At 53.7% G+C, this 434661-nt stretch carries 390 protein-coding genes, 13 tRNA genes, 13 rRNA genes, 3 pseudogenes and 1 riboswitch (1 of these 420 cut by a window edge); of the genes and pseudogenes, 266 read left to right on the top strand and 153 right to left on the bottom strand.

Going from position 1 to position 434661, the window contains the following annotated elements:
- The first annotated feature begins 600 nt into the window (after positions 1-600).
- From rpmH to LCD46_22680, 9 genes are all read left to right on the top strand, one after another.
- Entirely contained in the window at positions 601-741 is a 141-nt protein-coding gene (gene rpmH / locus LCD46_22720) for a 50S ribosomal protein L34 (GenBank protein UOY70773.1), read from the top strand.
- 16 nt (positions 742-757) lie between these two features.
- Positions 758-1117 (top strand): ribonuclease P protein component, encoded by a 360-nt coding sequence (rnpA, locus tag LCD46_22715; GenBank protein ID UOY70772.1) that lies wholly within the window; start codon positions 758-760, stop codon positions 1115-1117.
- Positions 1081-1338 (top strand): membrane protein insertion efficiency factor YidD, encoded by a 258-nt coding sequence (gene yidD, locus LCD46_22710; GenBank protein ID UOY70771.1) that lies wholly within the window; start codon positions 1081-1083, stop codon positions 1336-1338. Before rnpA ends, yidD begins: the two co-directional genes overlap by 37 nt.
- Before the next feature lie 2 nt (positions 1339-1340).
- The gene (gene yidC / locus LCD46_22705) at positions 1341-2984 is read left to right on the top strand and encodes a membrane protein insertase YidC (GenBank protein UOY70770.1); all 1644 of its coding nucleotides are present in this window, start codon (positions 1341-1343) and stop codon (positions 2982-2984) included.
- Between the two features lie 72 nt (positions 2985-3056).
- The gene (gene mnmE / locus LCD46_22700; GenBank protein ID UOY70769.1) at positions 3057-4421 is read left to right on the top strand and encodes a tRNA uridine-5-carboxymethylaminomethyl(34) synthesis GTPase MnmE; all 1365 of its coding nucleotides are present in this window, start codon (positions 3057-3059) and stop codon (positions 4419-4421) included.
- Positions 4422-4532: 111 nt separating this feature from the next.
- On the top strand, positions 4533-5708 hold the full coding sequence (locus LCD46_22695; GenBank protein UOY70768.1) for an MFS transporter: 1176 nt from the start codon (positions 4533-4535) through the stop codon (positions 5706-5708).
- A complete protein-coding gene (gene yidZ, locus LCD46_22690; GenBank protein UOY70767.1) occupies positions 5677-6648 on the top strand; it encodes an HTH-type transcriptional regulator YidZ in 972 nt (323 codons plus the stop codon). Before LCD46_22695 ends, yidZ begins: the two co-directional genes overlap by 32 nt.
- A 122-nt stretch (positions 6649-6770) precedes the next feature.
- Positions 6771-7517 carry a phosphopantetheinyl transferase gene (locus LCD46_22685; protein ID UOY70766.1) on the top strand — a complete coding sequence of 249 codons (747 nt, stop codon included), beginning with the start codon at positions 6771-6773 and terminating at the stop codon, positions 7515-7517.
- A 36-nt stretch (positions 7518-7553) separates the two neighbouring features.
- Complete coding sequence (locus tag LCD46_22680) at positions 7554-8120, top strand: NAD(P)H-dependent oxidoreductase (GenBank protein ID UOY70765.1); 567 nt, start codon at positions 7554-7556, stop codon at positions 8118-8120.
- A gap of 62 nt (positions 8121-8182) precedes the next feature.
- Here LCD46_22680 and adeP read toward each other — a convergent pair whose 3' ends face one another.
- Positions 8183-9520, bottom strand: a complete 1338-nt coding sequence (gene adeP, locus LCD46_22675) for an adenine permease AdeP (protein UOY73039.1) — start codon at positions 9518-9520, stop codon at positions 8183-8185.
- 166 nt (positions 9521-9686) lie between these two features.
- On the opposite strand from adeP, the gene yieH reads away from it, so the two are divergent.
- Positions 9687-10352: a 6-phosphogluconate phosphatase gene (yieH, locus tag LCD46_22670; protein ID UOY70764.1), complete on the top strand. Its 666-nt coding sequence runs from the start codon at positions 9687-9689 to the stop codon at positions 10350-10352.
- A gap of 44 nt (positions 10353-10396) precedes the next feature.
- On the opposite strand, the gene phoU is transcribed toward yieH, so the two are convergent.
- The 20 genes from phoU to asnC all read right to left on the bottom strand — a co-directional run bounded on the left by phoU (position 10397) and on the right by asnC (position 30260).
- On the bottom strand, positions 10397-11122 hold the full coding sequence (gene phoU / locus LCD46_22665) for a phosphate signaling complex protein PhoU (GenBank protein UOY70763.1): 726 nt from the start codon (positions 11120-11122) through the stop codon (positions 10397-10399).
- 13 nt (positions 11123-11135) lie between these two features.
- On the bottom strand, positions 11136-11909 hold the full coding sequence (gene pstB, locus LCD46_22660; protein ID UOY70762.1) for a phosphate ABC transporter ATP-binding protein PstB: 774 nt from the start codon (positions 11907-11909) through the stop codon (positions 11136-11138).
- A gap of 47 nt (positions 11910-11956) precedes the next feature.
- Positions 11957-12847, bottom strand: a complete 891-nt coding sequence (gene pstA / locus LCD46_22655) for a phosphate ABC transporter permease PstA (GenBank protein ID UOY70761.1) — start codon at positions 12845-12847, stop codon at positions 11957-11959.
- Entirely contained in the window at positions 12847-13806 is a 960-nt protein-coding gene (gene pstC, locus LCD46_22650; GenBank protein UOY70760.1) for a phosphate ABC transporter permease PstC, read from the bottom strand. The genes pstA and pstC overlap by 1 nt, the downstream gene beginning before the upstream one ends.
- 81 nt (positions 13807-13887) lie before the next feature.
- Complete coding sequence (pstS, locus tag LCD46_22645) at positions 13888-14928, bottom strand: phosphate ABC transporter substrate-binding protein PstS (protein UOY70759.1); 1041 nt, start codon at positions 14926-14928, stop codon at positions 13888-13890.
- 321 nt (positions 14929-15249) lie between these two features.
- A complete protein-coding gene (gene glmS / locus LCD46_22640) occupies positions 15250-17079 on the bottom strand; it encodes a glutamine--fructose-6-phosphate transaminase (isomerizing) (protein UOY70758.1) in 1830 nt (609 codons plus the stop codon).
- Positions 17080-17257: 178 nt separating this feature from the next.
- The gene (glmU, locus tag LCD46_22635) at positions 17258-18628 is read right to left on the bottom strand and encodes a bifunctional UDP-N-acetylglucosamine diphosphorylase/glucosamine-1-phosphate N-acetyltransferase GlmU (protein UOY70757.1); all 1371 of its coding nucleotides are present in this window, start codon (positions 18626-18628) and stop codon (positions 17258-17260) included.
- 138 nt (positions 18629-18766) lie between these two features.
- Positions 18767-19186, bottom strand: a complete 420-nt coding sequence (atpC, locus tag LCD46_22630; GenBank protein ID UOY70756.1) for a F0F1 ATP synthase subunit epsilon — start codon at positions 19184-19186, stop codon at positions 18767-18769.
- A 20-nt stretch (positions 19187-19206) separates the two neighbouring features.
- Positions 19207-20589 carry a F0F1 ATP synthase subunit beta gene (atpD, locus tag LCD46_22625; protein ID UOY70755.1) on the bottom strand — a complete coding sequence of 461 codons (1383 nt, stop codon included), beginning with the start codon at positions 20587-20589 and terminating at the stop codon, positions 19207-19209.
- Between the two features lie 31 nt (positions 20590-20620).
- A complete protein-coding gene (gene atpG, locus LCD46_22620) occupies positions 20621-21484 on the bottom strand; it encodes a F0F1 ATP synthase subunit gamma (GenBank protein ID UOY70754.1) in 864 nt (287 codons plus the stop codon).
- 51 nt (positions 21485-21535) lie between these two features.
- Positions 21536-23077, bottom strand: a complete 1542-nt coding sequence (gene atpA, locus LCD46_22615; GenBank protein UOY70753.1) for a F0F1 ATP synthase subunit alpha — start codon at positions 23075-23077, stop codon at positions 21536-21538.
- Between the two features lie 12 nt (positions 23078-23089).
- Complete coding sequence (gene atpH, locus LCD46_22610; protein ID UOY70752.1) at positions 23090-23623, bottom strand: F0F1 ATP synthase subunit delta; 534 nt, start codon at positions 23621-23623, stop codon at positions 23090-23092.
- 14 nt (positions 23624-23637) lie between these two features.
- Positions 23638-24108 carry a F0F1 ATP synthase subunit B gene (gene atpF, locus LCD46_22605; protein ID UOY70751.1) on the bottom strand — a complete coding sequence of 157 codons (471 nt, stop codon included), beginning with the start codon at positions 24106-24108 and terminating at the stop codon, positions 23638-23640.
- A gap of 48 nt (positions 24109-24156) precedes the next feature.
- Positions 24157-24396: a F0F1 ATP synthase subunit C gene (gene atpE, locus LCD46_22600; GenBank protein UOY70750.1), complete on the bottom strand. Its 240-nt coding sequence runs from the start codon at positions 24394-24396 to the stop codon at positions 24157-24159.
- A gap of 49 nt (positions 24397-24445) precedes the next feature.
- Positions 24446-25261, bottom strand: coding sequence for a F0F1 ATP synthase subunit A (atpB, locus tag LCD46_22595; GenBank protein ID UOY70749.1), 816 nt, complete (start codon positions 25259-25261; stop codon positions 24446-24448).
- An 8-nt stretch (positions 25262-25269) separates the two neighbouring features.
- Positions 25270-25650, bottom strand: coding sequence for a F0F1 ATP synthase subunit I (gene atpI, locus LCD46_22590; GenBank protein UOY70748.1), 381 nt, complete (start codon positions 25648-25650; stop codon positions 25270-25272).
- Between the two features lie 616 nt (positions 25651-26266).
- The gene (gene rsmG, locus LCD46_22585; GenBank protein ID UOY70747.1) at positions 26267-26890 is read right to left on the bottom strand and encodes a 16S rRNA (guanine(527)-N(7))-methyltransferase RsmG; all 624 of its coding nucleotides are present in this window, start codon (positions 26888-26890) and stop codon (positions 26267-26269) included.
- Between the two features lie 108 nt (positions 26891-26998).
- Positions 26999-28888, bottom strand: coding sequence for a tRNA uridine-5-carboxymethylaminomethyl(34) synthesis enzyme MnmG (gene mnmG / locus LCD46_22580; protein UOY70746.1), 1890 nt, complete (start codon positions 28886-28888; stop codon positions 26999-27001).
- 373 nt (positions 28889-29261) lie between these two features.
- On the bottom strand, positions 29262-29711 hold the full coding sequence (gene mioC / locus LCD46_22575) for an FMN-binding protein MioC (protein ID UOY70745.1): 450 nt from the start codon (positions 29709-29711) through the stop codon (positions 29262-29264).
- Between the two features lie 90 nt (positions 29712-29801).
- A complete protein-coding gene (asnC, locus tag LCD46_22570) occupies positions 29802-30260 on the bottom strand; it encodes a transcriptional regulator AsnC (GenBank protein UOY70744.1) in 459 nt (152 codons plus the stop codon).
- 151 nt (positions 30261-30411) lie between these two features.
- On the opposite strand from asnC, the gene asnA reads away from it, so the two are divergent.
- Positions 30412-31404: an aspartate--ammonia ligase gene (gene asnA, locus LCD46_22565; GenBank protein ID UOY70743.1), complete on the top strand. Its 993-nt coding sequence runs from the start codon at positions 30412-30414 to the stop codon at positions 31402-31404.
- Here the strand turns inward: asnA and viaA are convergent, their stop codons facing one another.
- The gene (viaA, locus tag LCD46_22560) at positions 31405-32856 is read right to left on the bottom strand and encodes an ATPase RavA stimulator ViaA (protein ID UOY70742.1); all 1452 of its coding nucleotides are present in this window, start codon (positions 32854-32856) and stop codon (positions 31405-31407) included.
- On the bottom strand, positions 32850-34346 hold the full coding sequence (gene ravA / locus LCD46_22555; protein UOY70741.1) for an ATPase RavA: 1497 nt from the start codon (positions 34344-34346) through the stop codon (positions 32850-32852). Before ravA ends, viaA begins: the two co-directional genes overlap by 7 nt.
- 223 nt (positions 34347-34569) lie before the next feature.
- On the opposite strand from ravA, the gene kup reads away from it, so the two are divergent.
- The 7 genes from kup to rbsR all read left to right on the top strand — a co-directional run bounded on the left by kup (position 34570) and on the right by rbsR (position 42487).
- Positions 34570-36438, top strand: coding sequence for a low affinity potassium transporter Kup (gene kup / locus LCD46_22550; GenBank protein ID UOY70740.1), 1869 nt, complete (start codon positions 34570-34572; stop codon positions 36436-36438).
- 196 nt (positions 36439-36634) lie between these two features.
- A complete protein-coding gene (gene rbsD, locus LCD46_22545) occupies positions 36635-37054 on the top strand; it encodes a D-ribose pyranase (GenBank protein ID UOY70739.1) in 420 nt (139 codons plus the stop codon).
- A gap of 7 nt (positions 37055-37061) precedes the next feature.
- Positions 37062-38567, top strand: a complete 1506-nt coding sequence (gene rbsA, locus LCD46_22540) for a ribose ABC transporter ATP-binding protein RbsA (GenBank protein UOY73038.1) — start codon at positions 37062-37064, stop codon at positions 38565-38567.
- A 4-nt stretch (positions 38568-38571) separates the two neighbouring features.
- Positions 38572-39537, top strand: a complete 966-nt coding sequence (gene rbsC, locus LCD46_22535; protein UOY70738.1) for a ribose ABC transporter permease — start codon at positions 38572-38574, stop codon at positions 39535-39537.
- Between the two features lie 27 nt (positions 39538-39564).
- Complete coding sequence (rbsB, locus tag LCD46_22530; protein UOY70737.1) at positions 39565-40455, top strand: ribose ABC transporter substrate-binding protein RbsB; 891 nt, start codon at positions 39565-39567, stop codon at positions 40453-40455.
- Positions 40456-40561: 106 nt separating this feature from the next.
- The gene (gene rbsK / locus LCD46_22525) at positions 40562-41491 is read left to right on the top strand and encodes a ribokinase (protein ID UOY73037.1); all 930 of its coding nucleotides are present in this window, start codon (positions 40562-40564) and stop codon (positions 41489-41491) included.
- Between the two features lie 3 nt (positions 41492-41494).
- Entirely contained in the window at positions 41495-42487 is a 993-nt protein-coding gene (gene rbsR, locus LCD46_22520; GenBank protein UOY70736.1) for a ribose operon transcriptional repressor RbsR, read from the top strand.
- Here the strand turns inward: rbsR and mdtD are convergent.
- Positions 42453-43886: a multidrug transporter subunit MdtD gene (gene mdtD / locus LCD46_22515; GenBank protein UOY70735.1), complete on the bottom strand. Its 1434-nt coding sequence runs from the start codon at positions 43884-43886 to the stop codon at positions 42453-42455. The two genes, rbsR and mdtD, sit on opposite strands and share 35 nt — an antisense overlap.
- On the bottom strand, positions 43883-44590 hold the full coding sequence (locus LCD46_22510; GenBank protein ID UOY70734.1) for a FadR family transcriptional regulator: 708 nt from the start codon (positions 44588-44590) through the stop codon (positions 43883-43885). The genes mdtD and LCD46_22510 overlap by 4 nt, the downstream gene beginning before the upstream one ends.
- Before the next feature lie 455 nt (positions 44591-45045).
- Between LCD46_22510 and LCD46_22505 the strand changes: the two genes are divergently transcribed.
- The 5 genes from LCD46_22505 to rrf (LCD46_22485) all read left to right on the top strand — a co-directional run bounded on the left by LCD46_22505 (position 45046) and on the right by rrf (LCD46_22485) (position 50123).
- Positions 45046-46585: ribosomal RNA gene (locus LCD46_22505) — 16S ribosomal RNA — on the top strand.
- Between the two features lie 69 nt (positions 46586-46654).
- Positions 46655-46731: transfer RNA gene (locus LCD46_22500), tRNA-Ile, on the top strand.
- A 42-nt stretch (positions 46732-46773) separates the two neighbouring features.
- Positions 46774-46849, top strand: a tRNA-Ala gene (locus LCD46_22495).
- A gap of 180 nt (positions 46850-47029) precedes the next feature.
- A 23S ribosomal RNA gene (locus LCD46_22490) occupies positions 47030-49935 on the top strand.
- 72 nt (positions 49936-50007) lie between these two features.
- A 5S ribosomal RNA gene (gene rrf / locus LCD46_22485) occupies positions 50008-50123 on the top strand.
- Together the 16S, 23S and 5S rRNA genes with 2 tRNA genes alongside form the textbook arrangement of a ribosomal RNA operon.
- An 86-nt stretch (positions 50124-50209) precedes the next feature.
- Here the strand turns inward: rrf (LCD46_22485) and mobB are convergent.
- Together mobB and mobA are read right to left on the bottom strand one after the other, a co-directional pair.
- A complete protein-coding gene (mobB, locus tag LCD46_22480) occupies positions 50210-50713 on the bottom strand; it encodes a molybdopterin-guanine dinucleotide biosynthesis protein B (GenBank protein UOY73036.1) in 504 nt (167 codons plus the stop codon).
- Positions 50713-51294, bottom strand: coding sequence for a molybdenum cofactor guanylyltransferase MobA (mobA, locus tag LCD46_22475; protein UOY70733.1), 582 nt, complete (start codon positions 51292-51294; stop codon positions 50713-50715). Before mobA ends, mobB begins: the two co-directional genes overlap by 1 nt.
- A gap of 68 nt (positions 51295-51362) precedes the next feature.
- Here mobA and LCD46_22470 point away from each other — a divergent pair, with 68 nt between their 5' ends.
- The 3 genes from LCD46_22470 to dsbA all read left to right on the top strand — a co-directional run bounded on the left by LCD46_22470 (position 51363) and on the right by dsbA (position 53345).
- Positions 51363-51632: a YihD family protein gene (locus LCD46_22470; GenBank protein ID UOY70732.1), complete on the top strand. Its 270-nt coding sequence runs from the start codon at positions 51363-51365 to the stop codon at positions 51630-51632.
- Between the two features lie 75 nt (positions 51633-51707).
- Positions 51708-52694, top strand: a complete 987-nt coding sequence (locus LCD46_22465; protein ID UOY70731.1) for a serine/threonine protein kinase — start codon at positions 51708-51710, stop codon at positions 52692-52694.
- A 27-nt stretch (positions 52695-52721) separates the two neighbouring features.
- Complete coding sequence (gene dsbA, locus LCD46_22460) at positions 52722-53345, top strand: thiol:disulfide interchange protein DsbA (protein UOY70730.1); 624 nt, start codon at positions 52722-52724, stop codon at positions 53343-53345.
- A 23-nt stretch (positions 53346-53368) separates the two neighbouring features.
- On the opposite strand, the gene LCD46_22455 is transcribed toward dsbA, so the two are convergent.
- Positions 53369-54277, bottom strand: a complete 909-nt coding sequence (locus LCD46_22455; protein UOY70729.1) for an acyltransferase — start codon at positions 54275-54277, stop codon at positions 53369-53371.
- Positions 54278-54717: 440 nt separating this feature from the next.
- Between LCD46_22455 and polA the strand changes: the two genes are divergently transcribed.
- Positions 54718-57510 (top strand): DNA polymerase I, encoded by a 2793-nt coding sequence (gene polA, locus LCD46_22450; GenBank protein ID UOY70728.1) that lies wholly within the window; start codon positions 54718-54720, stop codon positions 57508-57510.
- Between the two features lie 310 nt (positions 57511-57820).
- Here polA and yihA read toward each other — a convergent pair whose 3' ends face one another.
- Complete coding sequence (gene yihA, locus LCD46_22445; protein ID UOY70727.1) at positions 57821-58450, bottom strand: ribosome biogenesis GTP-binding protein YihA/YsxC; 630 nt, start codon at positions 58448-58450, stop codon at positions 57821-57823.
- A 577-nt stretch (positions 58451-59027) separates the two neighbouring features.
- On the opposite strand from yihA, the gene yihI reads away from it, so the two are divergent.
- Positions 59028-59543: a Der GTPase-activating protein YihI gene (gene yihI, locus LCD46_22440; protein UOY70726.1), complete on the top strand. Its 516-nt coding sequence runs from the start codon at positions 59028-59030 to the stop codon at positions 59541-59543.
- A gap of 188 nt (positions 59544-59731) precedes the next feature.
- On the top strand, positions 59732-61105 hold the full coding sequence (gene hemN / locus LCD46_22435; GenBank protein UOY70725.1) for an oxygen-independent coproporphyrinogen III oxidase: 1374 nt from the start codon (positions 59732-59734) through the stop codon (positions 61103-61105).
- Positions 61106-61178: 73 nt separating this feature from the next.
- Here the strand turns inward: hemN and LCD46_22430 are convergent, their stop codons facing one another.
- The 4 genes from LCD46_22430 to glnA form a co-directional block, all read right to left on the bottom strand.
- Positions 61179-61289, bottom strand: coding sequence for a YshB family small membrane protein (locus tag LCD46_22430; GenBank protein ID UOY70724.1), 111 nt, complete (start codon positions 61287-61289; stop codon positions 61179-61181).
- Positions 61290-61398: 109 nt separating this feature from the next.
- Complete coding sequence (glnG, locus tag LCD46_22425; protein UOY70723.1) at positions 61399-62811, bottom strand: nitrogen regulation protein NR(I); 1413 nt, start codon at positions 62809-62811, stop codon at positions 61399-61401.
- 11 nt (positions 62812-62822) lie between these two features.
- Positions 62823-63872 (bottom strand): nitrogen regulation protein NR(II), encoded by a 1050-nt coding sequence (glnL, locus tag LCD46_22420; GenBank protein ID UOY70722.1) that lies wholly within the window; start codon positions 63870-63872, stop codon positions 62823-62825.
- Between the two features lie 170 nt (positions 63873-64042).
- Positions 64043-65452, bottom strand: a complete 1410-nt coding sequence (gene glnA, locus LCD46_22415) for a glutamate--ammonia ligase (GenBank protein ID UOY70721.1) — start codon at positions 65450-65452, stop codon at positions 64043-64045.
- Positions 65453-65830: 378 nt separating this feature from the next.
- On the opposite strand from glnA, the gene typA reads away from it, so the two are divergent.
- Positions 65831-67654, top strand: coding sequence for a ribosome-dependent GTPase TypA (gene typA / locus LCD46_22410; protein UOY70720.1), 1824 nt, complete (start codon positions 65831-65833; stop codon positions 67652-67654).
- A gap of 157 nt (positions 67655-67811) precedes the next feature.
- Here the strand turns inward: typA and LCD46_22405 are convergent, their stop codons facing one another.
- The 4 genes from LCD46_22405 to LCD46_22390 all read right to left on the bottom strand — a co-directional run bounded on the left by LCD46_22405 (position 67812) and on the right by LCD46_22390 (position 72329).
- Entirely contained in the window at positions 67812-69938 is a 2127-nt protein-coding gene (locus LCD46_22405; protein ID UOY70719.1) for a peptidase domain-containing ABC transporter, read from the bottom strand.
- On the bottom strand, positions 69922-71196 hold the full coding sequence (locus LCD46_22400) for an HlyD family secretion protein (GenBank protein ID UOY70718.1): 1275 nt from the start codon (positions 71194-71196) through the stop codon (positions 69922-69924). The genes LCD46_22405 and LCD46_22400 overlap by 17 nt, the downstream gene beginning before the upstream one ends.
- A gap of 69 nt (positions 71197-71265) precedes the next feature.
- Complete coding sequence (locus LCD46_22395) at positions 71266-71550, bottom strand: hypothetical protein (GenBank protein ID UOY70717.1); 285 nt, start codon at positions 71548-71550, stop codon at positions 71266-71268.
- Positions 71550-72329, bottom strand: a complete 780-nt coding sequence (locus LCD46_22390) for a hypothetical protein (protein ID UOY70716.1) — start codon at positions 72327-72329, stop codon at positions 71550-71552. The genes LCD46_22395 and LCD46_22390 overlap by 1 nt, the downstream gene beginning before the upstream one ends.
- A gap of 411 nt (positions 72330-72740) precedes the next feature.
- On the opposite strand from LCD46_22390, the gene yihX reads away from it, so the two are divergent.
- Genes yihX through fabY form a run of 4 tightly spaced genes read left to right on the top strand, consistent with a single transcriptional unit; the run spans position 72741 to position 75635 of the window.
- The gene (yihX, locus tag LCD46_22385; protein UOY70715.1) at positions 72741-73340 is read left to right on the top strand and encodes a glucose-1-phosphatase; all 600 of its coding nucleotides are present in this window, start codon (positions 72741-72743) and stop codon (positions 73338-73340) included.
- Entirely contained in the window at positions 73334-74215 is an 882-nt protein-coding gene (locus LCD46_22380; GenBank protein ID UOY70714.1) for a virulence factor BrkB family protein, read from the top strand. The genes yihX and LCD46_22380 overlap by 7 nt, the downstream gene beginning before the upstream one ends.
- Positions 74212-74649: a D-tyrosyl-tRNA(Tyr) deacylase gene (gene dtd, locus LCD46_22375; GenBank protein ID UOY70713.1), complete on the top strand. Its 438-nt coding sequence runs from the start codon at positions 74212-74214 to the stop codon at positions 74647-74649. The genes LCD46_22380 and dtd overlap by 4 nt, the downstream gene beginning before the upstream one ends.
- A gap of 44 nt (positions 74650-74693) precedes the next feature.
- The gene (gene fabY / locus LCD46_22370) at positions 74694-75635 is read left to right on the top strand and encodes a fatty acid biosynthesis protein FabY (protein UOY70712.1); all 942 of its coding nucleotides are present in this window, start codon (positions 74694-74696) and stop codon (positions 75633-75635) included.
- A gap of 11 nt (positions 75636-75646) precedes the next feature.
- Here the strand turns inward: fabY and LCD46_22365 are convergent, their stop codons facing one another.
- A complete protein-coding gene (locus tag LCD46_22365) occupies positions 75647-76564 on the bottom strand; it encodes an alpha/beta hydrolase (GenBank protein ID UOY70711.1) in 918 nt (305 codons plus the stop codon).
- Positions 76565-76762: 198 nt separating this feature from the next.
- Here LCD46_22365 and LCD46_22360 point away from each other — a divergent pair, with 198 nt between their 5' ends.
- Together LCD46_22360 and LCD46_22355 are read left to right on the top strand one after the other, a co-directional pair.
- The gene (locus tag LCD46_22360; protein ID UOY70710.1) at positions 76763-77005 is read left to right on the top strand and encodes a ribbon-helix-helix protein, CopG family; all 243 of its coding nucleotides are present in this window, start codon (positions 76763-76765) and stop codon (positions 77003-77005) included.
- A 2-nt stretch (positions 77006-77007) separates the two neighbouring features.
- A complete protein-coding gene (locus LCD46_22355) occupies positions 77008-77379 on the top strand; it encodes a type II toxin-antitoxin system VapC family toxin (protein UOY70709.1) in 372 nt (123 codons plus the stop codon).
- Between the two features lie 39 nt (positions 77380-77418).
- Here the strand turns inward: LCD46_22355 and fdhE are convergent, their stop codons facing one another.
- From fdhE to fdnG, 4 genes are read right to left on the bottom strand one after another with little or no spacing between them, the layout of a single operon-like run.
- Complete coding sequence (gene fdhE, locus LCD46_22350; GenBank protein ID UOY70708.1) at positions 77419-78348, bottom strand: formate dehydrogenase accessory protein FdhE; 930 nt, start codon at positions 78346-78348, stop codon at positions 77419-77421.
- The gene (gene fdoI, locus LCD46_22345; protein ID UOY70707.1) at positions 78345-78980 is read right to left on the bottom strand and encodes a formate dehydrogenase cytochrome b556 subunit; all 636 of its coding nucleotides are present in this window, start codon (positions 78978-78980) and stop codon (positions 78345-78347) included. The genes fdhE and fdoI overlap by 4 nt, the downstream gene beginning before the upstream one ends.
- Positions 78977-79879: a formate dehydrogenase subunit beta gene (fdxH, locus tag LCD46_22340; GenBank protein ID UOY70706.1), complete on the bottom strand. Its 903-nt coding sequence runs from the start codon at positions 79877-79879 to the stop codon at positions 78977-78979. Before fdxH ends, fdoI begins: the two co-directional genes overlap by 4 nt.
- Before the next feature lie 12 nt (positions 79880-79891).
- Positions 79892-82942, bottom strand: coding sequence for a formate dehydrogenase-N subunit alpha (fdnG, locus tag LCD46_22335; GenBank protein ID UOY70705.1), 3051 nt, complete (start codon positions 82940-82942; stop codon positions 79892-79894).
- Between the two features lie 372 nt (positions 82943-83314).
- Here fdnG and fdhD point away from each other — a divergent pair, with 372 nt between their 5' ends.
- Positions 83315-84151: a formate dehydrogenase accessory sulfurtransferase FdhD gene (gene fdhD / locus LCD46_22330; GenBank protein UOY70704.1), complete on the top strand. Its 837-nt coding sequence runs from the start codon at positions 83315-83317 to the stop codon at positions 84149-84151.
- A gap of 114 nt (positions 84152-84265) precedes the next feature.
- A complete protein-coding gene (locus LCD46_22325; protein UOY70703.1) occupies positions 84266-84478 on the top strand; it encodes a DUF1471 domain-containing protein in 213 nt (70 codons plus the stop codon).
- 41 nt (positions 84479-84519) lie between these two features.
- Here LCD46_22325 and LCD46_22320 read toward each other — a convergent pair whose 3' ends face one another.
- Positions 84520-84843 carry an AzlD domain-containing protein gene (locus tag LCD46_22320; protein ID UOY70702.1) on the bottom strand — a complete coding sequence of 108 codons (324 nt, stop codon included), beginning with the start codon at positions 84841-84843 and terminating at the stop codon, positions 84520-84522.
- Complete coding sequence (locus tag LCD46_22315) at positions 84843-85502, bottom strand: AzlC family ABC transporter permease (protein UOY70701.1); 660 nt, start codon at positions 85500-85502, stop codon at positions 84843-84845. The genes LCD46_22320 and LCD46_22315 overlap by 1 nt, the downstream gene beginning before the upstream one ends.
- A gap of 102 nt (positions 85503-85604) precedes the next feature.
- Between LCD46_22315 and LCD46_22310 the strand changes: the two genes are divergently transcribed.
- From LCD46_22310 to LCD46_22280, 7 genes and pseudogenes are all read left to right on the top strand, one after another.
- On the top strand, positions 85605-86153 hold the full coding sequence (locus tag LCD46_22310) for an XRE family transcriptional regulator (GenBank protein UOY70700.1): 549 nt from the start codon (positions 85605-85607) through the stop codon (positions 86151-86153).
- A gap of 184 nt (positions 86154-86337) precedes the next feature.
- A complete protein-coding gene (sodA, locus tag LCD46_22305; protein UOY70699.1) occupies positions 86338-86958 on the top strand; it encodes a superoxide dismutase [Mn] in 621 nt (206 codons plus the stop codon).
- Between the two features lie 225 nt (positions 86959-87183).
- Positions 87184-92628: an Ig-like domain-containing protein gene (locus tag LCD46_22300; protein UOY70698.1), complete on the top strand. Its 5445-nt coding sequence runs from the start codon at positions 87184-87186 to the stop codon at positions 92626-92628.
- A gap of 23 nt (positions 92629-92651) precedes the next feature.
- A pseudogene (gene yiiM, locus LCD46_22295) lies at positions 92652-93382 on the top strand (6-N-hydroxylaminopurine resistance protein).
- Positions 93383-93566: 184 nt separating this feature from the next.
- The gene (locus LCD46_22290) at positions 93567-94271 is read left to right on the top strand and encodes a GntR family transcriptional regulator (GenBank protein ID UOY70697.1); all 705 of its coding nucleotides are present in this window, start codon (positions 93567-93569) and stop codon (positions 94269-94271) included.
- 8 nt (positions 94272-94279) lie between these two features.
- A complete protein-coding gene (locus tag LCD46_22285; protein ID UOY70696.1) occupies positions 94280-95245 on the top strand; it encodes a sugar phosphate isomerase/epimerase in 966 nt (321 codons plus the stop codon).
- A gap of 107 nt (positions 95246-95352) precedes the next feature.
- The gene (locus LCD46_22280; protein ID UOY73035.1) at positions 95353-96603 is read left to right on the top strand and encodes an MFS transporter; all 1251 of its coding nucleotides are present in this window, start codon (positions 95353-95355) and stop codon (positions 96601-96603) included.
- Between the two features lie 45 nt (positions 96604-96648).
- On the opposite strand, the gene cpxA is transcribed toward LCD46_22280, so the two are convergent.
- Both cpxA and cpxR read right to left on the bottom strand, forming a co-directional pair.
- Complete coding sequence (gene cpxA, locus LCD46_22275; GenBank protein UOY70695.1) at positions 96649-98022, bottom strand: envelope stress sensor histidine kinase CpxA; 1374 nt, start codon at positions 98020-98022, stop codon at positions 96649-96651.
- Positions 98019-98717 (bottom strand): envelope stress response regulator transcription factor CpxR, encoded by a 699-nt coding sequence (cpxR, locus tag LCD46_22270; GenBank protein ID UOY70694.1) that lies wholly within the window; start codon positions 98715-98717, stop codon positions 98019-98021. Before cpxR ends, cpxA begins: the two co-directional genes overlap by 4 nt.
- 150 nt (positions 98718-98867) lie before the next feature.
- Between cpxR and cpxP the strand changes: the two genes are divergently transcribed.
- The 6 genes from cpxP (at position 98868) to LCD46_22240 (ending at position 104914) form a co-directional block, all read left to right on the top strand.
- A complete protein-coding gene (gene cpxP, locus LCD46_22265) occupies positions 98868-99374 on the top strand; it encodes a cell-envelope stress modulator CpxP (GenBank protein UOY70693.1) in 507 nt (168 codons plus the stop codon).
- A 152-nt stretch (positions 99375-99526) separates the two neighbouring features.
- Positions 99527-100420 (top strand): CDF family cation-efflux transporter FieF, encoded by an 894-nt coding sequence (gene fieF / locus LCD46_22260; protein ID UOY70692.1) that lies wholly within the window; start codon positions 99527-99529, stop codon positions 100418-100420.
- Between the two features lie 174 nt (positions 100421-100594).
- On the top strand, positions 100595-101557 hold the full coding sequence (gene pfkA / locus LCD46_22255) for a 6-phosphofructokinase (protein UOY70691.1): 963 nt from the start codon (positions 100595-100597) through the stop codon (positions 101555-101557).
- A gap of 134 nt (positions 101558-101691) precedes the next feature.
- Entirely contained in the window at positions 101692-102681 is a 990-nt protein-coding gene (locus tag LCD46_22250) for a sulfate ABC transporter substrate-binding protein (GenBank protein UOY70690.1), read from the top strand.
- Positions 102682-102792: 111 nt separating this feature from the next.
- Positions 102793-103536, top strand: coding sequence for a CDP-diacylglycerol diphosphatase (locus tag LCD46_22245; protein UOY70689.1), 744 nt, complete (start codon positions 102793-102795; stop codon positions 103534-103536).
- A gap of 73 nt (positions 103537-103609) precedes the next feature.
- Entirely contained in the window at positions 103610-104914 is a 1305-nt protein-coding gene (locus LCD46_22240; protein ID UOY70688.1) for an anion permease, read from the top strand.
- A 44-nt stretch (positions 104915-104958) separates the two neighbouring features.
- On the opposite strand, the gene tpiA is transcribed toward LCD46_22240, so the two are convergent.
- Together tpiA and LCD46_22230 are read right to left on the bottom strand one after the other, a co-directional pair.
- A complete protein-coding gene (gene tpiA, locus LCD46_22235; GenBank protein ID UOY70687.1) occupies positions 104959-105726 on the bottom strand; it encodes a triose-phosphate isomerase in 768 nt (255 codons plus the stop codon).
- A gap of 111 nt (positions 105727-105837) precedes the next feature.
- A complete protein-coding gene (locus LCD46_22230) occupies positions 105838-106434 on the bottom strand; it encodes a YiiQ family protein (protein UOY70686.1) in 597 nt (198 codons plus the stop codon).
- Between the two features lie 112 nt (positions 106435-106546).
- Between LCD46_22230 and LCD46_22225 the strand changes: the two genes are divergently transcribed.
- Entirely contained in the window at positions 106547-106966 is a 420-nt protein-coding gene (locus LCD46_22225; protein UOY70685.1) for a DUF805 domain-containing protein, read from the top strand.
- On the opposite strand, the gene fpr is transcribed toward LCD46_22225, so the two are convergent.
- From fpr to LCD46_22205, 4 genes are all read right to left on the bottom strand, one after another.
- Entirely contained in the window at positions 106967-107713 is a 747-nt protein-coding gene (gene fpr, locus LCD46_22220) for a ferredoxin--NADP(+) reductase (GenBank protein ID UOY70684.1), read from the bottom strand.
- Positions 107714-107809: 96 nt separating this feature from the next.
- Positions 107810-108820, bottom strand: coding sequence for a class II fructose-bisphosphatase (gene glpX, locus LCD46_22215; GenBank protein ID UOY70683.1), 1011 nt, complete (start codon positions 108818-108820; stop codon positions 107810-107812).
- 99 nt (positions 108821-108919) lie between these two features.
- Entirely contained in the window at positions 108920-110428 is a 1509-nt protein-coding gene (gene glpK / locus LCD46_22210) for a glycerol kinase GlpK (protein ID UOY70682.1), read from the bottom strand.
- A gap of 21 nt (positions 110429-110449) precedes the next feature.
- A complete protein-coding gene (locus LCD46_22205; GenBank protein ID UOY70681.1) occupies positions 110450-111295 on the bottom strand; it encodes an aquaporin in 846 nt (281 codons plus the stop codon).
- A 398-nt stretch (positions 111296-111693) separates the two neighbouring features.
- Here LCD46_22205 and zapB point away from each other — a divergent pair, with 398 nt between their 5' ends.
- A complete protein-coding gene (zapB, locus tag LCD46_22200; protein ID UOY70680.1) occupies positions 111694-111933 on the top strand; it encodes a septal ring assembly protein ZapB in 240 nt (79 codons plus the stop codon).
- A gap of 573 nt (positions 111934-112506) precedes the next feature.
- Here the strand turns inward: zapB and rraA are convergent.
- From rraA to priA, 7 genes are all read right to left on the bottom strand, one after another.
- A complete protein-coding gene (gene rraA, locus LCD46_22195) occupies positions 112507-112992 on the bottom strand; it encodes a ribonuclease E activity regulator RraA (GenBank protein ID UOY70679.1) in 486 nt (161 codons plus the stop codon).
- 92 nt (positions 112993-113084) lie between these two features.
- The gene (gene menA / locus LCD46_22190; protein ID UOY70678.1) at positions 113085-114005 is read right to left on the bottom strand and encodes a 1,4-dihydroxy-2-naphthoate polyprenyltransferase; all 921 of its coding nucleotides are present in this window, start codon (positions 114003-114005) and stop codon (positions 113085-113087) included.
- A 68-nt stretch (positions 114006-114073) separates the two neighbouring features.
- Entirely contained in the window at positions 114074-115408 is a 1335-nt protein-coding gene (gene hslU / locus LCD46_22185; protein UOY70677.1) for an HslU--HslV peptidase ATPase subunit, read from the bottom strand.
- Between the two features lie 9 nt (positions 115409-115417).
- Entirely contained in the window at positions 115418-115948 is a 531-nt protein-coding gene (hslV, locus tag LCD46_22180) for an ATP-dependent protease subunit HslV (GenBank protein ID UOY70676.1), read from the bottom strand.
- A 94-nt stretch (positions 115949-116042) separates the two neighbouring features.
- Positions 116043-117044 (bottom strand): cell division protein FtsN, encoded by a 1002-nt coding sequence (ftsN, locus tag LCD46_22175; GenBank protein UOY70675.1) that lies wholly within the window; start codon positions 117042-117044, stop codon positions 116043-116045.
- A gap of 93 nt (positions 117045-117137) precedes the next feature.
- A complete protein-coding gene (cytR, locus tag LCD46_22170) occupies positions 117138-118163 on the bottom strand; it encodes a DNA-binding transcriptional regulator CytR (GenBank protein UOY70674.1) in 1026 nt (341 codons plus the stop codon).
- 119 nt (positions 118164-118282) lie between these two features.
- Positions 118283-120478 (bottom strand): primosomal protein N', encoded by a 2196-nt coding sequence (gene priA / locus LCD46_22165; GenBank protein ID UOY70673.1) that lies wholly within the window; start codon positions 120476-120478, stop codon positions 118283-118285.
- A gap of 200 nt (positions 120479-120678) precedes the next feature.
- Here priA and rpmE point away from each other — a divergent pair, with 200 nt between their 5' ends.
- Positions 120679-120891, top strand: coding sequence for a 50S ribosomal protein L31 (gene rpmE, locus LCD46_22160; GenBank protein ID UOY70672.1), 213 nt, complete (start codon positions 120679-120681; stop codon positions 120889-120891).
- A gap of 48 nt (positions 120892-120939) precedes the next feature.
- On the opposite strand, the gene metJ is transcribed toward rpmE, so the two are convergent.
- A complete protein-coding gene (gene metJ / locus LCD46_22155; GenBank protein ID UOY70671.1) occupies positions 120940-121257 on the bottom strand; it encodes a met regulon transcriptional regulator MetJ in 318 nt (105 codons plus the stop codon).
- Between the two features lie 276 nt (positions 121258-121533).
- Here metJ and metB point away from each other — a divergent pair, with 276 nt between their 5' ends.
- The 4 genes from metB to katG all read left to right on the top strand — a co-directional run bounded on the left by metB (position 121534) and on the right by katG (position 128602).
- Positions 121534-122694 (top strand): cystathionine gamma-synthase, encoded by a 1161-nt coding sequence (gene metB, locus LCD46_22150; protein ID UOY70670.1) that lies wholly within the window; start codon positions 121534-121536, stop codon positions 122692-122694.
- Between the two features lie 2 nt (positions 122695-122696).
- Positions 122697-125129, top strand: a complete 2433-nt coding sequence (locus LCD46_22145) for a bifunctional aspartate kinase/homoserine dehydrogenase II (protein UOY70669.1) — start codon at positions 122697-122699, stop codon at positions 125127-125129.
- A gap of 203 nt (positions 125130-125332) precedes the next feature.
- Positions 125333-126223, top strand: coding sequence for a methylenetetrahydrofolate reductase (metF, locus tag LCD46_22140; GenBank protein UOY70668.1), 891 nt, complete (start codon positions 125333-125335; stop codon positions 126221-126223).
- Positions 126224-126430: 207 nt separating this feature from the next.
- Entirely contained in the window at positions 126431-128602 is a 2172-nt protein-coding gene (gene katG / locus LCD46_22135) for a catalase/peroxidase HPI (GenBank protein UOY70667.1), read from the top strand.
- 52 nt (positions 128603-128654) lie between these two features.
- Here the strand turns inward: katG and LCD46_22130 are convergent, their stop codons facing one another.
- Genes LCD46_22130 through ptsP form a run of 3 tightly spaced genes read right to left on the bottom strand, consistent with a single transcriptional unit; the run spans position 128655 to position 132949 of the window.
- Positions 128655-129758, bottom strand: a complete 1104-nt coding sequence (locus LCD46_22130; GenBank protein UOY70666.1) for a glycerol dehydrogenase — start codon at positions 129756-129758, stop codon at positions 128655-128657.
- 12 nt (positions 129759-129770) lie between these two features.
- The gene (gene fsa / locus LCD46_22125) at positions 129771-130433 is read right to left on the bottom strand and encodes a fructose-6-phosphate aldolase (GenBank protein UOY70665.1); all 663 of its coding nucleotides are present in this window, start codon (positions 130431-130433) and stop codon (positions 129771-129773) included.
- A gap of 14 nt (positions 130434-130447) precedes the next feature.
- On the bottom strand, positions 130448-132949 hold the full coding sequence (gene ptsP / locus LCD46_22120; GenBank protein UOY70664.1) for a phosphoenolpyruvate--protein phosphotransferase: 2502 nt from the start codon (positions 132947-132949) through the stop codon (positions 130448-130450).
- A 306-nt stretch (positions 132950-133255) separates the two neighbouring features.
- Between ptsP and LCD46_22115 the strand changes: the two genes are divergently transcribed.
- Genes LCD46_22115 through LCD46_22095 form a run of 5 tightly spaced genes read left to right on the top strand, consistent with a single transcriptional unit; the run spans position 133256 to position 138217 of the window.
- Positions 133256-134335 (top strand): PTS fructose transporter subunit EIIC, encoded by a 1080-nt coding sequence (locus tag LCD46_22115; protein UOY70663.1) that lies wholly within the window; start codon positions 133256-133258, stop codon positions 134333-134335.
- 14 nt (positions 134336-134349) lie between these two features.
- Positions 134350-134670, top strand: a complete 321-nt coding sequence (locus tag LCD46_22110; protein UOY70662.1) for a PTS fructose-like transporter subunit IIB — start codon at positions 134350-134352, stop codon at positions 134668-134670.
- A gap of 52 nt (positions 134671-134722) precedes the next feature.
- The gene (locus LCD46_22105) at positions 134723-137017 is read left to right on the top strand and encodes a formate C-acetyltransferase (GenBank protein UOY70661.1); all 2295 of its coding nucleotides are present in this window, start codon (positions 134723-134725) and stop codon (positions 137015-137017) included.
- Complete coding sequence (locus tag LCD46_22100) at positions 136983-137858, top strand: [formate-C-acetyltransferase]-activating enzyme (GenBank protein UOY70660.1); 876 nt, start codon at positions 136983-136985, stop codon at positions 137856-137858. The genes LCD46_22105 and LCD46_22100 overlap by 35 nt, the downstream gene beginning before the upstream one ends.
- A gap of 2 nt (positions 137859-137860) precedes the next feature.
- On the top strand, positions 137861-138217 hold the full coding sequence (locus tag LCD46_22095; protein ID UOY70659.1) for a PTS fructose-like transporter subunit IIB: 357 nt from the start codon (positions 137861-137863) through the stop codon (positions 138215-138217).
- Here LCD46_22095 and LCD46_22090 read toward each other — a convergent pair.
- The 3 genes from LCD46_22090 to argE all read right to left on the bottom strand — a co-directional run bounded on the left by LCD46_22090 (position 138204) and on the right by argE (position 143156).
- On the bottom strand, positions 138204-139052 hold the full coding sequence (locus tag LCD46_22090; GenBank protein ID UOY73034.1) for an AraC family transcriptional regulator: 849 nt from the start codon (positions 139050-139052) through the stop codon (positions 138204-138206). The two genes, LCD46_22095 and LCD46_22090, sit on opposite strands and share 14 nt — an antisense overlap.
- 54 nt (positions 139053-139106) lie before the next feature.
- On the bottom strand, positions 139107-141758 hold the full coding sequence (gene ppc / locus LCD46_22085; protein ID UOY70658.1) for a phosphoenolpyruvate carboxylase: 2652 nt from the start codon (positions 141756-141758) through the stop codon (positions 139107-139109).
- Between the two features lie 246 nt (positions 141759-142004).
- A complete protein-coding gene (gene argE, locus LCD46_22080) occupies positions 142005-143156 on the bottom strand; it encodes an acetylornithine deacetylase (GenBank protein UOY70657.1) in 1152 nt (383 codons plus the stop codon).
- 88 nt (positions 143157-143244) lie between these two features.
- Here argE and argC point away from each other — a divergent pair, with 88 nt between their 5' ends.
- From argC to oxyR, 4 genes are all read left to right on the top strand, one after another.
- Positions 143245-144249 carry an N-acetyl-gamma-glutamyl-phosphate reductase gene (gene argC / locus LCD46_22075; GenBank protein UOY70656.1) on the top strand — a complete coding sequence of 335 codons (1005 nt, stop codon included), beginning with the start codon at positions 143245-143247 and terminating at the stop codon, positions 144247-144249.
- Between the two features lie 6 nt (positions 144250-144255).
- Positions 144256-145032 carry an acetylglutamate kinase gene (argB, locus tag LCD46_22070; GenBank protein UOY70655.1) on the top strand — a complete coding sequence of 259 codons (777 nt, stop codon included), beginning with the start codon at positions 144256-144258 and terminating at the stop codon, positions 145030-145032.
- 74 nt (positions 145033-145106) lie between these two features.
- On the top strand, positions 145107-146480 hold the full coding sequence (gene argH / locus LCD46_22065) for an argininosuccinate lyase (GenBank protein ID UOY70654.1): 1374 nt from the start codon (positions 145107-145109) through the stop codon (positions 146478-146480).
- A 304-nt stretch (positions 146481-146784) separates the two neighbouring features.
- Positions 146785-147711, top strand: coding sequence for a DNA-binding transcriptional regulator OxyR (oxyR, locus tag LCD46_22060; GenBank protein ID UOY70653.1), 927 nt, complete (start codon positions 146785-146787; stop codon positions 147709-147711).
- On the opposite strand, the gene sthA is transcribed toward oxyR, so the two are convergent.
- Positions 147685-149085 (bottom strand): Si-specific NAD(P)(+) transhydrogenase, encoded by a 1401-nt coding sequence (sthA, locus tag LCD46_22055; protein ID UOY70652.1) that lies wholly within the window; start codon positions 149083-149085, stop codon positions 147685-147687. The two genes, oxyR and sthA, sit on opposite strands and share 27 nt — an antisense overlap.
- 196 nt (positions 149086-149281) lie before the next feature.
- Between sthA and fabR the strand changes: the two genes are divergently transcribed.
- Both fabR and LCD46_22045 read left to right on the top strand, forming a co-directional pair.
- Positions 149282-149920, top strand: coding sequence for an HTH-type transcriptional repressor FabR (fabR, locus tag LCD46_22050; protein ID UOY70651.1), 639 nt, complete (start codon positions 149282-149284; stop codon positions 149918-149920).
- 9 nt (positions 149921-149929) lie between these two features.
- A complete protein-coding gene (locus LCD46_22045) occupies positions 149930-150289 on the top strand; it encodes a YijD family membrane protein (protein ID UOY70650.1) in 360 nt (119 codons plus the stop codon).
- A gap of 55 nt (positions 150290-150344) precedes the next feature.
- Here LCD46_22045 and trmA read toward each other — a convergent pair whose 3' ends face one another.
- Entirely contained in the window at positions 150345-151445 is a 1101-nt protein-coding gene (trmA, locus tag LCD46_22040) for a tRNA (uridine(54)-C5)-methyltransferase TrmA (protein ID UOY70649.1), read from the bottom strand.
- A 104-nt stretch (positions 151446-151549) separates the two neighbouring features.
- A riboswitch (cobalamin riboswitch) is annotated at positions 151550-151726 on the top strand.
- A gap of 65 nt (positions 151727-151791) precedes the next feature.
- On the opposite strand from trmA, the gene btuB reads away from it, so the two are divergent.
- From btuB to LCD46_21995, 9 genes are all read left to right on the top strand, one after another.
- Positions 151792-153645, top strand: coding sequence for a TonB-dependent vitamin B12 receptor BtuB (gene btuB / locus LCD46_22035; protein ID UOY70648.1), 1854 nt, complete (start codon positions 151792-151794; stop codon positions 153643-153645).
- Entirely contained in the window at positions 153590-154441 is an 852-nt protein-coding gene (murI, locus tag LCD46_22030; GenBank protein ID UOY70647.1) for a glutamate racemase, read from the top strand. Before btuB ends, murI begins: the two co-directional genes overlap by 56 nt.
- 386 nt (positions 154442-154827) lie before the next feature.
- Positions 154828-156367: ribosomal RNA gene (locus LCD46_22025) — 16S ribosomal RNA — on the top strand.
- 69 nt (positions 156368-156436) lie between these two features.
- Positions 156437-156513 (top strand) — tRNA-Ile (locus LCD46_22020).
- A 42-nt stretch (positions 156514-156555) separates the two neighbouring features.
- Positions 156556-156631 (top strand) — tRNA-Ala (locus tag LCD46_22015).
- Positions 156632-156811: 180 nt separating this feature from the next.
- Positions 156812-159717: ribosomal RNA gene (locus LCD46_22010) — 23S ribosomal RNA — on the top strand.
- A 72-nt stretch (positions 159718-159789) separates the two neighbouring features.
- Positions 159790-159905: ribosomal RNA gene (gene rrf / locus LCD46_22005) — 5S ribosomal RNA — on the top strand.
- Positions 159906-159960: 55 nt separating this feature from the next.
- A tRNA-Asp gene (locus LCD46_22000) sits at positions 159961-160037 on the top strand.
- Positions 160038-160090: 53 nt separating this feature from the next.
- A tRNA-Trp gene (locus LCD46_21995) sits at positions 160091-160166 on the top strand.
- 98 nt (positions 160167-160264) lie between these two features.
- Here LCD46_21995 and hdfR read toward each other — a convergent pair.
- Complete coding sequence (gene hdfR, locus LCD46_21990; protein ID UOY70646.1) at positions 160265-161086, bottom strand: HTH-type transcriptional regulator HdfR; 822 nt, start codon at positions 161084-161086, stop codon at positions 160265-160267.
- Between the two features lie 118 nt (positions 161087-161204).
- On the opposite strand from hdfR, the gene LCD46_21985 reads away from it, so the two are divergent.
- Positions 161205-161543 (top strand): DUF413 domain-containing protein, encoded by a 339-nt coding sequence (locus LCD46_21985; protein UOY70645.1) that lies wholly within the window; start codon positions 161205-161207, stop codon positions 161541-161543.
- 25 nt (positions 161544-161568) lie between these two features.
- Here the strand turns inward: LCD46_21985 and LCD46_21980 are convergent, their stop codons facing one another.
- Positions 161569-163089, bottom strand: coding sequence for a YifB family Mg chelatase-like AAA ATPase (locus LCD46_21980; protein ID UOY70644.1), 1521 nt, complete (start codon positions 163087-163089; stop codon positions 161569-161571).
- A gap of 340 nt (positions 163090-163429) precedes the next feature.
- On the opposite strand from LCD46_21980, the gene ilvL reads away from it, so the two are divergent.
- From ilvL to ilvA, 7 genes are all read left to right on the top strand, one after another.
- A complete protein-coding gene (gene ilvL / locus LCD46_21975) occupies positions 163430-163528 on the top strand; it encodes an ilv operon leader peptide (GenBank protein ID UOY70643.1) in 99 nt (32 codons plus the stop codon).
- An 86-nt stretch (positions 163529-163614) separates the two neighbouring features.
- A complete protein-coding gene (gene ilvX, locus LCD46_21970; protein ID UOY73033.1) occupies positions 163615-163665 on the top strand; it encodes a peptide IlvX in 51 nt (16 codons plus the stop codon).
- A 2-nt stretch (positions 163666-163667) separates the two neighbouring features.
- Positions 163668-165314: an acetolactate synthase 2 catalytic subunit gene (gene ilvG / locus LCD46_21965; protein ID UOY70642.1), complete on the top strand. Its 1647-nt coding sequence runs from the start codon at positions 163668-163670 to the stop codon at positions 165312-165314.
- The gene (gene ilvM, locus LCD46_21960; protein ID UOY70641.1) at positions 165311-165574 is read left to right on the top strand and encodes an acetolactate synthase 2 small subunit; all 264 of its coding nucleotides are present in this window, start codon (positions 165311-165313) and stop codon (positions 165572-165574) included. The genes ilvG and ilvM overlap by 4 nt, the downstream gene beginning before the upstream one ends.
- Positions 165575-165592: 18 nt before the next feature.
- On the top strand, positions 165593-166522 hold the full coding sequence (gene ilvE / locus LCD46_21955) for a branched-chain-amino-acid transaminase (GenBank protein ID UOY70640.1): 930 nt from the start codon (positions 165593-165595) through the stop codon (positions 166520-166522).
- A gap of 61 nt (positions 166523-166583) precedes the next feature.
- Positions 166584-168434, top strand: a complete 1851-nt coding sequence (ilvD, locus tag LCD46_21950; protein UOY70639.1) for a dihydroxy-acid dehydratase — start codon at positions 166584-166586, stop codon at positions 168432-168434.
- A 2-nt stretch (positions 168435-168436) separates the two neighbouring features.
- The gene (ilvA, locus tag LCD46_21945) at positions 168437-169981 is read left to right on the top strand and encodes a threonine ammonia-lyase, biosynthetic (protein ID UOY73032.1); all 1545 of its coding nucleotides are present in this window, start codon (positions 168437-168439) and stop codon (positions 169979-169981) included.
- On the opposite strand, the gene ilvY is transcribed toward ilvA, so the two are convergent.
- Positions 169978-170868 (bottom strand): HTH-type transcriptional activator IlvY, encoded by an 891-nt coding sequence (ilvY, locus tag LCD46_21940; GenBank protein ID UOY70638.1) that lies wholly within the window; start codon positions 170866-170868, stop codon positions 169978-169980. The genes ilvA and ilvY overlap by 4 nt on opposite strands.
- Positions 170869-171020: 152 nt before the next feature.
- On the opposite strand from ilvY, the gene ilvC reads away from it, so the two are divergent.
- Positions 171021-172496, top strand: a complete 1476-nt coding sequence (gene ilvC, locus LCD46_21935) for a ketol-acid reductoisomerase (protein ID UOY70637.1) — start codon at positions 171021-171023, stop codon at positions 172494-172496.
- Between the two features lie 85 nt (positions 172497-172581).
- On the opposite strand, the gene ppiC is transcribed toward ilvC, so the two are convergent.
- Both ppiC and LCD46_21925 read right to left on the bottom strand, forming a co-directional pair.
- On the bottom strand, positions 172582-172863 hold the full coding sequence (ppiC, locus tag LCD46_21930; protein UOY70636.1) for a peptidylprolyl isomerase PpiC: 282 nt from the start codon (positions 172861-172863) through the stop codon (positions 172582-172584).
- 50 nt (positions 172864-172913) lie between these two features.
- Positions 172914-173195, bottom strand: coding sequence for a peptidylprolyl isomerase (locus LCD46_21925; GenBank protein ID UOY70635.1), 282 nt, complete (start codon positions 173193-173195; stop codon positions 172914-172916).
- A 112-nt stretch (positions 173196-173307) separates the two neighbouring features.
- On the opposite strand from LCD46_21925, the gene rep reads away from it, so the two are divergent.
- Complete coding sequence (gene rep, locus LCD46_21920) at positions 173308-175332, top strand: DNA helicase Rep (protein ID UOY70634.1); 2025 nt, start codon at positions 173308-173310, stop codon at positions 175330-175332.
- A 51-nt stretch (positions 175333-175383) separates the two neighbouring features.
- Here rep and gppA read toward each other — a convergent pair whose 3' ends face one another.
- Both gppA and rhlB read right to left on the bottom strand, forming a co-directional pair.
- The gene (gene gppA / locus LCD46_21915; protein ID UOY70633.1) at positions 175384-176868 is read right to left on the bottom strand and encodes a guanosine-5'-triphosphate,3'-diphosphate diphosphatase; all 1485 of its coding nucleotides are present in this window, start codon (positions 176866-176868) and stop codon (positions 175384-175386) included.
- Positions 176869-176874: 6 nt separating this feature from the next.
- Positions 176875-178140: an ATP-dependent RNA helicase RhlB gene (gene rhlB, locus LCD46_21910; protein ID UOY70632.1), complete on the bottom strand. Its 1266-nt coding sequence runs from the start codon at positions 178138-178140 to the stop codon at positions 176875-176877.
- Positions 178141-178284: 144 nt separating this feature from the next.
- Between rhlB and trxA the strand changes: the two genes are divergently transcribed.
- The 17 genes from trxA to LCD46_21825 all read left to right on the top strand — a co-directional run bounded on the left by trxA (position 178285) and on the right by LCD46_21825 (position 193444).
- Entirely contained in the window at positions 178285-178614 is a 330-nt protein-coding gene (gene trxA, locus LCD46_21905; GenBank protein UOY70631.1) for a thioredoxin TrxA, read from the top strand.
- Positions 178615-178959: 345 nt separating this feature from the next.
- The gene (gene rho, locus LCD46_21900) at positions 178960-180219 is read left to right on the top strand and encodes a transcription termination factor Rho (protein UOY70630.1); all 1260 of its coding nucleotides are present in this window, start codon (positions 178960-178962) and stop codon (positions 180217-180219) included.
- 242 nt (positions 180220-180461) lie between these two features.
- A complete protein-coding gene (gene wecA, locus LCD46_21895; GenBank protein ID UOY70629.1) occupies positions 180462-181565 on the top strand; it encodes a UDP-N-acetylglucosamine--undecaprenyl-phosphate N-acetylglucosaminephosphotransferase in 1104 nt (367 codons plus the stop codon).
- A 13-nt stretch (positions 181566-181578) separates the two neighbouring features.
- Positions 181579-182625: an ECA polysaccharide chain length modulation protein gene (gene wzzE, locus LCD46_21890; protein UOY70628.1), complete on the top strand. Its 1047-nt coding sequence runs from the start codon at positions 181579-181581 to the stop codon at positions 182623-182625.
- A gap of 56 nt (positions 182626-182681) precedes the next feature.
- Positions 182682-183812: a UDP-N-acetylglucosamine 2-epimerase (non-hydrolyzing) gene (gene wecB, locus LCD46_21885; GenBank protein ID UOY70627.1), complete on the top strand. Its 1131-nt coding sequence runs from the start codon at positions 182682-182684 to the stop codon at positions 183810-183812.
- Positions 183809-185071: a UDP-N-acetyl-D-mannosamine dehydrogenase gene (gene wecC / locus LCD46_21880; GenBank protein ID UOY70626.1), complete on the top strand. Its 1263-nt coding sequence runs from the start codon at positions 183809-183811 to the stop codon at positions 185069-185071. Before wecB ends, wecC begins: the two co-directional genes overlap by 4 nt.
- Positions 185068-185745, top strand: coding sequence for a dTDP-4-amino-4,6-dideoxy-D-galactose acyltransferase (gene rffC, locus LCD46_21875; protein UOY70625.1), 678 nt, complete (start codon positions 185068-185070; stop codon positions 185743-185745). Before wecC ends, rffC begins: the two co-directional genes overlap by 4 nt.
- Positions 185746-185749: 4 nt before the next feature.
- Complete coding sequence (gene rffA, locus LCD46_21870) at positions 185750-186880, top strand: dTDP-4-amino-4,6-dideoxygalactose transaminase (protein ID UOY70624.1); 1131 nt, start codon at positions 185750-185752, stop codon at positions 186878-186880.
- Position 186881: 1 nt separating this feature from the next.
- Positions 186882-188132 (top strand): lipid III flippase WzxE, encoded by a 1251-nt coding sequence (wzxE, locus tag LCD46_21865; protein UOY70623.1) that lies wholly within the window; start codon positions 186882-186884, stop codon positions 188130-188132.
- Positions 188129-189208 carry a TDP-N-acetylfucosamine:lipid II N-acetylfucosaminyltransferase gene (locus tag LCD46_21860; GenBank protein UOY70622.1) on the top strand — a complete coding sequence of 360 codons (1080 nt, stop codon included), beginning with the start codon at positions 188129-188131 and terminating at the stop codon, positions 189206-189208. The genes wzxE and LCD46_21860 overlap by 4 nt, the downstream gene beginning before the upstream one ends.
- Positions 189205-190557: an ECA oligosaccharide polymerase gene (gene wzyE, locus LCD46_21855; protein UOY70621.1), complete on the top strand. Its 1353-nt coding sequence runs from the start codon at positions 189205-189207 to the stop codon at positions 190555-190557. The genes LCD46_21860 and wzyE overlap by 4 nt, the downstream gene beginning before the upstream one ends.
- Positions 190558-190569: 12 nt before the next feature.
- The gene (gene rffM, locus LCD46_21850; protein UOY70620.1) at positions 190570-191310 is read left to right on the top strand and encodes a lipopolysaccharide N-acetylmannosaminouronosyltransferase; all 741 of its coding nucleotides are present in this window, start codon (positions 190570-190572) and stop codon (positions 191308-191310) included.
- A 197-nt stretch (positions 191311-191507) separates the two neighbouring features.
- Positions 191508-192893: an amino acid permease gene (locus LCD46_21845; protein ID UOY70619.1), complete on the top strand. Its 1386-nt coding sequence runs from the start codon at positions 191508-191510 to the stop codon at positions 192891-192893.
- Positions 192894-192995: 102 nt separating this feature from the next.
- Positions 192996-193072: transfer RNA gene (locus LCD46_21840), tRNA-Arg, on the top strand.
- Between the two features lie 67 nt (positions 193073-193139).
- A tRNA-His gene (locus LCD46_21835) sits at positions 193140-193215 on the top strand.
- A gap of 21 nt (positions 193216-193236) precedes the next feature.
- Positions 193237-193322 (top strand) — tRNA-Leu (locus tag LCD46_21830).
- Positions 193323-193367: 45 nt separating this feature from the next.
- A tRNA-Pro gene (locus LCD46_21825) sits at positions 193368-193444 on the top strand.
- Between the two features lie 505 nt (positions 193445-193949).
- Here LCD46_21825 and LCD46_21820 read toward each other — a convergent pair.
- The 5 genes from LCD46_21820 to hemC form a co-directional block, all read right to left on the bottom strand.
- Positions 193950-195161: an MFS transporter gene (locus tag LCD46_21820; GenBank protein ID UOY70618.1), complete on the bottom strand. Its 1212-nt coding sequence runs from the start codon at positions 195159-195161 to the stop codon at positions 193950-193952.
- A gap of 171 nt (positions 195162-195332) precedes the next feature.
- On the bottom strand, positions 195333-196532 hold the full coding sequence (gene hemY, locus LCD46_21815) for a protoheme IX biogenesis protein HemY (protein ID UOY73031.1): 1200 nt from the start codon (positions 196530-196532) through the stop codon (positions 195333-195335).
- Positions 196533-196534: 2 nt separating this feature from the next.
- Positions 196535-197731 carry a uroporphyrinogen-III C-methyltransferase gene (hemX, locus tag LCD46_21810; GenBank protein UOY70617.1) on the bottom strand — a complete coding sequence of 399 codons (1197 nt, stop codon included), beginning with the start codon at positions 197729-197731 and terminating at the stop codon, positions 196535-196537.
- A 20-nt stretch (positions 197732-197751) separates the two neighbouring features.
- Positions 197752-198492 carry a uroporphyrinogen-III synthase gene (gene hemD / locus LCD46_21805; protein ID UOY70616.1) on the bottom strand — a complete coding sequence of 247 codons (741 nt, stop codon included), beginning with the start codon at positions 198490-198492 and terminating at the stop codon, positions 197752-197754.
- On the bottom strand, positions 198489-199430 hold the full coding sequence (gene hemC, locus LCD46_21800; protein UOY70615.1) for a hydroxymethylbilane synthase: 942 nt from the start codon (positions 199428-199430) through the stop codon (positions 198489-198491). The genes hemD and hemC overlap by 4 nt, the downstream gene beginning before the upstream one ends.
- A gap of 350 nt (positions 199431-199780) precedes the next feature.
- Between hemC and cyaA the strand changes: the two genes are divergently transcribed.
- The gene (gene cyaA / locus LCD46_21795; GenBank protein ID UOY70614.1) at positions 199781-202324 is read left to right on the top strand and encodes a class I adenylate cyclase; all 2544 of its coding nucleotides are present in this window, start codon (positions 199781-199783) and stop codon (positions 202322-202324) included.
- A 42-nt stretch (positions 202325-202366) separates the two neighbouring features.
- On the opposite strand, the gene cyaY is transcribed toward cyaA, so the two are convergent.
- Complete coding sequence (cyaY, locus tag LCD46_21790) at positions 202367-202687, bottom strand: iron donor protein CyaY (GenBank protein ID UOY70613.1); 321 nt, start codon at positions 202685-202687, stop codon at positions 202367-202369.
- A 135-nt stretch (positions 202688-202822) separates the two neighbouring features.
- Between cyaY and LCD46_21785 the strand changes: the two genes are divergently transcribed.
- The 8 genes from LCD46_21785 to corA all read left to right on the top strand — a co-directional run bounded on the left by LCD46_21785 (position 202823) and on the right by corA (position 209755).
- Entirely contained in the window at positions 202823-203026 is a 204-nt protein-coding gene (locus tag LCD46_21785) for a lipoprotein (GenBank protein UOY70612.1), read from the top strand.
- Between the two features lie 35 nt (positions 203027-203061).
- Positions 203062-203886, top strand: a complete 825-nt coding sequence (gene dapF, locus LCD46_21780; protein UOY73030.1) for a diaminopimelate epimerase — start codon at positions 203062-203064, stop codon at positions 203884-203886.
- On the top strand, positions 203883-204590 hold the full coding sequence (locus LCD46_21775) for a DUF484 domain-containing protein (protein ID UOY70611.1): 708 nt from the start codon (positions 203883-203885) through the stop codon (positions 204588-204590). The genes dapF and LCD46_21775 overlap by 4 nt, the downstream gene beginning before the upstream one ends.
- Positions 204587-205489: a tyrosine recombinase XerC gene (gene xerC / locus LCD46_21770; GenBank protein UOY70610.1), complete on the top strand. Its 903-nt coding sequence runs from the start codon at positions 204587-204589 to the stop codon at positions 205487-205489. Before LCD46_21775 ends, xerC begins: the two co-directional genes overlap by 4 nt.
- Positions 205489-206205 carry a 5-amino-6-(5-phospho-D-ribitylamino)uracil phosphatase YigB gene (gene yigB, locus LCD46_21765; protein UOY70609.1) on the top strand — a complete coding sequence of 239 codons (717 nt, stop codon included), beginning with the start codon at positions 205489-205491 and terminating at the stop codon, positions 206203-206205. Before xerC ends, yigB begins: the two co-directional genes overlap by 1 nt.
- 79 nt (positions 206206-206284) lie before the next feature.
- The gene (gene uvrD, locus LCD46_21760; protein UOY70608.1) at positions 206285-208447 is read left to right on the top strand and encodes a DNA helicase II; all 2163 of its coding nucleotides are present in this window, start codon (positions 206285-206287) and stop codon (positions 208445-208447) included.
- Between the two features lie 149 nt (positions 208448-208596).
- The gene (locus LCD46_21755; protein ID UOY73029.1) at positions 208597-208653 is read left to right on the top strand and encodes a hypothetical protein; all 57 of its coding nucleotides are present in this window, start codon (positions 208597-208599) and stop codon (positions 208651-208653) included.
- Positions 208654-208804: 151 nt separating this feature from the next.
- Entirely contained in the window at positions 208805-209755 is a 951-nt protein-coding gene (gene corA, locus LCD46_21750) for a magnesium/cobalt transporter CorA (GenBank protein ID UOY70607.1), read from the top strand.
- 43 nt (positions 209756-209798) lie between these two features.
- Here the strand turns inward: corA and rarD are convergent, their stop codons facing one another.
- Together rarD and LCD46_21740 are read right to left on the bottom strand one after the other, a co-directional pair.
- A complete protein-coding gene (gene rarD, locus LCD46_21745) occupies positions 209799-210695 on the bottom strand; it encodes an EamA family transporter RarD (protein ID UOY70606.1) in 897 nt (298 codons plus the stop codon).
- Positions 210696-210746: 51 nt separating this feature from the next.
- Positions 210747-211214 (bottom strand): thioesterase family protein, encoded by a 468-nt coding sequence (locus LCD46_21740; GenBank protein UOY70605.1) that lies wholly within the window; start codon positions 211212-211214, stop codon positions 210747-210749.
- A 163-nt stretch (positions 211215-211377) separates the two neighbouring features.
- Between LCD46_21740 and pldA the strand changes: the two genes are divergently transcribed.
- The 3 genes from pldA to rhtC all read left to right on the top strand — a co-directional run bounded on the left by pldA (position 211378) and on the right by rhtC (position 214849).
- On the top strand, positions 211378-212247 hold the full coding sequence (pldA, locus tag LCD46_21735; GenBank protein ID UOY70604.1) for a phospholipase A: 870 nt from the start codon (positions 211378-211380) through the stop codon (positions 212245-212247).
- A 90-nt stretch (positions 212248-212337) separates the two neighbouring features.
- Entirely contained in the window at positions 212338-214167 is a 1830-nt protein-coding gene (gene recQ / locus LCD46_21730; protein UOY70603.1) for an ATP-dependent DNA helicase RecQ, read from the top strand.
- 61 nt (positions 214168-214228) lie between these two features.
- Positions 214229-214849 (top strand): threonine export protein RhtC, encoded by a 621-nt coding sequence (gene rhtC, locus LCD46_21725; GenBank protein ID UOY70602.1) that lies wholly within the window; start codon positions 214229-214231, stop codon positions 214847-214849.
- Here the strand turns inward: rhtC and rhtB are convergent.
- On the bottom strand, positions 214846-215466 hold the full coding sequence (rhtB, locus tag LCD46_21720) for a homoserine/homoserine lactone efflux protein (GenBank protein ID UOY70601.1): 621 nt from the start codon (positions 215464-215466) through the stop codon (positions 214846-214848). The genes rhtC and rhtB overlap by 4 nt on opposite strands.
- Before the next feature lie 109 nt (positions 215467-215575).
- Here rhtB and pldB point away from each other — a divergent pair, with 109 nt between their 5' ends.
- The 3 genes from pldB (at position 215576) to LCD46_21705 (ending at position 218377) form a co-directional block, all read left to right on the top strand.
- Positions 215576-216568 carry a lysophospholipase L2 gene (pldB, locus tag LCD46_21715; protein UOY70600.1) on the top strand — a complete coding sequence of 331 codons (993 nt, stop codon included), beginning with the start codon at positions 215576-215578 and terminating at the stop codon, positions 216566-216568.
- Between the two features lie 26 nt (positions 216569-216594).
- The gene (gene yigL / locus LCD46_21710; protein UOY70599.1) at positions 216595-217395 is read left to right on the top strand and encodes a sugar/pyridoxal phosphate phosphatase YigL; all 801 of its coding nucleotides are present in this window, start codon (positions 216595-216597) and stop codon (positions 217393-217395) included.
- An 82-nt stretch (positions 217396-217477) separates the two neighbouring features.
- Positions 217478-218377: a carboxylate/amino acid/amine transporter gene (locus LCD46_21705; protein ID UOY70598.1), complete on the top strand. Its 900-nt coding sequence runs from the start codon at positions 217478-217480 to the stop codon at positions 218375-218377.
- On the opposite strand, the gene metR is transcribed toward LCD46_21705, so the two are convergent.
- Positions 218265-219218, bottom strand: a complete 954-nt coding sequence (gene metR, locus LCD46_21700; protein UOY70597.1) for an HTH-type transcriptional regulator MetR — start codon at positions 219216-219218, stop codon at positions 218265-218267. The genes LCD46_21705 and metR overlap by 113 nt on opposite strands.
- A gap of 116 nt (positions 219219-219334) precedes the next feature.
- Here metR and metE point away from each other — a divergent pair, with 116 nt between their 5' ends.
- Entirely contained in the window at positions 219335-221596 is a 2262-nt protein-coding gene (gene metE, locus LCD46_21695; GenBank protein ID UOY70596.1) for a 5-methyltetrahydropteroyltriglutamate--homocysteine S-methyltransferase, read from the top strand.
- Positions 221597-221643: 47 nt separating this feature from the next.
- Here the strand turns inward: metE and LCD46_21690 are convergent, their stop codons facing one another.
- Positions 221644-222450 carry a dienelactone hydrolase family protein gene (locus tag LCD46_21690; protein ID UOY70595.1) on the bottom strand — a complete coding sequence of 269 codons (807 nt, stop codon included), beginning with the start codon at positions 222448-222450 and terminating at the stop codon, positions 221644-221646.
- A gap of 255 nt (positions 222451-222705) precedes the next feature.
- Here LCD46_21690 and udp point away from each other — a divergent pair, with 255 nt between their 5' ends.
- The 9 genes from udp (at position 222706) to tatD (ending at position 230620) form a co-directional block, all read left to right on the top strand.
- Complete coding sequence (gene udp / locus LCD46_21685) at positions 222706-223467, top strand: uridine phosphorylase (protein UOY70594.1); 762 nt, start codon at positions 222706-222708, stop codon at positions 223465-223467.
- A 143-nt stretch (positions 223468-223610) separates the two neighbouring features.
- Positions 223611-225068, top strand: coding sequence for a DNA recombination protein RmuC (gene rmuC, locus LCD46_21680; protein ID UOY70593.1), 1458 nt, complete (start codon positions 223611-223613; stop codon positions 225066-225068).
- A gap of 66 nt (positions 225069-225134) precedes the next feature.
- Positions 225135-225890, top strand: coding sequence for a bifunctional demethylmenaquinone methyltransferase/2-methoxy-6-polyprenyl-1,4-benzoquinol methylase UbiE (ubiE, locus tag LCD46_21675; protein ID UOY70592.1), 756 nt, complete (start codon positions 225135-225137; stop codon positions 225888-225890).
- 13 nt (positions 225891-225903) lie between these two features.
- Complete coding sequence (ubiJ, locus tag LCD46_21670; GenBank protein ID UOY70591.1) at positions 225904-226509, top strand: ubiquinone biosynthesis protein UbiJ; 606 nt, start codon at positions 225904-225906, stop codon at positions 226507-226509.
- Positions 226506-228146, top strand: a complete 1641-nt coding sequence (ubiB, locus tag LCD46_21665) for a ubiquinone biosynthesis regulatory protein kinase UbiB (protein ID UOY70590.1) — start codon at positions 226506-226508, stop codon at positions 228144-228146. The genes ubiJ and ubiB overlap by 4 nt, the downstream gene beginning before the upstream one ends.
- A gap of 76 nt (positions 228147-228222) precedes the next feature.
- Entirely contained in the window at positions 228223-228477 is a 255-nt protein-coding gene (gene tatA, locus LCD46_21660; GenBank protein UOY70589.1) for a Sec-independent protein translocase subunit TatA, read from the top strand.
- A gap of 3 nt (positions 228478-228480) precedes the next feature.
- The gene (tatB, locus tag LCD46_21655; protein ID UOY70588.1) at positions 228481-229023 is read left to right on the top strand and encodes a Sec-independent protein translocase protein TatB; all 543 of its coding nucleotides are present in this window, start codon (positions 228481-228483) and stop codon (positions 229021-229023) included.
- A 2-nt stretch (positions 229024-229025) separates the two neighbouring features.
- Complete coding sequence (tatC, locus tag LCD46_21650) at positions 229026-229796, top strand: Sec-independent protein translocase subunit TatC (protein UOY70587.1); 771 nt, start codon at positions 229026-229028, stop codon at positions 229794-229796.
- Positions 229797-229837: 41 nt separating this feature from the next.
- Positions 229838-230620 carry a 3'-5' ssDNA/RNA exonuclease TatD gene (gene tatD, locus LCD46_21645; GenBank protein ID UOY70586.1) on the top strand — a complete coding sequence of 261 codons (783 nt, stop codon included), beginning with the start codon at positions 229838-229840 and terminating at the stop codon, positions 230618-230620.
- Here tatD and rfaH read toward each other — a convergent pair.
- Entirely contained in the window at positions 230617-231108 is a 492-nt protein-coding gene (gene rfaH, locus LCD46_21640) for a transcription/translation regulatory transformer protein RfaH (protein ID UOY70585.1), read from the bottom strand. The two genes, tatD and rfaH, sit on opposite strands and share 4 nt — an antisense overlap.
- 170 nt (positions 231109-231278) lie before the next feature.
- On the opposite strand from rfaH, the gene ubiD reads away from it, so the two are divergent.
- Together ubiD and fre are read left to right on the top strand one after the other, a co-directional pair.
- The gene (gene ubiD / locus LCD46_21635; GenBank protein ID UOY70584.1) at positions 231279-232772 is read left to right on the top strand and encodes a 4-hydroxy-3-polyprenylbenzoate decarboxylase; all 1494 of its coding nucleotides are present in this window, start codon (positions 231279-231281) and stop codon (positions 232770-232772) included.
- A 43-nt stretch (positions 232773-232815) separates the two neighbouring features.
- A complete protein-coding gene (fre, locus tag LCD46_21630) occupies positions 232816-233517 on the top strand; it encodes an NAD(P)H-flavin reductase (GenBank protein UOY70583.1) in 702 nt (233 codons plus the stop codon).
- 182 nt (positions 233518-233699) lie between these two features.
- Here the strand turns inward: fre and fadA are convergent, their stop codons facing one another.
- Both fadA and fadB read right to left on the bottom strand, forming a co-directional pair.
- A complete protein-coding gene (fadA, locus tag LCD46_21625; protein ID UOY70582.1) occupies positions 233700-234863 on the bottom strand; it encodes an acetyl-CoA C-acyltransferase FadA in 1164 nt (387 codons plus the stop codon).
- 9 nt (positions 234864-234872) lie between these two features.
- A complete protein-coding gene (gene fadB / locus LCD46_21620; protein UOY70581.1) occupies positions 234873-237062 on the bottom strand; it encodes a fatty acid oxidation complex subunit alpha FadB in 2190 nt (729 codons plus the stop codon).
- 190 nt (positions 237063-237252) lie between these two features.
- Between fadB and pepQ the strand changes: the two genes are divergently transcribed.
- The 11 genes from pepQ to LCD46_21565 all read left to right on the top strand — a co-directional run bounded on the left by pepQ (position 237253) and on the right by LCD46_21565 (position 249708).
- Complete coding sequence (pepQ, locus tag LCD46_21615) at positions 237253-238584, top strand: Xaa-Pro dipeptidase (protein ID UOY73028.1); 1332 nt, start codon at positions 237253-237255, stop codon at positions 238582-238584.
- Positions 238584-239198, top strand: a complete 615-nt coding sequence (locus LCD46_21610; GenBank protein UOY70580.1) for an IMPACT family protein — start codon at positions 238584-238586, stop codon at positions 239196-239198. Before pepQ ends, LCD46_21610 begins: the two co-directional genes overlap by 1 nt.
- 41 nt (positions 239199-239239) lie before the next feature.
- Positions 239240-240691 carry a Trk system potassium transporter TrkH gene (gene trkH / locus LCD46_21605; GenBank protein ID UOY70579.1) on the top strand — a complete coding sequence of 484 codons (1452 nt, stop codon included), beginning with the start codon at positions 239240-239242 and terminating at the stop codon, positions 240689-240691.
- A 10-nt stretch (positions 240692-240701) separates the two neighbouring features.
- A complete protein-coding gene (hemG, locus tag LCD46_21600) occupies positions 240702-241247 on the top strand; it encodes a menaquinone-dependent protoporphyrinogen IX dehydrogenase (GenBank protein UOY70578.1) in 546 nt (181 codons plus the stop codon).
- A 355-nt stretch (positions 241248-241602) separates the two neighbouring features.
- Positions 241603-243142, top strand: a 16S ribosomal RNA gene (locus LCD46_21595).
- Between the two features lie 85 nt (positions 243143-243227).
- Positions 243228-243303 (top strand) — tRNA-Glu (locus LCD46_21590).
- A gap of 192 nt (positions 243304-243495) precedes the next feature.
- Positions 243496-246401, top strand: a 23S ribosomal RNA gene (locus LCD46_21585).
- A gap of 70 nt (positions 246402-246471) precedes the next feature.
- Positions 246472-246587: ribosomal RNA gene (gene rrf, locus LCD46_21580) — 5S ribosomal RNA — on the top strand.
- A 124-nt stretch (positions 246588-246711) separates the two neighbouring features.
- A complete protein-coding gene (gene murB / locus LCD46_21575; protein UOY70577.1) occupies positions 246712-247740 on the top strand; it encodes a UDP-N-acetylmuramate dehydrogenase in 1029 nt (342 codons plus the stop codon).
- A complete protein-coding gene (gene birA / locus LCD46_21570; protein ID UOY70576.1) occupies positions 247737-248708 on the top strand; it encodes a bifunctional biotin--[acetyl-CoA-carboxylase] ligase/biotin operon repressor BirA in 972 nt (323 codons plus the stop codon). The genes murB and birA overlap by 4 nt, the downstream gene beginning before the upstream one ends.
- Before the next feature lie 7 nt (positions 248709-248715).
- Positions 248716-249708: an endoglucanase gene (locus tag LCD46_21565; GenBank protein ID UOY70575.1), complete on the top strand. Its 993-nt coding sequence runs from the start codon at positions 248716-248718 to the stop codon at positions 249706-249708.
- Between the two features lie 44 nt (positions 249709-249752).
- On the opposite strand, the gene bcsG is transcribed toward LCD46_21565, so the two are convergent.
- The 3 genes and pseudogenes from bcsG to bcsE all read right to left on the bottom strand — a co-directional run bounded on the left by bcsG (position 249753) and on the right by bcsE (position 252620).
- Positions 249753-251432: a cellulose biosynthesis protein BcsG gene (gene bcsG, locus LCD46_21560; protein ID UOY70574.1), complete on the bottom strand. Its 1680-nt coding sequence runs from the start codon at positions 251430-251432 to the stop codon at positions 249753-249755.
- Positions 251425-251622, bottom strand: coding sequence for a cellulose biosynthesis protein BcsF (gene bcsF / locus LCD46_21555; protein ID UOY73027.1), 198 nt, complete (start codon positions 251620-251622; stop codon positions 251425-251427). The genes bcsG and bcsF overlap by 8 nt, the downstream gene beginning before the upstream one ends.
- Positions 251616-252620, bottom strand: a pseudogene (gene bcsE / locus LCD46_21550) (cellulose biosynthesis protein BcsE). Before bcsE ends, bcsF begins: the two are co-directional and overlap by 7 nt.
- Before the next feature lie 56 nt (positions 252621-252676).
- Here bcsE and LCD46_21545 point away from each other — a divergent pair.
- From LCD46_21545 to LCD46_21505, 9 genes are all read left to right on the top strand, one after another.
- Positions 252677-253374, top strand: a protein-coding gene (locus tag LCD46_21545; GenBank protein ID UOY70573.1) for an IS1 family transposase whose coding sequence is annotated in 2 segments (ribosomal slippage) — positions 252677-252926 and positions 252926-253374 — 699 coding nt in all. Because the reading frame shifts where the segments join, the coding sequence is not laid out codon by codon here.
- Positions 253375-253420: 46 nt separating this feature from the next.
- A complete protein-coding gene (gene bcsQ / locus LCD46_21540) occupies positions 253421-254173 on the top strand; it encodes a cellulose biosynthesis protein BcsQ (protein ID UOY70572.1) in 753 nt (250 codons plus the stop codon).
- Positions 254170-256785: a UDP-forming cellulose synthase catalytic subunit gene (bcsA, locus tag LCD46_21535; protein ID UOY70571.1), complete on the top strand. Its 2616-nt coding sequence runs from the start codon at positions 254170-254172 to the stop codon at positions 256783-256785. Before bcsQ ends, bcsA begins: the two co-directional genes overlap by 4 nt.
- A gap of 10 nt (positions 256786-256795) precedes the next feature.
- Positions 256796-259216, top strand: a complete 2421-nt coding sequence (gene bcsB / locus LCD46_21530) for a cellulose biosynthesis cyclic di-GMP-binding regulatory protein BcsB (protein ID UOY70570.1) — start codon at positions 256796-256798, stop codon at positions 259214-259216.
- Between the two features lie 6 nt (positions 259217-259222).
- Positions 259223-260329: a cellulase gene (bcsZ, locus tag LCD46_21525; GenBank protein UOY73026.1), complete on the top strand. Its 1107-nt coding sequence runs from the start codon at positions 259223-259225 to the stop codon at positions 260327-260329.
- The gene (gene bcsC / locus LCD46_21520; GenBank protein UOY70569.1) at positions 260311-263808 is read left to right on the top strand and encodes a cellulose biosynthesis protein BcsC; all 3498 of its coding nucleotides are present in this window, start codon (positions 260311-260313) and stop codon (positions 263806-263808) included. Before bcsZ ends, bcsC begins: the two co-directional genes overlap by 19 nt.
- A gap of 119 nt (positions 263809-263927) precedes the next feature.
- Complete coding sequence (gene hmsP, locus LCD46_21515) at positions 263928-265934, top strand: biofilm formation regulator HmsP (protein UOY70568.1); 2007 nt, start codon at positions 263928-263930, stop codon at positions 265932-265934.
- Between the two features lie 159 nt (positions 265935-266093).
- The gene (locus LCD46_21510; GenBank protein ID UOY70567.1) at positions 266094-267380 is read left to right on the top strand and encodes a dicarboxylate/amino acid:cation symporter; all 1287 of its coding nucleotides are present in this window, start codon (positions 266094-266096) and stop codon (positions 267378-267380) included.
- Between the two features lie 227 nt (positions 267381-267607).
- Positions 267608-269101, top strand: a complete 1494-nt coding sequence (locus LCD46_21505) for an insulinase family protein (protein ID UOY70566.1) — start codon at positions 267608-267610, stop codon at positions 269099-269101.
- 54 nt (positions 269102-269155) lie between these two features.
- Here the strand turns inward: LCD46_21505 and LCD46_21500 are convergent, their stop codons facing one another.
- Positions 269156-270085 carry a sugar kinase gene (locus tag LCD46_21500; GenBank protein UOY70565.1) on the bottom strand — a complete coding sequence of 310 codons (930 nt, stop codon included), beginning with the start codon at positions 270083-270085 and terminating at the stop codon, positions 269156-269158.
- Positions 270086-270314: 229 nt separating this feature from the next.
- Between LCD46_21500 and pdeH the strand changes: the two genes are divergently transcribed.
- On the top strand, positions 270315-271088 hold the full coding sequence (gene pdeH / locus LCD46_21495; protein ID UOY70564.1) for a cyclic-guanylate-specific phosphodiesterase: 774 nt from the start codon (positions 270315-270317) through the stop codon (positions 271086-271088).
- Positions 271089-271153: 65 nt separating this feature from the next.
- The gene (locus LCD46_21490; protein ID UOY70563.1) at positions 271154-273196 is read left to right on the top strand and encodes an AsmA family protein; all 2043 of its coding nucleotides are present in this window, start codon (positions 271154-271156) and stop codon (positions 273194-273196) included.
- Positions 273197-273256: 60 nt separating this feature from the next.
- Here the strand turns inward: LCD46_21490 and LCD46_21485 are convergent, their stop codons facing one another.
- The 3 genes from LCD46_21485 to LCD46_21475 all read right to left on the bottom strand — a co-directional run bounded on the left by LCD46_21485 (position 273257) and on the right by LCD46_21475 (position 276816).
- Positions 273257-274579 carry an MHS family MFS transporter gene (locus LCD46_21485; protein ID UOY70562.1) on the bottom strand — a complete coding sequence of 441 codons (1323 nt, stop codon included), beginning with the start codon at positions 274577-274579 and terminating at the stop codon, positions 273257-273259.
- Between the two features lie 261 nt (positions 274580-274840).
- Complete coding sequence (yhjD, locus tag LCD46_21480) at positions 274841-275866, bottom strand: inner membrane protein YhjD (protein ID UOY70561.1); 1026 nt, start codon at positions 275864-275866, stop codon at positions 274841-274843.
- A 50-nt stretch (positions 275867-275916) separates the two neighbouring features.
- Positions 275917-276816, bottom strand: a complete 900-nt coding sequence (locus tag LCD46_21475; protein ID UOY70560.1) for a LysR family transcriptional regulator — start codon at positions 276814-276816, stop codon at positions 275917-275919.
- Positions 276817-276935: 119 nt separating this feature from the next.
- Between LCD46_21475 and LCD46_21470 the strand changes: the two genes are divergently transcribed.
- Together LCD46_21470 and LCD46_21465 are read left to right on the top strand one after the other, a co-directional pair.
- Positions 276936-277694: an SDR family oxidoreductase gene (locus tag LCD46_21470; GenBank protein ID UOY73025.1), complete on the top strand. Its 759-nt coding sequence runs from the start codon at positions 276936-276938 to the stop codon at positions 277692-277694.
- A 172-nt stretch (positions 277695-277866) separates the two neighbouring features.
- A complete protein-coding gene (locus tag LCD46_21465; GenBank protein UOY70559.1) occupies positions 277867-278469 on the top strand; it encodes a response regulator transcription factor in 603 nt (200 codons plus the stop codon).
- On the opposite strand, the gene LCD46_21460 is transcribed toward LCD46_21465, so the two are convergent.
- Together LCD46_21460 and LCD46_21455 are read right to left on the bottom strand one after the other, a co-directional pair.
- Entirely contained in the window at positions 278448-278786 is a 339-nt protein-coding gene (locus LCD46_21460) for a lysozyme (GenBank protein UOY70558.1), read from the bottom strand. The genes LCD46_21465 and LCD46_21460 overlap by 22 nt on opposite strands.
- A gap of 71 nt (positions 278787-278857) precedes the next feature.
- Positions 278858-279397, bottom strand: coding sequence for a GNAT family N-acetyltransferase (locus LCD46_21455; GenBank protein UOY70557.1), 540 nt, complete (start codon positions 279395-279397; stop codon positions 278858-278860).
- 148 nt (positions 279398-279545) lie between these two features.
- Here LCD46_21455 and LCD46_21450 point away from each other — a divergent pair.
- Positions 279546-281135: pseudogene (locus LCD46_21450) on the top strand (hypothetical protein).
- Here the strand turns inward: LCD46_21450 and LCD46_21445 are convergent.
- The 3 genes from LCD46_21445 to LCD46_21435 form a co-directional block, all read right to left on the bottom strand.
- Positions 281136-282785, bottom strand: coding sequence for an alpha,alpha-trehalase (locus LCD46_21445; GenBank protein UOY73024.1), 1650 nt, complete (start codon positions 282783-282785; stop codon positions 281136-281138). It abuts the pseudogene before it with no gap.
- A 181-nt stretch (positions 282786-282966) separates the two neighbouring features.
- Positions 282967-284319 carry a glutathione-disulfide reductase gene (gene gorA, locus LCD46_21440; GenBank protein ID UOY70556.1) on the bottom strand — a complete coding sequence of 451 codons (1353 nt, stop codon included), beginning with the start codon at positions 284317-284319 and terminating at the stop codon, positions 282967-282969.
- Between the two features lie 71 nt (positions 284320-284390).
- On the bottom strand, positions 284391-285233 hold the full coding sequence (locus LCD46_21435; GenBank protein ID UOY70555.1) for a 23S rRNA (adenine(2030)-N(6))-methyltransferase RlmJ: 843 nt from the start codon (positions 285231-285233) through the stop codon (positions 284391-284393).
- Between the two features lie 177 nt (positions 285234-285410).
- On the opposite strand from LCD46_21435, the gene prlC reads away from it, so the two are divergent.
- The gene (gene prlC, locus LCD46_21430) at positions 285411-287453 is read left to right on the top strand and encodes an oligopeptidase A (GenBank protein ID UOY70554.1); all 2043 of its coding nucleotides are present in this window, start codon (positions 285411-285413) and stop codon (positions 287451-287453) included.
- Between the two features lie 7 nt (positions 287454-287460).
- Positions 287461-288213, top strand: a complete 753-nt coding sequence (gene rsmJ / locus LCD46_21425) for a 16S rRNA (guanine(1516)-N(2))-methyltransferase RsmJ (GenBank protein ID UOY70553.1) — start codon at positions 287461-287463, stop codon at positions 288211-288213.
- A gap of 39 nt (positions 288214-288252) precedes the next feature.
- Here rsmJ and uspA read toward each other — a convergent pair whose 3' ends face one another.
- Entirely contained in the window at positions 288253-288690 is a 438-nt protein-coding gene (gene uspA, locus LCD46_21420; protein UOY70552.1) for a universal stress protein UspA, read from the bottom strand.
- Between the two features lie 282 nt (positions 288691-288972).
- Between uspA and uspB the strand changes: the two genes are divergently transcribed.
- Positions 288973-289308, top strand: coding sequence for a universal stress protein UspB (gene uspB / locus LCD46_21415; GenBank protein ID UOY70551.1), 336 nt, complete (start codon positions 288973-288975; stop codon positions 289306-289308).
- 42 nt (positions 289309-289350) lie between these two features.
- On the opposite strand, the gene LCD46_21410 is transcribed toward uspB, so the two are convergent.
- Together LCD46_21410 and pitA are read right to left on the bottom strand one after the other, a co-directional pair.
- Positions 289351-289758, bottom strand: a complete 408-nt coding sequence (locus LCD46_21410; protein UOY70550.1) for a hypothetical protein — start codon at positions 289756-289758, stop codon at positions 289351-289353.
- A gap of 84 nt (positions 289759-289842) precedes the next feature.
- Entirely contained in the window at positions 289843-291342 is a 1500-nt protein-coding gene (pitA, locus tag LCD46_21405) for an inorganic phosphate transporter PitA (GenBank protein UOY70549.1), read from the bottom strand.
- Between the two features lie 228 nt (positions 291343-291570).
- Between pitA and LCD46_21400 the strand changes: the two genes are divergently transcribed.
- The 3 genes from LCD46_21400 to LCD46_21390 all read left to right on the top strand — a co-directional run bounded on the left by LCD46_21400 (position 291571) and on the right by LCD46_21390 (position 294366).
- Positions 291571-292764, top strand: coding sequence for an NAD(P)/FAD-dependent oxidoreductase (locus LCD46_21400; GenBank protein UOY70548.1), 1194 nt, complete (start codon positions 291571-291573; stop codon positions 292762-292764).
- 109 nt (positions 292765-292873) lie between these two features.
- The gene (locus tag LCD46_21395; protein UOY70547.1) at positions 292874-293272 is read left to right on the top strand and encodes a potassium channel family protein; all 399 of its coding nucleotides are present in this window, start codon (positions 292874-292876) and stop codon (positions 293270-293272) included.
- A gap of 68 nt (positions 293273-293340) precedes the next feature.
- Positions 293341-294366 (top strand): TerC/Alx family metal homeostasis membrane protein, encoded by a 1026-nt coding sequence (locus LCD46_21390; GenBank protein ID UOY70546.1) that lies wholly within the window; start codon positions 293341-293343, stop codon positions 294364-294366.
- Positions 294367-294410: 44 nt separating this feature from the next.
- On the opposite strand, the gene LCD46_21385 is transcribed toward LCD46_21390, so the two are convergent.
- The gene (locus tag LCD46_21385; protein ID UOY70545.1) at positions 294411-295070 is read right to left on the bottom strand and encodes an HAD-IB family hydrolase; all 660 of its coding nucleotides are present in this window, start codon (positions 295068-295070) and stop codon (positions 294411-294413) included.
- Between the two features lie 320 nt (positions 295071-295390).
- Here LCD46_21385 and LCD46_21380 point away from each other — a divergent pair, with 320 nt between their 5' ends.
- Entirely contained in the window at positions 295391-295837 is a 447-nt protein-coding gene (locus LCD46_21380; GenBank protein UOY73023.1) for an NlpC/P60 family protein, read from the top strand.
- 5 nt (positions 295838-295842) lie between these two features.
- On the opposite strand, the gene LCD46_21375 is transcribed toward LCD46_21380, so the two are convergent.
- Together LCD46_21375 and LCD46_21370 are read right to left on the bottom strand one after the other, a co-directional pair.
- The gene (locus LCD46_21375; GenBank protein ID UOY73022.1) at positions 295843-296637 is read right to left on the bottom strand and encodes an SDR family NAD(P)-dependent oxidoreductase; all 795 of its coding nucleotides are present in this window, start codon (positions 296635-296637) and stop codon (positions 295843-295845) included.
- 32 nt (positions 296638-296669) lie between these two features.
- Positions 296670-297551: a LysR family transcriptional regulator gene (locus LCD46_21370; protein UOY70544.1), complete on the bottom strand. Its 882-nt coding sequence runs from the start codon at positions 297549-297551 to the stop codon at positions 296670-296672.
- Between the two features lie 99 nt (positions 297552-297650).
- On the opposite strand from LCD46_21370, the gene LCD46_21365 reads away from it, so the two are divergent.
- From LCD46_21365 to LCD46_21330, 8 genes are all read left to right on the top strand, one after another.
- Positions 297651-298157, top strand: coding sequence for a phenolic acid decarboxylase (locus tag LCD46_21365; GenBank protein ID UOY70543.1), 507 nt, complete (start codon positions 297651-297653; stop codon positions 298155-298157).
- 450 nt (positions 298158-298607) lie between these two features.
- The gene (arnB, locus tag LCD46_21360; protein UOY70542.1) at positions 298608-299747 is read left to right on the top strand and encodes a UDP-4-amino-4-deoxy-L-arabinose aminotransferase; all 1140 of its coding nucleotides are present in this window, start codon (positions 298608-298610) and stop codon (positions 299745-299747) included.
- Between the two features lies 1 nt (position 299748).
- On the top strand, positions 299749-300732 hold the full coding sequence (gene arnC / locus LCD46_21355; protein UOY73021.1) for an undecaprenyl-phosphate 4-deoxy-4-formamido-L-arabinose transferase: 984 nt from the start codon (positions 299749-299751) through the stop codon (positions 300730-300732).
- Entirely contained in the window at positions 300729-302711 is a 1983-nt protein-coding gene (gene arnA / locus LCD46_21350) for a bifunctional UDP-4-amino-4-deoxy-L-arabinose formyltransferase/UDP-glucuronic acid oxidase ArnA (GenBank protein UOY70541.1), read from the top strand. The genes arnC and arnA overlap by 4 nt, the downstream gene beginning before the upstream one ends.
- A complete protein-coding gene (locus tag LCD46_21345) occupies positions 302708-303610 on the top strand; it encodes a 4-deoxy-4-formamido-L-arabinose-phosphoundecaprenol deformylase (GenBank protein UOY70540.1) in 903 nt (300 codons plus the stop codon). The genes arnA and LCD46_21345 overlap by 4 nt, the downstream gene beginning before the upstream one ends.
- Positions 303607-305262 (top strand): lipid IV(A) 4-amino-4-deoxy-L-arabinosyltransferase, encoded by a 1656-nt coding sequence (gene arnT / locus LCD46_21340; protein ID UOY70539.1) that lies wholly within the window; start codon positions 303607-303609, stop codon positions 305260-305262. Before LCD46_21345 ends, arnT begins: the two co-directional genes overlap by 4 nt.
- The gene (gene arnE, locus LCD46_21335) at positions 305259-305597 is read left to right on the top strand and encodes a 4-amino-4-deoxy-L-arabinose-phosphoundecaprenol flippase subunit ArnE (protein UOY70538.1); all 339 of its coding nucleotides are present in this window, start codon (positions 305259-305261) and stop codon (positions 305595-305597) included. The genes arnT and arnE overlap by 4 nt, the downstream gene beginning before the upstream one ends.
- A complete protein-coding gene (locus LCD46_21330; protein UOY70537.1) occupies positions 305594-305998 on the top strand; it encodes a 4-amino-4-deoxy-L-arabinose-phospho-UDP flippase in 405 nt (134 codons plus the stop codon). Before arnE ends, LCD46_21330 begins: the two co-directional genes overlap by 4 nt.
- On the opposite strand, the gene acpT is transcribed toward LCD46_21330, so the two are convergent.
- The gene (acpT, locus tag LCD46_21325; GenBank protein UOY70536.1) at positions 305949-306551 is read right to left on the bottom strand and encodes a 4'-phosphopantetheinyl transferase AcpT; all 603 of its coding nucleotides are present in this window, start codon (positions 306549-306551) and stop codon (positions 305949-305951) included. The genes LCD46_21330 and acpT overlap by 50 nt on opposite strands.
- A 104-nt stretch (positions 306552-306655) precedes the next feature.
- The gene (locus tag LCD46_21320; protein UOY70535.1) at positions 306656-307705 is read right to left on the bottom strand and encodes an AI-2E family transporter; all 1050 of its coding nucleotides are present in this window, start codon (positions 307703-307705) and stop codon (positions 306656-306658) included.
- 144 nt (positions 307706-307849) lie between these two features.
- Between LCD46_21320 and LCD46_21315 the strand changes: the two genes are divergently transcribed.
- On the top strand, positions 307850-309067 hold the full coding sequence (locus tag LCD46_21315; GenBank protein UOY70534.1) for an MFS transporter: 1218 nt from the start codon (positions 307850-307852) through the stop codon (positions 309065-309067).
- 4 nt (positions 309068-309071) lie between these two features.
- Here LCD46_21315 and LCD46_21310 read toward each other — a convergent pair whose 3' ends face one another.
- Positions 309072-309629 carry a DcrB family lipoprotein gene (locus tag LCD46_21310; protein ID UOY70533.1) on the bottom strand — a complete coding sequence of 186 codons (558 nt, stop codon included), beginning with the start codon at positions 309627-309629 and terminating at the stop codon, positions 309072-309074.
- A 72-nt stretch (positions 309630-309701) separates the two neighbouring features.
- On the bottom strand, positions 309702-310367 hold the full coding sequence (locus LCD46_21305) for a 7-cyano-7-deazaguanine/7-aminomethyl-7-deazaguanine transporter (protein ID UOY70532.1): 666 nt from the start codon (positions 310365-310367) through the stop codon (positions 309702-309704).
- A gap of 167 nt (positions 310368-310534) precedes the next feature.
- On the opposite strand from LCD46_21305, the gene tusA reads away from it, so the two are divergent.
- Positions 310535-310777, top strand: coding sequence for a sulfurtransferase TusA (tusA, locus tag LCD46_21300; protein ID UOY70531.1), 243 nt, complete (start codon positions 310535-310537; stop codon positions 310775-310777).
- A gap of 63 nt (positions 310778-310840) precedes the next feature.
- On the opposite strand, the gene yhgN is transcribed toward tusA, so the two are convergent.
- On the bottom strand, positions 310841-311434 hold the full coding sequence (gene yhgN, locus LCD46_21295; GenBank protein ID UOY70530.1) for an NAAT family transporter YhgN: 594 nt from the start codon (positions 311432-311434) through the stop codon (positions 310841-310843).
- Between the two features lie 177 nt (positions 311435-311611).
- Here yhgN and asd point away from each other — a divergent pair, with 177 nt between their 5' ends.
- From asd to glgP, 6 genes are all read left to right on the top strand, one after another.
- Positions 311612-312715, top strand: coding sequence for an aspartate-semialdehyde dehydrogenase (asd, locus tag LCD46_21290; GenBank protein ID UOY70529.1), 1104 nt, complete (start codon positions 311612-311614; stop codon positions 312713-312715).
- A 230-nt stretch (positions 312716-312945) separates the two neighbouring features.
- The gene (gene glgB, locus LCD46_21285; GenBank protein UOY70528.1) at positions 312946-315132 is read left to right on the top strand and encodes a 1,4-alpha-glucan branching enzyme; all 2187 of its coding nucleotides are present in this window, start codon (positions 312946-312948) and stop codon (positions 315130-315132) included.
- Entirely contained in the window at positions 315129-317102 is a 1974-nt protein-coding gene (gene glgX, locus LCD46_21280; protein UOY70527.1) for a glycogen debranching protein GlgX, read from the top strand. The genes glgB and glgX overlap by 4 nt, the downstream gene beginning before the upstream one ends.
- 17 nt (positions 317103-317119) lie before the next feature.
- Positions 317120-318415 carry a glucose-1-phosphate adenylyltransferase gene (glgC, locus tag LCD46_21275; protein UOY70526.1) on the top strand — a complete coding sequence of 432 codons (1296 nt, stop codon included), beginning with the start codon at positions 317120-317122 and terminating at the stop codon, positions 318413-318415.
- Complete coding sequence (glgA, locus tag LCD46_21270) at positions 318415-319848, top strand: glycogen synthase GlgA (GenBank protein ID UOY70525.1); 1434 nt, start codon at positions 318415-318417, stop codon at positions 319846-319848. The genes glgC and glgA overlap by 1 nt, the downstream gene beginning before the upstream one ends.
- A gap of 18 nt (positions 319849-319866) precedes the next feature.
- Complete coding sequence (glgP, locus tag LCD46_21265) at positions 319867-322314, top strand: glycogen phosphorylase (protein UOY70524.1); 2448 nt, start codon at positions 319867-319869, stop codon at positions 322312-322314.
- An 88-nt stretch (positions 322315-322402) separates the two neighbouring features.
- Here glgP and glpD read toward each other — a convergent pair whose 3' ends face one another.
- Positions 322403-323911, bottom strand: coding sequence for a glycerol-3-phosphate dehydrogenase (gene glpD / locus LCD46_21260; GenBank protein UOY70523.1), 1509 nt, complete (start codon positions 323909-323911; stop codon positions 322403-322405).
- A gap of 188 nt (positions 323912-324099) precedes the next feature.
- On the opposite strand from glpD, the gene glpE reads away from it, so the two are divergent.
- The 3 genes from glpE to LCD46_21245 are packed head-to-tail and all read left to right on the top strand — an operon-like array spanning position 324100 to position 326085.
- Positions 324100-324432, top strand: coding sequence for a thiosulfate sulfurtransferase GlpE (gene glpE / locus LCD46_21255; protein UOY70522.1), 333 nt, complete (start codon positions 324100-324102; stop codon positions 324430-324432).
- 47 nt (positions 324433-324479) lie between these two features.
- The gene (gene glpG, locus LCD46_21250) at positions 324480-325310 is read left to right on the top strand and encodes a rhomboid family intramembrane serine protease GlpG (protein UOY70521.1); all 831 of its coding nucleotides are present in this window, start codon (positions 324480-324482) and stop codon (positions 325308-325310) included.
- A 16-nt stretch (positions 325311-325326) separates the two neighbouring features.
- Positions 325327-326085 carry a DeoR/GlpR family transcriptional regulator gene (locus LCD46_21245; GenBank protein UOY70520.1) on the top strand — a complete coding sequence of 253 codons (759 nt, stop codon included), beginning with the start codon at positions 325327-325329 and terminating at the stop codon, positions 326083-326085.
- An 82-nt stretch (positions 326086-326167) separates the two neighbouring features.
- Here LCD46_21245 and malT read toward each other — a convergent pair whose 3' ends face one another.
- The gene (gene malT, locus LCD46_21240) at positions 326168-328873 is read right to left on the bottom strand and encodes an HTH-type transcriptional regulator MalT (GenBank protein ID UOY70519.1); all 2706 of its coding nucleotides are present in this window, start codon (positions 328871-328873) and stop codon (positions 326168-326170) included.
- 587 nt (positions 328874-329460) lie between these two features.
- Between malT and malP the strand changes: the two genes are divergently transcribed.
- Positions 329461-331854: a maltodextrin phosphorylase gene (gene malP, locus LCD46_21235; protein UOY70518.1), complete on the top strand. Its 2394-nt coding sequence runs from the start codon at positions 329461-329463 to the stop codon at positions 331852-331854.
- 9 nt (positions 331855-331863) lie between these two features.
- Positions 331864-333945, top strand: coding sequence for a 4-alpha-glucanotransferase (gene malQ, locus LCD46_21230; protein ID UOY70517.1), 2082 nt, complete (start codon positions 331864-331866; stop codon positions 333943-333945).
- Positions 333946-333981: 36 nt separating this feature from the next.
- Here malQ and gntT read toward each other — a convergent pair whose 3' ends face one another.
- The 3 genes from gntT to gntX form a co-directional block, all read right to left on the bottom strand.
- Positions 333982-335298, bottom strand: a complete 1317-nt coding sequence (gntT, locus tag LCD46_21225; GenBank protein UOY70516.1) for a gluconate transporter — start codon at positions 335296-335298, stop codon at positions 333982-333984.
- 307 nt (positions 335299-335605) lie between these two features.
- Complete coding sequence (gene nfuA / locus LCD46_21220; protein UOY70515.1) at positions 335606-336181, bottom strand: Fe-S biogenesis protein NfuA; 576 nt, start codon at positions 336179-336181, stop codon at positions 335606-335608.
- A 61-nt stretch (positions 336182-336242) separates the two neighbouring features.
- On the bottom strand, positions 336243-336926 hold the full coding sequence (gene gntX / locus LCD46_21215; protein ID UOY70514.1) for a DNA utilization protein GntX: 684 nt from the start codon (positions 336924-336926) through the stop codon (positions 336243-336245).
- Positions 336927-336963: 37 nt separating this feature from the next.
- Here gntX and bioH point away from each other — a divergent pair, with 37 nt between their 5' ends.
- Positions 336964-337737 carry a pimeloyl-ACP methyl ester esterase BioH gene (bioH, locus tag LCD46_21210; GenBank protein UOY70513.1) on the top strand — a complete coding sequence of 258 codons (774 nt, stop codon included), beginning with the start codon at positions 336964-336966 and terminating at the stop codon, positions 337735-337737.
- Between the two features lie 111 nt (positions 337738-337848).
- The gene (locus tag LCD46_21205) at positions 337849-338118 is read left to right on the top strand and encodes a DUF1471 domain-containing protein (GenBank protein UOY70512.1); all 270 of its coding nucleotides are present in this window, start codon (positions 337849-337851) and stop codon (positions 338116-338118) included.
- Positions 338119-338151: 33 nt separating this feature from the next.
- Here LCD46_21205 and feoC read toward each other — a convergent pair whose 3' ends face one another.
- The 5 genes from feoC to greB form a co-directional block, all read right to left on the bottom strand.
- A complete protein-coding gene (gene feoC, locus LCD46_21200) occupies positions 338152-338388 on the bottom strand; it encodes a [Fe-S]-dependent transcriptional repressor FeoC (protein UOY70511.1) in 237 nt (78 codons plus the stop codon).
- A gap of 10 nt (positions 338389-338398) precedes the next feature.
- Positions 338399-340717 (bottom strand): Fe(2+) transporter permease subunit FeoB, encoded by a 2319-nt coding sequence (feoB, locus tag LCD46_21195; protein UOY70510.1) that lies wholly within the window; start codon positions 340715-340717, stop codon positions 338399-338401.
- 30 nt (positions 340718-340747) lie between these two features.
- Positions 340748-340975 carry a ferrous iron transporter A gene (gene feoA / locus LCD46_21190; protein ID UOY70509.1) on the bottom strand — a complete coding sequence of 76 codons (228 nt, stop codon included), beginning with the start codon at positions 340973-340975 and terminating at the stop codon, positions 340748-340750.
- Positions 340976-341240: 265 nt separating this feature from the next.
- Positions 341241-343571: an RNA-binding transcriptional accessory protein gene (locus tag LCD46_21185; GenBank protein ID UOY70508.1), complete on the bottom strand. Its 2331-nt coding sequence runs from the start codon at positions 343569-343571 to the stop codon at positions 341241-341243.
- Positions 343572-343657: 86 nt separating this feature from the next.
- The gene (greB, locus tag LCD46_21180; protein UOY70507.1) at positions 343658-344131 is read right to left on the bottom strand and encodes a transcription elongation factor GreB; all 474 of its coding nucleotides are present in this window, start codon (positions 344129-344131) and stop codon (positions 343658-343660) included.
- Between the two features lie 228 nt (positions 344132-344359).
- Here greB and ompR point away from each other — a divergent pair, with 228 nt between their 5' ends.
- Together ompR and envZ are read left to right on the top strand one after the other, a co-directional pair.
- Positions 344360-345079, top strand: coding sequence for a two-component system response regulator OmpR (ompR, locus tag LCD46_21175; protein ID UOY70506.1), 720 nt, complete (start codon positions 344360-344362; stop codon positions 345077-345079).
- Positions 345076-346422: a two-component system sensor histidine kinase EnvZ gene (gene envZ / locus LCD46_21170; GenBank protein ID UOY70505.1), complete on the top strand. Its 1347-nt coding sequence runs from the start codon at positions 345076-345078 to the stop codon at positions 346420-346422. Before ompR ends, envZ begins: the two co-directional genes overlap by 4 nt.
- 98 nt (positions 346423-346520) lie before the next feature.
- Here envZ and pckA read toward each other — a convergent pair whose 3' ends face one another.
- The 5 genes from pckA to LCD46_21145 all read right to left on the bottom strand — a co-directional run bounded on the left by pckA (position 346521) and on the right by LCD46_21145 (position 352658).
- Positions 346521-348140, bottom strand: a complete 1620-nt coding sequence (gene pckA, locus LCD46_21165) for a phosphoenolpyruvate carboxykinase (ATP) (GenBank protein UOY70504.1) — start codon at positions 348138-348140, stop codon at positions 346521-346523.
- Between the two features lie 332 nt (positions 348141-348472).
- On the bottom strand, positions 348473-349351 hold the full coding sequence (gene hslO, locus LCD46_21160; protein UOY70503.1) for an Hsp33 family molecular chaperone HslO: 879 nt from the start codon (positions 349349-349351) through the stop codon (positions 348473-348475).
- A gap of 23 nt (positions 349352-349374) precedes the next feature.
- A complete protein-coding gene (gene hslR, locus LCD46_21155) occupies positions 349375-349776 on the bottom strand; it encodes a ribosome-associated heat shock protein Hsp15 (protein ID UOY70502.1) in 402 nt (133 codons plus the stop codon).
- Positions 349773-350456 carry a GMP/IMP nucleotidase gene (gene yrfG / locus LCD46_21150; protein ID UOY70501.1) on the bottom strand — a complete coding sequence of 228 codons (684 nt, stop codon included), beginning with the start codon at positions 350454-350456 and terminating at the stop codon, positions 349773-349775. The genes hslR and yrfG overlap by 4 nt, the downstream gene beginning before the upstream one ends.
- A gap of 66 nt (positions 350457-350522) precedes the next feature.
- A complete protein-coding gene (locus tag LCD46_21145; protein ID UOY70500.1) occupies positions 350523-352658 on the bottom strand; it encodes an intracellular growth attenuator family protein in 2136 nt (711 codons plus the stop codon).
- A 325-nt stretch (positions 352659-352983) separates the two neighbouring features.
- Between LCD46_21145 and nudE the strand changes: the two genes are divergently transcribed.
- Positions 352984-353544, top strand: coding sequence for an ADP compounds hydrolase NudE (gene nudE, locus LCD46_21140; protein ID UOY70499.1), 561 nt, complete (start codon positions 352984-352986; stop codon positions 353542-353544).
- 88 nt (positions 353545-353632) lie between these two features.
- Here nudE and mrcA read toward each other — a convergent pair whose 3' ends face one another.
- The gene (mrcA, locus tag LCD46_21135; protein ID UOY70498.1) at positions 353633-356185 is read right to left on the bottom strand and encodes a peptidoglycan glycosyltransferase/peptidoglycan DD-transpeptidase MrcA; all 2553 of its coding nucleotides are present in this window, start codon (positions 356183-356185) and stop codon (positions 353633-353635) included.
- A 120-nt stretch (positions 356186-356305) separates the two neighbouring features.
- Between mrcA and LCD46_21130 the strand changes: the two genes are divergently transcribed.
- From LCD46_21130 to trpS, 12 genes are all read left to right on the top strand, one after another.
- Positions 356306-357082 (top strand): DNA utilization protein HofM, encoded by a 777-nt coding sequence (locus LCD46_21130; protein UOY70497.1) that lies wholly within the window; start codon positions 356306-356308, stop codon positions 357080-357082.
- Positions 357079-357573: a PilN domain-containing protein gene (locus LCD46_21125; protein UOY70496.1), complete on the top strand. Its 495-nt coding sequence runs from the start codon at positions 357079-357081 to the stop codon at positions 357571-357573. Before LCD46_21130 ends, LCD46_21125 begins: the two co-directional genes overlap by 4 nt.
- Positions 357574-357576: 3 nt before the next feature.
- The gene (locus LCD46_21120; GenBank protein UOY70495.1) at positions 357577-358038 is read left to right on the top strand and encodes a HofO; all 462 of its coding nucleotides are present in this window, start codon (positions 357577-357579) and stop codon (positions 358036-358038) included.
- On the top strand, positions 358028-358432 hold the full coding sequence (locus LCD46_21115) for a DUF2531 family protein (GenBank protein UOY70494.1): 405 nt from the start codon (positions 358028-358030) through the stop codon (positions 358430-358432). Before LCD46_21120 ends, LCD46_21115 begins: the two co-directional genes overlap by 11 nt.
- Positions 358344-359582 (top strand): DNA uptake porin HofQ, encoded by a 1239-nt coding sequence (gene hofQ / locus LCD46_21110; GenBank protein ID UOY70493.1) that lies wholly within the window; start codon positions 358344-358346, stop codon positions 359580-359582. Before LCD46_21115 ends, hofQ begins: the two co-directional genes overlap by 89 nt.
- Positions 359583-359868: 286 nt before the next feature.
- The gene (gene aroK / locus LCD46_21105) at positions 359869-360390 is read left to right on the top strand and encodes a shikimate kinase AroK (protein ID UOY70492.1); all 522 of its coding nucleotides are present in this window, start codon (positions 359869-359871) and stop codon (positions 360388-360390) included.
- Positions 360391-360447: 57 nt separating this feature from the next.
- Entirely contained in the window at positions 360448-361536 is a 1089-nt protein-coding gene (gene aroB, locus LCD46_21100; protein UOY70491.1) for a 3-dehydroquinate synthase, read from the top strand.
- 92 nt (positions 361537-361628) lie between these two features.
- On the top strand, positions 361629-362936 hold the full coding sequence (gene damX, locus LCD46_21095; GenBank protein ID UOY70490.1) for a cell division protein DamX: 1308 nt from the start codon (positions 361629-361631) through the stop codon (positions 362934-362936).
- A gap of 67 nt (positions 362937-363003) precedes the next feature.
- A complete protein-coding gene (gene dam / locus LCD46_21090; GenBank protein UOY70489.1) occupies positions 363004-363816 on the top strand; it encodes an adenine-specific DNA-methyltransferase in 813 nt (270 codons plus the stop codon).
- 41 nt (positions 363817-363857) lie between these two features.
- A complete protein-coding gene (rpe, locus tag LCD46_21085) occupies positions 363858-364535 on the top strand; it encodes a ribulose-phosphate 3-epimerase (GenBank protein ID UOY70488.1) in 678 nt (225 codons plus the stop codon).
- Positions 364528-365289 (top strand): phosphoglycolate phosphatase, encoded by a 762-nt coding sequence (gene gph / locus LCD46_21080; protein UOY70487.1) that lies wholly within the window; start codon positions 364528-364530, stop codon positions 365287-365289. The genes rpe and gph overlap by 8 nt, the downstream gene beginning before the upstream one ends.
- Positions 365282-366286 (top strand): tryptophan--tRNA ligase, encoded by a 1005-nt coding sequence (trpS, locus tag LCD46_21075; GenBank protein UOY70486.1) that lies wholly within the window; start codon positions 365282-365284, stop codon positions 366284-366286. The genes gph and trpS overlap by 8 nt, the downstream gene beginning before the upstream one ends.
- A gap of 143 nt (positions 366287-366429) precedes the next feature.
- On the opposite strand, the gene LCD46_21070 is transcribed toward trpS, so the two are convergent.
- The 4 genes from LCD46_21070 to nirB all read right to left on the bottom strand — a co-directional run bounded on the left by LCD46_21070 (position 366430) and on the right by nirB (position 371092).
- Complete coding sequence (locus LCD46_21070; protein UOY70485.1) at positions 366430-366600, bottom strand: YhfL family protein; 171 nt, start codon at positions 366598-366600, stop codon at positions 366430-366432.
- A gap of 142 nt (positions 366601-366742) precedes the next feature.
- Positions 366743-368116, bottom strand: coding sequence for a siroheme synthase CysG (gene cysG / locus LCD46_21065; GenBank protein UOY70484.1), 1374 nt, complete (start codon positions 368114-368116; stop codon positions 366743-366745).
- A 109-nt stretch (positions 368117-368225) separates the two neighbouring features.
- Positions 368226-368552, bottom strand: a complete 327-nt coding sequence (gene nirD, locus LCD46_21060; GenBank protein ID UOY70483.1) for a nitrite reductase small subunit NirD — start codon at positions 368550-368552, stop codon at positions 368226-368228.
- Positions 368549-371092, bottom strand: coding sequence for a nitrite reductase large subunit NirB (gene nirB / locus LCD46_21055; GenBank protein UOY70482.1), 2544 nt, complete (start codon positions 371090-371092; stop codon positions 368549-368551). Before nirB ends, nirD begins: the two co-directional genes overlap by 4 nt.
- Positions 371093-371331: 239 nt before the next feature.
- On the opposite strand from nirB, the gene LCD46_21050 reads away from it, so the two are divergent.
- Positions 371332-372633: a cytosine deaminase gene (locus tag LCD46_21050; protein ID UOY70481.1), complete on the top strand. Its 1302-nt coding sequence runs from the start codon at positions 371332-371334 to the stop codon at positions 372631-372633.
- Between the two features lie 17 nt (positions 372634-372650).
- Here the strand turns inward: LCD46_21050 and tsgA are convergent, their stop codons facing one another.
- A complete protein-coding gene (tsgA, locus tag LCD46_21045) occupies positions 372651-373835 on the bottom strand; it encodes an MFS transporter TsgA (GenBank protein ID UOY70480.1) in 1185 nt (394 codons plus the stop codon).
- 277 nt (positions 373836-374112) lie between these two features.
- Between tsgA and ppiA the strand changes: the two genes are divergently transcribed.
- The 4 genes from ppiA (at position 374113) to LCD46_21025 (ending at position 377275) form a co-directional block, all read left to right on the top strand.
- Positions 374113-374685: a peptidylprolyl isomerase A gene (gene ppiA / locus LCD46_21040; GenBank protein ID UOY70479.1), complete on the top strand. Its 573-nt coding sequence runs from the start codon at positions 374113-374115 to the stop codon at positions 374683-374685.
- 104 nt (positions 374686-374789) lie between these two features.
- Entirely contained in the window at positions 374790-375374 is a 585-nt protein-coding gene (locus tag LCD46_21035; GenBank protein UOY70478.1) for a putative adenosine monophosphate-protein transferase Fic, read from the top strand.
- A gap of 30 nt (positions 375375-375404) precedes the next feature.
- Complete coding sequence (gene pabA, locus LCD46_21030; protein ID UOY70477.1) at positions 375405-375968, top strand: aminodeoxychorismate synthase component 2; 564 nt, start codon at positions 375405-375407, stop codon at positions 375966-375968.
- A gap of 86 nt (positions 375969-376054) precedes the next feature.
- A complete protein-coding gene (locus LCD46_21025; GenBank protein ID UOY70476.1) occupies positions 376055-377275 on the top strand; it encodes an aspartate aminotransferase family protein in 1221 nt (406 codons plus the stop codon).
- Here LCD46_21025 and LCD46_21020 read toward each other — a convergent pair.
- Together LCD46_21020 and crp are read right to left on the bottom strand one after the other, a co-directional pair.
- Positions 377272-379359, bottom strand: coding sequence for an FUSC family protein (locus LCD46_21020; protein UOY73020.1), 2088 nt, complete (start codon positions 379357-379359; stop codon positions 377272-377274). The genes LCD46_21025 and LCD46_21020 overlap by 4 nt on opposite strands.
- Positions 379360-379416: 57 nt before the next feature.
- The gene (gene crp / locus LCD46_21015; protein ID UOY70475.1) at positions 379417-380049 is read right to left on the bottom strand and encodes a cAMP-activated global transcriptional regulator CRP; all 633 of its coding nucleotides are present in this window, start codon (positions 380047-380049) and stop codon (positions 379417-379419) included.
- A 311-nt stretch (positions 380050-380360) separates the two neighbouring features.
- Here crp and LCD46_21010 point away from each other — a divergent pair, with 311 nt between their 5' ends.
- Positions 380361-380765 (top strand): OsmC family protein, encoded by a 405-nt coding sequence (locus LCD46_21010; protein ID UOY73019.1) that lies wholly within the window; start codon positions 380361-380363, stop codon positions 380763-380765.
- A 66-nt stretch (positions 380766-380831) separates the two neighbouring features.
- Here LCD46_21010 and LCD46_21005 read toward each other — a convergent pair whose 3' ends face one another.
- Genes LCD46_21005 through LCD46_20990 form a run of 4 tightly spaced genes read right to left on the bottom strand, consistent with a single transcriptional unit; the run spans position 380832 to position 384896 of the window.
- On the bottom strand, positions 380832-381701 hold the full coding sequence (locus LCD46_21005; protein UOY70474.1) for a phosphoribulokinase: 870 nt from the start codon (positions 381699-381701) through the stop codon (positions 380832-380834).
- Positions 381702-381731: 30 nt separating this feature from the next.
- Entirely contained in the window at positions 381732-381950 is a 219-nt protein-coding gene (locus LCD46_21000) for a YheU family protein (protein UOY70473.1), read from the bottom strand.
- Positions 381947-382969, bottom strand: a complete 1023-nt coding sequence (locus LCD46_20995; protein UOY70472.1) for a hydrolase — start codon at positions 382967-382969, stop codon at positions 381947-381949. The genes LCD46_21000 and LCD46_20995 overlap by 4 nt, the downstream gene beginning before the upstream one ends.
- A 22-nt stretch (positions 382970-382991) precedes the next feature.
- A complete protein-coding gene (locus tag LCD46_20990; GenBank protein UOY70471.1) occupies positions 382992-384896 on the bottom strand; it encodes an ABC transporter ATP-binding protein in 1905 nt (634 codons plus the stop codon).
- A gap of 135 nt (positions 384897-385031) precedes the next feature.
- Between LCD46_20990 and kefG the strand changes: the two genes are divergently transcribed.
- From kefG to slyD, 4 genes are all read left to right on the top strand, one after another.
- Positions 385032-385586, top strand: a complete 555-nt coding sequence (gene kefG, locus LCD46_20985; GenBank protein ID UOY70470.1) for a glutathione-regulated potassium-efflux system ancillary protein KefG — start codon at positions 385032-385034, stop codon at positions 385584-385586.
- Positions 385586-387391: a glutathione-regulated potassium-efflux system protein KefB gene (kefB, locus tag LCD46_20980; protein UOY70469.1), complete on the top strand. Its 1806-nt coding sequence runs from the start codon at positions 385586-385588 to the stop codon at positions 387389-387391. Before kefG ends, kefB begins: the two co-directional genes overlap by 1 nt.
- A gap of 13 nt (positions 387392-387404) precedes the next feature.
- The gene (locus tag LCD46_20975; GenBank protein UOY70468.1) at positions 387405-387605 is read left to right on the top strand and encodes a YheV family putative metal-binding protein; all 201 of its coding nucleotides are present in this window, start codon (positions 387405-387407) and stop codon (positions 387603-387605) included.
- 94 nt (positions 387606-387699) lie between these two features.
- The gene (gene slyD, locus LCD46_20970) at positions 387700-388278 is read left to right on the top strand and encodes a peptidylprolyl isomerase (protein ID UOY70467.1); all 579 of its coding nucleotides are present in this window, start codon (positions 387700-387702) and stop codon (positions 388276-388278) included.
- 51 nt (positions 388279-388329) lie between these two features.
- Here slyD and LCD46_20965 read toward each other — a convergent pair whose 3' ends face one another.
- Positions 388330-388548 (bottom strand): SlyX family protein, encoded by a 219-nt coding sequence (locus tag LCD46_20965; protein UOY73018.1) that lies wholly within the window; start codon positions 388546-388548, stop codon positions 388330-388332.
- A gap of 238 nt (positions 388549-388786) precedes the next feature.
- On the opposite strand from LCD46_20965, the gene fkpA reads away from it, so the two are divergent.
- The 11 genes from fkpA (at position 388787) to bfr (ending at position 396987) form a co-directional block, all read left to right on the top strand.
- Positions 388787-389605 carry an FKBP-type peptidyl-prolyl cis-trans isomerase gene (gene fkpA, locus LCD46_20960; GenBank protein UOY70466.1) on the top strand — a complete coding sequence of 273 codons (819 nt, stop codon included), beginning with the start codon at positions 388787-388789 and terminating at the stop codon, positions 389603-389605.
- 167 nt (positions 389606-389772) lie between these two features.
- Complete coding sequence (locus LCD46_20955) at positions 389773-390495, top strand: transcriptional regulator (protein UOY70465.1); 723 nt, start codon at positions 389773-389775, stop codon at positions 390493-390495.
- Complete coding sequence (gene tusD, locus LCD46_20950) at positions 390495-390881, top strand: sulfurtransferase complex subunit TusD (GenBank protein UOY70464.1); 387 nt, start codon at positions 390495-390497, stop codon at positions 390879-390881. Before LCD46_20955 ends, tusD begins: the two co-directional genes overlap by 1 nt.
- Positions 390881-391240 (top strand): sulfurtransferase complex subunit TusC, encoded by a 360-nt coding sequence (gene tusC / locus LCD46_20945; GenBank protein ID UOY70463.1) that lies wholly within the window; start codon positions 390881-390883, stop codon positions 391238-391240. The genes tusD and tusC overlap by 1 nt, the downstream gene beginning before the upstream one ends.
- A gap of 7 nt (positions 391241-391247) precedes the next feature.
- Complete coding sequence (gene tusB / locus LCD46_20940; GenBank protein UOY70462.1) at positions 391248-391535, top strand: sulfurtransferase complex subunit TusB; 288 nt, start codon at positions 391248-391250, stop codon at positions 391533-391535.
- A gap of 124 nt (positions 391536-391659) precedes the next feature.
- A complete protein-coding gene (gene rpsL / locus LCD46_20935; GenBank protein UOY70461.1) occupies positions 391660-392034 on the top strand; it encodes a 30S ribosomal protein S12 in 375 nt (124 codons plus the stop codon).
- A 96-nt stretch (positions 392035-392130) separates the two neighbouring features.
- On the top strand, positions 392131-392601 hold the full coding sequence (gene rpsG / locus LCD46_20930) for a 30S ribosomal protein S7 (protein ID UOY70460.1): 471 nt from the start codon (positions 392131-392133) through the stop codon (positions 392599-392601).
- Between the two features lie 95 nt (positions 392602-392696).
- Complete coding sequence (gene fusA, locus LCD46_20925) at positions 392697-394811, top strand: elongation factor G (protein UOY70459.1); 2115 nt, start codon at positions 392697-392699, stop codon at positions 394809-394811.
- Between the two features lie 69 nt (positions 394812-394880).
- Entirely contained in the window at positions 394881-396065 is a 1185-nt protein-coding gene (gene tuf / locus LCD46_20920) for an elongation factor Tu (protein ID UOY70458.1), read from the top strand.
- A gap of 178 nt (positions 396066-396243) precedes the next feature.
- Positions 396244-396438, top strand: a complete 195-nt coding sequence (bfd, locus tag LCD46_20915) for a bacterioferritin-associated ferredoxin (protein UOY70457.1) — start codon at positions 396244-396246, stop codon at positions 396436-396438.
- Positions 396439-396510: 72 nt separating this feature from the next.
- On the top strand, positions 396511-396987 hold the full coding sequence (gene bfr / locus LCD46_20910; protein UOY70456.1) for a bacterioferritin: 477 nt from the start codon (positions 396511-396513) through the stop codon (positions 396985-396987).
- On the opposite strand, the gene LCD46_20905 is transcribed toward bfr, so the two are convergent.
- Positions 396971-397444 carry an A24 family peptidase gene (locus LCD46_20905; protein ID UOY70455.1) on the bottom strand — a complete coding sequence of 158 codons (474 nt, stop codon included), beginning with the start codon at positions 397442-397444 and terminating at the stop codon, positions 396971-396973. The genes bfr and LCD46_20905 overlap by 17 nt on opposite strands.
- A gap of 380 nt (positions 397445-397824) precedes the next feature.
- Here LCD46_20905 and rpsJ point away from each other — a divergent pair, with 380 nt between their 5' ends.
- From rpsJ to LCD46_20750, 31 genes are all read left to right on the top strand, one after another.
- Complete coding sequence (gene rpsJ / locus LCD46_20900; protein ID UOY70454.1) at positions 397825-398136, top strand: 30S ribosomal protein S10; 312 nt, start codon at positions 397825-397827, stop codon at positions 398134-398136.
- Positions 398137-398168: 32 nt separating this feature from the next.
- The gene (rplC, locus tag LCD46_20895; GenBank protein ID UOY70453.1) at positions 398169-398798 is read left to right on the top strand and encodes a 50S ribosomal protein L3; all 630 of its coding nucleotides are present in this window, start codon (positions 398169-398171) and stop codon (positions 398796-398798) included.
- Positions 398799-398808: 10 nt separating this feature from the next.
- Positions 398809-399414 carry a 50S ribosomal protein L4 gene (rplD, locus tag LCD46_20890; protein ID UOY70452.1) on the top strand — a complete coding sequence of 202 codons (606 nt, stop codon included), beginning with the start codon at positions 398809-398811 and terminating at the stop codon, positions 399412-399414.
- A complete protein-coding gene (rplW, locus tag LCD46_20885) occupies positions 399411-399713 on the top strand; it encodes a 50S ribosomal protein L23 (protein ID UOY70451.1) in 303 nt (100 codons plus the stop codon). The genes rplD and rplW overlap by 4 nt, the downstream gene beginning before the upstream one ends.
- A 17-nt stretch (positions 399714-399730) precedes the next feature.
- Positions 399731-400552, top strand: a complete 822-nt coding sequence (gene rplB / locus LCD46_20880) for a 50S ribosomal protein L2 (GenBank protein ID UOY70450.1) — start codon at positions 399731-399733, stop codon at positions 400550-400552.
- 16 nt (positions 400553-400568) lie between these two features.
- Positions 400569-400847 carry a 30S ribosomal protein S19 gene (gene rpsS, locus LCD46_20875; protein UOY70449.1) on the top strand — a complete coding sequence of 93 codons (279 nt, stop codon included), beginning with the start codon at positions 400569-400571 and terminating at the stop codon, positions 400845-400847.
- Positions 400848-400861: 14 nt separating this feature from the next.
- On the top strand, positions 400862-401194 hold the full coding sequence (rplV, locus tag LCD46_20870) for a 50S ribosomal protein L22 (protein UOY70448.1): 333 nt from the start codon (positions 400862-400864) through the stop codon (positions 401192-401194).
- A gap of 17 nt (positions 401195-401211) precedes the next feature.
- Complete coding sequence (rpsC, locus tag LCD46_20865; protein ID UOY70447.1) at positions 401212-401913, top strand: 30S ribosomal protein S3; 702 nt, start codon at positions 401212-401214, stop codon at positions 401911-401913.
- Between the two features lie 12 nt (positions 401914-401925).
- Positions 401926-402336 (top strand): 50S ribosomal protein L16, encoded by a 411-nt coding sequence (gene rplP / locus LCD46_20860; GenBank protein ID UOY70446.1) that lies wholly within the window; start codon positions 401926-401928, stop codon positions 402334-402336.
- Entirely contained in the window at positions 402336-402527 is a 192-nt protein-coding gene (gene rpmC / locus LCD46_20855; GenBank protein UOY70445.1) for a 50S ribosomal protein L29, read from the top strand. The genes rplP and rpmC overlap by 1 nt, the downstream gene beginning before the upstream one ends.
- Positions 402527-402781, top strand: a complete 255-nt coding sequence (gene rpsQ / locus LCD46_20850) for a 30S ribosomal protein S17 (protein ID UOY70444.1) — start codon at positions 402527-402529, stop codon at positions 402779-402781. Before rpmC ends, rpsQ begins: the two co-directional genes overlap by 1 nt.
- A gap of 166 nt (positions 402782-402947) precedes the next feature.
- Complete coding sequence (rplN, locus tag LCD46_20845) at positions 402948-403319, top strand: 50S ribosomal protein L14 (protein ID UOY70443.1); 372 nt, start codon at positions 402948-402950, stop codon at positions 403317-403319.
- A 10-nt stretch (positions 403320-403329) separates the two neighbouring features.
- Positions 403330-403644 (top strand): 50S ribosomal protein L24, encoded by a 315-nt coding sequence (gene rplX / locus LCD46_20840; GenBank protein UOY70442.1) that lies wholly within the window; start codon positions 403330-403332, stop codon positions 403642-403644.
- 14 nt (positions 403645-403658) lie between these two features.
- The gene (gene rplE, locus LCD46_20835) at positions 403659-404198 is read left to right on the top strand and encodes a 50S ribosomal protein L5 (protein ID UOY70441.1); all 540 of its coding nucleotides are present in this window, start codon (positions 403659-403661) and stop codon (positions 404196-404198) included.
- Positions 404199-404212: 14 nt separating this feature from the next.
- Complete coding sequence (rpsN, locus tag LCD46_20830; protein ID UOY70440.1) at positions 404213-404518, top strand: 30S ribosomal protein S14; 306 nt, start codon at positions 404213-404215, stop codon at positions 404516-404518.
- A 30-nt stretch (positions 404519-404548) separates the two neighbouring features.
- Entirely contained in the window at positions 404549-404941 is a 393-nt protein-coding gene (gene rpsH, locus LCD46_20825; GenBank protein ID UOY70439.1) for a 30S ribosomal protein S8, read from the top strand.
- 12 nt (positions 404942-404953) lie between these two features.
- On the top strand, positions 404954-405487 hold the full coding sequence (gene rplF, locus LCD46_20820; protein ID UOY70438.1) for a 50S ribosomal protein L6: 534 nt from the start codon (positions 404954-404956) through the stop codon (positions 405485-405487).
- A gap of 9 nt (positions 405488-405496) precedes the next feature.
- Positions 405497-405850 (top strand): 50S ribosomal protein L18, encoded by a 354-nt coding sequence (rplR, locus tag LCD46_20815; GenBank protein UOY70437.1) that lies wholly within the window; start codon positions 405497-405499, stop codon positions 405848-405850.
- Positions 405851-405864: 14 nt separating this feature from the next.
- Positions 405865-406365, top strand: coding sequence for a 30S ribosomal protein S5 (gene rpsE, locus LCD46_20810; GenBank protein UOY70436.1), 501 nt, complete (start codon positions 405865-405867; stop codon positions 406363-406365).
- Between the two features lie 6 nt (positions 406366-406371).
- Positions 406372-406551, top strand: a complete 180-nt coding sequence (gene rpmD / locus LCD46_20805; protein UOY70435.1) for a 50S ribosomal protein L30 — start codon at positions 406372-406374, stop codon at positions 406549-406551.
- Between the two features lie 3 nt (positions 406552-406554).
- Complete coding sequence (gene rplO, locus LCD46_20800; protein UOY70434.1) at positions 406555-406989, top strand: 50S ribosomal protein L15; 435 nt, start codon at positions 406555-406557, stop codon at positions 406987-406989.
- A 7-nt stretch (positions 406990-406996) separates the two neighbouring features.
- Entirely contained in the window at positions 406997-408328 is a 1332-nt protein-coding gene (secY, locus tag LCD46_20795) for a preprotein translocase subunit SecY (protein UOY70433.1), read from the top strand.
- Between the two features lie 31 nt (positions 408329-408359).
- A complete protein-coding gene (gene rpmJ / locus LCD46_20790; GenBank protein ID UOY70432.1) occupies positions 408360-408476 on the top strand; it encodes a 50S ribosomal protein L36 in 117 nt (38 codons plus the stop codon).
- Between the two features lie 146 nt (positions 408477-408622).
- Positions 408623-408979 (top strand): 30S ribosomal protein S13, encoded by a 357-nt coding sequence (gene rpsM / locus LCD46_20785; protein UOY70431.1) that lies wholly within the window; start codon positions 408623-408625, stop codon positions 408977-408979.
- A gap of 16 nt (positions 408980-408995) precedes the next feature.
- Entirely contained in the window at positions 408996-409385 is a 390-nt protein-coding gene (gene rpsK, locus LCD46_20780) for a 30S ribosomal protein S11 (protein UOY70430.1), read from the top strand.
- Positions 409386-409417: 32 nt separating this feature from the next.
- On the top strand, positions 409418-410038 hold the full coding sequence (gene rpsD / locus LCD46_20775; protein UOY70429.1) for a 30S ribosomal protein S4: 621 nt from the start codon (positions 409418-409420) through the stop codon (positions 410036-410038).
- Between the two features lie 25 nt (positions 410039-410063).
- Complete coding sequence (rpoA, locus tag LCD46_20770) at positions 410064-411053, top strand: DNA-directed RNA polymerase subunit alpha (GenBank protein UOY70428.1); 990 nt, start codon at positions 410064-410066, stop codon at positions 411051-411053.
- A gap of 40 nt (positions 411054-411093) precedes the next feature.
- Positions 411094-411477: a 50S ribosomal protein L17 gene (rplQ, locus tag LCD46_20765; GenBank protein ID UOY70427.1), complete on the top strand. Its 384-nt coding sequence runs from the start codon at positions 411094-411096 to the stop codon at positions 411475-411477.
- 108 nt (positions 411478-411585) lie between these two features.
- Positions 411586-411954 carry a DUF1992 domain-containing protein gene (locus LCD46_20760; GenBank protein ID UOY70426.1) on the top strand — a complete coding sequence of 123 codons (369 nt, stop codon included), beginning with the start codon at positions 411586-411588 and terminating at the stop codon, positions 411952-411954.
- 2 nt (positions 411955-411956) lie between these two features.
- Positions 411957-412382: a Zn(2+)-responsive transcriptional regulator gene (gene zntR / locus LCD46_20755; protein UOY70425.1), complete on the top strand. Its 426-nt coding sequence runs from the start codon at positions 411957-411959 to the stop codon at positions 412380-412382.
- A gap of 57 nt (positions 412383-412439) precedes the next feature.
- Complete coding sequence (locus LCD46_20750; protein ID UOY70424.1) at positions 412440-412655, top strand: alternative ribosome-rescue factor A; 216 nt, start codon at positions 412440-412442, stop codon at positions 412653-412655.
- Here LCD46_20750 and mscL read toward each other — a convergent pair whose 3' ends face one another.
- The 5 genes from mscL to def all read right to left on the bottom strand — a co-directional run bounded on the left by mscL (position 412656) and on the right by def (position 417431).
- Positions 412656-413066, bottom strand: coding sequence for a large-conductance mechanosensitive channel protein MscL (mscL, locus tag LCD46_20745; GenBank protein ID UOY70423.1), 411 nt, complete (start codon positions 413064-413066; stop codon positions 412656-412658).
- Between the two features lie 146 nt (positions 413067-413212).
- On the bottom strand, positions 413213-414589 hold the full coding sequence (gene trkA, locus LCD46_20740; protein UOY70422.1) for a Trk system potassium transporter TrkA: 1377 nt from the start codon (positions 414587-414589) through the stop codon (positions 413213-413215).
- A gap of 22 nt (positions 414590-414611) precedes the next feature.
- Entirely contained in the window at positions 414612-415898 is a 1287-nt protein-coding gene (gene rsmB / locus LCD46_20735; protein UOY70421.1) for a 16S rRNA (cytosine(967)-C(5))-methyltransferase RsmB, read from the bottom strand.
- 52 nt (positions 415899-415950) lie between these two features.
- A complete protein-coding gene (fmt, locus tag LCD46_20730; protein ID UOY70420.1) occupies positions 415951-416898 on the bottom strand; it encodes a methionyl-tRNA formyltransferase in 948 nt (315 codons plus the stop codon).
- A gap of 23 nt (positions 416899-416921) precedes the next feature.
- On the bottom strand, positions 416922-417431 hold the full coding sequence (gene def / locus LCD46_20725; GenBank protein UOY70419.1) for a peptide deformylase: 510 nt from the start codon (positions 417429-417431) through the stop codon (positions 416922-416924).
- 127 nt (positions 417432-417558) lie between these two features.
- Between def and dprA the strand changes: the two genes are divergently transcribed.
- From dprA to LCD46_20695, 6 genes are read left to right on the top strand one after another with little or no spacing between them, the layout of a single operon-like run.
- Positions 417559-418683 (top strand): DNA-protecting protein DprA, encoded by a 1125-nt coding sequence (gene dprA, locus LCD46_20720; GenBank protein UOY70418.1) that lies wholly within the window; start codon positions 417559-417561, stop codon positions 418681-418683.
- Positions 418655-419128 (top strand): DUF494 family protein Smg, encoded by a 474-nt coding sequence (gene smg, locus LCD46_20715; GenBank protein UOY70417.1) that lies wholly within the window; start codon positions 418655-418657, stop codon positions 419126-419128. The genes dprA and smg overlap by 29 nt, the downstream gene beginning before the upstream one ends.
- Before the next feature lie 26 nt (positions 419129-419154).
- On the top strand, positions 419155-419709 hold the full coding sequence (locus LCD46_20710) for a topoisomerase DNA-binding C4 zinc finger domain-containing protein (protein ID UOY70416.1): 555 nt from the start codon (positions 419155-419157) through the stop codon (positions 419707-419709).
- Positions 419702-420274: an L-threonylcarbamoyladenylate synthase type 1 TsaC gene (gene tsaC, locus LCD46_20705; protein UOY70415.1), complete on the top strand. Its 573-nt coding sequence runs from the start codon at positions 419702-419704 to the stop codon at positions 420272-420274. The genes LCD46_20710 and tsaC overlap by 8 nt, the downstream gene beginning before the upstream one ends.
- Before the next feature lie 4 nt (positions 420275-420278).
- Entirely contained in the window at positions 420279-421097 is an 819-nt protein-coding gene (aroE, locus tag LCD46_20700) for a shikimate dehydrogenase (GenBank protein ID UOY73017.1), read from the top strand.
- Positions 421094-421342, top strand: a complete 249-nt coding sequence (locus tag LCD46_20695) for a DUF1488 domain-containing protein (GenBank protein UOY70414.1) — start codon at positions 421094-421096, stop codon at positions 421340-421342. Before aroE ends, LCD46_20695 begins: the two co-directional genes overlap by 4 nt.
- On the opposite strand, the gene LCD46_20690 is transcribed toward LCD46_20695, so the two are convergent.
- A complete protein-coding gene (locus tag LCD46_20690) occupies positions 421318-421872 on the bottom strand; it encodes a gamma carbonic anhydrase family protein (GenBank protein UOY70413.1) in 555 nt (184 codons plus the stop codon). The genes LCD46_20695 and LCD46_20690 overlap by 25 nt on opposite strands.
- 476 nt (positions 421873-422348) lie before the next feature.
- On the opposite strand from LCD46_20690, the gene LCD46_20685 reads away from it, so the two are divergent.
- The 6 genes from LCD46_20685 to rrf (LCD46_20660) all read left to right on the top strand — a co-directional run bounded on the left by LCD46_20685 (position 422349) and on the right by rrf (LCD46_20660) (position 427584).
- Positions 422349-423888: ribosomal RNA gene (locus LCD46_20685) — 16S ribosomal RNA — on the top strand.
- 85 nt (positions 423889-423973) lie between these two features.
- Positions 423974-424049 (top strand) — tRNA-Glu (locus tag LCD46_20680).
- Between the two features lie 192 nt (positions 424050-424241).
- A 23S ribosomal RNA gene (locus LCD46_20675) occupies positions 424242-427147 on the top strand.
- A gap of 72 nt (positions 427148-427219) precedes the next feature.
- Positions 427220-427335, top strand: a 5S ribosomal RNA gene (rrf, locus tag LCD46_20670).
- Positions 427336-427349: 14 nt separating this feature from the next.
- A tRNA-Thr gene (locus tag LCD46_20665) sits at positions 427350-427425 on the top strand.
- A 43-nt stretch (positions 427426-427468) separates the two neighbouring features.
- Positions 427469-427584 (top strand): 5S ribosomal RNA (rrf, locus tag LCD46_20660).
- 106 nt (positions 427585-427690) lie between these two features.
- Here rrf (LCD46_20660) and LCD46_20655 read toward each other — a convergent pair.
- The 6 genes from LCD46_20655 to LCD46_20630 all read right to left on the bottom strand — a co-directional run.
- Positions 427691-428449 (bottom strand): amino acid ABC transporter ATP-binding protein, encoded by a 759-nt coding sequence (locus LCD46_20655; GenBank protein ID UOY70412.1) that lies wholly within the window; start codon positions 428447-428449, stop codon positions 427691-427693.
- A gap of 7 nt (positions 428450-428456) precedes the next feature.
- Positions 428457-429560: an amino acid ABC transporter permease gene (locus tag LCD46_20650; protein ID UOY70411.1), complete on the bottom strand. Its 1104-nt coding sequence runs from the start codon at positions 429558-429560 to the stop codon at positions 428457-428459.
- Positions 429561-429569: 9 nt separating this feature from the next.
- Positions 429570-430751, bottom strand: a complete 1182-nt coding sequence (locus LCD46_20645) for an amino acid ABC transporter permease (GenBank protein ID UOY70410.1) — start codon at positions 430749-430751, stop codon at positions 429570-429572.
- Positions 430752-430818: 67 nt separating this feature from the next.
- Positions 430819-431844 (bottom strand): amino acid ABC transporter substrate-binding protein, encoded by a 1026-nt coding sequence (locus LCD46_20640; protein UOY70409.1) that lies wholly within the window; start codon positions 431842-431844, stop codon positions 430819-430821.
- Positions 431845-432318: 474 nt separating this feature from the next.
- Positions 432319-432540, bottom strand: coding sequence for a lipoprotein (locus tag LCD46_20635; protein UOY70408.1), 222 nt, complete (start codon positions 432538-432540; stop codon positions 432319-432321).
- A 302-nt stretch (positions 432541-432842) separates the two neighbouring features.
- A protein-coding gene (locus LCD46_20630; GenBank protein ID UOY70407.1) for an efflux RND transporter permease subunit crosses the window boundary here: on the bottom strand, positions 432843-434661 show its 3' portion. Its footprint extends 1295 nt past the window's final position; the window shows 1819 of its 3114 coding nt (coding positions 1296-3114); its start codon lies beyond the right edge, outside the window; the stop codon is at positions 432843-432845.

Here is a 434661-nt window from a genome sequence, read left to right as displayed (position 1 = left end):
GGCGGACTCCACTCGAACAATAAAAGAAAACTATTGAATATTCATGATTGTTGGCGCACATCGACATGACCCTGTGCATAGGGGGATGTGCGAATTGCTATCTGCAATTTAATCCTGACCAGGATCCTGGGATCCCGATCGGGACCGCGGATCATAGCCTAAACTGAGCCAGAGATCTTCTGTTTCTCACAGATTCTTCCCGATTTATCCACAGGACGATCTGAAACCGGGTAAGTGTAAACGATCCTGGCACAAGTGCCCCACGATTTAGCCCGCATATTGGAAAAATTAATGAGCACAGACAATTTATTGCTTAAATGATCTAACGAAGATCCGGGACGATCCTTGCGCTTTGTCGACGAGCCCGTATAATCCTCGACCCGGCGCGTGATGCTCATCTTCCTGCGTCGTCCGTTGCTCATTTTCCACGCGAAAACGTGCGGAAATACGCGGGAAATAAGGAAAGAGAATTGACTCCGGAGTGTACAATTATTACAATCCGGCCTCTTTAATCACCCACGCTGAGGCGTTAGTCGTTCGAAATTCGTTCGGGTATACGCAAAAGTCAGTGAATTTATTCAAGTTTAGGTAGAAATCGCCATGAAACGCACTTTTCAACCGTCTGTACTGAAGCGCAACCGTTCTCACGGCTTCCGTGCTCGTATGGCTACTAAAAATGGTCGTCAGGTTCTGGCACGTCGTCGTGCTAAAGGCCGCGCTCGTCTGACCGTTTCCAAGTAATAAAGCTAACCCCTGAGTGGTTAAGCTAGCATTTCCCAGGGAGTTACGTTTGTTAACTCCCGCTCATTTCACTTTCGTCTTCCAGCAGCCACAACGGGCTGGCACGCCGCAAATCACCATCCTCGGCCGCCAAAATTCGCTGGGGCATCCCCGCATCGGTCTCACAGTCGCCAAGAAAAATGTTAAGCGAGCGCATGAACGCAATCGGATTAAACGTCTGACGCGTGAAAGCTTCCGTTTACGTCAGCACGAACTGCCTTCGATGGATTTCGTGGTGGTGGCTAAAAAAGGGGTTGCCGACCTCGATAACCGTGCTCTCTCGGAAGCGTTGGAAAAATTATGGCGCCGCCACTGTCGCCTGGCTCACGGGTCCTGATAGCCCTCATTCGGGTCTATCAACGCCTGATTAGTCCGCTACTCGGGCCGCACTGCCGTTTCACACCAACGTGCTCAAGCTACGGAATTGAGGCATTGCGCAGGTTTGGAGTGATAAAAGGCAGTTGGTTGACGGTGAAACGCGTATTAAAATGCCACCCTTTACACCCCGGTGGAGACGACCCCGTCCCTCCAGGACCCTTTGATACCAGAGAACACTAACGATGGATTCGCAACGCAATCTTCTTATCATCGCTTTGTTGTTCGTGTCTTTCATGATCTGGCAGGCATGGGAGCAGGATAAAAATCCTCAACCCCAGCAGCAGACCACGCAGACCACGACCACCGCAGCGGGTAGCGCCGCCGACCAGGGCGTACCGGCCAGTGGCCAGGGGAAACAGATTACGGTTAAGACCGATGTGCTTGAGCTGACTATTAACACCCGTGGTGGTGATGTTGAGCAGGCGCTGCTGTTGACCTACCCGAAAGAGCTGAAGTCTAACGAACCGTTCCAGTTACTGGAAACCACGCCTGAGTTTATCTACCAGGCGCAGAGCGGCCTGACCGGTCGTGATGGCCCGGATAACCCGGCTAACGGTGCGCGTCCACTGTATAACGTCGAGAACGACACCTTTGTACTGGCTGATGGTCAGAACGAACTCGTTATCCCGATGACGTATACCGACGCTGCAGGCAACACCTTCACGAAAACCTTCACCCTGAAACGCGGTGAGTATGCGGTGAACGTGGGCTACACCGTACAGAACGCCAGTGCGAAACCACTGGAACTGTCGACCTTTGGCCAGCTGAAGCAGTCCATCAATCTGCCGTCTCACCGTGACACCGGAAGCAGCAACTTTGCGCTGCATACCTTCCGTGGCGCGGCGTACTCCACGCCTGACGCAAAGTATGAGAAATACAAATTCGACACCATTGCCGATAACGAAAACCTGAACGTCAGCGCTAAAGGCGGTTGGGTGGCAATGCTGCAGCAGTATTTCGCCACTGCATGGGTGCCTAATAACGACGGTACCAACAACTTCTACACCGCGAACCTGGGTAACGGTCTTGCAGCCATCGGCTACAAATCTCAGCCAGTTCTGGTTCAGCCGGGTCAAACCGGTAAAATGGCCAGCACCCTGTGGGTCGGCCCGGAAATCCAGGACAAAATGGCCGCTGTTGCGCCACACCTGGACCTGACCGTAGATTACGGTTGGTTGTGGTTCATCTCCCAGCCGCTGTTTAAGCTGCTGAAGTTCATCCACAGCTTCCTGGGTAACTGGGGCTTCTCCATCATCGTTATCACCTTCATCGTTCGTGGCATCATGTACCCGCTGACTAAAGCGCAGTACACCTCCATGGCGAAGATGCGCATGCTGCAGCCGAAGATTCAGGCCATGCGTGAGCGTCTGGGCGATGACAAACAGCGTCAGAGCCAGGAGATGATGGCCCTGTATAAAGCAGAGAAAGTAAACCCACTGGGTGGTTGCTTCCCACTGCTGATTCAGATGCCAATCTTCCTTGCGCTGTACTACATGCTGATGGGTTCCGTTGAGCTGCGCCATGCGCCGTTCGCGTTGTGGATCCATGACCTGTCTGCACAGGACCCGTACTACATCCTGCCGATCCTGATGGGCGTGACGATGTTCTTCATCCAGAAGATGTCTCCGACCACGGTGACCGACCCGATGCAGCAGAAGATCATGACCTTTATGCCGGTCATCTTCACCGTGTTCTTCCTGTGGTTCCCGTCAGGTCTGGTGCTGTACTATATCGTCAGCAACCTGGTGACCATCATCCAGCAGCAGCTGATTTACCGTGGTCTGGAAAAACGTGGCCTGCATAGCCGCGAAAAGAAAAAGTCCTGATTCGGTAAGTTAACGCTAAAATAAGGGCGGTCGATTGACCGCCTTTTTTATTTGTATTGAACGAGACCAACCATGAGCCATAACGACACTATCGTCGCCCAGGCAACCCCACCGGGACGCGGTGGTGTAGGCATTCTGCGTATCTCCGGCCTGAAGGCGCGCGAGGTCGCCGAAGCGGTACTGGGTAAACTGCCAAAACCCCGCTACGCTGATTACCTGCCGTTTAAAGATACCGACGGCACGCCGCTGGACCAGGGCATTGCGCTGTGGTTTCCTGGCCCAAACTCTTTTACCGGTGAAGACGTGCTGGAACTACAGGGTCACGGTGGCCCGGTTATCCTCGATCTGCTGTTAAAACGCATTCTGACCCTGCCTGGCCTGCGTATCGCAAAACCGGGTGAGTTTTCCGAGCGCGCGTTCCTGAACGACAAGCTCGATCTGGCGCAAGCCGAGGCGATAGCGGACCTGATCGACGCCAGTTCTGAACAGGCTGCTCGCTCCGCCCTGAACTCGCTGCAAGGGGCATTCTCCGCGCGCGTGAATCACCTTGTGGAAGCACTTACTCACCTCAGGATCTACGTGGAAGCGGCTATCGACTTCCCGGATGAGGAGATCGACTTCCTCTCTGACGGTAAAATCGAAGCCCAGCTCAACCAGGTGATGGCCGACCTCGACGCGGTTCGTGCCGAAGCGCGTCAGGGTAGCCTGCTGCGGGAAGGGATGAAGGTGGTGATAGCCGGACGTCCTAATGCCGGGAAATCGAGCCTTTTGAACGCTCTGGCGGGCCGTGAAGCGGCGATCGTGACCGACATTGCCGGCACCACCCGCGACGTACTGCGCGAGCATATCCATATCGACGGGATGCCGCTGCACATCATTGATACCGCCGGTCTGCGCGATGCCAGCGACGAAGTCGAGCGCATCGGTATCGAACGCGCCTGGCAGGAGATCGAGCAAGCCGACCGCGTGCTGTTTATGGTGGATGGCACAACCACCGACGCTGTAGACCCGGCTGAAATCTGGCCAGACTTTATTGCCCGTCTGCCGGCGAAGCTGCCTATCACCGTGGTGCGAAATAAAGCAGACGTGACTGGCGAAACGCTGGGCATCAGCGATGTGAATGGTCACTCACTAATCCGCCTGTCGGCGCGTACCGGTGAAGGCGTTGACGACCTGCGTAACCATCTCAAGCAGAGCATGGGCTTTGACACCAGCATGGAAGGTGGCTTCCTGGCGCGTCGTCGTCACCTGCAGGCGCTGGAAGAGGCGGCACGCCATCTTGACCAGGGCAAAGCGCAGCTGATCGGTGCGTGGGCGGGTGAACTGCTGGCGGAAGAGCTGCGTCTGGCACAGCAGAATCTGAGTGAGATCACCGGGGAGTTTACGTCGGACGATCTGCTGGGAAGGATCTTCTCAAGCTTCTGTATTGGTAAGTAATACCCACGAAAACATGGTGATTTCCTTCCAGGAAATCACCTTTGTCCAAATGGCAACTCGCCTAATCCCTTCTCACCCCCTATCCTGCATGCCTGTATCTATGGGGGTTTTATGGCTCGTTTTCTGTTTTGTAGTTTTGCGCTGGTTCTGCTTTATCCGTCTGGCATTGATATGTATCTGGTGGGATTACCGCACATCGCCCGCGATCTGGGTGCCAGTGAAGCTCAGCTGCACATCGCGTTTTCGGCCTACCTCGCGGGAATGGCGTCATCGATGGTGTTTGCCGGGAAGGTCGCAGATAAGGCTGGTCGCCAACCCGTCGCCATAACGGGAGCCATCATCTTTGCGTTGGCTTCCGTGCTCTGTTCACTGGCGCAGGATAGTGCCCTGTTCCTGGCAGGCCGTTTTATCCAGGGCATCGGGGCGGGCGGCTGCTACGTGGTGGCTTTCGCAATTTTACGCGACACATTAAGCGCCCAACGCCGCGCCAAAGTGCTCTCTATGCTCAACGGCATCACCTGTATTATTCCGGTGTTGGCTCCGGTTGTTGGTTATCTGATCATGTTGAAATTCCCGTGGCAGAGCCTTTTCTGGACGATGGCAGCAATGGGGGGGCTGGTCTTTGTGTTGTCCATTTCCGTGCTAAGAGAAACTCACCCAGGTTCGCAAAGTACGGCACACTCAGCAACGATTCACCCGGCAGAGAAGCTGCTTAACCGCTTTTTCCTCAGTCGTCTGGCCGTAACCACGTTAAGCGTGGCGGTGATCCTGACCTATGTAAACGTTTCCCCGGTTTTACTGATGGAGACCATGGGCTTCGATCGGGGTGAGTATTCAACAGTGATGGCATTAACCGCGATGGTCAGTATGGCCGTCTCGTTTTCCACCCCCTTTGCGCTAAATATTTTCAGCCAGCGCACGTTGATGCTGACCTCACAGGTGTTATTTCTCGCAGCAGGCGTGATTCTGGCAACCACCAGCTCACATGTGGTGATGCTGGTAGGCATTACCCTCATTTGCGCCGGGTTCTCGGTCGGCTTTGGCGTGGCGATGAGCCAGGCGCTCGGCCCGTTCTCACTGCGGGCAGGCGTGGCAAGCTCCGTGCTGGGTATCGCTCAGGTCTGTGGCTCGTCCCTGTGGATTTGGCTGGCAGCGGTAATCGGACTTAATGCGCTCAATATGCTGATCGGGATTCTGATTGGCTGTAGCATGGTCTGTATTACCTTACTTATGCTCATCCAGCCCGCGGCAAATTATGAAGAAGCCCATCAGCAGTCTCGATCTTAACCTGTTGCTGTGCCTGCAGCTGTTGCTGCAGGAGCGTAGCGTCACCAAAGCGGCGAAGCGGATGAACGTGACGCCGTCTGCGGTGAGTAAATCACTGGCCAAGCTGCGCGACTGGTTCGACGACCCGCTGTTTGTCAAAACGCCTTTAGGATTGCTGCCGACGCCACTGACGGTAAGTCTGGAGCAGGATCTGACTGACTGGATGCAAATCGGTAACCAGATCCTCGATAAATTTCACCATGACGCGCCTGGCGGGCTGACGTTCGTGCTGGCCGCCGAAACGCCGTTGATGCTGATCCGCTTTAACGCCCTGCTGGAGCAGGTGAACCAGCGCTATCCGCAGGCTACGGTGAAGATGCGTCACTGGGATTACGACTCTCTGGACGCCATTACGCGTGGGGAAGTGGATCTTGGCTTCACTGGTCGAGAAACTCATCCGCGTTCCCGCGAGTTGCTGAAGCTGTTGCCGTGGTTTATCGACTACGAAATCCTGTTTAGTGACCGTCCATGTGTTTATCTGCGCGAGGATCACCCGGCGCTTCAGGAAGAGTGGAACCTGGAGACCTTCCTGCGCTACCCGCATATCAGTATCTTCTGGGAGCGCAGCGACACATGGGCGCTTGATGAGGTGCTAAAGGAGATGGGTCGTGAGCGCAATATCGCCATGTGCCTGCCGGGTTTTGAACAGGCGATGTTTATGGCGGCGCAGCCTGGCCATAATTATATCGCTACGGCTCCCCACTACTGCCACCACTACAATGAACTCCACCAGCGGAAGCTGATCGCGCTTCCTATTCCGATTGACGAAGCGCAGGCTGAAAAGTTGACCGTCCCCTTCACCCTGATCTGGCATAAACGGAACAGCCATAATCCGAAAATTCTCTGGTTGAGAGAGACTATCAAGGCGTTGTACGGTGCCAGCGATCCAATTTTTACCTAAGAAAATGTAAAGTTCGGTCCTCAGGCTTCTCTTACTCCCATTTACTGATTAAAACAGGAGTGAAGTTAAGCGATAATCATGTAACCGTTTAACCGATTACGACCATTATCAAGGAGCGAAAAATGGCAACGCACTTTGCAAGAGGGATACTTACAGAAGGACGCCTCGTATCGGCACGAATTTCTTCAGCCTGTCACAGTGAAGCACGCAAACTCCCGGAACACCGCAGGACGCGTTTTTTAGCGTCCAGAGCGCTTCTCGCAGAGCTGTTGTTTATGTTGTACGGCACCAGTGAACTGCCGGATATCATCACCCAACCTGAAGGCCGCCCGGTTTTTGCTAACCCGGATTTCCCCCGTTTTTCCATTGCCTATACGGGCAATATCATTGGGGTAGCACTCACCACCGAAGGGAATTGTGGGCTGGATATGGAACTTCAGCGCGCAACCCGGGGCATCCACGGCGCGAACCCACACGATGATTACCCGCTCTCCAGCAATGAAAAGCTGTGGGTGCGTAACCAGAACGATCCCAACGAGGCCAGAGCTCAGCTCATCACCCTACGCCAGAGCATTCGAAAGCTCTGTGGATGCGCCTCAGACGACGCCAATATGCTGCAGCTGCTGCCAGGTTCCGGACGTCTTCGAGCCACCCAAGCTACGCTGGTAGAAGCGCTCAGTGACGCAGAGGATGTCCTCATTTGGTCCATAGCGGTTACCCCCGCTATCGAACGCATGAAAATCTGGGAATTTGACAGTCAACAGGGATGGCGTAGCCTTCCTGATGTGCCCGAACGCGCCAACGAGCCCGCCGCACGCCTGATGCGTTTAACCAGTTTACCGGCAGAAAAAGCATACACCCTTAGCTGATCCATTCAGGGTCATCATGATGAAACAGGAGTAATCATGTCTGATACGTTAAAAGTCGTTACGTTACTGGGAAGCCTGCGCAAAGGTTCATTTAATGGGATGGTTGCCCGCACGCTGCCACAGCTGGCACCGGCAGGTATGGAGATTAGTGCCCTTCCATCTATTGGTGACATCCCGCTCTATGATGCAGATGTCCAGCAGGAAGAAGGGTTCCCGCAGAGCGTTGAGGCGCTGGCGGCGCAAATCCGTCAGGCCGATGGTGTGGTTATTGTCACACCAGAGTATAACTACTCCGTTCCTGGCGGTCTGAAAAACGCCATTGACTGGTTATCCCGCCTCCCTGAGCAGCCTCTTTCAGGTAAACCCGTGCTGATCCAGACCAGTTCTATGGGTGCCATTGGCGGCGCGCGCTGCCAGTATCACCTGCGCCAGATTCTGGTGTTCCTGGATGCGATGGTGATGAACAAGCCGGAGTTTATGGGCGGAGTGATTCAGAACAAGGTCGACCCGCAGACGGGTGAAGTGGTGGATCAGAGCACGCGTGACCATCTGTCTGGTCAGCTGACTGCGTTTGGCGATTATATTAAGCGGGTGAAGGCTTAAGCTTATTGCGGCCTGATGCCCTCACCCTGACCCTCTCCCGCAGGGAGAGGGAACAAACATGTTTATTTGGCGTCAATAAACACAATCTTCAGCACAAACAGCAGCGCGACAACGATGACGCACGGGCTGAGATCACGGAAGCGACCGGTACCAATTTTCATTACGCAGTAAGAGATAAAGCCCAGCGCGATACCTTCGGTAATCGAGAAGCTGAACGGCATCATCACGGCGGTAATAAACGCTGGCACCGCTTCGGTTAAGTCATCCCACTTCACGCGTGACAGGCTGGAGGTCATCAGCACACCTACGTAGATCAGCGCGCCGGCTGCCGCATACGGTGGAACCATTCCCGCCAGCGGCGAAAGGAAGATCACCAGCAGGAACAGGATACCCACCACGACCGCCGTCAGACCAGTACGGCCTCCCACAGAAACACCGGAAGAGGATTCAATATAAGCGGTAACAGAAGAGGTACCGATAAAGGAGCCCGCAACAGACGAGATGCTGTCAACGAACAGCGCCTGCTTCATGCGTGGGAACTTCCCTTTCTCATCGGCCAGACCTGCTTTGTCGGTCACGCCAATCAGGGTACCGGAGGAGTCGAACAGGTTGACCAGCATAAAGGAGAAAATTACGCCCGCCAGACCCAGGTTCAGGGAACCCGCCAAATCAACATGACCAATAACGGTGGAAACACTCGGTGGCGCAGAAACGATACCGTTGTAGTGAACGTCACCCAGCAGCCAGCCCAGCAGCGTGGTCACCACGATGGATACCAGCACCGCCGCATGAATATTGCGGGAAGCCAGGATCGCGATGATAAAGAAGCCCAGCACGCCCAGCAGCACGTTGTGAGAGGTCAGGTGACCGATGCTTACCAGCGTATCCGGGTTAGCCACGATAACGCCGGCGTTTTTCAGCCCCATCATACCGATGAACAGACCAATACCGCTGGTAATGCCCACGCGCAGGCTCACAGGAATGTTGGCAATCATCCAGTAACGTACGCGGAAAATAGTCAGCAACAGCAGACCAATAGCGCCCCAGAAGATAGCGCCCATGCCCACTTGCCACGGCAGGCCCATCGCCTGAACAACCACGAACGCGAAGAACGCGTTCAGGCCCATCGCCGGTGCCAGTGCAACCGGCAGGTTAGCGAACACACCCATCAGGATGCTGCCGAGAGCCGCAATCAGACAGGTGGTCACGAAGACGGCGCTGGTATCCATGCCAGCAACGCCCAGAATTTGTGGGTTAACAAAAACGATATAGACCATCGTCAGGAAGGTGGTGAAACCGGCGATCACTTCGGTGCGTGCCGTTGTGCCGTGCTCGCGCAGTTTAAACACGCGCTCAAGCAGACCCTGACCAGATGCCTGGGTAGTGTGTTGTTGACTCATCATCAATTTCCGAACAAGGAGGGAAAATTCGTCGCTATCCTATACCAAAATGCGACAATAAGGGCGGTTATAGGGTACTTTTTTTCATTGAATTTGCTTATACGGCAACGATTGCGTGTCGTAAAACCACACCACGTAAACGTTAAACTTGTTAAAAGGGAAAGACATGTCCGGAATTGAGGCGGTATTTTTCGACTGCGACGGTACGCTTGTCGACAGTGAGGTCATTTGTTCCCGTGCGTATGTCGCCATGTTCCAGGAATTTGGTATTACGCTCGATCTCGAAGAGGTGTTCAAACGCTTTAAGGGCGTGAAACTGTACGAGATTATCGACATCATTAACGACGAGCACGGTGTGGATCTGCCGAAAGGGGATCTCGAGCCGGTTTACCGCGCCGAGGTCGCACGCCTGTTTGATTCCGAACTGGAGGTCATCGCCGGGGCGAATGCGCTTCTGGATGCGATGACGGTGCCAATCTGTGTGGTCTCTAATGGTCCGGTCAGCAAAATGCAGCACTCGCTGGGGAAACTGGAGATGTTGCATCATTTCCCGGAAAAATTGTTCAGCGGCTACGATATTCAACGCTGGAAGCCCGATCCGGCGCTGATGTTCCATGCGGCCAACGCGATGAACGTTAACGTAGAAAACTGCATTCTGGTGGATGACTCGTCTGCGGGCGCGCAGTCAGGGATTGATGCGGGAATGGAAGTGTTTTACTTCTGCGCCGATCCGCACAACAAACCGATCGATCATCCAAAAGTGACGACCTTTACCGATCTGGCGCAGTTGCCAGCATTGTGGAAGGCGCGCGGGTGGGATATTACGCGTTAAGTTAACGTAGGGCGGGTAAGCGCTAGCGCCCCCCGCCACAAACATCACTCTTTCGGATCTTTACCCGCCAGCAGCTTGTCCAGCTCGTCGCCGCCTACGTGACGGAAGTCCTGACCTTTCACGAAGTAGAAAATGTATTCGCAAATGTTCTGGCAGCGGTCACCGATACGCTCAATGGAGCGCGCGCAGAACAGGGCAGTCAGTACGCTTGGGATCGTACGTGAATCTTCCATCATGTAGGTCATCAGCTGACGCACGATGCCTTCGTATTCCTGGTCGACTTTCTTGTCTTCACGGTAGATACGTACCGCTTCGTCCAGATCCATACGCGCAAAGGCATCCAGCACGTCATGCAGCATCTGCACGGTGTGACGCCCCAGCGACTCCAGGCTCACCAGCAGCGGCTGGTGCTGCTGAGAGAACTTCTCCAGCGCGGTGCGGCAGATTTTATCCGCCACGTCTCCAATACGTTCCAGCTCGGCGATGGTTTTGATAATCGCCATCACCAGGCGCAGGTCGCTCGCTGTTGGCTGACGCTTGGCGATAATACGAACGCAAGCTTCATCAATCGCGACTTCCATCATATTGACGTTTTTGTCACCTTCAATGACGCGCTTCGCCAGCTCGCTGTCCTGGTTGTGCATTGCCGTGATCGCATCGGAAAGCTGCTGCTCAACCATGCCACCCATGGTCATGACCTGCGTGCGAATGCTTTCCAGCTCTGCGTTGAACTGGCCTGAAATGTGTTTATTAAGATTAAGGTTGTCCATGGTTCACTCCAAATCAACCGTAGCGGCCAGTAATATAATCTTCAGTTTGCTTTTTAGCGGGTCTGGTGAACAGCGCATCCGTATCGCTGAACTCAATCAACTCGCCCAGGTACATAAACGCCGTGTAATCGGAACAACGTGCAGCCTGCTGCATGTTGTGGGTCACGATAACCACGGTGTAATCCTGCTTCAGTTCGGTGATCAGCTCTTCAATACGACCGGTTGAGATTGGGTCCAGCGCAGAACACGGTTCATCCAACAGCAACACTTCCGGGCGAATGGCGATACCGCGCGCAATGCACAGACGCTGCTGCTGACCACCGGAGAGAGAGTACCCGCTCTGGTGCAACTTATCTTTGGTTTCGTTCCATAATGCGGCCTTGGTCAAAGCCCACTGCACACGCTCGTCCATATCGGCACGAGAGAGCTTTTCAAACAGGCGAACACCAAACGCAATGTTGTCATAAATGGACATCGGGAACGGCGTGGGTTTCTGGAACACCATCCCCACTTTGGCACGCAGCAGGGCGATATCCTGAGCCTGGGTCAGAATGTTTTCGCCGTCCAGGATGATTTCACCTTCAGCGCGCTGCTCCGGATAGAGCGAATACATCTTGTTAAAGGTACGCAGCAGCGTGGATTTACCACAGCCAGACGGACCGATGAATGCCGTAACCTGGTTCTTCGCGATATCCAGGTTGATATTCTTCAGGGCATGGAATTTGCCGTAGTAGAAGTTCAAATCACGAACCTGAATCTTACCCGGGGCAGTATCAACCATACTCATTGACTCATTTCCTCATTCGGCGCCGCGAGCTGCCGCGCCGTAAAAAATTAACCGTGTTTCTTCTTCGCGAAAATGACGCGCGCCAGAATGTTCAGCAACAGTACGCAAAGGGTAATGATCAGCACCCCGGCCCAGGCCAGCTGCTGCCATTCCGCGAATGGGCTCATCGCAAATTTAAAGATCGTCACCGGCAGGTTAGCGATCGGCTGCATCATGTCCGTGCTCCAGAACTGGTTGGAGAGAGAGGTAAACAGCAGCGGGGCCGTTTCACCCGCGATACGCGCAACCGCCAGCAGGATACCGGTCATGATCCCGGAGACTGACGCTTTCAGCGTAATCGCAGAGATCATCTTCCATTTCGGCGTGCCCAGTGCATAAGCCGCTTCACGCAGGCTGTCCGGCACCAGTTTCAGCATGTTCTCGGTAGTACGAATGACGATAGGCACCTGCAGCAGCGCCAGCGCAATCACACCCGCCCAGCCGGAGAAGTGTTCCATCTGTGCCACCACGACGGTGTAAACAAACAGACCCACCACGATAGACGGGGCTGAAAGCAGGATGTCATTGATGAAACGAATGACTTCCGCCAGCCAGGATTTACGACCGTACTCCGCAAGATAGATGCCTGCCATGATGCCCAGCGGCGTACCAAATACCGTTGCCCACAGGATCAGCAACCCGCTGCCCGCCAGGGCATTCGCCAGACCACCACCCGCCGTGTTTGGCGGTGGCGTCATCTCGGTAAACAGCGCCAGCGACATCCCGTCAATCCCGCGCACAACCGTCGAGAAGAGGATCCAGACCAGCCAGAACAGGCCAAATGCCATGGTTCCCATTGAGAGCGTCAGCGCGATACGGTTTTTAAAACGGCGTCGGGCCTGCATTTTGCGGCGGGATTCCGCCAGTTCAGCGGTAGCTTGCATTTCGAGAGTCGCCATTAGCGTGCCCCCTCATTTTTAGCGAGGCGCATAATCATCAGCTTGGAGATCGCCAGAACAATGAAGGTGATCACGAACAGAATCAGACCCAGCTCCATCAACGCCGCAACGTGCAGCCCGGATTCCGCCTCAGCAAATTCATTCGCCAGTGCAGAGGTAATACTGTTACCCGGCATGAAGAGTGATGCGCTGTCGAGCTGGTAGGTGTTACCGATGATAAAGGTCACCGCCATGGTTTCACCCAGCGCACGTCCCAGACCCAGCATCACGCCGCCAATCACCCCATTTTTGGTGAACGGAAGGACAATGCGCCAGATAACTTCCCAGGTGGTACAGCCGATACCGTAGGCCGACTCTTTCATCATCACCGGCGTTTGTTCGAAGACATCGCGCATGACCGCCGCAATGTACGGAATAATCATAATGGCGAGGATCACACCTGCAGCCAGAATACCGATACCGAAAGCCGGGCCAGAGAACAGGGCACCCACAAACGGGATGGCAGAAAGTACATTACCCACGGGTTCCTGGAAGTACGTTGCGAACAGCGGCGCAAAGATAAACAGGCCCCACATGCCGTAAACGATACTCGGAATGGCCGCCAGCAGCTCAATGGCAATACCCAGCGGGCGACGCAGCCAGCCCGGTGCCAGTTCCGTCAGGAACAGAGCAATACCAAAACTGACGGGAACCGCAATCAGCAGGGCGATGAACGAGGTCACCAGCGTACCGTAAATCGGCACCAGCGCACCGTAGATATCGTTCGGCGCGTCCCACTCTTTGGTCCACAGGAAGGAGAAACCGAATTTCTGGATGCTCGGCCAGGAGGAGAAAATCAGAGACACAATAATGCCGCCCAGCAGCAATAGCACAATCAGCGCAGCCAGTTTAACCAGCGCGCTGAAAATCATGTCACCTTTTTTACCCGGAGGGTTAAATGCAGGCTTGGTTGCAGCCATAAATCACTCTTCTGTTAAACGCGTTTACGAAATCGGCGGGTAAGCGCAAGCGCCACCCGCCATTTTCGTCAGAATGCTAAATTAATACAATGCTTTACCGCTGCTGTCTTTTACGTTGGTTTTCCATGCAGCACGAATCTGCTCAACCACGTTTTCTGGCAGGGTAGCGTAATCCAGGGCATTAGCCTGTTTGCCGCCGTTTTTGTACGCCCAGTCGAAGAACTTCAGCACTTCGGCGCCCTGCTCAGGTTTCTTCTGCTCTTTGTGAACCAGGATGAAGGTGGTAGAGGTGATTGGCCATGCACCTTCGCCTTTCTGGTTAGTCAGATCCTGAGCGAAAGATTTGCTCCAGTCAGCGCCTTTTGCAGCGTTGGCAAAGTTCTCTTCGGTCGGGCTGACAGGTTTGCCATCAGCAGAAACCAGTTTGGTGTAGGACAGGTTGTTCTGTTTAGCGTAGGCGTATTCTACGTAACCGATAGAGCCCGGCAGACGCTGTACGAAAGCGGCGATGCCGTCGTTGCCTTTACCACCCAAACCAGTTGGCCAGTTAACGGTAGAGCCAGAACCGACTTTAGATTTCCACTCTTCGTTCACTTTCGCCAGATAGCTGGTGAACACGAAAGAGGTACCAGAACCATCAGCGCGGCGAACCACAGCGATGTTCTGAGATGGCAGTTTCAGGCCAGGGTTGAGTTTGGCAATCGCCTCGTCATCCCATTTTTTGATTTTACCCAGGTAGATGTCACCCAGGGTTTTGCCGTCCAGCACCAGTTCACCAGACTTCACGCCCGGCAGGTTGATGGCCAGAACCACACCGCCGATCACGGTCGGGAACTGGAACAGACCTTCCTGAGCCAGTTTGTCATCAGACAGCGGAGCGTCTGATGCGCCGAAATCAACGGTATTAGCGGTAATTTGTTTAACGCCACCGGAGGAGCCGATACCCTGATAGTTAACCTTGTTACCGGTTTCTTTCTGGTAGGTATCCGCCCATTTGGCATACACCGGCGCAGGGAAGGTTGCACCAGCGCCAGTCAGGCTTGCTTCTGCAAATACAGAGAACGCGCTCAGAGATAAGGTCGCGGCGACAACAGTTGCGACAGTGGTACGCATAACTTTCATAATGTCTCCTGCAAGATTTTCGTAAATCGTTGTTTAGTGGCTACGATGAGCAAAATAGGACAAACAGGTGACAGATAAATGTACGAATTATGACAGTTTTATGACAATGGAAATTTCACTTAAAAACCAGCAGAAGAAAGCTTAATTTTCATCGTGTTAGCCACTTTTATGACAAGGCGTTTTCAGAAATATTTTCTTTATGTGACACTGAAAAAAGTAGCTGAAGATGACAGATTGTCATAAATAAAAACGCAAAAGAGTTGATTAAAAACAAGCCAGGCGGGATAGAAAAGCTCCACCCGAAGGTGGAGCCTGAAGGGATTATTCTACGGTGACAGACTTCGCCAGGTTACGCGGCTGGTCAACGTCGGTGCCTTTGATCAGCGCAACGTGATAAGCCAGCAACTGCAGCGGAACGGTGTAGAAGATCGGTGCAATCACCTCTTCCACATGCGGCATCTCGATGATGTGCATGTTGTCATTGCTGACAAAACCGGCATCTTTGTCGGCGAAGACGTACAGAACACCACCGCGGGCGCGCACTTCTTCAATGTTAGATTTCAGTTTTTCCAGCAGTTCGTTGTTAGGAGCCACAACGATGACCGGCATATCGGCGTCAATCAGCGCCAGTGGGCCGTGTTTCAGCTCGCCTGCCGCATAGGCTTCCGCGTGAATGTAGGAGATCTCTTTCAGCTTCAGCGCGCCTTCCAGCGCAATCGGATACTGATCGCCACGACCCAGGAACAGGGCGTGATGCTTGTCGGAGAAATCTTCTGCCAGTGCTTCAATGCGTTTGTCCTGGGACAGCATCTGCTCAATACGGCTCGGCAGTGCCTGCAGGCCATGAACGATGTCATGCTCAACAGAGGCATCCTCGCCTTTCAGACGTGCCAGTTTCGCCACCAGCATCAACAGAACGGTCAGCTGAGTGGTAAACGCTTTAGTGGAAGCCACGCCAATTTCGGTACCCGCTTTGGTCATCAGCGCCAGATCGGATTCACGCACCAGCGATGAGCCAGGGACGTTACAGATGGCCAGAGAGCCAAGGTAGCCCAGCTCTTTAGACAAACGCAGCGCCGCCAGCGTATCCGCCGTTTCACCAGACTGGGAAAGGGTGATCATCAGGCTGTTACGACGTACAGCGGATTTGCGGTAGCGGAATTCAGACGCGATTTCCACATCACACGGCACGCCCGCCAGGGATTCAAACCAGTAACGAGAAACCATACCGGAGTTGTAGGAGGTACCGCAGGCCACGATCTGAATATGCTCAACCTTGCTGAGCAGTTCGTTCGCGTTTGCACCCAACTCGCTCAGATCCACCTCACCGTGGCTGATGCGCCCGGTAAGAGTGTTTTTGATGGCGTTTGGCTGCTCGTAAATCTCTTTCTGCATGTAGTGACGGTAAGCGCCTTTGTCGCCCGCGTCGTACTGCAGGTTAGATTCGATCTCCTGGCGTTTCACCTGCTCGCCTTTGGTATCGAATACGGTCACGCTGCGACGAGTCACTTCCGCAATATCACCCTCTTCCAGGAAGATAAAGCGACGGGTAACTGGCAGGAGCGCAAGCTGGTCAGAGGCGATAAAGTTTTCACCCATGCCCAGACCGATAACCATCGGGCTACCGGAACGTGCGGCCAGCAGCGTGGACGGATCGCGTGAGTCCATGATCACCGTGCCGTATGCACCGCGCAGCTGAGGGATAGCACGCAGAACTGCGTCACGCAGTGTACCGCCCTGCTCCAGCTCCCAGTGCACCAGGTGAGCAATCACTTCGGTGTCAGTTTCAGAGACGAAGGTATAGCCGCGCGCTTTCAGTTCTTCGCGCAGCGGTTCGTGGTTTTCGATAATGCCGTTGTGCACGACCACGATGTGTTCAGACACATGCGGGTGCGCGTTGCCTTCAGACGGTTCGCCGTGCGTCGCCCAACGGGTGTGCGCAATACCGGTACCACCATGCAGCGGATGTTCTTCCGCGGCCTGGGCCAGCATCTGCACTTTACCGAGACGACGCAGACGGGTCATATGACCTTCTGCATCGACCACGGCCAGACCAGCAGAGTCATAGCCACGGTATTCCAGACGACGTAAACCTTCGAGAAGGATTTCAGCAATATCACGCTGCGCAACTGCGCCAACAATTCCACACATAGTTTTAGATTCCGAATTTAGGCATAACGCCTGCGTTGTCGCTGACCTGTATTTGCCCTTTCCGGGCACCCCGAGCCTTGTAGAGAGTGGGGTTATTTTTATGGGTACTGCTTGTGGGGGGAGGATTATGTTATCCCCTCACCCCGACCCTCTCCCCAAAGGGGCGAGGGTAAATCCGTTACTTTTTCTTCACCGGGCGTTTCCAGCCCTGCTTGTGCACCTGTGGCACACGGCTTAATACCAGCTCGTTATCGGCGATATCGCGCGTAACGGTTGTCCCGGCGGCAATCGTTGCCCCGTTGCCCACCGTAACCGGTGCCACCAGCTGTGTATCGGAACCGACAAACACATCATCACCGATAATGGTTTTAAACTTGTTGGCACCGTCATAGTTGCAGGTGATTGTGCCTGCACCAATATTGACGTTATCGCCAATTTCCGCATCGCCCAGATAGGTCAAATGACCGGCTTTAGAGCCTTTACCCAGACGCGCTTTTTTCATCTCAACGAAGTTGCCCACGTGAGCCCCTTCCATCAGCTCAGCGCCCGGGCGCAGACGCGCAAACGGTCCAATGGTGCACGCCGCTTCAAGATGCGCATCTTCCACCACGCTGTAAGGGCTGATTTCGCAATCGTCACCGATGACGCTGTTTTTGATAACGCAGCCAGCGCCAATTTTGACACGATTGCCCAGAGTGACTTTGCCTTCAAAGATAACGTTAGTATCAATTTCAACGTCACGACCGTGAGACAGGGAACCACGCAGATCGAAACGCGCCGGATCGCGCAGCATCACGCCTGCCAGCAGCAGTTTTTCGGCCTGTTCAGACTGATAAACGCGCTCCAGACGGGAAAGCTGAAGGCGGTTATTCACCCCTTCGGTTTCGCTAATGCGTGCCGGATGTACCGCCGCAATCTCACGTCCTTCCTGATATGCCATCGCAATGATGTCGGTGATGTAGTATTCACCCTGCGCATTGTTGTTGTTGAGCTTCGACAACCAGCGCTTCATATCCGCGCCATTGGCAATCAGGATACCGGTGTTGATCTCCTGAATCTGGCGCTGTTCGTCGCTGGCGTCTTTATGCTCAACAATCCCCGTTACGTTGCCGTTTTCTCGGGTGATGCGGCCATAACCGGTTGGATCGTCCAGCACGACGGTTAACAAACCGATGCCGCCCTGCGGTTTGGCTTCACGCAGGCGAGTTAGTGTTTCAACGGAGATCAGCGGAACATCGCCGTAGAGCATCAGAATATCTTCGTCATCGGCAAAGAACGGTGCTGCCTGCTGCATCGCGTGACCTGTACCCAGCTGCTCAGCCTGAAGCACCCAGTTGAGCTTGTCATCGCTCAGCGTCTTTTTAAGCAGATCGCCACCGTGGCCGTAGACCAGGTGAACCTGACGGGCACCCAGTTCATTTGCTGCATCAATGACATGCTGCACCATCGGCTTTCCTGCCAGCGTGTGAAGCACTTTAGGCAGATCGGAATACATGCGGGTACCTTTGCCAGCGGCAAGGATCACCACGCTCATCGCACTGTTTGACATACGCATCCTGACGGTAGTTTGAGTGAGAAGTAAAAACGTTTGATGCCTAAAATTCTACATCTTTTTCATCATGAATTAAGGCCGAAAAAAAAAGCCAGCCTGGAACCCAGACTGGCTTTTGTGCTTTTCAAGCCGGTGTTACATCGCTTTTTTGGTCAACTCGATAACGCGCAGTTTCGCGATCGCTTTGGCCAGCTCCGCAGACGCCTGAGCGTAATCCACGTCACCATGAGAGCTGCTAATGTGCTCTTCAGCCTTACGCTTCGATTCCAGGGCTCGCGCTTCGTCGAGATCCTGGCCACGAATAGCGGTATCGGCCAGAACGGTCACACTGCCAGGCTGCACTTCAAGAATGCCGCCGGACAGATAGATAAACTCTTCGTGACCGAACTGTTTAACGATGCGGATCATACCAGGCTTAATGGCGGTGAGCAGCGGTGCGTGACCCGGGAAAATACCCAGCTCACCTTCACTACCCGTTACCTGGATTTTCTCGACCAGACCAGAGAACATTTGTTGCTCTGCGCTGACGACGTCCAGGTGGTAAGTCATTGCCATATCACCCTCCGATTAAGGCGTTAAAGTTTTTTGGCTTTTTCCACTGCTTCTTCGATGGAACCAACCATGTAGAACGCCTGCTCTGGCAGGTGATCGTATTCGCCTTCCATGATGCCTTTAAAGCCACGGATGGTGTCTTTCAGGGAAACGTATTTACCTGGAGAACCGGTGAATACTTCCGCAACGAAGAACGGCTGGGACAGGAAGCGCTGGATCTTACGCGCACGTGCTACCACCAGTTTGTCTTCTTCAGACAGTTCATCCATACCCAGGATGGCGATGATGTCTTTCAGTTCCTGGTAACGTTGCAGCAGGGACTGTACGCCACGCGCGGTGTCGTAGTGTTCCTGACCAACAACCAGTGGATCCAGCTGACGGCTGGTGGAGTCCAGCGGGTCAACGGCTGGGTAGATACCCAGAGACGCGATCTGACGGCTCAGTACCACGGTTGCATCAAGGTGCGCAAAGGTGGTTGCTGGTGATGGGTCAGTCAAGTCATCCGCAGGTACGTATACCGCCTGAACGGAGGTGATAGAACCGGTTTTGGTAGAGGTGATACGTTCCTGAAGAACACCCATCTCTTCCGCCAGAGTCGGCTGATAACCTACCGCTGAAGGCATACGACCCAGAAGTGCAGATACTTCTGTACCGGCCAGGGTGTAACGGTAGATGTTATCGACGAACAGCAGGACGTCACGGCCTTCGTCACGGAACTTCTCAGCCATAGTCAGACCGGTCAGCGCAACACGCAGACGGTTTCCTGGTGGCTCGTTCATCTGGCCGTAAACCAGGGATACTTTGTCCAGAACGTTGGAGTCGGTCATTTCGTGGTAGAAGTCGTTACCTTCACGAGTACGTTCACCTACGCCCGCAAATACGGAGTAACCGGAGTGCTCGATCGCGATGTTACGGATCAGCTCCATCATGTTTACGGTTTTACCTACACCCGCACCACCGAACAGACCAACTTTACCGCCCTTCGCAAATGGACACATCAGGTCGATAACTTTGATGCCGGTTTCCAGCAGTTCCTGAGAGCTGGACAGCTCTTCGTAGGAAGGTGCCGCGCGGTGGATAGCCCAACGCTCTTCTTCACCGATGTCGCCTTTCATGTCGATTGGTTGACCCAATACGTTCATGATACGACCCAGCGTTGCTTTACCTACCGGGACTTCGATCGGATGCTCAAGGTCTTTAACTTCCAGACCACGACGCAGACCGTCGGAAGAACCCATCGCGATGGTACGCACGATACCGCCGCCGAGCTGCTGCTGAACTTCCAGCACCAGGCTCTCGTTACCATTCTGTACCTCAAGCGCGTCGTACACGCGTGGTACGGCGTCCTGAGGGAACTCGACGTCCACCACGGCGCCGATTACCTGGACAATCTTTCCAGTAGCCATCTTGAATCCTCTACGTAATTCGTAAACCTGGTTAAACCGCGGCGGCCCCCGAGACGATCTCGGTGAGTTCCTGAGTAATGCTGGCCTGACGAGCTTTGTTGTAAACCAACTGCAGCTCTTTAATCAGGCTGCCGCCATTATCGGTCGCGGCTTTCATCGCCACCATTCGTGCGGCCTGCTCGCTGGCCAGGTTTTCTACAACGCCCTGATAAACCTGAGATTCAACGTAACGACGCAGCAGGGTATCCAGCAGCGGTTTCGGATCGGGTTCATACAGGTAATCCCAGGCTTTGTGCTTCAGCTCATCATCTTCTGATGCCGGTAAAGGCAGCATCTGAGTGAGCGTTGGAACCTGAGACATGGTGTTAATGAATTTGTTGCTGACAACGTACAGTCTGTCCAGACGGCCTTCATCGTAGGCCTGCAACATCACTTTAACCGGGCCGATCAGTTCGGACAGGGACGGGTTATCACCCATACCGGTCACCTGAGCGACAATGTTGCCACCAACGGAGTTAAAGAAAGAGACGCCTTTAGAGCCGATCATTGCGATATCGCACTGAACGCCTTTTTCAGACCATGCTTTCATATCCGCCAGCAGTTTTTTGAACAGGTTAATGTTCAAGCCGCCACACAGACCACGGTCGGTCGACACCACCAGGTAGCCCACGCGCTTAACGTCGCGTTCTTCCAGGTAAGGGTGCTTATATTCCAGATTACCGTTTGCAAGGTGACCAATCACTTTGCGCATGGTTTCTGCATAAGGACGGCTGGCCGCCATGCGATCCTGCGATTTACGCATTTTGGAAGCGGCGACCATCTCCATCGCTTTAGTGATCTTTTGCGTGTTCTGGACGCTTGCGATCTTACTACGTATCTCTTTTGCGCCGGCCATGAGCTTCTCCTCAATGCCAGGCGGCTTGTCCTGAGACAAGCCGCCGGACGATTACCAGGATTGGGTTGCTTTGAAGGAATCGAGGATAGCTTTCAGCTTGCCTTCGATTTCGTCGTTATAGCCACCGGTCTGGTTGATCTCTTGCATCAGCGGAGCGTGATCACGGTCGACGTAAGCCAGCAGAGCGGCTTCGAAGCTACCGATTTTCGCCAGTTCCACATCTTCGAGGTAACCGCGTTCAGCCGCGAACAGTACCAGGCCCTGCTGAGCAACAGACATTGGTGCGTACTGTTTCTGCTTCAGCAGCTCGGTCACTTTCTGACCGTGGCTCAGCTGTTTACGGGTTGCTTCGTCCAGATCGGATGCGAACTGAGAGAACGCAGCCAGTTCACGATACTGTGCCAGCGCGGTACGGATACCACCGGACAGTTTCTTGATGATCTTGGTCTGAGCAGCACCACCAACACGGGATACGGAGATACCCGGGTTAACCGCCGGACGAATACCGGAGTTAAACAGGTTGGTTTCCAGGAAGATCTGACCATCGGTAATGGAAATTACGTTGGTCGGAACGAATGCAGAAACGTCACCCGCCTGGGTTTCAATGATCGGCAGTGCGGTCAGAGAGCCCGTTTTACCCTTCACTTCACCTTTAGTGAAGTTCTCGACGTATTCCGCGTTAACACGGGAAGCACGCTCCAGCAGACGAGAGTGGAGGTAGAATACGTCGCCAGGGAACGCTTCACGTCCAGGTGGACGACGGAGCAACAGGGAAACCTGACGATAAGCAACAGCCTGTTTAGACAGGTCATCGTATACGATCAGTGCATCTTCACCGCGGTCACGGAAGTATTCGCCCATTGCGCAACCCGCGTATGGCGCCAGGTATTGCAGTGCAGCAGATTCAGAAGCGGTAGCAACAACAACAATGGTGTTAGCCAGTGCGCCGTGCTCTTCCAGTTTACGAACCACGTTAGAAATGGTGGACGCTTTCTGGCCGATAGCCACGTACACGCATTTGATGCCGGAATCACGCTGGTTGATGATGGCGTCGATAGCCATCGCGGTTTTACCGGTCTGACGGTCACCGATGATCAGTTCACGCTGACCACGACCGATTGGGATCATGGCATCAACGGACTTATAACCTGTCTGAACAGGCTGATCTACGGACTGACGATCGATAACGCCTGGTGCGATAACTTCGATTGGGGAGAAGCCATCGTGCTCAACCGGACCTTTACCGTCGATTGGTGCACCCAGGGTGTTAACTACGCGACCCAGCAGGCCACGGCCAACCGGCACTTCCAGAATACGGCCAGTACACTTAACCTTCATGCCTTCGGCGAGGTCAGCGTATGGACCCATCACAACTGCACCTACGGAGTCGCGCTCCAGGTTCAGTGCGATAGCGTAACGGTTACCCGGCAGGGAAATCATCTCACCCTGCATACAATCGGCCAGGCCGTGAATGCGGATAACACCGTCACTTACAGAAACAATAGTACCTTCATTGTGAGCTTCGCTCACAACATTGAACTGAGCAATGCGCTGCTTGATCAGTTCGCTGATTTCGGTGGAATTCAGTTGCATGCTCCAGTCCCCTTAAGACTGCAAGACGTCTGCAAGGCGCTCAAGACGGCCGCGTACGCTGCCATCAATGACCATATCACCCGAACGGATGATTACGCCTGCCATTACAGACTTATCGATTTTGCAATTCAGCTTAACTTTGCGTGACAGACGTTTTTCCATCGCGGCGGTAATTTTCGCAAGCTGTTCATTACTCAGTTCAGTCGCAGAAGTTACTTCAACTTCAGCAGTAGCTTCACTAAGGGCACGTAAGTGCTCAAACTGCTCGAGAACATCCGGGAGCACACGGAGACGACCATTTTCTGCCATTACCTTAATCAGGTTCTGGCCGTTGGCATCCAGTTGCTCTCCGCACACGGCGATAAACGACGCGGCGAGAGTTTCAGGTGCTAACGCACCGGAAAGCAACTCGGCCATTTGTTCGTTTTTCGTCACCTCAGCGGCAAACGCCAGCATATTCTGCCAGCGATCGACATTTTGGTGTTCGATAGCAAAGTCAAAAGCTGCTTTGGCGTAGGGGCGAGCTACCGTAACAAATTCAGACATCAGCCCCTCCCTCCTTACAGTTCAGCGACAAGTTTGTCCACGATGTCGCTGTTAGCAGCTTCATCCACGGAACGTTCGATGATCTTCTCGGCGCCAGCAACAGCCAGAATCGCAACCTGCTTACGCAGTTCTTCACGAGCACGTTTACGCTCAGCTTCAATTTCAGCCTGAGCCTGTGTCACGATCTTAGTACGTTCCTGTTCTGCTTCAGCTTTGGCTTCGTCCAGGATCTGCGAACGGCGTTTGTTAGCCTGTTCGATGATAACCTGAGCTTCCGCTTTCGCTTTTTTCAGCTGGTCTGTCGCGTTGGCCTGTGCAAGGTCCAAATCTTTCTTAGCGCGTTCTGCAGAAGCCAGACCGTCAGCAATTTCTTTCTGACGTTTTTCGATGGCAGCCATTAATGGCGGCCATACATACTTCATGCAGAACCAGACAAAGAGAATAAACGCGATGGCCTGGCCGAGGATTGTTGCGTTCATGTTCACAGCACAATACCTCTTTAATTTCTGTGGCTTAGGGTTTTAAAACTACTACTACGCGACAGCAAACATCACGTACAGACCCAGACCTACAGCGATCATTGGGATAGCATCCACCAGACCCATAACGATAAAGAACTGAGTACGCAGCAGAGGAATCAGATCAGGTTGACGCGCAGCGCCTTCCAGGAATTTGCCCCCGAGGATGCCGATACCGATCGCAGCACCGATAGCCGCCAGACCCATCATCACAGCGGCAGCCATGTACAGCAGATCCATATTCAGGTTTTCCATGACAGTCTCCAGTTTGTTTCAATTAAAACGTAGTAGTGTTGGTAAAAAATCAGTGCTCTTCAGACGCCATCGACAGATAGACGATCGTCAGAACCATGAAGATAAAGGCTTGCAGCGTAATGATCAGGATGTGGAAAATGGCCCATGGCACATTAAGAATCCACTGTGACCACCACGGCAGAAGACCCGCGATCAGAATGAAAATCAGCTCACCCGCATACATGTTGCCGAACAGTCGCAGACCCAGTGATACAGGTTTGGACAGCAGGCTAACGCCTTCCAGGATCAGGTTGACCGGAATAAACGCCCAGTGGTTGAACGGCTGCAAGGTAAGCTCTTTCACAAAGCCGCTTACGCCTTTCATTTTGATGCTGTAGAAAAGAATCAGGATAAACACGCCCAGCGCCATCGACAGGGTGATGTTCACGTCAGCAGACGGAACCACGCGCAGTGCAGGCAGACCGAGGACGTGTTCGCCAATCCACGGAATGAAATCGATAGGCAGAAGGTCCATCAGGTTCATCAGGAAGACCCAAACGAACACGGTCAGGGCCAGCGGAGCAATCAGCTTGCTCTTGCCATGGTACATGTCTTTGACGCTGCCATGGACGAAGCCGATGATCATTTCGATGAACGTCTGGAATTTCCCTGGAACACCGCTGGTCGCTCTTTTAGCAACACCGCGGAACATGGCCAGGAACAGAAGACCCAAAACCACCGAGAAGAACATGGAGTCGATGTTGATCGTCCAGAAGGTGGCCGGGGGGTTATGTGGATCCACCAGCGAGAATGTACGCAAGTCCATCTGAAGGTTGCTCAGATGATGACTTATGTAATCCTGCGGCGTCATATTTTCTGAAGCCATGATGCCTTTTACCCTTTGTTATTGATTACAGCTGGAGCCAGAACTTGTACCACCAGCACCAAAACCCACGTAGCTATCAGCGGCATGAAGACCACTTTCAAAACCGCCAGCGCCATCACCAGTAGAGCAAAGGTCAGCAACACCTTACACACTTCGCCGAGGGCGAAGGACCAGGCCACGCGGCCTTTGGCGGGTGTATGCGCCTGATGACGCCAGGCAAAAATCATAAACAACACGTTTGGCAGTACAACCGCCAAACCCCCGCACACGGCGGAGATGCCCCAGAAGGGGTCTTTGAGGCTAAACAGCAGTCCACTTGCTATCACAGCCAGAAACTGAATGAACAGAAGCTTACGAGCAACGTTTCTACTCAAGAGCGACACAGACATCACGTTTTTACTCCTGCTCCCTTCGAGGTATGCCGCGTGTCGTATAAAACGTCCTTTAAGGCTCAGAGTCAAGCATCAAAAAGCGGTCAAATTATACGGTGCGCACCCGTGATTTCAAACATTAAGTAGCGAAAAGGTGAATAAATGTTTAAATATTTTTCCCCACCGCTATTTTTTAACTTTCTCAGAAAGCATCGACCTTCGACCAAAAGTGCAAACAGCGCGAAAACGTTGACAGCAAAGCGTGCACGAGATCACAAAACACACATTTGCGATAAGGTTGTATTAATCAAAGGCGCAAATCGCTTAAATATATCTTTATGAAATCAAACACAAAATGTCGTAACTATTTTCAAAACAGCCCCGTACACAATAAAAACCTTTCATTGACATTCTTAATAAATAATTAACATTGCATTCTGGTTTCTGCCTTCCATTTTTAGCAGACTTATATTTTCGCCATTGACTATCTTCATAGTGAAGAATAACGGTCAGGTTAACCATAAGAAAAACCTTAGTAAAAACGAGGTTAAAAGCTGTCTGGTAAAACCCAAGTAGTTGTGCTGTTTTTTAACATGGTAAGAACAGCACAAATTCCACATTTTTTATTAATTTTTTAAAAATTGTTTGGCTTAATTATCACCAGGTGACGTTCCCCATCGAGTTGAGGAACATTTAATTTCTCGATGGATTCAACAGCAAAACCATCCGGAAGCTGTTCAATCTCATCACCAGGCAACTGCCCTTTCAGCGCATAAAAACGGCCATTATCTGCAGGCAAGTGCTTACACCAGCTCACCATATCATTGAGCGAAGCAAACGCGCGGCTGATAACACCATCAAACGGTGGCTCCGCCGGGAACTCCTCTACCCTGCTCTGCACGGGCGTGATGTTCTCAAGCTTCAGCTCATGCTGTACCTGACGTAAAAAGCGTACGCGCTTGCCAAGGCTGTCCAGCAACGTGAACTGGCTCTCAGGACGAACAATCGACAGCGGAACGCCCGGTAGACCAGGGCCTGTCCCCACATCAATAAAGCGTTCACCTTTCAGATAAGGCGCAACCACAATGCTATCGAGAATATGGCGTACCAGCATCTCGTTGGGGTCTCGTACTGAGGTTAGGTTGTACGCTTTGTTCCATTTGTTCAGCATATCGACGTAGGCCACCAGCTGATTTTTCTGGTGATCGGTGAGCGAAATACCTGCCTGATCCAGCAGACGAGAGAGTTTGTTGAGCACGGTGAATACCTGTTGAGAAACTTAAGTGGCGGGTGGCGCTTCGCTTACCCGCCCTATGGAATTCTGTAGGCCCGGTAAGCGCAGCGCCACCGGGCAATGTTCAGAGCATTACGCGCTGCGGCGCAGCATGCCCTGTTTTTTTAACCACACCAGCAGAATCGAAATCGCGGCCGGAGTAACGCCCGATATGCGGGATGCCTGGCCAATCGACACAGGTTTATGATCGTTCAGCTTGGCGATCACTTCGTTGGAAAGACCAGTGACCTGACGATAGTCCAGCATCTCCGGCAGCAGCGTGTTTTCGTTGCGCTGCTGTTTTTCAATCTCATCCTGCTGGCGTGCGATATAACCTTCGTATTTAACCTGGATCTCAACCTGCTCTGCCGCTTCAGCGTCTTCCAGGCCTGGTGCGAACGCGGTCAGTTTGACCAGGTTCTCATAGGTGACTTCAGGGCGACGCAGCAAATCTTCGCCGCTGGCTTCGCGCGACAGCGGTGCAGTCAAGTGAGCGTTCACTTCGGCTGCAATTTCCGCCTGCGGATTCACCCAGGTGGTTTTCAGCCGCTGACGTTCCTGTTCAATACGCTCCAGCTTCTCGTTGAAACGCGCCCAGCGCTCGTCATCGACCAGACCCAGCTCGCGACCCATTTCGGTCAGACGCAGGTCGGCGTTGTCTTCGCGCAACATCAGGCGGTATTCCGCGCGCGAGGTAAACATACGGTACGGTTCTTTTGTGCCCAGCGTGCAGAGATCGTCGACCAGCACACCCAGATACGCCTGAGAACGGCCTGGTGCCCAGCCTTCTTTCTCAGCAGAGAAGCGCGCAGCGTTCAGACCGGCAAGCAGACCCTGTGCAGCCGCTTCTTCGTAGCCGGTGGTGCCGTTAATCTGCCCCGCGAAGAACAGACCGTGGATGAATTTGCTTTCCAGGGTTGGCTTCAGGTCACGAGGATCGAAGAAATCGTACTCAATAGCGTAGCCAGGACGAACGATTTTCGCATTCTCCATCCCCTGCATTGAGCGAACAATTTGCATCTGCACATCGAACGGCAGGCTGGTGGAGATGCCATTCGGGTAAATTTCGTTTGAGGTCAGTCCTTCCGGCTCCAGGAAGATCTGATGCTGGTTGCGATCGGCAAAACGCATCACTTTGTCTTCGATCGACGGGCAGTAGCGTGGGCCGATCCCTTCAATCACGCCTGCGTACATTGGGCTGCGATCGAGGTTATTGCGGATCACGTCATGGGTTTTCTCGTTGGTATGCGTGATGTAGCACGGTACCTGCTGCGGATGTTGCGCCGCATTGCCCATGAACGAAAACACGGGCATTGGGTTATCACCGTGCTGTTGCGCCAGCACGCTGAAATCAATGGTGCGCGCATCAATACGTGGAGGTGTGCCCGTTTTCAGGCGGCTGACGCGCAACGGCAGTTCACGCAGACGGCGAGACAGTGGAATCGACGGCGGATCGCCAGCACGTCCACCGCTGTAGTTATCCAGACCAATATGAATTTTACCGTCGAGGAATGTGCCCACGGTCAGCACCACGGCTTTCGCGCGGAACTTGAGGCCCATCTGGGTTACGGCACCCACAACACGATCGTTCTCAACGATAAGATCTTCAACTGCCTGCTGGAAGATCATCAGGTTTGGCTGATTCTCCAGTGCAGTACGTACCGCCTGACGGTAAAGCACGCGGTCAGCCTGGGCACGGGTTGCTCGTACCGCAGGGCCTTTACTCGCGTTTAGTATCCTAAACTGAATGCCAGCATGATCGATCGCTTTCGCCATCAGGCCGCCAAGTGCATCCACTTCTTTTACCAGGTGTCCTTTCCCAATGCCGCCAATCGCCGGGTTACAGGACATCTGTCCAAGCGTGTCGATATTGTGTGTCAAAAGCAGGGTCTGCTGACCCATTCGCGCTGCGGCCATTGCGGCCTCAGTGCCTGCATGACCCCCGCCAATGATAATGACGTCAAAAGGATCCTGATAAAACATGGTGGTCTGCCTCGCGTAAAGCGGTATGAAAATGGATTGAAGCCCGGGCCGTGGATTCTACTCAACTTTAGTCTTTCGAGAAAGCATTGGGATCCTGGGCTATTAAAAAGAAGATCTTTTATTTAGAGATCTGTTCTATTGTGATCTCTTATTAGGATCGCCGACCTCTGTGGATAAGTCCGATCCGGCAAATAAGATCATGCGGTTAGGAAGGATCGTTTGCTGTGAATGATCGGTGATCCTGGACCGTATAAGCTGGGATCAGATCGCCACTTTATGCACAGGTCAAAAACCATACCAGAGTTGTTATTTGGATAACTACGGCTTAATACGAGCTTTTAACCAGAGTTATCCACATCTGTTCGCGCGATCTTTAATCGTTTTTGAGTAAATTTTTCCATTCTGCCAGCCAGATCTCGGCTGGATCTTCCGGAATATCATGATCGAGGATGTTGATCTTCAGCGTTTCACCCAGCTGTTTTGCACCACAGGCGGTAACAGCGGCCTCAACTTTCTCTATTGCGCCACAGAAGGTGTCATATTCACGACTTCCGATACCTACCGCACCAAAACGGACGTTGGACAGGTCTGGTTGTTGTTCCTGCAGTTCGTCATATAAAGGTTGCAGGTTATCCGGCAGGTCGCCTGCGCCATGTGTGGAGGTGATCAGCAGCCAGATCCCATCAGTCGGGAGATCTTCAAGCAGCGGTCCGTGCAGTGTCTCTGTGGAAAAACCTGCTTCTTCCAGCTTCTCAGCCAGATGTTCCGCAACGTATTCCGCACCGCCCAGGGTGCTGCCACTGATAAGAGTAATGTCAGCCATTGATCGCTCGCTCAGATAAAGAGGCGGCCATTGTACGCTGTGAACGAGCTGGGATCTACCTGTGGAAAATGTGGGAATGAATTTGCCCGATCACGGGCGGATGGTACGCATTATCGGGTTTTGCAGGGAGATCAGGGTCTCAGTGGACTGAATTTCATCGATTGTTTGGATCTTGTTGATAAGTACCTGCTGGAGGGCGTCGATGGATCGACACATGACTTTTATAAAGATGCTGTAGTGCCCGGTGGTGTAATAGGCTTCTGTGACTTCATCGAGTGCGTTCAGCTTTGCCAGGGCAGAAGGGTAGTCTTTTGCGCTTTTAAGAATGATGCCGATAAAGCAGCAAACGTCATAACCCAGCTGTTTGGGGCTGACGTCAATGCGTGCGCCGGTAATGATCCCCGCCTGTTTCATCTTCTCTACGCGAACATGGATTGTTCCCGGGCTGACACCAAACTGTTTTGCCAGCTCGGCGTAGGCGGTACGGGCATTAGCCATTAAGGCCTCCAGGATGCCGCGGTCGAGATTGTCGATCTGATAATTTTCCATAGCTTTTTCTTATGAAGATTAATGAATCACTCTATTCTAGCGGTTTATTTTATCGAATCAAAAGTGAAGGAGGCTTTTTGTTGATTGGTTATTGAATAAGGTGCCATTTCTGTTGCTTAATCAATAGCAACAGGACGCAGGAGTATAAATAATGAAAACCGCTTATATCGCAAAACAACGCCAGATCAGTTTCGTTAAATCCCATTTTTCAAGCCAGCTGGAAGATAAACTTGGACTGATTGAAGTCCAGGCTCCCATTCTGAGCCGCGTGGGTGACGGGACGCAGGATAACTTATCTGGAAGCGAAAAAGCGGTGCAGGTGAAAGTGAAAACACTGCCAGATGCCCAGTTCGAAGTGGTTCACTCCCTTGCGAAATGGAAGCGTCAAACCCTGGGACAACACGACTTCAGCGCGGGCGAAGGGCTCTACACGCACATGAAAGCCCTTCGCCCCGATGAAGACCGCCTTACTCCAATTCACTCCGTCTACGTTGATCAGTGGGACTGGGAGCGCGTAATGGGTGATGCCGAGCGCCATGTCGGTACGCTGAAATCCACCGTTGAGGCGATCTACGCTGGGATCAAAGCGACCGAAGCGGCTGTAAGCAAAGAGTTTGGTCTGGCACCGTTCCTGCCGGATACGATCCACTTTGTGCACAGCCAGGAGCTGCTGAGCCGTTTCCCGGATCTGGATGCTAAAGGCCGTGAACGCGCAATCGCCAAAGAATTAGGTGCTGTGTTTCTGATGGGGATCGGCGGCAAACTGTCTGACGGCAAACGCCACGACGTTCGTGCGCCGGATTATGATGACTGGAGCACCCGTGGTGAGAGCGAATACGCGGGTCTGAACGGCGATATCCTGGTCTGGAACCCGGTGCTGGAAGATGCGTTTGAGCTGTCTTCTATGGGGATCCGCGTGGATGCTGATGCGCTGAAGCGTCAGCTGGCCGTTACTGGCGACGAAGATCGTCTCAAATTAGAGTGGCACCAGTCGCTGCTACGCGGGGAAATGCCGCAGACCATCGGTGGCGGTATCGGCCAGTCCCGTCTGACCATGTTACTGCTTCAGTTGCCACATATCGGTCAGGTTCAGTGTGGCGTCTGGCCGCAGCAAGTACGCGAAAGCGTTGGCTCCCTTCTGTGATTAACGCCGCCAGCGTCTGAGCAGGCGGCTACGCAACCCGGTATCGAAGCGCCAGATATGATCGAAGATGCGCATGATGCCGGGTTTTCCATGGGCGGACATCGCCACCGCGTGGAAACGGTGCTGATGCACCCGCTGTAACTCCTTCACTTTATTCACCACATCATCCGGCAGACGCTGGGCAATAAAATCGGAAATTACCACCGCGTCAGCGTCGTACCAGTCGCCACCCTGCATTCTCTCCACAATGCTACGAAAACAGCTGGCTAAATCCGTGCCGCCGCGAAAACGCTGGCTTAAAAAGCGGATCGCCTGTTCGATACCCTGCTGGTTCGTCAGCTCATAACCCACCACCTCGCTGGAGAAGAGCATGATGAAGCAGCGACGGCGATCGGCGAGCGCCACGCGCATCAGAGCCAGACAGAATGCCTTCGCACATTGCTCATTAAACCCGCCCATCGATCCGGACGTATCCACGCAAACAATAAAAGGTCCGCGCGGCTGCTCATCAAAATCCTGGTGGACGACTGGCCTCTGGCTGAGCTTCTCGCGCCAGGCTTCACCGTGCAGCCGGTAGGTGAGAAGCTGTTTTTCCACCAGCCGACGGTAAAACTCATACTCCAGCTCGGTCATCCCCAGCGTGCTGAGTTCGGTGGGCAGCAGGCGCAAAATGTCATCGCTTTGCTGAAGCCCATCGACCTGCTCGGGAACGGTTGCCGGTTCGCGTACCAGGGTGCGGAAGGTTTCCATCGGGGCATCTTTCTTTGGGACTGACTTTGCCTCCCTTGAACGGCCCAACTGTTCTGCGAGTTTCATCAGCTCGGGCTGCTGTGCCAGAAAATCGCCGTACTTGACGATCAGCTGATAATCCCCGCGCCGAAGCTGACCGGCGCTCATATCCCAGAGACGCCCGGCGGCGTTTTCATTTTCCACCAGTACCTGCTCGAGCTGACCGCTTAAGGTCATGCGTTCCTGAACTTCACTGAGCAGTTGTTCACGCTCCTCATCCAGCAGTTGCTGGTTCAATGTTGTGGCCTGAACGACAAGGCTGAGGCGCCAGCGCTGTAAAAAGAGAGTGTGCAACGCGGGCGTGAAGGTGGCGTTATCCGTGACCAGCACCCGGGCCTGGCTGGCAAACGGGGAGTGGACGTTGTCGAGCAATGTCAGGGTTTGCGGAAGCTGAACGATAAACTGTGGCGTTGAGAGCCGCTGGCACTGCTGATAACAGGCCACCTCTTCCGTTAACTCAGGGGGGACCTCGGTCTCTTTGAACCGCTGACGCAAGTTTTCACGCCAGCGTGGGAGATCGTCCGTCATCGCTTTTTTAAGCTTCGGAAATTTTTCAAAGAATGCGGCCAACTGCGGCGACGCCAGAAGGGTAATGACCACTTCTTCGATCAACCCTTCTTCGCTGACGGCCAGCATGATGTTAAGCGTATCCAGCGTTAGCATTGACGCGCCTGTTTAATCTGTGTGCTCACATCCTGCAGGCTGGCTTCAATGCGACCTAACCAGTCGCTATGTATGAAGAGGCATTTTTGCTGCTCGCTAAAGCGGGTGTGTTGCTGGTGCCATTCGGTATCCAGCGCTTCCAGCTGCTGCTTAATCTCTTCAGGAACGCTGTCAGAGGCGGTGCCTGGCAGTGCAAGACGCGATCCCTGCAGGCTCACATCGCGGATCACCAGATGCTGGCTACTGTCCACTTCCATACTTAGCGGCTGCGCGAAACCGATGCCGTTGAGTTTTCCGCGGATTTCTCCACCTTTATCCAGCCATTGCGATAGCGGCTCGCGCTCAATCGTAACGTGTACAACCTGCATATCATGGAGCTTTAGCGGTTGCTGGAGCAGCAGGGTAAGCGTCGGGCTAGTCAGCTCGGCGGGTAATTCGTAGTGAGGTTTGCGGGCGAACATTCCACCCAGCCGGTTCACTTTCAGCGCCGTTTTATCACTTTGTTGCTGCTGTAACTGGATGCGTCGTTGGGCAATAGCACCAAGCTGGTTGAGCATCGCCTGTTGTCCCCAGGCGTGTCCGGTCATCAATATTTCAAGCTGTTGCTGCATCAGGTTCATGCCTTCTGCGTCGTGCCAGAGGCAATCTTTCAGCAGGATCAGATCGATTGGCGCAACGGCATCACGGCCGCTGAACAGGGCGCTGGCCTGCAGCAGGCGGATCGCTTTTTTCCAGCGACGATCGGAGACATAGGGCGCTGAAGGGAGTAAATCGAGCTGCTGGCGCAGCATGAAGATCAGCTCGAAGACGGCATCTGGCAGTTTGATTTTGCCGATCTCCTGCTGCCACAGCTGATATTCCTCATCGGTAACCTGAAGCGAAGCGGAGACCGGGTTTTCATTCTCATCCTGCTGGCTCACCAGCATAGAGCGGAAGTTGGATTTATCCTGCACTTTGTCCAGCCACAGGCGGATCAACATGCGGTCATACAGCGCTTCCAGACTGCTGTCGGCCTCGGGGAGTTCGTTGGAGGCGGCCACCAGCAGACGCATCGGGATTTTTTCTTCACTGGCACCGTTGCGGAACCGACGTTCGTTTATCGCCGTGAGCAGGGTGTTCAGAATGGCCGGTCCCGCTTTCCAGATTTCATCAAGAAAGACAATTTCTGCCTCAGGCAGATATCCCGCCGTCAAACGCTCATAGCGCCCTTCATCTTTCAGCGCCTGAATAGAAAGGGGGCCAAACACTTCTTCCGGGGTGGAAAAGCGGGTCATCAGGTATTCAAACGCGCGGGCGTTCTGAAAGGCAAATTTCAGTCGGCGGGCAATCAGGCTTTTGGCGATACCCGGTGGACCCAGCAGAAATACGCTTTCGCCGCTCAACGCCGCCAGTAAACAGAGGCGGATGGCGTGGCTACGCTCGAAAAGGCCTTTTTCCAGCGCGCTGCTGAGGCGGGAAATTCTTTCTGCTAATAAATGTGAGTGAGCCATAATAGTTTTTGCATCCTTTCGCCGTCGTGGCGGCCAATTGAAGCGAGTATAGACGTTTCAGCCAGGGCTGGTAATAGACTGAAGTGCGGCGCAATTTTCTTTGCGCTACATTAATGCGGTTGCATTTAGGGGTACGATTTTGCAACGAATCAGGCATACTGTGCGCTTTTTGTGGACCAAGGGACCAGGAACACATTTGTTATTTAAACGAAAAGACTAGTCTATGAGCACTGATAATAAGCAATCATTACCCGCAATTACGCTTGCGGCGATCGGGGTTGTCTACGGTGATATCGGCACCAGCCCGCTTTATACGCTTCGTGAATGTCTGTCCGGCCAGTTTGGCTTTGGTGTTGAACGCGATGCCGTATTTGGCTTCCTGTCCCTCATCTTCTGGCTGCTGATCCTGGTAGTTTCTGTTAAATATCTCTCCTTTGTTATGCGCGCTGATAACGCAGGCGAAGGCGGTATCCTGACCCTGATGTCCCTTGCCGGGCGTAACACGTCAGCCAGAATGACGTCGGTGCTGGTCATCATCGGCCTGATTGGCGGCAGTTTCTTCTATGGGGAAGTCGTCATCACGCCTGCTATCTCAGTGCTTTCGGCGATAGAGGGGCTGGAGATTATTGCCCCGCAGCTTGATTCCTGGGTTGTTCCTCTGGCCATTATTGTCCTGACGCTGCTGTTTATGATCCAGAAGCACGGTACCGGGCTGGTGGGGAAACTGTTCGCGCCGATTATGCTGGCCTGGTTCCTGATCCTGGCGGCGCTTGGTTTACGCAGCATTATTGCTAACCCGGAAGTGCTGCAAGCGCTAAACCCCTACTGGGCCGTGAATTTCTTCCTCGAATACAAAGTGGTTTCCTTCGTGGCGCTGGGGGCGGTTGTGCTCTCCATCACCGGCGTTGAAGCGCTGTATGCTGACATGGGACACTTCGGGAAACTGCCTATCCGCGTGGCCTGGTTTATTGTGGTACTGCCGTCTCTGGTGCTGAACTACTTCGGCCAGGGCGCGCTGTTGCTCAAAAATCCGGAAGCGATAAAGAACCCATTCTTCCTGCTGGCCCCTGACTGGGCACTGGTACCGATGCTGATTCTGGCGACGCTGGCGACCGTCATTGCCTCTCAGGCGGTGATTTCAGGCGTGTTTTCTCTGACGCGCCAGGCCGTGCGTCTGGGGTATCTCTCACCTATGCGCATCATCCATACCTCAGAGATGGAGTCGGGCCAGATCTACATTCCGTTCGTTAACTGGCTGCTCTATTTCGCTGTGGTGATCGTCATCGTCAGCTTCGAGCATTCCAGCAACCTGGCGGCGGCGTACGGTATTGCGGTCACCGGTACCATGGTACTGACGTCGATCCTCTCCACAACGGTCGCGTACCGAAACTGGCACTGGAATAAATTCCTCGTGGCGATGATTCTGGTGGGCTTCCTGTGTATCGACGTGCCGCTGTTCTCCGCGAACCTCGACAAGATTGTTTCCGGTGGCTGGCTACCGCTGACGCTGGGTCTGGTGATGTTTATTGTCATGACCACATGGAAAAGCGAGCGCTTCCGTCTGCTGCGTCGTATGCACGAACACGGGAATTCTCTGGAGGCGATGATTGCGTCGCTGGAGAAATCCCCGCCAGTGCGTGTACCGGGAACTGCGGTGTACATGTCTCGTGCCTTGAACGTGATCCCGTTTGCGTTGATGCATAATCTTAAGCACAACAAGGTATTGCACGAGCGTGTGATTCTGCTGACGTTGCGCACCGAAGATGCACCGTATGTTCACAATGTGCGTCGTGTTCAGATTGAGCAATTGTCGCCTACCTTCTGGCGCGTGGTGGCAAGCTACGGCTGGCGTGAAACGCCAAACGTGGAAGAGGTCTTCCACCGCTGCGGCCTGGAAGGGCTGAGCTGCCGGATGATGGAGACGTCATTCTTCATGTCACACGAGTCACTGATTATTGGCAAGCGTCCGTGGTATCTGCGCCTGCGCGGCAAGTTGTACCTTATCCTGCAACGTAACGCCCTGCGTGCGCCTGACCAGTTTGAGATCCCGCCTAACCGAGTGATTGAGCTGGGTACACAGGTCGAGATTTAAGCCTGCATTAAATGCCGGGTGGCGTTGCGCTTACCCGGCTTACAAACCCCCCTGCCTACCCACCATAATTGTCTCTACATTTCACTTAGCGAAACGTTTCGACGTCGATCACAAATCTGTTACGTCATGGTGGTTTTCTGAACACCGTTGAGACTAAACTGATTTTAGCGAAACGTTTCGCTAGTGGAGCAAGAAAATGAAGAAAGGCACTGTACTCAACTCAGAAATCTCGTCGGTTATTTCCCGTCTTGGGCATACCGATACGCTGGTGGTTTGCGATGCAGGCTTACCGGTTCCGCGTAGCACAACCCGTATTGATATGGCGTTAACGCAGGGTGTTCCTTCGTTTATGCAGGTACTGGAAGTCGTGACGGCGGAGATGCAGGTTGAGGCGGCCATTCTCGCGGCGGAAATCAAACAACATAATCCGCAACTCCACGAAACGTTGCTCAGCCATATTGAGCAACTGCAACAACACCAGGGAAACACCATAGAAATTCGTTACACAACGCACGAGCAGTTCAAACAACAAACCGCAGACAGTCAGGCGGTGATTCGCAGCGGGGAGTGTTCCCCGTATGCGAATATCATTCTCTGTGCTGGCGTCACCTTCTGAGGCCATCATGGACGCATTACTGCAACTCAAAGGGATCGATAAGTCGTTCCCGGGCGTAAAAGCCCTCTCCGGTGCGGCGCTGAACGTCTACCCCGGGCGCGTGATGGCGCTGGTGGGCGAAAACGGCGCTGGCAAATCCACCATGATGAAAGTGCTGACCGGTATCTACCAACGTGATGCCGGTTCACTCGTCTGGCTGGGTAAAGAGACCACCTTCAATGGCCCGAAATCCTCTCAGGAAGCGGGTATCGGTATTATTCACCAGGAGCTGAACCTGATCCCGCAGCTGACCATTGCGGAGAATATCTTCCTGGGCCGCGAGTTCGTAAACCGGTTCGGCAAAATCGACTGGAAAACCATGTATGCCGAAGCGGATAAGCTGCTGGCGAAGCTGAACCTGCGCTTTAAGAGCGACCGACTGGTGGGTGAACTTTCCATTGGCGATCAGCAGATGGTGGAAATCGCGAAAGTGCTGAGTTTTGAGTCGAAGGTCATCATTATGGATGAACCGACTGACGCCCTGACCGATACCGAAACCGAATCCCTGTTCCGCGTTATCCGCGAGCTGAAATCGCAGGGGCGCGGGATTGTCTATATCTCTCACCGCATGAAAGAGATCTTCGAAATCTGCGATGACGTCACCGTTTTCCGCGACGGACAGTTTATTGCCGAGCGCGAAGTCGCCACGCTGACCGAAGATACGCTCATCGAAATGATGGTGGGACGTAAGCTCGAAGATCAATACCCGCATCTGGATAAAGCGCCGGGTGAGATCCGCCTGAAGGTGGACAACCTCTGCGGTCCAGGTGTGAACGATGTGACCTTTACCCTGCGTCAGGGGGAAATCCTCGGTGTGGCGGGGCTGATGGGCGCTGGGCGTACCGAGCTGATGAAAGTGTTGTACGGCGCACTGCCGCGCACCAGCGGTTATGTCACCCTCGACGGTCATGAAGTGGTCACCCGCTCTCCGCAAGATGGTCTGGCGAATGGCATTGTCTATATTTCTGAAGACCGTAAGCGCGATGGCTTAGTGCTGGGCATGTCGGTGAAAGAGAACATGTCGCTTACCGCACTGCGCTATTTCAGTCACAGCGGCGGTACGCTGAAACACAAAGACGAACAGCAGGCGGTCAGCGATTTTATCCGTCTGTTTAACGTCAAAACACCGTCGATGGAGCAGGCAATTGGCCTGTTGTCCGGTGGTAATCAGCAGAAGGTGGCGATTGCGCGTGGTCTGATGACGCGCCCGAAAGTGCTAATCCTCGATGAACCCACCCGCGGTGTGGATGTCGGCGCGAAGAAAGAGATCTATCAGCTGATTAACCAGTTCAAGGCCGACGGTCTGAGCATCATTCTGGTCTCTTCCGAGATGCCAGAAGTATTAGGCATGAGCGATCGCATTATCGTCATGCATGAAGGGCATCTCGGCGGTGAATTCACTCGCGAGCAGGCCACCCAGGAAGTTCTGATGGCTGCCGCTGTGGGCAAGCTTAATCGCGTGAATCAGGAGTAAGAAGATGACTACCCAGGCTGTTTCTGGTCGCCGTTATTTCACAAAGGCATGGCTGATGGAACAAAAATCGCTGATTGCCCTGCTGGTGCTGATCGCGATTGTGTCGACCATGAGTCCGAACTTTTTCACCGTTAATAACCTGTTCAATATCCTTCAGCAGACTTCTGTAAACGCCATTATGGCGGTCGGGATGACGCTGGTGATTTTGACCTCAGGGATCGATCTGTCCGTTGGTTCCCTGCTGGCGCTCACCGGTGCGATCGCCGCTTCCCTTGTTGGTGTTGAGGTTAACGCGCTGGTGGCCGTGGCTGCAGCGCTGGCTGCTGGGGCGGCAATCGGTGCCGTGACCGGCGTGATTGTGGCGAAAGGGCGTGTTCAGGCGTTCATCGCGACGCTGGTGATGATGCTGTTGCTGCGCGGTGTGACCATGGTTTACACCAACGGCAGCCCGGTGAACACCGGCTTTACCGATAACGCCGATCTGTTTGGCTGGTTCGGTATCGGCCGCCCGCTGGGTATTCCGACCCCGGTCTGGATCATGGCTATCGTCTTCCTGGCGGCGTGGTACATGCTGCATCACACCCGTCTGGGTCGTTATATCTATGCGCTGGGCGGTAACGAAGCGGCAACGCGTTTGTCCGGGATTAGCGTCAATAAAGTTAAAATTATCGTTTATTCCCTGTGCGGCTTGCTGGCTTCTCTGGCAGGCATCATCGAAGTGGCGCGCCTCTCCTCCGCGCAGCCAACGGCGGGCACGGGTTATGAGCTGGATGCCATTGCGGCAGTGGTTCTGGGCGGTACGAGTCTTGCGGGTGGTAAAGGTCGCATTGTTGGGACATTGATCGGCGCACTGATTCTCGGTTTCCTGAATAATGGTTTGAATTTGTTAGGTGTTTCCTCCTATTACCAGATGATCGTTAAGGCAGTGGTGATTTTGCTGGCGGTACTGGTAGACAACAAAAAACAGTAACTGACGACACTACAGGACATCTTAGATATGAACATGAAAAAACTGGCTACCCTGGTTTCTGCTGTCGCGCTGAGCGCAACCGTAAGTGCTAACGCTATGGCGAAAGACACCATCGCGCTGGTTATCTCCACGCTGAACAACCCGTTCTTCGTCTCTCTGAAGGATGGCGCGCAGAAAGAAGCGGACAAACTGGGCTACAACCTGGTGGTGCTGGATTCCCAGAACAACCCGGCGAAAGAGCTGGCTAACGTTCAGGACTTAACCGTTCGTGGTACCAAAATTCTGCTGATCAACCCAACTGATTCTGATGCCGTAGGTAATGCCGTTAAAATGGCAAACCAGGTGAAGATCCCGGTGATCACCCTGGACCGTCAGGCCTCTAAAGGTGACGTGGTCAGCCACATTGCGTCTGATAACGTGCTGGGCGGTAAAATCGCGGGTGATTACATCGCGAAGAAAGCCGGTGAAGGCGCGAAAGTTATCGAATTACAGGGTATCGCGGGTACCTCTGCTGCCCGTGAACGTGGCGAAGGCTTCCAGCAGGCCGTTGCTGCACACAAATTTAACGTCCTGGCCAGCCAGCCTGCCGATTTCGACCGTACTAAAGGTCTGAACGTGATGCAGAACCTGCTGACCGCACATCCTGACGTGCAGGCAGTATTCGCGCAGAACGACGAAATGGCACTGGGTGCGCTGCGTGCCCTGCAGACTGCAGGTAAATCTGATGTGATGGTTGTCGGATTTGACGGTACGCCGGATGGTGAAAAAGCAGTAAACGATGGCAAACTGGCTGCGACCATCGCTCAGTTGCCGGAGCAGATTGGCGCGACTGGCGTTGAAACTGCCGACAAAGTGCTGAAGGGCGAAAAAGTTCAGGCCAAATACCCTGTTGACCTGAAACTGGTCATCAAGCAGTAAAAGGCGAATCAGGCAGCCAGCGGCTGCCTGAGGGACACCAATAAAGAAAAGTGTGGCATACGCCACCGGGTAACACCGGTGGCGCTCTCAGATGGACAACCCAACCATGAAAACCGCAGGCAACCTCGTCGTCCTTGGCAGTATCAATGCCGATCACATTCTTAACCTTGAATCATTCCCTACACCGGGCGAAACGGTCACGGGTAACCAGTATCAGGTGGCATTTGGCGGTAAAGGTGCAAACCAGGCCGTCGCCGCCGGTCGCAGTGGGGCGAATATTGCGTTTATCGCCTGCACGGGTGATGACGATACCGGTGAGCGCGTACGCAAACAGCTGGCGAGCGATAATATCGATATCGCACCGGTCAGCGTGGTTGCAGGGGAATCTACCGGCGTGGCGCTGATTTTCGTCAACGCAGAAGGTGAGAATGTCATCGGTATTCATGCTGGTGCCAACGCTGCTCTGACAACGGAGCGCGTAGAAGCGCAACGTGAGATCATTGCGAATGCCGAAGCGTTGCTGATGCAACTGGAGTCACCGGTTGAAAGCGTGCTGGCCGCCGCCAAAATTGCGCATGAAAATCATACCACTGTCGTACTTAATCCCGCTCCTGCCCGTGTATTATCAGACGAGCTGCTGGCGCTGGTGGACATCATTACGCCAAACGAAACCGAAGCGGAAAAGCTGACGGGCATTCATGTCGAAAATGATGACGATGCCGCGCGAGCTGCACGTGCATTGCATGATAAAGGCATCGGTACCGTGATTATCACCCTTGGTAGCCGTGGGGTGTGGGCAAGCGTCAATGGCGAAGGCCGTCGAGTGCCGGGCTTTAAGGTGAAAGCGATTGACACCATCGCTGCTGGAGACACCTTCAATGGTGCGCTGGTGACCGCGCTACTGGAAGGCAAGCGAATGGATGATGCGATCCGTTTTGCACATGCTGCTGCCGCGATTGCCGTGACGCGCAAAGGGGCCCAGCCTTCCGTTCCGTGGCGTAAAGAGATCGATGAATTCTTAAGTCAGCAGGGGTAACGCTTGGCAACAATGAAAGATGTCGCCCGCATGGCGGGTGTTTCTACCTCGACGGTCTCTCACGTTATAAACAACGATCGCTTCGTCAGCGAGGCGATTCGGGAGAAAGTCGAAGCTGCGGTAAAAGAACTCAACTATGCGCCATCTGCACTGGCGCGTAGTCTTAAGCTCAACCAGACGCGCACTATTGGTATGCTGATTACGGCCAGTACCAACCCTTTCTATTCTGAGCTTGTGCGAGGTGTAGAGCGTAGTTGCTTCGAGCGTGGCTACAGCCTGGTGCTGTGCAATACCGAAGGTGACGAGCAGAGAATGAACCGCAACCTGGAGACGCTGATGCAAAAACGCGTCGACGGGCTACTGCTGCTCTGTACCGAAACACACCAGCCCTCGAAAGAGATTATCCAGCGTTATCCCTCTATTCCCACGGTGATGATGGACTGGGCACCGTTCGACGGTACCAGCGATCTGATTCAGGATAACTCCCTGCTGGGGGGCGACATGGCCACCCAGTATCTGATCGATAAAGGTTACACCCGCATTGCCTGTATTACCGGTCCGCTGGATAAAACCCCGGCGCGTTTGCGTCTGGAAGGGTATCTCTCTGCTATGGCCCGGGCGGGGCTTTCTGTGCCAGAAGGCGACCGTATTACCGGTGATTTTGAGTTTCACGGTGGCTTTGAAGCGATGCAGACCTTGCTGGCGCAGCCGCAGCGTCCGCAGGCCGTCTTTATCGGCAACGATGCCATGGCATTTGGCGCCTATCAGGCGTTATATCAGGCAGGCTTGCGCGTTCCGGATGATATGGCGGTAATTGGTTACGATGATATCGAACTGGCTAGCTACATGACCCCACCGCTGACCACGATTCATCAGCCGAAGGATGAACTGGGCGAGCTGGCCATCGATGTGTTGATCCACCGTATGGCGCAGCCCACGCTGCAACAGCAACGCCTGCAGCTTACTCCTGTTCTGATGGAACGCGGTTCGGCTTAGACTTTGCTTTATGGCGTTCTTTGATCAGGTTGCGGCCGTCTTTCGGTTTTAACAGCATAAAGACCAGCGCTGAAACGACGGTGAGAACGCCCATCGTGATAAACGTATAGTGAAATTGCTCGACGGTATTCGTGCTGTCAAAACCTTCATAAAACCGCAGTACCGCCGCACTTACGGCCACCCCAAGACTGATCGACAGCTGTTGCGTCACCGCCAGCACGCTGTTGCCGCTGCTGGCGTTCTCGTCCGTCAGATCTGCCAGCGTGATGGTATTCATCGACGTAAACTGCGTTGACATCGCCATGCCCAGCACAAATAACGGCAGGATCAACATCCATACGGGAAGGGCGGCGGATTGCAGAGAGAACTGCGCAATCATCAGACCGATAAAGACCGTTACGCCAACCAGCGTCTTACGATAGCCAAACCAGCGCAGCACCTGTGTAACCGTTGATTTTGCCAGAATCGAGCCCATTGCCGTGGGCGCCATCATGCAGCCAGCAATCAGTGCCGGGTAGCCGAAACCGACCTGCAGCATCAATGGCATCAGAAACGGTACGCAACCCGTCCCCAGACGTGACGCAATGTTGCCTGCAATCCCTACGGAAAACGTTCGGGTGTTAAAGAGTCCGAGTGAGATTAACGGTGTCGGGTGACGGCGCGCGTGACGTATATAAAGAAGGAACAGCAGAATACCGCTGAGGATGACGGAGAGCGCAATCCATGTTGCTACGATCTTCTCACCAAACAGTTCCATCCCGCTTGAGAAGAGCACCAGGCTCAGTCCAAACAGGAAAAAGCCTCCCATGTCGAAGCTGCGTCTTGGCGTGGTGAAGTTCGGCATATATTTGCGGGCATACAGCAGCCCGGCAACGCCAATAGGAATATTAATCAGGAAGATCCAGTGCCAGCTTGCCCAGGTGACAAACACACCACCTAGTACCGGGCCAAGTATCGGGCCAACCAGGCCTGGCATGGTGACGAAGTTGAGCACGGGAAGCAGTTCGCTTCGAGGATAGGCTCGCAGCAAGGCAAGGCGTGCCACGGGCATCATCATCGCTCCGCCAATACCTTGTAATACGCGGAAGATAACCAGCTCCGTTAAGGATGAGGAGAGCGCACAAGCCAGCGAGCCGAGCGTAAAGAGCGTTACGGCCAACATGAAAACTCTGCGGGTGCCGAAGCGGTCGGCCAGCCAGCCGCTGACCGGAATTAACATCGCGACCGTCAGGGTGTAGCTAATGATGGCGGACTGCATCGCCAGCGGGGAGCGGTTAAGGCTTTGCGCAATAGCGGGAAGCGCTGTGTTGAGGATGGTGGCATCCAGTGCCTGCATAAAAAACGCCATGGCTGCAATCCACGGCAATCCGGCCATGCTGCGCGCTTTTTTCTTTGTCATTTATTTACCTGCTGGTGGGTTGGCGCGGCCAGCAATGCCTGGCACGCACTCAGGGCTCGCTGCCCGTCGCTTTCCTGAATGGCATCCACTATCGCCTGATGCAAATCCAGTTTAACCACTTCGTCTTGTGTAATAGAGGTAAAGTAAGTGTGGTACACCGAATGAAATAAAGAAGCAAAAGAGGTGAGGAACGGATTGGCACTCATCATATAGATATGTTCATGCCAGGCCATATCGACCTCAACCCAGCGTTCCCGGTTGAAGTGCTTTTTCAGGAACACCATCTCTTCCATTAACGCGTTGAGCTGTGCTTTCTGTTCTGCCGTTCCAAGCGTGGCGGCAAGCAGGCACGCCTGTGGTTCAAGACTGCTGCGCATCACCAGAAAGTGATCGACAACCTGATGAAAGTTATCTTCCGTCATCCACCAGGAGAGCAGCTCCTGATCGAGAAAATTCCAGTTACTCTGTGGCATGACACGTGTGCCGATGCGGGGACGTGGAAGCACCATACCTTTTGCCGTTAGGGTTTTCACCGCTTCACGAACTGCTGTACGACTCACTCCAAACTGCTCACCCAGCTCCATTTCACCCGGCAGGATGCTGCCTGGGGCATATTTACCCGCTAAAATCCGCTGAGCCAGCTTCTCTGCCAGCACATACGACAGGTTTTTTTGGGCGGCCAGCTGTTGTGCGCTTAATGGCATCGCTTTTATTCCTTAAAGATTCATGCTGATAATTATGCCACCTCGAGTGTGATTGTGGTTGCAGATACATCAAATAGAACAATTTGTAGCTTGATTTCATCGCTGTTGGTGAAAAAAGACACGGATGAAAACTTTTTTTAAATTTCCTCTTGTCACGTCGGAATAACTCCCTATAATGCGCCTCCACTGACACGGAACAACGGCACACACGCCGCCGGGTCAGCAGAGAAAAGCAAAATAAACGCTTGACTCTGTAGCGGGAAAGCGTAATATGCACACCCCGCGCCGCAGCGAAAACGAAGCGGCACTGCTCTTTAACAATTTATCAGACAATCTGTGTGGGCACTCAAAGTGACATGGATTCTTAATGTCTTCGGACACTAAATGAATACCAAGTCTCAACGAGTGAACACGTAATTCATTACGAAGTTTAATTCATTGAGCATCAAACTTTTAAATTGAAGAGTTTGATCATGGCTCAGATTGAACGCTGGCGGCAGGCCTAACACATGCAAGTCGAGCGGTAGCACAGAGAGCTTGCTCTCGGGTGACGAGCGGCGGACGGGTGAGTAATGTCTGGGAAACTGCCTGATGGAGGGGGATAACTACTGGAAACGGTAGCTAATACCGCATAACGTCGCAAGACCAAAGAGGGGGACCTTCGGGCCTCTTGCCATCAGATGTGCCCAGATGGGATTAGCTAGTAGGTGGGGTAACGGCTCACCTAGGCGACGATCCCTAGCTGGTCTGAGAGGATGACCAGCCACACTGGAACTGAGACACGGTCCAGACTCCTACGGGAGGCAGCAGTGGGGAATATTGCACAATGGGCGCAAGCCTGATGCAGCCATGCCGCGTGTATGAAGAAGGCCTTCGGGTTGTAAAGTACTTTCAGCGGGGAGGAAGGTGCTGAGGTTAATAACCTCAGCAATTGACGTTACCCGCAGAAGAAGCACCGGCTAACTCCGTGCCAGCAGCCGCGGTAATACGGAGGGTGCAAGCGTTAATCGGAATTACTGGGCGTAAAGCGCACGCAGGCGGTCTGTCAAGTCGGATGTGAAATCCCCGGGCTCAACCTGGGAACTGCATTCGAAACTGGCAGGCTAGAGTCTTGTAGAGGGGGGTAGAATTCCAGGTGTAGCGGTGAAATGCGTAGAGATCTGGAGGAATACCGGTGGCGAAGGCGGCCCCCTGGACAAAGACTGACGCTCAGGTGCGAAAGCGTGGGGAGCAAACAGGATTAGATACCCTGGTAGTCCACGCCGTAAACGATGTCGACTTGGAGGTTGTGCCCTTGAGGCGTGGCTTCCGGAGCTAACGCGTTAAGTCGACCGCCTGGGGAGTACGGCCGCAAGGTTAAAACTCAAATGAATTGACGGGGGCCCGCACAAGCGGTGGAGCATGTGGTTTAATTCGATGCAACGCGAAGAACCTTACCTACTCTTGACATCCAGAGAACTTTCCAGAGATGGATTGGTGCCTTCGGGAACTCTGAGACAGGTGCTGCATGGCTGTCGTCAGCTCGTGTTGTGAAATGTTGGGTTAAGTCCCGCAACGAGCGCAACCCTTATCCTTTGTTGCCAGCGGTCCGGCCGGGAACTCAAAGGAGACTGCCAGTGATAAACTGGAGGAAGGTGGGGATGACGTCAAGTCATCATGGCCCTTACGAGTAGGGCTACACACGTGCTACAATGGCGCATACAAAGAGAAGCGACCTCGCGAGAGCAAGCGGACCTCATAAAGTGCGTCGTAGTCCGGATTGGAGTCTGCAACTCGACTCCATGAAGTCGGAATCGCTAGTAATCGTAGATCAGAATGCTACGGTGAATACGTTCCCGGGCCTTGTACACACCGCCCGTCACACCATGGGAGTGGGTTGCAAAAGAAGTAGGTAGCTTAACCTTCGGGAGGGCGCTTACCACTTTGTGATTCATGACTGGGGTGAAGTCGTAACAAGGTAACCGTAGGGGAACCTGCGGTTGGATCACCTCCTTACCTTAAAGAACCTGCCTTTGTAGTGCTCACACAGATTGTCTGATGAAAAACAGCAGTAAAAATCTCTGCAGGCTTGTAGCTCAGGTGGTTAGAGCGCACCCCTGATAAGGGTGAGGTCGGTGGTTCAAGTCCACTCAGGCCTACCAAACTCCTTTTAAAGGATGAGCGGTACAGAGATTGCAAACGATGGGGCTATAGCTCAGCTGGGAGAGCGCCTGCTTTGCACGCAGGAGGTCTGCGGTTCGATCCCGCATAGCTCCACCATCCTTTACTGCGAACCCAAGAAAACTTCAGAGTGAACCTGAAAAGGTGCACTGCGAAGTTTTGCTCTTTAAAAATCTGGATCAAGCTGAAAATTGAAACGACACACATGTTATGTGTGTTCGAGTCTCTCAAATTTTCGCAAGTCGATGATGAATCGAAAGAAACATCTTCGGGTTGTGAGGTTAAGCGACTAAGCGTACACGGTGGATGCCCTGGCAGTCAGAGGCGATGAAGGACGTGCTAATCTGCGAAAAGCGCCGGCGAGGTGATATGAACCTTTGACCCGGCGATGTCCGAATGGGGAAACCCAGTGTGATTCGTCACACTATCGTTAACTGAATACATAGGTTAACGAGGCGAACCGGGGGAACTGAAACATCTAAGTACCCCGAGGAAAAGAAATCAACCGAGATTCCCCCAGTAGCGGCGAGCGAACGGGGAGCAGCCCAGAGTCTGAATCAGCTTGTGTGTTAGTGGAACGGTCTGGAAAGTCCGACGGTACAGGGTGATAGTCCCGTACACGAAAATGCACAGGCTGTGAACTCGAAGAGTAGGGCGGGACACGTGGTATCCTGTCTGAATATGGGGGGACCATCCTCCAAGGCTAAATACTCCTGACTGACCGATAGTGAACCAGTACCGTGAGGGAAAGGCGAAAAGAACCCCGGCGAGGGGAGTGAAAAAGAACCTGAAACCGTGTACGTACAAGCAGTGGGAGCACCTTCGTGGTGTGACTGCGTACCTTTTGTATAATGGGTCAGCGACTTATATTCTGTAGCAAGGTTAACCGTATAGGGGAGCCGAAGGGAAACCGAGTCTTAACTGGGCGTTAAGTTGCAGGGTATAGACCCGAAACCCGGTGATCTAGCCATGGGCAGGTTGAAGGTTGGGTAACACTAACTGGAGGACCGAACCGACTAATGTTGAAAAATTAGCGGATGACTTGTGGCTGGGGGTGAAAGGCCAATCAAACCGGGAGATAGCTGGTTCTCCCCGAAAGCTATTTAGGTAGCGCCTCGTGAACTCATCTTCGGGGGTAGAGCACTGTTTCGGCTAGGGGGCCATCCCGGCTTACCAACCCGATGCAAACTACGAATACCGAAGAATGTTATCACGGGAGACACACGGCGGGTGCTAACGTCCGTCGTGAAGAGGGAAACAACCCAGACCGCCAGCTAAGGTCCCAAAGTCATGGTTAAGTGGGAAACGATGTGGGAAGGCACAGACAGCCAGGATGTTGGCTTAGAAGCAGCCATCATTTAAAGAAAGCGTAATAGCTCACTGGTCGAGTCGGCCTGCGCGGAAGATGTAACGGGGCTAAACCATGCACCGAAGCTGCGGCAGCGACGCTTATGCGTTGTTGGGTAGGGGAGCGTTCTGTAAGCCGTTGAAGGTGTCCTGTGAGGGATGCTGGAGGTATCAGAAGTGCGAATGCTGACATAAGTAACGATAATGCGGGTGAAAAGCCCGCACGCCGGAAGACCAAGGGTTCCTGTCCAACGTTAATCGGGGCAGGGTGAGTCGACCCCTAAGGCGAGGCCGAAAGGCGTAGTCGATGGGAAACAGGTTAATATTCCTGTACTTGGTGTTACTGCGAAGGGGGGACGGAGAAGGCTATGTTAGCCGGGCGACGGTTGTCCCGGTTTAAGCATGTAGGCGGAGGTTCCAGGTAAATCCGGTACCTTATTAACGCTGAGGTGTGATGACGAGGCACTACGGTGCTGAAGTAACAAATGCCCTGCTTCCAGGAAAAGCCTCTAAGCATCAGGTAACATCAAATCGTACCCCAAACCGACACAGGTGGTCAGGTAGAGAATACCAAGGCGCTTGAGAGAACTCGGGTGAAGGAACTAGGCAAAATGGTGCCGTAACTTCGGGAGAAGGCACGCTGATATGTAGGTGAAGCCCCTGCGGGTGGAGCTGAAATCAGTCGAAGATACCAGCTGGCTGCAACTGTTTATTAAAAACACAGCACTGTGCAAACACGAAAGTGGACGTATACGGTGTGACGCCTGCCCGGTGCCGGAAGGTTAATTGATGGGGTTAGCGGTAACGCGAAGCTCTTGATCGAAGCCCCGGTAAACGGCGGCCGTAACTATAACGGTCCTAAGGTAGCGAAATTCCTTGTCGGGTAAGTTCCGACCTGCACGAATGGCGTAATGATGGCCAGGCTGTCTCCACCCGAGACTCAGTGAAATTGAACTCGCTGTGAAGATGCAGTGTACCCGCGGCAAGACGGAAAGACCCCGTGAACCTTTACTATAGCTTGACACTGAACACTGGTCCTTGATGTGTAGGATAGGTGGGAGGCTTTGAAGCGTGGACGCCAGTCTGCGTGGAGCCGCCCTTGAAATACCACCCTTTAATGGCTGGTGTTCTAACGTAGACCCGTAATCCGGGTTGCGGACAGTGTCTGGTGGGTAGTTTGACTGGGGCGGTCTCCTCCCAAAGAGTAACGGAGGAGCACGAAGGTTAGCTAATCCTGGTCGGACATCAGGAGGTTAGTGCAATGGCATAAGCTAGCTTGACTGCGAGAGTGACGGCTCGAGCAGGTGCGAAAGCAGGTCATAGTGATCCGGTGGTTCTGAATGGAAGGGCCATCGCTCAACGGATAAAAGGTACTCCGGGGATAACAGGCTGATACCGCCCAAGAGTTCATATCGACGGCGGTGTTTGGCACCTCGATGTCGGCTCATCACATCCTGGGGCTGAAGTAGGTCCCAAGGGTATGGCTGTTCGCCATTTAAAGTGGTACGCGAGCTGGGTTTAGAACGTCGTGAGACAGTTCGGTCCCTATCTGCCGTGGGCGCTGGAGAATTGAGGGGGGCTGCTCCTAGTACGAGAGGACCGGAGTGGACGCATCACTGGTGTTCGGGTTGTCATGCCAATGGCACTGCCCGGTAGCTAAATGCGGAAGAGATAAGTGCTGAAAGCATCTAAGCACGAAACTTGCCCCGAGATGAGTTCTCCCTGACTCCTTGAGAGTCCTGAAGGAACGTTGAAGACTACGACGTTGATAGGTCGGGTGTGTAAGCGCAGCGATGCGTTGAGCTAACCGATACTAATGAACCGTGAGGCTTAACCTTACAACGCCGAAGCTGTTTCGGCGAAGAGACAGACAATCAAATTTCAGCTCTGATACAGATTAACAGAATTTGCCTGGCGGCTTTAGCGCGGTGGTCCCACCTGACCCCATGCCGAACTCAGAAGTGAAACGCCGTAGCGCCGATGGTAGTGTGGGGTCTCCCCATGTGAGAGTAGGGAACTGCCAGGCATCAAACAAGTGAAGAGGCCATCCGGAAGGATGGCCTTTTTGCGTTTATATGCAAAAAAACAGGCGAAGTACCGCCCGGCAAGTCGTCAGATCGCACTCCGCTCCACAATAAACTCCGCAATCCCATCCACGTCATTTAAATCGAGCACCGGAACCTCAAGCGGCAACACAATATCACTGGCTACGGCAATCACATGCTCATCAAGCGTTAACTCGCTGACATCATGCCCGGCATCGCTTCGGAACAGCAGGATCTTAGGCACGGCCTCATGCTTAAAACCCTCAACCAGCACCAGATCCAGCGTGGAATGATCCATTCGACTGACGAGGTAAGCGAGATCCAGCGGTGCCTCATCTGGTGTTTCTGTCATCAGCGCCCAGCGCTGACTACTTGCTACCATCGTTTGCGCTGCACCCGCTTTACGCAACTCATAGCTGTCTTTGCCTGGTTTATCGACATCCGTATTATGGTGGGTATGCTTGATCAATCCTGGGCGTATACCTCTGACACAAAGGGCAGGTATGAGTTTTTTCAACAGCGTGGTTTTCCCGGTCCCACTCCAGGCGGAAATGGCCAGAACAGGTATCATCATTTCTCCTGCATCATCTGCAAATCTTCAGTTGTATTCACGTTCACAAACGCAGACTTCATATCACTGAAATCAATGGAATGGCCGCCAGACTGACGCATAAAGACCATCACCCTACGCTCTCCCGCCATCAGGTACTCCTGAAGAGCAGGTACTAATAATCTGTGCATCAACGCGATAGCAGGATGATCACGCTCACCGTCATGTACCCAGACCACGGGGGCTGCACCACGAAGTCGCACCAGACGCTCGACAAGACAGGACGGAATCAACGGGGTATCGCAAGGACAGAAAATAAACCACTCTCCGGGCGACTGCTGCATAACCGAAAGCATACCAGCCAGCGGTCCTGGGTAATTTGCCTGGTTATCCTGATAAACGGCGTAGCCGCTGCGCTGGTATGTCTCAATATGCCTGTTAGCACTGATGACCATTGTCGTCACCTGGCCTTTAAGCGCATCAGCGACACATTGCCACAAGGGTTTACCGTTCAAAAGCTGAAGCCCCTTATCTTTTCCCCCCATTCGCGTCGCTCTGCCACCCGCCAGAACGACCCCAGTGATTTCCTGGTTAAGATTCACGAATATCGCCTCTTTTATTGTGGGATTGACCCTGCTAACGTGTCACTCTAAATGAAAGGAGCACCACCATGAAATGTAAACGTCTTAATGAAGTCATTGAACTCCTCCAGCCAGCCTGGCAAAAAGAGCCAGAGCTGAATCTGATGCAATTTTTACAGAAACTGGCGAAAGAGTCAGGTTTTGACGGCGAACTGGCAGACCTTTCTGATGATATCCTGATCTACCATCTTAAAATGCGTGACTCAGCTAAAGATGCTGTTATTCCTGGTATTCAGAAAGATTATGAGGAAGATTTTAAAACCGCATTACTGCGCGCCAGAGGCGTAATTAAAGAGTAAAAGCTTGTAAGCGGCGGCACCGAAATCGCCACAAGATGATATCCTGAATCATTCGTATAATTTCCGGATGATCGGATGAACGACCAGGCTTTTACTTTCCAGACATTACACCCGGATACCATTATGGATGCCCTGTTTGAACAGGGTATCCGGGTGGATTCCGGGCTAACGCCGTTAAATAGCTACGAAAACCGCGTCTATCAATTTCAGGATGAGGAGCGTCAGCGCTTCGTCGTGAAGTTCTATCGCCCTAAACGTTGGTCAGCAGAACAAATTCAGGAAGAGCATCAATTTGCTCATGATCTGCTGGATGATGATGTACCTGTTGCCGCCCCGCTAAAATTCAATAACCAAACGCTCCTTATGCACGAAGGGTTCTACTACGCTGTCTTCCCAAGCCTGGGGGGTCGCCAGTTTGAAGCGGATAATATTGATCAAATGGAGTGGGTGGCCCGCTATCTGGGACGTATACATCAGACGGGACGTAAAAAATCTTTTATTGCTCGTCCGATTATCGGCATTCAGGAATACCTTCTTGAACCTCGCGAAGTATTCGAAACCTCTGCGCTGATCCCCACAGCGTTAAAGGATAGTTTCCTCAGCGCCACCGATAAACTTATTGGGGCAGTTAAAGCCAGCTGGCGCGATGATATTTCCGTCCTGCGTTTGCATGGTGATTGTCACGCAGGAAATATTCTCTGGCGTGATGGCCCGCTGTTTGTCGATCTCGATGATGCGCGTATGGGGCCTGCGGTTCAGGACCTGTGGATGCTGCTCAATGGCGACAAAGCCGAGCAACGCATGCAGCTTGAAACCATTATTGAAGCTTATGAAGAATTTAGCCCGTTTAATTCAGATGAAATTGTCTTGATTGAACCTTTACGCGCGATGCGTTTTGTTTATTATCTCGCATGGTTAATCAGGCGTTGGGATGATCCCGCGTTTCCTAGAAATTTCCCGTGGCTTACCGGAGAGGATTACTGGCGCAGCCAGATATCTACATTTACTGAGCAGGTTAAGGTTCTTCAGGAGCCCCCTCTGCAATTAACGCCGATGTATTAATTGGACACACCCAGGAGAAAGTTAATCATGAAAAAAATTTGGCTGGCGCTGGCAGGTATGATTCTGGCATTTAGCGCTTCTGCTGCGCAGTTTACCGACGGAAAACAGTACATCACGCTGGACAAGCCTGTTGCTGGCGAGCCACAGGTTCTGGAGTTCTTCTCGTTCTATTGCCCACACTGCTATCAGTTCGAGCAGGTCTTGCATGTTTCCGATAACGTGAAGAAAAAGCTGCCAGAAGGCACCAAAATGACTAAGTACCACGTTGAGTTCCTGGGTCCATTGGGTAAAGACCTGACTCAGGCGTGGGCAGTTGCTATCGCGCTGGGCGTGGAAGATAAGATCACTTCCCCAATGTTTGAAGGCGTACAGAAAACCCAGACCGTTCAGACCACTGCGGATATCCGTAAAGTATTCGTTGATGCGGGTGTGAAAGGTGAAGACTATGACGCGGCATGGAACAGCTTTGTCGTGAAATCTCTGGTGGCCCAGCAGGAAAAAGCTGCTGCCGACCTGCAGCTTCAGGGTGTTCCGGCGATGTTTGTTAATGGCAAGTATCAGCTGAACATGCAGGGCATGGACACCAGCAGCATGGATATCTTCGTACAGCAGTACGCAGATACTGTGAAATACCTGGTTGAGAAGAAGTAAGATTGTTGATGTAAAAACGCCGGTCACTGACCGGCGTTTTTGTATGAAGATTTAATGTTGTCTATCTGTTCGTCTTTCTCTTTCCAGAGAGTATTAAGCCATAACTGGAAACGACGTTTAAAATTCTTATCGTTAACGTAGTCACCGTGTAATTCGGCCTCGATCGGTACCAGATCAACACGTACAACAATGCGCGTCAGCTTGCCGCTGAGCATATCGAAGAACGGCGTTTTATCGTTTTCCGGGTAGCAGAGGGTAACGTTAAGTAATTTATCGAACTGAGCACCCAGCACGTTAAGCGCCATCGCAATACCTGCGGCTTTTGGCGGCAGCAGGTTCTGAAAAGGAGAACGTGTTTGTTGACGCTTCTCTTCAGTAAACCTGGAGCCTTCAACAAAGTTCACGATGGTTGTTGGGTGCGCGCGAAACTTTTCACAGGAACGGCGCGTGGTCTCCACGTCCTTACCGCGATGCTCCGGATGACGGATCAAATAGCTGCGCGAGTAGCGTTTCATAAACGGCATATCAAGCGCCCAGCAGGCCAGACCGATGAAAGGAACCCAGGCGAGCTGCTGTTTCAGGAAGTATTTGTTCATCGGGATGTGCTTACGGAAAAGCACACATAACACCACGATGTCAGCCCAACTGTGGTGATTGCAAATTAGCAGGTACCAGTTCTTTTTGTTGAGGCTCTCTAGCCCTTCAACATCCCACTTCAGTTGCGGATTCAGGTACAACAGGATCGCCAGCCCTTCACACCAGCAATACATCATGAAATTACAAAATGTGGACACGGCTCGCCACACCACAGGCACAGGCAGCAACAGTTTAATCATTCCTGCGACAATGATCGGCACAGAACAGGCGATAGTCACCAGAATCGTTAAAATAATGCTTAACAGTAATGTTATTGCAGCGAGCAATCTCGACATGGTTAGCTTTTTCAAATAGTTAGCTGTAATTGAGCGACCGGCTATTCGGCGCTGGGCGCTGATTTTACCAGAAAACAGATGAAGTAATGGCGCTTTCACACGGAGAGTTGGTGGCTTTTTCCCAACTGCAGAAGATTTCGCTACGCTTCTGCACGAATCAGGGCTTATATCCACATAGACTAAATTGTCATCAGTGGGTAATACAGATGAGATCTAACAAAATAACATTATGATAATTAAGATCTAAATTATATCTCGTATGTATTTTTTGCGTCTGTTATTCATATGAAGTGAAAATATACACAAACTTATCCACAGTTTGTTTTTTGCGAGAGATCTTCACGATCGTAAAATCTTTTCCTGTATCTGGCGCTAATAACTGATGTTTTCATCCTTCTGTGGCATCCTTTAGCCATAAATTGATTAAAGGCACGGACATTATGGTTCAGATCCCAGAAAACCCTCTTATTCTCGTCGACGGCTCTTCTTACCTGTATCGGGCGTATCATGCGTTTCCTCCTCTGACCAATAGCGCAGGGGAACCTACCGGCGCGATGTATGGCGTGCTTAACATGCTGCGCAGCCTGATACTCCAGTATCAGCCAACCCATGCGGCGGTGGTCTTTGATGCCAAAGGCAAAACCTTCCGCGACGAGTTGTTTGAGCATTACAAATCTCACCGTCCGCCAATGCCTGACGATCTGCGTGCGCAGATTGAGCCGCTGCACGCCATGGTGAAAGCGATGGGCCTGCCGCTGCTGGCGGTCTCTGGTGTTGAAGCCGATGACGTCATCGGCACGCTGGCGCGTGAAGCTGAAAAAATGGGCCGTCCGGTGCTGATCAGCACCGGTGATAAAGATATGGCGCAGCTGGTAACGCCAGGTATCACCCTGATTAACACCATGACCAACACCATTCTGGGGCCTGAAGAGGTTGTCACAAAATATGGCGTACCGCCTGAGCTGATTATCGACTTCCTCGCGTTGATGGGCGACTCGTCGGATAACATCCCAGGAGTCCCTGGTGTCGGTGAAAAAACGGCACAGGCGCTGCTTCAGGGGCTGGGCGGGCTGGATACGCTGTACGCGGAATCGGATAAAATCGCCGGGCTCTCCTTCCGTGGTGCAAAAACCATGGCCGGAAAACTTCAAGATAACAAAGAGGTGGCTTACCTCTCTTATAAGCTGGCAACGATTAAAACCGATGTCGAACTGGAACTGGGTTGTGAGCAACTGGAAGTGCAGCAGCCTTCTGCTGACGATCTGCTGAACTTGTTTAAGCAATACGAATTCAAGCGCTGGATCACCGACGTCGAAAGCGGCAAGTGGTTACAGGCAAAAGGGGCTAAGCCAGCAGCAAAACCGAAAGAGACGATAGTGGTTGATGCTGAAGAACAAGCCGAAGAAGAAGCCGTAACCTTGTCCTTCGACAACTACGAAACGATTCTTGAAGAGTCGCAGCTGATCGCCTGGATTGAGAAACTGAAAAAAGCGCCGGTCTTTGCCTTTGACACGGAAACCGACAGCCTCGACAACATCTCTGCCAATATGGTGGGCCTGTCATTTGCCACTGAACCGGGGATGGCGGCTTATGTCCCTGTTGCACACGATTACCTGGATGCGCCGGCGCAGATCTCCCGTGAACGCGTGCTTGAGCTGCTGAAGCCGATTCTGGAAGACGACAAGGCGCTCAAAGTCGGACAAAACCTGAAGTACGATCGCGGTATTCTGCAAAACTACGATATTGAGCTGCGCGGTATTGCATTCGACACCATGCTGGAATCCTACATTCTGGACAGTGTTGCAGGTCGCCATGATATGGATTCCTTATCAGACCGTTGGCTGAAACATAAAACCATCACTTTCGAAGAGATTGCCGGTAAAGGGAAAAATCAACTTACCTTCAACCAGATTGCACTCGAAGAGGCGGGTCGCTATGCGGCGGAAGACGCGGATGTCACCCTGCAATTGCACCTGAAGATGTGGCCAAAACTTCAGAAAGAAGCAGGGCCGCTGAACGTATTCCAGCATATTGAGATGCCACTGGTGCCTGTGCTTTCACGTATTGAGCGCAATGGCGTTAAAATCGATCCAACCGTATTGCATAACCACTCCGGGGAGCTCGCGCAGCGTCTGACCGAGCTTGAGCAAAAAGCGCATGAGCTTGCTGGAGAACCGTTTAACCTCTCGTCGCCGAAACAGCTACAAACCATCCTGTTTGAAAAGCAGGGCATCAAGCCGCTGAAGAAAACGCCTGGTGGTGCACCGTCGACGTCTGAAGAGGTGCTTGAAGAGCTGGCACTGGATTACCCCCTGCCAAAAGTGATTCTGGAGTATCGGGGTCTCGCGAAGCTGAAGTCCACTTACACTGATAAGCTCCCGCTGATGATCAACCCGAAAACGGGCCGTGTGCATACGTCGTATCATCAGGCTGTGGCGGCGACGGGTCGACTCTCTTCAACCGATCCAAACCTGCAGAACATTCCGGTACGTAATGAAGAAGGCCGCCGAATCCGTCAGGCTTTTATTGCTCCAGATGACTACCTGATCGTCTCTGCAGACTACTCGCAAATTGAGCTACGTATTATGGCGCATCTGTCCCGCGACAAAGGCTTGCTGACCGCGTTTGCCGAAGGGAAGGATATCCACCGTGCAACCGCGGCGGAAGTCTTCGGTTTGCCGCTGGATAGCGTAACCAACGAACAGCGCCGCAGTGCCAAAGCGATCAACTTTGGTTTGATCTACGGTATGAGCGCATTTGGTCTGTCGCGCCAGCTCAACATTCCACGCAAAGAGTCGCAGAAGTATATGGATCTCTACTTCGAGCGTTATCCGGGCGTGCTGGAATATATGGAACGTACCCGCGCACAGGCGAAAGAGAAAGGTTACGTCGAAACACTCGATGGCCGCCGTCTCTACTTACCGGACATCAAATCCAGCAATGCCGCGCGCCGCGCGGGTGCAGAACGTGCGGCAATCAACGCCCCTATGCAAGGTACCGCGGCGGACATCATTAAGCGTGCGATGATCGCCGTTGATGCCTGGCTGGAAAAAGAGAAGCCCCGCGTGAAAATGATCATGCAGGTTCACGATGAACTGGTATTCGAAGTGCACAAAGACGACCTCGACGCTGTATCGAAGAAGATCCACGAACTGATGGAAAGCAGCATGACACTCGATGTGCCGTTGCTGGTGGAAGTCGGAAGTGGTGAAAACTGGGATCAGGCTCACTAAAGGCTCTGCGAATAACGCGCTTTTTATGTAAGTTAGCAACATAACAAAGTGCGTTTTGTGACGATCATTAGAATTCCCTATGTAAATAATGAAAAAAAACTACAAAAAGTGCTTTTTCTGCAGCACAAAAAGGGGTAGAGTTATCGGCGTAGGGTACAGAGGTAAGATGTTCTATCTTTCAGACCTTTTACTTCACGTAATCGGATTTGGCTGAATATTTTAGCCGCCCCAGTCAGTAATGACTGGGGCGTTTTTTATTGCGGCAAAGAAAAAATCAGGCAAAAAAACGCGGACATCGCCGCGCTCGGTATTACTCTTCTTCCGCTTCCGTCGCGGGTTCCAGCTCGCTAAACCAGGTGTCGAGCTTCTGACGCAGTTTGTCCACGCCCTGCTTTTTCAGCGAGGAGAACGGCTCCACCTGCACATCGCCGTTGAAAGCCAGCACCGCTTCGCGAACCAAATTCACCTGCGCTTTACGCGCGCCGCTTGCCAGCTTGTCGGCTTTCGTCAGCAGTACCAGTACGGCAATATCGCTTGCTACAGCCCAGTCGATCATCTGCTGATCCAGATCTTTCAGGGGGTGACGGATATCCATCAGCACCACCAGGCCTTTCAGGCACATGCGTTTTTCCAGGTATTCACCCAGCGCACGCTGCCACTTGATTTTCATCTCTTCGGGGACCTGAGCGTAACCGTAGCCCGGTAAGTCGACCAGGCGTTTGCCCTCTGCGACTTCAAACAGGTTAATCAACTGGGTACGGCCAGGTGTTTTTGAGGTACGCGCCAGGCTTTTCTGATTTGTCAGCGTGTTCAGGGCGCTGGATTTCCCCGCATTGGAGCGGCCAGCAAATGCCACTTCAATACCGGTATCAGAAGGAAGGTGGCGAATATCGGGCGCACTGGTGACAAAATGCGTCTGTTGGTAGTTCCAGGTAGTCACGTGGTCGTCTCCAAAATCGTAATCTGAAGGGGATTATACCCGAATGCAGGCAAAAGGCTTTTCTGATTGCATAGGTCTGTAGGTGAAAGCCCCGGCCGTTGTGAGAGATCGGCTAATCATGCTTTGGGATATTTCAGAGAAATCGCAGGCGTCAAAAAAGCCAAACTGTTTTAAATCATTAGCTTATTTCCAGGTAATTATCTGAAAATCCCTTTTTGTACCGTTTCGTTGCTTGTTAGTTTAACGGAACAAGGTAAAGTGTGCGTCAGGGCGAGGAAGCCAACAGGATATCGACTTAAGGATTAGGGTCAGGAGCGCCAGGAGGCGAAGACGCAGGATTGTCAGGATGACCAGCGCCTGGAGGCGTTTTAACAGGAAATGGAACCGTATCACGGACGGTATAAGCCAAGGGATAAACAGGGTTTGTTGTTGGCAAACATGGAATGTCTGACCCGCTAAGGGTTGTGAGTCAGGAAAAAAGGCGACAGATTGCTCTGTCGCCTTTTTTCTTTGCTTGCTTTCTGCTAGATTTCGCCGCAATTCTATACTGAAGAAAACGACTTAAAGATAAAACATCATGAAAAAACCAACCTCCGCTGCGGGTGCTAAACGCCCTGCGAAAGCACGCCGCAAAACGCGCGAAGAACTGAACCAGGAAGCGCGCGACCGTAAACGCGACAAAAAGCATCGCGGTCATGCTGCGGGTAGCCGTGCAAACGGTGGTGGTACTGCGGGCGCTTCTGCAAAAGGTAAGCAGCAGAAAGATCCTCGTATCGGCAGTAAAACTCCCATTCCACTGGGCGTGACAGACACCCCGGTCACTAAGCAGCACAAACCAAAGAGCGAGAAACCTATGCTTTCACCGCAGGCTGAGCTGGATATGCTGGAGAACGATGAGCGCCTGGACGCGCTCCTGGAACGTCTTGAAGAGGGTGAAACCCTGACTGCTGAAGAGCAGTCATGGGTGGATGCCAAACTGGATCGTATTGATGAACTGATGCAGAAGCTGGGCCTGTCATACGACGATGACGAAGATGAAGAAGAAGACGAGAAACAGGAAGATATGATGCGTCTTCTGAAGGGCGGAAACTAACATTTGCACCCGGCAGGCACGATAGTCCTGCTTATAACCCTTCCGATTATATGTTATCTGGTGTGGTTATTCGTTAAACTACGGCGGTTGTCGCGGCGACAGAAGTGGCTGCGCACCCGAATGATGGCCCGCAACGGGGCCAGGTCGGGCCGCCGTGTACGAACGCGACACCAACGGAAGGAGTGAGCATGTCTGTACCAACTATCGACTGGGATTTGGCCCTAATCCAGAAATATAACTATTCCGGGCCGCGTTATACGTCATACCCCACCGCGCTGGAGTTCTCCGATACCTTCGGCGAGGGGGATTTTCAGCAGGCTGTCGCGCGCTATCCTGAGCGTCCGCTGTCGCTCTACGTCCATATTCCGTTCTGCCACAAGCTTTGCTACTTCTGCGGCTGCAATAAAATCGTTACCCGCCAGCAGCATAAAGCTGATCAGTATCTTGACGCGCTCGAACAAGAAATTGTCCATCGCGCGCCGCTGTTTAAAGACCGTCACGTTAGCCAGCTTCACTGGGGCGGCGGCACGCCAACCTATCTTAATAAAGCGCAAATTAGCCGCCTGATGAACCTGCTGCGCGGCAATTTCAGTTTTAACGCCGACGCTGAAATCTCGATCGAAGTCGATCCGCGTGAAATTGAACTGGATGTACTGGATCACTTACGCGCTGAAGGTTTTAACCGCCTGAGTATGGGCGTGCAAGATTTCAATAAAGAAGTACAGCGTCTGGTGAACCGTGAGCAGGACGAAGAGTTTATCTTCGCCTTGCTCAATCACGCGCGTGAGATTGGTTTCACCTCGACCAACATTGATCTGATTTACGGCCTGCCAAAGCAGACGCCGGAAAGTTTTGCCTTCACGCTGAAACGTGTGGCCGAACTCAGCCCGGACCGTCTGAGCGTCTTTAACTATGCGCATCTGCCGACGCTGTTTGCTGCCCAGCGCAAAATTAAAGATGCCGATCTCCCTTCTGCCCAACAGAAGCTGGATATTTTACAGGAAACTATTACTTCGCTGACCGCAACCGGTTATCAGTTCATTGGCATGGATCACTTTGCCCGTCCGGACGACGAACTGGCGATTGCTCAGCGCGAAGGGGTCCTGCACCGCAATTTCCAGGGCTACACCACCCAGGGCGATACCGATTTGCTGGGGATGGGCGTCTCTGCCATTAGCATGATTGGCGACTGCTATGCACAAAACCAGAAAGAGCTGAAGTCGTACTACCAGCAGGTTGATGACATCGGCAACGCGCTGTGGCGCGGCATTGCGTTAACGCGCGACGACTGTATTCGCCGTGATGTCATCAAGGCGCTTATCTGCAACTTCCGTCTCGATTTCAGCGACGTGGAAGCGCAGTGGGAGCTGAACTTCAGCGATTATTTTGCGGAAGACCTGAAGCTGATTGCACCGCTGGCGAAAGATGGGCTGGTGGATGTATCGGAGAGTATGATTGAGGTCACGCCGAAAGGGCGTCTGTTGATCCGTAATATTTGCATGTGCTTTGACGCGTATCTGCGTCAGAAAGCGCGTATGCAGCAGTTCTCGCGAGTGATTTAAGGCGCATAGCCAAAAGTACGAAACGTAGGCCGGGTAAGGCGAAGCTGCCACCCGGCTTTTACGTTCAAACCCGCTAGCTAAACAGCCCAACCAGCGCCGCGCACAGCACCGCCGCAACGGCTGTTTGCGGTGTATGGCTTTCGGCTGCACCGCTAGAGAGCAAATTCACTAATGATTCCAGCATGATGGTCCCCCCAATTTCCGGGCACGATCATACAAAACTCATCGAAACAGTAAAGCGCAAAATAACGGCAATTTGCGCTCAATTAATAACCTTTACACAAGAGCGGATATTACTCCATTCCCAGCTCTTTCAGCTTGCGCGTCAGGGTATTACGTCCCCATCCCAACAGGCGAGCGGCTTCCTGCTTATGCCCTTGTGTATGGCGGAGCGCAGTGGTCAATAACGTACGTTCCATCTCTGGCTGAGCCTCTGAGAGTAAGTTTTGATGACCGGAACGCAGCGCGCGGTCGGCCCACTGCGCCAGCAGCGTCGCCCAGCTATCCGGCAGCGCGTGCCCGGTACTGCTCTCTGGTGCGGTTGCTTCAAACAGCTCGGCCGGTAAATCCTGAATCAGGACTTCCTGTCCGGCGGCCATCACGGTCAGCCAGCGGCAGGTGTTTTCCAGCTGGCGCACGTTACCTGGCCACGCGAGACGCGTGAGGGCTGCGTCGGTTTCTGGATGAAGCTGCTTAGCTTCCACACCCAGTTCCCGAGCTGCCACCTGCAGGAAGTGACGTGCCAGGCGAGGAATATCTTCCCGGCGTTCACGCAGCGGTGGCAAATGGACGCGAATGACGTTCAGGCGATGGAATAAGTCCTCACGGAATTTTCCTTCCTGCACGCGTTGCTCCAGGTTCTGGTGAGTCGCGGCGATAATGCGCACGTCCACCTTCACCGGCGCATAGCCACCCACGCGATAAAACTGCCCGTCGGCCAGTACGCGCAGCAGGCGGGTCTGGACATCCAGCGGCATATCGCCGATCTCATCCAGGAACAGTGTTCCACCGTCAGCTTGTTCAAAGCGCCCCTGACGAATTGTGTTCGCGCCGGTAAATGCCCCTTTTTCGTGGCCGAACAGTTCGGATTCAATCAAATCCTTCGGGATTGCTGCCATATTCAGGGCGATAAACGGGGCTTTTGCCCGCGGGCTGTGGCGATGTAATGCATGCGCCACGAGCTCTTTACCGGTTCCCGATTCGCCGTTAATTAATACGCTGATGGACGAGCGGGACAAACGGCCAATAATACGAAACACATCCTGCATCGCCGGCGCTTCGCCGATAATGTCAGTTGTTGGCCCAAAATCGGGTGTGTGGCGAGGCTGTTGCTGTTCCTGATAGTGGCTAATTGCACGCTCAACCAGCGCTACCGCTTCGTCGATATCAAACGGTTTTGGTAGGTAATCGAACGCCCCTTGCTGATAGGCGCTCACTGCGGCATCAAGATCGGAGTGCGCCGTCATTATGATGACCGGAAGCATAGGGTGGCGTTGTTTGATCTGTTTTAAAAGCGCCAGCCCGTCCATTCCCGGCATGCGAATATCTGAGAGCAGAACATCGGGCGTTTTGGTGGTGAGTGCGTCGAGCACTTCGCTGCCGCTCTCAAACGTCGTGCAGCTTAATCCTGCCCCTGTGAGCGCGCGTTCAAGCACCCAACGGATGGAGCTATCGTCATCGACTACCCAGACTATCCCTCGTTGCATAAACGTCACCTTTATTTTTTAATCGGCAGGAAAACCGAAAACTCGGTGTGTCCCGGCCAACTGTTAAATTCAATTTTTCCAGAGTGTTGATCGATCAAACTGCGTGCAATGGATAAGCCCAGGCCGGTTCCGCCTTCGCGACCACTTACCATCGGGTAGAACAGGGTGTCCTGTAGATGCGATGGAATACCAGGTCCGTTATCCTCAACGTCGATTCGGGCGGCCAGTCGATAGCGTACGCCGTGTAACGTGAGCTGGAAGGCGGTGCGGGTACGTAAAATAATCTCGCCCCCTTCAGGCCCCAGAGCCTGCAGGGCATTGCGTACGATATTCAACAGTACCTGCTCAATCTGATCCGGGTCATGTGCCAGTTCTGGCAGGCTTGGGTCGTAATCACGCACCAGCGTGACGTTTTCTGGTAATTCCATCGAAACCAGTTTCACCACCCGCTCAGCCACTTTATGAATACTTTCTGATACGTGCATACCCGGTTGCTGTGGCCCGAGAAGACGGTCAACCAGATTGCGCAGGCGGTCTGCCTGTTCGATGATGACGTTGGTGTACTCCGCCAGCGCGGGGTCGGGCAACGCCTTTGTCAGGAGTTGTGCTGCGCCGCGTAACCCACCCAGCGGGTTTTTGATTTCATGCGCCAGACCTCGCACCAGGTCGCGGGCGGCAATTTGCTGGGCATGCTGAAGCTGCTCCTGGCTCAGTCGGCGCTGATTATCCATTGGCGCCATTTCCAGCAGGATCAGTCCTTCAGGAAGGCGTTGGGCAGTCAGTGACAGAATATGCGAGCGCCCGTCGATAACCAGCGTGACTTCGTTATCCGTGAATCCTTGACCGGCCTGCAAACTTTCCTGCATCAGGCCAATATTCAGCGAAAAATAACTCAGTAATTCCGGAAGCGGGGTGCCAAACAGTTTACGTGCGCTTTGGGCGAGCAGCTGCTGTGCCGCCGGGTTGGCATAATGTACGGCCAGCTCGTCGTCGACAAGCAAGATACTGTTAATCAAAGAATTGAGGATCTGCCCAGCATCGGGCAGCGTGCCAGTTGCCATTCAGCAGTCTCCTGGAGTTGTTTGCACTAATTTAGTGCAGTATAGCTTTTTCGTCGTAAAAAGCGCGCGAGATCAGGTTGTTGGTGGAGAAAAAAGCCCATCCGGAGATGGGCTAAAAGTTTCCACGGCAACTACCCCCGGCGTTTGTGACGCCGGGTAAAACAACTTAATTAAACGCTGTAGTACAGCTCGAACTCTACCGGATGCGGAGTCATACGCACGCGGTCGTTCTCTTCAGTACGCAGGGCGATGTAAGCATCGATAGCGTCGTCAGTGAATACGCCACCTGCAGTCAGGAACTCGCGGTCTGCGTCCAGCGCCTGCAGGGCTTCTTCCAGAGAACCAGCAACCTGTGGGATCTCTTTCGCTTCTTCTGGCGGCAGGTCGTACAGGTTTTTGTCCATTGCTTCGCCTGGGTGGATCTTGTTCTTGATACCATCCAGACCAGCCATCAGCAGTGCTGCGAAGCACAGGTATGGGTTAGCCGCTGGGTCCGGGAAGCGCACTTCGATACGACGCGCTTTAGGAGAAGCAACAACCGGGATACGGATAGAAGCAGAACGGTTACGCGCAGAGTAGGCCAGCATTACTGGTGCTTCGTAGCCCGGGACCAGACGCTTGTAGGAGTTAGTGGTTGGGTTAGCCAGGGCGTTGATCGCTTTAGCGTGTTTGATTACGCCGCCGATGTAATACAGCGCCTGCTCAGACAGACCAGCATATTTGTCACCAGAGAACAGGTTGGTACCGTTCTTGGACAGAGACATGTGGCAGTGCATACCGGAACCGTTGTCGCCAAACATAGGTTTTGGCATGAAGGTAGCGGTTTTACCGAAACGGTGCGCAACGTTGTGCACAACGTATTTGTAGATCTGAATTTCGTCTGCTTTTTTGGTCATGGTGTTGAAGCGGGTAGCCACTTCGTTCTGACCAGCAGTCGCCACTTCGTGGTGGTGAGCTTCAACTACCAGGCCCATCTCTTCCATCACCAGACACATGGTGGAACGAATGTCCTGTGCTGAGTCGACCGGAGGAACCGGGAAGTAACCGCCTTTAACGCCTGGACGGTGACCTTTGTTACCACCTTCGTATTTGGTGGAAGAGTTCCATGCGCCTTCGATATCGTCGATAGCAACGTGGGAACCAGAAATAGACGCACCGAAACGGATGTCGTCGAACAGGAAGAATTCTGGTTCTGGCCCGAAAAGAACGGTGTCTGCGATGCCGGTAGAACGCAGGTACTCTTCAGCGCGTTTTGCGATAGAACGTGGGTCGCGGTCGTAGCCCTGCAGCGTGCCTGGCTCGAGGATGTCGCAACGGATGATCAGGGTTGGTTCTTCGAAGAACGGATCAATGACCGCAGTGGTCGCATCTGGCATCAGAACCATGTCGGATTCGTTAATGCCTTTCCAGCCACCAATGGAGGAGCCGTCAAACATTTTGCCTTCTTCGAAGAATTCGGCGTTTACCTGATGAGCAGGAATTGTGACGTGCTGTTCTTTACCTTTGGTATCGGTGAAGCGCAGATCAACAAACTTCACTTCATGTTCGTTCAGCATCGTCAAAACGTGTTCAGCGGACATACTTAACTCTCCAGATTGGTCATTGTCGTCGTGGTAACGAGGTCTTCAATTTCTGTTTGTACTGGCTGGTGCCATGTATTTTTTATAAAGCGAAATCTGTGCCAACTTTTAAAACACCCCAAAAAGGCGTTATCATGCGCACCATAGTGCAAAAGGGCTGCACCACAATGGATTTGTTGCACCAGTATAGTGCTTCAATGTGAACATTGAGCACCATATTGGTGCAATTTACGTTAAAGTGCCCTTTTACCGCTCCGTGAAAGCGATCACAAAGCATCTCTGCAATACTTGTTTGCGGGGGATGTTTGTGATCCTGTTTTGTAGTGCGATTAATCCGTGTACAATAACGCGCTATTTCTAAATGCCTGAGGCAAAGTTGTGATCGAAAATTTGCGTAACATCGCCATCATCGCGCACGTTGACCATGGTAAAACTACCCTAGTTGACAAGCTGCTGCAGCAATCCGGTACGTTTGATGCGCGTGCCGAAACCCAAGAACGCGTGATGGACTCCAACGATTTGGAGAAAGAGCGTGGGATTACCATCCTCGCGAAAAACACCGCGATTAAATGGAATGACTACCGTATCAACATCGTTGATACCCCAGGGCACGCCGACTTCGGTGGTGAAGTTGAACGTGTAATGTCCATGGTAGACTCCGTTCTGCTGGTCGTTGACGCAATGGATGGCCCAATGCCACAGACGCGCTTCGTGACCAAAAAAGCATTTGCCCATGGTCTGAAGCCAATCGTTGTTATCAACAAAGTTGACCGTCCTGGCGCGCGTCCTGACTGGGTTGTTGACCAGGTATTTGACCTGTTCGTTAACCTCGACGCGACCGACGAGCAGCTGGACTTCCCTATCGTTTACGCTTCTGCGCTGAACGGTATTGCGGGTCTGGATCACGAAGACATGGCTGAAGACATGACCCCGCTGTACCAGGCGATTGTTGACCGTGTTCCTGCGCCAAACGTCGATCTCGACGGCACCCTGCAGATGCAGATCTCTCAGCTCGACTACAACAACTATGTTGGTGTAATCGGCATTGGTCGTATCAAGCGCGGTAAAGTGAAGCCTAACCAGCAGGTCACTATCATTGATAGCGAAGGCAAAACCCGTAACGGTAAAGTCGGTAAGGTACTGACTCACCTGGGTCTTGAGCGTATCGAGAGCGACATCGCTGAAGCGGGCGACATCATCGCTATCACCGGTCTGGGTGAACTGAACATCTCCGACACCATCTGCGACCCGCAGAACGTCGAAGCGCTGCCAGCCCTGTCCGTTGATGAACCAACCGTATCCATGTTCTTCAACGTCAACACCTCTCCGTTCTGCGGTAAAGAAGGTAAATTTGTTACCTCTCGTCAGATCCTTGACCGCCTGAACAAAGAGCTGGTGCACAACGTTGCGCTGCGCGTTGAAGAAACCGAAGACGCTGATGCATTCCGCGTTTCAGGTCGTGGTGAGCTGCACCTGTCTGTTCTGATCGAAAACATGCGTCGTGAAGGTTTCGAAATGGCGGTTTCCCGTCCGAAAGTTATCTTCCGCGAAATCGATGGCCGTAAACAAGAGCCGTTCGAAAACGTGACGCTGGACGTTGAAGAGCAGCACCAGGGTTCTGTGATGCAGGCTCTGGGTGAGCGTAAAGGCGACCTGAAAAACATGAATCCAGATGGCAAAGGCCGCGTACGTCTTGACTACGTGATCCCAAGCCGTGGTCTGATCGGCTTCCGTTCAGAATTCATGACCATGACTTCCGGTACTGGTCTGCTGTACTCCACCTTCAGCCACTACGACGATGTTCGTCCGGGTGAAGTTGGCCAGCGTAACAACGGCGTGCTGATCTCCAACGGTCAGGGTAAAGCGGTTGCGTTTGCGCTGTTCGGTCTGCAGGATCGCGGTAAGCTGTTCCTGGGTCACGGTGCTGAAGTTTATGAAGGCCAGATCATCGGTATTCACAGTCGTTCTAACGACCTGACTGTAAACTGCCTGACCGGTAAGAAACTGACCAACATGCGTGCGTCCGGTACTGACGAAGCAACGGTTCTGGTTCCACCGATCAAGATGACTCTGGAGCAAGCTCTGGAATTCATCGATGACGACGAACTGGTAGAAGTGACTCCACAGTCAATTCGTATCCGTAAACGTCACCTGACCGAGAACGATCGTAAACGTGCTATGCGCGGTGCGAAAGAAGACTAATACGGTTATGCCGTAGGCCGGGTAAGCGTTCTCATTACCCGGAACGTAAAAAGCCGCTGAGCGTTCAGCGGCTTTTTATTTGATAATGATCAGACTTCCTTTATTACCCGGAATTGACATGTCCTGAGTCAATCTCTGTTCCGCGAAATTCAACAGATTAGGGTAGCTCTTCTCCATTAATCACGAACACCCGATCTGCCGATGAAATCGTGGTTTCGCGATGTGCGATAATGATCCTGGTAATATTCATCGCTTGTATAGACTGATTGACCTGGCTCTCACTGGTTTTATCCAGGTGGCTGGTCGCCTCGTCCATGAATAGAATACCCGGTTTGCGGTATAATGCCCTGGCAATATAAAGCCGCTGTTTTTGACCACCGGATAACCCTTCCCCGAGTTCACCAATCAGTGTCTCATAACCCATCGGTAGTTTTAAAATGTCATTATGAATATGGCTGGCGATGGTGCATTCCACCATCCATTGCTCGTCAATGTCAGGCCGGAAACCGGCGATGTTTTCTTTGATTGAGCCCGAAAACAGCTTATCTTCCTGCATAATACAGGCAATGCGTTCAGCATAATGCTCAAAACCAAGTTGCTTAATATCAATGCCATTAATTCGGACACAGCCGTTCGCGGGTTCGAATAATCCGCATAACACTTTCATTAGGGTGCTTTTACCGGCACCCGACACGCCCGTAATAGCAATACTCTCTCCGGCATGAATGGTCAGATTCAGTTTACTGAAGATGGGGTCTGCATGGTTATCATAACGGTAGGCCAGATCCTGGGTTTCAAGCGTTAAGGCTCCCTGTGGTAAACGCAGCGGGCTGGTGGCCGTTAAAGACGTTGCTTCCTGTAGCGCAATATCGGCAACGCGTTCATTATGTAAGTTGATGATGTTCAGCTGAATGATAAAGTTGATGAGGGTATTTATTCGATCATAGAACTGGCTCCTGAAGGTGTTAAACGCGATAAACATGCCGATGGTTAAATGACTATCAATCATCAGTTTGCCGCTTACCCACAGGATAACAATTTGGTCGCAGGCGGCGATAAAAGATACAACGCCACCAAAGAAAAGATCCATTCGCGTCAAACGAATACCAGTATTGACCCTATCTGAAAAAAGGTTAAACCAATTATTGATTCTCAGGTCAGTCATCCCCTGAATCTTAATCGTCGCAATACCGTACAGGGTTTCCATAAAATAAGAATTAAGACGTGCCTCCTTGATTAATTCTTCTTCGGATAACTGGCGGTAGTATCGATAGGTTGCAAACCGAATGAAGGTATATATTGCGGTAAAAGAGACCACGATCATGCTGAGTTGCAGGTTGTATAAAAACATCATTATCAGCAAACCCATGAGCATTAGCGTATCAATAATGCTACCAGTTAAACCGGTGGTAAATGTGGCGCGTATCACATCAAGTGAGTGGAAACGAGACTGAATATCCCCTAGTTTGCGCCTTTCAAAATAGGTTGTCGGTAGCTTAATAAGGTGCGAAAAGAGGCTAAAGCTCCACTGGACGTCGATGAGTGTTCCCAGTATCAGCGTGGTCCAGGAGCGTATGACACTGACCGCCAAACGCAACAGAATCAGAATGAACAGCCCAAGACAGATGAGATTGAGTAAACCGTAATCTCCGGATGCAATGACATTATCCGTGACTAATTGTGTACCCACTGGCAACAGCAGGCTGATCAACTCAATCACCAGCGATAAGAAAAATATCTTTGTCAGTGATGCCGTCAGACCATTGATATTCTTTAATAACGTGGCAGTTTTTAACCTCTTTTGCTTCTTTTGACCTGAGAAGGCCGTTCCCGGCCATACCTCAAGCACGACACCGGTAAAATGCCTGGACAATTCGGACATGCTAATTACCCGTCGTCCAAAAGCAGGATCGTGGATCACCACGCTGTTCTTATCGACCTTAATCAGTACGACAAAATGGTTAAAATCCCAGTGCAAAATGCAGGGCTTACGCACATCACGTAATTCCTGAAGCTCCACGGACAATGCACGTGACGACATCTCCAGTTCACTGGCAATTGCTTTTATCGCATTGAGGTTGACCCCACGCGATGACAAATTGAATTGTTGCCGGAGTTGTAGAAGGTCAACCTGCTTGCCATAAAAACTGCATATCATTGAAAGACAGGCCAGGCCACATTCGGATGCTTCAGTTTGAAATACAACCGGGATGCGTTTAAATAACCTCAAATCAAGTTTGCGCATCAGCGTCTCAGGGGTATAAAAATTATTCATTTCCCGCATCCGTTACGCTCATTTTCATTTCGTAAAATGGCGATAATAACCATTCGTAGATACGTCTCTTTTCAAGGAAAAGAGAAATCTGCGCTTTTGCTCCCTGGCTCAGTGAGAGTTGCTTTCCATGAACCTGCACAGACTGTAGGTCAGGTTTGATCATGATTTTGTACCAGGATTTTTTATCGTCATAGAATTCGTGTGCAATGGTCTGCTTTGACAGGAGTTCAGGTTTCGATGCCGGAACCCTGGATATTGCTGATATTGATGCCCTGAACTGACCAAATTTCTCATAAGGAAAGGCGTCGTAACTGACATTAACGCGCTGGCCAATCGCAAGATAGGGGAGAACTTCATCCGGAACCCAGGTTTCGATATAGCATGGCGAATGTATATTCTGCTGAACACGCGCGAGTACATCGCCGGAGCCGATCATCTTACCTTGCGTCGTATTGATGGAGTCGATTAAGCCATCGGCTGTCGCCTCGATGACATAATTTCCTTCTGCTTCTGTGTTTAACTTTTCTTTTTCCAGCTCATACTTTTGTTGCTCAAGCTGATAAATCTGGTGGTCATAATCAGCTCCCTGGGACTGGATCTGCTGATTGAGCATATCTACCTGAACCTGGTCCTGTGATTTTCTGGCGACCAGGTCAGAAACATTGCTCTGCTGTTGATAGAGTAGTGCGTTTTGGCTGCTCATCTGGTCTTTCGTGACCAGACCTTTTTCCTGATAACTGCGGTAATCGTTAACGTTTTTCTCAATCTGATGCAGTTCCCGCTCAGCCTGCACAAGCAATTCAGATGAGGTGTTAAAACTGGACTGATAATGTACTTTCTGAATTATCAGTGCGTTAAGCGTACGTTTTTTCGAAGAGATCAAATTTGCCATCATTACATTGATACTGTTTATCTGTAGCGTGATCTCCTTTTTTTTGTTCTCATCAACCAGACCTGATTGCGTCGATACACCTGAATGAATGAGGAAGAGTGCGTCACCTTTTTTTATACGATCGCCTTCGCTAACAAAACTCTTCACTACCGTACCCTGCATTGATGCAGAGATATTCACTGCACCGGGGAAAGTCGTTATCTCACCGTGAACAATGACGCGCCGGGTATAGGAACCTTTGGCAATAAAAATAGAAATAGAGGCAATAAAAAACAGGCTGAGCAATACGATAAAAGCAAAAGGGATCCCTGGGAGAAGTACGGCCTTTCCTTCCCATCGGGTACTCTGATATTCAATAGCTTCCTTGCGAAACATATCTGGCCTCTTACGGCTGTGGAAATAGCCGCTCAATATCAGCGGCTATGAGTGATAACGATTCAGGAATTAATGTCTGCCGTGATCATTACCCTGGCGGCCACCGCCATTTTTCGAACCTCCATTACCTTTTGACGAACCACCGCTTTTACCACCAACGTTAACTGAGCAACCGCCGCTAAAGGAGGTGCTTTCAGAGTGAGAACCATCCTTGTTGGTGGTACTGGTGTGGGAATAGCTGCCGTTACAACCAGCACTACCACCACCGAACATCCCACCAATCGCACTACCGATAGAACCCCACATTCCTGCACCGCTTACATTGCTTAATTCATTTTCATTGAGTTCACGCATTATAAATTTTCCTTGCAATAGTGAGCAAAAGGTATACCCATAATATCCATAGACTTTTTCCATACCATTTCACCATCCGTGAATGAAATGTTTTTTACGCCAAAACGCGTAAAATCCTTTTCGCTGTACGTCGACAGACCTGTGTCTGGATCACCAATATTTTCTTTTTGCCCGCAAAGTGGCATCATCCATGACACATTTATATCTTTGTAAAATGCTTTATCCGTTTTTCTTATTTCTGAGAAAATGCGATCTGTTATCGTTGTGTCTGTATTGATTTCACCGTTAACCGTGGTCGTTAACTTACTGTCATCAGAATTAGGTGAGCCATGGAAACCAATAATGGAACCATAATTGATGATTTTGTTTTTTGCCGCAGGGAAAAGATAGTTAGCACAGGAAGAAAGACATAATCGCCTGACCTCAATGTTAATTTCTTTGTTATGAATAATGCGTGCTATTTTGATTGCAGCTTCGACATCACCGCCACCACTGTTTATCGATATTGTTCTTACAGGAATAAGGTTTTTTTTGATAATTGAAGAAATTATTTCGTCATCATCTTTTGATATATTTCCGTCGATATATAATGTATCAAAAACGAGGTGGGTTGAAAGTTTTGGTTCAAGCCCTTGCCTCACAATAAGTTGGCTAGAGAGTTGATATAAAATATCTCTGCTGGTTTTTTTATATCGGTAGGCGTTGTATGAGTAAATAGCGAAAGTGCAGAGTATCGCTATTAAAACGGCACAGAGGATGTATCCCTTTTTAATCTTCACGAAAAGTGCTGCTCCATGTGTAAAGTAATGTAAACCTACCATTATAAAAAAGAAGATAAATGCAGTATTTGTATCTAAATGTAAATTTGAGTAAAGTGAATTTGTATCAATCTCGAGCAAAGCCGCGTGAAATGGGATTCCCATGGAGTAAGTAGTGGTAATGTGGTGATGAAAAGAAACTGTACGGAAGCGTTTTTCTGTAGTGTTTTACAGATTGAATTGATACGAATACCTCTGCAAAAACGCACTTAAATAAAACTCGTCTCACTGACTATTGTCCCGAAACTCAATAGCATCTCCGAATGCTAAATTTTCGTTCTTTAGATCAATCCCCCTAAGCTGAATCTGGCGCATAGCCAAAGCTTATCTTTCCCGCTACAGTTACTTTTCCACGGCGAGCAGGAGATAAACATGCTTTATATCTTTGACTTAGGAAATGTAATCGTCGATATCGATTTTAATCGGGTGCTGGGCGCATGGAGCGATTTTAGCCGTGTCCCACTGGCGACATTGAAGCAGAGTTTCGTGATGAGCGAGACCTTCCATCAACACGAACGCGGCGAAATCAGCGATGAAGAGTTCGCCGAACGTTTCTGCCATGAGCTGGATCTGCCGTTAAGCTACGAGCAGTTTTCTCACGGCTGGCAGGCGGTATTTGTGGCGATACGTCCGGAAGTTACGAACATCATGCACAAACTGCGAGAGCAAGGACATCGTGTGGTGGTGTTGTCAAATACCAACCGTCTGCACACCACATTCTGGCCTGAGGAGTACCCTGAAGTTAAGGCAGCGGCAGATAAGATTTATCTTTCGCAGGAAATGGGGATGCGTAAACCTGAGGCACGAATTTATCAGGCTGTTCTTCAGGCAGAAGGATTTACCGCGGCCGATGCGGTCTTTTTCGACGACAACGCCGATAATATAGAGGGAGCTAACCAGTTGGGTATTACGTCAATTCTGGTGACCGGAAAAGAGACGATACCAAACTACTTTGCGAAGCAGTTATGCTAAAAACCGTTCATCAAAAAGCCACCCATCATACTCGTCCGCTGAGAGCCTGGCTAAAACTGCTCTGGCATCGCATTGATGAGGACAACATGACCACGCTGGCGGGTAATCTCGCGTACGTGTCGTTGCTCTCATTAGTGCCGCTGGTGGCGGTTATCTTTGCGCTTTTTTCCGCTTTTCCAATGTTTGCAGACGTTAGTCTGCAGCTTCGCCATTTTGTCTTCGCAAATTTTATTCCTGCAACCGGGGATGTCATCCAGAACTACATTGAGCAGTTCGTTGCTAACTCCAACAAGATGACGGCAGTGGGGGCATGCGGTCTTATCGTCACAGCGCTGCTGTTGATGTACGCCATTGATAACGCGCTGAACACCATCTGGCGGAGTAAAAAGGCACGACCGAAGGTGTACTCCTTTGCCGTTTACTGGATGATCCTGACGCTGGGTCCGTTGCTGGCCGGGGCGAGTCTGGCAATCAGCTCGTATCTTCTTTCATTACGCTGGGCGAGTGATTTAAACGGCGTTATTGATAATGTGCTTCGCATCTTCCCGCTGATCCTGTCTTGGCTCTCATTCTGGCTGCTCTATAGCGTCGTGCCGACCACGCGCGTGCCTAACCGTGATGCGGTCGTGGGGGCGCTAGTGGCGGCGTTGCTCTTTGAGCTCGGGAAGAAAGGGTTTGCCCTCTACATCACCATGTTTCCGTCCTATCAGCTGATTTACGGCGTGCTGGCGGTGATCCCGATTTTGTTTGTCTGGGTCTACTGGACCTGGTGTATCGTCTTGCTTGGTGCCGAAATAACTGTCACTCTCGGTGTCTATCGCGAACTCAAAAAAGCAGCAGCAGCTGAAAAACAACAAGAAGCAGACCAACCATGATTGCATTGATACAGCGCGTAACCCGTGCCAGCGTCACCGTGGAGGGAGAGGTGACGGGTGAAATTGGCCCAGGACTTTTGGTGTTGTTAGGTGTCGAAAAGGATGATGACGAACAAAAAGCTAACCGCTTGTGCGAGCGCGTGCTGGGCTACCGTATTTTCAGCGATGCGGAAGGTAAGATGAACCTGAACGTCCAGCAGGCGGGCGGCAGCGTGCTGGTGGTTTCTCAGTTCACGCTGGCGGCGGATACCGAGCGCGGCATGCGCCCGAGTTTCTCTAAAGGTGCCGCGCCCGATCGTGCTGAAGAACTTTATGAGTATTTTGTTGAGCGCTGTCGCCAGCAGGAAATGAATACGCAAACCGGACGATTCGCTGCTGATATGCAGGTTTCGCTGGTGAACGATGGCCCCGTCACATTCTGGCTCCAGGTATGAGCCAACTGGCGGCGTGGCCGCGGGTAACAAGAGAGAGTACAGCTATGTATCACCTTCGAGTACCGCAAACGGAAGAAGAGTTAGAAGCCTATTACCAGTTCCGCTGGGAAATGCTGCGCAAGCCATTACATCAGCCAAAAGGGTCTGAACGCGACGCCTGGGATGCGATGGCCCACCATCAGATGGTGATGGATGAAGAGGGCAACCTCGTCGCCGTTGGGCGTTTGTATATCAACGCCGATAACGAAGCGTCTATTCGCTTTATGGCGGTTCATCCCTCCGTGCAGGACAAAGGTCTGGGGACGCTGATGGCGATGACCCTGGAATCTGTCGCCCGTCAGGAAGGCGTTAAGCGCGTCACCTGTAGTGCCCGCGAAGATGCCGTGGAGTTCTTCGCGAAACTTGGTTTTGTTAATCAGGGGGAAATCACGACCCCGCAAACCACACCGATTCGTCACTTTTTGATGATTAAACCTATCGCCACGCTGGATGATATTTTGCATCGCGCCGACTGGTGCGGGCAGCTACAGCAAGCCTGGTATCAGCACATTCCGCTGAGTGAAAAAATGGGTGTCCGTATTCAGCAGTACACAGGACAAAAATTTATCACCACCATGCCGGAGATCGGCAATCAAAACCCACACCACACCCTGTTTGCCGGAAGTCTGTTCTCGCTGGCTACGCTGACGGGCTGGGGGCTTATCTGGCTGATGCTGCGTGAGCGCCATCTGGGGGGGACGATCATTCTTGCCGACGCCCATATCCGCTATAGCGCACCGATCAGCGGTAAACCGAGCGCCGTGGCCGATCTGGGTTCACTGGGGGGCGACCTCGATCGCCTGGCCCGAGGTCGCAAAGCCCGCGTACAAATGCAGGTTGAACTGTTTGGTGACAAAACATCTGGCGCGGTGTTTGAAGGCACCTATATTGTTCTTCCGGCGAAGCCATTCGGCGCGTATGAAGAGGGTGGGAACGAAGAGGAATAATCCCTTCGTTGTTATTGCCTGGCTGAGCTAATTCGCCAGGCGATGTCTCGCATAACGTCTCGAGCTGACTGACTAACACCGCCAAGCTGAAAGAAGCCATGGATAACGCCCAGCCAGCGCTGAGCAGTACACTTCACACCCTGCTCAGTCAGATGCTGGAACAGCATTTCTCCCTCATCACATAGCGGATCGTATTCAGCGGTAACAATGTGCACAGGCGGAAGGCCGTGAAAATCATCGCGCCACAGTGGGCTGGCTTCCGGATGCTGAAGGTCAGTCTCTGCGAGATACATTTCATACCCGCTGAGCAGGGTATCGCGAGTGATAATATAATCCGTGCCATTCAGGGCATAACTTTCAAAGCTGGCTGTGGCATCAAGCATGGGATAGATCAGGATGAGCTGTGCTGGATTCCACAGGCCTTTATCTTTGAGCCGCAGTGATGTCACCAGCGCAAGATGTCCACCTGCACTGTCGCCGCAAAGGGTGATTCGGTTTTTATCTACACCCAGTTTGCCTGCATTCTGCCAGACAAGCTCTGCAGCGTGTTCTGCGTCGTCATGTGCTGCGGGGAATTGATGCTCGGGTGCCAGTCTGTACTGAACCGCAATAACCCGGCAGTTACCGTAAAATGCCAGCTGGCGGAGCTGATTATCATGCGTATCAAACCCACCGCTGATAAAGCACCCGCCGTGGTAGTAGATGGCTGCCGGCAATAATTCAGACGCATTGAGAGGTGAAAACACCCGGATGGTAAGTCCATCAAGGACAAGCGTCTCCACCTGAACGCGCGTTTCTATCTTCCCGGCAAGCCCCGTGCTGGCAACATACCCTGCTCGTCGTACCTCAATGGTCTGTCGACGCGACGATGGCGGACCTGCAGCGATAAATCCCTGAACCAGCTGCGCAATACCCTTTTCCAGTGCCATGAAAATGCCCTTTAACTGTATGGATATACAGCTTTATAGCCTGGTTTAATTCAAAAGAAAACAAGAATGTTGTTGAGGACAACAATCTGGAAAGCGCCTCGCAAATGGAAGGCAAACTATTGGCGGGGACTTTTACTCTACTGAGAGAAAGCGTATGTTGCCTTGAAAATAAACAATAATGATATACTAAGGTGATATATGAGTTTTCTCGTGGAGCTTAACATGGGCAGGATTCTGATCGATTTGTCGGATGACGTTATTCAACGTCTCGATAACCTCAAACAGCTGCGTAACCAACCTCGTGCCGAATTACTGCGTGAAGCAATTGAGCAGTTTCTCGATCAGCAAAGCTCATCCGTTATCCGTGATGCGCTTGGTCTGTGGGGGAACCAGCAAGAAGATGGATTAGAGTATGAACGCAAGCTGCGTGAGGAGTGGTAGCTATGGAACACATGGCGGTTTTTGATACCAATATCCTGATCGACCTTTTCAATAATCGCGTCGAGGCAGCAAATACAATCGAAAACACAGCATCGCACCGGTCAATCAGTCTAATTACATGGATGGAAATCATGGTGGGGGCACGCAAACATGGCCACGAAGCGAAAACAGCGACAGTGTTGGGCGCATTTGAGATTATCGATGTAACCCAAGAGATTGCTGAAAGAAGCGTCGTGCTCCGTGAGAAACATGGCATGAAACTGCCGGATGCCATTATTTTAGCGACTGCCCAAAGCAGAAATAGCCCGTTAATAACCCGGAATACCAAAGACTTTCAGGGTATTCCAGGGGTTGTTTCACCGTACCAGCTGTAGGCCGGGCAAGCACGCGCCGCCCGGCACTGTTACAGGGAATTATTCCCCTTCACCCGGGAACAGGAACGGGTTGATCGAGCTGCGGGCAAAGCCCTCCTGCTCCATCTTTGCGTCCAGAATCAGCGAGGCGAGATCGTCGGCTACCGCTTCGACTTTTGGGTCTTTTTCCTGATACAGAATCTTGAGGTAAGTCCCGCAGTCGCCGCAGCTTTCGGCTTTTACCGCTGCTTCTTCGTTTTCCAGCGACCAGTAGTTGAGATCGCGAGTCTGTTCACAGTTGCTGCACTTCACGCGCACTACATGCCATTCGGTTTCACACAGGTTGCAGTGCAGGTAGCGCAGCCCCTGAGTGGTACCAATCTGCACCATACTGGATACCGGCATAGAGCCGCATACCGGGCAAAACTGGCGTGCTTCACCATATTCTGCACGGGCTTTACCGGGGATCAGGCTCGCCATTTGCGCCCAGTAGAGCGACAGCGCAGCCCAGATAAACGGGGCTTTATCACTGCTGACCAGCGTAAAATCGGAAGCAAACAGCGCGCTCGCCATCTCTTCCAGCTCCTGATCGGAGGCTTTTTCCAGATTTTCGATAACGGCCAGCGCGGTGCCGCTCATCTCTGGCTTCAGTTCGGCAATCAGCGAATGCAGCAGCTTGTGCCAGTGTTTATCGCGCGGCAGCACGTGAATATCCAGCAGTGGTTTGCCTTGCTCACTGGCTTCTTTAATGCGCGCAGTCAGGTCCATTTGCAGAGGGTGGTCGTACAGCACCACTTCCTGCGCGTGGGCAATCAGCGCGGCGAAGCGCAGAAAATCGCCCAGCGGGTTGTTCTCTGCCAGCTCGCGCAGACGCTCTGCGCGGCGGTTGTAGAGGTTCTTGAGCCTGGGGAATAACAACGGCGGAATATATTCCGCCGTGCGTTTCTCGCTCGACCCCAGCTCATCTTGCGGGATTATGCGAATACTCATTCAGATGACTTTTCCTGTTTCTGGCGGACTTCACGGTACCAGCGTGGGTGATGTTTCTTTGCCCACGTACTGGTTACCCATCCTTCCACCATCGCGGTAATGGTGCCTTTCACCCAAAGGGCGGCGTAGATATGCACCATGATAACCACAATTAACGCCACTGCGGCAAATGAATGCAGCATCAGCGCGAATCGGATCACCGGGATTGAGAAAGCAGGCGCAAAGTACGGACGCCAGATGATCACGCCGCTCACCAGCAACAGGACCAGGAAGATAATCGCCGCCCAGAATACGCATTTCTGACCGAAGTTATAACGTCCGGTATCACCCACTTCCTCGTTGACGACGATCTTACGAATATTCTTCGCCCAAAAGATATCATCCCGATTGATTAGGTTATGGTGCCAGTAGCGGAAGAACATGATGATGAACGACGCGAACATGATGACGCCAACAAACGGGTGCAGTATACGCGCCAGTTGTGGTGTCCCCATGATCTGCATCAGCCAGTTGAAGGACGGGAAGAAGAACCCCAGCCCGCTTATCGCCGCCAGCATGAAGCAGAAGGCGGTGACCCAATGGTTGATACGTTCCGGCGCGGTATAGCGCACGATGGTGTCACGTTTTCTCATTTGCGCACCTCGTCTTTCTCTTCATGCAGGTTGTCATCTTCCTCTTCCGCGCGGTTCGGGCCGACACCGACGTAGTGGAAAATGCTCGCTGCGAAGGTAGCAGCAAAACCAACCGCTGCCAGTGGTTTCCAGATGCCTTTCCAGAACTTCACGGTGGCGCTGATTTCCGGGTTTTCCGGCAGGCCGTGATACAGATTCGGCTTGTCGGCGTGGTGCAGCACGTACATTACGTGCGTACCGCCAACTCCGGCCGGATCGTACAGGCCCGCATTGTCGTAACCACGGGTTTTCAGCTCGCCTACGCGTTCTGCCGCCAGCGTTTTCATATCCTCTTTCGAACCAAAGTGGATAGCACCTGTCGGGCAGGTCTTCACGCAAGCCGGTTCCTGGCCGACGTTTACACGGTCAACACACAGCGTACATTTGTAGACGCGGTTGTCTTCCGGGTTCAGGCGCGGCACGTTGAACGGACAGCCGGCAATGCAGTAGCCGCAGCCAATGCACTGCTCAGACTGGAAGTCGACAATACCGTTGGCATACTGAATGATAGCCCCTTCTGACGGGCACGCCTTCAGGCAACCCGGATCCGCACAGTGCATACAGCCGTCTTTGCGGATAAGCCATTCCAGTTTGTCGTTCTGCTCCACTTCAGAGAAGCGCATCACCGTCCAGGACTTGGCGGTCAGGTCCGCCGGGTTGTCATAAACCCCGACGTTGTGACCCACTTCGTCACGGATGTCGTTCCACTCTGAACAGGCCACCTGACAGGCTTTACAGCCGATACAGGTGGTCACGTCGATAAGCTTCGCCACTTCCTGCTGGTGGTCCCGCGCCTGAGGCGCGGGCGTGAAACCGTTAGTCGCGGAACGACGGATAATGTCCTGAGATTGATAAGCCATAAGTCGTCTCCGTTACACCTTTTCCACGTTCACGAGGAAGGCCTTAAACTCCGGCGTCTGCGTGTTCGCATCACCGACGAACGGCGTCAGGGTGTTCGCAATAAACCCTTTCTTCGCCACGCCCTCATACCCCCAGTGAATAGGAATACCGATGGTATCCACCTGCTGACCGTGAACGTTCAGCGTGCGAATGCGCTTGGTCACCACCGCCTTGGCTTTGATGTAGCCACGGTTAGAGGAGACCTTCACGGTATCGCCATGGGCAATGCCGAGCTTGTTCGCCAGCTTTTCACCGATCTCCACAAACTGTTCCGGCTGCGCGATGGCGTTAAGCAGCGCGTGCTTGGTCCAGTAGTGGAAGTGCTCAGTCAGACGGTAAGTGGTGCCCACGTACGGGAACTTGTCCTTTTTACCCAGCGCTTCGAAATCGCCCTTGAAGATACGGGCTGCCGGGTTAGAGACCACGTTCGGGTGCAGCGGGTTGGTGCCCAGCGGCGTCTCAAACGGCTCGTAGTGTTCCGGGAACGGCCCTTCCGCCATTTTATCAATAGCAAACAGGCGTCCCATCCCTTCAGGCTGCATGATAAACGGCCCGACATCGCTGCCTGGTGCGGCAGTGCTGTAGTCCGGAATATCCACGCCGCCCCATTTCGCACCGTCCCACTTGAGAAGCTGACGCTTCGGATCCCACGGGTTACCCTGCGGGTCTGCGGAGGCACGGTTATAGAGGATGCGGCGGTTGAGCGGCCATGCCCATGCCCAGCCCAGCGTGTTGCCAAGACCTGACGGGTCGGCGTTATCGCGGTTGGCCATCTGGTTGCCTTTCGGCGTCCAGCTACCGGCAAAGATCCAGCAGCCGCTTGAGGTGGTGCCGTCATCACGCAGATGCGCGAAGGTGCTCAGCTGCTCGCCTTTCTTCGCCAGCACGGTACCGGTGGCTGGATCGATAACATCCGCCAGCGCTTTGCCGTTGCTTTCCATGGCCACTTCTTCCGGCGCTGGGTTTTCCGGCGTCGAATAGTTCCAGCTCATGTTCAGCACCGGTTCCGGGTTCGCGCCGCCTTCAGCCGCATACATCTTACGCAGGCGTAAGAAGATACCGGCCAGGATCTCGCCGTCGTTCATGGCGATGCCCGGGGCGTCCGCGCCTTTCCAGTGCCACTGTAGCCAGCGTCCGGAGTTGACGATAGAACCGTTCTCTTCCGCGAAGCAGGTCGATGGCAGACGGAACACTTCGGTTTGAATCTTCGATGGATCGACGTCGTTCGATTCACCGTGGTTCTGCCAGAAGGTCGAGGTCTCGGTATTGAGCGGGTCAATCGTCACCAGGAACTTCAGCTTCGACAGGGACTCAACAACCTTGTTCTTGTTCGGGAACGAGGCAACCGGGTTAAAGCCCTGGCACAGATAGCCGTTCACTTTGCCCTGGTGCATCATCTCGAAATACTGCAGAACGTCGTAGCCTTTGTCCCACTTCGGCAGCCAGTCAAAGCCCCAGCTGTTTTCCGCCGTCGCTTTGTCGCCGAAGAACGCTTTCATCATGGAGACGAAGAACTTCGGATAGTTGCCCCAGTAGTTCACCTGGCCTTCAAGCAGCGGTTTAGGCGTGCTGGCCGTCAGATAGGTTTGCAGGTCCGGCTGTTTCTCGCTTGGCAGACTCATATAGCCTGGCAGGCTTTGAGACAGGAGACCGAGGTCGGTCAGGCCCTGAATGTTGGAGTGACCGCGCAGGGCGTTCACGCCGCCGCCTGCCATCCCCATGTTGCCGAGCAGCAGCTGGACCATCGCCATGGTACGGATGTTCTGCGCACCGATGGAGTGCTGCGTCCAGCCGAGTGCATACAGGAACGACGCGGTTTTGTCTTTCGCGCTGGTTTCGGCGATAAGCTCACAGACTTTCAGGAAGTCCGCTTTCGGCGTACCGCAGATGTTTTCGACAACGTCCGGTGTATAGCGGGAAACGTGCTCTTTCAGCAGGTTCCACACGCAGCGCGGATGTTGCAGGGTGGTATCGCGCTTCGCAAAGCCTTTCTCATCCAGCTCGTAGTTCCAGCTGGTTTTATCGTATTTGCGTTTTTCGGCGTCATAACCGCTGAACAGGCCATCTTCGAAGTGGTAATCCTCACGCACGATCAGGCTGGCGTTGGTATAGGCTTCGGTGTATTCGCGGTTATATTTTTCGTTGGTCATCAGGTACAGCAATACGCCTGACAGGAAAGTGATGTCAGTACCTGAACGAATAGGGGTGTAGAAATCCGCCACTGACGCAGTACGCGTAAAGCGGGGATCGATCACAATCAGTTTCGCACCGTTGTGGATTTTGGCTTCCATCGCCCAGCGGAACCCTACAGGGTGCGCTTCAGCGGCGTTACCGCCCATCACCACAATGAGGTTGGCGTTCTTGATGTCGACCCAGTGGTTGGTCATCGCACCGCGACCAAATGTTGGAGCAAGACTTGCTACCGTTGGTCCGTGTCAGACACGCGCCTGGTTGTCGACCGCGAGCATACCGAGTGCACGCGTAAATTTCTGGGTTAAATAACCGGTTTCGTTGCTGGAAGCAGAGGCACACAGCATCCCGGTGGAGAGCCAGCGGTTGACCGTGACGCCGTCGGCGTTTTTCTCAACAAAGTTGGCATCGCGATCTTCTTTAATATGTTTTGCGATGCGGTCAAACGCTTCTTCCCAGCTAATTTGCTGCCATTTGTCGGAGCCAGGCGCGCGATATTCAGGGAATTTGAGGCGGCTTTCGGAGTGGATAAAGTCCACCAGACCGGCCCCTTTCGGGCACAACGCGCCGCGGTTGACCGGATGATCCGGGTCGCCTTCGATATGGAAAATAGACGCTTTGGCGTTTTTAGCACCGTCGCCGAGGCTATACATTAACAGCCCGCAACCGACAGAGCAGTACGTACAGGTATTACGGGTTTCACGGGTGCGCAGCAGCTTATACTGCCGCGTTTCCGCCAGCGCTACGCCGGGCGCAAAGCCCAGTGCCGCTGCCGTGGTGCCTGCCATACCGCCAGCGCAGATCTTAAAGAACTGCCTTCTGCTGACCTGCATGGGTCACTCCTTGTTTCGACATTGCTTATATATGGTGTTTTGACTTCGCGGCTAAAGAATGACCGCAAAGGAGAAAAATTTGCGTTAATCCCTCAATTCCACGAGGGATATCATAAGAATACCACAATGTCGGTATGCCTGTTCTCATGGCGTTAAAACAAAGTGAACGTATTATCACCTTGCTGATTATAAAGTGTGATGTTGATCACGCTGGAAGCTCGACATGTTAAAGCCGTGTAGCGGGTGTCGGGTTGCACCCCTCCGAAATGAGTAGGAGAATGGTTGTTGAAAAGTTGATCCATACTATGCGTAAGACCTGCAGTTTATGTTGCAATAGCAGGCTCACCTTCGTGGTTGTTCAGGAATACCGCTGTGTCTAAACAAAACCGTGCTCCTCACTCGTCGTCATTGCCTGCGGGCATTGTGGAATTGTCGGTGCACAGGCCACCCCACATCACTCACGCCACGCCCGATTTTCTGGCCGAGGAAGTTCCCGTTGCCCTGGTTTACAACGGTATTTCGCATGTGGTGATGATGGCCTCTCCGAAAGATCTCGAGCTTTTTGCCATTGGTTTTTCTCTTTCGGAGGGCATCATTGAGCACCCGCAGGAGATCTACGGCATGGATGTGGTTCAGGCCTGCAACGGCCTGGAAGTGCAAATTGAACTCTCGAGCCGCCGTTTTATGGGGCTGAAAGAGCGTCGACGTGCGCTGGCAGGGCGCACCGGTTGCGGTGTCTGCGGCGTTGAGCAACTCAACGATATTGGTAAACCCGTTACGCCTCTGCCGTTTACTCAGACCTTTAATCTGGCGTATCTCGACCATGCGCTTGAACACCTCAACGACGTTCAGCCGATAGGTCAACTGAGCGGTTGTACACACGCCGCAGCCTGGGTGCTGCCATCAGGTGAAATTGCCGGTGGGCATGAGGATGTGGGTCGCCACGTGGCGCTGGATAAGCTGCTCGGTCGCCGTGCGCGTGAAAACGACATCTGGCAGCAAGGTGCTGCGCTGGTGTCCAGTCGGGCCAGCTACGAGATGGTGCAGAAATCCGCGATGTGTGGCGTTGAAATTTTGTTTGCCGTGTCGGCGGCGACCACGCTGGCGGTGGAAGTGGCCGAGCGCTGTAACCTGACGCTGGTAGGGTTCTGCAAGCCGGGAAGGGCGACAATTTATACCCATCCTCAGCGCTTAATTGTTGATCAGTAATTTTGAATGATATTAGCAAATCCTTCCGCTTTTAGTTGTTGGTGATGAGGTCTAGTATTTATCTCATCAAGGCACAACGCCTTATCTAAACAACTTAACGAAAGGGTTTAAATCATGAAAAGCATCAAAACTTTTGTCGCTGTAATCGCTCTGGCTACTTCTTTCGGTTCTTTCGCAGCACAGACTGTGACCGCAACTGCCTCTACCATTGACGGCGCAGAAGCGAAAATCGCTGCACAGGCTCAGGAAGCAGGAGCGTCATCTTACAAAATTACCCAGGCATTCTCCGGTAACCGTGTACACATGACGGCTGAACTGAACAAATAATCTCGCTTTACCGTCGAAAGAGCGCCCCCGGGGCGCTTTTTTTATTGTATCCCCGCCAGGCGCAGTAGCGCCGTTACCACCGCCGCCGCAACGATCACCACAATTAACGGCATCTTCCGCCAGGCCAGAAACACCGCAAACGCCACGCCCAGCACGCGCGCCATACCCGCAAAATGTTCCCCTTCATAAAAGGTTGTCGCCAGCGCCACGGAAAAGAGTAAAACCGTTGCCGCGTCAGAAAGCAGCGACTGTGAACGCTCCGACAGTGCCAGCCTGCTGCCGAGCTTTGCACCACCCAGACGCATCAGATACGTCCCTGCCGATAAGATGGCAATCCCCAGAATAAAGAATGTCATGTTTCCCATTATTTTTTCCTCGCCGCCAGGCCCAGTAAAGACAGCAGAACCGGCAAACCGACCGGAGCAAACGGCACGGCGGCCAGCGACAGAGCGGCACCGCTGCAGGCACGGATCAGCGTGGTTCGGTTTTTAAATGCGGGAACCACTAATGCCAGCAGAATGGCCGGAAATACCGCGTCCAGCCCGATGGTTTCTGGATCTGGCAGAAGCTTACCGACCATGGCACCCAGCAGGGCTCCCAGCGGCCAGATAATCGCCACACCTAAACCACATAACCAGTAGGCAGCTTTACGCTGTTCGGGCGTTTTTTGCGACAGGCCAAATACCACGCTTTCATCGTTCATGATGTGACAGCCCAAAAAACTCAAACCACGTTTGCCGACCAGTTCACGCACCGTGACGCCAAACGGCACATGGCGGGCGTTCACCAGCAACCCGGCAGCCGCAGCCGCCAGAGGGTTACCTCCGCTCGCGACAATGCCGATAAACATAAATTCGGACGCGCCCGCGAGTACGGTAATGGAAAGCACGAACGGTACCCAGACAGGGAAACCGTAGGCCATCGCCAGAGAGCCGTATGACATCCCGACCACGCCAACGGCGAGGCAAACCAGGATGATTGCTTTTATCGTGTCGCCTTTCAGGCAAGAGAGATGATGCTTCATACAATTTTAGCCATATCGAACGTGTATCCATTATAATGAACGCAACAGAGTAGCTTTTCAAGACGAACGATTCGTTCGATTTAAAGAACAAGAGGCCGTTATATGACGCAGCCAATTAGCGTAATCGCCAAAAGTCTGGTGCGAGAACGCCAGCGAACCGGACTTTCACTGGCGGAAATTGCCCGCCGTGCCGGGATCGCTAAATCCACACTGTCCCAGCTGGAGTCTGGCAATGGCAACCCTAGCCTGGAAACGCTGTGGTCGCTTTGCGTGGCGCTGGATATTCCTTTCGCCCGTTTACTGGAACCACAACAGCCGACCACGCAGGTCATTCGCCGCGGTGAAGGGACCAAAGTGGTTGCCGGACAGGCTAACTATGAAGCCATTTTACTGGCGGCGTGTCCACCGGGTGCGCGCCGCGATGTTTACCTTCTGATGACTCAACCGGGTGCAGACCGACTCTCTCAGCCGCATCCGCCGGGCTCGGTAGAGCATATTATCGTGACCCAGGGGCGGGCACTGGTCGGCCTGATTGACGCGGCGGAAGAGCTGAATGCGGGGGATTACATTTGCTATCCTGCCGATCGTCCGCACATCTTTAAAGCCCTTGAGCCAGACACGTATGCGCTGCTGGTGGCAGAACAAAATTAAACCGCCGGGCAATTTTGTGTTAACTCAATGATAAAAATAACAATTCCTCCATCTCTCAAAAGCAAATAACCTTATAAAAATTACGGCATTGATAATCATTTTCAATATCATTTAATTAACTATAATGAACCAACTGCTTACGCGGCATTAACAGCTGTGCCGCCCGACAATAATGGAGAGGATTATGAGTTATACACTGCCATCCCTGCCGTATGCCTACGACGCACTGGAACCGCATTTCGACAAGCAGACGATGGAAATCCATCACACTAAACACCACCAGACCTATGTGAACAACGCGAACGCCGCGCTGGAAAGCCTACCAGAGTTCGCTAACCTGTCTGCTGAAGAGCTGATCACCAAACTGGACCAGCTGCCAGCGGACAAGAAAACCGTACTGCGTAACAACGCAGGTGGTCATGCTAACCACAGCCTGTTCTGGAAAGGCCTGAAAACCGGTACTACCCTGCAGGGTGATTTGAAAGCGGCGATCGAGCGCGACTTCGGTTCCGTTGACAACTTCAAAGCGGAATTCGAAAAAGCGGCTGCAACGCGTTTCGGTTCTGGCTGGGCGTGGCTGGTACTGAAAGGTGACAAACTGGCGGTAGTTTCAACGGCTAACCAGGATTCCCCTCTGATGGGTGAAGCAATTTCTGGTGCATCCGGTTTCCCAATCGTGGGTCTGGACGTGTGGGAACATGCTTACTACCTGAAATTCCAGAACCGTCGCCCGGACTACATCAAAGCATTCTGGGACGTTGTTAACTGGGACGAAGCCGCTGCACGTTTTGCTGCTAAAAAATAATCCCTGATATCGGCATCACCGGTTAATTCATAAATGAAGCCTGGTTAATTTCACCAGGCTTTTTCAATTTTTCCCTCTCAGCGTATCAGATTATTTTTACTTAAATTCTAATTAAGAAAATATCAGCGCCTGAGGTTTATCTGCATGAATATAATTTGACCTGAAAAAATATTCTGGCTGACAGTTGCTAACGCTTTTGTTCCCACCCTTTTCAGGTCAATGTCCATGCATGTTAATAAAAAGCTAACAATATGTTTGCAGGTATTTTTTTACCTGCACTTCACGTTTTGTAATGCATTCTTGTTCTCGTTTCCCGCGCATGCTGAAACAAATCGGAACGTAGAAATCAATACAAAAAGTGGTGAAAATAATACTGCAAAAGTAAAAGATACGCCATCAGATACCCGCGATAGTGATAAAGATATAGCCGGGGTGCTTTCTGGTGCTGGCTCATTATTAAGTCAGGATAATAAAAACGACGCTATTATCAACTCATTGATTAATAGCGGTTCAAGTAAAGCTACGAATGAAATTCAACAGTGGTTGCAGCAATTTGGCACGGCCAGAGTGAATATTGGTCTTGATCAGAACTTTTCGCTTGAGAGTGCGAATCTGGATCTGCTGCTCCCGCTGTATGATGATAAAGGCGCCAATTTATTATTCACGCAACTGGGTGGGCGACGCGAAGACGATCGTAACATCTTCAACGCCGGCCTTGGCTATCGCTACTTTGCTGATAGCTGGATGTGGGGGGTGAACGCCTTCTATGATCAGCAAGTATCCGGCAATACGCACCAGCGAATGGGTGTCGGTGGCGAATTAGGTTGGGACTACTTGAAGCTCAGTGCCAACGGTTATAAACGCCTTTCCGGGTGGAAAACATCTTCAACACATCAGGATTACGAAGAGCGCGTCGCAGATGGCTATGATGTGCGTACAGAGGGGTATTTACCCGTTTATCCTCAACTCGGCGCAAAACTGGTCTGGGAACAATATTATGGCGACGATGTTGCCTTGGTTGGTGACGACGATGATGACCGCCAAAAAAATCCTTATGCTGTTACTGCTGGAATTAACTTTACCCCATTCCCCCTTATTTCATTTGGACTTAACCAAAAAATGGGTAAGGGTGATCACAATGATACACAGGTTGAATTTAATGTTAACTGGATGCCGGGTGTACCCATTGCAACACAGCTAGACTCCGAAAAAGTCAAAGAGCGCCGTACATTACTTGGCAGTCGAATGGATCTGGTTAATCGTAACAATAACATTGTGCTGGAATACCGTAAGCAGGATCTTATTTCGCTCTCGCTTCCTGAGCGTATTGAAGGCGTTGAATCGAAAACAGTGCCTGTTACTGTGAACGTTAAGACAAAATACCCTGTCGATCATATTGTCTGGCAAGACGAAAATCTGGTTAAAAATGGCGGGAAAATTAGCGAGAAAAATGGCGCCTGGTTTGTTGTATTACCGCATTATGAGCAAAACGGTGCTGAGAAAAATATGTATGTGGTCTCCGCAACGGCTTATGACAATCGAGGAAATAAATCTGATACCGCGCATATGACCGTGGCGGTGAATGGATTTGACGTCACTCAGGTCACTTCTGATACCACTTCCGAAAATACGCATTTGCCAGCCGATGGCGTGAGTACCACACAAGTCATGGTGACGATAACATCCGGTGGCGGGCAGAAAATTACGGGGCTTGCCAGCCATCTGAGCAGCCAGTTGCTCCGCGTGTCCGCACGGAAAAAGACGGTGGGTACCGACCTGGTTAGCGAGAAAATGACGGCGTTTCGGGAACAGTCCGCAGGGGTGTATGTGAGTACATTCACCAGCGGAAGTGTGCCGGGGGATGTGACAATCCAGCCGTTGTACGATACGACGAAGCTGAATAAAACCGTGGTCACTCTTGATGCAACAGACGACTCTCAACACTTTGACCATCTGGAGGCGTCAAAAAATACGGCACTGGCGAACGGTCAGGATGCGATTATGCTGACGGCGCATGTGGTTAATGCGGCGAATGAACCGGTACAAGGGGCGAAGGTTAAATGGCAGGGGGATAACTCGCACGCCGTTTTCTCTGCTGCGCAAAGCACCAGCGATGCGCAAGGTAATGCGACGGTATCGGTCACCAGTCACGATGTACTCAGTCTGACGGTTAACGCGCAACTGGAAAATGGCGAATCGATTACAGGCCCTGCGCTGCAATTCACCGCTGATGCCGATTCCGCCGTCGTGACGCATCTTGAAGCGGATAAGACCGTCGCCAAAGCGGATAATCAGGATACGATCACGCTTACCGCGGTGGTGACTGATGACAGTCAGCATCCGCTGGTTAATCAGCCTGTGCAATGGGCGATAGACTCTGCAAATACGTCGGTACATCTCGCGGATAAACAGAGCAACACCAATGAACAAGGGGTGGCGACGATCTCGATCGCCTCGGCTAAAGCCGGGCAGGGAATTGTTTCCGCCACTGCCGGCAATAGCGAGAGCGTCACCTCTGACAAACTCACCTTTGTTGCCGATAGCGAAAGCGCAACCCTTGGAACTATCACGGCCAGTAAAACCAGTGCGCTGGCGAACGGGCAGGATACGATCTCACTTGAAGTTAAAGTGGAAGATGCCAACAAAAACCCGGTGAAGGGTGCAAAAGTCGATTGGTCTACGGGCAGCGCGACCGTCCACCTTTCCGGGACATCTACTGAAACTAACACTCTCGGGATAGCGACCATTGAAGTCACTTCAGCAAGCATTGAAACGCTTGAAGTGACGGCGACGATGGGCGGACAAACGCAGACATCTCCTGCACTTAATTTTACCGTGGATAGCACAACGGCAGTGGTGAAAACGCTGAATGTCGATAAATCTCAGGCGACAGCGAATAACAATGATCGTATTACGCTGACGGCGGAAGTTGTTGATGCTAACGATCATCCGGTTCCTGCATCAACGCTGCAGTGGTCCATTGTTCAGGGGCAAGGCACATTGAGCGCATCACAGAATGCGACAAATGAGTCAGGTATTGGGTCAGTGACACTCACCGCCACGCAGCAAGGAACGGTTGTAGTCTCGGTGAATACGGCGACAGGAACTGCGGTGAATTCACCTGAATTGGTGTTTGTAGCTGATACGGCCACTGGCAAGGTTTCACAGGTGACCACGGATAAAACAACCGCGGTGGCTGACGGTAAAGACAAGGTGACTTACACCGCGACCGTAACGGATGCGAATGGCAATCCGCTTCAGGGGATGGATGTAAACTGGGACGTCACACCCTCTTCCGCGAAACCTTCCTCCACAACGTCCCGGACAGGTGCAGATGGCACTGCATCAGTCAGTGTGACAACGCTGAAAGCCGGGGACGTCAGCCTTACCGCGCAGGCCGGAACAGGAACCGCCTGGAATGCGCCGGTGGTGACATTCACTGCCGATAGCACGACAGCGCAGATTGGCGAACTGTCGGCGAGCAAAGCGACCGCGCTGGCGAATGGTGTGGACAGCATTACGTTTACTGGCGCGGTAACGGATAAAAACGGTAATCCAGTAAGCGGCGAGACGGCGGCCTGGTCGGTGGTGCCAGCGACAGGTGTGCTTTCCGCGACAACGAATGAATCTGATGCCCAGGGAAATGTCTCAGTTACCCTGAAATCAGACCAGGTCGCGGACTATAGTGTGAAAGCGACTGTTAACGGGCATGAAGAGACATCTGACAGCGTGTCGTTTACCGCGGATACCACAACTGCCGCGATACGTACGTTGGTCGCGGATAGAACCAGTGATATTGCTGCCGGTTCAGACACGGTCACCTTAACGGCAACGGTGCTGGATGGCAGAAACCATCCGGTGCCTGGAGCCACCGTATCCTGGTCAAGCAACAATGCTGAGGGGGTGTTTAACGAAAGCAGTACAACGACGGACACCGGGGGGAAAACCTCTGTGACGTATAGCAGCATACTGGCGATGCCTACCGTTGTGACGGCAAAAAGCAGTAATAACAGTGAGAAAACGCTGGAATTAACCATCGTGCCAGACTTGCAAAGCGCAATTCCGGTGTTTATTACGGCAAGTAAATACAGCGCGGTGGCGAATGGTGATGACAACATCACCTTAGCGGCAACGGTGAAAGACAAATACGGTAATGTGGTCACTCAGGGGAGCGTCGGCTGGCAAGTCACGCCTGCAGGTAATTATCAGTTATCTGCGACAGAACAACCGACGGATGACACGGGAAAATCCACGGTAACGCTGGCGAGTACCGATGTCGTGACCTGCCGGGCGGTGGCAACGTTTAATGGCTTCAGCAAAGCGTCGCAAACAATGCGTTTTGCACCGGATCAGGCAACAGAAAAAGTTACCCAGATTACGGCCAATAAAACGACGGGCGTCATTGCGGGTAAAGACATCGTCACGCTTCAGGCGACAGTGATGGATGAGTACGATCACCCGATTGATAATGCAGTCGTCCACTGGGGGACTGACAACGACACCGGTGTGTTCGCACCTGGTGACAGCAGTACGACAAACAGCGAAGGTGTTGCCGAAATATCGTTTACGGCGACAAAAGCGCAAGCCACGTTGGTCGGCGCCGGGATTAACCATTCTCAGCAGACAATGACGATAAATTATATCGGCAACGCCGATACCGCGACGTTGTCTGCCATCAAAGCTGATAAGTCGAAAGCTGTGGCGGATAACGCAGAGCGCGTAACCTGGTCGGCGACGGTGAAAGACGTCAATGGCAACCTTCTGCCAGGTGTAACGGTGAACTGGCGCAGTAACGATGCCGCCATGACGTTATCAGGCGACAGTAGCGTGACGGATGCGAACGGTATTGCGACGGTCAGTGGCACGACGACAAAAGCGGGTGATGTTGTGTTGACGGCAACGCTGGCGGCAGGTGGTCAGTCGCTTACAGCGGCTAAGGTCAGTTTTATCGGCGATGTTAAAACGGCGGAACTGGTGTCGTTAAACGTGGATAAATCGGTCATTCTCAGTAACGGCGTGGATTCGGCAACGTACACTGTTGAGGTAAAAGACGCTAACCAGAACCTTGTTCCGGACGCGTCGATAAACTGGCAAACCACGATGAACACTCTGTCGGCTGCCAGTACCAAAACGGATGCTTCGGGGATCGCCACTGTCAAACTTTCAGGCCATGATATCGGGATGGCAACGGTGACGGCTTCCATTAATAACTCGACGTTGTCTAACGCTAACGTGAAGTTTATTAACACGATTGAAGATACCTGGGTTATTAACTCAGATTCATCAAATTATTCTTCAGCAAAGATCGGTGGGTTCCCGTCATTAGGTTTTGTTACGGTTGATCCAACAAATGGGCCGACTCAGTTGGAATGGGCACCCAGCGGATATTCCGACGTTTCCACACCGGTCATCCTGACCGATGGAAGTGGTCAACAGTATACGGTGAATTTAAAAGGGTACAGAACGTCTGACTGTTCTCAGCGTCCGCTTAATGCTGCAGTAAGCTGCGCCTCCAGTGGTGGGATGCGTGCGAAATTCACTTATGCTCGTACAGATAATCCGGATTTACCCGCCGGACATTACACCGGGCTGGTTCACTTCCTGGGTAAAGACTGGCACACCAGCTATGCCTTTGAGTACAAGCTAACGCTGGATCTTACCGTGAACTAACCGCTAAAAAACTTGCGAAAGGAATAAGGAAAAGCGAGTCTGATGACTCGCTTTTTTGTATCTGCAAAAAGGAGCAGCAATGCATTATCCGGTGAATGTATTTACAGGCAAGGTCAGGGAGTACGACGGCAGCCGCCCGAGTGCCATCGCCAAAGTGCAGGTCGACGGTGAGCTGACGTTAACCGAGCTTGGGCTTGCGGGCGACGAGCAGGCCGAGAAGAAAATCCACGGTGGGCCCGATCGGGCGCTGTGCCACTATCCGCGCGAGCACTATCAATACTGGATAGCCGAATTCCCCGAGCAGGCGGACCTCTTTGTCGCGCCAGCCTTTGGCGAGAACCTCTCCACCGAAGGGCTGACGGAGAGGAATGTTTTCATCGGCGATATCTACCGCTGGGGCGACACCCTGATTCAGGTGACGCAGCCGCGCTCACCGTGCTTCAAACTTAACTACCATTTTGGCATCAGCGATATGTCTGCCCAACTGCAAACGGCAGGCAAAACCGGCTGGCTGTACCGCGTAGTGCTGGCAGGGCAAGTTTCTGCGGACGCGCCGCTGGAACTGGCATCACGCCTGAGCGATGTCTCAGTGTATGACGCCTGCGCGATAGCCTGGCATATGCCGTTTGACGACGACCAGTATCATCGCCTCCTGTCGGCGGCAGGGTTATCAACCAGCTGGACAAGAACGATGCAGAAGCGGCGTATTAGTGGGGAGATCGAGGATAATTCGCGGAGATTGTGGGGGAAATAGCGGTTTCTGCAAAAACGACAGCCTCCGCCTGAATGAAGAGGACAGCACCTTTCTGGCGCTGTCCTCGCTAATCATGAACTTGATACCTGGCCCACAAAAATAGCGTCAGCTTGCCGAAAAAACTTGAGAATTTTCTCCGCTCAAATATTGTGTCTTCAAATTGGTTTAAACCAGATTGCGAGACATGAAAGAAAAAAACAATGTTGATCTCCTGAGAGACCGCTTCGAAAGTTGGCTAGCGGCTAATGATTTTCCGCCGGGCTCCAGACTTCCCTCCGAGCGCGAATTGTGCGAATTGCTTGATGCTAAACGCATGACCTTAAGGCAGGTTTTAATTGAGCTTGAGGTTGCGGCACGTATTTTCCGCAAGAACCGCAGCGGGTGGTTCATCTCTCCCCGGCGATTCATCTACAACCCAAAATCGCTCTCCAGTTTTAATGCGGAGGCGCGTGCGCAGGGGCGAAAACCTTCCTGGGGTTATTTGACCAAAGATGTTGTTGATACCGTCCCTCGTCATATTGAGAAAGCTTTTTCGTCTTCCAGGGCTCCCTACCTGATTACCGGCTGGTGCGGACTGGACGATCATAAAGTTTTTTACCATGAGTCCTGGATTGATGCCGAAGCCGCCCCGGAGTTTATGGTGAAGCTGGAAAACCACGCTTTTTCTAAAGTCTGGGAAGAGCGGTTTGGGCTTGCCTTAACCATCAAAGAGATGATTTTCAAACCGGTCAATATGCCTGAGCTTGCCTGCAAAGAGCTGGGAGTAGCACCCAATACGTACGGTATTTTGGTAGAGAAGCATCGTGCCACCTCTGAAAAGAAAGTGGTTCAGGTTGATCTGGAGTACTGGAGACTTGAATCCGTCGAACTGGTTATTCGTGATGAGTGAGAAAAATTATGGAAAACGTTATCAGAGAAAAACTGGCTGAGCGTGCAAAAAATATTCGTCTTTATTTGCACGCCTATGCCTTTCATTTAAACATGCGCTACGAGAGAGTTCTTCCTGAAGATTTACTGGATATTGCATATCAGAATCATTTATCGGGTGTGAAAGTGCATGTTGAAGACGGTGAATCCTTTTCACTGAGAAATATGCGACCAGAGCAGTTGAGTTCTTTTAAAAAGAAAGCCGAGCAATACGGACTGGATATTCATATTGAAACCAGCGCGTCAGATAAAAAGACCCTGGATGAGGCTATTGCTATTGCGCAGGCCACAGGTGCTACCTCTGTCAGATTTTATCCACGTTATGAAGGGCGTTTAAATTCAGTACTGGAAAAAATCGCCCAGGATATTGCTTATCTGGCGCAGTTTGATAATAGCGGTATCCAGTTTACGATTGAACAGCATGAAGATCTCAAAGGACATGAGCTGGTTACACTGGTAAAAAACAGTGGTATGAAAAACCTCTCAATACTCTTTGATTTTGGCAATATGATCAATGCTAATGAAGAGCCAATGGCTGCGTTACGGACTATGTCGCCTTACATCACTCAGGTTCATATCAAGGATGCCAAAGTGATAAAAGAGGGTAAAGGATGGGCGCATGAAGCCTGCCGTACAGGGCTCGGCGATCTCCCTGTAGAGATGATGTTGCGTGAACTTTTACTGTTGGGTGACGACCAGGCCCAGGTCACTTCTTTTGGCCTTGAAGAAGAGGTTGATTATTACGCACCAGCATTTCGTTTTGATGATGAAGGAGATAACCCTTGGATACCGTGGCGTGACGCAAGTTTTACCCCACTTCCTGATAATGAACTGGTTGATGCTCGTCTGGCACAGGAAAAAGAGTATGCTATTTCTCAAATTGAATTTATTCGTAATTTGTGCGCTAAATTTATAAATATAAAACAACCTGCTTAATTAATTTAACAGTGTCTTGCGGCTTCCTTTTTCAGGGATAGCCTGGATTTTTATATATTACAGAACGGTTTTCTCTCAAAATTGCAGTGAGGGTGTCGAATATGTTTATGAATAAATGGGCTCGTCTGTGCTTTTTGGTATTAGGTGGTGGGACGATATTTAAGCTTTCCAGCATGAAGGATGTCTTTTATGTCCCAATGCAAAGTGACTGGGGGCTGACAAATACACAAATAGGGCTCAGTTTTACGGTATATACGATTGTGCAAACCACGGGGCTTTTCCTCTCTTTATATATTGCCGACCGCTATTCTAAGAAGATCCTTCTGCCCTTCGGGTTAATTGGTGTGGGGCTGTGCGGTCTCTATTTATCCACGCTGCCGTCTTTCACTGGCTATCTCATTTGCTTTGCGGCGATGGCCTTCTTTGCTGATGTCGTTTACTGGCCGGTGTTATTAAAAGCTGTACGCCTGTTAGGGACACAAGAAGAACAGGGGCGGTTGTTCGGGCTTCTGGAGGCAGGGCGTGGTGTGGTGGACGTTATTGTGGCTTCTGGCGCGCTGTTCGTCTTTGTGCACTTTGGGGAAGGGAAAGCGGGGATGCAGGCTGGTTTGCTCTACTACACGTTCATCACCCTGATGGCCGGTGTTATCACCTACTTCATCGTTGATGATGACCATGTCAAAAACGCTAAAGGAAGCAGCGCAAACATTGAAACCCTGAAAGGTATTAAGCATGTTCTGACCTGCCCGAACGTCTGGTTAGCATCATTTGGTATCTTCTTTGTGTATGCGGCTTACTGCGGTTTAACCTATTTCATCCCGTTCCTGAAAGACATCTACATGCTTCCGGTTGCGCTGGTAGGGGCGTACGGGATCATTAACCAGTATGCCCTTAAAATGGTGGGTGGGCCGGTGGGTGGTTTCCTGGCAGATAAAGTCGCTAAGTCCCCCACGGTCTACCTGAAATGGACGTTCTTGATTTCTGCCGTTGCGATGATGTTGTTTATGCAACTCCCTCATCAGTCGATGAACGTTTACATCGGGATGGTTGCAACGTTAGGGTTTGGCGCCATCATCTTCTCGCAGCGTGCCATCTTCTTTGCCCCGATGGATGAAATTGGAACCCCACGGCAATATGCCGGTTCGGCAATGGCATTTGGTTGTATTATCGGCTATATGCCCGCGATGTTTGCGTACACACTCTACGGCTGGATTCTGGATAACTTTAAAGGGATCACCGGATACAACTATGTGTTCAGCGTGATGATTGCCTTTAGTCTTTCAGGATTTATTTGCTCGACATTGCTGGTGAAACGCATCAAAAAACAGAAAGTTATGTCAGTCAGTGAGGCAGCATAAGATCATGAACCACGACCCCCGATGCAACATCGGGGGTCGTGGGGGTCAGGAACGTTTATACAGTGGCAGCCACAGCGTTAACCGTAATCCGCCCAGTGGGCTGTCGTCAGCTTTCACCCAACCGCGGTGCTGTTGCATGGCGGTTTCAACAATCGCCAGACCCAGCCCCGTGCCGCCAGATTCGCGGTCACGCGCCTCGTCGGTACGGTAGAACGGTCGGAAAATCTGCTCGCGATCTTCCGGACTCACGCCAGGACCATCATCATCGACGATCACGGTGATCCCGTCTTTATCCACCGAGAAGGCGACCTCAATCTTCGTATGCGAGTAGCGCAGGGCGTTACGTACGATGTTCTCCAGCGCACTTTCCAGCGTGTTAGGGTTACCGTACAGCGGCCATGGCCCCGGCGGGAAGTTGACGGTAAAGGATTTACCCATCTGTTCTGCTTCGAACGCCGCGTTGTCTAATACTTCATGCCACAGATGATTGGCTTTCACCGTCTCGCTGACCAGCGCGTTTTTCTGCTGATTGCGCGACATCACCAGCAGATCGTTGATCATGCTGTCCAGACGATGCGCTTCCGTTTCAATACGTTCCAGCTCTTTGCTCTCTCCACTACGACGACGGAGCAGGGCGGTACCAAGCTGTAGTCGTGTTAGCGGGGTACGCAGTTCGTGCGAGATATCCGAAAGCAGCCGTTGCTGCGCCGTCATCATACGCTCCAGCGCGCTCACCATCTGGTTGAAACTGGCACCTGCAGCAAGAAACTCTTGTGGCCCGGATTCTAGCTCAGGATGCTGTCTCAGGTTGCCCTGCGCCACTTCGTCGGCGGCATTTTTCAGCTTACGCGCCGGTTTTGCCAGGCTCCACGCCAGCCATAACAGCAGCGGCGAGCTAACCAACATGGTGACAATCAGCAGCAAGAGCGGACGGTCAAACAGCAGATTGATAAAATCAGACTGGGAACTGCTCGCCGGTCGAATCAGGTAGAGCTGATAATTATCCTCCCCATCCCTGACAGAAAAAGGCCCCACCATCTCAACGCGGCCATATTTCTTCTTCTGGGGGTGATCGGCGTTATCTGCCTGACCGATAAAGTTACGGATAATCTGCATTTCATTGCGATCGGCACCAATCACACGTCCTTCACTGGTGACCAGCAGCAGGCGCTGCCCGGGTGGTGCCCACTTGTCGATAGCGCGAAACAGCCTGCGCCACCACATCAAATCGTTTGGCGGGTCATTTGCCAGCTCGGCTTCGACGTGCTGCTCGATCATCACGCCCTGACGTTGCTCGCTGTCGAGAAGCTCCGTCATCTGGCGTGAGTCGAGTTTTGGCAACATCAGTACGAGCATTAAAACCAGTGCCAGCGTCAGCCAGAAAATGGCGAAGATGCGGGCGGTTAAGCTTCCTATCATGAAGCGGAGACCATCAGATAACCGCGACCACGCAGGGTTTTAAACCATGGGTGACCGTCTTTACGCTCCGGCAGCTTACGGCGCAGGTTAGAGATGTGCATGTCGATGGCGCGGTCAAACGGCGTGAGACGCTTGCCCAGCACTTCCTGGCTCAGATGTTCACGCGATACCACCTGGCCGAGATGTTGCGCCAGCAGATAAAGCAGGGTGAACTCCGTGCCGGTCAATTCCAGCGCCTGGCCGTCGAAGCTGGCTTCCTGGCGGCCCGGGTTCAGGCTCAGGGAGTCCACTTCCAGCGTCGGCGAACTGTTGTCGGTATTCTGCTGCTGCTCGCTCCAGTGTGAACGACGCAGGATAGCGCGAATACGGGCGACCAGTTCACGGTCGTTGAACGGTTTCGGTAAATAGTCATCCGCACCCAGTTCAAGGCCAAGTACGCGGTCAAGTTCGCTGCCGCGTGCGGTCAGCATAATTACGGGTGTCTGGTGTGTCTGGCGAAGCTCTTTCAGCGTATCAATGCCGTTTTTCTTCGGCATCATGACGTCGAGCAAAAGTAAATCGATGCTGTCGTCAAGGAGACTCAGCGCCTGCTCGCCATCATGGGCAACCAGAACGTTGAAACCTTCCATGTCGAGCAACTCCTTTAAAAGGGATGTGAGCTCTCGGTCATCATCAACTAACAGGATTTTATTCATTGTTTAAATACCTCCGAGGCAGAAATTACGACATCAAGGCTGTCTAATCCATGACTTTACGTTGTTTTACACCCCCTGACGCATGTTTGCAGCCTGAATCGTAGACTGTCTCTCGTTGAATCGCGACACGAAAGATTTTGGGAGCAAGTGATGCGCAAAGTTACCGCTGCCGTCATGGCCTCAACGCTGGCGTTCAGTGCGTTTAGCCAGGCTGCTGTAGCTATCATCAGCGATAACGGTTCCTCACAAGAGGGCACAACGCAGCACAGTAGCCAAAGCCATATGTTTGACGGCATAAGTTTAACCGAACATCAGCGTCAACAGATGCGAGATCTGATGCAGAGGGCAAGACATGACCAGCCCCCTGTTAATGTTAGCGAAATGGAGACAATGCATCGCCTTGTCACCGCAGAAAATTTTGACGAAAGCGCTGTACGCGCTCAGGCAGAAAAAATGGCACAGGAACAAGTTGCCCGCCAGGTAGAGATGGCGAAGGTCCGCAACCAAATGTTCCACCTGCTAACGCCCGAGCAGCAAGCGGTTTTGAACACCAAACATCAGCAGCGTATGGACCAGCTGCGTGAGGTTGCACGGATGCAGCGAAACTCGGAAACGACGTTTTTCAGTAGCAATAGCAGTACCCGTAGTAACCAGTAAACCCTGTTTTCCTTGCCATAGACACCATCCCTGTCTTCCCCCACATGATGTGGGGGTTTTTTTTGCCTTCATTCTAATTTGTTAACCGTTTATTCATCCTTTGACTCCTCACGCTTCCGTTATACTAGCGGCATGACATGACAGGAGTGTTTATGAATCAATCCTATGGAAGGCTGGTAAGCCGGGCCGCCATTGCGGCAACCGTCATGGCCTCTAGCCTGCTACTGATCAAAATCTTTGCCTGGTGGTATACCGGCTCGGTCAGTATTCTGGCGGCGCTGGTAGACTCATTGATGGACATTGCAGCCTCACTGACCAACTTGCTGGTGGTGCGTTACTCGCTGCAACCGGCGGATGAAGAGCACACGTTCGGGCACGGCAAAGCGGAGTCGCTGGCCGCGCTGGCGCAAAGCATGTTCATTTCCGGGTCTGCACTGTTCCTGTTTTTAACCGGCATTCAGCATCTCGTCTCGCCGACCCCGATGAACGATCCCGGCGTGGGCGTCGTTGTGACAGTCGTTGCACTTATATGCACACTTGTTCTGGTAACGTTCCAGCGCTGGGTCGTTCGCAAAACGCAAAGTCAGGCAGTACGGGCGGATATGCTTCATTATCAATCTGATGTTATGATGAATGGGGCTATTCTTATTGCGCTCGGTCTGGCCTGGTACGGCTGGCATCGGGCCGATGCGTTGTTCGCGTTAGGGATTGGTATCTATATTTTATATAGTGCCTTACGGATGGGGTATGAAGCGGTGCAATCGCTGCTCGATCGCGCTCTCCCGGACTCAGAACGTAATGAAATTTTTACTATTGTGACCTCCTGGCCTGGCGTCAGCGGTGCGCACGATCTTCGAACGCGGCAGTCAGGGCCGACCCGCTTTATTCAGATTCACATTGAAATGGAAGACAACCTGCCACTGGTTCAGGCTCACGTTATTGCTGAGCAGGTCGAGCAGGCGATTTTGCAGCGTTTTCCTGGTTCAGACGTCATCATTCACCAGGATCCCTGCTCGGTAGTACCTGGACATGTTGGGCTTTCGTAATTCGTTGTAAAAAAGTGAGCCAGGCCAGCATTTTGTGTATAAATTACCGCCATTTGGTCTGACCTGAATCAATTCAGCTGGAAGTGATTGATATACTATTTGCAGTATTCGTTGGTCGATAAGTTTCTTCCGGCAACAGATTTCAATTTTGCATTCCTAAGTTCAGAGGTAGTCATGATTAAGAAAATCGGTGTGTTGACAAGCGGCGGTGATGCGCCGGGCATGAACGCGGCAATTCGTGGGGTTGTCCGTGCAGCGCTGACGGAAGGTCTGGAAGTTTTTGGTATCTATGATGGTTACCTGGGTCTGTACGAAGACCGTATGGTTCAGCTCGACCGTTACAGCGTGTCTGACATGATCAACCGTGGCGGCACCTTCCTTGGGTCTGCACGCTTCCCGGAATTCCGTGATGAACACGTTCGTGAAGTGGCTATCGAGAACATGAAGAAACGTGGCCTGGACGCCCTGGTGGTTATCGGTGGTGACGGCTCTTACATGGGTGCAAAACGTCTGACTGAAATGGGCTTCCCGTGCATCGGTCTGCCAGGCACTATCGACAACGACATCAAAGGCACTGACTACACCATCGGTTACTTCACCGCGCTGGGTACCGTTGTGGAAGCGATTGACCGCCTGCGTGACACCTCTTCTTCTCACCAGCGTATCTCCATCGTTGAAGTGATGGGGCGTTACTGTGGTGACCTGACTCTGGCCGCCGCGATTGCGGGTGGTTGTGAGTTCGTGGTTGTGCCGGAAGTGGAATTCAGCCGTGAAGATCTGGTTGCTGAAATCAAAGCGGGCATCGCGAAAGGTAAAAAACACGCGATTGTTGCCATCACCGAGCACATCTGTGATGTTGACGAGCTGGCGAAGTACATCGAAACCGAAACCAAACGCGAAACCCGCGCGACCGTACTGGGTCACATCCAGCGTGGCGGTTCCCCTGGCCCGTACGACCGTATTCTGGCGTCCCGTATGGGGGCATACGCTATTGAACTGCTGCTGCAGGGTCACGGCGGCCGCTGCGTCGGTATTCAGAACGAGCAGTTGGTGCACCATGACATCATCGACGCCATTGAAAACATGAAACGTCCGTTCAAAGGTGACTGGCTGGACTGCGCGAAAAAACTGTACTGATCCCTCAAGCCCTCTCCGTTGCGGAGAGGGCTTTTATTCCTCTAAGTTATAGCCAATCTTTTTTTATTCTTTAATCCTCGATTCGCTTTCTGGCACGCTGCATTCATCAAAACACTACACAAGAGAGCTGGGCGATGAATAAATGGGGCGTGGGTTTAACATTATTGCTGGCATCGACCAGCGTTCTGGCTAAGGACATCCAGTTACTGAACGTGTCATACGACCCGACGCGTGAACTTTACGAGCAGTACAACAAAGCGTTTGCTGCACACTGGAAGCAGCAAACCGGTGACAACGTTGTGGTTCGTCAGTCTCACGGCGGTTCCGGCAAGCAGGCGACGTCTGTGATCAACGGTATTGAAGCCGATGTGGTCACGCTGGCACTGGCTTACGATGTCGACGCTATCGCCGAACGTGGACGTATAGATAAAAACTGGATCAAACGCCTGCCGGACAACTCCGCGCCTTACACCTCGACCATCGTCTTCCTGGTGCGTAAAGGCAACCCAAAACAAATCCATGACTGGAATGATCTGATTAAACCCGGTGTGTCAGTCATCACGCCTAACCCAAAAAGCTCCGGCGGCGCTCGCTGGAACTACCTGGGGGCGTGGGGTTACGCGCTGCACCACAACAACGGTGACCAGGCTAAAGCTCAGGAATTCGTGAAAGCGCTGTATAAAAACGTTGAGGTGCTGGACTCCGGCGCGCGTGGCGCAACCAACACTTTCGTCGAGCGCGGTATTGGTGACGTGCTGATCGCATGGGAAAACGAAGCCCTGCTGGCCACCAACGAGCTGGGTAAAGACAAATTCGAGATTGTGACCCCAAGCGAATCAATCCTTGCGGAACCAACCGTTTCTGTGGTCGACAAAGTGGTAGAGAAGAAAGAGACCAAAGCAGTGGCGGAAGCCTACCTGAAGTATCTCTACTCGCCAGAAGGCCAGGAAATTGCGGCGAAAAACTTCTATCGCCCACGTGACCCGGCGGTCGCGAAGAAATACGAGAATGTCTTCCCGAAACTGAAGCTCTTCACCATTGATGACGAGTTTGGTGGCTGGGCAAAAGCGCAGAAAGAGCACTTCTCTAACGGCGGTACCTTCGACCAGATCAGCAAACGCTAAGTATTTCGCTAAGAATGACACGGAGACCCGGTGTGAGAAATCCACCGGGTTTTTTATTTGGTCATCATTTTGCGTTACTCTTTCACTTCAAATGGATACAGGGAACGCGCTGTGAAAAAAATTATCTTATTGATCCTGATTGTCATCGCCCTTGCCGCTGGCGGCGGGTACTGGATGAAAGCGGGTAATCCGGATGCGCTGCGACATATCGTTCTCGACCAGTGTGTGCCGAATCAAATCCAGAACCGTAACCCGGCGCCGTGTGCGCAGGTGAAAACAGATGCAGGTTATGTGGTGTTTAAAGACCGCAATGGACCGCTGCAGTATCTGCTGATGCCAACCTACCGTATCAACGGCACAGAAAGTCCGCTTTTGACCGAGCCTCATACGCCGAACTTTTTCTGGCTGGCGTGGCAGTCACGCAGTTTTATGACCCTGAAGCGGGGATCCGAGGTGCCTGACAGCGCCATTTCACTGACGATTAATTCCCCGACAGGCCGTACGCAGAACCATTTTCATATTCATATCTCCTGCCTGCGCCCGGACGTGCGCGAGAAGCTGAACGCGGCTCAGGGAGAAATTAGCACCCAGTGGCTGCCGCTGCCGGGTGGGCTGGAAGGACATGAGTATCTTGCCCGTCGGGTAACGGAGAATGAGCTGGTGCAGCGCAGTCCGTTTATGATGTTGGCTGAAGAACTGCCGGAAGCACGCGACCATATGGGACGCTTTGCGCTGGCGATGGCACAGCAGTCAGATGGCTCTTTTGTTTTACTGGCAACGGAACGTAACCTGCTTACCCTTAATCGCGCATCGGCTGAGGAACTGCAGGATCATCAATGCACTATCCTGAATTGACCCCACCATAAATCGCGTTTACTCCGGCTGCCTGTCACCGTAGACTTGCTGAAAAAATCTACAGGAGACAGGTATGTCGTTCTGGTTAGCTCATCCTCTACTGCTGCCCTCACTGATCGTAGGCGTCACCATTGTGCTGTGGGCGACGTCGCTGTTACCGGAATTTATCACCGCGCTGTTGTTCTTCACGGCGGCAATGACCGCCAGAATCGCCCCGCCGGAGGTGATCTTTGGCGGTTTTGCCTCGTCGGCGTTCTGGCTGGTGTTTAGCGGTTTTGTGCTCGGCGTGGCGATCCGTAAAACCGGCCTGGCGGACAGGGCTGCGCGTGCGCTGTCGGCAAAGCTCACCGACTCCTGGGTGTTGATGGTGGCGAGCGTGGTGCTGCTGAGCTATGCGCTGGCGTTTGTGATGCCGTCGAATATGGGGCGTATTGCGCTCCTGATGCCTATCGTTGCTGCGATGGCGAAAAGGGCGAGTATCGCAGACGGTTCGCGGGCGTGGTTTGGCCTGGCGCTGGCTGTGGGGTTCGGTACATTCCAGCTCTCGGCAACTATTTTGCCTGCAAACGTTCCTAACCTGGTGATGAGCGGTGCGGCGGAAGGTTCGTACGGCATCCACCTGAGTTACGTCCCGTATCTGCTGCTGCACACCCCCGTGCTGGGTATTCTCAAAGGTCTGATTCTGATTGGCCTGATCTGCTGGCTCTTTCCCGGTAATCCAAAACCACCGAAGGATCTGGCACCGTCTGAACCGATGGGGCGGGATGAAAAGCGTCTCGCCTGGCTGCTGGCGGTGGTGCTGGGGATGTGGGTGACGGAGAGCTGGCACGGTGTGGGGCCCGCGTGGACGGGGCTTGCGGCCTCGGTCATCGTCATGCTACCGCGCATCGGTTTTATCACCGGAGAAGAGTTTTCTGCGGGGGTGAATATGCGTACCTGTATTTATGTCGCGGGCATTCTTGGTCTGGCGATTGTGGTGACGCAGACCGGGATTGGTGCAGCCGTAGGTGAAGCATTGCTGCGGATAATGCCGCTGGACGCTGATAACCCCTTCACCAGTTTCCTGGCGCTGACCGGTATTACCACCGCGCTCAACTTCATTATGACCGCCAACGGTGTTCCTGCGCTGTACACCACGCTGGCACAGAGTTTTTCCGACGCGACGGGTTTCCCGCTGCTGTCGGTGATCATGATCCAGGTGTTGGGTTATTCCACACCGCTGCTGCCGTATCAGGCGTCGCCAATTGTGGTCGCAATGGGGCTCGGGAAGGTGCCTGCAAAGGCGGGGATGGTGCTCTGTCTGGCGCTGGCGATAGCGACCTATCTGGTGCTGCTGCCGCTGGATTACTTGTGGTTTAGCGTATTGGGTCGTTTGTAGCGGAGTAGGGCGGGTAAGCGCAAGCGCCACCCGCCACAACAGCATTACGCCTGTTTGGCCGCTTCTGCTGCTTTAACGATCACCGCGAAAGCGTCAGCCTTCAGGGATGCACCGCCAACCAGCGCGCCATCGATGTCTGGCTGGGTGAACAGCTCAGCAGCGTTGGATGCGTTTACGGAACCGCCGTACTGGATAATGACTTGTTCAGCCACTTTCGCGTCGGCTTTAGCAATGTGATCGCGGATGAACTTGTGAACTGCCTGAGCCTGCGCAGGGGTTGCTGATTTGCCGGTACCGATCGCCCAGACTGGCTCGTAAGCAATGACCGCGCCTTCGAATGCTGCTGCACCCTGAGTTTTCAGCACTGCGTCGATCTGGCGAGCACACACTTCTTCCGTTTTGCCTGCTTCGTTTTCAGCTTCGGTTTCACCGATGCACAGAACTGGGATCAGACCTTGCTCTTTCAGCACAGCGAATTTCTTCGCGATGAACTCGTCGGATTCTTTGTGATAGGTACGACGCTCAGAGTGGCCGATGATGATGTATTTCGCGCCGATATCTTTCAGCATTTCAGCGGAGGTTTCACCGGTGAATGCGCCAGACAGGTTAACGTCAACGTTCTGTGCACCCAGAATGATGTGGCTGCCGTCAGCGGCGTGTTTAGCCAGATCCAGGTACATATCCGGCGGAGCGATAGCAACCGCACAGCCCGTCACGCCAGCCAGCTCTTTACGCAGGTTCGCAACCAGTTCGTTTACCATGTGGCGGCTGCCGTTCAGTTTCCAGTTACCCATCACTAAAGGATGTCGCATTTCAATTCTCCACGCTAAATAAGCGAATTAAGGAATATGGCCACCCTGTCGGGCAGCATGGTCTGTGAATCAGTATAGAGATTTTCCCTCGAAAGGCTTTGCTTTTTGTCATTAATTCGCCCCTCCGAGTGTGTCAGATAGTGCCAGCTTAATCGGTTCAACTGCGAAGGTCAGTCCTTTTTCGCCGTTGTCTGCGACAACATAGCGAATCGCACCTTCGGTATCGGCGTAGTAGCGCTTGTTTTTACCGGCGGCGAGGAGTTTTTGCAGCTTTTGCTGGCTTTGCTTTTTCGTCAGTGCCGGGGTAAAGGCCTGTAACACCGCGCTCATATACTCCAGCGCCTTCGCCTTCGCAGCTTTCTGCTCTGGCCCCTGAATTGGCAGCCAGGTGATTTGCATGCTTTTGATTTTTAGCGTGCCGCGTTCCAGCGCCGTTGAGGCATACAAGTTCTCGTTAATCTTGCTTGCCGCACGGGTCAGCGTAGGGGTATCGCGAGAACCATCAATGGCGCGAAATTCATCCAGCGGCAGCGTTGGGTTGGCCTGATTGAAGGCTTCACGAAACTGGCTGATGGATTGATCGAAAGACGGGGAGCCCGCAAGCAGATACGGCGCCGTTGTCGGGGCGGTGGTTTCGGCTGCATGCAGGGGAAAGCCCGCGCTAAGCAGCGTTAAACACAGGAAAAGAGAACGCGCCGAAATTTTCATCAACATTGCCCCTGGCCGTAAGTGCTCATGATTAAAACGATATCTGGTCGGCTTGTCAAAAGGTCACAACTCCAGGGTAAAATGCGCGCTATACGATAATAAGGAACCTTACATGACCATACAGCAGTGGCTGTTTTCATTCAAAGGGCGTATTGGACGCCGTGATTTCTGGATCTGGATGGTGACGTGGGTTGTCGCCATGCTGCTTCTGTTTTTTGTTGCTTACAACGCGTGGCTGAGTACGCAAACGGCGGCCTTTGCGCTGGTCTGTCTGCTATGGCCAACAGCGGCCGTGGTGGTAAAACGTCTGCACGATCGCGGCCGTTCCGGGGCGTGGGCATTTCTGATTATTCTGGCGTGGATGCTGGTGGCAGGGAACTGGGCGATGCTTCCGTCCATTCTTCCCTGGGTCGTCGGCAGGCTGCTACCGTCAGTTATCTTCGTGATGATGATTGTCGATCTGGGCGCATTTATTGGCACCCAGAGCGAAAACAAATACGGTAAAGACACCGTTGAGGTGAAATACCGCTGATCACCAGTAGTGTTCGGCGGTCATATGGCCCGGCCGGCGGCGAAGATGTTTCGTCATCTGTCGGGTATCTTTCAGAAGTTGTTGCGTGTCACGAACCATCTGCGGATTACCACACAGCATGACGTGGCTGGTTTCCGCTGTCATCGGCAAACCCACTGCCTTTTCCAGAACTCCACTTTCAATTAATGCCGGCACACGGCCCGTCAGCGCACCTTCTGCCGTTTCACGACTGACCACCGTTTGAATTTTGAGCTTACCGCCATACTTCTGTTCCAGATCGCGCATTTGCGGCAAATAGCTTAAGTCTGCAGCGTAGCGCGCGGCATGAACCAACACGATGTTTTTAAAGCGTTCAAGGTCTTTGCCATATTGCAAAATGGAGAGATACGGACCGATGGCCGTACCGGTTGCCAGCATCCATAGCGTGTCACAGTCAGGAATTTCGTCGAGCACAAAGAAGCCGGCAGCGTCACTCACAATTTGCACATCATCACCGGGCTTAAGAGCGGCGAGACGCGGGCTGAGTTTGCCGTCCGGAACGGTAACCAGATAGAACTCGAGATCCGGGTTATCTGGCGCGTTAACGTAAGAGTAAGCGCGCTGTACGCGTTCACCGTCGACATCCAGCCCCAGCTTCGCAAATTGCCCGGCCGTAAACGGGTGAACGGGAGCATGCAGGGTGAGACTAAATAGCGTATCGGTCCAGAACTGTATCTTTGTGACTTTACCTGTTACCCAGTCCGCCATGATCTTCTCCTGTGCTGTTTCTCTGGTCTATCTTCCTGTCTTGTCGTGAAGATTTCCAGCCCATTTGGGCCGGAAAGCTCTATCGATCAAACGGTTTTACAGAATGTGCGTCTGTACGTCCGGGTCTTTACGGTCGAGATAGTGGATAGACTGAATGCGACGAATGGTGCGTGATTTACCGCGGATCAGCAGCGTTTCAGTGGTTGCCATGTTGCCCTTGCGGGTAATGCCGTCCAGCAGATCGCCTTTCGTGATGCCGGTCGCCGAGAAGATAACATTATCGCTGCGGGCCATTTCGTCCAGAGCGAGAACTTTATGAGCTTCGATGCCCATTGCTTCGCAGCGTGCCAGCTCCTCTTCGCCAATCCGACGGTTCTCTTCGCTGTCGCCTTTGACATCATGACGTGGCAGCAGGCGCGCCTGCATGTCGCCGTCCAGGGCGCGGATCACTGCTGCTGATACGACTCCTTCCGGCGCGCCACCGATGCCATAAAGCACATCGACTTCGCTGTCCGGCATACAGGTCAGAATCGAGGCCGCAACGTCACCATCCGGAATGGCAAACACGCGCACACCGAGTTTTTGCATCTGCGCAATCGTGGCATCGTGGCGCGGTTTCGCCAGAATGGTGACGGTCAGCTCGCTGAGCGGTTTACCCAATGCTTTGGCGATATTATGCAGGTTCTCTTCCAGCGGCAGGCTGAGGTCGATTGCGCCTTTGGCACCCGGGCCGACAATCAGTTTTTCCATGTACATATCTGGCGCGTTGAGGAAGCAGCCTTTATCGCCCACTGCCAGCACCGCCAGGGCATTGGCCTGACCCATTGCCGTCATGCGTGTGCCTTCGATCGGATCGACGGCGATATCCACCGCATCGCCTTTGCCGGTGCCGACTTTCTCACCAATGTAGAGCATTGGCGCTTCGTCGATCTCGCCTTCGCCGATCACGATGGTGCCGTCGATGTTGACCTGGTTAAGGACGATGCGCATGGCATGGACAGCCGCACCGTCTGCGGTATTTTTGTCGCCACGACCCAGCCATTTATAGCCTGCGAGGGCGGCCGCTTCGGTGACGCGGGAAAACTCGATAGCAAGTTCACGTTTCATGAGGTACTCGTGCAATCAAAAAGAATTGCACGAAGTTTATCACAGAGTGGGGAGACGAGTTCCCTCTCCCCTGTGGGGAGAGGGTTAGGGTGAGGGGAATTACTCTTCGTGATCTTCCCATGCCAGGGCGCGTTTCACCGCTTTTTTCCAGCCGCTGTAGCGGAAGTTACGTTCGGTGGTTTCAATACCTGGGCGGAATTCGCGTTCGATCACCGCTTTTTCCTGCAGCTCGTCCAGGTTCTGCCAGAAACCTACTGCCAGACCGGCGAGGTACGCCGCACCCAGCGCCGTGACTTCACGCACTTCAGGGCGTTCAACGCGGGTACCCAGAATGTCCGACTGGAACTGCATCAGGAAGTTGTTCGCGACCGCACCGCCGTCCACGCGCAGGGCGTGCAGACGAATGCCGGAGTCAGCCTGCATCGCTTCCAGCACGTCGCGCGTCTGGTAGGCGATGGATTCCAGCGTGGCGCGGATAATGTGGTTAGAGTTCACACCACGCGTCAGACCGAAAATCGCGCCGCGTGCATACGGGTCCCAGTACGGTGCGCCCAGACCGGTGAATGCAGGCACCACGTATACGCCGTTGGTGTCTTTCACTTTGGTCGCGAAGTACTCGGAGTCGAACGCATCGCTGATCAGTTTCATCTCATCACGCAGCCACTGAATAGACGCACCCGCCATGAACACTGCACCTTCCAGCGCGTAGTTCACTTCGCCGCGTGGGCCGCAGGCAATGGTGGTCAGCAGGCCGTTTTCTGATTTCACCGCTTTCTCGCCGGTGTTCATCAGCATAAAGCAGCCAGTGCCATAGGTGTTCTTCGCCATCCCTTCCTTGACGCACAGCTGGCCGAACAGCGCCGCCTGCTGGTCACCCGCGATACCGGCGATAGGAATACGCGTACCGCCTTTACCGCCGATGTTGGTCTGGCCGTATACCTCAGAAGACTTGCGTACTTCAGGCAGCATCGCGCGTGGGATATCCAGCGCGTCCAGCATCTTGTCATCCCACTCCAGGGTGTTGATGTTGAACAACATGGTACGTGAGGCGTTGGTATAGTCGGTGACGTGGACACGTCCCTGGGTCATCTTCCAGATAAGCCAGGTATCGACGGTACCGAACAGCAGCTCGCCACGTTTTGCACGCTCGCGCGACCCTTCCACGTGGTCGAGGATCCACTTCACCTTGGTACCGGAGAAATACGGGTCAACAACCAGACCGGTGGCGCTGCGCACATACTCTTCCATGCCATCGCGCTTCAGCTGTTCGCAGATTTCTGATGTGCGGCGGCACTGCCAGACGATGGCATTATAAATAGGCTTACCGGTTTCACGTTCCCAGACAATCGTCGTTTCACGCTGGTTAGTAATACCAATCGCGGCAATCTCGTCGGAACTGATATCGGCTTTCGCCAGCACTTCGACCAGCGTGGAGCTTTGTGATGCCCAGATCTCCATCGGGTCGTGCTCTACCCAGCCTGGGCGAGGATAAATTTGCTCAAATTCGCGCTGTGACACGCTGACGATGTTCGCGTCATGATCCATTACGACAGCGCGGGAGCTGGTAGTGCCCTGGTCGAGCGCAACGATATATTTTTTTTCGGTCATGGTATGTGTCCCGTAGTCAGATTACAGCGAAGCTTTTTGTTGTGCGGTAGAAGTCGTTTCCTTCTCCTCTTCCACACAGGTGTCGCACGGTAAGTGGCGACCAATTAATTTGCGGTAGCTAAATGCACCCAGCGCAGCCCCGACAACCGGCGCAAACAGCGGAACCAGGAAGTAAGGAATGTCTTTGCCACCGGTGAAGGCGACGTCGCCCCAGCCTGCGATAAAGGCGAACGCTTTTGGTCCGATATCACGTGCCGGGTTCATCGCAAACCCAGTCAGCGGGCCCATTGATGCGCCAATCACCGCAATCAGCAGGCCAATCAGCAGGGGTGCCAGCGGGCCGCGCGGAATGCCGTTTCCGTCGTCAGTCAGCGCCAGGATAACGCCCATCAGGATAGCGGTAATCACCATTTCAACTGCGAACGCCTGCACAAAATTGATATGCGGGTTAGGGTAGGTTGAGAAGATGCCTGCCAGGTCCAGACTTTCGACACTGCCGCGCACCATATGATGCGTCTGTTCGAAGTCGATGAAAAGATTGTAATAAAGCCCGTAAACTAACGCCGCTGCGCAAAACGCGCCGGCAAACTGAGAAAGAATGAAAGGAACAACTTTGCGTCCTTCGAAGCACGCGAACAGCCACAGTGCGATAGTCACCGCCGGGTTAAGATGTGCACCAGAAACACCTGCAGTCAGGTAGATGGCCATCGCCACGCCCAGACCCCAGATAATACTGATTTCCCACTGACCAAAACTGGCACCCGCCACTTTCAGTGCAGCGACACAGCCCACTCCGAAGAATATCAACAACCCGGTACCAAGGAACTCGGCAATGCACTGGCCTTTTAAGGTTGATGTCTGACTCATAATCGGAATCCTGAAGAAATTGATGTTTATTGTTAGCATGGCCGCCCGTGACAGCCACGATGCCCTGTAGACATAGTGTTAATTTATCGTTAACGAGCAAAAACGAGAAATATCGAAATCAAAATGTGTGGTCTTCGTCATAAAATGAGCGTTTTCGCGCCATAAAGCACATTTTTGCATCAGTGGCGGAATGTGAGCTGAATCATTTCATTAACGAATGAGTTAACAATTTAGGGTGATATGACGCGAACGCACCAGGACCAGACCTAAAAGTGTTGCAAACCGCGATCTGCGCGGTGTGTCGCTGGACACAGAGCGCTGTGCTCCATACAATCGACGGTATATGTCGTGCGCGTTTACGTTAAAGCGTCGCCTTGCAATTCAGGAGAGGTAGCATCATGTCTTTAGAAGTGTTTGAGAAACTGGAATCGAAAGTACAGCAGGCGATTGACACCATCACCCTGCTGCAGATGGAAATTGAAGAGCTGAAAGAGAAGAACAACAGCCTGGCGCAGGAAGTTCAGAACGCTCAGCACGGCCGCGAAGAACTGGAGCGCGAAAACAACCAGCTGCGCGAACAGCAGAACGGTTGGCAGGATCGCCTGCAGGCGCTGCTGGGACGTATGGAAGAAGTCTAATTTCTTACGGGAACTGCAGATTCGAACAAGCCGGGTATGGCGATGCCGCTACCCGGCTTTTTTTATGCCAGTTATAAAAAAGGCCGCCAGAGGCGGCCTTAACGCTACTTGTCCTGCGCTGTCATAGCAAAAGCAACGAACACATTCGGTTCATCACTCTTTACAACGAGTACGCTGGCGACAATGAACGCGATACATAAATAGCGTTTCATTATGCGGTCCCTGCAGCTAACCGCTCCACCGTTCACCACCGGTGATAAGTCGGTGGACACAAGCCCTGGTGTTAGCCTGCTTTACGGTAGTGAATACACCTTTCCCTGGACCGATGCCCATGTGCGAGATGGCGGAAAGGGACGCTGTATCATAAAGGTCATCAACCGTGGCGTTAAGGTTTTCATAGACAAATAGGATTTTATAAAGGTTCTGAGGGGTTGCCCAAGGTTTAGACAAGAGTATGATGAAGTTCCTTGGTGTTAGTCTGTAAGACTTCCCAACGGACCGCGAATCCCGAGGGACAAAAAAACCGCCACATTGCTGTTGGCGGTTTTTTTATGGCCCACGCTTACGGTTTAATTACTCGATATCCAGCGGATCTTCGGAAAGGATTATGCCGGTGTTATCGGCGTACAGATGGTCACCGGAGAAGAAGGTCACGCCGCCGAAATTGACGCGCACGTCGCTTTCGCCGATGCCGTCACCCGCCGCCCCTACCGGTATGGCCGCGATGGCCTGAATCCCGATATCCAGCTCTTCCAGATCGTCCACCTGGCGCACGGAACCGTAAACCACAAGGCCTTCCCACTCATTCTGAACGGCAATGCCGGCCAGTTCAGCATCAATTAATGCGCGGCGCACGGAACCGCCGCCGTCGACCACAAGAACGCGGCCGCGACCGTTCTGCTCGAGCAGATCGTACAGCAACCCGTTGTCCTCGAAACATTTCACCGTGACGATTTGTCCGCCAAACGACGACCGCCCACCAAAGTTGGAGAACAGCGGTTCAACGACGTTGACATCTTCCTGATAGATGTCACAAAGCTCGGAGGTATCGTATTTCATAGGTTTAACGCTCAGTTGCTGCGAATGTGTTCAGTATATCGTGCGAAATGCGTTGTTGGCAAAATCATCAATTGTTAATTGATATTTGTCAGCTAACGAAGCGTCTGACTTAAGACAATCCCGATGACGAACAACAGGTTAGTCAGAAGCGCGCCTTTTACCGTGCGTTCCAGCATTGGTGGCATGGCTGCAGGGCTCAGTTCGCGCATGACAAATCGCGCCTGCTTAATCAGCAGCGGTGCGGCAAGTACAAACAGCCAGCCCCATACGCTGTGCAGCGAGATCAGGTTAAACAGTGCCAGACAGAGCAGCGCGCCTATCAGCAGGCAGGCGTGGTAGCGGCGCGCGTTAACCGGACCCAGACGTACCGCCAGCGTGTTCTTACCGTTCTCACGATCGCTGTCGATATCGCGCAGGTTGTTGATATTGAGCACCGCCGTTGCCAGCAGTCCGCAGGCGGTTGCAGGCAGGAACAGAGCAGGGATAAGGGTATGCGCCTGTAAGTACCAGCTTCCCATCACGCTCAGCCAGCCGAAGAACACCAGCACGGAAATATCACCCAGACCAATATAACCATAAGGACGCGTGCCGACGGTGTAGGTGATGGCCGCGACAATGGCCAATAAACCTAACACCAGGAAGCCAATAAAATCGCTGGTGGTTTTAGACGCCACCGTAACCAGTGCCAGACCCGATAAACAAATCAGCACCACGGTGATAATCAATGCGCGTTTCATCTGCGCCTGAGTAATCACCCCTTTCTGCATCCCGCGCAGTGGCCCGATACGGTCAGGTTTATCGCTGCCTTTTACTGCGTCACCGTAATCGTTGGCGAGATTGGAGAGGATTTGCAGCAGGCCGGCGGTAATCAATGCCAGCGCGGCGACCAGCGGGTCAAAATAACCTTGCCACCAGGCAAGAGCCGTACCGACGACAATCGCAGCAAAGGCCAGAGGAAGTGTTTTAGGGCGCAGACTTTCGAGCCACGCCTGAGTACGGCTGATATCAGTCATAGTTATTTAGCCAATAAAAATGGGGGCATTAGCCCCCATTAAACGTGATGAGAATCCAGTAACCGCGATTATAGGATAAAACGGCTCAGATCTTCATCTGCCACTAACGCATCCAGATGTTTACTCACATATTCTGCGTCAATGGTAATGGTTTGACCGTTAAGGTCGCTCGCATCATAAGAGATATCTTCCACCAGGCGTTCCAGCACAGTATGGAGACGACGCGCACCGATGTTCTCGGTGGTTTCGTTCACCTGCCATGCGGCCTGGGCGATACGTTTGATACCGTCCTGGGTGAACTCGAGGTTCACACCTTCGGTCGCCATCAGCGCTTTGTACTGTACGGTAGCAGAGGCATTTGGCTCGGTCAGGATACGTTCGAAATCTTCAGTGGTCAGCGCCTGCAACTCAACGCGGATTGGCAGACGACCCTGCAATTCCGGGATCAGGTCAGACGGGCTGGCAACCTGGAATGCACCGGAGGCGATAAACAGAATGTGGTCTGTTTTTACCATGCCGTGCTTAGTGGAAACGGTGCAGCCTTCAACCAGCGGCAGCAGGTCGCGCTGAACGCCTTCACGGGACACATCCGGGCCGGAGCTGTTGCCGCCACGTTTACAGATTTTATCGATTTCGTCGATAAACACGATACCGTGCTGCTCAACCGCTTCGATAGCATCCTGTTTCAGCTCTTCCGGGTTCACCAGTTTTGCCGCTTCTTCTTCGATAAGCAGCTTCATCGCGTCCTTGATTTTCAGCTTACGCGCTTTCTGCTTCTGGCCGCCCAGGTTCTGGAACATGGACTGCAGCTGGCTGGTCATCTCCTCCATACCTGGAGGTGCCATGATTTCCACGCCCATCGGTGCGGCCGCGAGATCGATCTCAATCTCTTTATCATCCAGCTGGCCTTCACGCAGTTTTTTGCGGAACGCCTGACGTGCGGCTGAAGGTTCAGACTGTTGTTCAGCCTGGCCCCAGTTGTTTTTTGCCGGTGGGATCAGCACGTCGAGAATGCGCTCTTCGGCCATCTCTTCCGCGCGGTAGCGGTTTTTCTCAATCGCCTGAACGCGCACCATTTTGATAGCAGAATCGGTCAGATCGCGGATGATAGAATCCACTTCTTTACCGACATAACCTACTTCGGTGAACTTGGTGGCTTCAACTTTGATGAACGGTGCGTTAGCCAGCTTCGCCAGACGACGGGCGATCTCGGTTTTACCGACGCCGGTTGGGCCGATCATCAGAATGTTTTTCGGCGTCACTTCATGGCGCAGCTCTTCGTCAAGCTGCATACGACGCCAGCGGTTACGCAGGGCGATCGCCACGGAGCGCTTGGCGTTATCCTGGCCGATAATATGTTTGTTCAGTTCGCTAACAATTTCGCGTGGGGTCATTTCAGACATGGGAGATCCTTACGCTTTAGACGGTAATTCTTCGATGGTGTGGTTGTGGTTGGTATAAATGCAGATATCACCTGCAATATCCAACGCCTTCACCGCGATATCTCGCGCGTTCATGTCGGTATTTTCCAACAGCGCGCGGGCTGCAGCCTGGGCATAAGGGCCGCCAGAGCCGATGGCAATCAGGTCGTTTTCCGGCTGAATGACGTCACCGTTACCGGTGATAATCAGCGACGCGGTTTCGTCGGCTACGGCCAGCAGCGCTTCGAGCTTGCGCAGCATGCGGTCGGTACGCCAGTCTTTCGCCAGCTCAACAGCGGCTTTCACCAGATGACCCTGGTGCATTTCCAGTTTGCGTTCAAAAAGTTCAAACAGCGTGAAGGCATCAGCGGTGCCGCCAGCAAAACCGGCGATCACTTTGTCGTTATAGAGACGACGTACTTTCTTCACGTTGCCTTTCATGACGGTATTACCCAGCGTGGCCTGGCCATCACCGGCGATTACCACATGGCCGTTACGGCGTACACTTACTATTGTTGTCACGAGCAGACCCCCTGGTTACAGAATCGGGAAACAGAAGCCCTGAGCCTGTGCTCAGGGCTGAATAGAATGATAGATGGGGGGGAAATTGGGGGTTTCAACCCCCGGATGCGAGTCGAATACAGTTTGTGTGACCGGCGACTTTCAAACGTGAAATGGTGCCATCAGCATTTTCTTTGCCTTTCACTGGGCCAATCACCACGCGATTCCAGCCATTGTTGGTGGTAATACGTGAATCAAACCCTTCAAAGGCCAGCTGCGCGCGCACCGTTTCCGCCTGCTCGGCACCTTTAAACGAACCGCACTGAACCATCCAGCGGCGCTCGTCTTTTTTCTCTGCCGTCTGCTTCGGTGCCTCGGTCTCTTTAGTGATAGGCGCGGCCTGCTGCGTTTTCGGCTGCTGAGCGGTGGTATGCGCTGGCGTCTGCAAGAGATCCTGATATGGCTGAGCCGTTTGCTTCTGCGGCTGAGTCTTCGGCTGTTGCTGAACCGGCTGGGACTGCACCGTACGCGTCTGCTGCTGGTAAGGCTGTTCCGTTACCCGCGGCTGTGCTTTCGGCTGCTGCACCGGCTGGGTTTGCGCCCACTGTTGTTGCTGCTGTTGCTGTTGCTGAATTTGCTGTTGCGCCTGACGTCGCTGTAACGTTTGCTGACGCTGTGCCGGAGTCTGTTCATTCCACGGGACTTCATTCAGCTGCGTGGGTTGCTGGCGCATATCAGCCTGCATTTGTGCCAACAACTGACGCTGTTCATCCGTCAGTTGATTCGCATTCTGCACTTCTCCACCTGCGGAAGGCTCGGTTGGCGCACGTACGCCAGGCTGACGGCTTTCCAGCTCTTTGATATAGCGCCAGCGTTCTTCAGGCTTCGGAGGAAGACCATTTCCGGCCACTTTACTGGCCTGAAGCGCCTCAGACTCTTCTTTTTTATGGTGCGTAATAAAGTACAGTCCACCAATAAAGGCGACGACTACAGCCGCAGCAATAGCGACCATTGCTGGCGAGACAGCAGGCAGGTTACTCTGCTTTTTCCTTGAGCTACTCTTTTTGCGTCGCGAAGGTGCCGGCTGGCCGCGACGTACATAATCTCGTTGTGCCACTATCGTTTCGCTGTATTTATTCGTTCGTCAGTCCGCCATGTTACTTAAGCGGCGGGGCTTTGACCAGATAAGGGTATCCGAAAGACGTTTACTTTAAGTCAATGCCTGGGTAGTGCCGCGAACAATCAGTTCGCAGTCCAGCAACCGCGAGCCGCTGCTAACTGTTTGACCGTGAAGCTGATCCAGCAGAAGAAGCATCGCTTCGCGGCCGATTTGATAGCGCGGCTGAGCGACCGTTGAGAGCGGCGGATCGCAAAATTCTGAAAGCGAAATATTATCGAATCCGATGATCGATAAATCTTTCGGTATGCGCAGGCCACGACGTTTGGCATACGACAATGCGCCCAGCGCCATTACATCGCTGTGACAGAATACGGCGGTGGGCGGCTCAGGCAGGTCAAGAAGTTTTTCCAGCGCCTGTCCACCCGCAGCGAAGGTGAAGTCACCACGAGCAATATAGTGCGGATTGACAGTGACGCCGGTACGGCGCAGCGCCTGAACGTAGCCCTGTAAGCGGTAGTGACACAGCGGCATCTCTTCCGGTCCGGCAATGCAGCCAATACGTTTATGCCCCAGTTCCTGGAGATAGTTGACGGCGTTGAATGCGGCGGTGAGGTTATCGATATGGACCGTCGGCAGCTCCAGCTCTGGCGCAAACTCGTTGGCCATGACCATCGGCGGTAAATTACGCTGCTCTTCAATGCTGGCATCAAACGGCAGGCGAGAGCCAAGCAGCAACATACCGTCGATCTGCTTGGTGATAATGAGGTCGATAAAGGTTTTTTCCTGCTGGTTCTGGTGCGCACAGTCGCCAATCAGTACCAGATAACCCTGTTCAGCCGCTGTCACTTCAATACCGCGGATAATCTCGCTGAAAAAGGGATCGCAGATGTCCGGCACTATCACCAGGATGGTGCGCGACTCATTGCGCTTGACGTTACGGCCCATCGCCTGTGGAAAATAGCCCACTTCCAGCGCAGCCTGCTCAACCCGGTTACGGGTCGCCTGGGAGACTTTATCCGGATTCATTAATGCGCGGGATACCGTTGCCGTAGAGACCTGTGCTTTCTGGGCAACGTCTTTCATGGTCGCCGGTGCAACCTCTTTGCTGGACTTCAACGTCTTCTCCTCGCCTGAACACCGAACTTCTGACATCACCATTTTTACAGATAGTTAATGGAATCGGTTACAGAATTTTCATAAAAAGTGTGAGGAACGTTAAATTTTTCGATCCGTCTTCAGCCTTCGATGGGATCGACGTCCAGTACCCACTTCACTTTTCGCGCTTCCGGAAGGGTGTTAATCAGTACCAGCGCGCCGCTGACGATATGCTGGAGACGAATTCTCGAAGGGTGCTGGAGCAAAATTTGCCAGCGAAAACGTCCGCCGCGCTTTGGTGCCAGTGCCGGAACCGGGCCCAAAATCCACAGCTGGTTATCCACCAGTGGACTGGCCTGCAGGAGGTTTCTCAGCTGCTGCAGGAAAAGTGGGGCCTGCTGGTTGTTATGATCTTCTGCACGAACGATCACGTGGCTGGTCCACGGCGGTAGCTGCAGGGTCTGGCGTTCTGCCAGCGCCTGTTCGGCAAAGGCGTCATAGCCTTTGTGTAGCAGGGTCTGGAGTAACGGGTGTTCAGGGTGGTGCGTTTGCAGAACCACTTCGCCCTGTTTGCCCGCGCGTCCGGCACGACCGGCGACCTGGGTATAAAGCTGGGCAAAACGTTCCGCGGAACGGAAGTCTGCTGAGAAGAGTGCGCCGTCGACATCCAGCAGGGCAACCAGCGTTACATCCGGGAAATGGTGTCCTTTCGCCAGCATCTGGGTACCAATCAAAATGCGTGCGCCGCCGCGATGCACTTCCGCCAGTTGCTGTTCCAGCGCACCTTTACGGCTGGTGGTGTCCCGGTCGATGCGGGAGAGAGGGACGTCAGGGAAGAAGGGCGCAAGAGCCTGTTCCAGCTGTTCAGTCCCCAGACCCACCGGCACAATGTGCGTTGAACCACACGATGGACACTGGCGCGGAACAGGGCGTTGACTGTCGCAGTGGTGGCAGCGCAAATGACGCTGGGCCTGATGGAAGGTGTAGTAATGATCGCAGCGCGGGCACTCGGCAATCCAGCCGCAGTCGTGGCACAGCAGAGCTGGCGCAAATCCGCGTCGGTTGAGAAACAGAATGACCTGGTTCCCGGCCTGCAAATGCTGGCGCATCCGGGTGATAAGCGCGGGTGCTAACCCCGCCTGAACTTGCTGTCCTTTCAGATCCAGTACGTGCTGAATGGCCGGGCGCGCATTTCCCGCGCGACGCGTCAGGCGTAGCATATGGTATTTACGCTGACGCACGTTGTGCAGCGTTTCGAGCGCCGGCGTGGCGGAGCCGAGAATAATAGGGATTTGCTCGCTGTGCGCGCGATAGACCGCCAGATCGCGGGCGTGATAGCGCCAGCCTTCCTGCTGTTTATAGGAGCTGTCGTGCTCTTCGTCGATCACGATAACGCCGAGATTTTTAAACGGCGTAAACAGCGACGAGCGGGTGCCGATCACAATCGCCGCTTCACCGTTTTTCGCTTTCAGCCAGGCGTTGAGGCGCTCGCTGTCGTTCAGGCCGGAGTGCAGCACCTCAACCGGCGCGTTAAAGCGCTCGCGGAATCGGGCGATGGTTTGCGGCGTCAGGCCAATTTCCGGCACCATCACCAGCGCCTGTTTGCCCTGTGCGAGCACGTTTTCCAGCACGCTCAGGTAGACTTCGGTCTTGCCGGAACCGGTAACTCCCGCCAGCAGCCAGGCAGAGAAATGATCGGAGGCGCTATGGATCGCGCCGACGGCGGTGGCCTGCTCGGTATTCAGACGCAGTCTGTCACCTGATACGGAAAAATTTGTTCGCCAGTCGTAAAGTGCAGGCGCTTCGCTGCCCAGTTCACTCAGCCCTTTCTTTCTCAGGGCCTGTAGCGCCGTTTCGCTGACCTCAAGTTCGTCGACCTGATGACGCCAGATTTTCCCCTGGCGCAGCGCCGCCAGCGCCTGCTGCTGTTTCTGCGAGCGTTTGAGGCTGTTGATGTCGACAGCCTGACCTTCTTCAGTGGCAAACCAGTACCACATCGGCGCATGGCTGGCGCTCTTACCCTGACGCAGCATAATGGGCAGGGCGTGGAACAGGACGTCGCCGATGGGATGGTGGTAGTAATCCGCCGCCCACAGCAGAAGTCGCCAGGTGCTGCTGGAGTAAACCGGCTCACTGTCCAGCACCTCAACAACCGATTTCAGTTCATTAAGCGGTAACTCGCTCTTATCGCTGACCGAAACCACAATCCCCACGCGCTGCTGCTTGCCAAAGGGCACGGTCACGCGACAGCCCGCTTTGGCGCTCATGCTGTCAGGCAGCAGATAGTCAAAGGTGCGGGAAAGCGGAACGGGCAGGGCAACGTGAGCGACGGGCATCTAATCTTCCTGACTTGAAAAGTGGCGCGTTAGTATACACTTTAGTAAAAGCGGCGTGCGGATCAGTTTGCATACGTTGGTCAAATTCTGTATGATTCGCCGCCTTTGGTGTACTTTACGCCAAAGAACTTACAATCAACATCGCGTGGTGTCTGGCGTTAGGGCTGGAAGAGCGACGCGGCCTTAACTGAGGTTCTCCCATGAAAAAAGATATTCACCCGAAATACGAAATGATTACTGCAAACTGTTCTTGCGGTAACTCTATCCAGATCCGCTCTACCGTGGGTCACGATCTGAACCTGGACGTGTGCGGCAAATGCCACCCGTTCTACACTGGTAAGCAGCGTGATGTTGCAACCGGTGGCCGTGTTGACCGCTTCAACAAGCGTTTCAGCATCCCGGGCGCTAAATAAGTTTCCCGAAAAAAAGGCACCGCAAGGTGCCTTTTTTGTATCCGCTTTTCAGTATTCCCACGTCTCCGGGTCAATACCCAGTTCACGCATGATCACCTTCGCCTCTTCCGGGATTTCGTCGCTACGCTCTTTGCGCAGATCGTCATCGTTCGGCAACGGTTGACCGGTAAACGCATGCAGAAACGCTTCGCACAACAGTTCGCTGTTGGTTGCGTGGCGCAGGTTGTTCACCTGACGACGCGTACGTTCATCGGTGAGGATCTTCAACACCTTCAGAGGAATGGAAACCGTAATTTTCTTTACTTGCTCACTCTTCTTACCGTGCTCAGCGTATGGGCTGATATATTCGCCGCTCCATTCAGCCATGAGATACCTTTAATCCTCTCAGTCATTTATCTAAGGGTGCAAAACCTGTAACTCTGGGTTTTGAACCGTAATCTTGCCTAGTTTACCGTAGAGACGATACCGTGGCACGGATATTGCCGCTGCAGCGTGCACTAAAGCATATAATTTTAACGGCTATTTGCGCATTGCTCAATCTATACGCAAAGAAGTTTAGATGTCCAGATGTATTGACGTCCATACATTCAATGTTTACTCTGGTGCCTGACTTTTCACCTCATTCGCCAGGAAGCCTTCACCATGACGCGTAAACAGGCCACTATTGCAGTGCGTAGCGGATTAAATGATGACGAGCAGTACGGCTGCGTTGTCCCGCCAATTCATCTTTCCAGTACCTATAATTTCACCGGATTTAATGAACCCCGCGCGCATGATTACTCGCGTCGTGGCAACCCTACGCGTGATGTGACCCAGCGCGCGCTGGCTGAGCTGGAAGGTGGCGCAGGTGCAGTATTAACCAATACCGGTATGTCCGCCATTCACCTGGTGACAACGGTGTTCCTGAAACCGGGTGATCTGCTGGTTGCGCCGCACGACTGCTACGGCGGCAGCTATCGTCTGTTTGATAGTCTGGCAAAGCGCGGCTGTTATCGCGTGCTGTTTGTCGATCAAAACGACGAACAGGCGCTGAAACAGGCGCTGGCAGAGAAACCGAAGCTGGTACTGGTGGAAAGTCCAAGCAACCCATTGTTGCGCGTTGTCGACATTGCGAAAATTTGTCAGCTCGCAAGGGATGCGGGAGCGATAAGTGTAGTGGATAATACGTTCCTCAGTCCGGCCCTTCAGAACCCATTAGCATTGGGTGCTGATCTGGTATTGCATTCATGCACTAAATATCTGAACGGCCATTCTGACGTGGTCGCGGGCGTGGTGATTGCCAAAGATCCTGAAGTTGTCACGGAACTGGCATGGTGGGCGAATAACATTGGCGTCACTGCCGGGGCCTTCGACAGCTACTTGCTGTTACGTGGCATTCGTACGCTGTCGCCGCGCATGGAAGTGGCGCAGCGCAATGCTCAGGCGATTGTCGATTTCCTGAAAACGCAGCCGCTGGTGAAGAAGCTCTATCACCCGTCGCTGCCGGAAAACCAGGGGCACGAGATCGCCGCGCGCCAGCAGAAGGGATTTGGCGCGATGTTAAGTTTTGAACTGGACGGTGACGAGCAAACGCTGCGTCGCTTCCTGAGCGGGCTGTCATTGTTTACGCTGGCGGAATCCTTAGGTGGGGTTGAAAGCTTAATCTCCCACGCCGCGACCATGACGCACGCAGGTATGGCACCCGAAGCACGTGCCGCCGCCGGGATTTCCGAGACGCTGCTGCGAATCTCAACCGGTATTGAAGATTCTGAAGATTTAATTGCCGATCTGGAAAATGGCTTCCGGGTCGCAGCCAAGGGGTAATCATGAGTGTGATAGCGCAGGCAGGGGCGAAGGGTCGTCAGCTGCACAAGTTTGGTGGTAGTAGTCTTGCTGATGTGAAATGTTATCTGCGTGTCGCAGGGATCATGACAGAGTATTCGCAGCCGGGGGACATGATGGTTGTCTCTGCGGCGGGCAGCACCACCAACCAGTTGATTAGCTGGCTGAAATTGAGCCAGACCGATCGCCTTTCTGCGCATCAGGTGCAACAGTCCTTACGTCGTTATCAGAGCGAGCTGATTGCCGGCCTGCTGCCTGCAGACGTAGCGGACGGGTTGATCAGTGCCTTCACCCATGACCTTGAGCGTCTGGCTGCCCTGCTGGACAGCGGCATTACCGAAGCGGTGTATGCCGAAGTGGTCGGCCACGGGGAAGTGTGGTCTGCGCGTCTGATGGCTGCCGTATTGCAACATCTTGGTGTTGAAGCCGCCTGGCTCGACGCGCGCGATTTCCTGCGCGCTGAGCGTGCTGCACAGCCGCAGGTCGACGAAGGATTGTCTTACCCGTTACTGCAACAGCTGCTGGTGCAACATCCAGGTAAACGCATTGTCGTCACCGGCTTTATCAGCCGCAGCAACGCGGGCGAAACGGTGCTGCTGGGGCGTAACGGCTCCGACTACTCTGCAACGCAAATCGGTGCTCTGGCGGGCGTGTCCCGCGTCACCATCTGGAGTGACGTGGCTGGTGTTTACAGCGCCGACCCGCGCAAAGTGAAAGATGCCTGTTTACTGCCGCTGCTGCGTCTCGACGAAGCCAGCGAACTGGCACGTCTGGCGGCACCGGTACTGCACGCGCGCACGCTGCAGCCAGTCTCCGGCAGCGATATTGACTTGCAGCTGCGCTGCAGTTACACCCCGGATCAGGGCTCCACGCGCATTGAGCGCGTGCTGGCTTCCGGTACCGGGGCGCGTATTGTTACCAGCCACGACGACATCTGTCTGATTGAGTTCCAGGTTCCGGCAGGACAGGATTTCAAACTGGCACATAAGGACATCGACCTGGTGTTAAAGCGTGCTCAGGTACGTCCGCTGGCCGTTGGCGTGCATAACGACCGCCAGCTGCTGCAGTTCTGCTATACCGCAGAAGTGGCGGACAGCGCGCTGAAAATTCTGGATGAAGCGGGCCTGCCGGGCGAGCTTCGCCTGCGTCAGGGGCTGGCGCTGGTGGCGATGGTGGGCGCGGGCGTCACCCGTAACCCGCTGCACTGCCACCGTTTCTGGCAGCAACTGAAGGGACAGCCGGTTGAGTTCACCTGGCAGTCGGAAGAGGGCATCAGCCTGGTCGCCGTGCTGCGTAAAGGGCCTACCGAGAGCCTGATTCAGGGTCTGCATACCTCTCTGTTCCGCGCGGAAAAACGCATTGGCCTGGTGCTGTTCGGTAAAGGCAACATCGGTTCCCGCTGGCTGGAGCTGTTTGCCCGCGAACAGGTCACTCTCTCTGCACGTACCGGGTTTGAATTTATTCTCGCTGGCGTGGTGGATAGCCGCCGCAGCCTGCTGAACTACGAAGGGCTGGACGCCAGCCGTGCGCTTGCCTTCTTTAATGATGAAGCCGTCGAGCAGGATGAAGAGTCGCTGTTCCTGTGGATGCGTGCGCACCCGTATGACGATCTGGTAGTGCTGGATGTCACCGCCAGCGAACAACTGGCCGATCAGTATCTTGATTTCGCCAGCCATGGGTTCCACGTCATTAGCGCCAATAAGCTGGCGGGGGCAAGCAGCACCGATAAATACCGTCAGATCCACGACGCGTTTGAAAAAACAGGTCGTCACTGGCTCTATAACGCCACCGTGGGCGCGGGCCTGCCGGTTAACCACACCGTGCGTGATCTGATTGAAAGCGGCGACAGTATTCTGGCGCTGAGCGGTATCTTCTCCGGCACGCTCTCCTGGTTGTTCCTGCAGTTTGACGGCACCGTACCGTTCACCGACCTGGTGGATCAGGCGTGGCAGCAGGGCTTAACCGAGCCCGATCCGCGCGTTGACCTCTCCGGTAAAGACGTAATGCGTAAGCTGGTGATCCTCGCGCGTGAAGCCGGTTACGACATCGAACCGGATTCCGTGCGCGTCGAATCACTGGTGACTGCTGGCTGTGAAGAAGGTTCTATAGACCATTTCTTTGAAAATGGTGAAGAGCTTAACGAGCAGATGGTACAGCGTCTGGAAGCGGCGAACGAGATGGGGCTGGTACTGCGCTATGTGGCGCGTTTTGAGGCCAACGGAAAAGCGCGTGTGGGTGTTGAGGCGGTGCGTCCTGAACATCCGCTGGCAGCACTTTTGCCGTGCGATAACGTCTTCGCGATCGAAAGCCGCTGGTATCGTGATAACCCACTGGTGATCCGCGGTCCGGGGGCGGGGCGCGATGTGACCGCCGGCGCGATCCAGTCCGACATCAACCGCCTGGCTAAGTTACTGTAACGCCTGAATTTCCCTCTCTCTCCGGGAGAGGGAATTACCCTCATCATGAATTTTCCTCATATTCCCTGAGCAAACCTCACCGTTATTGTTGATTATTTCTGTTGACGTCCCCCCGCTTTTCCGTCATTTTTACATCTGGACGTCTAAACGTATAGAAGTTCACAAAACAACACACAACGACACGCGATTGATAGAGGTACGGTATGAGCTTTTTTCACGCCAACCAGCGGGAAGCCCTGAATCAGAGCCTGGCCGAAGTAAACGGCCAGATTAACGTCTCTTTTGAATTTTTCCCGCCGCGCACCAGTGAAATGGAGCAAACTCTGTGGAGCTCTATCGATCGCCTGAGCAGCCTGAAACCGAAGTTTGTCTCCGTAACCTACGGTGCAAACTCCGGCGAGCGTGACCGTACGCACAGCATCATTAAAGGCATTAAAGATCGCACCGGTCTGGAAGCGGCCCCGCACCTTACCTGTATTGACGCAACCCGTGATGAACTGCGTGCTATCGCCCAGGATTACTGGAACAACGGCATTCGTCATATTGTTGCCCTGCGCGGTGACCTGCCGCCGGGTAGCGGTAAGCCGGAAATGTATGCTGCCGACCTGGTCGCGCTGCTGAAAGACGTGGCCGATTTTGATATCTCCGTTGCCGCTTATCCTGAAGTTCACCCGGAAGCGAAAAGCGCCCAGGCCGATCTGCTTAACCTGAAGCGTAAAGTGGAAGCCGGTGCAAACCGCGCGATTACCCAGTTCTTCTTTGATGTGGAAAGCTACCTGCGCTTCCGTGACCGTTGTGTTTCCGCAGGCATCGACGTTGAAATCATCCCAGGTATTCTGCCGGTCTCTAACTTCAAACAGGCGAAGAAATTTGCTGACATGACGAATGTGCGCATTCCGCTTTGGATGTCTAAAATGTACGAAGGGCTGGACGATGACCCGGAAACACGCAAGCTGGTGGGCGCAAATATCGCGATGGACATGGTGAAGATTTTAAGTCGTGAAGGGGTGAAGGATTTCCACTTCTACACGCTGAACCGTGCGGAGATGAGTTACGCCATATGCCACACGCTCGGTGTTAGACCAGGCGTGTAACAAAAAAGCCCTCTTCGGAGGGTTTTTTGATTTATAAGGGTTTTATTTTCCTGTCATATCGGCAATTCTGCCAAAGACGTAAAAAAGTCACAAATTTTCAAAGTGTAATTAAACGGAATTAACTATCGAATCTGTGGGTTATCCCAACTGTACCTTATCAATAAGGGCGTATATCGTAACGGTAACACTGTAAAAGGGAGCATAGCGATGAGCACGTCAGACGATACCAATAAAGTCGGCAAATGCCCGTTCCATCAGGGCGGTCACGATCAGAGCGCGGGGGCAGGTACCAGCAGCCGTGACTGGTGGCCAAAACAACTCCGTGTCGACCTTCTTAACCAACATTCCAACCGTTCGAACCCTCTGGGTGAAGACTTCGACTACCGCAAAGAATTCAGCAAACTTGATTACTCTGCGCTTAAAGGCGACCTCAAAGCACTTTTAACCGACTCTCAACCGTGGTGGCCAGCCGACTGGGGCAGCTATGCAGGTCTGTTTATTCGTATGGCCTGGCACGGTGCAGGCACCTATCGCTCCGTTGATGGGCGCGGTGGTGCAGGACGCGGTCAACAGCGCTTTGCGCCGCTGAACTCCTGGCCTGATAACGTCAGCCTGGATAAAGCACGCCGCCTGCTGTGGCCAATTAAGCAAAAATACGGGCAAAAAATCTCCTGGGCTGACCTGTTTATCCTCGCGGGTAACGTGGCGCTGGAAAACTCGGGTTTCCGCACCTTTGGTTTTGGTGCCGGGCGTGAAGACGTCTGGGAACCGGATATGGACGTTAACTGGGGCGACGAAACGACCTGGCTGAAGCACCGCGATCCGGAAGAGCTGGCGAAGCGTCCACTCGGCGCAACCGAAATGGGCCTGATTTACGTTAACCCGGAAGGGCCAAATGCCAGCGGCGAACCGCTGTCAGCGGCAGCGGCGATTCGCGCCACCTTTGGTAACATGGGTATGGATGACGAAGAGACCGTCGCGTTGATTGCAGGGGGGCATACTCTCGGTAAAACCCACGGTGCAGGAGAAGCGACCCATGTAGGTGCTGATCCGGAAGCCGCACCGATTGAGGCGCAGGGTCTTGGCTGGCATAGCACGCACGGCTCTGGCGTTGGCGAAGATGCTATCACCTCTGGTCTGGAAGTCATCTGGTCACAAACCCCGACCCAGTGGAGCAACTATTTCTTCGAGAACCTGTTCAAATATGAGTGGGTGCAGACACGTAGCCCGGCCGGTGCCATTCAGTTTGAAGCCGTAAATGCGCCGGACATTATGCCTGATCCGTTCGACCCGTCGAAAAAACGCAAACCAACCATGCTGGTCACCGACCTGACGCTGCGTTTTGACCCGGAATTCGAAAAAATTTCCCGTCGTTTCCTGAACGATCCGCAGGCTTTCAACGAAGCTTTCGCACGTGCATGGTTCAAACTGACCCACCGTGATATGGGGCCAAAAGCGCGGTACATTGGTCCGGAAGTGCCGAAAGAAGATCTGATTTGGCAGGATCCGCTGCCACAGGCGGTGTTCAACCCTTCGAAGGAAGATATTGAAAGTCTGAAAGCGGAAATTGCGGCATCGGGTCTCTCCGTAAGCGAGCTGGTTTCTGTTGCCTGGGCGTCTGCTTCAACCTTCCGCGGCGGCGATAAGCGTGGCGGTGCCAATGGCGCACGTCTGGCGCTGGCGCCTCAGCGTGACTGGGATGTGAACGCCGCAGCGGTTCGTGCACTTCCTGCTCTGGAAGCTATTCAGCGCACCACTAACAAAGCTTCCCTGGCAGATATTATCGTGCTGGCGGGCGTAGTAGGCGTGGAGCAAGCCGCGAAAGCGGCAGGCGTATATGTCACTGTACCGTTCACACCAGGCCGTGTGGATGCACGTCAGGATCAGACGGATATCGAGATGTTTAACCTGCTCGAACCGATTGCTGATGGCTTCCGCAACTATCGTGCCCAGGTTAATGCCTCGACCACGGAATCACTCCTGATTGATAAGGCCCAACAGCTGACGCTGACCGCGCCTGAACTGACGGTGCTGGTGGGTGGCTTGCGTGCATTGGGTGCTAACTTCGATGGCAGCAAGAATGGCGTGTTCACCGACCGCGAGGGCGTGCTGAGTAATGACTTCTTCGTCAATCTGCTGGATATGAATACCCAATGGAAAGCGACCGATGAGTCAAACGAACTGTTTGCCGGTAGCGACCGCGCCAGCGGTGAAGTGAAATATACCGCGACCCGAGCCGATCTGGTCTTCGGCTCTAATGCCGTCCTGCGCGCGCTGGCAGAAGTTTATGCCAGCAGCGATGCCAGCGAGAAGTTTGTCCGTGACTTCGTTGCAGCATGGGCGAAAGTGATGGATTTGGATCGTTTCGACCTGCAGTAAATAAAAAATCCCCGCTTCGGCGGGGATTTTTTTAACACCATGTGGGCTGCGACTATTCCCACTCCTGTAAGAACCGCTGTCCGTACTGATCGGCAACCAACAGTGCCGCGTAAACCTGGTCCGGCGACACGCCGCCCGGCATGTTATGAATGGTTTCGCCTTCCGCGCAGGAGGCTTCCGCAATCAGACGCATTTTAGCCGGGATATCCTCTTTGATGTTCAGCTGTGCCAGCGTGATGGGCAAACCAACGCTGTGACAAAGCGCCGCGACGGTCTCTATTTCTTCTACCGGGGCGTTTTCCAGTACCAGCTGCGTCAGCGTACCGAATGCGACTTTTTCACCATGATAGAAGTGATGTGCGTCCGGCACTGCCGTCATGCCGTTGTGAATGGCGTGTGCTGCAGCAAGCCCGCCGCTTTCAAAACCGACGCCGCTGAGATACGTATTGGCTTCAATGATGCGTTCCAGCGCCGGTGTTACGACGTGCTGTTCCGCCGCCAGCATCGCTTTTTCACCCTCTTCAATCAGCGTGTTGTAGCACAGCTCGGCGAGCGCTAACGCAGCCTGCGTACATTTGCCTCCTGCCATGGTGGTTGCGCCACTGCGGGAACAGGCTCGTGCTTCAAACCAGGTGGCCAGTGCATCGCCAATCCCCGCAGCCAGCAGACGTGGTGGTGCTCCTGCAACCACATTGGTGTCGACGATAACCATGTTCGGGTTGTGCGGTAGCATCAGGTAGCGATCGAACTCGCCGTTGTCGGTATAAATCACGGAAAGCGCGCTGCACGGCGCATCAGTGGAGGCTATAGTCGGGGCAATGGCGACCGGCACGTCCATAAAGTGAGCCAGCGCTTTGGCAGTATCCAGCGTTTTTCCGCCGCCGATACCCAGTACCGCCATACAGTCAGCACTGTCTGCCAGTTTTTTCAGTCGATCGATTTCATTTTGCGAACATTCGCCACCAAACGGTGCGATTTCAGCATGCAGTTCTGCGTTTTTGAAACTCTGCCGTAAAGTCTCTTCAGCAAAGCCCAGTACAAATTTATCGCCGACTACCAGCCAGCGCTGTGCTAGTGGCTTCAGATAGTCGCCGAGACGGGTAAGCACATTAGCGCCCTGGATGTATTTCCCCGGCGATTGAATGATACGGTCCATAACAGTTCTCCCTTAGAGGTTGAGGTTACCAAACGCGTTTTTCCAGTCTTGCTCGAACTTCTCTATGGCTGACTCTACCGCCGGGGTGCCGAGCATTTGTTGCGCTACATCTAAAGGAAGCGTGATTGCTTCACAGCCGGCAAGCAGGCAGTCCAGCGCCTGTCGCGGAGTTTTAAAGCTGGCGGCAAGTACCTTGCTCTCTGGCGCATGCATTTCAAGCAGGGATTGCAGTTCTTGCACCATACGAATACCGTCACCGCCTTGAGCGTCGACGCGGTTGACATACGGGGCCACATACTTTGCTCCTGCCAGTGCGGCGAGTAACCCCTGTGCTGCGCTGTATACGGCGGTACCCAGCGTGGTAATGCCCTCTTTTTTCAGAACCTGAATCGCGATAAGCCCCTGAGCTGTCACCGGAATTTTGACCACAATGTCCGGTATGACATTACTCAGGCGTTTAGCCTCCGCCACCATGCCCTCTGCATCGCGGCTCATGGTTTGGGCAAACAGCGTGCCGTCCGGCCCGATGGCCTTTTGCAGGCGCGGCAGCACGTCCCAGATGGATTCACGGCTGGCAGCGATAATGCTTGGGTTAGTGGTCACGCCCGCAATGGAAAAAATGCGTGCAAGGCGTTCGACTTCCGCCACGTTGGCGGTATCCAGATACAGTTCCATCACTCTTCCTCGTATTAAAGTTCTAATTCGTGTTGCAGCAGAGAAGCAATAGCCTCCCCGGAGCTGGCGTTCACCAGCGCGTTGCGGAAATCTTCATGCATGATGCGACGTGCCAGGCGTGAGAAAATTCGCATGTGCTGGTCGCCTGCGGCGTGTTTGTTCAGCGTCAGCATGATGATGAATTGCGCTTCCTCATCTCCCCACATGACGGGGGCTTTCAGGCGTGCAACGCTGATGGTGGATTGCTCAATGTGCTCCGATTTGCTGTGTGGGATGGCAAAACTAAAACCCAGCCCGGTAGAAAATACGGCTTCGCGCGCCCACAGATCGGCTTCCAGCTTGCGCGGATAGCGGCAACGCCCAGCGAGCAAAAGGTTATCGGTCATGCCTTTCATGACCTCTTCTTTGCTGTTCCAGTCGTTATCCAGAGAAATGCAGCGTGGCGTCACCAGCGGCGTATCCTGCTGATTCATGCGGAACTGGGCGAGCAGGTGTTCCACTTCAAGCGAGGTGCGACACGCCATGGCCTGGTTCAACAACTGGCGGCAGGCGCGGCTATCAAGCTGGGCCAGGCGCGCTTTGGTCGCCGGGATAGCAGGCGACCCCATACTGAGCTCGTCCAGGCCCAAACCTACCAGCAATGGCAACACAGAACCTTTTGCACCCAGCTCACCGCACAGGCCAATCCATTTTCCCTGGCGATGGACGGCCTGTACCGCGTAATCCAGAGCGCGCAGGAAAGCCGGGTTCAGGCTGTTGTAATGGCGCGTGACTTTGGCATTGTCGCGGTCGACGGCCAGGAGATACTGCGTCAGGTCATTGCTGCCGATACTAAAGAAATCAATTTCTTCACAGCATTGATCGATGATGAACATCACCGAGGGCACTTCCAGCATGATGCCGAGCGGGATTTTTTCATCAAATGGAATATGTTCAGTACGAAGCTGCTGCTTCGCTTCGGCAAGCTTCTCTTTAACCCACAGGATCTCTTCCATGGAGGAGATCATCGGGATCATGATCTTCAGGTTGCCGTGAGCAGAGGCGCGCAGGATCGCCCGAAGCTGGGTGGTGAAAAGCGTTGCATACTCTTCGTAGATACGTACTGCGCGGTAGCCGAGGAAGGGGTTGTTTTCTGCCGGTATGTTCAGGTACTCCACCGGTTTATCGCCTCCGATATCCATAGTACGCACGATAATGCTGCGCTCATTTGCACTTTCAAGGGCCTGGCAGAAAATGTTGTACAGCTCGTTTTCACCGGGGGCGCTGGTGCGATCCATATACAGCATTTCGGTGCGGAACAGGCCAACGCCTTCGGCACCGTTACCAAATGCCGCCACGGCTTCCACTGCATGAGCGATGTTCGCGGCAATCTCAATGCGCAGGCCATCTGATGTTCTGGCTTCCCGATCAAGCCAGATGCGTTGCTGCTCGCGGATCGCCTGTTGTACTCGTGCTTCCTGCTGATAGTAGCGCACCACCGCATCACTGGCATTGACCACAACCGCGCCCGCATTGCCATCTACGAAGACAGGCTGGTTGCGCCATTGAAGAAGACCTTCGCTATCGACGCCGACCAGCGTGGGAATATTGAAGGAGCGCGCAAGAATAACGGTGTGCGAAGTGGTTCCGCCGCTCTTTAACAGCAGCCCTTTGAGTAATGTTTTATCCAGTTCCAGGAACTGACCGGGAGTGAGGTCGTCTGCAAGGCAGACGGTCGGCTGCGTCAACTGGCCTGGCACCGGGAAGCGTTGTTCTCCATAAATGTGTTGTAAAAGTTGATAGCAGACATCGCGCACATCCAGTACCCGCTCCTGCAGGTAGCTGCTACTGGAACGAGAAAACGCATCGCAGAAATGGTTTGCAGTAGCGATTGTTGCTTGCGCGCAGCTCAGTCCCTGGCTCACGCCTGCAAGAAGATGCTGGCGCAGTGAGGTATCCGTCGCCAGCGATCGATGCGCATCGAGAATGGCGCTGGCGGTACTCTCGCTGTCCATCGCACGCAACTCAATGTTTTTCACCAGCAGGGTGAGACCGTTATTCAGCGCAGACTGCTCTTCTTCAACATTTTTCGCATCGGGTAAATCAGTCAGTGCATTGAGATCCAACGAGGTCAGTAAGGTCAGAATACCCTGGGCGCTACCGCTGCAAACAGGCATGGCGCGGAACAGCGTTGGGTTAAGGCGCGTGAGGGATTCTGGTAATGGATCAAGCTCGGTAGTGATGGTTTCTGCGAGTGGTGAATCACAGTGCGGGAACTCTTCCCGGATCCAGTGTTCCAGTTGTTGATGGGCGTTTTGCTCATCTTCCCCTTGAATCACCAGGCGACATGCATCACCTGCCAGCGTATCGGTACCAATAAGAGCCAGTGCGCTTCTGGCATCGGCCTTACGGCCAGTGCGCAGGTTGTGCCATTCGATTTGTGAGCTAAACGTATTGCACAGCGTTTCCACATGACTTGCCGGACGCGCGTGAACCCCGTTGGGTAATTCACAGGTAAATTCCACTACCAGAGCCATACACACACTCCTCAAACCAATCATCATTAATTGGGGAACAGCATACGAGTGCGGTGATGACGCGCGCCATGTGACAAATCTGCCAAAAACTGGACAAATGTAATATCACTCGAAAAGTGAGATTTGACTCACAGGTTGTGATGGTTTGTCTTACGCTTCCGTCTGTGCGAAATGTCGAGGCGGATCGCATTTTCATTTCAACATTACAAAAATCCAGTAAATGGCCTTTTTGTCTCCTGTCCGCCGACTATCTGATTGCCTATTGTTTGCCACAACACCTTTAGGGTTTTAGGCCAGGAGCGACATATGAAAGAGTTGGTGCATATTCTCAAGAACACGCGGCAGCATCTGATGACAGGTGTGTCGCACATGATTCCGTTCGTGGTTGCAGGCGGAATTTTGCTGGCGGTTTCAGTCATGTTGTACGGCAAAGGCGCGGTACCGGATGCAGCAACCGATCCCAACCTGAAAAAACTGTTCGATATCGGCGTGGCCGGGTTAACGCTGATGGTCCCTTTCCTCGCCGCCTATATTGGCTATTCCATTGCCGAACGTGCCGCGCTTGCACCTTGCGCCATTGCGGCCTGGGTTGGTAACAGCTTCGGTGCGGGTTTCTTCGGCGCCATTATTGCCGGGATACTCGGTGGGATAGTTGTCTGGTATCTGAAGAAACTGCCGGTTCCGAAAGTGCTGCGCTCAGTCATGCCTATCTTCATCATCCCTATCATCGGCACTTTTCTTACCGCGGGCATCATGATGTGGGGCCTGGGTGAGCCTGTCGGGGCGTTGACCACGGGGTTAACTCAGTGGCTGCAAGGAATGCAGCAGGGCAGCATCGTTGTGCTGGCCGTCATCATGGGGCTGATGCTGGCCTTCGATATGGGGGGGCCAATTAACAAAGTGGCCTATGCCTTTATGTTGATTTGTGTTGCCCAGGGCGTCTACACCGTTGTGGCAATCGCAGCGGTGGGTATCTGTGTGCCTCCGCTGGGGTTAGGCCTGGCGACGCTCATTAATCGCAAGAATTTTACTGGTGAAGAGCGTGAAGCGGGTAAAGCGGCACTGGTGATGGGCTGCGTGGGGGTCACCGAAGGGGCGATTCCATTTGCTGCAGCCGATCCTCTGCGCGTGATCCCTTCCATCATGTTGGGCTCCGCGTGCGGTGCAGTGACGGCTGCCGTGATGGGCGCACAATGTTATGCCGGATGGGGTGGGCTTATCGTTCTCCCTGTGGTGGAGGGCAAAATGGGCTACATCGCGGCAGTAGCCGTGGGTGCGGTGGTTACCGCCATCAGCGTTAACGTGCTGAAAAGTATTGCCCGCAAGAATGCAAAACAGGTCGAAGAAAAAGAGGACGACCTGGATCTGGATTTCGAAATTAACTGAATGAGGAAGAGAACATGGCCCGAATTATCGCAGTAACGGCATGCCCGTCAGGCGTTGCGCATACCTATATGGCGGCCGAAGCACTGGAAAGTGCCGCTAAAGCCAAAGGCTGGGAAGTGAAAGTTGAAACGCAGGGGTCGATAGGTCTTGAGAACGAACTGACGGCTGAGGATATCGCCGCAGCGGATATGGTGATCCTGACTAAAGATATCGGCATTAAATTCGAAGAGCGTTTTAGCGGGAAAACCATCGTGCGCGTCAACATTAGCGACGCGGTAAAGCGTGCTGACGCCATCATGAACAAAATTGATGCCCACCTGACACAAACCGCCTGATGCTCTCCCGCCCTTCGGGGCGGGCTCGTTTTTCCGTTACAGGAGTTACCTCATGACGAATCGTACCCAGCGTCTGAAAGACGCACTCTTTGCTAACCCGCGCGAAATCTCACTTGAGCGTGCTTTGCTCTATACCGCCAGTTATCAGCAGACGGAAGGCGAGCCGGTTATGCTCAGGCGCGCGAAAGCCACGGCGTACATTCTCGACCATGTGAATATCGCGATTCGTGATGAGGAACTGATTGCCGGAAACCGCACCGTTAAACCGCGCGCAGGAATTATGTCCCCTGAGATGGACCCGTACTGGCTGCTTAAGGAGTTGGATCAGTTTGCCACACGACCCCAGGATCGCTTCGACATTAGCGACGAGGATAAGCGGATCTACCGTGAAGTGCTGTATCCCTGGTGGGAAAAACGGTCGATGAAAGATTTCATCAACAGCCAGATGACGGATGAAGTGAAAGCCGCCGTGGGGACACAGATTTTTAGCGTCAATCAGACGGATAAAGGGCAGGGGCATATCATCATTGATTACCCACGCCTGCTGAATAATGGTCTGGGTGCGCTGGTAGAGGAAATGCGTGAACACTGCACCCGCGATACGGAGAACACCTTCTATGCCGCGGCGCTGATTCTGCTTGAAGCCTCGCAGCGCCACATTCTGCGCTATGCAGTGCTGGCTGAAGACGTCGCTGCCATCAGCCATGGCTCTCGACGCGAGGAATTACTCAAGATTGCGGAAAACTCTCGTCATAACGCTCAGCATAAACCGCAAACGTTCTGGCAGGCGTGTCAGCTATTCTGGTACATGAACGTTATTTTACAGTACGAATCTAACGCCAGCTCGCTCTCCATCGGGCGCTTTGATCAGTATATGTTGCCGTTTTATCAGGCTTCGCTCTCGCAAGGTGACGATCCTTCGTTTCTGAAAGAACTTCTGGAATCATTGTGGGTGAAGTGCAATGACGTGGTGTTATTACGTTCGACCAGCAGCGCACGTTATTTTGCCGGATTTCCGACGGGATATACTGCACTGCTGGGCGGCCTGACGGAGAGTGGTCGCAGTGCGGTGAATGTGCTTTCCTTCCTGTGCCTGGATGCCTACCAGAGCGTTCAGCTTCCGCAGCCCAACCTTGGCGTGCGAGTGAACGAACTTATTGATCGACCTTTCCTGCTCAAAACTGCAGAGACGATCCGCCTGGGAACCGGTATTCCGCAGATATTTAACGATGAAGTGGTGGTGCCAGCTTTTCTGAATCGTGGTGTGTCACTTGAAGATGCGCGTGATTACGCCGTTGTCGGCTGCGTTGAACTGTCCATTCCGGGTAAAACCTACGGTCTTCACGATATCGCGATGTTTAACCTGCTGAAAGTCATGGAAATTGCGATGCAGGAGAACGAAGGCAATGCGGATCTCAGTTATGAAGAGTTGCTGAGACATATTCGCGCCAAAATTAATCACTACATTGCGCTGATGGTCGAGGGGAGCAATATCTGCGATATCGGCCACCGCGACTGGGCGCCCGTTCCGCTTCTCTCTTCGTTTATCAGTGATTGCCTGGTTACGGGGAGAGATATTACCGACGGCGGTGCACGCTATAACTTCTCTGGCGTGCAGGGGATAGGGATAGCGAATTTGAGTGACTCATTGCATGCTCTGAAAGGGCTGGTTTTTGAACAGCAACGCTTAAGTTTTGATGAGCTATTAGCCGTGTTAAAAGCCAATTTTGCCACCCCTGAAGGCGAGAAAGTGCGTGCAAGGCTGATCAACCGCTTCGAAAAATACGGCAATGATATTGATGATGTCGACAATATCAGCGCTGAATTGCTGCGCCATTACTGTAAAGAGGTCGAAAAATACCGCAACCCGCGTGGTGGGCAATTTACCCCCGGTTCATATACCGTGTCGGCACACGTACCGCTGGGCGCAGTCGTGGGTGCCACACCGGATGGTCGCCTGGCAGGTGAGCAGCTGGCAGACGGTGGGCTCTCTCCTATGCTCGGGCAAGATATGCAGGGCCCGACGGCGGTACTGAAATCGGTGAGTAAGCTGGATAACTATTTATTATCTAACGGTACACTTCTGAACGTTAAATTCACGCCTGCGACGCTGGAAGGCGATGCCGGGCTGCAAAAGCTGGCGGATTTTCTGCGCGCGTTCACCCAGCTTAAACTGCAACATATCCAGTTCAACGTCGTTAACGCGGACACGCTACGCGAAGCACAGCAGCGCCCACAGGATTTTGCCGGGTTGGTCGTCCGGGTTGCCGGATACAGCACCTTCTTTGTTGAGTTATCGAAGGAGATCCAGGATGACATTATCCGTCGCACAGCACATCAGCTGTGACGAGGTTGAAACGCGCGCCAATGCGGCGCGTATTTTCAACATTCAGCGCTATTCGTTGAATGATGGGCGTGGCATTCGTACGGTAGTGTTTTTTAAAGGTTGTCCTCACCGCTGCCCCTGGTGTGCTAATCCTGAGTCGATCTCACCGAAAATCGAGACAGTGCGCCGCGTGAGCAAATGTTTGCACTGTAGCCCCTGTCTGCGGGATGCTAATGAGTGCCCTTCTGGCGCGTTCGAGCATATTGGAAGAGACGTTACGCTCGATGTGCTCGAACGTGAGGTAATGAAAGACGATGTGTTCTTCCGTTCTTCGGGTGGTGGCGTCACCCTCTCCGGAGGGGAAGTGTTGATGCAGGCACCTTTTGCGACACTGCTTTTGCAGAGGCTGCGTCGATATGGCGTGCATACAGCCATCGAAACGGCAGGAGATGCGCCTTTATCTCGCTTACTGCCACTGGCGCACCAGTGTGATGAAGTGCTGTTTGATTTGAAAATAATGGATACGGAGCTGGCGCGTTCAGTGGTAGCAATGAATCTGCCCAGAGTGCTCGATAATTTTATGCAACTGGTGGCAGACGGAGTAAATGTGATCCCTCGCGTGCCGCTTATTCCGGGTTTTACGCTCAATGAAACGAACATGGCTCGCGTGCTGGCGTTTCTGTTACCTTCTGGAATACGGCAACTGCATTTACTGCCGTTCCATCAGTACGGGGAACCAAAGTATCGTCTCCTTGGTCAGGAGTGGGGGATGCGGCAAGTGGTTCCGCCAACAGAAAGTGAGGTTGCGGCGATGCGTCAAATGGCTGAGCGCGAAGGTTTCCATGTCACCGTAGGAGGTTAAGTATGGCAGTGATAACGGAACGTCACCTGGTGGCGGTGACCGCTTGTGTCAGTGGCGTTGCACATACCTATATGGCAGCCGAAAGGCTTGAAAAACTCTGCCTGCATGAGAAGTGGAGCGTTCACATTGAGACGCAGGGAGCTCTGGGCGTTGAAAACGAGCTCACAGATGACGATATTCGTCGCGCCGATGTTGTTCTACTGATCGCGGATATCGAACTGGCTGGCAGTGAACGCTTCGAACATACCCGCTACGTGAAGTGCGGGATTAACGCCTTTTTACGTGACCCGCAAAGGGTGATGGGAGCGGTGCGTAAAATGTTTTCCGCACCGCAGCATACTCAGCTCATTCTGGACTAGCCACTTTCCCTGTTAGCTGGCTGTGATACTGGCGACGGTATTCTGACGGGGATCGCTCTGTGTTTTTACGGAACAACCGGCAGAAATAGTTACTGTCAACAAACCCGCAGGCATGTGCCACCTCTTTCACTTTTAAATCATACCCTTTCAGCAACTGACGCGCGTGTTCCAGCCGGGTATGCGTCAGGTATTCATTGAAACCCACTGCACCTGTTTTCTGGAAGAGATGCGACAGATAGTTGGGGGAGATGTAAAACGCCTGCGCCACGGATTCACGGGTTAGCGGCGCGGCGTAGTGCTCGTCAATATAGACCCGAATCGCTTCAAACAGAGCCTGACTACGCGAGGCGGTTTGGATCTGGCTGCCCAGCAGGTCGACGCAGTGGCTAAGCAGGCTGGCGATAATCAGCCGTGCGGTTTGCTGCTCATGCGGCTGCATCTGCATTTCATGGAGCGTTTGCAGCAGGAATGAGCCAATACGAGGACCTCTGCGGGCAACATGCCGTTTTGCCAGGTTACGGACCTCAACGCCATCCCAGTGCAGGAGGCTAAACCCAAGTTGTTGTTTGCCAAACAGAATGCTCAACGTCGTCGCGGGCTTTTGCCATTGCGGATCATTCCAGCCGCCAGCAGGAACGTATAAAACATCACCCTGCTGTAAAACGGAAGCAGCCAGGTCTTTCACCGAACCTTCGAGCACGATCTCCAGACGAGGAAAATCGACCTGCAAGGCAAGTGCGGGAACGGAGGATGTTGAGTTTGCAAAATGCACCTGACGTAGAGGCAACGTGCCGTTTATCAGGTCAGTCAGGATGTGGGTGATATCGTGGTGCATGATGTGAATACCGAGGTATTGCCCGGCAAGCGCAGCGCTGCCGGGCATAAAGCATTAGCCGGTGTTACGCATACCTGCCGCAACGCCTGCAATCGTCACCATCAGCGCCTGTTCAACGCGTGGATCCGGCTCTTTACCTTCTTCTTCCGCCAGACGCGAACGATGCAGCAGTTCTGCCTGCAGGACGTTCAACGGGTCGGTATAGATGTTACGTAGCTGAATAGACTCGGCAATCCACGGCAGGTCCGCCATCAGGTGTGAGTCGTTGGCGATATCCAGCACCACTTTGATGTCACCTTCCAGCAGTTCGCGCAGCTCTTTACCCAGTGCCCACAGCTCAGGTTTCACCAGGCGCTGATCGTAGTATTCCGCCAGCCACAGGTCAGCTTTCGAGAAGACCATCTCCAGCATACCCAGGCGGGTTGAGAAGAATGGCCAGTCGCGACACATAGCTTCCAGCTCGCTCTGTTTGCCATCTTCTACCACTTTCTGCAGCGCGGCACCGGCACCCAGCCAGGCTGGCAGCATCAAACGGTTCTGCGTCCAGGCGAAGATCCACGGGATAGCACGCAGGGATTCTACGCCACCGGTTGGGCGACGCTTCGCAGGACGTGAGCCCAGCGGCAGTTTACCCAGCTCCTGCTCAGGCGTCGCTGAACGGAAGTAAGGTACGAAGTCTTTGTTTTCACGCACGTAGCCGCGGTACAGATCGCAGGAGATATCTGACAGCTCGTCCATAATATGACACCAGGACGCTTTTGGCTCCGGCGGCGGTAGCAAGTTCGCTTCCAGAATAGCGCTGGTGTAAAGCGACAGGCTGCTGATGGTGACTTCTGGCAGACCGTACTTGAAGCGGATCATCTCGCCCTGCTCGGTCACGCGCAGGCCGCCTTTCAGACTTCCCGGCGGTTGTGACAGCAGTGCGGCATGAGCAGGTGCACCGCCACGGCCAATGGAACCGCCGCGTCCGTGGAACAGGGTCAGCTCAATACCGGCTTTCTCACAGGTTTTAATCAGTGCATCTTGCGCCTGGTACTGGGCCCAGGATGCTGCCATTACGCCCGCATCTTTTGCGGAGTCAGAATAGCCAATCATGACCATCTGTTTGCCCTGAATAAAGCCACGATACCAGTCGATGTTCAGCAACTGGGTCATGACATCATTGGCATTGTTCAGGTCATCGAGGGTTTCAAACAGCGGCGCGACCGGCAGGGCGTAGTCGATACCGGCTTCTTTCAGCAGGAGATGAACGGCCAGCACGTCGGACGGCGTTTTCGCCATGGAGATCACATAGGCCGCCACCGATCCTTTCGGCGCATCAACGATCGCTTTACAGGTGTTGAGAACTTCGCGGGTGTCGTTGCTTGGCTCCCAGTTGCGAGGCAGCAGAGGACGTTTGGAGTTCAGTTCGCGGATCAGGAAGGCCTGCTTGTCGGCTTCGGACCAGCTTTCATAATCGCCGATGCCGAGATAGCGGGTCAGTTCGCCCAGGGCTTCGGTATGACGGGTGCTCTCCTGACGCACATCGATACGCACCAGCGGTACGCCAAAACACTTCACGCGGCGCAGGGTATCAAGCAACTCACCGTTCGCGATGATGCCCATCCCACAGGCCTGCAGAGATTTATAACAGGCGTACAGGGGCTCCCAGAGCTGTTCGTTCTGGCTCAGAAGACCTTCGGGTTTTGGCAGGCGCTGGCCTTTAAGTCGTGCTTCCAGCCAGGCCTGAGTAGCCATCAGTTGACTGCGCAGTTTTTTCATCAGGAAACGATACGGCTCGCTGGCACCTTCTTCACCAGCCAGCTCGCGCAGTTCCGGTGTTGCTTCAACCATCGACAGTTCGGAAATCAGTACCTGAATGTCTTTCAGGAACAGGTCGGTGGCCTTCCAGCGGCTCAGCAACAGGACATGACGGGTGATCTCTGCGGTCACGTTCGGGTTGCCGTCGCGGTCTCCGCCCATCCAGGAGGTGAAGCGCACTGGAACAAAATCCACCGGCAGGCGGTAGCCCAGGTTCTCTTCCAGCTGTTCGTTCAGCTCGCGCAGGTAGTTAGGAACCCCTTCCCACAGGCTGTTTTCTACCACCGCAAAGCCCCATTTGGCTTCATCAACCGGGCTTGGGCGATGCTTACGAATTTCATCGGTGTGCCAGGATTGGGCAATCAGCTGGCGCAGGCGGCGCATCAGCTGGTTGCGCTCGTAGTCAGCGATGTCTTTGTTATCCAACTGCTTCAGGCAGTTGTTCACTTCCACCATTTTATGGATCAGGGTACGACGGGTGATTTCGGTTGGGTGCGCGGTCAGTACCAGCTCCAGCGAAAGGGACTCCACCGCTTTTTTGATGGTGTCTTCATTGAGGCCTGGCTGATCTTTGAGTTTACGAAGCGTACGGGCAATGACTTCCGGGTTGCTGGCAGCTTCGCCATTTGGCGAAATGCTGTGGTATTGCTCAGCGGTGTTTGCCAGGTTAAGGAACTGGCTGAATGCGCGTGCAACGGGTAACAGCTCATCGTTAGAGAGGTTCTGCAACGTGGTTAGCAGCTCCTGACGATTGGCCTCATTACCTGCACGAGAAGATTTCGATAGCTTGCGGATGGTTTCAACACGGTCGAGGATGTTCTCCCCCAACGCATCTTTGATGGTATCTCCAAGCACTTTGCCGAGCATACTGACATTACTACGCAACGCGGAATATTGTTCGTTCATAAAAACCCAGTCACCCCATCATTTTTGTTTATGCCCAGTCGAAACTCTTCTGGACATTATTTTGTCATCTCCCTTTATAAAGCCACGTAAAACCCCCGTCGTCAATTGCTGCGAAAACGGTTCAGCAAACGAATAAATGTGGGTAATTTACGAAATTTAATTCGCTTCGCGTCAGATAAGTGATGCTTATGGGAATGTGACGGAGATCGCGAGATTTTCCCCTCTCAGATGAGAGGGGAAAGGTCATTAATGCCAGCAGAAGTGATGCACAACCTGAGTAATCAGTTCGCGGGTTGGCTTGATAAAGCGAGTTTCCAGATACTCATCCGGCTGGTGGGCCTGGTTGATGGAGCCAGGGCCAAGGACCAGCGTCGGGCAGAGCGTTTGAATAAACGGCGCTTCGGTGCAGTAGTTCACCACATCGGTTTTCTCGCCGAGCAGTTTTTCCACCACGTCGACCAACTGGTGATCCGGCGGGCACTCATAGCCCGGAATTGGCGGATGCAGATCGGAAACCGTCAGACGGCCTGGCCAGCGTTCACTCACCGGTGCAAGGGCTTCTGTCAGTAATCCGTTCAGATCGCTCAGCGTCATACCCGGCAGCGGGCGGATATCCATGTGCAGCTCGCAACAGGCGCAGATACGGTTGGAGGCATCGCCGCCGTGAAGGCTACCGAGGTTCAGCGTCGGATAAGGAACGGTGAACGAATCATGGTGATAGCGCTCTTTCAGGGAATCACGCAGCTGCATGATGTGGCCGATGGCATCGTGCATCAGCTCAATGGCATTCACGCCGCGCGCCGGGTCGCTGGAGTGGCCGGACTGGCCCAGCACGCGCACTGCCGTCGAGATATGGCCTTTGTGCGCGCGAATCGGTTGCAGAGACGTTGGCTCGCCGATGATCGCGCAATCCGGGCGAATCGACGTGTTTTCAGAGAAGTAGCGAGCGCCCGCCATGCTGGTTTCTTCATCGGCGGTCGCCAGAATGTAGAGCGGTTTCTTCAGTTTCGTCACGTCGACGTCACGCAGCGCGTCGAGGATAAAGGCGAAGAATCCTTTCATGTCGGCGGTGCCCAGACCGTAGAGCTTGTTGTCATGTTCGGTCAGGGTGAACGGATCGCGCGTCCAGCGGCCGTCGTCAAACGGTACGGTGTCAGTATGACCGGCCAGCAGCAGGCCGCCCGCACCGGTTCCGGTGCTGGCGAGCAGGTTAAATTTGTGGCGGGTTCCGGGGACGGGCTGAACCTCAACGTTAAACCCAAGATCGCTAAACCAACCCGCCAGCAGATTGATTAAAGACTCATTGCTCTGATCCAGCGCTTCTTCGGTTGCACTGATGGACGGTGTGGCAATCAGGGCGCGGTAGATCTCGATAAATGGCGGTAAGTTCATTTTCATTGTTGACACACCTTAGGTCGTGATAGTATCAATATTCATGCAATAAATGTGAATAAAAATACATTAACGTTGAGCATAAAGGAACCCGATGTTGAATACGCTGATTGTAGGCGCTAGCGGTTATGCGGGCGCAGAGCTTGTAAGCTACGTGAATCGCCATCCACATATGACCATAACCGCTTTGACCGTGTCAGCGCAAAGCAATGATGCAGGAAAGTTAATTTCTGATTTGCATCCGCAACTTAAGGGCATTGTTGATCTGCCGTTGCAGCCAATGTCTGACATCAGTGAGTTCACCGAAGGCGTCGACGTGGTGTTTTTGGCCACTGCGCACGAAGTCAGCCACGACCTGGCACCGCAATTTCTGGCGGCCGGTTGTGTGGTGTTCGACCTCTCTGGCGCGTTCCGTGTTAACGATGGCGCGTTCTATGAAAAATATTACGGTTTTACCCATCAGCACCCGGATCTGCTTGAAAAAGCGGTGTACGGCCTGGCGGAGTGGAGCGCAGACAAACTGAAAGAAGCGGATCTGATTGCAGTCCCGGGCTGCTATCCAACGGCGGCGCAGCTTTCTCTTAAGCCTTTGATCGACGCGGGCCTGCTGGATCTGAACCAGTGGCCAGTGATCAACGCCACCAGTGGCGTGAGCGGTGCCGGGCGCAAGGCTGCTATCTCCAACAGCTTCTGCGAAGTGAGCCTTCAGCCGTATGGTGTGTTTAACCACCGTCATCACCCTGAAATTACCACCCATCTGGGCGCGGAGGTGATTTTCACCCCGCACCTGGGCAGCTTCCCGCGTGGGATCCTCGAAACCATTACCTGCCGCCTGAAACCGGGCGTAACCAAAGAACAGGTGAACGAGGTCTTCACTCAGGCATACGCGGATAAACCGCTGGTGCGTTTGTACGATAAAGGCGTCCCGGCGCTGAAAAACGTGGTCGGTCTGCCGTTCTGCGATATCGGCTTTGCTGTGCAGGGCGAACACCTGATTGTGGTCGCCGCAGAAGATAACTTACTCAAAGGCGCTGCCGCTCAGGCCATGCAGTGCGCAAATATTCGTTTCGGCTTCCCTGAAACGCAGGCTCTTATTTAAGGTGTGATGATGAACCCATTAATTATCAAACTCGGTGGTGTACTGCTGGACAGCGAAGAGGCGCTGGAGCGTCTTTTTACCGCGCTGGTTAACTATCGCGAATCGCACCAACGTCCGTTGGTGATTGTTCACGGTGGCGGCTGCGTGGTGGATGAGCTGATGAAAGGGCTCAACCTGCCGGTGAAAAAGAAAAATGGTCTGCGCGTTACGCCTGCCGATCAGATTGACATCATCACCGGTGCGCTGGCGGGGACGGCGAACAAAACGCTACTGGCATGGGCGAAGAAACACCATATTGCTTCCGTTGGCCTCTACCTGGGCGATGGCGATAGCGTAAAAGTGACTCAGCTCGACGAAGAACTCGGTCATGTTGGACTGGCGCAGCCAGGTTCGCCTAAGCTGATTAACACGTTGCTGGACGGTGGTTTCCTGCCGGTGGTCAGTTCTATCGGTGTCACCGAAGAGGGTGAGCTGATGAACGTGAATGCGGACCAGGCGGCAACGGCACTGGCGGCAACGCTGGGCGCAGACCTGATCCTGCTTTCCGACGTGAGCGGTATTCTGGACGGCAAAGGTCAGCGCATTGCGGAAATGACGGCGGCGAAAGCCGAGCAGCTGATTGCGCAGGGCATTATTACCGACGGTATGATCGTCAAAGTGAACGCTGCACTGGATGCCGCGCGCACGCTCGGTCGTCCGGTCGATATCGCCTCCTGGCGTCACGCGGAGCAACTCCCGGCGCTGTTTAACGGCACGCCGATTGGCACGCGTATTTTAGCGTAAGTTTTTATTGAATGACCGTAGGCCGGGTAAGCGTAGCGCCACCCGGCGGAACTAACGAATAAAGGAACGATGTTATGGCACTTTGGGGTGGGCGTTTTACACAGGCAGCGGATCAGCGGTTCAAACAGTTCAACGACTCTTTGCGCTTCGACTACCGCCTGGCCGAACAGGATATTGTCGGCTCTGTGGCCTGGTCCAAAGCGCTGGTGACAGTTGGCGTACTGACCGCAGAGGAACAGCAGCAGCTGGAAGAAGCGCTGAACAACCTGCTGGAAGAAGTGCGCCTGAACCCGGATCAAATTCTCCAGAGTGATGCCGAAGACATTCACAGCTGGGTAGAAGGCAAACTGATCGATAAAGTCGGTCAGTTGGGTAAGAAGCTGCACACTGGCCGTAGCCGTAACGACCAGGTCGCAACCGATCTGAAGCTGTGGTGTAAAGATACCGTTGGCGAACTGCTGGCCGCTAACCGTCAACTGCAGAGTGCGCTGGTGGAAACCGCGCAGAACAACCAGGACGCGGTCATGCCGGGTTATACCCACCTGCAACGTGCGCAGCCAGTGACGTTTGCGCACTGGTGCCTGGCCTATGTCGAGATGCTGGCGCGTGATGAAAGCCGTCTGCAGGATACCCTGAAACGTCTGGACGTGAGTCCGCTGGGTAGCGGCGCGCTGGCCGGTACGGCGTATGAAATTGACCGTGAACAGCTGGCAGGCTGGTTGGGCTTTGCCTCTGCCACCCGTAACAGCCTGGACAGCGTGTCTGACCGTGACCACGTGCTGGAACTGCTCTCAAATGCTTCAATCGGCATGGTCCACCTGTCGCGTTTCGCAGAAGACCTGATCTTCTTCAACTCCGGTGAGGCCGGGTTTGTCGAGTTGTCTGACCGTGTGACTTCAGGTTCTTCCCTGATGCCGCAGAAGAAAAACCCGGATGCGCTGGAGCTTATCCGCGGCAAGTGTGGCCGCGTCCAGGGCGCGCTGACCGGCATGATGATGACCCTGAAAGGGCTGCCGCTGGCGTATAACAAAGATATGCAGGAAGACAAAGAAGGGCTGTTCGACGCGCTCGACACCTGGCTGGACTGTCTGCATATGGGCGCACTGGTGCTGGATGGTATTCAGGTGAAACGCCCGCGTTGCCAGGAAGCGGCGCAGCAGGGGTATGCCAACTCCACTGAGCTGGCGGATTACCTCGTTGCGAAAGGCGTACCGTTCCGTGAAGCGCACCATATTGTGGGCGAAGCGGTAGTGGAAGCGATTCGCCAGGGTAAACCGCTGGAAGATCTGGCGCTTGCCGAGCTGCAGAAGTTCAGCGCGGTTATCGGGGATGATGTTTATCCGATTCTGGCATTACAGTCTTGTCTGGATAAGCGTGCGGCGAAAGGCGGCGTGTCACCTAAGCAGGTCGCGCAGGCGATTGCGGATGCGAAAAACCGCTTAGTTTAAACTGTGAGGGTGGGTGCCCTCATCCCGACCCTCTCCCACGGGGAGAGGGAGAAAAACCGAGCCTGGCTTAACGCCAGGCTTTTTTACACAAAAAAAAAGCGGACCACGGGGTCCGCAAAAGTTCACGTTGGCTTTAGTTGTTCGAGTTTTGAGAGAAACTCGCTGACGGAGCGGGGTCGTTTTGGGTCAAACACGTGCCGCCTCGTCTATGTGGTGTATTATTCAACAGAATGCTTGATAGGGATAATCGTTCGTTGCTATGCTATCTATCGCCATGAACTATCGTGGCGACGGAGGATGAATAATGAATATTCGTGATCTTGAATACCTGGTAGCGTTAGCCGAGCACCGTCATTTTCGCCGCGCGGCAGATTCCTGCCACGTCAGCCAGCCTACGCTGAGCGGCCAGATCCGCAAGCTGGAGGATGAGCTTGGTGTGATGCTGCTGGAGCGCACCAGTCGTAAGGTACTGTTCACCCAGGCAGGTCTTTTGCTGGTTGATCAGGCGCGTACCGTGCTGCGCGAGGTCAAAGTGCTCAAGGAAATGGCAAGCCAGCAGGGGGAAACGATGTCAGGCCCACTGCATATTGGCCTGATCCCAACCGTTGGCCCGTACCTGTTACCGCACATCATTCCGATGCTGCACCAGACGTTCCCGAAACTTGAAATGTACCTGCATGAAGCGCAGACCCATCAGCTGCTGGCGCAGTTAGATAGCGGTAAGCTCGACTGTGCCATTCTGGCGCTGGTCAAAGAGAGCGAAGCCTTTATTGAGGTGCCGCTGTTTGATGAGCCGATGATGCTGGCGATCTATCAAGATCACCCGTGGGCGAACCGCGATCGCGTGCCGATGGCCGATCTGGCCGGCGAGAAGCTGCTGATGCTGGAAGATGGCCACTGCCTGCGCGATCAGGCGATGGGTTTTTGCTTTGAAGCGGGTGCTGATGAAGATACCCATTTCCGCGCAACCAGCCTGGAAACGCTGCGTAATATGGTGGCTGCGGGAAGTGGTATTACACTGCTGCCTGCGCTGGCCGTACCTCGTGAACGCACGCGAGATGGCGTGGTGTACCTGCCGTGCATTAAGCCAGAGCCGCGCCGTACGATTGGCCTGGTTTATCGCCCGGGTTCGCCGCTGCGCAGCCGCTATGAGCAGCTGGCAGAGGCCATCCGGAGTTCAATGGATGGCCATTTTGACAGCGCGTTAAAACAGGCGGTTCAGACCGTTTAGTGCCGCTACCCGATAGGCTTCTGCCATGGTCGGGTAGTTAAAGGTGGTGTTAACGAAGTACTCGATGGTGTTACCACCCCCTTTTTGCTCCATTATCGCCTGGCCGATATGAATGATTTCCGCGGCGCGTTCACCAAAGCAGTGAATACCGAGGATCTCTTTCGTCTCGCGATGGAACAAAATCTTCAGCGTTCCCACGCTCATCCCCACGATTTGCGCGCGCGCCAGATGTTTAAACTGGGCACGACCTACCTCGTAAGGCACTTTCATGGCCGTCAGTTGCTGTTCGGTTTTCCCGACTGAGCTAATTTCCGGGATGGTGTAAATCCCTGTCGGAATATCTTCAATCAGATGCGCCGTTGCTTCGCCTTTCACCAGCGCCTGAGCCGCAATGCGTCCCTGGTCGTAGGCTGCTGACGCGAGACTTGGATAGCCAATAACATCCCCGACTGCATAAACGTGCGGCAGGGCGGTCTGGTACATACTGTTGACCTTCAACTGACCGCGACTGTCGGTTTCCAGACCAATGTTTTCCAGCGCCAGTGAATCGGTGTTACCGGTACGGCCGTTGGCATACAGCAGGCAGTCGGCTTTCAGCTTCTTGCCAGATTTCAGGTGCATGATCACACCGTCATCGCAGCCTTCGATTTTCTCGTACTCTTCGTTGTGGCGAATGACGACACCGCTGTTCCAGAAGTGATACGAGAGGGAATCCGACATCTCCTGGTCGAGGAAGGCCAGCAGGCGATCGCGGGTGTTGATCAGGTCAACTTTGACCTCCATGCCCCGGAAGATCGACGCATATTCGCAGCCAATCACCCCAGCGCCATAGATAATCACGTGGCGTGGTTCGTGGTGCAGGCTGAGGATGGAGTCACTGTCGTAGATGCGTGGGTGCGAGAAATCTACATCGGCCGGGTGGTACGGGCGTGAGCCGCAGGCAATAACGAATTTTTCAGCGGTGATGGTTTCAACCGAACCGTCGTGGCATTCGAGCGCCAGGGTGTGCTCATCAACAAAATGCGCGTTACCCTGCAAAATTTCACAGTGGTTACGCTCATAAAACCCCTGACGCATACGTGTCTGCTGGTTAATGACGGTATCCGCGTGATTCAGGATGTCGGCAAAGGATGAACGAAGAAGTCGGGAGTGGTCGCTGTAGAGAGGGTTCTGGTTAAATTCGATAATGCGGCTAACGGCGTGGCGGAGGGCTTTCGAAGGGATGGTGCCCCAGTGGGTGCAACCGCCGCCAACATTATGGTAGCGCTCAATGACCGCTACTCGGGCTCCCTGTTTCACCAGACCCATAGCAGCACCTTCGCCGCCGGGGCCGGAACCAATAACTATTGCGTCGTAATCGTAGGAATGTGGCATGGCAAGGCTTACCTGTTCTTATACATAAAAGCAACAGAATCATAACATCATTGCCAGAGTAACCCAATTATCGTTGTGCTTTTTTCGGGCAGTGAAGCACAAACCGCGCGTAAACAATCATTCACAAAGCCAGGCAAACAGATTAATTTTATTCTCTGGTATAGTGCCATCAGGCCTTTGGAAGGATTCAACTATCGTGATGGGCGTAAGAGCACAACAAAAAGAGAAAACCCGGCGTTCGCTGGTGGAAGCCGCATTCAGTCAACTGAGTGCCGAGCGTAGTTTTGCCAGTTTGAGCCTGCGTGAAGTTGCGCGCGAGGCCGGGATTGCGCCAACGTCCTTCTATCGTCACTTCCGTGATGTGGATGAACTGGGTCTGACCATGGTCGACGAAAGTGGTCTGATGCTGCGTCAGCTCATGCGCCAGGCGCGTCAGCGTATCGCAAAAGGCGGCAGCGTGATCCGCACCTCCGTGTCGACCTTTATGGAATTTATCGGCAATAACCCCAACGCGTTTCGTCTGCTTCTGCGCGAGCGTTCCGGAACCTCTGCGGCGTTTCGTGCTGCCGTCGCGCGTGAAATTCAGCATTTCATCGCGGAACTTGCCGACTATCTTGAACTCGAAAACCATATGCCGCGTGCGTTTACTGAAGCACAGGCTGAGGCGATGGTGACGATTGTTTTCAGCGCGGGTGCCGAAGCGCTGGATATCAGCATTGAACAACGCAAGCAGCTCGAAGAGCGACTGGTATTACAGCTTCGCATGATTTCTAAAGGTGCGTACTACTGGTATCGCCGTGAACAAGAGAAACTGGCACATCAAACCGAAGAGTGAAGGTGAGTAATGAAACAGTCAGGTCAGGATAAAGGGACGCTGTTGCTGGCATTGATCGCTGGCTTATCCATTAATGGTACGTTTGCCGCTATTTTTAGCTCAATCGTACCTTTTTCGATTTTCCCGCTAATTGCACTGGTGCTGACGGTTTACTGTCTGCATCAACGTTACCTGAACCGCACTATGCCGGTCGGGTTACCGGGGTTGGCTGCCGCCTGCTTTATTCTGGGTGTGTTGCTGTATAGCACAGTGGTGCGTGCCGAGTATCCGGATATCGGCTCTAACTTCTTCCCTGCGGTACTGTCTGTGGCGCTGGTGTTCTGGATTGGCTCGCGCATGCGTAGCCGTAAGAGCCAGTTACCAGAGTAATGAATTATTTGTAAGGCAGGTGAGCGAAGCTCCACCTGCCAAAAATGCCAGATAATTACTTCGCCGTGAGCAGTACACCACACTCCATATGGTGCGTATACGGGAACTGATCGAACAGCGCCAGACGTTCAACCTTGTGCGTCTGGCTTAATGTTTCGAGGTTCTTGCATAGCGTCTCCGGATTACAGGAGATGTACAAAATACGCGGGTACGCCTGCACCATCTTCTCGGTTTCGCTGTCCAGGCCACTGCGCGGCGGATCGACAAAAATCGTCTCACACTGGTAGCTCTTCAGATCAATGCCCTGCAGGCGATTAAACTCGCGTACGCCGTTCATGGCCTGCGTGAACTCTTCTGCGGCCATACGAATGATCTGCACGTTGTCGATATGATTAGCCGCGATGTTGTACTGTGCCGCAGCAACCGATGGTTTTGCGATTTCTGTGGCCAGCACGCGCTCGAAGTTACGCGCCAGCGCCAGCGAGAAGTTGCCGTTACCGCAGTACAGCTCAAGCAGATCGCCCGTCGATCCTTCCGTCGCCTTCAGCGCCCACTCAAGCATCTGCACGTTCATCGCGGCGTTCGGCTGGGTGAAGCTGTTCTCTACCTGACGATACACCATCTCTTTACCCGCCACCGGCAGACGCTCGTCGATGTAATCCTGATCCAGCATGATTTTGGTTTTGGTAGCACGGCCAATCAGATGAACATTGATGTTCTGCGCGCGCAGCGCATCGCGCAGGGCTTCTGCCTGCTCGCGCCACTCGTCATTCAGCGCTTTGTGATACAGCAGAGAGACAATCGCCTGGTTACTTTGGGTAGTCAGGTAGTCAATCTGGAACAGCTTATTGCGCAGCACTGGGTTGGTGCGCACACCGTCCATAATGAGGGTCATTAGCTGGTTAATCAGCTCGCTCGCCGCCGGAAAACTGTCTACGCGGATACGGGATTTTGTCTGCTGATCAAAAATGATGTGGTACAGGTCGTCACCGTCGTGCCAGATGCGGAACTCGGCGCGCATGCGGTAGTGGCTGACAGGAGAGCGGAACACCTCGGGAACGGGCGCGTTGAAAGGCGTCATCATACTTTGCAGGCGGACAACTTTCTCTGCCAGCTGCGCGTCGTACTGTTCTGTCGGGAGGTGTTCTGGGGTCATGATGCGTCCTGAGTGATAAAGAATTACGCGGGGATTGTAGGCATTGTTCAGGGGATGTCCAGATTTAATGGCTAATAGCTATCTGGACATCTTTACGTGTCTAATTGTAGCATTCTGTTTCCGGTCTCCTGAGAGTGAAAAGGGAATCCAGTGTAAATCTGGAGCTGACGCGCAGCGGTAAAGACTGGCGGGATGAGCGTTGTAGACACTGTGAAAATGGGAAGTCTTCATCCTTCTAAAGCCACCTAGCCCGAAGACCTGCCGGGATCACGTCGCATTTGGTTTCATCATCGCGTGCTATAGATGAATCCTGCGGCATCCTTCTTATATTGTGGATGCTTTAACAATGATTAAAAAAGTATCGCTGCTGACGGCGTTGTCCGTCACGGCATTTTCGGGCTGGGCGCAGGATAGCGCAGACTCGTTGGTGGTGACTGCAAACCGTTTTGAACAACCGGCAAAAACCGTTCTGGCTCCGACATCTGTTGTGACGCGTGAAGATATTGAACGCTGGCAGGCAAAGAGTGTGGTGGAAATCATGTCACGTCTGCCTGGCGTGGATATCGCGCAAAGCGGTGGAATGGGCTCGAACTCTTCGACATTTATTCGCGGAACTGAATCTCGCCATGTGCTGGTGCTGATTGACGGTATTCCTTTGAATAACGCCGGGATCAGCAACGTACCTGACCTGAGCCAGATCCCGACTTCCCTGATTCAGCGTATTGAATACATTCGTGGCCCACGTTCGGCTCTGTATGGTTCCGACGCGATTGGCGGTGTGATCAACATCATTACCGGACGCGATAAACCGGGTGCGGAAATTTCTGCAGGTGTGGGGTCTAAGGGTTACCAAACCTATGATGGCTCTTTCCAGCAGGTTCTTGATAAAACCAGGATCACCATGGCGGGTAACTATACCTATACCCGTGGTTTTGATATTGCAGCCCAGGACGCACCGCGTCAGCCTGACCGCGATGGCTTTATGAGCAAGTCACTGTACGGCTCTGTGGAACAGCAGATTACCGACAGCGTGAGCGGCTTCTTCCGTGGTTTTGGTTATGACAACCGCACGGCGTATGACGGTTACGATCACTATGACGCCAACTTTATGGTGGATGGGCGACCGGATACTCGCCAGCTCTACAGCCAGAACTGGGATACGGGACTACGTTACAACCAGGGGATTTTCCAGTCACAACTGGTGGCGGGTTACGGTCGCAGTAAAGATCAGAACTATGACCCGAAGAAAGGGCGCTATGCTGATTCCGCAACGATGGATGATGTGAAGCAGTACACCACCCAGTGGCTTAATACTGTTGAAGTCGGTCACGGCAACATTGGTGCAGGACTGGACTGGCAAAAGCAGAAGACGCAGGCCGGAACGGGCTACCTGGATAAAGGTTACGAGCAGCGTAATACCGGCGTTTTCGTTTCAGCGATGCAGCAGTTCAACAGCGTGACGCTGGAAGTGGCGGCGCGTAATGACGACAACTCCAACTTTGGTAACCATGGAACATGGCAAACCAGCGCAGCGTGGGAGTTTGTGGATGGTTATCGCGTGATAGCCTCCTACGGTACCGCATTTAAAGCGCCTACGATGAGTCAGATCCACAGTGCGAACTATGGTAATCCAGACCTTAAACCGGAAGAGAGTAAGCAGTGGGAAGGAGGTTTTGAAGGCCTGACGGGACCGGTTAACTGGCGTATTACAGGTTATCGTAATGATATTGATAATCTGATCAGCAGCGATCCGCATACATACCGTTACTACAACGTTGATGAAGCGCGTATCAAAGGCGTGGAAGCCACGGCGCAGTTTGACACTGGCCCGGTAGGCCATCAGATTTCTTACGATTATGTTGACCCACGTAATGCGAAAACCAACGAAGTCCTGGCACGCCGCTCTAAGCAGCAGGTTAAGTATCAGCTTGACTGGCAGGTCTGGGATCTCGACTGGAATCTGGCGTACCGTTATCTGGGAACTCGCTACGACGTTGCGATCGATCCGAATACCTATGCGTCAGAACGTGTGAAAATGGGTGGCGTAAGTTTGTGGGATATCGCAGTTTCATATCCTGTCACCTCTCACCTCACAGTTCGTGGTAAAATAGCCAATCTGTTCGATAAAGATTACGAGACAGTTTATGGCTATCAAACTGCAGGACGGGAATACACCTTGTCTGGCAGCTACACCTTCTGATCCGCGTCCCACTGTACTGGTGTTTGATTCCGGCGTTGGTGGGCTTTCGGTCTATGATGAGATTCGGCATCTCCTGCCGAATCTCCATTACATCTACGCTTTTGATAACGTCGCTTTTCCGTACGGTGAAAAAAGCGAAGAGTTTATTGTTGAGCGTGTGGTTGAAATTGTTACCGCGGTACAAAAGCGTTACCCCCTTGCGCTGGCGGTTATCGCCTGCAATACGGCGAGTACGGTTTCCCTTCCTGCCTTGCGTGAAAAATTCCAGTTCCCGGTTGTGGGCGTCGTTCCTGCAATAAAGCCAGCCGCGCGTCTGACGGCGAACGGTATCGTTGGTTTGCTGGCAACACGTGGCACCGTGAAGCGTCCTTATACGCGTGAACTGATCGACCGCTTTGCTAATGAATGCCAGATAGCAATGCTCGGATCGGCGGAGCTTGTCGAAATGGCTGAAGCGAAGTTGCATGGACACGCTGTTTCGCTGGAAGAGCTGCGCCGCATTTTGCGCCCGTGGTTGCGGATGCCGGAGCCGCCAGACACCGTTGTTCTGGGATGTACCCATTTCCCTCTTTTACAGGAAGAGCTTCTGGCTGTTCTGCCAGAGGGGACTCGTCTGGTGGATTCCGGTGCGGCAATTGCGCGTCGTACTGCCTGGTTGCTGGAACATGAAGCGCCAGATGCAAAATCTACCGATGCAAATGTCGCTTTTTGTATGGCGATCACAAAAGAAACTGAACAACTTTTGCCCGTTTTACATCGTTACGGCTTTGAAACGCTCGAAAAACTGGCGTTGTAGCACGGTTTTGAGCAAAAAAGAGGCGGTTGAAAGTTTTTTTCAAAAGAGGGGTTGTCAACGTCTGAGAACTCCCTATAATGCGCCTCCACTGACACGGAACAACGGCTTACAAGCCGCCGGGTTAGCGGGGTTCAGAGATGAACACCAACAGAGAAAAGTGAAAATAATCGCTTGACTCTGAATGAGGAAAACGTAATATACGGGACCTCGCAACGGTGAGCTGAAAGCCGCGTTGCAACTGCTCTTTAACAATTTATCAGACAATCTGTGTGGGCACTCAAAGTGACATGGATTCTTAATGTCTTCGGACACTAAATGAATACCAAGTCTCAACGAGTGAACACGTAATTCATTACGAAGTTTAATTCATTGAGCATCAAACTTTTAAATTGAAGAGTTTGATCATGGCTCAGATTGAACGCTGGCGGCAGGCCTAACACATGCAAGTCGAGCGGTAGCACAGAGAGCTTGCTCTCGGGTGACGAGCGGCGGACGGGTGAGTAATGTCTGGGAAACTGCCTGATGGAGGGGGATAACTACTGGAAACGGTAGCTAATACCGCATAACGTCGCAAGACCAAAGAGGGGGACCTTCGGGCCTCTTGCCATCAGATGTGCCCAGATGGGATTAGCTAGTAGGTGGGGTAACGGCTCACCTAGGCGACGATCCCTAGCTGGTCTGAGAGGATGACCAGCCACACTGGAACTGAGACACGGTCCAGACTCCTACGGGAGGCAGCAGTGGGGAATATTGCACAATGGGCGCAAGCCTGATGCAGCCATGCCGCGTGTATGAAGAAGGCCTTCGGGTTGTAAAGTACTTTCAGCGGGGAGGAAGGTGCTGAGGTTAATAACCTCAGCAATTGACGTTACCCGCAGAAGAAGCACCGGCTAACTCCGTGCCAGCAGCCGCGGTAATACGGAGGGTGCAAGCGTTAATCGGAATTACTGGGCGTAAAGCGCACGCAGGCGGTCTGTCAAGTCGGATGTGAAATCCCCGGGCTCAACCTGGGAACTGCATTCGAAACTGGCAGGCTAGAGTCTTGTAGAGGGGGGTAGAATTCCAGGTGTAGCGGTGAAATGCGTAGAGATCTGGAGGAATACCGGTGGCGAAGGCGGCCCCCTGGACAAAGACTGACGCTCAGGTGCGAAAGCGTGGGGAGCAAACAGGATTAGATACCCTGGTAGTCCACGCCGTAAACGATGTCGACTTGGAGGTTGTGCCCTTGAGGCGTGGCTTCCGGAGCTAACGCGTTAAGTCGACCGCCTGGGGAGTACGGCCGCAAGGTTAAAACTCAAATGAATTGACGGGGGCCCGCACAAGCGGTGGAGCATGTGGTTTAATTCGATGCAACGCGAAGAACCTTACCTACTCTTGACATCCAGAGAACTTTCCAGAGATGGATTGGTGCCTTCGGGAACTCTGAGACAGGTGCTGCATGGCTGTCGTCAGCTCGTGTTGTGAAATGTTGGGTTAAGTCCCGCAACGAGCGCAACCCTTATCCTTTGTTGCCAGCGGTCCGGCCGGGAACTCAAAGGAGACTGCCAGTGATAAACTGGAGGAAGGTGGGGATGACGTCAAGTCATCATGGCCCTTACGAGTAGGGCTACACACGTGCTACAATGGCGCATACAAAGAGAAGCGACCTCGCGAGAGCAAGCGGACCTCATAAAGTGCGTCGTAGTCCGGATTGGAGTCTGCAACTCGACTCCATGAAGTCGGAATCGCTAGTAATCGTAGATCAGAATGCTACGGTGAATACGTTCCCGGGCCTTGTACACACCGCCCGTCACACCATGGGAGTGGGTTGCAAAAGAAGTAGGTAGCTTAACCTTCGGGAGGGCGCTTACCACTTTGTGATTCATGACTGGGGTGAAGTCGTAACAAGGTAACCGTAGGGGAACCTGCGGTTGGATCACCTCCTTACCTTAAAGAACCTGCCTTTGTAGTGCTCACACAGATTGTCTGATGAAAAACAGCAGTAAAAATCTCTGCAGGCTTGTAGCTCAGGTGGTTAGAGCGCACCCCTGATAAGGGTGAGGTCGGTGGTTCAAGTCCACTCAGGCCTACCAAACTCCTTTTAAAGGATGAGCGGTACAGAGATTGCAAACGATGGGGCTATAGCTCAGCTGGGAGAGCGCCTGCTTTGCACGCAGGAGGTCTGCGGTTCGATCCCGCATAGCTCCACCATCCTTTACTGCGAACCCAAGAAAACTTCAGAGTGAACCTGAAAAGGTGCACTGCGAAGTTTTGCTCTTTAAAAATCTGGATCAAGCTGAAAATTGAAACGACACACATGTTATGTGTGTTCGAGTCTCTCAAATTTTCGCAAGTCGATGATGAATCGAAAGAAACATCTTCGGGTTGTGAGGTTAAGCGACTAAGCGTACACGGTGGATGCCCTGGCAGTCAGAGGCGATGAAGGACGTGCTAATCTGCGAAAAGCGCCGGCGAGGTGATATGAACCTTTGACCCGGCGATGTCCGAATGGGGAAACCCAGTGTGATTCGTCACACTATCGTTAACTGAATACATAGGTTAACGAGGCGAACCGGGGGAACTGAAACATCTAAGTACCCCGAGGAAAAGAAATCAACCGAGATTCCCCCAGTAGCGGCGAGCGAACGGGGAGCAGCCCAGAGTCTGAATCAGCTTGTGTGTTAGTGGAACGGTCTGGAAAGTCCGACGGTACAGGGTGATAGTCCCGTACACGAAAATGCACAGGTTGTGAACTCGAAGAGTAGGGCGGGACACGTGGTATCCTGTCTGAATATGGGGGGACCATCCTCCAAGGCTAAATACTCCTGACTGACCGATAGTGAACCAGTACCGTGAGGGAAAGGCGAAAAGAACCCCGGCGAGGGGAGTGAAAAAGAACCTGAAACCGTGTACGTACAAGCAGTGGGAGCACCTTCGTGGTGTGACTGCGTACCTTTTGTATAATGGGTCAGCGACTTATATTCTGTAGCAAGGTTAACCGTATAGGGGAGCCGAAGGGAAACCGAGTCTTAACTGGGCGTTAAGTTGCAGGGTATAGACCCGAAACCCGGTGATCTAGCCATGGGCAGGTTGAAGGTTGGGTAACACTAACTGGAGGACCGAACCGACTAATGTTGAAAAATTAGCGGATGACTTGTGGCTGGGGGTGAAAGGCCAATCAAACCGGGAGATAGCTGGTTCTCCCCGAAAGCTATTTAGGTAGCGCCTCGTGAACTCATCTTCGGGGGTAGAGCACTGTTTCGGCTAGGGGGCCATCCCGGCTTACCAACCCGATGCAAACTACGAATACCGAAGAATGTTATCACGGGAGACACACGGCGGGTGCTAACGTCCGTCGTGAAGAGGGAAACAACCCAGACCGCCAGCTAAGGTCCCAAAGTCATGGTTAAGTGGGAAACGATGTGGGAAGGCACAGACAGCCAGGATGTTGGCTTAGAAGCAGCCATCATTTAAAGAAAGCGTAATAGCTCACTGGTCGAGTCGGCCTGCGCGGAAGATGTAACGGGGCTAAACCATGCACCGAAGCTGCGGCAGCGACGCTTATGCGTTGTTGGGTAGGGGAGCGTTCTGTAAGCCGTTGAAGGTGTCCTGTGAGGGATGCTGGAGGTATCAGAAGTGCGAATGCTGACATAAGTAACGATAATGCGGGTGAAAAGCCCGCACGCCGGAAGACCAAGGGTTCCTGTCCAACGTTAATCGGGGCAGGGTGAGTCGACCCCTAAGGCGAGGCCGAAAGGCGTAGTCGATGGGAAACAGGTTAATATTCCTGTACTTGGTGTTACTGCGAAGGGGGGACGGAGAAGGCTATGTTAGCCGGGCGACGGTTGTCCCGGTTTAAGCATGTAGGCGGAGGTTCCAGGTAAATCCGGTACCTTATTAACGCTGAGGTGTGATGACGAGGCACTACGGTGCTGAAGTAACAAATGCCCTGCTTCCAGGAAAAGCCTCTAAGCATCAGGTAACATCAAATCGTACCCCAAACCGACACAGGTGGTCAGGTAGAGAATACCAAGGCGCTTGAGAGAACTCGGGTGAAGGAACTAGGCAAAATGGTGCCGTAACTTCGGGAGAAGGCACGCTGATATGTAGGTGAAGCCCCTGCGGGTGGAGCTGAAATCAGTCGAAGATACCAGCTGGCTGCAACTGTTTATTAAAAACACAGCACTGTGCAAACACGAAAGTGGACGTATACGGTGTGACGCCTGCCCGGTGCCGGAAGGTTAATTGATGGGGTTAGCGGTAACGCGAAGCTCTTGATCGAAGCCCCGGTAAACGGCGGCCGTAACTATAACGGTCCTAAGGTAGCGAAATTCCTTGTCGGGTAAGTTCCGACCTGCACGAATGGCGTAATGATGGCCAGGCTGTCTCCACCCGAGACTCAGTGAAATTGAACTCGCTGTGAAGATGCAGTGTACCCGCGGCAAGACGGAAAGACCCCGTGAACCTTTACTATAGCTTGACACTGAACACTGGTCCTTGATGTGTAGGATAGGTGGGAGGCTTTGAAGCGTGGACGCCAGTCTGCGTGGAGCCGCCCTTGAAATACCACCCTTTAATGGCTGGTGTTCTAACGTAGACCCGTAATCCGGGTTGCGGACAGTGTCTGGTGGGTAGTTTGACTGGGGCGGTCTCCTCCCAAAGAGTAACGGAGGAGCACGAAGGTTAGCTAATCCTGGTCGGACATCAGGAGGTTAGTGCAATGGCATAAGCTAGCTTGACTGCGAGAGTGACGGCTCGAGCAGGTGCGAAAGCAGGTCATAGTGATCCGGTGGTTCTGAATGGAAGGGCCATCGCTCAACGGATAAAAGGTACTCCGGGGATAACAGGCTGATACCGCCCAAGAGTTCATATCGACGGCGGTGTTTGGCACCTCGATGTCGGCTCATCACATCCTGGGGCTGAAGTAGGTCCCAAGGGTATGGCTGTTCGCCATTTAAAGTGGTACGCGAGCTGGGTTTAGAACGTCGTGAGACAGTTCGGTCCCTATCTGCCGTGGGCGCTGGAGAATTGAGGGGGGCTGCTCCTAGTACGAGAGGACCGGAGTGGACGCATCACTGGTGTTCGGGTTGTCATGCCAATGGCACTGCCCGGTAGCTAAATGCGGAAGAGATAAGTGCTGAAAGCATCTAAGCACGAAACTTGCCCCGAGATGAGTTCTCCCTGACTCCTTGAGAGTCCTGAAGGAACGTTGAAGACTACGACGTTGATAGGTCGGGTGTGTAAGCGCAGCGATGCGTTGAGCTAACCGATACTAATGAACCGTGAGGCTTAACCTTACAACGCCGAAGCTGTTTCGGCGAAGAGACAGACAATCAAATTTCAGCTCTGATACAGATTAACAGAATTTGCCTGGCGGCTTTAGCGCGGTGGTCCCACCTGACCCCATGCCGAACTCAGAAGTGAAACGCCGTAGCGCCGATGGTAGTGTGGGGTCTCCCCATGTGAGAGTAGGGAACTGCCAGGCATCAAATTAAGTAGTAAGCCGGTGCATAAATCCGGTGGTTACAGCAGTCTTCGGTGGAGCGGTAGTTCAGTCGGTTAGAATACCTGCCTGTCACGCAGGGGGTCGCGGGTTCGAGTCCCGTCCGTTCCGCCACTTATTAAGACATTAAGCCTGCCTTATTGGCAGGCTTAATGGCAAAAAACTTTAGGGGCGTAGCTCAGTTGGTAGAGCACCGGTCTCCAAAACCGGGTGTCGCGAGTTCGAGTCTCTCCGCCCCTGCCATATATAATCCTTTGCTCCGGCAAAGGATTTTTTTTGCCTGAAACACTGCAGAAAACTCTCTTCTTAATTTTCAGCCAGCATTCCTGCTGGCTGATGTATCAATCTATTACATTGATTTTTAATAGATCTTTTATCTGTGATTGTTTATCACTGTTTTGCAGCCAAATCGCATACAGCGGCCTGGTAAGCGTTGTGGAATCCAATACAGTGTGAAGCCCGGCTTTAGCATCAGCCCAGCGGACAGGTAACCAGGTGCAACCCTTCAGCAAGGAAAGTTGCTGGCAGGCGATCTCTGCAGAGCTGGTTGTTAACTGCGGAACATCATCAACTGCAATCAACCCCGTCTCGTGCTGCTGAAAATCAGGCCCCCACTCCAGTCGCAAATAGGTCAAGTCTGCCTTCATCATTGAAGGTTCAGAAGCATAAAGCGCCAGGCCAAACTGACCCACAATCTGGCTGCTAAATTCGTCCATCTTGGGGGCTTCGGTTGTGATCAGAAGATCAAGCTGGCGTTCATGAAGTTGCTTAACCAGCGACTGCCGTTGTGCAATCCTGGCTTCAAATTGCAAATGCCCATGAGAATGATATAGCCGGGTAAGCCATTGACTTAGCATGCATTCCCACAGTGACGCACTGGCCCCTATTGAAAACTCATTATGCCTGGAAGTATGTGCAACCTCTTTGCGGGCAGCCTGCCAGGTATTCATCAGCGTTTCTGCGTACGGGAGCAGTTTCTCTCCGGCAGGGGTTAAACGTATGTTGTTGCGATGGCGGGTAAAAAGATTCACGCCCAGTTGGTTTTCCAGCTGTCGAATACGAAAACTGACTGCTGACTGCGTAAGGTAAAGGGCTTCAGCTGCTCGCCCAAAGTGGCGCGTTCTGCTCACTTCAAGGAAAGTTTTTAGCAATTCCGTATCCACATCTTTCTCCGCAAAATTATTTGTCGTTATGATTTAAATGTTTTGTTTTACACTCTGTCAAGCGTAACTAATACTCCGCGCCATAAATAGCTCGGCCAAAGAATTAGGAGCGTGTAGGATGGCGGAAAGCTTTACGACGACTAATCGTTTTTTCGACAATAAACATTATCCGCGCGGGTTCTCTCGTCACGGCGATTTCACCATCAAAGAAGCTCAACTGCTTGAGCGCCATGGTTATGCCTTTAACGAGCTGGATCTGGGTAAGCGTGAACCTGCAACTGAAGACGAAAAACAGTTTGTTTCTGTTTGCCGTGGCGAGCGTGAGCCGCAGTCTGAAGCGGAACGTGTATGGATCAAGTACATGGCGCGCATTAAGCGTCCAAAGCGCTTCCATACGCTGTCTGGCGGTAAGCCGCAGATGGAAGGTGCAGAAGACTACACCGAGTCTGACGACTAATAAAAAAGGGGCTACGGCCCCTTTTTTACGCCAGTAACTTTTGCAGGTGCAAAAGCAGACGATCGATTGCACGATAGCTCAACGCTTCCTGCAGATGTTGTCTCTCAATTTCATTACACCTTTCCACATCGGCGATAGTTCGGGCGACTTTTAAGAGACGCTGCCACGCACGAATTGAGAGCCCAAATCGCGTCAATGTTTCTTCCAGCCAGTTTGCATCCTCAGCCTTTAGCTGGCAAAACTGCCGAATCTCAGCATTATCCAGACGGGCATTCAGTTTATTTTGACGTATATACTGTTGGGCCTGAGCGGCGATAACCCGCTCGCGAACCTCTACCGTGCTCTCCCCTCTGACGCTACTCTGGCTGAGCAGGCCAGGGGGAGGCAAAGGGATCTCAAGGGATAAATCGAAACGATCCAGAAAAGGGCCAGAGAGTTTCCCCAGATATCGCAGCGTCTGCTCAGGCGTACAGCGATTATGATTACCCTGATAATGTCCTGACGGGCTGGGGTTCATTGCTGCAACCAGCTGGAACTGCGCGGGGTAGCTTATTTTGGCACGTGTACGGGAGATATGAATTTCACCCGATTCGATAGGCTCCCTCAGAGCATCCAGCACTCGCCTTTCAAACTCAGGCAGCTCATCAAGAAACAGAATGCCATTGTGGGCCAGTGAGATCTCTCCCGGCCCCGGTATAGAACCTCCCCCTACCATGGCTGTTAGTGAGGCACTGTGATGCGGAGAGCGGAAGGGGCGACGTCGCCACTGTTTTTGTAACGACACAGAACTCACCAGGCTAAATATCGCAGCGCTTTCAAGTGCCTCATGGTTATTGAGTGGGGGAAGCAGACCATTCAATCTGCTCGCCAGCATCGTTTTCCCTGTACCCGGCGGACCAATCAACAGCAGGTTATGCCCTCCGGCAGCGGTAATCTCCAGTGCCCGTTTCCCCTGCTCCTGACCGATAATATCACTGAGATCGTCCAGGCTTTCAGGTAGGAGATCCCCTGTTTCTTCAGGCTCTGCTAACTCATGTCGCCCCTCAAGATATGCACAGACCTCCTGCAAGTGCCCTGCTATCAGGCATCCTTTTTCGGCTATCAGGCTCACCTCGGAACCATTTTCATTGGCAACAATGATTTGTCGACCAGCACGAATGGCTTCCAGTGCACCTGAGATTGCACCAGGAACGCCCCTCAATGCACCTGTAAGCGCCAGTTCACCGATGAACTCATACGACCCTAACCTGGACGCATTAAGCTGTTCAGAGGCCGCGAGAAGCGCTATAGCGATAGGTAAATCATATCGACCTCCCTCTTTGGGTAGGTCCGCAGGCGCCAGGTTGATAGTGATCTTCTTTGCGGGGAAGGTATAACCGCTATTGATGATTGCGCTGCGTACCCGATCTCTGGCTTCTTTCACCGTTGTTTCCGGCAAGCCGACGAGCGTTAATCCGGGAAGCCCATTGCTCAGATGGACCTCTACGGAAATCAGCGGTGCTTTGACTCCAATAGCCGCACGCGTATAAACAACTGACAGTGACATAAGCACCTCCTTGAGGGCCGACTATGCCAGTATCTCGATCACACCTTTAGTGTCAGTTCTGTGTTTTACGACGCTTGTTCCAGGCTTTTGGCGACAAAATGCAACCATTACGTCTTGGCGGAAGCCTTCTCGCAGAAAAAGAGCGGTTCGTTTTGATGACCTGAGTACGCTTGAAATTATGAAAAATATTCACACTCTGTTTTTCTCATATAAAACAATGATTTTTCGGAATATGATTTGTGTGCTAATCAAAATGGTCATAAATAAATCTTGTGTTTGATTTAAAAACTGTGATAACTCTTTAGGTATTCCTTCGAACAAGATGCAAAAAGAACTGAAAATGACAGCCCTTCTACGAGTGATTAGCCTGGTCGTGATTAGCGTGGTGGTGATTATTATCCCACCGTGCGGGGCTGCACTTGGACGAGGAAAGGCTTAGAAATCAAGCCTTAACGAACTAAGACCCCTGCACCGAAAGGTCCGGGGGTTTTTTTATGACTAAAAAACTTAAGCGAGGAGCAGAGAATGAACACTAGCACAAAATTCTGTTTCTCCCGATTTATGACGGGGAACTAACTATGAATGGGGCACAGTGGGTAGTACATGCGTTGCGCGCGCAGGGAGTCGAGACAGTATTCGGTTATCCGGGTGGCGCAATTATGCCGATTTACGATGCATTGTATGACGGCGGCGTGGAACACCTGTTGTGCCGACACGAGCAGGGCGCAGCAATGGCAGCCATTGGTTATGCGCGGGCTACCGGCAAAACTGGGGTTTGCATGGCAACCTCAGGACCGGGTGCAACCAACCTGATCACCGGTCTGGCTGATGCACTGCTCGACTCTGTTCCTGTCGTGGCAATCACTGGTCAGGTCGCTTCTCCGTTTATCGGTACCGATGCCTTCCAGGAAGTGGATGTACTTGGTTTATCGCTGGCTTGCACCAAACACAGTTTCCTCGTCCAGTCTCTGGAAGAGTTGCCGCGTGTGATGGCTGAAGCATTTGCTGTTGCCAGTTCTGGCCGTCCTGGCCCGGTTCTTGTGGATATCCCCAAAGATATCCAGGTGGCTCTCGGCGATCTGGAACCGCACTTCTCCACCGTTGAAAGCGACGATGTGTTTCCACATGAGGACGTTGCAGAGGCGCGCCAGATGCTGGCGCAGGCAAAACAGCCGATGCTGTACGTCGGCGGTGGCGTAGGCATGGCACAGGCCGTTCCAGCCCTGCGCGAATTTATCGCAACAACGCAGATGCCAGCGACCTGCACGCTGAAAGGTCTGGGCGCGGTAGATGCTGACTATCCGTACTACCTCGGTATGCTGGGGATGCACGGCACCAAAGCCGCAAACCTGGCGGTGCAGGAGTGCGATCTGCTCATCGCCGTAGGGGCACGTTTCGATGACCGCGTCACCGGCAAGCTGAACACCTTCGCGCCGAATGCCAAAGTTATCCATATGGATATCGACCCGGCGGAGATGAACAAGCTGCGTCAGGCGCATGTCGCCTTGCAGGGCGATCTCAATGCGCTGTTACCGGCATTACAGCAGCCGCTGGACATTAACGCATGGCGTCAGCACACCGCCGATATGCGCGCTGAGCATGCCTGGCGTTACGACCACCCCGGTGAGGCCATCTACGCACCGCTGCTGTTGAAACAGTTGTCCGATCGTAAACCCGCAGACAGCGTCGTTACCACCGACGTGGGCCAGCATCAGATGTGGTCAGCCCAGCACATGACCTACACTCGCCCGGAAAATTTCATCACTTCCAGCGGGTTAGGGACGATGGGCTTCGGTTTGCCAGCAGCAGTGGGCGCGCAGGTTGCCCGACCGAACGATACCGTTATCTGTATCTCCGGTGATGGCTCCTTCATGATGAATGTTCAGGAGCTGGGCACCGTGAAGCGTAAGCAGTTGCCGCTGAAAATCGTGTTACTCGATAACCAGCGTTTAGGGATGGTTCGTCAGTGGCAACAGTTGTTCTTCCAGGAGCGTTACAGCGAAACCACCCTGACCGATAACCCCGATTTCCTCACTCTGGCCAGCGCCTTTGGCATCCCTGGCCAGCACATTACCCGTAAAGACCAGGTTGAAGCAGCACTCGACACCATGCTGTCAAGCGAAGGGCCTTACCTGCTTCATGTCTCAATCGACGAGCTTGAGAATGTCTGGCCGTTGGTACCGCCAGGTGCCAGTAACTCACAAATGCTGGAGAAATTATCATGATGCAACATCAGGTCGCCGTGCAGGCTCGCTTCAATCCAGAAACCTTAGAACGCGTTTTGCGTGTGGTCCGTCATCGTGGTTTTCAGATTTGCTCTATGAATATGGAGACGGCCACTGATGCGCAAAATATCAGTATCGAATTAACCGTTGCCAGTCCGCGCCCGGTCGACTTACTGTTTAGTCAGTTATCAAAGCTGGTAGACGTTGCCCATGTAGCCATCTGCCAGAGCACAACCACATCACAACAAATCCGCGCTTAAGCGTGACAGGACGAAAAAATGACGACAAAAAAAGCTGATTACATTTGGTTCAACGGTGAGATGGTTCGCTGGGAGGACGCGAAGGTTCACGTGATGTCCCACGCGCTGCACTACGGTACGTCTGTGTTTGAAGGCATCCGTTGCTATGACTCTCACAAAGGGCCAGTGGTGTTCCGTCATCGTGAACATATGCAGCGTCTGCATGACTCAGCCAAAATTTATCGTTTCCCGGTTTCCCAGAGCGTTGATGAGCTGATGGAAGCCTGCCGTGACGTGATCCGTAAAAACAACCTGACCAGCGCGTATATTCGTCCGCTGGTGTTTGTGGGTGATGTGGGCATGGGCGTTAACCCACCAGCAGGCTATACCACCGATGTGATCATTGCCGCGTTCCCATGGGGTGCTTACCTGGGAGCGGAGGCCCTGGAGCAGGGGATCGACGCAATGGTCTCTTCCTGGAACCGCGTTGCGCCGAACACCATCCCGACCGCGGCTAAAGCGGGCGGTAACTACCTCTCCTCACTGCTGGTCGGTAGCGAAGCGCGCCGTCACGGCTATCAGGAAGGTATTGCCCTTGACGTGAATGGCTACATCTCAGAAGGTGCGGGCGAAAACTTGTTTGAAGTAAAAGATGGCATTCTGTTCACGCCACCATTTACCTCGTCCGCGCTGCCGGGCATCACCCGTGACGCCATCATCAAGCTGGCGAAAGATCTGGGTATCGAAATGCGCGAGCAGGTACTGTCCCGCGAATCTCTCTACCTGGCGGATGAAGTCTTTATGTCCGGTACTGCGGCTGAAATTACGCCGGTACGCAGCGTAGACGGTATCCAGGTGGGCGAAGGCCGCTGCGGCCCGGTCACCAAACGTATTCAGCAAGCCTTCTTTGGCCTCTTCACCGGTGAAACAGAAGATAAATACGGCTGGTTGGATCAGGTTAATCACTAAGTATAAATATGGGACGGCACGCACCGTCCCATTTAAATAGTCAGACGGGAGTAAATAAAGCATGCCTAAGTATCGTTCAGCCACCACCACCCACGGCCGTAACATGGCGGGTGCTCGCGCACTGTGGCGCGCCACCGGAATGACCGACGCCGATTTCGGCAAGCCAATTATCGCCGTGGTGAACTCCTTTACCCAGTTTGTGCCTGGTCACGTGCACCTGCGCGATCTCGGTAAACTGGTTGCCGAGCAAATCGAAGCCGCTGGCGGTGTGGCGAAAGAGTTCAACACCATTGCGGTGGATGACGGTATTGCGATGGGTCACGGGGGCATGCTCTATTCACTGCCATCTCGCGAACTGATCGCCGACTCAGTGGAATACATGGTTAACGCCCACTGCGCGGATGCGATGGTCTGTATCTCCAACTGTGACAAAATCACCCCAGGGATGCTGATGGCTTCCCTGCGTCTGAACATTCCGGTGATCTTCGTCTCCGGCGGCCCTATGGAAGCTGGAAAAACCAAGCTTTCCGACAAAATCATCAAGCTCGACCTGGTTGATGCGATGATTCAGGGCGCGGACCCGAAAGTCTCTGATGAGCAGAGTGAGCAGGTGGAACGCTCCGCGTGCCCGACCTGCGGCTCCTGCTCCGGGATGTTCACCGCCAACTCCATGAACTGCCTGACCGAAGCGCTCGGCCTGTCGCAGCCGGGCAACGGCTCGCTGCTGGCGACCCACGCCGATCGTAAACAGTTGTTCCTCAACGCCGGTAAACGCATTGTTGAGCTGACGAAACGCTACTACGAGCAGGACGACGCCAGCGCGCTGCCGCGAAATATCGCCAGCAAAGCGGCGTTCGAAAACGCTATGACGCTGGATATCGCCATGGGCGGTTCCACCAACACTGTGCTGCACCTGCTGGCCGCCGCGCAGGAAGCCGAAATCGACTTCACCATGAGCGACATCGACAAGCTGTCCCGCAAAGTGCCTCAGCTGTGTAAAGTCGCGCCGAGTACCCAGAAGTACCACATGGAAGACGTGCACCGTGCCGGTGGCGTAATCGGTATTTTGGGCGAGCTGGACCGCGCCGGGCTGCTGAACCGTGACGTGAAAAACGTGCTTGGCCTGTCGCTGCCGGAGTCGCTGGACCAGTACGACGTGATGCTGACCAAAGACGACGCGGTGAAAAAGATGTTCCGCGCGGGTCCAGCGGGTATTCGCACCACCCAGGCGTTCTCGCAGGACTGCCGCTGGGACACCCTGGATGACGATCGCGCCGAAGGCTGCATCCGCTCGCTGGAACACGCCTACAGCAAAGACGGTGGTCTGGCCGTGCTGTACGGTAACTTTGCGGAAAACGGCTGCATCGTGAAAACCGCAGGCGTGGACGACAGCATCCTGAAATTCACCGGCCCGGCAAAAGTGTATGAAAGCCAGGACGAGGCGGTAGAGGCGATTCTCGGTGGCAAAGTGGTGGAAGGTGATGTGGTGGTGATCCGCTACGAAGGTCCGAAAGGCGGGCCGGGTATGCAGGAGATGCTTTACCCAACCACCTTCCTGAAATCCATGGGACTCGGTAAAGCTTGCGCACTGATCACTGATGGTCGATTCTCTGGCGGTACGTCCGGCTTGTCCATCGGCCACGTTTCCCCTGAAGCAGCGAGTGGCGGCAACATCGCCATTATCGAAGATGGCGACCTGATCGAAATCGATATTCCAAATCGCGGTATCCAGCTGAAGCTCAGCGACCAGGAAATTGCGGCTCGTCGTGAGGCGCAAGAAGCGCGCGGCGACAAAGCCTGGACGCCGAAAGATCGTCAGCGTGAAGTCTCCTTCGCCCTGCGTGCTTACGCGAGCCTTGCCACCAGTGCAGATAAAGGCGCGGTGCGCGATAAATCGAAACTTGGGGGCTAATGATGGCCGAATCACAACCCTTATCTGCCGCCCCTGAGGGGGCGGAATATTTAAGAGCGGTGCTACGCGCGCCGGTCTATGAAGCGGTGCAGGTCACCCCGCTGCAGAAAATGGAAAAACTCTCTTCGCGCCTTGATAACGTGATCCTGGTGAAGCGCGAAGACCGTCAGCCAGTACACAGTTTTAAGCTGCGCGGGGCCTACGCGATGATGGCCGGGTTAACCGACGAGCAAAAAGCACGCGGCGTAATTACCGCCTCTGCAGGTAACCACGCTCAGGGCGTCGCATTCTCCTCTGCTCGCTTAGGGTTGAAAGCGCTGATCGTGATGCCGGTCGCTACCGCAGACATCAAAGTCGATGCGGTGCGAGGTTTTGGCGGTGAAGTGCTGCTCCACGGGGCTAACTTCGACGAAGCAAAAGCCAAAGCGATTGAGCTGGCGCAGCAGCAGGGGTTCACCTGGGTGCCGCCGTTCGATCACCCGATGGTGATTGCCGGGCAGGGCACGCTGGCGCTGGAGCTGCTGCAACAGGATGCCCATCTTGACCGCGTGTTTGTACCGGTCGGCGGCGGCGGCCTGGCTGCGGGCGTGGCGGTGCTGATCAAACAGCTGATGCCGCAGATCAAAGTCATCGCCGTTGAAGCGGAAGATTCTGCCTGCCTGAAAGCGGCGCTGGATGCCGGTCATCCGGTAGACCTGCCGCGCGTCGGGCTGTTTGCCGAGGGCGTGGCGGTGAAGCGCATTGGGGATGAAACCTTCCGCCTGTGCCAGGAGTATCTTGACGATATTGTCACGGTTGATAGCGACGCGATCTGCGCGGCGATGAAAGATCTGTTCGAGGATGTTCGCGCGGTGGCGGAACCGTCCGGCGCGCTGGCGCTGGCGGGGATGAAAAAATACATCGCTCAGCACAACATTCGCGGCGAACGCCTGGCGCATGTGCTCTCCGGTGCTAACGTTAATTTCCACGGTCTGCGCTATGTTTCAGAGCGCTGCGAGCTGGGTGAACAGCGAGAAGCACTGTTGGCGGTGACCATCCCGGAAGAGAAGGGCAGCTTCCTGAAATTCTGCCAGCTACTCGGCGGCCGCTCAGTGACGGAATTTAACTACCGTTTTGCTGACGCCAAAGATGCGTGCATTTTTGTCGGTGTGCGCCTGAGTCGCGGTCTGGAAGAACGCAAAGAGATCCTCAATCTGCTGCATGAGGGCGGCTATAGCGTTGTTGATCTCTCTGACGACGAGATGGCGAAGCTGCACGTGCGCTACATGGTGGGCGGACGTCCATCGAAACCGCTCAAGGAACGTCTGTTCAGCTTTGAGTTTCCGGAATCTCCGGGCGCACTGCTTAAGTTCCTGCATACGCTGGGTACGCACTGGAACATCTCTTTGTTCCACTACCGCAGCCACGGCACGGACTATGGTCGCGTGCTGGCAGCGTTTGAACTGGGCGAACATGAGCCTGATTTCGAAACGCGGCTGAACGAACTGGGCTATGACTGTCACGATGAGACGCATAACCCGGCGTTCAGGTTCTTCCTCGCGGGTTAATGGTTTGGCAGGATCTGCCAGAACGCATCAATAAGCGGCTCATGCAGCCGCTTTTTTTGTGCACACACGCCAAGCTCAAACGGTGTTTTCTCGTCGCTGCGTTCCAGAATCATCACGCGGTTACGTACCGGCTCCGGGCTGTTTTCCAGCACCACTTCCGGCAGCAGCGCCACGCCGCAGCCGAGCGCCACCATTGAGACCATCGCCTCATGTCCACCGACTGTTGCGTAAATCGACGGATTGCTGATCTTCTGGCGGCGGAACCAGAGCTCAATACGGCGGCGTACCGGTCCCTGATCGGCCATGATAAACGGCACCGTTGACCAGTCCGGTTTCTCCACCGATACCTGATTACGCACCGGGCAGGGCAGTGCCGGGGCAATCAGCACTACCGCCAGGTTCTCCAGCATTGAAAATGCCACCGCACCCGGCAAGGTTTCGGGTTTCCCGGCAATGGCGAGATCCGCTTCGCCAGTCACCACTTTTTCCATTGCATCGGCGGCGTCGCCGGTGGTGAGCTTAATTTCAACCGACGGATGCGCCGCGCGGAAGCGGTCGAGAATGGGCGGCAGATGGCTATAGGCGGCGGTCACGGAGCAGAAAATATGCAGCTCACCGGAAAGTGACGGCCCCTGCTGGTCAATCGAGTGCCGCAGCTGCTGGTACTGCAACAGCGTCTGCTGGGCAAAAATGCGCAGTTCTTCACCCGCTTCCGTGAGGGTAACGGTACGGTTATCACGCACAAACAGCGGCTGGCCGAGATCTTCCTCAAGGCGCTGGATTTGCCGCGAAAGCGTAGAGGGGCTGACGTGCATCGCCCGGGCGCTGCGGCCAAAGTGGCGGCTTTCCGCAAGATGCAGGAACATTTTCAGATCGCGTAAATCCACTGATGTCACTCCCCTTTTTTACATTGCAGATATTGCAACGTGACGTTGTGAATATATCAATTTCCGCAATGAATTTCCTGTTGTAATGTGGGTACATTCTCGCTGAACAGCGAACCGAACAATAAGACACACAACATCACGAGGTATCACCCATGGCTAACTACTTTAATACACTGAACTTGCGCCAGCAGCTGGCGCAGCTGGGCAAATGCCGCTTCATGGCGCGCGACGAATTTGCCGATGGCGCGAGCTACCTTCAGGGTAAAAAAGTGGTCATCGTCGGCTGTGGCGCACAGGGTCTGAACCAGGGCCTGAACATGCGTGACTCCGGTCTGGATATCTCCTACGCCCTGCGTAAAGAAGCGATTGCCGAGAAGCGTGCTTCCTGGCGTAAAGCGACCGAAAACGGCTTTAAAGTGGGTACCTACGAAGAGCTGATCCCGCAGGCGGATTTGGTGGTTAACCTGACGCCAGACAAACAGCACTCTGACGTTGTGCGTTCCGTACAGCCGCTGATGAAAGATGGCGCGGCGCTGGGTTATTCCCACGGTTTCAACATCGTTGAAGTGGGCGAGCAGATCCGTAAAGACATCACCGTTGTGATGGTGGCTCCGAAGTGCCCAGGTACGGAAGTCCGTGAAGAGTACAAACGTGGCTTCGGCGTGCCAACCCTGATCGCGGTTCACCCGGAAAACGATCCAAAAGGCGAAGGTATGGCGATTGCCAAAGCATGGGCTGCCGCAACCGGTGGTCACCGTGCGGGCGTGCTGGAATCTTCCTTCGTTGCAGAAGTGAAATCTGACCTGATGGGTGAGCAGACCATTCTGTGCGGCATGTTGCAGGCTGGCTCTCTGCTGTGCTTCGACAAGCTGGTGGAAGAGGGTACTGACCCTGCATACGCTGAAAAACTGATTCAATTCGGCTGGGAAACCATCACTGAAGCCCTGAAGCAGGGCGGTATTACGCTGATGATGGACCGTCTGTCTAACCCGGCGAAACTGCGTGCTTACGCATTGTCTGAACAGCTGAAAACCATCATGGCACCGCTGTTCCAGAAACATATGGACGACATCATCTCCGGTGAGTTCTCTTCCGGCATGATGGCTGACTGGGCGAATGACGATAAGAAACTGCTGACCTGGCGTGAAGAGACCGGTAAAACCGCGTTTGAAACCGCGCCACAGTATGAAGGTAAAATCGGCGAGCAGGAGTACTTCGATAAAGGCGTACTGATGATTGCCATGGTGAAAGCAGGCGTTGAGCTGGCGTTCGAAACCATGGTGGATTCCGGCATCATCGAAGAGTCTGCGTACTACGAATCACTGCACGAGCTGCCGCTGATTGCGAACACCATCGCCCGTAAGCGTCTGTACGAAATGAACGTGGTGATCTCTGATACCGCTGAGTATGGTAACTACCTGTTCTCTTACGCTTGCGTACCGCTGCTGAAAGAGTTCATGACTACGTTGCAGACAGGCGATCTGGGTAAAGCGATTGCAGAAGGTGCCGTGGATAACGCGCAGTTGCGCGATGTGAACGAAGCGATTCGCAGCCATCAGATCGAGAAAGTGGGTCATAAACTGCGTGGCTACATGACTGATATGAAACGTATCGCGGTAGCGGGTTAACAACCTTGTCGGGTGGCGCTTCGCTTACCCGACTTACAAAACGCTAAGACGTAAGCCGGGTAAGGCGCAGCCGCTACCCGGCTTTTTATTTGCGATACAGAACCTTAATAATGTGATAACCGAACTGCGTGTGCAGCGGGCCGGTTGGCTCCAGTACCGGGCAAGAGAAGACCACTTTGTCGAACGCCGGAACCATCTGACCCTGACGGAATTCACCTAAGTCACCACCGCGTTTGCCTGATGGGCAGATGGAGTGCTTCTTCGCCAGCTTACCGAAGTCGGCACCGTTCTTAATTTGCTCCAGAAGATCCAGAGCCAGTTTCTCTTCTTTAACGAGGATGTGCACTGCTGCTGCTGTTTTTGCCATGATCGTGCCTTGAATTGGTTGAAATAAATCGGGGCGCAATATACCACGCGTCAGCGGCGATACAGCACCTTAATGATATGGTAGCCAAATTTGGTTTTTACCGGGCCGTAGGGCTTCAGGAGCGGGCAGCTAAAGACTGCCTGATCGAACGGGCCGACCATCGCACCTTGTTGAAATTCCCCGAGATCCCCGCCATTGCGTCCGGACGGACATTTAGAGTAGCGCTTTGCCAGATGATCAAAGCTGATGCCGCGCTCCAGCTTGGCAAGGATCTCCTGGGCCAGTTTCTCTTCTTTTACCAGAATATGCAGGGCTGCTGCGCTCTTTTTCATGGTTCTGCTCTACGGGTTAAACGCGATTTATCCACTTTATCATTAGCCGGTAAATCTGCGCCCGGCTTTCTGCTACAATCCACACCCCGTTCGAAGATTGAGCAATATTCCCATGCGTTTAAACCCTGGACAACAACAAGCGGTCGAATTCGTTACTGGACCATGCCTGGTGCTGGCAGGGGCGGGTTCCGGTAAAACCCGCGTGATCACGAATAAAATCGCCCACTTAATTCGTGGGTGTGGCTATCAGGCACGCCACATTGCGGCGGTGACATTTACCAATAAAGCAGCGCGCGAGATGAAAGAGCGTGTTGGCCAGACGCTGGGGCGCAAAGAGGCGCGCGGGCTGATGATCTCCACCTTCCATACCCTGGGACTGGATATCATTAAACGCGAATACGCCGCACTGGGGATGAAGTCCAACTTCTCTCTTTTCGATGACACCGACCAGGTGGCGTTGCTCAAAGAGCTCACCGAAGGCCTGATCGAAGACGACAAAGTTCTGCTGCAACAGCTGATCTCGACGATCTCAAACTGGAAAAACGATCTGATGACGCCTGCACAGGCGGCAGCGAGTGCGAAGGGCGAACGGGATCGGATCTTCGCGCACTGTTATGGTCTGTACGACGCGCATATGAAAGCGTGCAACGTGTTGGATTTCGACGATCTGATCCTCCTGCCAACGCTGCTGCTTCAGCGTAATGAAGAGGTACGTGAACGCTGGCAGAACAAGATCCGCTACCTGCTGGTGGATGAATATCAGGATACCAACACCAGCCAGTACGAACTGGTGAAGCTGCTGGTGGGTCAGCGCGCGCGTTTCACCGTGGTGGGTGACGATGACCAGTCAATTTACTCCTGGCGCGGTGCGCGTCCACAAAATCTGGTGTTGTTAAGCAAAGATTTTCCTGCGTTGCAGGTGATTAAGCTGGAGCAAAACTACCGTTCTTCCGGGCGTATCCTCAAGTCGGCGAATATCCTGATCGCCAATAACCCGCATGTGTTTGAGAAGCGTCTGTTCTCCGAACTGGGTTACGGCACCGAGCTGAAAGTGCTCAGTGCCAATAATGAAGAGCATGAGGCTGAACGCGTTACCGGCGAGCTCATTGCCCACCACTTCGTGAATAAAACCGAGTACAAGGATTACGCCATTCTGTATCGCGGTAACCACCAGTCGCGCGTCTTTGAAAAGATGCTGATGCAAAACCGCATCCCCTACAAAATTTCGGGTGGTACGTCGTTCTTCTCGCGTCCTGAAATCAAGGATCTGCTGGCCTATCTGCGCGTGCTCACCAACCCGGATGATGACAGCGCGTTTCTGCGCATCGTGAACACCCCGAAACGTGAGATCGGCCCAGCGACACTACAAAAGCTTGGCGAATGGGCGATGACCCGCAACAAAAGCCTGTTTACCGCCAGCTTTGATATGGGGCTGAGTCAGACGCTGACCGGACGTGGTTACGATTCGTTAACCCGTTTCACCCACTGGCTGGGTGAAGTGCAGCGCCTTGCGGAACGTGAACCTGTCGCGGCAGTGCGCGATCTCATTCACGGTATTGATTACGAATCCTGGTTGTACGAAACCTCCGCCAGCCCGAAGGCGGCTGAGATGCGGATGAAAAACGTTAACCAGCTCTTCAGCTGGATGACCGAAATGCTGGAAGGCTCGGAGATAGATGAGCCAATGACCCTGACTCAGGTGGTCACCCGCTTTACCCTTCGCGACATGATGGAGCGTGGCGAGAGCGAGGAAGAGGCTGACCAGGTTCAGCTGATGACGTTACACGCGTCAAAAGGACTGGAGTTCCCGTATGTATATCTGGTCGGTATGGAAGAAGGTTTGCTGCCGCACCAGAGCAGCATTGATGAAGATAACGTCGACGAGGAACGCCGTCTGGCCTATGTCGGGATCACCCGTGCGCAGAAGGAGCTGACATTCACGCTGTGCAAAGAGCGCCGTCAGTATGGCGAACTGGTGCGTCCGGAACCGAGTCGTTTTCTGCTGGAGCTACCGCAGGACGATCTGATCTGGGAGCAGGAGCGCAAAGTGATTACGGCAGAAGAGCGGATGCACAAGGGGCAGGCTAACGTGGCGAACATTCGCGCGATGCTCGCGAAAGCCAAAGAGAAAGGATAATTATTCGAAGGCCGGGTATGGCGAAACCGCCACCCGGCAATGCTCAGGGTATTACTTCACTTCAAGAACCCAGTGTACATAACTCTGCCACTGGCACTCCTGTTCGATCATCTCTGCCCCAAGTGGATGATTATCAATCCAGTTTTCCGGTAACGTCAGCGAAAGCTTCTCGCCATCAGCGACCAGATTGATGGCAGGTAGCAAATCATCGCGGCGGCGGCTGGCAAACAAAATCGCCAGACGTAGCAGTCGGCAAAGATGCTCGGCCACGCGTGGCGGTACGGCGTTTTGTTGATGTAAAGAGGAGAGGTCAACGGCGTTGGTCTGGTTCAGCAGCAGGGTTGCCAGCAACTTTTTCTGTGCAGGCGTGTAGCCCGGTAAATCGAGGTTACGTACCAGATAGGCCGCATGAACAGGGGCCTGTTTGAAATCAATGCTCAGCCCCACTTCATGTAGCGCGCAGGCGCTCAGCAATAAATCACGGCTCAAAGGGTCAAGATCCCAGCCGGTGGCAACCTGATCGGCGAAGCGTGATGCCAGTTGCGCCACACGACCCGCCTGGTCGATATCAACCAGAAAACGACGCTGCACGTTGCGCAGAGTACGGCTGCGAATGTCCTGATCAACCGACAGATGCAACATCCCATAGACCAGGCCTTCTCGCAGTGCGCCGCCAGCCAGCGTCATACACTGAATGTTTAGCTCGGTGAAAATCGCAATCAGAATGGCCAGCCCGCTCGGGAAAACCAGCGCACGTTCAAGCGTCAGGCCTTCAATTTCAAGCTCTTCCAGCCGCCCACACTGAATAGCGCGCTGTTTAAGCTGCTGGAGCTTGGCAAGCGTGATCCGCTCATCCATTCCCTGCGCCATCATGATTTCCTGCAAGGCCTGCACAGTGCCAGAAGCACCCACGCAGACTTTCCAGCCGTGATAACGAAGTTCATTCATGACCGGACGCAACACCTCGCGTGCGGCATTCTCCGCCTCGTCGAAGTTTTCTTTCCCCAGATTCCGGTCAGTGAAGTAGCGCTCAAGCCAGGTCACGCAGCCCATCGACAGGCTGAACAGTGACGTTGCCTGGGCGCCGGTGCCGGTCACGAGTTCGGTGCTGGCACCGCCGATATCCACGACCAGACGGCGATCGTCACCTCCTGTCGTATGGGCAACGCCCTGATAGATCAGGCGGGCTTCTTCTTCACCGCTGATAACCTGAACCGGACACCCCAGAATTTCCTGCGCTTTAGCAATAAAATCTACGGCGTTAACTGCCAGGCGGAGCGTCGCCGTGGCGACAACGGTAATTTGGGAATGCGGGATATCCTGCAGACGCTCAGCAAAGAGCCGTAGACACTGCCAGCCACGTTCCATGGCTTCATGGGATAGGTGGTTATCGCTGCTCAGGCCCGCCGCGAGGCGGACCTTGCGCTTAATACGCGTCAGCGTTTGTATGCTTCCCGCCACCTCGCGCACAACCAGCATATGAAAACTATTCGAACCGAGATCAATTGCCGCATAAAGCGAGGTGGAACTGAGCATATTTTCTTAACCTGAACGACGACGATTACGCGGTGCGCCAGAGCGACGCGGGCCATTGCCGGAGCGGGCGCGGGAAAGGCGCTTAGGCGGCGGCAGTTCGCTTAGCAGCGCTTCCGGATTGTATTTGCTCTGCGGAATAGAGTGACCGATGTAGGTCTCAATGGCTGGAAGATTCAGCGCATACTCTTCACACGCAAGGCTAATAGAGTGACCGCTTGCGCCCGCACGACCGGTACGACCGATACGGTGAACATAGTCTTCGCAGTCATCTGGCAGGTCATAGTTAAAGACGTGCGTCACGGCTGGAATGTGTAAACCACGTGCTGCCACGTCGGTTGCGACCAGAATATCGAGATCGCCACGGGTAAATTCTTCAAGAATACGCAGGCGTTTTTTCTGCGCCACATCGCCAGTCAGCAGGCCAACACGGTGACCGTCTGCAGCCAGATGACCCCAGATGTCTTCGCAGCGGTGTTTGGTGTTCGCGAAAATAATGGCGCGGTCTGGCCACTCTTCTTCGATCAGCGTTTGCAGCAGACGCATTTTCTCTTCATTAGATGGATAGAAGAGCTCTTCTTTAATGCGGTGACCTGTTTTCTGCTCGGGCTCCACTTCCACGTATTCGGCGTTGTTCATCTGCTCGAACGCCAGCTCACGTACGCGATAAGAAAGGGTCGCGGAGAACAGCATGTTCAGACGCTGATTTGCCGGAGGCATGCGACGGAACAGCCAGCGGATGTCTTTAATGAAGCCCAGATCGTACATACGGTCAGCTTCATCCAGCACCACAACCTGGATGGCACCGAGGTTAATGTGGTTCTGTTTAGCGTAATCAATGAGGCGGCCCGTGGTACCGATCAGGATATCCACACCGCTTTCCAGCACTTTAAGCTGTTTATCGTAGCCGTCGCCGCCATAGGCCAGGCCAAGCTTCAAGCCGGTAGCCTGTGCCAGGGGCTCAGCGTCTGCATGGATCTGTACCGCCAGTTCTCGCGTTGGGGCCATAATTAGCGCACGCGGCTGGTTAACTTTGCGGTCTGCAATCGCTGGATGAGAAAGTAAATAATGAAACGTTGACGTTAAGAACGCCATCGTTTTGCCAGTACCGGTTTGCGCCTGCCCTGCAACATCGCGACCGGCCAGCGTTAGCGGCAGCGCGAGGGCCTGAATGGGCGTGCAGTTATGAAACCCTTTTTTTTCAAGGGCTTCCGTCACCTTTGGGTGCAGGGCGAAGTCGGAAAACTTCTGTTCTGTTAAATGTGTTTTGCTCATAGTGTGGTAGAATATCAGCTTACTATTGCTTTACGAAAGCGTATCCGGTGAAATAAAGTCAACCTTTAGTTGGTTAATGCGACATCAACACGTCGTTGGTGGAGACAAAACCAACGTACCAGGCTTATTCCTGTGGAGTTATATATGAGCGATAAAATTATTCACCTGACTGACGACAGTTTTGACACGGACGTACTTAAGGCTGACGGGCTGATCCTCGTCGATTTCTGGGCTGAATGGTGTGGTCCTTGCAAAATGATCGCCCCGATTCTGGATGAGATCGCCGACGAATATCAGGGCAAACTGACCGTTGCCAAGCTGAACATCGACCAGAACCCGGGCACCGCACCAAAATACGGTATCCGTGGCATTCCGACCCTGCTGCTGTTCAAAAACGGCGAAGTGGCGGCGACCAAAGTGGGCGCGCTGTCCAAAGGTCAACTGAAAGAGTTCCTCGACGCTAACCTGGCGTAAGGTTTCTCCGCTGTGCGTTCAGAGCTCCCGGCTAAATGATGAGGAACTCTGGACGCCCGGCTGAAGTCGTGCTAAGTTAGCTATGACTTCGTTTTAAACATATCTTGTTGTTTGAATCTTGTTTTACCCGATACTTCCCGTTGTTGACTTATACAGTGCGTGAAGTGGCTAAATTCCGGGCTTGTCACTCAATCCGTCTTGTCGTTTCAGTTCTGCGTTCTTTCCCTGTGACCAGACAGCGAACAGACATGAGTTGATGGCCGCTAAACAGGCATGGATGACCCTGCCATACCATTCACAACATTAAGTTCGAGAATCACCCCGAGTTTAAGAACCCACACCATTATGAATCTTACCGAATTAAAGAATACGCCGGTTTCTGAGCTGATCACTCTCGGCGAAAATATGGGGCTGGAAAACCAGGCTCGTATGCGCAAGCAGGACATCATTTTCGCCATCCTGAAGCAGCACGCGAAGAGTGGCGAAGATATCTTTGGCGACGGTGTGCTGGAGATATTGCAAGACGGATTTGGTTTCCTCCGCTCTGCAGACAGCTCCTACCTCGCCGGCCCTGACGACATCTACGTATCCCCTAGCCAAATCCGCCGTTTCAACCTCCGCACTGGTGACACCATTTCAGGTAAGATTCGTCCTCCTAAAGAGGGTGAACGCTACTTTGCGCTGTTGAAAGTTAATGAAGTTAACTACGACAAACCAGAAAACTCACGTAACAAGATCCTTTTTGAGAACTTAACGCCGCTGCACGCGAACTCTCGCCTGCGCATGGAGCGTGGTAACGGTTCTACCGAAGACTTAACTGCGCGTGTTCTGGACCTGGCATCACCAATTGGTCGTGGTCAGCGTGGTCTGATTGTGGCACCGCCAAAAGCGGGTAAAACCATGCTGCTGCAGAACATCGCGCAGAGCATTGCCTATAACCACCCAGACTGTGTGCTGATGGTGCTGCTGATTGACGAACGTCCGGAAGAAGTAACGGAGATGCAGCGTCTGGTTAAAGGTGAAGTTGTGGCTTCTACCTTTGACGAACCTGCATCTCGTCACGTTCAGGTTGCGGAAATGGTTATCGAGAAGGCGAAACGCCTGGTTGAGCACAAGAAAGACGTGATCATCCTGCTCGACTCCATTACGCGTCTGGCCCGTGCGTACAACACTGTGGTTCCGGCTTCCGGTAAAGTATTGACCGGTGGTGTGGATGCCAACGCCCTGCATCGTCCGAAGCGTTTCTTCGGTGCTGCACGTAACGTGGAAGAGGGCGGCAGCCTGACCATCATCGCGACGGCGCTGATCGATACCGGCTCCAAAATGGACGAAGTTATCTACGAAGAGTTTAAAGGTACAGGCAACATGGAACTGCACCTCTCTCGTAAGATTGCAGAAAAACGCGTCTTCCCGGCTATCGATTACAACCGTTCCGGTACCCGTAAAGAAGAACTGCTCACCACACAGGAAGAGCTGCAGAAAATGTGGATCCTGCGCAAAATCATCCATCCAATGGGTGAAATCGATGCAATGGAGTTCCTCATTAATAAACTGGCAATGACCAAAACCAACGACGATTTCTTCGACATGATGAAACGCTCGTAACGCAAATAAAGCCAGTGAACGCCACGTTTTTACGTGGCGTTTTTCTTTTATGGACTATACGCTAGTATCACCTACTCCCAATTTTGACCGGTCGGTGCGACAATAGAACCGTTTGTGCAGTCAAATAAATAATTGATTGAAAAATATACAAAGGGAGTTGTAAGAGGCCATCTTTATTACTTCTGAGTCAGTGGCTTCATGGTTATACTTCCGGGACTAACATTTGTTGAGAGCAATCCATTGTGAATCTATTCACCGCCGTTACTGAACTGATCAGTATTTTTTTATTCACAACCTGTTTTTTGTTCATCGCCCGTAAGGTGGCAAAGCGAATAGGGTTGGTGGATAAACCTAATTTTCGTAAACGTCATCAGGGACTTATTCCTTTGGTCGGCGGGATTTCTGTTTATGCAGGGATTTGCTTCACGTTTGGCATTGCCGATTATTATATCCCGCATGCCGCTCTCTACATCGCCTGTGCCGGTGTTCTGGTGCTGATCGGGGCCCTAGATGATCGATTTGATATCGCGGTAAAAATACGCGCCACCGTTCAGGCGGGGATTGGCGTAATTATGATGGTTGTCGGTGGGCTGTATCTCCGGAGTCTCGGCTATGTGTTTGGTCCCTGGGAGTTAGTCCTGGGTCCATTTGGCTTCTTCCTGACACTCTTTGCCGTCTGGGCGGCGATCAATGCTTTCAACATGGTAGATGGGATTGACGGCCTGCTCGGTGGATTGTCTTCCGTCTCGTTCGCCGCTATCGGCATTATTTTGTGGTTTGATGGCCAGTACAGTCTGGCAATGTGGTGTTTTGCCATGATTGCCGCCATCCTCCCTTATATCCTTTTAAACCTTGGTGCGCTTGGCCGCCGCTATAAAGTCTTTATGGGCGATGCAGGCAGTACGTTGATCGGTTTTACCGTTATCTGGATTTTGCTGGAAACCACACAGGGTGAAACCCACCCAATTAGCCCGGTAACAGCACTGTGGATTATTGCCATTCCATTAATGGATATGGTGGCGATTATGTATCGTCGTCTGCGTAAAGGGATGAGTCCTTTCTCTCCTGATCGTCAGCATATTCATCATCTCATCATGCGCGCGGGTTTTACTTCACGTCAGGCGTTTGTTCTGATCACCCTGGCCGCCGCTATTCTGGCAGCAATTGGCGTAGCTGCGGAATATTCTCATATTATTCCTGAGTGGGTTATGTTGGCATTATTTTTGCTGGCATTCTTCCTGTATGGCTACTGTATTAAGCGCGCATGGAAAGTGGCGCGATTCATTAAACGTCAGAAACGCAGGATGCGTCGTAACAATGACAAAAACACAACATTAACTAAGTAAAACCGGGACTATGATGACTCAACCGTTGGCGGGAGCGAAATCAGTGGTAACTGAGAATGAACTGGATATTCGGGGTTTGTTTCGCGTGTTATGGGCAGGCAAACTCTGGATTGCTGGGATCGCGCTGGGGTTCGCACTGTTAGCGCTGGCCTACACCTTCTTTGCAAAACAAGAGTGGAGCGCCACAGCAATTACAGACAGACCAACGGTTAACATGCTCGGCGGGTTTTATTCCCAGCAGCAGTTCCTGCGTAATCTGGATATCAAGGCGAATCTGGCGACACCCGATCAGGCTTCCGTCATGGATGAGGCATACAAAGAGTTTGTGATGCAACTGGCCTCGTGGGATACACGCCGCGATTTCTGGAGTCAGACGGATTATTACAAGCAGCGTATGGTGGGCAACAGCAAAGCGGATGCCGCGTTTTTGGATGACCTGATAAACAACATCCAGTTTACGCCGGGTGATGCGCTGCGTAACGTTAACGACAGCGTTAAGCTGATTGCAGAAACTGCGCCGGATGCCAACAACCTGTTGCGCCAGTATGTCGCGTTTGCCAGCCAGCGTGCCGCAAGCCATCTGAATGAAGAGCTTAAAGGTGCCTGGGCGGCTCGTACCATCCAGATGAAAGCCCAGGTAAAACGTCAGGAAGAGGTGGCAAAAGCCATTTTCTCTCGCCGTGTACACAATATTGAACAGGCGCTGAAAATTGCGGAGCAGCGCAATATTTCCCGCACTGAGACAGATGTCCCGGCTGATGAATTGCCTGATTCTGAGATGTTCCTGCTTGGTCGCCCAATGCTGCAGGCCCGTCTGGAAAACCTCCAGGCCGTTGGCCCTGATTTTGACCTCGACTACGATCAAAACCGCGCGATGCTCACTACCCTGAATGTTGGTCCAACGCTGGACCCGCGTTTTCAGACCTATCGTTATTTGCGAACGCCTGAAGAACCTGTAAAACGCGATAGTCCGCGTCGTGCATTCCTGATGATCATGTGGGGGATTGTAGGCGCACTGACGGGCGCTGGCGTGGCGTTAACGCGTCGTCGCACAAACTAAGAACGCCGTCTACGATGAAGGCTAAGGCCTTCATCGTCTAATCGAAGAGAATCGATGTGAAAGTACTTACCGTATTTGGCACCAGGCCGGAGGCCATTAAGATGGCACCTCTGGTTCACGCGCTGGCCAATGATCCTGATATTGAAGCGAAAGTGTGCGTCACAGCCCAACACCGTGAGATGCTCGATCAGGTCTTAACGCTCTTTTCCATCGTCCCGGATTATGACCTCAATATTATGAAGCCGGGGCAAGGGTTGACCGAGATAACCTGCCGGATTCTGCAAGAGCTCAAGCCGATTCTGGAGTCATTCAAACCTGACGTTGTACTGGTTCACGGTGACACCACCACCACCGTGGCGACAAGTCTGGCTGCGTTTTACCAGCGTATTCCCGTCGGTCATGTTGAGGCGGGTCTGCGTACCGGAAACCTATATTCCCCATGGCCGGAAGAGGCCAACCGCACGCTCACCGGTCATCTGGCCATGTACCACTTTGCGCCAACCGAAAACTCGCGTCAGAACTTGCTGCGTGAAAATATCGCTGATAACAAAATCTTTGTAACCGGCAATACGGTCATTGATGCGTTGATCTGGGTACGCGACCGTGTACTGGCAAACAACGATCTGCAGAAGGACCTCGCTGCCCGTTACCCCTTCCTGCACAATGGCAAAAAAACCATTCTGGTCACTGGTCACCGTCGTGAAAGCTTTGGTCGGGGCTTTGAGCAAATCTGTCATGCACTGGCTGAAATTGCCGCGCAGAACGACGATGTACAGATAGTTTATCCGGTGCATCTCAACCCAAATGTTAGCGAGCCCGTCAACCGCATCCTGGGTCATGTCGAAAATGTCCTTCTCATTGAACCTCAGGATTACATGCCGTTTGTCTGGTTGATGAATCATGCCTGGCTGATCCTCACCGATTCTGGTGGCATTCAGGAAGAAGCACCGTCCCTTGGCAAGCCCGTTCTGGTGATGCGTGAAACGACCGAGCGTCCGGAAGCCGTCAAAGCGGGAACGGTACGCCTGGTCGGCACCGACACACAGTTGATCGTCGAAGAGGTCACGCGCCTGCTGCACGACGATGAAGAGTATCAGGCGATGAGCCGGGCCCATAATCCGTACGGAGACGGGCAGGCTTGTGGTCGTATTTTGCATGCACTTAAACACAATCGGATATCGCTATGAGTTTTACTACCATCTCTGTCATTGGTCTTGGCTATATTGGCTTGCCTACTGCGGCAGCGTTTGCCTCCCGTCAAAAGCAGGTTGTCGGGGTGGATATCAACGCGCGTGCGGTAGAAACCATTAACCGTGGCGAAATTCATATTGTGGAGCCCGATCTTGATCGCGTGGTGAAAGAGGCGGTTGAGGGGGGCTTCCTGCGAGCCAGCACGACGCCTGTTGAAGCTGATGCGTACCTGATTGCTGTTCCAACGCCATTTAAAGGCGACCACGAGCCCGACATGGCCTTCGTCGAGTCGGCGGTGAAATCCATTGCGCCTGTGCTGAAGAAAGGGGCGCTGGTGATCCTGGAATCAACTTCTCCGGTTGGGGCAACCGAGCAGATGGCGCAGTGGCTGGCTGAAGCGCGTCCCGATCTCAGCTTCCCGCAGCAGGCGGGTGAGCAGGCCGATGTCAATATTGCCTACTGTCCGGAGCGCGTGCTGCCGGGGCAGGTCATGGTCGAACTGATTAAAAACGACCGCGTGATTGGCGGTATGACGCCAGTCTGTTCCGAACGTGCCAGCGCGCTGTACAAGATTTTCCTGGAAGGTGAGTGTGTGGTGACTAACTCCCGCACCGCCGAGATGTGCAAGCTGACGGAAAACAGCTTCCGTGACGTCAATATCGCGTTTGCGAATGAGTTGTCGCTGATCTGCGCCGATCAGGGGATTAACGTCTGGGAGTTAATCAGCCTGGCGAATCGCCATCCGCGCGTCAACATTCTGCAGCCAGGCCCTGGCGTGGGCGGTCACTGTATCGCCGTCGATCCGTGGTTTATCGTGGCGCAAAACCCGGCGCAGGCACGTCTGATTCGCACCGCGCGTGAAGTGAACGACAGCAAACCTCACTGGGTACTCAATCAGGTTAAAACCACGGTTGCGGATTGTCTGGCAGAGAGCGGCAAGCGCGCCAGTGAACTGAAAATTGCCTGCTTTGGTCTGGCATTTAAACCGAACATTGATGATTTGCGTGAAAGCCCGGCAATGGAAATTGCTGAGATGATTGCCGGATGGCACAAGGGCGAAACGCTGGTGGTCGAACCGAATATTCATGAGCTTCCGGCAAAACTGGCGGGGCACTGTACGCTGACCGCGCTGGAGGATGCGCTGGCGACGGCGGATGTGCTGGTGCTGCTGGTGGATCATAAAGAATTTAAAGCGACGTCCGGCGCAGCTGTTCGTCAGCAGTATATTGTTGATACCAAAGGTGTCTGGCGTTGAGTAGCCTGAATGGGGTGCTTGAACCCCTGAACTGGGAGAGTACCTTTTTCGGTCTACCTTCGGCTATTGTGCGTCTGCGCGATAATGCGCCGGCACTGATGGAATCTGACTTTACGGCCTGGCAGAGGGTTCAGGCGAAGATCCCTGCGGACCGTGCTGACCTTCTTGATGCGCTCCAGCAACACGGCTTTAAGCTGGTTGAAGGTGAGGTCGATCTTTCTATAACGCTCACCCGGCATGATGCGTCAGGCGCGGAATTTGCAACCGAACAGGATATTCCCGTGCTGCGTCAGATGGCGGTTCGGGCGTTTGCTCAGAGCCGTTTTCGCACGCCCTGGTACGCGCCTGACGACAGCGGTCGTTTCTACGCGCAGTGGGTGGAGAATGCGGTCAAAGGCACCTTTGACCACGTCTGCCTGGTTTTTCGTGCTGGAGACGGTCAAATCCAGGGGTTCGTCTCGCTGCGCAAGCTCAACGAGCGTGAGGCGCGTATTGGCTTATTAGCCGGGCGTGGCATGGGTGAAAAACTCATGCAGGCGGCGATGCACTGGGCGCAACAGCAGCAGGTTTCGACGCTGCGGGTGGCGACCCAGGTGGGCAACACCGCTGCGCTTAAACGTTATATTGCGAGTGGTGCCAACATCGACGCCACCGCCTACTGGTTATACAGGTGACAAGATGATTCCATTTAACGCACCACCCGTCGTCGGAACGGAACTCGACTATATGCAGTCTGCCATGGGCAGCGGCAAACTCTGCGGTGACGGCGGTTTTACCCGCCGCTGTCAGCAGTGGATGGAACAGCGTTTTCGCAGTGCCAAAGTGCTGCTGACCCCGTCCTGTACGGCATCGCTGGAAATGGCGGCGCTGCTGTTGGATATCCAGCCCGGCGATGAAGTGATCATGCCGAGCTATACCTTCGTTTCCACAGCGAACGCGTTTGTCCTGCGCGGGGCGAAAATCGTCTTTGTGGATATCCGCCCGGATACCATGAACATTGACGAGACGCTGATTGAAGCGGCTATCACCGACAAAACGCGCGCGATCGTGCCGGTTCACTACGCGGGTGTGGCCTGTGAAATGGACACCATCATGGCGCTCGCCAAAAAACATAATCTGTTCGTGGTGGAAGATGCCGCCCAGGGCGTGATGTCGACCTACAAGGGACGCGCGCTGGGCACGATCGGCCATATCGGCTGCTTTAGCTTCCACGAAACTAAAAACTACACGGCGGGTGGAGAAGGTGGTGCGACGCTGATTAACGACCGGGCGCTGGTGGAGCGTGCGGAAGTGATCCGCGAAAAAGGCACCAACCGTAGCCAGTTCTTCCGTGGCCAGGTCGACAAATATACCTGGCGTGATATTGGCTCAAGCTATCTGATGGCGGATCTACAGGCGGCCTATCTGTGGGCGCAGCTTGAAGCGGCGGAACGCATCAACCTTCAGCGTCTCTCCCTGTGGCAAACCTATTACGATGCGCTTGAACCTCTGGCAAAAGCCGGGCGTATTGAGCTACCGACCATTCCGGCAGATTGCGTCCACAACGCGCATATGTTCTACATCAAGCTACGCGATAACGACGATCGCAGCCAGCTTATTGCCTGGCTGAAAGAAGCCGAAATTATGGCGGTGTTCCACTACATTCCGCTGCACTCCAGCCCGGCGGGCGAGGAGTTTGGGGTATTCTCAGGTGAAGACCGTTACACTACCAAAGAAAGTGAGCGTCTGCTTCGCCTGCCACTGTTCTACAACCTCGCGCCGGTTAACCAGCGTACGGTGATTAATACCCTTCTGAGTTATTTCGGCTGATATGTCTCTGGCAAAAGCATCGGTGTGGACCGCCGCGTCCACGCTTGTAAAAATTGGCGCCGGGCTGCTGGTCGTCAAGCTGTTGGCCGTCTCATTTGGCCCCTCGGGTGTGGGGCTGGCGGGTAATTTCCGTCAGCTTGTTACCGTTCTTGGGGTACTGGCCGGTGCCGGCATCTTTAACGGCGTGACCAAATATGTTGCGCAGTATCACGATGATGCGGCTCAGCTTCGCAGGGTGGTGGGCACCTCCTCGGCGATGGTCACGGGGTTTTCAACCCTGATGGCGATTATCTTTCTGCTGGCGGCGGCACCCATCAGCCAGGGGTTGTTCGGGCACACTCATTACCAGGGGCTGGTGCGTCTGGTTGCGCTGGTTCAGATGGGGATTGCCTGGGCTAACCTGCTGCTGGCGCTGATGAAAGGCTTTCGTGATGCTGCCGGGAATGCCCTTGCGTTAATTCTCGGGAGCGTCATCGGCGTTATTGCCTATTACTTCTGCTATCGCCTTGGAGGGTATGAAGGCGCACTGCTGGGGCTGGCGCTCGTCCCGGCGCTGGTTGTTGTTCCTGCCGCCTTTATGCTGATGCGTCGTGGCGTCATCCCTCTGAGCTACCTGAAACCTCAATGGGATAAGATTCTTGCCAGCCAGCTGGGTAAATTTACCCTGATGGCGCTCATCACCTCCGTCACGCTACCCGTGGCCTACGTGATGATGCGAAACCTGCTGGCGGCGCATTATAGCTGGGATGAGGTCGGTATCTGGCAGGGCGTAAGTAGCATTTCCGACGCCTACCTACAGTTTATAACGGCTTCCTTTAGCGTTTATTTACTGCCAACCTTATCGCGCCTGACGTCCAGACAGGATATTACCCGTGAGATTTTTCGATCTCTGCGCTTTGTGTTGCCGGCTGTTGCGGCTGCGAGTTTTACCGTCTGGTTATTGCGCGATGTTGCCATCTGGCTGCTTTTCTCGGCGAAGTTTACCGCCATGCGCGATCTCTTTGCCTGGCAGCTGGTGGGGGATGTACTGAAAGTGGGGGCTTACGTTTTTGGCTATCTGGTGATTGCGAAAGCCTCGCTGCGTTTGTATATCCTGGCTGAGATTAGCCAGTTTACGCTCCTGACGGTGTTCTCGCACTGGCTGATCCCCGCGCACGGAGCACTGGGAGCGGCTCAGGCCTACATGGCAACCTATATCGTTTATTTTGCTGCCTGTTGCGGCGTATTTTTACTTTGGCGTAAACGCGCATGACTGCACTGATTCACATCCTGGGATCGGATATCCCACACCATAACCAGACCGTATTGCGGTTCTTTAACGATGAGCTGGCATCGGACGATCCTGATGCGCGTGAATTTATGGTTGCAGGTCAGGATAAGGGCCTGAGCGAGGCGTTTCCGGCGCTGAGGATCGCATTCTGGCCGGATAAGGCTACGCTGGCGAAGGCGGTCGTTGCCAAAGCCAAAGCGGATCGTGAGCAACGCTTCTTCTTCCACGGGCAGTTTAATACCGGTCTGTGGCTGGCATTGTTAAGCGGCGGAATTAAACCCTCCCAGTGCAGCTGGCATATCTGGGGGGCCGATCTTTACGAGGTTTCCCGCGGCTGGAAATTCCGGCTTTTCTACCCGCTGCGTCGCATGGCGCAGGGACGCGTGGGCTGTGTTTTTGCCACCCGTGGCGATCTGAATTATTTTGCGAAACAGCATCCTGATGTGCGCGGCGAATTGCTCTATTTCCCGACCCGAATGAACCCGGCGCTTAACACCATGGGGACCGGCACGCCACGGGAGGGGAAACTGACGATTCTGGTCGGTAACTCTGGCGATCGCAGCAACGAACATGCTGCCGCGCTCAGGGCTGTTCATCAGCAATTTGGCGATACCGTCAATGTGGTTGTCCCGATGGGTTACCCCCTCAACAACGACGCCTATATCGACGAGGTTCGCCAGCAGGGGCTGGCGTTATTCAGCGCCGGGAATTTGCAAATTCTGGATAATAAGCTGGAATTTGATGAGTACCTTGCGCTGCTGAGGAAATGCGATCTCGGGTATTTTATCTTTGCCCGCCAGCAGGGGATTGGCACACTGTGTCTGCTGATTCAGGCCGGGATCCCCTGTGTACTTAATCGCGATAATCCGTTCTGGCAAGATATGGTCGAGCAGAATCTGCCGGTGCTGTTTACCACCGATGTGCTTAATGAAGAAGTTGTTCGGGAAGCACAGCGACAACTGGCGCTGGTGGACAAAAATTCCATCGACTTCTTTAGCCCGAATTACCTCTCGCCGTGGCACCGTGCGCTGCGTATCGCTGCAGGAGGCAAAGCATGAGCCAGTTGCAATTCAGCGGTTTGCTGGTCGTTTGGCTTCTGAGCACGCTGTTTATCGCTACGCTCACCTGGTTCGAATTCCGCCGCGTGCGTTTCAACTTTAACGTGTTCTTCTCGTTACTGTTTTTGCTGACGTTCTTTTTTGGCTTCCCACTGACCAGCATTCTGGTCTTCCGCTTCGACGTGAGCGTCGCGCCACCAGAAATTTTGCTCCAGGCACTTCTGGCTGCAACCTGTTTCTATGCAGTTTACTACGTCACCTATAAAACGCGGCTGCGTTCAACGCAGGCAACCGCACCACGCCGGGCGCTTTTTACCATGAACAGGGTGGAGACCCACCTGACATGGGTGATGCTAATGACCATCGCCCTGGTCAGTGTCGGCATTTTCTTCATGCATAACGGCTTCCTGCTGTTTAAGCTGCACTCCTACAGCCAGATTTTTTCGGCCGAAGTCTCAGGCGTGGCGCTTAAGCGTTTCTTCTACTTCTTCATCCCGGCAATGCTGGTGATCTTCTTCCTGCGCCAGGACAGCAAAGCGTGGCTGTTCTTCCTGGTCAGTACCGTCGCGTTCGGCATTCTGACCTACATGATTGTGGGGGGGACGCGCGCGAACATCATTATCGCCTTCGCGATCTTCCTGTTTATCGGCATTATTCGCGGCTGGATCTCGCTGTGGATGCTGGTGGCGGCTGGGGTGTTTGGCATTGTGGGGATGTTCTGGCTGGCACTGAAGCGCTACGGAATGAATGTGGCGGGTGATGAAGCGTTTTACACGTTCCTCTATCTGACGCGTGATACCTTCTCGCCGTGGGAAAACCTGGCATTACTTCTGCAAAACTACGACAAGATTGATTTCCAGGGCCTGGCGCCAATCGTTCGCGACTTCTACGTCTTTATCCCTTCCTGGCTATGGCCGGACCGTCCTGGCGTGGTGCTCAATACCGCGAACTATTTTACCTGGGAGGTACTGAACAACCATTCCGGACTGGCCATCTCGCCAACGCTGATTGGCTCTCTGGTAGTGATGGGTGGGGCGTGGTTCATTCTGCCCGGGGCCGTTGCCGTAGGGTTGATTATTAAGTGGTTTGACTGGCTTTACGTGCGTGGTAACGAAGAGACCAACCGCTATAAAGCGGCCATTTTGCACAGTTTCTGCTTTGGTGCCATTTTCAATATGATCGTTCTGGCGCGCGAAGGGCTGGACTCATTCGTTTCGCGCGTGGTGTTCTTCATGGTCATTTTCGGCGTCTGCCTGTTACTGGCCAAATTGTTGTACTGGCTGTTTGACAGTGCCGGGCTTGTGCACAAGCGCGAGCCGCAGGGCAGCACAACGCTGTCGCAAGTCTGAGTAAGGATAGTAATGACTGATAAAACGTCTGCACCGCGCTATGCGCTACGTGGTTTGCAGCTTATTGGCTGGCGCGACATGCAGCACGCACTGGATTTTCTTTTTGCCGACGGCCAAATGAAATCCGGGACGCTGGTGGCCATCAATGCGGAAAAAATGCTGGCAGTTGAGGATAATGCGGAAGTCAAAAGTCTGATTGAAGCCGCTGAGTTTAAATACGCGGACGGTATCAGCGTGGTTCGCTCAATCCGTAAAAAGTATCCTGACGCTAATGTTTCCCGCGTGGCGGGTGCCGATCTCTGGGAGCAGCTTATGGCCCGCGCAGGTGCGCAGGGCACGCCCGTGTTCCTGATTGGCGGGAAGCCGGAGATACTGGCCCAGACGGAGGAGAAACTGCGTCGTCAATGGAATGTTAATATTGTTGGCAGCCAGGATGGGTACTTCAAACCGGAAGATCGGCAGGCGCTGTTTGCGCGCGTTCGCGACAGCGGGGCGAAAATTGTCACCGTGGCGATGGGTTCCCCGCGCCAGGAGATCCTGATGCGTGACTGCCGTCCGGTCTGCCCAGATGCCCTGTACATGGGCGTCGGCGGCACGTACGACGTCTTTACTGGCCACGTTAAGCGTGCGCCCAAGGTCTGGCAAAATCTGGGCCTTGAGTGGCTGTACCGCCTGCTATCGCAACCGACGCGCATTAAACGACAGATTCGCCTGCTTCGCTACCTCGCCTGGCATTACACCGGGAAAATGTAATCAAAATGTAGCGCGATATGCTATTCGCGCTGCAACTCCCCTGCAAAACTGCTGATAATCTGTGCAATGCATTCATTTTTTTAATGCATCGTTTGCCATTTGGCAGATTTTAAGAAACCATTCGCTCCGTATTTTAGTACCCCTAAAAAACAATACCCGGTCTTAAGTCGGGAAACAGCAAACACAATCGAGGATCTATGGCAGAGAAAAAACCGGAGCTACAGCGTGGGCTGGAAGCTCGTCATATTGAACTGATAGCGCTGGGCGGCACTATCGGCGTCGGCCTGTTTATGGGCTCCGCAAGTACGCTCAAATGGGCAGGCCCTTCCGTATTACTGGCGTATATTATCGCCGGGCTGTTTGTTTTCTTCATTATGCGTTCGATGGGTGAAATGCTCTTCCTGGAGCCAGTGACCGGTTCTTTCGCCGTTTACGCGCATCGCTATATGAGCCCGTTCTTCGGCTACCTGACGGCCTGGTCATACTGGTTTATGTGGATGGCGGTAGGCATCTCAGAGATCACCGCGATAGGGGTCTACGTCCAGTTCTGGTTCCCGGACATGGTTCAGTGGATACCCGCGCTCATTGCCGTAGGGTTGGTGGCGCTGGCAAATCTGGCCGCCGTGCGCCTTTACGGTGAAATTGAGTTCTGGTTCGCAATGATTAAAGTCACCACGATTATCGTGATGATTGTCGTTGGCCTGGGCGTGATTTTCTTCGGCTTTGGCAACGGCGGACACGCTATCGGCTTTGGTAACCTGACTGAAAACGGCGGCTTCTTCGCTGGCGGCTGGAAGGGCTTCCTGACGGCGCTGTGTATCGTTGTGGCCTCGTATCAGGGGGTGGAGCTTATCGGCATTACCGCCGGTGAAGCGAAAAACCCGCAAGTCACGCTGCGTAGTGCGGTGGGTAAGGTGCTGTGGCGTATCCTGATTTTCTATGTGGGCGCGATCTTCGTCATCGTGACCATCTTCCCGTGGAACGAAATTGGCACGACCGGTAGCCCGTTTGTTTTAACCTTCGCGAAAATTGGCATCACGGCGGCGGCAGGTATCATCAACTTTGTGGTACTGACGGCGGCATTGTCAGGCTGTAACAGTGGAATGTACAGCTGTGGTCGTATGCTTTATGCACTCTCGAAGAATAACCAGCTGCCTGCGGCGATGAGTAAAGTCTCACGTGCTGGCGTTCCGGTTGCGGGCGTGGCGGTCTCCATTGCGATACTGCTGGTTGGCTCTTGTCTGAATTACATCATTCCTAACCCGCAGCGCGTATTTGTTTACGTCTATAGCGCCAGCGTGCTGCCAGGCATGGTGCCGTGGTTTGTTATCCTGATAAGCCAGCTGCGTTTCCGCCATGCGCATAAAAAGGCGATTGAAAGCCATCCGTTCCGCTCAATTCTGTTCCCGTATGCGAACTATTTAACGATGGCGTTCCTGGTTTGCGTATTAATCGGAATGTACTTTAATGAAGATACCCGCATGTCGCTGTTTGTCGGGGTGATCTTCCTGGCGGCAGTGACAGCTGCGTATAAGCTTTTTGGCCTGGGTAGCCGTGCCACCACGCAGAAAGTGGAGGAATAAGCGGCAAAATGTGCAAACCATAACCAAACGCGCATTTTTTTCAAAAAAGCACTAGACAGCGGGGACGGAGGTACGTAATATCCAGCCCCGCAACGGCGCTAAGCGCCCGTAGCTCAGCTGGATAGAGCGCTGCCCTCCGGAGGCAGAGGTCTCAGGTTCGAATCCTGTCGGGCGCACCATTTACCCGGTGCTGGAGCTGCGGTGGTCTGAGAAGTAGTCAGTACCGCGTGAGTTAAGAATACAGTGGTGGCTATAGCTCAGTTGGTAGAGCCCTGGATTGTGATTCCAGTTGTCGTGGGTTCGAATCCCATTAGCCACCCCATTATTGAAAGAGTTGTGAATTGCGAAGGTGGCGGAATTGGTAGACGCGCTAGCTTCAGGTGTTAGTGTCCTTAGGATGTGGGGGTTCGAGTCCCCCCCCTCGCACCACGACTTTTTAAATGAATTGAACTAAAAATTCAAAAAGCAGTACATCGGCGAGTAGCGCAGCTTGGTAGCGCAACTGGTTTGGGACCAGTGGGTCGGAGGTTCGAATCCTCTCTCGCCGACCAATTTTGAACCCCGCTTCGGCGGGGTTTTTTGTTTTCTGCGCCTTTTCACCCTGTAGCAATCCCCCGACAGCACCTACATTTATTGTCGCGATTTAGCGACATGCAATTCATTGAAAAAATAGAAAAAAATCCTTTGCTGATTTTACTGTCTCCTCCAGGAGACATATTGTTGTGTTTGCCGGATTATTGTCGGGCCTCAGAGGGTGCTTAACAGCATAATTTCCTTTTATCTTAAAATGTTGCGCGGTGTAAAAGTTCGGAGTGTTATGTTGGCACGTTACGTGCAATAATATGCGTGTAGATGCTCATTCCATCTCTTATGTTCGCCTTAGTGCCTCATAAACTCAGGAATGACGCAGAGCCATTTACGGTGCTTATCGTCCACTGACAGATGTCGCTTCGGCCTCATCAAACACCATGGACACAACGTTGAGTGAAGCACCAAATATGTTGTCTTACAGACCTGTTTTAACGCCTGCTTTTATAGCAGGCGTTTTTTTATGTCTTACTCCCGATAAAAGCACATGATCAGAGCAACGGTCAGCAGAGCCACTGACGAGACGGTATAGAGTGCCTGTACTGAGCCAAATCCGGTTGCCACCATCGCTGCGATGCCGGTGAAAAGAGAGGCGCTGAGCGTTTGCCAGCGCCAGGCTTTACCGCTGGCTGAAGCGGTTTGCGTGTCATCAAAGCTACTAAGAACAGCAAACGTGCCAGCCGCAAAGAGAACATTCGAAGCCAGATGTGCGATAAAGATCATCCCTAGCGCACAGGCCACCCATCCGGATAAAAACGGAAGCATGCCATAAGCGGCCAGAAAGATACCGAGACAAACGATGATTCGCGGTGTGTGGGCAGCAAAGTGCGCCAGGCTGTCTCTTTTTAGCAGCATGGGGCCGCAAAGCTGTCCCATACTCCTCGCGAGAAGCAGAGGCAGAGCAAGACCCGCCGCATTCTGAGGATGGATCTGTTGCGCGAGTGCCGGAAGGAGTGCCATCGCCGGTGAACCGACGGCTGCCAGCGCCGGGAGGATGAGCAGGCTGCGTTTTTGCCGACGGGTCAACGTCCGCCAGCGTAGCGCCGCAGGCGCTGTCTCTTCAACAGGGAACGGGAGTGATGGTGCTGAAAACTGGCGCTCAGCCAGCCATAGCATTAACAGTGACCCGAGAAAGCTGGCGGCATCAATAGCCAGCAGTGTAAACACGGATGTCCTCTGGAACAGCACTACGCCCAGTCCGGTTCCTAACAACACCTGAGAAGCAAAAATCACAGTTTCCAGACAGGTTGCCGCAGGTAACTCCGCTTCACTGAGACCGCGCTTAAAGAGCAACGTCAGCGCGGGCCAACTCATCCCGCTGAGCAGCGCTTCGGTGGATTGCACGGCGAGTAAAGCGGCAATGCTGTGATAACCCACGCCAAACAAGGGAAAGAGCAGGGCGAGCAGGCCCAGTCCTTCGGTCAGTATCAGCAGAGATATTGGAGAATAGCTCGAGCACAGCTTTTCACCGATCAGGCTACCGACAAATCCTGGTACCGTAGCGAAAAGAAAAGCGAGGGTTAGCAGTGCTGGCGAGGCTGACCACGCTAACAGCAAACCGAAGACCACAACCTGGGTTAAACCATTTCCCAGCGAAGTAAAGATAAAAGCACAGGCAAGCAGGCGCAGCCAGCGGTGGCCGCGCAGCGCTTCAATAAGCGCATACAAAAGCGAGTTCATGAAGATTTCCTTTCAAAAACAATTTAGTCCACGCTGCAGAATGTGCGCGTGTGTGAAAAAGGTTAATGAAAAGACATCGTTACATTGGCGGGTGCGTTTGCAGATATGGGTACAAAGAATGTAGCAGGAGATGGGCGATAAAAAAAGGAGGCCATTTGGCCTCCTGTTTATTTACTGCTGGGTACCGTTGTTTTGCAGCGTCAACAGCAACCCATCACGTCGCATGGCGGCTGCCTCTTCGGGCTTATGCTGTTTGTCCAGCGTATCGGCAAGCCATGCGTAGTCAAACGCATCCGGACGCTGTTTCAGTGCCGCGCGGAAGGCGAGGCTCGCTTCCTGCCATTCGCCATGCTTCATCAGCGACTGACCCAGCGTGCTCCACAGCAGCGGACGGTCACCGACGGTTTTAATCTGCTGACGCAGCACTTTTTCAATTTGTTCTGGATTGTTGGTTTTCAGGCGTGGGATCACCATCACCAGCCGATCGTCATACTGGCGTTTGAGACCGTCGAGAAGGATCTCCTGCGCGGTGTCATGATCGTCACATTCAATAAGATGTTCTGCCATTGCCACCTGCAGTGGGATCTGCTGACGCGTTTTCCTGCTCTGATTCTTCCACCAGGTTTTCAGACCGTCGCTGCCCAAATCGGCGCGAGCCTGATCCATCAGGCCAATCCATGCCAGGCGCTGAAGCTCATCACGATGTTCATCATCACCCACTTCGGCCTTCGCCATTGATGGAATGATGTCCAGCAGTGAACCCCATGCACCGGTCCGAATATACGCCTGCTCAGCCAGACGCAGAACTTCCGGGTGACGTGGCGCAATTTCCAGCAGGCGGTCGATGCCGTGGCGTGCAGCGTGATTTTCATTGCGTGCCAGTTGCAGACGAACACGCGTAATTTCCACCGGAATCGGGTCGTTAGACGCCAGTTCAGACGCACGTTCCAGGTGTTGATTAGCGCGGACTTCGTCACCCCGCTGTTGCGCGGCTTCCGCGGCCAGCAAATAGTTCACTACTGGCTGTTCGGCATGATCGGCGTTTTTTGACATCAGCTTTTCAACCTGCTGATAGTCACCTTCCGCAAGTTTCAGCAGTGCCTGTTCGGTTTGCTTACGGGCGCGGCGGCGCTTACGACCCACGAACCAGCCACGCGTATGCGCGCCGGTGCGGAAAATACGGCGCAGGACCCACTCGACAGCAAACAGCACGACCACACCGAGGATCAGAATGATCGCCAGACCCGTTACGCTGGTTTCGATGTTGTAGTTATCGGTCTGGATCAGGACGTAACCCTGATGACCGGCAAGCATCGGACCCAACACGATCCCGGCGATCAGCAGGATGAAGAGTAAGAGGACTTTTAGCATCATTACTCTCCTTGCGGTGCGCTTTCAGGCGCGGGTGCAGGAGCTGGGGCGGCTCCGCCAGTTTGCTCAGCCGGAACACCTGGCTGTGCCAGCAAATTACGCACTCGCGTCTGCATCAGCTTCTCCAGAATCGGCTGGCTTTCCAGCTTATCTGGCACGTTCATGGTGATGTTCTGTTGGCTCAGTTTATCAATGTCTTCGAGGAAGGCGGTGGTCGTCGCATCATCGGTATTGTAGTAAGCGCGTACCCACGTAGAGACGTTATCCAGCGCCTGTTTGTAGGTCTCTTCCTGATGACGCGGCACGGCCTGGGCGGCAACCAGCAGGCGGGAACGAATGTTTTCGCGCAGATAAATATCCTGATTCGGCGCTAACAGCGGAACGGCGGTTTCGTCGCGACGGCGGATAGTGATAAAGCTGTCCATAAAGTTCTGCCAGCTTTTTTGCAGGTTCACACGCCATTCGCTCAGGGAGCTGGAAAGCTCGGTGCCGTCGGAATCCATCGGGGAGTCGTCGTCGTTGTTATCTGCCAGCTGCAGGTTATCAATCTGATTCGAAAGCTGGTTCACTTTGAGGATAATGCCATCGTAATCCACCTGTGAGACGGCGGAGAGGCTGGCGATGTCTTCGGTGATCGCGCGACGTGCGGTGATGAGGCTTGGATCGTTCATGTCCGCCAGGCTCGCATCGGCGCTTTTCAGCAGTGCGGCGGCAGTGGTGACATCCTGATCGCTCCAGAGCTTACGCCCGGCGAGCTTCACCAGGAAGTCAGCCTGGGAGAGCAGCCAGGTTTTAGCATCGGTGCCGGAGATCGTCGCCACTTTCTGCTGCACGTCGCCCAGCTGTTTGGTCAACTCTTCTTGTTTACTGTTCGCCTCGGCGAGTGCGGTTGCCTGCTGTTTAATCACCGCTTCCAGTTCGGTTTTCTGTGTCTCTTGCGCTTTTTGCAGAGCCGTAAGCTGATTCACCAGTGCGTCGCTGGTGGCCGTCTGGTTAGCACTCTGTTGTTTCACCAAACCGTACAGGCCAACGCCGGCCGCCAGCGCAATAGCGATGGCAATCGCGCTCAGCGCGAGGCTTTTTTTGTTGCTGCCGTTTTTCTTCTCAGCGATGTTCTCTTTCGTCTCTGGCTGTGGCGTCGCGTCCACAGTCTCCCTGGTCTCTTCAACCACGGCGGAGGATTTATCGTGTTCCGTCATTATGGCTTCCCATTTGAGAGTTATTGTAATGCGCGCAGCAGCGCATCGTTGTCGGCGTTATCAGCGATCCGAATATCCTGCCAGCCCAGTTCCCGGGCCTTGTTCGCCAGACGCTCACTGACGACCAGAAGTCGACAGCGGAGTAACCAGTTTTCGCGATACCAAAGCGGTATCAGTGCCCAAAGCTGTTGTAACATTTCACCGCTGGTCACCACCAGCGTATTGATGCCTCGCGCGTGCCAGCGCATCGCCTCTTCCGCGCCATCGTAGTGTTTTGCACAGCGCTGATAACACTCAACGAACGTGATATCAGCTCCACGCTCCAGCAGCGTTTCACCCAACAGTTCACGTCCGCCGTTACCGCGTAAAATCAGCGCACGCTTGCCGGCAATAGTTTGTAATTCAGGTAATTGTAGCAAGACTTCGCTGATTTCCCGATCTAACGGGTAACGCACATTCGCACCGCTGATGGTATGTAAAGCCAGCGCCGTCGAGCGGCCAATCGCGAAATAGCGGGGGGCGGTTGGCCAGGTCAGACCTTGCTGTTGCAGCTGTGCGTGGGCATATTCCACGGCATGTTGCGACAGCGCGAACAGCAGATCGCCTTCCTGAAGGGTATTCATCTGGTCGGCGAGCACAGACAGTTCCCGACCCGGGGAGAATTCAATAAGCGGAAAACTCCAGGCCACCTGCCCCAGTGCGCGCAGACGGCTCACTAATTGCTCTCCTGCGGGAGAAGGGCGGGTGACAAGAATACTCATGCAGGGGGTTCTCCATTATAAACGTCAGCCAGAATCTCGCGGGCGCCGTTATCCAGTAACTCTTCTGCCAGCGACACGCCAAGCTGATCGGCATCCTGTGCTTTGCCGCGACGCTCACCGCGTACCATCTGCGAACCGTCCGGTGCGCCAACCAGTGCACGCAACCACAGCTCACCGTTAATTAATTCAGCATAGCTGCCAATCGGCACCTGGCACCCTCCTTCGAGGCGGGTATTCATCGCACGTTCGGCTTTTACGCGAATAGCGGTCTCGTCATGGTTCAGTGGGGCAAGGAGTGCGCGGGTTCGCGCATCGTCCAGACGGCACTCAATGCCGACCGCACCCTGACCCACGGCGGGCAGCGACAGCTCCGGTGGCAACGCCACACGAATGCGCGACTCCAGCCCCAGACGCTTCAGACCCGCCACCGCAAGAATAATGGCATCGTAATCGCCGTTATCCAGCTTGCTCAGACGCGTGCCGACGTTACCGCGCAGCGAGCGGATGATCAGGTCCGGACGACGCTCTGCCAACTGACACTGACGGCGTAAACTGGACGTGCCAACCACACAGCCCTCAGGCAGCGCATCAAGCGAGTCATAGTGGTTAGAGACAAACGCGTCACGCGGGTCTTCGCGCTCGCAGATTGTCACCAGACCCAGCCCTTCCGGAAACTCGACGGGCACGTCTTTCATCGAATGTACGGCAATATCAGCGCGGTTCTCAAGCAATGCCAGTTCCAGTTCTTTGACAAACAGGCCTTTGCCGCCCACTTTCGCCAGCGGCGTATCAAGGATCACATCACCACGCGTGACCATCGGCACTAGCTCGACGCGCAATCCACCGTGGCAGGCTTCAAGGCGCTGCTTCACATAATGTGCCTGCCAGAGCGCAAGAGGGCTTTGGCGTGTGGCAATTCTCAAAACATTGTCTAACATGCTTGTTACCGTCATTATCAATCGCTAACCATCCTAACATTGTTGACTCTGGGATGGCAGTTTTACGGTTGATGAAGAGTGAGAGGGACAAGGCGGCGTATTCGTCAGCCATAGCCGTATTCAGGAATTTACACGTACAGAACGGTGCTACACTTGTATGTAGCGCATCTTTCTTTACGGTCAATCGGCAAGGTGTTAAATTGATCACGTTTTAGACCATTTTTTCGTCGGTACCACCAAAAATGATAAGGGCGAAAAAGGGTAACGGTTATCTTTTTGAAATACTGCGGGTCCGCTGTTATTCGTGTTTTGAATAGTTTGCGACACCCGGAAACATCAGGCGATACGTCTTGTACCTCTATATTGAGACTCTGAAACAGAGACTGGATGCCATAAATCAACTGCGTGTGGATCGCGCGCTTGCTGCTATGGGCCCTGCTTTCCAGCAGGTATACAGTCTGCTGCCGACATTATTGCACTATCACCATCCGCTGATGCCGGGTTACCTCGATGGTAACGTTCCCCAGGGCATTTGCCTTTTCACGCCTGATGAAACCCAACAGCATTATCTGAATGAGCTTGAACTCTACCGTGGCATCCCGCCGCAGGAGTCCCCGAAAGGTGAACTGCCGATTACCGGCGTTTACTCTATGGGAAGTACCTCATCGGTAGGGCAAAGCTGTTCTTCTGACCTGGACATCTGGGTCTGCCACCAGTCCTGGCTCGATAACGAAGAGCGTCAGCTGCTGCAGCGTAAATGCAGCCTGCTGGAGAGCTGGGCTGCGTCGCTCGGCGTGGAAGTGAGTTTCTTCCTGATTGATGAAAACCGTTTCCGTCATAACGAAAGCGGCAGTCTGGGTGGTGAGGACTGCGGCTCGACCCAGCACATTTTGTTGCTGGATGAATTTTACCGTACTGCCGTTCGTCTGGCCGGTAAGCGTATTCTTTGGAATATGGTGCCGTGCGAAGAAGAAGAGCATTACGACGATTACGTCATGTCGCTGTATGCGCAGGGCGTGCTGACGCCAAACGAATGGCTGGACCTGGGCGGCCTGAGTTCCCTGTCGGCCGAAGAGTACTTTGGCGCGAGCCTCTGGCAGCTCTATAAGAGCATTGACTCCCCGTATAAAGCGGTGCTGAAAACGCTGCTGCTCGAAGCCTACTCCTGGGAATACCCCACGCCGCGCCTGCTGGCGAAAGACATCAAACAGCGTCTGCACGATGGCGAGATTGTCTCCTTCGGGCTTGATGCCTACTGCATGATGCTCGAACGCGTCACCGAATACCTGAATGCCATTGAAGACACCACGCGTCTTGACCTGGTGCGTCGATGTTTCTATCTCAAAGTCTGTGAAAAATTGAGCCGCGAACGCGCCTGCGTTGGCTGGCGTCGTGAAGTAGTTAGTCAGTTAGTCAAAGAGTGGGGATGGGACGAAGAGCGTCTGTCCATGCTCGACAACCGCGCCAACTGGAAAATCGACCAGGTGCGTGAAGCGCACAACGAATTGCTTGATGCGATGATGCAAAGCTACCGTAACCTGATCCGCTTTGCGCGCCGCAATAATCTCAGCGTCTCCGCCAGCCCGCAGGATATCGGGGTGTTGACCCGTAAACTGTACGCTGCGTTTGAAGCGCTGCCAGGTAAAGTCACGCTGGTTAACCCGCAGATTTCGCCTGACCTGTCTGAACCGAATCTGACGTTTATCTATGTGCCGCCGGGACGCGCGAACCGCACCGGGTGGTATCTGTACAACCGTGCGCCAAGCATGGATTCGATCATCAGCCATCAGCCGCTGGAGTATAACCGCTACCTGAACAAGCTGGTGGCCTGGGCCTGGTTTAACGGCCTGCTGACTTCACGTACCCGTTTGTTCATCAAGGGTAACGAGGTCGTCGATTTAGCCAAACTGCAGGAGATGGTAGCGGATGTGTCCCATCACTTCCCGCTGCGCCTGCCTGCGCCAACGCCAAAAGCGCTCTACAGCCCGTGTGAAATCCGCCATCTGGCGATTATCGTCAACCTGGAATACGACCCGACGGCGGCTTTCCGCAATCAGGTGGTCCATTTTGATTTCCGTAAGCTGGACGTCTTTAGCTTTGGCGAGCAGCAAAACTGCCTGGTGGGCAGCGTTGACCTGCTTTATCGCAACTCGTGGAACGAAGTGCGTACCCTGCATTTCAACGGCGAGCAGGCGATGATCGAAGCGCTGAAAACCATTCTCGGCAAGATGCACCAGGATGCCGCGCCGCCGGACAGTGTAGAAGTGTTCTGCTACAGCCAGCATCTGCGCGGGTTGATTCGTACTCGTGTGCAGCAACTGGTCTCTGAATGTATTGAACTGCGTCTCTCCAGTACTCGCCAGGAAACCGGGCGCTTTAAAGCGCTGCGCGTCTCCGGTCAGACCTGGGGCTTGTTCTTTGAACGTCTGAACGTGTCGGTACAGAAACTGGAAAACGCCATCGAATTTTATGGCGCAATTTCGCACAACAAGCTGCATGGCCTGTCCGTGCAGGTGGAAACCAACCACGTCAAACTGCCGCAGGTGGTGGATGGTTTTGCCAGCGAAGGGATTATTCAGTTCTTCTTTGAAGAGTCGGGCGACGATGCCGGTTTCAACATCTACATTCTGGATGAGACCAACCGCGCCGAGGTCTATCACCACTGTGAAGGCAGTAAAGAGGAGCTGGTGCGCGACGTCAGCCGCTTCTATTCCTCTTCACACGACCGCTTCACCTACGGCTCAAGCTTTATCAACTTCAACCTGCCGCAGTTCTACCAGATTGTGAACGTCGATGGCCGCGTGCAGGTGATCCCGTTCCGGACCCAGGCCGTCACGCCTGCGGTGCCTGCAAATCAGGACACCACGCCACTGTTGCAGCAGTATTTCTCCTGAGTCTTTTCGCCCGGTAAGCGTAAGCGCCACCGGGCAACAAAACTACCTGAAACTCACGACCTCACCCGCTTGCGCGGTCGCCGCCTGCTCCAGCAGATCCCAGAACGTGACGCCGCTACGGTCGCAAACCCATTCACCGTCTTTCAGGTCGAAATGGTAGCCACCCTGTTTGGCTGCCAGCCATACCTGGTGAAGCGGCTCCTGACGGTTAATAATAATTTTGCTGCCGTTTTCGAAGCTCAGGGTCAGGATACCGCCGTTGATTTCACAATCGATATCGCTGTCGCCGTCCCAGTCGTCAAGACGTTCTTCGATGGTCATCCACAGGTTGTCGGCAAGGCGATGGAATTCACTGTCGTTCATAGTTTTGTTCCTGTTTTTCGTGATGGCGGCAGTATAACGCTAAATAATTCCCGTTGCAGGAAAGCGGCAAACTCTTGCTTTTGTGTCTTCTCCTGCGATGATAGAACCAGATTTGAACTTACGGGCAATTTTATAATGAAAAACGCTTTTCGAACGCTTGCCGTTCTCATCACGCTGTTTAGCCTGACTGGCTGTGGACTGAAAGGACCACTGTATTTCCCGCCAGCGGATAAAACCGCACCGCCGCCGACGAAACCTGTGCAAAGCGGCATTGAGTCTTCTACGCCAGATACTAACGATCGTGGCGACAACGGTGGCCCGACTCAGGTTAATCTCTGACGACAACGTTCTGTACCCGCGCAATGGAGCAAATGATGCAGTTCTCTAAAATGCATGGCCTTGGCAACGATTTTATGGTCGTCGACGCGGTAACGCAGAATGTGTTTTTCTCCCCGGAACTGATCCGTCGCCTGGCGGATCGGCATCTGGGCGTGGGGTTCGATCAGCTGCTGGTTGTTGAGCCGCCGTACGATCCCGACCTCGATTTTCACTACCGTATTTTTAACGCGGACGGCAGTGAGGTTAACCAGTGCGGTAATGGCGCGCGCTGTTTTGCTCGCTTTGTTCGCCTGAAGGGGCTAACCAACAAACGTGATATCCGCGTCAGCACCGCCAATGGTCGCATGGTGCTCAGCGTGACTGATGACGAGCTGGTTCGCGTTAACATGGGTGAACCTAACTTCGAGCCTTCGGCAGTACCGTTCCGCGCAAACAAAGCGGAAAAGACCTATATTATGCGTGCGGCCGAGCAGACAGTATTGTGCGGCGTCGTCTCGATGGGTAACCCACACTGCGTGATTCAGGTTGATGATGTGGAAACCGCCGCCGTCGAAACGCTCGGCCCGGTGCTGGAAAGCCACGAGCGTTTTCCGGAGCGCGCGAACATCGGTTTTATGCAGGTGGTGAAGCGTGAGCACATCCGTCTGCGGGTTTACGAGCGCGGCGCGGGCGAAACTCAGGCCTGCGGAAGCGGTGCCTGTGCTGCTGTGGCCGTTGGCATCTCGCAAGGGTTACTGGCAGAAGAAGTTCGCGTGGAGTTACCAGGTGGTCGGCTTGATATCGCCTGGAAAGGACCGGGTCATCCACTGTATATGACTGGCCCGGCGGCACATGTCTATGACGGGTTTATCCATCTATGAAACAACCAGGGGAAGAACTGCAGGAAACAGCGACGGAACTGGACGACAGAGCTGTTGTTGATTATCTGCTGCGCAATCCTGAGTTTTTTATTCGCAATGCACGCGTCGTCGAACAGATGCGCGTGCCGCATCCGGTTCGTGAGACCGTGTCGTTGGTCGAATGGCACATGGCACGCTCGCGCAACCACATCAATCAGCTCGAAGAGAACATGACGCTGCTGATGGAACAGGCCAGCACCAACGAAAGTCTGTTCTATCGTCTGCTGCATCTGCAGGCGCGTCTGGCGTCGGCGCACAGCCTTGAAGAGTTCCTGAGTCGCTTCCACCGCTGGGCGCGCGAGCTTGGGCTGGCGGGCGCAACGATTCGTCTTTTCCCTGACCGCTGGCGTATTGGCGCGCCGTCCGGTTTTACCCATCTGGCTCTCAGCCGTCAGGCGTTCGAGCCGCTGCGTATTCAGCGTCTGGGCCACGAACATCACTACCTGGGGCCGCTAAACGGACCTGAGCTGCTGGTGGTATTACCGGAAGCCAAAGCGATTGGCTCGGTGGCGATGTCGCTGATGGGGCGCGATGGCGATTTGGGCGTGATGTTATTTACCAGCCGCGATGCGCATCATTATGAGCAGGGGCAAGCTACGCACCTGCTACAGGAGATCGCTCTGATGCTGCCTGAGCTGCTGGAGCGCTGGATTGAGCGCGTATGACGGACGGACTACTCACCACTGACGTCACGCGCTTTCTGCGCTATCTGGGCGTGGAGCGTCAGCTTAGCCCGATTACGCTACTGAACTATCAGCGTCAGCTTGATGCCATCATGCAGATTGCCGAAGAGATCGGCCTGAAAAGCTGGCAACAATGTGACGCTGCAACCGTGCGAGCCTTTGTGGTGCGTAGTCGACGCAAGGGACTCGGCCCGGCGAGTCTGGCACTCAGGCTCTCTGCATTACGCAGTTTCTTCGACTGGCTGGTCAGCCAGGGTGGGTTAAAAGCCAACCCGGCAAAAGGAATTGCCACACCAAAAGCGCCGCGCCATTTACCTAAAAATATCGACGTTGACGATGTGAATCGCCTGCTGGATATTGATCTTAACGATCCGCTGGCCGTGCGTGACCGCGCAATGCTGGAGGTGATGTACGGCGCCGGTCTGCGTCTATCTGAGCTGGTCAATCTTGATTTAAAACATCTCGACCTGGACACCGGCGAAGTGTGGGTGATGGGTAAGGGCAGCAAAGAGCGCCGTCTGCCGATTGGCCGCAATGCGGTCTCCTGGATTGAGCACTGGCTGGATCTGCGCGGGCTGTTTGGCGCGGAAGAAGATGCGCTGTTTCTGTCGAAACTCGGTAAGCGGATCTCAGCGCGTAACGTGCAGAAGCGCTTTGCGGAGTGGGGCATTAAGCAGGGGTTGAACAGCCACGTTCACCCGCACAAGCTGCGTCACTCCTTTGCGACACACATGCTTGAGTCGAGCGGTGATCTGCGCGGCGTGCAGGAATTGCTCGGCCACGCGAATCTGTCGACCACTCAGATCTATACCCACTTAGACTTCCAACACCTTGCCTCGGTGTATGACGCGGCGCATCCACGCGCCAAACGGGGGAAATAATGCGTTTTTACCGCCCTCTCGGGCAGATCTCAGCTCTGACCTTTGACCTTGATGACACCCTTTATGACAACCGCGAGGTAATTCTGCGTACTGAGCAGGAGTCACTGGCGTTTGTGCAGAACTACCATCCGGCGTTGAAGACGATGCAGAACAAGGATTTCCAGAAGCTGCGTCAATCCCTGCGGGAGACCGAACCCGACATTTACCACGACGTGACCGAATGGCGTCGCCGTGCGGTAGAGCAAGCCATGCTCAACGTCGGCATGAGTGCGCGTGATGCCGCGATTGGCGCTGAAGCGTCGATGGAAAACTTTGCCAAATGGCGTAGCCGTATCGACGTGCCACAGGAAACCCACGACACGCTGGCTGCTCTGGCCGAAAAATGGCCGCTGGTGGCGATCACCAATGGTAATGCCCAGCCGGAGCTGTTTGGCCTTGGCGATTACTTCAAATTTGTGCTGCGTGCCGGCCCGCATGGGCGCTCCAAACCATTCAGCGATATGTATCATCTGGCGGCAGAAAAACTGAATCTGTCGCTGGGTGAAATTCTGCACGTAGGCGATGACCTGACCACTGACGTGGCCGGTGCAATCCGCTGCGGCATGCAGGCCTGCTGGATCAAGCCGGAAAACGCTGATCTGATGATCGCCTCCGATAGCCGTCTTCTGCCGCACGTGGAAATTTCGCGGTTGGCATCCCTCACGACGCTGATATAATCATCAATTGTTCTGTATAAATTAACAGGGTTTTGGCGAGTGGAAATATTCGCCTGCCCGACACGACGTGACGGTGCCAATGGACGTTTCTTACCTGCTCGACAGCCTTAATGACAAACAGCGTGAAGCCGTAGCGGCCTCGCGGACTAACCTGCTGGTGCTGGCTGGGGCGGGCAGTGGTAAGACGCGCGTGCTGGTTCACCGTATCGCCTGGTTACAGAGCGTGGAGAACTGTTCGCCATACTCCATCATGGCGGTAACCTTTACCAACAAGGCGGCGGCAGAGATGCGCCACCGTATCGCACAGCTGATGGGCACCAGCCAGGGCGGCATGTGGGTGGGGACTTTCCACGGCCTGGCGCACCGTCTGCTGCGCGCGCACCATATGGATGCCAACCTGCCGCAGGATTTCCAGATCCTCGACAGCGAAGATCAGCTCCGCTTGCTGAAGCGCCTGATTAAGGCGATGAACCTCGACGAGAAGCAGTGGCCGCCGCGTCAGGCGATGTGGTACATCAACGGTCAGAAAGACGAGGGGCTGCGCCCGCACCATATTCAGAGCTTTGGCAACCCGGTTGAGCAGACCTGGCAGAACGTCTACAAGGCTTATCAGGAAGCGTGCGATCGCGCCGGTCTGGTGGACTTCGCCGAGCTGCTGCTGCGCGCTCACGAACTATGGCTTAACAAACCGCACATCCTGCAGCACTACCGCGAACGCTTTACCAATATCCTGGTGGACGAATTCCAGGATACCAACAACATCCAGTATGCGTGGATCCGTCTGCTTGCGGGTGATACCGGAAAGGTGATGATCGTGGGCGATGACGACCAGTCCATCTATGGCTGGCGTGGGGCGCAAGTGGAGAACATCCAGCGCTTCCTCAACGATTTCCCCGGTGCACAGACCATCCGTCTGGAACAGAACTACCGCTCAACCAGCAACATCCTGAGCGCGGCCAACGCCCTGATTGAAAATAACAACGGGCGTCTGGGTAAAAAGTTGTGGACCGATGGCGTCGACGGCGAACCGATTTCAATTTACTGCGCATTTAACGAGCTCGACGAAGCTCGCTTCGTGGTGAATCGCATCAAAACCTGGCAGGACAACGGCGGCGCGCTGGAACAGTGCGCCATTCTCTACCGCAGCAACGCCCAGTCACGCGTGCTGGAAGAGGCGCTGCTACAGGTGGGCATGCCGTACCGTATTTACGGCGGTATGCGTTTCTTCGAACGCCAGGAAATCAAAGATGCGCTCTCGTATCTGCGCCTGATCGCTAACCGTAACGACGACGCGGCTTTTGAGCGTGTGGTGAATACACCAACCCGTGGTATCGGTGACCGTACGCTGGACGTCGTACGTCAGGCATCGCGCGACCGCCAGCTAACGCTGTGGCAGGCGTGCCGCGAGCTGCTGCAGGAAAAAGCGCTCGCCGGACGTGCTGCCAGCGCGCTGCAGCGTTTCCTCGAACTGATTGATGCTCTGGCGCAGGAAACCACCGACATGCCGCTGCACGTGCAGACCGACCGGGTGATTAAAGACTCCGGCCTGAGAACCATGTACGAGCAGGAAAAGGGCGAGAAGGGCCAGACCCGTATTGAGAACTTAGAGGAACTGGTCACGGCAACGCGCCAGTTCAGCTACAACGAAGAAGACGAAGACCTGATGCCGCTGCAGGCGTTTCTCTCTCACGCCGCGCTGGAAGCGGGCGAAGGGCAGGCGGATACCTGGCAGGATGCGGTTCAACTGATGACCCTGCACTCCGCCAAAGGTCTGGAATTCCCGCAGGTGTTTATCGTCGGTATGGAAGAGGGGATGTTCCCGAGCCAGATGTCGCTGGATGAAGGTGGCCGTCTGGAAGAGGAGCGTCGTCTGGCCTATGTGGGCGTCACCCGTGCGATGCAAAAGCTGACGCTGACCTACGCCGAAACCCGACGTCTGTACGGTAAAGAGGTGTATCATCGTCCATCGCGCTTTATTGGCGAGTTGCCGGAAGAGTGTGTGGAAGAGGTGCGTCTGCGTGCGAGCATCAGCCGTCCGGTCAGCCATCAGCGTATGGGCTCGCCGATTGCGGAAACCGACACCGGTTACAAGCTGGGCCAGCGCGTACGCCATTCGAAGTTTGGCGAAGGCACCATTGTGAATCTGGAAGGCAGCGGCGAGCATAGCCGCCTGCAGGTGGCGTTCCAGGGGCAGGGGATCAAATGGCTGGTGGCGGCCTATGCGAAGCTGGAAACAGTCTAACATTCAGAAAAATATAATTTTTTTGTAATAATCTGCTAGCCTTATACATTGAAGGTCAATTAATGCCCTTCAGCGTCCCGTTGCGTGTTGACGCCACAGTTATTGCTGGCGTAACATGCGCGCACGATTACGCTAAGAGGACATTCGCCTTGGACACACCCAGTAGATACTGGCTCAATTCCCTGTCATCCAGGAACAACTCCTAAGGCTATCTCCTCTTGCTGATGGCCTTAGTGGTTGTCAGCGACCTGCATTATTCCCGTCGCGCTGAGTCAGGCTGTTTAATGGTCTGAAACCCAATTTGTTTCTGTGTGCCCACCGAACTGTCCGATATTTTTTGCATTGGGAGTCCCGGTCATGTTGAGCGCATTTCAACTCGAAAATAACCGACTGACTCGGCTTGAAGCCGAAGAGTCACAGCCCCTCATTGATGCCGTATGGGTGGATCTGGTCGAGCCGGACGACGATGAACGCCTTCGCGTACAATCTGAGCTGGGACAAAGCCTGGCGACTCGCCCGGAACTGGAAGATATCGAAGCATCTGCGCGTTTTTTTGAAGATGAAGACGGTCTGCACATCCACTCCTTCTTCTTCTTTGAAGACGCCGAAGACCACGCGGGCAACTCCACCGTGGCATTTACCATCCGCGATGGTCGCTTGTTTACGCTGCGCGAACGCGAACTGCCTGCGTTTCGTCTCTATCGCATGCGCGCCCGTAGCCAGGCGATGGTGGACGGCAATGCCTATGAGCTGCTGCTTGACCTGTTCGAAACCAAAATTGAACAGCTGGCGGATGAGATTGAAAACATCTACAGCGATCTGGAAAAGCTGAGCCGCGTGATCATGGAGGGCCATCAGGGCGATGAGTACGACGAAGCACTCTCCACGCTGGCGGAGCTGGAAGATATCGGCTGGAAGGTGCGTTTGTGTCTGATGGATACCCAGCGTGCGCTGAACTTCCTGGTGCGTAAAGCGCGTCTGCCGGGTGGTCAGCTGGAGCAGGCGCGTGAGATTTTACGTGATATCGAATCCCTGCTGCCGCACAACGAATCCTTGTTCCAGAAGGTGAACTTCCTGATGCAGGCAGCGATGGGCTTTATCAACATCGAGCAGAACCGCATTATCAAGATCTTCTCGGTGGTTTCCGTGGTGTTCCTGCCACCGACGCTGGTGGCGTCGAGCTACGGGATGAACTTTGAGTTTATGCCAGAGCTGAAGTGGAGTTTTGGTTACCCTGGCGCGATTATCTTTATGATCCTCGCCGGGCTGGCGCCGTATCTGTACTTTAAGCGTCGTAACTGGCTGTAAAAATCTGGCGGGTAGCGCTACGCTTACCCGCCCTACAAAACACCTACATTCCTCTGCGGGTCCTGCGCTGGGTATAAATGGCATCGGCAACGAAAATCGCCAGCGCCACCCAGATAAAGGCGAACGTCACCATCTTATCCGCCCCCGGCACTTCGCCGTAAAACACCACTGCCAGCAGGAACATCAGCGTCGGGCCAATATACTGGAAGAAGCCCAGCGTGGAGAGACGCAGGCGCGTTGCCGCTCCGGTAAAGCACAGCAATGGAATGGTGGTCACCACGCCTGCTGCCATCAGCATCAGGTTCAGCGACCATGGGTTGCTGCCCATGTGGCTGGTGGCGCTGTCAGCGATACCAAACAGGTAAATTGCCGCGACCGGCAGCAGCCACAGGGTTTCAAACAGCATCCCGGTTTGTGCTTCCACCGCGATTTTCTTACGCACCAGACCGTAGAACGCAAAGCTGAACGCCAGCCCCAGCGCGATGATCGGCAGTGAACCGAAGGTCCATAGCTGCACCAGTACACCGCAGAATGCAAGGATCACCGCCAGCCACTGCATACGTCGGAAGCGTTCACCGAGGAAAATCATCCCCAGCACAATGTTCACCAGTGGGTTAATAAAGTAACCGAGGCTCGCTTCAAGCATATGGTGGTTATTCACGGCCCAGATAAACAGCAGCCAGTTACCGCCAATCAGCACCGCAGAGAGCGCCAGCAGGAAAATTTTCTTCGGTGTTTGCAGCAGCGTTTTGACACCCGACCACTGACGGCTGAGGCTCATCAGCGCGATCATAAAGAAGAACGACCAGATGACGCGGTGAGTGAGGATCTCATCAGCCGGAACGTAGGCAATAAGCTTGAAATACGCCGGGGCGATACCCCAAATAAAATAAGCGGCAAGAGCGAGTAAAACGCCCTGCCGCGTCTGTTTAGCATCCATCGGGAAAATCCGTTACAAAAAAGTGAATTAATTTTACCCGATTTTATCGTCTCAACCCACCATATAAGTGGCGGTTGCGCTGGCAATGTAAACCTGTTCTTCGTTGTGTAATTCAACGCGCGCCACGGCAACTTTATTCCCCGCGCGCAGCAGGCTGCTGGTGCAGGTAAAACGATTTCCGCGCCCAGGACGAAGATAGTCGACACGTAAATCAATAGTGCCCATGCGCGACAGGCGCTGGCGCAGTTCATCTTCATTGATGGTGTCATGACGCGTCAGCGTACTGCCCACGCAGACCAGGCCTGCCGCCACGTCGAGCGCGGAGGCAATCACCCCGCCGTGCAAAATACTTTGTGCCCAGTTGCCCACCATCATCGGCTGGTTGTTGAAGCTCAGCTGGGCAAAGTCTTTCTCGTAACGCTCCAGCTCCAGCCCCAGCGCACGGTTAAACGGCATATGGTAGACAAAAATCTCGCCCACGAGTTTTAAAACTTCTTCGGCGGTAAGCATGGCTGACATGAGACATCACATCCTTATTGTTAACGAAATGTTGATTTTATGCCGTGGCAATAAGGAATTCCACTTTCAGAAACGAGGATGCAGCAGTTGTCGCAGAAGTCTGTAGAATGTCCGCCACATAACTATTCAAGTCATCTTAATTTTTTGCAGGAGAATACCACCGATGCGGACGTATCTGGCCTGGTTACTGGCCGCGGTTGCGCTGCCCTTCACAGCAATTGCGCAGGAAGCGACGATAAAAGAGGTGCATGACCAACCTGCCGTTCACGGCAGCATTATCGCGAACCTGCTTCAGGAGCATGACAATCCGTTCACGCTCTATCCTTATGACACCAACTACGTGATTTACACTCAGACCAGCGATCTCAATAAAGAGGCGATAAGCTCCTATAACTGGGCTGATAATGCGCGTAAAGATGAAGTGAAGTATCAGCTCAGCCTCGCATTCCCGTTCTGGCGCGGCATTCTGGGGCCAAACTCGGTATTCGGCGCGTCTTATACGCAGAAATCCTGGTGGCAGTTATCTAACAGCGGGGAGTCATCGCCGTTCCGTGAAACTAACTATGAGCCGCAGCTGTTCCTTGGTTTTGCAACGGATTACGAGTTCGCCGGCTGGACGTTGCGTGACGTCGAGGTAGGTTTCAACCACGATTCAAACGGTCGTTCTGACCCAACGTCACGTAGCTGGAACCGTGCCTATACACGCCTGATGGCGCAGAATGGCAATTTGATGGTGGAAGTGAAGCCGTGGTACGTGGTGGGGAGCACCGATGACAACCCGGATATCACCAAATATATGGGCTACTATCAGCTCAAGATTGGTTATCAACTGGGTGATGCGGTGCTGAGCGCCAAAGGCCAGTACAACTGGAATACCGGCTACGGCGGCGCAGAGCTGGGCTTAAGCTACCCGATGACCAAACATGTGCGTATTTATACCCAGGTCTACAGCGGTTACGGCGAGTCGCTCATCGACTATAACTTCAACCAGACCCGCGTGGGTGTGGGCGTGATGCTGAACGATATTTTCTAGACTGCTCGAATGTTTTTGCGTTAAACGTTGAAGTTTCTCTCTCAGGCGCTGAAAATAGCGCCTGTTTCATTTCTGGCATATGGGGTTAATGTGGCGCAGGCGGAAGTATTGAATCAGGAGTCGCTGGCTAAACAGGTTTTGCATGAAACCTTTGGCTACCAGCAGTTCCGCCCTGGCCAGGAAACCATCATTGAAACCGTGCTGGAAGGTCGTGATTGCCTGGTGGTGATGCCGACCGGTGGCGGTAAATCACTCTGTTATCAGGTGCCCGCGCTGGTGCTTAACGGCCTGACGGTCGTGGTATCGCCACTTATTTCTCTGATGAAAGACCAGGTTGACCAGCTGCTTGCCAACGGCGTGGCGGCGGCCTGTCTTAACTCCACGCAGACCCGCGAGCAGCAGCAAGAGGTGATGGCCGGGTGCCGCACCGGGCAGATCCTCCTGCTGTATATCGCGCCGGAACGCCTGATGCTGGATAACTTCCTCGACCATCTAGCGCACTGGAATCCGGTGCTGCTGGCGGTAGATGAAGCACACTGTATTTCCCAGTGGGGACACGATTTCCGCCCGGAATACGCGGCCCTCGGCCAGCTCCGTCAGCGCTTCCCCGAGCTTCCGTTTATGGCGCTTACCGCCACGGCGGACGACACCACGCGGCTGGATATTGTCCGTCTGCTGGGGCTGAACGACCCGTTGATTCAGGTCAGCAGTTTCGATCGCCCGAATATCCGCTACATGCTGATGGAAAAATTCAAGCCGCTGGATCAGCTCTTGCGCTATGTGCAGGAGCAGCGCGGCAAGTCAGGCATTATTTACTGCAACAGCCGCGCAAAAGTGGAAGACACGGCTGCGCGTCTGCAAAACCGTGGCTTTAGCGCTGCGGCTTATCATGCCGGGTTAGAAAACCACATTCGCGCCGACGTGCAGGAGAAATTCCAGCGTGACGACCTGCAAATTGTGGTCGCGACGGTGGCATTTGGGATGGGGATTAATAAACCCAACGTGCGCTTTGTTGTGCACTTCGACATCCCGCGAAATATTGAATCCTACTATCAGGAAACCGGCCGCGCCGGGCGTGACGGCCTGCCTGCGGAAGCAATGCTGTTTTACGATCCGGCCGATATGGCATGGCTGCGCCGCTGTCTGGAAGAGAAACCGCAGGGACAGCTGCAGGATATCGAGCGCCATAAGCTCAACGCGATGGGGGCCTTTGCCGAAGCGCAAACCTGCCGCCGTCTGGTGTTGCTCAACTATTTTGGTGAAGGGCGTCAGGAGTCGTGCGGTAACTGCGATATCTGTCTTGATCCTCCTAAACAGTACGATGGTCTGATGGATGCGCGTAAGGCGCTCTCGACCATTTACCGTGTAAATCAACGCTTCGGCATGGGCTACGTGGTTGAAGTGCTGCGCGGCGCCAATAACCAGCGTATCCGCGACATGGGCCACGACAAGTTGCCAGTGTACGGTATTGGCAAAGACCAGAGCCACGAGCACTGGGTCAGTATTATTCGTCAGCTAATTCACCTTGGCTTTGCCACACAGAATATCGCCCAGCACTCCGCACTGCAGCTTACCGAAGCCGCGCGTCCGGTGCTGCGCGGTGATATCGAACTCAAGCTTGCCGTACCACGCGTCATCGCCCTCAAACCGCGCGTGATGCAGAAATCCTACGGTGGCAATTACGACCGTAAGCTGTTCGCCAAACTGCGCAAGCTGCGAAAAGCCATTGCCGATGAAGAGAATATCCCGCCTTATGTCGTCTTCAACGACGCGACGCTGATTGAGATGGCCGAACAGATGCCGCTGAGCGCCAGCGAAATGCTCAGCGTCAACGGTGTTGGCACACGTAAGCTCGAACGTTTTGGCAAAGAGTTTATGGCGCTCATCCGTTCTCACGCCGACGGTGATGATGAGGAGTAGTCAGCCGGGCGAAAAAGTGCCAGGATGGTGACTCACTAAATTATTTCCCCGCGAGCGAATTATGTTAATGCTATTTCTCACCGTGGCGTTAGTGCACATCGTTGCGCTGATGAGCCCGGGCCCTGACTTTTTCTTTGTATCACAAACGGCCGTCAGCCGCTCCCGCAAAGAGGCGATGATGGGGGTACTGGGTATCACCATGGGCGTGATGGTCTGGGCGGCGGTGGCACTGCTCGGTCTGAACCTGATCCTGGCAAAGATGGCCTGGCTGCATAACATCATTATGGTTGGCGGCGGGCTGTACCTGTGCTGGATGGGCTACCAGATGCTGCGCGGGGCGCTGAAGAAAGAAGAGAAAAAACCAGAAGAGCCAAAGGTTGAGCTGGCAACGGGCGGCCGCAGCTTTGTGAAGGGGCTGCTGACCAATCTGGCAAACCCAAAAGCGATTATCTATTTCGGCTCCGTGTTCTCGCTGTTTGTGGGTGATAGCGTTGGTGCGGGCGCACGCTGGGGTATTTTCCTGCTGATCGTCGTTGAGACGTTTGCGTGGTTCACCATTGTTGCAAGCCTGTTTGCCTTACCGGCGATGCGCCGTGGCTATCAGCGCATCGCGAAGTGGATCGACTGCGTTGCCGGCGCGCTGTTCGCCGGCTTTGGTATTCATCTCATCATTTCTCGCTAAGCGTGACGCGCTGATGCAAGCAGCGCGCCCACCAGCATAAACAGCGAACCAAACACTTTATTCAGGGCCTTCATCTGTTTAGGCCCTTTAATCCACGCCGCAATTCGCTGTGCCAGCGTCGCATAACCAATCATCACGATGATATCGACGATAATGGTGGTCGCGCCCAGCACCACATACTGCATCACCTGTGGTTGATGTGGAGCGATAAACTGCGGGAACAGGGCAGCCAGGAAAACAATGCTTTTCGGGTTGGTCAGGTTTACAAATACTGCACGTTTGAACAGACGACCACGGGTTTGCGACTGGGCAAGCGTGTTGAGATTAATCGAACCTGCCGCGCGCCACTGCTGAATACCCAGCCAAATCAGGTACGCTGCACCGGCCCATTTCAGTACTTCGAACGCCAGCACAGAGCGGGAGAACAGCGTCCCCAGACCAATCCCGACCAGCACAATATGAATGCCCAGCCCGGTCTGCAAACCGGCAATCGACGCCGCCGCACCGCGATAGCCGTGGTTGATGGAGGTGGTCATTGTGTTAATAGCACCTGAGCCCGGTGAAAGGCTGAGGATAATGGATGTCAGCAGGTAGGCGAACCACCACTCGAAGGTCATTTGAAGCTCCCGAACCGTCTATTTTTATGCCACAATACGCTATTGTTGAGTCATTTTGTGACCTGTTACGAAAAAACGATATTCCTTGGCTTACGTGAGTGGAAACCCGATGTTTCAGCAGAAAAAGGACTGGGAAACACGAGAAAACGCATTTGCTGCTTTCTCTATGGGGCCGCTGACCGATTTCTGGCGGCAGCGTGAGGAAGATGAGTTTACGGGCGTCGGTGATATTCCGGTACGCTTCGTGCGTTTCCGCAATGTGAAGAACGATCGGGTGATCGTCGTCTGCCCTGGGCGCATCGAGAGCTACATCAAATACGCCGAACTGGCTTATGATCTTGTCCATCTTGGCTTTGATGTGTTGATTATCGACCATCGTGGGCAGGGGCTTTCTGGTCGTCTGTTATCGGACACGCACCGCGGTCATGTGGATAATTTCAGCGATTATGTCGACGATCTTGCCGCGTTCTGGCAGCAGGAAGTTGAACCTGGTCCATGGCGTAAGCGCTATATTCTGGCGCACTCTATGGGTGGGGCAATCTCTACGCTATTTTTACAGCGCTATGAGCACCAGTGCGATGCCATTGCGCTTACCGCGCCAATGTATGGCATCGTCATGCGTTTTCCTGACTGGATGGTGCGCCATATTCTCGATTGGGCTGAGGGCCATCAGCGCATTCGTGAAGGCTATGCCATCGGGACGGGGCGCTGGCGTGCATTGCCGTTTGCAATGAACGTGTTAACCCACAGCCGACAGCGTTATCGTCGTAACCTGCGTTTTTATGCCGATGAACCACGCCTGCGCGTTGGCGGTCCGACCTATCATTGGGTGCGGGAAGGTATTCTTGCCGGGGAACAGGTGCTTGCTGGCGCGGGTGATGATGACACGCCAACACTTCTGATTCAGGCTGAAGAAGAGCGTGTGGTGGATAACCGCATGCACGATCGTTTTTGTGAACTCCGCGCTGCCGCCGGTCACCCCTGTGAAGGGGGAAAACCGCTGGTCATCAACGGCGCGTACCATGAGATCCTTTTTGAAAAGGACGCTATGCGCTCAGTCGCGCTCAACGCCATTGTTGAATTTTTCAACAGGCATAACTGATTTTTTTATTGAGGTTAAATTTCCCTATGTACCAGGTTGTTGCATCTGATTTAGATGGCACGCTGCTTTCCCCCGACCACACCCTGTCGCCTTACGCGAAAGAGACCTTAAAGCTTCTGACTGCCCGTGGCGTGAACTTTGTGTTTGCCACCGGCCGCCACCACGTAGACGTGGGGCAGATCCGCGATAATCTGGAAATCAAATCGTACATGATCACCTCTAACGGTGCGCGCGTACACGATACGGACGGCAACCTGATTTTCGCGCATAACCTTGATCGCGATATCGCCGCCGATCTGTTCGGCGTGGTGCACAACAACCCGGATATCGTGACTAACGTCTATCGTGATGATGAGTGGTTTATGAACCGCCACCGCCCTGACGAAATGCGTTTCTTCAAGGAAGCGGTATTCAACTACACCCTGTACGAGCCAGCCCTGCTTGAACCTGAAGGTATCAGCAAGGTGTTCTTCACCTGCGAAAGCCACGAAGAATTGCTGCCGCTGGAGCAGGCGATCAACGCTCGCTGGGGCGACCGTGTTAACGTGAGTTTCTCAACGCTGACCTGTCTGGAAGTGATGGCCGGGGGCGTATCCAAAGGCCATGCGCTGGAAGCGGTTGCGAAGCGTCTGGGCTTCGAGCTGAAAGACTGTATCGCCTTTGGTGACGGTATGAACGATGCCGAAATGCTTTCGATGGCAGGCAAGGGCTGCATTATGGAGAACGCGCACCAGCGTCTGAAAGACCTGCACCCGGAGCTGGAAGTGATCGGCACCAACGGCGACAACGCGGTACCAAAATATCTGCGCAAGCTGTTCCTTGAATAATCTTCATTTGGTTATTTATTGCTCAGTTGTCAACTAAAGAGTTCGCTACAATGCCTGTCCTTCTTTCTGAGAGACAAGCATTGTGGCGCTACTCATTATCACCACTATCCTGTGGGCCTTCTCCTTTAGCCTGATTGGCGAATATCTTGCTGGTTCGGTCGACAGTTATTTCTCGGTGCTGATGCGTGTTGGGCTGGCGGCGCTGGTATTCCTGCCGTTTCTGCGTACGCGCGGGCAATCGCTGAAAACCATTGTGCTGTATATGCTGGTGGGGGCGATGCAGCTCGGCATCATGTATCTGTTCAGCTTTCGGGCCTACGTCTACCTGTCTGTTTCGGAGTTTCTGCTTTTTACCGTACTCACGCCGCTCTACATCACGCTGATTTACGATCTGCTCAGCAAGCGCCGTTTACGCTGGGGATACCTGCTGAGCGCGGCGCTGGCAGTTATTGGGGCGGCGATTATTCGCTATGACAAAGTCAGCGACCACTTCTGGACCGGGCTGATGTTCGTCCAGCTCGCCAACATCAGTTTCGCCATCGGTATGGTGGGCTACAAACGTCTGATGGAAACCCGTCCGATGCCGCAGCATAACGCGTTCGCCTGGTTCTATATGGGGGCCGCGATTGTCGCGGTAGCGGCGTGGTTCATGCTCGGTAACCCGCAAAAACTGCCGACCACTACGGTGCAATGGAGCGTTCTGGTCTGGCTGGGCGTGGTGGCCTCAGGGCTGGGATACTTCATGTGGAACTACGGCGCGACCCAGGTCGACGCCGGTACGCTGGGGATCATGAACAACGTGCATGTGCCCGCGGGTCTGCTGGTTAACCTTGCAATCTGGCAGCAGCAACCCCACTGGCCGAGTTTCCTTATTGGGGGAACGGTGATCCTGGCTTCACTGTGGGTCCATCGCCGCTGGGTCGCTCCGCGCTCCGCACAAACGGAAGATGGTCGCACGCGTGGTTCCGCGTTGAGCGAATAAACGCCTCCGTAATCGGCTGGCGCTGCTCGCCATCGCGCACGGCGGCGTACAGCCGGCTCCACAGTCCTTCGCCCAGGGTTTTGGTCACCACCAGGCCCTGGCGTTCAAAACTCTCTACCACCCAGTGCGGCAGTGCCGCGATACCCATTCTGGCCGCCACCATCTGAATCAACAACAGGGTGTTATCCACGCTTTTCAACTGCGGGCTAATGCCTGCCGGTTGCAGGAAGTGACGCCAGATATCCAGACGACTGCGCTGAACCGGGTAAATCAGCAGCGTTTCCGTCGCCAGGTCTTCCGGTGTGATGCGCGTTTTAGCCGCCAGCGGATGATCCGGTGCCAGCACCAGACGCACTTCATAATCAAACATTGGGGAGTAGTGCAGGCCGCTGCGCGGCAGAATATCAGAGGTCATGACCAGATCCAGCTCGCCCTGCTGGAGCGAGGGCTGCGGGTCAAACGTCACCCCGGATGTAAAGTCCATCTCCACCTGCGGCCACTTCTGGCGGAAATTCTCAAGTGCGGGGGTCAGCCACTGAATGCAGCTATGACATTCAATGGCGATACGCAGTTTGGTCTGTTGCGGCTCGTTACAGGACTGCAGGGCGCTGGCAATTTGCGGCAGCACCTGATTTGCCAGCTGCAGCAAAATCTCACCCTGAGGCGTAAAGCGTAGCGGCTGGCTCTTGCGCACAAAAAGACGAAAGCCGAGGCGTTGTTCCAGATCGCTGAACTGGTGAGAAAGGGCGGACTGGGTCTGGTGCAGCGAGGCTGCCGCCGCCGCAAGAGAACCGCAGTTCCGCAACGCTTGTAGCGTTTTCAGGTGTTTTATCTCGATCATGAAAGTCCTTCACTTCGCCATGAACATTTTGCGCTTGAGGAATATACAGTAACCGCCAATTATGGATGTGTAAACATCTGGACGTCTAAATACCGAAAATTGACAAGGGGCATGACATGACAATCCGCAATCACACTCTCGGTTTCCCTCGCGTTGGCCTGCGTCGCGAGCTGAAAAAAGCGCAAGAAAGCTACTGGGCGGGTAGTACCACCCGTGAAGAACTGCTGGCCGTTGGACGCGAACTGCGTGCGCGTCACTGGGATCAGCAAAAACAGGCGGGCATTGACCTGCTGCCGGTGGGCGATTTTGCCTGGTACGACCATGTTCTGACGACAAGCCTGCTGCTTGGCAATGTGCCGGCTCGTCATCAGAACAAAGATGGATCGGTAGATATCGACACCCTGTTCCGCATCGGCCGTGGTCGCGCGCCAACAGGTGAGCCAGCGGCAGCGGCTGAAATGACCAAGTGGTTTAATACCAACTATCACTACATGGTGCCGGAGTTCGTTAAAGGTCAGCAGTTCAAACTGACCTGGACGCAATTACTGGATGAGGTGGACGAAGCGCTGGCGCTGGGCCACCAGGTGAAGCCTGTGCTGCTGGGGCCGGTTACTTACCTGTGGCTTGGCAAAGTGAAGGGTGAGCAGTTTGATCGCCTCAGCCTGCTGAACGACATTCTTCCGGTCTACAAACAGGTGCTGATTGAGCTGGGCAAACGCGGTATCCAGTGGGTGCAAATCGACGAACCTGCTCTGGTGCTCGAGTTGCCGCAGGAATGGCTAGATGCCTTCAAACCGGCGTATGACGCACTTGCCGGACAGGTGAAGTTGCTGCTGACTACCTATTTCGAAGGCGTGACGCCAAACCTGAAGACCATCACCGCGCTGCCAGTGCAGGGTCTGCACGTTGACTTTGTACACGGTAAAGATGATGTCGCGGAGCTGCACAAACGCCTGCCTGCGGACTGGCTGCTCTCGGCCGGTGTGGTGAATGGCCGTAACGTCTGGCGTGCCGATCTCACTGAGAAATACGCTCAGGTTAAGGACATCGTCGGCAAACGTGAGTTGTGGGTGGCATCGTCTTGTTCACTGTTGCATAGCCCAATCGATCTCAGTGCTGAAACCCGTCTGGACGCAGAAGTGAAGAGCTGGTTTGCCTTTGCCTTGCAGAAATGTGAGGAGCTGACGCTGCTGCGTGATGCATTGAACACGGGTGACACGGCAGCGATTACCGAATGGAGCGCACCGATCCAGGCCCGCCGCGACTCGGCTCGCGTAAACAACCCGGCAGTCGAAAAACGTCTGGCAGCCATCACGGCTCAGGACAGTCAGCGCCAGAGCGCCTATGAAGTGCGCGCTGAAGCACAGCGCGCCCGCTTTAATCTGCCTGCGTGGCCAACCACGACGATCGGTTCTTTCCCGCAGACTACCGAGATCCGCGGCCTGCGTCTGGACTTCAAAAAGGGCAATCTGGATGCGAATCATTACCGCACCGGTATCGCTGAACACATTAAACAGGCGATTATCGAGCAGGAACGTTTAGGTCTGGATGTTCTGGTGCACGGTGAAGCCGAGCGTAACGACATGGTGGAATACTTTGGTGAACACCTGGACGGTTTCGTGTTTACCCAAAATGGCTGGGTGCAGAGTTACGGTTCCCGCTGCGTGAAGCCGCCGGTGGTGATTGGTGATATCAGCCGTCCAGAAGCGATTACCGTTGAATGGGCGAAGTATGCCCAGTCTCTGACAGATAAACCGGTGAAAGGAATGCTCACGGGTCCGGTAACGATTCTCTGCTGGTCCTTCCCGCGTGAAGACGTGAGCCGCGAAACCATCGCCAAACAGATCGCGCTGGCACTGCGTGATGAAGTGGCGGATCTGGAAGCCGCAGGCATTGGCATTATTCAGATCGACGAACCGGCGCTGCGCGAAGGTCTGCCGCTGCGTCGTAGCGACTGGGATGCCTACCTGAAATGGGGCGTGGAGGCTTTCCGCATCAACGCCGCGGTCGCGAAGGACGACACCCAGATCCACACCCACATGTGTTACTGCGAATTTAACGACATCATGGATTCGATAGCCGCGCTGGATGCCGATGTGATCACCATCGAGACATCGCGTTCAGACATGGAACTGCTGGAGTCATTTGAAGAGTTCGACTACCCGAACGAAATAGGACCGGGGGTGTACGACATTCACTCTCCGAACGTGCCGAGTGTGGAGTGGATCGAAGCTCTACTGAAAAAAGCGGCCCAGCGCATTCCGGCAGAGCGTCTGTGGGTGAACCCGGACTGCGGACTGAAAACCCGCGGCTGGCCGGAAACCCGCGCTGCACTGGCGAACATGGTGCAGGCGGCGCAGAATTTGCGTCAGGCGTAATAAGTTGTAGGCCCGGTAAGGCGTCATCGCCGCCGGGCTTTTTGCTTTTACCCTTTTTTACCGCCGTACTGGCTGAACCACGCCAGCATTCGCTGCCATCCGTCTTTTGCAGATTCCTCGTGATAACTCGGACGATAGTCGGCATTAAATGCATGCCCGGCATCCGGGTATACCACGATCTCCGCCTTCGCATTTGCCGCGCGGAGCGCATGGCGCATGGTTTCTACCGAATCCAGTGAAATACCGGTGTCCTGACCGCCGTAAAGCCCTAACACGGGGGCATTCAACTCGGTGGCGATATCAACCGGATGTTTCGGTGAATTCAGCGTTTTTTCACCCACCAGTTTGCCGTACCAGGCGACAGCGGCTTTGAGCTGCGGGTTATGGGCGGCATACAGCCAGCTGATACGCCCTCCCCAGCAGAAACCCGTCACCATCAGACGATGTGCATCACCACCGTTACGTGCTGCCCAACTGGCAACGTGGTCGAGATCGGCCATGACCTGCGCATCCGGGACTTTGCTGACCAGGTTGCTGAGTAATGTTGGAATATCGCTGTAGTCGTTCGGATCGCCCTGACGGAAGTAGAGCTCTGGCGCAACGGCCAGATACCCTTCCAGCGCCAGCCGGCGGCAGAGGTCGCGGATATGTTCGTGAACACCAAAAATTTCCTGAACCACAATGACGATGGGCAGCGGACCCTCTGCCGATTTTGGCCGCGCGTGGTAAGCCGGCATATTATCCCCCTGCGAGGGGATGGAGGTCTCACCCGCCGTTATGGCCTCTTTGGGCGTTGAAACGATGGTTGAAGCATGCGGGGCTGCAGCAGGTGCAAAACCGATTTTTTCAGTCATGGCATTCTCCGTACCAATGAGTTAGCGCAAAGGTAAATATAGACACCAGGTTAACAACCCACAGTGCCTTAAACGGTCTATCTTTTGTGCAGCACACCACGATATAACTTGTTAATGTGATGTAAATCACTTTTTCATGGAAATTTACTGCAATCATTTTCACTCATGGTGAAGTGCATCACGAAATTATGCGTATTGCTTCTGTAAAGTACCATTTTACTTCTTCTGACTAACCGACCCACAGAGGAGTCACCTATGTCTAAGTCTGATGTTTTTCATCTCGGCCTCACCAAAAACGATTTACAAGGGGCTACGCTCGCTATCGTCCCGGGTGATCCTGAGCGTGTGGAAAAGATCGCCGCGCTGATGGATAAGCCGGTTAAGCTGGCAGCCCATCGTGAATTCACCACCTGGCGTGCAGAGCTGGATGGCAAAGCCGTGATCGTGTGTTCTACCGGTATCGGTGGCCCGTCGACCTCCATTGCTGTTGAAGAGCTGGCGCAACTGGGCATTCGTACTTTCCTGCGTATCGGTACCACCGGCGCTATTCAGCCGCATATCAATGTCGGTGACGTGCTGGTCACCACCGCATCTGTGCGTCTGGACGGGGCAAGCCTGCACTTCGCGCCAATGGAATTCCCGGCAGTGGCAGACTTCGAATGTACCACTGCGCTGGTTGAAGCGGCGAAATCTGTGGGCGCGACCACGCACGTGGGTGTAACTGCCTCTTCCGATACCTTCTACCCAGGCCAGGAGCGCTATGACACCTTCTCTGGTCGCGTGGTGAGCCGTTTCAAAGGTTCTATGGAAGAGTGGCAGTCCATGGGCGTAATGAACTACGAAATGGAGTCTGCGACGCTGCTGACCATGTGCGCAAGCCAGGGTCTGCGTGCCGGTATGGTGGCGGGCGTTATCGTCAACCGTACCCAGCAGGAGATCCCGAACGCCGAAACCATGAAGCAGACCGAAAGTCATGCCGTGAAAATCGTGGTGGAAGCGGCGCGTCGCCTGATCTAGTCCTCTCTTCTGCATGCAATAAAAGGCCGACACGTTCGGCCTTTATTTTTTGCGTAGCACCTCGCAGGAAAACCCTTTCAAACTGGACGTTTATACAGCACAATTCTATTTTGTGCGGGTAATACGTTGATGCAGGGGGCATTGTGGATATCTCGATCCTGATTTACGCGGTGATTGCGCTGGTGGGCTTAGGGATTGGCTGGCTCATTTCCAGCTACCAGCATGCACAGCAGAAGGCCGATCAGCTGGCCGAGCGAGAAGAGATGGTCGCCGATTTAAGCGCGGCAAAACAACAGCTTGCTCTGAGCGGGCACTGGCGCGATGAGTGCGAGTTGCTCAACAACGAACTACGCAACCTGCGGGATATCAACACCTCGCTGGAAGCTGATCTCCGCGAAGTGACCACCCGTCTTGAATCCACCCAACTGCATGCGGAAGACAAAATCCGCCAGATGATCAACAGCGAGCAACGCCTCAGCGAACAGTTTGAAAACCTCGCCAACCGCATTTTCGAACACAGCAACCGCCGCGTTGATGAACAGAATCGCCAGAGCCTGAACAGCCTTCTGACGCCTCTGCGTGAACAGCTGGACGGTTTTCGTCGTCAGGTGCAAGACAGTTTTGGTCAGGAGGCTCGCGAGCGGCACACGCTGGCGCATGAGATTCGCAATCTTCAGCAACTGAATGCACAGATGGCGCAGGAGGCGGTCAACCTGACTCGCGCGCTGAAAGGGGATAACAAAACCCAGGGAAACTGGGGGGAAGTGGTCCTGACCCGCGTGCTCGAGGCCTCAGGCCTGCGTGAAGGTTATGAGTATGAGACTCAGGTCAGCATCGAAAATGATGCTCGCTCGCGCATGCAGCCCGATGTCATAGTGCGTCTGCCTCAGGGCAAAGACGTTGTCATCGACGCCAAAATGACGCTGGTGGCATATGAGCGCTACTTTAATGCGGAAGATGATTACACCCGAGAGTCGGCATTGCAGGAGCATATTGCTTCCGTGCGTGACCATATCCGTCTGCTCGGCAGAAAAGACTACCAGCAACTGCCGGGCCTGCGCTCACTGGATTACGTGCTGATGTTCATTCCGGTTGAACCGGCCTTCCTGCTGGCACTCGACAGGCAGCCTGAACTGATCACCGAAGCGCTGAAAAATAACATTATGCTGGTCAGCCCGACCACGTTGCTGGTGGCCTTGCGAACCATTGCGAACCTGTGGCGCTATGAACACCAGAGCCGCAATGCGCAACAGATTGCCGATCGAGCCAGCAAGCTGTACGACAAAATGCGTCTGTTCGTGGACGATATGTCCTCGGTCGGGCAAAGCCTTGACCGCGCGCAGGATAACTACCGTCAGGCAATGAAAAAACTCTCCTCCGGACGTGGCAACTTACTGGCACAAGCTGAGGCATTCCGTAGTCTGGGCGTCGAAGTAAAACGCGAGATTAATCCGGAACTGGTTGAACAGGCCACGTCGCAGGACGAGGAGTTCCGCCTGCGTGAAGGCAGTGCTGAACAAAAGACAAACAGTGAAGACAACGATCTAGCAGCGGAATTATCGCCAGATGAGCAGCCGACGCGTTTGTTTCGCGGTGGTTGAATCGTAGGGCAAACGCGTCCAATCTGGTACACTTCACAAACATTTTACTGATAAGCAGGCTCTGAGATGGTTGACGATTCACAAGACACGACGCACTTTGGTTTTCAGACTGTTGCCAAAGCGCAGAAAGCTGACATGGTGGCCCACGTATTTCACTCTGTGGCGGCGAAGTACGATGTGATGAATGACTTGATGTCATTCGGTATTCATCGCTTGTGGAAGCGCTTCACCATCGACTGCAGCGGTGTGCGTCGTGGACAAACGGTGCTTGATTTAGCTGGCGGCACGGGCGATTTAACCGCGAAATTCTCTCGCCTGGTAGGCGAAACTGGCCGTGTCGTTCTGGCAGATATTAATGATTCAATGCTGAAAATGGGACGCGAAAAGCTGCGTAACATCGGCGTGGTGGGGAATGTGGAATATGTGCAGGCGAACGCCGAAGCGCTGCCATTCCCGGACAACACTTTTGACTGCATTACCATCTCCTTCGGTCTGCGTAACGTCACTGATAAAGAGAAAGCGCTGCGTTCTATGTACCGCGTGCTGAAGCCGGGTGGACGTCTGCTGGTGCTTGAGTTCTCTAAACCGATTATTGAACCACTGAGCAAAGCTTACGACGCTTATTCATTCCACGTACTCCCTCGCATTGGTGAGCTGGTGGCAAACGACGCGGAAAGCTACCGTTATCTGGCTGAATCTATTCGTATGCACCCGGATCAGGACACATTAAAAGCCATGATGCAGGATGCGGAATTTGAGAATGTTGAATATTTCAACCTGACGGCGGGTGTCGTCGCGCTGCATCGCGGTTACAAATTCTGAGTGGAGGTGTCTTGTGCCCTTTAAACCCCTGGTCACTGCTGGCATCGAGAATGTACTGAATGCCTTTCTGTATCGCGCCCCGGCGCTGAAAGCTGCACGTCAGCGGCTTAACGGGAAGGTATTACGCATTGTTTTAAAAGAGTTCTCGACGCCGCTGGTGCTGGTTTTCAGCGAACGCCAGCTTGACGTTCTGGGTGAGTGGGAGGGTGAAGCCGACTGCTCTGTTATCACGCACATGAGCGTGTTGCCAAAATTACACGACCGCCAGCAATTAACTGCACTGATCCGCAGCGGTGAGCTGGAAGTGGAAGGCGACATTCAGGTTGTACAGAATTTCGTTGCGCTCAGTGACCTTGCCGAGTTCGACCCCGCAGAGCTGCTTTCACCTTTTGTTGGTGACATTGCCGCCGAAGGGATCGGTAAAGCTATTCATGGTGGGGCGGCATTTTTGCGTAAAAACCTGCAACGGCAACAACGCTATGCGGCGGAAGTGCTGACGGAAGAGTGGCGTATGGCCCCTGGACCACTGGAAGTGGCGTGGTTTGCGGAAGAGACCGCTGCTGTTGAACGTGCGGTTGATGCGTTAACCAAACGGCTGGAAAAACTGGAGGGCAAATGACGCCTGGTGAAATTCGGCGCCTCTATTTCATTATTCGCATCTTTTTGAGCTACGGGCTCGACGAGCTTATCCCCAAAATGCGTATCACGCTGCCGCTTCGTATCTGGCGGCGGATGCTGTTCTGGATGCCTAATCGACATAAGGGACAGCCGCTGGGTGAACGTCTGCGTCTGGCGCTGCAGGAGCTCGGTCCGGTCTGGATTAAATTCGGTCAGATGCTTTCGACTCGCCGCGATCTCTTCCCGCCTCTGATTGCGGATGAGCTGGCGATGCTGCAGGATCGCGTTGCACCGTTTGACGGCGCACGCGCGAAAAAGCAGATCGAAGAGGCGATGGGCAACATTCCCGTCGAAACCTGGTTTGACGATTTCGACATCCAGCCTCTGGCGTCGGCCTCTATCGCACAAGTCCACACAGCACGTCTGAAAGAAAACGGTAAAGAAGTTGTCATTAAGGTTATTCGCCCGGACATCCTGCCGATCATCAAAGCGGACATGAAGCTGATTTACCGGTTGGCCCGTTGGGTGCCCCGTTTGCTGCCTGATGGACGTCGTCTGCGCCCGATGGAAGTGGTGCGGGAATATGAAAAAACTCTGATTGATGAGCTTAATCTGCTGCGTGAATCGGCAAACGCCATTCAGCTGCGTCGCAACTTTGAAAACAGCCCGATGCTCTACGTACCCGAAGTCTATTCTGACTACTGTAGCCAGAATATGATGGTGATGGAGCGTATTTACGGTATTCCCGTCTCGGATGTGACGGCCCTGGAGAAACAGGGAACGAACATGAAGTTGCTGGCCGAACGTGGCGTACAGGTCTTCTTTACCCAGGTGTTCCGCGATAGCTTCTTCCATGCGGACATGCACCCGGGCAATATCTTCGTGAGCTACGAACATCCTGAGAATCCGAAGTATATCGGTATCGACTGTGGGATTGTGGGGTCGTTGAACAAAGAAGATAAACGCTATCTTGCTGAGAATTTCATCGCTTTCTTCAACCGCGACTACCGTAAGGTGGCCGAGCTGCACGTCGATTCCGGATGGGTCCCGCCGGATACCAACGTCGAAGAGTTTGAGTTTGCCATTCGAACCGTCTGCGAACCGATTTTTGAAAAACCGCTGGCGGAAATTTCCTTCGGGCATGTGCTGTTAAACCTGTTCAACACGGCTCGCCGTTTTAATATGGAAGTTCAGCCACAGCTAGTTTTACTTCAGAAAACATTACTTTACGTTGAGGGTGTAGGCCGACAGCTCTATCCTCAGTTAGACTTGTGGAAGACTGCGAAACCTTTCCTTGAATCCTGGATTAAAGATCAGGTTGGCATTCCGGCACTGGTGCGTTCACTGAAAGAGAAAGGCCCGTTCTGGATCGAAAAAATGCCTGAAATTCCTGAACTGGTTTACGACAGTTTGCGTCAGAGCAAGAACCTTCAGCACAGCATGGATAAAATCGCCCGCGAACTTCAGTCCAGCCGTGCTCGTCAGGGTCAGTCACGCTATCTTTTTGGGATTGGAGCAACGCTGCTGCTAAGTGGTACGCTGCTTCTGATCAACCGTCCGGACTGGCAGATGATGCCCGCCTGGTTGATGGCTGGTGGCGTGGTTGTCTGGCTCGTTGGCTGGAGAAAGACGCGCTGATTTTGCGTCGCTATCGACAGGTTGCATACGTATAATACGACCTGACTAATTAATCATCTATCCCTGAGGAACTTGTATGGGTGGTATCAGTATCTGGCAATTGTTGATCATTGCCGTCATCGTCGTGCTGCTGTTCGGCACCAAAAAGCTCGGTTCTATCGGTTCCGATCTGGGCGCGTCTATCAAAGGCTTCAAGAAAGCGATGAGCGATGATGAGAGCAAGCAGGATAAAACCAGCCAGGACGCTGACTTTACTGCTAAATCCATCTCCGACAAGCAAGACGAAACCAAAAAGGAAGACGCTAAACGCCACGATAAAGAGCAGGTGTAAGTCGTGTTCGACATTGGTTTTAGTGAGCTGCTGCTGGTCTTTGTGATTGGCCTGATCGTTTTGGGGCCGCAGCGTCTGCCGGTGGCGGTGAAAACTGTTGCGGGCTGGGTTCGTGCGCTGAGATCGCTTGCATCGACCGTTCAGAATGAGCTGGCACAGGAACTTAAGTTGCAGGAGTTTCAGGAAAGCCTGAAAAAGGTAGAGAAGGCGAGCATGGATAACCTGACGCCGGAACTGAAAGCCTCAATGGATGAGCTGCGCGAAGCGGCGGAATCAATGAAGCGCTCCTATAGCATTAACGATCCTGAAAAAGCGAGTGATGAAGCGAACACCATCCATAACCCGGTGGTGAAGGGCAGCGAGGAGCAGCGCGAGGGCGTAACGCCTGCTAGCGCTGAACATCAGGCTGTAGCGCCTGAACAAACGCCGCAGGAACCTGAACCGAAAAAACAGGCGCAGCCGGAAGAGCCAGCGGTAAAAGCGGCTGAAGTTAAGCCCGCCGCGCCTGTTTCCGAATCATCCCCATCGTCGAGTGATAAAGCGTAAACATGGCAGTAGATGATACTCAACCGCTTATTACGCACCTTATAGAGCTGCGTAAGCGACTGTTAAACTGCATTATTGCAGTTTTACTCATATTCCTGTGTCTGGTCTACTTCGCCAATGACATCTATCAAGTGGTCTCTGCGCCGCTGATCAAGCAGATGCCGCTGGGGGCAACGATGATTGCAACAGATGTTGCATCACCGTTTTTCACCCCTATTAAGCTTACTTTCTGGGTATCGTTGATTGCGTCTGCGCCGATCATTCTTTACCAGGTGTGGGCATTTGTGGCGCCGGCACTGTACAAACACGAACGCAAGCTGGTGATCCCGCTGCTGGTATCCAGCTCGCTGCTGTTCTATATCGGCATGGCGTTTGCCTATTTCGTTGTCTTCCCGCTGGCCTTTGGCTTCCTGACGCATACCGCGCCGGAAGGTGTCCAGGTGTCGACGGATATCGCTAGCTACCTCAGCTTTGTGATGGCACTGTTTATGGCCTTTGGCGTGGCATTCGAAGTGCCGGTGGCCATTGTGTTGCTTTGCTGGGTAGGGGTGACTACCCCTGATGATCTGCGTAAGAAGCGTCCGTATATCCTGGTCGGTGCATTTGTGGTTGGCATGCTGCTGACACCGCCGGATGTGTTCTCCCAGACGCTGCTGGCCATACCGATGTATTGCCTGTTCGAGGTCGGTGTCTTCTTCTCGCGTTTCTACGTGGGTAAAGGACGTCGAACAGATGACGAAGACGATACGTCAGACAAGACCACTGAAGAGTAAAATCAACCGCCCGTCAGGGCGGTTGTTATATGGAGATTCGCATGTTTGATATTGGACTCAACCTGACCAGCTCGCAGTTTGCGAAAGATCGTGATGAGGTCGTTGCACGTGCGTTTGCTGCCGGAGTGAAAGGACTGTTGCTGACAGGAACCAACCTGCATGAAAGCGAGCAGGCGCAGCTGTTGGCGCAACGCTACGAGCGCTGCTGGTCGACCGCTGGTGTACATCCTCATGACAGCAGCCAGTGGACTGCGGAAAGTGGCGATACCCTGTACAGGCTGGCGAAGATGCCAGAAGTGGTGGCGATCGGCGAATGCGGTCTCGATTTCAACCGTAACTTTTCCACGCCTGAAGAGCAGGAAAAAGCGTTCACGGCACAACTTGCGCTGGCAGCTGAGCTTGGAATGCCGGTGTTTTTGCACTGCCGCGACGCGCATGAGCGTTTTCTTGCCCTTCTGAACCCGTGGCTGGATAAAATACCCGGTGCGGTGCTGCACTGCTTTACCGGTTCGCGACAGGAGGCTTTGGATTGCCTGGAACGTGGGCTCTTTCTGGGGATCACTGGCTGGGTTTGTGATGAGCGCCGCGGGCTTGAGCTTCGCGAGCTGTTGCCGGTAATCCCGGCTGATCGTTTGCTCCTGGAAACGGATGCGCCTTATCTGCTGCCGAGAGACATGAAACCCAAACCGACGTCGCGGCGAAATGAACCTGCACATCTTGGGCACATCGTTGAGAACGTGGCGAAACGGCGCGGAGAAGATCCCCACTGGCTTTCCGCGCAGACGGATGACAACGTGCGTCACCTGTTTGGGATCGATTTTTAAACTTTGCGGAAGTCGGTGTTTTTAACGCTTTGCAGAACCTGTTTGTTCAGCAGGTTGAGCAACAGCATGGAGCGTGCTTCGCCGTCCGGTTCAGCGAAAATCGCCTGCAACCCTTCGAAAGCACCTTCCGTGATGACGACGCAGTCCCCTGAGTAAGGTGTTTCCGGGTCGGTGATACCTTCGGGTTGTTGATAAACCGATAGTTGATGGATCACCGTTGACGGAACCATTGCCGGGCTGGTACCAAAGCGCACAAAGTGGCTGACACCGCGTGTGGCGCTGATGGTGGTGGTGTGGATGACTTCCGGGTCGAACTCCACGAAGAGGTAGTTCGGGAACAACGGCTCACTGACGGTTGTGCGCTTCCCGCGCTGCATTTTTTCAAGCGTGATCACGGGTGTCAGGCAATTTACAGACTGACGTTCAAGATGTTCCTGCGCGCGCTGAAGCTGCCCGCGTTTGCAATAAAGTAAATACCAGGCCTGCATAATCACTCTTTCCCTTAGTTCGGGGCGCAAGCATATCAAAACCCTGGCGGGATCGCTAAGTTGATTATAATGGGGGAAAATGGAACAGAACGCATAAGTTCACGCTAATTTAACAAAATTACAGCATCAAGCAGGCTTACGCCGTATAATGAAGCGCTTACAGAGAGGCCATGACTAACTGCATGAAATACCACGATCTCCGCGACTTCCTGACGCTGCTGGAAAAGCAGGGCGAACTCAAACGCATTACACTTCCTGTTGATCCTTATCTGGAGATGACAGAAATTGCTGACCGCACCCTGCGTGCCGGTGGCCCCGCATTACTGTTTGAAAATCCGAAAGGGTACGCCATGCCGGTGTTGTGCAACCTGTTTGGTACTCCACGTCGTGTTGCATTGGGGATGGGGCAGGAAGACGTTACGGCGCTGCGTGAAGTGGGTAAACTGCTGGCGTTTCTGAAAGAGCCAGAGCCGCCGAAAGGCTTCCGCGATCTGTTCGACAAATTGCCACAGTTTAAGCAAGTATTGAACATGCCAACTAAACGCCTGCGCGGCGCGCCGTGCCAGCAGAAAGTGCTGGAAGGCGATGCGGTTGATCTGACCAAAATCCCTATTATGCAGTGCTGGCCTGAGGATGCTGCTCCGCTGATCACCTGGGGGTTGACGGTTACGCGCGGCCCTCACAAAGAGCGGCAAAATCTCGGTATTTACCGTCAGCAATTAATTGGCAAGAATAAACTCATCATGCGCTGGCTGTCGCATCGCGGCGGCGCGCTGGATTTCCAGGAGTGGTGTGCTGAGCATCCGGGTGAACGTTTCCCTGTCTCTGTCGCGTTAGGTGCCGATCCGGCCACCATTCTGGGTGCGGTGACCCCCGTGCCGGATACACTCTCTGAATACGCGTTTGCAGGCCTGCTGCGCGGAACCAAAACCGAAGTCGTGAAGTGTATTTCTAACGATCTCGAAGTTCCGGCCAGTGCGGAAATTGTGCTGGAAGGTTACATTGAGCAGGGTGAAATGGCGCCAGAAGGCCCTTACGGCGACCATACCGGCTATTACAACGAAGTGGATAACTTCCCGGTGTTTACCGTTACGCACATTACACAGCGTGAAGATGCGATCTATCACTCCACCTATACCGGACGTCCACCGGACGAACCGGCGGTACTGGGAGTGGCGCTGAATGAAGTGTTTGTGCCGATCCTGCAAAAGCAGTTCCCGGAAATTGTTGATTTTTATCTGCCGCCTGAAGGATGCTCATATCGCATGGCGGTGGTCACGATGAAGAAACAGTATCCTGGTCACGCGAAACGCGTGATGATGGGCGTATGGTCTTTCCTGCGCCAGTTTATGTATACCAAGTTTGTTATTGTCTGCGATGATGATGTTAACGCCCGCGACTGGAATGACGTAATCTGGGCCATTACCACGCGAATGGACCCGGCGCGCGATACGGTGTTAGTCGAAAACACGCCGATAGATTACCTGGATTTTGCCTCGCCGGTTTCCGGTCTTGGCTCAAAAATGGGACTGGATGCCACCAATAAATGGCCTGGCGAAACCGATCGTGAATGGGGTCGCCCGATCAAAAAAGATCCTGCAGTGACCGCGCGAATTGACGCGATCTGGGACGAGCTGGCCATAATGAATAACGGTAAACCCTGAGCTTGACCGTTAAGCCCTATAGACTTCCCGACAGAGAGAGCGAATGACAACCTTAAGCTGTAAAGTGACCTCGGTAGATGCCATCACCGACACCGTATATCGCGTCCGTTTAGTGCCAGAAGCGCCATTCTCTTTCCGCGCGGGTCAGTACCTGATGGTCGTGATGGATGAGCGTGATAAGCGTCCTTTCTCTATGGCCTCAACGCCAGCGGAGCAGGAATTTATTGAGCTTCATATTGGTGCGTCAGAGCTTAACCTGTATGCGATGGCCGTCATGGACCGCATTCTTAAAGAGCGTGAGATTGTGGTCGACATTCCTCATGGTGATGCATGGCTGCGCGATGACGAAGACCGTCCGCTGATCCTGATCGCGGGCGGTACGGGCTTCTCTTATGTGCGCTCTATTCTGCTGACCGCACTGGCGCGTAACCCGGACCGTGACATCACCATTTACTGGGGTGGCCGTGAAGAGAAACATCTCTATGACCTGTCTGAACTGGAAGCGCTGAGCGTAACCCATCCTAACCTGCGCATAGAGCCGGTGGTTGAGCAGCCGGAAGAAGGCTGGCGTGGACGCAGCGGTACGGTACTGACGGCGGTGCTACAGGATCATGGCACACTGGCAGGGCACGATATCTATATCGCTGGCCGTTTTGAGATGGCGAAAATTGCCCGTGACTTGTTCTGTAACGAACGTGATGCGCGTGAAGACCGTCTCTTCGGCGATGCTTTTGCCTTCATCTAAATAAAAAACCCGCCCCTGACAGGCGGGAAGAACGGCAACTAAACTGTCTCTCTTCGCCAATGACGCCATAACTGCGTTGGCTGCGCTCGTTCACCCGAATCACTTACTTGAGTAAGCTCATCGGGATTCGCTCGCTTGCCGCCTTGTTCTGACGGCATTGGCTTTGAGATACTTTTCCTGATTTACACTCTCTCAAACACCGTCGCGATACCCTGACCCAGCCCGATACACATCGTTGCCAGGCCAAACTGGGCATCTTTGCGCTCCATCAGGTTAATCAGCGTGGTGCTGATACGCGCGCCGGAGCAGCCCAGCGGATGGCCGAGGGCGATCGCGCCGCCGTTGAGGTTAATCTTCTCGTCGATCTGATCCATGAGTCCCAGATCTTTAATGCACGGCAGGATCTGCGCGGCGAAGGCTTCGTTCATTTCGAACAGGTCAATGTCGCTGGCGGTTAATCCCGCTTTTTTCAGCGCCAGCTTTGAGGCCGGAACCGGGCCGTAGCCCATGATTGAAGGATCGCAGCCCACGACCGCCATCGAACGTACCCGGGCGCGAGGGGTTAAGCCCAGCTCGCGGGCGCGGCTTTCGCTCATCACCAGCATCGCGGCGGCACCGTCGGACAGTGCGGACGAAGTACCTGCCGTTACCGTACCTGTGACCGGATCAAATGCCGGACGCAGCGTGGAAAGGGCTTCGACCGTGGTTTCCGGGCGGATCACTTCGTCGTAGCTGAACTGCTTCAGAACGCCGTCTGCATCATGACCACCGGTTGGGATGATCTCATTCTTAAACGCACCGGACTGTGTCGCCGCCCATGCGCGAGCGTGAGAGCGTGCGGCAAAAGCATCCTGCATTTCACGGCTGATGCCATGCAGACGAGAGAGCATCTCAGCGGTCAGGCCCATCATCCCTGCCGCTTTTGCCACGTTGCGGCTCATACCTGGGTGGAAATCGACCCCGTGGCTCATCGGCACGTGACCCATGTGCTCCACGCCGCCGACCAGGCAGGCCTGAGCATCGCCGGTCATGATCATACGTGCTGCATCATGTAACGCCTGCATTGACGAACCGCAAAGACGGTTGACGGTGACGGCCGGAACCGAATGTGGGATCTCCGCCAGCAGCGAGGCGTTGCGGGCGATGTTGAAGCCCTGCTCCAGGGTCTGCTGCACGCAGCCCCAGTAGATATCGTCGAGCGCGGTTGGGTCCAGCGCCGGGTTACGCGCCAGCAGGCTACGCATCAGGTGCGCAGAGAGGTCTTCCGCACGCACGTTACGGAATGCACCGCCTTTTGAACGGCCCATCGGGGTGCGAATCGCATCAACAATGACAACCTTTTCCATTGTGACTCCTTAAGCCGTTTTCAGCTCGCCAACCGGACGGGCTGGCTCAACTGCTGGATAGTAGGGTTCGTTATGGCGCGCTTTGTTACGCAGCCCTTCCGGCACCTCATAAAGCGGGCCGAGGTGCTGATATTGCTGAGCCATATCGAGATAGCGGGCGCTGCCGAGCGTGTCCAGCCAGCGGAACGCGCCGCCGTGGAACGGAGGGAAGCCCAGGCCGTACACCAGCGCCATGTCTGCTTCTGCCGGGCTGGCGATGATGCCTTCTTCCAGGCAACGCACCACTTCGTTGATCATCGGTATCATCATTCGGGCGATGATCTCGTCGTCGGTGAAGTCACGCTTTGGCTGACTCACTTCTGCCAGCAGGCTGTCCACTGCGGCGTCTTCTTCTTTCTTCGGTTTGCCTTTGCTGTCTTCTTTATAGCGCCAGAAGCCCAGACCGTTTTTCTGACCGAAGCGATTAGCGTCGAACAGCGCGTCAATGGCATCGCGATAATCTTTCTGCATGCGCTGCGGGAAGCCTGCCGCCATGACTGCCTGAGCGTGATGCGCGGTATCAATGCCGACTACATCCAGCAGATACGCCGGGCCCATCGGCCAGCCGAACTGTTTTTCCATCACTTTGTCGATTTTGCGGAAGTCGGCACCGTCGCGCAGCAACTGGCTGAAACCGGCGAAGTAAGGGAACAGGACGCGGTTAACGAAGAAGCCCGGGCAGTCGTTAACGACGATTGGCGTTTTGCCCATCTTGCTTGCCCATGCCACCACTTTGGCGATGGTGTCGTCTGAGGTTTTTTCCCCACGGATCACTTCGACAAGCGGCATCCGGTGTACCGGGTTGAAGAAGTGCATCCCGCAGAAGTTTTCCGGACGCTTCAGCACGCTCGCCAGTTCGCTAATCGGAATGGTGGAGGTGTTAGAGGCCAGGACGGTATCCGGACGAACCTTTTCTTCGGTTTCCGCGAGCACTGCTTTTTTAACTTTCGGGTTCTCAACGACGGCTTCGACTACCACGTCAACACGGTCGAAGCCGGTATATTCCAGCACAGGCTGAATGGTGGAGATCACGCCCGCGAGCTTCAGCCCGTCAATTTTTCCGCGTTCCAGCTGTTTATTCAGCAGCTTGGCCGCTTCGGTCATGCCCAGCGTCAGGGATTTCTCGCTGATGTCCTTCATCACCACCGGTACGCCTTTCCAGGCTGACTGATAAGCGATGCCGCCACCCATAATACCGGCACCGAGTACCGCTGCATGTTTCGGTGTCTCAACGTTTTTGGTCAGCTGTTTCGCTTTACCTTTCACGAACTGATCGTTGAGGAAGATGCCAACCAGCGCGCGGGCTTCATTGGTGTGCGCCAGCGGGACAAAGCTCTGGTTTTCCAGTTTCAGGGCTTCGTCGCGGCCAAAGCGGGCCGCCGCTTCAATGGTTTTCACCGCGGTGATGGGGGCCGGGTAGTGCTTACCCGCCGTCTGCATCACCATGCCTTTGGCAATGGTGAAGCTCATAGCGGCTTCAATCTTGCTGAGCTTTAACGGCTCCAGCTTCGGCTGGCGTTTGGCTTTCCAGTCGAGATCGCCGTTAATCGCCTGACGCAGAATGGCGAGTGCGCCTTCAACAAGCTTCTCAGGTTTCACAACGCCGTCGACCAGACCGATTTTCTGCGCCTGTTCTGCGCCAACATCTTTACCTGCCGCAATGATCTCAAGTGCACTGTCGGCACCCAGCATGCGCGGCATACGCACGGAACCACCAAAGCCCGGCATGATACCCAGCTTGGTTTCCGGGAGGCCAATGCGCAGATCCGGCGTCGCCAGACGGTAATCAGTGGCTAATACGCATTCGCAGCCACCGCCCAGCGCGTAGCCATTAACGGCGGAAATGGTCGGGACAGGAAGGTCTTCCAGACGATTAAAGACGCTGTTAGCAAAGTGCAGCCACTGGCTCAGCTGTTCCTCCGGGACCAGGAACAGAGAAAGGAATTCGGTGATATCGGCACCGACAATAAAGGCCGCTTTGTTCGAACGCAGCAGCAGCCCTTTTAATTCAGGTTGTTTTTCAAGTGCATCCAGCGCCTGGCCAAGACTGGCCACCGTCGCGGTATCAAGCTTATTCACTGAGCCGGGGGCATCGAACACCAGTTCGGCAATGCCATCTTCCAGCCAGTTGAGGTACAGGGTGTCGCCTTTGTAGAGCATGTCAGTCTCCTGAATCCAGCAATTGGATCTGGTCATACCAGATGAATCGGAGTGTGGAATTTATGTTAATAAAATGCAAATCACTCATTAAGAAATTGCTGCATTGATCACGGTCGGTGTAAATCACGCAGCCGGAGTGAGGTGTGCTAAGATGCGATGACTTGAGGTCAATAAAACGAAAGGAAGAATGATGGACTCACTGGCTTCGCTTTATAAAAATCATATCGTTACCCTACAAGAACGTACCCGCGATGTACTGGCCCGCTTTAAGCTGGATGCGCTGTTAATCCACTCTGGCGAGCTTTTGAATACTTTTCTGGATGACCATGCTTATCCGTTCAAGGTCAACCCACAGTTTAAGGCCTGGGTGCCGGTAACCCAGGTTCCAAATTGCTGGCTGCTGGTGGATGGCGTGAATAAGCCAAAATTGTGGTTCTATCTGCCTGTCGATTATTGGCACAACGTGGAACCGCTGCCGACCAGCTTCTGGACGGAAGAAGTGGATATCATTGCATTACCAAAAGCTGACGGCATTGGCAGCCAGTTGCCTGCTGCGCGCGGCAATATCGCCTATATTGGCCCTGTTCCGGAGCGTGCATTGGGCCTGGATATTCCGGCTGACAAGCTTAACCCGAAAGGGGTGCTGGATTACCTGCATTACTATCGCGCATATAAAACCGACTACGAACTTTACTGCATGCGTGAAGCGCAAAAAACGGCGGTGAACGGCCACCGCGCCGCGCATGAAGCATTCCAGTCTGGCATGAGCGAGTTCGATATCAACCAGGCCTACCTGACCGCGACCGGGCACCGTGATACGGACGTGCCGTACAGCAATATCGTCGCGCTGAATGAACACGCTTCCGTGTTGCACTACACCAAACTCGATCACCATGTGCCGTCGGAGATGCGCAGCTTCCTGCTGGATGCGGGTGCGGAGTACAACGGTTATGCGGCTGACCTGACCCGTACATGGGCGGCAAACGCGGATACTGACTTTGCGCATCTGATCAAAGACGTCAATGACGAACAGCTGGCCCTTATCAGTACCATGAAAGCGGGAACCAGTTACGTGGATTACCATATCCAGTTCCATCAGCGCATCGCGAAGCTGTTGCGTAAGCACCAGATTGTGAAAGACATGAGCGAAGAGGCGATGGTCGAGAACGATCTGACCGGGCCATTCATGCCGCACGGGATCGGTCACCCGTTGGGTCTGCAGGTTCACGATGTTGCAGGTTTTATGCAGGATGATACCGGTACGCACCTGGCGGCACCGTCTAAATATCCTTACCTGCGCTGCACCCGCATTCTTGAACCACGCATGGTGCTGACGATTGAACCGGGGATCTACTTTATCGAATCGCTGTTAGCACCCTGGCGTGAAGGTCAGTTCAGCAAACACTTCAACTGGGAAAAAATTGAAGCGCTGAAACCGTTTGGTGGCATTCGTATTGAAGATAACGTGGTCGTTCACGAAAACGGTATCGAGAATATGACGCGAGATCTGAAGCTGGCCTGATGGAAAGCTGGCTGATACCGGCTGAACCGGTCACCTTTGTTGAGGAAATCAAGAAAAGCCGCTTTATTACGCTGCTGGCACATACCGATGGCGTAGAGGCGGCAAAGGCGTTTGTTGAATCTGTTCGGGCGGAGCATCCTGACGCACGTCACCACTGTGTGGCGTGGGTCGCGGGGCCTCCAGACGATTCGCAGCAGTTGGGCTTTTCCGACGACGGTGAACCGGCTGGCACAGCCGGAAAACCCATGCTTTCGCAGCTGATGGGCAGCGGTGTGGGTGAAATTACCGCCGTGGTGGTGCGCTACTACGGCGGGATCCTGTTAGGCACGGGTGGGCTGGTTAAAGCGTATGGCGGCGGAGTTCAGCAGGCACTGAATTTGCTGATAACTACCCGCAAAACACCACTCACAGAATATACTTTACTGTGCGATTACGGACAGTTATCCGGTATCGAAGCGTTGCTGAAGCAGTTTAACGGCGTCATCGCGCACAGTGAATATCAGGCAATGGTGCAATTACGCGTGGCGCTTCCTCAGGCGGAACTGGCTGCTTTTTCAGCAAAACTGGCTGATTTTAGTCGTGGTTCGTTGCAATTGCTGCCGATTGAAGAATAATCCCCACCTCACTTTTTTGAATACCAAAGGAAGCGGCAGAGATGCATTTTCGTGCCATAACCCGAATCGTTGGACTGCTGGTCATACTCTTTTCCGGGACGATGATTCTCCCTGGGCTGGTGGCGCTTATCTACCGGGACGGCGCGGGGCGGGCATTTACCCAGACTTTCTTTGTTGCGCTGGCGATCGGCTCTCTGTTGTGGTGGCCTAACCGTCGTCAGAAGGTCGAGCTGAAATCACGCGAAGGATTTTTGATTGTCGTCTTGTTCTGGACGGTGCTGGGAAGCGTCGGTTCTCTGCCCTTTATCTTCTCCGAACAACCGAATCTGAGCATCACGGACGCATTTTTTGAATCGTTCTCTGGTTTAACAACAACCGGAGCGACGACGCTGGTGGGACTGGATTCGTTACCGCACGCGATTCTCTTTTATCGCCAGATGCTGCAATGGTTCGGTGGTATGGGGATCATCGTCCTGGCCGTGGCTATCCTGCCTATTCTGGGCGTCGGTGGGATGCAGCTCTATCGTGCCGAAATGCCCGGGCCGCTGAAAGATAACAAGATGCGCCCGCGTATTGCCGAGACGGCGAAAACGCTGTGGCTTATTTATGTCTTGCTGACGGTCGCCTGTGCGCTGGCGCTATGGTTCGCCGGTATGCCGGCATTCGATGCTATCGGACACAGTTTTGCGACGATTGCTATCGGCGGGTTCTCCACCCACGATGCCAGCGTGGGCTACTTTGACAGCCCTACGATTAACACCATTATTGCTATTTTCCTGCTGATTTCCGGCTGTAACTACGGTTTGCACTTCTCTTTACTCAGCGGGCGCAGCCTGAAAGTGTACTGGCGTGACCCCGAGTTCCGCATGTTCATTGGCGTTCAGCTTACGCTGGTTATCATCTGTACCCTGGTATTGTGGTTCCATGATGTTTATAACTCCGCGTTGACCACGTTAAACCAGGCGTTCTTCCAGGTGGTGTCGATGGCGACGACCGCCGGGTTTACCACGGATAGTATTGCGCGCTGGCCGTTATTCCTGCCGGTGTTACTGTTATGCTCCGCCTTTATTGGCGGCTGCGCGGGATCCACGGGCGGTGGCCTGAAGGTGATTCGTATTCTGCTGCTGTTCAAGCAGGGCAACCGTGAGCTGAAGCGTCTGGTCCACCCGAACGCGGTCTACAGTATCAAACTGGGAAACCGGGCACTGCCGGAACGTATCCTCGAAGCGGTGTGGGGTTTCTTCTCGGCGTATGCGCTGGTCTTTATCGTCAGTATGCTGGCGATCATCGCGACGGGGGTGGATGATTTCTCTGCTTTTGCATCCGTCGTAGCAACATTAAATAACCTTGGGCCAGGCCTGGGGGTTGTGGCGGATAACTTTGCCAGCATGAACCCGGTCGCGAAATGGATCCTCATCGCCAATATGCTGTTTGGTCGTCTTGAGGTCTTTACGCTGCTGGTGCTGTTCACCCCAACGTTCTGGCGCGAGTAAGGAGCCGTTGATGAAAACACTGATTCTTTTCTCTACCCGAGATGGACAAACGCGTGAGATTGCCGCGTATCTGGCGTCGGAATTAAAAGAGCTGGGAATTTACTCTGATGTGGTGAACCTGAATCGTGTCGGACAGATTACCTGGCAGGATTACGATCGCGTGGTGATTGGCGCGTCAATTCGTTACGGTCATTTTCATCCGGCACTTGATCGCTTCGTGAAAAAGCACACCGCGGTGCTCAACAAATTGCCTGGCGCGTTCTACTCGGTCAATCTGGTTGCTCGTAAAGCAGAGAAGCGTACGCCGCAGACCAACAGCTACACGCGCAAGTTCTTGCTGAACTCTCCATGGCAGCCAGACCTTTGTGCCGTCTTTGCTGGTGCGCTGCGTTATCCTCGCTATCGCTGGTATGACCGCTTCATGATCCGCCTGATTATGAAGATGACGGGGGGCGAAACCGATACGCGTAAAGAAGTGGTTTATACCGACTGGTCGCAGGTGGCCAGTTTTGCGCGGGAAATCGCGCATTTATCGGGCGATTCGCGGGTTAAATAAGCGTTGAGTCTGAAAAGTGAGCGAACGAAAAGTTTTTTTAAATTTCCTCTTGTCACGTCGGAATAACTCCCTATAATGCGCCTCCACTGACACGGAACAACGGCACGCACGCCGCCGGGTCAGCAGAGAAAAGCAAAATAAACGCTTGACTCTGTAGCGGGAAAGCGTAATATGCACACCCCGCGCCGCAGCGAAAACGAAGCGGCACTGCTCTTTAACAATTTATCAGACAATCTGTGTGGGCACTCAAAGTGACATGGATTCTTAATGTCCTCGGACACTAAATGAATACCAAGTCTCAACGAGTGAACACGTAATTCATTACGAAGTTTAATTCATTGAGCATCAAACTTTTAAATTGAAGAGTTTGATCATGGCTCAGATTGAACGCTGGCGGCAGGCCTAACACATGCAAGTCGAGCGGTAGCACAGAGAGCTTGCTCTCGGGTGACGAGCGGCGGACGGGTGAGTAATGTCTGGGAAACTGCCTGATGGAGGGGGATAACTACTGGAAACGGTAGCTAATACCGCATAACGTCGCAAGACCAAAGAGGGGGACCTTCGGGCCTCTTGCCATCAGATGTGCCCAGATGGGATTAGCTAGTAGGTGGGGTAACGGCTCACCTAGGCGACGATCCCTAGCTGGTCTGAGAGGATGACCAGCCACACTGGAACTGAGACACGGTCCAGACTCCTACGGGAGGCAGCAGTGGGGAATATTGCACAATGGGCGCAAGCCTGATGCAGCCATGCCGCGTGTATGAAGAAGGCCTTCGGGTTGTAAAGTACTTTCAGCGGGGAGGAAGGTGCTGAGGTTAATAACCTCAGCAATTGACGTTACCCGCAGAAGAAGCACCGGCTAACTCCGTGCCAGCAGCCGCGGTAATACGGAGGGTGCAAGCGTTAATCGGAATTACTGGGCGTAAAGCGCACGCAGGCGGTCTGTCAAGTCGGATGTGAAATCCCCGGGCTCAACCTGGGAACTGCATTCGAAACTGGCAGGCTAGAGTCTTGTAGAGGGGGGTAGAATTCCAGGTGTAGCGGTGAAATGCGTAGAGATCTGGAGGAATACCGGTGGCGAAGGCGGCCCCCTGGACAAAGACTGACGCTCAGGTGCGAAAGCGTGGGGAGCAAACAGGATTAGATACCCTGGTAGTCCACGCCGTAAACGATGTCGACTTGGAGGTTGTGCCCTTGAGGCGTGGCTTCCGGAGCTAACGCGTTAAGTCGACCGCCTGGGGAGTACGGCCGCAAGGTTAAAACTCAAATGAATTGACGGGGGCCCGCACAAGCGGTGGAGCATGTGGTTTAATTCGATGCAACGCGAAGAACCTTACCTACTCTTGACATCCAGAGAACTTTCCAGAGATGGATTGGTGCCTTCGGGAACTCTGAGACAGGTGCTGCATGGCTGTCGTCAGCTCGTGTTGTGAAATGTTGGGTTAAGTCCCGCAACGAGCGCAACCCTTATCCTTTGTTGCCAGCGGTCCGGCCGGGAACTCAAAGGAGACTGCCAGTGATAAACTGGAGGAAGGTGGGGATGACGTCAAGTCATCATGGCCCTTACGAGTAGGGCTACACACGTGCTACAATGGCGCATACAAAGAGAAGCGACCTCGCGAGAGCAAGCGGACCTCATAAAGTGCGTCGTAGTCCGGATTGGAGTCTGCAACTCGACTCCATGAAGTCGGAATCGCTAGTAATCGTAGATCAGAATGCTACGGTGAATACGTTCCCGGGCCTTGTACACACCGCCCGTCACACCATGGGAGTGGGTTGCAAAAGAAGTAGGTAGCTTAACCTTCGGGAGGGCGCTTACCACTTTGTGATTCATGACTGGGGTGAAGTCGTAACAAGGTAACCGTAGGGGAACCTGCGGTTGGATCACCTCCTTACCTTAAAGAACCTGCCTTTGCAGTGCTCACACAGATTGTCTGATGAAAAGTAAATAGCAAGGCGTCTTGCGATTGAGACTTATACGTCCCCTTCGTCTAGAGGCCCAGGACACCGCCCTTTCACGGCGGTAACAGGGGTTCGAATCCCCTAGGGGACGCCACTTGCTGGTTCGTGAGTGAAAGTCACCTGCCGTCATATCTCAAAACTGACTTGCGAGTCATGTTTGAGATATTTGCTCTTTAAAAATCTGGATCAAGCTGAAAATTGAAACGACACACAGTTAATGTGTGTTCGAGTCTCTCAAATTTTCGCAAATCGATGATGAATCGAAAGAAACATCTTCGGGTTGTGAGGTTAAGCGACTAAGCGTACACGGTGGATGCCCTGGCAGTCAGAGGCGATGAAGGACGTGCTAATCTGCGAAAAGCGCCGGCGAGGTGATATGAACCTTTGACCCGGCGATGTCCGAATGGGGAAACCCAGTGTGATTCGTCACACTATCGTTAACTGAATACATAGGTTAACGAGGCGAACCGGGGGAACTGAAACATCTAAGTACCCCGAGGAAAAGAAATCAACCGAGATTCCCCCAGTAGCGGCGAGCGAACGGGGAGCAGCCCAGAGTCTGAATCAGCTTGTGTGTTAGTGGAACGGTCTGGAAAGTCCGGCGATACAGGGTGACAGCCCCGTACACGAAAATGCACAGGTTGTGAACTCGAAGAGTAGGGCGGGACACGTGGTATCCTGTCTGAATATGGGGGGACCATCCTCCAAGGCTAAATACTCCTGACTGACCGATAGTGAACCAGTACCGTGAGGGAAAGGCGAAAAGAACCCCGGCGAGGGGAGTGAAAAAGAACCTGAAACCGTGTACGTACAAGCAGTGGGAGCACCTTCGTGGTGTGACTGCGTACCTTTTGTATAATGGGTCAGCGACTTATATTCTGTAGCAAGGTTAACCGTATAGGGGAGCCGAAGGGAAACCGAGTCTTAACTGGGCGTTAAGTTGCAGGGTATAGACCCGAAACCCGGTGATCTAGCCATGGGCAGGTTGAAGGTTGGGTAACACTAACTGGAGGACCGAACCGACTAATGTTGAAAAATTAGCGGATGACTTGTGGCTGGGGGTGAAAGGCCAATCAAACCGGGAGATAGCTGGTTCTCCCCGAAAGCTATTTAGGTAGCGCCTCGTGAACTCATCTTCGGGGGTAGAGCACTGTTTCGGCTAGGGGGCCATCCCGGCTTACCAACCCGATGCAAACTACGAATACCGAAGAATGTTATCACGGGAGACACACGGCGGGTGCTAACGTCCGTCGTGAAGAGGGAAACAACCCAGACCGCCAGCTAAGGTCCCAAAGTCATGGTTAAGTGGGAAACGATGTGGGAAGGCACAGACAGCCAGGATGTTGGCTTAGAAGCAGCCATCATTTAAAGAAAGCGTAATAGCTCACTGGTCGAGTCGGCCTGCGCGGAAGATGTAACGGGGCTAAACCATGCACCGAAGCTGCGGCAGCGACGCTTATGCGTTGTTGGGTAGGGGAGCGTTCTGTAAGCCGTTGAAGGTGTCCTGTGAGGGATGCTGGAGGTATCAGAAGTGCGAATGCTGACATAAGTAACGATAATGCGGGTGAAAAGCCCGCACGCCGGAAGACCAAGGGTTCCTGTCCAACGTTAATCGGGGCAGGGTGAGTCGACCCCTAAGGCGAGGCCGAAAGGCGTAGTCGATGGGAAACAGGTTAATATTCCTGTACTTGGTGTTACTGCGAAGGGGGGACGGAGAAGGCTATGTTAGCCGGGCGACGGTTGTCCCGGTTTAAGCATGTAGGCGGAGGTTCCAGGTAAATCCGGTACCTTATTAACGCTGAGGTGTGATGACGAGGCACTACGGTGCTGAAGTAACAAATGCCCTGCTTCCAGGAAAAGCCTCTAAGCATCAGGTAACATCAAATCGTACCCCAAACCGACACAGGTGGTCAGGTAGAGAATACCAAGGCGCTTGAGAGAACTCGGGTGAAGGAACTAGGCAAAATGGTGCCGTAACTTCGGGAGAAGGCACGCTGATATGTAGGTGAAGCCCCTGCGGGTGGAGCTGAAATCAGTCGAAGATACCAGCTGGCTGCAACTGTTTATTAAAAACACAGCACTGTGCAAACACGAAAGTGGACGTATACGGTGTGACGCCTGCCCGGTGCCGGAAGGTTAATTGATGGGGTTAGCGGTAACGCGAAGCTCTTGATCGAAGCCCCGGTAAACGGCGGCCGTAACTATAACGGTCCTAAGGTAGCGAAATTCCTTGTCGGGTAAGTTCCGACCTGCACGAATGGCGTAATGATGGCCAGGCTGTCTCCACCCGAGACTCAGTGAAATTGAACTCGCTGTGAAGATGCAGTGTACCCGCGGCAAGACGGAAAGACCCCGTGAACCTTTACTATAGCTTGACACTGAACACTGGTCCTTGATGTGTAGGATAGGTGGGAGGCTTTGAAGCGTGGACGCCAGTCTGCGTGGAGCCGCCCTTGAAATACCACCCTTTAATGGCTGGTGTTCTAACGTAGACCCGTAATCCGGGTTGCGGACAGTGTCTGGTGGGTAGTTTGACTGGGGCGGTCTCCTCCCAAAGAGTAACGGAGGAGCACGAAGGTTAGCTAATCCTGGTCGGACATCAGGAGGTTAGTGCAATGGCATAAGCTAGCTTGACTGCGAGAGTGACGGCTCGAGCAGGTGCGAAAGCAGGTCATAGTGATCCGGTGGTTCTGAATGGAAGGGCCATCGCTCAACGGATAAAAGGTACTCCGGGGATAACAGGCTGATACCGCCCAAGAGTTCATATCGACGGCGGTGTTTGGCACCTCGATGTCGGCTCATCACATCCTGGGGCTGAAGTAGGTCCCAAGGGTATGGCTGTTCGCCATTTAAAGTGGTACGCGAGCTGGGTTTAGAACGTCGTGAGACAGTTCGGTCCCTATCTGCCGTGGGCGCTGGAGAATTGAGGGGGGCTGCTCCTAGTACGAGAGGACCGGAGTGGACGCATCACTGGTGTTCGGGTTGTCATGCCAATGGCACTGCCCGGTAGCTAAATGCGGAAGAGATAAGTGCTGAAAGCATCTAAGCACGAAACTTGCCCCGAGATGAGTTCTCCCTGACTCCTTGAGAGTCCTGAAGGAACGTTGAAGACTACGACGTTGATAGGTCGGGTGTGTAAGCGCAGCGATGCGTTGAGCTAACCGATACTAATGAACCGTGAGGCTTAACCTTACAACGCCGAAGCTGTTTCGGCGAAGAGAGACAGAAGATTTTCAGCCTTGATACAGATTAACAGAATTTGCCTGGCGGCTTTAGCGCGGTGGTCCCACCTGACCCCATGCCGAACTCAGAAGTGAAACGCCGTAGCGCCGATGGTAGTGTGGGGTCTCCCCATGTGAGAGTAGGGAACTGCCAGGCATCAAATAAGTAGAGAGGCCATCCGCAAGGATGGCCTTTTTGCGTTTCTACGGCGCACAAACAAATCCCCCAACTCCTTGCTTATACGGTAAACTACCTCCGTTTTTGCATCAGGATAGCGTCTATGAACCACTCCCTTAAACCCTGGAATACCTTTGGCATTCAACGGAATGCTAAACAAATTGTACGTGCCGATACTGCACAGCAGTTGCTGGATGCATGGCAAAGCGCAACAGAAAATAACGAACCCGTACTGATTCTGGGCGAAGGAAGTAATGTCCTGTTTCTCGACGATTTTGCCGGAACGGTGATCGTCAACCGCATCATGGGAATTGATGTGGAAGAGCGCGTTGATAGCTGGCATTTGCACGTAGGGGCCGGAGAAAATTGGCATCATCTGGTGCAATTTACCCTTGAGAAGGGGATGCCAGGCCTCGAAAATCTTGCACTGATCCCAGGTTGTGCTGGATCGTCACCCATTCAAAACATCGGTGCCTACGGCATCGAACTGAAACACGTCTGCGAATATGTCGATTGTATTGAACTGGCGACCGGAACGGCTCAGCGCTTGACGGCCAAACAGTGCCGTTTTGGCTACCGCGACAGTATTTTCAAACATGAATACCAGGATCGCTATGTGATTGTGGCCGTTGGTCTGCGTCTGGCGAAAAACTGGAAACCTATCCTCACCTATGGTGATTTAACACGTCTTGACCCAGCCACTGCAACTGCACGTGAGGTGTTTGAGTCTGTTTGCCATATGCGAATGACCAAACTTCCCGATCCAAAAGTGAATGGAAATGCCGGGAGTTTCTTCAAAAACCCAGTCATTAGTGGTGAAAATGCAAAAGTATTTCTCGCTGGATGGCCTGCTGCACCACATTATCCGCAAGCTGATGGCAGCGTGAAGCTGGCAGCGGGCTGGCTCATCGATCAGTGCCAGTTAAAAGGTGCCACGAAGGGCGGGGCTGCAGTGCATCGTCAGCAGGCCCTGGTTCTGATTAACCAGGGCAATGCGACCGGCAGCGATGTTGTGCAGCTGGCACACCATGTCCGTCAGTGCGTGGGCGAAAAATTTAACGTCTGGCTGGAGCCAGAAGTTCGCTTCATTGGCCGCACAGGTGAAGTGAATGCCGTGGAGACCATTGCGTGAAGGATAATACCATCCCGTTAACACTGATTGGCATTCTTGCCGACGGTGAGTTTCATTCTGGCGAGCAGTTGGGTGAGCAACTCGGCATGAGCCGTGCCGCCATTAACAAACACATCCAGACCCTCCGTGACTGGGGTGTGGATGTCTTCACGGTTCCCGGAAAAGGATATAGCCTGCCGGAGCCAATCCAATTGCTGAATGAAGAAGCGATCCGTAACCAGATTGGATATGGCAATGTTGCGGTGCTGCCAGTGATTGATTCGACGAACCAGTATCTTCTGGATCGTCTGCCTGAGATGAAATCCGGAGATGCCTGTGTTGCGGAGTATCAGCAGGCTGGTCGTGGTCGTCGTGGCCGCAAATGGTTCTCGCCATTTGGTGCCAATCTCTATCTGTCCATGTACTGGCGTCTTGAGCAGGGGCCTGCTGCCGCTATTGGCCTGAGTCTGGTTATTGGCATTGTCATGGCAGAAGTTCTGCACGATCTGGGTGCTGATAAAGTGCGCGTTAAATGGCCTAATGATCTGTATCTGAACGATCGTAAGCTTGCAGGTATCCTGGTCGAACTGACAGGAAAAACAGGCGATGCGGCGCAAATCGTTATTGGTGCAGGCCTCAACATGGTGATGCGCAATGTACAAAATGATGTGGTGAATCAGGCCTGGACTAATCTTCAGGAAGCGGGGATCGTCATCGATCGTAACACCCTCGCCGTGCGTATGATTAAGGAATTGCGCAGCTCACTCATCCTCTTTGAACAGGAGGGACTGGCACCCTTCCTGTCTCGTTGGGAAAAGCTGGATAATTTTATCAACCGCCCGGTGAAATTACTGATTGGTGATAAAGAGATCTACGGAACATCCCGTGGCATTGACGCACAGGGGGCGTTGCTCCTGGAGCAGGATGGTGTGATCAAGCCGTGGGTGGGCGGTGAAATTTCACTGCGAAGTGCTGAACAACCGGAATGAGTTAATTATGCGAAAACCCGTCTGCGCTACGCTAGCTGTGATGATGAGTTTGCTCTTCTCTCCTCTCTCTCAGGCGAGTCAGGCCTGGGAAAGTTATAAGGCACGCTTTTTCAAACCGGAAGGTCGCATTGTCGATACCGGCAATGGTGACGTTTCGCATACGGAAGGCCAGGGTTTCGCCATGCTGATGGCGGTGGCCAACAACGATAAACCCACGTTCGATAAGCTCTGGCAATGGACAGACAGTCAGCTTAAAAACAAAGAGAACGGCCTGTTTTACTGGCGTTATAACCCCGCAGAATCCAACCCGGTCACCGACAAGAACAATGCCTCAGATGGCGATGTGCTGATTGCCTGGGCACTGTTAAAAGCCGACGCGCGCTGGCATGACAAACGCTATAGCGCTGCATCGGATGCAATTACAAAAGCACTGATTAATCACAACGTGATCCGCTATGCGGGTTATCGGGTCATGTTGCCCGGTGTGCAGGGGTTTAAACTTGACGGTAACGTGATACTGAACCCTTCCTATTTCGTGTTTCCGGCGTGGCAGGCCTTTGCCGGGCGCAGTCATTTACCGGTCTGGCGTGAATTAATTAAAGATGGAGAACGCCTGCTGGGGAAAATGGGCTCGGGTAAAGCGAATCTGCCACCTGACTGGGTCTCTCTGGCGTCGGGTGGCAAGCTGACTCCCGCCAAAGGTTGGGCTCCGAGGATGAGCTACGATGCGATTCGTATTCCGCTGTATGTGGCCTGGGCTGATAAGCAAAGCCCATTGCTGACGCCGTGGCGAGTCTGGTTCGGTCAATTTCCCCGGGAACAAACTCCCGCCTGGGTTAACGTCACCACTAACGAGTATGCACCCTACATGATGGAAGGGGGCCTGCTGGCAGTACGTGATTTAACGATGGGACAGTCTTCCACAGAACCCGAAATCACCTCAAATGATGATTACTATTCAGCAAGCCTGAAGATGCTGGTGTGGATCGCCCAACAATAATCTGAGCATTCCCTCTCCCACAGGGAGAGGGAAACAATGCCATTTTACTGCGGATAAGGTACCCAATCACCGCCGTTCAGGCGAACGTAAGGTTTGTTCTGGTACTGAATCACCACTGCGTTGGCGTTCTCAGAGACTTCTGCCGTTTGCGGCAGATTGCTGGTGAGCTGATCCCAGTTCACGCTGTCTTCAACAAACAGCTTCCCGTCAACGGCACGGGCAACCAGCTCGGAGATCGCCAGATAGCTGGTTGGCTGGGTGATTTCAATCGGTGCGCTCTGATGCGGAGCCTTCATACCAAAGAATTTAATACCTGCAGGCACGTTGGTAATGGACGGGCTTGGGATATCACGCAGACCTGACACCTGCATCCTGTCGCCTTTCAGCGCGCCACCGTGTTCAGGTACCACAACCACCATCACTTTACGGCCTGATTTTTCCAGCTCCGTAAAGAATGCGTCCAGCTCGTCGAAGAGTTTCTGCGCACGCACCTTATAGTCTGCCGTTTTGCTCACGCCCGGGAAATGGTTACCGTCGTGAAGCGGCAGGGTGTTAAAGAATGTCGCACTGCGAGGATTATTATCCTTTTCGATGGTCTGCAGCCAGCGTTGCAGCACGGCGGTATCGTCATAAACAGGTGAACCGTCGAAGCCCAACAGAGAAACCGGCAGACCCGTTTGATCCATCAGCGGAGCCTGCATTCCCCCTTCCTGACGTACCTCTTTCAGGAAATCACCAAACACACCGTTATGACCCAGCATCAGATGCTGTGTAAAGCCCAGTTTTGCCAGGTTATCGAACAGATAGCACTGGTTTCCGGCCGGTTGATACAGGTTTTTATGTGATGGCTGGCCGCAGCTTGCGCGCAGCAGACGAATTGCCGCCGGGCCGCTGTACGAGGTTGCAGAGTTGAAATCTTTAAACTGAATGTCGAAATGTGACCACAGCGGATGCGACATCAAACCTGCAGCATCCACATCTGCCCAGGAGAGTGAACAGATGTTGATCACCAGCAGTTCAAAGGGCTGAGCATCTGCCGGTAGCGCATCCGGGAACTTAGTCTGTCGCTTATCTTCCGCGGTATAGAAGCTGGAAAGCCAGGCGTTCAGGTTAGTGGAGGTCGGTGGTGCGGTCTGAGTAGGGATATCTCCCACCACAGGCGTCTCGCTCGCCGTCGCGACGGTTGCCGCCGCACTGCCGCCGGTGGTGGTGACGGTTGTTGTCGGTTGACCCGCAGGCCACAGAGAAAAACCGGGGCCTGCAAGCGTCAGCACGTTAAGCCAGATCATAATGGCGACGACAAACACCGTGACGCGGATCCACTGTGACAGAAATAGCCATGCAACCAGCAGCACAAAGACGGCACCAATCATCTGCCAGTTAATAAAGCGCTCGGTCAGGTCAAGGACATAGCTGGCGCTAAACCCGGCCACCTGCGATCCCTGGCTCATAATGCTGTCTGGCCCCGGTAGCCAGGTATCATGCCAGAACAGTGCAAAGCCGACAGGAATGGCCACCCAGTGGCGTAAGCGATGCAGCCTGATATTTGGCAGAGGCATCAGCAGGAAGGCCATAAACACCAGGTTGAGAAGAGGATGGAAATTCAGATAGCCTGCCCACAGCAGACCAAACTTCACCAGAAAGTAGAAGTTCCAGCCAGAAAGGCCGCGCCAGTATTGCCACAGTGGCGAGGGTGACGAAGCGGTATAGGTAGAATTAGTCATGTTTTCGGTCTGCCTTGACGTGTGATGCCCGTGTCAGTGTTCCGGCTGGTTTTACATAGCGAGGTTTTACAAACAGTATTCTGGCCGTATCGCGGATACGACGCAGTGAATGGCGCGCGTAGTAGCCAAGCGGGAAAAAGATCAGCGCGCAGAATACGACCAGTTGAATGATATCGCTGATACTCATGATGGTGCGTTCTCCCCATTCTCAGTTAATAAGCGAAGGGGTTCCGGAACCCGACGCCAGACGTGTCCATCATGTCTGGCATTGAGAATCGGTTTAACCTCACTCTTGATAACGAGCGGTTTAACCCATTGTTCAGGCTTGAGGGCTCGCATCTGCACCAGCTCTGCACTGATAGAGTTATCTTCGAACCAGATCATACGGTTAGAGAAAATATCCCCGGTTGGCAGGGGGAAGATGTGGTTAAGCGCGGTATCAAGATCGTTTACCCGACAGAAGGATAAAAACAGTACCAGACGATTGTCGCCAATGGTCATGATGTCCCCAGTGCGGTTCGGGCGGCATAACGTGAGAGCCTGTTCAACGCGAATACCAGGTACAGGGCGCAGGGCAACCATGACCCCTTTTCCGTCTGCCGGAAGCAGCGTGTTATTCATCATGTTGCTGACGGCGTCGCAGAAAGTATCCCATTTTTGGTATCCACGCAGTTTCATCGGCTGCGTCATTGAGAGCAATGTGGCTACATCTTCCGGGACATGGCGGCTGAACTGCTGGCCCTGAACGCTTTCGATAAGCGTCAGGCAGCGGGACAACGGCGCATTCCATGGAATGACCATATTGGCACCGCAGCCCAAAAGCAGACGCTCATCTGTGGCGCGCAGGCTGGTATTGTTTTCACGCACGATTATTTTTAATGCGCTTCCGCGCTGGCGGCGTAAGGTGTGGATTTGCCTGGCCAGCGTCTCAATCTGGTTATTCTGCATCAACGAGAACACAATCGTTGCTGCCTGCGTTGTGCGGGCTTCATGAAAAAGCGCTTCGTTAGATTCAAACAGTGACCAGTTTTCTGACAGAGCAGGTGCTCCCTCTAAAACCGCAATATGGCTCAAAATACGTTTTTCATCACTACGTGGTTGCACCACGGTTTCTTCCTGCTTTGCCAGGTGCCACTTACCCTCGATATGTTTAAGGGTCAGCTGTTGCCTGGCGCTCACGCCTTTTTCAGGTAATGGTGCCAACTTACTGATTTAGTGTATGATGGTGTTTTTGAGGTGCTCCAGTGGCTTCTGTTTCTATCAGCTGTCCCTCCTGTTCAGCTACTGAAGGCGTGGTGCGTAACGGTAAAAGTACTGCCGGACATCAGCGCTATCTCTGCTCTCACTGCCGTAAAACATGGCAGCTACAGTTCACTTACACCGCTTCTCAACCCGGTACGCATCAGAAAATCATTGATATGGCCATGAATGGCGTCGGATGTCGCGCCAGTGCACGCATTATGGGCGTTGGCCTCAACACGATTTTACGACACTTAAAAAACTCAGGCCGCAGTCGGTAAACTCACGCATACAACCGGGCAGTGACGTCATTGTTTGCGCGGAAATGGACGAACAGTGGGGTTACGTCGGCGCTAAATCACGCCAGCGCTGGTTGTTTTACGCGTATGACAGGATACGGAGGACGGTTGTGGCGCACGTATTCGGTGAACGCACGTTGGCCACGCTGGAGCGTCTTCTGGGCCTGCTGTCGGCCTTTGAGGTCGTGGTATGGATGACGGATGGCTGGCCGCTGTATGAATCACGCCTGAAGGGAGAACTGCACGTTATCAGCAAGCGATATACGCAGCGCATTGAGCGGCATAACCTGAATCTGAGGCAGCATCTGGCAAGGCTGGGCAGGAAGTCACTGTCGTTCTCAAAATCGGTGGAGCTGCATGACAAAGTCATCGGGCATTATCTGAACATAAAACACTATCAGTAAGTTGGAGTCATTACCAATTTGCCCATCAACAATAAGGGAGCCATTGATGGCCATACTCGGATTACAAGGCATCCGTGGCGGGGTGGGTACCACATCCGTGACTGCGGCGCTGGCGTGGTCATTACAGCTTTTAGGTGAGTCGGTGCTGGTTATTGACGCCTGCGCCGATAATTTGCTGCGTATGTCGTTTAACGTCGACTTTACACGTGAGGAGGGGTGGGCCCGCGCGCTGCTCGATGATAAAGACTGGCGGGATGCGGGTATGCGTTATACCTCCCAGCTTGATTTACTACCTTTTGGTCAATTGACCACTGCGGAACGCGAAAATGAGGCAGCTTATCAGCGTCTTTTTTCGCAATTCACGCTTGCGCTGCAGAGCCTGAAAGAAAAAGGGCACTATAAATGGATCCTGCTGGATCTGCCGCATGGCTCCGGCACGCTGACCCGACAGCTTATCGCGCAGTGCGATCATGTCCTCTCGATCGTGAACGTCGATGCGAATTGCCATATCCGTTTGCATCAGCAAGGGCTGCCTCAGAATGGACATATTCTGATTAACGATTTACGCATTGGCAGCCAGATCCAGGACGATCTGTATCAGGTGTGGCTGCAAAGCCAGCGCCGCTTGCTTCCGATTGTCATCCATCGTGATGAGGGAATGGCGGAATGCCTTGCCTCTAAGCAACCGCTCGGGGAATACCGCAGCGATTCACTGGCGGCAGAAGAAATTCTGACACTGGCTAACTGGTGTCTGCTGAACTTCGCCAACGCGGCGGAGCCTGCGGGGAGTTCGGTATGAGTCGTCTCGCCAGCTGGTTACTCATCCCGCCGGTCAGTTCGCGTTTGAGCGAACATTACCGGCATTTTCGTCGGCATGGTGCTTCGCCATTTAGCGCCGCGCTCGGCTGTTTCTGGATGATTCTGGCCTGGATGTTCATTCCACTCGAACACCCGCGCTGGCAGCGCATACGTGCACGGCACAGTGAGTTATACCCGCATATTAACCCAGACCGGCCACGGCCTTTGGATCCGGCGCGATATCTTATTCAGGCCATCTGGCTGGTGGCAACGTCCCCCCGGTCGGAGAAAAAAGTGCCGCACTGGCGCAGCTTCTCTCGCGTTCAGCAGTTACGTGAGCGGTACCATCAGTGGCTGGATAGATTGCCCGATAGCGTTACCGATAAGACCAGCCATCTGGACAACCATAAAGAGCTCGGGCATCTCCACCCGGGCTTGCGGCGTTTTATTCTCGGCGTGATCGTCGTCTTCTCGCTCATCCTGGCGCTGGTCTGTATTACGCAACCCTTTAACCCGCTGGCACAGTTCACCTTCCTGATCCTGCTGTGGGGCGTGGCATTGCTGGTTCGCCGTATTCCGGGGCGTTTCTCAGCCCTGATGCTGATTGTATTGTCGTTGACCGTCTCCTGCCGCTATATCTGGTGGCGTTATACCTCAACGTTGAACTGGGACGATCCGGTCAGCCTGGTGTGCGGCCTGGTTCTGCTGTTTGCAGAAACCTACGCGTGGATTGTACTGGTGCTGGGCTATTTCCAGGTGATCTGGCCGCTCAACCGCCAGCCGGTTCCGCTGCCAAAAGATACCGCGCAGTGGCCGTCGGTTGATCTCTTTGTGCCCACCTACAACGAAGATCTGAGCGTGGTGAAAAACACCATTTATGCCGCGCTGGGTATCGACTGGCCAAAAGATAAACTCAAAGTCTGGATCCTCGACGACGGCAACCGTCCGGCGTTCCGCCAGTTTGCGGAAGAGGTGGGCGTCGAGTACATCGCCCGTCCAACTCACGAGCATGCTAAAGCCGGGAACATCAACAACGCGCTGAAGTATGCCACTGGCGAGTTTGTCTCGATCTTTGACTGCGACCACGTACCGACGCGCTCGTTCCTGCAGATGACCATGGGCTGGTTCCTGAAAGAGAAAGAGCTGGCGATGATGCAGACGCCGCACCACTTCTTCTCGCCAGATCCGTTTGAACGTAACCTCGGCCGTTTCCGTAAAACCCCGAACGAAGGCACGCTGTTCTATGGCCTGGTACAGGACGGGAACGACATGTGGGATGCCACCTTCTTCTGCGGCTCCTGTGCGGTTATCCGCCGCAAACCGCTGGATGAAATTGGGGGTATTGCGGTTGAAACGGTCACCGAAGATGCGCATACCTCGCTGCGTCTGCACCGTCGTGGTTATACCTCTGCCTATATGCGTATTCCACAGGCTGCCGGTCTGGCAACGGAGTCGCTGTCGGCGCACATTGGCCAGCGTATTCGCTGGGCACGCGGCATGGTGCAAATATTCCGTCTCGATAACCCACTGATTGGGAAAGGGCTCAAGCTGGCGCAGCGTCTCTGCTACGTCAACGCCATGTTCCACTTCTTGTCCGGTATCCCGCGGCTGATCTTCCTGACTGCGCCACTGGCCTTCCTGCTTCTTCACGCTTACATCATCTACGCCCCGGCGCTGATGATTGCGCTGTTTGTTTTGCCGCACATGATCCACGCGAGCCTGACGAACTCGAAGATTCAGGGTAAATACCGCCATTCATTCTGGAGTGAAATCTACGAAACGGTGCTGGCCTGGTATATCGCCCCGCCAACGATGGTGGCGCTGATTAACCCGCACAAAGGTAAATTTAACGTCACCGCGAAGGGTGGTCTGGTGGAAGAGGAATACGTCGACTGGGTGATCTCTCGTCCGTATATCTTCCTGGTTTTGCTGAACATCGTTGGCGTTATCGCGGGTATCTGGCGCTACTTCTATGGCCCGGAAAACGAGATCCTGACCGTGTTTGTGAGTATGGCATGGGTGTTCTACAACCTGATTATCCTCGGTGGCGCAGTTGCCGTGTCGGTAGAGAGCAAGCAGGTACGTCGTGCGCATCGTGTTGAAATCTGTATGCCTGCAGCGCTTGCCCGTGAAGATGGACATCTCTTCTCCTGTACCGTGCACGACTTCTCTGACGGTGGTCTTGGGATCAAAATCAACGGTCAGGCGAAAGTGCTGGAAGGGCAAAAAGTTAACCTGCTGCTTAAACGCGGCCAGCAGGAGTATGTCTTCCCGACGCAAGTTGTTCGTGTGGCCGGGGATGAAGTCGGTCTGCAGCTGATGCCGTTGACCAAAAAGCAGCATATTGATTTTGTGCAGTGTACGTTTGCCCGCGCGGATACGTGGGCTCTCTGGCAGGACAGCTTCCCGGAAGATAAACCTCTGGAAAGCCTGCTGGATATTCTGAAGCTGGGGTTCCGTGGCTATCGTCACCTTGCAGAATTTGCCCCGTCGTCGGTGAAAATAATTTTCCGGTCACTTACTTCGCTGGTTTCCTGGGTCGTGTCGTTCATTCCTCGTCGTCCTGAGCGGGATGAGGCGAAGCAGGCGGACCCGGTTATGGCTCAACAATGATGATAACGCGATGAAAACAAAACTTTCCTGGTTATGTGCAGTGGCAATGGGGATGAGTGCAATCCCCGCAACAATGGCTAATGCAGCTCCTGATAACGCAGCGGCAACGCCTGCGCCAACGGTGCCTGTCGTCGCGCAAGCAACCGATGCGGTTGTCACTGCGGCACCCGGTCAAACAGAAAACATCACTCCGAACCAGCCAACGGAGGGGAACACCCTGCCGGCAGACAGCCAGGTCATCGGGCAGGTGATGCCGGGCGTCCGGGGAGCGAATGCGCCCGTTGTCGCGGACAATGCCCCGTCACGTGACGTGAAGCTGACCTTTGCGCAAATTGCGCCCCCTCCAGGAAGTATGGTGCTGCGCGGCATCAACCCTAACGGCGGTATTGAATTTGGTATGCGCAGCGATGAGGTCATCTCTAATGCGGTGCTGAACCTGGAATACACCCCATCGCCGTCGCTGTTGCCGGTGCAGTCTCAGCTGAAGGTTTACCTGAATGATGAGCTGATGGACGTTCTGCCCGTCACGAAAGAGCAACTGGGTAAAAAAACACAGGCTCAGGTGCCGATCAATCCGCTGTTTATCACCGACTTTAACCGTATCCGTCTGGAGTTTGTCGGTCATTACCGTGATGTCTGTGAAAACCCGGCCAGCAACACGCTGTGGATGGATGTGGGACGCAACTCCTCGCTGCAGATGACCTACCAGTCACTGGCGCTGAAAAACGATCTCTCAGCGTTCCCCATTCCGTTCTTTGACCCGCGCGACAACCGTCCGCTAACCCTGCCGATGGTCTTTGCCTCTTCCCCGGATGTGACCGAGCAACTCGCGGCCACGATTGTGGCATCCTGGTTTGGTTCGCGTTCCGGCTGGCGCGGGCAGAGCTTCCCGGTGATGTACGATAAAATGCCGGACAGAAACGCGATCGTCTTTGCGACCAATGCCAAACGACCCGCTTTCCTGCGCGAGCATCCAGACGTCAAAGCGCCAACCATTGAAATGGTAAGCCACCCGGATAACCCGTACGTGAAGCTGCTGGTGGTCTTTGGTCGTGATGATAAAGATCTGGTACAGGCTGCAAAAGCGATTGCCCAGGGCAATGTCCTGTTCCGCGGTAGCAGTGTTGTTGTGGATGAAGTTAAACCACTGCTGGCGCGTAAACCTTATGATGCGCCAAATTGGGTACGTACCGACCGCGCAGTGACGTTTGGTGAGCTGAAAACGTATGAAGAACAGCTGCAGGCGACCGGGCTTGAGCCTGCGCCAATTAGCCTGTCACTGAATCTGCCGCCAGATCTGTACCTGCTGCGTACCAACGGGATTGATATCAATCTGAACTACCGTTACACCGCGCCGGTAACGAAAGATAGCTCGCGCATGGACATCAGCCTGAACAACCAGTTCCTGCAATCGTTCAGCCTGCAAAGCACGCAGGATACAAACCGACTGATGCTTCGTCTGCCGGTATTGCAGGGGCTGCTGGACGGTAAAACGGATGTCTCTATCCCGGCGCTGAAGCTGGGTGCGGTAAACCAGCTGCGCTTTGATTTCCAGTACATGAACCCGATGCCTGGTGGTTCGATAGATAACTGCGTGACCTTCCAGCCTGTACAGAACCACGTTGTGATTGGTGATGAGTCGACCATCGACTTCTCGAAGTATTATCACTTCCTGGCGATGCCGGATCTGCGTGCATTTGCTAATGCGGGCTTCCCGTTCAGCCGTATGGCCGATCTCTCTGAATCCATTGTCGTTATGCCAAAAGCGCCAAATGAAGGGCAGGTGACAACGCTGCTGGATACCATGGCGACCGTCGGCGCACAGACGGGCTTACCGGCAATTAACGTCACGTTGACTGATGATGGTAGCCAGATCCAAAACAAAGATGCTGACATCATGCTGATCGGTACCATCCCGGATAAGCTGAAGGATGACAAACGTATCGATCTGCTGGTGAAAGCGGCTCAGTCGTGGGTTAACACCCCGATGCGCCAGACCGAGTTCCCGAGCATCATGCCGGATGTTAACGATCGCCAGGCCAGCGTGCAGACGGCCGTAACGTCTCAGGGAGCCATGGCTGCAGTGGTGGGCTTCCAGTCACCTTACAACGAGCAGCGTAGCGTTGTGGCTCTCCTCGCGGACAGCCCGCGTGGGTATGAACTGCTCAATACCGCGATGAACGACAGCGGTAAACGTGCCGCGATGTTTGGTTCGGTATCGGTAATACGTGAGTCTGGCGTCAATAGCCTGCGCGTAGGTGATGTGTATTACGTCGGTCATCTGCCATGGTTCGAACGTCTGTGGTATGCGCTGGCTAACCATCCGGTTCTGCTCGCCATCCTGGCCGCGGTCAGTGTGGTTCTGCTGGCGTGGGTGCTGTGGCGTCTGCTGCGTATCATTAGCCGTCGTCGCCTGAACCCGGATGAGTAAGATGTGATGAAAGCCTTTCGCTGGTGTGCATTAGCAGCGTTGATGCTGGCGGCGCTTCCTCTTCGCGCCGCCTGTACCTGGCCTGCCTGGGAGCAGTTTAAAAAGGATTACATCAGTGAGGGCGGGCGTGTCATTGATCCCAGTGACACGCGCAAAATTACGACGTCGGAAGGGCAAAGCTACGCCTTGTTCTTTGCCCTGGCCGCTAACGATCGCAAAGCGTTTGACCTGTTGCTGACGTGGACGCGCGATAACCTTGCCAGTGGCACTCTCAATGACCACCTGCCGGCCTGGCTATGGGGACAGAAAGACAAAGAAAACTGGGCCGTTATTGATACCAATTCCGCCTCAGATGCCGATGTCTGGATAGCATGGTCACTGCTCGAAGCGGGCCGGTTGTGGAAGCATCCGGAGTATACCCGCACGGGTAAAGCACTGCTTAAACGCATTGCCAGCGAGGAAGTGGTAAACGTGCCCGGTCTCGGCGCGATGTTGCTTCCCGGCAAAGTGGGTTTTGCCGAAGAGAAAAGCTGGCGCTTCAACCCCAGTTATTTACCTCCGCAGTTAGCGAGCTATTTCACGCGCTTCGGTGCTCCGTGGACGACCCTTCGTGAAACCAATCTCCGTTTGCTGCTGGAGAGTGCGCCGAAAGGTTTTTCGCCGGACTGGGTGCAGTATCAGAAAAACAAAGGCTGGCGGTTACAGCAGGATAAGACGCTGGTAGGAGGCTACGACGCTATTCGCGTCTACCTCTGGGTGGGGATGATGAGTGATAACGATCCCCAGAAGGCCCGGCTCCTGACGCGCTTCCAGCCAATGGCGGCAATGACAACGAAACACGGTGTGCCGCCGGAGAAAATGGATGTGGCGAGTGGAAAACGCACGGGTAAGGGCCCGGTCGGTTTCTCTGCCGCTATGCTACCTTTTTTACAACAGCGTGATGCCCAGGCGGTTCAGCGCCAGCGCGTTGCAGACCATTTTCCCGATAATAATGCCTATTACAGTTACGTACTGACCCTCTTTGGGCAAGGATGGGATCAGCATCGTTTTCGCTTCACCGCTAAAGGTGAATTAATACCGGATTGGGGCCAGGAATGCGCAAGTTCACAGTAAATCTACTCAGTTTATCGCTTGGCCTGGCATTGATGCCGTTGGCTCAGGCCGCTAACTCTCCGCAGCAGAGACAACTGCTGGAACAGGTTCGGCTGGGTGAATCAACTCAGCGTGAGGATTTGGTTCGACAGTCACTCTATCGCCTTGAGCTGATTGACCCGAACAACCCTGACGTCATCGCCGCACGCTTTCGTTACCTGCTTCGTCAGGGTGATACCGCTGGTGCGCAAAAAGAGCTTGATCGTCTGAAAGGGATCGCACCGGGCTCCAGTGTTTATCAGTCATCACGTAATACGATGTTGCTCTCCACCCCTGATGGCCGCCAGCAGCTACAGCAGGCCAGATTGCTTGCTACGACGGGGCACACTCAGGAGGCGATTGCCGCCTATGACAAGCTGTTTGACGGCAACCCACCGAGTGGCGATCTGGCGACGGAATACTGGAATGTCGTGGCGAAAGATCCTGCCCGCCGTAATGCAGCGATTAACCAGCTCAAGAAAATAAATACCAGCAGCCCCGGAAATACGCAGCTGCAGGCGACGCTGTCTCAGCTTCTGTTCCAGAGCGGACGGCGCGATGAAGGCTTTGCGGTGTTGCAGGAAATGGCCAAATCCACCAATGGCCGCAATCAGGCGTCAGATTTGTGGTATGAGCAGATAAAAGGCCAGCCTGCCAGCAGCGCCAGCGTGAGCGCGTTGCAAAAATATCTGAGCGTGTTCAGCGACGGGGATAATGTCACGGCGGCACGCTCACAGCTTGAAGCACAACAAAAACAGCTTGCTGACCCGGCGTTCCGTGCGAAAGCGGAAGGGCTGGCCGCGGTGGATGCCGGACAGAGCGGTAAGGCGGTAGCTGAGCTGCAAAAAGCCGTCAGCGCCAACCATGCCGACAGTGAGGCGGTGGGAGCCCTGGGGCAGGCTTATTCCCAGAAAGGCGATCGCGCCCGCGCAGTGGCACAGTTTGAAAAGGCGATTGCCCTCGATCCGCAGAGTGATAACCGGGGTAAATGGGACAGTTTGCTGAAGGTCAACCGTTACTGGCTGCTGATCCAGCAGGGGGATGCGGCGCTGAAGGCGAATAACCCGGCGCAGGCAGAGCGTTACTATCAGCAGGCGCGCAATATAGACAATACCGACAGTTATGCCGTACTGGGGCTGGGAGATGCCGCAGCCGCGCGTAAAGATAACGACGCGGCAGAACGTTATTATCGCCAGGCGTTACGTATGGATAGCGGCAACAGCAATGCGGTTCGCGGACTGGCCAATATTTACCGCGCGCAGTCGCCGGAGAAAGCTTCGCAGTTTATCCAGTCGCTGTCTGCCAGCCAACGCCGGAGCATTGATGATATTGAACGTAGCCTGACCAACGAGCAGCTTTCAGCCCAGGCAGAACAGCTGGAGAATCAGGGTAAATACGCCCAGGCAGCAGAAATTCAGCGTCGCCGTCTGGCACTCTCTCTTGGCGACGTGTGGATAACATACCGACTGTCGCGCGATCTCTACAGCGCGGGCCAGCGTAGCCAGGCGGATACCCTGATGCGTCAGCTTGCCAGCCAGAAACCGTCTGACCCGGATCAGGTGTATGCCAGCGGGCTGTATCTTTCCGGAAACGATCAGGACCGGGCTGCCCTGGCGCATCTGGACACGCTTCCGCGTAACCAGTGGAATAGCAACATTCAGGAACTGGCCGACCGCCTGCAAAGCAACCAGGTGCTGGAAACCGCCAACCGCCTGCGCGACAGCGGCAAAGAGAAAGAGGCAGAAAATCTCCTCCGCCAGCAACCGACCTCCACTCGTATTGACTTAACCCTGGCAGACTGGGCTCAGCAGCGCGGCGATCTTAATGAGGCAAAAACGGCTTACAGTGCCGTGTTGCAGCGTGAGCCGCAGAACGAGGATGCGCTTCTCGGTCTGACTGAAATTTACAGTGCGCAAGGTGACAAGGATGCCGCGCGCGCCGAGCTGGCAAAATTGCCAGCCGCACAAAATGGTCAGCCGTTATCGCTCAATATGCAACGCCGGATTGCGATGGCGCAGGCCGGTCTGGGTGATTCCGCTGCCGCAGAACAAACATTCAACAAAATCATCCCGCAGGCGAAATCGCAACCCGGCTCCATGGAAAACGCGCTGGTGTTACGTGATGCTGCGCGTTTCCAGGCACAAAACGGCCAGCCTCAGCAGGCGCTGGATACCTATAAAGATGCGATGGTCTCGTCTGGCATCACGACAACGCGCCCGACCGACAACGACAGCTTCACCCGTTTGACGCGTAATGACGAAAAAGATGACTGGCTGAAGCGCGGCGTGCGCAGTGATGCCGGTGATTTGTACCGCCAGCAGGATGTTAACGTCACACTGCAACATGATTACTGGGGCTCCAGCGGTACGGGTGGTTATTCTGACCTGAAAGCGCACACCACCATGCTGCAGGTTGATGCCCCGCTCTCTGATGGACGTATGTTCTTCCGCAGCGATCTGGTCAATATGGACGCCGGATCGTTTGAGACGAAGGACGGGAAGTACGATCCGACCTGGGGTACCTGTTCTGCAACACCGTGTAGTGGCAACACCCATCAGTCAGACAATGGCGCGAGCGTCGCCGTTGGCTGGCAGAATAAAACCTGGGCGATGGATATTGGTACCACGCCAATGGGCTTTGATGTCGTCGACGTGGTGGGTGGTGTCAGTTACAGCAGCGATCTGGGGCCTATCGGCTATACCGTTAACGCCCATCGCCGGCCAATTTCCAGCTCTCTGCTGGCCTTTGGCGGGCAAAAGGACACAAATACCGGCACCACGTGGGGTGGCGTACGCGCTACGGGTGGTGGTGTGAGTATCAGCTATGACAAAGGTGAGGCGAACGGCGTCTGGTCGAGCCTGAATGCGGAAACGCTGACGGGGAAAAATGTGGAAGATAACTGGCGCGTCCGCTGGATGACGGGTTACTACTACAAGCTGATTAATCAAAACAATGAGCGCCTGACGGTCGGCGTCTCCAACATGCTGTGGCACTACGATAAAGATCTGAGCGGATACTCTCTGGGTCAGGGCGGCTACTACAGCCCGCAGGAGTATGTCTCCTTCGCCTTGCCGGTGACCTGGCGTAAACGCACGGAAAACTGGTCCTGGGAGTTGGGTGGCTCGGTATCCTGGTCTCACTCAAAAACCAAAGACGGCATGCGTTATCCTATCCAGAGTCTCATCCCGGATAACCAGGTGGATGCCAATGGTGACCCGATGTATACCGATAAGCATAATCCCGAAACGGGCAGCAGCTCTTCGGGTACGGGTTATACCGCACGAGCCATTATCGAACGCCGGGTGACCTCCAACTGGTTTGTAGGCATGGGCGTGGATATTCAGCAAGCGAAAGACTATACCCCAAGCCATGCGTTGCTGTATGTACGCTACTCTGCTGCAGGCTGGCAGGGCGATATGGACTTACCGCCGCAGCCGCTTATCCCTTACGCGGACTGGTAATCGGATTTTCCTTAATCCATTTGTAAGTCTCTCTTAATAGCGTAGCAATCGGGTATACTCAGGCGCGCCAGGTTTACACCCTGGTGCGCCCTGCGCTTCGAGTTTTGTGGAGAGTCATTTTGCGTGTCAGCCGTTCTTTAACGATCAAACAGATGGCGATGGTGTCTGCCGTCACCATGCTGTTTGTCCTGCTCTTTTGCGTAATTTTGCTGTTTCATTCTGTACAGCAGAATCGCTATAACACGGCTTCGCAGTTAGAAAGTATCGCCCGCTCGGTGCGAGGCCCGCTCTCCGCCTCTATTCTGAAAGGGGATATTCCCGAAGCGGAAACCATTCTGAAACGCATTCAGCCGGCCGGTATTGTGAGCCGGGCCGATGTTGTATTGCCCAACCAGTTCCAGGCGCTGCGGATGAGCTTTATCCCGGAACGCCCGGTCCCAATGATGGTGATGCGCCTGTTTGAACTGCCGGTGCAGATTTCACTGCCGGTCTATTCGCTTGAGCGTCCTGCTAATCCGCAGCCGTTGGCCTATCTGGTCTTACAGGCGGACTCATACCGCATGTATAAGTTCGTCATGAGCTGGGTAGTTACGTTAGTGACCACTTGCTTACTTATGACGCTCATTCTGAGCGTCGCGCTGACCTGGTGTATCAACCGGCTGATCGTCCATCCGTTGCGCCATATTGCCCGGGAGCTGAACACGCTCTCTCCGCAGGACCAGATGGGTCATCAACTGAAGGTACCGCGTCTTCATCATGACGATGAAATTGGTATGCTGGTGCGCAGTTATAACCTCAATCAGCAGCGAATCCAGCGCCAACAGGATGAGTTAAGCAACAGCGCCACCCGCTTCCCGGTGTCCGAGCTTCCCAATAAAGCCTTTTTGATGGCAATGCTGGAGCAGACCGTTGCGCGTCAGCAAACCACGGCGCTGATGGTCGTCGCCTGCGAGACCCTGCAGGACACGGCTGGCGTGCTCAAGGAGAGCCAGCGCGAAATACTGCTCCTGACGCTGGTGGAAAAAGTGAAGTCTGTTATTGCTCCTCGCATGGTACTGACCCAGGTCAGCGGTTATGACCTGGTCATTATTGCCAACGGTGTGAAAGAGCCCTGGCATGCGATCACATTAGGTCAGCAAGTACTCACTGTCATTAATGAACGGTTGCCTGTTCAGGGTATCCAGCTTCGTCCAAGCGCCAGCATCGGCATCGCGATGTACTATGGCGACTTGACCGCGGAACAGCTATATCGTCGCGCGTTCTCGGCGGCGTTTACCGCCCGGCGCAAAGGGAAAAATCAGATCCAGTTCTTCGACCCGGAACAGATGGAAAAGGCGCAACAGCGCCTGACCGAAGAGAGCGACATTCTGACCGCGCTGGATAACCGCCAGTTTGCCCTCTGGTTACAGCCGCAGGTGAACTTGCTGACGGGAGAAGTGAAAAGCGCTGAGGCATTACTGCGTGTGCAGCAGCCGGATGGCTCATGGGAGTTGCCGGAGGGGCTGATTGAGCGGATCGAATCCTGTGGTCTGATGGTCACCGTCGGTTACTGGGTGCTTGAAGAGTCCTGCCGTCAGCTAGCTGCCTGGCAGGAGCGCGGGGTAACGCTGCCGCTGTCGGTCAATTTGTCAGCTCTGCAGCTTATGCACCCGACCATGGTTTCAGAGATGCTGGAGCTGATCCATCGTTACCGAATCAAGCCTGATACGTTAACCCTGGAAGTCACTGAGAGCCGACGCATTGACGACCCTAATGAGGCAGTCGCGATCCTGAAGCCGCTGCGCAATGCCGGCATTCGCATTGCGCTGGACGATTTTGGCATGGGATACGCCGGGCTACGCCAGCTTCAGCACATGAAGACCCTCCCGGTGGATGTGCTAAAAATTGACAAAGCGTTTGTCGACGGCCTGCCGGGCGACAGCAGCATGGTGCAGGCCATTATCCAGATGGCGCGCAGCCTGAATCTGCATCTTATTGCCGAGGGAATTGAAACCGAAGCGCAACGCGTCTGGCTGGCAGAGGCGGGCGTGGAGAGCGGACAAGGCTTCCTTTTTGCCCCTGCTGTTCCTTCGGATGTCTTTGAACAACGATACCTTTCTGGCCCTGACAATAACGCAAAAGTGTAATTTTGTTGCTGGCTTGTGCGAGTCAGCTCAAAGTTCTTAACATTTGTGTTTCAAATTTGAACTGAGTTTATTTCTGTCCTGTTATGTGGGTGTTATTTTAAAGCCGCAGGTTAACCATAACCTTACAAAGCCTGTGGTTTTTCTTCCCAAGGACACCTTATGAAAACCTCTCTCTTTAAAAGTCTTTATTTCCAGGTCCTGACAGCCATCGCCATCGGTATTCTGCTGGGTCACTATTACCCTGAACTGGGCGCACAAATGAAACCGCTTGGCGACGCGTTCGTTAAGCTCATCAAAATGGTCATCGCCCCGGTGATTTTCTGTACGGTAGTGACGGGCATCGCTGGCATGGAAAGCATGAAGGCGGTGGGGCGTACCGGCGCTGTGGCACTTCTGTATTTCGAGGTGGTCAGTACCCTCGCGCTGATTATCGGTCTTATTATAGTTAACGTGGTGCAGCCAGGCGCGGGAATGAACGTTGACCCATCAACGCTGGATGCCAAAGCAGTCGCGGTTTATGCCGAGCAGGCGAAGGATCAGGGCGTTGTCGCCTTCCTGCTGGACGTAATACCTGGCAGCGTCATCGGCGCGTTCGCCAGCGGAAACATCCTGCAGGTGCTGCTGTTTGCGGTCATGTTTGGCTTTGCTCTGCACCGTCTTGGCAGTAAAGGTCAGCTTATTTTCAATGTGATTGAAAGCTTCTCGCAGGTGATCTTCGGCATCATCAATATGATCATGCGCCTGGCGCCGATTGGTGCTTTCGGTGCGATGGCCTTTACCATCGGTAAATATGGCGTCGGTACGCTGGTGCAGCTGGGTCAGCTGATTATCTGCTTCTATATCACCTGTATCCTTTTCGTGGTCGTGGTACTGGGTTCTATCGCCCGCGCGACAGGCTTCAGTATTTTCAAATTCATCCGCTACATCCGTGAAGAGCTGCTGATTGTTCTGGGGACTTCTTCTTCAGAATCGGCGCTGCCGCGTATGCTCGATAAGATGGAGAAACTGGGGTGCCGGAAATCGGTGGTCGGTCTGGTGATCCCGACGGGTTACTCCTTCAACCTTGATGGAACCTCGATATACCTGACGATGGCGGCTGTGTTTATCGCTCAGGCGACCAACAGTCATATGGATATTTTCCATCAGATTACCCTGCTGGTGGTGCTCCTGCTCTCTTCTAAAGGTGCGGCGGGCGTAACCGGCAGTGGCTTTATCGTGCTGGCAGCCACCATTTCCGCAGTGGGCCACCTGCCGGTGGCGGGTCTGGCATTGATTCTGGGTATTGACCGCTTCATGTCCGAGGCGCGTGCGTTAACCAACCTGGTGGGTAACGGCGTAGCCACGGTGGTCGTGGCGAAATGGGTGAAAGAGCTGGATCACAAAAAGCTCGACGACACTCTGAATAACCGTTCAACCGACAGCAAAAATCCTGGCTTAACCTCTTAAACTTGTCACAAATGCCCGTATTCCCTTGTCGGAATGCGGGCTCCTGCGCATAATAACTGTTCATACCTGTCATAATTCGACAAGATTTTTTTTGGGTATATTTCTCTTCGGACCGTGACGTTTTACCGAACGCGCGGTCTAATTGACGTATTTTCATCGTCATCTTTAAGAGTGAGGCGCGACGCGAGGCACTCTTTTTTAACCAGGAATGTTGATCAGGGGTTCACATGCAGGGCACAAAAATTCGACTCTTAACCGGCGGTTTGCTGATGATGGCAGCAGCCAGTTATGTGCAGGCAGATGCGCTCCAGCCAGACCCGGCCTGGCAACAAGGGACATTAGCGAACGGTTTTCAGTGGCAGGTTTTAGCCACCCCACAACGTCCCAGCGACCGTATTGAAATCCGTCTGTCCGTCAATACCGGCTCTCTCGCGGAGAGCACCCAGCAAACTGGGTTTAGCCACTTTATTCCCCGGCTGGCGCTCACTCAGAGCGGCAGTCTGCAAGCGGTTCAGGTGCGTTCTCTTTGGCAACAGGCCATCGATCCGAAACGCCCACTTCCTCCGGCTGTTGTCTCGTATGACTACACCATGTTTAACCTGAGCCTGCCAAATAACCGCAACGATTTGCTCAAAGAAGCCTTGACGTATCTCTCCGATGCCTCTGGCAATCTGGCGATTACGCCGGATACCGTTAACTATGCCCTGAGCAACAGTGACATGGTGGCGACCTGGCCTGTGGATACCAAAGAGGGCTGGTGGCGTTATCGCCTGAAAGGCTCCACGTTGCTTGGGCATGATCCGGCCGAACCATTGAAACAACCGGTGGATGCTGAACAGGTAAAATCGTTCTACCAGAAATGGTATACCCCGGATGCGATGACGCTGATCGTAGTGGGTAACGTGGACAGCCGCGCGGTGGTTGAGCAGATCAACAAAGCGTTTGGTGATTTGAAAGGCAAACGTGAAACGCCAGCACCTGTCCCGACGCTCTCTCCACTGCGTACAGAACCCGTCAGCATTATGACGGACACCGTCCGTCAGGACCGACTTTCCGTCATGTGGGATAACGCCTGGCAGCCAATTCGTGAGTCCGCGGCGCTGTTGCGCTACTGGCGTGCCGATCTGGCGCGTGAAGCGTTGTTCTGGCACGTTCAGCAGACGCTCAGTAAGAACAGTGTGAAGAATATCGGTCTTGGTTTTGACTGTCGTGTGCTGTTCCAGCGTGCACAGTGTGCCATTAACGTTGAATCGCCGGGCGATAAGCTGAATGCGAATCTGGGTGTGGTTGCGAAAGAGCTGGCGAAAGTGCGCAAAGAGGGTCTCTCTGAAGACGAGTTCAATGCTCTCGTGGCGCAGAAAAAACTCGAGCTGCAGAAGCTGTTTGCAACCTACGCTCGCGCCGATACCGATATCCTGATCAGCCAGCGTATTCGCTCCCTGCAAAATCAGGTGGTGGATATTGCACCAGAACAGTACCAGAAACTTCGCCAGGATTTCCTTAACGGTCTGACCGTCGATATGTTAAATCAGGACTTGCGTCAGCAGCTGTCGCAGGAAATGGCGTTGGTCCTGCTGCAGCCAAAAGGCGAGCCGGAATATGACATGAAGGAACTTCAGACGACCTGGGATTCCATTATGGCTACCGCGCCGCAGCCGGTGCAGGCCACCACGACTGATGATTTACATCAGGATGCGACGGATATACCGCAGGGGCAGTAATTAATACGTCAACACACCCTCTCCCTGTGGAGAGGGTGTCAGCCCGCGCCTTACTTAAACAGGCATCGCCTCACGCGGAATAATCGCCCCGCGATACTGAATCACGGTGCTGGCCGTCAGATGCCCACGCTGTGCCGCCGCTTCCGGGCTTCCGCCCGTCAAACGTACCGCCAGATAGCCCGCGCTGAATGAATCTCCCGCCGCGGTGGTATCAATCACTTTCTCTTTGGCAAGCTTCACCGCCGGGACGTCAACCACCGCTTCACCCGCAACTGCGACCAGGCATGAATCTGCGCCGCGCTTGATCACCACTTCGCTTACGCCAGCCGCCTGCGTACGCGCAATCACGTCTTCTACCGGTTTCTCACCCCAGAGGGCGTCTTCATCGTCGAGCGTCAGAAACGCGATGTCGGTGCACTGCAGCATCTGCTGATAGACCTGCTGCGTCTCTTCGCGGCTGTCCCACAGGCGCGGACGGTAGTTGTTATCGAAAATGACCTTCCCGCCGTTGGCGCGGCATTCGCGCAGCAGAGAAAGCAGCTTTTCACGGCTGGTGGGGCTCAGGATCGCCAGGCTGATCCCGCTCAGATAGAGATAATCAAACGTGGCCAGTTTTTCACAGATGGCCGCGGCTGCATCGCTCTCAAGCCAGAATTTGGCCGCGGCTTCGTTACGCCAGTAATAGAACGTACGCTCGCCGGTGCTGTCGGTTTCGATGTAGTAGAGCCCCGGGAGGCGGTTCTCCATACGCTGGATCAGCGAGGTTTCAACGTGTTCACTCTGCCAGGCGTCCAGCATTTGCTGGCTAAAATTATCCGTGCCCAGTGCAGTGACGTAGTTCACGGCGAGTGCCTCAGGTGCAACCTGACGGGCAATATAAACGGACGTGTTTAACGTATCGCCACCAAATCCGCGGCTGACTTCCGCGCCTTTTTGTGACAGCTCAATCATGCATTCGCCAATCACGGCAATTTTTTTGGACATAGTCGTGAACCTGAACAGAGTAATTATCGGTAGTTTGCGCTGAGTGAATTAACTGGTCAACTATATTAAAACAACGTTCCATTATTTTGTTTGAGCCAGCGCGTGTTCCTGTTCATTTCTGTCATCTTAATTTCATTTTCCCCGTGAATTGAACATAAAGTTCTCAATTGTTGCGCCGATAATCCTGTGACGAGTCCAGAAAGGCTATCCCAACAACAGGACATCTGAAATGAAGTCAGAGCAGGTTATCCAGCGGCTGAGCACTACGCCTGAGGCAAGTATTGAGAACTTGCAGGAGCATCGCTACTGGCTGCAATGTGAGCGCGCGTACACCTATCAGCCGATCTACCGGACTGATGGTCGGCTGATGGCAATTGAAATTTTGACCGTCGTCACGCATCCATCAAACCCTTCTCAGCGTATCGCACCGGATCGCTATTTTGCCGAAGTTGCCGTTCGCCAGCGCCTGGATGTGCTGGAAGAACAGCTCCGTATGCTGGCAACGAAGCAGGCCTTTTTCGAGCAGAATGATATCCTCGCCTCGGTGAACGTTGATGGCCCAACTCTGCTGGCGTTGCGTCAGAATGCGAAATTGCAGGAATTGATCGCCACCCTGCCATGGATGCGCTTTGAGCTGGTCGAGCATGTCCGACTGCCGCAGGACTCTTCGTTTGCTTCAATATGTGAGTATGGCCCGTTGTGGCTGGATGATTTTGGCACTGGCATGGCGAACTTTTCTGCCCTGAGTGAAGTGCATTATGACTACATTAAAGTGGCCCGCGAGCTGTTCATAATGCTGCGCCAGACCTCTGAAGGGCGGAATCTGTTTACGCTGTTATTACAGCTGATGAACCGCTATTGCCAGGGGGTGATTGTTGAAGGCGTGGAAACGCTGGAAGAGTGGCGTGATGTGCAAAACTCTCCTGCAGCGGCGGCGCAAGGCTATTTCCTCTCTCGCCCGGTCCCCATGGATCACCTCGATAACGTGATAACGACCCTCTGATAAGCCAGCTTCCCTTTGTCTGAACTATAGTTTTACAGGACAGGTCATCAGGAAAGGGGAAAACAATGACAAAAACAGCCAGGGTAATCTCCTGGGTAGCAGGGATTTTCTTGTTGTTGATCGTGGTTTTCGTCGTCATTGTTGCGACGTTTGACTGGAACCGTCTTAAGCCGACCATCAACCAGAAAGTCTCAACCGAGCTGAACCGCCCCTTCGCCATACGCGGTGATTTAGGGGTGGTTTGGGAACGTCAGAAAGAGGAGACCGGCTGGCGAAGCTGGATCCCCTGGCCACATGTTCACGCCGACGACATCATCCTCGGCAACCCGCCAGATATCCCGGATGTCACCATGGTGCATCTGCCCCGCGTTGAAGCCACACTGGCCCCGTTAGCGCTATTGTCCAAAACGGTCTATCTGCCGTGGATCAAGCTTCAGCAGCCCGACGCGCGGCTGATTCGCCTCTCTGAAAAAAACAACAACTGGACGTTCAACCTTGCCAGCGACAGCGAAAAAGATCCGAATGCCCAGCCTTCTTCCTGGTCATTCCGTCTGGATAATATTCTTTTCGATCGCGGGCGGATCGCCATCGACGATAAGGTCAGCAAAGCTGACGTGCAGATCCTGGTTGATCCGCTGGGCAAACCGCTTCCGTTTAGCGAAGTGACTGGCAGCAAAGCGAAAGGCGATAACGTCAACGTGGGTGATTACGCATTCGGCCTGACAGCAAAAGGACGCTATAACGACCAACCTCTCAGCGGTAAAGGGAAAATAGGCGGCATGCTGGCGCTCCGGAGCGAAGGCACACCGTTCCCGGTGCAGGCGGATTTCCGTTCCGGTAACACCCGCGTGGCGTTCGTGGGGACGGTCAACGATCCGATGAACATGGGGGGCGTCGATCTGCAGCTGAAGTTTGCCGGCGATTCGCTGGGCGAATTGTATCAGCTCACTGGCGTATTACTGCCGGATACGCCGCCGTTTGAGACCGACGGCCATCTGGTGGCGAAAATCGGCGCGAAAAAATCGTCGGTATTTGATTACCGGGGTTTCAACGGTCGTATTGGTGATAGCGATATTCACGGCTCACTGACTTACACCACCGGAAAACCGCGTCCGAAACTGGAAGGGGATGTCGAGTCCCGCCAGCTGCGTCTGGCCGACTTAGGCCCGCTGATAGGTATTGATTCCGGTAAAGGTACGAAGTCAAAAGAGGTGAAGAAAGACCTCCAGCCCGCGGGGAAAGTGCTGCCCTACGAACGCTTTGAGACCGACAAGTGGAATGCAATGGATGCGGATGTACGCTTCAAAGGCGGCAAAATTGAACACGGCAGCACGCTGCCGATCAGCAATCTTTCGACCCATATTCTCCTCCAGAATGCCGACCTGCGCCTGCAGCCGCTGAAGTTTGGCATGGCAGGCGGGACAATTTCCTCGAACATTCACCTGGAAGGCGATAAAAAGCCGATGCAGGGACGAGCCGATATTCAGGCCCGCAGACTTAAGCTGAAAGCGCTGATGCCGAACGTGGAGTTAATGCAGAAAACCCTCGGCGAAATGAACGGTGATGCCGACATTCGCGGGGTAGGGAATTCCGTGGCGGCGCTGCTGGGAAGCAGTAATGGCAATCTGAAGCTTCTGATGAACGACGGGCTGGTGAGCCGCAACCTGATGGAGATCCTGGGATTGAACGTCGGTAACTACGTTATCGGGCAAATCTTCGGTGACGACGAGGTGCGGGTGAACTGCGCGGCGGCCAATCTGGATCTGGTTAACGGCGTGGCACGCCCGCAGATTTTTGCCTTCGACACGGAAAATGCAGTCATTAACGTGACCGGTACTGCCAGCATGGCCTCCGAGCAGCTTGATTTGACGATCGATCCGGAAAGTAAGGGGATTCGTATCATCACCCTGCGCTCGCCGCTTTATGTGCGCGGCACCTTCAAAAACCCCCAGGCGGGTGTGAAGCCAGGGCCGTTGATTGCGCGCGGTGCGGTGGCTGCAGCCCTCGCGACGCTGGTTACCCCGGCTGCAGCGCTGCTGGCGTTGATATCGCCGTCAGAGGGCGAGGCGAATCAGTGTCGGACCATTTTGTCACAGATGAAGAAGTAGCTCCCTTTCTCCCTCTCCCTGTGGGAGAGGGTCGGGGTGAGGGCATCAGCCCGCAGTGAATTACAGGGACTGATGCTTAGTCTCGTGCGTCAGCAGCAGTGCAATCAGCGTCAGCGCTGCCATAGCTGCCAGATAGACACCGACATAGAACAGACCATAGTTTGCCTGTAACCAGGTCGCGATGTACGGCGCAACGGACGCGCCCAGAATGGAGGAGACGTTGTAAGAGAACGACGCGCCGGTATAACGCACTTCCGTCGGGAACAGCTCCGGCAGCAGCGCACCCATCGGGCCGAAGGTAAGCCCCATCAGGCTCAGGCCAATCAGCAGGTAGGCCATCACCAGCGCCGGACTACCGGAACCCAGCAGCGGCGGGAAGACGAACAGTGCAAACAGAATGATCAGCGTGGTGATCACAATCATGCTTGCGCGGCGACCAAATTTATCCGCCAGCAGACCCGCAATCGGTACCATCACACCAAACCCAATCACCGCCATCATCAGCATCCACAGCACTTCGTTACGCGGCAGACCCAGCCCAACCGGCGCGGCGGCGGTACTGAACGTCATGGAGTAAACGGTCATGATGTAGAACAGGGTATAAGTCGCCAGCATGATAAACGTGCCCAGGACGGTCACGCGGACGTGTTTGGTCAGCAGCGTGCCCAGCGGTACTTTCACCTGTTTTTTCTCGGCGGCAACTTTCGCGAAAACAGGGGTTTCATGCAAAGAAACGCGGACATACAGACCAATCAGCACCAGTACGGCAGAGAACACAAACGGGATACGCCAGCCCCAGCTCATGAACTGTTCATCTGTGAGCAGCCAGGAGAGCAGCAGGAACGTCCCGTTGGCAAAGAAGAAGCCAATGGGTGCGCCAAGCTGCGGGAATGAACCATACAGCGCACGTTTACGCGCCGGTGCGTTCTCGGTCGCCAGCAGCGCAGCGCCACCCCATTCACCCCCCAGCCCCAGACCCTGACCAAAACGCGCCAGCGCCAGCAGAACCGGGGCCAGAATGCCGATAGTTTCGTAAGTTGGCAGCAGACCGATGGCCACGGTGGAGATCCCCATCGTCAGCAATGAGGCCACCAGGGTGACTTTACGCCCAATGCGATCGCCAAAATGCCCAAACAGGGCAGAGCCAATCGGACGGGCAACAAACGCGATAGCAAAGGTGGCCAGAGATTGTAGCGTGGCTGCCGTCGGGTCTCCCTGTGGGAAGAAAATATGCGGGAAGACGATGACCGCAGCGGTGGCATAAATGTAAAAGTCGAAGAACTCGATGGCGGTGCCAATCAGCGATGCGACGACAACTTTATTGCGCGAATTTACCGGAACGTTTTCTGCACCAGAGTCGAGTGTTGTGGCTGTTGCTTGCATAATATTTTCTTATTTTTTGTCGAACGAAAGGCCATATTACGCACAGCAAAAGCGACATTTCAATCTGTAACAAAGCTGTTGGCTGGTGATAAAAGCAACAAAAAGCGGATAATTTTCAGACCAGCCAAAACACGTCTATGAAATGCTTCACAGATTTTAAATATCAGTCAATTAAACTGGTTTTCGGTTAAATAAAAGTTACGGACTGGATTTATATGCTGAAATGATGAATCGGGCTGAGATTTCAGCCCGGGAGAGGTATTACCGATGCGTTTTCCCCGGCATCCTTGGGTCATCTTTGTACTGGGCGGTGGCAATCCACGCTGCGCAGAACAGCGTCAGGCGGGCGAAGAAGTAGAAGAACGCCATCAACCCCAGTACTGAACCAAACGCCGCGCCAGAAGGGGATTTAACCAGCGCCGGCAGGGTCCAGGTCATCACAATTTTGATCACCTCAAAGCCTATCGCCGCAATCAATGTTCCACGGATCAGCGCCTTCTTGCGCGGACGATGACGCGGCAGGCGCCAGAAGATCCAAAAGAACAGCAGGTAGTTAGCGAAGATGGAAATTGCCAGACCAATGCCGCGCCAGGCGGGTTTCAGCCACTCGATATAATCGAGATAAAGCGCGGAGATAATCATCTGCTGCGCGGAGCCAGCAACAGAGGTAATCGAGAGCGTGACGATGAGTGCGACAAGCAGGCCAATCAGCGAAACAAAGTCACGAATATACTTAATCCAGATTTTTTCCTGATCCTGAGGCTTACGCTCCCACACCTCGCGCGACTGGGCGCGAATGGCCTCGCGCAGGTTGCCCATCCAGTTAACGCCGGAGTAAAGGGCAATCAGCAAGCCAGCGATACCGACGGTGGTACGCTGTTGGACGGCAGTATTGATGGTGCTTTTGAGCGTACTGGCGAGAGTCGGATCGCTGACGTTATTCAGGATCTTAGCGAAGATATCCTGAAGCAGCGTTGGGTGCGACGCGAGCACGAAACCGGCCGCCGCAAACGACACCATCAGGATCGGGATCATCGACAGGAAGGAAAAATAGGTGATGGCGGCACCAAACTGGTTTCCCATGCGGTCATTGAAGCGTTCGGCCGCGCGTATCAGATGCGCCACCATGGGAAACTGCTGAATTCTTGCGGCGATACCGGTGACGGTTCCCAGCGCTTTGCTGGCGGTGCCTGGCGATTTGGCCTCTTCGGGCCCGGTTTCCATCTTTTTGATGGGATCGTAATCTAACTGTTGGGTGGGTCGTTGCGGGTTGTTTTCCGGCGTCACGCGTCTTTTCCTTTTCGTTTGGCTGGATGTGATTGAATTATAGCTTGTGGCTAATCTACGTAAGCTTTTGTGAGTTCGGTAAGCCACTCCATGAACAGATGTACCCGGCGGGAGAGGTTACGGCGATGGGGATAAATCAGAGAGACAGGCATCGGTTCGGCCCGGTATTGTGGGAGGATCTCAACCAGTTTCTTCGCGCGCAGTAAATCGCGCACGCCAACCCGCGGAACCTGAATAATGCCCAGCCCGGCGAGGCAGGCCGCCTGGTAAGTTTCCGTACTGTTGACGGTTAACACCCCGCCCGTTTTTATCCACTGCGTCGCACTGCCGCTATAAAACTCAAAGCCCTGCGGGCGGGTTCCCAGCATGGCGGCATAATGAATAACGGCGTGTGAGCCTAAATCGTCCAGCGTTTCCGGGTAGCCAAAACGCGCCAGATAATCCGGGCTGGCGCAGTTAATCACCGTCAGCTTGCCCAGCGGACGCGCGATAAGCCCTGAATCCTTCAGTGTACCGACGCGTACCACGCAATCAAACCCTTCACGGATCACATCCACCAGACGATCGCTGCTGCTGAGTTCCAGTTCGATACCGGGATAGTGCTGCAGAAAAGCAGGCAGTTTTGGTATGACTAAATTTCGCGCAACGGCGACGGGCATATCCACGCGTAACCGCCCGCTGATGCTGGAGGGGTCGTGCTGAAACATTCCGTCGAGTTCATCAAGGTTTGCCAGCAGATCTTTTGCCCGCTCGTAATAGACCATGCCGTCCTGCGTCAGGCTGACGCGACGCGTGGTGCGGTGCAACAGCTGGGTGCCAAGCCGGTTTTCCAGCGCCTGAATTTGCCGAGAAACGCTGCCTTTTGGCAGCGTTAATGTTTCTGCCGCGCGGGAAAAACTCTCCAGTTCCGCGACGCGGACAAACAACTGCATTGCGTGAATTTTATCCATAGACGAAGCTCATTGTTGTTGCGGTTGAAACAGTGAAGCGTTTTATCCCATCTTTATTGATTTTCTATCACCTAATAAGCTCTTTCTCAATCTCCATAACAGCCAAAACGAGGTTTATGATGACTGAACGTATCGCATTAGTGACGGGTGGTAGCCGTGGACTGGGTAAAAACGCGGCTTTAAAGCTGGCGGCAGAGGGGACGGGAATTATCCTGACATATCACCGCAGTGAGCAGGAAGCACAGGATGTTGTACGCGAAATTCAGGGAAAAGGTGTCAGAGCAGCAGCATTACAGCTCAACGTCGGGGATATCGCCAGTTTCGACCATTTTGCCCGGCAGCTTCAGGAAACCCTTAACACCGTCTGGCAGTGTGACACCTTTGATTATTTATTAAACAATGCCGGAACGGGGTTATACGCGCCCTATACCGACACAACGGAAGCTCAGTTTGATGAGGCGTTAAACATCCATTTCAAAGGGCCGTTTTTCCTGACACAGCGCCTGCTGCCATTGCTTAATGACGGGGGACGGATCCTCAATGTTTCCAGTGGACTGGCTCGTTTTACTCAGCCAGGTTCAGGGACCTATGCTGCCATGAAAGGGGCGATGGAAGTGCTGACCCGTTATCAGGCGAAAGAGTTGGGCGCGCGCGGGATCACCGTCAACATCATTGCTCCCGGCGCGATAGAAACGGACTTTGGCGGTGGACGCGTGCGTGACAACGCGCAGTTGAATCAGATGCTGGCTTCACAGACCGCCCTGGGTCGGGTGGGGCTACCGGATGATATTGGCGATGCCATTGCGGCCCTGCTTAGCGATAAACTGGGCTGGATGAACGCACAACGTATTGAAGTATCAGGCGGAATGTTCCTGTGATGCCTATTCTTAAGGGGAAGGAACCTCTTAAGGAAATCCTCAACATTAATGTGTCCAAATACTGACAGATATAAAGAAAACGGGGGGATTTGTAACGTCCCCATTCATTGAGTTTTTTCTTAAATAACGCCTCTGTAGAATCCCCCTTCGCTATTCTCAGAGGGGAAAAACGATGCGAGTGATCATGTTTGACAGGCAGTCAATATTTATTCATGGAGTGATACACAGTCTTCAGACGTTAATTCCAGAAATAAATATAACAGGAACCTGTCAGGCAGAAGATTTATGGGCTCAGGTGTCAGCGTCACCGTCTGCTATCGTCATGATTGACGGAAATTTAATTCAGGATGACGAGATCGCATGGCTGGAAGCGCTCATGACTCGCTTCCCGGCGATATCCGTGGTCATGGTGTTAGCGAAAAAAGAGGCCCGATGGGTTGAGCAGTTGTTGCAGCGAAACGTCATGGCCATTATTCCCCGCAAGGCGAGCCCAGAACGGTTTTCCGCCGTGCTGGATTCGGTGTCAAGAGGGATGGTCTGTTTTCCCGGAGAGTGGGTTAAACAGCCGTCGTCATCTCAGGCCTTATTATCTCTGAGCGAACGCCAGCGCGAAGTTCTGAAATTGCTGGCCGCGGGGGAATCGAATAAAGAGATTGGACGCAATCTCAACATCAGTGCGGCCACGGTAAAAGCGCATCTGGAAGCGCTTTTCCGTCGACTGGATGTTAAAAACAGAACGCAGGCGGCTATGTATTATACGCGAGCGACGGTCTGAAAAACCGCTTGCGGGAGCGAGGACGTCTCACCGAAGCTGAATAGCATTAGCACCAGTGCGTCATGCTGCTGTTGGGTTAAGGGCCGAGCCATATTTTCCCGCAGCATCCTCTCACATAACTGAATTTCCTTATGAAGCAAATATTCTGCCTCAGAAGGGGTGATCAGACCGTTAAATGTTTCCCGGTCGCGGATAACGTGGCCATAACCAATAACCCATAAGCCGTTTTCGTCACGATATTTCGCCAGTGAAAGTCCCTGATGGTTTTTTATTAGCGCAATGGCGGCATCCGATATTTTCAGTGCATGACCTTTCATATTTGTGTCCTCTTAATAGCGACACTGTAGAGGAATCAACGTCAGAGAAATATCCGCCAAATGGCTGTTGATCAGGCGTTATTGCTCAGGTATTCCTGCCTCAATAAACCGAACAACCAGTCATTATGCCAGCATCCGGCAAGGTAATAGCTCTCGCGTAACTCACCTTCCAGACGAAAATGGGCTTTTTCCAGCAGGCGCCTTGAGGCGACATTCCCCGCAGTGACGGTCGCGGTCAGCCGGCGAATCCCCCCTTGACGGAAGGCATAGTCACAAAGTGCCTGCAGGGATTCGAAGCCGTAACCTTTCCCCTGCGCCGCGGGCTCAAAAAGAAAACCCACTTCAGCACAATCCTCCTCCCGATGAATATACCCGGTGACGCCCAGCGCCGTTCGGGTGGTGGCATCACGCACGACGAGACAAAGCCAGTGTGTGCTGCCAGGTGTCCATGGCGTCAGACGAGCGTCAAAAGCCTCGCGGATCTCTGCTACAGGGCGATCTTGCGCAACAAAGCGCATGACATCAGGATGTTGCTGTAATGCCAGAAAAAAGGGCCAGTCATGTTCCTGCAGGGGCGAGCAGCTAAGGCGTGGGGTGTTTAAAACAGGCATTCAGATTCTCCTGACACTTTTTAAATGATTTTAGGGTTGTCACTTTATTTCAATAGAAAGTCAGGTATGGTTAACCTCGTATAAATAAAAAGAAAAACGGCAGTTACGTGCCCATTCCGGATGTCTTCGTTGGCGCTTAAGGAAAACAATGGCTCTCAGTACATCACATCACGTTCGCGAACAGTTCGAACACTGTCTGGCGGTCATTCGCCAGGCGTCTGTGGAAATTTTGCTTCTTCTGAATGTACATGCTTCTGAGGGCAAAGATCCACGCTGGTTTCTTGAACAACTGGACAGCGCGCGATAAGCTCTGGGGGGCTGGGGGGCCGTTGCGAAGAAGCTCAATCTGAATGATGCCGAGATGTCGGAATTTACGCTGCAATTGCGCCTGCTGCAGCAGCGCGTGCCGCAGTATGAAAGCGGACAGGATGTGAGTGAAAACCAGCTGATTGCGGCAATGCGGTTTGTGACTGCGCTGGAACACCTTCGTCTGCAGCAGCCGCTTCTGACCTACAGCACTGAACTGGCTCCGGGCAGTGAACTCCAGCAGCAACAGGCGCACAAACAGGTGCGTGCGATTGAGCTGATGTTAAAAGGGCTCATCCAGCAGGCCTGGCCCGATCAGGTGCGGTTGAATAACCATCTTAAGACGCTTTTTAACGCCGACCGGGTAAGACGCTGGTTGAAGCTTGGCGAGATTAACGATGTCCTGAGCGGCATGATGTTCAGTGAACTGGCGCAGATGCTGGTGGATAAAAAAGAGTTCAGCCGCTATTACGCTTCGCTATTCAGTGACCCGTCCATGCTGACGCTGCTGGTGGAACCGCGTAAAACGCTGCAAACCTTCCTCGATGACATTCGGCAAATCCGCAACAACATCACGGTTCAGAAAACATTAAGTTCGGCGCAAATTCAGCTGCTGGATAACTATTACACGCAGATCAGCCGACCGGTTCAGCGTGCGTTTGAAGAGGGGAGAACCCGCGTAAATCCGACGGGGTTAATGGCGGTAGATGCCAGCGAATTGCATACCTTCTGGGAAAAGGCGCAGAAAATGGATCGGGTCACTGGCGGGGATCTGTTTGAAGTTCGTGACACCATTGAAAAGCCGACCCAGCGCGCACCGCGCACCCCAGAACAACGCGAGCAGCTTATTTCTGGTGCGTTATGGGGGGCGGTTGGCGTCATGGTGATTGCCATCGTGGCAGGGGGCTTCTGGCTGGTGACCAGTGGTAAACCACAGCCTGCAACCGTCAGTGCCGCAGAAACAGCGCCTCCACAGGAAATGCGTGAGACGCCTTCCTCGCGTGAAACGCTGACGCGCATGGGCGTGACCTGGGACGAGAATAATTTCCGTTCGGCCATTAACCGCAACGATACCCGCGTGACCCAGCTGTTTTTGCAGGGCGGCATGGACTGGAAGCTGTCATGGACCGAAGAGGCGATGTCGGCAGGTTATGACGACGTGCTGGAGCTGATGTTACGCTACCGGCAGAACATGGTCGAAGAGAAGCCGTGCCGTCGCTTTATCAATACGCTCAGCCACGCCATGTCGAATGGCGAGCCTCTGACGTCAAAACGTAAAGAGTATCTGAAAGCATTCTGTACTGTGCCAGCCGTGGTGAAACGCCAGCAGCACGATCTTGATATGGCGACCCGTCGTGCGCAGTCACAACCGGATGCCACCACGAAAAAATGGCAGTCCATCCAGACCGCCATTTATGAGGTGATTCGCTGATTAAGGTTCCCCATACAACCCAATCAGCCGTCGCACCACGCCGTTCGTCCAGCCAAAGCCATCCTGCAGGGGGTATTCACCACCGCCCCCTTCGCTTGGCGTACTGCTGGCGATGTGGTACTTCTCAATCAGCTTATGATGCGTCTTATAAAAATGATTGACTGTATGCAACCAGCTCCAGGCGATCTCATCCCCTAGCGAATCATTTCCGTACTGCTTGAACCCCTGAATTGCCATCCATTGCAGCGGGGCCCAGCCGTTGGGTTTATCCCACTGTTCGCCGGTTTCATACTCGGTGGCGAGAATACCGCCAGGGGTCAGGAGCCGCGCTTTGACCGCATCAGACAGGCGTTCGGCCTGCTCATGGGTTGCCATACCCACATACAGAGGCACAATGCTGGCTGCTGAGAACAGCGCCTTTTCCTCGCGTCTCCAGTCATAATCGCGGAAACAGCCGCTCTCCTCATCCCACAGATAGCGGTTCACCGCCTCTCGGCGATCGCTGGCTTTCTGGCGGAACAGGTCGGCGGTTTCTTTATCTCCTTTCGATGCCGAGATATTGGCAATTGCGCTTTCCAGCTTGAACAGGAAGGCGTTCAGATCGATGGGGATAAACTGCGTCGTGCGGATGCTGGCGAGCCGTGACGGATCGCGCAGCCAGCGGGACGAATAATCCCAGCCTGACGCCGCTCCCGCACGCAGGTCGCGATACACCTCATTGGGCGGACGACCCGAGTGGCGGGCCGTCTCCACATCCTCAATCCACGATTCGTCACGCGGTGTGTCACGATCGTCCCAGTAGCGGTTGAGAAGGGAACCATCCGGCATACGTACCGCACTGCGGTAGGCCTGATTAAGCAGCAATGACTCAGCGCCGTCCATCCAGAAGGCGTGCTCCATTTTGAGGTGTTCAAGGTAACGCTTCGCCCCGCGCACGCCGTCCTCCTCGAACAGCTCAACCATCAGGGCAAAAACGGGGGGCTGGGAGCGGCTGAGATAATAGGTGCGGTTGCCGTTCGGAATATGACCGTAGCGTTCGATTAGCCAGGCGAAGTTATCCGCCATACATTTCAGCAGATCGTTCCGGCCACTCTCGGCCAACCCCAGCATGGAGAAATAAGAGTCCCAGTAATAGGTCTCGCTGAATCGGCCGCCAGGTACGATATACGCTTGCGGCAGTGCCAGCAGGGATGACCAGGGAATATGATCCTGTGGCTCACGCGTTAGCACTGGCCACAGACTGTCGATGTGCTCTTTTAACGAAAGGCCGGGGTCGGAGACATATTCTGTGCTGTAAGTCTCAGGCAACCAGAAGTGGTTCTCCACAAACTGGCGCAGGTCGAAATCCCGGTGGCGTTTGACCTTGCGGTAGCGGATCAGAATATCCAGTGGGTCCATCTTCGGCGCGCAGTCGGGGAAGGTTTTGCTGTCTGCAAACAGCCGTGAAGACTGCACGTGTTCGAACAGTTCAAGATAGCGATCGGCGGGCGTCAGGGCATCAGAGGCGGGTAGCCCTTCGATCATCTCGGGTTCCGGCTCCGCTTCAATCATTTCATCCAGTTTCAACTCACAGGGATCGGTCTCGTAGCGCAGCTCTTCTTCAATCCCGAATTCGATGTTCTCGGTAGCCTGTGTCTTCTGGTTGAACATGGTGATAAGGACCTCCGGTTGTGTGTTCAAAGAGATTGTTCTTCCGGGTGTCTTTAAAGCGTAGACATTCGCTTCGGTAGATGGGGAGGAATATGTGCGCTAGATCACTATTTTCGGAGCATTCGTTTTGCAACGGTGTATGAATGTTAAAAAAAAGCCCCTCCGGAGAGGGGCTTCAGGATTATCGCATGGTCACGAACTCTTCCGCAGCCGTCGGGTGGATCGCCACGGTGTTGTCGAAGTCTTTCTTCGTTGCGCCCATCTTCAGCGCCACCGCGAAGCCCTGCAGGATCTCATCCATGCCAAAGCCAATGCCGTGAATACCGACAATCTTCTCGTCTGGCCCAACGCACACCAGCTTCATACGACACGGCTGACGGTGAGAGGTAACAGCGGTATACATCGCGGTAAACGCGGATTTATACACTTTCACCTGATCGTCGCCATACTGCTCGCGCGCCTGCGGCTCGGTTAAGCCGACGGTGCCGATTGGCGGGTGGCTGAAGACCACGGTCGGGATATTACTGTAGTCCAGATGCTCTTCCGGCTTGTTGTTAAACAGACGCTCGGAGAGACGGCGACCCGCTGCAACGGCAACCGGGGTCAGCTCAACCGCACCGGTGTTATCACCGACAGCATAAATGCCCGGTACGCTGGTGTTCTGGAACTTATCAACGACGATATAGCCTTTATCATTGGTTTTCACGCCCGTGACGGCCAGGTTGAAGTTATCGTTCGCTGGTTCACGGCCAATCGCCCAGATCAGGCAATCGACGGTCTGGCTGCGGCCATCTTCCAGCTCCAGGGTCAGGCTGCCGTCTGCATTTTTCACTACCGCTTTTGGTACGGCGTTGGTGTGCAGGGTTGGGCCTTCGGCGTTCATCACTTCGACCAGCGTGTCGACGATCAGCGGGTCAAAGCTACGCAGCGGTGCGTGTTTACGCACGAACAGATGCGCTTCGGCACCCAGACCATTAATCACGCCGGCAAGCTCAACCGCAATGTAACCCGCGCCCACCACGGCAACGCGTTTTGGCAGGGCTGGCAGTTCGAAGAAGCCGTCGGAGTCGATACCGTATTCCACACCCGGGATATTCGGGTGGCTCGGACGGCCGCCGGTGGCGATCAGGATGTGATCGGCAGTGATCGTCTCGCCGTTCACTTCGATCGTTTTCGCGTCCACAAAGCGGGCAAAACCACGGATCACGTCGACGTTATTTTTACCCAGTACGTTGTCGTACGAGGTGTGAATACGGTCGATGTAGGCGGTACGGCTGGCGATCAGTTTGTCCCAGTCGAAGTGGTTGATGGTGGTGTCAAAGCCGTAGTCCGGGCCATACATATGGATAGCTTCACGGATCTGCGCCGCATGCCACATCACTTTCTTCGGTACACAACCCACGTTCACGCAGGTGCCGCCAAGTTCTTTGGCTTCAATCAGCGCACATTTCTGGCCATACATGGCCGCACGGTTGATGGAGGCGATGCCGCCGCTGCCGCCGCCGATTGCGATGTAGTCATAATGCTTAGTCATAGCTTTTATCCTTAATCGTGAATTGCCGCGATTGTATACCTGAAATCAATAGGTTCCACCGATGGCTGTGATTACTCAGGCACGATCCAACTGACGGTGGCGTGGCCTGTACCCGCTGGCACCAGCGTTTTGTGCAGCCACGGCAGCACGTTATTCATCTGCGCTTCGAGCTTCCACGGCGGGTTGATGACAATCATACCGGAGGCGGTCATACCGCGCTGGTCGCTATCCGGGCGTACCGCCAGTTCAATCTGCAGGATTTTACGGATGCCGGTCGCTTCCAGGTCTTTGATCATGCGTTTGATTTGCGCGCGCAGTACCACCGGGTACCACAGGGCATAGGTACCGGTCGCAAAGCGCTTGTAACCTTCGTGGATGCCGGTCACCACCGCCTGATAGTCGGTTTTGATTTCGTACGGCGGGTCGATCAGCACCAGGCCGCGACGGGAAACCGGCGGCAATTTGGCTTTCAGCTGCTGATAGCCATCGGCTTTATCCACGCGAGCGCGGTTATCTTTCTGGAATTCAGCGCGCAACAGCGGGAAATCACTTGGGTGCAGCTCGGTCAACTGGATGCTGTCCTGTTCGCGCAACAGCTGACGGGCAATCAGCGGAGAACCTGGGTAGTAACGCAGCTGGCCGTTGCGGTTGAAATGGTTCACTACACCGATGTAGGGTTCCAGTTCTGCTGGCAGGTCATCCTGCTGCCAGATGCGGGCGATCCCTTCCAGATATTCACCGGTACGCTCGGCGTGTTCGCCGCTCAGCTGATAGCGCCCCGCGCCCGCGTGGGTGTCCAGATAGAGAAACGGCTTCTCTTTCTCTTTGAGTGATTCGATGATCAGACTCTGAACGGTGTGTTTGAGGACATCGGCGTGGTTGCCTGCGTGGAAGCTGTGGCGATAACTGAGCATGAGTAATGAAATTCCGCTGAAATGACGATTTGCCACAGTTTACAGCAGAACGGCACAGATTACCCGTCAGCCCGGTAAGCGCAGGCATTGAAATCCTCTACACTTAACCCCATTACTGGACCATATGCACAGCGCCGGATGCGCGCTTCATTCATCTTATTCAACAGGACAGCGTTTATGACCAATCCATTACTGACGCCTTTTTCGTTGCCACCATTTTCTAAAATCCTCCCTGAACATGTGGTTCCAGCCGTTACGCAATCGCTGGACAACTGCCGTGCGGCGGTAGAAAGCGTGGTCGCGCAGGGCGCGCCGTACACCTGGGAAAATCTGTGTCAGCCGCTGGACGAAGTGTACGACGTGCTGGGGCGTATCCTCTCCCCGGTGAGCCACCTGAACTCGGTAAAAGACAGCCCGGAACTGCGCGAAGCCTACGAACAGACCCTGCCGCTGCGCTCCGAGTACTGGACCTGGGTCGGCCAGCACGAAGGGCTCTACAAAGCGTATCGCGACCTGCGCGACGGCGACCACTATGCTGAACTGAACACGGCGCAGAAAAAATCGGTCGATAACGCCCTGCGTGATTTTGAGCTGTCCGGGATTGGTCTGCCAAAAGAGAAGCAGACCCGCTACGGTGAAATTGCCGCGCGCCTGTCTGAACTGGGCAATCAGTACAGCAACAACGTGCTCGACGCCACCATGGGCTGGACGAAGCTGATTACCGACGAAGCGCAGTTGGCCGGGATGCCGGAAAGCGCGCTGGCGGCGGCAAAAGCGCAGGCCGAAGCGAAAGAGCAGGAAGGTTTCCTGTTAACCCTGGATATCCCGAGCTACCTGCCGGTAATGACCTACTGCGACAACCAGGCGTTGCGCGAAGAGATGTACCGCGCTTACAGCACCCGCGCCTCCGACCAGGGGCCGAATGCCGGTAAATGGGACAACAGCCCGGTGATGGCTGAAATTCTGGCTCTGCGTCACGAGCTGGCGCAGTTGCTGGGCTTTGAAAACTATGCCGATAAATCCCTTGCCACCAAAATGGCGGAAAATCCACAGCAGGTACTCGATTTTCTAACCGACCTGGCCAAACGCGCCCGTCCACAGGGTGAGAAAGAGCTGGCACAACTGCGTGCCTTCGCGAAGGCGGAGTTCGGCGTGGACGAGTTGCAGCCGTGGGACATCGCTTACTACAGCGAAAAACAGAAGCAGCACCTCTACAGCATCAGCGATGAGCAGTTGCGCCCGTACTTCCCGGAAAACAAAGCCGTTAACGGTCTGTTCGAAGTGGTTAAACGCATCTATGGCATCACCGCAAAAGAACGTACCGACATTGACGTCTGGCATCCGGACGTACGTTTCTTCGAGCTGTATGACGAGAAGAACGAGCTGCGCGGCAGTTTCTACCTCGATCTCTACGCGCGTGAGAACAAACGCGGCGGGGCGTGGATGGACGACTGCGTGGGCCAGATGCGTAAAGCCGACGGTTCTCTGCAGAAGCCGGTCGCTTATCTGACCTGTAACTTCAACCGTCCGGTGAATGGCAAACCTGCGCTGTTTACCCACGACGAAGTGATCACCCTGTTCCACGAGTTCGGCCACGGTCTGCACCATATGCTGACCCGCATCGAAACCGCAGGCGTGGCCGGGATCAGCGGCGTACCGTGGGATGCGGTCGAACTGCCAAGCCAGTTTATGGAAAACTGGTGCTGGGAGCCGGACGCGCTGGCGTTTATCTCTGGTCACTATGAGACCGGCGAACCGCTGCCGAAAGAACTGCTGGATAAAATGCTGGCGGCGAAAAACTACCAGGCGGCGATGTTTATCCTGCGTCAGCTGGAATTCGGCCTGTTCGATTTCCGCCTGCACGCCGAGTTCAGCCCGGAGCAGGGGGCTAAAATCCTCGAGACCCTGGCTGAGATTAAAAAGCAGGTTGCCGTCATTCCTGGGCCAACCTGGGGCCGCTTCCCGCACGCGTTCAGCCACATCTTCGCAGGCGGCTACGCGGCAGGTTACTATAGCTACCTGTGGGCCGACGTGCTGGCGGCAGATGCCTTCTCTCGTTTCGAAGAGGAAGGGATTTTTAACCGCGAAACAGGCCAGTCGTTCCTCGATAACATCCTGACCCGTGGCGGTTCTGAAGAGCCTATGGTGCTGTTCAAACGCTTCCGTGGCCGCGAGCCGCAGCTGGATGCGATGCTGGAGCATTACGGGATCAAAGGCTGATTGCTACGTGAAGATCTGCTTAGTCGATGAAACAGGCGCCGGAGACGGCGCCTTATCTGTTCTGGCCGCCCGCTGGGGGCTGGAGCACGATGATGAAAACCTGATGGCGCTGGTGATGACGCCAGAGCATCTCGAATTACGTAAGCGCGACGAACCAAAACTCGGCGGTATTTTTGTCGACTTTGTTGGCGGTGCGATGGCACACCGACGTAAGTTTGGTGGCGGTCGTGGTGAAGCGGTTGCCAAAGCGGTCGGCATCAAGGGAAGCTATCTGCCGGATGTGGTGGATGCCACGGCGGGGTTAGGGCGTGATGCGTTTGTGCTGGCATCCGTGGGTTGTCATGTGCGGATGCTGGAACGGAATCCTGTGGTGGCCGCACTACTCGACGACGGTCTGGTGCGTGGCTATGCAGACCCGGAAATCGGCCCGTGGTTGCAGGAGCGTTTGCAGCTGATCCACGCCTCCAGCCTGACGGCGCTGACCGATATTACCCCGCGCCCGCAGGTGGTCTATCTTGATCCGATGTTCCCGCATAAGCAGAAAAGCGCGCTGGTGAAAAAAGAGATGCGTGTGTTTCAGTCGCTCGTGGGTCCGGACCTGGATGCAGATGGTTTGCTGGGGCCTGCTCGCCAGTTAGCGACGAAGCGTGTGGTAGTGAAACGCCCGGACTATGCGCCGCCGCTGGCGGACGTTGCGACGACCAATGCGGTGACTACCAAAGGGCACCGGTTTGATATTTATGCCGGTACGCCGGAATAACAAAGCCCGGTGGCGCTAGCGCTACCGGGCATTTTGCACTTATTCGTCTTCTTCGTCACGCAGTGGAACAATCAGCATATCCACGTGAACGGTGTTAATCAGCTGGCGCGCTGAAGACATCAGCTTGCTCCAGAAGTCCTGATGGTGACCGCATACCACCAGATCCATATCGTATTTCTTAATTGCATCGACCAGCACCTGGCCCAGGTCGCCGCTACCGCTTAAGGTTTCGGTGATCGGATAACCTGCGTTAGTCGACAGTTCGCTCAGAGCATGGTGAGTCTCTTCGGAGATGCGTTTCTGCATATCGCCGAGATTGACGTCGATCAGACCGGTATAGAGGTCGGAGTAATTCACATCAACGTGAATCAGAGAAACTTTCGCGTTGTAGGGACGTGCCATGGATACTGCTTTATCAACCAGTACTTTGCTCTCCGGGGAGAGGTCTACCGCGATGAGAATGTGTTTGTAAGCCATAGTGTTACTCCTTCCTTAAGTTATCGATGACTATTACGAGAATGCCGCCGTCTGATACTTTATTACGGCCCAGTTAAACATATTTTTCAAGCTTTGGTGTTGATAACGATTAACCTTGTGGCAAAAAAATAAACGGATCTCCTACACTATTTAATGAGCCGTTCGGATTTTAAAATGCGAACCGGATCGATTTTGGTCATTCTTTCACTGAACTGTCTGTCAGGGCATTGGGGTGCGGTAGCTCAGAAGCCTTGCTTCGTGGGCGGACGCCGGGGAGGATGTATGATTAGCACCGTCGCATTGTTTTGGGCGCTATGTGTGGTTTGCATAGTGAATATGGCGCGCTACTTCTCATCGTTACGTGCGCTGTTGGTGGTACTTCGTGGTTGCGATCCGTTGCTTTATCAGTATGTGGACGGTGGAGGTTTCTTCACCTCGCATGGACAGCCCAGCAAACAGATGCGTCTGGTGGGATACATCTACTACCAGCGCTACCGCGATCATCACGATGAAGAGTTTATCCGTCGTTGCGAGCGCCTGCGTCGTCAGTTCATTTTGACCAGCGCCTTATGTGGTCTGGTCGTGGTCAGTATGGTTGCATTGATGATTTGGCATTGAGCTTCACAGCAGGCGGGGTAAGCCCGCCTGATTTCATCTGGTTCAGGGCGTAACTGAGAACCGGAGATTTGAGATATTGTCCTGAATTGAGATAACTTTCCCGCTATAGGTAATTTTCACTTCCCCGTTTGTATCCATACTGGCAGTGGTAATCGTGCCTGTACCTTCAATAACAGGATGCTTCATAGCAAGCTGATGGATAACGTCGGCATCATTCCCTGATATTTCCCCCGAGAGGTAGTAACGGTAGATTGTTGGCACGGTTGCGCCACCCTGATTGTTCACGGTCATATAGAGCCAGACGCTATCAGATAATTTATAAACGCGCTGAAGTTCATCGTTGTTTCGCTGATTAGGTTGGTGGTTTAGCCAGAGAAAACCAATGACCAGAGCCAGAAGCGAAACGGTAACAAGGCGATGAATCCATTTAATAGCCGTTTTGAATGGCATAGTCTATTCCTTCCAGGGTATTGCGTTGGTTCCAAAAAAAAGCGGGTCAGTTTCCTGACCCGCTTTTTTGTCGCCTTCAACTGATTAGATCAGCTTCAGCGAAATCCAGTACAAACCGCCAGACAACAGGATAGAGGCCGGGAGAGTGAATACCCAGGCCATCAGAATGTTGGTCACGGTTTTGCGCTGCAAACCGCCACCGTCAACAATCATGGTTCCTGCCACGGACGAAGAAAGTACGTGGGTGGTAGACACTGGCATACCGGTATAGCTCGCCAGACCGATAGACACGGCTGCCGTCATCTGCGCGGACATACCCTGCGCATAGGTCATGCCTTTCTTACCGATCTTCTCGCCGATGGTGGTCGCCACGCGACGCCAGCCAATCATCGTACCGATACCGAGCGCCAGCGCGACTGCCATGATGATCCAGATTGGCGCGTACTCGATGGTGTTGAGCATATCGCCTTTCAGTTTCTTCAGAAGACGCTGGTCATCAGCATTCACGTCAGGCAGCTTCGCCACTTTATCCGTCACATCAGAGATGCACAGCATAATGCGACGCAGCTGACCACGCTGTTCAACGGTCAGTTTGTCATAACTCTCGATAGTGCCCAGCATGCCTTTCGCACGTTCCAGCGCGTTAATCGCGTTTGCCGGATGGCAGTGGAACTCGCCTGGTACGGTGGTAGCGCCCGCTTCCGGAGAAGGAATCAACTGGTCAACGCCGGTCGCTTTCTTGAGAAGATCAGGATGCTGCTGGAAATAGATCTCGACGTTATTCACCGCATCACGGGTACGGGTGATTTCGTATCCGGAGGCATTCATGTTAACCACGAAACCTGCTGGCGCAACGCCAATCAGAACCAACATCACCAGACCAATGCCTTTCTGACCATCGTTCGCACCGTGTGAGAAAGCCACGCCGATTGCAGAAATGATCAGAGCGATACGTGTCCAGAATGGCGGTTTTTTCTTACCGTCTTTCTTCTCACGCTCTGCCGGAGTCAGGTGAATACGGGAGCGCTTTTTCGTGTTGCTCCAGTAACGACGCAGGATGAAAATTAATCCACCTGCAACCACCAGACCCACAATTGGGGAGACGATAAGCGAGGCAAAAATCCCCAGCACTTTCGGGATGTTTAACGCATCAACAACCGATGTACCGGTCATCAGGGCATTGGTTAACCCGATACCGATAATCGCGCCGATGAGAGTGTGAGAACTGGATGCAGGCAGGCCGAAATACCAGGTACCGAGGTTCCAGATAATTGCAGCAAGCAGCATTGAGAACACCATAGCGAGGCCATGGCCAGAACTTACGTTAAGCAGCAGATCCGTTGGCAACATATGCACAATGGCATATGCAACGCTCAGTCCGCCCAGGAGGACACCAAAAAAGTTAAATACCGCCGCCATAACAACCGCCAGTTGCGATCGCATTGCGCGAGTGTAAATAACCGTTGCTACTGCGTTTGCAGTGTCGTGGAAGCCGTTGATCGCTTCGTAAAACAGTACAAAAACCAGAGCAAGCAATAATAAAAGCCCGGTATGTAAATCCAGGCCGGCAAACAAATGTAGCATAGGACGTTACGCCATTTTGAGGACATGAACGCGGCGCATTATCCAGGACAAATGCACGGCGGGCAAAGTGAAATATAGACTTTTTTTGACATACCACCTGATTTGGGAAAAGTGCCTGAAAGGATATTCTTTAAATTTCAATGAAATGGCTTTGTAATATCTTTTTACGCTGGTGTGACCACAGAGGAAACTTTACAATCCGCGGCAGTGAACAAAGAGGGTTTTGACGTGGAAAGGTTTGATGCCGTGGTCATTGGCGCCGGTGCGGCGGGTATGTTTTGTGCGGCGATGGCCGGACAAGCGGGTCGTCGCGTGCTGTTACTGGATAACGGTAAAAAACCAGGCCGTAAGATCCTGATGTCTGGCGGTGGGCGCTGCAACTTTACTAATCTGTATGTTGAACCCGCGGCCTATTTGAGCCAAAACCGTCATTTTTGCAAATCTGCGCTGGCGCGTTACACCCAGTGGGACTTTATCGACCTCGTGGGTAAACACGGTATTGCGTGGCATGAGAAGACGTTGGGTCAGCTGTTCTGCGACGATTCCGCGCAGCAGATTGTCGATATGCTGGTGGCCGAGTGCGAGAAGGGCGGTGTAACGATGCGCCTGCGCACGGAAGTGCTGGACGTTGCGCGTGATGAGCAAGGTTACACGCTGCAACTCAACGGTGAAACCGTCAGCACCGACAGCCTGGTGATCGCCAGCGGTGGTCTTTCTATGCCGGGTCTGGGTGCCTCGCCATTTGGCTACAAGATTGCCGAGCAGTTTGGCCTGAAGGTGCTGCCAACGCGTGCGGGGCTGGTGCCGTTTACGCTGCATAAACCTCTGCTGGAACAACTCCAGACACTTTCTGGCGTCTCGGTTCCGTCGGTCATCACCGCCGAAGATGGTACGGTATTCCGCGAAAACCTGCTCTTCACTCACCGCGGCCTCTCTGGCCCGGCGGTACTGCAGATCTCCAGCTACTGGCAGCCGGGGGAGTTTGTCACGGTTAACCTGCTTCCCGATTGCGATCTGGATGCCTTCCTCAACGAGCAGCGTGTGGCGCACCCGAATCAGAGCCTGAAAAACACCCTGGCAATGCAGCTGCCGAAGCGTCTGGTGGAATGTTTGCAGGTGCTGGGGCAGATCCCGGATGTTTCGCTCAAGCAGCTTAACAGCCGCGAGCAGGAGACGCTGGTGGAGACGCTGACAAACTGGCGCGTGCAGCCAAACGGCACGGAAGGCTACCGCACCGCAGAAGTCACGCTGGGCGGGGTCGACACGAATGAACTCTCTTCCCGCTCCATGGAAGCGCGCAACGTGCCGGGGCTCTATTTTATTGGCGAAGTGATGGACGTCACCGGCTGGCTTGGCGGGTACAACTTCCAGTGGGCATGGGCAAGTGCCTGGGCATGTGCTCAGGCGCTGGCAGAGAAATAATCACGCCCCGCAATTATTGCACCAACTTTTTCTCTCCATTCAACTAAGCTTCGACCAGATGCCCCGCCGCGTTCGCGGGGCCATACTCTTTTTGGTCAGAGCACACGTCATGCAACTACTCAGTATTATTATTTTGCTTACCCTAACCGTGGTGATCCATTCACTGTGGATGTTTGGCGTTTTAAAATTCATTAAATTAGAAGTCGATTCTGCGGTACGTATTGTTTTACGTAATGTCGGCATCGTTATCTCCATGATTTTCGCCCATCTTCTTGAAGCCGGGCTATTTGCGGCGTTTTATTTCGTCATTGATGCATTTAATGACTGGAACACCAGTTTCTACTTTTCACTGGTCAGTTATGCCACTGTCGGGTACGGCGACGTCACGTTACCCGAGAACTGGCGGCTCATCGGCGGTGTGGAAGGGCTCGTGGGCGCGCTAATGGTGGGCTGGTCTGTGGCGGTTCTGGTGGCGGTACTGCAGCGTTTGCGTGGCATGAGCGCCTGAACGACGGGTGTGCTAAAGTAACGATCTTTTTCTGTTACTGGCTTATGTCAGTTTGTATGGTGTTGTGTATGTCTGCTGCTCATCTCGGTTTCCCGACGGAAACCGTTGTTGTCTTTGTTGTGATGGCCGTAGGGGCGATGTTTATCGACCTCTTTATGCACCGTCACGATAAACCGATCTCGCTCAAAAGTGCCGCCATGTGGTCCCTGTTCTGGGTCATGATGGCAATGGCGTTCGCCGGATTCCTGTATGTTCACCACGGCGCCGAGATGGCAAGTCTGTTCCTCACGGGTTACGCGCTTGAAGAGGTGCTTTCTGTCGATAACCTGTTTGTAATGATGGCCATTTTTGCCTGGTTTGGTGTGCCGGATAAGTATCGTCACCGCGTACTTTACTGGGGCGTGCTGGGCGCGATTGTTTTCCGTGGCATCTTTGTGGCCATTGGGACAAGCCTGCTGAGTCTGGGGCCTTACGTCGAAGTGATTTTCGCGCTGGTCGTTGGCTGGACAGCGGTGATGATGCTCAAACGCAATGAAGAGAGTGACGAAGTGGAAGATTACTCTGGTCATCTCGCTTATCGCCTGGTGAAACGTTTCTATCCTGTCTGGCCGAAAATCAGCAGCAATGCCTTTATTCTGACCCAGAAAGAGGTCGATGCTGAACTTGAAAAACCGGAAAACCAGGACGTGATGGTTGGACGCGTGAAGAAGGCGAAGCGCTACGCAACACCACTGCTGCTCTGCGTGGCGGTTGTGGAGCTTTCTGACGTGATGTTCGCGTTTGACTCGGTCCCGGCGATTATTGCCGTGAGTCGCGAACCGCTGATTATCTATAGCGCCATGATGTTCGCCATTCTCGGCCTGCGTACGCTCTATTTCGTACTGGAAGCGCTGAAACAGTATCTGGTGCACCTTGAGAAAGCCGTGGTGTTGTTACTGTTCTTCGTGGCCTTCAAGCTGGGTCTGAATGCAACCGACCACTTCTGGCATCATGGTTACAGCATTGGCGCGACGGCCAGCCTGTTTGTGGTATTAGGCGTGCTGGCGCTGGGCATTATTGCGAGTGTGATGTTCCCTGGGAAACGTGAGGCCTGATGCACCGCTTTTCACCCTCGCCCCGTGGGGAGAGGGTGAAAAGGCTATTTAATCGGTGAATTCCGACGCTTACGCGGGTGATGGAAATGCCGCCAGTGTGGATCCTGCGCGGCTGCCAGCAGTTCGTGATCGCCGCGAGTGTCTCCCCAGGCGCGCAGGTGATACGCGTTGAGATCGCCATACACCTTTTCCAGCCTTGCCACTTTCTGAGCACAGCGGCAGTTATTGCCCGTGATACGTCCTGTCAGCTTACCGTTTTTCACTTCCAGCTGTGTGCCAATCAGCTTAATGCCGAGTTTGTCAGCCCACGGCTGTAGCACCAGGGCAGGAGAAGCGGAACAGATTGTCACTTCCGCGCCGGAGTTCACCTCTGCAGCAACGGCCAGCACGCCAGCCGGACGCATCAGTTTATCCCAGTACTTTTCGCAAAAGGCTTCCGCCTGCTGGCGTAACCAGTGTTCATCCACGCCTGTCAGGAACGTTTTAATCAGCACTTCTTTCAGCTCATCGCGCGTCAGCTTGCGGCGCACGCAGTGGAGCGTTGGCAGCGCCATACGCACCAGGCGGCCCGCGAAGTAACGTTTACCAAAGGCAAAACGCAGGAAAGGGATAAAGCTGTCGTGGTGCGTTAATGTTCCATCAAAGTCAAAGACAGAGAGCACGTTGGATTTTGCCACCGTCTCGTCGGCAATCATATTGGTCATAAATACGTCTTAGCTGAAATACACATTCTGTTGATTAGTTTACCTGCTTTACCTGGACAGTCCTTACATCACAACCATTTTTTTATCGATCTTGCGATCTGAAAGTGAGTCCATTTTTGGCCTCGATAAAGATTGGTTAAAAAATACCCTGTCTATATTATCGCCGCATTGAAAGACTTTTCGGGGGAACATTGGCCCCCACAGGTAAGGAATAATTCACTCTCAGATCCTTTTTTGATATGACGTTCAGATCGCTTATTTCAATCCTCACGTTAAGTTTTGCTTCATTTTCCGCATTCAGTTTTGAGCTGCCTGCATCCATGATCTCGATGAACAGCGCATTTGCTGTATCGCCAGCGAAATCGGCTCTGTTTCACCACGAAACAGGCCCGCTACGCTCGCGCATCCTCGATCAATACCAGAAGTGGAAGGGGACCCAGTATCAGTGGGGCGGAACCACGCATCGCGGGGTGGATTGCTCGGCACTGATGCAACATCTGTTCAGCGATGCGGTACACCTTAATTTACCGCGCACGACGAGCGAACAGATCCACCGCGGCGTGCAGGTGGCGCAATATCGCCTGAAGGCAGGAGACCTGGTGTTCTTCCAGACGGGACCGAACCGCAAGCACGTAGGCGTTTATATTGGCAATAGCCAGTTTATTCATGCTTCAAGTAGCCAGGGGGTAACGGTCTCAACCCTGACGGACGACTACTGGCAAGAGCACTACATTACTGCCCGTCGGGTCGCGGGCAGTGCAGCCTGACGATATCAAATGATGTCATCCACGACGCCGCCATCGACGCGCAATGCCGCGCCCGAGGTGGCGGAGGCCTGGGTCGAACAGACATAAATCACCATATTGGCCACCTCTTCAACCGTGGCCGCGCGCTGGATAACCGAGCTGGGGCGGTTGGCCATCACAAACTCTTTCGCCAGCTGTTCCAGCGATTTGCCGGTTTTTTCGATTTCATCCTTCATCATTTCGGCGAAACCATCAGACATCGTCGGTCCTGGCAACACGCTGTTGACCGTCACACCACTTCCCGCCACGAACTTCGCCAGGCCGCGTGCGAGCGAAAGCTGCGCCGTTTTGGTCACGCCGTAGTGGATCATATCCGCCGGGATATTGCAGGCCGACTCGGAGGAAATAAACACCACGCGTCCCCAGCCTTTCTGCACCATGCCCGGCAGCAAGGCGCGGGAGAGGCGTACGCCGGACATCACGTTGGTCTGCCAGTAACGCTCCCAGGTGTCATCGTCGGTAGCATAGAAATCCTGCGGTCCGTAAATTCCGGCGTTGTTGACCAGGATATCAACGTTGCCCGCGACCTTCACAAGCGACTCGACCCCTTCTGCCGTACTGAGATCGGCGATCGCGGCACGCACCTGCACGCCTGGCACTACCTGCTGAAGCTGTTGAATACCTTTATTCACCGATTCCGTGCTGCGGCCATTGACGATTACTTCCGCACCACTTTCCGCCAGACCTCTGGCAATAGCGAACCCGATCCCGCCGGTTGAGGCCGTCACCAGCGCCACTTTCCCCGCAAAGTCGATTTTCATCATCCACTCCTTATCGTTTTAACGTTCGGACCTTAAAGCGTAGCAGGTGGTGATGATGGCTCATGGCTAAAAAGGTGCACCAGCGTCTCAACCTGCTCATCAAGCGGGGTGAGGGAGCGTTTAACAATCAGGTGAAGCGGCGTTGCTCTGCGCGCGCCGTGGCTCAGCGGCAGATGTTTCAGTACACCTTGATCCAGCTGGGTCTGGATGTGTTCTGCTGGCAGCCAGCCGTAGCCAACCTGAGAGACAACGGCCTCAATGGCGGCATCAATGGTGGAAAACGTCCACGACTCGCCGGCAGCGCGCGCGGTAGTCTGGTTGTCCGCAATCTGGATGAGCGGCCACGGGCGCAGCATGTCATCGTTAAGCGGTACGTCGAGGGTGAAAAGGGGATGCTGATGATGCGCCACGGCGACAAAGTCGATATTCATCAGCCATTCGCCGAGCCCTGTCATGTCCTGGCGGCGCGTCAGAACCATGATATCGGCTTCGTCATTTATGGCATCGGCACGGGACGTTTCAAGCACTTCGGTGAGGCGTACGTGGGTTTGTGGATACTGCTGCTGGAACTGACGCAGAATGGCGAACAGGCGGCGACGCGGGAAAACCGTGTCTACGACCAGATCCAACCGTGTGCGCGTGCCGTTGCGAAGGGTACCTGCGCGCGTCTCAACATACGAAAACGCTTTCAGCAACGGTTTCACCTGGTTGAGAAGAAGTTCTCCGGCTGGGGTTAGCACCGCTCGTCGTCCTTCCGGCGCCAGCAGCGCCACGCCCAGCCTCTCCTGCAACAACGCCAGGTTATAGCTGACGGAGGACTGGCTGCGATGGGTTTCTTCCGCTGCTTTGGCAAAGCTACCGGCCTCAACCACTTTCATCAGTAAAGACCATTGTTCCAGCGTCGTCTTGTGCATGACATATCTAAATTTTGGATGAGTTTGATTAAAACATAGCGTTATTCATCCATTTTTTGAAGGGGTACGATCGTCTCATCAAAACAAAGGAGACATCTTATGAACACCTTCGACAAACACGACTTAAGCGGCTTCGTTGGCAAACACCTTGTTTATACCTATGACAATGGCTGGAACTACGAGATTTACGTAAAAAATGAGACCACCCTTGATTACCGTATTCATAGCGGTCTTGTGGCAAACCGTTGGGTAAAAGATCAGCAGGCCTATATCGTACGGGTAGGGGAGAGTATCTATAAAATTTCCTGGACAGAGCCAACCGGGACGGATGTGAGCCTGATTGTAAACCTGGGCGATAAACTGTTTCACGGCACCATCTTCTTCCCGCGCTGGGTCATGAACAATCCGGAAAAAACCGTCTGCTTCCAGAACGATCATATTCCTCTTATGAATAGCTATCGCGATGCAGGTCCGGCCTATCCAACTGAAGTGATTGATGAGTTTGCTACGATCACTTTTGTACGCGATTGCGGTGCGGATAATGAAAGCGTTATTGCCTGCGCAGCCAGTGAATTACCAAATGATTTCCCTGCTAATCTTAACTAAGCGCGACAGTTGATTCCGCGACAATTCATATTAATAAAAAGTTCCCGGAGGACGGTCTATTTCCGCCGAAACCGCCGGGATTTTAATTTTGGTTGAGTATTCATTTACTTTTCTTATAATCTCAATGTAAAAGAAATGAAATATTGTCGTAAGTGTTGTGAGGCTTCCCACAAAAACGTGAAAAATTTAACATGACAGCTATCTTGCTGTTGTAAAAAGACTTCTTGTCATTCTTAATGTGCTGTCCCCCTTCTGCTTCTCACCTGTCTTAATTTTTTCCTAAGAAAACACCGCTACTTTGTTTCAGTTGATGGTTTGTTGACATAACTGTTATAGCGACTTAATTTTATTTGGTCTTTATTTAATAACCATCTTGCATGATCCCATTGAGCTGCCCATTACGACAGCGCAGTAAAAGATGACGCCTTTAATACAGCAAGGAAATTAATAATGAGTGATTTTCTGCCTTTTTCGCGACCGTCGATGGGCGCTGAGGAAATTGCGGCGCTTCAGGACGTTTTGATGTCGGGCTGGATCACCACGGGGCCTAAGAATCAGGAACTTGAAGAGGCATTCTGTCAACTTACCGGGAACCAGCATGCAATTGCCGTTTGTTCTGCAACAGCAGGAATGCATGTCACGCTGATGGCGCTGGATATTGGCCCGGGCGATGAAGTCATTACCCCCTCCCAGACCTGGGTCTCCACTCTGAATATGATTGTTTTACTGGGCGCAACGCCGGTAATGATTGATGTGGACAAAGATACCTTGATGGTGACACCCGAAGCGGTTGAAGCTGCCATCACCCCGCGTACCAAAGCGATTATCCCCGTTCATTATGCCGGCGCACCATGTGAAATCGACGCCATCCACGCCATTGGTGAACGCCACGGTATTCCGGTGATTGAAGATGCGGCTCATGCAGCCGGTACTTACTATAAAGACCGTCATGTCGGCTGGAAGGGAACGGCGATTTTCTCTTTCCACGCCATTAAAAATATGACCTGTGCAGAAGGCGGTCTCGTGGTGACGGATAACGCGCAACTTGCTGCGCGGATCCGCAGCCTGAAATTCCACGGCCTGGGTGTCGACGCGTATGACCGCCAGACGCACGGTCGTGCGCCGCAGGCAGAAGTGATTTCCCCGGGCTATAAATACAACCTGGCGGATATCAACGCCGCGCTGGCGCTGGTGCAGTTGGGCAAACTGAAGGAAGCCAACAAACGACGCAAGGAAATTGCTGAACGCTACCTGCGGGAGCTTGCCGATACGCCGTTCCAGCCGCTCACCATTCCGTCATGGCCGCATGTGCACGCCTGGCACCTGTTTATCATTCGCGTTGATGAAGCGCGCTGCGGGATTTCACGCGACAACCTGATGGCAGCGCTGAAAGAGAAAGGCATCGGTACTGGCCTGCACTTCCGCGCGGCGCATACGCAAAAATACTACCGCGAGCGTTTTCCTGATGTATCGCTCCCGAATTCAGAATGGAATAGCGCGCGTATTTGTTCTCTCCCTCTTTTCCCGGACATGACTCATGACGACACAACCCGCGTCATTACCGCGCTCCATCAGCTTGCAGGAAATTGATATGTTCAGTGCACCGCCTGTACAAAAAGTTTCTGTGGTGATCCCTGTTTATAACGAGCAGGAGAGCCTGCCTGAACTGATCCGCCGCACAACCGCCGCCTGCGACACCATGGGCAAAGCGTATGAAATTCTGCTGGTGGATGATGGCAGCAGTGATAATTCCGCCCTGATGCTGACCGAAGCCGCACAGGTAGAAGGCAGCCATGTTGTGGCCGTGTTGCTCAACCGTAATTACGGCCAGCACTCCGCCATTATGGCCGGGTTCAGCCACGTCACGGGCGATCTAATCATCACCCTGGACGCTGACCTGCAAAACCCGCCGGAAGAGATCCCGCGCCTGGTGGCGAAAGCCGATGAAGGCTATGACGTCGTCGGCACGGTGCGTCAAAACCGTCAGGACAGTATGTTCCGTAAGCTGGCCTCACGCACCATCAACCGCCTTATCCAGCGCACCACCGGTAAAGCGATGGGCGATTATGGCTGCATGCTGCGCGCCTACCGCCGCCATATTGTCGACGCCATGCTTCATTGCCATGAACGCAGCACCTTTATTCCGATTCTCGCTAACACCTTTGCCCGCAAGGCCACGGAAATTCCAGTTATGCACGCCGAGCGCGAGCATGGGGAGTCGAAGTACAGCTTTATGCGCCTCATCAACCTGATGTACGACCTCATCACCTGCCTGACCACCACACCGCTGCGCCTGCTGAGCGTTTTCGGCAGCATCATCGCCGTGGCCGGGTTTGCGCTGTCCGTACTGTTGGTCGTGCTGCGCCTGGTCTTTGGCCCGCAGTGGGCGGCGGAAGGGGTCTTCATGCTCTTTGCCGTACTGTTTATGTTCATCGGCGCCCAGTTTGTCGGAATGGGCCTGCTGGGTGAATACATTGGCCGTATCTATAACGATGTTCGCGCACGTCCGCGCTACTTTATTCAACGTGTTGTCCGTCAGGAACACAAAGCATCTCAAGAGGAAATCCACCCATGAAAGCTGTTGTATTTGCCTATCACGATATGGGGTGCACGGGCACGCTGGCCCTGCTGGAAGCGGGCTACGACATTGCTGCGATCTTTACTCATCCGGACACGGCGGGAGAGAACAACTTTTTCGGCTCTGTAGCGCGTATCGCCGCTGAACGTGGTATTCCGGTTTATGCACCGGACGATGTAAACCACCCGCTGTGGGTGGATCGCATCCGCGTGCTCGCGCCTGATGTTATCTTCTCGTTCTACTACCGTAACCTGATTTCCGACGAGATCTTAGGTCTGGCCGCCAAAGGGGCATTCAACCTTCACGGCTCCCTGCTGCCGGCCTATCGTGGCCGCGCGCCGCTGAACTGGGTACTGGTCAATGGTGAAACCGAAACCGGCGTGACCCTGCACCGTATGGTGCATCGTGCGGATGCGGGTGCTATCGTGGCACAGCAGAAAGTGGCTATTGATGCCGACGAGACGGCGCTGCAGCTGCATCAAAAGCTGAATGCAACCGCGCAGACGCTGCTGCGTGATGCACTGCCAGCGATCCTTGGCGGTACGTTCAGCGAGACTGCGCAGGATGAGAGCAAAGCGAGCACCTTTGGCCGCCGCGCACCGGAAGATGGTCGTCTGGACTGGAACAAACCCGCTCGCCAGCTGCACAACCTGGTGCGTGCGGTGACCGATCCATGGCCGGGCGCTTACAGTTTTGCGGGTGTCAGCAAATTTATCGTCTGGAAATCCCGCGTGCGCGACGACATTCCGGCGGCAAAACCGGGTACCGTTGTCTCTGTCTCCCCGCTGATCGTGAGCTGTGGTGAGCAAGCTCTGGAGATCGTTACCGGACAAACCGATAACGGTCTGTATGTTCAGGGTACTCAACTGGCACAGTCTTTAGGTCTGGTGACCGGGGCGCTGATCACCAGTGCGCCAGTTGTTGCCATCAAACGCCGCACTCGCGTGTTGATCCTCGGCGTGAACGGCTTTATCGGGAACCACCTGACCGAACGTCTGCTCAAAGACGATAACTACGAAATCTATGGTCTGGATATCGGCTCTGATGCGATCAGCCGTTTCCTTGATAACCCGCGTTTCCACTTCGTGGAAGGGGATATCAGCATCCATTCCGAATGGATCGAATATCACATTAAAAAATGCGACGTGGTGCTGCCGCTGGTTGCCATTGCTACGCCGATTGAGTACACCCGTAACCCGCTGCGCGTGTTCGAGCTGGACTTCGAAGAGAACCTGAAGATCATCCGCGATTGCGTAAAATACGACAAACGCATCATCTTCCCGTCCACCTCTGAAGTGTACGGCATGTGTACCGACAAAAACTTCGATGAAGACACCTCCAATCTGGTGGTCGGGCCGATCAACAAACAGCGCTGGATTTATTCCGTCTCCAAACAACTGCTGGACCGCGTGATTTGGGCCTACGGTGAGAAAGAAGGCCTGCGCTTTACCCTGTTCCGTCCGTTTAACTGGATGGGTCCACGTCTGGATAACCTGAACGCGGCGCGTATCGGTAGCTCACGTGCGATCACGCAGCTGATCCTCAACCTGGTTGAGGGCTCCCCAATCAAGCTTATCGAAGGCGGCAAACAGAAACGCTGCTTTACTGATATCAGCGATGGTATCGAAGCGCTGTTCCGCATCATCGAAAACAAAGATAACCGCTGCAACGGTGAGATCATCAACATCGGTAACCCGGACAACGAAGCGAGCATTCGTGAACTGGCAGAGATGCTGCTGGCAAGCTTTGAGCGCCATCCACTGCGCGATAAATTCCCGCCGTTTGCCGGTTTCCGTGAAGTGGAAAGCAGCAGCTACTACGGTAAAGGGTATCAGGACGTTGAGCACCGTAAGCCAAGCATTCGCAATGCGAAACGCTGCCTGAACTGGACGCCGACGGTGAAAATGGAGCTGACTATTGATGAGACGCTCGATTTCTTCCTGCGCACTGTGGAGCTGTCGGAACAGGACTCATGAAAAAAGTCGGTTTACGCATTGATGTCGACACCTTCAGGGGGACGCGTGACGGCGTACCCAAACTGCTGGAACTGCTGAGCAAGCACGATGTGCGTTCAAGCATTTTCTTCAGCGTGGGGCCTGACAACATGGGACGCCATTTATGGCGTCTGATTAAACCGGCGTTTCTGTTCAAAATGCTGCGCTCACGCGCAGCATCCCTCTATGGCTGGGATATTTTGCTGGCCGGGACCGCATGGCCCGGCAGGCGTATCGGTGCGGGCAATGAAGCGATTATCCGTGAAGCGACACGGCAACACGAGGTCGGCCTGCATGCCTGGGATCACCATGCCTGGCAAGCGTGGGCTGGCGTCTGGGACATATCGCGCCTGACCCGTGAAGTCGAGCGCGGTATGTTGGAGCTGGAGGCGATTACCTGCCAGCCTGTGCGCTGCTCCGCCGTGGCGGGATGGCGTGCGGACCAACGTGTTGTGAAAGCTAAAGAATCCTTCGCATTCCGCTACAACAGCGACTGTCGCGGGACCGGGCCATTTTTACCGCTGTTAGGGGAAAATCGCAACGGGACGGTGCAGATCCCGGTCACGCTTCCCACCTGGGATGAAGTGGTTGGCCGCGAGGTGAAGGCAGAGGATTTCAATCGCTATATTCTGGACCGCATGCATCGCGATACCGGTACGCCGGTGTATACCATCCACGCAGAAGTGGAAGGGATTGCGTATCAGCATGATTTCGATGAGCTGCTGACGATGGCTGCTCAGGAGGGGATTCAGTTCTGTCCGTTGAGTGAACTGCTGCCAGACGATCTCAGCGTCCTGCCCGTGGGCAAAATAGTACGTAATGAACTGGCTGGCCGGGAAGGCTGGCTTGGCTATCAACAAACCGTGAGTCCGGCCCCATGAAAACAGCCCGTTATGGCTTAGCGCTTCTCGCACTGTTTATCGTTTACTACCTCATCCCTGTCGATATCCGCCTGCTGTGGCAGCCTGATGAAACGCGCTATGCGGAAATTAGCCGCGAAATGCTGGCATCAGGAGACTGGGTTGTCCCGCATTTCCTGGGGCTGCGTTACTTTGAAAAACCGATTGCGGGCTACTGGATCAACAGTATCGGGCAATTGTTGTTTGGGGATACCAACCTTGCCGTGCGTGCCGGGGCCATATTCTCCACCGGGTTTGCGGCGCTGCTGGTCATCTGGATGGCCTGGCGTCTGTGGCGAGATAAACGTATTGCCATATTCTCCGGTCTTATCTTCCTGACGCTGTTCCTGGTGTATGGCATCGGTACGTATGCCGTGCTGGATCCCATCATCACCCTGTGGCTGGTGGCGGCGATGTGCAGTTTCTGGCTAGCATCCCAGGCTGAGACGGTTGCCGGAAAAGCAGGGGGGTACGTGCTGCTTGGGCTGGCCTGCGGTATGGGGGTGATGACCAAAGGCTTCCTGGCGCTGGCAGTACCGGTGATTGGCGTACTGCCGTGGGTCATTGCCCAAAAGCGCTGGAAAGAGGTGCTGATTTTTGGCTGGCTGGCAATCCTGAGTTGTGTGCTGATTGTCCTGCCCTGGGCACTGGCGATTGCCCATCGTGAGCCTGATTTCTGGCGTTACTTCTTCTGGGTTGAGCATATTCAGCGTTTTGCCCAGAGCGATGCCCAGCACAAAGCGCCATTCTGGTATTACCTGCCGTTCCTGGTCGCGGGTAGTCTGCCGTGGTTAGCGTTGTTGCCAGGCGCGTTCCGTCTTGGCTGGAATGACAGACAAAACGCGGCTGGCGGGTTCTATCTGTTGGGCTGGGTGGTTATGCCGTTGCTGTTCTTCAGCATTGCCAAAGGCAAGCTGCCGACCTATATCCTGCCTTGTTTTGCCCCGCTGGCGATTCTGATGGCGCGCTATGCCTGCCTCGCGGCGGAAAAAGGTGCTCGCGTGCTGCGCATTAACGGGGGGATCAACGTGGCATTTGGCGCCATTGGCGTGGTGGCTGCTCTGGTTGTCTCACCGTGGGGGCTCTCTAAACACCCGGTCTGGACGTCGGTTGAGCTGTATAAAGTCTTCTGCGCGGTGGTCGCGTTCCTGATTTGGGCCGTGGTGGGCTGGTTTACGCTCAGGCAGAGTCAGCAGCGCTGGTGGCTAGCGGCGTTGTGTCCTGCCGGGCTGGCGTTGTTGATTGGTTTTGCCATTCCTAACCTGGTGGTGGATTCCAAACAGCCGCAGTCGCTGGTCGACACCGTGCGCGATCCGCTGCAGGACAGTCGGTTTGTGCTGGCCAATAACGTCGGTGTGGCCTCTGGCCTGGCGTGGGAGCTTAAGCGTAATGACATCATTCTGTTTGGTCAGAGTGGAGAACTGCGCTATGGCCTGGATTACCCTGATGTGAAAGACCGTTTTGTGGGTAAAGCTGATTTCGCAGAGTGGCTGGCGGAACATCGACAGCAGGGGCGCATATCGCTGGTGATTCTGCTGTCAAAAAGCGACGATCTTAAGCGGGCTAATTTGCCAGAACCGGACAGCGTGTATATCCAGGGTCGTCTGGCCTACCTTCAGTATCTACCGAAGTGATGACCTGGCTCTGGCTGATACTGGCAAGCTTGCTCAGCTGTGCGGGACAACTTTGCCAGAAACAAGCCACCCGTCCGGCGAAAGCCGGGCGGCGTGGTGTACATATCGCGCTGTGGCTTGGCCTGGCCCTGTTGGCATTGGGCTGCGGGATGCTGGTCTGGCTGGTGGTCTTACAACGTATGCCTGTGGGCATTGCTTACCCGATGTTAAGCCTCAATTTTGTCTGGGTGACGCTAGCGGCGAAGACCGTCTGGCGTGAGAACGTTGCTTCGCATCACTGGCTGGGTGTTGGGTTTATCATCATTGGCATTATTGTGCTGGGAGGAAGCCTGTGAAAGGAACGTTCTGGGCCCTATGCAGCGTACTGTTAGTCAGCGCCGCGCAGCTGCTGCTGCGAAGCGCCATGCAGGCGCTCCCCCCCGTCAGTGATGTCCTGGCGTTAATTTCTGCCCTCTGGCATTTCTCATCCGGTACCGGTGCGCTGCTGCTGGGGTTAACGGGGTATGTCGCCTCAATGGGGTGCTGGTATCTGGCCTTGCATCGTATGGCGCTCAGCAAAGCGTATGCCTTGCTGAGCCTCAGCTATATCCTGGTGTGGGGCGCTGCAATCTTGTTGCCGGGCTGGGAGGAACGCTTCTCCTGGCACGGGCTGGTGGGGGTGGGGTTTATTATTCTGGGCGTGCTGACTATTTTCCGACCAGCGCGTCGTCAACCGAGTGAATCCGCGCGGCAGTGAGTTCGTAGGGTGTTGCGGTGCAAACGGCAAGGCTGAGTAAACCGACCTGGCACTGGCTTGATGAATGGAGCGCGCGGGCTGAACTGTCAATGCTGACCATCTGCCAGGCATGACCGTCGCGTTGTTTAAGAATCGCCTTTTTTCGCGTCCAGATGCGCCAGAATGCAGTAAGCTGGCCTTCTGGCGTTTCCTTTTCCAGCTCATCGTGTTCGGCATTGCTGAACACGGCATTGGCAAGCGTACGCCAGTTATCCTGCTGGCGAATGTGTTCCAGTGAACAGCCAACATCGCCTTCATCACTGATAATTAAAGCAATATCGTCGCCCGAGTGGCTACTGCTGAACCACAGTGGATAGTCGCCAGCAAAAATGGCTTTCCCTTGTTCGCTGTAGATAATCTCCGGGAGTTGTTCTGGAGCCAACAGCCGAGAAAGCAACCCGCGATCGGCCAGCCAGCGAGCACGCTGAGCGCCTTCCGGCGCGTGTCGGGAGAGTGCTTCAGCCCAGCAGCTTGTGCTCAGCGAGGAAATTTTTCCCAGAAAAACCTGGTACATATAGCGTCTGGCCTTCAGTTAAAACGATGATAGCCGTAAAGTTGAGCGGCGAAACTATTACTATAATCCATTGCCCCCTTGAATTGCTAACCAGACAGGGATGCTCACCCTGGTAATCGGCTTTTCGGTCGCCCTGGCCCGAGCAGGATCGCCAGCTTGCTTCCGCCTTTGGTGGTTTCCATCCAGATCTTACACACACTGGTTAGCGGGACCGACAGTAGCATCCCGACCGGGCCCAGCAGCCATCCCCAGATCAGTAACGATAAGAATACCACCAGCGTCGACATGCCCAGCCGGTGCCCCATCATGCGCGGTTCGAGAATATTCCCCAGCACCATATGCACGACGAGGAAAAGTGCCCCGACCAACATGCATTCATAGAAACCATTAAACAGGAATGCCTGAATCATCGGTGGTACGGCGGAGAGTACCGCGCCAATATTGGGCACATAGTTGAGCAAAAACGCCAGTACGCCCCACATCAACGCAAACTGCACGCCCATCAACATCAACCCCAGCCAGACAATCACGCCGGTCCAGACGCTCAACAGCGTTTTCAGCGCCAGATATTTGGAGACGCCCTTTAACGCGCGGTGTAATCCGGCGATGTGAATTTGAGGATTATTCAGCGCAAAGCGCAGCTTATAGGGGACGTGGCGCACTTCGAACAGCATAAACACCACCGTCATGACCAGCAGAAGCATACTGGCCATCGCGCCGGAAAGTCCCGTCATCAGGGTGGTGGCGTAGGTCATGACTTTCTCTGAATCCATCCGGCGCAGCATCCGCTCTGGCGAGATATGCAGATTAAGGAAAGGCACCATCTCCTGCAGCGCCACGATCTTCCGCGTCAGCGCTTTGTTGTACTGTGGCAACATCGTGGAGAATTCGCTCAGCGAAGCCGCCAGCACGCCGAAAAGCGCCGTCAGGGCAATTAGCATCACGATGACGACGATGGTGATGGCCACCGGGCGACTGACGCCCCGACGTAAAAACCAGCTCACCAGTGGATTAAGCACAATGGCAAAAAAGAGCGCCAGCAGGAGCTGCACAATAATGTCAGCCGCGGCATGGATACCCGCAAGGATAACCACCAGGCAGGCGAGTTTTAATAAGATGTGGAGCCCAGCTTTGTCGGACGGGTTAGCGATCATACGCGTTCCTTAAAATGATGACCCGGTAAGTTTAGTGTCCGCGGTTCGCTTCGTCTGGGGCTGTTAATCTGAAAGTCGGTGCTGATTTTCTTATTGTGTCGTGGTAATAGTGAAACACTGTTGTAAAAATCCAGGTAGAACCTCATGCCCGAACCTGCCGCTGAACCGGCGCTGAGCGGACTGCGCCTCAATCTGCGCATCGTCTCCGTTGTTATTTTCAATTTCGCCAGTTATATGACCATTGGCCTGCCGCTGGCGGTTTTGCCTGGCTATGTCCATGACGTGATGGGCTTTAGCGCCTTCTGGGCGGGGCTGGTGATTAGCCTGCAGTATTTCGCCACGCTCCTGAGCCGTCCGCATGCCGGGCGTTACGCGGACCTTTTCGGCCCAAAAAGCATCGTGGTTGTAGGGTTGTGCGGCTGCTTTCTGAGTGGCCTGAGCTATTTTCTGGCCGCCACCACCAGCCACTGGCCCCTGGTTAGCCTGGTACTGCTCTGCCTGGGTCGCGTGATCCTGGGTATCGGTCAAAGTCTGGCGGGAACCGGTTCGACACTGTGGGGCGTGGGGGTGGTAGGCGCGCCGCACATTGGTCGGGTTATTTCATGGAATGGCATTGTCACCTACGGCGCAATGGCGCTGGGGGCGCCGCTTGGTGTGGCCTGTTATGCGTTTGGTGGTCTGTATGGGCTGGCGATTACCATTATGGCGGTTGCGGCTCTGGCGATCCTCTTTGCGCTGCCGCGCCCGAAAGTGAAGGCCAGCAAAGGCAAACCACTGCCGTTTCGGGCGGTGCTCGGGCGCGTCTGGCCGTATGGTATGGCCCTGGCGCTGGCGACAACGGGGTTCGGTGTGATTGCGACCTTCATTACCCTTTTCTATGACGCCAAAGGATGGGACGGCGCAGCTTTCGCGTTAACCCTGTTTAGCTGCGCGTTTGTTGGCGCGCGTTTGCTTTTCCCGAACGGTATCAACCGTCTGGGCGGGCTGAACGTGGCAATGATCTGCTTTGCGGTAGAGATAGTCGGGCTGCTGTTGACCGGCATAGCGATGATGCCATGGGTCGCAAAAGTGGGCGTCTTCCTTGCGGGAGCAGGCTTTTCACTGGTCTTCCCGGCGCTGGGGGTGGTGGCGGTAAAAGCCGTGCCGCAGCAGAACCAGGGGGCGGCGCTGGCAACCTACACGGTATTTATGGATATGTCTTTGGGCATTACCGGCCCGCTGGCAGGGCTGGTGATGACCTGGGCAGGAGTACCGGTTATTTATCTTGCTGCGGCGGGTCTGGTGGTTATCGCCTTGATGCTGACATGGCGGCTAAAAAAATGGCCCCCGGTGCAGGCACCGGAGGCCACGTCATCCTCGTGAAGGATTACTGGATCACGAGGGTGTTAATGATGTTTTCAGCCGCAGTCTGCGCTTTCTGCTGATCGTCCGCTGGCAGGGTGATCTGCATAGTCAGCAGTTTGTTATCGACCTTACCCAGCACCACAGACGAGTACGCGGTCTGGCCTTTTGCGGAGATGATGCTATCCAGCTGTTGCAGCGTGTGGCCTTTCAGTTCGATGGACTTATTGGTCACCACCTGCAGCTGCGGGTCGCGGCTGCGCTGCTGATCTTCCAGACGTTTTGACAGTACGCTCAGATCTTCGCTGGTGTCGTCACCCACAATCACAATGACGGCTTTCTGCCCGGTTGCGTCGGAATAAACGTGCATATTGTTCGCCTGAGTGCCCAGCTTACCGCTCTGGTCAGTCATATCGGCTGGCAGAGAGAAACTGAGTTTGCCATCCAGCAGATTCACCGGCTGACCGGTCGCATTGCTCTCTGCAGATGCACCCTGAGCAGGCGTTTTCGTGTCGCTGTTATCACAGGCTGCAAGACCCACAACCAGCAGGCCAATCCCGACATATTTAACCAGATTGCGCATTGACTTCTTCCTTTCGATAAACGGCCATAACGGCTCATTCGCTCATCTTATCACAACTGATAAAGCGAACCCTTAACCAGCCTGCAATGCCGTGATTTCAGATTTATCTGCCAGCCTTTTCAGCAGCATATTCAGCAGCACACCGTACATTGGCAGGAAGAAGACAATACTGATGAGCACCTTGAAGCAGTAGTCCACCAGGGCGATCTCCATCCAGTGCTCGGCCATGAACGCATCCGGGCTGTGCCAGAAGGCGATGAAGAAGAAGGCCAGCGTATCGCTCACGTTACCGAACAGCGTCGAGGCGGTCGGGGCCATCCACCAGCGGTGATTCTGACGCAGGCGGTTAAACACATGCACGTCGAGGATCTGCCCCAGCGCATAAGCCATAAAGCTTGCGGTGGCGATTCGGGCGACAAACAGGTTGAAGTGGGTTAGCGCCTCAAAACCCTGCCAACTGCCCATATAGAACAGGGACGAAATCACGTAAGACACGAACAGCGCCGGGAGCATGACCGCAAAAATAATGCGGCGAGCCAGCGGTGCGCCAAAAATTCGCACGGTCAAATCGGTGGCGAGGAAAATAAACGGAAAACTGAACGCCCCCCAGGTGGTATGAAAACCAAAAATGGAGATGGGAAGCTGTACCAGATAGTTGCTGGAGGTGATCACCAGCAGATGAAAAAGCGAAAGCCAGAACAACGCTTTTACGCGCTGAGATTCAGAAAACTGCGTCATATTGTGACCTTTTTATACGTTGGGGTGAGGGAACCCAATAAAAACCGCAGCATGATACTGCTTTGGGCAGACATTGCAATGGTTAGTTTTTACGCAATCGTTAACCTGGTTTGCATTGATCGCTACGGGGCGTAAACTACAGCCGTTTTTACCTGACCGAGAAAATCATGACCGACCTGTTTTCCAGCCCGGACCACACTCTTGATGCCCAGGGCCTTCGCTGCCCGGAGCCGGTAATGATGGTGCGCAAAACCGTGCGTAACATGCAATCCGGCGAAACGCTGCTGATCATCGCCGACGACCCGGCGACCACCCGCGATATCCCCGGATTTTGTACCTTTATGGAGCATGAGCTGGTGGCTCAGCAGACTGAAGCGATGCCGTACCGGTATTTGATTCGTAAGGGGTAGATGGGCAGCCCCTGCGGCCTGATGCCCTCACTCCGACCCTCTCCTTTCGGGAGAGGGAGAACGTCACCCCTTCATCCACGTCCGTATCCCGTCCAGGAACATCTGCGTCGCCATCATCACCAGAATCAGCCCCATCAGGCGTTCCAGCGCGTTCACCCCTTTCTCACCCAGCAGGCGCAGGAACAGGGACGACTGCAGCAGGATGATAAATGTCCCACCCCAGGCGATCAGCAGGGCAATCACCAGATGGCTCATCTGGTTCGGATACTGATGTGACAGCAGCATCAGCGTCGCCAGAATGGTCGGCCCGGCGACGAGAGGAATCGCCAGCGGCACAATAAATGGCTCTTCACCCGCAGGCAGGCCGCTGCTGCTGCCTTCCGCGCTCGGGAAAATCATCTTTATGGCAATCAGGAACAGGATAATCCCGCCGGAAATCGACACGGTTTCGGCACGCAGGTTCAGGAAGGCGAGGATTTTTTCGCCCGCAAACAGGAAGATAAACATCACCAGCAGCGCGATAAGCAGCTCGCGGATCATGATCGCCCGACGGCGCTTTGGCTCGGTGTGCTTCAGCACCGACATGAAGATCGGCAGGTTTCCGAGTGGATCCATTATCAGGATCAATAAAACCGCCGCGGAAATGATTTCACTCATGTAAATTATCCCTGAAACTCTCTATGGTTATTATGATGATTAGCTCTTTTTCTGATTGCCGGGCAATCATCGATTAATTTCGCTTGCGACTTTGGCAGCATTTTGTAATGTGAAGCATATCCCAGTTCAATACTGGCTTGCACAAACAGCACACACCCTCTGCAGGAAAAAAATGCTATGAAAAACGTTGGTTTTATCGGCTGGCGCGGTATGGTCGGCTCTGTACTCATGCAACGCATGGTTGAAGAGCGCGATTTCGACGCTATCCGCCCGGTCTTCTTCTCCACTTCCCAGCTCGGCCAGGCTGCTCCGTCCTTTGGTGGTACCACAGGCACGTTGCAGGATGCTTACGATCTGGAAGCGCTGAAGGCACTCGATATTATTGTCACGTGCCAGGGCGGCGATTATACCAACGAAATCTATCCAAAGCTGCGTGAAAGCGGCTGGCAGGGCTACTGGATTGACGCGGCCTCTTCGCTTCGCATGAAAGACGATGCCATCATCATTCTTGACCCGGTTAACCAGGGCGTGATCACCGACGGCCTGAACAACGGCGTGAAAACCTTTGTTGGCGGTAACTGCACCGTCAGCCTGATGCTGATGTCTCTGGGCGGCTTGTTCTCGCAAGATCTGGTGGAGTGGGTCTCCGTGGCGACGTACCAGGCGGCTTCCGGCGGCGGTGCGCGTCATATGCGCGAGCTGCTGACCCAGATGGGCCAGCTGCACCAGAGCGTCGCGACCGAGCTGGCAGACCCGGCGTCCGCGATTCTGGATATCGAGCGTAAAGTCACCCAGCTGACCCGCAGCGGCGAGCTGCCGGTGGATAACTTCGGCGTACCGCTGGCCGGTGGCCTGATCCCGTGGATCGATAAACAGCTGGATAACGGCCAGACTCGCGAAGAGTGGAAGGGCCAGGCCGAGACCAACAAAATTCTCGCCACCGCGAATACTATTCCGGTTGATGGCCTGTGCGTGCGCATTGGCGCGCTGCGCTGCCACAGCCAGGCCTTCACCCTTAAACTGAAAAAAGATGTGTCTATTCCGACCGTGGAAGAGCTGCTGGCTGCACACAACCCGTGGGCGAAAGTGGTACCAAACGATCGCGATATCACCATGCGTGAACTGACCCCTGCAGCCGTGACCGGCACGTTGACCACGCCTGTCGGCCGTCTGCGTAAGCTGAACATGGGGCCGGAGTACCTCTCCGCGTTCACCGTTGGCGACCAGCTCTTATGGGGTGCCGCCGAGCCGCTGCGCCGCATGCTGCGCCAGCTGGCGTAATAATTTGTTAACGACCGGGGGTGATTTTCACCCCCTTTTTTTGCGTACTACATGGAGTAAAACGCGTATGTCTTATTTTTTATCAGGAGTCATTTAGAGCGTTGGCTATGCTTTAAGGAAGAGTCATTTCTTACCTGAGGTTAGGACGGGCTGTGAGGATGCTCGTTCAGGTCACATTAAAGTCGTCCCAGGCGCTAAAAAAGGACGACATAAAAAACAGGATGAATACCATGTCCGATCGTGTGGATAGAGACGTGATTAATGCGCTTATTGCGGGTCATTTTGCCGACCCCTTTTCCGTGCTGGGGATGCACCGTACAGAGACCGGGCTGGAAGTCCGGGCGTTGTTACCGGATGCGACAGAAGTGTGGGTTATCGAACCCAAAACCGGCCGCAAAGTGGGCAATCTGGAATGCCTCGACTCGCGTGGTTTCTTCTCTGGCGTGATGCCCCGTCGTAAAAACCCTTTCCGTTATCAGCTCGCCGTCATCTGGCACGGCCAGCAAAATCTCATTGATGATCCCTACAGCTTTGGTCCTCTTTTGCAGGAGATGGACGCATGGCTGCTGTCTGAAGGAACCCATTTGCGGCCTTATGAAACGCTGGGTGCCCATGCAGACACGATGGATGGTATCACCGGCACGCGGTTTGCCGTGTGGGCACCCAACGCCCAACGCGTCTCCGTTGTCGGACAATTCAACTACTGGGACGGCCGTCGCCACCCGATGCGCCTGCGCCGGGAAACGGGGATCTGGGAGCTGTTTATCCCCGGTGCGCACAACGGACAGCTCTACAAATTCGAGATGATCGATGCCCACGGCAAGCTGCGCATTAAAGCCGACCCGTACGCCTTTGAAGCCCAGATGCGCCCGGATACGGCATCGCTGATTTGTGGCCTGCCAGAGAAGATCACTCAGACGGAAGAGCGCAAACAGGCCAACCGCTTCGATGCACCTATCTCCGTCTATGAAGTGCATCTTGGCTCATGGCGCCGCCACACCGATAACAACTTCTGGCTCAGCTACCGGGAGCTTGCCGACCAGCTGGTGCCGTATGCCAAATGGATGGGCTTTACTCACCTTGAGCTGTTGCCGGTCAACGAGCATCCGTTCGATGGTAGCTGGGGTTATCAGCCAACCGGGCTGTATGCGCCTACGCGCCGCTTTGGCACGCGCGATGACTTCCGTTATTTCATCCATGCCGCGCATGCCGCCGGGCTGAATGTGATCCTCGACTGGGTGCCAGGCCATTTCCCGTCGGATGACTTTGGTTTGTCAGAGTTTGATGGTACGAAGCTGTACGAGCACAGCGACCCGCGAGAAGGTTATCACCAGGACTGGAATACGCTGATCTACAACTACGGTCGCCGCGAAGTCGCGAACTACCTGGTCGGAAATGCCCTGTACTGGATTGAGCGCTTTGGCATTGATGCTCTGCGTGTTGATGCGGTGGCATCCATGATCTATCGCGATTACAGCCGCAAAGAGGGAGAGTGGATCCCGAATGAGTTTGGTGGCCGTGAAAACCTGGAGGCGATTGAGTTCCTGCGCAGCACCAACCGCATTATCGGTGAGCAGGTGGACGGCGCGGTAACAATGGCAGAAGAGTCGACCGACTTTGCGGGCGTCTCCCGTCCGCCTTCATTAGGCGGTCTGGGGTTCTGGTACAAGTGGAACCTGGGCTGGATGCACGACACGCTCGACTACATGAAGCTCGATCCGGTATATCGTCAGTATCATCACGACAAGCTGACGTTCGGGATGCTCTACAACTACACCGAAAACTTCATGCTGCCGCTGTCGCATGATGAAGTGGTACACGGCAAAAAATCCATTCTTGACCGCATGCCGGGCGATGCGTGGCAGAAATTTGCCAACCTGCGCGCCTACTACGGCTGGATGTTTGCGTTCCCGGGCAAAAAACTGCTGTTTATGGGCAATGAGTTCGCTCAGGGACGCGAGTGGAACCACGACGCCAGCCTCGACTGGCATCTGCTGGAAGGCGGTGACAACTGGCACCACGGCGTGCAACGTCTGGTGCGTGACCTGAACCTGACCTATCGTCATCACAAAGCGCTGCACGAACTCGATTTTGACCCGTACGGCTTTGAGTGGCTGGTGGTGGATGACCATGAGCGCTCGGTGTTTGTCTTTGTGCGGCGAGATAAAGCGGGTAACGAGATCATCGTCGCCAGCAACTTCACGCCGGTGCCGCGCCAGCACTATCGCTTCGGCATTAACCAGCCGGGTAAATGGCGCGAAATCCTGAATACCGATTCCATGCACTACCACGGAAGCAATACCGGTAATGGTGGTCTGGTGCAAAGCGATGCTATCGAAAGTCACGGGCGGCCAAACTCTCTGAGTCTCACGCTACCGCCGCTTGGCACCATCTGGCTGATGCGGGAGGGGGAATGACGCAGCTTACGGCAGGTCAACCCGAACCGCTCGGGGCGAGTTTTGACGGAAAGGGTGTGAATTTCACCCTCTTTTCTGCTCACGCTGAGCGGGTAGAACTGTGTGTTTTTGACGGTGAGGGTAACGAGCACCGTTACGATTTACCGTCGCGCACGGGGGATACCTGGCACGGTTACCTGGCCGGAGGACGGCCAGGTATGCACTATGGTTTTCGCGTTCATGGTCCGTGGGAACCTGCGCAAGGGCACTGGTTTAACCCTGCAAAGCTGTTGATTGATCCGTGTGCGCACCGCGTGGACGGTGAGTTTAAAGACGACCCGATTTTCCATGTTGGTTATGGTGAGCCTGACCATCGCGACAGTGCCCATGTGGTGCCAAAAAGCGTGGTAGTGCACGATCTCTATGACTGGGAGGACGATGCGCCACCGGCCACGCCGTGGGGCAACACCGTCATTTACGAGGCCCATGTCAAAGGGCTGACGTATCTGCATCCGTCCATCCCCAAAGAGATGCGCGGCACCTACAAGGCGCTTAGCCATCCGACCATGATCGCCTACCTGAAACACCTCGGCATCACCGCTCTTGAACTGCTACCCGTCGCCCATTTTGCCAGCGAGCCGCGTCTGCAGCGGCTGGGGTTGAGCAACTACTGGGGTTACAACCCGCTGGCGATGTTCGCGCTCGAACCCCGCTATGCCGTCCATCCGGAAAAAGCGCGGGACGAGTTTCGCGATGCGGTGAAAGCGCTCCATGCTGCGGGAATTGAAGTCATTCTGGATGTGGTGCTGAACCACAGCGCAGAAAGCGATCTCGATGGTCCAACGCTCTCCATGCGCGGAATTGATAACCGTAGCTATTATTGGATCAGGCAGGGTGGCGATTACGAGAACTGGACCGGCTGCGGTAACACGCTCAATCTCAGCCATCCGGCGGTCACGCATTTTGCTTATGAATGCCTGAAATACTGGGTGGAAACGTTCCACGTGGACGGTTTTCGTTTCGACCTGGCACCCGTGATGGGACGCATGCCGGCGTTCAGCCAGCAGGCGCCGCTGTTTGAGGCGATAAAAAACTGTCCGGTGCTCTCGCAGGTCAAGCTCATCGCCGAGCCGTGGGACATCGGTGAAGGAGGCTATCAGGTCGGGAATTTCCCGCCGCTGTTTGCCGAGTGGAACGATCACTATCGCGATGCCGCGCGCCGCTTCTGGCTGGAGCGAAATCTCTCGCTGGGGGAATTTGCCGGGCGCTTTGCCGCGTCAAGCGATCTCTTTAAGCGCGACGGTAAGCGACCGTCGGCCACCGTCAACCTGTTGACGGCGCACGACGGTTTTACGCTCAGGGACTGCGTTTGTTTCAATCAGAAACACAATGAGGCGAACGGCGAAGAGAATCGCGATGGCACTAACAATAACCATAGCTTCAATCATGGTATAGAAGGGTTAGGCGGAAGCCTTGACGTTATCGAGCGGCGGCGCGCCAGCGTTCATGCGCTGCTGACAACGCTTCTGTTGTCGCAGGGGACACCGATGCTGCTGGCGGGCGATGAGCACGGCCACAGCCAGCACGGTAACAACAATGCGTATTGCCAGGACAACACCTTAACCTGGCTTGACTGGGGGGAGGCGAACAGCGGGCTGATCCATTTTACCGCTGCGCTGATCCACCTTCGCCAGCAAATCCCGGCCCTGACCACCGACCGCTGGTGGGAAGAGGGGGACGGAAACGTTCGCTGGTTGAATAAAGACGCGCAACCACTAAGCGCGCAAGAGTGGCAACACGGTGTACCACGGCTGCAAATCCTGCTTTCGGATAAATGGCTGGTTACGCTGAACGCGACGGATGATGTCGCAGAGATTGTTTTACCTGAAGGGGAATGGCGCGCCGTTCCCCCCTTTGCCGGAGCGGATAATCCGGTAGTAATGGCTGTCTGGCACGGGCCTGCGCACGGAGTGTGTGTATTCCAAAGATGATAAAAAAGGAGTTAGTCATGGTTAGATTAGAGAAGAACGATCCCTTAATGTTGGCACGCCAGCTACCATTAAAAACGGTTGCCCTGATACTCGCTGGTGGGCGTGGTACCCGTCTGAAAGATTTGACCATCAAACGCGCCAAGCCGGCTGTTCACTTTGGTGGTAAGTTCCGTATCATTGATTTCGCACTCTCCAATTGCCTCAACTCTGGCATCCGCCGCATTGGCGTCATTACGCAGTATCAATCACACACGCTGGTGCAGCATATCCAGCGTGGCTGGTCCTTCTTCAGCGAAGAGATGAATGAGTTTGTCGATCTTCTTCCGGCCCAGCAGCGCGTTCACGGCGAAAACTGGTACCGGGGCACGGCGGATGCGGTGACGCAAAACCTTGATATCATTCGTCGTTATAACGCGGAATACATCGTGATCCTCGCCGGGGATCATATTTACAAGCAAGACTACTCCCACATGCTCATCGACCATGTCGAAAAAGGGGCGCGTTGCACCGTGGCGTGTTTGCCGGTGCCCGTTGCTGAAGCGACGGCATTTGGCGTAATGCACGTGGATGCGGACGACAAAATTATCGACTTCGTCGAAAAACCTGCAAACCCACCGACCATGCCGGGAGATGATACGAAGTCACTCGCCAGTATGGGGATCTATGTCTTTGATGCAGATTACCTTTATGAACTGCTCGAAGAAGACGACAAAGACGAAAACTCCAGCCATGACTTTGGCAAAGATATCATCCCGAAAATTACGCAAGCTGGCATGGCGTATGCACATCCCTTCCCGTTGTCCTGCGTGCAATCCGACCCAAATGCGGAACCTTACTGGCGCGATGTGGGAACGCTGGAGGCGTACTGGAAGGCGAACCTCGACCTGGCTTCGGTGACCCCTGAGCTGGATATGTACGATCAGAACTGGCCGATTCGTACTCATATGGAATCGCTGCCGCCAGCCAAATTCGTTCAGGACCGTTCAGGTAGCCACGGTATGACACTGAACTCGCTGGTCTCTGGCGGATGCATTATTTCAGGGTCGGTGGTGGTGCAGTCAGTGCTGTTCCCCCGCGTGCGGATAAATTCATTCTGTAATATTGATTCGGCAGTCTTATTGCCGGATGTCTGGGTAGGACGTTCGTGTCGCCTGCGTCGTTGCGTTATCGACCGCGCCTGTGTCATTCCTGAGGGGATGGTCATTGGTGAAAATGCGGAAGAAGACGCGCGTCGCTTCTACCGTTCGGAAGAGGGAATCGTGTTAGTAACACGGGAAATGTTGCGGAAGCTGCAGATCAAACAGGAGCGATGATGCAGGTTTTACACGTATGTTCTGAGATGTTCCCGTTGTTAAAAACGGGCGGCCTGGCGGATGTTCTTGGTGCATTACCGGCGGCGCAAATCGCCGGAGGGGTGGATACCCGAGTCCTGCTGCCCGCATTTCCGGATATCCGGCGTGGTATTCCTGATGCAAAAGTGGTGACGCGTCGTGAGACTTTTGCCGGGCGCATCACCCTGCTGTTTGGACATTACAACGGCGTTGGGATCTACCTGATTGACGCGCCGCACTTATACGACAGGCCCGGGAGTCCGTATCACGACACCAACCTGTTTGCTTACCCGGACAACGTACTGCGCTTTGCGTTGCTCGGCTGGGTCGGTGCAGAAATGGCGACGGGGCTGGATCCGTTCTGGCGTCCGGATGTGGTGCACGCGCACGACTGGCACGCCGGGCTTGCCCCGGCGTATCTGGCCGCGCGCGGCCACCCGGCCAGGTCAGTCTTTACCGTGCATAACCTGGCATATCAGGGGATGTACTATGCCCATCACATGCATGAAATCGATCTGCCATTGTCGTTCTATAACATGCACGGGCTGGAGTTTAACGGGCAGATCTCGTTCCTGAAAGCCGGGCTTTACTATGCCGATCATATTACCGCCGTGAGCCCGACTTACGCCCGGGAAATTACCCAGCCGGAGTTTGGTTATGGTCTGGAAGGGCTACTGCGACAGCGGCATCGTGAAGGGCGCCTGTCGGGTATTTTGAACGGTGTGGATGAAAAGATCTGGAGCCCGGAAACCGATCTCCTGCTGGCGTCGCGCTATGGCCGTGATTCGGTCGAGGACAAAGCCGAAAACAAGCGCCAGCTGCAAATTGCCATGGGTCTGAAGGTGAACGACAAAGTCCCGTTGTTCGCCGTGGTCAGCCGTCTGACCAGCCAGAAAGGGCTGGATCTGGTGCTGGAAGCGCTGCCTGGTTTACTGGAACAGGGAGGGCAACTGGCTCTGCTCGGCGCGGGCGACCCGGTATTGCAGGAAGGTTTTCTGGCTGCGGCGGCGGAACATCCCGGTCAGGTTGGGGTGCAGATTGGCTATCACGAGGCGTTTTCGCACCGCATTATGGGCGGCGCGGACGTCATCCTGGTGCCAAGCCGTTTCGAACCCTGCGGCCTGACGCAACTCTACGGCCTGAAATACGGCACGTTACCGCTGGTGCGTCGCACGGGTGGGCTGGCTGACACGGTTTCCGACAGCTCTCTGGAAAACCTGGCGGACGGTATCGCCAGCGGGTTTGTGTTTGAAGACAGTAATGCCTGGTCGTTGTTACGGGCGATTCGGCGTGCTTTTGTTTTATGGTCCCGGCCTTCCTTGTGGCGTTATGTTCAGCGCCAGGCGATGAGCATGGACTTTAGCTGGCACGTTGCGGCGCAGTCATACCGCGATCTTTATCAACGCTTGATGTAACAAGGCGGAGTCACTGATATGAATGCACCTTTTAGCTACTCTTCACCCACACTCAGCGTTGAGGCGTTAAAGCACTCTATCGCCTACAAGCTGATGTTTACCATCGGGAAAGATCCGGTCATCGCGAACAAACACGAGTGGCTGAACGCCACCCTGTTTGCCGTGCGTGACCGTTTAGTTGAACGTTGGCTGCGCTCCAACCGTGCCCAGCTCTCACAGGAAACGCGTCAGGTTTATTACCTGTCGATGGAATTTTTGATTGGCCGCACACTTTCCAATGCGCTGTTGTCGCTCGGTATTTATGACGACGTCAAAAACGCCCTGGAAGAGATGGGGTTAGATTTAGAAGAACTGATTGACGAAGAGAATGACCCGGGTCTCGGTAACGGCGGCCTGGGACGCCTTGCAGCCTGCTTCCTGGATTCGCTGGCGACTCTGGCGCTGCCGGGTCGTGGTTACGGTATTCGCTATGACTACGGCATGTTCAAACAGAACATCGTCGACGGACGTCAGAAAGAGTCGCCGGACTACTGGCTGGAATATGGCAACCCCTGGGAGTTCAAGCGTCACAATACGCGCTACAAAGTGCGCTTCGGTGGACGTATCCAACAGGAAGGGAAAAAATCCCGCTGGGTGGAAACCGAAGAGATCCTGGCCGTGGCCTATGACCAGATCATCCCGGGCTACGACACTGACGCCACCAACACGCTGCGCCTGTGGAGCGCCCAGGCCAGTAGCGAAATTAACCTCGGTAAATTCAACCAGGGTGACTACTTCGCGGCGGTGGAAGATAAAAACCACTCCGAGAACGTGTCCCGTGTCCTTTACCCGGATGACTCAACCTACTCCGGGCGTGAGCTGCGCCTGCGCCAGGAGTATTTCCTGGTGTCCTCGACGATTCAGGATATCCTGAGCCGTCACTACCAGCTGCACAAAACCTACGCCAACCTGGCGGAGAAAACCGCGATTCACCTCAACGACACCCACCCGGTGCTCTCCATTCCTGAGCTGATGCGCCTGCTGATCGACGAACATAAGTTCAGCTGGGATGATGCGTTTGAAGTGACCTGTCAGGTGTTCTCATACACCAACCACACGCTGATGAGCGAAGCGCTGGAAACCTGGCCGGTGGATATGCTCGGCAAAATCCTGCCGCGCCATCTGCAGATCATCTTTGAGATTAACGATTACTTCCTCAAGACGTTGCAGGAGCAGTACCCGAACGATACCGGCCTGCTGAGTCGTACGTCGATCATTGATGAGTCGAACGGCCGCCGTGTGCGCATGGCCTGGCTGGCGGTGGTGATCAGCCACAAGGTTAACGGAGTGTCCGAGTTGCACTCAAACCTGATGGTGCAGTCGCTGTTTGCTGACTTCGCGAAGATCTTCCCGACACGTTTTTGCAATGTGACCAACGGCGTGACGCCACGACGCTGGCTGGCGCTGGCCAATCAGCCGCTCTCTGAGGTGCTGGATGAGAATATCGGTCGCACCTGGCGTACCGATTTGAGCCAGCTGAGCGAGCTGGAACAGCACATTGATTTCCCGACGGTCAACAAAGCCGTGCGTGAAGCCAAGCTGCTGAACAAAAAGCGTTTGTCAGTATATCTTGCACTACACCTGAACGTAGTCGCCAACCCGAAAGCGCTGTTCGATGTGCAGATCAAGCGCATCCATGAGTACAAACGTCAGCTCATGAACGTGCTGCATGTGATCACCCATTACAACCGCATCAAGGCCGACCCTACGGCTGAGTGGGTGCCACGGGTGAAGATCTTTGCCGGCAAGGCGGCTTCCGCCTACTACATGGCCAAGCATATCATTCACCTCATCAATGATGTGGCGAAGGTGGTCAACCTGGATCCGGAAATTGGTGACAAGCTGAAGGTGGTGTTCATCCCGAACTACAGCGTCAGTCTGGCGCAGCTGATCATCCCGGCGGCGGATCTCTCTGAGCAGATTTCCACGGCAGGTACCGAAGCGTCCGGTACCAGTAACATGAAGTTTGCCCTTAACGGCGCGCTGACCATTGGTACGCTGGACGGGGCGAATGTCGAGATGCTGGAGCATGTCGGTGCAGATAACATCTTTATCTTCGGTAACACAACGGAAGAGGTCGAAGCGCTGCGTAAGCAGGGTTACTCGCCGCGTAAATATTACGAAGAGGATGAAGAGCTACGCCAGGTATTGACGCAAATCGCCACCGGCGTGTTTAGCCCTGACGAGCCTGGCCGCTATCGTGACCTGGTAGATTCGCTGATTAACTTTGGCGATCACTATCAGGTGCTGGCGGATTATCGCAGCTACGTGGATTGTCAGGATAAAGTAGACGAACTGTACCGGCAGCAGGAGAAATGGACCATTGCCGCGATGCACAACATCGCCAATATGGGGTATTTCTCGTCAGACAGGACCATCAAAGAGTATGCCGAGACGATCTGGCATATTGATCCGGTGAGGTTGTAAAAACAAAGCCGGGTGGCGGCTTCGCCTTACCCGGCCTACTTGATCCCGTAGGCCCGGTAAGCGTAGCCCCACCGGGCATTTTTTCACATCAGGACGCTAGCGACAGCTCACGCTTCCCCGCATTTTGCAGTAACCACTGCGCCACGCGAGACTGCTGCTCGGCATCCAGCCACATCCCTTCTTTAGTACGACGCCAGATGGCGTCATCCAGGCGGCGCACCCACTCGTGTTCAACCAGATAACGCAACTCGGCTTCGTACAGTTCATGGCCGAAATGTTCGCCCAGATCGGCAATCTCTTTGGCTTCACCCAGGATCCACTCCGTGTTGCTACCGTAAGTACGGGCATAATGGCGTGCCATCCCTTCGGTGATGAACGGATAGCGGCGACGCAGCTTCGCGGCATAATCATCGCGGTTATCCCCGATATCTCCGCCAGGGAGCACGGCACCTTTGGTCCATGCCGGACCAATGCCTTTATAGTACGGCACCAGTTTTTCCAGCGCGTGCTCGGCCAGCTTACGATAAGTGGTGAGTTTGCCGCCAAACACCGACAGCAGCGGTGCCTGCCCATCTACGTCGTGAATATCAAGCGTATAGTCGCGGGTGATGGCCTGCGGTGAATCCGATTCGTCATCGCACAGCGGACGCACGCCGGAGTAAGTCCAGACCACATCATTACGAGACAGCTGTTTCTTAAAGTGCGCGTTATACACTTTCAGCAGGTAGTTGACCTCGCTCTCGTCGATCTCAACGTTTTTCGGATCGCCTTTGTACTCCACGTCGGTGGTGCCGATAATCGAAAACTCGTCCATCCACGGGATCACAAACACGATGCGTTTATCTTCGTTCTGCAGAATATAAGCCTGCTTCTGAGTATGTACGCGCGGCACCACAATATGGCTGCCTTTGATCAGGCGAATACCGTACGGTGAAGGTAGGTGCATGCCTTCGTCAAAGAACTGTTTCACCCACGGACCGGTGGCGTTGACCAGGCCGCGTGCTTTCCAGCTGAATTTCTCGCCGGTATCGATGTCTTCCGCGTCGACAATCCACAGACCGTTTTCACGACGAGCAGAGGTCGCGCGGGTGCGGGTTTTCACCTCGCCGCCTTTCTTCACCACCATCTGTGCGTTCGCCAGAACCAGACGCGCATCGTCCACCCAGCAGTCGGAATATTCGAATCCGCGCACGATTTCAGGTTTAAGGACCGATTCTGAACCAAAACGCAAACCGTTCGAACCCGGCAGACTGGTGCGTTTACCCAGGTGATCGTACATAAACAGACCGATTCGGATCATCCAGGCCGGACGCAGATGCGGGCGATGGGGCAGACGGAAACGCATCGGAATCGCCAGATGCGGTGCCATTTTCAACAATACTTCACGTTCAGCCAGCGCTTCGCTGACCAGGCGGAATTCGTAGTGTTCCAGGTAGCGCAGGCCACCGTGAATCAGTTTGGAGCTGGCGGACGACGTCGCGCAGGCGAGATCGTTAGCTTCCAGCATCAGTACGGATAATCCGCGTCCTGCGGCATCGACCGCAATACCGGCACCGTTGATGCCACCGCCTATCACAATCAGATCTTTGGTTTCCATAACACCCTCATGCACTTTCGTTAAAGCTCAGAAATGTTCGATATCGCTCATAATAGCAAAGGAACGCGCTTTTGGTAACATCAAAAAAACAATTTAGAGTGATATGGATAACATAATGGCGTTTACCCGCCGCCAGGACGTACACTACGGGGTAAAATAGTGCCGTTGACCAATGTAAAGAGAACACCATGGATCAGTTTGAATGTATTAACGTAGAAGAAGCCCATCAGAAAATGCACCAGGGAACGGCGGTGCTGGTGGACATCCGCGATCCGCAGAGTTTTGCGATGGGCCACACGCCGGGCGCGTTCCACCTTACCAACGACACGCTGGGCGCGTTTATGCGCGATAACGACTTCGACACACCGGTGATGGTCATGTGCTACCACGGCAACAGCAGTAAAGGTGCGGCGCAGTACCTGCTTCAGCAGGGTTATGATGCGGTATACAGCGTCGACGGCGGATTCGATGCCTGGCATCGCCATTTCCCGGCAGAAGTTGAGTACGCGTTTGAGCGCTGATCCCGCTATACTGTCCCCTTTTGTGTGGAAATAAGCGACCGCTACCCATGTTGATGATCACCTCTTTTACCAACCCGCGTGTCGCCCAGGCGTTTGTCGACTACATGGCGACGCAGGGTGTTATTCTGACCATCCAGCAACATACTCAGACCGATGTCTGGCTGGCCGACGAGAGCCAGGCAGGGCGGGTAAACGAGGAGCTGGCGCGTTTTCTTGAGAACCCCGGCGACCCGCGCTATCTGGCTGCCAGCTGGCAATCTGGCCAGACGGGCAGTGGGTTGCATTATCGTCGTTTTCCTTTCTTTGCCACCGTGCGTGAACGTGCTGGGCCGTTTACGCTACTGCTGATGGCGGCCTGTATTGTCGTCTTTATCATTATGAACGTGGTGGGTGACCAGAGCGTGATGATCGCTCTGGCGTGGCCGTACGACCCTTCTCTGGAGTTTGATGTCTGGCGCTACTTTACCCACGCGCTGATGCACTTCTCGGTGATGCACATCCTCTTTAACCTGCTGTGGTGGTGGTATCTCGGCGGTATCGTTGAGAAGCGGCTCGGCAGCGGCAAGCTGATCGTTATCACCATTATTAGCGCCCTGCTGAGCGGCTATGTGCAGCATAAATTCAGCGGTCCGTGGTTCGGTGGGCTGTCTGGCGTGGTATACGCCCTGATGGGCTACGTCTGGCTTCGCGGGGAGCGCGACCCGGAAAGCGGCATCTATTTGCAACGCGGGCTCATAACCTTTGCGTTAATATGGCTAATTGCCGGATGGTTTGATCTGTTTGGTATGTCTATCGCCAATGGTGCACACGTCACTGGCCTGGTTGTCGGGTTGGCAATGGCCTTTGCCGACACGCTCCATGCGCGAAAACGAACATAATTCTCAGGGATAATTGATGAAACAAACACAACGTCATGACGCCATTATCGAACTGGTAAAAAAACAGGGATACGTCAGTACTGAAGAGCTGGTTGAGCAGTTTGCCGTCAGCCCGCAAACCATCCGTCGTGACCTGAACGATCTGGCCGATCAGAACCGTATTCTGCGCCACCACGGCGGGGCGGCGCTGCCGTCCAGCTCGGTCAACACCTCCTGGCACGATCGTAAAGCCACGCAGACGGCAGAGAAAGAACGCATTGCCCGTAAGGTCGCCAGCCAGATCCCTAACGGGGCGACGCTGTTTATTGATATCGGCACCACGCCGGAAGCGGTCGCCCATGCGCTGCTGGATCATGAGAACCTGCGCGTGGTCACCAACAACCTGAACGTCGCCAACACCCTGATGCAGAAAGACGATTTCCGCATTATTCTCGCGGGCGGCGAACTGCGCAGCCGCGACGGCGGGATTATCGGCGAAGCGACCCTCGACTTTATCTCTCAGTTCCGCCTCGATTTTGGCATTCTCGGGATCAGCGGCATCGACAGCGACGGCTCGCTGCTGGAGTTTGATTATCACGAGGTGCGTACCAAGCGCGCGATTATTGAAAACTCACGTCATGTGATGCTGGTGGTAGACCATTCGAAGTTTGGCCGTAATGCGATGGTAAACATGGGCAGCATCAGCATGGTGGATGCGGTGTATACAGACGTGATGCCGCCAGCGGGCGTGATGCAGGTGATTAAAGATAATAATTTGCAGCTGGAATTGTGCTAGGAATTGTGTCGGGTGGCGCTGCGCTTACCCGACCTACAAAACTCCGTAGGCCCGTGCAAGCGTAGCGCCGCCGGGCAATGAATTACACTCCGTACCCCATCATCTTCAACAATCGCTGCGCATGCTGCACCGCATCCTGACGATGCGCCACGCCCAGCTTTTGATACAGGTTGCGGATATGCGTTTTGATGGTGGTCGCCGCCACCGCCAGTTCACCCGCAATTTGTTCATTGCTGTAGCCGGAGTAGATCAGCCCCAGTACCTGCCATTCACGCTGGGTGAGCGGGCTGGTGCGGATAAGCTCCGGTACTTCCGGGTGGTTCAACAGACGTTCGACAAAGTTCTCATCGAAATGCGCAAACTTATGGCGATGGTGCTGGTTGATTTCACGCAGAATACGTTGAGCGCGATGCTGATCGAGTTCCGGCAGCGTATTAAGCTGAATCAACTGACGCAGCTGCTGCGCCATCACTTCACCTTCAATCACAAAGTGGCTGATAAACCCGGTGCGGTTCGCGAGTTGCAGCGCTTCCAGCAGTACACGCTGAGCATCATTTTTACGACCCGCCTGCCAGTAGAGCTGGTTTTGCAGCAGCAGGTTGCGGTTCAGATCGCTCATCAGACGCAGGCCGCGCGCGTTCTCGTTCAGCTCTTCCAGCACAATCTCCGCGGGCTCTAATTCACCGAGCAGGATCTGCGCGCGGGCAATGTTGCGCCACTGGCTCTGCAGGAAGTGGTTGTTAGCAAATTCCGGTTTTGGCGTCTGACGCAGCCAGTTGGCGGCGGATTTTTTATCGCCTGTCATTTGCCAGTAAATCACCCGGACCTTATCGGCGTTCGATACCCAGTCGCTATGATACTGACCGTTGCCCAGCAGGTTTTCGAGACGGTTAAGATGATTACGGGCGTTATCGAGATCGCCACGCGCCAGCGAACACTGCACCAGCAGCGCCAGACACTGCAACTGTAGCTGCGGCTGGAAGCCAGAAAGCACGTCCACACCCTGGCGGGCGCAACTTTCAGCTTCATCCAGACGTGACCATGCCCACAGGAGCTGAGCGCGAATACGCAACAGGAACTCGTGCATCGGCAACTGTTCCAGATGCTGTTCCCGAATCAGCTGGAAGGCTTTTTCCTGATTTTCCCAGGCAGCCTGCAGGAACCCCTGAGCGAACAGAATTTCGCTTTGCTGGATCAGGCTCCACAACGCGTAGTGCCAGACATCATGGCGCCGTGCCATTTGTTCAGTTTGCTGCATCAGCGAAAGGGAGCGCGTCAGCTCGCCTTTGCAGTGCAGCACTTCACCGTGTACCGACGTGGCAACGATCCGGCTGTAGAAGTTGGCCAGCGGCAGTTCATCCAGTGCGACCATCGCCAGGCGTTCGGCTTCATCCGGGTCGCCGTCGTTAATCGCCACCTGGGCCCGCAGGGCGTTAAATTCACCGTGCAGGGGCGTGTCCATGTTGCTTTCCATCTCCTGCTCCGCACGTGCCAGCAGGGTATTCACTTCGCTATAGCGATGTTGGCTCTGCATCAGCCAGGCCTGCAGCAACACCAGACGCGGGTTCTCCAGCAGACTTTCCCACGGCAGCGCTTTGAGAGACTCTTCAAGCAGCGTCAGCTCGCTGTGGTTGAACAAGCCCCACGCATGGTTGAGGAGAATATCACGCAGCATGTTGGCATCACCTGCGGCCAGCGCATGATGGATCGCCTCGCTCGGGAAGCCTTGTGCCATCCAGCTTTCGGCGGCAGCGCGATGAATTTCCGGCAGTTCAACCGCAAGCTCCCACTGGCAACGCTGGCGCAGGAAACTGCCAAACAGCGGATGGTAGCTGAACCATTCGCCGGGATCGTCCATACGCGTCAGGAACAGGCCCTGACGTTCAATTTCTTCAAGCTGTAGCTGGCCGTTTTCGCAGCCCGTCACGCGCACAATCAGCGCGTCGTTCATGGAACGCAGCAGGGAGCTTTTCAGCAGGAAGTTACGGGTAGACGGATCGACGCTGTCCAGCACCTCATCCACAAGATAATCAGAAAGATGGCTGGCATTGATCCCTGCCAGTCGACGCGCTGACTGATGCGCCGGGCTGTTGTTTTGCCGGGCAGAGAGGGCAATTAACTGCAGTGCAGTGGCCCAGCCTGCGACATCGTCACACATCCGGCTGCTTTCTGATGCCTCAATGGGGGAGGTCAGACGGCAGTCAAAGAACTGTTTCGCTTCCTGATGAGTAAAAGCCAGCTGCTGGCTGCCCACTTCCAGAAGTTGATCGCGCACGCGCAGGTTGGCAATACCCAACTGCGGCAGGTTGCGTGACAGTACCACCAGGGTCAGGTTTTCCGGTTGATGGCGCAGGAAGAAACGCATCGACTCATGAATTACCGGGTTAGTGATGAGATGGTAATCATCAATCACCACATACAGCGGGCGATGCCATTCGGCCAGTTCAATAAATAGCTGAGAGAAAAGGGAGGACATGCTGGCGTACTGGCGCTTTTGCACCATCACTTCACTGGCGACGCAGTGTCCATTGGTGGCCTGTTGAATAGCGGCAATCAAATAGCTGGCAAAACGCTCTTGCTGGTTATCGCCCTCATCAAGGGAGTACCAGCCAAGATCGCTCTTACCTGCGGCCCATTGCGAAATGAGCGTTGTTTTTCCATAGCCTGCAGGGCTCGTAACCAGCGCCAGTCGGAAATTATGCGCGCCGGAAAGTTTAGCCAACAGGCGCTCGCGGACCACTGTATGGTCAAGGCGAACCGGGCGACTTAATTTAGACGGAATCAACATAGGTTTCACTTCACTGTGGGGAACGAGAGATTTTATTTTTTTTGCGCTTCGTAATTAATACGATATAAGGTCGGCCAGAAAGAGAACTATTGCAAGTTATGTCTGGATTTGGTGGCTCTGAATTTGCACTCTGTCACAAAACATTCAGACAGATGATGGAACTTTCTGGAATGGGCTTTAACACCGCGTCAATGCTGGCTTGTATGGTTCTGGTACGGCTGCGCTGAAACTGGTTTCAGAAAGGGATAGTGACGTCAAATGTAATAAAGTTCGGGTAAAATTATAAGTGATTAATAATCTCCTTAGTTATTACCCGATTGCAGAAATATTATTCTACGTAAGTAATCATTTCAGAGGGGTTTAATTAACCCCCGAAACTGCATTTCATTTCTTTGACATTCTCCCCGGTTACTTTTTTATCTTCAGGGCACACTCGAACTATGCTCTGAGAGTGGCCTCGATCACATTTTCATGCTCATCCCCGCTACTCATCCCTGTCTAATCCCCCACAGGAGGAGGAAGAGGTGAAATGAGCCAGGCACACTAGCGCCAACTTGTGTTTTCTTTCTAAAGGATGCCGATCCCCTATGTCACAGCCTACCTTCAACAAAGCTCAATTCCAGGCTGCCCTGACGCGTCAGTGGCAGCGTTTTGGCCTTCATGCGGCAAACGAAATGACGCCTCACCAGTGGTGGCAGGCGGTGAGTGGTGCGCTCGCGGAACAGCTGGATGCTCAGCCTTTGGCAAAGCCGGTGAAAAACCAGCGACACGTGAACTACATCTCGATGGAATTCCTGATTGGCCGTCTGACGGGCAACAACCTGCTGAACCTTGGCTGGTATCAGGACGTTGGTGATGTGCTCAAAGAGCATGACATTAATCTGACCGACCTGCTTGAAGAAGAGATTGACCCCGCGCTGGGTAACGGTGGACTGGGACGTCTGGCTGCCTGCTTCCTTGACTCCATGGCGACCGTTGGCCAGTCAGCAATTGGCTATGGTCTCAACTACCAGTACGGCCTGTTCCGTCAGTCATTTGCCGATGGTCATCAGATGGAAGCGCCGGACGACTGGCACCGCAATACTTACCCGTGGTTCCGCCACAACGCGCAGCTGGATGTGCAGGTCGGGATTGGCGGGAAAGTGACGAAGCAAGGTCTCTGGGAACCGGCATTCACCATTACTGGCGAAGCCTGGGACCTGCCGGTGCTGGGTTACCGTAACGGCGTGGCGCAGCCTCTGCGTCTGTGGCAGGCGAAGCACGCGCATCCGTTCAACCTGACCAAATTCAACGACGGCGATTTCCTGCGTGCTGAACAGCAAGGTATCGACGCCGAAAAACTGACAAAAGTCCTCTACCCGAACGACAACCATCTGGCGGGTAAAAAACTGCGTCTGATGCAGCAGTACTTCCAGTGTGCCTGTTCCGTGGCGGATATCCTGCGTCGTCATCATCTGGAGGGCCGCAAGCTGGCGCAGCTGCCTGATTTCGAAGTGATTCAGCTCAATGACACACACCCGACGATCGCAATCCCGGAACTGCTGCGCGTGCTGATCGACGAGCATCAGCTGAGCTGGGATGACGCCTGGGCGATTACCAGCCGTACCTTCGCTTACACCAACCACACCCTGATGCCAGAAGCGCTGGAGTGCTGGGACGAGAAGCTGGTGAAAACACTGCTGCCGCGTCATATGCAGATCATCAACAAGATTAACGACAACTTTAAAGTGCTGGTGAAAAAGACCTGGCCTGGCGACAAAGAAGTCTGGGCGAAGCTGGCAGTGGTTCATGACAAACAGGTGCGCATGGCGAACATGTGCGTGGTAAGCGGCTTTGCCGTAAACGGTGTGGCAGCGCTGCACTCGGATCTGGTGGTAAAAGATCTGTTCCCGGAATATCACCAGCTGTGGCCGACCAAATTCCACAACGTGACAAACGGCATCACGCCGCGTCGCTGGATCAAGCAGTGCAACCCACTGCTGGCAGGGCTGCTGGACAAAACCCTGAAGAAAGAGTGGGCCAACGATCTGGACCAGCTCATCAACCTGGAAAAATACGCCGACGACGCGAAATTCCGCGAGCAGTACCGTGCGATCAAGCGGGAAAACAAAGTTCGCCTGGCAGCGTTTGTCAAAGCGCGTACCGGAATTGAGATCAACCCGAATGCCATTTTTGACATTCAGATCAAACGCCTGCACGAGTACAAACGTCAGCACCTGAATCTGCTGCACATTCTGGCGCTGTACAAAGAGATCCGCGAGAACCCGCAGGCTGACCGCGTACCACGCGTGTTCCTGTTCGGTGCGAAAGCGGCACCGGGCTACTACCTGGCGAAAAACATCATTCTGGCAATCAACAAAGTTGCTGAAGTCATCAACAACGATCCGAAAGTCGGCGACAAGCTGAAAGTGGTGTTCCTGCCGGATTATTGTGTCTCGGCGGCTGAAATGCTGATCCCGGCGGCAGATATCTCCGAGCAGATTTCTACGGCAGGTAAAGAAGCATCCGGTACCGGCAACATGAAGCTGGCGCTTAACGGCGCGCTGACGGTTGGCACACTGGACGGTGCAAACGTCGAAATCGCCGAGAAAGTGGGTGAAGAGAATATCTTCATTTTCGGTCATACCGTGGAAGAGGTGAAAGCCATCAAGGCCAAAGGCTATGACCCGGTGAAATGGCGTAAGAAAGACAAAGTGCTTGATGCGGTGCTGAAGGAACTGGAAAGCGGTAAATACAGCGACGGCGACAAGCACGCGTTTGACCAGATGCTGCACAGCATGGACAAGCATGGCGGTGACCCGTATCTGGTGATGGCGGACTTCACAGCCTATGTCGACGCACAAAAACAGGTTGATGTTCTGTATCGCGACCAGGAAGCCTGGATCCGGGCGTGCATTCTGAATACCGCCCGCTGCGGTATGTTCAGCTCTGACCGCTCAATTCGTGATTATCAGGCCCGTATCTGGCAGGCAAAACGCTAAGGAAGCGCGATGGAGAGTAAACGTCTGGACAGCGCCGCGCAGGCGGCGGGGATCAGCCTCAGTTACATTAATGCTCACGGCAAACCGCAGTCTATTGGCGCAGACACCAAAAGACGTTTGCTGGATGCCATGCACAAAACCGACGCGAAAGCGTCGGTTGCGCCGGTGCCGAATGTGAAGGTATTCACCGCAGGCAAAAAGATGCCTCTGGCGGTGGAGGGGCAGGGCGAGTTTAGCTGGCTGCTTACCACCGAAGAGGGGCATCAGCACAAAGGTCACGCCACCGGCGGCAAAATGCTAAACCTTCCGGCAAAACTGCCGGAGGGCTATCACACCTTAACGCTCACCCAGGACGACCAGCGATACCCTTGTCGGGTGATTGTGGCGCCAAAACGTTGCTATGAACCGCAGGCGTTGCTTGAAGGTAAAAAGCTGTGGGGTGCCTGCGTGCAGCTCTACACGTTGCGTTCCGACAGCAACTGGGGCATCGGTGATTTTGGCGACCTGAAAAAAATGCTGGCATCGGTGGGGGAGCGCGGCGGCGCATTTATTGGTCTTAACCCTATTCACGCGCTCTATCCGGCCAACCCGGAGAGCGCCAGTCCGTATAGCCCGTCGTCCCGTCGCTGGCTGAACGTCATCTATATCGACGTTAACGCGTTAGATGACTTCAAAAACAGCAAAGAAGCGCAGGCATGGTGGAAACTTCCGACCACCCAGCAGATGCTGAAACAGGCTCGTGACGCGGAATGGGTTGATTACTCTACGGTTACCTCGCTGAAGATGGCGGCTTTACGCCTGGCGTGGAAAGGTTTTGCCCGGCGCGATGATGAGCAGATGGCGGCTTTTCGTCAGTTTGTTACCCAGGAGGGCGAAAGCCTTTACTGGCAGGCGGCATTTGACGCATTGCACGCATACCAGGTGAAAGAGGATGAAATGCGCTGGGGCTGGCCGGTATGGCCGCAAGCGTATCAATCTGTTGATACCCCGGAAGTGAAAGCGTTCTGTAAGAAGCATGCTGACGAGGTGGATTTCTACCTGTGGCTGCAGTGGCTGGCGTACAGCCAGTTTGCTGCCTGCTGGCAGGTAAGCCAGGGCTACAAGATGCCGATCGGCCTGTATCGTGACCTGGCCGTGGGTGTGGCTGAAGGCGGGGCGGAAACCTGGTGTGACCGTGAACTTTACTGCCTGAAAGCCTCTGTGGGGGCGCCACCGGATATCCTTGGCCCGCTCGGTCAGAACTGGGGCTTACCGCCGATGGATCCGCACGTGATGGCGGCGCGTGCTTACGAGCCGTTTATCGACCTGCTGCGCGCTAACATGCAGAACTGCGGGGCGCTGCGTATCGACCATGTGATGTCCGTGCTGCGTCTGTGGTGGATCCCATACGGTGAAACGGCGGACCACGGGGCGTATGTACAGTATCCGGTTGACGATCTGCTGTCGATCCTGGCGCTGGAAAGTAAGCGCCATCAGTGCATGGTGATCGGTGAAGATCTGGGTACTGTGCCAGTGGAGATTGTCAGTAAACTGCGTGATAGCGGTGTGTATTCCTATAAAGTGCTCTATTTTGAAAACGACCATGAGAAAACCTTCCGCGCGCCGAAAGCGTACCCTGAACAGTCAATGGCAGTCGCGACGACGCATGATCTTCCTACGCTGCGTGGCTATTGGGAAAGCGGTGATCTGACGCTCGGTAAAACGCTGGGGCTGTATCCTGATGAAGAGGTGTTACGCGGTCTGTATCAGGATCGTGAGCTGGCGAAGCAGGGCTTGCTGGATGCCTTGCATAAGCATGGCTGTCTGCCGAAACGTGCCGGGCATAAGGCGTCGCTGATGGCGATGACCCCGACGCTCAACCGTGGCTTGCAGCGCTATATTGCTGACAGCAACAGTGCCCTGCTGGGTCTGCAACCGGAAGACTGGATTGATATGGCCGGGCCGGTGAACATTCCGGGAACCAGCTATCAGTACAAGAACTGGCGTCGCAAGTTGTCCGTGAGTCTTGAGAAGATGTTTGCCGATGATGGGGTGAACAAGCTGATTAAGGATTTGGATAAGCGCAGAAGAGCAGTAGTGAAGAAGAAATAAAAAAGAACCCGCCAGTTGGCGGGTTCTTTTTTTACATCAGATAACCATATTCAACAGCAGAACCCCGACCAGACCGCACACTGAAATAATGGTTTCCAGCGCAGACCAGGACTTGATGGTTTCACCGATAGTCAGGTTGAAGTACTCCTTGAACAGCCAGAAGCCCGGATCGTTTACGTGAGAGAAAATCACGCTACCGGAACCGACTGCGATAACCATCAGCTCAGGGCTAACACCTGTCGTGGCAATCAGCGGCGCAACGATACCACCGGCGGTGATGGCGGCCACGGTCGCAGAACCGAGTGCAATACGCAGAACCGCGGCGATAGACCAGGCCATCAGGAGCGGTGACACGTTAGTTTCATGCATCATGGCCGCGATGTATTTATCCACGCCGCTGTCGACCAGTACCTGCTTGAACGCACCGCCACCGCCGATGATCAGGAGCATCATGGCAATGATTTTGATGGAGGAGGTCAGCGTGTCGTTGATCTGATCCATTGAACGACCACGGTTCAGACCAAAGGTGAACATCGCGATCAATACCGCAATCAGGGTTGCCATCACCGGGTCGCCCAGGAACTCCGCAACGGACAGGAACGGGTGACCTTTCGGCAGGATCATCTCTGCCACGGCACGCATCGCCATCAGGATAACCGGCACCAGAGAGGTCCAGACGCTGACGCCAAAGCCAGGCATCTCTTCTTCGGTGAAGGTTTTTGCGCTGTATAGACCTTCCGGGATTGGCTTATCAATGCCTTTCAGGAAACGGGCATACACCGGGCCTGCCAGGATCACTGTTGGGATAGCGAGAATGGTGCCGAACAGCAGCGTTTTACCCATATCGGCGTGGAAGATGGTCGCGATAGCGGTTGGACCCGGGTGCGGTGGCAGGAAGCCATGCGTCACGGACAGCGCTGCGGCCATTGGTACACCGACATACAGCAGAGGGATGTTTGCCGCCGCCGCAATGGTGAACACCAGTGGCAGCATCAGCACAAAGCCTACTTCATAGAACAGCGCGAAACCGACGGTAAAACCGGTTAATACCACCGCCCACTGGATGTTCTTCTTACCAAATTTGGCAATGAGCGTGGTGGCAATACGTTGAGCACCACCGCAGTCCGCCAGCATTTTGCCGAGCATGGCACCGAAGCCCATGATCAACGCCAGGCTGCCGAGCGTCCCGCCGACACCGGCTTTAATTGAGCTGATGACTTTCACCAGCGGCATCCCTTGCATCAGACCGACTGCAAGTGCCACCAGAACCAGAGCGATAAATCCGTTCATTTTGAAACGGATCATCAAGAGCAGTAATAACACAACACCGATAGCAACGATGACTAATGGCATGATTTACCTGGCCTTTGAATTGTTATGGGTAACGTCATTGTTTCAACGACAAATTCCGATTGTCCCAACTGGGAACAGAGTGATTACGGCACTAGTACTGATACCTTGGAAACCAATAAGTTTAGTCGGCTGTTATGAGAGTGCTTAGTGCCCATGAGAATGATACGGGTAACATGATGTGATTGAGAATCACCCTGGGAGGCTAAATTTGAATTATGAGACGCAGGTCAACATATGGAGGGAATGAAGGGGGAGAAGCGAGGCCCGGTAAGCACAGCGCCACCGGGCGATTAAGACGGGCACTGAATCAGTAGTAAGAGTGCTCGCCGCGCTGGTGTTCGGTCAGATCACGCACGCCTTTCAGTTCCGGGAATTCGTTCAGCAGCTGCTTTTCGATCCCTTCTTTCAGGGTCACATCGACCATGGAACACCCGTTACAGCCGCCGCCAAACTGCAGAATGGCGAAGCCTTCGTCGGTGATTTCCATCAGGGAAACACGACCACCGTGGCCCGCCAGCTGTGGGTTGATCTGGGACTGCAGAAGACACTCTACGCGCTCCATCAGCGGTGCATCGTCTGCCACTTTACGCATTTTCGCGTTTGGCGCTTTCAGGGTCAGCTGAGAACCCAGCTGGTCGGTGACGAAGTCGATCTCCGCATCTTCAAGATACGGTGCGCTCAGCTCATCAACGTAGGCGGTGAGCTGTTCAAATTTAAGGGCTGTGTCAGTTGCTTCTACCGCATCCGGCGGACAATAAGAGACACCACATTCTGCATTCGGAGTGCCTGGATTGATCACAAACACGCGGATCTGCGTCCCTTCTTCCTGATTTGCCAGCAGTTTGGCAAAGTGCGCTTGTGCAGAATCGGAAATACGGATCATAGCTTTGGCCTAATAGTTGACTAAATTACCTGGGTATAATCATACGCCCATTGAAGAAGGGCTACAAGGTACGGCACAGACACCATACCTGAACCGACGCGGCGCCGCTTCGCAAAAGCAGTCGGGAAAGTTCAGCAACGGTACTGCCTGTGGTGACGACATCATCCACAATCGCGATATGGAGGCCTTTGACCGCTAATTCAAGGCGAAAGGCATTTTTGAGGTTTTTTTTGCGAAGCCGGGCGTTGAGCTGATGCTGGATGGCGGTGGCATGGACACGCGTGATCGCGGCGGCATCATACTCACAGCCGAGCCAGCGGGCGAGTGGGCGACATAGCAGGTCACTCTGGTTGTGGCCGCGCCGCCAGTGTCGGCGTCGGTATAAGGGGACATTCACCACCCTGTCGATTTTCGGCAGGGTGCGGCTACGACGAGCCTGTAACACCGCCAGCAATAACAGGCGGGCGAGAGGTTGCGCCAGCGAACTCTGACCGGAAAACTTCAGGGCGTGAATGAGCCTGCTCAACGGTGGAACATAATCATCCACCGCCACCAGCGCGCTCCAGGGCGGGGATTTTTTCAGGCAGCGTCCGCAGGGTATATGTCGGCTCGTGGCCGGTAAACCACATTGTGGGCAGACCGTGAGACGTCCTTCCAGCGACCGCGTACAGACGGAACAGATCCCCCACCCACTGAGTGCAAGTGGCATTTGGCATAGCCAGCACAAGCCGGGCACTGTTAGCATGTGCAACCTCCATGTGAAATAAAGAGAACAGTAACTGATGAAGACGCTGTGGTGGCAGACTGTAGGGACAGGAAATTGCCATCTTGTGCTGCTGCACGGATGGGGCCTGAATGCGGAAGTATGGAATTGCATAAACGAGGAACTGGCCTCGCATTTCACGCTGCATCTGGTGGACTTACCGGGTTTTGGTCGCAGCCGTGGTTTTGGCCCTATGTCGCTTGATGAGATGGCGCAGCAGGTTCTGGCCGCCGCGCCACAAAACGCTATCTGGCTGGGCTGGAGCCTGGGCGGGCTGGTGGCAAGCCAGATTGCGCTCTCCCGACCAGAACGCGTGAGCGCGCTGGTGACCGTGGCCTCGTCGCCATGCTTTAGTGCACAAGCGTCGTGGCCGGGTATAAAACCGGATGTGCTGGCGGGCTTCCAGCAACAGCTGAGTGAAGATTTTCAGCGGACCGTTGAACGGTTCCTCGCATTGCAAACGATGGGGACCGAAACCGCACGTCAGGATGCGAGAGCATTGAAGCAGACCGTGCTTTCCCTGCCGATGCCGGACGTGGCGGTGCTTAACGGTGGTCTTGAGATCCTGAAAACGGTTGATCTGCGTGAACCGCTGTCTGCGCTGACGATGCCGCATCTGCGTATCTATGGCTACCTCGACGGACTGGTGCCGCGGAAAGTGGTTCCATTGCTGGATTCGCTCTGGCCGGAAAGTGAATCGCAGATCATTGCCAAAGCGGCCCATGCCCCGTTTATCTCTCATCCGGCGGAGTTTTGTGCAGCGCTCATTGCGTTAAGTCAACGTTTAGACTGATTAATTTCTATCCAGCCTGGAAAAAGTGATACACCGCAACCATACTCCAGAGGTCGTTGCGGTGGTTCTGCCTACGACAATCAAAACAACAATCCTAAGGAGAGTCAGGCTATGAAACTTGTTACAGGTATTGTCACTTCTCTGGTTATTGGGTCACTTTCATTTGGCGTCTTTGCGGCAAAAGAGCTGGAAAAAGATAAAGTTGCCGGGATGAATCTGACCAAAATTGGTGAGATTTCTACGTCTGACACCACCGCGCCGATGGACGCTCGCAGAGAGTTGTCGAAGAAAGCGGATGAACTGGGCGGGAAGTATTATGTGGTAACCAGTGCGAATAAAGATACAAAAAACGTGCGCGCAACGGCGGAAGTGTATAAGTAATACGATAAAGCCGGGCATCTCTGCCCGGCTTTATTAACGCAAAGCCCACCACTCCTTGAGGCAGGCTTTACCTTCCGGGCAGCGTTTACAACTGCCGGAGAGACAGCCGTCCGCGTCTTCCTGAATCCGCACGGCTTTCCCCATGGCTTCCAGTCTTTCCAGCATGGCATCGATCATCGGCTGCGGCGTATGCAGGCTGAGGCTCAGCTGTTTCGCCTCCATCCGCCCTTGTAATGCCAGCAGATCACGAACCTGAATCAACGATGCCATGGCTTACTCCTTAGTGACAGTCACCCGCCGGGCTGCTGCAACAAGTGGCGGCGGTTTTACGGTTTGCCAGCAGGTCGATATCGACGCGGCTGCGTGCCCGGCGTAGCAGACTGATAACTAACACGTTAAAGAGGACAACTGCCAGAATACAGACCAGGCTATAACGCGGGTGCTGGCTAAAGTTAACGGCCTGGTAAAAGAGCGTCGCCAGCGAGTAAGCAATGTTTAACCCCCACAGAATGGAGAATCCCATCCAGCCACGGCTGGACTCACGGGAAATCGCCCCCATCACGGAGATGCACGGAATATAGAGCAGGACAAAGATGAGGTAGCTGTAAGCTGCAGACTCGCTGCCAAACTTCTCACTCATCACGCCCATAGCCCCCGTCGCCATTTCACCGTCGCCTTTGCTGGCTTCAATAGGGTTTGCCAGCACGCTCAGGCTGAAGGTGTCTTTCAGGCTCTGCCAGGTTTCCTCTACTGCACCCAACAGTTCGTTACCGAGGTGAAACTCTGCCGGATTAAATTCCTGCTCCTGAATGTTCTCAGCGGTGTAAAGCGTGTTCAGGGTGCCGACAACCACCTCTTTTGCCATCGCACCCGTGAACAGGCCAACCGTCGCCTGCCAGTTATCCTCATGCACGCCAATCGGTTTGAAGACTGGCGTGATGACGCGGCTGACGGAGGCAAGAGCAGAATCGTTGATGTTATCTGCCGCCTGCCCGCTGAGGGTGAAGCTGTTCAACGCGCTCAGGAAAATGCTGACGATGACAATTACCTTACCGGCGCGCAGCACAAAGCCTTTCAGGCGCTGCCAGGTCTGGATCGCCAGGCTTTTTAGATGCGGCACGTGATACACCGGCAGCTCCATCACAAACGGCGACGCTTCACCGCGCATGATGGTGTGCTTCAGCATCAGACCGGTGAGGATCGCCATCACGATACCCAGCACATACAGCGAAAAGACCGCCAGCGCGCCCTGTTGGCCAAAGAAGGCTGCCGCAAAAACCGCAAAGATGGCCAGACGGGCACCGCAGGACATAAACGGCGCCATCATGATGGTCATCAGACGTTCACGCGGTGCATCCAGGGTACGTGCGCCCATCACCGAGGGTACGTTACAGCCGAAGCCAACAATCAGCGGGACGAAGGATTTACCCGGCAGACCCAGCGCCTGCATCAGACGATCCATCACGAACGCGGCGCGCGCCATGTAACCGGAATCCTCCAGGAAGGAGAGGAACAGATACATCATGCCAATTTGCGGCACCAGTGGCAGAACGGTATTGATACCGCCACCGATCCCCTGGGCAAGGAAAATGGTTAGCCATTCCGGGAAGTGCAGGGTGTAACCCACCCACTGAATACCGTGTACGAAGACCGCGACGGAACCCGCATCGAAAATAGGCTGCAGCGCGCCACCGATGTTAATGGCGAGCAGGAACATTACGTACATCACCAGCAGGAAGATCGGCAAACCCAGGAAACGGTTAAGCACAATCTTGTCTACCGCAGCGGTAAAACGGCTCGGTTCCGCCGTAAGGGCGTTACTGACAACGTCGCAAATTGAGGCAATTGCCTGGTAACGTGCATCGGCGATGTGCAGGGCCGGGTCATCCAGCTCGTCGCTAAGACGGGCGATTGTGACATCCAGTTTATCTGCCGCATGCCCGGCGTATGCACGGCTGTAGATATCCCCTTCCAGCATCTGCAGGCCGAGCCACAAACGCTGTTTTTCGGGCATGCTTTTGTCCATTTCCTCTGCCAGAAGACCAGCTTCGCGCAGAAGTGGTTGCGCGTAATGCACCAGCTCAACGTCGCGATTCCCCGTATGACGGTCAATCGCCAGCTTCAGCGCATCAATGCCGCGAGCACGCGTCGACACCAGCGGAACCACCGGGCAACCCAGGCGCGCTGAGAGAGCATCGACGTCGATGCGCAGCTTCTGTTTCTCGGCAATGTCGAGCATGTTAAGCGCCACGATGCAGGGAATACCCAGTTCCAGCAGTTGCAGCGTCAGATAGAGGTTACGCTCAAGATTGGAAGCGTCGACCACGTTGATCAGGAGATCCGCGTCGCCGCCAAGAATATAGTGGCAGGCAATTTGCTCATCGAGCGAGGTTTGCGACGAAATGGTGGTTAAGGAGTAGGTGCCGGGAAGGTCAACCAGCGTCACCTGGTTGTCTGTCGTCGTGAACTGGCCTTCTTTACGCTCAACCGTCACACCTGCCCAGTTACCCACGCGCTGACGCGCTCCGGTTAACTGGTTAAATAACGTGGTCTTGCCGGAATTTGGATTACCAATTAAGCCAATAGTTAATTTTTTCATTTTAGTAGACTCACTGAAACCGCTGGCTTGTTATTGAGATAAGGCTTCGACTTCTATTAATGCGAGGTCTTTCTTACGCAGCACCAAATTCACGCGGCGGGTTTCGATATGAACGGGATCACCTAACGGGGCAACGCGCACGACCTGGAAAGACGAGCCGGGTAGCATGCCCAGTGACAGCAGCTTTTGCCGATAGGCCGGGCTAATTTCACGGGTAAAACCGGTAATTTTCCATGCACTGTCTGGAGTGAATTGCATAATGCCTGATCCCACGAAGGTTAAATAATCTACTATGCGATGATAATGAGAATAGTTTGTATCAGCAATAATAAAACTGTGACGGAATGTTGTTTGCGGGAATAATTTACGGCCTGTTTGACCTTGCTCAATATTTGCTGAATATGCGGCGACGAGAGAAGCGGCCTATTTGTTAATGGCGTGCTAATTATTGGTTTAAATAAAGGAGTGAGAGAATAAACCGTACTGCGCGATCCCCTCTCCCCTGTGGGGAGAGGGTGAGAGGTTAGCGTTTTTTACCCATCGCGGCCGCCAGCGCATCCATCATCGCGCTGTTGCCTGCAGGCTGAGCATCACGCCCACGCGGTTTCGCGGCTTTAGCAGCCGGGCGCTGTTGTTCGCGGCCACCACCATTGCCGCCACGGCGCGCGTTGGTTTCGCCCGGCTGCTCGTCCAGACGCATGGTCAGGGCAATTCGTTTGCGCTGTAAATCCACTTCCAGCACTTTGACCTTCACGATATCGCCCGCTTTGACCACGGTGTGCGGGTCTTCAACGAACTTATCGGCAAGGGATGAGATATGGACCAGGCCATCCTGATGCACGCCGATATCCACAAATGCGCCAAAGTTGGTGACGTTGGTCACCGCGCCTTCCAGCACCATGCCTGGCAGCAGGTCGTTCATGGTCTCGATGCCGTCGGCAAAGGTCGCGGTTTTGAACTCAGGACGTGGATCGCGGCCCGGTTTTTCCAGCTCTTTGATGATGTCAGTGACGGTTGGCACACCAAATTTATCGTCGGTGAAATCCGCGGCTTTCAGGTTGCGCAGCGCACTGTTATCACCCATCAGGTCTTTCAGTGCCTGTTGAGTGGCAGCCAGAATGCGTTCTACCACCGGGTACGCTTCCGGGTGAACGGTTGAGGCATCCAGCGGGTTATCACCGTGGTTGATGCGCAGGAAGCCCGCACACTGCTCAAAGGCTTTCGGTCCCAGACGGCTCACCTTCAGCAGTTGCTGACGGTTCTGGAACTGACCGTTCTCATCACGCCATGCGACGATGTTCTGCGCCATCATGCGGGTTAAGCCTGCAACACGGGTCAACAGGGGAACTGAGGCGGTATTCAGGTCTACACCGACGGCGTTTACGCAGTCTTCCACCACCGCATCTAGCTTACGGGCGAGCTGAGTCTGGCTCACGTCGTGCTGATACTGGCCCACACCGATGGATTTCGGGTCAATCTTCACCAGTTCTGCCAGCGGATCCTGCAGACGACGAGCGATAGAGACCGCGCCGCGCAGAGAAACGTCCAGGTCCGGGAACTCCTGCGCCGCCAGTTCAGATGCGGAATAGACGGATGCCCCCGCTTCACTGACGATCACTTTCTGCGCCGTTACTTTCGGGAATTGTTTCTGCACGTCGAGGTAGAAACGTTCGGTTTCGCGGGACGCCGTACCGTTGCCGATAGCAACCAGCTCCACGTTGTATTTCTCGCACAGTGCCGCCACTGCGACAGCCGCTTTCGCTGCCTGGCCAGTGTGTGGATAGATGGTGTCGGTTGCCACCAGCTTACCGGTGCCGTCAACTACCGCCACTTTTACGCCCGTACGCAGACCCGGATCGAGCCCCATGGTGGCGCGAAGGCCCGCCGGGGCGGCCATCAGCAAGTCGTGCAGGTTGCGGGCAAACACATTGATCGCTTCATCTTCGGCGCGCTCGCGCACGGTGCCCATCAGCTCGGTTTCGAGGTGCATCAGCACTTTGATACGCCACGTCCAGCTCACCACGCCTTTACGCCAGCTGTCCGCCGGGGCGTTGTTCAGACGCAGGCCGAGGTGATCGATGATGATCTGCTCGCAGTGGCTCTCTTTCGGCGGCTCGTCAAACTGCGGGTCGGCATTCAGGGAAAGCTGCAGCACGCCTTCGTTGCGGCCGCGGAACATTGCCAGCGCACGGTGAGACGGGGTCGTTGAAATCGGTTCGTGGTGATCGAAGTAGTCGCGGAATTTCGCGCCTTCGTCCTCTTTACCCGCGACGACGGTCGAGACGATGTGGGCATTCTTCCACAGGTAATCACGTACTTTGGCGAGCAGGGCGGCGTCTTCGGCAAAGCGTTCCATCAGAATATAACGCGCGCCGTCGAGGGCGGCCTTGGTGTCCGCTACGCCTTTGTCAGCGTCGATGAATTTCGCCGCTTCGGTATCTGGATCGTGGGAAGGTTCGTTCCACAGCAGGTCGGCCAGCGGCTCAAGACCCGCTTCAATCGCAATCTGCCCGCGCGTGCGGCGCTTTGGTTTGTACGGCAGATAGAGGTCTTCGAGTTCGGTTTTGCTCAGGGTACCGTTAATAGCGTTTTCCAGCTCGCTGGTCAGTTTACCCTGTTCGCCGATGGATTTGAGGATCGCCTGACGACGTTCTTCCAGTTCGCGCAGATAACCCAGACGGGTCTCCAGGTTACGCAGCTGTGTGTCATCCAGACCGCCGGTGACTTCCTTACGATAACGTGCAATAAACGGCACGGTGTTCCCTTCATCAAGCAGGCGAACGGCAGCTTCTACCTGTTCGGCTCTGGCCTGAAGTTCACCCGCAATAATGCGGCAGAGCGAATCTTTCATCATGGCTTTATCATCTTGTGGGTCAAAAATCAGGGGATAGTTATACGGGCTGACACGGCAAAATGCCAGCCGTGGAGGGCGCTCTCGGACTATTTTACGTACTCGATCTCATTGACGTACCAGCTGGCTTCACCGCCGGGTGTCTGAACGACGGCTAAATCGCCCACTTCCTTTTTCAACAGCGCACGGGCCATAGGGGAGTCGATGGAGATGTAATCCTTACGACCAAAAATTTCATCGTAGCCGACGATGCGAAAACGCAGGGTATCGCCGTTATCGTTTTCAATCTCCACCCATGCGCCGAAGAACACTTTGCCTTCCTGCTGCGGGGAGTAATCGACAATTTTAAGGTTCTCAAGGCATTTCGTCAGATAGCGTACCCGACGGTCGATCTCACGCAGCCGCTTCTTGTTGTACTGATAATCAGCATTTTCGCTGCGATCGCCGAGGCTCGCGGCCCAGGTGACTTTTTTCGTCACTTCAGGACGCTCTTCGCGCCACAGGTAATCCATCTCTTTTTTGAGTTTTTCGTACCCTTCGCGGGTGATCAGGGGCGTTTTCATGGTAAAGCCTTTGCTGCCGGTTTTCTGTCTTGCGCACAATACGTACCACACAGTGTAACAGACAGGATTAATAATGATTTATGTGATGAAATGAGCAGATAAGCTGCTGTTAAATATGCTTTGTAACAATTTCGACTAGAATTTATACCAGAATTAGCTGGTCGAACACGTGCACTTTTTTAGAATACGCTGTTACAAAGACTATCCGAACCTTTGGGAGTAAATACAATGCAAGAGAACTACAAAATTCTGGTCGTGGATGACGACATGCGCCTGCGTGCGCTGCTGGAACGTTATCTGACCGAGCAGGGCTTCCAGGTTCGTAGCGTCGCGAACGCTGAGCAGATGGATCGTCTGCTGACCCGTGAATCTTTCCACCTGATGGTGCTCGACCTGATGCTGCCCGGCGAAGACGGGCTCTCTATCTGCCGTCGTCTGCGTAGCCAGAGCAACCCGATGCCAATCATCATGGTGACGGCGAAGGGCGAGGAAGTTGACCGTATCGTGGGCCTCGAAATTGGTGCTGACGACTACATTCCAAAACCGTTTAACCCGCGTGAACTGCTGGCGCGTATTCGTGCTGTGCTGCGCCGTCAGGCGAACGAACTGCCTGGCGCACCGTCTCAGGAAGAAGCCGTCATTGCCTTCGGCAAGTTCAAACTGAACCTCGGCACGCGCGAGATGTTCCGTGAAGACGAACCTATGCCACTCACCAGCGGCGAGTTCGCAGTTCTCAAAGCACTGGTTAGCCACCCACGTGAGCCGCTGTCCCGTGACAAGCTGATGAACCTGGCGCGTGGCCGCGAATACTCCGCAATGGAACGCTCCATCGATGTGCAGATCTCTCGTCTGCGCCGCATGGTGGAAGAAGATCCGGCGCATCCTCGTTATATTCAGACCGTTTGGGGTCTGGGCTACGTGTTCGTTCCGGACGGCTCTAAAGCATGAGGCGAATGCGCTTCTCGCCGCGAAGCTCGTTTGCCCGCACCCTGTTACTGATCGTCACCCTGCTGTTCGTCAGCCTGGTGACGACCTATCTGGTGGTGCTGAACTTTGCGATCCTGCCGAGCCTCCAGCAGTTTAATAAGGTCCTGGCCTACGAAGTCCGTATGCTGATGACCGATAAACTGCAGCTGGAGGATGGCACGCAGCTGGTTGTCCCCCCTGCCTTCCGTCGTGAAATTTACCGTGAGCTGGGTATTTCTCTCTACTCAAACGAAGCGGCGGAAGACGCGGGCCTGCGCTGGGCGCAGCATTATGAATTCCTTAGCCAGCAGATGGCGCAGCAGCTCGGCGGCCCGACGGAAGTGCGCGTCGAGGTCAACAAAAGCTCGCCTGTTGTCTGGCTGAAAACCTGGCTGTCACCCAATATCTGGGTTCGCGTTCCGCTGACCGAAATCCATCAGGGCGACTTCTCACCGCTATTCCGCTACACCCTGGCGATTATGCTGCTGGCGATAGGCGGAGCCTGGCTGTTTATTCGTATACAGAACCGACCGCTGGTCGACCTGGAGCACGCTGCGCTGCAGGTCGGTAAAGGGATTATTCCTCCTCCATTGCGTGAGTATGGTGCCTCTGAGGTCCGTTCGGTGACGCGTGCGTTTAACCATATGGCGGCCGGTGTGAAGCAACTGGCAGATGACCGTACGCTGCTGATGGCCGGTGTGAGCCATGACCTGCGCACACCGCTAACGCGTATTCGTCTGGCGACGGAGATGATGGGGGAAGAGGACGGCTATCTTGCCGAGTCCATCAACAAGGACATCGAAGAGTGTAATGCCATCATTGAGCAGTTCATCGACTACCTGCGTACCGGCCAGGAGATGCCAATGGAGATGGCGGATCTGAACGCGGTGCTGGGCGAAGTGGTGGCGGCGGAAAGCGGCTACGAGCGCGAGATTGATACCGACCTTCAGGCGGGAGAGATCCAGGTCCGCATGCATCCGCTCTCTATCAAACGTGCGGTTGCCAACATGGTGGTCAATGCGGCGCGTTACGGTAATGGCTGGATTAAAGTCAGCAGCGGGTCTGAACTTAACCGCGCCTGGTTCCAGGTGGAAGACGATGGTCCGGGCATCAAGCCTGAGCAGCGTAAGCATCTGTTCCAGCCGTTTGTGCGTGGCGACAGCGCGCGCAGCACCAGCGGTACAGGTTTAGGTCTGGCGATTGTACAGCGTATCATCGATAACCATAACGGGTTGCTGGAGATTGGCACCAGCGAGCGGGGCGGGTTGAGCATTCGCGCATGGTTGCCGGTACCGGTGACGCGCGGGCAGGTGAAAGAGAGTTGACAAAAGGGTGCGGCCTGATGCCCTCACCCCGGCCCTCTCCCGCCGGGAGAGGGAGAAAACATTAAAAAAGGCAACTTTCGTTGCCTTTTTGCTTTTACCTACAGCTTCGGTCCCGCGCTCACCAGCGCTTCACCCGCCGGGGTATCGGTGTACTTCTCGAAGTTCTCAATAAACAGCTTCGCCAGCGATTCCGCTTTCTCGCGCCACTGTTCCGGCGAACCGTAAGTGTTGCGGGGGTCGAGGATATGCGTATCCACACCCGGCAGCTCTGTTGGGATCGCCAGATCAAACATTGGCAGCGTGAAGGTTTCAGCGTTATCCAGAGAACCATCCAGAATGGCGTCGATAATGGCGCGCGTATCTTTGATGGAAATACGCTTGCCGGTACCGTTCCAGCCCGTGTTCACCAGGTACGCCTGCGCGCCGGAAGCCTGCATGCGTTTTACCAGCACTTCAGCGTACTGCGTCGGGTGCAGCGACAGGAATGCCGCGCCGAAGCAGGCTGAGAAGGTTGGGGTGGGTTCTGTCACGCCGCGCTCGGTACCCGCCAGCTTAGCGGTGAAGCCAGAGAGGAAGTGGTACTGTGTCTGGCTGGCGGTCAGGCGAGACACCGGCGGCAGCACGCCGAACGCATCTGCCGTCAGGAAAATGACCTTCGTGGCATGACCCGCTTTTGACACCGGCTTCACGATATTGTCGATGTGGTAGATCGGGTAAGAGACGCGGGTGTTTTCCGTTTTCGACGCATCGTCGAAGTCGATGGAGCCATCGGCACGCACGGTGACGTTTTCCAGCAGCGCATCGCGACGAATAGCGTGGAAGATATCCGGCTCGGCCTCTTCAGACAGTCGAATAGTCTTCGCGTAGCAGCCGCCTTCAAAGTTGAATACACCATCGTCATCCCAGCCGTGTTCGTCATCGCCAATCAGACGACGTTTCGGATCGGTGGACAGAGTGGTTTTCCCGGTACCGGACAGTCCGAAGAACACCGCCACGTCACCTTTTTCACCGACGTTAGCCGAGCAGTGCATGGAGGCGATGCCCCGCAGCGGCAGCAGGTAGTTCATGACGGAGAACATCCCTTTCTTCATTTCGCCGCCGTACCAGGTACCGCCGATCAGTTGGATACGCTCGGTCAGGTTGAAGGCAACAAAGTTTTCGGAGTTCAGACCCTGCTCTTTCCACTGTGGGTTAGTGCATTTCGCACCGTTCATCACGATGAAATCCGGGGTGAAATTCTTCAGCTCTTCGTCGGTTGGACGAATAAACATGTTTTTCACGAAATGCGCCTGCCAGGCCACTTCGGTGATAAAACGTACGGAGAGACGGGTGTCGGCGTTAGCGCCACAGAAAGCATCGACAATGAACAGACGCTTGCCGGAAAGTTGATGGGTGACGAGCCCTTTCAGATGCTGCCAGGTTTCCGGGGAGAGCGGTTTGTTATCGTTCTTCCCTTTGCCCTTGTCAGCCCACCACAGCGTATCGCGGGTGGTTTCGTCGCGGACGATATACTTATCTTTCGGCGAACGACCGGTAAAGATACCGGTATCGACGGCGATAGCACCAAGATTCGTCAACACACCACGCTCGTATCCTTCCAGGGCTGGATTGAGCTCTTCCTGATACAGCGTATCGTAGTCGGGGTTGTAGACGATTTCCTGGACGTCGTGAATACCATAAGCCTTGAGATCTTGCGGGGTTAAACCAGTAACACGCATATCACTGCTCCTTAGCCAATATGTACTGCCTGAAATTGTAGGGTTTTTCTGAGGTTGTTAACCGCGACGGGGCTCATAGATTTACGCATCTGGACAAAACCCTTACTAACGGAAAACGCTGCGACTCCAGTCACAGGGCAGGCGGATTATCGCAGGAATCGCTTTTTGGTTGGGGAAAATGTTCCGAAAAGGTTAAAGGCTGGTGATATTATCGGAAGGAATGTGAATGTAATCGCATACACGTAAGAAAATTACGTAAGAGTTACATTATGAAAACGATTCAGCATGGGCGGGGATTTTACCCCTCCCCCAAAGGGGAGAGGGGAAAAGTATTAGTGAACCTGTGGGTCTGCCGGGGAGGCGTTATTGCGGATCTCAGCAATATCCATCGAATTGAACACATAGTGCGTACCGCAGTAGTCACAGTGCATATCAATTTCGCCATCTTCCGCCATGATGCTGTCGATCTCTTCATCCGGCAGCGTCTTCAGTGCGCCGGCACAACGTTCACGTGAACAGGTGCACTTAAACTCCACTGACTGCGGGTCGTAAACGGTCACTTCTTCTTCGTGATACAGACGCCACAGCACGTCGGTCGCCGACAGGTTGAACAGCTCTTCCGCTTTGATGGTTTCAGTCAGCGTCGCCAGGTGTTCAAAATCATTGGTCTGCGCGTCCTGAGCCGGCAGAACCTGCAGCAGCATACCGCCCGCAGCAGGCTGGCCGTCCACTTCACCGGTGCGAATGAACAGGCGGGTTGGCAGCTGTTCAGAACGCATGAAGTAATCTTCCAGGCAGGCCGCCAGCGTATCGCCTTCCAGACCGACCACGCCCTGATAGCGTTCACCTTCCTCAGGGGAGATGGTGATCACCAGGTAGCCATTACCCACCAGCGTTTTCAGATCTGCATTTTCAGGTACATCGCCCTGAACGCGTGCCACGCCGCGCATCTGCTGCTGGTTATTACCGTTGATCACCGCCAGCGTCATCGGGCCATCACCCTGCAATTGCACGGTGATATCACCCGCGAATTTCAGCGTTGCCGTCAGCAAGCTGGTGGCAACCAGTAGTTCGCCCAACAGGGTCTTCACCGGCAGCGGGTAGTTGTGGTTTTCCAGAATCTGTTTCCAGGTTTCGGATACGGTGACCAGCTCGCCGCGCACGGCGAATTGTTCAAACAGATAGCGGTGTAATTGGTCGTGTTGGGCCATTTTAGTCTCTCGTGCGGGTGAGATTACTCAGTCTCACCGTGTTTAAATTTCATCAGATCGCGGCGCTCTTTTTTATCCGGCCGCCGGTCCGGGTGTGGCATAGTCAGCGCGTTAATTTTGCGCGCCAGTGCGGTTTTCTCACGCTTTTCAATGCTTTCAGCCGTCTCTTCATAAAGCAGTACGGCTTCGGTTGCGGGCCGTCGTTGTTCGGTAATGGCTTTAATCACCACCGTTCGTTCATCGTTGCCCTGACGCAGCGTCAGGGTGGCATTCAACTCAACCAGCTTGCTCGGTTTGCTGCGCTGGCCGTTGTAATGCACTTTTCCGCCGTCAACCATCTCGCGGGCAAGGGCGCGTGTTTTATAAAAACGCGCTGCCCACAGCCATTTATCCAGTCTTACCCCATCAGAGGGTTTTTCTTTCATGGCGTCTCCTTCACGGTGAGTGAGGGGATCATCTGGCGGTAGTCGTTCAACCCCGGATGGCGCAGATAGCTTTTTTCAGCCATGCCAGAGTCAGGATTCGTAACCCCCAGACAATAGCGAATGCCAAAGGTGGCTGCGGAATCCAGAATGGGCTCGCTGTCGTCAATAAACAGCGTACGTTCAGGCTGCAAACCTGTCTCTTCCTTCACCGCGTGCCACAACCGCTGATCCTCTTTCGGATAACCAAATGTGTGGGTAGAAAGTAATAAATCAAGGTGTGAAGCCAGACCCGTATGTTCCAGCTTTACCGCCAGATTATGAGGATGCGCATTGGTCAGCAAAATACGGCGCTTGCCGCTGGCTTTCAGCGCATCCAGAAAAGGTACAGTATCTTCACGCAGCACGGCGCGTGGACCCTGAGCGGTAGTCATGGCACAAATATCCAGACCGAGGCGTTCGCTCCAGTAGTCAAGACAGTACCAGTTTAGCGTATGCTGCACCGCGCTATATTGCGAACGAATGAATGCCTGCGCTTCTGCCGGGGAGATCCCCTGCTGTTCGCCATAGGTTTCCGGAACCAGCTTTTGCCAGAAATAGTTATCAAAGGCGAGATCGAGCAGTGTGCCGTCCATATCCAGCAGAACGGTATCAACCTCCTGCCAGGCGATATCAAGATGCATAAGGGGTACTCCAGCCAGAAGAAACGTGCGCGACAGGGTAGCACATCTTGTCGCGCAAGGACGTTATCAGATCAGGCTCTCAGAGGAGGGGAGCAGCTTAGGATTGAGGCAATTTTCGTAATATTGCTGGATGTCAGCCAGCCGGGTGCGTGAACGCTGGTAGCGACGCAGGGCCATAAAACCGTTCCAGAAGATGGAGAACAGCATGGCTAGCATCAGCAGCGAGGTACCAATGTAGCGCCACAAACCTGCGCTATCCGGCATCTGGTGCAGAACGATATGACGGGTACCGTTGGCATCAGTATAAATACTCGTGACGATCCCTTCGGCACTGAACGGCGTTTGCATCAGCATCTGCGCCAGGCGCTGAAATTGGCTCCACTGCTCTTGTGCCGGGTAATCATAAAGCGCAACCTGCGGATAAGGTTGATCGACCAGGTCGCTGCCTTCATCACTGACAATGACAAAGCCACCCGGTGCCGGGCTGTTCAGCGCCTGAGCCGCACGTGTGGTTTCGCGCATCATGAACGGTGCCGTCGAAGTGGCCACCAGGTTGTCCAGCGATTCCGCGCTAACCGGACGCAGCAGCACGTTGACGCCATCCAGCCGACCCGCTTCGGCACGTTTCACCAGCGCGTCCCAGTCTTTACTGTTCCCCAGGTTTACCAGGGCGTTTTTGAGACGCACACACTCGTCCTGCGAGGAGCATAAATCCTTCGTTTTTAGAACGATGTCGCCAAAATCATCCAGCAGAACCATGCCTGATTTCTGAATGGCTGAGCGCAGCGCAGGGCTGACGCGCGAATCATCATCCGGCTTCGGATGTAACTGGCGGTTGACCGTCTGAGTGAGGGCGGTAGCTTTATTCACCACTTCGGATTCCGGCAACGGCAGCGGCGGCGCGTCGTTCCAGATGATTTGCGAGCAATCGAACGGCATGAACGGTGAGTTCTGGCGCGTATTCCACGCCCCTGGGGTATGAATATTACACATCCCGGTTCCCTTCAGGCGCAGCGTGTCTCCTACGCGCACACCGGCTTCATCCAGTTTGTTGACGCTGGTCGCTTCGATGGTTTGCGCCCCTTTGATCCACGAAAGGGTGAATTTGATGGGCATATCCAGCGGCACGAAAAACAGCAGCATGACAAAGACCAGCGCGGCGCCTCCGGCAATAACCGTGCTACGTAACCAGTGCTGGAGCGGGAAATTTTTCACTTCATCATGCAGAGATAAAAATCGGCCCTGACGCACAACGTGGCGGTCAAGGTAGATATCAATATCGGTTTTCTGTCCTAAATCCTGCGCAATCCATGGTTGCCAGTGGCGCGGGTAGATAAGGTCGATAATGCCGAGTGAGATATTGTTGAGATGCTCCTGATCGTTTTCACCAAACAGACCCCAGCGCTTCGGCGTACCGCGCAGGCAGTGTATCTCACGCAACGAGGTTTTTGCTGGTGGGGCAAAAAGCCCCCAAAGCCCGGCAGCCAACAGTAACACCGCTCCGCCAGCCAGCCAGGGCACAAACACATCCGGCGTCAGCAGACAGCAGAAAAAGAGCAGGAAAGCGGCAACGATCAGGATGGCTTCACGAATGCCATCCGGGCGGCTCAGGGCATATTCTTCATGCGTCTCCTGGCGGATATTCAGCAGCTCGATCTGCTCTGACTCTTCGCCACGGATGGAAGCCTGGGTTGAACTTGCACGCTCCAGCGCAAAGCGCGGTGCTTCCTGAAGGTATTCACTTAGCGTGTGACCGTTAAGCGAGATGACCAGAGGTAATGAATCGGTGTGGATCAGTTCAACGCTGTTTTCGTCAGTAATGTATTGCTCCCAGGATGGGGGCAGATGCACTTCGACAGAATCAAGGTAATAGCGCCATTTGTTGGGATCATCGGTGGTGATGCCATAGCGCGTGATGGAGCGTGTCAGGCACAGCACGGTATCACTTTGCGCATTAAGCTTAAGTGAGACTGGCGCAGCAGTAGCTCCCGTCGGCCCAGGGGTTAACTGAGAACGGTTCAGCGTTTCGAGATAGTTTTCAACTGCATCGCGTTCGTCCTGCGTGAGTTTACGCGTCGTTGCGCCAGCGAACGCATTTAAAAAAGGCAACCGGTAACGGCGTTGTATGCGACGCCTGTATACCCATCCTGCAAACAATGCGCCGGCCAGCATAGCAGCGAGAACAATCAAAATGGTGCTCATGCTTTCCCCATCTTACTTATCTTCTTACAGGTGTAGTCTGTAGCACCTTTAATATTGAATGAGAGTCTGTGGTTGGCTATCGGCAAGTATGGAGTCGAACTTGAGCATTCTGAAGCGCATCCCAGTGACCGATGATGATAGCAAAGCCTGTGATGGCGCGATATCAGCAAATTCCTGGAAACATTTCAACCTCTTGACATTTGTTTTGAATTGAGGATTGATCTTTATTACGTTGCATAAATGTAAATAAAGAACGATTGACATTGCCGAAACCGTGCGGCATATCGCACAATAAAGCCCGTTCTCACTGCTAAGACCCATCAAGATGAGCAAACCACTACAAAAACCCACCATTCTGAATGTTGAAACTGTCGCAAAATCGCGCCTGTTTAATGTCGAAAGCGTGGACCTGGAGTTCAGCAACGGTGTGCGTCGCGTTTATGAGCGTATGCGCCCCTCGTCGCGCGAAGCGGTGATGATTGTGCCGATTGTCGACGATCATCTGATTTTGATCCGCGAATACGCTGTGGGAACGGAGTCTTACGAGCTTGGGTTCTCGAAAGGGCTTATCGACCCGGGTGAAACCGTCTTTGAAGCGGCAAACCGCGAGCTGAAAGAAGAGGTGGGGTTTGGCGCGAATGAGCTGTCGTTCCTGAAAAAACTGAGTATGGCACCCTCTTATTTTTCCAGCAAAATGAATATTGTGGTAGCCGAAGATCTCTATCCAGAATCGCTGGAAGGAGACGAGCCGGAGCCGCTGCCGCAGGTTCGCTGGCCGTTAGCACACCTGATGGATTTGCTGGAAGACCCGGACTTTAACGAAGCGCGTAATGTGAGTGCACTGTTCCTGGTACGGGAGTGGTTGAAGGGGCAGGGGCGACTGTAGTGGCCTGATGCCCTCACCCCAACCCTCTCCCACGGGAGAGGGAGCAAACACCAAAACGGCAACCAGAGGTTGCCGTTTTGCTTTGTTGTCAGAACAGCTCGTGCGTTTCGCCGTTATCAATAATCTCTGTACCCACCTCATGCACCGCCTGTGTGGTTGGCTGCGTGCCCTCGATGAAATACTCTTCGCGACTATTCCCGCCGTTGGCGAGCTGGCCCGTACTGCGGTCGATATTGACTGTCACCACGCCTGGCGGTGGCGTCAGCGGCTGCTCTGGAACACCTTCCAGAACAGATTTCATATAGGCATCCCAGGCAGGTTGCGCACTTTTCGCACCGCCTTCATAGCCGGAAATCTGATCTTTAATCGCACCAGATGCCGTTGTACGGCCTAAGTCGCGACGATGATCGTCGAAACCGATCCAGACTGAGGTCACCACACCCGGCCCGTAGCCGGAGAACCACGCATCTTTCGAGCTGTTGGTTGTCCCTGTCTTACCGCCGATGTCATGACGCTGCAAATCACGTCCTGCACGCCAGCCGGTACCTTGCCAGCCTGGTTCACCGAAGATGTTAGTATTCAGCGCGCTTTTGATCAGGAACGACAGCGGCGTGTTGATCACATGCGGGGCATACTCCTGTGCACCTGTCTGCGCCACCAGCGCCTGGTTCGCCTGTTCCAGTTGTGGCTGCGGTACTACGCCGTTCTGCTGCTCCTGAGACACGGCAACGTCTTCCATGTCCTTGTTCTCAAGCACGTCAGATTTCGGCGTATTGCCGTAAATGACCGGAATATCGCAGTCAGGACAGGCAATTTTCGGCTTCGCTTCAAACAGTACGCCGCCCTGATCGTTCTCGATTTTACTGATGAAATACGGATCAATCAGGAAGCCACCGTTGGCCATTACCGAGTATCCGCGTGCAACCTGAAGCGGCGTAAAGGAGGCTGAGCCTAACGCCAGCGATTCGGTGCGAACGATGTTCTGCGCCGGGAAACCGAAGCGTTGCAGATACTCGGCAGCATAGTCGACGCCCATGGCGCGCATGGCACGCACCATTACCACGTTTTTCGATTGTCCCAGACCCTGACGAAGACGAATAGGGCCGGCATATTCCGCCGGAGAGTTCTTCGGCTGCCAGTCGGAACCGGCACCGGCATCCCAGCGAGAGATGGGAACGTCGTTAAGGATGCTGGCAAGGGTCAGGCCCTTATCCATCGCGGCAGTGTAGAGGAACGGCTTGATATTGGAACCGACCTGACGCAGTGCCTGGGTAGCACGGTTAAATTTGCTCTGGTTAAAATCGAACCCACCGACCAGGGCCATTACAGCTCCGTTCTGAGGATTAATGGAGACCAGAGCCGAGTTAACGTCCGGAACTTGCGCCAGCCACCAGGCCTCACCTACCTTGCGCACCCAGATTTGCTGTCCGGTTTGTACCGCATCGGTCACTTTACGCGGCGTTGCACCTTGCAGGGTATCTGAACGGTACGGACGCGCCCAACGGATGCCATCCATACGCAGGGAGACTGAGGTGCCGTCCGCGAGCGTCGCAACGGCTTCCTGAGGATCGGCTTGAGTGACCACGGCAGGAAGGAGCGGACCATAGGTTGGCAGCGCTTTCAGCGTACCGGTGATTTTTTTGCTGTCCCACGCGCTTTCGCCCACTTTCCAGAGCACGTTTGACGGGCCGCGATAGCCGTGACGCATATCGTAATCCATCACGTTATTACGCACCGCTTCCTGTGCTGCCTGCTGAACCTTGCGGGTAACAGTAGTGTAAACGCGATAACCATCTTCGTAGGCCTTATCACCATAACGATTCACCATTTCCTGGCGAACCATTTCGGTCAGATAGGGGGCAGAGAAGGCGATCTCAGGGGCGTGATAGTTGGCATCAATGACATCATTACGCGCCTGGTCGTACTCGCTCTGGCTGATATAGCCTTCACTCAACATACGGGACAGAACGACGTTACGACGCGCGGTGGCGCGATCGAGCGAGTAGAGCGGGTTAAACGTAGAAGGCGCTTTCGGCAGACCCGCGATGGTTGCCATTTCGCTTAAGGTGAGTTGCTCAACTGGTTTACCGAAGTACACCTGTGCGGCAGCCCCTACACCATAGGCGCGGTAGCCCAAATAGATTTTATTGAGGTACAGCTCAAGGATCTCGTCTTTGCTCAACAGCTGCTCGATACGGATCGCAAGGAAGACCTCTTTGATCTTACGGATCAGCGTCTTTTCCGGACTGAGGAAGAAGTTACGTGCCAGCTGTTGCGTAATGGTACTCGCCCCCTGAGAGGCATGACCGGAGAACAACGCAATGCTTGCGGCACGGAAAATTCCCACCGGATCGACACCATGGTGCTCGTAAAAACGGCTGTCCTCAGTGGCGATAAAGGCTTTCACCATAACAGGTGGAATTTGGTTTAAGGTCAGCGGAATACGGCGCTTCTCGCCATACTGCGCCATCAACTCGCCATCGGCGCTATAGACTTGCATCGGGATCTGGAGTCGTACATCGCGAAGCGTGGCGACATCAGGTAGCTGTGGCTCAATATATTTGTACAAACCGTAAATCGAGCCTGCTCCCAGCAGAATGCAACAGACTGCAAGGATGAATAAATACTTTACGAACTTCACCGGAGATTTCCCATTTGGTTTCACTTGGGCAGTTTCTAAACAATCGCGCGGTAGTATAAAGGCAAGCCTGATTCATTGATATAGCCGTCACGGTGACGGGCGATAAGGAGATCGTGAAGCATGGCTTTCAAAACATGGCAAACGGGCGTTCATATTCAACAGGATAGGGTGCTCATCGTCGCATTGGCCCGGGAGAGAACTGGCTGGTGCTTGCGTCGCTGGTGGGTAATCCCTCTGACCGAAGGCGTCATTCGGGAAGGTAAAATATGCCAGCCAGAACAGCTGGTTGACGCGTTGCGCGACTGGCGGAAGACGTTGCCGCACCACCACCGTGTGTTCCTCTCTTTCCCGGCAGCACGCACCCTGCAACGCTCACTTCCCCGCCCGGGCATTGCGCTGCGCGACAGCGAGCAACTTTCATGGCTGGGCGCGGCACTCTCGCGCGAACTGGAGATACCAGCAGAAACGCTCTGTTTCGATTACGTGCAGGACACGTTCAGCAACACATTTCATGTTACCGCCGCACAAAACAAAGAGGTTGAAACTCTCCTGGCGCTGGCGAAAACGCTACGTTTGCGGCTGGTTACGATTACCCCGGATGCCAGCGCACTGGCGAACCTTCTTCCCGCAGTTGCCCCGGCGTATTGCGTCGCCTGGCGAGATGAACATCAGTGGCTTTGGGCTATGCGTCATCAGTGGGGACGCCGCTTTACCACAGAAGCTGCAAACGTGACGGAACTGGCGGCGCTGCTGGCTCTGAGTCCGGGCGATATCGCGCTGTTTGATAGCCGACGTGACCCATGGGAAACCCTGGAGCGCTGCCATGCCCCGCTACCGGAATGCGGTGCTGATTACACCGTCGCGCTGGCGTTGGCCATGAGCGAGGTCCCTGAGTGAACATGACGAACTTTATACCGTGGCGACAGCAACGGCGGGCGCGTTGTCTGCGTTTCTGGGGCGCGATGTTCGTCGGCGCATGGCTGGTGATGCTGATGGTCATTTTCTGCCTGAGGATAAACCACCTGGTGAGGCTGCACGCTCTGCGAGCTGAACTGGCGGGAATGCAGTCCGTGCGTCACACGCTTATGTCTCGCCAGACGCTGACCACAGAGGTGCCGATGCCTGCACTGAAACGTCAACGACACGCATGGCAACCGGTGCTGGAATCACTTGCCAGCGTCATGCCGCCGCAGGTCTGGCTGACTGAACTGCGTTACCAGCCTCCTGCTCTGATGCTTATCGGGTATGCCACTACCCTGCCAGCTCTTTCTGCGCTGCGTGACGTACCTGGACAACTCGACGGGTTCACGACAGGACCCGCAGGGGAGATCCGCCAGGATAGCCAGGGACACTGGATGTTCACATTTAATCTGAAAAGTGAGAGGTAACGTGTGGACACCCTGTTGGAACGCTGGTGTGAAAACCGTCCATGGCATCGGGTGCTTTGCTGGTGTCTGAGTATTCTCTTTGCCGGGCTGGCCGCATGGAGCATGTTGCTCCACCCAGTAGACAGGCTGTGTGCTGAGCTCCAGCGGCAATTGATGCAGGATGCGCGGGCTAATGCATCGCTATGGCCCGCAGCCAGTAAGATACCTTTTAGCCCAGCCTCTCCGAAAGTGCAGGAGATGCAGCCCTTTTCACCGCTCGATTTTCAGGGGGACGGTATGAAATTGGTTCACTGGAAGCCGTCGCAAAGGGGAGGAGAACTGACGCTGGATGCTGAATGGCCGGCGATCCCGACCATTTTTTCCCTGCTGGCACAGCGGGATGTGCAGGTCGCGGCTTTCGCTATTGCGCCACAGGATGCGTTGTTACGCCTGCGGCTGGAGCTGGAGTCAGATCATGCGAAATAGTGTGCGTTGCTTGCTGGTTTGTTCGGTGCTGACATTGACCGGTATGCGCGATCCGTTTCGCCCGCCGGACGATCCTTGCAGTCGTGGTCAACTGTTGCAGTGGCACTACCGCGGTATGGTGGCGGGTCATGAAACGGTTGGCATCTTACAGGATGGGCAAAAGCGCTGGTATCGCCTGAAAACGCATCAGCGCTTCCCGGTGGGCTGGCAGGTAAAAGCCATCAATGAGTCAGCACTGGTTGTTGATGTGGGTGACACATGTGAACCTGGACAATGGACGTGGCAACGAGAAGGAACGATTAAAAATGAACTTAAGGATAATGCTGTTGCTGCTGGCGTTCTGCCAACCGCTGTGGGCCACCGTACCAAAACCCGTCACGCTGGTGGTGGATGATGTTCCTGTGGTTCAGGTGCTACAGGCACTGGTCGCGCAGGAGAACCGTAATCTGGTGGTATCACCGGATGTTAGCGGCTCGCTTTCACTTAACCTGACGCGCATCCCCTGGCGACAAGCGCTACAGACGGTGGTCACCAGCGCCGGACTTGTTATACGGGAGGAGGGTGGCATTTTTTATGTCCATACTGCGGCCTGGCAGCGCGAACAGCGGGAGCGTTCAGAGCAGGAGCGGACGCGTCGGCAGCTGGATGCCCCGCTGGTCTCACAAAGTCTCTCATTTTCTTACTCCGATGCCGGGGAGCTACAAAAAGCAGCCGAAAAACTCCTGAGCCCAAAGGGAAGTTTATCACTCGACAAGCGCACTAACCGCCTGTTGGTTCGGGATAATAAGACGGTGGTGGATACGCTGCAGCGCTGGGCCGCTCAGATGGATATTCCCGTCGAGCAGGTAGAGCTTGCGGCGCATATTGTGACCATCAATGAAAAAAGCCTGCGTGAGCTAGGGGTGAAGTGGAATCTCGCCGACGCCACCGACGCGGGCAAAGTTGGTCAGTTCACCACTCTTGGCAGCGATCTTTCCGTAGCCAGCGCCACCAGCCACGTGGGTTTTAATATCGGGCGAATTAATGGTCGGCTGCTGGATCTGGAGTTGTCAGCACTGGAGCAAAAACAGCAGGTTGATATCATCGCCAGCCCGCGACTGCTGGCCTCGCACATGCAACCGGCCAGCATCAAACAGGGGAGTGAGATCCCGTATCAGGTTTCAAGCGGTGAAAGCGGGGCGACCTCCGTTGAGTTTAAAGAGGCGGTATTAGGGATGGAGGTGACGCCCGTGGTATTGCCGGGGGGACGCGTGCGTCTGAAATTACACATCAGTGAAAATATGCCGGGGCAGGTGCTGCAGCAGGCTGACGGTGAAACGCTGGCGATCGACAAACAGGAGATCGAAACGCAGGTGGAGGTAAAAAGCGGAGAAACACTGGCGCTGGGTGGAATTTTTTCGCAGAAGAACAAAACCGGCAGCGATAGCGTGCCGGGATTGGGTCGCATCCCCTGGATTGGGCAGCTTTTTCGTCATGATGGAAAAGACAACGAACGGCGTGAGTTAGTGGTGTTTATTACACCACGTCTGGTCGGTATTCACTGACGGGTAACGATCCCCGCAATGATTTTGCATTCAGTTTGTTGCAGATGTTTGACGTGGGGCATGAATTAGCATACAAGGAGTACCGATTTGAGTTGGACTTACGTCTTATTACCTTATGCGCCCGGCGCGGTGATTTAATCAGTTGCCAAACAAGCCGGAGTATTGAGATAATTTTTAGTCTGACTCTCGCTCTATTGCATATGAGGTTTCAGTTCATGTCCTGCTACGCTGGGTGTCTGCGAAGCGGGGATTACCATTAACGAATAGTCTTAGTAGTACCGATAAAATGGCAGAGAAACGCAATATCTTTCTGGTTGGGCCTATGGGTGCCGGCAAAAGCACTATTGGGCGTCAGTTAGCTCAACAACTCAATATGGAATTTTACGATTCTGATCAAGAGATTGAGAAACGAACCGGAGCTGATGTGGGCTGGGTTTTCGACGTAGAAGGCGAAGAAGGTTTCCGTGACCGAGAAGAAAAAGTGATCAACGAACTCACGGAAAAACAGGGCATTGTGCTGGCAACAGGCGGCGGCTCTGTAAAATCTCGCGAAACCCGCAACCGTCTCTCCGCCCGTGGCGTAGTGGTCTATCTTGAAACGACCATCGAGAAACAGCTGGCACGTACGCAGCGTGATAAAAAGCGCCCGCTGCTGCAGGTTGAAACGCCACCACGCGAAGTTCTGGAAGCGTTGGCCGATGAACGCAATCCGCTGTACGAAGAGATTGCTGATGTGACCATTCGTACTGACGATCAGAGCGCTAAAGTGGTTGCAAACCAGATTATTCATATGCTGGAAAGCAACTGATTCTGGCTTTATATACACTCGCCTGCGGGTAAAAGCATTAAAGGTGGATGTCGCGTCATGGAGAGGATTACAGTTACTCTCGGGGAACGTAGTTACCCTATCACCATCGCGGCTGGTTTGTTTAACGACCCAGCTTCCTTTTTACCACTGAAAGCGGGTGATCAGGCGATGCTGGTCACCAACGAGACGCTGGCTCCGCTTTATCTTGACCGTGTACGCCACCTGCTAGAGCAGGCGGGCGTAAAAGTCGACAGTGTCATTCTGCCCGATGGCGAGCAGTATAAAAGTCTGACGGTACTGGATACCGTCTTTACCGCATTGCTGCAAAAACCGCATGGTCGCGATACAACATTGCTTGCCCTGGGCGGCGGTGTTGTGGGCGATCTCACCGGCTTTGCGGCTGCAAGCTATCAACGTGGTGTCCGTTTTATTCAGATTCCGACTACGTTGCTGTCTCAGGTCGACTCTTCTGTTGGCGGCAAAACTGCGGTCAACCATCCGCTTGGCAAAAACATGATTGGCGCATTCTACCAGCCCGCATCGGTGGTGGTGGATCTCGACTGTCTGAAAACGCTGCCGAAGCGCGAGCTGGCTTCGGGTCTTGCGGAAGTGATCAAATACGGCATTATTCTGGATGGCGAGTTCTTTGACTGGCTTGAAGAGAATATGGATGCGTTGCTGCGCCTGGATGAGGCCAAACTGGCATATTGCATCCGTCGTTGTTGTGAGCTGAAAGCGGAAGTTGTCGCAGCAGACGAGCGTGAAACGGGCTTACGTGCTTTACTGAATCTTGGGCATACGTTTGGTCACGCGATTGAAGCCGAAATGGGTTACGGTAACTGGCTTCACGGTGAAGCGGTTGCTGCCGGAATGGTGATGGCTGCTCGCACCTCTGAACGTCTGGGGCAGTTTAAACCGGATGAAACGGCGCGCATCATCGCGCTGCTTGAGCGTGCAGGCTTGCCGGTGACCGGGCCGCAAGAGATGTCGGCACAAGCGTATTTACCCCACATGATGCGCGATAAAAAAGTATTGGCAGGTGAGATGCGTCTTGTACTCCCGCTTGCAATAGGGAAGAGTGAAGTGCGCGGCGGAGTGCCGCACGATGTCGTTCTTGGCGCTATCGCTGATTGTCAGCAGGCGTAACAACTAGAAAGGTCAGGCCACTGTTGCAGGTGGTCGTTTAGCTTCAGGTGAAATGCAAAGTCGTTGGCATAAGCCTTTGAGTGGGGTGTTAAATGGATGAATTCAAACCAGAAGACGAGCTGAAACCCGATCCCAGCGATCGTCGTACTGGTCGTTCTCGTCAATCTTCAGAACGTGATAACGAGCCGCAGATCAACTTTGACGATGTTGATCTGGATGCAGACGATCGTCGCCCCTCGCGCAGCCGCAACGCGCACGATGAGCGAGCAGAAGAGGATTATGAGTCCGAAGAAGATTCAATGGACGAAGAGCCTGTAGAGCGTCGCCCGCGTAAACGTAAGAAAGCCGCTGCACCAAAACCGGCTTCCCGCCAGTATCTTATGATGGGGCTTGGCGTGTTGGTACTTGTGCTGCTGATTGTCGGCATTGGTTCTGCACTTAAAGCACCATCAACGAACTCAACCGAGCAAACCGCTTCCGCTGAGAAGAGCATCAACCTCTCCGGTAACGATGCGGCTAATCAGGCAAATGGCGCGCAGCCTGCACCGGGTACTACCCCTGCAGAGCAGACCGCAGGAAACACCACAGCACCAGCACCACAGGATGTTTCTCTGCCGCCCGTTTCCTCAAACCCAGCTCAGAGCCAGGCACCTGTTACGCCTGAAGGTCAGCAGCGTGTAGAAGTTCAGGGAGACCTGAATAATGCACTGACGCAGCCGCAAAACCAGCAGCAGATGGATAACGCCGTGGTTAACTCTACGCTGCCAACTGAACCTGCAACCGTTGCCCCGGTTCGCGGTGGTAACGCTCAGCAGCAAACTGCTGCGACCGAAACCAAGCCGCGCCAGACGCAGACTGCAACACGTCCTGAACGTAAGCAGGCGGTGATTGAACCTAAACGCGAAACTAAACCTCAGGCAGTGGTGAAAGCGCCTGAAGTGAAAGCTGTTCCGGCGCAGCCGAAACATACTGAAACGGCTGCGGTGAGCGAGCCAGCAAAAGCGCCAGTTACACAGACTGCACCGAAAGCCACGGCGAGCACGACAGCACCGACGACGACTGCTGCACCTGCGGCATCTGCAACAGCCTCCAGCGCTGCAGCAGGCAAAACAGCAGGTAACGTAGGTTCGCTTAAAGCTGCACCTTCCAGCAACTACACGCTGCAGCTGAGCAGTTCGTCTAACTATGACAACCTCAACAGTTGGGCGAAGAAATCCAATCTGAAAAACTACGTGGTTTATCAGACGACCCGTAACGGCCAGCCGTGGTATGTGTTGGTCAGCGGCGTTTATACGTCTAAAGATGAAGCGAAGCGTGCCGTAGCGACGTTGCCTGCTGATGTTCAGGCGAAAAACCCGTGGGCGAAGCCGATTCATCAGGTTCAGGCCGATCTGAAGTAATGTTTAAAGCGCAGGATGCTGTCGGAGCTTTCTCCACAGCCGGAGAAGGTGTAATCAGTTAGTCAGCATGAAAAAAAATCGCGCTTTTCTGAAATGGGCAGGGGGGAAATACCCCCTGCTCGATGATATTAAAAAGCACCTGCCGAAAGGTGAGTGTCTTATCGAGCCCTTCGTGGGCGCGGGATCGGTGTTCCTGAACACCGATTTTTCTCGTTATATCCTGGCGGATATCAACAGCGACCTTATCAGCCTCTATAACATCGTCAAACTGCGTACCGATGAGTATGTCGCAGAGGCGCGTAAACTGTTTACGCCTGAGAACAATAACCCGGACATTTACTACCAGTTCCGCGCGGAGTTCAATCAGAGTGAGGATTCGTTCCGCCGGGCGTTGTTGTTCCTCTATCTTAACCGACATGGCTACAACGGCCTGTGTCGGTATAATCTTCGTGGTGAATTTAACGTGCCTTTTGGACGCTATAAGCGGCCGTATTTCCCACAGGACGAGCTGTATCACTTTGCTGAAAAAGCACAGAATGCTGAGTTTCACTGCCTCTCCTATGAAGAGTGTATGGAACTGGCAGGCGTAAACTCGGTGGTTTACTGTGACCCCCCTTACGCGCCGCTGTCTGCGACGGCGAATTTCACTGCCTATCACACCAACAGCTTCAGCCCTGCCGAGCAGGCGCGCCTGGCTGAGATGGCGGAAAAGCTGGTCAGCAAAAGAATTCCGGTGTTAATTTCGAATCACGATACCCCTGATACGCGCGAATGGTACAAAGCCGCGAAGCATTTTCAGGTTAAGGTGCGGCGTAGCATCAGCAGCAACGGCGGCACACGTAAAAAGGTGGACGAACTCCTGGCTCTTTATCGCCCCTGAGCCGTTTTGCCCGCCGGTAAACACATTTCAAGGAGAAGCGGATGAAACAGTTTTTGATTGCTCCCTCAATTCTGTCGGCCGATTTTGCCCGCCTGGGTGAAGACACTGCCAACGCACTGGTGGCAGGCGCGGATGTCGTCCATTTCGACGTGATGGATAACCACTACGTTCCTAACCTGACCATCGGTCCGATGGTGCTTAAGGCGCTGCGTAACTATGGCATTACCGCCCCGATCGACGTACACCTGATGGTGAAACCGGTTGACCGCATCGTGCCGGATTTTGCCGCAGCGGGAGCCAGCATCATCACCTTCCACCCGGAAGCCTCTGAACATGTGGATCGCACGCTGCAGCTGATCAAAGAGAACGGCTGTAAGGCGGGTCTGGTGTTTAACCCGGCAACGCCGCTGAGCTATCTTGATTATGTGATGGATAAGCTGGACGTAATTTTGCTGATGTCCGTTAACCCAGGCTTTGGCGGCCAGTCGTTCATTCCTCACACGCTGGATAAGCTGCGTGAAGTGCGTCGTCGTATTGATGAATCAGGCTACGACATTCGTCTGGAAGTGGATGGCGGTGTGAAAGTGAATAACATTGGTGAAATTGCGGCAGCGGGCGCGGATATGTTCGTTGCAGGTTCGGCAATTTTCGACCAACCGGATTACAAAAAAGTCATTGATGAAATGCGCCGTGAACTGGCAAAGGTAAGTCATGGATAAATTGCAGACAATTCGGGGTGTGGCATTCGACCTCGACGGCACGCTGGTCGACAGCGCGCCGGGCTTAACAAGCGCCGTTGATCAGGCGCTGTATGCGCTTGAACTCCCCGTTGCGGGTGAAGAGCGTGTGGTAACGTGGATCGGCAACGGCGCTGACGTGCTGATGGAGCGTGCGTTGACGTGGGCTCGCCAGGAGCGTGCGTCGCAGCGTTCGGCGCAGGGTAAACCGAGCGTCGATCATGCCGACATCCCGAAGGACGAGCAACTGCGTATTCTGCGCAAACTGTTCGATCGTTTCTATGAAGAGACCGTCGAGGAAGGGAGTTTCCTGTTCCCGGACGTCCAGGAAACCCTGAGCACACTGCATGCGAAAGGCATCCCGCTGGGGCTGGTAACCAACAAGCCAACGCCGTTTGTTGCACCTCTGCTTGAAGCGCTGGATATCGCGAAGTATTTCACTGTCATTGTCGGCGGTGATGACGTGCAAAACAAAAAGCCGCATCCGGAACCGCTTCTGCTGGTGGCAGGAAAATTATCCTTAACGCCTGCGGAGCTGCTCTTTGTTGGTGATTCACGCAATGATATTCTGGCTGCCCGGGCGGCTGGGTGTCCTTCCGTCGGGTTAACCTACGGCTACAACTACGGTGAGGCCATCACGCTAAGTGAGCCGGACGTCGTGTTCGACCACTTCAAAGATTTGTTGCCCGCACTCGGGCTTTCACACAGTGAACATCAGGAATTGAATAATGACTAAGCCCATCGTTTTTAGTGGCGCACAGCCTTCAGGTGAATTGACCATTGGTAACTACATGGGTGCGTTACGTCAGTGGGTCAGCATGCAGGATGATTACCATTGCATTTATTGCATCGTCGATCTTCATGCGATTACCGCGCGTCAGGATCCTGAGAAACTGCGTAAAGCCACGCTGGACACCCTGGCGCTGTATCTGGCCTGCGGCATCGATCCTGAGAAGAGCACCATTTTCGTTCAGTCTCACGTGCCAGAGCACGCACAGCTGGGCTGGGCGCTGAACTGCTACACCTACTTCGGTGAGCTGAGCCGCATGACTCAGTTCAAGGATAAATCTGCACGCTATTCTGAAAACATCAACGCCGGTCTGTTTGACTATCCGGTACTGATGGCTGCAGACATCCTGCTGTATCAGACTAACCAGGTTCCTGTTGGTGAAGACCAGAAGCAGCACCTGGAGCTGAGCCGTGATATTGCCCAGCGCTTTAATGCGATTTATGGCGATGTGTTCAAGGTACCAGAGCCATTCATTCCGAAATCCGGTGCACGCGTGATGTCACTGCTGGAACCGACCAAAAAGATGTCCAAGTCTGACGATAACCGCAACAACGTTATCGGCCTGCTGGAAGATCCGAAATCGGTCGTGAAAAAGCTTAAGCGTGCGGTAACTGATTCCGACGAGCCGCCTGTCGTGCGCTACGACGTGCAGAACAAAGCGGGCGTGTCCAACCTGCTGGATATTCTCTCCGGGGTTACTGGTCAGAGCATTCCTGAGCTGGAACAGCATTTTGAAGGCAAGATGTACGGCCACCTGAAAGGTGAAGTGGCGGATGCCGTTTCTGGCATGCTGACTGAGCTGCAGGAGCGCTATAACCGCTATCGTAATGACGAAGCTTTCCTGCAGAAGGTGATGAAAGACGGCGCGGAAAAAGCCAGTGCGCGCGCATCTGAAACCCTGAAAGCGGTGTATGAAGCGATTGGGTTTGTGGGTAAGCCTTAAGTAAAAGCAAAACGGTAACCACGTTACCGTTTTTAGGGTTTGTTCCCTCTCCCCGTGGGAGAGGGCCAGGGTGAGGGCATCAGGCCGCACTTCCCTAAATAAAAAACCGGGAAATTCCCGGTTTTTTTACGCCTGAAAAACGCTTACTGCTGTGCCGCCGGGCCGCAACCACCGATGATCTTCGAAATGGAGATCGCCGGGTGCAGCAGATAATCGTAGCTGCAGTTATTTTTCGTGTTTTCTACACGACCGGTGCAAGCCGTCAGAGTCGATAACAGGCCGACCAGAACGGCGGCTTTTGCCAGTTTAAACATACGCATTCCTTGTCTGAAAACGAAAATGAGATGTAACTCAAGGGAATAAAGGGGAAAGTTCCACTTCGGGGCGGTATGTTATCGACAGCAGTAAGAGGGGAGTAGTCCGCTTAAAGACTACTCAGGGAAGGAATAATATGCGTTAGTGGTTGGAGAACCAGTTGAGTTTACCGCGCAGTTCCACCACGCGACCCACTACAATCAGCGCCGGGCTTTCAACCTGTTGCGCCAGTTCACCAAGCTGCGTCAGCACGCCATTTACCACGCGCTGCGTAATGGCGGTACCGTTTTCCACCAGTGCGACAGGCATATCTGCATCCATGCCGTGCTCAAGCAGTTTCGCCTGAATTGTAGCGGCCTGGTTCAGCCCCATATAGAACACCAGCGTCTGTTTTTCTGCGGCCAGGTTATGCCAGTCCAGCTCGCTGCCGGTTTTCAGGTGGCCCGTCACCAGACGCACGCTCTGAGCGTAGTCCCGGTGTGTCAGCGGAATGCCTGAGTAGGCTGAGCAACCGGATGCCGCCGTAATGCCGGGCACGACAGAGAACGGAATACCCGCGTCACACAGGGTTTCCAGCTCTTCGCCGCCACGGCCAAAGATAAACGGATCACCACCTTTCAGACGCACCACGCGTTTTCCCTTTTGCGCCTCGCGCAGCAGGATCTGGTTAATCTCTTCCTGCGGCACGCAATGGTAGCCCGCGCGTTTGCCTACGAAAACACGGTCGGCGTCGCGGCGAACCAGGTTCATGATGTCATCGGAGACCAGGCGATCGTAAACCACAGTATCGGCCTGCTGGAGCTGCTGGAGGCCTTTCAGCGTCAGCAAGCCTGCATCTCCCGGCCCTGCACCCACCAGCACCACTTCACCGCGGTGATCAAGCGGTTCGGCCAGCAACTGTTCGGTCGTCTCTTCAACGGCTTTCGTGTCCTGATTCGCCAGCGACTGCGCCAGCCTGTCGTTGACAAAGAATTTTTCCCAGAACCGACGTCGCTCAGCTACGGTTGCGAAGGTTTGCTTCACGCGTGAACGCAGCTGCCCGGCATAATGCGCAATCTGACCAAGATGCTGTGGCAGCACAGCCTCCAGTTTTTCCCGCAGCAGGCGAGCAAGTACCGGGGAGCGGCCACCGGACGACACCGCAATCATCAGCGGGGAACGGTCGATAATCGACGGCATGATGAAGCTGGCTTCTTTCGGCGCATCCACCACGTTGCAGAAGATACGGCGTACCTCACAGGCATCGCTCACGCGTTGGTTCACTTCATCGTCGTCCGTTGCGGCAATCGTCAGCCAGCAGGTATCCAGCAGGGATTCATTAAACTCACCCTGCTGCAGCGTGAGCATTCCTGCCTGGGCCCAGACCTCAAACTGTGGGGCAAAGTCGAGGGCGTTGACGGTCAAACGGGCACCCGCTTCTAACAGCAGGCGCGCTTTGCGTTCGGCCACATCGCCGCCGCCCACGAGCAGGCAGTCGCGGTTGCGTAATTGACAAAAAATCGGCAGGTGATCCACGACGTTACCTCGTAGCATTTATGGAAGGGGTAAGAATTGACGTCAGGATAACAGCAGGGATCGTAAGGAACATACGAATTTCCTGCCGTTATCCCTAAAAGGGCGGAGGTTAGCCTTTCAGCTGCACCATGCCGTCCTTCACGCGGGCGTCGTAGTGCTTCACAGAGCGGCTCTCATCTTCCATGCAATAGCCATCGCTTAAGCGGAAACGCTGCTTTTTCAACGGGCTTGCGACCCACAGCTCGCCCTGATGCTCCGCAATCAACCCGCGGGACAGCACGCTGGCCTCGAAGAACGGATCGATATTGCTGATGGCAAAAACCTGTTCATCATGGCGAGGACGGAAAATCGCGACCTGCTCTTTACCCAGCAGCGCGCAAACGCCGGTGGCAGGCAGGATGTCGTTAATATTGCAGATGTTTACCCACTGGCTCATGCGTTTTCCTCCACCAGAGTCACCGGAATACGTTCATAAGGCGTCGCCGGACGATGTTGTTCGCGCTCTGCCACAACCTGCACGTTCGGGTCGCGCTGGGTGCTGTTGATAAAGTGTTTGAAGCGCGTCTGTGCCGCCGGGGTGTTCACGGTTTCAGTCCATTCGCAAATCACCGCGTCGCGCAGGCGAGCCATCTCGGCTTCAAGCTGTTCGTTTAGGCCCAGTTTGTCGTCGATGATGACTGACTTCAGGTAGTCGATGCCGCCTTCCAGGTTGTCCAGCCAGGAAGCGGTACGGGTCAGCTTGTCGGCGGTACGGATGTAGAACATCATGAAGCGGTCGAGATACTGAATCAGCGTATCGTGGTCGAGATCCGCTGCCAGCAGGTCTGCGTGACGGGGTTTCATCCCGCCGTTGCCGCATACGTACAGGTTCCAGCCTTTCTCGGTAGCGATAATACCCACGTCTTTACCCTGTGCTTCTGCGCATTCACGAGTACAGCCGGAGACGCCGAACTTCATTTTGTGCGGCGTGCGGATGCCTTTGTAGCGATTTTCCAACTCCACGCCGAAGCCCACGCTGTCGCCCACGCCGTAGCGGCACCAGGTGCTACCCACGCAGGTTTTGGCCATACGCAGCGCTTTGGCATACGCATGACCGGTTTCGAAGCCCGCTTCAATCAGCTGACGCCAGATTTCCGGCAGATCGTCTTTCTGCGCACCAAACAGGCCGATACGCTGGGAACCGGTGATTTTGGTGTACAGGTTAAATTCACGTGCGATGCGACCTACGGCGACCAGCCCTTCCGGGGTGATTTCACCACCGGCAGAGCGTGGGATAACGGAATAGGTCCCGTCTTTCTGGATGTTTGCCAGGAAGTTGTCGTTGGTGTCCTGAAGCGGCGTATGTTCTGGTTTGAGAACGTACTCATTCCAGCAGGAGGCCAGCAGAGAACCGACGGTCGGTTTACACACTTCGCAGCCATAACCCTGGCCGTGTTTTGCGAGCAGTTCGTCGAAGGATTTGATGCCCTCCACGCGGATCAGATGGTAAAGCTCCTGGCGAGAGTAAGAGAAGTGTTCGCACAGGTTGTTGTTCACTTCGATGCCCTGTTTCGCCAGTTCGGCGTTCAGCACCTGGGTGACCAGTGGAATACAACCGCCGCAGCCGGTACCGGCTTTGGTTTCCGCTTTCAGTGCCGCCACGGTGTGGCAACCTTTGTTGATAGCGGAAATCAACATGCCTTTGGTGACGTCGAAGCAGGAGCAAATCTGCGCGCTGTCCGGCAGTTTATCGACACCGATAGACGGCTTGCCGCTGGAGGCATGAGCAGGCAGAATCAGGGCGTCCGGGTTTTCCGGCAGCTCGATGGCATTCAGCACCAGTTGCAGCAGGTTGCCATAATCGCTGGTGTCGCCTACCAGCACCGCGCCGAGTAGAGTTTTATTATCCTGGCTGACGATGAGTCGTTTGTAGACCTCTTTGCTTTCGTCGAGGTAGACGTAGCTGCGCGAGTTCGGGGTACGACCGTGCGCATCGCCAATACCGCCAACGTCTACGCCCAGCAGCTTCAGCTTGGCGCTCATGTCTGCGCCTTCGAAGGCGTTCTCCGTTCCAAGGATATGGTCAACGGCAACCTGCGCCATTTTGTAGCCGGGGGCGACCAGCCCGTACACGCGGTTGTTCCAGCTGGCGCACTCGCCAATTGCGTAGATGTCCGGGTCAGAGGTCTGGCAGGTATCGTTAATCATGATACCGCCGCGCTGAGCAACGGCCAGTCCACACTGGTTAGCCAGCTTGTCGCGCGGACGTATCCCGGTGGAGAAGACGATAAAGTCCACTTCAAGCTCGCTGCCGTCGGCAAAACGCATGGTTTTGCGCGCTTCAGTGCCTTCCTGGACGATCTCTTTGGTGTTTTTGCTGGTGTGAACCTTCACGCCCATGCTTTCGATTTTACGACGTAACTGGTCACCACCCATGTGGTCCAGCTGCTCGGCCATCAGCATCGGGGCAAATTCGATGACGTGAGTTTCAACGCCGAGGTTTTTCAGTGCGCCTGCGGCTTCCAGACCCAGCAGGCCGCCACCAACTACTGCACCGCGTTTGCTACGACGTGCACAGTTTTCAATGGCTTTGAGGTCTTCAATGGTACGGTAGACGAAGCAATCCTGGGTTTCCGAGCCTTTGATTGGCGGGATCCACGGATAGGAGCCCGTCGCCATGATCAGCTTGTCGTAAAAAACCGTGCGTCCGGCGCTGGAGTGGATCACTTTTTCCTGGCGGTTGATGGTGATAGCGCGTTCTCCCACCAGTACTTTTACGCCATGCTTCTCGTAGAAACCCTCACGCACCAGAGAGAGCTCTTCAGCGGTATGATGTGAGAAGTAGGAAGACAGGTGCACACGGTCGTACGCCTTGCGGGGTTCTTCACAGAACACGGTAATGTCGAACTGGGCAGCGTCAGCTTTATCGAGAAGATCCTCAATAAAGCGGTGGCCGACCATGCCGTTACCGATGATAGCGAGTCTGACTTTGCTCATTATTGCCTCGATTTCTTTTCTATTACTGCCTACCTTAACGATTCAGCTATGGCGATTATTGATGCAAATCAAATACGTCTTCGCCTACTCCTTAGGTGGTATGCGACTGATTTGTCAGGGTTTTTATAAGTGGCGGAAATCGAAGGCTTTTCGTTGTCGTTGAATTTGTGTACAACTCAGGGACGATCGTTGAAAAATCGGTACGCCTGAATATCAGCTGCGTTTTTTAGGGGAAAGGTATGTCTACAACACCGTTATGGCTTGTTCAGAATGTTCGTTTACCGGGTCGGGAAGGGCTGTGGCAACTCGCCATTGAGAACGGGCGATTTGGTGACATTACCCCAATGGACGATACCCACGCCGAAAGTTATGAAGTCTTAAATGCCCGTGGAGGGCTGGCGATCCCGCCGTTTATTGAGCCGCATATTCATCTTGATACCACCCAGACGGCAGGTGAGCCGAACTGGAACCAGTCCGGCACGCTGTTTGAAGGGATTGAGCGCTGGGCGGAGCGTAAGGCGTTGCTCAGTCATGACGATGTCAAAGCGCGTGCCTGGAAAACGCTGAAGTGGCAAATTGCCAACGGCATTCAGTTTGTCCGCACCCATGTAGATGTCTCCGACCCGACGCTTACTGCTCTTAAGGCGATGCTGGAGGTGAAACAGGAGGTTGCCCCGTGGGTGACGCTGCAAATTGTCGCGTTCCCGCAGGAAGGTATTCTTTCGTACCCGAACGGCGCGGCGCTGCTGGAAGAGGCGTTAAAACTGGGGGCTGACGTGGTGGGGGCGATCCCGCACTTCGAATTCACCCGGGAATATGGCGTGCAGTCTCTGCATATCGCCTTCGAGCTGGCGAAGAAATATGACCGCCCGCTGGATATCCACTGTGATGAAATCGACGACGAGCAGTCCCGCTTTGTGGAGACGGTCGCCACGCTGGCGTATGAGGCCGGTATTGGTGCGCAGGTAACGGCCAGCCATACCACCGCTATGCACTCTTACAACGGTGCATACACCTCGCGGCTGTTCCGACTGCTGAAGATGTCGGGCATTAACTTTGTGGCGAATCCGCTGGTGAACATTCATCTGCAGGGACGCTTTGACGACTATCCGAAGCGTCGCGGCATCACCAGGGTGAAGGAGCTGCAGGAAGCGGGCATCAACGTCTGCTTCGGCCATGATGATGTGTTTGACCCGTGGTACCCGCTCGGCACCGGCAACATGCTGCAGGTGCTGCATATGGGACTGCATGTTTGCCAGATGATGGGCTATCCGCAAATCGACAGCGGGCTGAACTTGATTACACACAACAGTGCCAGAACCTTTGGTCTGAGTGATTACGGTATCGCAACGGGGAACCCGGCAAACCTGATAATCCTGCCGGCAGAGAGCGGATTTGAAGCGGTGCGCTGCCAGGTGCCGGTGCGCTGGTCGATTCGTCAGGGGCGGATTATTGCCACCACGCAGCTGGCGCAGACGTGGATCCAGATGGACAGCGGTGGGGAAGAGGTGAGCTTTGCCAGAAACAGCCCCTCTGATTAAGCAAAGGGGCAAGGCGATTAGTGAGAAGCTGCCGCCACGTTATGCTGGCGGTGGCGGGTCACGAAGCCCAGGACGAGGCACATGATAAACACCACGGCATACAGACCGTTCGCGGTGTGCAGCGCTGCCAGAGGACCGCTGTGCGCTACAATCGGGCCCGTGACGACGAAGGTCAGCATGGTGCCGATGGTGCCGCAGGTCAGCACGAAGTTCACCAGTTTTGGCGAGGCCACTTTCGTCTGCAGCGAGCCCAGCGTGATGATTGATGTGTAAATCGCGCTGGAGAAGAAGCCCAGGGTCAGGATGAACCACGGCATATGTTCCGGCGACCCGTTAATGAACAGGTACATCAGCACGGTTGCCATGCCTGCCAGCACGGTCAGAATGCGCTGCAGGTCGAAGAAGCGCAGGATGAAGCTAAACGCCCACATGCCGAACATGTAAGACATCCAGAAATCGCTCACCAGTTTGCCCGCATCGTTCAGGCTCATGCCCAGACCTTTAGCGTATTCCGGTACCCAGGAGATAAAGCCCAGCTGACCCAGGATGTAGCACAGGGCGGCAATAGAGAGGAACAGCACGCCGATACCCCATTTCTCTTTCGCGACAGGTTCTGCCGTGGTCTGCGCTTTTTTACCCAGCACCGGGAATTCACAGCCGAAGGTCAGAATAAAGATCGCCACGTAGACCAGCCCGATGCAGGCATAGACCCAGTACCACTCAATGCTGCGTGCCAGCAGAACGGCGGCAACCATCGGGAAAATCATCCCGGCCATGCTGAAGAAGGAGTCAGTAAACAGCAGACGCGCGCCGCGCTGACGGCCTTCATACATGTGGGTAATGAGGAACGTACCGATCGACATGGTGATCCCGCTGACCAGACCGAGCACAAACATGGCGGCGGAGAACAGGGCGATGCTGTGGCTCAACATCAGACCCGCCACGGCGGCGACCATCAGCACAAAGCCAAAACGCAGCTGCGTTTTCAGCGGAACAATTTCCATCAGCCAGGCATTCAGGAAGATAGAAATCAGGATCCCCGCGTTGAGGAAGGTGAAAGTGTTACTCATGCTGGATACGGGCAGCTGGAAGTAGTCTGCGATATTCCCCATCACCATCCCGGTGACGATCACCAACGCGCCGGTCAGGGCGTAGGAGAAGAAGCTGATCCATGTGAGCTTGATGCGATTGCTGTTAGTCATGTCTGGCCTGTTCAAAAAAGAAAAGCGCCCAGAGGGCGCTGAGAGCGGGCAGATTTTAGACATTAAAGTGATCCATTCATATCTTTTAAGAGAAATTAGAACTTCATTGCATTATTTTGTGTGATAGCGATCACAAAATATGGCGCTAAAGCCAACCGTTTGCGTGGTTACAACTGTTTCAAATTCGTAAAATTAGGTAAAAGGCTGGTCTCCGTTCATACTGCTCTTTAGAATCATGCCATTCGCTTTTTATACTGCGCTTTGTTAAGGAATTCTCATGCTCAAATCAACACTGGCGGCTGTCGCAGCTGTGTTTGCTCTTTCTGCCGTTTCCCCTGCTGCGCTGGCAGCAAAAGGAGATCCTCACGTCCTGCTGACCACCTCCGCCGGGAACATTGAGCTGGAGCTGAATAGCCAGAAAGCCCCTGTTTCCGTGAAAAACTTCCTCGACTACGTGAACAGTGGTTTCTATAACAACACCACTTTCCACCGCGTGATCCCGGGCTTTATGGTTCAGGGTGGCGGCTTCAATGAGCAAATGCAGCAGAAGCAGCCGAACCCGCCTATTAAAAACGAAGCGGACAACGGTCTGCTGAACAAGCGCGGTACCATTTCCATGGCGCGTACAGCAGATAAAGACAGCGCGACAAGCCAGTTCTTCCTCAACGTGGCGGATAACGCCTTCCTCGACCACGGCCAGCGTGACTTCGGTTATGCCGTCTTCGGTAAAATTGTGAAAGGGATGGATGTGGCGGACAAGATCTCTCAGGTGCCTACCCATGATGTCGGCCCATACCAGAATGTGCCGTCAAAGCCTGTCGTTATCCTCTCCGCAAAAGTTCTGCCATAACGTTTTTTGACACGGGCGTCCCCCGCCCGTGTTTTGCCCCTCCCTGCGAAAGCGCGTTTTGCTGCTTATACTTGTGGCAAACGGACTATTCAGGGAGGCGTTAAGTGAAAAAACTCACCGATAAGCGAAAATCCCGTCTCTGGGAGCAGCAGCGTAACGTCAATTTTCAGGCCAGTTGCCTCCTTGAAAAAGGTAATGGTCCTTCAGAGCCCCACATTGAGACGCTGGAACTGGGGCCTTCTGCCCCCGGTTTGCCCCATCTGTGCCTTATTCACCGCCATTTGTACCGCAGAGAGATGAAGCGGGCAGGCGAGTTACGTACCGACGATATTTTTAAGGGCGACATTCCTTTCTGCCATTTCGAATACATCGAGAAGATGGGTAACGAGCTGATGGCGGCGCTGGAAAGCGAAAAGTATCTCGTGGGTCTTGAGAAAGCGGCGTTTGTTGACAGAGTTAGCCACTATTACTGCGAAATCAACATGCTGCATCCGTTTATGCGCGGCAACGGTATTGCCCAACGCGTTTTCTTCGAGCAGCTGGCGCTCCACGCGGGCTACTCGCTGGACTGGCGCGATATCGATCCCGACCAGTGGGTGGTGGCTAACCGAAGTGGCGCAACGGGAGATTTAACCGCGCTAAACGCTATCTTTGCCAAAGTAGTGAGCGAAGCGCGGGAATCTGAGTAGAATAGGGCGGCATTTTTTTCGGGAGCCGCCATGATTCTGCTGATTGATAACTACGATTCCTTCACCTGGAACCTTTACCAGTATTTTTGTGAGCTGGGTGCAGAGGTGGTTGTCCGCCGCAACGACGACATTAGCCTGGCGGATATTGAAACACTGGCTCCGCAGAAAATCGTGATTTCACCCGGCCCCTGCACCCCGTCGGAGTCGGGTATTTCGCTGGAGGTTATCCAGCACTATGCCGGCAAGCTGCCGATCCTCGGCGTCTGTCTTGGCCATCAGGCCATTGCGCAGGTGTTTGGTGCCACTATCGTGCGCGCCGCGAAAGTGATGCACGGTAAAACCTCTCCGGTCACCCACACTGGCGTTGGGGTATTCAGCGGGCTCAATAATCCGTTAACCGTGACGCGCTACCATTCACTGGTGATTGACCCGTCGACGCTGCCTGACTGCTTTGAGGTGACCGCCTGGAGCGATACGCAGGAGATCATGGGGATTCGTCACCGCGAATGGGATCTCGAAGGCGTACAGTTCCACCCGGAAAGCATCCTCAGCGAACAGGGCCACGCGCTGCTGGCAAATTTCCTTAAACGCTGAATATTGATTGCCTTGTCGTGATTTTTTATGCATATTTTGTGATTATATTTTCACAATCAATGTGACATAAAATGGATGGGCATGACATGGCAACTGAACAACCTGCAATTACCCGCGCAACATTTGATGAAGTGATTCTGCCGATTTATGCACCGGCTGAGTTTATCCCGGTAAAAGGAAAAGGCAGCCGCGTCTGGGATCAGCAGGGCAAAGAGTATGTTGATTTCGCGGGCGGTATTGCAGTGACGGCGCTGGGCCATTGCCATCCTGCCCTGGTTGAGGCGCTGAAAACCCAGGGCGAAACGCTCTGGCACACCAGCAACGTTTTTACCAACGAGCCGGCGTTACGCCTCGGCCGCAAGATTATTGATGCGACGTTTGCCGAGCGCGTGCTGTTCATGAACTCGGGCACCGAAGCAAACGAAACCGCCTTCAAGCTGGCGCGCTACTACGCAACCACGCGCCACAGCCCGTACAAAACCAAAATCATTGCCTTCCACAATGCCTTCCACGGACGCTCCTTCTTTACCGTCTCCGTCGGCGGCCAGCCGAAGTATTCCGACGGATTTGGCCCGAAACCGGCCGACATCGTCCATGTGCCGTTTAACGATCTGCATGCGGTGAAAGCGGTGATGGACGACCACACCTGCGCGGTTGTTGTCGAGCCGATCCAGGGTGAAGGCGGCGTGACGGCGGCGACGCCAGAATTCCTGAAAGGTCTGCGTGCGCTGTGCGATGAGCATCAGGCGCTGCTGGTGTTTGATGAAGTGCAGTGCGGGATGGGACGTACCGGCGATCTGTTTGCCTATATGCACTACGGCGTGACGCCGGATATTCTCACCAGCGCCAAAGCGCTCGGCGGTGGTTTCCCGGTGAGTGCGGTACTGACGACTCAGGAGATTGCCTCCGCGTTCCACGTTGGTTCTCACGGTTCCACCTATGGCGGGAACCCGCTGGCGAGTGCCGTGGCGGGCGCGGCATTTGATATTATCAATACACCTGAGGTTCTGAACGGCGTCATCGCCAAGCGCGAGCTGTTTGTGAAACACCTGCAGCAGATTGACGATCGGTTTGACGTGTTCAGCGAGATCCGCGGGATGGGGCTGCTGATCGGTGCCGAGCTGAAACCGCAGTACAAAGGTCGCGCGCGCGATTTCCTGCATGCCGCCGCCCGCGAAGGGGTGATGGTGCTGAACGCGGGACCGGATGTGATGCGTTTTGCGCCGTCGCTGGTGGTAGAAGACAAAGACATTGAAGATGGATTAACCCGTTTTGCCGCGGCAGTCGAGAAAATCGTAAAAGGTTAATACTCCGTCCGCTTTAATATCCGCGTTAACCAAATCCCGTGATGCGGACGCTGACGCCATGCCACCGACGAAATGGTGTGCATGGTGTTCAGATGCCCCAGAATGCGCTGTAAATGCTGCTCCAGCGTGCTCATTGGCCCGTGGGTTAACGTCTCCGGCGCTTCCAGAATATTCGAGTCGCCCGACTCGCCCGGCGCGTCATACTCCAGACGCTGCTGACACCGCTGTAAGGCAATTTCACACGACTGCAAATAGCGCTGCGCCAGATCCGGCGTCAGCATCGTGTGCTCGCGCGCCAGCGTGGTCATGGCGTTAATGTGCTCGACGATAAACTGGCTGTGCGTCACCCAGAGCTTCATATCCGCCAGATAGTGCGAGTTAAAGCCTGGTTCCTGCATTGCCTGGTTGAGCGAGTTAAACAGGGCGTTGTGCGCCTGGTTGACCTTCATCCGCTGATACGCCAGCGGGGAGGGTTGCGGATCGTCGCTCAGGATCAGACGAATGGCCTGCTGGTCGGCCTCCAGCGCGTCGTGGGCGTTCTGGCGCAACAGTCCGCTTTGCCATTGCGGCCACAGCCAGACCATGCCGCCAAAGGCAATCAGACAGCCAATCAGGGTATCGATCAGTCTGGCGACAATAAATTGTTCGCCATTGAGCGTGAGCAGTTGCAGGGTGTATACCGCCGTTACCGTAAAGCCCACCATCGCCCAGCCATAGTTTTTGCGGATAATCAGGTAGCTCACCAGCGTAATTATCAGCATTCCCGCCAGGGTATAACCTTCCGGCACGTGAAAGTGCAGCGTGACGCCCGCAATAATCAGCCCGGCCATCGTTCCCCCCGCCCGGTGCAGAATACGCACGCGCGTGGCGCCATAGCCGTTCTGGGTGACAAACAGCACGGTCATTAAGATCCAGTAGGGTTTAGGTAGATGCAGCGCCATGCCCATCAGGCTGGCGGTACTGAGCATGACGCTAATCCGTGCGGCGTTGCGCAGAGCGGACGATTTAAGAGACAGATAGCTTCTGAGCGCCGGCAATAACGGCAGACGTTTTTGTTTATCCGCCATGAGATCGCGGGGATAAAGCGGGCGTTGGGTGCGCAACACGCGGGCGATACGGCTGAAATGCCAGGCGGCAAACTGGCCCACCGGGTTGTCCTCATGCTGGCGGGCGATTTTCTCCAGCGCGCCGAGTTGTTTGTCCATGTTAAAACGCGTGGGATAGCGGTGATATAAAATGTCATCAGCCAGCACCCGCAGACGCGCAGAGACGGTTTGCGCATTCCAGCGGATCACCGCTTCGGCATGGCTGCGCTCGACCAGCTTTTGCACCTCCTGAGGATGATGCAGGCTCACGGAGATATGTTCTTGCAGATCCAGCCCCACCTGGAAGGTACGCAGCAGCCGTTTGTATTCGTGATTCTTGTTGGCGGCGAGCATGTGTAGTTGCTGATAACACTGGCTTATCAGATCCACCACCTTTTGCTGGCGCGTCAGCAGCGGCGGTAACGATTTTTCCGGATCGGTATGCTGGGTGAGCAGGGTGTATTTGGCCTCGCAGTAATCCGCAAGTTGCACATAGAGCAGGCTCAATGATTCACGCAGGGGCTGTTCCCGCCACAGCCAGAACCAGAACCAGTTAAACAGCCCATACCACAGCGTACCCAGGGCGTAGATCAGTAGCGGCTCCCACACCGGCATGTTACCCGCGAGGCTCAGCGTGAAGATGGCCGCTATCAGTGAGGCGGGAAGCAGGCGCGCATGAAGGGAACTGATTTCGGCGGTGACGCCGAGCGTCATCGCCAGCACGGTCAGGATTAACGGCAGCGGAATATCGCGGGCGAGTAAGAGCTGCACGGCGAGGCTACAGCCAGCAAACAGCGAGCCGCCAATAATCAGACGTTTAAAAAAGCGCTTATGCGGTGTGTCCAGGCCAGCAATGTTGCAGCAGGCGGGCACGAGAGAAAACAGCAGACCTTGCTGAAGATGTCCGAGGATCAGGCCGATGGCTACAGGAAGACACAACACCAGCGTTTGTCGCAGTGCATAGTTAACTTCCGGGTGATAAATCAGCCTACGCCACATGGGGAAGAGAGACAAAAACGGCGTGACACCTTGCGATGGCACGCCGTTTGAGTGGAATTAACGCGTTCCGTAGACCACGATGGTTTTACCGTGGGCGGAGATCAGGTTCTGATCTTCCAGCATTTTCAGAATACGGCCCACTGTTTCACGGGAGCAGCCGACGATCTGGCCGATCTCCTGACGGGTAATTTTAATCTGCATGCCGTCAGGGTGGGTCATCGCATCAGGTTGTTTTGCCAGGTTAAGCAGAGTCTGCGCGATACGACCGGTAACGTCCAGGAAGGCGAGGTTACCCACTTTCTCAGATGTAACCTGCAGACGGCGAGCCATCTGGGAAGAAAGACGCATCAGGATATCAGGGTTAACCTGAATCAACTGACGGAATTTCTTGTAAGAAATTTCAGCCACTTCACATGCTGTCTTTGCACGAACCCAGGCACTACGTTCCTGGCCTTCTTCAAACAGGCCCAGTTCACCGATGAAATCGCCCTGGTTCAGATAAGAAAGGATCATCTCTTTCCCTTCTTCATCTTTGATCAGCACTGCCACCGAGCCTTTTACGATGTAATACAACGTTTCCGCTTTTTCACCCTGGTGAATCAGCGTGCTCTTCGATGGGTACTTATGAATGTGGCAATGAGACAAGAACCATTCGAGAGTCGGGTCTGTTTGCGGTTTGCCAAGCACCATGCGCTGTTATCCTCTGTTATAAGCTGTCACCAGAGTCATCAGATGCATCCGGACTCTGGGGTTGCAATCGAATTCTTACCCATACCCTGGGAAGTCGGCTATCGTAACGTTTCGCAGCCAGTAAAGTTTGATGTCCTCTGCATACATGTGTAACGTCAATGTATTACTGTAGCATCCTGAGTGTTTTAGCATAGCTTTCGCCGCGTGTCTCCTGGTGTCTCGCTTCAGCATGATGCAGGTCGCCTTCCATTGCGAGAAATGTAACGCACGCGTAATCTGTCACCAAAAATGCAACGTTGGAGTTAATGAATATGCAAGCGCGCGTGAAATGGGTTGAAGGTTTAACGTTCCTGGGCGAGTCCGCTTCAGGGCACCAGGTTTTGATGGATGGTAACTCCGGCGATAAAGCACCAAGCCCGATGGAGATGGTATTGATGGCAGCCGGTGGATGCAGCGCGATTGATGTGGTGTCGATTCTGCAAAAAGGCCGTCATGATGTAACGGATTGCGAAGTTAAACTCACGTCGGAACGCCGTGAAGAGGCACCACGCCTGTTCACCCATATTAACCTGCACTTTGTGGTCACCGGTAAAGAACTGAAAGACGCGGCCGTTTCACGCGCGGTGGACCTGTCTGCGGAGAAATACTGCTCTGTGGCGTTAATGCTGGAGAAAGCGGTAAAAATCACACATTCGTATGAAGTGATCGAGGCGTGATTGATGGGGCATCGTGCGTGTTGATGCCCTCACCCTAACCCTCTCCCACCGGGAGAGGGAATATGATCACGCGATCTGCTTCCCTTCCATCAACCGCTGTACCAGCGGCGTCATGATGAGCTCCATCGCCAGCCCCATTTTTCCGCCCGGCACCACTAATGTATTCATGTGCGAAATAAACGAGCCCTGCAGCATGGCCAGCAGCCAGGGGTAATCAATGCCTTCGAGGTTGCGGAAATGGATCACCACGAAACTCTCATCCAGCGACGGGATGCTTTTGGCCGCGAATGGGTTGGAGGTGTCGACTGTCGGTACTCGCTGGAAGTTAATATGGGTACGGGAGAACTGCGGCGTCAGGAAGTTGATGTAATCCTCCATGGAGCGCACCACGGAGTCCATGACCGCTTCTCGTGAATGGCCGCGCTCGCTCATGTCACGCGTCAGCTTCTGGATCCACTCCAGGTTAACGATCGGTACCACGCCAACCAGCAGATCCACATGGCGCGCCACGTCGTGATGGGGAGTTACCACGCCGCCATGCAGCCCTTCATAAAACAGCACGTCGGTGGGTTCCGGCAGGGGTTGCCAGGGGGTAAAGGTGCCCGGCACCTGGTTCCATGGCACGGCTTCATCGTAAGTATGCAGATACTTGCGGGATTGCCCTGTGCCGCTCTTGCCATATTCGACGAAGGTTTGCTCCAGCAGGCCGAAGTCATTGGCTTCCGGGCCAAAGTAGCTGATGTGTTTACCCAGATCGCGCGCTTTACGGATGGCCATGTCCATCTCCGGGCGCGTATAGCGGTGAAAGCTGTCGCCTTCGACCTCCGCCGCACGGAGATTCAGCTGGGCGAAAATCTTGCGAAATGCGAGGCTGGTGGTGGTGGTTCCCGCACCACTCGACCCCGTAACGGCAATAACCGGATGTCTGGCAGACATAGCAACTCCCTGACTGGAAAGGTTGAAAGATCAGCCGTGAAACGCGTTGCGGGGCATGATATTGACCGTCTCATGCAGTTCTGACCATACCAGCACCACGTCGCCGCTTTTGAGCTGGCGCTTTACATCGTTGACCTTTTGCTCGAGCGAGCGTTCTTGTTCACCATAATCTGTGCCTTCGCGTAATACAAAGCTTTCAATCAGATTATCGAGCGTTTCGGGAGCCAGATCCTGCCAGGGAATGATCATTTTGCACCGTCCAGATACGGGGTTAACCAGTCAGGAATACGCGTCTCAAGCCACATTTTCGGGCGACGCAGTGTGCCACCGATAAACCCGACGTGGCCGCCATGCTCCGTCAACTGATAGTGAACGTTGTCGGGCAGGAATTCCTGAGCGGGAATCGAATGATGATCCATAAACGGGTCATCTTTGGCATGAATGATCAGCGTCGGCTGCGTAATCTTGCTGAGCAGCGGCATGGCGCTGCACTGACGATAGTAGTCAATCGCGTCGGCAAAGCCGTGGATTTTTGCAGTGATCAGATCGTCGAACTCGCGAATGCGACGCACTTTTTTTAACTGACGCAGACTTATCGGAAGCGTCTCCGGGTAGGCTTTCAGTTTGCGCGCCGCGTTTGCTTTCAGCAGGTTAAGCAGGTAGCGCTGATAGACGCGGGAAAAACCTTTATCCATATGGTAGCTACACTGCTCCAGCATAAATGGTGCAGAGACAATGACGGCGGCATCCAGCGGGACGCTTTCGCCCTCTTTGGCCAGCAGACAAGCCAGCATATTCCCGCCCAGCGAGTAGCCCACGGCTGCCGTTGGCACGGTGCCATAGTTTTCCCGCAGCCAGTGTAAAAACCACGTACCGTCCTCGGTTTCACCCGAGTGATAAATGCGTTTCTGGCGATTTGGCTCGCCGCTACAGCCGCGAAAATGCATCACCACACCGAGCCATCCACGCGCTTTTGCCGCCTCAATTAACCCGTGCGCATACGGACTGTGCAGGCTGCCTTCCAGACCGTGAAAGACCACCAGACGCGGCTTATGGTGAGCCTGTTCCGGTTCCTCGCTCCAGGCGAGATCCAGAAAGTCTCCGTCCGGTAAATCCAGCCGTTGCCAGTGCGGGGTGAACTGAACCTTGCGACGGATAAGCCGTGGCAGCATGGTCTGTAGGTGGCGATTGGACACGCCGCGCATGGGCACGAACTCAGCGCTCTCTTCAGTAGCTATGTCGAAGTCTGATGGAATGATTTGGGTCATAACGATGCGATGCTAATTCTTGTCAGTTATTTACTATAATCGCTTCCAGCTGTTCCTGAGCGTCCAGCCACGCCATCTCGCACTCTTCGAGGCTGGATTTCGTTTTGGCCTGAGTTTGCAGACAGTCAGTCAGCTCAGCTTTGCGGCTCTGGTCATACAGACCGCTATCGCCCAGCTTCTCTTCAACGGTAGCGAGTGTCGCATTAAGTTTTTCCATCTCTTTTTCGAGACGGGCGATCTCTTTGCGTAGCGGCTGTGTCTGGGTGCGAAGTTCCGCGTCGCGGCGCTTTTGGTCTTTACGCGCCTGCGCGCTGTTGGCGTTCTCTTTCGCGGACTCTTCCGGCTGGTTTTCCAGCTTCTGCACGTCGGTCAGCCACTGCTGGTAGTCTTCCAGGTCACCGTCGAATGGTTCAACTTTGCCGTCATGCACTAAGTAGAGATCGTCCGTGGTGGAGCGGATCAGGTGGCGATCGTGCGAGACGACAACCAGCGCGCCTTCAAACTCAATCAGCGCTTCAGTTAGCGCCTGACGCATATCGAGATCCAGGTGGTTAGTCGGTTCATCAAGAAGCAGCAGGTTCGGACGTTGCCAGACGATCAGTGCCAGCACCAGACGGGCCTTTTCGCCACCGGAGAAGCGCTCGGTGTTTTCGGTGACCTTATCACCCTGGAAGCCAAAACCGCCGAGGTAGTCACGTAGCTTCTGCTCCATCTCCTGCGGCGCCAGACGCGCGAGGTGCTGAATCGGGGATTCATCCGCGCGTAAAAATTCCAGCTGATGCTGGGCGAAGTAACCCAGCTTGATGCCCTTCGCGAGACCGATTTCACCGCTGACCGGGTTAAGCTCGCCCGCCAGCAGTTTGATCAACGTTGATTTACCTGCACCGTTGCGTCCCAGCAGGCCAATGCGCGAACCCGGCACCAGGTTGAGCTTGATGGAGTCGAGAATAGTGCGTTCGCCGTAGCCCGCGCTGACTTTTTCCATCTTCAGCAGTGGGTTTGGCAGGCTTTCCGGCGCGCGGAAGCTGAAGTGGAACGGGTTATCCACGTGCGCCGGGGCAATCATCTCCATGCGTTCCAGCATTTTGATGCGGCTCTGGGCCTGTTTCGCTTTTGACGCTTTGGCCTTGAAGCGATCCACAAAGCTTTGCAGATGCGCCACGCGCTGCTGCTGGCTTTCATACATGGACTGCTGCTGGGCAAGACGCGTCGCGCGCTGGCGCTCGAAGGAGCTGTAGTTGCCGGTGTACTCGAACATCGTTTGCTGTTCGATATGAATGATTTTATCCACCACCGGGTCGAGAAAGTCGCGGTCGTGGGAGATCAGAATCAGAGTGCCCTGATAGCTCTTGAGCCACTTCTCCAGCCAAATAACCGCATCGAGATCCAGGTGGTTCGTCGGTTCATCGAGCAACAACAGATCGGAGCGGCAGATCAGTGCCTGCGCCAGGTTGAGGCGCATACGCCAGCCGCCCGAGAAGTCGCTGACCGGGCGTTCCAGCTGTTCATTGCTGAAGCCCAGGCCGTGCAGCAGGCTGGAGGCGCGGGAGCGAATGGTCCATGCGTCGATGGCGTCCAGCTTGCCGTGAACGGTGGCGATGGCGTGACCGTCGTTGCGCTCGTTGGCGGCGTTAAGTTCCGCTTCCAGCTTACGGTATTCACGGTCACCGTCGATAACATAGTCGAGAGCCGGTTCGCTCAGGGCGGGCGTCTCCTGGTTCACCCAGGCGAGCTGCCAGTTCCCCGGGAAGGTAAAGTTACCGCCATCCGCGCTAATCTCGTTTTTCAGCAGCGCCAGCAGAGTGGATTTACCACAGCCGTTTTTGCCGACCAGACCCACTTTTTGGCCAGGGTTGATGGTTGCAGTGGCGTTATCCAGCAGGACGCGCACGCCGCGACGAATTTGTAACGAGGAGAAAACAATCATAGAAGCGCCGTATGTTCCGACTATGTTAATTTGTCATTATGATAATGTAAGGTGTGGGCTATTTTCCGCACCGGGCCGCCATGGTAGCCCAAAACAACGACAATACACAAAAACAGAAACAAGACCGGGAGGGGAATGATGTCTCAGACAGCAAAAGTGCTGCTGCTGTATGCCCATCCGGAATCTCAGGACTCGGTGGCAAACCGGGTGCTGCTTAAGCCGGCCACACAGCTCAGTAACGTGACGGTGCACGATCTTTACGCGCACTATCCTGATTTCTTTATTGATATCCCTTACGAGCAGGAACTGCTGCGTCAGCACGACGTCATTGTGTTCCAGCATCCGCTTTATACCTACAGCTGCCCGGCGCTGCTAAAAGAGTGGCTGGACCGCGTGCTGAGCAGGGGATTCTCCAGTGGGGTAGGGGGCAACCAACTGGCGGGAAAGTACTGGCGTAGCGTTATTACTACCGGTGAACCGGAAAGCGCATACCGTTATGACGGGCTGAACCGCTATCCGATGAGTGACATCCTGCGTCCATTCGAACTGACGGCAGCGATGTGTCGTATGCACTGGATGAGCCCGATTATTATCTACTGGGCACGTCGTCAGGATCCGAAAGAACTGGCAAGCCACGCCAGAGCGTATGGTGAATGGCTGGCGTCACCGATTCCGGCAGGAGGACGTTAATGGAAGGATCGAATCTGCTCCTTGCCGGAGTGCTGTTTTTATTTGCGGCCGTCGTCGCGGTTCCGCTTGCTGCACGTATTGGAATAGGTGCAGTGCTGGGCTATCTGCTGGCAGGGATCGCGATTGGCCCCTGGGGACTTGGATTCATCAGCGATGTAGATGAGATTCTCCATTTCTCCGAGCTGGGTGTGGTGTTCCTGATGTTCATCATCGGCCTTGAGCTGAACCCCTCTAAATTGTGGCAACTCAGACGCTCTATCTTCGGTGTGGGTGCTGCACAGGTGCTGTTCAGCGCCGCGATTCTGGGGGGCCTGTTAATGCTGACCAACTTCTCCTGGCAGGCGGCGGTGATCGGTGGGATAGGTCTTGCGATGTCGTCGACGGCAATGGCGCTTCAGTTAATGCGCGACAAAGGGATGAACCGCAACGAAGCAGGGCAACTGGGTTTTTCGGTGCTGCTGTTTCAGGATCTGGCGGTGATCCCCGCGCTGGCTCTGGTGCCGCTATTGGCAGGCTCCGGCGACGATCACTTTGACTGGGCAAAAATCGCCATGAAGGTGCTGGCCTTCGCCGGTATGCTGATTGGCGGACGTTTCCTGTTACGCCCTGTGTTCCGCTTTATTGCCGCGTCGGGCGTACGGGAGGTGTTCACCGCTGCGACGCTGCTGCTGGTGCTGGGATCGGCGCTGTTTATGGATGCGCTGGGGCTGTCGATGGCGCTCGGGACCTTCATTGCCGGGGTGCTGCTTGCTGAGAGCGAATATCGTCACGAACTGGAAATTGCCATCGATCCCTTCAAAGGGCTGCTGTTAGGGCTTTTCTTTATTTCGGTGGGTATGGCGCTTAACCTTGGCGTTCTTTATACCCATCTGCTGTGGGTTGTCGTGAGCGTTGCCATTCTGGTGGCGGTGAAAACACTGGTGCTGTATGTCATGTCGCGCATTTACGGGCTACGCAGTTCGGAACGTATGCAGTTTGCCAGCGTATTAAGCCAGGGAGGCGAGTTCGCGTTTGTGCTGTTTTCCACTGCATCTTCCCAGAAGCTGTTTAAAGACGATCAGATGGCTCTGCTGCTGGTGACGGTGACGCTGTCCATGATGACCACGCCGCTGTTGATGAAGCTGGTGGATAAACTTCTGTCACGCCGCCTGAATCCCGCTGATGATGAAGACGAAGCGCCGTGGGTGGAAGACGATAAGCCGCAGGTGATTGTGGTGGGCTTTGGCCGTTTCGGACAGGTTATCGGACGTTTGCTGATGGCGAACAAAATGCGCATTACGGTGCTGGAGCGTGATATCAGCGCGGTTAATCTGATGCGTAAATATGGCTACAAGGTGTATTACGGCGATGCGACCCAGCTCGAGCTACTGCGCTCGGCGGGAGCGGAGGCAGCAGAGTCTATCGTGATTACCTGTAACGATCCGGAAGACACGATGAAGCTGGTGGAGTTGTGTCAGCAGCATTTCCCGCATCTGCATATTCTGGCGCGTGCGCGGGGACGTGTTGAAGCCCACGAATTGTTGCAGGCGGGTGTGAAACACTTCTCCCGTGAGACGTTCTCCAGTGCGCTGGAGCTGGGACGCAAGGCGTTGATCTCGCTCGGTATGCATCCACATCAGGCGCAGCGTGCGCAAATGCACTTCCGCCGGCTGGATATGCGAATGCTGCGTGAGCTGATGCCGGTACATACGGATACCGCGCAGATCTCACGCGTGCGGGAAGCGCGTCGCGAGCTGGAGGAGATTTTCCAGCGAGAGATGCAACTGGAACGACGCCAGCTTGATGGCTGGGATGAATTTGAATAAAGGGTAACGAAAGATGGCTGTACGTAAACGCTTTATTGCGGGTGCAAAATGCCCGACCTGCCAGGCGCAAGATACTCTGGCGATGTGGCGGGAAAATAATATTGATGTTGTTGAGTGTGTTAAGTGCGGTCACCAGATGCGTGAGGCTGATAAAGAGGCCCGCGATCACGTTCGCAAAGAAGAGCAAGTGATCGGGATTTTTCATCCGGACTAGCGATATGTCCTGAGTTTTTTTAAGCTAAAGGGTACACGGGTGCAGATTTCCGCTACAATCTGCGCCAGCAATTTTCCCACGCTCAGGAGATATCATGAAAGTAGCAAAAGACCTGGTGGTCAGCCTGGCCTATCAGGTACGTACAGAAGACGGTGTGTTGGTTGATGAGTCTCCGGTGAGTGCGCCGCTTGACTACCTGCATGGTCACGGTTCCCTGATTTCCGGCCTGGAAAACGCGCTGGAAGGTCATGAAGTTGGCGACAAATTTGATGTTGCTGTAGGCGCGAACGACGCTTACGGTCAGTATGATGACAACCTGGTTCAGCGCGTTCCTAAAGACGTGTTCATGGGCGTTGACGAACTGCAGGTTGGCATGCGCTTCCTGGCTGAAACTGACCAGGGTCCGGTTCCTGTTGAAATCACCGAAGTGGAAGACGACCACGTTGTGGTTGACGGTAACCACATGCTGGCTGGTCAGAACCTGAAGTTCAACGTAGAAGTTGTTGCGATCCGTGAAGCAACCGAAGAAGAACTGGCTCATGGCCACGTTCACGGTGCGCATGGTCACGACCATGACCACGATCACGGCCACGACGGCTGCTGCGGTGGTCACGGCCACGATCACGACCACGGTAAAGGTGGTTGCGGCAACGGTGGCTGCGGTTGCCACTAATTCCGCCAGGCGGAAAATAAAAAAGCGGGAGATTCCCGCTTTTTTTACGCCTCAATAATGAGGTGGTGGCGTCTCTTCTGACTGAGAGGCAATGTTCGACGGCTGCGTAGCCTTCAGCTTTTCCGTCAGCAGGCGCATATGATCCCGCAGTTTTGCCATTTCGAGCTCATGTGCAGTCACGGTCTGGTTTAGCTCTTCGATGGTGATGTCCTGAAAAGCCAGGCGGCTTTCCAGCTCAGCCATTCTCGCTTCTAATGCAGTATCCTTCATCATTCACCTCGTTTATTTCAGATTCACCATAATGGCCCAGCGGCGGCGCAGTTTAACTGAGTTTATCCTGAAGTACAGTCTGCATCCCTTTGGCAGGAAACTTATTTAAACAAAAATAGTCTGAAAAGTGGCGAGAATTGGAAGTGTCTGTCTGTAGATTTCTTCCGCAACGTTTTATAGTACGTAACTCATTTACGTTTAACGCTGGGGTGAGAGTCCCCAGGCCCTGGAGATATGGATGAAATCACTGTTTAAAGTAACGCTGCTGGCGACGACGATGGCTGTTGCGCTGAACGCGCCGCTGTCATTCGCTGCTGATACTGCTGCGAAGCCTGCTGCCACTGCAGACAGCAAAGCGGCGTTCAAAAATGACGACCAGAAATCCGCCTACGCACTCGGCGCATCTCTGGGTCGTTACATGGAAAACTCTCTGAAAGAACAAGAGAAACTGGGCATCAAACTGGATAAAGCTCAGCTGATCGCGGGCGTTCAGGACGCATTTGCTGATAAGAGCAAGCTGTCTGACCAGGAGATCGAACAGACTCTGCAGGCGTTCGAAGCGCGTGTGAAAGGTGCCGCTCAGACTAAGATGGATGCGGACGCTAAAGAAAACGAAGCCAAAGGCAAAGCCTATCGCGATACCTTTGCTAAAGAGAAAGGTGTGAAAACCTCCTCTACTGGCCTGGTGTACAAAGTTGAGAAAGAAGGCACCGGCGATGCGCCTAAAGACAGCGACACTGTTGTCGTGAACTACAAAGGTACGCTGATCGACGGTAAAGAGTTCGATAACTCTTACACCCGCGGTGAGCCGCTCTCCTTCCGTCTGGATGGTGTGATCCCTGGCTGGACTGAAGGCCTGAAAAACATCAAAAAAGGCGGCAAGATCAAGCTGGTTATCCCACCAGATCTGGCGTACGGCAAAACCGGCGTTCCGGGTATCCCTGCCAATTCTACGCTGGTCTTTGACGTAGAGCTGCTGGATATCAAACCGGCACCGAAAGCGGACGCTAAAGCAGACGCACCGGCTGACGATAAAGCCGCTGCTGCTAAGAAGTAACGCTGAAAAAAAACCGCCGCCTTTAAGGCGGCGGTTTTTTTATTATGGGGCAGATATAATTAACACTGGAAAGCGTTATACCCGCTGTATTAATTTAGTTGTCCGTGTAGATAATGAGCCTGCCCTGAAAACCTAACGACAGGCTCCTGAAAAGGAGTGTTTTTTTCATGTCCAGGTCGCTTTTAACCAACGAAACCAGTGAACTTGATTTGCTGGATCAACGTCCTTTTGACCAGACCGACTTCGATATTCTGAAATCGTATGAAGCGGTGGTGGACGGGTTAGCGATGCTCATTGGCTCCCACTGCGAAATCGTATTGCACTCCTTGCAAGATCTGAAGTGTTCCGCCATCCGCATTGCCAATGGTGAGCATACTGGCCGTAAAATTGGTTCGCCAATCACCGACCTTGCATTGCGTATGTTGCATGACATGACCGGCGCGGACAGCAGCGTCTCCAAATGCTATTTCACCCGCGCCAAAAGCGGCGTGCTAATGAAATCAGAAACTATCGCGATTCGAAACCGCGAGCATCGTGTGATTGGACTGCTGTGCATCAACATGAACCTTGATGTGCCATTCTCGCAAATCATGAGCACCTTTATTCCACCAGAAACGCCAGATGTTGGCTCTTCCGTTAACTTTGCCTCTTCTGTTGAAGATCTTGTGACTCAGACGCTTGAGTTCACCATTGAAGAGGTGAACGCCGACCGCAACGTATCGAACAACGCCAAGAATCGCCAGATCGTGCTGAATCTCTATGAGAAAGGGATTTTTGATATTAAAGACGCCATCAACCAGGTTGCCGATCGTCTGAATATCTCCAAGCACACGGTTTACCTCTATATTCGCCAGTTCAAGAGCGGTGATTTCCTGGGGCAAGACAAGTAATGCGTTTTGCGTTAATGGTGACAGGCCCGGCGTACGGTACTCAGCAGGCCAGCAGCGCGCTGCAGTTTGCGCATGCGCTGCTGAAGGCCGGACATGAACTGGTGAGCGTCTTCTTTTATCGGGAAGGGGTGTATAACGCGAACCAGTTTACGTCACCGGCGAGTGATGAGTTTGACCTGGTGCGTGCCTGGCAGGCATTAAACGAAAAGCAGGGCGTTGAACTGCATATCTGCGTGGCGGCGGCACTGCGCCGCGGCGTGACCGATGCAACCGAAGCCGCGCGTCTTGGTTTATCGGGTTCTAACCTGCAGCCCGGTTTTTCGTTGAGTGGTCTGGGTGCACTGGCACAGGCAGCGTTAACCTGCGACAGAGTGGTGCAATTCTGATGAAGCGTATCGCGTTTGTTTTTTCCTCAGCGCCGCACGGTAGTGCGTCCGGCAGAGAAGGGCTGGATGCGCTGCTCGCGACCTCAGCATTGACTGAAGATATCGGCGTCTTCTTTTTGGGGGACGGTGTGTTCCAGCTTCTGGCGGGTCAACAGCCGCAAGCCGTTCTCGCGCGCGATTACATCGCGACGTTCAAAGTGTTACCGCTGTACGATATCGAAACGTTCTATGTCTGCACCGACTCTCTGGCCGCACGGGGTTTAAACGAGGCCACGCCTTTCGTGCTGGATGTGACGTGTCTGTCCTCCATAGCACTGCGCGAACACCTTTCCCACTACGATACCGTTCTGACTTTCTGAGGCTGCCATGCTCCATACTCTGAGCCATTCACCGTGGCAATGTGATATCGACGCGTTACTGAGTATGCTGCGCGAAGGTGATGACCTGCTGCTGATTCAGGATGGCGTACTTGCCGCACTGGAAGGCAGTCGTTTCGTTGAAATGCTCACGAATGCCCCCATAACTGTCTCTGCGCTGAAGGACGATCTGGATGCGCGGGGTCTTTCTGGTCAAATTTCAGCCAAAATTGACGTGGTTGGCTATACTGATTTCGTCAATCTTACTGTGAAGCATGCCAGTCAAATGAACTGGTGATTTGAGATCGCTGTATATTTCTTGACACCTTTTCGACGTAGCCCTAAAATTTCGCGTCCTCATATTGTATGAGGTCGATTTATTACGTGTTTACGAAGCAAAAGCTAAAACCAGGAGCTATTTAATGGCAACAGTTAACCAGCTGGTACGCAAACCACGTGCACGCAAAGTTGCGAAAAGCAACGTGCCTGCGCTGGAAGCCTGCCCGCAGAAACGTGGCGTATGTACTCGTGTATATACCACCACTCCTAAAAAACCAAACTCCGCACTGCGTAAAGTATGCCGTGTGCGTTTGACTAACGGTTTCGAAGTGACTTCCTACATCGGTGGTGAAGGTCACAACCTGCAGGAGCACTCCGTGATCCTGATCCGTGGCGGTCGTGTTAAAGACCTTCCGGGTGTTCGTTACCACACCGTTCGTGGTGCGCTGGACTGCTCAGGTGTTAAAGACCGTAAGCAGGCTCGCTCCAAGTACGGCGTGAAGCGTCCTAAGGCTTAATGGTTCTCCGTTAAGTAAGGCCAAACTGATTTATCTTAATGTCACACTAAACTCTTTGAGTTTTGGACAATCCTGAATTAACAACGGAGTATTCCCATGCCACGTCGTCGCGTCATTGGTCAGCGTAAAATTCTTCCAGATCCGAAATTCGGATCAGAACTGCTGGCAAAATTTGTAAATATCCTGATGGTAGATGGTAAAAAATCTACTGCAGAAGCAATCGTATACAGCGCGCTTGAGACCCTGGCTCAGCGTTCTGGTAAAAATGAACTGGAAGCTTTCGAAGTCGCTCTCGACAACGTTCGCCCGACTGTAGAAGTTAAGTCCCGCCGCGTTGGTGGTTCTACTTATCAGGTTCCAGTTGAAGTTCGTCCGGTTCGTCGTAATGCTCTGGCAATGCGTTGGATCGTTGAAGCTGCTCGTAAACGCGGTGATAAATCCATGGCTCTGCGTCTGGCGAACGAACTTTCTGATGCTGCAGACAACAAAGGTACTGCAGTTAAGAAACGTGAAGACGTTCACCGTATGGCAGAAGCCAACAAGGCGTTCGCACACTACCGTTGGTAATCCCTTCGGAGTATTAGTCACCAGGCGGGCGCTTCAGAGAAGCCGCCCGCTCTGGGTAACTTAACTGAACGCCTAAAGATATAACGAGGAATCAAATGGCTCGTACAACACCCATCGCACGCTACCGTAACATCGGTATCAGTGCGCACATCGACGCCGGTAAAACCACTACTACCGAACGTATTCTGTTCTACACCGGTGTAAACCATAAAATCGGTGAAGTTCATGACGGCGCAGCCACCATGGACTGGATGGAACAGGAGCAGGAGCGTGGTATTACTATCACCTCCGCAGCGACTACTGCATTCTGGTCAGGTATGGCTAAGCAGTACGAACCGCATCGCGTAAACATCATCGACACCCCAGGGCACGTTGACTTCACCATCGAAGTAGAACGTTCCATGCGTGTTCTTGACGGCGCGGTAATGGTTTATTGCGCAGTTGGTGGTGTTCAGCCACAGTCTGAAACCGTATGGCGTCAGGCGAACAAATATAAAGTTCCACGCATCGCGTTCGTTAACAAAATGGACCGTATGGGTGCTAACTTCCTGAAAGTTGTTGGCCAGATCAAAACCCGTCTGGGCGCGAACCCTGTTCCGCTGCAGCTGGCAATTGGTGCTGAAGAAGGCTTCACCGGCGTTATCGACCTGGTGAAAATGAAAGCCATCAACTGGAACGATGCAGACCAGGGCGTTACCTTCGAATACGAAGATATCCCAGCTGCAATGCAGGACCTGGCTGACGAATGGCACCAGAACCTGATCGAATCCGCTGCTGAAGCTTCTGAAGAGCTGATGGAGAAATACCTGGGTGGTGAAGAACTGACTGAAGAAGAGATCAAAAAAGCTCTGCGTCAGCGCGTTCTGAACAACGAAATCATCCTGGTAACCTGTGGTTCTGCGTTCAAGAACAAAGGTGTTCAGGCGATGCTGGATGCGGTAGTTGACTACCTGCCATCCCCGGTTGACGTTCCTGCGATCAACGGCATCCTGGACGACGGTAAAGATACTCCGGCTGAGCGTCACGCAAGCGACGAAGAGCCATTCTCTGCACTGGCGTTCAAAATTGCTACCGACCCATTCGTGGGTAACCTGACCTTCTTCCGCGTTTACTCTGGTGTGGTTAACTCCGGTGACACCATCCTGAACTCCGTGAAAGCGGCGCGTGAACGTTTTGGCCGTATCGTACAGATGCACGCTAACAAACGTGAAGAAATCAAAGAAGTTCGTGCGGGCGACATCGCTGCAGCTATCGGTCTGAAAGACGTGACCACTGGTGACACCCTGTGTGACCCAGATCACCCAATCATTCTGGAGCGTATGGAATTCCCTGAGCCGGTAATCTCCATCGCAGTTGAACCAAAAACCAAAGCTGACCAGGAAAAAATGGGTCTGGCTCTGGGCCGTCTGGCGAAAGAAGATCCATCATTCCGCGTATGGACTGATGAAGAATCTAACCAGACCATCATCGCTGGTATGGGTGAACTGCACCTGGACATCATCGTTGACCGTATGAAGCGTGAATTCAACGTTGAAGCGAACGTGGGTAAACCTCAGGTTGCTTACCGCGAAGCGATTCGCGCGAAAGTTACCGATGTTGAAGGTAAACACGCTAAGCAGTCTGGTGGTCGCGGTCAGTACGGTCACGTTGTGATCGACATGTACCCACTGGAGCCGGGCTCTAACCCTAAAGGTTACGAGTTCATCAACGACATCAAAGGTGGTGTAATTCCTGGTGAATACATCCCAGCCGTTGATAAAGGCATCCAGGAACAGCTGAAAGCGGGCCCTCTGGCTGGCTATCCGGTTGTTGACATGGGTATCCGTCTGCACTTCGGTTCTTACCACGACGTTGACTCCTCTGAACTGGCGTTTAAACTGGCTGCGTCTATTGCCTTTAAAGAAGGCTTTAAGAAAGCAAAACCAGTTCTGCTTGAGCCAATCATGAAGGTTGAAGTAGAAACTCCTGAAGAGAACACCGGTGACGTTATCGGTGACTTGAGCCGTCGTCGCGGTATGCTGCGTGGTCAGGAATCCGAAGTAACTGGCGTTAAGATCCACGCTGAAGTTCCACTGTCTGAAATGTTCGGATATGCAACTCAGCTGCGTTCTCTGACCAAAGGTCGTGCATCATACACCATGGAATTCCTGAAGTATGATGATGCGCCTAACAACGTTGCTCAGGCCGTTATTGAAGCCCGTGGTAAGTAATCCACAGGATTAAAACCTAAGTCCCGTGCTCTCTCCAAAGGGGAGAGCACTATAGTAAGGAATATAGCCGTGTCTAAAGAAAAATTTGAACGTACAAAACCGCACGTCAACGTTGGTACTATCGGCCACGTTGACCATGGTAAAACTACCCTGACCGCTGCAATCACTACCGTTCTGGCTAAAACCTACGGTGGTTCTGCTCGTGCATTCGACCAGATCGATAACGCACCAGAAGAAAAAGCTCGTGGTATCACCATCAACACCTCCCACGTTGAGTACGACACCCCGACTCGCCACTACGCACACGTAGACTGCCCGGGCCACGCCGACTATGTTAAAAACATGATCACCGGTGCTGCGCAGATGGACGGCGCGATCCTGGTTGTTGCTGCGACTGACGGCCCAATGCCTCAGACTCGTGAGCACATCCTGCTGGGTCGTCAGGTAGGCGTTCCTTACATCATCGTGTTCCTGAACAAGTGCGACATGGTTGATGACGAAGAGCTGCTGGAACTGGTAGAGATGGAAGTTCGTGAACTGCTGTCTCAGTACGATTTCCCAGGCGACGATACCCCAATCGTTCGTGGTTCTGCTCTGAAAGCGCTGGAAGGCGACGCAGAGTGGGAAGCGAAAATCATCGAACTGGCTGGCTTCCTGGATTCTTACATCCCAGAACCAGAGCGTGCGATTGACAAGCCATTCCTGCTGCCAATCGAAGACGTATTCTCCATCTCCGGTCGTGGTACCGTTGTTACCGGTCGTGTAGAGCGCGGTATCATCAAAGTTGGTGAAGAAGTTGAAATCGTTGGTATCAAAGAGACTGCGAAGTCTACCTGTACTGGCGTTGAAATGTTCCGCAAACTGCTGGACGAAGGCCGTGCTGGTGAGAACGTTGGTGTTCTGCTGCGTGGTATCAAACGTGAAGAAATCGAACGTGGTCAGGTTCTGGCGAAGCCAGGCTCAATCAAGCCACACACCAAGTTCGAATCTGAAGTGTACATTCTGTCCAAAGACGAAGGCGGCCGTCATACTCCGTTCTTCAAAGGCTACCGTCCACAGTTCTACTTCCGTACTACTGACGTGACCGGTACCATCGAACTGCCAGAAGGCGTAGAGATGGTAATGCCAGGCGACAACATCAAGATGGTTGTGACTCTGATCCACCCAATCGCGATGGACGACGGTCTGCGTTTCGCAATCCGTGAAGGCGGCCGTACCGTTGGCGCGGGCGTGGTTGCTAAAGTTCTGGGCTAATTAATTATCCCCGAATAAAAAAGGACGCTTCGGCGTCCTTTTTTGTTTTCTGCCACTCAAGCACTGTCACAAAATTTCGCATTTTTTGCCTGCTCCCGCCCCGTATTGTGGCGTTTGTGCTATTGTAATCATAACCATTCTCACTTACACTTTGCGCATAATTTGAACGGGAGTCTCTATGTACGTTTGTTTATGTAATGGTGTAAGCGACAAGAAAATACGTCAGGCCGTTCGCCAGTTTCAGCCTCAGTCATTTCAGCAGCTACGCAAATTTGTTCCGGTGGGAAATCAATGTGGTAAATGTGTACGTGCTGCGCGAGAGATCATGCAGGACGAATTGATGCAGATCCCGGAATACAAAGAGATCGCGTAAGCGCCCATCTTTTTTTTGACATCCCTGTAGCCCGATCTACGCTTCAATGAGTGGAAGCGGAGGGACTATATAATGAAAGGTGATGTTAAAATCATAAGTTATCTCAATAAATTATTGGGAAATGAGCTTGTCGCAATCAACCAGTACTTTCTTCACGCGAGAATGTTTAAAAACTGGGGACTTAAACGTCTAAACGACGTTGAGTACCATGAATCTATTGATGAGATGAAACACGCTGATAAATATATCGAGCGTATTTTATTCCTTGAAGGCATTCCAAACCTGCAGGATCTCGGAAAGCTGGGCATCGGAGAAGATGTCGAAGAGATGCTGCGTTCTGACCTCAGGCTCGAACTTGAAGGCGCCAAAGATCTCCGTGAAGCTATTGCCTATGCGGATAGTGTCCATGATTACGTCAGCCGCGACATGATGATCCAGATCCTGGCCGACGAAGAGGGTCATATTGACTGGCTGGAAACTGAGCTGGATCTCATCGCTAAGATTGGCCTGCAAAACTACCTTCAGTCGCAGATTAAAGTGGAAGAGTAACCAGCGTCTTCCAGCCAACGCATAAACCCGCAGCTGCCAGAAATGGCCCAAAAGGCAGCGGGTTTTTTATTGCCTCTTTATCAGAGGTGAGTAATGAAAAAACAAGAATGCTAAGTAATGCCATAAGCGCAGCGAGTAATGCCAGGGTTGGCAGCACGCACCAACCATGCCAGGCGCCAAGCGCAGACAGGTATTTAACATCGCCATATCCCATCCCTTCACGCCGGCAGATAAATCGATAGCCCCAGTAAATAACGGCAAAGCCAAAATATCCTGCCATTGCCCCCATCACCGCACTCGCCAAAAAATCAGGATGGATACAAAGCTGAAAGAGCAGGCCTACCCATAGCAGCGGACAGAGAAATTTATCGGGAAGCAGTCCGTAGCGAATATCAGCATGAACAAGAAAGGCAGTCAGCGAAGAATAGATCAGCAAAAAGGTGAGGGTGGTTAACATCGAAAAGGCCTCAAAGGGGTTTGAGCGCATACTCGTTGTAACCTGCTTAACCGGCAATACACAAAAGCAGCAATTGCGTAGCGGGTCCAGACAAAGATTCGACAAGGAATACATTGCATAAAAAGTTGCGCGCCCTTACGCAAGCTGCGTCTTTGGCGCTTAATTTCTAAACGACACTTGCGTCTTGCCCAGATTTACGTATAATGCGCGGGCTTGTCGTAATTGACGGCGGGTTCAATCAGAACCAGAGTAGCTCATTTTGTTACTCAACAATGCTCCCAATTGGGGAGCTACGTAAGAACGGTTACACTCTCCCATCAATCGTAATGGGTTTGAGGAGTAATCATTTTCGTTTATAAAATAATTGGAGCTCTGGTCTCATGCAGAACCAAAGAATCCGTATCCGCCTTAAAGCGTTTGATCATCGTCTGATCGATCAATCAACCGCGGAAATCGTCGAGACTGCTAAGCGCACTGGTGCGCAAGTCCGTGGTCCGATCCCGCTGCCGACCCGCAAAGAGCGCTTCACCGTTCTGATCTCCCCGCACGTTAACAAAGACGCGCGTGATCAGTACGAAATCCGCACTCACAAGCGTCTGGTTGACATCGTTGAGCCAACTGAGAAAACCGTTGATGCTCTGATGCGTCTGGATCTGGCTGCCGGTGTAGACGTGCAGATCAGCCTGGGTTAATCAGGTCATCGAGCGATTGAGAGGTTGAAACAATGATTGGTTTAGTCGGTAAAAAAGTGGGTATGACCCGCATCTTCACTGAAGATGGCGTTTCTATCCCAGTAACCGTAATCGAAGTTGAAGCAAACCGCGTTACTCAGGTTAAAGATCTGGCTAACGATGGCTACCGCGCTATTCAGGTTACCACTGGTGCTAAAAAAGCTAACCGTGTAACCAAACCAGAAGCGGGTCACTTCGCTAAAGCTGGCGTAGAAGCTGGCCGTGGTCTGTGGGAATTCCGTCTTGCTGAAGGCGAAGAGTTCACCGTAGGTCAGGACATTAGCGTTGAGCTGTTTGCTGACGTTAAAAAAGTTGACGTAACCGGTACCTCTAAAGGTAAAGGTTTTGCTGGTACCGTTAAGCGCTGGAACTTCCGTACCCAGGACGCTACCCACGGTAACTCCTTGTCTCACCGCGTTCCGGGTTCTATCGGTCAGAACCAGACTCCGGGCAAAGTGTTCAAAGGCAAGAAAATGGCAGGTCAGCTGGGTAACGAACGTGTAACCGTTCAGAGCCTGGACGTAGTACGTGTTGACGCTGAGCGCAACCTGCTGCTGGTTAAAGGTGCAGTTCCGGGTGCAACCGGTAGCGACCTGATCGTTAAACCAGCTGTGAAGGCGTAAGGGGATAGCAATGGAATTAGTATTGAAAGACGCGCAGAGCGCGCTGACTGTTTCCGAAACTACCTTCGGTCGTGATTTCAACGAAGCGCTGGTTCACCAGGTTGTTGTTGCTTATGCAGCTGGTGCTCGTCAGGGTACTCGTGCTCAGAAGACTCGTGCTGAAGTAACTGGTTCCGGCAAAAAGCCATGGCGCCAGAAAGGTACCGGCCGTGCGCGTTCAGGTTCTATCAAGAGCCCGATCTGGCGTTCAGGTGGCGTGACCTTCGCTGCGCGTCCACAGGACCACAGTCAAAAAGTTAACAAAAAGATGTACCGCGGCGCGCTGAAAAGCATCCTGTCCGAACTGGTACGTCAGGATCGTCTGATCGTTGTCGAGAAGTTCTCTGTAGAAGCGCCTAAAACTAAGCTGCTGGCACAGAAACTGAAAGACATGGCTCTGGAAGATGTGCTGATCATCACCGGTGAGCTGGACGAGAACCTGTTCCTGGCCGCACGTAACCTGCACAAGGTTGACGTACGCGATGCGACTGGTATCGACCCGGTTAGCCTGATCGCCTTCGACAAAGTCGTAATGACTGCTGATGCTGTTAAGCAAGTTGAGGAGATGCTGGCATGATTCGTGAAGAACGTCTGCTGAAGGTGCTTCGCGCACCGCACGTTTCTGAAAAAGCGTCTACTGCGATGGAAAAAACAAACACCATCGTTCTCAAAGTTGCTAAAGACGCGACCAAAGCAGAGATCAAAGCTGCTGTGCAGAAACTGTTTGAAGTCGAAGTCGAAGTCGTTAACACCCTGGTAGTTAAAGGGAAAGTTAAACGTCACGGACAGCGTATCGGTCGTCGTAGCGACTGGAAAAAAGCTTACGTCACCCTGAAAGAAGGCCAGAATCTGGACTTCGTTGGCGGCGCTGAGTAAGTCGGAGGAGTAATACAATGGCAGTTGTTAAATGTAAACCGACATCTCCGGGTCGTCGCCACGTAGTTAAAGTGGTTAACCCTGAGCTGCACAAGGGCAAACCTTTTGCTCCGTTGCTGGAAAAAAACAGCAAATCCGGTGGTCGTAACAACAATGGCCGTATCACCACTCGTCACATCGGTGGTGGCCACAAGCAGGCTTATCGTATTGTTGACTTCAAACGCAACAAAGACGGTATCCCAGCAGTTGTTGAACGTCTTGAGTACGATCCGAACCGTTCCGCGAACATCGCGCTGGTTCTGTACAAAGACGGCGAACGCCGTTACATCCTGGCCCCTAAAGGCCTGAAAGCTGGCGACCAGATTCAGTCTGGCGTTGATGCTGCAATCAAAGCAGGTAACACCCTGCCGATGCGCAATATCCCGGTTGGTTCTACCGTTCATAACGTAGAAATGAAACCAGGTAAAGGCGGTCAGCTGGCACGTTCCGCTGGTACTTACGTTCAGATCGTTGCTCGTGATGGTGCTTATGTCACCCTGCGTCTGCGTTCTGGTGAAATGCGTAAAGTCGAAGCAGACTGCCGTGCAACCCTGGGCGAAGTTGGCAATGCTGAGCATATGCTGCGCGTTCTGGGTAAAGCAGGTGCTGCACGCTGGCGTGGTGTTCGTCCTACCGTTCGCGGTACTGCGATGAACCCAGTCGACCACCCACATGGTGGTGGTGAAGGTCGTAACTTTGGTAAGCACCCGGTAACTCCGTGGGGCGTTCAGACCAAAGGTAAGAAGACCCGCAGCAACAAGCGTACTGATAAATTTATCGTACGTCGCCGTAGCAAATAATTTTAGAGGATAAGCCATGCCACGTTCTCTCAAGAAAGGTCCTTTTATTGACCTGCACTTGCTGAAGAAGGTAGAGAAAGCGGTGGAAAGCGGAGACAAGAAGCCCCTGCGCACTTGGTCCCGTCGTTCAACGATCTTTCCTAACATGATCGGTTTGACCATCGCTGTCCATAATGGTCGTCAGCACGTTCCAGTCTTTGTTACCGACGAAATGGTTGGTCACAAACTGGGTGAATTCGCACCGACTCGTACTTATCGCGGCCACGCTGCTGATAAAAAAGCGAAGAAGAAATAAGGTAGGAGGAAGAGATGGAAACTTTAGCTCAACATCGCCATGCTCGTTCTTCTGCACAGAAGGTTCGCCTTGTTGCTGACCTGATTCGCGGTAAGAAAGTGTCGCAGGCCCTGGACATCCTGACCTATACCAACAAGAAAGCTGCGGTATTGGTCAAGAAAGTACTGGAATCTGCCATTGCTAACGCTGAACACAACGATGGCGCTGACATCGACGATCTGAAAGTCGCGAAAATTTTCGTAGATGAAGGCCCAAGCATGAAGCGCATTATGCCGCGTGCGAAAGGTCGTGCAGATCGCATCCTGAAGCGCACCAGCCACATTACTGTGGTTGTGTCCGATCGCTGAGACTCTGGAGACTAGCAATGGGTCAGAAAGTACATCCTAATGGTATTCGCCTGGGTATTGTAAAACCATGGAACTCTACCTGGTTTGCGAACACCAAAGAATTCGCTGACAACCTGGACAGCGATTTTAAAGTACGTCAGTACCTGACTAAGGAACTGGCTAAAGCGTCTGTATCTCGTATCGTTATCGAGCGTCCAGCTAAGAGCATCCGTGTGACTATCCACACTGCTCGTCCTGGCATCGTTATCGGTAAGAAAGGCGAAGACGTAGAAAAACTGCGCAAGGTCGTAGCGGATATCGCTGGCGTTCCTGCACAGATCAATATCGCTGAAGTTCGTAAGCCTGAACTGGACGCTAAATTGGTTGCTGACAGCATCACTTCACAGCTGGAACGTCGTGTTATGTTCCGTCGTGCTATGAAGCGTGCTGTACAGAACGCAATGCGTCTGGGCGCTAAAGGTATCAAAGTTGAAGTTAGCGGCCGTCTGGGCGGCGCGGAAATCGCACGTACCGAATGGTACCGTGAAGGTCGCGTACCGCTGCACACTCTGCGTGCTGACATCGACTACAACACCTCTGAAGCGCACACCACTTACGGTGTAATCGGCGTTAAGGTATGGATCTTCAAAGGTGAGATCCTGGGTGGTATGGCTGCTGTTGAACAACCGGAAAAACCGGCTGCTCAACCTAAAAAGCAGCAGCGTAAAGGCCGTAAATAAGGAGCGTCGCTGATGTTACAACCAAAGCGTACAAAATTCCGTAAAGTGCACAAAGGCCGCAACCGTGGTCTGGCGCAGGGTACGGATGTTAGCTTCGGCACTTTCGGTCTGAAAGCTGTTGGCCGTGGTCGTCTGACTGCACGTCAGATCGAAGCAGCACGTCGTGCAATGACCCGTGCAGTTAAGCGTCAAGGTAAAATTTGGATCCGTGTATTCCCGGACAAACCAATTACCGAGAAGCCGCTGGAAGTTCGTATGGGTAAAGGTAAAGGTAACGTGGAGTACTGGGTTGCCTTGATCCAACCGGGCAAAGTCCTGTATGAAATGGACGGTGTTCCGGAAGAGCTGGCCCGTGAAGCCTTCGGCCTGGCAGCAGCGAAACTGCCTATCAAAACCACCTTTGTAACTAAGACGGTGATGTAATGAAAGCAAAAGAGCTGCGTGAAAAAAGCGTTGAAGAGCTGAACGCTGAGCTGCTGAACCTGCTGCGTGAGCAGTTCAACCTGCGTATGCAGGCTGCAAGTGGCCAGCTGCAACAGACTCACCTGCTGAAGCAAGTGCGTCGCAATGTTGCACGCGTTAAGACTTTACTGACTCAGAAGGCGGGTGCGTAATGACCGATAAAATCCGTACTCTGCAAGGTCGTGTTGTTAGCGACAAAATGGAGAAATCCATTGTTGTAGCTATCGAACGTATTGTGAAACACCCGATCTACGGTAAATTCATCAAGCGTACGACCAAACTGCACGTACATGACGAGAACAACGAATGTGGTATCGGCGACAAGGTTGAAATCCGTGAATGCCGTCCACTGTCCAAGACTAAGTCCTGGACGCTGGTTCGCGTTGTAGAGAAAGCGGTTCTGTAATACAGTACGCATTCTCAATACGAATAAACGGCTCAGCGATGAGCCGTTTATTTTTTCTACCCATATTGCAGAAGCGGTGTTATAATGCCGCGCCCTCGATATGGGGCTTTTTAACGGCTCTGATTTTAGAGTCTCAGGTAGTAGTTGACATTAGCGGAGCACTAAAATGATCCAAGAACAGACTATGCTGAACGTCGCCGACAACTCCGGTGCACGTCGCGTAATGTGTATCAAGGTTCTGGGTGGCTCGCACCGTCGCTACGCAGGCGTAGGCGACATCATCAAGATCACCATCAAGGAAGCAATTCCACGTGGTAAGGTCAAAAAAGGTGATGTGCTGAAGGCGGTAGTGGTGCGCACCAAGAAGGGTGTTCGTCGCCCTGACGGTTCTGTCATTCGCTTCGATGGTAATGCATGCGTTATTTTAAACAATAACAGCGAGCAGCCTATCGGCACGCGTATCTTTGGGCCGGTAACTCGTGAACTTCGTACTGAGAAGTTCATGAAAATTATCTCTCTGGCACCAGAAGTACTCTAAGGAGCGAATCATGGCAGCGAAAATCCGTCGTGATGACGAAGTTATCGTGTTAACCGGTAAAGATAAAGGTAAACGCGGTAAAGTAAAAAATGTTCTGTCTTCCGGCAAACTCGTCGTTGAAGGTATCAACCTGGTTAAGAAACATCAGAAGCCGGTTCCGGCCCTGAACCAACCAGGCGGCATCGTTGAAAAAGAAGCTGCTATTCAGGTTTCTAACGTTGCAATCTTCAATGCGGCTACCGGCAAGGCTGACCGTGTAGGCTTTAGATTCGAAGACGGTAAAAAAGTCCGTTTCTTCAAGTCTAACAGCGAAACTATCAAGTAATTTGGAGTAGTACGATGGCGAAACTGCATGATTACTACAAAGACGAAGTAGTTAAAAAACTCATGACTGAGTTTAACTACAATTCTGTCATGCAAGTCCCTCGGGTCGAGAAGATCACCCTGAACATGGGTGTTGGTGAAGCGATCGCTGACAAGAAACTGCTGGATAACGCAGCAGCTGACCTGACAGCAATCTCCGGTCAAAAACCGCTGATCACCAAAGCACGCAAATCTGTTGCAGGCTTCAAAATCCGTCAGGGCTATCCGATCGGCTGTAAAGTAACTCTGCGTGGCGAACGCATGTGGGAGTTCTTTGAGCGCCTGATCACTATTGCTGTTCCACGTATCCGTGACTTCCGTGGCTTGTCCGCTAAGTCTTTCGACGGTCGTGGTAACTACAGCATGGGTGTCCGTGAGCAGATCATCTTCCCAGAAATCGACTACGATAAAGTCGACCGCGTGCGTGGTTTGGATATTACCATTACCACTACTGCGAAATCTGACGAAGAAGGCCGTGCTCTGCTGGCTGCCTTTGACTTCCCGTTCCGCAAGTAAGGTAGGGTTACTGAATGGCTAAGCAATCAATGAAAGCACGCGAAGTAAAGCGCGTAGCTTTAGCTGATAAATTCTTCGCTAAACGCGCTGAACTGAAAGCGATCATTTCTGATGTGAACGCTTCCGACGAAGATCGTTGGAATGCGGTTCTCAAGCTGCAGTCTCTGCCGCGTGATTCCAGCCCGTCTCGTCAGCGTAACCGCTGTCGTCAAACAGGTCGTCCACATGGTTATGTGGGCAAGTTTGGGTTGAGCCGTATCAAACTGCGTGAAGCCGCCATGCGCGGTGAAGTACCAGGCTTGAAAAAGGCTAGCTGGTAATTACCAATTGAATCACGGGAGTAAAGACAGATGAGCATGCAAGATCCGATCGCGGATATGCTGACCCGTATCCGTAACGGTCAGGCCGCGAACAAAGTTGCGGTCACCATGCCTTCCGCCAAGCTGAAAGTGGCAATTGCCAACGTGCTGAAGGAAGAAGGTTTTATCGAAGATTTTAAAGTTGAAGGCGACACCAAGCCGGAACTGGAACTTACTCTCAAGTATTTCCAGGGTAAAGCTGTTGTAGAAAGCATTCAGCGTGTCAGCCGCCCAGGCCTGCGCATCTATAAGAAAAAAGATGAGCTGCCAAAAGTTATGGCTGGTCTTGGTATCGCAGTTGTTTCTACCTCTAAAGGTGTTATGACTGATCGTGCAGCGCGCCAGGCTGGTCTTGGTGGCGAAATTATCTGCTACGTAGCCTAATCGGAGGAAAGAATGTCTCGTGTTGCTAAAGCACCGGTCGTTATTCCTGCCGGCGTTGATGTAAAAATCGACGGTCAGGTTATTACGATCAAAGGTAAAAACGGCGAGCTGACTCGTACCCTCAACAAAGCTGTTGAAGTTAAACATGCAGATAACGCTCTGACCTTCGGTCCACGTGATGGTTTCGTGGATGGATGGGCTCAGGCTGGTACCGCGCGTGCCCTGCTGAACTCAATGGTTGTTGGTGTTACCGAAGGCTTCACTAAAAAGCTTCAGCTGGTTGGTGTAGGTTATCGTGCAGCTATCAAAGGGAATGCAGTAGGCCTGTCTCTGGGCTTCTCACACCCTGTTGAGCATCCGCTGCCGGCCGGTATCACTGCAGAATGTCCGACTCAAACTGAAATCGTGCTGAAAGGCGCTGATAAACAGCTGATCGGTCAGGTTGCAGCAGATCTGCGCGCCTACCGTCGTCCTGAGCCTTACAAAGGCAAGGGTGTTCGTTACGCCGACGAAGTCGTGCGTACCAAAGAGGCTAAGAAGAAGTAAGGTAACACTATGGATAAGAAATCTGCTCGTATCCGTCGTGCGACCCGCGCACGCCGCAAGCTCAAAGAGCTGGGTGCAACTCGCCTGGTGGTACATCGTACCCCGCGTCATATTTACGCACAGGTAATTGCACCGAACGGTTCTGAAGTTCTGGTAGCTGCTTCTACTGTAGAAAAAGCTATTGCAGAACAATTGAAGTACACCGGTAACAAAGACGCCGCTGCAGCTGTAGGTAAAGCTGTTGCTGAACGCGCTCTGGAAAAAGGCATCAGCAATGTTTCCTTTGACCGTTCCGGGTTCCAATATCATGGTCGTGTCCAGGCACTGGCAGATGCTGCCCGTGAAGCTGGCCTTCAGTTCTAAGGTAGAGGTGTAAGATGGCTCACATCGAAAAACAGGCTGGCGAACTGCAGGAAAAGCTGATCGCGGTAAACCGCGTATCTAAAACCGTTAAAGGTGGTCGTATTTTCTCCTTCACAGCTCTGACTGTAGTGGGTGATGGTAATGGTCGCGTTGGTTTTGGTTACGGTAAAGCGCGTGAAGTTCCAGCAGCGATCCAGAAAGCGATGGAAAAAGCCCGTCGCAACATGATTAACGTCGCGCTGAACAACGGCACCCTGCAGCACCCAGTTAAAGGTGTTCACACGGGGTCTCGTGTATTCATGCAGCCAGCTTCAGAAGGTACCGGTATCATCGCCGGTGGTGCAATGCGCGCTGTTCTGGAAGTTGCTGGGGTTCATAACGTACTGGCTAAAGCATATGGTTCCACCAACCCGATCAACGTGGTTCGTGCAACTATTGATGGCCTGGAAAATATGAATTCTCCAGAAATGGTCGCTGCCAAGCGTGGTAAATCCGTTGAAGAAATTCTGGGGTAATTGACCATGGCAAAGACTATTAAAATCACTCAAACCCGCAGTGCAATCGGTCGTCTGCCGAAACACAAGGCAACGCTGCTTGGCCTGGGTCTGCGTCGTATTGGTCATACCGTTGAGCGCGAGGATACTCCTGCTATTCGCGGTATGGTCAACGCGGTTTACTTCATGGTTAAAGTTGAGGAGTAAGAGATGCGTTTAAATACTCTGTCTCCGGCCGAAGGCTCTAAAAAGGCGGGTAAACGCCTGGGTCGTGGTATCGGTTCTGGCCTCGGCAAAACCGGTGGTCGTGGTCACAAAGGTCAGAACTCTCGTTCTGGCGGTGGCGTACGTCGCGGTTTCGAGGGTGGCCAGATGCCACTGTACCGTCGTCTGCCGAAGTTCGGCTTCACCTCTCGCAAAGCAGCGATCACAGCGGAAATCCGTCTGTCTGACCTGGCGAAAGTTGAAGGCGGCGTTGTAGACCTGAACACGCTGAAAGCAGCAAACATTATCGGTATCCAGATCGAGTTCGCGAAAGTGATCCTGGCTGGTGAAGTTTCTACTCCGGTAACTGTTCGTGGCCTGCGTGTTACTAAAGGTGCTCGTGCTGCTATCGAAGCTGCTGGCGGTAAAATTGAGGAATAAGTAGCAGATGGCTAAGCAACCGGGATTAGATTTTCAAAGTGCCAAAGGTGGATTTGGCGAGCTGAAACGCAGACTGCTGTTTGTTATCGGCGCGCTGATTGTGTTCCGTATTGGCTCTTTTATTCCGATCCCTGGTATCGATGCCGCTGTACTTGCCAAACTGCTTGAGCAACAGCGAGGCACCATCATTGAAATGTTCAACATGTTCTCTGGTGGTGCTCTCAGCCGTGCTTCTATCTTCGCTCTGGGTATTATGCCGTACATTTCGGCATCTATTATTATCCAGCTGCTGACGGTCGTTCATCCGGCCCTGGCAGAGTTGAAGAAAGAAGGGGAGTCTGGACGTCGTAAGATTAGTCAGTACACCCGTTACGGTACTCTGGTGCTGGCAATATTCCAGTCGATCGGTATTGCTACCGGTCTTCCGAATATGCCTGGTATGCAGGGCCTGGTATTAAACCCAGGCTTTGCATTCTATTTCACCGCTGTTGTTAGTCTGGTCACAGGGACAATGTTCCTGATGTGGCTCGGCGAACAGATTACTGAACGTGGTATCGGTAACGGTATCTCGATCATTATCTTCGCCGGTATTGTTGCGGGCCTCCCGCCAGCCATCGCCCATACTATCGAGCAAGCGCGTCAAGGCGACCTGCACTTCCTCCTGTTGCTGTTGGTTGCAGTATTAGTATTTGCAGTGACGTTCTTTGTTGTCTTCGTTGAACGTGGTCAACGCCGCATTGTGGTGAACTACGCTAAACGTCAGCAAGGTCGTCGTGTCTATGCTGCACAGAGCACACATTTACCGCTGAAAGTGAATATGGCAGGGGTAATCCCGGCGATCTTCGCTTCCAGTATTATTCTGTTCCCGGCGACCATCGCGTCATGGTTCGGGGGCGGGACTGGTTGGAACTGGCTGACAACAATTTCGCTGTATTTGCAGCCTGGGCAACCACTTTATGTGTTACTCTATGCGTCTGCGATCATCTTCTTCTGTTTCTTCTACACGGCGTTGGTCTTCAACCCGCGTGAAACAGCAGATAACCTGAAGAAGTCCGGTGCATTTGTACCAGGAATTCGTCCGGGAGAGCAAACGGCGAAGTATATCGATAAAGTAATGACTCGTCTGACTTTGGTTGGTGCGCTTTATATTACTTTTATCTGCCTGATCCCGGAGTTCATGCGTGATGCAATGAAAGTACCGTTCTACTTCGGTGGGACCTCACTGCTTATCGTTGTTGTCGTGATTATGGACTTTATGGCTCAAGTGCAAACTCTGATGATGTCGAGTCAGTATGAGTCTGCATTGAAGAAGGCGAACCTGAAAGGCTACGGCCGCTAATTGGTCGCCTGAGAAGTTACGGAGAGTAAAAATGAAAGTTCGTGCTTCCGTCAAGAAATTATGCCGTAACTGCAAAATCGTTAAGCGTGATGGTGTCATCCGCGTGATTTGCAGTGCCGAGCCGAAGCATAAACAGCGCCAAGGCTGATTATTTCGCATATTTTTCTTGCAAAGTTGGGTTGAGCTGGCTAGATTAGCCAGCCAATCTTTTGTATGTCTGTACGTTTCCATTTGAGTATCCTGAAAACGGGCTTTTCAGCATGGTGCGTACATATTAAATAGTAGGAGTGCATAGTGGCCCGTATAGCAGGCATTAACATTCCTGATCAGAAACATGCTGTGATCGCATTAACTTCGATCTACGGCGTCGGCAAGACCCGTTCTAAAGCCATTCTGGCTGCAGCGGGTATCGCTGAAGATGTTAAGATCAGTGAGCTGTCTGAAGAACAAATCGACACGCTGCGTGACGAAGTTGCCAAATTTGTCGTTGAAGGTGATCTGCGCCGTGAAATCAGCATGAGCATCAAGCGCCTGATGGATCTTGGTTGCTATCGCGGTTTGCGTCATCGTCGTGGTCTGCCAGTGCGCGGTCAGCGTACTAAGACCAACGCACGTACCCGTAAGGGTCCGCGCAAACCGATCAAGAAATAATCGGGGTGATTGAATAATGGCAAAGGCACCAGTTCGTGCACGTAAACGTGTAAGAAAACAAGTCTCTGACGGCGTGGCTCATATCCATGCTTCTTTCAACAACACCATCGTTACTATTACTGATCGTCAGGGTAACGCATTGGGTTGGGCAACAGCCGGTGGTTCCGGTTTCCGTGGTTCTCGCAAATCCACTCCGTTCGCAGCTCAGGTTGCAGCAGAGCGTTGCGCTGAAGCCGTAAAAGAATACGGCATCAAGAATCTGGAAGTTATGGTTAAAGGTCCGGGTCCGGGTCGTGAATCTACTGTTCGCGCTCTGAACGCCGCTGGTTTCCGCATCACGAATATTACTGATGTGACTCCGATCCCTCATAACGGTTGTCGTCCGCCGAAAAAACGTCGCGTATAACGCTCGTTTTTTAGGTTAGTTGGAGATAGAAAATGGCAAGATATTTGGGTCCTAAGCTCAAGCTGAGCCGTCGTGAGGGCACCGACTTATTCCTTAAGTCTGGCGTTCGCGCGATCGATACCAAGTGTAAAATTGAACAAGCTCCTGGCCAGCACGGTGCGCGTAAACCGCGTCTGTCTGACTATGGTGTGCAGTTGCGTGAAAAGCAAAAAGTTCGCCGTATGTACGGTGTGCTGGAGCGTCAGTTCCGTAACTACTATAAAGAAGCAGCACGTCTGAAAGGCAACACGGGTGAAAACCTGCTGGCTCTGCTGGAAGGTCGTCTGGACAACGTTGTATACCGTATGGGCTTCGGCGCTACTCGTGCTGAATCACGTCAGCTGGTTAGCCACAAAGCAATCATGGTAAACGGTCGTGTTGTTAACATCGCTTCTTATCAGGTTAAAGCGAATGACGTTGTTAGCATTCGTGAGAAAGCGAAAAAGCAATCTCGCGTGAAGGCCGCTCTGGAGCTGGCTGAGCAGCGTGAAAAGCCAACCTGGCTGGAAGTTGATGCTGGCAAGATGGAAGGTACGTTCAAGCGTCAGCCAGAACGTTCTGATCTGTCTGCGGACATTAACGAACACCTGATCGTCGAGCTTTACTCCAAGTAAAGCTTAGTACCAAAGAGAGGACACAATGCAGGGTTCTGTGACAGAGTTTCTAAAACCGCGCCTGGTAGATATCGAGCAAGTGAGTTCGACGCACGCCAAGGTGACCCTTGAGCCTTTAGAGCGTGGCTTTGGCCATACTCTGGGTAACGCACTGCGCCGTATTCTGCTCTCATCGATGCCGGGTTGCGCGGTGACCGAGGTTGAGATTGATGGTGTACTTCATGAGTACAGCACCAAAGAAGGCGTTCAGGAAGATATCCTTGAAATCCTGCTCAACCTGAAAGGGCTGGCGGTGAGAGTTCAGGGTAAAGATGAAGTTATTCTTACTCTGAATAAATCTGGCATTGGCCCTGTGACTGCAGCCGACATCACCCACGACGGTGATGTTGAAATCGTCAAGCCGCAGCACGTGATCTGCCACCTGACCGATGAGAACGCAGCGATTAGCATGCGTATCAAAGTTCAGCGCGGTCGTGGTTATGTGCCGGCTTCTGCCCGAATTCATTCGGAAGAAGATGAGCGCCCAATCGGCCGTCTGCTGGTCGACGCATGCTACAGCCCTGTAGAGCGTATTGCCTACAATGTTGAAGCAGCGCGTGTAGAACAGCGTACCGACCTGGACAAGCTGGTCATCGAAATGGAAACCAACGGCACAATCGATCCTGAAGAGGCGATTCGTCGTGCGGCAACCATCCTGGCAGAACAACTGGAAGCTTTCGTTGACTTACGTGATGTACGTCAGCCGGAAGTGAAAGAAGAGAAACCAGAATTCGATCCGATCCTGCTGCGCCCTGTTGACGATCTCGAATTGACTGTCCGCTCTGCTAACTGCCTCAAGGCAGAAGCTATCCACTATATCGGTGATCTGGTACAGCGTACCGAGGTTGAGTTGCTGAAAACGCCGAACCTGGGTAAAAAATCTCTTACTGAGATTAAAGACGTGCTGGCTTCACGTGGTTTGTCTCTGGGCATGCGCCTGGAAAACTGGCCACCAGCTAGTATTGCTGACGAGTAACCGGATCACAGGTTAAGGTTTTACTGAGAAGGATAAGGTCATGCGCCATCGTAAGAGTGGTCGTCAACTGAACCGCAACAGCAGCCATCGCCAGGCTATGTTCCGCAACATGGCAGGTTCACTGGTTCGTCATGAGATCATCAAGACGACCCTGCCTAAAGCGAAAGAGCTGCGTCGCGTAGTTGAGCCGCTGATTACTCTTGCCAAGACTGACAGCGTTGCTAATCGTCGTCTGGCATTCGCCCGTACTCGTGATAACGAGATCGTGGCAAAACTGTTTAACGAACTGGGCCCGCGTTTCGCGAGCCGTGCCGGTGGTTACACTCGCATTCTGAAGTGTGGCTTCCGTGCAGGCGACAACGCGCCGATGGCTTACATCGAGCTGGTTGATCGTTCAGAGAAAGCAGAAGCTGCTGCAGAGTAATCTGCAGTAACGTAAAAAAACCCGCCTCGGCGGGTTTTTTTATATCCGGTAGATCCCCAACTTCTCTACAATGTTTGTATCAAATCTGTTCTTTCTCTGGAGCTGATAATGTGGTTGCTCGATCAGTGGGCAGAACGCCATATTCGCGATGCCCAAAAAAAAGGTGAATTTGATGATCTTCCAGGAAGTGGCGCTCCCCTTGTGCTGGAAGACGATTCGCACATCGCGCCAGAATTACGTGCAGGATACCGATTACTGAAAAATGCAGGTTGTCTTCCTCCTGAACTCGAACAGCGCAGGGAGGCGGTTGAGCTTGCTGATCTACTCAGAGGTATCCGTCAGGACGATCCTCGACATTCTGAACTTTCCCGTCGGCTCGCCCTGATTGAACTCAAGCTTCGCCAGGCTGGAATGAATACTGACTTTCTGCGCGGTGAATACGGCGAAAGATTGATGCATAAAATAAACGAGGAATAGTTATGTACCGTATCGGTGAACTTGCAAAGCTCGCGAACGTAACGCCGGATACCATCCGATACTATGAAAAGCAGCAGATGATTGATCATGAAGTACGCACTGAAGGCGGTTTTCGCCTTTATACCGATAACGATCTACAACGTCTGCGCTTTATTCGTTATGCGCGTCAGCTTGGTTTCACACTGGATTCGATCCGCGAGTTATTATCGATCCGTATTGATCCGGAACATCATACCTGCCAGGAGTCGAAGAGTATTGTTCAGGCCCGCCTGGATGAGGTTGAAGCGCGCATTCAGGAGTTGCAGACTATGCAGCGTTCTTTACAAAGGCTGAATGACGCCTGCTGTGGTACGGCGCACAGCAGTATCTATTGTTCAATTCTGGAAGCCCTTGAACAGGGGGCCAGTGGAGAAATGGAGGGCAGTTGATTTTTTGTCCGCCCGGGTCTAGACTTCCGTCGACATAAACCATGCTCAGGAGAAATGATGAGCCGCTATCAGCATACGAAGGGACAAATTAAAGATAACGCTATTGAAGCTTTACTACATGACCCGCTCTTCAGACAGCGCGTCGAGAAAAGTAAAAAAGGGAAAGGTAGTTATCTGCGTAAAGACAAGCATGCAAAACGGGGTAACTGGGAGGCCAGTGGCAAACAAGCGGATCGCTTTTTTACCACTGGCCTTCTTGCTTTTAGTTTCTGATCAAGAGCGATTATTCTGCTCTTTTAACAGATCGCGAATTTCTGCCAGCAATACTTCTTCTTTTGTTGGTGCTGGTGCTGCTGCAGGCTCTTCTTTTTTACGATTTAACTTGTTGATAAGCTTTATGGCCATAAAAATGGCAAACGCCACAATCACGAAGTCGAATATGTTCTGAATGAACACACCGTAATGCATTACGACCGCCGGGACATCGCCCTGCGCATCCCGGAGCGTGACGGCAAATTGTTTGAAATCAATGCCCCCGATTAATAACCCCAACGGTGGCATGATAATGTCGGCAACTAATGATGAGACGATCTTACCGAACGCCGCACCAATAATGACACCCACTGCCAAATCCACCACATTCCCGCGCATCGCAAATTCGCGAAACTCTTTAATAAAACTCATTATGCTCTCCTTGTGCCAGCTGACGATTATAAGTTTAACAAATGATTAGCTATTTGCCATTGGGGATAAATAATCGTTATGAAAAATAAAAGGCATGTTAAATAGAGGGATTATGTTCAGGTGCTCTTTGAGGAGCACCTGAATGATTACAGGAAGAATGGACTTGGCTGGAACAGGCGTTCGACATCGGTAATAAATTTTTTATCGGTAAGGAACATAATAACGTGGTCCCCTTGCTCGATACGTAAATTATCATTGGCAATCATGACATCATTCCCCCGTACTACGGCCCCGATAATTGTCCCCGGGGGAAGTTTAATCTCATCAATGGCGCGTCCCACAACGCGTGATGTGGTTTCATCACCATGAGCTACGGCTTCAATGGCTTCTGCCACACCGCGACGCAGAGATGAAACGCCGACAATATCCGCTTTGCGAACATGGCTCAGGAGGGCGGAAATGGTCGCTTGCTGTGGCGAAATGGCGATATCAATGACACTCCCCTGAACAAGGTCAACATAAGCCCGGCGCTGAATAAGCACCATCACCTTTTTTGCCCCCATTCGTTTGGCGAGCATGGCCGACATGATATTTGCTTCATCGTCGTTGGTGACGGCAATAAACAGATCAACCTGATCAATATGTTCTTCAGCCAGTAGTTCCTGATCCGACGCATCGCCATAAAATACGATCGTGTTCTGCAACTTTTCTGCCAGTTCAGAAGCTCGTTGCTGATCGCGTTCGATCAATTTCACGCTGTAATCTTTTTCCAGTCTACGCGCCAGGCCAGCACCGATATTGCCACCACCGACCAACATAATACGTTTATATGGCTTCTCGAGACGCTGAAGCTCACTCATTACTGCGCGAATATGCTGAGAGGCCGCAATAAAGAAGACCTCATCACCGGCTTCGACAATGGTGGAGCCTTGCGGACGAATCGGTCTGTCGTGACGGAAAATGGCTGCGACACGAGTATCAATGTGCGGCATATGCTCACGCATTGTGGAGAGCGCATTGCCGATTAATGGCCCACCGTAATAGGCCTTAACCACTGCAAGACTCACTTTACCTTCGGCAAAATTCACCACCTGCAGTGCGCCAGGATATTCGATCAGGCGATAGATATTGTCGATAACCAGTTGCTCTGGCGCGATGAGATGATCAATCGGGACCGCTTCGGAATTAAACAGTTTCTCTGCATCGCGGACATAGTCAGGAGAACGGATGCGCGCGATTCGGTTTGGTGTGTTGAAAAGTGAGTAAGCCACCTGACAAGCAACCATATTGGTTTCGTCAGAGCTGGTTACAGCAACCAGCATGTCGGCATCATCGGCACCCGCTTCACGAAGGACCCGTGGATGCGAGCCGTGACCCTGCACAACACGAAGGTCAAACTTGTCCTGCAACACGCGCAGCCGATCGCCGTTGGTATCAACAATAGTGATGTCATTGTTTTCACCAACCAGGTTTTCCGCCAGCGTTCCACCAACCTGTCCTGCACCCAGAATGATAATTTTCATATCTCGTGACCTGTTCTCAACATCACTCTTTGATTAGCTTAGCGTAAAAGAAACCATCACCCTCTTCTGCACCTGGCAGGTTCTGCTGACCGGGGCGTTCAGGCGTCCCCGTATCTCTTAATGCAGCGTCCGGAGTTCGTTTAAGGAAGGCCGCGATTTGCTGACTGTTTTCTTCCGGCAGTACGGAACAGGTTGCATAGACCAGCGTTCCGCCTGGTTTAAGATGTGGCCAAATGGCGTCAAGAATGTCGGATTGCAGCTGGGCAAGTTCCTTAATATCACGGTCACGACGCAGCCACTTAATATCCGGATGACGGCGAATAACACCGGTTGCCGAGCAGGGGGCGTCCAGCAAAATACGATCAAATTTCGTCTCGCCACACCATTCTGCGGGTTTGCGTCCATCACCTTGCTTAACCTGCGCCTTCATACCCAGACGTTTCAGGTTGTCGTAGACGCGTGAAAGACGTTGTTCATCAACGTCCACTGCCAATACGCTGGCCTGAGGCGCAACTTCCAGAATATGCGTGGTTTTGCCGCCTGGCGCGGCGCAGAGATCGAGGATCTGCTCTCCATTTTGTGGTTCAAGCCAGGTTATGCAACCCTGGGCAGAGGCATCCTGTACAGTTACCCAGCCTTCGTCAAAACCGGGTAATGCATGTACTGGTGCAGGCGATGCTAAACGTACGGCATCAGGATAGGCGTCATGTGTGAAGCCGTTCATTCCAGCCTCTTCAAGCAAGGCCAGCCAGGCATCGCGAGAATGATGATTACGATTCACGCGCAACCACATTGGTGGGCGCTGGTTATTGGCTTCGGCAATGTCCTGCCACTGCTGCGGATAAGCTTTTTTCAGGCGATTAAGAAGCCATTCCGGGTGCAGGAAACGTGTTTCACTTTGAGCAAACTCAGTAAGAAGCTCTTCCTGCTGTCGCTGGAACTGACGCAGTACTCCGTTGATCAGACCTTTCAGTTGGGGACGTTTGATCGCAACAGCACCTTCCACTGTCTCAGCCAGAGCGGCATGAGGTGGAATACGGGTATGAAGAAGCTGATAGAAACCTACCATAATTAAATAATGTACGGTGCGTTGCTTGCCGGTCATTGGCCGCGACATCAACTTATTGATCAACCACTCAAGCTGAGAGAGTGTGCGCAGGACGCCAAAGCAGAGCTCCTGAAGCAGGGCTTTGTCTTTATCAGAGACTTTTTGTTGCAGCGGAGGCAGGACGTTACTCAAAGACTGGCCCTGCTCGATAACCTGCTCAACGGCCTGGGCCGCCATACTGCGTAGATTTTGTTTTTTCATAGCCGTAAAAATAAAAATGCCCGGAAACACCGGGCCTTAAGGATAAATTTTCTCAGGCAAGACGTTTGCCGGGGATAAACCATTCGCGACGGGAATTTAACAGGTCCTGAGCGCTCATGGCTTTCTTACCGGCCGGTTGCAGTGCTTCAAGATTCAAGATCCCTTGGGCGGTCGCTACCTGGATACCGTTCTTGCTGACATCAATAATCGTACCGGGTTCAGCCGTGGTATTGCCGCAAATGACCGAGGCTTTCCAGACTTTCACTGGCTGCTCATCGATCTCCATCCAGCTCATTGGCCATGGATTAAACGCACGAATGCAGCGTTCGAGTTGAGCAGCTGACAGGGACCAGTCGATCCGCGCTTCTTCTTTGCTTAGCTTTTCGGCATAGGTAACAAGCGTTTCATCCTGAACTTCAGGTTGCGCCGTATTATCCGCAAGCTGTTGCAGCGTCTCGAGGAGACCCTGAGGGCCAAGGTCCGCCAGCTTGTCGTACAGCGTTGCGCTGGTGTCTTCCGCGGTAATCGGGCAGGCGAGTTTATAGAGCATGTCGCCAGTGTCTAAACCTACGTCCATCTTCATGATAGTGACGCCAGTCTCTGCATCACCTGCCCATAAAGAACGCTGGATAGGCGCGGCGCCACGCCAGCGAGGCAGCAGAGAACCGTGCACATTTACACAGCCCAGGCGAGGCATATCAAGCACAGCTTTGGGCAGAATTAAACCGTAAGCCACTACCACCATAACGTCGGCATTCAGGTCAGCAACAAGTTGCTGATTTTCCGGTGAACGCAGGGAGGCTGGCTGGAATACCGGTAATCCATGCTCTTCTGCCAGCATTTTTACCGGGCTTGGCATCAACTTTTTGCCGCGGCCAGCCGGACGATCTGGTTGAGTAAATACACCCACAATCTGGTGATCAGAAGACAACAGCGCGTCAAGATGACGCGCTGCAAAATCAGGCGTTCCTGCAAAGATAATACGTAGCGATTTAGACACGTTATTCCTTGTATCCCGGGGTGTTATGCACGCGAGCGCATACGATCCAGTTTCTCTACTTTCTGGCGAATACGCTGCTGTTTCAGTGGTGAGAGGTAATCGATAAACAGTTTACCGACCAGGTGATCCATCTCATGCTGAATACAAATCGCCAGCAGGTCGTCTGCTTCCAGCTCGAACGGATTACCGTCACGATCCAGAGCGCGAATTTTCACTTTTTCGGCACGTGGCACTAAAGCGCGCTGTTCCGGAATGGAAAGACAGCCTTCCTCAATACCGGTTTCGCCACTTTTCTCAAGCAACTCAGGATTGATCAGCACCAGACGACCATCGCGATTTTCAGAAACGTCGATCACGATAATGCGCTTGTGAATGTCCACCTGAGTCGCCGCGAGGCCAATGCCTTCTTCGGCGTACATGGTATCGAACATATCATCTACGATACGCTGAATTTCTGCATTCACTTCTTTAACCGGTTCAGCGACGATGCGAAGGCGCTCGTCCGGAATATGTAACACTTGCAAAACTGCCATAAATTTCCAGAGTCGTGTTCAGGAGTTGATAACAATAATACCTCTATTCTAGACAAATCCCCCATTGATTGACAGCATCAGTGACCAATCGCAATGATTGCGGAGGCCGCTTATGGCAGGGGAAAGGATGACATCTACCGAGATATGGTTACGGTTAATACATACAGGGTCTCTTTGTGGTGATGCAATGCTGGACGCCGTCGCACGGCTACAGAATCAGAAAAGCATAGATGTTCCTGTTCTCAGAAACGCCGGGCTGACAGCAAAGCAAGCTGAAAGGTTCTTTGCTCCAGATGAAAATGAGCTGGAACGCAGCCTGATGTGGCTTGAGCAGCCGGACAATCAATTATTAACGGCACATGATCCGCTTTATCCTCCCTTGCTTCGAACTATTCCTGATTATCCGGGGGCGTTATTTGTAAAAGGCAACCCAGAGGCGCTTAACACTATCCAGTTGGCTGTTGTAGGTAGCCGTGCGCCGTCATGGTACGGCGAGCGATGGGGGAAAATTCTGTGCGAGCAGCTTTCTCAAAGCGGGTTCACGATCACCAGCGGGCTGGCCTGTGGTATTGATGGCGTTGCCCACAACGCTGCGCTGTCAGTAAAAGGTCGTAGTGTAGCCGTGTTGGGGAACGGTCTTTTTAGCATTTATCCCCGTCGGCATCAGGCTTTGGCTATACGTCTCATCGAATCTGGCGGTGCGATAGTGTCTGAGTTCCCTCTTTCGGCGCAGCCCAGACCAGCAAACTTTCCGCGTCGTAATCGAATTATCAGCGGGCTTAGCAGAGGCGTACTGGTCGTTGAAGCGGCGCGGAGAAGCGGTTCACTGGTCACAGCTCGATGCGCGCTCGAACAGGGGCGAGAAGTCTTCGCCCTGCCTGGTCCGATAGGCAATCCCGGATGCGAGGGGCCCCACTGGCTGATTAAGCAAGGGGCAACACCGGTAACGGAAGTCGGGGACATTCTTGAAAATTTGCAATATGGGTTGCAATGGCTGCAGGAAGATCCCGAAAAGCGACAATATTCATCAGATCAGGGAAAGGTGGCATTGCCATTTCCCAAGCTCCTGGCTAACGTAGGAGATGAGGTAACACCTGTTGACGTTGTCGCTGAACGTGCCGGCCAACCTGTGCCAGTAACGGTAGCACAGCTACTCGAACTGGAGTTAGCAGGGTGGATCGCAGCTGTACCCGGCGGCTATGTCCGATTAAGGAGGGCATGCCATGTTCGACGTACTGATGTATTTGTTTGAGACTTACATCCATAACGAAGCAGAAATGCGAGTGGATCAGGACAAATTGACACAGGATCTTACCGATGCGGGGTTTGAGCGGGAAGATATCTATAATGCGTTGATGTGGCTGGAAAAGTTAGCTGATTATCAGGAAGGCCTTGCCGAACCTATGCAGCTTGCTTCTGACCCATTGTCTGTACGCATCTATACCGCTGAAGAGTGTGAAAGGCTGGACGCCAGCTGCCGGGGATTCATTTTATTCCTTGAGCAGATTCAGGTGCTAAACCTCGAAACGAGAGAAATGGTGATAGAGCGCGTCATGGCGCTGGATACAGCAGAATTTGAACTGGAAGACCTCAAATGGGTGATCCTGATGGTTCTGTTTAATATTCCAGGCTGTGAAAATGCCTATCAGCAGATGGAAGAATTACTCTTTGAAGTGAATGAAGGTATGCTGCATTAATTCAATATGCAGCACCAAGAGTTGTTATGGCCAAATCAGCACTATTCACGGTGCATAAAAATGAGCCCTGTCCGCAGTGCGGGGCTGAACTTGTTATTCGGTCCGGGAAACACGGCCCGTTTCTCGGTTGTTCACAGTATCCGGAATGTGATTATGTCCGTCCCCTGAAAAGCCAGGCGGACGGACATATCGTTAAAATTCTGGAGGGGCAGCTTTGCCCTCTCTGCGGCGGTGAGTTAGCGCTGCGTCAGGGGCGTTTCGGCATGTTCATTGGATGTAGCCGTTACCCTGCATGCGAACATACAGAACAAATTGATAAACCGGATGAAACGGCTATTGCTTGTCCTCAATGCCAGCGTGGGCAACTGGTACAGCGTCGTTCTCGTTTTGGTAAGACCTTCCATTCTTGCGATCGCTATCCTGAATGCCAGTTCGTTATCAATTTCAAACCGGTAGCGGGCGTCTGCACTCATTGCAATTATCCGCTACTTATTGAGAAGAAAACGGCGCAAGGTATGAAACGCTTTTGCGCCAGTAAACAATGTGGAAAGCCGGTTTCGGCGGATCAAAATAGTGAATAATAACCTGCCATCAGGCTCCATTGCGCATGCGGTGGATGTCCTGAAAAATGAAGAAGTCATCGCCTATCCAACTGAAGCTGTCTTTGGGGTCGGTTGCGATCCTGACAGCGAGACGGCCGTTGGCCGATTACTGGCACTCAAACAGAGGCCCGTCGAAAAAGGGCTGATTTTAATCGCTGCCAATTATGAACAACTAAAGCCTTATATTGATGATTCCATGTTAACACCGGCTCAGCGGGAGACTGTCTTCTCCGCGTGGCCAGGGCCTGTGACCTTTGTTTTTCCGGCGCAACCTTCGACACCGCGCTGGTTAACCGGAAAGTTTGATTCCCTCGCCGTCCGCGTCACCGACCATCCGCTGGTGGTGGAACTGTGCCTGGCGTTTGGCAAACCACTGGTCTCAACCAGTGCCAACCTGACCGGGCTGCCTCCGTGCCGAACAACTGAAGAAGTACTGGCGCAGTTCGGGAGCGATTTCCCGGTAGCATTGGGTGAAACGGGTGGTCGACTGAATCCGTCGGAAATCCGCGACGCTTTGACCGGCGAACGTTTTCGCCAGGGGTAATATGATGGAAGCTTATGCTGTTTTTGGTAATCCGATAGCGCACAGTAAGTCACCCTGGATCCATCAGCAGTTTGCTGACCAGCTCCAGATAGTTCATCCCTATGGCCGCGTGCTGGCACCTGTTGACGCATTTGTTCCGACCCTGAATGCTTTTTTCGACGCGGGCGGTAAAGGTGCAAATGTGACGGTACCTTTCAAAGAAGAAGCTTTTGAACGGGCAGATGAACTGACTGAACGTGCTTCTCTTGCCGGTGCCGTGAATACGCTAAAACGGCTTGAGGATGGGCGGTTACTTGGCGATAACACGGATGGTATCGGGTTGCTTAGCGACCTGGAAAGACTGTCATTTATTAAACCGGGTTTTCGAATTCTACTGATAGGTGCGGGCGGGGCTTCTCGTGGCGTACTGCTTCCTCTCTTATCTTTTGATTGTGCTGTGACAATTACCAACCGCACGTTTTCCAGAGCAGAAGCGTTAGCGGGGTTGTTCGCACATACCGGCAGTGTAAGCGCAGTTGCGCTTGATGATCTGGCGGGTCACGAGTTCGATCTGATCATTAATGCTACCTCTAGCGGCATTGGTGGCGAAGTTCCGGCGATCCCTTCTGCACTGGTGAGTCACCACATCTATTTCTACGACATGTTTTATCAGAAAGGGAAGACACCTTTCCTGAACTGGTGTGAGCAACACGGCGCGAAGCATCTGGCGGATGGACTGGGTATGCTGGTGGGGCAGGCGGCACATGCGGTGCTGCTCTGGCACGGAGTGCTACCTGCGGTCGAACCGGTGATTGAAAAGCTGAAGCAGGAATTGACTGAGTGAACCAGGCAATTCATTTTCCTGATAGAGAAGTCTGGGATGAGAGCAAACAGGCTGTCTGCTTTCCGGTGCTGGTGCACGGGATGCAATTGACCTGTGCGATCGGCGGAGAAACGCTGCTGAGTCGCTTTGGCGGTTCTCATCCACTAGACGTCTTTTGTGAGAATCGCTGGGATCTCGAAGAGGAAGCCAGCGATTTGATCCGCGATCAGCAGGAAGACGATCAGGGCTGGGTCTGGTTGTCCTGAGCCAAATACTCATCTTTCCATTTCACATAGTTATTCGCTGAGTATCTCAACCCTTCTATTTCCGCCTCTTTTAAGGGGCGGATCTGTTTCACCGGGCTACCTAAATAGAGATAACCGCTTTCCAGATGTTTGTTTTGCGGGACAAGACTTCCAGCGCCAATCATTACATCATCTTCTACTATCACACCATCCAGCAAAATCGAGCCCATCCCCACAAGCACCCGATTACCGATAGTGCAGCCGTGAAGCATCACTTTATGGCCGATAGTGACATCCTCTCCAATGATGAGCGGATTGCCCTCAGGGTTGTATGAGGATTTGTGCGTGACGTGCAGAACGCTACCATCCTGAATATTGGTACGGGCACCAATCGACACATAGTTGACATCCCCCCTGATGGCGACAAGTGGCCAAATACTGACATCAGCGGCTATTCGCACATCACCAATGACCACGCTGCTGGCATCGATCATCACGCGATCGCCTTTTTTGGGGAACAGATCTTTATAGGGACGTAATACTGAGGGCATATCTACCTCTATGGATGAGCGCTATATAGAAGACTTTGATCATAATATTGGATCGAGGCAAGGTAAAATGCGTCAATATTTAAGCAGATCGGGTGGGTTTTCAGCGAAAAGCGCGGAAAATCGTCAGTCGGAAAAAAAGATCCAAAAAGTACTTGTGCTAAAAAATGGGATCCCTATAATGCGCCTCCATCGACACGGCGGATGTGAATCACTTCACAAACAACCCGGTCGGTTGAAGAGAAAAAATCCTGAAATAACGGGTTGACTCTGAAAGAGGAAAGCGTAATATACGCCACCTCGCAACGATGAGCTGAAAGCCGCGTTGCAACTGCTCTTTAACAATTTATCAGACAATCTGTGTGGGCACTCAAAGTGACATGGATTCTTAATGTCTTCGGACACTAAATGAATACCAAGTCTCAACGAGTGAACACGTAATTCATTACGAAGTTTAATTCATTGAGCATCAAACTTTTAAATTGAAGAGTTTGATCATGGCTCAGATTGAACGCTGGCGGCAGGCCTAACACATGCAAGTCGAGCGGTAGCACAGAGAGCTTGCTCTCGGGTGACGAGCGGCGGACGGGTGAGTAATGTCTGGGAAACTGCCTGATGGAGGGGGATAACTACTGGAAACGGTAGCTAATACCGCATAACGTCGCAAGACCAAAGAGGGGGACCTTCGGGCCTCTTGCCATCAGATGTGCCCAGATGGGATTAGCTAGTAGGTGGGGTAACGGCTCACCTAGGCGACGATCCCTAGCTGGTCTGAGAGGATGACCAGCCACACTGGAACTGAGACACGGTCCAGACTCCTACGGGAGGCAGCAGTGGGGAATATTGCACAATGGGCGCAAGCCTGATGCAGCCATGCCGCGTGTATGAAGAAGGCCTTCGGGTTGTAAAGTACTTTCAGCGGGGAGGAAGGTGCTGAGGTTAATAACCTCAGCAATTGACGTTACCCGCAGAAGAAGCACCGGCTAACTCCGTGCCAGCAGCCGCGGTAATACGGAGGGTGCAAGCGTTAATCGGAATTACTGGGCGTAAAGCGCACGCAGGCGGTCTGTCAAGTCGGATGTGAAATCCCCGGGCTCAACCTGGGAACTGCATTCGAAACTGGCAGGCTAGAGTCTTGTAGAGGGGGGTAGAATTCCAGGTGTAGCGGTGAAATGCGTAGAGATCTGGAGGAATACCGGTGGCGAAGGCGGCCCCCTGGACAAAGACTGACGCTCAGGTGCGAAAGCGTGGGGAGCAAACAGGATTAGATACCCTGGTAGTCCACGCCGTAAACGATGTCGACTTGGAGGTTGTGCCCTTGAGGCGTGGCTTCCGGAGCTAACGCGTTAAGTCGACCGCCTGGGGAGTACGGCCGCAAGGTTAAAACTCAAATGAATTGACGGGGGCCCGCACAAGCGGTGGAGCATGTGGTTTAATTCGATGCAACGCGAAGAACCTTACCTACTCTTGACATCCAGAGAACTTTCCAGAGATGGATTGGTGCCTTCGGGAACTCTGAGACAGGTGCTGCATGGCTGTCGTCAGCTCGTGTTGTGAAATGTTGGGTTAAGTCCCGCAACGAGCGCAACCCTTATCCTTTGTTGCCAGCGGTCCGGCCGGGAACTCAAAGGAGACTGCCAGTGATAAACTGGAGGAAGGTGGGGATGACGTCAAGTCATCATGGCCCTTACGAGTAGGGCTACACACGTGCTACAATGGCGCATACAAAGAGAAGCGACCTCGCGAGAGCAAGCGGACCTCATAAAGTGCGTCGTAGTCCGGATTGGAGTCTGCAACTCGACTCCATGAAGTCGGAATCGCTAGTAATCGTAGATCAGAATGCTACGGTGAATACGTTCCCGGGCCTTGTACACACCGCCCGTCACACCATGGGAGTGGGTTGCAAAAGAAGTAGGTAGCTTAACCTTCGGGAGGGCGCTTACCACTTTGTGATTCATGACTGGGGTGAAGTCGTAACAAGGTAACCGTAGGGGAACCTGCGGTTGGATCACCTCCTTACCTTAAAGAACCTGCCTTTGCAGTGCTCACACAGATTGTCTGATGAAAAGTAAATAGCAAGGCGTCTTGCGATTGAGACTTATACGTCCCCTTCGTCTAGAGGCCCAGGACACCGCCCTTTCACGGCGGTAACAGGGGTTCGAATCCCCTAGGGGACGCCACTTGCTGGTTCGTGAGTGAAAGTCACCTGCCGTCATATCTCAAAACTGACTTGCGAGTCATGTTTGAGATATTTGCTCTTTAAAAATCTGGATCAAGCTGAAAATTGAAACGACACACATGTTATGTGTGTTCGAGTCTCTCAAATTTTCGCAAGTCGATGATGAATCGAAAGAAACATCTTCGGGTTGTGAGGTTAAGCGACTAAGCGTACACGGTGGATGCCCTGGCAGTCAGAGGCGATGAAGGACGTGCTAATCTGCGAAAAGCGCCGGCGAGGTGATATGAACCTTTGACCCGGCGATGTCCGAATGGGGAAACCCAGTGTGATTCGTCACACTATCGTTAACTGAATACATAGGTTAACGAGGCGAACCGGGGGAACTGAAACATCTAAGTACCCCGAGGAAAAGAAATCAACCGAGATTCCCCCAGTAGCGGCGAGCGAACGGGGAGCAGCCCAGAGTCTGAATCAGCTTGTGTGTTAGTGGAACGGTCTGGAAAGTCCGGCGATACAGGGTGACAGCCCCGTACACGAAAATGCACAGGTTGTGAACTCGAAGAGTAGGGCGGGACACGTGGTATCCTGTCTGAATATGGGGGGACCATCCTCCAAGGCTAAATACTCCTGACTGACCGATAGTGAACCAGTACCGTGAGGGAAAGGCGAAAAGAACCCCGGCGAGGGGAGTGAAAAAGAACCTGAAACCGTGTACGTACAAGCAGTGGGAGCACCTTCGTGGTGTGACTGCGTACCTTTTGTATAATGGGTCAGCGACTTATATTCTGTAGCAAGGTTAACCGTATAGGGGAGCCGAAGGGAAACCGAGTCTTAACTGGGCGTTAAGTTGCAGGGTATAGACCCGAAACCCGGTGATCTAGCCATGGGCAGGTTGAAGGTTGGGTAACACTAACTGGAGGACCGAACCGACTAATGTTGAAAAATTAGCGGATGACTTGTGGCTGGGGGTGAAAGGCCAATCAAACCGGGAGATAGCTGGTTCTCCCCGAAAGCTATTTAGGTAGCGCCTCGTGAACTCATCTTCGGGGGTAGAGCACTGTTTCGGCTAGGGGGCCATCCCGGCTTACCAACCCGATGCAAACTACGAATACCGAAGAATGTTATCACGGGAGACACACGGCGGGTGCTAACGTCCGTCGTGAAGAGGGAAACAACCCAGACCGCCAGCTAAGGTCCCAAAGTCATGGTTAAGTGGGAAACGATGTGGGAAGGCACAGACAGCCAGGATGTTGGCTTAGAAGCAGCCATCATTTAAAGAAAGCGTAATAGCTCACTGGTCGAGTCGGCCTGCGCGGAAGATGTAACGGGGCTAAACCATGCACCGAAGCTGCGGCAGCGACGCTTATGCGTTGTTGGGTAGGGGAGCGTTCTGTAAGCCGTTGAAGGTGTCCTGTGAGGGATGCTGGAGGTATCAGAAGTGCGAATGCTGACATAAGTAACGATAATGCGGGTGAAAAGCCCGCACGCCGGAAGACCAAGGGTTCCTGTCCAACGTTAATCGGGGCAGGGTGAGTCGACCCCTAAGGCGAGGCCGAAAGGCGTAGTCGATGGGAAACAGGTTAATATTCCTGTACTTGGTGTTACTGCGAAGGGGGGACGGAGAAGGCTATGTTAGCCGGGCGACGGTTGTCCCGGTTTAAGCATGTAGGCGGAGGTTCCAGGTAAATCCGGTACCTTATTAACGCTGAGGTGTGATGACGAGGCACTACGGTGCTGAAGTAACAAATGCCCTGCTTCCAGGAAAAGCCTCTAAGCATCAGGTAACATCAAATCGTACCCCAAACCGACACAGGTGGTCAGGTAGAGAATACCAAGGCGCTTGAGAGAACTCGGGTGAAGGAACTAGGCAAAATGGTGCCGTAACTTCGGGAGAAGGCACGCTGATATGTAGGTGAAGCCCCTGCGGGTGGAGCTGAAATCAGTCGAAGATACCAGCTGGCTGCAACTGTTTATTAAAAACACAGCACTGTGCAAACACGAAAGTGGACGTATACGGTGTGACGCCTGCCCGGTGCCGGAAGGTTAATTGATGGGGTTAGCGGTAACGCGAAGCTCTTGATCGAAGCCCCGGTAAACGGCGGCCGTAACTATAACGGTCCTAAGGTAGCGAAATTCCTTGTCGGGTAAGTTCCGACCTGCACGAATGGCGTAATGATGGCCAGGCTGTCTCCACCCGAGACTCAGTGAAATTGAACTCGCTGTGAAGATGCAGTGTACCCGCGGCAAGACGGAAAGACCCCGTGAACCTTTACTATAGCTTGACACTGAACACTGGTCCTTGATGTGTAGGATAGGTGGGAGGCTTTGAAGCGTGGACGCCAGTCTGCGTGGAGCCGCCCTTGAAATACCACCCTTTAATGGCTGGTGTTCTAACGTAGACCCGTAATCCGGGTTGCGGACAGTGTCTGGTGGGTAGTTTGACTGGGGCGGTCTCCTCCCAAAGAGTAACGGAGGAGCACGAAGGTTAGCTAATCCTGGTCGGACATCAGGAGGTTAGTGCAATGGCATAAGCTAGCTTGACTGCGAGAGTGACGGCTCGAGCAGGTGCGAAAGCAGGTCATAGTGATCCGGTGGTTCTGAATGGAAGGGCCATCGCTCAACGGATAAAAGGTACTCCGGGGATAACAGGCTGATACCGCCCAAGAGTTCATATCGACGGCGGTGTTTGGCACCTCGATGTCGGCTCATCACATCCTGGGGCTGAAGTAGGTCCCAAGGGTATGGCTGTTCGCCATTTAAAGTGGTACGCGAGCTGGGTTTAGAACGTCGTGAGACAGTTCGGTCCCTATCTGCCGTGGGCGCTGGAGAATTGAGGGGGGCTGCTCCTAGTACGAGAGGACCGGAGTGGACGCATCACTGGTGTTCGGGTTGTCATGCCAATGGCACTGCCCGGTAGCTAAATGCGGAAGAGATAAGTGCTGAAAGCATCTAAGCACGAAACTTGCCCCGAGATGAGTTCTCCCTGACTCCTTGAGAGTCCTGAAGGAACGTTGAAGACTACGACGTTGATAGGTCGGGTGTGTAAGCGCAGCGATGCGTTGAGCTAACCGATACTAATGAACCGTGAGGCTTAACCTTACAACGCCGAAGCTGTTTCGGCGAACGAGAGACAGAAGATTTTCAGCCTTGATACAGATTTAACAGAATTTGCCTGGCGGCTTTAGCGCGGTGGTCCCACCTGACCCCATGCCGAACTCAGAAGTGAAACGCCGTAGCGCCGATGGTAGTGTGGGGTCTCCCCATGTGAGAGTAGGGAACTGCCAGGCATCAAATTTAGCGTGCTGATATGGCTCAGTTGGTAGAGCGCACCCTTGGTAAGGGTGAGGTCCCCAGTTCGACTCTGGGTATCAGCACCACTTTATACTTAGGTTAAAGTTCGGCAAGAAGTAAAAGAATTTGTCTGGCGGCTTTAGCGCGGTGGTCCCACCTGACCCCATGCCGAACTCAGAAGTGAAACGCCGTAGCGCCGATGGTAGTGTGGGGTCTCCCCATGTGAGAGTAGGGAACTGCCAGACATCAAATAAGTGAAAAGGCCATCCGAAAGGATGGCCTTTTTGCGTTTATGTGCAGAAAAAACGGTAGGCCGGGCAAGGCGCAACCCCCACCCGGCAGAGAAAACGACTAATGAATCACCTGCGACAAGAAGGTCCGTGTGCGTTCTGACTTCGGATGAGCAAAGAATTCATCTGGTGGTGCCTGCTCGACAATCTCGCCACGATCCATGAAGATCACCCGATCTGCTACGGTTCTGGCAAATCCCATTTCATGTGTCACGCACAACATGGTCATCCCGGATTGTGCCAGCCCAATCATAGTATCCAGGACTTCCTTCACCATTTCAGGATCCAGTGCTGAGGTAGGTTCATCAAACAGCATGATTTTAGGCTTCATACAAAGCGAGCGGGCGATAGCCACACGCTGCTGTTGACCACCCGATATCTGGCCTGGAAATTTATTGGCATGCTCTGCAATGCGGACGCGTTCCAGATAGTGCATCGCCAGTGCTTCGGCCTCCTTTTTGGGCAACTTTTGAACCCAGATTGGTGCCAGCGTGCAGTTCTGCAGGACGGTCAGATGTGGGAACAAATTAAAGTGTTGAAACACCATTCCTACTTCCTGACGAACACGTTCGATATTGCGGATATCTTCATTCAGCTCAATACCATCAACCACAATGCGTCCCTGTTGATGTTCTTCCAGATGGTTAATACAGCGAATTGTCGTGGATTTACCTGAACCTGAAGGTCCACAAAGTACGATGCGTTCGCCCTGTTTAACCTTCAGGTTGATGTCTTTCAGGACATGAAACTGTCCGTACCATTTATTTACGTCTTCCAGCGTAATCATCGCGTCGGCGGGTGTCATAGTAATTTGGCTCATAATTTCCTCAGTGCGGTGTACGCCCGGTGTTAAAGCGCTTTTCCAGATGCTGGCTATAGCGCGACATGCTAAAACAAAAGATCCAGTAGATTAGGGCAGCAAAGACATATCCTTCGGTGGACATTCCCAACCAGACGGGGTCCACGGTGGCCTGCTGCACGCTGCTAAAGAGATCGAACAATCCGATAATGATTACCAGACTGGTATCTTTGAAGAGGGCAATGATCGTGTTAACCAGACCCGGGATAACCAGCTTGAGTGCCTGGGGAAGAATGACCAGCCCCTGCGTTTTCCAGTAACCGAGCGCCAGTGATTCCGCTGCTTCGTACTGGCCTTTAGGCAACGCCTGCAGACCACCGCGCACAACTTCAGCGACATAGGCGGACTGGAAGAGAATCACACCGACCAGGGCGCGGATCAGTTTGTCGATCGTTGTACCTTCTGCCATAAACAGCGGTAGCATGACCGACGACATAAACAGAACGGTAATGAGCGGTACACCGCGCCAGAACTCAATGAAGATAACGGAAAGGACACGCACGACAGGCATTTTTGAACGCCGTCCCAGGGCAAGTAAAATCCCCCACGGCAGAGCACCGGCTATTCCCACTGAAGCGATAATTAGCGTTAACGTTAGACCGCCCCACTGGCGGGTTTCAACGCGTTCCAGCCCCAGGAAACCGCCATACAACAGCACCCAGACAATAATCGGATAGACCACGGCCCAGACGGCAATATAGCGTCCACGATGAGGCAGCTTTTTCCAGAACATGATAGCGATTGATAGCAGGCCAATAACCAGCGCCAGATTAATCCGCCAGCGCTGTTCGTGCGGATACAATCCATACATGAATTGCCCGAAACGCTCATGAATAAACACCCAGCAGGCACCGGATTTTGTGCAGTCTGCACGGGTTGAACCGACCCAATTGGCCTGTAAAAACGCCCAGTTCAGCAGTGGAGGAATCAATTCCCACATGAGCCACAGGCAGACAATCGTCAACAGGCTGTTACTCCAGCTGGAGAACAGATTCTTACGCGCCCAGAGAATGAAACGTCCACCTGTCGAGTGGGCAGGGCGCGAGGAGTGCGACAGTATCGCTTTTGTCATCATAGTTCCTTAGCGCTCGACCAGTGCTATACGACGGTTATAGAGGTTCATCAGCAATGAAATCACCAGGCTGATGATCAGATAGACAGACATGGTGATGGCGATGGTTTCAATGGCTTGCCCTGTCTGGTTAAGCACGGTTCCAGCGAACAGTGACACCATATCGGGGTAACCAATGGCAGCGGCCAGCGATGAGTTTTTGACAATGTTGAGGTACTGGCTGGTCAGGGGTGGAATGATGACCCTTAATGCCTGAGGTATGATGACCTGGCGAAGCGTCACGGTATGGGGCAACCCCAGAGAGCGTGCTGCCTCGTGTTGTCCATGCGGTACGGCCTGGATCCCTGAACGGATAATCTCAGCGATAAATGCGGACGTATAAATCGAAAGTGCCAGCGTCAGGGATGCCAGTTCAGGGATCAATACCATCCCGCCCTGAAAGTTAAAACCACGCAGATGTGGAACATCCCAGTGTAGTGCGGCACCAAAGAGCCAGTGTGTCAAAAGCGGCAGGCCGATAACCAAGGCAGCAGCCGTTGGCCAGGTTTTACGAAGCTGGCCGGTTTTGATCTGATGCTTGCGGTTAAAGCGGAATACTGCAACAGAAAGGGCAAGCGCTATCACTATCGCGCCAATGAAAGCGTAAAGTCCTTCGCCTGGCAGAGGTGAAGGAATAGACAACCCTCGGTTACTCAGGAAAAACAGATCAAACGCGTCAACGGCCTGGCGGGGACCGGGAAGGTTACGCAGTACGGCGAAATACCAGAAGAAAATCTGCAGCAACGGGGGGATATTGCGGAACGTCTCGATGTAGACAGTTGAAAGCTTCCGCAGTAGCCAGTTTTCAGAAAGACGCGCCAGACCAATAAAGAAGCCCAGTATCGACGCGAAGACGATACAAAGCGCCGATACCAACAGCGTATTCAGTAAACCGACCACGAACACGCGTCCGTACGTGTCACCTTCCTGGTAATCAATAAGGTGCTGAACAATGCCAAACCCCGCGCTGCGATCTAAAAACGCAAAACCGGAGGTAATACCGCGGTTATTCAGGTTGGTGATGGTGTTATGGATGAGATACACGGCGATGAGAACAACCGCAACAATAGCAATAATCTGGAATAGCCAGGCGCGGACCGCGGGATGAGAAAAGGATAGCGATCCTTTTACGGCTGAGCGGCGATGGGACATAAAGAAACCTCAGTAACCATGACTCTGGAGTGGGCACTGCCGAAACAGTGCCCGTTACAGCTATGACTTAACGTACAGGTGGCGCGTACTGAATACCGCCGTTGTTCCAGAGATTGTTCTGGCCGCGTTTGATCTTCAGCGGGCTTTCCGATCCCACGTTGCGTTCAAAGATCTCAGAGTAGTTGCCCACCTGTTTGATGATGTTGTAGGCCCACTTGTTATCCAGCTTCAGATCCTTGCCGAAATCACCTTCTGTACCAAGCAGGTGTGCCATATCCGGGTTGGATGGTTTAGCCGCTTTCTCATCGACGTTTTTCGAGTTGATGCCCATTTCTTCCGCATTCAGCATGGCAAACAGCGTCCAGCGAACGATGGAGAACCAGTCTTCATCGCCACGGCGGACAACCGGTCCAAGAGGTTCTTTCGAGATCACTTCCGGCAGGACAATCCACTCCGCTGGATTGCTCAGCTTAATACGTAACGCATACAGCTGTGACTGGTCAGAGGCCAGTGTGTCACAACGACCAGATTCCAGCGCTTTAGCTGATTCATCGGAGCGGTCAAATGTGACAGGGGTGTATTTCATGTTATTGGCTTTGAAATAATCCGCGACGTTCAGCTCGGTATCGGTGCCCGCCTGAATACAAACCGTGGCACCATCCAGTTCCTTCGCGCTTTTCAGGCCAGCTTTATTGTGGGTAAGGAAGCCGATGCCGTCATAATAGGTTACACCGGTAAATGACATGCCCATACCTGCATCACGGGAAGAGGTCCAGGTCGTATTGCGGGAGAGCATGTCGACCTCGCCGGACTGCAGCGCCGTAAAGCGTTCTTTCGCCGTCAGCGGGGTATATTTTACTTTGCTGTCATCGCCAAAAACGGCGGCGGCGACGCCACGGCAGACATCCACATCAATCCCGGTAAATTTGCCATTAGCATCGGCATAAGAGAAGCCAGGCAAACCGTCACTGATACCACATTGAACAAAACCTTTCTTTTTAACGGCATCCAGTGTCGTTCCCGCATGGGCTTGACCGGCTACGGCAAACATCATGCCTGCAGCGGCCATGCTGGCTATCATCGTCTTTTTCATAATGCATCCTGTGTGGCGAAATTTATCGTTATAGAGGCGTTTTTAAACGCTTTACCTGTCTGTGGCTTTGGCCAACGTTTATAAAGCAAACGTAATGCCAGTTTTGCGTTCGACAAAATAAGAGACGAGTGAACGCTTAATGCTGAGTGTAGACAGGCTTAAATAAAACGAGCGCCCCGAAACGGTGCAAAATTACAACCTGTGCCACAAATCGGAGCAAAAGTTTCAATGCTATTTGGATTGGAAGAGTAGATAGTTTCATGGGTGAATATTGGCAGGGTATTAAATGCTATTAATATGTGAAAATCATCACGATAGGGTGTGCAATTTAAATGGATTCACTAAAAAGATGTGATTGCCTTCAGGCTTGAATTAATCGCGAGGATAAATACAGGGCTATTTTTTTACTTATTTGAAAATAGTGCACTAATTAAAAGCAAAAGCGCGGCTTTGGCCGCGCTTTTTGAACAGATGTTACTTCGTCAGGGCAACAATACCCAGCGTCAAGCCCGCGACTGCGGCAGCACCGCCGGCGATAGCGCCTGCTGTTTCCCAGTTATCCTGGGTGGTGCCTTTCATACAGGTATTGGTATGAACCAGTCGGCCCTGGTCGTCGTAAACCGGTACACATGGAGAATCGTGCGCGCAACCAGCAAGCAGCGCAGCGAGTAGTGCAACGGAAATGAATCTTTTCATGATGTTACCTCAGTATTATTTCTCATCCGCTATAAAGCTAGGAGGGCTATTAACGAACTGGAGGTTATTTTACCACCAGGGTAAGCCCTCGTTACACGAGGAATAATCTCAAATTATGTAGTTTGTAAAAATCGTGGAGAAAAGTCATTTTCAAGGTGAATTAATGGAGGGATTGTGGAGTTGCAAGAAGCTGTTTTTACTTAATGCAAATAACCGTTTTTTTAGAGGGTTATTTTTTAATGCCTAATTCATTGTTTACGTTAAAAATAAAAAAGGCACCAGAGGTGCCTTTCAGGGAAACATTAATCCTTATGGCGAGTAAATCTTCGCCGGACAACCACAAAGAAGACCGGCACGAAGAAAATCGCCAGAAGGGTTGCAGAAAGCATACCTCCCATAACGCCCGTACCGACGGCATTTTGCGCGCCGCTCCCGGCCCCGGTGCTGATCACCAGCGGCATGACACCCAGAATAAAGGCAAGGGACGTCATCAGAATCGGTCGAAGGCGCATTCTTGAGGCTTCCAGCGTGGCTTCAATGAGGCCTTTACCTTCTTTATCCATCAGGTCTTTAGCAAATTCGACGATCAGAATGGCGTTTTTCGCCGATAAACCGATCGTCGTCAGCAGGCCGACCTGGAAATAGACGTCATTGTTTAGCCCACGCAATGATGCTGCGAGAAGTGCACCAATGACACCCAGCGGCACTACCAGCATGACGGAGAAGGGAATGGACCAGCTTTCGTACAGGGCTGCCAGACACAGGAACACCACGATCAGTGAAATGGCGTATAGCGCAGGCGCCTGGTTACCGGAAAGCCGCTCCTGGTATGACATTCCCGTCCAGTCATAGCCGATGCCGGAAGGCAGTTTTGCCGCGAGGCTCTCCATCATAGCCATCGCTTCACCGGTACTTTTACCCGGTGCCGACTCACCAAGAATCTCCATGGAAGGCATCCCGTTATAGCGTTCCAGGCGAGGCGAACCATACACCCAGTGAGCGTTGCTAAAGGCTGAGAACGGGACCATTTCCCCATTCGCGCTGCGTACGTAGAGGCTGTTAATGTCCCCTGGCAACATACGGAATCGGGCATCGGCCTGCACGTAAACCTTTTTCACGCGACCATGATCGATAAAGTCGTTCACATAGGTGCCACCCAACGCAGTCGAGATCGTCTGGTTAACGTCAGAAAGGCTGACACCTAACGCCTGGGCTTTCTCCTGGTCAACATCCAGTTTGAACTGAGGGGTATCTTCCAGACCGTTAGGACGCACGCGCACCAGCAGGTCAGGGTGCTCTTTCACCATGCCGAGAAGTTGATTGCGTGCCTGTGTCAGTTGGGTATGCCCCAGGTTAGCCTGATCAATCAACTCAAAGTCGAAGCCCGTTGCGGTACCTAACTCAATAATGGCAGGCAGGTTAAACGGGAACACAAGGCCGTCTTTAATCTGACTGAAGGCTTTCGTCGCGCGACCGACAATGGCCTCGACGCCATTTTTCTCCCCCGGGCGCTCCTCCCAGGGCTTCAGGCTGACGAACGCAATACCGGAGTTCTGACCCTGGCCGCTGAAGCTAAAGCCGTTAACGGTAAAGACGGACTCAACATTTGCCTTCTCTTTGTTCAGATAGTAGTCCTGAACCTGATCGAGAACCTGCTGAGTCCGCGTCTGGGTCGCACCTGCCGGGAGTTGAACCATCGTCATAAACACCCCCTGATCCTCTTCGGGCAGGAAGGAGGTGGGTAAACGCAGGAAGAGCACCGCCATCCCACCGACAATAATGACGTACACCACCAGATAGCGCCCGGTCTTACGCAAAATACCGCTCACGCTGTTGCTGTAGTGTTCCACGCTCTGATCAAAGCGCGCATTAAACCAGCCAAAGAAGCCCCCTTTTTTTTCATGGTGGCCGCTGGAGACTGGCTTAAGCAATGTTGCACACAGCGCTGGCGTAAGGATCAGCGCGACAAGCACAGACAGCGCCATCGCCGAAACGATAGTCAGTGAGAACTGGCGATAGATCGCCCCCGTCGAGCCACCAAAAAAGGCCATTGGAATAAAGACCGCCGAGAGCACCATGGCTATACCCACCAGTGCCCCCTGGATCTGCCCCATTGATTTC

The organism is Enterobacter ludwigii, assembly GCA_023023105.1.
Taxonomy (GTDB): Bacteria; Pseudomonadota; Gammaproteobacteria; order Enterobacterales; family Enterobacteriaceae; genus Enterobacter; species Enterobacter adelaidei.
Note: the sequence above shows the minus strand (reverse complement) of the source record. Positions and strands in the feature narration are given on the sequence as shown.

Coding starts and splice junctions, on each gene's coding strand:
- rplD (UOY70452.1), top strand. CDS start 398,809: ATGGAATTAGTATTGAAAGACGCGCAGAGCGCGCTGACTGTTTCCGAA.
- LCD46_20905 (UOY70455.1), bottom strand. CDS start 397,444: ATGTTAACCACCCTCACCTTTTTGCTGATCTATTCTTCGCTGACTGCC.
- LCD46_20635 (UOY70408.1), bottom strand. CDS start 432,540: ATGAAAAGATTCATTTCCGTTGCACTACTCGCTGCGCTGCTTGCTGGT.
- LCD46_22225 (UOY70685.1), top strand. CDS start 106,547: ATGACCATACAGCAGTGGCTGTTTTCATTCAAAGGGCGTATTGGACGC.
- LCD46_21820 (UOY70618.1), bottom strand. CDS start 195,161: ATGAACTCGCTTTTGTATGCGCTTATTGAAGCGCTGCGCGGCCACCGC.
- yigB (UOY70609.1), top strand. CDS start 205,489: ATGCGTTTTTACCGCCCTCTCGGGCAGATCTCAGCTCTGACCTTTGAC.
- LCD46_21465 (UOY70559.1), top strand. CDS start 277,867: ATGCGAGTGATCATGTTTGACAGGCAGTCAATATTTATTCATGGAGTG.
- fdoI (UOY70707.1), bottom strand. CDS start 78,980: ATGAGAAAACGTGACACCATCGTGCGCTATACCGCGCCGGAACGTATC.
- LCD46_21205 (UOY70512.1), top strand. CDS start 337,849: ATGAAACTTGTTACAGGTATTGTCACTTCTCTGGTTATTGGGTCACTT.
- glpE (UOY70522.1), top strand. CDS start 324,100: ATGGATCAGTTTGAATGTATTAACGTAGAAGAAGCCCATCAGAAAATG.
- mnmE (UOY70769.1), top strand. CDS start 3,057: ATGAGCCATAACGACACTATCGTCGCCCAGGCAACCCCACCGGGACGC.
- glgP (UOY70524.1), top strand. CDS start 319,867: ATGAATGCACCTTTTAGCTACTCTTCACCCACACTCAGCGTTGAGGCG.
- yihI (UOY70726.1), top strand. CDS start 59,028: ATGAAAAAACCAACCTCCGCTGCGGGTGCTAAACGCCCTGCGAAAGCA.
- menA (UOY70678.1), bottom strand. CDS start 114,005: ATGACTGATATCAGCCGTACTCAGGCGTGGCTCGAAAGTCTGCGCCCT.
- LCD46_20640 (UOY70409.1), bottom strand. CDS start 431,844: ATGAAAAAGACGATGATAGCCAGCATGGCCGCTGCAGGCATGATGTTT.
- gph (UOY70487.1), top strand. CDS start 364,528: ATGGATAAATTGCAGACAATTCGGGGTGTGGCATTCGACCTCGACGGC.
- ravA (UOY70741.1), bottom strand. CDS start 34,346: ATGGCTCACTCACATTTATTAGCAGAAAGAATTTCCCGCCTCAGCAGC.
- LCD46_22240 (UOY70688.1), top strand. CDS start 103,610: ATGTCGTTCTGGTTAGCTCATCCTCTACTGCTGCCCTCACTGATCGTA.
- LCD46_21475 (UOY70560.1), bottom strand. CDS start 276,816: ATGGATAAAATTCACGCAATGCAGTTGTTTGTCCGCGTCGCGGAACTG.
- argH (UOY70654.1), top strand. CDS start 145,107: ATGGCACTTTGGGGTGGGCGTTTTACACAGGCAGCGGATCAGCGGTTC.
- hofQ (UOY70493.1), top strand. CDS start 358,344: ATGAACTTAAGGATAATGCTGTTGCTGCTGGCGTTCTGCCAACCGCTG.
- LCD46_21310 (UOY70533.1), bottom strand. CDS start 309,629: ATGCGCAATCTGGTTAAATATGTCGGGATTGGCCTGCTGGTTGTGGGT.
- atpE (UOY70750.1), bottom strand. CDS start 24,396: ATGGAAAACCTGAATATGGATCTGCTGTACATGGCTGCCGCTGTGATG.
- xerC (UOY70610.1), top strand. CDS start 204,587: ATGACGGACGGACTACTCACCACTGACGTCACGCGCTTTCTGCGCTAT.
- rplC (UOY70453.1), top strand. CDS start 398,169: ATGATTGGTTTAGTCGGTAAAAAAGTGGGTATGACCCGCATCTTCACT.
- pstS (UOY70759.1), bottom strand. CDS start 14,928: ATGAAAGTTATGCGTACCACTGTCGCAACTGTTGTCGCCGCGACCTTA.
- LCD46_21070 (UOY70485.1), bottom strand. CDS start 366,600: ATGTTTAAACTGGCAAAAGCCGCCGTTCTGGTCGGCCTGTTATCGACT.
- LCD46_21050 (UOY70481.1), top strand. CDS start 371,332: ATGTCTACAACACCGTTATGGCTTGTTCAGAATGTTCGTTTACCGGGT.
- tusC (UOY70463.1), top strand. CDS start 390,881: ATGAAGCGTATCGCGTTTGTTTTTTCCTCAGCGCCGCACGGTAGTGCG.
- ompR (UOY70506.1), top strand. CDS start 344,360: ATGCAAGAGAACTACAAAATTCTGGTCGTGGATGACGACATGCGCCTG.
- oxyR (UOY70653.1), top strand. CDS start 146,785: ATGAATATTCGTGATCTTGAATACCTGGTAGCGTTAGCCGAGCACCGT.
- LCD46_22395 (UOY70717.1), bottom strand. CDS start 71,550: ATGCGTGAACTCAATGAAAATGAATTAAGCAATGTAAGCGGTGCAGGA.
- LCD46_22090 (UOY73034.1), bottom strand. CDS start 139,052: ATGCACCACGATATCACCCACATCCTGACTGACCTGATAAACGGCACG.
- rbsC (UOY70738.1), top strand. CDS start 38,572: ATGACTACCCAGGCTGTTTCTGGTCGCCGTTATTTCACAAAGGCATGG.
- LCD46_20750 (UOY70424.1), top strand. CDS start 412,440: ATGAGCCGCTATCAGCATACGAAGGGACAAATTAAAGATAACGCTATT.
- nirD (UOY70483.1), bottom strand. CDS start 368,552: ATGAGCCAGTGGGTAAACATCTGCAATATTAACGACATCCTGCCTGCC.
- yihX (UOY70715.1), top strand. CDS start 72,741: ATGCTTTATATCTTTGACTTAGGAAATGTAATCGTCGATATCGATTTT.
- feoA (UOY70509.1), bottom strand. CDS start 340,975: ATGCAATTCACTCCAGACAGTGCATGGAAAATTACCGGTTTTACCCGT.
- zapB (UOY70680.1), top strand. CDS start 111,694: ATGTCTTTAGAAGTGTTTGAGAAACTGGAATCGAAAGTACAGCAGGCG.
- tusA (UOY70531.1), top strand. CDS start 310,535: ATGACCGACCTGTTTTCCAGCCCGGACCACACTCTTGATGCCCAGGGC.
- LCD46_22470 (UOY70732.1), top strand. CDS start 51,363: ATGAAATGTAAACGTCTTAATGAAGTCATTGAACTCCTCCAGCCAGCC.
- hslR (UOY70502.1), bottom strand. CDS start 349,776: ATGAAAGAAAAACCCTCTGATGGGGTAAGACTGGATAAATGGCTGTGG.
- rhtB (UOY70601.1), bottom strand. CDS start 215,466: ATGACCTTCGAGTGGTGGTTCGCCTACCTGCTGACATCCATTATCCTC.
- rffA (UOY70624.1), top strand. CDS start 185,750: ATGATTCCATTTAACGCACCACCCGTCGTCGGAACGGAACTCGACTAT.
- sodA (UOY70699.1), top strand. CDS start 86,338: ATGAGTTATACACTGCCATCCCTGCCGTATGCCTACGACGCACTGGAA.
- rpsJ (UOY70454.1), top strand. CDS start 397,825: ATGCAGAACCAAAGAATCCGTATCCGCCTTAAAGCGTTTGATCATCGT.
- atpI (UOY70748.1), bottom strand. CDS start 25,650: ATGTCTGTGTCGCTCTTGAGTAGAAACGTTGCTCGTAAGCTTCTGTTC.
- glpK (UOY70682.1), bottom strand. CDS start 110,428: ATGACCGAAAAAAAATATATCGTTGCGCTCGACCAGGGCACTACCAGC.
- ilvM (UOY70641.1), top strand. CDS start 165,311: ATGATGCAACATCAGGTCGCCGTGCAGGCTCGCTTCAATCCAGAAACC.
- udp (UOY70594.1), top strand. CDS start 222,706: ATGTCTAAGTCTGATGTTTTTCATCTCGGCCTCACCAAAAACGATTTA.
- LCD46_22680 (UOY70765.1), top strand. CDS start 7,554: ATGTCTGATACGTTAAAAGTCGTTACGTTACTGGGAAGCCTGCGCAAA.
- gntX (UOY70514.1), bottom strand. CDS start 336,926: ATGCTAACAGTGCCCGGCTTGTGCTGGCTATGCCAAATGCCACTTGCA.
- LCD46_21860 (UOY70622.1), top strand. CDS start 188,129: ATGACTGCACTGATTCACATCCTGGGATCGGATATCCCACACCATAAC.
- yhgN (UOY70530.1), bottom strand. CDS start 311,434: ATGAGTGAAATCATTTCCGCGGCGGTTTTATTGATCCTGATAATGGAT.
- aroK (UOY70492.1), top strand. CDS start 359,869: ATGGCAGAGAAACGCAATATCTTTCTGGTTGGGCCTATGGGTGCCGGC.
- ubiB (UOY70590.1), top strand. CDS start 226,506: ATGACGCCTGGTGAAATTCGGCGCCTCTATTTCATTATTCGCATCTTT.
- fdhE (UOY70708.1), bottom strand. CDS start 78,348: ATGAGTATTCGCATAATCCCGCAAGATGAGCTGGGGTCGAGCGAGAAA.
- LCD46_21130 (UOY70497.1), top strand. CDS start 356,306: ATGGCTTTCAAAACATGGCAAACGGGCGTTCATATTCAACAGGATAGG.
- aroB (UOY70491.1), top strand. CDS start 360,448: ATGGAGAGGATTACAGTTACTCTCGGGGAACGTAGTTACCCTATCACC.
- tatC (UOY70587.1), top strand. CDS start 229,026: ATGGCAGTAGATGATACTCAACCGCTTATTACGCACCTTATAGAGCTG.
- cpxP (UOY70693.1), top strand. CDS start 98,868: ATGCGCAAAGTTACCGCTGCCGTCATGGCCTCAACGCTGGCGTTCAGT.
- secY (UOY70433.1), top strand. CDS start 406,997: ATGGCTAAGCAACCGGGATTAGATTTTCAAAGTGCCAAAGGTGGATTT.
- LCD46_20760 (UOY70426.1), top strand. CDS start 411,586: ATGTGGTTGCTCGATCAGTGGGCAGAACGCCATATTCGCGATGCCCAA.
- LCD46_22230 (UOY70686.1), bottom strand. CDS start 106,434: ATGAAAATTTCGGCGCGTTCTCTTTTCCTGTGTTTAACGCTGCTTAGC.
- tsgA (UOY70480.1), bottom strand. CDS start 373,835: ATGACTAACAGCAATCGCATCAAGCTCACATGGATCAGCTTCTTCTCC.
- cpxA (UOY70695.1), bottom strand. CDS start 98,022: ATGATAGGAAGCTTAACCGCCCGCATCTTCGCCATTTTCTGGCTGACG.
- metF (UOY70668.1), top strand. CDS start 125,333: ATGAGCTTTTTTCACGCCAACCAGCGGGAAGCCCTGAATCAGAGCCTG.
- pdeH (UOY70564.1), top strand. CDS start 270,315: ATGAAGTCAGAGCAGGTTATCCAGCGGCTGAGCACTACGCCTGAGGCA.
- LCD46_21740 (UOY70605.1), bottom strand. CDS start 211,214: ATGTCAGCCATGCTTACCGCCGAAGAAGTTTTAAAACTCGTGGGCGAG.
- rraA (UOY70679.1), bottom strand. CDS start 112,992: ATGAAATACGATACCTCCGAGCTTTGTGACATCTATCAGGAAGATGTC.
- trkH (UOY70579.1), top strand. CDS start 239,240: ATGCATTTTCGTGCCATAACCCGAATCGTTGGACTGCTGGTCATACTC.
- fkpA (UOY70466.1), top strand. CDS start 388,787: ATGAAATCACTGTTTAAAGTAACGCTGCTGGCGACGACGATGGCTGTT.
- rffM (UOY70620.1), top strand. CDS start 190,570: ATGACTGATAAAACGTCTGCACCGCGCTATGCGCTACGTGGTTTGCAG.
- kefG (UOY70470.1), top strand. CDS start 385,032: ATGATGTCTCAGACAGCAAAAGTGCTGCTGCTGTATGCCCATCCGGAA.
- rpsS (UOY70449.1), top strand. CDS start 400,569: ATGCCACGTTCTCTCAAGAAAGGTCCTTTTATTGACCTGCACTTGCTG.
- damX (UOY70490.1), top strand. CDS start 361,629: ATGGATGAATTCAAACCAGAAGACGAGCTGAAACCCGATCCCAGCGAT.
- glnL (UOY70722.1), bottom strand. CDS start 63,872: ATGGCAACTGGCACGCTGCCCGATGCTGGGCAGATCCTCAATTCTTTG.
- bcsA (UOY70571.1), top strand. CDS start 254,170: ATGAGTCGTCTCGCCAGCTGGTTACTCATCCCGCCGGTCAGTTCGCGT.
- atpC (UOY70756.1), bottom strand. CDS start 19,186: ATGGCAATGACTTACCACCTGGACGTCGTCAGCGCAGAGCAACAAATG.
- tusB (UOY70462.1), top strand. CDS start 391,248: ATGCTCCATACTCTGAGCCATTCACCGTGGCAATGTGATATCGACGCG.
- LCD46_21145 (UOY70500.1), bottom strand. CDS start 352,658: ATGAGCACCATTTTGATTGTTCTCGCTGCTATGCTGGCCGGCGCATTG.
- glpG (UOY70521.1), top strand. CDS start 324,480: ATGTTGATGATCACCTCTTTTACCAACCCGCGTGTCGCCCAGGCGTTT.
- rplB (UOY70450.1), top strand. CDS start 399,731: ATGGCAGTTGTTAAATGTAAACCGACATCTCCGGGTCGTCGCCACGTA.
- LCD46_21500 (UOY70565.1), bottom strand. CDS start 270,085: ATGTCCAAAAAAATTGCCGTGATTGGCGAATGCATGATTGAGCTGTCA.
- asnA (UOY70743.1), top strand. CDS start 30,412: ATGAAAACCGCTTATATCGCAAAACAACGCCAGATCAGTTTCGTTAAA.
- LCD46_21320 (UOY70535.1), bottom strand. CDS start 307,705: ATGATCGCTAACCCGTCCGACAAAGCTGGGCTCCACATCTTATTAAAA.
- uspB (UOY70551.1), top strand. CDS start 288,973: ATGATTAGCACCGTCGCATTGTTTTGGGCGCTATGTGTGGTTTGCATA.
- yieH (UOY70764.1), top strand. CDS start 9,687: ATGTCCGGAATTGAGGCGGTATTTTTCGACTGCGACGGTACGCTTGTC.
- pepQ (UOY73028.1), top strand. CDS start 237,253: ATGGACTCACTGGCTTCGCTTTATAAAAATCATATCGTTACCCTACAA.
- glgB (UOY70528.1), top strand. CDS start 312,946: ATGTCCGATCGTGTGGATAGAGACGTGATTAATGCGCTTATTGCGGGT.
- pabA (UOY70477.1), top strand. CDS start 375,405: ATGATTCTGCTGATTGATAACTACGATTCCTTCACCTGGAACCTTTAC.
- btuB (UOY70648.1), top strand. CDS start 151,792: ATGATTAAAAAAGTATCGCTGCTGACGGCGTTGTCCGTCACGGCATTT.
- LCD46_21020 (UOY73020.1), bottom strand. CDS start 379,359: ATGTGGCGTAGGCTGATTTATCACCCGGAAGTTAACTATGCACTGCGA.
- LCD46_22320 (UOY70702.1), bottom strand. CDS start 84,843: ATGGGAAACATGACATTCTTTATTCTGGGGATTGCCATCTTATCGGCA.
- arnA (UOY70541.1), top strand. CDS start 300,729: ATGAAAGCTGTTGTATTTGCCTATCACGATATGGGGTGCACGGGCACG.
- LCD46_20965 (UOY73018.1), bottom strand. CDS start 388,548: ATGAAGGATACTGCATTAGAAGCGAGAATGGCTGAGCTGGAAAGCCGC.
- crp (UOY70475.1), bottom strand. CDS start 380,049: ATGGTGCTTGGCAAACCGCAAACAGACCCGACTCTCGAATGGTTCTTG.
- LCD46_21985 (UOY70645.1), top strand. CDS start 161,205: ATGGCGGAAAGCTTTACGACGACTAATCGTTTTTTCGACAATAAACAT.
- glnA (UOY70721.1), bottom strand. CDS start 65,452: ATGTCCGCTGAACACGTTTTGACGATGCTGAACGAACATGAAGTGAAG.
- LCD46_21375 (UOY73022.1), bottom strand. CDS start 296,637: ATGAAAATCGACTTTGCGGGGAAAGTGGCGCTGGTGACGGCCTCAACC.
- yidC (UOY70770.1), top strand. CDS start 1,341: ATGGATTCGCAACGCAATCTTCTTATCATCGCTTTGTTGTTCGTGTCT.
- LCD46_21245 (UOY70520.1), top strand. CDS start 325,327: ATGAAACAAACACAACGTCATGACGCCATTATCGAACTGGTAAAAAAA.
- LCD46_22145 (UOY70669.1), top strand. CDS start 122,697: ATGAGTGTGATAGCGCAGGCAGGGGCGAAGGGTCGTCAGCTGCACAAG.
- bcsQ (UOY70572.1), top strand. CDS start 253,421: ATGGCCATACTCGGATTACAAGGCATCCGTGGCGGGGTGGGTACCACA.
- hemN (UOY70725.1), top strand. CDS start 59,732: ATGTCTGTACCAACTATCGACTGGGATTTGGCCCTAATCCAGAAATAT.
- LCD46_21785 (UOY70612.1), top strand. CDS start 202,823: ATGAAAAACGCTTTTCGAACGCTTGCCGTTCTCATCACGCTGTTTAGC.
- sthA (UOY70652.1), bottom strand. CDS start 149,085: ATGCCACATTCCTACGATTACGACGCAATAGTTATTGGTTCCGGCCCC.
- prlC (UOY70554.1), top strand. CDS start 285,411: ATGACCAATCCATTACTGACGCCTTTTTCGTTGCCACCATTTTCTAAA.
- rplE (UOY70441.1), top strand. CDS start 403,659: ATGGCGAAACTGCATGATTACTACAAAGACGAAGTAGTTAAAAAACTC.
- LCD46_22465 (UOY70731.1), top strand. CDS start 51,708: ATGAACGACCAGGCTTTTACTTTCCAGACATTACACCCGGATACCATT.
- LCD46_21485 (UOY70562.1), bottom strand. CDS start 274,579: ATGCAAGCAACAGCCACAACACTCGACTCTGGTGCAGAAAACGTTCCG.
- glgX (UOY70527.1), top strand. CDS start 315,129: ATGACGCAGCTTACGGCAGGTCAACCCGAACCGCTCGGGGCGAGTTTT.
- rpmD (UOY70435.1), top strand. CDS start 406,372: ATGGCAAAGACTATTAAAATCACTCAAACCCGCAGTGCAATCGGTCGT.
- nfuA (UOY70515.1), bottom strand. CDS start 336,181: ATGATCCGTATTTCCGATTCTGCACAAGCGCACTTTGCCAAACTGCTG.
- hemC (UOY70615.1), bottom strand. CDS start 199,430: ATGTTAGACAATGTTTTGAGAATTGCCACACGCCAAAGCCCTCTTGCG.
- LCD46_21025 (UOY70476.1), top strand. CDS start 376,055: ATGGCAACTGAACAACCTGCAATTACCCGCGCAACATTTGATGAAGTG.
- LCD46_20710 (UOY70416.1), top strand. CDS start 419,155: ATGGCCAAATCAGCACTATTCACGGTGCATAAAAATGAGCCCTGTCCG.
- ilvL (UOY70643.1), top strand. CDS start 163,430: ATGACAGCCCTTCTACGAGTGATTAGCCTGGTCGTGATTAGCGTGGTG.
- pldB (UOY70600.1), top strand. CDS start 215,576: ATGTTTCAGCAGAAAAAGGACTGGGAAACACGAGAAAACGCATTTGCT.
- dtd (UOY70713.1), top strand. CDS start 74,212: ATGATTGCATTGATACAGCGCGTAACCCGTGCCAGCGTCACCGTGGAG.
- LCD46_21315 (UOY70534.1), top strand. CDS start 307,850: ATGCCCGAACCTGCCGCTGAACCGGCGCTGAGCGGACTGCGCCTCAAT.
- arnT (UOY70539.1), top strand. CDS start 303,607: ATGAAAACAGCCCGTTATGGCTTAGCGCTTCTCGCACTGTTTATCGTT.
- ppc (UOY70658.1), bottom strand. CDS start 141,758: ATGAACGAACAATATTCCGCGTTGCGTAGTAATGTCAGTATGCTCGGC.
- fdxH (UOY70706.1), bottom strand. CDS start 79,879: ATGGCTTATCAATCTCAGGACATTATCCGTCGTTCCGCGACTAACGGT.
- LCD46_21455 (UOY70557.1), bottom strand. CDS start 279,397: ATGCCTGTTTTAAACACCCCACGCCTTAGCTGCTCGCCCCTGCAGGAA.
- tpiA (UOY70687.1), bottom strand. CDS start 105,726: ATGCGACATCCTTTAGTGATGGGTAACTGGAAACTGAACGGCAGCCGC.
- LCD46_21365 (UOY70543.1), top strand. CDS start 297,651: ATGAACACCTTCGACAAACACGACTTAAGCGGCTTCGTTGGCAAACAC.
- LCD46_22695 (UOY70768.1), top strand. CDS start 4,533: ATGGCTCGTTTTCTGTTTTGTAGTTTTGCGCTGGTTCTGCTTTATCCG.
- glgA (UOY70525.1), top strand. CDS start 318,415: ATGCAGGTTTTACACGTATGTTCTGAGATGTTCCCGTTGTTAAAAACG.
- glpX (UOY70683.1), bottom strand. CDS start 108,820: ATGAAACGTGAACTTGCTATCGAGTTTTCCCGCGTCACCGAAGCGGCC.
- trpS (UOY70486.1), top strand. CDS start 365,282: ATGACTAAGCCCATCGTTTTTAGTGGCGCACAGCCTTCAGGTGAATTG.
- atpB (UOY70749.1), bottom strand. CDS start 25,261: ATGGCTTCAGAAAATATGACGCCGCAGGATTACATAAGTCATCATCTG.
- LCD46_22400 (UOY70718.1), bottom strand. CDS start 71,196: ATGTTTCGCAAGGAAGCTATTGAATATCAGAGTACCCGATGGGAAGGA.
- rplV (UOY70448.1), top strand. CDS start 400,862: ATGGAAACTTTAGCTCAACATCGCCATGCTCGTTCTTCTGCACAGAAG.
- rplN (UOY70443.1), top strand. CDS start 402,948: ATGATCCAAGAACAGACTATGCTGAACGTCGCCGACAACTCCGGTGCA.
- pfkA (UOY70691.1), top strand. CDS start 100,595: ATGATTAAGAAAATCGGTGTGTTGACAAGCGGCGGTGATGCGCCGGGC.
- asnC (UOY70744.1), bottom strand. CDS start 30,260: ATGGAAAATTATCAGATCGACAATCTCGACCGCGGCATCCTGGAGGCC.
- kefB (UOY70469.1), top strand. CDS start 385,586: ATGGAAGGATCGAATCTGCTCCTTGCCGGAGTGCTGTTTTTATTTGCG.
- rbsB (UOY70737.1), top strand. CDS start 39,565: ATGAACATGAAAAAACTGGCTACCCTGGTTTCTGCTGTCGCGCTGAGC.
- LCD46_22355 (UOY70709.1), top strand. CDS start 77,008: ATGGAACACATGGCGGTTTTTGATACCAATATCCTGATCGACCTTTTC.
- cyaY (UOY70613.1), bottom strand. CDS start 202,687: ATGAACGACAGTGAATTCCATCGCCTTGCCGACAACCTGTGGATGACC.
- LCD46_21370 (UOY70544.1), bottom strand. CDS start 297,551: ATGCACAAGACGACGCTGGAACAATGGTCTTTACTGATGAAAGTGGTT.
- fieF (UOY70692.1), top strand. CDS start 99,527: ATGAATCAATCCTATGGAAGGCTGGTAAGCCGGGCCGCCATTGCGGCA.
- rplX (UOY70442.1), top strand. CDS start 403,330: ATGGCAGCGAAAATCCGTCGTGATGACGAAGTTATCGTGTTAACCGGT.
- LCD46_22685 (UOY70766.1), top strand. CDS start 6,771: ATGGCAACGCACTTTGCAAGAGGGATACTTACAGAAGGACGCCTCGTA.
- ppiA (UOY70479.1), top strand. CDS start 374,113: ATGCTCAAATCAACACTGGCGGCTGTCGCAGCTGTGTTTGCTCTTTCT.
- argC (UOY70656.1), top strand. CDS start 143,245: ATGTTGAATACGCTGATTGTAGGCGCTAGCGGTTATGCGGGCGCAGAG.
- LCD46_22315 (UOY70701.1), bottom strand. CDS start 85,502: ATGAAGCATCATCTCTCTTGCCTGAAAGGCGACACGATAAAAGCAATC.
- rpmC (UOY70445.1), top strand. CDS start 402,336: ATGAAAGCAAAAGAGCTGCGTGAAAAAAGCGTTGAAGAGCTGAACGCT.
- kup (UOY70740.1), top strand. CDS start 34,570: ATGAGCACTGATAATAAGCAATCATTACCCGCAATTACGCTTGCGGCG.
- LCD46_21385 (UOY70545.1), bottom strand. CDS start 295,070: ATGACCAATATGATTGCCGACGAGACGGTGGCAAAATCCAACGTGCTC.
- gntT (UOY70516.1), bottom strand. CDS start 335,298: ATGCCATTAGTCATCGTTGCTATCGGTGTTGTGTTATTACTGCTCTTG.
- slyD (UOY70467.1), top strand. CDS start 387,700: ATGAAAGTAGCAAAAGACCTGGTGGTCAGCCTGGCCTATCAGGTACGT.
- nudE (UOY70499.1), top strand. CDS start 352,984: ATGAGCAAACCACTACAAAAACCCACCATTCTGAATGTTGAAACTGTC.
- fpr (UOY70684.1), bottom strand. CDS start 107,713: ATGGCGGACTGGGTAACAGGTAAAGTCACAAAGATACAGTTCTGGACC.
- hemG (UOY70578.1), top strand. CDS start 240,702: ATGAAAACACTGATTCTTTTCTCTACCCGAGATGGACAAACGCGTGAG.
- LCD46_21445 (UOY73024.1), bottom strand. CDS start 282,785: ATGTTCAACCAGAAGACACAGGCTACCGAGAACATCGAATTCGGGATT.
- viaA (UOY70742.1), bottom strand. CDS start 32,856: ATGCTAACGCTGGATACGCTTAACATCATGCTGGCCGTCAGCGAAGAA.
- rplP (UOY70446.1), top strand. CDS start 401,926: ATGTTACAACCAAAGCGTACAAAATTCCGTAAAGTGCACAAAGGCCGC.
- LCD46_20690 (UOY70413.1), bottom strand. CDS start 421,872: ATGCCCTCAGTATTACGTCCCTATAAAGATCTGTTCCCCAAAAAAGGC.
- ptsP (UOY70664.1), bottom strand. CDS start 132,949: ATGGCTCTGGTAGTGGAATTTACCTGTGAATTACCCAACGGGGTTCAC.
- arnC (UOY73021.1), top strand. CDS start 299,749: ATGTTCAGTGCACCGCCTGTACAAAAAGTTTCTGTGGTGATCCCTGTT.
- rpsC (UOY70447.1), top strand. CDS start 401,212: ATGGGTCAGAAAGTACATCCTAATGGTATTCGCCTGGGTATTGTAAAA.
- LCD46_20975 (UOY70468.1), top strand. CDS start 387,405: ATGGCTGTACGTAAACGCTTTATTGCGGGTGCAAAATGCCCGACCTGC.
- rbsK (UOY73037.1), top strand. CDS start 40,562: ATGAAAACCGCAGGCAACCTCGTCGTCCTTGGCAGTATCAATGCCGAT.
- LCD46_20995 (UOY70472.1), bottom strand. CDS start 382,969: ATGACCCAAATCATTCCATCAGACTTCGACATAGCTACTGAAGAGAGC.
- LCD46_21980 (UOY70644.1), bottom strand. CDS start 163,089: ATGTCACTGTCAGTTGTTTATACGCGTGCGGCTATTGGAGTCAAAGCA.
- rpmJ (UOY70432.1), top strand. CDS start 408,360: ATGAAAGTTCGTGCTTCCGTCAAGAAATTATGCCGTAACTGCAAAATC.
- glnG (UOY70723.1), bottom strand. CDS start 62,811: ATGCAACGAGGGATAGTCTGGGTAGTCGATGACGATAGCTCCATCCGT.
- hemX (UOY70617.1), bottom strand. CDS start 197,731: ATGACGGAACACGATAAATCCTCCGCCGTGGTTGAAGAGACCAGGGAG.
- rpsG (UOY70460.1), top strand. CDS start 392,131: ATGCCACGTCGTCGCGTCATTGGTCAGCGTAAAATTCTTCCAGATCCG.
- fadB (UOY70581.1), bottom strand. CDS start 237,062: ATGCTCTACAAAGGCGACACCCTGTACCTCAACTGGCTGGAAGATGGC.
- yigL (UOY70599.1), top strand. CDS start 216,595: ATGTACCAGGTTGTTGCATCTGATTTAGATGGCACGCTGCTTTCCCCC.
- rplW (UOY70451.1), top strand. CDS start 399,411: ATGATTCGTGAAGAACGTCTGCTGAAGGTGCTTCGCGCACCGCACGTT.
- phoU (UOY70763.1), bottom strand. CDS start 11,122: ATGGACAACCTTAATCTTAATAAACACATTTCAGGCCAGTTCAACGCA.
- tusD (UOY70464.1), top strand. CDS start 390,495: ATGCGTTTTGCGTTAATGGTGACAGGCCCGGCGTACGGTACTCAGCAG.
- LCD46_21460 (UOY70558.1), bottom strand. CDS start 278,786: ATGAAAGGTCATGCACTGAAAATATCGGATGCCGCCATTGCGCTAATA.
- LCD46_21380 (UOY73023.1), top strand. CDS start 295,391: ATGATCTCGATGAACAGCGCATTTGCTGTATCGCCAGCGAAATCGGCT.
- trxA (UOY70631.1), top strand. CDS start 178,285: ATGAGCGATAAAATTATTCACCTGACTGACGACAGTTTTGACACGGAC.
- LCD46_22325 (UOY70703.1), top strand. CDS start 84,266: ATGAAAAGCATCAAAACTTTTGTCGCTGTAATCGCTCTGGCTACTTCT.
- gorA (UOY70556.1), bottom strand. CDS start 284,319: ATGACTAAGCATTATGACTACATCGCAATCGGCGGCGGCAGCGGCGGC.
- mobB (UOY73036.1), bottom strand. CDS start 50,713: ATGATACCTGTTCTGGCCATTTCCGCCTGGAGTGGGACCGGGAAAACC.
- yidZ (UOY70767.1), top strand. CDS start 5,677: ATGAAGAAGCCCATCAGCAGTCTCGATCTTAACCTGTTGCTGTGCCTG.
- hemY (UOY73031.1), bottom strand. CDS start 196,532: ATGCTAAAAGTCCTCTTACTCTTCATCCTGCTGATCGCCGGGATCGTG.
- dprA (UOY70418.1), top strand. CDS start 417,559: ATGACATCTACCGAGATATGGTTACGGTTAATACATACAGGGTCTCTT.
- LCD46_22455 (UOY70729.1), bottom strand. CDS start 54,277: ATGTCGAGATTGCTCGCTGCAATAACATTACTGTTAAGCATTATTTTA.
- ubiD (UOY70584.1), top strand. CDS start 231,279: ATGACTAACTGCATGAAATACCACGATCTCCGCGACTTCCTGACGCTG.
- LCD46_22285 (UOY70696.1), top strand. CDS start 94,280: ATGGAAAACGTTATCAGAGAAAAACTGGCTGAGCGTGCAAAAAATATT.
- LCD46_22510 (UOY70734.1), bottom strand. CDS start 44,590: ATGCCATTAAGCGCACAACAGCTGGCCGCCCAAAAAAACCTGTCGTAT.
- LCD46_20990 (UOY70471.1), bottom strand. CDS start 384,896: ATGATTGTTTTCTCCTCGTTACAAATTCGTCGCGGCGTGCGCGTCCTG.
- argE (UOY70657.1), bottom strand. CDS start 143,156: ATGAAAATGAACTTACCGCCATTTATCGAGATCTACCGCGCCCTGATT.
- LCD46_21345 (UOY70540.1), top strand. CDS start 302,708: ATGAAAAAAGTCGGTTTACGCATTGATGTCGACACCTTCAGGGGGACG.
- rplR (UOY70437.1), top strand. CDS start 405,497: ATGGATAAGAAATCTGCTCGTATCCGTCGTGCGACCCGCGCACGCCGC.
- LCD46_21005 (UOY70474.1), bottom strand. CDS start 381,701: ATGTCTGCCAGACATCCGGTTATTGCCGTTACGGGGTCGAGTGGTGCG.
- rpsN (UOY70440.1), top strand. CDS start 404,213: ATGGCTAAGCAATCAATGAAAGCACGCGAAGTAAAGCGCGTAGCTTTA.
- ilvA (UOY73032.1), top strand. CDS start 168,437: ATGGCCGAATCACAACCCTTATCTGCCGCCCCTGAGGGGGCGGAATAT.
- metB (UOY70670.1), top strand. CDS start 121,534: ATGACGCGTAAACAGGCCACTATTGCAGTGCGTAGCGGATTAAATGAT.
- priA (UOY70673.1), bottom strand. CDS start 120,478: ATGCCCGTCGCTCACGTTGCCCTGCCCGTTCCGCTTTCCCGCACCTTT.
- LCD46_22095 (UOY70659.1), top strand. CDS start 137,861: ATGGCAGTGATAACGGAACGTCACCTGGTGGCGGTGACCGCTTGTGTC.
- arnB (UOY70542.1), top strand. CDS start 298,608: ATGAGTGATTTTCTGCCTTTTTCGCGACCGTCGATGGGCGCTGAGGAA.
- dam (UOY70489.1), top strand. CDS start 363,004: ATGAAAAAAAATCGCGCTTTTCTGAAATGGGCAGGGGGGAAATACCCC.
- LCD46_22430 (UOY70724.1), bottom strand. CDS start 61,289: ATGCTGGAATCATTAGTGAATTTGCTCTCTAGCGGTGCAGCCGAAAGC.
- acpT (UOY70536.1), bottom strand. CDS start 306,551: ATGTACCAGGTTTTTCTGGGAAAAATTTCCTCGCTGAGCACAAGCTGC.
- LCD46_21010 (UOY73019.1), top strand. CDS start 380,361: ATGCAAGCGCGCGTGAAATGGGTTGAAGGTTTAACGTTCCTGGGCGAG.
- katG (UOY70667.1), top strand. CDS start 126,431: ATGAGCACGTCAGACGATACCAATAAAGTCGGCAAATGCCCGTTCCAT.
- rhlB (UOY70632.1), bottom strand. CDS start 178,140: ATGAGCAAAACACATTTAACAGAACAGAAGTTTTCCGACTTCGCCCTG.
- greB (UOY70507.1), bottom strand. CDS start 344,131: ATGAAAACGCCCCTGATCACCCGCGAAGGGTACGAAAAACTCAAAAAA.
- LCD46_21435 (UOY70555.1), bottom strand. CDS start 285,233: ATGCTCAGTTATCGCCACAGCTTCCACGCAGGCAACCACGCCGATGTC.
- rplQ (UOY70427.1), top strand. CDS start 411,094: ATGCGCCATCGTAAGAGTGGTCGTCAACTGAACCGCAACAGCAGCCAT.
- dsbA (UOY70730.1), top strand. CDS start 52,722: ATGAAAAAAATTTGGCTGGCGCTGGCAGGTATGATTCTGGCATTTAGC.
- bcsZ (UOY73026.1), top strand. CDS start 259,223: ATGAAAGCCTTTCGCTGGTGTGCATTAGCAGCGTTGATGCTGGCGGCG.
- LCD46_21690 (UOY70595.1), bottom strand. CDS start 222,450: ATGACTGAAAAAATCGGTTTTGCACCTGCTGCAGCCCCGCATGCTTCA.
- polA (UOY70728.1), top strand. CDS start 54,718: ATGGTTCAGATCCCAGAAAACCCTCTTATTCTCGTCGACGGCTCTTCT.
- glpD (UOY70523.1), bottom strand. CDS start 323,911: ATGGAAACCAAAGATCTGATTGTGATAGGCGGTGGCATCAACGGTGCC.
- bfd (UOY70457.1), top strand. CDS start 396,244: ATGTACGTTTGTTTATGTAATGGTGTAAGCGACAAGAAAATACGTCAG.
- uvrD (UOY70608.1), top strand. CDS start 206,285: ATGGACGTTTCTTACCTGCTCGACAGCCTTAATGACAAACAGCGTGAA.
- envZ (UOY70505.1), top strand. CDS start 345,076: ATGAGGCGAATGCGCTTCTCGCCGCGAAGCTCGTTTGCCCGCACCCTG.
- argB (UOY70655.1), top strand. CDS start 144,256: ATGATGAACCCATTAATTATCAAACTCGGTGGTGTACTGCTGGACAGC.
- LCD46_20655 (UOY70412.1), bottom strand. CDS start 428,449: ATGAGCCAAATTACTATGACACCCGCCGACGCGATGATTACGCTGGAA.
- rpsK (UOY70430.1), top strand. CDS start 408,996: ATGGCAAAGGCACCAGTTCGTGCACGTAAACGTGTAAGAAAACAAGTC.
- rplF (UOY70438.1), top strand. CDS start 404,954: ATGTCTCGTGTTGCTAAAGCACCGGTCGTTATTCCTGCCGGCGTTGAT.
- bfr (UOY70456.1), top strand. CDS start 396,511: ATGAAAGGTGATGTTAAAATCATAAGTTATCTCAATAAATTATTGGGA.
- fusA (UOY70459.1), top strand. CDS start 392,697: ATGGCTCGTACAACACCCATCGCACGCTACCGTAACATCGGTATCAGT.
- rpsD (UOY70429.1), top strand. CDS start 409,418: ATGGCAAGATATTTGGGTCCTAAGCTCAAGCTGAGCCGTCGTGAGGGC.
- LCD46_21510 (UOY70567.1), top strand. CDS start 266,094: ATGAAAACCTCTCTCTTTAAAAGTCTTTATTTCCAGGTCCTGACAGCC.
- LCD46_21775 (UOY70611.1), top strand. CDS start 203,883: ATGAAACAACCAGGGGAAGAACTGCAGGAAACAGCGACGGAACTGGAC.
- LCD46_22250 (UOY70690.1), top strand. CDS start 101,692: ATGAATAAATGGGGCGTGGGTTTAACATTATTGCTGGCATCGACCAGC.
- glmS (UOY70758.1), bottom strand. CDS start 17,079: ATGTGTGGAATTGTTGGCGCAGTTGCGCAGCGTGATATTGCTGAAATC.
- rpmE (UOY70672.1), top strand. CDS start 120,679: ATGAAAAAAGATATTCACCCGAAATACGAAATGATTACTGCAAACTGT.
- LCD46_22310 (UOY70700.1), top strand. CDS start 85,605: ATGACGCAGCCAATTAGCGTAATCGCCAAAAGTCTGGTGCGAGAACGC.
- murI (UOY70647.1), top strand. CDS start 153,590: ATGGCTATCAAACTGCAGGACGGGAATACACCTTGTCTGGCAGCTACA.
- nirB (UOY70482.1), bottom strand. CDS start 371,092: ATGAGCAAAGTCAGACTCGCTATCATCGGTAACGGCATGGTCGGCCAC.
- rbsA (UOY73038.1), top strand. CDS start 37,062: ATGGACGCATTACTGCAACTCAAAGGGATCGATAAGTCGTTCCCGGGC.
- corA (UOY70607.1), top strand. CDS start 208,805: ATGTTGAGCGCATTTCAACTCGAAAATAACCGACTGACTCGGCTTGAA.
- malQ (UOY70517.1), top strand. CDS start 331,864: ATGGAGAGTAAACGTCTGGACAGCGCCGCGCAGGCGGCGGGGATCAGC.
- fre (UOY70583.1), top strand. CDS start 232,816: ATGACAACCTTAAGCTGTAAAGTGACCTCGGTAGATGCCATCACCGAC.
- asd (UOY70529.1), top strand. CDS start 311,612: ATGAAAAACGTTGGTTTTATCGGCTGGCGCGGTATGGTCGGCTCTGTA.
- aroE (UOY73017.1), top strand. CDS start 420,279: ATGGAAGCTTATGCTGTTTTTGGTAATCCGATAGCGCACAGTAAGTCA.
- LCD46_22110 (UOY70662.1), top strand. CDS start 134,350: ATGGCCCGAATTATCGCAGTAACGGCATGCCCGTCAGGCGTTGCGCAT.
- rpe (UOY70488.1), top strand. CDS start 363,858: ATGAAACAGTTTTTGATTGCTCCCTCAATTCTGTCGGCCGATTTTGCC.
- adeP (UOY73039.1), bottom strand. CDS start 9,520: ATGAGTCAACAACACACTACCCAGGCATCTGGTCAGGGTCTGCTTGAG.
- ilvG (UOY70642.1), top strand. CDS start 163,668: ATGAATGGGGCACAGTGGGTAGTACATGCGTTGCGCGCGCAGGGAGTC.
- LCD46_22365 (UOY70711.1), bottom strand. CDS start 76,564: ATGGCACTGGAAAAGGGTATTGCGCAGCTGGTTCAGGGATTTATCGCT.
- pldA (UOY70604.1), top strand. CDS start 211,378: ATGCGGACGTATCTGGCCTGGTTACTGGCCGCGGTTGCGCTGCCCTTC.
- LCD46_21305 (UOY70532.1), bottom strand. CDS start 310,367: ATGACGCAGTTTTCTGAATCTCAGCGCGTAAAAGCGTTGTTCTGGCTT.
- LCD46_22405 (UOY70719.1), bottom strand. CDS start 69,938: ATGCGGGAAATGAATAATTTTTATACCCCTGAGACGCTGATGCGCAAA.
- pstC (UOY70760.1), bottom strand. CDS start 13,806: ATGGCTGCAACCAAGCCTGCATTTAACCCTCCGGGTAAAAAAGGTGAC.
- bcsG (UOY70574.1), bottom strand. CDS start 251,432: ATGACTAATTCTACCTATACCGCTTCGTCACCCTCGCCACTGTGGCAA.
- hslO (UOY70503.1), bottom strand. CDS start 349,351: ATGGCCCAACACGACCAATTACACCGCTATCTGTTTGAACAATTCGCC.
- LCD46_22130 (UOY70666.1), bottom strand. CDS start 129,758: ATGGACCGTATCATTCAATCGCCGGGGAAATACATCCAGGGCGCTAAT.
- LCD46_22205 (UOY70681.1), bottom strand. CDS start 111,295: ATGAGTCAGACATCAACCTTAAAAGGCCAGTGCATTGCCGAGTTCCTT.
- ilvE (UOY70640.1), top strand. CDS start 165,593: ATGACGACAAAAAAAGCTGATTACATTTGGTTCAACGGTGAGATGGTT.
- mscL (UOY70423.1), bottom strand. CDS start 413,066: ATGAGTTTTATTAAAGAGTTTCGCGAATTTGCGATGCGCGGGAATGTG.
- malP (UOY70518.1), top strand. CDS start 329,461: ATGTCACAGCCTACCTTCAACAAAGCTCAATTCCAGGCTGCCCTGACG.
- hemD (UOY70616.1), bottom strand. CDS start 198,492: ATGAGTATTCTTGTCACCCGCCCTTCTCCCGCAGGAGAGCAATTAGTG.
- LCD46_21390 (UOY70546.1), top strand. CDS start 293,341: ATGTCTGCTGCTCATCTCGGTTTCCCGACGGAAACCGTTGTTGTCTTT.
- metE (UOY70596.1), top strand. CDS start 219,335: ATGACAATCCGCAATCACACTCTCGGTTTCCCTCGCGTTGGCCTGCGT.
- LCD46_21000 (UOY70473.1), bottom strand. CDS start 381,950: ATGATCATTCCCTGGCAGGATCTGGCTCCCGAAACGCTCGATAATCTG.
- wzzE (UOY70628.1), top strand. CDS start 181,579: ATGACTCAACCGTTGGCGGGAGCGAAATCAGTGGTAACTGAGAATGAA.
- LCD46_21395 (UOY70547.1), top strand. CDS start 292,874: ATGCAACTACTCAGTATTATTATTTTGCTTACCCTAACCGTGGTGATC.
- metR (UOY70597.1), bottom strand. CDS start 219,218: ATGATCGAGATAAAACACCTGAAAACGCTACAAGCGTTGCGGAACTGC.
- LCD46_21505 (UOY70566.1), top strand. CDS start 267,608: ATGCAGGGCACAAAAATTCGACTCTTAACCGGCGGTTTGCTGATGATG.
- wzyE (UOY70621.1), top strand. CDS start 189,205: ATGAGCCAGTTGCAATTCAGCGGTTTGCTGGTCGTTTGGCTTCTGAGC.
- wecC (UOY70626.1), top strand. CDS start 183,809: ATGAGTTTTACTACCATCTCTGTCATTGGTCTTGGCTATATTGGCTTG.
- tatD (UOY70586.1), top strand. CDS start 229,838: ATGTTTGATATTGGACTCAACCTGACCAGCTCGCAGTTTGCGAAAGAT.
- smg (UOY70417.1), top strand. CDS start 418,655: ATGTTCGACGTACTGATGTATTTGTTTGAGACTTACATCCATAACGAA.
- LCD46_22115 (UOY70663.1), top strand. CDS start 133,256: ATGAAAGAGTTGGTGCATATTCTCAAGAACACGCGGCAGCATCTGATG.
- atpD (UOY70755.1), bottom strand. CDS start 20,589: ATGGCTACTGGAAAGATTGTCCAGGTAATCGGCGCCGTGGTGGACGTC.
- yidD (UOY70771.1), top strand. CDS start 1,081: ATGGCGCCGCCACTGTCGCCTGGCTCACGGGTCCTGATAGCCCTCATT.
- rpsL (UOY70461.1), top strand. CDS start 391,660: ATGGCAACAGTTAACCAGCTGGTACGCAAACCACGTGCACGCAAAGTT.
- fsa (UOY70665.1), bottom strand. CDS start 130,433: ATGGAACTGTATCTGGATACCGCCAACGTGGCGGAAGTCGAACGCCTT.
- LCD46_22105 (UOY70661.1), top strand. CDS start 134,723: ATGACGAATCGTACCCAGCGTCTGAAAGACGCACTCTTTGCTAACCCG.
- mdtD (UOY70735.1), bottom strand. CDS start 43,886: ATGACAAAGAAAAAAGCGCGCAGCATGGCCGGATTGCCGTGGATTGCA.
- rpsE (UOY70436.1), top strand. CDS start 405,865: ATGGCTCACATCGAAAAACAGGCTGGCGAACTGCAGGAAAAGCTGATC.
- bcsC (UOY70569.1), top strand. CDS start 260,311: ATGCGCAAGTTCACAGTAAATCTACTCAGTTTATCGCTTGGCCTGGCA.
- glgC (UOY70526.1), top strand. CDS start 317,120: ATGGTTAGATTAGAGAAGAACGATCCCTTAATGTTGGCACGCCAGCTA.
- mioC (UOY70745.1), bottom strand. CDS start 29,711: ATGGCTGACATTACTCTTATCAGTGGCAGCACCCTGGGCGGTGCGGAA.
- gppA (UOY70633.1), bottom strand. CDS start 176,868: ATGCTCAGTTCCACCTCGCTTTATGCGGCAATTGATCTCGGTTCGAAT.
- hslU (UOY70677.1), bottom strand. CDS start 115,408: ATGTCTGAAATGACCCCACGCGAAATTGTTAGCGAACTGAACAAACAT.
- tatA (UOY70589.1), top strand. CDS start 228,223: ATGGGTGGTATCAGTATCTGGCAATTGTTGATCATTGCCGTCATCGTC.
- pckA (UOY70504.1), bottom strand. CDS start 348,140: ATGCGTGTTACTGGTTTAACCCCGCAAGATCTCAAGGCTTATGGTATT.
- LCD46_21925 (UOY70635.1), bottom strand. CDS start 173,195: ATGAAAAAGAGCGCAGCAGCCCTGCATATTCTGGTAAAAGAAGAGAAA.
- rplO (UOY70434.1), top strand. CDS start 406,555: ATGCGTTTAAATACTCTGTCTCCGGCCGAAGGCTCTAAAAAGGCGGGT.
- fadA (UOY70582.1), bottom strand. CDS start 234,863: ATGGAAAAGGTTGTCATTGTTGATGCGATTCGCACCCCGATGGGCCGT.
- ppiC (UOY70636.1), bottom strand. CDS start 172,863: ATGGCAAAAACAGCAGCAGCAGTGCACATCCTCGTTAAAGAAGAGAAA.
- wzxE (UOY70623.1), top strand. CDS start 186,882: ATGTCTCTGGCAAAAGCATCGGTGTGGACCGCCGCGTCCACGCTTGTA.
- bcsB (UOY70570.1), top strand. CDS start 256,796: ATGAAAACAAAACTTTCCTGGTTATGTGCAGTGGCAATGGGGATGAGT.
- ilvC (UOY70637.1), top strand. CDS start 171,021: ATGGCTAACTACTTTAATACACTGAACTTGCGCCAGCAGCTGGCGCAG.
- LCD46_22360 (UOY70710.1), top strand. CDS start 76,763: ATGAGTTTTCTCGTGGAGCTTAACATGGGCAGGATTCTGATCGATTTG.
- LCD46_22045 (UOY70650.1), top strand. CDS start 149,930: ATGAAACAGTCAGGTCAGGATAAAGGGACGCTGTTGCTGGCATTGATC.
- LCD46_20955 (UOY70465.1), top strand. CDS start 389,773: ATGTCCAGGTCGCTTTTAACCAACGAAACCAGTGAACTTGATTTGCTG.
- rfaH (UOY70585.1), bottom strand. CDS start 231,108: ATGCAGGCCTGGTATTTACTTTATTGCAAACGCGGGCAGCTTCAGCGC.
- zntR (UOY70425.1), top strand. CDS start 411,957: ATGTACCGTATCGGTGAACTTGCAAAGCTCGCGAACGTAACGCCGGAT.
- trmA (UOY70649.1), bottom strand. CDS start 151,445: ATGACCCCAGAACACCTCCCGACAGAACAGTACGACGCGCAGCTGGCA.
- mnmG (UOY70746.1), bottom strand. CDS start 28,888: ATGTTTTATCAGGATCCTTTTGACGTCATTATCATTGGCGGGGGTCAT.
- rpoA (UOY70428.1), top strand. CDS start 410,064: ATGCAGGGTTCTGTGACAGAGTTTCTAAAACCGCGCCTGGTAGATATC.
- metJ (UOY70671.1), bottom strand. CDS start 121,257: ATGGCTGAATGGAGCGGCGAATATATCAGCCCATACGCTGAGCACGGT.
- LCD46_20645 (UOY70410.1), bottom strand. CDS start 430,751: ATGTCCCATCGCCGCTCAGCCGTAAAAGGATCGCTATCCTTTTCTCAT.
- uspA (UOY70552.1), bottom strand. CDS start 288,690: ATGGCTTACAAACACATTCTCATCGCGGTAGACCTCTCCCCGGAGAGC.
- LCD46_21610 (UOY70580.1), top strand. CDS start 238,584: ATGGAAAGCTGGCTGATACCGGCTGAACCGGTCACCTTTGTTGAGGAA.
- def (UOY70419.1), bottom strand. CDS start 417,431: ATGGCAGTTTTGCAAGTGTTACATATTCCGGACGAGCGCCTTCGCATC.
- LCD46_22300 (UOY70698.1), top strand. CDS start 87,184: ATGCATGTTAATAAAAAGCTAACAATATGTTTGCAGGTATTTTTTTAC.
- atpH (UOY70752.1), bottom strand. CDS start 23,623: ATGTCTGAATTTGTTACGGTAGCTCGCCCCTACGCCAAAGCAGCTTTT.
- rho (UOY70630.1), top strand. CDS start 178,960: ATGAATCTTACCGAATTAAAGAATACGCCGGTTTCTGAGCTGATCACT.
- murB (UOY70577.1), top strand. CDS start 246,712: ATGAACCACTCCCTTAAACCCTGGAATACCTTTGGCATTCAACGGAAT.
- LCD46_22100 (UOY70660.1), top strand. CDS start 136,983: ATGACATTATCCGTCGCACAGCACATCAGCTGTGACGAGGTTGAAACG.
- rsmB (UOY70421.1), bottom strand. CDS start 415,898: ATGAAAAAACAAAATCTACGCAGTATGGCGGCCCAGGCCGTTGAGCAG.
- yrfG (UOY70501.1), bottom strand. CDS start 350,456: ATGCATCTTGATATCGCCTGGCAGGAGGTTGATACCGTTCTGCTGGAT.
- feoB (UOY70510.1), bottom strand. CDS start 340,717: ATGAAAAAATTAACTATTGGCTTAATTGGTAATCCAAATTCCGGCAAG.
- LCD46_21115 (UOY70494.1), top strand. CDS start 358,028: ATGCGAAATAGTGTGCGTTGCTTGCTGGTTTGTTCGGTGCTGACATTG.
- atpA (UOY70753.1), bottom strand. CDS start 23,077: ATGCAACTGAATTCCACCGAAATCAGCGAACTGATCAAGCAGCGCATT.
- ubiE (UOY70592.1), top strand. CDS start 225,135: ATGGTTGACGATTCACAAGACACGACGCACTTTGGTTTTCAGACTGTT.
- LCD46_21845 (UOY70619.1), top strand. CDS start 191,508: ATGGCAGAGAAAAAACCGGAGCTACAGCGTGGGCTGGAAGCTCGTCAT.
- fabY (UOY70712.1), top strand. CDS start 74,694: ATGTATCACCTTCGAGTACCGCAAACGGAAGAAGAGTTAGAAGCCTAT.
- rbsD (UOY70739.1), top strand. CDS start 36,635: ATGAAGAAAGGCACTGTACTCAACTCAGAAATCTCGTCGGTTATTTCC.
- rep (UOY70634.1), top strand. CDS start 173,308: ATGCGTTTAAACCCTGGACAACAACAAGCGGTCGAATTCGTTACTGGA.
- rpmH (UOY70773.1), top strand. CDS start 601: ATGAAACGCACTTTTCAACCGTCTGTACTGAAGCGCAACCGTTCTCAC.
- trkA (UOY70422.1), bottom strand. CDS start 414,589: ATGAAAATTATCATTCTGGGTGCAGGACAGGTTGGTGGAACGCTGGCG.
- glmU (UOY70757.1), bottom strand. CDS start 18,628: ATGTCAAACAGTGCGATGAGCGTGGTGATCCTTGCCGCTGGCAAAGGT.
- LCD46_21410 (UOY70550.1), bottom strand. CDS start 289,758: ATGCCATTCAAAACGGCTATTAAATGGATTCATCGCCTTGTTACCGTT.
- ilvD (UOY70639.1), top strand. CDS start 166,584: ATGCCTAAGTATCGTTCAGCCACCACCACCCACGGCCGTAACATGGCG.
- bioH (UOY70513.1), top strand. CDS start 336,964: ATGAAGACGCTGTGGTGGCAGACTGTAGGGACAGGAAATTGCCATCTT.
- pitA (UOY70549.1), bottom strand. CDS start 291,342: ATGCTACATTTGTTTGCCGGCCTGGATTTACATACCGGGCTTTTATTA.
- rarD (UOY70606.1), bottom strand. CDS start 210,695: ATGGATGCTAAACAGACGCGGCAGGGCGTTTTACTCGCTCTTGCCGCT.
- rpsH (UOY70439.1), top strand. CDS start 404,549: ATGAGCATGCAAGATCCGATCGCGGATATGCTGACCCGTATCCGTAAC.
- LCD46_21185 (UOY70508.1), bottom strand. CDS start 343,571: ATGATGAAAGATTCGCTCTGCCGCATTATTGCGGGTGAACTTCAGGCC.
- LCD46_21565 (UOY70575.1), top strand. CDS start 248,716: ATGCGAAAACCCGTCTGCGCTACGCTAGCTGTGATGATGAGTTTGCTC.
- LCD46_22380 (UOY70714.1), top strand. CDS start 73,334: ATGCTAAAAACCGTTCATCAAAAAGCCACCCATCATACTCGTCCGCTG.
- LCD46_22280 (UOY73035.1), top strand. CDS start 95,353: ATGAATAAATGGGCTCGTCTGTGCTTTTTGGTATTAGGTGGTGGGACG.
- atpG (UOY70754.1), bottom strand. CDS start 21,484: ATGGCCGGCGCAAAAGAGATACGTAGTAAGATCGCAAGCGTCCAGAAC.
- LCD46_20650 (UOY70411.1), bottom strand. CDS start 429,560: ATGACAAAAGCGATACTGTCGCACTCCTCGCGCCCTGCCCACTCGACA.
- LCD46_21470 (UOY73025.1), top strand. CDS start 276,936: ATGACTGAACGTATCGCATTAGTGACGGGTGGTAGCCGTGGACTGGGT.
- LCD46_21490 (UOY70563.1), top strand. CDS start 271,154: ATGACAAAAACAGCCAGGGTAATCTCCTGGGTAGCAGGGATTTTCTTG.
- dapF (UOY73030.1), top strand. CDS start 203,062: ATGCAGTTCTCTAAAATGCATGGCCTTGGCAACGATTTTATGGTCGTC.
- feoC (UOY70511.1), bottom strand. CDS start 338,388: ATGGCATCGTTGATTCAGGTTCGTGATCTGCTGGCATTACAAGGGCGG.
- rpsQ (UOY70444.1), top strand. CDS start 402,527: ATGACCGATAAAATCCGTACTCTGCAAGGTCGTGTTGTTAGCGACAAA.
- cpxR (UOY70694.1), bottom strand. CDS start 98,717: ATGAATAAAATCCTGTTAGTTGATGATGACCGAGAGCTCACATCCCTT.
- pstA (UOY70761.1), bottom strand. CDS start 12,847: ATGGCGACTCTCGAAATGCAAGCTACCGCTGAACTGGCGGAATCCCGC.
- malT (UOY70519.1), bottom strand. CDS start 328,873: ATGTTGATTCCGTCTAAATTAAGTCGCCCGGTTCGCCTTGACCATACA.
- rhtC (UOY70602.1), top strand. CDS start 214,229: ATGTTAATGCTATTTCTCACCGTGGCGTTAGTGCACATCGTTGCGCTG.
- LCD46_22290 (UOY70697.1), top strand. CDS start 93,567: ATGAAAGAAAAAAACAATGTTGATCTCCTGAGAGACCGCTTCGAAAGT.
- pstB (UOY70762.1), bottom strand. CDS start 11,909: ATGAGTATGGTTGATACTGCCCCGGGTAAGATTCAGGTTCGTGATTTG.